Consider the following 461,373-nt stretch of genomic DNA (forward strand, 5'->3'; position numbering starts at 1 on the left):
CTTGGGTCCAGGATGCTGGACAAACTCTATACGGAAGCCAGAGAGAAAAAGATGAAAAACCTCCTTGCAAATGTATCCTCAAAAAATGAAGCCAGCCTGAACTTTCATCTGAAACACGGTTTTATTGAATGCGGGAAGTTCCTGGAAGTCGGGGCCAAGTTTGGGAAATCTTTTGACATTATATGGCTGCAGAAGTTCCTGGAGAAAGATCAGGGGTAAAAAAGAGAAATGGATAAAGAACATAAAACGAAACTGCAAGTTTGACTCACCTGTCAGAGAAATACCCTCCTTATTTTCCGAAACGGTGTTAATATTGTACAAATAGCAAAGTTCCCATCAAAATTATACCCTTCTTTTAAAAAAACAGGGAAAATTAAAATAGAAGAATCAGAATATAAATAGATGGTGGGGAGTTAATTTGAGATATAAGAAAGCTTTGCTGCTATTTATATTCATTTTATTTCTTGAATTTCCGGCTGCAAATATAGATTGGATAAGATATATGAAAAATTCCAGTTCTGCAGTAGGAGATTTGACAACGGGCCTGGTAGAAGGAGAGATCATCCGCATTGATGACGGGAAATACAGGGATGGTGTGGTTGATAATTTTGATTATTTATTAAATACGAAATACCTTTCGATTCACCCATGCTACTGGAAATACCTGAAGTGGATTCGTCCATTATTCAAGTTAGTGGGACAAATGAATGTAGGCCGTAGTTAAAGAGATTTTTTGAGATGGAAAATATGAAAGCGGTAAGGATTCATGAGTTTGGCGGACCGGAGGTTCTGAAGTACGAGAAAATTCCAGAACCTCACCCAGGGCCGGGGGAGATTCGAATTCGAATAATTGCAACTGGGGTCAACCCAATAGACTGGAAGATACGCAGAGGTCTGTTGGGGGAAATGCCTTTACCAATGACGATGGGACTGGACGTTGCAGGTATTGTAGACGCTCAGGGACGGGAAAAAGGTCCCTTCCAGTCCGGAGAAGAGGTCTTTGCCAAAGTCTCGATAGGACAGGGAGGATATGCCGAATACACAGTTGTCAATTCTTCACAGGCGGCAAGAAAACCCAGAAGTATCGGGTTCATTGAAAGCGCATCAATTCCAACTGCAGGACTGGCTGCCTGGCAGTCCCTCTTTGATATTGCAGGGCTGGAAAAAGGACAGTCGATCCTAATCCATGGCGCAGCAGGCGGAGTTGGGAGTTTTGCAGTCCAGTTTGCGAAATGGAAAGGAGCTTATATCTTTGGCACTGCTTCCGAGAAAAACAAGCAGTTCTTAAAAAGCATAGGTGCTGACGAATTCATCGACTATAAAAACCAGCGATTTGAAGATGTAGCCGGCAAGGTGGACGTGGTACTGGATACTATAGGAGGAGACACCTTTGAGAGGTCCTGGGAAGTGTTAAAACCCGGTGGATTCCTGGTAAGTACTGTAGCAGGCATTCCAGAAAAAGCTCCCGAAAAACACGGCGTACGTGCACAAACTCTCATGACCCAGGCTAACGGAGGAGAACTGGCTCAAATCGCAGCCATAATAGACGAGCAGCCGATAAAACCGGTGGTAACAACAGTACTCCCCCTTTCCGAAGCCAGAAAAGCGCATGAGATGAGTGAAAGCCGTCATACTCGTGGGAAGATAGTGTTAAGAGTGGCAGAAGACCCGCAGTGAAAACAGGGAGAATCTGGTAAAAGAAACCGGTCAAAATATCCGGCGTCATCCAGATCTCCAAAGCCAGCAATAAAACTATTAATTTCAACTACAACCGTATAGTTATTAGAAAGTGACTTATCACACAGATCAACATCGATTTCTCCCGGCACCCAAACGCCGGGTTGTGTTGAATTATAATCCTTTAAATAAAAATATTTATTAAATAAAGGTTCAGTCCGGGAGACTGAGAAATCTTCAGACTAACTTCAACAAGCTTAATATCCTATTACCACCGATTTTATTTATACCAGATTATTTTAATGCACGCATATTTTTTGGCAGAAACTGGAAAAGGCATTTAATTTAAAACCGATTTTATAATAGTCAAAATAATCAGGATATCTACAGAGCCAAAATTTGATTTGTTTTTTGAAAAGGCCATTAATTGCCTCAATTGATGCAAAAAAGAGAAAAAATATCCAATTTGAGAGTTAATTTAAGAGCCCTGATATACAATTCAATATAAGATTGGAGGATTATCATGGATAAAACTAATAACTTCAGAGCGAAGAAAGTTGGATCAAATCTTGACCAATTTAATGAAAATCCAGATCAAGCTTCTGATACCGGCACGGTTTTTCCTGAAGAACTGAGAGGTGCTCATCACCACCGGGCAGATCTCAGGAAAATCTGGGATTATTTAGGATTATTGTTTTCAATGTTAGCAGATTCCTTCAACGGGAAATACCCGATTCCAAAGAAAACGGTATTAGTGATAACATTCGCTCTCCTGTATCTCATAAGTCCGATTGACATCGCTCCGGATATTATTCCTTTACTTGGATTTGTGGATGATGTCGCTGTGCTTGCTTTTGCATTTAGCCTTATAAAAGATGACCTGGAAAAATACCAAGCCTGGAAAACGAGTTACTGATATTGATTTAATTAATACTAACCATTTATTATGGTTGAGATAGCGTAAGATATCGTATAGCAGATATAGACCGCATACTCACTGATGGAGAGAAAAAGCTCATAGATTAAAGTCATGAAAACCAGAAAAAAGGAACTTTGATACCCCTTTCAGAGTTCAAGAAGGAAATGGGACTCTAATATAAAAAAAACACTTATTATGTTATTCAACTTCCGAGGCAGACCTGTATCGCTTCTTCTATCCTCTCCATGACCTGTTCAACTGTTTTTCCCTGAGTATAACAACCCGATATGTCAGGAACTTTTGCAATATATATGCCGTTTTCATCCTGCTCGATCAGAACTGTGTAATTCAAACTCTTGCCTTCCATCTCCGCCAGAATAACATTTTATCTGTGAGTGTTTAAAGCTGTTACCGGCAGGACACAAAGAAATTTTTGAAAAAAGAGATTTTTGCTTGTCTACCTTAAGATCATACATCTTCAGTTGCTTTCTGGAATGCTCTTATCTATCCTTATCCAGTAGGTCCTTATCCCGTTGGAAGTTAAATATGCACCATCAGGCACCTGGATCAGTATAAGGATCAAGCCCAGCATGTCCACGCCAGAACTCATAGCGTTTAACAATATAAGGATCTTTGCTAACGGATTTAATAGACCCAAAGCCCCCAGAATGCCAGGTAGTATTATTGAAAGCAAGACAAAAGGTGCCAGTGTGATAAGAATATACCTTGATTTTGATATCGCTTCTTCAGAATAAACAAATCCGCCAAAATAAGTAATTCCTAAAAACGTTTTATCCGAAATTAAAAAGTCCGGGATAAAGACAAGATGAATAAGTTCATGAATAAAAACCAGCCCGAGAAGGTATGCAAGATCCTGTAAGTTTATATTTAGTGTTATCGTTTGTAAAGAGTTAATGCCGAGATCTGCTAAAGAGAAAGGCGAAAACATGTTGAGGACCGCTATAGAAAGCAGAGTATTCAGTATCATTAACGGGATTGCTGCGAGTATAGTGGACACGAAATTGTTCGGCTCACGTAGCTATATCCAGTTGCTTGTGATCAGTTCTGAGTGCCTTTCAGAGTTTACTTGAGGGAATTTGTATCTCAGCCGGATAATACCTTCTCCTTTTTACATATACTGAAAGCCTGTTTTACTCTTTAAATCTTATTAAGAGAAGATAGTTAATTAGTAACACAGTAAAAAAACGAGTCACTCTTTTTCATGCCGAGATCACTTTTACTTCCTTTTTAATTCCGTCAATAAGGAATGGGTTTATTGAAGTTTCAGTAAGCAAATCGACCGTTACTCCAAGAAGCTCTGACAATTCCCTCTAAATCCTTACAAGGGTTAACAGACCTTTTGTTTCGGAGAACTTCACAAGAATGTCTATATCGCTTTCCGGCTTTTCCATGACACACAGAGAAAAAAATTGCTTCAAATACCCACCCAACAACCTACCCAAAAGATTAAACATAAAACTACGCAAAAGAAGCTCTAAAAAACAAAATAGAGATAAAGTTCCTTTCACATCATTCTTATCCCAAGCAGACAATTCCTGCTCAGTGAAGAGAACCTGATTTCATTTTTTTTGCTTTTTCCTCAAGTTCTTCTTTACTTTCCTGAGCTTTCTTCTGAATATCTCCCTTTGTTTCTTCAGTTTTCTCCTGCATCTGCCCTTTCAGTTCCTCAGATTTCTCTTCTGCCTGTCCTTTCAGTCCTTTTAATTTATCTTCGATTCCAAGTCCCATGTAAATACTCCTTTATCACTGGAAATATCGTCGATCCAATTACAAAAAACTAAAAAGAAATAATTAGACCAATATAAAAAATAAGTCATACAAATATAGCTTTTTGGAACCTGTTTTACTGAATATAGATCCTGAAAAAAGATATTTTCCATGTACTCATTCATCAACGCCAGAAAGTTCAGGACAAAACAGAAAGTTCAGGGAAAGTAAATTAAGACTAATAAAAACCCTGAACCTGAAACAACCATATTAGCTGCCTTTACGGATTTTTCCCGCGCAGTGGAGCGATTTTTCCATGACACACAGAGAGAAAAGATTGCTTCAAATACCCACCCACCGACCTACCCAAAAGACTAAACAAAAACGACCCAAAAGAAGCTCAAAAAAGCAAAAGCAGGATAAGTTCAATCAGGACCGTATAATTCAAGTTCTTGCCTTCCATCTTTACCGGAATAACATTTAATCTGTGAGTATCTAAACTGCTGCCACCAAAATTGAAGACGAAAGTTAACTTAGACCCGCAAAAAGCCGGAGTAATATCACTTTTTTATAATATTTCCACTCCATCCCCCCTCAAATCCTTTCGATTGGAAATTCGAAGATTGTCTTTCTGATTTAAAAAGAATTGAAAATTTGGAAGATGCAGCAATAAAGTTTTTTTCTCGAATAAATAAATTATTTCAAAAGAACTCAGTTACTGTTATACCAAGCCAAATAAAGAGAATAATTTGTACTGTTAAAAGGTAGACACCCATAGAATATTTGAAAAATTGGTGCTTTTACATATCAGAAGCAATGGCAGTTGAAACTGTAATAGACGCTTATTGGCAATTTCAGGGTTATTGGACTAAGTTGAGACATCCTATTCAAACAAAAAAAGGTGAGTGGCCAGATATTGATGTATTGGCATATAATCCAAAAGAAAATGAATTGATAATTTGCGAATCAAAAGTGATAGGAGAGAAAAATTTAATCCGAGCCTATATTCCAGAGATAAGAAATTAAAGAAAAGTATCATTCATCGACTTTGATAAAGACATTAATAGACTCATAAAAACTATTTAACTTAGTCTCTCATTCACCAGAACTTCTTCGTCTTCACATAATTCCTCTCAGCCTTCAAAATATCCCTGTAAAACGCCTCTTCATCCACCCTCAACTTTTCAATTACCCTCGACGCCGTTTCAGGCCCGACCCCCCTACTCGCAAGCGCAATAACAGCTTTTTTCCCCTGCGAGTTCACTATACTGGCATTCCGATAGACTCTCTGGATGCGTTTTTTTTCCTCAGCTGAGATCGGGACGCCTTTTCCCTGTTTTCGGACCAGTTTGATTTCCTCGTCTTCCCAGGGCTTGAGGGCTGCAACCATTCTTGAGTCACAGACCGGGCAGATGATTTCTTCGGGAGCATTTTTGACCTGGCGGCGGGAGGTCCATTTCTTGCAGGTTGTGCAGAAGAGGATGATATTGTCGTTCATGATGCGTTCCTTTAAGGCAAGGACGATTGAACGGTCGGCTTTTTCCGGGGCTACAAGGTCTCTTTTCATGGCAAAGCCGGCTGAGCCGATTGGGGTTGGACCCGAAACCTCGACTGCAATCTCGCCGGCTGCAAGTTTTGTCAGGACTTCTTTTGCCCGGGAGACGTCAAGCATATCGTGGAAGATCTCACGGACAACCTCTTCGTACATGGAAGAGCCCTCGTAGATTTCAAGGAGTTTTTTCATGCTGATCCTGTCGTAGTCGATGTTCCGAGAGAGGGCTCCGAACTTGCGGGCTACGTGGACCATTTTCCATTTCATGAGGGTCGTGTTCTTCAGGGTCATTTCAATGATGGGTTCAACGTGTTCCGGGCGGAGGGAGAGAAGCATGTCCCGGATCTGGACAGGGCCCACCCGGCGAGGGAGAGTCAGCCTGATCCTGTACGGGTCCACCTCCTGAGCTACACTGCTCCCAAAGCGTGCCGACAGAAGAGAGGTCAAAACCCTTGCCAGCGTCCCGTTGGTGTTGTGGCCGAAACAGGCGTTCAGGGTTACAGCGTCTCCTTCGTCCTCGATTACGATTGTATCCGCATCCGGAAGCGGGAAACCTCCTTCAACGTGGTCCCGCAGCAGGCGGATAAGTTCGAGCACGGCTGTCCTGGCTACCGGATATTTCAATTGCAGTTTTTCCGCAATGGCTTCGTCATCGAACCCTTCCCGGAGCAGGGCTGCAATCTCGGCTCTGAGCTTTCCCACGCCCTGGGCTACTTCAAAGGGCACAGGGATCTCTTCTCCTGTCCAGCTAGGGACTTCCCCCATGCCTTCGACCGGCTCGACCTTTATCCTGTCCCGGTTCGGCTCCCTTTCGCGGTCAGGCATCTCAATGACCCGCCACATATCTCCTTTTGTTATGAAAACGGCTCCGGGCTGGGCGAAATTTACCACAAAAGCTTCGTCCAGCACCCCGATAGACTTTCCACTCACGATGTCATAGATCTCGTACTTCTTTTCGTCCGGGATCATAGAGAGGTTGTCGTAATAATACTCCCAGCTCTTCCTGCGTTTTTTCACAACATTTGAGCCTTTCTCATGCCAGACCAGTCTGTAGTCTCCGATCTGGTCTACCACCCGCTGCAAATCTTCAATCCGCAAATCTTTGAACGTGTAGGTCCGCCCGAGGATCCTTAAAATCCTGTCAATTCCAACCTTCCCGAAATCCATAACCATGCCTGCAATCTGATTTGCCACAACGTCAAGGGAATTCCTGTGCGGGGAAATCTCTTCAACCCTGCCTTCTAGTGCAGCCTTTGTAATAGCCATGCTTTCGGCGGTGTCATCCACTTCCATGGAGATGATTGTGCCCCGGGAGACCTCGTGCAGCCTGTGCCCTGCCCTTCCTACCCTCTGGAGCAGCCTTGAAACCTGGCGCGGGGAACCATACTGGATTACCCGGTCAACGTTTCCTATATCGATACCGAGTTCCATTGACGAAGTACAGATAAGTCCCCTGAGGGCTCCAGATTTGAACGCCTCTTCGGCTTCGACGCGGGCTTCAAAAGAAAGGGAGCCGTGATGCACTCCAATTGACGCTCCAAGCTTCCGGAAACCTGCTGCAAGAGCTTCTGCACTCTGTCGGGTATTCACAAAAATAAGTGTGGACTGGCTTTCTTCAACGATTTTCCGGATCAAGAAAAGGTGAGAGGCAAACTCAGGCTCACAGCCCACGGTCCTTGCAATCTCCATGACTTGTTCCTCTCCGGCTGTACCTACACCTGCATCTCCACCTGCATCTCCGGCTGTACCTCTCCCGGAAAGGTGAGGACTGATCACATCGAATTCCAGGAGCTTCAGCAGGGCGACCTCGATAACCGTAAAATCCCTGTTTGCCCCTGCCAGGAACTTTGCAATTTCCCAGGGGTTCCCTACTGTTGCCGAAAGCCCGATTCTCTGGAATTCCCCCGAAATTTCCACAAGCCTCTCAAGCCCAACCGCCAGTTGAGCTCCACGTTTCGAGCCTGCAAGCTCATGGATTTCATCAACCACCACATGTGTTACGGTTTCAAGGTTCTTCCGCAAGCGGGAGCCCGTAAACATTGCCTGAAGAGTCTCCGGGGTTGTGATCAGCACATCCGGAGGGGTTTTGGACTGGCGCTGTCTTTCGCTTTGAGGGGTATCCCCGTGCCGGACCTGGACTTTAATATCAAGCAATTTCCCGAGAAGCTCTATTCTGGAGAGCATATCCCTGTTGAGCGCCCGCAGAGGGGTGATATACAAGGCAGAAATACCCCTTCTGGCTTCGGGTTTCTTTTTCAGGATGCTGTGAAAAACAGGAAGTACAGCAGATTCAGTCTTTCCCGAACCAGTTGGAGCTATCAGAAGAGTGTGCTTTCCGTCCATTATATGAGGAAATGCCCTTTCCTGCGGTTCTGTAGGTTTTATAAACCCCAGAGTGCTCAGGACTTCCTGAATTTTCGGGTGAAAAAAACTGAAGGCGTTATTGAAAGTCATTTTTCCCGGAATTGATTTTTGATAATGGATAACTTAATTGTTGTGTTATCAGCCCCAGTATAAATATCTGTATGCAAAAGCTGAGCTGCTCCCGCACAGCTAATATTAAACGGAAGATGCCATTCAGGCGTCTCTGGAATAAAAAAGAAGGGGATTTTCTCCCCGGCTGGCCCGTTCGCCTGACAGGGCAAACTCGACCTGCAGAACAAAATTAAGTTCGAAATCACTCAGTCTTCCCTTTTCATTTGCGGGAAAAGGATTACTTCCTTGATGGATTCCAGGCCCGCAAGGATCATGGTAAGGCGGTCGATTCCGAGCCCCATGCCGCCGGTTGGAGGCAAGCCGTATCCGAGAGCGTTTATAAAGTCGTAATCAACGGTCTGGGCTTCAAGGTCTCCCAGCTTTCTTTTCTTGTCCTGATCTTCAAACCTCTTTTCCTGTTCAAGGGGATCGTTTAATTCGGAATATCCGTTTGCCAGTTCCCAACCGTTGAGGAAGAGCTCGAAACGCTCGACAAAACCTGCTTTCACCCGGTGGTTTTTAGCGAGGGGAGAGGTTTCAACCGGGAAATCATATATGAAAGTCGGGTTTATCAGCTTGTCTTCTACAAGGCCTTCAAAAAGCAGGGCAAGGAATTCACCATGGCTCTTTGCTTTTTCGTAGTCTTCGATCCTGTTCTCAATGGCTATTTTCTTCAGCTCTTCAATAGAGTGGGCAAAGACATCAAGCCCGGCATATTCTTTTAAGGCGTCTTCCATGGAAATCCTTCTCCAGGGAGAGCGGAGATTGATAGTGTTTTCACCCATCTGCACCTCATAGCCGCCTGTCAGCTTGAACACGAGTTCCGAAACCAGACTTTCGGTTAAGTCCATCATATCATTATAGTCCCTGTAAGCCTCGTAGACCTCAATCATCGTAAACTCAGGGTTATGAGTCGTGTCGATGTCTTCGTTCCTGAAGTTTTTGGCAATCTCGAAGACTTTCTCATACCCGCCAACAACAAGCCTCTTGAGGTAAAGTTCAGGGGCAATTCTCAAAAAGAGGTTCTGTCCAAGACAGTTGTGGAATGTCGTGAAAGGCCTTGCATTTGCGCCTCCATATACAGTCTGGAGCACAGGGGTTTCAAACTCCAGAAATTCCTTTTCGGCAAGGAATCTTCTGATCTCGGAGATCAATTTGCTCCTCATGATGAAAATATCTCTCTTTTCGGCATTGACTATGAGGTCAAGGTACCTCTTCCTGTACCTGGTCTCAACATCTTTTAAACCATGGAATTTTTCGGGGAGGGCACACAGGGACTTGGAAAGCAGGACAAATTCCGACACACTGATGGAATCTTCTCCTCTCTTTGTCCTGAAAATTTCACCCTGAACCCCTATGATATCTCCGGAGTCCACAAGGTTCTTAAAAATCTCAAACTCCTCATCCGGGAGGTTTCCTTTCCTTACAAGCACCTGAATCCTGCCGGTCTGGTCCCCAAGATCGGCAAATATCATTTTCCCGTGCTTTCTGATATTATAGAGCCTTCCTGCAGTCTGAACAGATAAGCCCTCGTTCTTTTCGAAGTCCTCGAACTTTTTCAAGATATCGCAGATATCCCCGTTCTTTTCGAACTTATAGGGATAGGGATTGAATCCCTGACTTATGATACCGTTTAATTTTGCAAGTTTTGAGTCGTCAAAAGCCCTGGAGCCCGATAAATCAGTGTCATCAGACAGGGGCACATTTTCAGACAGGTCCGTGTTATTAATTTCCATAGTCATTGAATCAGTACATCCTCTTCAGGTGATACGAATAAATAAATCAATAAATCGATCAGCAAGTAACTGCTAAATCGATCAGTAAGTTAGCCATAAATAATCAATAAATCAACCCGGGCCCACAGCAGAAGAGTGTTTTAAAGAGTCTGCGGGGGTCCTGTGAATTCTGCATTCTTAAGTTTCAAAACTTCTACGGTGAATGTTGAAGTATGAATTATCAGGAATGATGACTGTCTATTAGCCTGATTCCTGACATTTATTTTTTTCCATACAGCCATGCATTTTATATAAACATTGAGAAAAAGAGCTTACATATTAATTAATATGAGATTGTTCCATAAGAAAAATTACCCCCACCAGCTTTTCTACAGAAATACGCTCTGCTTACAATTCACAGAATTTTTTTCATAGGATTTATCTTACAAAATGTAAAACCCCCTGGTCTTTAGCCTAAGAGATGTAAGCGTCAACTTATTTAACAAAGGAAGCGAAAAGGCTCTAAAAACAGGGCAAAAGCCAAACAAAGATTTGCCAAATTCCGCGAGAAAATAAGCAGTTAGAGACACTGTATCCAGCACAAACTCTCATTCAAACTTGTTAATGAAAATCAAGAATTAGCTGTTGAAACTCTGAATATTAAAGGTAAATTAAAAATCATTGTCACGAATTCCTGATATATCACTGGACATATAGAGTTCTAAGCAGTTAATTTACATCAGATATGCTATCACAACCAGGACAAAACCTTACAGGCTGGACCAGAAATTTATAGTTTAAATTAGAAATTTACAGTTATCACTGAGGTATAAAGAAAATGATACTTGACGACTCATATTTACAGAAGTTTGGTTTCATAAAGCGAGAAACCCTCGGCAGTATAAATATTGATCCTCTTCAGACTGGCGGGCTTTTGACCGAGGCTGCCAGGCAGACTCTTGTGGAATGGGGAGATGGTTACTCAGTCTGCGACTTCTGTGGTGGGATTCTGGACCAGATCAAAAAACCCCCCATCCATGATTTTGTACACAAGGCTCTCCCCGAGTTTCTGGGTTGTGATGAGGCAAGGGTCACAAACGGGGCAAGAGAGTCCAAGTTTGCGGTTATGCACTCCATAGGAAAACCCGGAGACTGGATCGTGCTTGATGGGCTTGCCCACTACTCTTCTTACGTTGCAGCCGAAAGAGCCGGCCTGAATATCAAAGTAGTGCCTCATACAGGCAGTCCCGAATACTACCTTGACCCTGAAGGCTACGGGACCGCAATTGAAGAGATCACAAAAGAAAGCGGCAAACCTCCAGTTCTTGCTCTTGTAACATATCCTGACGGGAGTTACGGAAACGTTCCGGATGCCGGTAAGATAGCGTCCGTTTGCCACGGATACGATGTTCCCCTTCTCCTGAACGGGGCTTACTGTGTTGGAAGGATGCCTGTTTCCGCAAAGGAAATCGGGGCTGACTTTATCGTGGGCAGTGGGCACAAATCAATGGCTGCATCCGGGCCTGTCGGGGTGCTCGGGGTAAGTGAAGAGTATGCCCCAATCGTTTTCAGAAAATCCGTGTACAACAAGGCAAAGGAAGTCGAGCTTCTGGGCTGCACTGCCCGCGGGGCAACGGTTATGACCCTGATAGCTTCTTTTCCTGAAGTGGTAAAGCGCGTCCGGAACTGGGACCAGGAAGTTGAAAATGCCCGCTGGTTCTCTGCAAAGCTCGAAGATATGGGTTTTATCCAGCGCGGACAGAAACCCCATTCTCACGACCTTATGTTCTTCGAAGCTCCGGGCTTCTATGCAATTTCCGAAAAGGTCAAAAAAGGCAGATATTTCCTCTACAGGGAACTGAAAGAAAGGAACATTCACGGCATCAAGTCCGGGCTTACGAAATTCTTCAAACTCAGCACCTTCGGGGTCGGAAAGCAAAAGCTCGGTGTTGTCGCAGACTCTTTTGAGGAGATCCTGAAAAAATACGAGAATGTTTAAAATCTTCCTGAATCATATCTTTTTTGATGCCTGGGAGTAATCTGACAGTCTGTTCCGAAATCCGGGCACCATGATTACTTTTTTTGAATCTACTTTTTTGAAACAGATTTTAGATTTTTATTTTGACTGATGGATTTCTCTGAAAAGGTTTTATTCTGAATGCTAGTTTAACTGATTATTTTTATCACTTGTTGAACCCGATTTTCCGCTTCAAATTTCAAGACAAATCGCCAGCTTGAATGCTCTGCGCCATCCCTGGCTATAAAAATGGCATAAAAAATTTTGATTTTATGTGTTCTGTTTTTAACGTTTCTGAAATTAAAAACAAATACTTGTTTTTGGGAATCAGTCTGTTTTTACTTTTTCATTTCCACGTTTTCCAGGAACCCATCTCCCCTTGGTGTCGGGAAATAGTATACTGTCCCGTCCTTTTCTTCCTTTTCGATGTAGAGGGCGTCTTCAAGCATGCTGAGATGGAAATTGGTCATGGATTCGTTCAAGTTGAATTCCTTTTTTATCTCTTCATAAGACTTTTTGCTATTTCCAAGAAAGATCAGGATGTTCCTGCGGGTGTTATTCTGGAGGGTCTTCAACCCGAATTTGTGGTCCTCGGTGGGATTTCGGGTTAACTTCCCTTCACGCTTCATTCTTTCTAGCCATTCTTCTTTATTTCTGGCATTTTCGTTTGAGTCCATATCTGATCAGTAATATATTTGCAGGAACAATTAAATACATTATGAAGTTTGTGAAAAATTATCAGACATTTCCCGAGTTTGTGGGTTTATATTATGAATAGCTTTATTGTTTTTTAATTTCTATGAAACTGAACCCTGAACTCGAATCCCTGGATATCCTTGCAAAAGTCATCCTCACCGCCGCCCGAACCGCCCCTAAAGGCAAGGGCATCGACGACATCGTAACCCGCCTCCTCTCCCCTGAAGAAAAAACCGAACTTGCCTTAAGGATGGAAGAGCTAAGTGAAATCAAAGATCTCAAATTCCTGCTCCGGGACGCCCAGAACGTCAGGGGCGCAGATGCCATTGTCCTTATCGGGCTTAAAGCTTCGGGTGTCAGCAGTCTGGACTGCGGTGCCTGCGGTTTTGCGACCTGCAAAGAGATGCTCGAACACGAAAAAGTTCAAAAAGAATTTTTTGGTCCCCAGTGCATGATCAAGTACCTGGACCTCGGTATTGCGGTGGGTTCAGCTGCAGCAAAGGCAAAGGACCTCTGCATCGACAACCGGATCATGTATTCTGCCGGAGCAGCTGCCTGTTACTTTGAGATGATTGACGCGGATGTGGCAATGGGGATTCCATTGAGCATTAAGGGAAAGAATATTTTCTTTGACAGGGAGTCAACGAGAAAAGTGTAGGAATGAGATTGAAAAATAGGGGGTCAGGAAAACCAGATCCCCTGCAAAAAAGAAAATATTAAATCAGGTGTGAATAACTTTTGTTTCCTCAGTTCACCTGTTTTCACCTGAAACTTTTCAACTGCTCAAAATCAAGGGTTGCAAAGTAATCCTCAATTGTTTCAGCCCTGCGAATCTGCACAACACTTCCGTCTTCTCTCAGTAAGAGCTCGGCAGAGCGGAGTTTTCCGTTGTAGTTGAATCCCATGGCATGCCCGTGGGCTCCGGTGTCGTGGATTGCCAGGACGTCACCGATTTCAATTTTGGGGAGCATCCTATCGATTGCGAACTTGTCGTTGTTTTCGCAGAGGGAGCCGGTTACGTCATATTTGTGAGTAAGGGGCTCGTTTTCTTTTCCGAGGACGGTTATATGATGGTATGCTCCATAAATTCCAGGGCGCATGAGGTTTGCCATGCAGGAGTCCATGCCCACGTAGTCCTTATACGTGCTTTTCAGGTGCCTGACCTGAGATATGAGGTAGCCGTAGGGGCCTGTGATAACCCTGCCGCATTCCAAGTAAACCTTGAGCGAAGAGAGCCCGTTGGCTGTAATGGTGGTGTCGTAGGCTCCTTTTACACCTTTTGCTATAGCTTCCAGGGAGACCGGTTCCTGTTCGGGCCTATAGGGTATTCCTATCCCGCCACCGAGGTTTACGAATTCGAATTGAATTCCGAGTTCTTTTGAAATCTCAACTATCAATTCGAAGAGAATCCTTGCAGTTTCCACGAAATAATCGGGGTTAAGTTCATTTGAAGCTACCATTGTGTGCAGCCCGAAGCGCTTGACCCCCTTATCTCTCAGGGTCCTGTACCCTTCAAAAAGCTGCTCCCGTGTAAAGCCGTACTTTGCCTCTTCAGGTTTTCCAATTATTGCGTTCCCTTCTTTCAGGGAGCCGGGATTATACCTGAAGCAGACGATTTCCGGAAGCCCGGCATATTTTTCCAGATAGGGAATGTGGCTGATGTCATCAAGGTTGATGTAGCCTCCCATTTCCTTTGCTTTTACGAACTCCTCTGCCGGGGTGTCGTTTGAGCTGAACATGATGTCGTCCCCTGTCATCCCTGCCTTTTCCGCAAGGATAAGTTCAGGCAGGGAACTGCAGTCTGCCCCGAAACCCTCCTCTTTGAAGATCTTGAGGATAAAGGGATTAGGAAGGGCCTTTACGGCAAAAAACTCCTTGAAGCCGGGAACGTCTTTAAAAGCAGATTTCATTCTTCTGGCATTTTCCCTGATGGCTTTCTCATCGTAAATATGAAAAGGAGTGGGATATTTTTCCATTATTTTCAGGATTTGTTCTCTGGTGAAGGGGAGGTCCTTTGAAACCATTATTGTAACCTTTTGCCTGATTTTTGTTTAAATCGATTTTATACCAATTTGAACTTTTATTCCTTTATTAGTTTTTCCACGATCTTGGGTACTGAATGAAAAAGTATCGATTTACTGAAATAAAACTTTATTTTAAAAAGACGTTTCATTTCCGTTAATTAATGCCAGTTTCAAACTCTATAATTTTTCCTTCCAATCTTCTTGTGGGCATGATCTTCTCAAGCTCCTCAAAAAGTTTTGTAAGATTATTATACTGCGCCATTGCCCCTTCTCTGAAAAAGCGTTCAAAGTTGTCTACAATAACTATTCCCCATTCCAGTCTTCATCGAATTGCACCTTCAGGTTTTTGATATAGACATTCATTTCCAGCAAGGGGTAAACCAGTGCTCTCTGGTATTTCATCCCTTTTACCGAAACCTTTAATATCTAAAAGATGCATGAGAAGAGTACACAGCAGTTCCTTAAGACAGTATGCGACCGTGGTTTAGTGGCTATGACCTGAGCTTCCCAAGCTTAGAACCCGGGTTCGAATCCCGGCGGTCGCATTTCAGGCTTTTTTCAGATTCCTTTATTCAGGTTTTTTTCAGATTCTTTATTCAGATTTTTTTCAGATTCCTTTATTCAGGTTTTTTTCAGATTCTTTAATTAATGGTGCCCATTTTCTAATCCAATCTCTCTCACGTGAAGTGCCTTTAAGCTCTTGAATTACGACTCCTTCAAATAATTATATATCTACCTGCACAATACAGCTATAATATTAATAATATTACAAAAATAATTATAAATTATAATACAATTAATACAATCATAATGCAATTAATATGAATATAATATTATAAATACAATAATAACATTACTAATGTAATTATAATATTGCTAATAGAATTATAACACGATTAATATAAATAGTTGTAAATTTCATATGAAAAAAATTATCGTAAATGCGATGGTGCTTATATTTGCTATCACCCTTTTTTCCGGAAATGTTTCGGCAAATGGTGATGAAAACTATAATGATCACAGCAGAGATGATTCACAACCAGAATCCCGTGATCTCGGACCCGGTGAACCATCTGACAATGAAAATGCCAATCCGGCAGAAGACCGGACAAGACACAAAGACGCCTGATATAAAAAATATGGTATTTTTTCTTTTCAAATTTGATTTCCGTTTTCTCCATTGGATCTTTATTAACGGTAAAATCTTCTTTTTGATTCAATCCTCAGAAAAATCAAGTGAAAACTTTTTTCTGTAGACCATTCCCTGAAATATTGCTATAAGGTCTCCTCCGTCATCTATGATGTTCACAGTATATGTGGCGATTTTAGGGTTTATTGAAGTCTCCTTTGCTTCGGCTGTGAGGATCCCTTTTGTTCCGGCTTTTACAAAGGAGATGTTTGCATTGATCCCAACTGCAGCAGTACCGTATGCGTTTGAGGCTGCAGCAAAAGCAAGGTCTGCAAGAGTAAACAATGCGCCCCCCTGCACCGCTCCTAAAGCATTAAGATGTTTTTCTTCTATTTCCATCCTGGCTTTTGCATAGCCGGGGGCAACTTCCAGTAGTTCTATTCCTGCATGCGCTGCGAATTTGTCTTTATTAAAAAACCGTATGAGTTTTTCCATAAAATAGCTCCATTCATTGCCAGTAAAATTATTTTCCATATTCCATGTTTTTTATTAAAGTTATAACTTCCTGATTGCACCCTGGAGTATATCACTATCGGTTATGAAATAATTTAGCACTGCCCGTAAATGCCTGATAAACCGGAATTTTAAATACAATTATGAACGGGAGAAAGAGGACCGCGTTCGGGAATGAAGTACCGGAAACTGACATTCTGGATTAAGAAAAAACCTGGAGATGGATTTGAACTTGTCATAATAGAAACCAGTCATGGAAAGGTTGAGTGCCATTAGTACGCAGCAGAAGAAACGGATAAGGCAGTGATTTTGGTTGCTCTGTAATAGATTTGGATTTCAAGGTGTCTATTGATTCTGAAAATCTGACTAACCTTCCATATAGTTAAATAAGGATTAAGTATTTATAAATTCACTTGATATTATTAAAGTGAATTATATTAAACTTGTTTTAATTTAATATTGGTTGTAAAAACTAATCGGTCCAGATGACCGAATTCGCATACGGGGGTATAGAATGAAAATGAAACTAATACTGCTAGCGCTATGTCTAACCTTGTCCATCGTATCCGTACAAGCACATACTGACGTGGTCGGAGCCATGGATAACACAAATGTAATTATAACCGGAGATATTGCTAAAACCGTCACATGTAACGTGACCGGAAACGCGGTTGTGTTCGAAGAAATGGATAACATGACTGAAGGCAATAACATAACCGAAAACATGAAAACCTTTAATGTGGCCGGAAAGATACTTCTAATCAAAGACATAGGCAATATGACCGAAAAGGCAGTTATGATCGGAAAAATGGATAACATGCCCGGAAACGTGGTTATTTTCGGAGAGAGGGAAATAATAGAAGGCATGGATGACATGGATTATATCACCAAAAACATGGATAACATGAATGTGATCATGACTGGAAATATGACTGGAACCATCACTTTCGACATGACCGAAGATATGGGTAATGTCACCGAAAACATGAATAACAGGACTGGGTTCGTTACTGGAAACATGACTGGAACCGTAACAGGTGATATGACCCGAAAAATGGTTGTGATCAGGAACATAGGTCCTATAGCCGAAATGGTCACAAAAGTGTGTAATATGACCTGGACAGCCGCTGATAAGGATAATATGACTGTACCTACGGCATGTAATATTACCGGGAAAATGGTTATAATCAAAACTATGGATGACATGAACGTAATGGACGAAGGCATGAATGATATGGTCGAGATGGGTGGAAATACGGCTATACTCGAAAAAATGAACAACATAGCCGAAATGAATGAGTCCAGAGATAAAACCACCGGAAAGATTATTATAGTCCAAAAAATGGATGATATGATTAAAATCGTGACTAGACCCATTGAACTCAACGCGACTGAAAGAACGACTATAATCGAAAAAATGGAGTAAATGTCTTAAAATTTTTTAGATTTGGAGAGAGCTAATTAAAAACTTTAGACCAGGAATTAAGGGCTGTAAATTTACAATATTTACAGTTTTTAATTCTTCTATAGGATTTCAATTAACATCCTATTTTTTTTCTTCGTGGGAATTTTACCCGGATCTTTCCAGCTAATCCTGGACCGAATGAAATATAGTAGCAGGGTAAAAAAGAAGTACCAAATCGAAGAATATATTGAAACCTATTTTATCAGATTTTCATCTGGATTATGAGATTATTACTTGTATTATAAGATCACTATTTTAAATGCTCGAAGGGGGTTCGATTGCGTCGTAAGGACAATATTCAGCACATCTACCGCATTCCAGACATATAGACCCGTCAATTTTATAAATTTCCCCTTTACTGATAGCGCCTGAAGGGCATAATTCTTCACATATCCCACAGGCTGTACACTTTTCTGTAATTTTATAGCCAGGTTCTGCTACATTTGCTCCTCCGAAGGAAAATCTTTCACGTCTTGGGGGGGTACCGGATAAATCAAACATTTCCCCCACCCCGGAAAATAAGCAAAAAACCTCGAGAATATCTTTTGTATCCTCCGGGTATATTTCATCAAGAACCGGGTTTATCTCAAATATTTTTTCCAGGAAACTGTTCTCAACGAATTCTATCTTTCCTCTGACCCTAACCATAACATAGTTGTTATCCATGCCAACAAGAGCTATTTCCGGATTTTTCTTTAACTGCTTGTAATAGGGTTTTCCCCTTGCTGTGAGAAAATAGAGCTTCTCATTTTCAACCAGCATTACATCACTCATCCGGACTGCCGGTTTTCCCTCATCAACAGTTGCAACAGCAACGGATTTGATATTTCTTAAGAATTCAAGTGGATCTTCCATGCTCCAGCCTTTAGATTTTTACTTTTACGTTTTCACTTTTACGTTTTCACTTTTACGTATTCACTTTTACGTTTTCACTTTTACGTTTTCACTTTTACGTTTTCACTTTTACGTATTCACTTTTACGTTTTCACTTTCTTTTAAATCCTCTTTCTTTTAAATCCTCTTTCTTTTAAATCCCCTCTTTTTCAAATCCTCTCTTTTTCAAATCCTCTCTTTTTCAATTACTCTCTTTTTCAATTACTCTCTTTTTCAATTCCTCTTTCTTTTAAATCCTCTCTTTATTAATTACTCTCTTCACATTACGTAAAATACATAAATAAGGCTACAGCGAAGTTCTCCCTCTAGGAAAGTGGGTTTTGATAATGTCTGCGCTACCTGTATAGTATTATTTTGGATATTTTAAAGATATATACTTTCACCAGATCCACAAAGAAACTGGAACAGTTTCCCAGGGTCAACTCTCTTTTATAGGAAGAAGCTTAAAACCCATGAAGTCTTAATTTTATGGGATATAAGCGTCAATTTTCATATATTTTTAAATTGTTGGTTCTGCCAAACTATTTTTCGTATTAAGTTAATTTAATAGTAGACACTGTCACCACAACCCAAAATGTGAAAACCAAGCTGGGGGAGTTGGATAACAGGGTATCGTATACCTGAAGGGACCGGGAACATTAAGTAGGAGAAAAACGGAAGCTCCAAGCATCTCAAGTAATCTCACGATCATACATTCCATTTTACCTGTGGTATGTGGAGCAGGACCTGTATGACTTGTCCTCAGTAGAGGAACAGGAATGGCAAAGGGGAAAGCCACATGGATATTGGACAGGTGCATTGCCATGCTAACAAGGATGTCTATTATGGCAAAAACAAAACCAAAGAGAGTCGGATACAAAAACCGCTCTTTGTTCCACACCGTATCAAAGAGTTTTCCTTTCTTCTTTCCTGCCTCGCGGAACCTCCCACACTCCATAAACCCATGATTCCGGTTTCAAGGGACTCATGCAGGACTTTGTGTCATTTGAAAGCTTCCTTTCCAAAACCGGTGAGTTCAAGCATGATATTCTTTTTGTTGTCAGGAGTCCGGACTCTTTTTACGAGCCCTTTTTCCTCAAGTTTCTCCACTATCTGGGAAATTGCCCCCCTGGTCACCCCCAGATGGAAAACAATGGATGTCAGGTTTTTTCGGGGTATTTTCCGACCACCTCTATGATATGAAACTCCGGCGGGTATAGGAATACGCCACTTCCAAGATCCACCGGTTTTTTTCGAGCATGTATGCTTTGTTCAAAGTGCGGATTCTAGTATCAAGAAGGGTAGTGACCTTTTCGTCCAGATTCAAAATCTCTACTTGCTGTTTCTTTAATTGTAATTCCTGATGTATGCTTTCTTTCTGAAATAGGGAACGAGTTCCTTAAATTTTTTTGATATAATTTGTCCCTACCTTTTCTGCTCTTTCCCCTCACTCCCTTTACCGGAACAGCTTATCCCTGCATCTCTATGAACGGTTTATCCCTACATCTCTATGAACGGTTTATCCCTACATCTCTATGAACGGTTTATCCCTACATCTCTATGAACGGTTTATCCCTACATCTCTATGAACGGTTTATCCCTGCATCTCTATGAACGGTTTATCCCTGCATCTCTATGAACGGTTTATCCCTGCATCTCTATGAACGGCTTATCCCTTCATCCCTATATGCCTGCACTTACAGGGCGGACCTGTCAAGAAGCTCGAGAGCTTTGTTTATAAGGTATTTCCGGTGTTTAGGGTCTTTGCTCCTCCAGGCCACTCTCAGCAGCCCGTAGCTCATGTAGAAGGGAAGGACCTGCTTAATCTGGCGGTATTCCTCTTTATCCCGGCTGTAGTTTCGGAGGAAGCTTTTAATGTGGGGGATAGCGGCAGAAGCAGTGCCTTTTCGTGCGAAATGGTGGAAGACTTCAGCACTCAATATCCCAAGGTCGTGGGCAAAATGCCCATGCCCTGTGGAGAGCTCAAGGTCAATCGCATAGATTTCGCCCCTGTAGAAAAGGTAGTTTGCCGGAGTGGCATCGTTGTGTGTGGTGCAGCCATGCGTCCTGTCCAGACGTGGGTCTTTTTCCCATCTCACAAGCTTTTTTTCATAACACTGCCTGGTAGAACCGTGCAGGGGCATATGGGCCAGGTTTTTGCGGATCTTTGAAAAATCTCTCTCTTTTTCGTAATCACTTTTCGTGTCCCTGTGTAGTTTGCCAAGAAGTTGAGCTATGGCTTTTAACTTTTCGTCCAGGTCTTTTTCATTTTTCAGGTACCAGGAAAAGGGCTTTCCGGGAATGTATTCTGTCACAAGCACACAGTCGAAATGCCTGTTTGCTGCAATAGGACAGGGGATATTGATTATTTTATCAAGCCTTTTGAGTTTGTGATACTCGTTCAGCATGGCTCCCTTGCAATCATATTTTCTTATTTTTCCGGTGGGTTTTTCTAAAAATTTTGCAATAACACTGAAGCCTTCTCCCTCAAACTCATATCTGCAGACTCTATGGGATGCCGGTCTGACCCTGAATTCCCTTACATTGCACCTGGAATTCTTAATCCTGTGCCTCTGCACCTGGACAAGCCAGTCCCTGAAAGAATCCCCAGGTTTCAATTTTCTAACGTATTCCTGTGAAACTAAAATCCCCCCGATTTCAGCATCAAGTCTCGTAATATTTTACAGGCATTCCTGTTTGGAATGTTAATTATCTTTTAGTTAATCAATTTGAACTGAAGGGTATAAGAACCTCTTCCAGCCCTTAAAGTATTTTATTGATGAAGTAAGAATATTTGACAAAAAGAAGTTTATGTAAAGGCTAACTTTTCCATCGCATGCTCAGTATATAGTATACTCAGTATATAGTATACTCAGTAATGGAGGAACCTTATGAATAAAAAATACCTGATGTATTTCGGCGCTATTTTACTCTTCCTTTTAATTACAGCACTCTTTTTTTCGATGCAAAAGAAAGACATCCCTTCCGGTTTTGAGAATGTAAATGTTGACGAAGCCAGGGGAATGACAGAAAAAGACGAGGTCTTCATACTTGACGTCCGCACCCCCGCCGAATTCAACTCCTCACATATCCAAGGGGCAAAACTGATTCCTGTTACTAATTCTGGCGAGTTAAATTTGAACCCTGATCAACTGCTGGAAGCCCGAATAAACGAAGTCCCGAGAGACAAAAAAATACTGGTTTACTGCAGGACAGGGCACAGAAGCATTACCGCGAGCAATCTTCTGGTAGTTGCCGGCTACTCCGATGTCTACAATATGGAGGGTGGGATCACCGCCTGGACAGGCGCAGGGTATCCTGTTGTAAGTTAAGCAGGCGGGGAAACTCACAGTTGATATGCTCCTAAATTCTTCTTTGGGACTAAACTTTATTATTTGGGTGCCTGCTTCCATTACTGCTATGTATCCGGAGAGAGGTAGTAAGCGTCCCCGGCGCTAATGATCTCTTCGTGGTCTCATCCTGGAAAAGCTTCATTTCCGCATCAGGCAAGATACTCATCCGCTGCATTAAAGCTACAAACATACCTTCAAAGGTGCCGTAAATGCCGCATGGACGGTATGGGCAGGACCGGCCCGTTTTTGAATTTCAGGTCCCGGGTGGCGCAGGCATCGGAAATCACCGTGCAGACAAAGCCAAGTTCCTTTACAGCCCGGACGGTCGTATTGATACACATGTGTCCCATCGCTCCGCAAATGACAGGTTCTGTTACGTCTGCTTTTTTCATGTTGATTTACGATTTCATTATCTGTATACCATGTTCAAAAGTCTGAGGGGGTTTTTACTGGCAGCAAACAAATGATATGCAAAAGGATAAGCCAGAGGGCCCAGCATTTCGAACAAAAACCTGTTTCTTTTTGAGTGTTCCATTTTCCCTGTCAGGTTTTCTTTTATCAGATCCTCGTAAACCCCTTCCCCCATTATGCTTCTTGCAGCAAAATTGGCGCTCTGGAAGGCATATCTCATTCCGAATCCCCAAAAGTAGTCCTGAAATCCTCCCGCTTCCCCTATAAGCATCGCGCCGTTTTCATCATAAAGATTATTTTTTATCTCAAAGTGCCCGTAACCACCAAATTTTTTACCTGAAGATACTGCCCTTTCGTCAACATATCCTGTAAAATATTTTACTGTTTCTCTGAGAAACTCGTCAGCGTGATGGACGTTTTTGCGGCCAAAAACGGTTGCAATCGTCCCATGTCCGTTTTTAATCAGGAGGTAAGAATAAAAGCCTCGGGCAATGTCATCACCAAAAGCCATATGATAGCTTTTTTCAATATCAGTATCGAATTTGATCCCTCTGGCGAAGATATTTGCATTTCTTGGACCGGTTGCGTTCACTTGTACAGGTACACCTTCCCCCGGGACGGAACCCATGTGGATATTTACACCCAGTTCCTCAGCTTGCTTGTGTAAGCTAGTATCCAGGCAGCCTGTACTGCTTCCCCTTCTTACCAGGTAACAGGCATTTTTTCCTGTGATAGTTTTTGCCTTGTTGGAACAATGAATGGTTAATTCGGATACCGGCTCGTAATCAAAAGACAGGTCAATCCCGTATGATTCTATCTGTTTCAGGAAATCGACTTTTTCAGACCAGTTTTCCAGACCCTGCCAGTCATTATGAAACCTTTTGCCAGGATCATTCTGTTTTTCAAAAACATTAACATTGTATTCATTTTTGCGAAGAATTATCGCACATCCCAGACCACTTATTCCCCCACCCAGGATATTTACTTCATTTTCCATTTAAACTCCAGCATAAAGTGGAATTTAGTATTATTTATAATTACTTTTTGGATTTTACCGGATATTTAGGAGGTAAATACAAAAACTATGGGAAATATAAAAGAGACACTGAAAAGCTGTACATGCTCCATATTTTTATCTTAGTTTTTCTGTTTTATCCCATAATTCTTCACCGAAAATACTATATCTTTTGATAAATATTTGCTCATTCGGCAAATGATATTTGTGGGGCAGGTGAATATAAAATTGGTTCATGAGCTGCTCATAAGCAGTTGATAAGTTTGCCATAAGCTGGTCATAAGTGTTTCATATATACTCATACCTGCCATTCCATTAAAGATTCAAGAAACTTAACTTACAGGAAGTTTTAAAATATCTTGTTCTAATTCTCAGAGGCGCAAAACGAAATGGAATTCTCCGTACTGGCACATGTTGATGTAATTCTCGGCTTTGCTATCCTTATCCTTACCATATTTTATAAATTTGAAGTCCCTCCGGTACTGGGTTTTCTTGTTACCGGAATGCTGATAGGACCTCATGGGCTTGGGATTCTGGACAGCGGGCAGAACATGGAATTAAATGCCGAACTAGGCATCGTTTTCCTGCTTTTTACGATCGGGGTCGACCTATCTTTAAGAGAGCTCTGGAAGATGAAAAAGGCTGTAATGGCAGGAGGAACTCTCCAGCTCCTTTTTACAACAACACTTGCCCTCATTGTCTGCACATGGATCGGGTTCAGTCCTGCTAAATCTATATTTATAGGGTTTCTTATCTCACTTAGTAGCACCGCAATAGTGCTCAAAGTCCTTCAGGACAGAAACGAAGTCTATACTCCACATGGAAAAACTTCGCTTGCAATTCTGATCTATCAGGACCTTGCTATCGTACCTCTTATCCTGATAACTCCTGTACTTGCAGGAAGTTCTGTGAGTTTTGAGGGGGCACTCCCCAATATTTTCTTTAAGGGTTCCCTGATTATTCTGGTTTTTATCCTGAGTGCCAGGTTTCTTGTTCCCTGGATATTTTATCATGTGGGTAAGACAGGTAGCAAACAGCTGTTCTTTGTCAGTGTCGTTTTCATCTGTTTGTCGGCAGCCGTCTTTACCTCAAGCATCGGGCTTTCTCTGGCTCTTGGAGCCTTTTTAGCCGGGATCGTGATCTCGGGGTCTCAATACAGCCAGCAGGCGATGGGGAATATCCTGCCTTTGAAAGACATGTTCATGAGCTTTTTCTTCGTATCCGTAGGCATGCTTCTGGATATCAGTTACCTGTTCAATCACCTTCCAATTCTTATTCTTGCAACGATCACCCTCATCGTCATAAAAATAATAGCCGGAGTGGGCGTAACTTCCCTTCTCGGGTTTCCTCTCCGTACAACTCTACTTACGGGGCTTGCACTGGCTCAGGTAGGAGAATTCTCCTTTGTACTTTCCAGGCTGGGAATGGAATACACTCTCCTGACTGAGGAAACCTATCAGGCGTTTCTGGCAGTCTCCATCCTTACTATGGGAGTTACACCCTTTTTGATCAGTGCTTCTTACAAGCCTGCCGATTTCATTGTCAAAAAGGCTTCGAGCACGGCATTTGGCATGAAACTGGTACAGGGCATCTATTCGGAGTCCCTTGATGATGAAGAACAGAAAGAGCCCCAGATGAAAGACCACCTCATAATAGCAGGTTTTGGCTTTTCCGGAAAGACAGTCTCGAAGGCTGCAAAAGCCGCAGGCATCCCCTATATTATCCTTGAGACTAACCCTGAAATCGTGCAGAAGGAAAAAGCAAAAGGGGAAAAAATCCAGTATGGAGATGCAACCTTTGGGGCAGTCCAAGAACATGCAGGAATTAAGAGTGCAAGAGTCCTGGTAACCGGGATATCTGATGCAGCTATTACAAGGAAAATTGTAGAGAAGGCAAAGGAGCTGAACCCCAGCATCTGCATCATTGCAAAGGTACATGACCTGCAGGAAATGAAACGGCTCAATGCCCTGGGCGCGGATGAAATAATCCCTGAAGAATACGAAACCTCAGTAGAGATCTTTACCCGCCTGCTCGAAAAGTATCTGGTCCCGAGGGAAGATATTGAGAAAATGGTTAATGATGTGCGGGCTAACGGTTACAGGAGACTGCGAAAGCTGGTCGTTGACACAGACATTGACAGCGGGTTCAGCATAAAAGACGGGCTTCCGGGAATCGATATTCAGGTCCTCAAAGTTGGTAAAGACTCTTATTTTGACGGAAAAACCCTCGCAGACCTGGGTTTCAGGAGAAAACATGGAGTAACCGTACTTTCGGTCCGCAGACGCTCAAATATGATCTCTACTCCAGCTGGAGACTTCATTCTTCAAGCAAACGATGCCTGTATCCTCCTGGGAAAACCCGGGGATCTGTACAATGTAAGAAAATTCTTTGAAAGTGCCCGGAGATAACCGGCACTTCTCTCATAATTTCACTATTATTTTACCCAATTTTTTTATTTAATTTTTACCATTTCTGTTCTTTTTTTTCCTTCCATCCATACAAATATATCCTATCCATCCAGATTTTTTCCCCATGCGCAGAATAATTCTTGCGTCCGCATCCCCAAGGCGAAAAGAACTGCTTAAACAGCTTATCGGAGATAATTTTGTTGTTTACCCAAGTTCCTATGAAGAACTCCCTCAGCCGGGGCTGAGCCCTGCAGAACTGCTTCTGAAGCACTCTGTCGAGAAAGCCAGGGATGTGGCAAAACACTTTGAATCCGGGCTAGTGATCTCTGCCGATACCTCGGTGCTCTATAACGGAAAAGTTCTGGGAAAGCCCGGATCTCATAAAAATGCTGAAAAAATGCTGGAAAAGCTGAGCGGAAAAAAGTTCAGGGTCGTAACCGGGCTTACAGTTCTGGACCTTGAGAGCGGGAAGGAAATAAGTGAATCCGAATCTACAAACGTTTGGCTGGCTGAATTAAGCAAAGAGCAGATTTCAGCTTACGTCAGGACGGGGGAACCCCTGGATAAAGCCGGGGCTTTTGCAGCTCAGGGAAAAGGAGCGGTGCTGGTGGAAAAAGTGGAGGGGGATTTCTTTAATGCTGTAGGGCTCCCTCTTTTTCGGCTGGGAAAAATTCTGGAAAGGCTTGAGGTTTCGGTATTTGATGAAAGCTTTTCCTGACTTTTCTTTCACGCCGGAAGCTTCAGGCTCTTTTATCGGAGTATTTACAGGAGCTGCAAAAGTAATAAAGCAATTGGAAGTAATATTAAGAGATAGGGCTAATAGTAGATAGGACTAATTTACCTGAAATAAAATCACCAGAGGTGTTCCGAATGCTGCAAGTCTACAATACCCTGACACGAGAAAAGGAGATATTCAAACCTGTAAAGGAAGGAGAGGTCTCGATCTATGCCTGTGGGCCAACGGTCTACAATATGCCTCACATAGGAAACTATCGGACCTTTCTGATGACTGACAATATCGTACGAACCCTCGAATACTTCGGGTATAGAGTAAAACTCGTGATGAACATTACGGACATCGATGACAAAACTATCAGGGACTCAAAAGCAGCCGGGATGTCTCTTAAGGCCTTTACGGACAAATACACGGCCGAATTTTTCAAAGGCCTTGATATGCTGAACATAAAGCGGGCTTTTGCATATCCAAGGGCTACAGAAAATGTTGACGGTATGATCGAACTTGCACGGAAACTGATTGAAAAGGGGATGGCTTATGAAAAAGACGGGTCTGTCTATTACAGGATTTCAGGGTTTCCGGAATACGGCAAGCTTTCAAAGCTCGATTTTGATAATATCATAATTGGCGCGTCTGTGGATGTGGATGAGTATGATAAAGACAATCCAAGGGATTTTGCCCTCCTGAAAGCCTCAACGCTTGAGGAGATCGAAAGGGGGGTCTGTTATGAAAGCCCCTGGGGAAAAATCCGTCCTGGCTGGCATATAGAGTGTTCAGTAATGGCAATGAACAGTTTCGGCCCTACCCTTGACATCCATACAGGAGGTGTGGACCTGATCTTCCCCCACCATGAAAACGAGATCGCCCAGTCCGAAGGTGCAACCGGAAAGCCCTTCGTATGCACCTGGATTCATGGAGAGCACCTTATAGTTGAAGGGGAGAAGATGAGCAAGTCCAGGGGAAACGTTTTCACCCTTCCCGAGATTGTTGAAAAGTATGGGGGGGAGGTGGTCCGTTTCATGTTCCTTTCAGTACACTACCGGAAAAAGCTGGACTATTCCGCTTCCTTTGCAGAAAACGCAAAAAACAATTACTTACGGCTTAAAGAGACCCTCGAAAACCTTGAATTTGCCCTGAAGGGTGCTGACAATGAATCAGATCCTGGAGATCAAAAAACCCTTGAAGCCCTTCAGGAACTTGAGGCTCAGTTCAGGCAAGCTCTTGAAGACGATTTCAATACCCCAAAAGCTCTGGCCGTTTTCAGGGAACTTTCGCGCACAGCCAACTTATACCTTGAAGCCGGGAAAAACAGGGAGGTCCTGGAAAAAGTTTACTCCCTTTACAGACAGTTTTCGGATGTCCTGGGTCTATTTGCACAGGCAGGCAAAAAGGAAATCCCGGGAGAAGTGGTCAGGCTTGTGGAGGAACGTGAAGCTGCCCGAAAAAAGAAAGACTGGGAAACTTCCGATGCCCTCAGGGAGAAAATAAAGGCATTGGGTTATGTCGTACAGGACACAAAAGAAGGGCCGAACGTAAGGAAAGCCGAAGAAAGTTACAAGGCATAGGGATTAAAAGAAAAGGAATTGGAATTAAAAAAAATATATAGAAATTAAAAGAAAGAGGATAGAAATTAAAAGAAAGAGGATAGGAATTAAAAGAAAGAGGATAGGAATTAAAAGAAAGAGGATAGGAATTAAAAGAAAGAGGATAGGAATTAAAAGAAGAGATATAGAAATTAAAAGAGCGTAAACGGCATACCGGGTAAGCCAGAAATAATATAAACTCCTGATTCCTCAGCTAACAGACGCCCCCGAATCTTCGGTTTTTTTTACGAAAGTCGAAGGTAGAATGCCATCAACGCCCCATATTTTCGTTATTTACTAACCTCTAACTACTATTCTGTCCTATGCTGTGTACTGAATTCCTAAGCGATAACCAAGCCAGGGAAACCAGAACCAATTTGATCTTACTTCGACTCTGGAACAGAAGGTAGAGCCTGTGGACTTATGAACAATAGTTCGAGGTATGAAGCAGAAAACTCGTTATTTCAGTAATGGGTAATTCACTTTCCTGAGCGGCTCCGGCAGAAAGGATCAGACCCGAATTTCTTCATTTTCTCCGGGTGTTTTTTCGGCAGAGATCTGCAGTTGGGAGGATTGAAGTGAGGAGTATAATTCGTTTAGGCCCTTCAGAATTTTGAACCCTTTTTCCGTAATCATATAATCCCCTCTTTCGTGCTGCTGCAGGATAAGCCCACTGTCCATAAGTTTCTGCAGATGGAAGAGCAGGTTTCCGCCTCGAAGGCCTGTAATTTCGGAAAAGGCTGAGAAGCTTTTCGTCTCAAAAGCCACAGCCCTCAGAATTTCCAGGCGCTGGGGATTGGATACCGGTTCAAGGACTTCTCTCAGAAGTCCGCTGGTCTCAAGGGCTGAAATATCAGGCTTCTGCTCCTGATTGCTGGCATAAATCCTCATTGAGCGCATAAGGTTGACCTGTTTTGTGAAAAGGCTGGATACTTCGGAGAAACACTGCTCACATTTGCTGTAAGGGGCTCCACATCTAAGTTCATCGAGTTTTTCCCTGTTTCCTGAAAGGAGTGCCTCATCTACCCTGCCCTGTTTTACAAGCCCTGCGTTCCTCTGGAGAAGGGCTGTAAAGGAAGACCTGCAGTTTTCTTTTTCAGGGCATTTCTTTACCATATTTCTTTCAAGTCCACTATTGATATCTTCATAGAGGTGGCTGAGAATTGCATTTGAGTATTCCTGCCTTGAGCATTCCATAGCAGTTTCAAAGCGCAGCCTGTTCGAAAATTCCATAACTTTCTTGATATCGCTATGCATATCGCAAAGCTTTTCCCTAATAGCCTTTATTTCCACCATTTCCGGGTCTTTCGGGTCTTTCGAGCTTTCAGGGAAATTTTCTTTTTTCCTGCCACTGTCTTTCATATATTTTATATATTATGGCTTTAGATAAAAAGTTTCTGTTACAACCTTAAAGGTCATTGGGCTAGATGAATTATCTCAGGGCACAGGAGTGCATTTAGTATATTATGATGCCGATTAAGTATAAATGAATGACTGGCTGATTATTAATGGCATAAATGCCAACGACTGTAAGAAGGAGGTGAATAAAATATGGTAAAGTGTGGAATTTGTGGAGGGGAAGCCCCGAAACAGCCCTGTATAACTGAAGAAGGAAACTGCGACCTCTGCGGTAAAAAGGTTGCTCTTGCAGAAGAACAGGAAAAGAAGAAAAGTGAGAAATGAATGGTACAAATACCATTTAACTAACTACACACCACTCAAAAAAGAGATTTACAGCAGTAAATGCCTTCAAAAACAGGGTAATTACTGTTCTTTCTTTTTTAAAAATGAAAATCTAAAATACAACAGTGCTCTGTTTTAAATCTAAAATACAACGGTTCCATGTTTTTAACCTTCGTCTGACTACGGACGGAAGGGTAATCATATGATCCAGAAGCCGATTATGGCCAACCAGCCTGATAAACCTCTGTCTAGAAATATATCTACTCAAAAATGCGGGGCTCTTGAAGGAAAGAATAAGTACAAGCCGTGCAAAGTAATTCTTCATATGAAATCCAAGCTTCTTACCCTTATCCTTGCCCTTTCGCTTATTGCAAATGCTTACTTTGTCTTATTTTATCAAGCCCCGGTTGAGGGGGAGCAGGTCCAGGAAATGCAGGAACGTATAAATTCCCTTGAAAAGGAAAATGAGAGGCTTGAAACAAAGGTAACTCAGGATAACCAGTCTCTCCAGTCCTATGCTTCCCAGCTTGACTTATACCGTAAAAGAGTCTTTGAGCTTCAGAATGGCTCTCAAATGTGTCCTGTGAGCATAGAAGGATTCGCTACTCTCCAGGGGCCTGCAGTTTTCCAGACAGTCCAGACCGAGCAAAACGGTCCTTTTATCAGGCAGTCGGTTTCTGAAGAAGGTACCCTGATCAATATCTCGGTTGAAATTCAGCCTGGAAAAGGCCGCGTGCTTGTTCAGACAACCCCTCTTATGGGTGTGGTCTTTCAGGATGCAGCAAACACTGCAGTCTTTGTAGCTGAGAGTAAAACCGGAAAGCAACTCTCAAGCAGTGATATCATCTTCAGCATTACCGCTAAAGATGAAATCCCCGGTGTAGAGGGTCCCAGTGCAGGTGCTCTGATGACCCTTCTTACAATTTCTGCAATTGATAATTCCACCCTTAATGATAGTATAACCCTTACCGGCACTATTGACAATGAAGGCAATATAGGAAGAATAGGCGGACTCGTCGAAAAAGCCAAAGCAGCAGAAGCCGGGGGAAAGACTCTCTTCCTTCTGCCCAGAGAAAACAGCGAGCTTGTCACTTATAAACTTTCAACCCGGAAAATCGGAGGCTTTGAAGTCGTCCAGAGAGTTCCGGAAGTTGTGGACGCCGAGAAATATATCGAGGAGAATGTCGGAATAAACGTCGAGTACGTGGACACGATTCAGGACGTGCTGAAGTATGAAGGATTTAAACTCAAATGAAATGTAAAATCGATATGATGTTAAAATATATAAGACGGAAAATCGAGACCGTTCTACAATTAATATTCCCAAAAAAGTTTGGAAAGGGGGGTTTTCCTTTTCCTCCCCTTTTCATTTTTCTTTTAACGGCTATTATGGGCTATTTTATAAATCAGACCGGAAAATCTTCGATTTTCTCTAAAAAGTAGACTTCCGGTTTGCCAACAACCCCTGCTTTTTGCATTGTCTTTTTCAGGTCTTCGGATTCTATGAATCCAGTTGCATTTTCTTTATTATCCCACTCAAAAAGAATAAACAGGTCGTTTGTTTCGTCCGAACTGCAGTAAAGCTTTCCGCCTTTACATCCTGCTTTCCTTCTTGTAGCTCCGTTTTCGTCAAAAACAGATTTCCATCTGGAATAGTCCTCTACTTTATGTTTTATAACAACATATACCATATCAGTCCCTCTCTTTTATAATATGGACGTTTTTATAAAAAAAGCTGTTTGAACTCTTCCCCGGGCCCCCTAATAAATAAATTAGCCGAGTTCCACCACATATTATATTTTATAATAGTTATAATAATTAGATCTAAACTTCTATCTCCTATTTTTGATTCCAAAGGTAACCAGAGTGTTTGAAAAATTAACCCCTAAACAGAGGAAAATATCCACCCGGGTTGGGGGGCTGCTTGCCCTTGTGGGAAAGGCGATGTTTCTGTTTTCAATCCTTAATTTCCTGATGATTTCCCGGCTTCAGTATTACAGTGAAGGGGACTCGTATATCAGGATCGTTTTTCCGCATTATTTGCTCTTTCTTGCGGGGTTGAGTACCATAGGCTTTGTTGCGATGTGGCTGGTGTACACTTATGTCCACCGAGCAAACAGCGTTTTTCCCAGGAACAGGCAGTTAAGGACAACCGGAGTCCCATGTATGACAGGATCCTTGAAGTGTAGGAAGAGCTTGCCAACCTGCGGAAGATGATGAAAAAGCTTTCGGAAAAGGTAGAAAAGCTTACGGAAAAAGAGTAGAGATGAGCAAAAGTTTAGATAACAAAGAGTTGAGAGAGATAACAAAGAGTTGAGAGGTAAAAAAGGTAGGGTGGAGAGTACTTTCATTTGTTTGTTTCTGGTATTCAAAGAATTTCATGTGAGTTTTTTTTCCAGCCTGCAGTTTTTCTTTCATGTTTTAATAATTCCAATTTTGGAGTTCCTTACAGGTTGTTTTCAGTTAGATTGTTTTACTATTTTTGTTTTTTTAAGGATATGACCTTCTTAATACGATAAATTTATATATTTATACGTGCTTTTATTTAGTGGTAAATCAAGTTTGCTTGATTTGCCTCATAAAGCCCATTTTAAATCTCCGTAATTCTGCAGACTCCTAAAACAATTTGCCTTTGAACCTCCATTTTTTTCCTTTTTTTATCTCCCAGAGTTGATTCTCTCTTTCCCATCCTTTTCACTCTTTTTTCCATTTTTCACTCTTTTTTCCATTTTTCACTCTTTTTTCCATTTTTCACTCTTTTTTCCATTTTTCACTCTTTTTTCCATTTTTCACTCTTTTTGATTCCCTGTGCCATGATGTGGAAATAAATCGAGTACCTTCAGGGATTTTCATTGCCAGCCCAAAGTTTATCCGTTGATACGATAATTATGCAGGAAATCCAAACCTGTAGATAAATGCATGAACAGATCCTCATTTCTTGTTATCATACCCGATTCTACGGTTTATCTGATATTCTGGTGAGAACCATGGCTGACACAATTCACTGGGCAGACGTCATAGCCGAAGACGTATTAAATAAGAGTGGCAAGCATCTTGTTGCCACAGGAATCACTCCCTCCGGACATATTCATATAGGCAATATGAGGGAGGTTGTAACTGCTGATGCTGCTTACAGGGCCCTCCTTGATAGGGGGTCAGATGCCCGTTTTATCTATATTGCCGACAACTACGACCCTCTGCGCAAGGTTTACCCTTTCCTCCCTGAAAGTTATGCTGAGCATGTGGGAAAACCAATTTCAGAGGTTCCCTGCCCATGCGGGGAGTGTGCAAACTATGCCGAGCATTTCCTGAAACCTTTCCTTGAAGCCTTAAGGCGCCTGGGCATCAATCCCGAGGTCTTCAGGGCTGATGAAATGTACAGGTCAGGACTGTATACTGAAGCAATAAAAACCGCCCTTGTGAAAAGGAATGAAATTGCAAAGATCCTTGAAGAGGTCTCGGGAAAAACAGTTGCAGAAGATTGGAGCCCTTTCAATCCCCGCTGTAACGAGTGCGGGAAAATCACGACCACGAAGGTCACGGGTTTTGACCTGGAAGCCGAAACTGTGGACTATGTCTGTGCCTGCGGTCACTCAGGGAAGGTGCCAATGGCAGGAGGAGGGAAACTCACCTGGAGAGTGGACTGGCCTGCCCGCTGGGCTGTCCTCGGGGTAACTGTAGAACCCTTCGGAAAAGACCATGCCTCAAGAGGCGGCTCCTATGATACCGGAAAGCGAATAGTAAGGGATATCTACGGGCACGAGCCACCCCACCCTATCGTCTATGAGTGGATAATGCTCGGAAAGCAGGGGGCGATGTCTTCCTCAACGGGAGTGGTCGTCTCGATTTCGGATATGCTTGAGGTGGTGCCTCCGGAAGTCCTGCGCTACCTGATCATCCGCACAAAACCTGAAAAACATATCCAGTTCGACCCCGGACAGCCTCTCCTCACCATGGTAGATGAATACGAGCGGCTCAGGGAAAAATTCCGGAAAAATGATCCCTCCCTGGGGGACTTTGAAAAGAGAATTTACGAGCTCTCCAGGGCAACCGGTATCTGCCACCCGGAAATTCCTTTCAAGCAAATGGTGACAATCTACCAGGTTGCCAGGGGGGATTTCGATCAGGTGCTGAAGATCGTAAAACGGTCAGGCTTTTCAATTGAAGATAAAAAGTGTATAAGAGAACTTGTAGATAATGTATCCAGATGGCTTGAACTCTATGCCCCGCCTTTTGCCAGGTTCAGTGTAAAAGAGAAGGTGCCTGTGCAGGCAGCAACTCTTTCGGAACTCCAGAAAGTTTTCCTAGGGGCTTTCGCAGACCTTATCGAAGCGAAAGAGGAAATTAGCGGAGAGGAATACCATATGCTGGTCTATTCTGCAAAAGAAGAAGGTTCTGAGCTGAGCAAGCTGATCGCGGAAAAGTTAAATGCACCGGTTCCGCAGGTGAACCCGAAAGACCTTTTCAAAGCTATTTACACCTCAATTCTCGGGCAGAGCTCGGGTCCGAAAGCCGGCTGGTTCTTATCTTCTTTTGAGAAGGACTTCCTGATATCCCGGTTCAGGGAAACTTCAACATACATCCCTGAAAAACGCATGTGAATGAAACCAGATGAATATGGGAAAAGATCGATGAATGTAGAAACCGACAATGGGCAGGTTATAAAGGGTATGGGATTTCCGGACCCCTTGATTCCTGGCAAGGTTGGAATAGAAGATCTGGATGCATCAAAGGATATGGAAATGCCGGTGAAAAAACCTGCAGGCTCTTCAAAAACAGGCTCTTCAAAGACAAGCTCTTCAAAAAAACATTTCCTCGCCTGGGACAAGGAATATGCCCACCTCAAATGGGGGGGCCCTGCGTCTATCCGGAACTTGCAGACTTATCTTGCACTAGAAGCAAGAGTCCTGGATGCAGGCTCAGGAAACGGAAGGTATCTTGGGGAGCTTTCAAGGCACTACAATACTTTCGGGACTGATATCTCTTTAACTGCCCTTAGAAGTTCCCGTGCGCAGCTTTCAAGGAGTGGCAGGTTTGCAGAACATCTTGGGGCAAGTGTGCATGCCCTTCCTTTCAAACCCAGGTCATTTGACGGGATTCTCTGTTACGGTGTGCTCCAGCACCTTTTTAAAGAGGAGCGAGAAGCTGCTGTCAGGGAATTCTTCCGACTTCTCTGCTCCGGCGGTTTTATTTTTTTTGAGGCTTTCGGCTGTAAAGATATGCGCTGCGGAGGAGAGCCTTCAAGCCCATTTGAAGAAAAGACTTTTATCCGGCAAAACGGGATAATTTATCATTATTTTACTGAAGAAGAGGTAAAGAGACTTTTCTGTGGATTTGAAGTTCTTAAACTGGAAAATGCAACAAAAGAGAAAATTTTTAGAGGGAAATCTTATCAACGGCATATGTTCAGGGGAGTTTTCCGGAAACTTTGAACTTAATTGAGGTTCTACCAAAATTGATAAAAATGCTTTAAAATAAAAAAATCGGTCAAAATCACGTATTTTGACAAAAAATTACCTTTAAAACCTCTAAAATAATACTTCGAAATGCCTTTGAATACGAATTAAGCTCAAAAATTGATATAAAATTACATTTACTTTAAAAATTAGAATTTATTGCAACTTATTTACATAATTTACATAAAAACATAAATATTTATTATGTTTTGAAAGTTCAAAAGAAGTTTATTTCCAAATTAATGAGTTATTTATTACTCCAATATTAATTATAGATAAAAAATATCACCGAAGATTACAATAGAAGATGGGACATGTGACCAAGAGAATCGGTGATCTAACGCTGGAATCACATAGATAAAAGCAAATCCTATATAAGTAAATCCTTGTATAATCTTTTGATACTTTTCTTTCTCTTCGACTACTCCGATTTCAAGTGACACAAACAATACAATAGAGTAAACCCATGCTTCCAAGAAATTAAGTGAACGAGCAGGAATAAACAGAAACAGTACTATCATGACAATGCTCTCTAAAAATACAAGCATTATTCTTCGCTTTATAATATTCTGTCTATAGATTAATTTGGGAGTATTTGATTGGCATTACTCATTTATTTCACCACCAAATCAAGTTATTAAGGTTTTATCGAAAAAAGACTCTTCGCTGTTTCGAGTGGTAACTTAATCCCAGTTCCTAAATATCGACGTAACATGTGTAAGATTTAGACAACTTAACATGTATAAGATTTTAGCCCCCTCTTTATTTCGTTATTCAGGAAAGGCTTGTACTTCCTTTCTTTCTCTAATCCCGTAATTTACAGTCATCCCCACTAAAAGTACAGCTAAAGAGCAGTATTTTTGAACAGAACTCCTTGTAGATCTGTGCAAATTCTCCATAGAGTATGCTTTCTTAGCCAATTTGAATATATCTTTTATGATTGATCTCACAGATCTAAATTCTTTCCATTTGCTTATTAGCTCTTTAAATTTTGCAATTATTTTTTTGTAGATTTTAATTTCCTTTTTAGTTTTTCGTAAGAAAAATATCCTCTATCAGCATAAACAATGTCTCCTGCTTTTAATATTCCCCGTCTTTTGAGTTCCTTAAGTATTTCGGGATAAATTTTAGGTTCAGATACATTTGCTTCATTAATCAGAAAAGCTAAAGGTTTCAATGTTTGATATTCAAGTGCAAGAGTCAGTTTCATGCCAATGAAGAATCCTCTATGAGTTGAGTGGCCCCACTTGTATTCTTTGTTTTCCAGGTTTTTTGGTAATCTTTTTTGCATGCCAGTTCAGGTTAAGGTTTATGTCAGTACTGTCAATGATAATGCCTATTGATCCGTTTTTTCTCATAGGGTATAATTCGTTCAAGAGTTCAAAAACAAAATAAGTAAACTGGTTTGGTTCATACTTACTAAGAATGCCATAAATTTCATTTTCAGTTGGTACCGAACTGATTTTTAGAAAATTTCTCAAGCTTTCCCTTTCGTTTAATTCTCTGATAGCATAGGAAATTTCTCTGGAAAAACACGCTTAAGAGTACGATTTTAATTGCAGGCACTGATCTTGAGAGGGGCACAATGCCCCTCCTTGTAAGTATTTACCTGCAAAATCTCAAATCAAAAACATTTAATATTTCGGATAACAATTTCCATTTGAAATCTTCGTTTAGTGGAATAAGCGGAGCTTTTATAATATATCGCCAGAAGAGGATAGTATATCCTCCTCAATAAAATTTACGGTTTATTAAGGCTTTAATTAAAATTTAATTTAAAAATAAGATGTACTTTTTTTAGGAAAACTGTGATCTAATTTAATTGATATAAAAAAGGACAAATATGGTTCAATTTAAGGATGAATTAGAGAGGATCCTAACTGAAAATGATAGTTGGGGGAGGAAGTAAAGGCTGGAATAAAGGGGGAATTCGAGCGAGAATAACAAATATGCTATGTTGACCTATGAAAATTATCTCTCATTGTTGAAATGAAATAAAAATTGAAATGGGTATTACCCAATTGTACAAGTTAAAATAGTTATGAGACAGCCTGTAAATATTTGATTTTTATTTTCATAAAAAGGCTAGCTTAAGGTAATTAAGCACAATTATTACAAGGGCTCCGAAAATTCCTCCTATTGCGCAGACCAGAACTGCTACCCAGGTGATTGCAATTTCAAGTCCTAACAAAAACTTTGCTACGATCAGGGTTAAGATCCCAAGCACTGCATTTATTGCAAGGCTGGTGGCAGTTTTGAGGACTTTGTACAGCACAAAAGCCGCTACAGCTGCCAGAATTAATACTGAAATCTCGGGAACTCCAACTACCATAGATTATACATAGTGTTCAAATTATTTATATTTATCATTGAGTTTTATGAACCAGTTGTGGCTTTTTGGTAATTTGTGCCGGATATGTTCGAAAATGATCTCTAGCCTTATCTATTTAAGAAAGCAACAATATTTTATGGCATTTTATTCCTCAGAGAAACCGGAAAAATTTCACAATAATTTCCTTAAGTGCTGCCTCGTTTGAATAAGTCCTTACCTCCAGTGAAGGATCCGGGTTCCCGAGCACCATTGCAGAGACTGCCGCTTCGGGCCTGTACAGGCAGAGCACGGGAATTTTCCGGTCAAGCGCCCTGCATATTTCATAGCCCACCCCCGTAGATGGTACTGTCACCTCTGCAATCAGCGCATCGCTTTTTGCAAGCAGACCCATATCTCTATCATAGATCTCCTGTTCAGTCATTTTTGATTCAGTTTCTTCCAGAGCGGGATCTGCAACATGCCAGCTGAGTACTTTGGCTCCTGCTTCTTCGAGGGCGTCGTACATAAATCGATATGTCTCAAGAAGCTGTCTACCTCCCCGAATCGAACCTGACAGAAAAATTTTTGGACTCTGCCGTTCTGCGATTTTCTTTTTTTCCATTCTCCTACCATCATCCTTATTTCTCTTTTATACCTCACCGCTTTATTGCCTGTTTTTCTGGCTGCTTTTTGGTATGTTTATCCGGCTGTTTTTCCGGCTGTTTTTCCGGCTGTTTTTCCGGCTGTATTTCCGGGTTTCAGTTTTCTTACTGCACGCCTCTGAAATAATGCCCTGTGGTAAAACCTTTCCCGAAATCCTCACATTTTTCCTTTGTTCTCTTTCTCTCATAAAATGCGTCAATCGCTTTCCTGTATTTCCCTGTAATTTTCCTGATTTCTTCTACATTGTCCATTCCAGAAGTCTCGATTCTCAGACTTGAAACTCCACTTTCGATAATTGCAGGGACATATTCAAGCATGCAGAGAGATCTTGAGTTCAGGAGGTGAGTCCTGCACTGGTAGTCCATGAGCAGAGGAAATTCATAGTTCTTCTCATCTACCAGCGTAAAGTTTCCTGAGGCACAGGGAGCACTGCACTGACCTCCGTCTTTCCCGAGCAACCCGCCTACGAGGCAGTGTTCAGATTCCATCAGTTCAAGGCGACCATGGACAATGCATTCGGCAGGTCCGTAAAAAGCTACTTCTTTGAGCTCTTCAAGCGTTAATTCGGGAGAAAGTACAGCCCTTTCTGCCCCTTTCTGCAAAAAGAGGGCAAAGGTATAGCCGTTATAGATATTCAGAGGACTGTCTGCAATACACGGGATCTGTTTTTCTTTTGCGAGGTTAAACGTCCCGAGATTTGAAACAAGGACACCGTCAGCTCCGAACTTTTCCACACGGGAGAGAAGTTCTTCTACCATTTTCATTTCGGAGTCCTTCACTATTTTAGGAGTATTAAAATAGATTTTTCTGCCTGCAGCTCTGGCTTTCAGAACAGCGCTTTCATAAATAGAATCAAGATTCTTTCTGGAAGCGTCTTCCTCATCGGATTTTTTCTCTTTTCCGGCTGCTTTCGGCCTTCTGACAAGTCTCTCTCCGAAGTAAACGCAGTCTGCTCCGCCTGCAAGAGCTCCTTCAAGCCCTTCAGGAGAATACACAGTAACTGAGAGCAGGGGCTTTCCCGAAAGTTTTTGGGCTTTTATTTCGTTTGTTTCCCCTGTGATCTCTATTTCTTCTGTTTCCCCTGTGATCTCTATTTTTTTTGCCTTTTTTTCTCCGGATGCGAGGAACTGCAGATTTTCTAAAGGCTTTCGCTTCCACTTTGATACGCGCAAGTTTTCAAGCTGCAAGACCGCTTTTGTTCTCAGGTCGTTCAGCTGCCCCACGGGTATAAAAATATCCTCTTCTACACTCACATTAAGTTCTGCTGCCTCATAAAGAGTATTTCCAAGTTTGATAAGCTGTTTTTCTACCCGGGCTTTTGAAGTTGGCAGCTTTTCTGCTTTCTCTACCAGATATTCGGATTCAACTGTCACTGTATTTGAATCGCTATCCTTTATCTCGAGCCTGGCAGGTTTACCCAGGGCGATAGTTGCGGTGAGAAATAAGGGAATTTTTGGCCTCAGGGCTCCGGCTTCACTTTCTTTTTTAAGGGAATCCATAAGCTTCTTGTCATGTGTTCTGTAAACCGCGCTTCCTGATGGTGCCCTCGAATCAAAGGGGAGCTCTATGACTTCCCCTCTCCCTGCATTGTATACAGGCCCCCTTTCAGTATACATCGAGGAAATGATTCTTCCTTTATCCTCAGGCCTGGTCTCGGCGTTTTCAACCATTACCCCATCTCCCAGGCGAAGGGAGTTTGAAAGTTTTACACGAATACGCTTTGTGCGCCTGTCATAATTGACAACCGTACCTGCTGGAATCCCACGGTTGTGGGGGTTTTCCCGGCTCATGAGTTTTCCACGCGGATTTCCAAAAAAGTAGCCCGAAGTAAAGCCGCGGTTAAAAAGCTGGGTAAGGGTTTCCTGCTCCTCTTCGGAAACCGAATAATCTGAAGGGTTTTTCAGGTACCTGTCGATCAAGCGACGGTAGACCCTGACAACGCCTGCAACATATTCCGGCCTTTTCATCCTGCCCTCAATTTTAAAAGATTCGATCCCTGCTTCTATAAGGGCTCCAAGGCCTGAGGTCGTGTTAAGGTCCTTCGGGCTTAGAAGATAACTGCCGCTGGTTTTAATCTGTTTTCCTTCACAGTAAAGTCTGTACTTTTTACGGCACGGCTGAGCGCAGTACCCTCTGTTTCCGCTCCTTCCCCCTATAAGACTACTCAGGAGGCACTGACCAGAATAGGAAATGCAGAGGGCCCCATGTACGAAAACCTCTATCTCTACATCATTTTTTTCTTTTATTATTCTTATATCTTCGAGCGAAGCTTCCCGTGAAAGGACGACTCTTTCGAATCCCAGCTCCTTTACAAAAGCAACCCCTTCACTGTTGTGCAGAGTCATCTGCGTGCTTGCATGCAGGGGAAGATCAGGCAGATATTTTCTTGAAAGAGAAATCAGCCCCAGGTCCTGAATGATAATTGCATCTGTTCCCATTTCTCTCAAGCGGGAGAGTAGTCTAAGGGCACTTTCGATTTCCCCTTCCTTGAGCAAAGTGTTTACGGTTACGTATATTTTTACGCCCCTGAGATGGGCATAATCAATAGCTTTCTCAAGCTCTTCTTCTGAAAAATTAGATGCATATCCCCGAGCACTAAAAGCCCTGGCTCCGAGATACACAGCATCGGCTCCGTTTTCTACGGCTGCCATAAGGGCTTCCATGCCGCCGGCTGGAGCCAGCAGTTCAGGTTTTGCAGGCTTCATCAAATGAGATTAGAGAGTATGCTCTTAATTAAGCTTTGGCATCCATTTTGGATGTCCTAAAAGTCAACCGGCAACACTTTCAAAAAAATAATAAAAGAGAGAGTAGATTATAAAAAATTTACGGAAAAACCCAATAGCATATTTTTTAGGGTTATGCTTTTGGTCCAATTGTCCAGGTTATAATCCTATCGTTTTTCTTATCTTTAGAGGTTTCGCAGAGCATTTTTCCATCATGCATATGGGCTTCGCAGGAATAGCTGATTTTGTTTTCCTTTCCCATATGCTTGAAGTGCATCTTGAAGTATCCCTCTGAGCACCCTATCCCGTATTTTATCCAGCCTTCAATGTCCGCTCCACCCTCACAGCTTCCGTCACATGCAATGAGCTCTAAGACCTTTTCCTCATAAGACCCGATTTTTTCTGGAGCTTGGTGGCCTTTTTTGTATTTTCCTTTCTCTATTTTCTGAGCCTGAAGCACAAAGTCCTCATCGGTGGCGTTCAGGATCTTCAATTTCAAACCTTCAAGAATTTCCATTGTTTCTGTTTCTGACATCTTCGATTACCCCGAGAAATAACGAATCCAGATAAAATTACGAATAAGAGATTGTCTCTAATAAATAAAAAAGTATCTCAATATATCTGGAAGTGAATATATAAAACAAGGATTCTAAATGAAAGTTCTTCTGCTTGACCAAAACACCATTTTGCACTTATGCATTCTCAGTCAGTGCAGACGCAGGGCTTTTGCCTGCAGGTAAAACAGACGCTGGGACACTTTTTAAGGAATGCCTCTTCAAGATCGACTCCGTAGAGATTGGCAAGAGCTCCCATCCAGGCAAAGCCGTCCGCAAGTTCTTCCCCTATATTTTGGGGCTCTTCTCTGCGAATAGCTTCAGCACCTGGATAAGATGTCCTACTACCTTTTTCCGGCATTTAGAGCCTTACAGGGATTTCCCGCTCTCTCAGGTACTCTTTTACTTCCCGTATTGAATATTCAGAGAAGTGGAAAATACTTGCTGCAAGGGCTGCATCAGCTTTTCCTTCGGAAAAACCTTCGTAGATGTGTTGCGGGTTTCCAACTCCGCCAGAGGCGATGATGGGTACATCCAGTTCTTCAGAGAGTTTTCTTGTAATGGGAAGATCGTAGCCAGCGCAGGTCCCGTCCCGGTCCATACTTGTAAGCAGGATTTCTCCTGAACCCAGTTCTTCTGCTCTTCTTGCCCACTGCACGGCATCAATCCCCGTAGCCTCCCTGCCTCCGTAAATTACCAATTCATACCAGGCCGGGGTTCCATCTTCAAGTTCCAAGATGGTTTTTCCGGGATTGTTCTTTATGTCGGTATTTCGCCTGCAGTCAATCGCAGTTACAATACACTGGGCCCCGAATATATCAGAGGACTCCTTGATAAAATCAGGATTCTTTACTGCCGAAGTGTTGACCGAGACCTTATCAGCGCCTGCTCTAAGGATCTGGCGGATAGCGTCAATCGAACTGATCCCACCTCCCACCGTGAGGGGAATAAAAACCTCATCTGCAGTTCTTTCGATCACATCGATCATTGTTTCCCTGCCGTGAGCTGAAGCTGTAATGTCCAGGAAAACAAGTTCATCCGCGCCGTCTTCATTATAACGCTTGGCAAGTTCTACAGGGTCTCCGGCCTCTTTCAGGTCCACAAACTCCACACCCTTGACTACACAGCCGCCTGCCCTGTCAAGGGTCACATCAAGGCATGGTATGATTCTTTTGGTGAGCATCTAAGGGATAATGAAGTTAACTGTTATTAAAAGCTTATTGAAATTAAGCGGGAAAAGTCCTGAGGGCAGCAGGCTATTAGAATAAGCAGAGATGGAATAATCAGGTGGTCCCTCATTAATTGATTAATCTATTCCAGAGCCCGGGGAAAAGATCTTTCGTTTTTCTCTCCCTGCACCACAATAGGTATGGGCCTGCTGTTACCCAGATAAAAAGTGATCCAAAAGCCGACACCACAATTAAAATATATGGATTTTGAAAGAAGTAACCCCGGGATAGAGTGAATACATTCCATTACCCCGAAAATGTTTTTCCAATTCATGTAGAATATAAATGTCTCCATCAGCTGATCTGAAAGCCATTCAAAAAAAGCAGAAAACAGATTTGAAATGCCAAAACCCATCAAATAGTCCTCTTGAGCGCAGCGAAAAAAATCTCCGATTTCCTGCGATCCCAAAGCGCAATTCGGGCGAGTCAGCCAAAAATATTCATCACGCGGGCGCCTTCAAGTCTGGACATCTCTATTTCGGAACATTCCAGCACTTCCTTTCTAATTCTGATCGGGGCTCCCACCCTGAGGGCAAGGGCAATACAGTCACTTGGTCTGGCATCAAACTGCATTATATTATTGTCTTTTCTGATCAGGAGGCGGGCATAATAGACTTTATCCACCTTATCATCTATCATTACACCCTCGACCTTTATTTCCATGCGATCAAAAATATTAACCATGAGGTCATGAGCCATCGGGCGAGGTGGGGAGATATTTTTAAGCACGTTTCCTATTGAAAGGGCTTCCAGATGGCCAATATATATAGGAAGCATCTCACCTTTTAAATTTTCAAGGAGTACAACCGGGGTAGGGTCACTGAAAACATCGACTATATAGACATCTTTGACATGAATTTCCTCAAAATCCTCGTAATTATCGATGTCCATATCCAGTAGTTAATTTCACATATATTAATACCTTATTTAATTTTTTGTAAATTATTAAAGAAGATGCTAATAACCTTGCTTCAGACTTTTTTCTAATGCCAGATATTCGCATTCTCAATTTATTGGGAATCCATGTTTACCGAGCATGGGCATGAAAGTAACCTCACCTTTCCTTTTCTTACGTATATTTCCATTGACATATTTTAAAAAATTCCAGGAAATAATTCCCTACAGGAATTACCATTATGCCCCGGGCTTCAACTGTTCCAGCAGAGTCTTAGGGATATAGGGAGCTGCACATGTTACAGCTATCCTGTCATAAGGTGCATACCGGGGATAACCTACTGATCTGTTCTCAAGTAATACTGTAACATTATCATACCCTGTTTTCCTCCAGGTGCTATCTTACAAAATTTGTAAAATGTTTTATGCATTCCATAGTGTATATACATCCGGTTTTTTCTATGAGTTCTGCCATCACTGCAGCAGTATATCCGGAACCTGCCCCAATTTCCAGGACTTTCTACCCCTCAGACAGCTCCAGGATTTCACACATAATAGCAACCACATGAGGAGCAGATATTGTTTGTCCGTGGCTGATTTATAGAAGTCTGTCCGTATAAGCTGCCTTTTGCTCATATTCCGGAACAAACCTGTGCCTGGGAACACGGAGCATAGCCTTAAGCACTTTTTTTTCACGTACGATACCTTCAAGCCCTTCTACAAGGAGCTTGCGAAGCTCTTTGAATTCATTTTCTTCTTTCTTCCCCTGTTATCCTTAAAATAGTCCTTTTCAGAAATCGCGTAGACCAGAAAAACCCTCTATTCTTTCTGGCAATAATTTTAAAACCCGTATTTGCCTATCAAAGGTACGAAAACAACTCCCCCTCTTCTCTCTTTATGTATATTGCCTTCGTTATCTTTTTTAATTCTGATAAGCTCCTGGGCATATTCCCCCACAGGAATTACCATTATTCCTCCGGGTTTCAACTGCTCCAGCAGAGGCACAGGAATGCTGGGAGCTGCGCATGTTACAACTATCCTGTCATAAGGAGCATAACTGGAATAGCCCACAGATCCGTCTTCAAGCAATACGATAACGTTTTCGTAGCCGGCTTTTTTCAGGTTCTCCCTTGCAAAATTCACAAGGGGTTCTATGCGCTCCACAGTGTATACATACCCACTCCTTCCTACAAGTTCCCCCATTACCGCTGCATTATATCCTGACCCCGTCCCTATTTCCAGGACCTTTAATCCCTCTGAAAGCTCAAGGAGATCACACATGATAGCAACCATATGAGGGGCAGAGATTGTTTGCCCGAAGCCGATATCCAGAGGGGTGTCAATGTAAGCCCCCTTTTTCGCGTATTCCGGGACAAATATATGCCTTGGGACCCTAAGCATGGCTTTGAGGACTTTTTTTTCCGTTCCATGGATCTCAAGCCCTCTTATGAGACGCTCTCGCATCTCTTCGAGTTTATGCAGTTCTTCCTGATCTACTTCCTGTTTTTTCACTCCCTTTTTTTCGCTGTGGTCTTTTTTACCACGGTCCTCTTCTGCTCCCACTCTGACCTAACCTTTCTCTTCTTCCCTTTCTGGCAAATATGCGTTTTACATATTTTGCAAGTACAACATCGCCTTTCCTTGACCTGAAAAGCCCGTCCCTTACCTTGATTTTGGTGATAAAAAGCCTGGTGTTTCCAACTTTCTCTTCTGCTCCCACTACAAATTCATAGTCTCCGGGAACGCGTTTTTCTATTACTTCCGTTTTTTCAGTTCCTTCCTGTGCGGAGAATTTTACAGTTATTTCATCAATTGCCCTTCCCCACACAGTTTCTATTTCTTCTGCAATACCTGCATTGACACGTTTTCCTCCTGCTTCAATTGAGGTAATCAGGATAGGGCATACCATTCCCGATTCTTCATCGTCAACAACCAGCTCATCATCTATCTGAAGCACAGTCTCGGAATCCAGCTCGGTTTTGAAGGTATTTGAAACTTCCATCTTGCTTACAATGACTCTTAAGCTGACGTTTTTTGGGGTTTTTATCTTCGCAGGATGCACCTGACCGCACTTCATACAGCGGACTAGCGGGCTCTGTCCTTCTTTCAGAACCTCATGCCCGACTTCCTCTTGCGGGGAACAGGAGGGGCACTCAATATCAATTTCTCTTATCATGGTCTAATCAGTACATGGATTCAAAATACTAAATACTTAACTTCTCCGGTGATGTTTTTTTTTCCGAAGGTGTCCTGCAGGAGAAGTCAGGGCAAAAAACCCAAATAAAAATAAATTAGAGAGACAGATAAAAAGAGTGAAAAAAGCAAATGGCTCCTGAATTTGAGCCCCTAGCATGGAACGTTGTTATCCTTTTATGCGCGAGACCTTCTCCTCAGGCGAATATGAGGGACATTCGATATTGATATGCTGTATCATAACAGGTTTGTTTTCTAATTCTCTTTATTCTAATTATTTATTTTCTAAAACTTATTATGTTTTTGTTGGGGGCACTGCTTCCTTTTTTTTATATCCTTGCTTAATATCAAAAGTTTTATTATACTAAAATGCGTAGTCTTACATCTCATTATTGAGATGCATCTCAAAATTAAGGCAATAAGGGTGCCGACAGTGCCGGACATTGAATACCTGAAGAAGCTTGCTCTCAGAGGAGCAGTAAACAAAACTATCAAGGTCTCTTCGAGTGAGTTTCACAAGCATACGGGGGACAGCTCTAAAACCGCAGCAAGAAAGCTAAAGCAGATGGAAGAAGAACGGTTAATTGAAAGGAAGATAGTTCCCGGTGGCCAGTTGATAAAAATGACAGAAAAAGGGATTGAAATCCTAAAGAACGAATACGTTGAATACAGCAGGATCTTTTCCTCAGCACCTGATACTCTGGAACTCGAAGGAAATGTGCTTAAAGGCCTTGGTGAAGGCCAGTACTATATAAATATCCCAGGATACAGGAAGCAATTTGAAGAAAAACTGCATTTTGTACCTTTCCCGGGTACTCTGAACGTGCAACTTTCGGAAAACAGCTCGGCTCTTCGAAACAGGCTACTAGAAATGCCCGCTGTCCGGATAGAAGGTTTCAATGATGGAGAGCGCACCTTCGGAGGCGGGAATTGTTATCCTCTCAGAGTAGGGGGCATAGAAGCTGCTGTGGTCGTCCCTGACAGGACGCACTACCCCTCGGATTTAATTGAGATTATTGCACCGGTAAAACTCAGGGATGCCCTGAAATTGAAAGATGGAGATAGAATTGTGACACGGGTAAAAAAGCAGGGTATGGAGGGACAGGAATGAGCGAGAGCACGGTATACGAATGTCTGAAGTACAAGAATGAGAACATCAACAGGGCACTGGAAGCCCTGCGTGATGGAAAAATGATTCAGATCTATGACTCGGACTCCAGGGAAGGAGAAACAGATCTTGTGATCCCTGCAAAAGCTGCCACTTACACAGATGTCAGGTGGATGCGGAAAGACGCAGGAGGACTTATTTGTGTGGCAGTGGATCCTGTGGCGTCAAACCAGCTCAAGCTGCCTTTTATGGCGGACCTTGTTCGGGAAGCCAGCAAAACCAGCGAATCCCTCGGAGAAGTTGTTGAGAAAGACGGGGACCTTAAGTACGATTTACATTCCTCTTTTTCCATCTGGGTCAACCACAGAGACACCAGGACAGGTATCCCTGATCTTGAAAGGGCCCTTACAATCCGGAAAATCGGGGAAATCACGGAAAACTCCCTTTCCGGAAATGGAGTCCGTTTTGGAAACGAGTTCCGAACTCCAGGGCATGTTGCTCTCCTCAGGGCTGCCGAAGGGCTCCTCGATGAGCGCATGGGCCAGACCGAACTTTCAGTTGCACTTGCCCGCATGGCCGGCATCACCCCTGCAATGGTTGTCTGTGAGATGCTGGATGATGAGAGCGGGAAAGCCCTCTCAAAAGCAAAGTCAAAAGAGTACGGCGAAGAACACGGGCTGGTCTTCCTTGAGGGACAGGAAATAGTTGAAGCCTACAAACTATGGATAGGCTCAGAGTGCTGAAATACCTTTTTTTATTTCCCTCTTTTGCCCTTTCTTTTTCACCTACAATTTCATTTCTACTTTTGAATTCTTTTTTAATTATTTACTTTATCTATTATTTGAACGCTGGCGGTCCATAGCTAACTGGTTAATGTGTCTATAGGGCAGCCTGCATCTTTCAACATTTCATTATAGACGTCATGTGAGGCCTTACCGATCGGCTTCAATCAAATTAAGGATCAATCTTCAACCACACTGGAAAAATAGAGCACCAAAATATCAACTGTTTGACCGTGGACGATCGGCACTTTTTAAGGACAGTAGAATATTATAATATAAAACATAAGTTACTATACAATAACAGTATCCAATAACAGTATCTTCCGGCTACGTATAGTTTTTAATGTATGTCGTTCCTTATTCCTGTGTTTGCAGTTCACGTATAGGGTGCCATCTGATGATACATAGGTTCAAAAAAGTCCAGCAAGTTCTTGTCCTTGTACTTTTCCTGAACCTTGCCGTAGCTTTTGCTAAAATCATTTATGGGACCTTAACCGGCACCTTAAGCATGACCGCGGACGGTTATCATTCCCTTTTTGACGGGGTATCCAATATTGTGGGGCTTGTGGGTATTTTTATTGCATCCCGTCCCCCTGACAAGGAACATCCTTATGGCCGCCAGAAATACGAGACAGTTGCTTCGATTATTATAGCTGTCTTGCTTCTGTTTGTCGGTTTTGAGATCTTCCGGAATTCTCTGGACCGTTTTCTTGTACAGAGCGCTCCCGAGGTAACAGCCCTGAGCTTTATCATTATGCTCGGGACAATGGGCATAAACTACCTGGTCACTCGCTACGAACAAAGTAAAGGGGTAGCCCTGAGGAGTCAGGTACTGATTGCAGACTCCATGCACACTAAAAGCGATATCTATGTATCTTTCTCGGTAATAGTAAGCCTGGTTGCGATAAAGGCAGGGTTTCCCCTTCTTGACCCTGCAATAGCTCTTCTGATCTCTTTCCTTATCTTCAGGGCCGGGTTCAGGATTATGAAGGAGAGCTCAAGGGTTCTGCTTGACATGTCCAGGCTTGAAGAAGATGAGATCTGCAACCTTGTTATGGGAGTTGATGGGGTTCTGGGCTGCCACAAAATCCGGACTCGTGGAGGCATGGGCGATATCCGGATAGATATGCATTTGCTTTTGCAGCCTGATATGCCTCTTGAAGATGCACACATTATCGCCCACAGGGTAAGCAAAACACTGAAGGCTGAATATAAAGACGTTTCCGATGTGGTTGTGCACCTGGAACCCGCTTTACCCCAAGGATCAAATAGCAAAAAAACCAGTTAAGATGCATGGCTGGAAACGTTTTCGGGCAGATGTTTCAAATCACGACCTGGGGTGAGTCCCACGGCAGGGCTGTCGGTGTTGTGGTTGACGGGTTGCCCGCGGGTCTTCCTTTCTCCGAAGCTGACATCCAGAAGGAACTGGACCGCCGGCGCCCTGGACAGAGTGAAGTTTCCACTCCAAGAAGCGAAGCTGACAGGGTGGAGATTCTTTCAGGAATTTTCGAAGGCATGAGCACAGGCACTCCCATTTCCATGCTGGTCTGGAATTCTGACGCCAGGTCTTCTTCTTATGATGCTATTAAAAACACTCCCCGCCCCGGACATGCCGATTTTACATACATGGCCCGCTATGGAATAAGAGACCACCGCGGGGGAGGCAGGTCTTCAGCCCGCGAAACAATAGGCAGGGTTGCAGGCGGGGCTCTTGCAAAGCTCTTACTTTCCCATTACGGAATCCGGATTGCCGGGCATGTGCTCGAACTTGGCGGGATCAGGGCAAAAACACTTTCTTTTGATGAAATCCTTGAAAACGTGGAAAAAACCCCTGTGCGCTGTGCCGATCTTGAAGCTGCTGAAAAAATGCTTGAAAAAGTCGCAGCCCTGCGGCAGGAAGGAGACAGTGTCGGCGGAATTGTCGAGCTTATTGTAAAAGGCGTGCCTGCAGGCCTTGGAGAACCTGTATTTGACAGGCTGGATGCAGATCTTGCAAAGGCTCTTGTGAGCATCCCCGCAGTCAAAGGCTTTGAAATCGGAGCAGGATTTGAGGCCGCCCGAATGTGCGGAAGTGAAATGAACGATTCCTTCTGCATGGAGGGGGAAAAAATAACCTGTTCGAGCAATAACGCAGGCGGCATCCTCGGAGGGATTTCATCGGGCCTGGACATCGTCTGCCGTGTAGCAGTAAAGCCCACCCCTTCCATAAGTAAACTTCAGCAAACCGTTGACCTCATAACTCAAGAAAATGCCGAAATAGCGATTAAAGGACGGCACGATCCCACGATTCCTCCGCGCATGGTGCCGGTTGCCGAAGCCATGGTTGCCCTCGTGCTTGCCGACCATATGCTGAGGAGTGGCTTTATCAATCCCAGGACTTTGCTGGAGTAAAGGAAAGTACAACGACAAAGTGAAATTGCGGCATCTCTCCCCCAAAATCCATTCCAATTTATAACACCCCACAGCCTCAAATTACTTCGTTTTCAATTTTTATTAAAGATAATCGGCATGTAGCCATCTGGATTCAGATAAACTGGCTTGAATGTCGACGTAGATAACCGTAGAGTTGTGTAGATTCTTTTTTTGTTTATCCGTAGAAAACACTTGCTGTAGCTATGGTCTTATAAGTTTTCTGTGCAAAGTCTCAAACAATCTAAGACCCGGAAATAATTACAGACTCGAAAAGAGTATGAAACCTGTCAGTTTGACGATCTGGCTAGAAAACTTATATAGAGATAATTAAAAGTAGTTTATGGAGTTAAAATGTACTTTCCAGGATTCTCTGGACTCCATGTTCCCAAAGGCATGATTACGTTAGCTTTGAGAGTCATCAGGGGTTGCCTGGTTCTGTCTCCCGGGAAACTTTAATTTTTTAATTTTTCCTTAATTTGCCTTCTTAAATCAAGATGTGAGGGATTTGACTTGAAAATAAGTGCATTGATAGTTATCTTCCTGCTGGCGATAACACTTATTTCTGGTTCCGGCTGCATTGACAGCAGCAGTAAACCAGTCAAAGAAACCGGCCTGGAAGAAATGACAGATAATCAAACAGATGATCAGAGCGATTCATTTAATTATTCCATAAAAACCGCTCCTGCAGAGAATTTCTCTGACAAGAGCAATACTCTTGAACTTGAAAAGGAAAGCTCCTTTTCCGGATATTACAGGAAAGAAAACTTGCAGTTCGAGGCCGAAGTTCCCACTTATTCTTTACCTCTACAGGCTTCAGAAATTGTAAATTATGACGATTTCATCCAAAAAATTCCCCTGAAGAACGAAAGCAGGGACTTACTGTACAAAAACGGGTTTGTTGTAATTGAAAGCAGAGCTGCTAGAAACCTGTTTGAGGCAGAGCCGGTAAGAGTAAACGAGACTTACAGCGCCCTGAAATCGGCTGATATTCCTATTTTCATCACGTCGGACTCTCTTCTTCACCTTTACCATATCCAGTTTGATGAGACCTTAAAGCGGGTCGAAGAAGAGGAATTTTATGACGATTTGTGGAAACTTGACAAAGCTTTTCTTGAAGCCTCCATAGAGGATTATAGCAGGTCGATAGAGGATAAAGCCTCTGAAGAAGTAACGGAAGCTGCAAGAAGAAATGTTGCGTACTTCACCGTGGCTTTGAGCCTGCTCCAGCCGAAACCTGAGCAGATAGAGCAATCACAGAGATATTTAGGGACAGCTATACTCTTTGATCCACAGAATGCGAAACAATACAGTGTAGAAATCCCTTCATTTGTAAAAGCCGATGTAGAAGCCGAACTTGCCCTGATAGAAGCGCAAAAAGGAGGAATATCTCCTATTTTCAAGTATTATGAAGATAACTCTCAGTACATTCCAAGAGGGCACTATACAACATCTGAGAAATTAACTAACTATTTTAAGGCCATGATGTGGCACGGTAGAATGAGCATGCTCCTTCGGCCGGACATGATCATTTCAGAAGAATCAATGGCAAAAGAATCAGTTGCGGAAAAATCAGCTGCGGAAGAATCCGAAAAGGAGTCCAGAATTCAGACAATTCAGGCCCTTTTGATTTCTGACCATTTTGATAGGGACAAAAACCTCCGGGACAGATGGGATAGAATTTACGACGTGACAGCTCTTTATGTCGGTTTTTCCGACGATCTCGGGCCTTATGAATATGCAAAAGCTCTGGATACCGTCTTTGGGGATAATATAGATGGAGTGAGTTTCGACAACGAAAGCCTGGCAGAACTGAAAACCGAGCTGGAAATATATGAAAGTCCGAAAATCTATGGAGGTACAGGTGAAATAATTCAGGCAGGCTGCGAAACTGAAAGCAAAACTCTTGAGGCTTCAAAGGGTTTCAGGTTTATGGGGCAACGATATACCCCTGATTCCTATATCTTCCAGACGCTTGGTTTCCCTGCCCTGAATCTCATGGATCTTCTCGGTTCTGAAAGAGCCACGGAACACCTTAAAAATATGGGGGTTTCCGAAAACGAAGAATACAAAGAACGTCATTTGTCTCTGGAAAATGAATTCGGAGCTTTTGATGAAGAAGACTGGAACAAAAACCTTTACTGGGCTCAACTATATGCCTTAAAGCCCCTCCTGGTAAGTTCTCCAGAGGGCTATCCCACTTTCATGCAGACCGAAGCCTGGGAAGATAAACAGCTGAACGCGGCTCTTGCTTCCTGGACCGAGCTCAGGCATGATACTATTCTCTATGCGAAGCAGGCTTACTTTGTAGGTGCGTTCTATGATCTGGAAGAAATACCTGTTCAGGGATATGTGGAGCCAGTGCCTGAATTCTATGCCAGGATGCTTGCTCTTACCAGAATGGCACATACCGGGTTAAATGATATGGAAGTGCTTGATGAGCAGTCGGATAAAGACTTTACAACTCTTGAACACACCCTTGAAAGGCTGCTGGAAATCTCAATTAAAGAGCTTGAAAACGAAGAGCTGACGGATGAAGAGTACGAGTTCATCAGGAATTTCGACCAGAATATAGCTCCAATGCTTGAGAACGTAGATATCAAGTCCCAGATGTCCACTCTGGTCGCGGATGTTTACACCTCTCCTGCCGGAGTACTGGAAGAAGGGACCGGAAAACTGGACCTGATGGTAGTAGCGTATAAACAGCCTGACGGCAGGATCGTGCTCGGAGCAGGGCCTGTAATGAGTTATTATGAATTCTGGCAGCCCTCGGGAAAAAGGTTGACGGATGAAGAGTGGAGGGAAATGCTGAAAAATAATCCTCCTGAAAGGCCGGAATGGGTTGAGTCTTTTAAGGTGTAAAAGACGCTATTCTAAATAGCTTATCTTTTCACCCATTTTTTTTCTTTTTAAGAGTCTGTTGATTATAATACAACAAAAAGGATGAATCTAATTCCTGATGTGTATAATTATGAAGCATGATTATTAAGATGGACACCACCTGCATAATTTGTCATATTTTTATCGATCTGCCATATCCGGATTTACTGTTCTGATTTTCGATTGGTTATTTTGGATTTCAATTTAGAGGGGTATAAAGTCTCACAGGTTCCTTATCTCTTTATTTTGAAAAAAAATACTTGCGGTATCTATGGACATATATAATCATTCTGTGCTAATCATCAAACAATTCTTCATATGAAGTCTTACTACTGAAAACGATACTCATAAATTAAACGTTCATTTTGATTGTTAGAGACTATGGCCATAAAACTTATAAGCAGCTGATTAAAAGTAGTTTACGGGGTTCAAACGGACTTCCTACGGCAAATTTGAACCCCATGGTGCCCAGAGGCATGGTTAGTGTTAGCTTTGTGAATATTTAAGGCTTGCTTGATCCTGCCTCTGGAGTAAGTAAAGAGGTAAAAGAATGATTGCAAACAGAAAATTTGGGATCGGCGCATTACTTGCTGTAATGATGCTGGTAAGCATGGTGTTTGTGCCGGCAGTAAGTGGGCATATTGATGAAAATTCTAATAAAGTTATAACGGAGAATAGCATAAGCTATACCGAAGCCGAACTAAAAAATCTCTATAGTAAATACAATATAACTGAAAACGATTTGGACTTTGCGAATAATGAACTGCCTTACTACTTAGAATTAACTATTTTGGACAGTAACTTGAGAGTTATAGCAAGTGAGACTGGCAAACCTCCTGAAGGTTTTAAAGAAGGAGACGATTATGATCTGATAATAAGCCATGAAGAGATGTTTGCCATAATAGATGGGGCCAGAGAAAAATACATCCTAAAATATGGAGTAGATCCGGCAAATCCTAAAATTGATGTTGTCAATGGTTATGCTCTTCCCAAAGAAGAAGCAAATAAATTGGTTGAGAGTGGAATATTGACTTTAGAAGCCGATGCTTCAGAAACAGAAATGCAAAAAGAGATGGGGGATCTTACAAGAAATACTCTACTCTCTACATTATCTGTCGGCGTAAACCCATATGCAATAAATGGAATCATAAACGAATACGTTTTTGTAGCAACGGATTCACGACACAGGCCGACGGAAGCCATTACTCAGGCTACTCACGATGGACTTTATCGATTTGAAAATTTCGGTATCGGGGTTAATGTTTACTGGTATTGGAATTACTGGGATGCGAGTGATGTCAGTCCGGACGATAGCACTCAGTCTGCTCTTGTTGATTTAAAAGACGACACTAATTGGATAAGAGACGCGGCAAATGATATGGTAATTGGCTGGACGCATAATATGGATAATAACGGTAGAGCTTGGAAGTGCGATACGCAACCTTATGGACCTTTCGCTATATGTGCAGATACTGCAGATGGCGTGGATTGGCCGCATGACAGTATTGTTCAGCATGAAGTTTCCCATAATTTTGATGCAGCAGATCAAAACTCCGCATTACATCCTACTTGCATAATGAATTATGCATATGCATACGCAGGTACAGATGTTTGGTGTACTTCCTGTGGAAATACTGTACACAATGGGATAGATAATTGAAAAACTCAGTACTGAGAACATAAATCTCTAATGTCTAATGTGAGGGAAGATATGAAAAAATCTGATGTACTTTTAGTTGTAGTATCTATCGTTACGCTAATTGCAATCTGCCTTATTTCAATGCCTTATATTTTTATAGGGCCTCCCCTCCCTCTTTTTTCTATATACAATAACGATATCAATGAACATGAAGTTGTAATTGAAATATTTGATTCCAATAATGAATCTGTATTCAAACAAACATATGAAATGGCTCCTGAAGCTATGATCTCGCAGTCAAAGCCAGTATGGCTGTTATTGCAATTGTCCATCCCTCCAGGAAATGAGGAAAATTATACTTTTAAGGTTAATTTAGATAACAATGTTACGAACACTCATCAAATCGGATTACAGGTATGGGTAATGGCGGATATTATGCTGTATGAAGATAATACTGAAAATCCTATCTCTATTGGCGTATCGGTAGTATGACCGCTTATATGGTCAATTTGCATTTGATTGATATTATACATTTAGTACTTACGCGGTTGAACTGAGAAATAATTGGCATTAAATCTCCAACTGTCTAAAACACTATTTTTATCACACCGTATGTTGCATTTGATTTTATACCTCAAGTGCGTAAATCCTAACATTATCAGTCAGGTGTTTCAAGTATCAATTGTATAAGAAGGACAATCAATTTCTCTCCAAATGTAATTTTTATTCTTCAGTCAGATAAATACCTGACTTCAGGCTTTATTTTTACAGGTCACTGTTTAAAATGGCAGAATATTAATATTACTTTATTAATATGACCTCTCAAGTTTTAATTATACTAACTTTAAGTAATATTGGTTCTGACTTATATTCTGTCTATAAAATATGACGCCACTTTCGGTTATCGTTAATTTGTAAATCTTATTTCCCTCTGACTTCCATTAAAATCTCTGAATTCAATTAAAAAAGAAACCCTTAATCTCTGATTACCATGACAAACGCACCAAGACTTATCGCATGGGAACTTACTGCGGGCTGCAACCTGAACTGCGTGCACTGCAGGGGAGCTTCCACCTCCTCGGTTCCCGAAGGTGAGCTTACAACCGAAGAATCTACATTTCATTTATGAGATTGTAGAGCTTGGAAAACCCATCCTTATCCTGAGCGGAGGCGAGCATCTCACGAGACCGGACGTCTTTGAGATTGCCAGATAAGGGACTGATGCTGGATTAAGGATAGGGCTTGCAACAAATGGGACCCTTCCAACTCCCGATATTTTAGAAAAGTTCAGCAAACCGTTGATCTTACAAACCGGGAAAACACCGAAATAGCTATCAAAGGGCGGCACGATTTCACAATTTCTCCGCCTATGGTGCCGTTGCCGAAGCCATGGTTGCCCTTGTGCTTGCCGACCATATGCTGAGGAGTGGCTTTATCAATCCCAGGACTTTGCTGGAGTAAGGGAAAATAAGGCACAATTGCGGCTCCTTCTCCCAAAATCGTTCCAATCAAAATGTTCTCCGCCGCAAATTACTTATTTTTAATCTTTAATTTTCAATCTTTAATACAGATGAACCGGCATGTAGTCATCTGGATTTCAGATAAACTGGCTTGGATTTCGATGTAGATAACTGTAGATTTGTGGAGATCTTTTTTTGTTTATCCGTAGAAAACACTTGCTGTAGCTATGGTCTTATAAGTTTTCTGTGCAAAGTCTCAAACAATCCAAGATCAGGAAATAATTACAGACTCGAAAAGAGTATGAAACCTGTCAGTTTGATGGTCTGGCTAGAAAACTTATATAAAGGTAATTAAAAGTAGTTTATGGAGTTCAAATGTACTTTCCAGGATTCTCTGGACTCCATGTTCCCAAAGGCATAATTACGTTAGCTTTGAGAGTCATCGGGGTTTGCCTGTTTCTGTCTCCCGGGAAACTTTAATTTTTTTAATTTTTCCTTAATTTGCTTTCTTAAATCAAAATATGAGGGATTTGACTTGAAAATAAGGGCATTGATAGTTATCTTCCTGTTGGCGATAACACTTATTTCTGGTTCCGGCTGCATTGACAGCAGCAGTAAACCAGTCAAAGAAACCGGCCTGGAAGAAATGACAGATAATCAAACAGATGATCAGAGCGATTTATTTAATGATTCCATAAAAACCGCTCCTGCAGAGAATTTCTCTGACAAGAGCAATACTCTTGAACTTAAAAAGGAAAGCTCCTTTTCCGGATATTACAGGAAAGAAAACTTGCAGTTCGAGGCCGAAGTTCCCACTTATTCTCTGCCTCTAAAGGCTTCAGAAATTGCAAATTATGACGATTTCATCCAAAAAATTCCCCTGACGAACGAAAGCAGAGATTTACTGTACAAAAATGGATTTGTTGTAATTGAAAATCCGGCTATCGAAAATCTGCCTGGGGCAGGGAATACGCTTGTAAATTCTACATATAAAGACCTGAAAGTGGCTGATGTTCCTATTTTCATCACATCGGATTCTCTTCTTCACCTTTATCATATCCAGTTTGATGAGACGCTAAAAAGGGCAGAATCTGAGGAATTTTTCGACGAGCTCTGGAAACTTGACAAAGCTCTCCTTGATGCTTCCATAGAGGATTATGACAGTGCCTCAGGGCGAGAAAAGGAAGCTGCAAGAAGAAATGTTGCATACTTTGCAGTGGCTTTGAAGCTTCTTGAACCGGAATCTTACCAGATAGGGCAATCACGGGAAGATTCGGGGGAAATCATACTCTTCGATTCTCAGGAAGCAAAACAATACAGTGTCGAAGTCCCCTCATTTGTAAAAACCGATGTAGAGGCTGAACTGCACTTTATAGACTCGCAGGAAGGAGGAACATCTCCTATTTTCAAATATGCGGAAGATTACTCTCAGTACACCCCACGGGGACATTACACTCGCTCTGAGAAACTGCAGAACTACTTCAAGGCCATGATGTGGCATGGCAGAATGAGTATGTTGCTCCAACCTGACATGATTTCTGCAGAAGACCCGGAACAGGAAGCGAAAATTCAGACTATTCAGGCCTTTTTAATTTCTGACCATTTTGACAGGGATAAGGAGCTCAGGGACTGGTGGGACAGGATTTACGAGGTGACGGCTTTTTATGTCGGTTATTCCGACGACCTCGGGCCTTATGAATATGCAAAAGCCCTGGATACCGTCTTTGGGGATAATAGATATGGAGTGAGTTTCGACAACGAAAGCCTGGCAGAACTGAAAACCGAGCTGGAAATATATGAAAGTCCGAAAATCTACGGCGGAACAGGGGAAATAATTCAGGCAGGCTCCGAAACTGAAAACAAAACTCTTGATGCCACAAAGGGTTTCAGGCTCATGGGTCAGCGCTATACCCCTGATTCCTATATCTTCCAGATGCTTGGTTTCCCTGCCCTGAATGTCATGGATCTTCTCGGTTCTGAAAGAGCCACGGAACACCTTAAAAATATGGGGGTTTCCGAAAATGCAGAATACAAAACGCGTCACTTATCTCTGGAAAACGAATTTGGGGCTTTTGATGAAGAGGACTGGAATAAAAACCTCTACTGGGCTCAACTGTACGCCTTAAAGCCTCTCCTCGTAAGCTATCCTGATGGTTATCCCACATTCATGCAGACCGAAGTTTGGGAAGATAAACAGATTAATGCCGCCCTTGCTTCCTGGGCCGAGCTCAGGCACGATACTATACTCTATGCAAAGCAGACCTACTTCCTGGGCACTCTCCAAATTCAGGATGAAAAACCTGTAGAGGGATATGTGGAACCGGTTCCTGAATTCTATGCCCGGATGCTTGCCCTTACCAAAATGGCACATGCCGGGTTAAATGATATGGAAGTGCTTGATGAGCAGTCGGATAAAGACTTTACAACTCTTGAACACACTCTTGAAAGGCTGTTGAATATCTCGATTAAAGAGCTTGAAAACAAAGAGCTGACAGAGGAAGAGTACGAGTTTATCAGGAATTTTGATCAGAATATATCTCCAATGCTTGAGAATGTGGATATAAAGTCCCAGATGTCCACACTGGTTGCGGATGTTTATACAGGTCCTGGAGGAAATGTCTTGGAAGAAGGGACCGGAAAACTGGATCTGATGGTTGTAGCTTATAAACAGCCTGACGGCAGGATCGTACTTGGAGCAGGCCCTGTAATGAGTTATTATGAGTTCTGGCAGCCCTCAGGGGAAAGGCTGACTGATGAAGAATGGAGATTGATGCTGAATAATAACCCTCCTGAAAGACCGGAGTGGATAAGTTCCTTTAGGGGGTAAAAGATGCTATTCTGAATAGGTTATCTTTTTCCCTTCATTTTTCTTTCATGGATATGCTTGCGTAGCCTGGAAAAAAGCAGTAACATCCAGAGCTCTAGCAGTAACATCCAGAGCTCTATAACTCTAAAATTCTAAATAAGATCCAAAATATTTATAGACATTGATGGTCCGGGAGGAATAATTCTGGACGGAAGTAAATGGTTTATGCTGGTGATTCTTGGTTTTCTCTCTGCAATTTTTCTTTTATCCCTCTACGGCTCCGGAAATTTGCCCCTGCGTATGAATGACGTTGATAACTACGGAGGGATTAACAGAGAGCCCGGATCGGAAATCTTAAGAAAAATATACGTGAATGATAGTGATTTTCAAAACCTGACAAAAGGGAACTGTACCTATGAAGTTGGAATCTTCAATGAAACAGGGGAATCCGTAGTATATATCCGGATTAACGGCTGGTATATTCACGAAGTAACTGTTGAGCTGCAAAACGGTACATTAAAAACCATCGGACCGTCCGATTCCCTGGAAGATCTTTACATGGAAGCTGATTCCCTGAATGGGCCTGTAATATCCACTTATTCGAAAATGACCGGCGGAGAATTTTACATGATAAATATTGACACACCGAATAAAACAGTGAAATATATTGAAAAGGTGGATGAATTGCCTGAATGGACTGCAGAAGCTGAAGTAGTGGGATCTGAGCTCATCCCCTGACATGACCTTACATGATCTGACATTATAATGCAAATCCGTTTGTTAATTAAATAACCTGTGGAGAACTCTATATGAAGACTAAATCCAAAAGACATTTTCTGCTCATGCTGTTCCTGATATCCCTATCCATTTTTATTTCAGGTTGTGGGGGGAAATCCGGTGGTGAATGGATTACATCTGACATACGGCCCGACGGTGAAGAAGTCGTATCTAACATGCAGATGAAAATGGATAGTCTTGAAGACTATTCTTTCACAATGTATGTAAATTCAAGTTTAAGAGGGCAGAATCCGGAAATATATGAAGTTGTCTGGAAAAAGCCTGATTTAATGAAAATGATTCTTTTAGGTCCGGATAATGATACGAAAATAATTATGGTCTCTGATGGAGATTTCCAATGGATTTACAGTTCCGAATCCGAGACTGTTTTCAAAGCGGAAACTTCTGATGAGTTTGATGGTTTGAAACTTTTTGAGCCTGATGTTTACGCTGGTTTTTTGAACGGTTTCATCCTTAGTGGGAGGTCCCCTTCCCTCCTCGGGACCGAAAAAATAGATGGGGAACGCGTATATTTGCTTGAGCTCACACCTTCTGAGAATAATGAATCACTTCAATCGAAATCAAGAATATGGGTCGACAGCGAAAACCGGATGCTTCTCGGGTATGAACTATATGACAGCAAAGGAAATGTTTATCTTGACATGAAAATTCAGGACCTGAAATTGAATACGGGAATTCCGGATTCTGAATTTGAGTTTAAAATTCCTGATGGGGCACAGGTAAAGGTATTGAAGCCGGAAGACTTTAAAAATGAACCTGAAAAAATGACGCTTGAAGAAGCAAAACAACTTACTGATTTCGAAATACTTATCCCTGAATATCTCCCGGAAGGCTATGAATTTAATTATTCAACGGCATCTTCCGGTATCGATACTCCTTATTCCACTTTTCTCCATAGCGGCTTCAGCATTTTTGCAGGATACCCTCGTGAAAAGTTCACTCTGGTATATACTAATGGGGAAGACGAAATACGTATTGTAGAAAGCATTTCTGAACAGAGTTTTCCTGAAACTCAGGATTTTGAAAGTGAAGGAGAGCCTTTTCTGGTCAATAACAAGTCCGGTACGATTTCTTCGGTATTTGAAGGAAATATGAAATCTCTGACCTGGCAAGATGGGGAACTCGAAATTACTATTATTTCTTCTTTAGATAAAGGGGAGCTGCTTAATATTGCCGAATCCTTCTCCTGATATCCGAGAAATTTTAGAACGAATAAAATAAAAGTTGGGGTTACAGACTTCACATTCTTTTTTGTTGTAAAAAAGTACTGGCAGTATTTAAGATCATATAATCTTTCTGGCCGAATAATAAAACAATTATTCCTATCTTTATGTGTTGATATTAAAAAATATAATCATAACTATTACATGCAATTTGATTGTTGAATACGCTGGTAAGAAAACTTATAAAGAATTAACTAAAAGTAGTTTATGGAGTTCAAACATAGAAACTCAAATTGAATTATTGAGAGGTTTATTGTATGAAAAATATGACCTCGGTTCTAACTAAAACTCAGGAAGTAGTCGGAGTTTTATTTGGAGTTGTATTATTTTATTCTTGGCTCATATTTATATCTGGTATTAAAATGTTATTTTTTTCAGAAACGATATTCGTAAATGGCAACGAAATGACCAGGGCTCAATATTGGGGTCAAGTAGATCAATGGCTTGGGGCAGGTCTTATTTTATTTTTTTTGATTTTTGGACACTATTTATTGTATAGTAAGAATATAAGTAGAATTGAAAAAAGTCGTGACATCATCGGTATGAAAAGCACATTAATAGGCTTTATTCTGTGGCTCTTAATAGCAATAATTACTTTCTCATTTAGAATTACTATCCCTTATTCTCTCAATATAGCCGGCGGATACATTACAGTAATTTCCATTTATTTTTTAATGAGAAAGGATCTATATGAAATTTCAGATTTCTAGGAATAACAGAATAGTTTTGGCATGTTATTTACATTATAACTTTTGACCTTCCTTTACTCTACTCAAACGGTCTCCAACTCCACTTAACATATGTCTATAGGGATAATTACCGTATAACCTGTTGAACTCATGGAAAGCTAAGCATTGATTTGTCAGGTAATTTTGGAATCGGGTATTACTTGCGCAATGAGGCTGATAAGTATGGAACTCAAAAATTTATTTACCATATTGCTGATTATTTTTTCAATCAACTGCGCATCTGCTATTACAATTACGGTGGACGCAAATAACGGCAATAGTAATTTTTCTTCTATACAGGAAGCAATAAACTTTGCACAGGAAAATGATTCAATCCTGATCTACAAAGGAAACTATTCGGAAACTCTTACTATCGATAAACAATTAAAAATCAGTTCTATTTCTCTCAACCCGGAAGATGTAATTATAAATCCGAGCATCTCTTCCCAACCAGTAATCCACGTTACATCAGATAATGTAGAAATAACCGGCCTGGTAATCTCCGGGAACGAAAGGCGTTTATCTGTAACAATGAGCCCAACTTTAATATCTTCATCCATGACCATTAATTTGAAGTTTTCATAATCTTTCAGTGCGGCTAGTTTTTCTACGTAAGGTGATAGCTTCAATTCTCCTGCAACATGAAAAGGAACTATAAGCTCAATAGGGATTCCTTCTTTCACTCTTTCAGAGATAGAATCAGCATACCCTTCGGTTACTACGGACGATATACCGTATATATGATCTGCTTCTTTAAGCATTTTTAACTGATTGTTGTAGACATTAAGGATCTTCATACCTTTATCCATGATGACTTCGGACTCGTAAAGACATCCGATTTCTTTTAACAAAGGACTGGGAATTCCTTCGAGGTAATGTCTCAACCAGAAATGTTTAAATTTATTAATTGTCCAAAATGTTACAAAAGAGTCGTCTATCCCTGAAGCTACAATTTTTCCTGCTGATGTCAGGAAATACTCATGTTCTTTTGTTTCAATCAGATGATCCGCTTCGAGTTTCCTGAGCTTTGGGATTATTGCCTGAGACGTGCTTCCGGTAATTTCACGCAGCTGGGAAAGCTTTTTGCTGCCCTCGTTTAATGATAGAAGTATCTCTGTTAGAAGTCTTGATCTATATATTGCCTGAACGTCATCATCCATCTTCTTATAAATTTCGAAGCTATTCATTTCTTGTCGCCGCATCTACAGATTTTTTTCCTCACTTTCTTATTAAATTGTTTTGACATAATATATTCTATTCTTTTGTTGGGATATGCATGTTGTTATTGTTTTTATTAATTTTATGGCTTAGTGACGAAAAGAATCTCCAGATTATTTGTTAAAAGTGGGTCGAATTTCAGACGTCAGCTAGAGCTCTGAAATTTTGTTATTTTTGATGAAAAAGAGAATCTGTTTAATGAATATTAATCAGACTGATGAATAATTCATCACCGTAATAAATGTATAGGAGAAGATTAAGAGAGATTTTTGAATGTGAAGTTCAAACAAACTTTCCAGAGCACATTTGAACTTCACATGCCCTGAGGCGTGACGATGTTAGCTTTGAGAGTACTTAAGGCTTGCTTGATTCTGCCTCGGGAATAAAATATAGAGGTGAGATTAAATGAAAAAAAGTAAAGAACTGGGCAAAATTTTCAGGCTAACAGTTATACTTATCGTGTTAACAGCTTTATTTCCAGTTGCTAATGCTTACGAATACAATGATTGCAAGTGGACTTCTGGAACAGCTGACTGGCGATTTAGTACGGATTTTCCAAGCGACTATAAACAGTGTGTAAGAGATGCGGCAGATACATGAAGTGATGCTGGATCATCTTTCTCATTCAACTACGATTCATGGGAAATTACTTCTAAAGTTGATTGGACAAACCTTGGAAGTGACGGACCGTGTGCAACCGCATCTATAGCACCTTACGAATCTTCCATTCAATGGGCTGTTACAGATATTAATAGTGCGCTAAGCTGGACCACTTCTTCTAGCTCGTCGTACCCACCTTACGATATCCAAACTACTGCATTGCACGAGTTTGGTCATTGGCTATCGTTGGGAGATACATATCTTGATGGTACAGTTATGCTTTGGATTTATGATGGGTCGGTGAGGTCATTGTCACAGGACGATATTGATGGGATTAACTATATCTATTAAGGGTGTGGTAAGATGAACACAAAAAATACACTAGTTGGCATACTGTTCCTATTCTTCGTGGTGGGAGGTGCACTAACCTTCATGGATGGAAAGGCTGCGGATCCGGTCACAATTTATTCTGAAGGACAATGGGATGCTCGCGTGCTGAACAACTCCTATCTGGCAAATAAATCAGATGTGATTGTTATAGGGGAAGTCAAAGAGATACTTTCAGGGAAATGGACGACTGTAGATGGTAAAAGGCCGACAATAGTCTATGATGAGCGCATTTATACAGATGTCATTATAGGAGTTGAAGAATACCTTAAGAACCCACAACCTTCAGAGGAAATAACCGTTAGAGTAATGGGGGGTAAGGTAGGTGAAGATAGGGTTATAGTTACAGATGAAGCGGAATTCGAACCTGGTAAAAAGGTTCTTCTTTTCCTGACTACAGAGGACCCCTTTACCAAAAATCTTGGTGGGGAGCACTTCAGGGTGACTTCCTGGGCACATGGAAAGTTCGAAATAGTGGACGATCACGCGATCAGACCGAAAGTGATGGAAGAGTACCAGAATATCTCCTTACGAGAATTGCGTGAAGTTATCCAAGAAAGTAAGTAAAATTCAAAGAGGGTACAAAAGTCCCTTTTATTTTTTAAGTTTGGTGGAAGTTAATCAGTTTTGTTAATGTTAATCAAACTGATGATAATCCATCGTGAAAATAAACGTTTGAATAACATAATAAACATTTTGAATAGGGGTTATAAGAACATTTGTAGTGTCAATTCAAACTTGATATGCCTAGGGCAAGGGAATCAAATTTGAGAGTACTTTTAAATCGGTACATTGGTCGATTTCTACAAAAACATGATGGACATGTAAATATGAATTCGAGCTATCTGCGTACGTTTGTGTTTATTCGTGGTTTATTATCAGAGCACAACCAGTAAAAAAACTTTTTAGAATCGATATATTAACCTCTTTTCATTTTTCAGGAGCTAAGAAACATGAAACAAAGAATGAGGCTATTCATAGCTTTCCTTCTGGTTTTCGAAATAGTCATGCCTGCACTTGCTGAACCCTCTCCCTTTCCCCCCGGATATGGTGACAGTATTGGGTTTTTTTGTGCAAGACACATGAACATGGAGGGGAATCAAGAAATAATGGACTTTATAAACACATGTGGAATTAGTGATTTTCAGGAAGTTGATGTTAACCGGACTCACACTTACGTATATATTATTCCGAAAGAAAATTGCTCGAATAAACTGGTATTCCTTGAAAGAAGTGGAGAAATTATATGGGTCCGACAGATCGGGATGAATGAATATACATTCAGGACTACACTGGACAATGGAACTGATGAAGCAAATGTTTCAATACCTTTACACTGTTGGAGCACAGCTATCATAGTTATAGATTGGGAAAACAGGTATCCAATAACGACAATGGTAAAGATAGAAACCGGTAAAGATAGAAACAGTTTGAGAAGGTAACTATCCAGTTATTTTCTAACAAGTTTCTACATCACTGAAATTTTGTAAAATCTGTTTTCCCTTTACAATACCAGAAAAGCCTCTCTCCCCATTCGACGGCCTTCGAGTCAGAACTGAACAAACCTTTGCTTATGTCGTACTCAACACCTTCTTTTTTGTACAGATTCATAGAAAGGCGTTTATCCGTAACAATGAGCCCAACTTTAATATCTTCGTCCATGACCATTAATTTGAAGTTTTCATAATTTTTCAGTGCTTCTATTTTTTCTAGATAAGGTGATCGTTTCAATTCTTCTGCAACATGAAGAGGAACTATAAGCTCGACAGTGACTCCTTCTTTCACTCTTTCAGAAATAGAATCAGCATATCCTTCGGTTACTACGGACGATATACCGTATATATGATCCGCTTCTTTAATCATTTTTAACTGGTTATTGTAAACATTAAGAATCTTCATACCTTTATCCTTGAGAACCCCAGACTCGTAAAGACATCCGATTTCTTTTAACAGAGGACTTGGAATTCCTTCGAGATAATGTCTCAGCCAGAAATGCTTAAATTTATTAATTGTCCAAAATGTTACAAAAGAGTCAGCTATTCCTGAAGCCACAATTTTTCCTGCTGATGTCAGGAAATATTCGCGTCCTTTTGTTTCTATCAGATGGTCCGCTTCGAGTTTCCTGAGCTTCGGAATTATTGCCTGAGACGTGCTTTCGGTAATTTCACGCAGCTGGGAAAGCTTTTTGCTGCCCTCGTTTAATGATAGAAGTATCTCTGTTAGAGGTCTTGATCTATATATTGCCTGAACGTCATCATCCATCTTCTTATAAATTTCGAAACGATTCATTTCCTGTTGCCGCATCTACAGATTTTTTTTCTTACTTTCTTATTAAATTGTTTTGACGTAATATATTCTTTTCTTTTGTTGGGGCATGTATATAGGTATCGTTTTGTTAATTTTATGGATTAGTGAAGAAAAGAATCTCCGGATTATTTGCTAAAAGTAAGGTCGAATTTCAGACATCAGTTAGAGCTCTGAAATTTCGTTATTTTTTATGAAAAAGAGGATTGTTTTAATTAATGTTAATCAGGCTGATGAAAAATTCATCATCGTAATAAATGTATAGGAGAAGATTAAGAGAGATTTTTGAATGTGAAGTTCAAACAAACTTTCCAGAGCATATTTGAACTTCACATGCCCTGAGGCAAGGAAATGATAGCTTTAAGGGTACTTAAGGTTTGTCTGTTCTTGCCTCGGGAATAAAATCACGAGGTAGAAGTATGATTGCAAACAGAAAATTTGGTATTGGTGCACTACTTGCGGCAATATTGATTGCGAGTATGGCGTTTGTGCCGGCTGTGAACGCACAGGCAGACATCAACGCATCTGAGAAGCTTGATAGCATAAAAATTAATAGTGTCGTAGATGAGAAAGATCGAAAAGAGTATTATGCGACAGTGCCGCATGAAAATGGGACACAGCAAAAACTCTATGTTAAACAGTGGCAGGATGAAGTTGACGGAAAACAAGTTTGGAAGTTCGATGTATATGAAGTAAATGCTGATGGGACATTATCAACTGTTTCATTCGGTAAGGATTCGTATTATTGGACTGATAGCAGCGGTATTCATTTCCATTTTGGACCAAGGGATAATGTATTATTAAGAGACGGAAGTATGGTAATAATAGATGGCATTGCTGCGATTATTGCAATTTTCCAGCCTGAAGCAGCGGGTGTACTGGCAGCATTTGCGATTGCAATGGATGGCGTAATTATAGCCGTAGAATGGGAAGAATCTAACCCTGATGGAAGCCTTGATGTGTTCATAAGCTGGACGAATTTAGCGAAAATTGCATTGCCTGGGGTCCAAAACATATCCGTGAAGATTGGATCACATTATTATACTGTAGTTTTCTGATCTAACACAATTTTTGGACTTCGTATCGAATTATACTGATCGAATATATCTCATCGTGCAGATATTCGGCCTAACAATTTTTGGATGGAGTTGCATGAATAAGATTATCTGGAAACTACTGCTTGTTTTTGTCTTTATTCTAATTCCACTCATGTCATACGAAATAGATGTATGGCAGGTAAACGCAAAAGCGGGCTTTGCTTTAGTAGCTTACGCAATCGGACTTATTATAGGAGTACTTGCAGGAATAGTTGCTACTGAGCTAAAATATGCATACAAAAGATGATACTTGAGTAAATTCTAAAAGATGTGTGTAAAATTTTGGCTCTTCATCACATAATAAGACAAACTAGGCAAAATCGACACAGTGCCAATAAAACTGTAGGATTATCACTTCAACTCGTCGAATACAAAAATAAATGTTTGGCTATGATGAGGATTGTTAAATCTCCTTCTATTAATAGAGGGGTTACAATGCAAAATATCAGAAAAATACTTCTCATCAGGCTGTATCAAAACCTTTTTGAATTCTACAATTGGGTAATATCCCATTTCAGTTTTTACTTTTGTTTCATTTTCGACAAAAAGAGTTCAATTTTCACAGATCAACATAGCTTATTTGCCTTTCCTACTGTAATTCCCCATTTATCCCTGCATTCATTTCCTCCCCCAGTTATCATTTTTAGAATTTCCTTCAGGCTTTTACCTTCTCTTTTCACGAAATCTGCTATTTTCTTTACGTTGTGTACAGTACACATCATAACAAACTCAATTTTGGTCTTTCTTTTTCCTCTCAAAAGAAATTCCCTTAATCCTCTGTCCTGTTTCATCAGGTTCTACAGTACACATTCTTTTCTTATACTGTTCCGTTCCTTCTTCTGTATTCAGTTTAACCCTCATATCTTCCATTAAGTACTCTCTAGGATCTCTTGATATTGTCCTACTTTTACTCTCAGTACATGCATTTTTCAGCACACACAGATAACAATACTTGCAGACATAATACCGTAAATCGGGTTCATTATCCCTTTTTTGGATTCTTGTAAATGGGATTTCAAATGCAGCAGGGCAATAATAACAGTCTTTTATCTCATCATAAGTGAAGAGGGATTTCCTGAACTTTTTGGTTTTTCCTCTTTTCTCAACTTCATAAAAGTTGTCGGGAATATAAGCATCAATTTGTTCATTGAGTAAAAATTCTACATTATCGTACGAGAAATAACCTGCATCTGCCAGCACTATTGTCGGTTTACATCCCAGTGTTTCCTTTATATTTTCTATCATTGGTTCAATCTGATGCAAGTCGTTTTCTTCGATGACAACATCTGCTGCAACGATTATTTGTTCCTTTTCATCAACAGCAACCTGACAATTATAGGACGGTTTTTTGCTCCCATCCTTATGCTTCATAATTCTAGCGTCGTTGTCTGTGATGTTTATTTTGGTTAACTTTTCTTCGTCAAGCTTTTTCTTAGCAGCTTTAATTTTTTCTAATCTTTTCCTCTTGTCAACCAGTTCTTCAGGCATCTGGTATGGTGTCGAATCACCATACATTTCGTCTTCCTGTTTATCGATCTCAATGCTTTCCCTGAGAATCTTATTAATCTCTTTTTCGAGAGCTTCCGAACTCTTACTTTGTCTTGGAGAAGCATTTGCCTTAACCTTTGTTCCATCGATCGAAATACTGGAACCAATCAGATCCATTTCCTTACAAAAAGTGACAACCTGTGAAAAGATTTCTTTAATCGAATCAAGATGAGTTGAACGGAATCGACAAATTGTATGAAAATCTGGTTTTTGCATGGCTGCAAGGTACATAAAAACAGTATCAGTTTGGGTCATTAGCTCTATCTTGCGTGAACTTCTGATGTTTATAAGGTACCCATAAAGTAAGATTTTTAAAAGAAGTAGAGGATGATAAACAGGGCAACCTTCCTCAGAATAAGTGGATTCAATATCACTAATATCAACGAGATCTATGATGTCGTTTAGCACTCTGGCAATATGATTTTCAGGAACAAACTCTTCCAAGTTAAATGGAAGTAAAAATTGCTGCTTTTGATCGTACCTTTTGAACATGGTGAAACACTGGTATTAATTTCTTGAAAAGTATACTTTTTAAGAAATAATTATTTTTAAAGAAGATAAGCATTTCGATATTTCTTACCCAAATGTACGATCGTGTATAGTTTTGAGACAGCCTGTTGAACTAATATTTTCAAAGGAGTTTTATCTCTTTTTTGCTTTTTGGGTTATCACAGATTCAATCACAAATATTTTAGAATTACAGGGATTCTGAATTTCTGCAAATTATATTTGCATTTTTGTAAAATCTGCCTTCCTTTTGCAATACCAGAAAAGCATCTCTCCCCATTCAATGACCTTCGAGTCAGAACTGAACAAACCTGTGCTTATGTCGTACTCAATGCCTTCTTTTTTGTATAGATTCAGAGAAAAGTGTTTATCCGTAACAATGAGTCCCACTTTAATATCTTCATTCGTAAGCATTAACTTAAAATTCTTATAACTTTTCAATGCGGCTAGTTTTTCTACGTAAGGTGATTGCTTCAATTCTTCTGCAACATGAAGAGGAACTATAAGCTCAATAGGGATTCCTTCTTTCACTCTTTCAGAGATAGCATCAGCATACACTTCGGTTACTACGGACGATATACCTTATATATGATCTGCTTCTTTAAGCATTTTTAACTGATTGTTGTAGACATTAAGGATCTTCATACCTTTATCCTTGAGGACTTCGGACTCGTAAAGACATCCGATTTCTTTTAATAAAGGACTGGGAATTCCTTCGAGGTAATGTCTCAACCAGAAATGTTTAAATTTATTAATTGTCCAAAATGTTACAAAAGAGTCAGCTATTCCTGAAGCTACAATTTTTCCTGCTGACGTCAGGAAATACTCATGTTCTTTTGTTTCTATCAGATGATCTGCTTCGAGTTTCCTGAGCTTTGGAATTAGCGCCTGAGACGTGCTTTCGGTAATTTCACGCAACTGGAAAAGTTTTTTGCTGCCCTCGTTTAATGATAGAAGTATCTCTGTTAGAAGTCTTGACCTGTATATTGCCTGAACGTCATCATCCATCTTCTTATAAATTTCGAAGCCGTTCATTTCCGGTCGCCACATCTACAGATTTTTTCCTCATTTTCTTATTAAATTGTTTTGACATCATATATTCTTTTCTTTTGTTGGGGCATGTATGTTGCTATCTTTTTGTTAATTTTATGGATTAGTGATAAAAAATATACAAATCATTTGCTAAAAGTAAGGTCGAATTCCAGACATCAGTTAGAGCTCTGAAATTTCGTTATTTTTTATGAAAAAGAGAATCTGTTTAATGAATGTTAATCAGACTGATGAATAATTTATCACCGTAATAAATGTATAGGAGAAGATTAAGAGAGATTTTTGAATGTGAAGTTCAAACAAACCTTCCAGAGCATATTTGAACTTCACATGCCCTGAGGCAAGGAAATGATAGCTTTGTGGATATTTAAAGCTTGCTTGATCTTGCCTCTTGAGTAAAATCACGAGGTAAATAAGAAATGAGTAGAAAAAGAACGAATTTAAAATTATATACAATTTGTTTATTGCTACTTTTGTTTGCTGCGCCAGCTTCTGCGGATCCGGATGCTATGTTAGACAGAAGACGAACCCAATTTGGAGATCTTATAGAGTATGAAATTTATTACATCAATGCAAGATTTACCGAAATCAGAAATGATCTTTTTTTAATTCCTGATATAATTTTAATTGCAGATAGGACGTCCGGATCTGCGAGTGCTCAAGATTTTGTAAACGGTATCAATTTACTTGATGATACAACTGATGTGAATGTTGTTTTAATCGAAACTCATGGTGGAACAGTTTTTGATACATCTTATTTAATATTCAAAGATGATAGCGGTCTATCTAGTACGGGGGTGAACAATTGGATGGACGAAAGAGACGGAGGGTTCATGTTTGCAGGGGCATGTTACTCTGCAAAATACACAGATCTAGGAAACGCGTTTATTAACAACGGTTTTGATACCTATTTTGGGTTTAAAGGCAGCGTTCGCACCTTAGCTTCTTCCCGCTTTTCTTCTGTATTCTTTGATGCAGCTACTTTCACTGATGTCACTGTTTATGAAGCCGCCGCCTATGCGGAAGACGAGGTAGAAGAGGAATTTGACTATTCAACAGATGTTGCCGATAACAGGTTTATAGGAAATTCAAACTTGTGTTTAAGAACTTAAAGGAGAGAGGATTATGAAATATGGTCAAATTTTAATCTTGACTTTGGCACTGGCAAGTGCAATATTTGTGGCTTTTGCTTCTGAAGATGGAGGAATAATCTTTACGAAAGAAGATGCAAAGCAAACAAAATACCTTGATCCTTCAATTGCAGACGTAAATATCAGTTTTGAGGATGCAAAAAACAAGCTAATCTCAGAAAATTCGGAAGTAACCGATGAATCTATCAATGGAGAATTGATTGATGATGAAAATTTTGGGATAATCTGGCGAGTAAGCTCAAAAACAACTAATGGAAAAAGCATCTTTTCAGGAATAGATGCCTCTAATGGAGAACAACTTTTTGTATACGATGGATCAAAGAATGTACAGGGCAGAGACAATATAAGCAAAGATGCTGCTCTGGAAATAGCAGAAGAATATATCGAATCCAGGGTTTCAGCAGATAAAATTAATGATCTTGAGTTTGAACATGTAAACTACATAGGACCTAATGCTGATGATGTCCCTGGAACCTACAGAATTAGCTACGCAAGAATTATCAGGGGAATACCTTCTGTTTCTGATGGAATACAGCTCAGGATCAATGCAGAAACAGGCGAAGTTTCAAGCTATCGCAAAAGATGGTCTATGAATGAGGAAGAGATAGCACTCATTGATACTGAACCAAGCATTACGGATGAAAAAGCAGTTGAGATTCTCAAAGAATTCATGAGTAACGAGCCACCTATAGGAGAAGAAAAAGCAAGTACTGTAAAAATTATTTCATCGAATCTTGTCTGGAAAGAGGACGATGAAGATAAAACTCATCTGGCATGGTGTATCCGATTCATGGATTCAAGTTTTGCAAAGGACGATGACTTACCTGCTTCAGTATGGTTTGACGCACATTCAGGAGAAATGTTGCTTTTTGATTATTCAAGAAATTAAATTCGAAAGAGTTCTAATCTTTTGTTCCTCTTTGGCATGAAAGTATGTGATTATTTCTATGTAACTATTCAGAGTTCTCGCGGTGCTCAATGGAGCGCCGCTAACTATACTCTGAATAGTTACCAAAGTTTTTTCATAATCAGAAACTCATTGATTTTCAGAACATGAGGTTTAGAAAAGAGATCTTGAGTTTTGGGATCAGCTCAACTTCAGTATCTCTGAATCGCTGGAGCACCGCTGTCATAGATATGGATTGGGAAAACGAGGATCCAATAATGATAATGGTATATACGGTTTGAGAAGGTGACTATCCAGTTATTTTCTAACAAGTTCTACATCACTGAAATTTTGTGAAGTCTGCCTTCCCTTTACAATACCAGAAAAGCCTCTCTCCCCATTCAATGGCCTTCGAGTCAGAACTGAACAAGCCTGTGCTTATGTCGTACTCAATACCTTCTTTTTTGTACAGGCTCAGAGAAAGGTGTTTGTCTGTAACAATGAGCCCAACTTTTCTATATTCATCCATGACCATTAATTTGAAGTTTTCATAATTTTTCAGTGCGGCTAGTTTTTCTACGTAAGGTGATAGCTTCAACTCTCCTGCAACATGAAGAGGAACTATAAGCTCAATAGGGATTCCTTCTTTCACCCTTTCAGAAATAGAATCGGCATATCCTTCGGTTACCGCGGACGATATACCGTATATATGATCTGCTTCTTTAATCATTTTTAACTGTGTCAAGGCCGGTGAATAATTCCTCATTTTAGCCGGATTAAAATTCCCCAATTTCCAATCCTTGAGAAAAGCTCGAGGATCCTAAATAATGCTGAAAACGGAGGAATGGCTATTGATACGAGATTTGTATTCACAAGGCTTTAGCATCAGTGAAATCGCCAAACAAACAGGCTTTGACAGGAAAACTGTGAGGAAATATCTCCGACTGAAAACCTTGCCCGAACCCCAGAAACGTTCTGGAAGAAAGAGCAAGCTTGATCCTTTCAAACCTTACATACAAGAAAAACTCAAAGAAGGTCCCTATACTGCTGCTCGCCTCTATCGGGAAATCAAAGAAATGGGTTTTGATGGAGGAAAAACCATAGTCAAGGACTTCGTACAAAAAGTCCGACCTGAGCAGGGAATCCCTGCCGTACTCCGCTATGAAACAAAACCAGGTGTCCAGGCTCAGGTTGACTGGGGAGAGTTAGGAACAGTTGAGGTTGATGGAAAGGTAAAGAAACTCTTTTGTTTCAACATGATTCTTGGATATTCCAGAATGAGATATGTTGAATTTACACTGAGCATAGACACTCCAACTCTTATCCAGTGTCATCTGAATGCTTTTGAGTACTTTGGAGGATTTACACAGGAGATTCTATACGATAACATGAAACAGGTTGTTATCAAAAGAGCATTAAAATCATCAGATTCTGAATGGAACTCACAGTTTGAGGATTTCTTTAAATGCTTTGGTTTTGTTCCCCGGTTATGCAGGCCTTACAGGCCTCAAACAAAAGGCAAAATTGAAAATATGGTAGGGTATGTCAAAAGGGATTTCTTCCTTGGAAAAAGGTTTACATCTCTCGAAGACCTGAACGGCCAAGTTAACAGGTGGTTAGAAAGGGTAAATTCAACTGTCCACGGAACAACCTATCAAATCCCTCTTGAACGCTTTAAGGAGGAGAACCTGAGCCCTCTGGATCAGGTTCCTCCTTACAAAGTTGTCCATAAGGAGACCAGAAAGGTCTCCAGAGACTGTTATATTTCGTTCCTTGGAAATAAGTATTCTGTTCCTTACAGGTTTGCAGGAAGAACTGCAGAACTTCGAATATTTGAAGGAAAATTAGAGATTTATGTTGATCATGAGAAAGTCTGTGAACATGAAATCCTTCCTGGTAACTGTAGAGTTTCAAGGAAAAAGGAACATTTCCAGGGTCTACTGAGTGAGATTCTTAAAGAGAACTCAAAATGCAAAAAAGGCTCACAGATTCCGTTGAAGTTCTCAGATCCCGAAGTTGAAAAAAGGTCTCTTGATGTCTATGAAACATTCAGTGAAGGTGGTTTTGAATGAACAACTTCAGCTATGAGAGACTTCACAGTAACCTGCGGTACCTGAAGCTGAATACTATTGAAGAGCTCTTTGACAACTACCTTGAAATTGCTGCAAGAGACAGCAAGACAACAATGGAAGTCCTTGATTATCTGTTTGAACAGGAAAAGAAACGCAGAGAAGCTGCTGCAATTGAGAGAAGGATGAAGATTGCAGCTTTTCCTGTGAAAAAGACGCTTGACGAATTCGATTTTGAGTTTCAGTTATCTATTGATAAAAAAGTCATAGAAGACCTTGCAACCTTGAGATTTGTTCATAATGCAGAAAACGTTGTTTTGCTCGGTCCTCCTGGCGTTGGAAAGTCGCATCTTGCAATTGCTCTTGGAATTGAAGCGGTAAAAGCAGGAATTTCGGTTTACTTTACCAATACAGGAAACCTTATTGAAAGGTTGAAATTAGCAAATACAGAAGGAACACTTGAAAAGAAACTCAGGGACTTGATGAAATATAAAGTGCTGATAGTTGATGAAATAGGATATCTCCCATTTGACGAAGAAGGAGCTCACTGCTTATTTCAGCTAATCTCCAGACGTTATGAAAAGTGTTCAACGATCCTGACATCAAACAAGTCATATGGAGAATGGGGAGAGATATTCCAGGATCAAGTAATAGCGGCTGCTGTGCTGGATCGCATACTCCATCATTCTACTACGATTAACATAAAAGGAGAGAGTTACAGGCTAAAGGAAAGGAAAAAACAGGGAATAAAAATGGGAAATATGTATCAGTGATTTTAGAGTAAACTTTTAAAAAATTGAGTAAAATTTATATCAGCATATGAGGAAATTTATACCGGCTAATGTGAGGAAAAGTAAACCGGCCTTGACAAACTGGTTATTATAGACATTAAGAACTTTAGTACCTTTATCCCTGAAGACTTCAGACTCGTAAAGACATCCGATTTCTTTTAACAGAGGACTTGGAATTTCTTCGAGGTAATGTCTCAACCAGAAATGCTTAAACTTATTAATTGTCCAAAATGTTACAAAAGAGTCAGCTATTCCTGAAGCCACAATTTTTCCTGCTGACGTCAGGAAATACTCATGTTCTTTTGTTTCTATCAGATGATCTGCTTCGAGTTTCCTGAGCTTTGGAATTATTGCCTGAGATGTACTTTCGGTAATTTCACGCAGTTGAGAAAGCTTTCTGCTGCCCTCGTTTAATGATAGAAGTATCTCTGTTAGAAGCCTTGACCTGTATATTGCCTGAACGCCATCATCCATATTCTTATAAATTTCGAAATGATTCATTCTTGTTGCCGTATCTACAGATTTTTTTCTTCACTTTTTTATTAAATTGTTTTGACGTAATATATTCTTTTCTTTGTTGGGACACGTATGTTGCTACTTTTTTGTTAATTTTATGGTTTAGTGAAGGAAATAATCTCCAAATTATTTGCTGAAAGTAAGATCGAATTCCTGACGTCAATTAGAGCTATGAAACTTTACTATTTTTGATGAAAAAGAGAAGTGGTTTAATGGATGTTAATCAAGCTGATGAAAAATTCATCACCGTAATAAATGTATAGGAGAAGATTAAGAGAGATTTTTGAATGTGAAGTTCAAACAAACCTTCCAGAGCATATTTGAGCTTCACATGCCCTGAGGCAAGGAAATGATAGCTTTGCGAATACTTAAAGCTTGCTTGATCTTGCCTCTGGAGTAGCAAAAAGAGGTAAAGATAAATGAGAGCAAATCTGAAATTTGGAATAGGTACACTATTTGTTGCATTGTTAATTATTGGTGCAACAATTATACCTGCAATGAGTTCGAGCATTGAATTGAGCTCTAGCCAAACTACAAAAAATGAAAGCAACTTTGATTATACCCAATCGGAACTCCAGGCTCTATATGAAAAGTATGACATCACGGAAAATGATGTGAAATTCGCAAGGGGAGAATTGCCTAACTTCTTGAATGGAACAGTTCTACATGGTGATACAAAGGTTATAGTTACTGAAGATGGTAAACCACTTGAGAATATGAAAGAAGGTGTAGACTATGACATAATAATAAGCGAATCTGAAATGCTTACCATCGTTAAACAGGCAGAAAAAGATTTCTTTGATAAATATGGTGTTGATCCGTCAAATCCAAAAGTAGATATTGTGGATGGTAAAGCGATTCCAACTGAAGAAATAAAAATACTTGTAGAGAACGGTTCCATTGAGTTGTCTGATTCATCTGTGTCATCAGCTGTTACAGACAGCTTATTACTGTCAGTTTCCGATAATCCAAAGGAAGTAAATGATAAAATATATGTGCATGTGTATCCAGCAATAGACAGCGTTCATGAACCAACTCAATCATACTACCAAGATACAATAGATGGTAGTGAAAGGTTCGAAAACTTCGGAATAGATGTGTACAGAGTATGGCATTACGACACATGGGATGCAAGTGACGTATATTTTTCATATGACTCTTCAGATGTTCTTGCGGATCTAAAACAAGATTGTTCATATATAAGGGACAGTGACAATGATATTGTTCTTGGATGGGTAGATCTGCTTGACCATAACGGACGCGCATATAGAGACGGGGCGTACAGTGTTTGCGCAGTTCAAGCAGCAGGAGTGGATTGGCCACATGATAGCATCGTACAACACGAAATTTCGCACAATTTTGGCGCTTTAGACCAGGGAACATATGTCTATGAACATTATGAATGTATTATGAACTACAACTGGGCATACGGTGGCGTAAACCTCTGGTGCTCAGGTTGTGCAAACGATGTACAGTATGGAATATTAAATTAATGGCTCTAGTGTCTGTCAATCTTTAACTTCAAATAATTATGGACAAATTGTGACCGATATGTACGAAATTATACGATTGACACGACACAAGTGTCTCCGCTATTTCATTTGAACAATTTCTAATAACATTCTTAGGACTTACGCGGTTGAACTGGAAATCAATAGCATTAAACCTTCAACTGTGCAAAATATGGATTTGGCTTCAACGTCTGTTGTACTTGATTTTATCTCTTAAGTGCGTAAGTCCGAATTCTCTATTTAGGCAATATGCTTGAATACTTTTTATATAACGTAAAATTGGCCTGATGTTCTCATCTTACAAAAGGAGATATTTTCTAGCTGGATAAGTATTTTCGCATATATACAGAACAACAAAAATTGTTATTTTGCTACTTTACAAAGGAGTGATAAGGTGAATCTATTTAATAAAATAATGGCAGTAGTTTTAATTTTCTTTTTCTTTATGATGTTTCTTATTATAGCACCATTGGCGTTCACGACGATAGAACCACTTTATACAATCAAGAATTATGATGAACACCCACATAATGCAACTGTCAGAATTACTGGATATAATGGAGAGTATTTTGAAGAAACAGATTATCAGCTCAATTCAGGACAAACTGTAAGTGTAGAAAAACCAAAAAAGCTTTTACTAAAATGGTCAAACCCATTTAAAGATGGGTATTTGCACTACGCATCCGGGGATTATCATTACCATATTGTATCTGAAAATATGTCAGTAATCTATTATTCAACTCCACACCTTACAAACACTGTAATCTTTGAACTAATCAATGAAAGTGGAGAATTCAATTTGTCCATTACAGAAATGACGTAAAAAAGGAAAAATTGAAAAATGGGGTCAGACTCACATAAAACCTATTTTGAAGTAGTTTATTCCTGTTTTTTGTAAGCTTCTTTTTTGCAAGCTTCTTTTTTGCAAGCTTTTCAGTAATTTTAAGACTGGCCCCGCCATTAATGCTCAACTTCCAAATGCTATATCGTTATCCAGGAAGTATTTTCCTACCAAGGTTCGGATAATCCGGCGAGTGTAAGCCTTCCGAACTTCCGAGGCTCCGGCAGAGACATTGGTTTTAATGGCATTAAAGTCCGTACAACGCCGCAGCCCGGGTGGATTGGTTCCTCAGTTTTTCAGCATATGGATCTGGAAGTTAGTTATTGAAAGCTATCAGCAGAAGAATGATTTTCAAATCTAACTAAGGAATGATGAAAATATAACTTATAAATTTCAGTTTGGGAATTGATCTATAGTTTCATTTCCCACAATAACTATTCTTGACAACAAAATCTCTTGATATTATATTTGAATCATTCCTAAACAAGGGGCGATGTGCCAATTTTCCCTTTGATCGATGCCCATCTCGCTTTCCCACTCTTTTTGTATGCTTTAAAAATAGACGCTGTATTGGATTTTACCAAATCTTGAAAAAAGTGATTGAACTAATATTTTCAAAGGAGTTTTATCTCTTTTTTTGCTTTTTGGGTTATCACAGATTCAATCACAAATATTTTAGAATTACAGGGATTCTGAATTTCTGCAAATTATATTTGCATTTTTGTGAAGTCTGCCTTCCCTTTACAATACCAGAAAAGCCTCTCTCCCCATTCAATGGCCTTCGAGTCAGAAATGAACAGGCCTGTGCTTATGTCGTACTCAATACCTTCTTTTTTGTACAGGCTCAGAGAAAGGCGTTTATCCGTAACAATAAGTCCCACTTTAATATCTTCATCCATAACCATTAATTTGAAGTTTTCATAATTTTTCAGTGCTTCTATTTTTTCCAGATAAGGTAATCGCTTCAATTTTTCTGCAACGTGAAGAGGAACTATAAGCTCGACAGGGACTCCTTCTTTCGCCCTTTCAGAAATAGAATCGGCATATCCTTCGGTTACTACGGATGATATGCCGTATATATGATCTGCTTCTTTAATCATTTTTAACTGGTTGTTGTAGACGTTAAGGATTTCCGTGCCTCGATTCTTGAGGACTTCAGACTCATGAAGACATCCTATTTCTTTTAACAGAGGATTTGGAATTCCTTCGAGATAATGTCTTAACCAGAAATGTTTAAATTTATTAATTGTCCAAAATGTTACAAAAGAGTCAGCTATTCCTGAAGCCACAATTTTTCCTGCTGATGTCAGGAAATACTCATGTTCTTTTGTTTCTATCAGATGATCCGCTTCGAGTTTCCTGAGCTTTGGGATTATTGCCTGAGACGTGCTTCCGGTAATTTCACGTAATTGGGAAAGCTTTCTGCTGCCCTCGTTTAATGATAGAAGTATCTCTGTTAGAAGTCTTGATCTATATATTGCCTGAACGTCATCATCCATCTTTTTATAAATTTCGAAGCTATTCATTTCTTGTCGTCGCATCTACAGATTTTCTCCTCACTTTCTTATTAAATTGTTTTAACATCTTATATTCTTTTCTTTTGTTGGGACATGCATGTTGTTGTCGTTTTGTTAATTTTATGGATTAGTGAAGAAAAGAGTCTCCAGATTATTTGTTAAAAATGGGTCGAATTTCAGACATCAGTTAAAGCTCTGAAATTTCGTTATTTTTGATGAAAAAGAGGATTGGTTTAATTAATGTTAATCAGGCTGATGAAAAATTCATCACCGTAATAAATGTATAGGAGAAGATTAAGAGAGATTTTTGAATGTGAAGTTCAAACAAACTTTCCAGAGCACATTTGAACTTCACATGCCCTGAGGCAAGGAAATGATAGCTTTAAGAGTACTTAAGGTTTGCCTGATTCTGCCTCTGGAGTAAAGTAAAGAGGTTAAAAGAAATGAACAAAAATAAACTTGGAACGCTGCTTGTAGCAATGCTAATATTAGGCGTTGCATTTACGCCGGCAGTATGTGCAGCTGAAGAAAACGATTTTCAACGATCGCTATTGAAATTCAATGATTCCGGCAAAAAGAAAGTTATTAATTCTGAATTTAGTGTTAACAACGATAATTTATTGCACAATATTCAAAATGGATCAATAGTTCACTATTCATCTGATGGAAAAACTACCGTTTTTGATTCTGAGGGGAAACAGTCTTTCTTTGCAATTGATGAAGAATCTGGTAATGTTTCTACACCATCTGGAATGAAAGCAGCAACGCATGTGTTTGAAATCCCATCTGGATCTGAGATTAATACAAAAGGAAACATTACTAATGTTCACAATAACGGAGTAAGAATCCTTACTATAATCAATGATGGCAATAAGAAAACTGAAACAATTCCAGCTTTTGATGGATGGATTGAGTACTCTGTCGATAGAAATATTGATGATCTTTCAATGTTTAGAGCATACTGGACTGTTCCTTCAGAACCTTCAAATCCAGACGATGATGTAGTAGACTTCCTTTTTAATGCTATTGAACCTTATGGCGAAAGTGGGATCATTCAACCAGTTTTAGAGTGGAATCAGGCCGGTAGTGATCGATGGACGGGTGCATCATGGAGTGGTGCAAATGGTGTTTTTTTCCATAGCTCTAGGATTAATGTCGATGTTGGTGACACGATTGAAGGTCTTATGCTATGGGATGATTATCATAACAGATGGTACATCGGCTTTGAAGATGTTACGGACAACAACTTGGTGTATATTTATTCTACAGATGCTGATGATACAAACCTCGATGTGTTCACAACGCTGGAAACATATAATGTAGATGATAATGCTGATTTGCCAAGTGATACAACTTTCTACAATATGTTGTTCAAGGATACAGATGATAACACAGTCACCGTTTCTTGGGATGAAAGGTATGGTTCTGGTATACCTTCTGCTATTACTGGACTAGATGTTGTTATTTATTCATCATCTCAAGTTAAGTTGAAAACATGATTAAAGCTATATAAAAATATAAAAGATAATGCAGATATAAATTATACCATTATCTTTTATATTTTATTTTGTCTCCCAAAAAATTGGAGGTCCAACAATAATCAGTTGATGTTTTCCAGAGTGCTCACATATTCTCTTTCCGCCCTCATTTTCTGCTTTATGTACACTCAATTTCCTATACACAGTAAGCTTAGAAAACACATGCAACTAAAAGCAAAATACTCAAAGACAAAATATCAACCAACTACTAACGCACGATCAAAAAATTAAAGAATAAGGTAAATAAGGAGGAATATATATAAAAGAAAAGAACTTGTTCGCAGACTCTTTTTGTATTAAAAATAATAAATTTAAAGTTATTTTCCTGACTATTTTTTTGCTTATCTGTAGCTTCGCTGGATGTATAGGCCAAGAATCGATTGAGAATTCTTCTCAGACATCAGATAGTACTAATACATCTGTAAGCGAAGGAGTAGATAATTTAGATATTAATTACTCTGTGATTGAAGTACTTCCACCTTATGACGAATCGGAGTCAGAATGGCTCAAAACAGATGCTTCTAATATAGCTAAAATCGCACTCAAAGACAACCGTGCGAGACAGTTAATTCAGGAAGGAGGGACAATAATGGGAGTGACTTATTCCTGTCATCCAACGTCTGAGAATTATGATGGCCCAGGATGTGCTCCCGCTTTGAGAATTCAGTCTGGAAACAAGATAGTAGATTTCCTGGTTGATGAAGAAAAAGAAGTAGTCGTTGAGACGGTTACAGAAATAAATCAAAATACTTCTACTGTTTAGAGTTCCATGTTCAAAGAATCATACAAGCTTTATCCTGGTGAAAGGGCTTCAGAAGCAAAACCGTCCGGTCTTCAATATTCTACTGGAATGAAAAAATATACATTCAAGATTACACTGGATAACGGAATTGAAGAGAAAAACATTCCAATATCCTTACATCGCTGGAGCACCGCTGTCATAGATATGGATTGGGAAAACGAGGATCCAATAATGATAATGGTATATACGGTTTGAGAAGGTGACTATCCAGTTATTTTCTAACAAGTTCTACATCACTGAAATTTTGTGAAGTCTGCCTTCCCTTTACAATACCAGAAAAGCCTCTCTCCCCATTCAATGGCCTTCGAGTCAGAACTGAATAGTCCTGTGCTTATGTCGTACTCAACGCCTTCTTTTTTGTACAGATTCAGAGAAAGGCGTTTATCTGTAACAATAAGCCCAACTTTTATATCTTCATTCATAAGCATTAACTTAAAATTCTTATAACTTTTCAATGCGGCTAGTTTTTCTACGTAAGGTGATTGCTTCAATTCTTCTGCAACATGAAAAGGAACTATAAGCTCAATAGAGATTCCTTCTTTTACTCTTTCAGAAATAGAATCAGCATATCCTTTGGTTACCACGGACGATATACCGTATATATGATCTGCTTCTTTAAGCATTCTTAACTGGTTATTGTAGACATTAAGGATCTTCATGCCTCGATTCTTGAGGACTTCAGACTCATAAAGACATCCTATTTCTTTTAACAGAGGACTTGGAATTCCTTCGAGGTAATGTCTCAACCAGAAATGCTTAAACTTATTAATCGTCCAAAATGTTACAAAAGAGTCAGCTATTCCTGAAGCCACAATTATTCCCGTTTGAGTCAGGAAATACTCATGTTCTTTTGTTTCTATCAGATGATCCGCTTCGAGTTTTCTTAGTTTTGGAATGATTGCCTGGGATGTACTCTCGGTAATCTCACGCAGATGGGAAAGCTTTTTGCTGCCCCCGTTTAATGATAGAAGCATCTCTGTTAAAAGTCTTGACCTGTATATTGCCTGAACGTCATCATCCATCTTCTTATAAATTTCAAAATCGTTCATTTCCGGTCGCCACATCTACAGATTTTTTCCTCATTTTCTTATTAAATTGTTTTGACATAATATATTCTTTTCTTTTGTTGGGATATGCATGTTGTTGTCGTTTTGTTAATTTTATGGTTTAGTGAAGAAAATAACCTCAAGATTATTTGCTAAAAGTAAGATCGAATTTCTGACGCCAGTTAGAGCTCTGAAATTTCGTTATTTTTGATGAAAAAAATGATTGGTTTAATGAATGTTAATCAGGCTGATGAAAAATTCATCACCGTAATAAATGTATAGGAGAATATTATGAGATATTTTTGAATGTGAAGTTCAAACAAACTTTCCAGAGCACATTTGAACTTCACATGCCCTGAGGCAAGGAAATGATAGCTTTAAGAGTACTTAAGATTTGTCTGTTCTTGCCTCGGGAATAAAATCACGAGGTGAAAGAATGATTGCAAACAGAAAATTTTGGATTGGCTCACTATTTGCTGCAATGATGCTGGTAGGCATGGTGTTTGTGCCAGCAGTAAGTGGACATATTGATGAAAATTCTAATAAAGTTATAACAGAGAATAGCATAAGCTATACCGAAGTCGAACTAAAAGATCTCTATAGAAAATACAATATAACTGAAAACGATTTGGACTTTGCGAATAATGAACTGCCTTACTACTTAGAATTAACTATTTTGGACAGTAACTTGAGAGTTATAGCAAGTGAGACTGGCAAACCTCCTGAAGGTTTTAAAGAAGGAGACGATTATGATCTGATGATAAGCCATGAAGAGATGTTTGCCATAATAGATGGGGCCAGAGAAAAATACATCCAAAAATATGGAGTAGATCCGGCAAATCCTAAAATTGATGTTGTCAATGGTTATGCTCTTCCCAAAGAAGAAGCAAATAAATTGGTTGAGAGTGGAACATTGACTTTAGAAACCGATGCTTCAGAAAAAGAAATGCAAATAGAGATGGGGGATCTTACAAGAGATACTTTATTTTCCACATTATCTGTCGGTGTAAACCCATATGCAATAAATGGAATCATAAACGAATACGTTTTTGTAGCAACAGATTCACGACATAGGCCAACAGAAGCTATTACTCAGGATACTCACAATGCATTGTATAGATTTGAAAATTTCGGCATTGGAGTTAATGTTTACTGGTATTGGAATTATTGGGATGCTAGTGATGTCAATCCGGCCGATAGCACTCAGTCTGCTCTTTATGATTTAAAAGAAGATACTGGCTGGGTAAGAGACTCTGAGAATGATATGGTGATTGGCTGGACACATAACATGGACAATAATGGCAGAGCTTTTAGATGTGATATTAGTACAAATGGACCTTTTGCTATATGTGCGGACACTGCAGATGGTGTAGATTGGTCGCATGATAGCATTGTTCAGCATGAAGTTTCCCATAATTTCGATGCTGATGACGGAGGTTACTTCGCATACGAACATCCTGAGTGTATTATGAACTATGCATGGGCTTATGGCGGTACAAACATATGGTGCAGTTCATGCAATAGCGTTGTAGAGAACGGTATATGGAATTAAATACTGAGGGGTAAATCCCTCTTTTTAATATTTCTCACTTGAAAAAAGTCATATGTCAAGTTTTTACGGAGGTATAAATATTAAAAACTATCGAAAAATACTCATTTTTTTAGGAATTTTAATATTGATTTTGCTGAGCTATTTCGTTGTTTTCCCATTTTTATTGGTTGGACCTCCAGCACCTCTATTTTATGTATATAATAATGATCTTCAGAGTCACGAAATAACAGTTGAAGTATTTGATTCGTATAATGAATCTATATTCAAAGAAACGTATGAACTGGCTCCCGAAGAGCATATAGCACAACCCAAATCATCATGGCTGCTGCTTCGATGGTCGATGCCGTGGTCCAAAGGAAAATATACGTATTGGGCAGAGGGAGTGTATGAATTTAAAGTTAGTTTAGATAATGAAATCACAGATAACTGCAGAATACTCCCACATCCTTGGAATTCAGTGGTTATAGATATAGATGAAGTGAAGGATTCCAACTCTCCAATAAGTATGGGAATAGTAACCGTGTAACCTGCTGAAGCATGGGAAAGCTAAACTCAAAATTTCATCTCATGTGTCTTCGGTTAAGAAAGAAACCATAATAAATTGCCCTATTTCTACAACAGTTATCTAAAATTTTAATATAATATAGGCTGGAGCAGAGTATCGATTTTAGGAAAAGAGGGCAAAGTTTGAGATCGATTTATGGTACAAAATCGATAGCTTTCGGGCAAGAAAACTCCTTAACCGATGACCAATGAATTTCATATTGATTCTTGCATTTTGTGTAATCTATGAACTATGCATGGGCTTATGCTGGAACAAATATATGGTGCAGTTCGTGCTGGAGTACAGTAAATATGGCATATACAACTGAGTCTTCAGTTGTAGGTGAGCAAACCCCCAAAAACCAATATTTGACTCAAAACATCTACTTCCAAAAAATAATTTGAGTTCCTTATCTTGGAAATGGTTCTAAAATTCTTATTGGGATAGGAACAAAATTGGTTTTGGGATAATCTCGGTATAAAATTGCTGATTGATCGTATTCCAAATTTGCCGATCAATGGTATCCGAGAAATCAACAGGAATATATTCGCAGAGTAACAAGAATTATCCACAAAACGAATACTGGCTAAGAAGGAGATTTACTAATCTCCTTCTATTATAGAGGAATTTCAAATGCAAAATATCAGAAAAATACTTCTCTTCTTGATGATCATACCCATAGTTGCAATTTTGGGTTATTATGCATTGATATTTCTTCTGGGTGGTCCGGCTTTACCTAATTTTTTTGAAATCAGAAATAATGATGCAGGGACCCATGAAGTAACTGTAGAAATATTGGACTCACACAACAGTTCCATATTCAAAGAATCATACAAGCTTTATCCTGGTGAAAGGGCTTCAGAAGCAAAACCGTCCGGTCTTCAATATTCTACTGGAATGAAAAAATATACATTCAAGATTACACTGGATAATGAGTTTGAAGAGAAAAACATTCCAGTATCCTTACATCGCTGGAGCACCGCTGTCATAGATATAGATTCGGAAAATGAGGATCCAATACTGATAATGGTATATACGGTTTGAGAAGGTGACTATCCAGTTATTTTCTAACAAGTTTCTACATCACTGAAATTTTGTGAAGTCTGCCTTCCCTTTACAATACCAGAAAAGCCTCTCTCCCCATTCAATGGCCTTCGAGTCAGAAATGAACAAGCCTGTGCTTATGTCGTACTCAATACCTTCTTTTTTGTACAGGCTCAGAGAAAGGTGTTTGTCTGTAACAATGAGCCCAACTTTTATATCTTCATCCATAACCATTAATTTGAAGTTTTCATAATTTTTCAGTGCTTCTATTTTTTCTACATAAGGTGATCGCTTCAATTCTTCTGCAACATGAAGAGGAACTATAAGCTCGACAGGGACTCCTTCTTTCACCCTTTCAGAAATAGAATCGGCATATCCTTCGGTTACTACGGACGATATACCGTATATATGATCTGCTTCTTTAATCATTTTTAACTGGTTGTTGTAGACATTAAGGATCTTCGTGCCTCGATCCTTGAGGACTTCAGACTCATAAAGACATCCGATTTCTTTTAACAGAGGATTTGGAATTCCTTCGAGATAATGTCTCAACCAGAAATGTTTAAATTTATTAATTGTCCAAAATGTTACAAAAGAGTCAGCTATTCCTGAAGCCACAATTTTTCCTGCTGAAGTCAGGAAATACTCATGTTCTTTTGTTTCTATCAGATGATCCGCTTCGAGTTTCCTGAGCTTTGGAATGATTGCCTGGGATGTACTCTCGGTAATCTCACGCAGATGGGAAAGCTTTTTGCTGCCCCCGTTTAATGATAGAAGTATCTCTGTTAAAAGTCTTGACCTGTATATTGCCTGAACGTCATCATCCATCTTCTTATAAATTTCAAAATCGTTCATTTCCTGTCGCCGCATCTACAGATTTTTTTCCTCACTTTCTTATTAAATTGTTTTGACATAATATATTCTTTTCTTTTGTTGGGATATGCATGTTGTTGTCGTTTTGTTAATTTTATGGTTTAGTGAAGAAAATAACCTCAAGATTATTTGCTAAAAGTAAGATCGAATTTCTGACGCCAGTTAGAGCTCTGAAATTTCGTTATTTTTGATGAAAAAGAGGATTGGTTTAATTAATGTTAATCAGGCTGATGAAAAATTCATCACCATAATAAATGTATAGGAGAAGATTAAGAGAGATTTTTGAATGTGAAGTTCAAACAAACTTTCCAGAGCACATTTGAACTTCACATGCCCTGAGGCATGATTATGTTAGCTTTGCGAATATTTAAAGCTTGCTTGATCCTGCCTCGGGAATAAAATCACGAGGTAAAAGAATGGTTGCAAATAGAAAATTTGAAATTGGCGCACTACTTGCGGCAATGATGCTGGTAGGCATGACATTTGTACCAATGGTAAGTGCCCAAGCAGAAACATTGTCTGATAGCTCAGATGTCAAACAAGTTACCTTAACAATGGACCAAAAAGATGGGGTTCTGATAATTCCTCTAGATGACAAAAAGATCACTGACTTGAGCACAGCAAACACTACTAAAAAACGCATATGAAATTCTTTGAATAACAGGCACAACCAATGAAAGCATCGGGATACTTTCATGCCAAATCAGTGACGGCAAATCTTTCAGGAACCATAGATACGAACAACAAAGTTGTTCTTGAAGGCATAATCACACTTGACGGAGAAAATGATAAAGTTCAATTATCCGGTGAAGCGACTCAAGTGTTCATAGGATGGGATGTTCCAGAAGGAGCCAAACCTATTTGCTCTGAAGTAGGCAACATGACAATGACTCGCTATGAAGGCGCAAAAGAAATGTACGCAACATATGTAGATCTTCAAGATAAAAGTGGAAAATACAACTTACATGGTGAGTTCTATAAAGATGGAGCAGGAGGTCTTGTTGGAAAAGTTATGAATAATGGGGTCGAATGTGATCTGGGGCTCCTGGGATCATCTATCAGCATGTATGAAAATGTTAATCCAACTGTAACAACCAAAAGCAGTGAATTCATTACTGTTCCTCAAAGAAGTCAATGGGAAATATATTGGAACCAACAAGATTACGATGCTGCAAGCCAAGCTTGTGGTGAGACTTCTGCTGCAATGCTTGAAGAATACTGGTCAGGCAACCACCCAGAAATATGGGATATTTGGGTGTATAATAATTATGCTCCAATGAGCACTACTACAGCAAAAGCTTATCTTGATTCTGAAGGAATACATTTGACAAAAGGTGTTAGAACTGGATCATTTCTTTATACAACTGGTACAATTAAAAGTATGATAGATAATGGAAGACCCTTCTATCTTGTAGAAAATAGCAGATGGGGTGCATGCCATGCAGTAGTTCTCAGAGGATACGATGAGGACTTTATATAAAGAAGCGTAAAACCCCTGAGTCTTTAGCTCAGGGGATATAAGCGTCAACTTCAACCCTGATTTCGTATGTAATATTCTGCCGCATCTTTGCTAACATTACCGATAGTAGACGCAAAATATCCGTCACTCCATAACGTATTTTCACCCCAATAATATTTTTTCAGATATTCTTTTTGAGTTTTCCATAACCTGTTAGTAGATTCTTGTTTCAATTTTCTGACAATTGACAAAACGCTAACTTTCGGCTCACTCTTAATCAAGAAATGAATATGGTCTTTGTCAGTTTCCATTTCAAGGATTTCAAAGTTAGACTCTTTTGAAATATCAATAATAATCTGTTTGAGTTCTTCGCTAATTGGTTCAAGTATGACTTTTCGGTATTTGCAAACAAAAATAACATGGTACATTAACAAAAATTTGCTATGATTCCGTGTTTCATACTTCCTATTTACCAAAAAGTATATATGTTGTTAAAGCATATCATACCTTTGTATGATGAAAGCGTTCAAATTTAGACTCTATCCTACAACTACACAAGCTGTCCAGTTGAATCAGCATATAGGTAGCTGTAGATTTGTCTATAATTGGGCACTTGACCAGAAAATTAAAACTTATGAGCAGACAGGAAAATCAATATCCAGATTTGACTTAAACAAATTAATTCCTACTCTAAAGGCTTCTAATGAGTGGTTAGGAGAAGTTAACTCTCAATCATTACAGGGGATGACTAAGCAGGTTGAGTCTGCTTTCACTCGATTTTTTAGAGAAAAAACAGGATTTCCAAAGTTCAAATCAAAAAAGAATCCTATACAATCTTTTCCTGTACCTCAACATTACACTGTAGACTTTGAAAATAATACTATCAAACTTCCTAAAATAGAACCCATTAAAGCGGTTCTTCATAGAAGGTTTGAAGGGGAACTTAAAACAGCTACGGTATCAAGGACTTGTAAAGGTCATTACTATATCAGTATCCTTGTTGAAGATGGAAAAGAATTTCCAGTAAAGGAAGCTTTCACAGAATCAACAACAGTAGGTATAGATGTAGGTATCAAGGATTTTGCAGTCATTTCTACAGGTGAAAAGGTTGAAAATCCTAAATACCTGAAAAACTCACTTCAAAGACTCAAAGTACTTCAGAAAAGAGTATCAAGGAAACAGAAAGGCTCTAAAAATAGGGCAAAAGTCAAAAAGAGGCTTGCTGTACTCCATGACAAAATAGCTAATCAGAGAAATGACTTCCAGAACAAACTCTCTTTTAAACTTGTTAGCGAAAACCAAGCTGTAGCTCTGGAAACTCTGAATGTTAAAGGCATGGTTAAGAATCATCATTTAGCACAGGCTATAAGCGATTCCGCATGGAGTAGCTTTGTAACAAAATTAGAGTATAAAGCTGAATGGTTGGGGAAGACGGTTTTGAGAATAGGACAATTTGAACCCTCTTCTAAGCTCTGTAGTGTGTGTGGATACCACAATAAAGAACTACAGTTAAAAGATAGAGAATGGACTTGTCCAGACTGTAAAACCAAACATGATAGAGACATAAATGCCGCAATTAACATCAAAAAATTTGCACTAATAGATCAAAATCTAATTGGATTATGACACCGTAGGAACTACGGGGATGAGCTTGGGGACTTGCCCTCAAAAGAGGGAGGAATGAACCAAGAAGCCACTCAGTCTTTAGCTGAGTGGTAGTTCACGATAGACCCATACTTCCTATTAAACGATCCAAACACCTGGACTGGTACAAATACACTTTATTGGTACGATACAGATAGTCCTAACTTCAACTATGAAGAAAATGTTTATGAGTTCATAGGGTCAAGTGATCTGTATTCAAATGGATATTCCTTCTTGGGATAAGAGAATGAAATGAAAAATTTAAAGTGAACTATCATTAGTTCATTTCTCTTTTTTGATATAAGTAAGCAGGCGATCATATGGAATTCAAAAATATCTCTACTATACTGCTGATTATTTTCACAATCAACTGCGCATCTGCTACTACAATTACTGTAGATATTAATAATGAAAATAGCAGTAATTTCTCTTCTATACAGGAAGCAATAAACTTTGCACAGGAAAATGACTCAATACTGATTTATAAAGGGAACTATTCGGAAACTCTCACTATCGATAAACAACTAAAAATCAGTTCTATTTCTCACAATCCAGAAGACGTGATTCTCAACTCTGACATTTCTTCTATACCAGTAATTCACGTTAAATCAAACAATGTTGAAATAACCGGCTTGATAATTCTTGAAGACAGCAACGAAAGTCAAATCTCAGGAATCTATTTAGACAACGTCAATAACTCACTTATTCAAAACAATATTATTTCAAATTTTCAGGATGGCATTGTTCTAAATGCCTCTTCCGGCTGCAGTATTGAAAATAATACTCTATTTTCAAACACTTTGCATGGAATCTATCTAATTAATTCGGCGGGCAACGATTTGAAGAACAATCTCATCACTGAAAATAAACGTGGTCTTTACTTGAACCTATCAAATCAAAATACTTTAGTTAATAACAATGCCAGTAATAATGAAAACTATGGAATTGCTCTCAGGAAATCAAATGCCAATAATTTAACTAATAACCAATTTTTCATGAACAAATATGGGCTTTGTCTAACTGTCTCTCATGAAAATGTAATAGCAGATAACGTTGCCAGTAACAACAAACAATCCGGCTTTCTTTTATGGATATCCGAGTCAAATAACTTAAAAGATGACATTTTCATAGAGAATGGAAACTCAGGCATCTATCTCCTGGCTTCTGAGAAAAATACTTTAATTAGAAACATTTTATCTAACAATTCCAATGGCATTTCAATCGGAGATTCCAGCAATAACCTTGTTGCGAACAACACTTTTAATTTTAATAAAGAGTACGGCATATTCTACTTCTACTCTAATTTAAACAAAAATAACACTATCAAGGAGAATATTTTTTTAGATAATAAAAAAGGAGATGATAATCTAACCTCTTCCTCCATGCCAATTTATACTATCCTTATTCTTCTAACAGGAATCGGTCTTGCATTTTACTTAATTAGAAAACCTTTGTCGAAAAAAGCCCTTAAAAGCTTAGGCATTTTAATAGTAATATTTTTGATTGCAATTATTGCCTGGTACTTCCCGTTTGAATCGGGTCTTCCCGGGAAAAATGTAGAGATTACTAATTTTAGTTGGTATAATTCCTCCAAAATTAATGAAACGCGCACACAGGTTACTCTATCAATGGATATTAATTACAGGAATAAACAAGCATACGATTACAGTTTTGCCGAAGATTCACAAACTGATGTTATCCCTACAAGGATCCAGATATTCTCAAGGGAATATAATCCAGACGAAGGCGAAGAAATACCTTATACGCTGCTTTCTGAAGAAGATATTACTTTAACATACCGAAAACCATTCAAGTACGAAACTACTCTCGATTTAGAAAACGACATGGAATACGACGTTCAGACGATAATTGTGTTCAAACGAGAATTTGATTATCCGAACCCATATGGAGAAGAAACAAGGTGGGAACTACTTGGAGGGTGGCAGCAGCTGATATCAACCTGAACAACTTCTCATTTTATTTTTTTCTCCCTGTTCGGGCAGACATTTAACTGTTTAACTATTTAACTCACAAATCTTCAGCTTTCCAGTCAGATAAATACCTGACTTTCTGCTCTCTTTTCACAGGTTCTTGTTTGAAATGGCAGAATATTAATATTACTTTATTAATATGACCTCACAAGTTTCAATTATACTAACTTTAAGTAAAATGGGTTCTGACCTATATTCTATCTTTAAAATATGACGCCACTTTCGGTTATCGTTAATTTGTAAATCTTATTTCTCTCTGACTTCCATTAAAATCTCTGAATTCAATTAAAAAAGAAACCATTAATTCATGATTGCCATGACAAATCCACCAAGACTTATCGCATGGGAACTTACTGCGGGCTGCAATCTTAACTGCGTGCACTGCAGGGGATCTTCCACTTCCTCGGTTCCTGAAGGTGAGCTTACAACCGAAGAAGCTAAACATTTCATTGATGAGGTTGTAGAGCTTGGAAAGCCAATCCTCATCGTGAGCGGAGGCGAACCTCTTACCAGAGCGGATGTCTTCGAAATCGCACGTTACGGGACGGATGCAGGGCTCAGAGTAGTGCTCGCAACAAACGGCACCCTCTTGACCACTGAAATCGTGGAAAAACTAAAAGCTGCAGGAGTTCAGAGGCTAAGCATTAGCCTTGACGGAGCGATTGCAAAGACCCATGATGAGTTTCGGGGTGTGCCAGGAGCTTTTGATAGGACTCTTGCGGGCATCGAAGTTCTCAGGAAAGCAGATTTTCCTTTCCAGATCAACACAACGATTTCAAAACGCAACCTTGAGGAGGTCCCGAAGACCTTTGAGCTTGCAAAAGAGCTGGGAGCAGTTGCGTACCACGTCTTTTTCCTTGTGCCAACAGGCAGGGGAGAAGAGTCTGATGAAGTTTCTCCAGCAGACTATGAACGTGTCCTGAACTGGTTCTATGACATGCAAAAAGAATCGAAAATCCAGTTGAAAGCAACCTGTGCTCCCCACTATTTCAGGATAATGCGCCAGCGGGCAAAAAAAGAAGGCATCGAGATCTCCGTCAAGACCCACGGCTACGAAGCCATGACAAAGGGCTGCCTCGGAGGGACGGGCTTCTGCTTTGTGTCAAGCATTGGAGAAGTCTATCCTTGTGGTTACCTTCCTATACTTGCCGGAAATATAAGGAAACAGACTTTCAAAGACGTCTGGGAAAACTCCGAGGTTTTCAGGAAACTGAGAGATCCCGAAGAACTTAAAGGAAAGTGCGGGATATGTGAATATAAAAAAGTCTGCGGAGGCTGCAGGGCAAGAGCCTATGCTGCCACAGGCGACTATCTCGAAGAAGAGCCTTACTGTATCTACAGGCCCGGAAAAAAGTGATCGTGATCGAGATGATTGGCATTGATAATTTAAAAGATCAGCTCCGGAAAGAGGCCGTCGATTTTTCCTGTGACATGGATCCTTATGACGGGGAAGTTCCGGTAATAAGACTTGATGAAACCGACAAAAGAATCCTCAACCTTATCCAGCAGGAAGTCCCTCTCGAAGTCGAACCTTTTGCCAGGTTAGGGGAGATTCTCGGGATTCCGGAAATTGAGGTAATTGAAAGGCTGCGTGAACTCAACAGGAAAGGGGCAGTAAGAAGGGTAGGCCCTGTCCTCAGTATGAGAAATATGGGGGGTGTAAGCACTCTTGTAGCCCTGAAAGTGCCTGATTCCCGCGTAGAGGAAATTGCTATTTTAATTAACGAGTATCCAGAAGTTTCCCATAATTATCTCAGAAGTGCTGCACAATATAATCTCTGGTTTACACTTTCTGCTTCAAATAAAGACAGGCTTGAGAGGATTCTCAGCGAAATTCGGGAGAAAACAGGCTGTCCTCTTCTTGATCTCCCTACAAAGCACCTGTTTAAGATTCAGGTAAAGTTTGATATCAGGTGAAATTATGGATAAAACGGATGTAAAACTGCTAAAACTCGTGCAGGACGGAATTCCAATCACTCATTCTCCTTTCAAAGGGTTTGCTTCTGAACTTGGAATCAGTGAACAGGAGGTTGTTGACAGGCTTAAAAACCTCCAGAAAGCTGGAAAGATCCGTCGCTTTGCGGCTTCAATCGGGCACAGAGCTATAGGCATAAAAGCCAATGCAATGTGCGTCTGGAATGTTCCTGATGAGCAGATCGAAAAGGTAGGGAATATCATGGCTGAATTTCCCGAAGTTACGCACTGTTATGAACGCCCCCGCTATCCAGACTGGCAGTATAACCTGTTTACAATGGTCCATTCCTATAACCCCGAAGACTGCAAAAAAGTGGCTGAGAAGATTTCAGAAGCCACAGGGATTAAGGACTACACCCTTTTCTTCAGTGAAAAAGAGTTCAAAAAAACCGGAGTCAGGCTTTAAGGGCGAACTATTAATTCATCTTATATTTCGAGGTCCCTGAAAATGGCGAAAACAAATAATTTTCTCCCCCTCATGCTTGACCTTTCAGGCAGGAAAATAGTGATTTTCGGAGGCGGGTCTGTCGGGGAGCGCAAAGCTGAACTTTTCTGCGACTGCGCAGACACCATTGTTGTCAGCCTCGACTTTTCCGAAAGGCTGTATGAACTTGAGACTTCAGGACAGGTCAGGCTGTCAAAACTTGACCTTACGGAAGCCAAGGATTCCGAACTCAGAGAAATTATCTCAGGGGCTTTTCTTGTTATTCCGGCAACCAGCAGTTCCGAACTTAACCGGAAAATAACTGATATTGCCGAAGAAAGCGATATTTTGATTAATCAGGTGGATGCTTTAGGTAATGTTGTAATCCCCTCGGTCATCAAAAGAGAAGACCTTGTAATAGGCATTTCCACTCTCGGGCACAGTCCCGCGGTTTCAAAATATACCCGTAAACAGATAGAAAATGTAATAACCCCTGCATATTCTGAAATGATCCGGCTTCAGGACGAGCTCAGAAGCTACCTAAAACTGCATGTAAAAGAACAGAAGAAAAGGAAAGCTCTTCTCTGGAGAGTCCTTGAAAGTGAAAATGTATGGGACGGCTTTTCCGAATCATATGAAAAGGCAACAGAAATTGCGTACTCAATAATCTCCGACAATCTCGAGTAATCTCCAATACTCTCGAGTAATCGCAGAGATTCAGACAAGCAAAATCAGACTGGAAAAGCGCAGGAAACATTGAAAGAAAAAGGACTACTTTGAGAAAGAAAACGTCCTGTGAATGAAAAAGCTTTTAATTATTATCCTTTTAATTACCTTCTAATAACCCTTTAAATAGAAACCCTTTGGTGAAAAATGGCTGAGGATTTCTGGACAAAGTTTAATTTACAACTCCTTATATTAATCATTTTATTTCCTGTATTCATTCTATCCGGAGGCTCTCTGTGACAGAAATCTCAAGTATGGTTATATCCCATAAAAAAGCGAAGGTTGAAGAAATGGAGTCCGCCTGGCACGGAGATCTGGACGGGCTGCTCCATAACCTGTACCACCATGAGTATGTATACGAATGCGTTGTCTTAAAAACCTGTAACCGTGTTGAAATCTACGTTGTTTCTCCCAAAAGCAGCAGCATACTTTTCTCTTTTGCAAAAGAAATGGGAGCTTCCACCCATATTATCGACTTTTACGGGCACGATGAGTCTCTGGAACACCTGCTCAGGCTTTCAGGGGGGCTCGAGTCCATGATTGTAGGAGAAGACCAGATCCTGGGGCAGATAAAGGATCTCTATGCCTATTCCAAGAAAACGGGAACAACTGGGAAGATCCTTGATACGGCTTTTGAAAAAGCTATCCAGGTGGGTAAGAGGATCCGGAACGAAACCCGGATCAATAAAGGTTCGGTTTCCATAGGTTCGGCAGCTGTAGACCTTGCTGAAGATATCTTCGGAGGGCTCACAGGAAAATCCGTGCTTGTAATCGGAGCCGGGGAAATAGGGGTTCTGGTTGCAAAGGCTCTTGCCGAAAAGGATATTCAGGCTATTTACATTGCAAACCGTACCTTTAAAAAAGCTGAAGAAATCGCCTACGAGCTCGGAGGGCACGCGGTAAAGCTTAATGATATAAGAGACTATCTGCCGGGCGCGGATGTCGTGATCAGCGGCACTGGAGCTCCCCATTATATCCTTACACGGGAGATCGTTGAAGAAGCCGTGAAAGGCAGGGACAGAAAACTCCTTCTTATCGATATCGCAAACCCCAGGGATATTGAGGAATCCGTCGTGGAGCTCGAAAATGTGGAACTCTGTAATATCGATAATCTGAGGGTCATCAGTGAAAAGACCCTGAAGATGCGAAAAGAAGAAGCAAAAAAGGCTGAAGAGATTATTCAAGAAGAGATCAGGCTTTTAAATCTCCAATACAAGCGCCAGAAAGCCGACCGTTTGATTTCCGAACTTTACCGGCAGGTCTATGATGTCCGCATAAGGGAACGGGAAAAAGCAGTCAACCGGCTCAGTGCCTATCATACTATCGGGGAGATAGAAACCGAGGTGCTTGACGATCTTACCCATTCAATCGTTAACAAGATCCTTGCCGAGCCTACCAAAGTCCTCCGCCAGGCTGCCGAACTTGGAAACGAAGAGTTTCTGGATGTGGTATCAAGAGTCTTCTGCCTCGATAAAGACAGGGCGAAGCTTGAAAACGTGAAACCCGTCTGCGCAAAAGAACAGGTACGGGTTAAAGAGCAATATGCTGTAAAAGATTAAGGCAGAAATGTACAGAAAAACAGAAACAATGTACAGGAAGGCAGAAGCAATTCACAGGCAGAAATAATTTTCAAATTGAAGCAATTTACAGGTAAAGAAGTTCATATTTCAGAAAGCAACTAACATGTAAAACAATTAATATTTCAGGAGTGATCACATGTTTCCAGAAGTCAGGTTAAGAAGGTTAAGAAAGGGAAAAATCAGGGATCTTATACGTGAAACCACGTTGTCAGTAGACGACCTTGTCCAGCCTATTTTTGTAAACGAAAATATTGATTCCCCCGTTGAGATTTCTTCCATGCCCGGAATATATAATTTCCCGCTCTCCGGGGTCGTAAAAGAGGCAAAAGAGATTGCAGAGCTCGGGATTCCTGCAGTGATCCTTTTCGGAGTGCCTGCATTCAAGGACGCAGAAGGAAGCTCTTCCTGCGGGGAAACGGATGTTGTCCAGGAAGCTGTGAGGAGGATCAAAGCAGAGCTTGGAGACAAACTTGTTGTGATCACTGATATCTGTATGTGCGAATTCACAAGCCACGGGCACTGCGGAATAGTTGATTTTGAAACTCAAGAAGTCCTTAACGACCCTACCCTTGAAGTCCTGGGAAAGATTGCTGTTAGCCATGCAAGAGCCGGAGCCGATATGGTAGCTCCATCGGGAATGATGGACGGGATGGTAGATGCAATCCGTGCAGCTCTTGACTTAAGCAGGTTTGAGAACATTCCCATTATGTCCTATGCTGCAAAATACCATTCCTGTTTCTACGGACCTTTCAGAGAAGCTGCCGAATCCGGGTATTCCTTCGGGGACCGCTCGACCTACCAGATGGACCCTGCAAACAGTGACGAGGCTCTCCGGGAAGTAACCCTTGATATTGCAGAAGGAGCGGACATCCTTATGGTAAAGCCTGCGCTTCCCTACCTGGACATCATATACCAAGTCAAGAGCGAGTTCGGTATGCCAACAGCTGCATACAACGTAAGTGGAGAGTATTCCATGATCAAAGCAGCCGCAGCCAACGGGTGGATTGATGAGAAAAAAGCCATTTACGAGTCTCTTATTTCGATCAAGAGGGCGGGAGCGGATTTCATAATCACTTACTTTGCAAAGGATGCTGCCCGAATGCTGAAGTAACAGCTCCTTTTTCAGGCATTCCTGTCTTTAAGGAGCTTCAGTCCGGGCTTTCGTTCCCGTCTCCCTTTCTTACCTTTTGTTTTTAAACCTGTCTTTTGTCTGTATGCTATCATCAATGGTTGTTTCCATCAATAACTGCTTAATAGGTGAAGGCTCTGTTATAAAGATAAATACATAGCACAGAATAGAGCATTAGCTTAATCCGGAAGCTCAGTCCTGGAAGCCCACTCGAAAAAGAAAGCCTGCCTCATTTAAAAATTAACTTTAAGCCAGGAGTTCATTTCAGTCCGGAAATTGGCCTTTATTTAAGGTCTTTTTAGCTCGAAAGTCGCTTTAATTTACTCCCTTTGATTTACTCCCTTAAATCTATTTACAACCCTTTATCAAATACTTAAATTCATCCGGTGAGATTTACATGACGTTTGAGGTAACACTTGATAAGTCCAGACAGATATATGAGAAAGCAAAGACCCTCATCCCTGGCGGGGTTAGCAGTCCGGTGCGCGCAATCAAACCCTATCCTTTCTATACCGCTTCTGCGAACGGTTCGAAGATAAGGGACCTTGACGGAAACGAATATATTGACTACTGCCTTGCCTACGGTCCTGCTATCCTCGGGCACGCCCATCCGGTAATAAAGGAGGCAATAAAAACTCAGCTCGATAAAGGCTGGCTCTACGGGACTCCCACCGAGCTTGAAGTAACCCTCGCAGAAAAGGTTGCAAACTATTATCCCAGCATTGATATGCTCCGTTTTGTTTCTACAGGCACGGAATCCACCATGAGTGCCCTCCGCCTTGCGCGTGGCTTTACACGTAAAAATAAATTTATAAAGATTGAAGGCGGGTTTCACGGCGCCCATGATGCGGTGCTCGTAAAGGCAGGTTCAGGGGCCACTACTCTTGGAGAGCCTGATTCCCTCGGCATTCCTGCAGATTTCACCAAACATACCCTGCAGGCTCCTTATAACGATATTGAAACAATGACCGCACTTGTGGAAAAGAATCGGGACGATCTTGCAGCAGTAATTATAGAGCCTGTAATGGGAAATATAGGCCCTGTTCTCCCGTTACCCGGGTACCTGGAAGAACTCAGAAAACTCACACTGGAAAATGATGTTCTGCTCATATTCGATGAGGTAATTACCGGATTCAGGCTCGCAATGGGTGGGGCGCAGGAATACTTCGGGGTCGTGCCCGACATGACTACCCTCGGAAAGATCGTAGGTGGAGGCCTGCCAATAGGGGTCTTTGGCGGCCGCCGGGAAATCATGGAAATGATCTCACCTTCCGGGCCTGTCTATCAGGCAGGGACCTTCAGCGGAAGCCCCTGCTCGGTGGCTGCGGGCATTGCTGTGCTTGATTACCTGAAAGAGGAAAATATTCACGCAAAGCTGAATGCAACTGGAGATTACATGCGCACTGTGCTCTCGGAAATCGTTGAGGACGAAGGGCTTGACTATAATGTTTGCGGAATTGCTTCCATGTTCAAGATCTTCTTCGGGGCAGAGCCTCATAACTACCAGGAAGTCCTTAAATGTGACAAGGATGGTTACTTTGCTTTCTTCCACAGGATGCTTGCAAGCGGGGTTTTCCTGCCCCCATCCCAGTTTGAGACCAACTTCATATCTGCAGCTCACAGCAAAGAAGACCTTGAAAAGACCCTCGAAGCTTATATGGAAAATCTCTGAAGATTTTATCTTTTAAAACGTTTGAGGATTCCAAATGATAATAGGTACCCGGGGCAGCCAGCTTGCGCTTGCCCAGACCAAGAATGTTGCGCGCCTGCTTGAGGAGCGGGGCGTTGAAACCAGTATAAAGATTATAAAAACCAGCGGAGACCGGTTTACTGACCGCCCTCTGCATGCCGTATCCGGAGGAGTCGGGGCTTTTGTCCGGGAACTTGACGATGTCATGCTTGCAGGAGAGATCGATATTGCTGTCCACTCGATGAAGGACATGCCCACAATCCGTCCACAGGCGATTCCCACTGTTGCAATTCTGGAGCGTGACACTCCATTTGATTTCCTGCTCACGTACGACGGGACTACTCTTGACGAACTGCCTGAACAGTCTATTATAGGCACCAGCTCCCTGAGAAGGGCTGCCCAGATCCGGCGTTACAGGCCTGACCTTATTACTCAGGAGCTCCGGGGCAATATTGACACCAGGCTCAGGAAGCTTAAAGAAGGGCAGTATGACGGTATCCTGCTAGCAAAAGCAGGGCTTGAGCGTATGGGCTGGGACCTTGAAGGAGAAATCCTTTCCCCTGAATTTTTCTGCCCTTCCCCGAACCAGGGTACGGTTGCAGTGGTGACGAGGGCAGGCACTGAGGCTGAAGCTGCGGTTTCCAAACTTGACCATACCGAGAGCCGGATTGTTACCGAACTCGAACGTATCCTTATCTCCGAACTCGAAGGTGGGTGTACAACCCCTATTGGTTCCTATGCCGAGCTTAAACCTGATAAGAAAGAAATTCATGTTCTGGCTGAAGTCCTTTCCCTGGACGGCAGAGAAGTTGTTCGGGTTGAGGAGTCTATCCCGATGCTTGGAGGTATCGAGAAAGCCAGGGAACTGGGGCACAGGCTTGTGGAGATGGGGGGTAGGAGGCTGGCTGAAGAAGCGCTCCTTCAGATCTCCAGAGATGCATGCGGTACGGAAAGTTCATACGATTATTGATACAGAGACTGCCTGCGAGCAGGATATGGAGTTATGTAATGTATACTCTCACCGGACTTGAATTAAAAAACCCGACCATTCTTGCAGCCGGAGTGCTCGGGACAACCGGCGCTTCCCTCTGCAGGGTTGCGCGTGAAGGAGGAGCGGGTGCAGTTGTGACCAAATCCATAGGTCCCGCCCCAAAAACCGGACACATCAACCCCAGCATGGTTAGGCTGGACTGCGGGTTTTTAAATGCCATGGGGCTTCCGAACCCTTCCTATCCCGGCTTCCTGCAGGAGCTCGAGTTTGCAAAAAATAACTCTGCAGTTCCGGTAATTGCAAGCATTTTCGGGGGCACTCCTTCGGAGTTTGCTGAAGTTGCCGAAGGACTGCTTCCTGCAAATCCTGATGCCTTTGAACTGAATGTAAGCTGCCCTCACGCTGAAGGATACGGAGCCGCAGTCGGTTCAAACCCCTGCCTGGTAGAAGCAGTTACAGCGGCGGTGAAGGATGTTGTTAACGTTCCTGTCTGGGTTAAGCTGACTCCCAATGTTGCAGACATTAAATCCATTGGAACTGCAGCCGAATCCGGGGGTGCGGACGCTGTTGTTGCAATCAATACTTTAAAGGGAATGGCTATTGACATTGAATCCGGATATCCGGTGCTTGGAAACCGTTCAGGAGGGCTTTCCGGAAAAGCTGTCAAGCCCGTAGCTATCAAATGCGTTTACGACCTCTACACTGCCCTGGAAATTCCGGTGATTGGGGTAGGAGGAGTTTCTTCCTGGGAAGACGCTGCGGAAATGTTAATGGCAGGAGCTGCAGCTGTCCAGATCGGGTCTGCGGTATATGACAGAGTGGATATCTTCTCTGAAATCGGGACGGGAATAGAAGCCTTCCTCACGAGGAAAGGTTATTCGGATATAAAGAAAATTATAGGGCTTGCCCATGAGATGATCTGATGCTTCCTTTTAATGCTATAATAACACAGAGATGGTCTGATGCTTCCTCTTAATGCTATAATAACACAGATAACTGAAGAAACTCCTCTGGTCAGGACTTTTTTCTTTGACCACAGGTTTGAGGATATGGAACCAGGCCAGTTTGTAATGGTCTGGATCAGGGGCGTGGACGAGATTCCTATGGGCCTTTCCAGAAATAATTCCATAACTGTCCAGAAGGTGGGCGAGGCGACCTCAAAGCTCTTTGAGTTAAAAGAAGGCGACTCCTTCGGGCTCAGAGGGCCTTTCGGAAAGGGCTTTACCCTTCCTGTTAGAGGCGAAAAAGTCCTTGTTATAGCCGGTGGGGTCGGTGCTGCTCCCTTATCCCCTTATGCTGAGGCAGCCTTTGCTGCAGGCGCTGAGGTACATACCATTCTTGGGGCACGGAGTGCCGAAGACCTGCTATTTGAAGGGCGGTTCGAAGCCCTCGGAAAGATTTATATCTCAACTGATGACGGTTCAAAAGGCGTTAAAGGGTTTGTGACCGATGTCCTCAAAAACCTTGATGTTGCAGCCTATGACAGAATTGCAGTCTGTGGTCCTGAAATAATGATGGCTTCGGTATTCAGGCTCTTTGAAGAGCTTCAGGTCCTTGAAAAGGCAGAGTTCAGCCTCCACCGCTATTTTAAATGCGGCATCGGCGTCTGCGGGGCATGCTGTATAGACAAGTCCGGGCTTCGGGTCTGTAAGGATGGGCCTGTATTTTCCGGAGTTCAACTTATTGGTTCGGAACTCGGAAACTACTCGCGGGATGCCAGTGGGCGAAGAGTTAAAATTTAAGTTTCGATATATCCTTTTCAAAAATGAAAGAGAGCAGGTAACTGGCTCCGTGAAAACAGGATGAGGAAGGCAAAGCTATGATTGGAAGGTTCAGGTCAGGGGATGTCGTTTTTTATGGTGAAATCGAAGATGGGCGGGTGTATCCCAGTGGAGGTATCTCTGCCGGAGCATTTGAACTTTCGGAACTTCGTGTTCTACCCCCTTCATTCCCTTCTAAAATCGTCTGTGTTGGCCTGAACTATAAAGACCATGCTGACGAGCTTTCCATGGAAATCCCTGAAAACCCTATTATTTTTCTAAAGCCCCCATCTGCAGTTATAGGGCATGGAGATAAGATCATCTACCCTGCATCCAGTTCGCGGGTGGACTATGAAGCCGAACTCGCAGTCGTAATCGGAAAGCGCTGCAAGAATATTCCCGCCGAAAAAGCCGAGGACGTGATTGCAGGCTATACCTGTTTTAATGATGTGACTGCCCGTGATCTCCAGCAAAAAGACGGGCAGTGGACAAGGGCAAAGAGTTTCGATACCTTTGCGGCATTCGGGCCTTATATAGTCTCTACAGAAGAAATTGATGTTACTGATGCGAAGATTTCCTGCAGGGTAAACGGGGAAACCAGACAGGCATCAAGTACCTCAAACCTGATGTTTGATATTCCTTATCTTATTGAATTCATCAGCGAGATTATGACCCTGGAAGTAGGGGATGTAATCGCTACCGGAACACCCCCTGGAGTAGGAGAACTGCACAGAGGAGATACCGTGGAAGTTGAGGTCCAGGGAATCGGAACACTTAGAAACGAGGTTGTCTGATGCTTCTTGAGCATATTGGAACTGAACTTGACCTTACAGAGCGCCACCTGATTGTGCTCAAAAAGGTAATTGAAGAAGGTCCCATAGGAATCCTTAAACTTGCAGAAGTTACCGGGATGCAGAACCATAAGGTACGTTATTCCCTTAGAGTCCTTGAGCAGGCAAATCTTATCAAGCCTTCAGCTCAGGGGGCTGTGCCAGGGGATGCTGTCCCTAAATTCCTGCAGGACTTTGAGCGGGATCTATGTACAATCAATGAGAAAATGTCTCGAATCCGGGAAATTGAAGCCTCAATTCCGAAATAAAGGCTTTTATCTTTGAAAGACTTCAGAATGTGCTTTGTTACTATTGAGCCTTTCCTCATAAGTTCGTGGCTTCGGTGACTTTTTATAATCCTATTTACATGTTTTTTCTTCAATCATCGGATTCAACGCATCTTATGGATTCTCCCTTTTGCGGGTTTATCCATTCAGTTTAACTTGAGTAATATTCTCATCTCAGTCAATTAAGATTTAATCCATGTTTATTTTTGGAGAAACTTCTATGACCTTAAGTCCTGAAGATCTTAAATCAATAGAAAAATATGCCCTTCAAAATGCTGTGAAATACGGGAAAGCCCCCCAGCCCAAAGCCGTAATGGGCAAGGTAATGGGAGAGTACCCCCAGCTAAGGGCCAATCCCGGAGCTGTCTCTGCGGCACTTGAAGCCATTGCTTCTGAAATTGCTAATGGAAACCCCGAAGCCTGGGAAGCCCGGCTGTCGGAAATTGCTCCTGAGCTCATAGAAGCCCTGAGTGTAAAGAAAGAGCCGGACAAGGGTTTAAAACCCCTCGAAGGGGCAGAAACCGGGAAAGTCGTAATGCGCTTTGCCCCTAACCCCAACGGGCCCGCGACCCTGGGCAGTTCAAGGGGCATGGTAGTCAATTCCGAGTACGTAAAGATCTATCAAGGCAAGTTTATCCTGCGTTTTGACGATACCGACCCTGATATAAAGCGCCCCATGCTTGAAGCCTATCCCTGGTATCTGGACGACTTCAAATGGCTCGGAGTTGTACCTGACCAGGTTGTCTATGCCTCTGACCATTTCCCTATCTATTACGATTATGCAAAAAAGCTAATTGAGATGGGCAAAGCCTATGTCTGTTTCTGTAAAGGGGGAGACTTCAAAAAGTTAAAGGACGCAAAGCAAGCCTGCCCGCACAGGAACACTAGCCCTGAAGAAAACCTCATGCACTGGGAAAAGATGCTTGCCGGGGAATATGAAGACCAGCAGGCTGTGCTGAGGATCAAGACAGACATCGAACATAAGGATCCTGCTCTGAGGGACTGGGGGGCATTCAGGATAAGAAAAATGTCTCATCCCCGCCCTGAAATCGGAACCAAGTACGTTGTCTGGCCTCTCCTGGACTTTGCAGGCGCTATCGAGGACCATGAACTCGGCATGACCCACATCATCCGGGGCAAAGACCTTATAGACAGCGAAAAGCGGCAGGGTTACATCTACAAATACTTCGGATGGACGTACCCAAAAACAACTCACTGGGGTCGAGTAAAGATCCATGAGTTTGGGAAGTTCAGCACAAGCACCCTGCGCAAATCCATTGAAGCCGGAGAATACAGCGGCTGGGATGACCCCCGCCTACCAACAATCCGGGCAATCCGTCGCCGTGGGATAAGGGCTGAAGCTCTCAAAAAGTTCATGATAGAAATGGGAGTTGGGATGACTGACGTAAGTATAAGCATGGAGTCTCTTTACGCCGAAAACCGTAAAATCGTGGATCCAAGTGCAAACAGGTACTTCTTTGTCTGGGACCCGGTAGAACTGGAAATTGCAGGCATGGAACCTTCAGTTGCTAAACTTCCGCTCCACCCCACTGATCATGCAAGAGGTGTAAGGGAAATTGCTGTAGAAAATAAGGTACTTGTCTGTAAAGATGATGTCGAAAAGCTGGAAGTAGGTTCCATCATCCGCTTAAAAGAGTTCTGCAATATCGAAATCACTTCCCTTTCCCCGCTGCAGGCAAAACGCTCTGATGTTTCTCTTGAAACCCTTAAAAAAGCAAAAGCAAAAATAATCCACTGGGCTCCTGTTGACGGAATCCCTGTGAAAGTGCGCGGCCCAGAAGGAGATATCGAAGGAATCGGAGAACACGGGATTGCAACCGAACTTGATAAAATAGTCCAGTTCGAACGTTTCGGCTTCTGCAGAATTGATACCGTAAGCAAAGAAAAAGTTGTGGCTTATTTTACCCACAAATAATTAAGGGTAAGTTTTGCCCACAAATAATTAAGGGTAAGTTTTACCCGCAATAATCAAGGAAAAAAGAAGGGAAGAAAACTGTCCCTTCTGCTTCCTCTCCTTTTTTCTATTTTAGATTACTTTTATCTTTTCCGCTTTAGGATATAAGCTGCTCCTGCCGCCAGAAACGTAAATGCAAGGCCTGGTCCGGGAGCTCCGTTTTCTTCTGGAGCCCCGGTTTCGGAAGTTTCCTCTCCTTCACCTGCAGGTTCTGTTGTTCCTTCGGTTTCTTCCTCCGTTACTCCCTCCAGAGGGGATTCAGTCTCATTTCCTGTGCCTTCTCTGTCTGCCAGGCCCTGATCATAAGCTCCAGCATCCAGTTTGTTTTCAAGGGTTGTGACAGCACCTGGAACTTTCGGGAAAAGAGGAGATTTATCGGACCCACCACCAGTGACCTCGTATGCGGAATCACAAATTCCGTTACTGTTTCCATCCACGCAGGTTTCACTGTAACCCGTGCCTTCAGGGTTTGCCCAGAAATTTCCGCCAATATACGGACCCCTGACAAGGTTACTTTTGGTTGAGAGAGTGCTCTGCCAGGCATTGTCTGCGTTTACGGTGTTTTCTTCGACATTTTCGGCATTTTTGAAGTAGTTATTATAAATAATGTTCTTGCTGCTCTCTTCAAGGGAGATTCCGAAACCATAGTTGTAAGCAACGAGGTTGTCCTGAATCGTATTTGAGTTTGAACCTTCGAGCCTGATCCCGATTTCGTTCAGGGTTAGGATGTTGCCGTTTATGTTGTTGGTTCCTGCATCCTGCAGCAGAATCCCGTATTCTGAGTTTCTGGCTCTGTTATTGTTGATATAGCAGTTATTGACTCCTGTCAGCAAAATCCCTGCTTTATCCGAATCCTCTACCCCAAACCCACTGAAAGTTGCCCTGTCCGCAGTTATCTCCACGGCACTTTCTGTAGGGTCAGCTGCCTTCACAATCGTATTCTCAGGGTTTCTCGAGTCCGACCAGATCCTCACCTGCCTGTCGATTATAAGGTTTTCAACATAAGTTCCCTGGTTTACAAAAATAGTATCTCCTTCTTTTGCGGCGTCTACTGCAGCCTGTATTGTGGTATAGCCCCCTTCTGCTGCAGGGTCTACCCTTAAATTTGCTGCGGAAGCGAAAGAACATGTGCATATGACTGCCAGAATAAACGCAACCGCTACTATAATAAATACCTGTAAATTCTTTTCTTTTACTCTTTCCATCTTTAGTTCCTCATTTACTCTTCCATTTCTTTATGGTTTTTTCATTCGTTTTTATCGCATTAAAAACCGTTAATTTTCTTTTTTTCGAATTTTATCTGTTTTTCCGGAATGAATCTTGTTTATTTTTCAGAGCTGATTCTTTCAATGTTTTGTTAAGAAAACAATTTTGTCCTGAAAAGATATATCTTTGGAACCACAAGTTCTAAACAATTGTTCTTGAAAAGTAGGATCTAAAAGATTATGAAAGTGAAATCCAAAAGTATAAAGTCCTGAAACCTGACTACCTGTAAATGCCTGCAGTTGTAAATGACTGCGGCCATAAAGCAAAACCTAAAATCCTTATATCTGAATTGTTTTATTATTGTCTCGAATGGAGGCTTAAAATGGACAAAAAAATTGCGCCCCAACTTGAAGAGCTAACCAGGGCGCTTGGAGACATTGAAAAGAGTGGCATCCGGGCAGAATTCGATAAACTTCTTGCTTTTCGCGTACCTCCGGAGGTTGCAAAGGAAAGTATCCTCCGAAAGTTTGGGGGAACAAGGAAAGTCCTGAAGGTAAAAGACCTTTCAACCTCTCTGAAAAATTTTGGAATAACAGGCAGAATCCTGGATATAGGGGAAAAGGCAATCCACCCTCAGGAAGGAGCTCAGGAGGGGCCTTCCAGACTATATACCGGGGTTCTTGCAGATGAAACGGGTTCAGTCATGTTTTCCTCCTGGAAAGAACTTCCAGGTTCAACCGGAGATGTAATCAATATCAGGAATGCCTATACTCGCCTCTGGCAGAACAGAATAAGGCTTTCTATAGGAAAACAGTCTCTGGTATCCATAGTTCCGGATTCTCCCCTCCCTCAGCTTTCCGAACTTTCCAAAAGCCCTGCAAAAAAATTGATTGACATAGGCGCTGTGGATTTTTCCGTAGGAACCACAGCCTGTGTACTTCAGCTTTCTCACAGGGAAGTTCTGATAAGGGGCAAGCAGTCTAAAGTGATTTCCGGCGTGCTTGCGGATGAGACAGCAAGATTACCTTTCAGTGCCTGGGTTGAACTTCCGGGCATTGACATAGGAAGTACAATCCGGATAGAAGGAGCCCAGGTCCGCATGTTCAGAGGAATGCCTTCGATCAATATCCTCAGCAGCACTAAAGTCTCATCAGTTGGGCCTGAAGAAGCTGAAAAGCTTGCTTTTACTTTCGAGTCTGCAGCAAAAGACCCTGTCCCTTTAAAAATAGAAGAAATAGACTCAAGAGACAATATGTTCGATATAGTTGCAGCAGGAAATGTTGTATCCGTCCGACCGGGTTCAGGGATAATTTCCCGCTGTCCGGAGTGCAGCCGCGTGATTCAGAAATCAAATTGCAGGGCGCATGGCAAGGTGGAAGGCGTAAGGGACATGCGGATTAAGGCTGTGCTGGATGACGGGACAGGGGCAATGTCCGTCATGTTTCCAAGGGAACTTGCAGAAACGATCTACGGGAAGTCCCTTGAGGAAGCCGAACAGCTCATGTTTTCTGATATTTCTAAAGATGCGGTCTATGAAGACCTGAGAAGGATTCTTACCGGCCGCTACCTTGCAGTACGCGGGAATGCTTCAAAGGGAGAGTATGGGGTTTCTTTTGTTGCAGAAAGTGCCTGGGTGCCTGAAGATGACCTCGCTGTTCGAGTTGTTGAATTATTACACAGACTCGGGAAGGATGAAGAGGAAACGGATTTAGAGGTTTCCGGGGGAGAGATACGCCTTGCTTAAGAGAGAAATTGCAAAAAGAATTTTTGCGAAGGAATTTGAAGCCTGTAGGGAGCTTGAGAAATCGGCAAGGTCCTCGTCCGAAATAGTTGATTCGAAATCCCCTAACCTGCTTATCAGCCCTCTGGGGCTTATTCTCAACCGTGTCTTTGCAGTTGGCGTGCTTACCGAACTCGACAGCATAGGTACGCAAAACGAAATGTGGAAAGCCCGGATAGTTGACCCTACGGGAGCTTTTACAGTATATGCAGGGCAGTACCAGCCTGATGCTTCCATTTTCTTTTCAACGGTTCAGGTCCCTGCTTTCATAGCCCTTACCGGAAAAGCCCGTATTTACGAACCCGAACCTGGCTCTGTTTTTATCTCAATCCGGGCAGAAGAGGCAAACGTTGTAGACGAAGAGATCCGCAATAGGTGGGTTGTGGATACTGCAGAACAGACCGTTGACAGGCTCGAGGCTTTTTCGGATGCTCTTGCAAGTGGATATCATGGAGAAACCCTCAGGGAATATCTGCTTGAGAGAGGAATTTCCGAAGAGCTTGCGGAAGGGATTTCCATTGCCCTTGAAAGGGACCGCGCCCCTCAGGAATTTGCAAGACAGCTCAGTGCATATATCAGAGAAGGGCTAAAGGCTCTTAACTTTGAATCCGAAGGTCCTGCAGGAGCCAAGGCTGACCAGAAGGAATTCGTACTCGAACTACTAAAGGAAATTGGCGGAGGTAGGGGAGTTGATTACGCTACTTTTGTAGATTCTGCGGTTTCAAGAGGTGTTCCTGAAGAGTTCGTAGAAGAAGTTGTCCGTTCCCTTCTTGCGGGAGGGCAGTGTTACGAGCCAAAGATCGGGATTATAAGACTTGTAGGTTAATCTTACGGAGTGGAACTTTAACTGCCTCAGACTGTACTGTCTCATACTTAATAGTTTCAAAATTAATAAGTTCAAATATAATAGTTTCAAATTTAATAAGTTCAAATATAATAGTCTCAAATTTAATAAGTTCAAATATAATAGTTTCAAATTTAATAAGTTCAAATATAATCGTTTCAAATATAATAAGTTCAAATATAATCGTTTCAAATATAATAGTTTTAAACTTCAATAAACCTCGGGAATGTGTAAATCTTACCTCTAAAAACATGTGATAACGCTTAAGTGTGATTAAGTTGATTGGTATTCTTTGTTAAAATTTAGCATCTCACGTTTTTCGTATTTATCTGGAGAAATTAACATGAAAGTATTGGTCAGCGACTCACTCTCCAATGAAGGTTTGGAGATTCTAAAAGAGCACTTTACTGTTGACGTCAACACCGGCCTTTCCGAAAATGAGCTGGTGGAAAAGATCGGGGCATACGATGCCCTTGTAATACGCAGCGGCACTCAGGTCACTCAGAGAGTCATCGAAGCTGCCGACAACCTGAAAATTATTGGAAGGGCGGGAGTCGGAGTCGATAATATCGATGTGGATGCAGCCACAAAGAAAGGAATCATTGTAGCTAATGCTCCCGAAGGAAACATGATCTCGGCAGCAGAGCACACAATTGCTATGATGATGTCAATGTCCAGGAATATCCCCCAGGCCAACGCTTCCCTAAAATCCAGAGAATGGAAGCGCAACAAGTTCACGGGTATCGAGGTAAAGGGCAAGACCCTTGGAATTGTAGGGCTTGGAAGGATCGGGTCTGAGGTTGCAAAGAGGGCTTCAGGGCTTGAAATGAACCTTATGGGTTATGACCCTTTCATTTCTGAGAAGCGGGCTGTCGAACTCGGAGTCAAGCTGGCTACGGTTAATGAAATCGCAAAAGAGGCTGACTACATCACAGTGCACACTCCACTTATCAAAGAGACCAGAAATATCCTCGATGACGAGCAGTTTGCTCTCATGAAGAAAGGAGTAAGGATCCTCAACTGCGCCCGCGGCGGAATCATCAGTGAAGAAGCCCTGACAAAAGCTCTTGAAAGCGGCAAGGTCGGCGGGGCAGCACTGGACGTTTTTGTCGAAGAGCCTCCTTTTGACAGCCCTCTCCTTAACTTTGACAATGTAATCGTAACTCCTCACCTCGGTGCCTCCACACAGGAAGCTCAGGTTAATGTAGCAATCGATATTGCCAAAGAAGTTGTTTCTGTCCTTACCGGTGGGCTTGCAAAGAATGCAATCAATATTCCCTCAGTGAAGCCCGAAGCTATGGCAGTCCTTGCTCCATACATAAGGCTCTCAGAGCTCATGGGTAAAATCGCAGGACAGCTTGTAGACGGCAATTACGAAAAGGTAGAAATCGCATACAATGGGGAAATCTCCGGAAAAGATACCAGGCCCCTTACAGTCTCTGCTCTTAAAGGGCTGCTTGAAATGGCTCTTGGTTCCGGGGTAAATTATGTCAACGCTCCTACTCTTGCGAAGTCCAGAAAGATCGCAGTAGTTGAAAGCAAGTCTGAATCCGCAGAAGAATATTCTTCAACTGTCAGTATCAGGCTCACCAGCGGAGAAACGGCGAAACTGGTTACCGGAACTGTTGTTGGAGACGAGCCTAAGATTGTTTCCGTTGACGAGGACTATGTAGACATCTTCCCCGCAGGCCGTATGATCTTTGCCAAGCACATTAACAAGCCAAACGTTATCGGACCATGCTGTATGGTTCTTGGTAAAAACAACATCAACATTTCAGGCATGCAGGTCGGAAGGGCGAAAGTCGGAGGCGTGACTATGATGGTTCTTAATGTGGATACCGATGTCTCTGATGCAATCCTTGAAGAGGTCAGGCAGGTCCCCGGGATCATCAATGCAAAGCTTGTGACTCTCTGAATTCGCAGTAAATTGCAGTAACAGATATTCTGAAAAACATTTCACTTCGGTACAGACTTAAATATGATCTCTGTGCCGGAGAAATTTACTTTTACAAGGGATTTCTTCAAATGTGAAATTGAATCCAGTGAGACTTATTTATACATTGAATCCTGTAGGACTTATTTATACATTGAATCCAGTGAGACTTATTTATACATTGAATCCTGTAGGACTTATTTATACATTGAATCCAGTGAGACTTATTTATACATTGAATCCAGTGGGACTTATTTACATTATACTATACTGCCCTTTCCCAGCGCAGTTATTTTTCGAGGTTCGTGAATGGAAGAACTTAAACGTGTTGTTTCTGCTCCTTTTAAGAAAAATCTTGCAGGCTCTCTCCCGGAAAAAGACTTTGAATTTTCCCTTGCCTTTGACCTGAAATGGTTTTCCCCAAAGATTGCTTCTGAAGTAAAGAGCCGCGCCCTTGAAGCAGGCCTGCTTTCCCTTAAGGACGGTGCACTTTTACCCTGTTTTGATGTTGAGAGTGTCCGACTTCCCCATGCTTTTAAGCCACCAGAAAATTTTCTCGAACTCAAAGAGAAACCCGGAAAAACCGGCAACTCTTCTGCAAGGCGCCACAGGGAAGAAATATCCTTAGAACAGATTCTTGACTTCGTTTCCGCGGATACGGGAGTGAACAGACAACGGCTTGTTTCCGAAATCAATTCCATGCAGGACCGACTTGCTTATCTTGTGGATATCCGGATAGTGGCACTTATTGTGGCAAGAAAGTTCGGATGCGACATAGAAGTAATACTTGGAAAGGTTTCCAGGGTTGTTCTTGGCTCTTCCGATTACGCATAATCTTTATGTACTAGAAATGTTATTCACATCATACCAATCCGACTAATCGCTTGATCTTTAATTTGCTGCCCCGAGCTTCATAGCTACGGCAGCTATAGCGATGTTCGAACGCGATAGGGAATTTTTTCCGCGTGAGTGAGATTCATACAGATCTTGCGGAGGAACATACATTGGGTAAAAAATCACTGGTAAAACTAACAAGAAAAACGAATCCAAGAATCGTTTCCCTGATTCTTACCCTGAAAGATGGGGCAAATGTAGATTCTGCCCCCATCTGGAAGGATATTGCGAAACGTCTTGAGGCGCCGTCCAGAAACTATGCGGCTGTGAATATAAGCAAGATCAACAGGCACACTAATGAAGGTGATGTCCTGCTTATCCCCGGAAAAGTCCTGGGCGCAGGTCTCCTTGATCATCCTGTAACTGTTGCGGCTTTAACATTCAGCGAATCAGCAGTTGAAAGAATCACTGAAGTTGGCGGCAAGTGCCTGAGTCTCGAAGAGATCATGGAAGCAAATCCAAAAGGGTCCGGTATCCGGATTTTCCGCTGAGGTGACGAAGATGACGGTTATCGATGCAAATGGGCTTATTCTGGGGCGTCTTGCAAGTTCGGTTGCAAAACAGTTGCTTTCAGGAGACGAAAAGGTTTATATCATAAATGCCGAAAAAGCCATCATTTCTGGCTCAAGGGCAGCCACCCTTAGAGAGTACCGGGAGACCCGGGAAAGGGGTGCAACGGAATTCGGGCCTTACTTCCCGAAGCGTCCGGATCGCATCCTGAAGAGGACTATTCGTGGCATGCTGCCCTATAAGAGAGCAAGAGGAAAGGATGCAATGTCCAAGCTAAAAGTCTATGTAGGTGTCCCCTATGAACTTGAGGGCATTGAAACGAGCACCATCGCAGATGCCGACATGAGGCTTCTGAGTTCCAACAAGTACATAGAGCTTGGTGAAGTGAGCCAGAAAATGGGTTCAAAGTTCTAATGGGTGAGTCCTCATGATCAAAGTAATTAATTCATCTGGAAAGCACAAGACTGCAACTGCTCGCGCAACAGTCATGAAAGGTACCGGTAAGGTCAGGATCAACAAAATTCCGCTCGAGCTCTATACCCCTGAGCTTGCAATGATAAAAATCTCCGAGCCTCTGATGATCGCAGGAAACGATGTTGTTTCCGGGCTTGATATCAATGTTGATGTTCGGGGTGGCGGAATCGTTGGGCAAGCTAACGCAGTAAGGACTGCAGTTGCCCGTGGGATTGTGGAATGGACAAATGACACAATCATCAGAGACAACTTTGCAACCTACGACCGCAATTTACTTGTAAGCGATTCCAGGCAGAAAGAATCCAAAAACTTTGGTGGACCTGGAGCAAGGGCTAAATATCAGAAATCTTACAGGTAAGGACAGTTATGATCCCAGTCCGATGTTTCTCATGTGGAAAAGTAGTCTCTAACTATTGGGATGAGTACAAAAGACGCGTCAATGACGGCGAAGACTCTGCTGCAGTACTGGATGATCTCGGAATCACCCGTTACTGCTGCCGCAGAATGTTCCTCAGCCATGTAGAACTTGTTGACGTGCTTTCACCGTACCAGTAAGGGACCGTAGGGTAGCTTGGTCCATCCTTCGGCGTTCGGGACGCCGTAACCTGAGTTCGAATCTCAGCGGTCCCATTTCCCTTTTTCAAGGGCACTGGTTCTCAGGTGTATGTACTGAATATCAAATATATCATGCTTCTCGATTATCGGAATTCATCGGAGCGTTTTTAAGTTTCAGGGTGATCTGTTGGTCAAGGAAAAATATACCCGGTTCGAACGTGCACGAATTGTAGGTGCAAGAGCATTGCAAATAGCAATGGGGGCTCCTGTCCTGGTTGAAGATGACGGGCGGCTGGACCCCCTGGGTGTAGCCATTTTAGAGTTGAAGACCGGAGTTATTCCTATAACGGTCAAACGTAAGAAAAGCTGAAGACGTAATGGGATACATTTCAGATACTGAATGCGTTTTATTGTTGATTCTATATTTTATGAGGTGACTTTATGGAGGAAATTGAGCAGACAGGGAAGGAGGAAACCGGAGCACAGCCTTTGCCTGAAGAAGATGTCGTGGCTGAAGCAAAACCTGTACCTGAAAAGGAAGCCGCAGTAAAAACCGGATCTGTACCTGTGGAATCGGAGAACGAAGTAACTTCTCCAAAAGAGGGATCCACATCCCTGGTGTCCATTGACGAATACCTGGCGGCAGGCATTCACATCGGAACTCAGCAGAAAACTCAGGATATGATGCGTTTCGTATACAGAGTCAGAACTGACGGGTTATACGTACTTGATATCCAGTCAACAGATGAAAGGATCAGAGTTGCATCAAAATTGCTCTCTCACTATGACCCTACCAGAATCCTTGTAGTATCTTCAAGGCAGTATGGTCAGCACCCTGCAAGAATGTTCTCAAGGGCACTTGGCACAAGGGCAATGCTCGGAAGGTTTATCCCAGGTTCTCTTACAAACCCGCAGATGCATGGTTTCTTTGAACCTGATGTGATTATTGTAACCGACCCGGCCGGCGATGCCCAGGTCCTGAAAGAAGCATCAAGCATTGGAGTGCCTGTGGTAGCACTTTGTGACACCAACAACCTGACCTCAAATGTGGATCTCGTAATCCCAACCAACAACAAGGGTAGAAAAGCTCTCTCTCTCGTCTACTGGCTGGTTGCAAGGGAAGTATCTCGACTCAATAATACTCCCTTCAATTACGAACTGCCAGATTTCGAAACTCCCCTCTGATTTCGAAACATTCGTCCTGCACACTGAAAGGGTTTATAAAAATTGCCCATATCTTATATTATGGGTGATTGGAAATGAGACAGCCAGCAGTTGCAGGGCAGTTCTATCCCCTGCGTTGTGAAAATCTGGAGAAAGAACTTAAACAGTGTTTCGAAGGCCTGGAGATAAGGGAACGAAAAGTTATTGGGGCCGTTTGCCCGCATGCCGGGTATATCTATTCCGGGAAAGTTGCTGCACATGTTTATGCAACTCTTCCAGAAGCTGATACCTATGTCCTTTTTGGTCCCAACCATACAGGGTACGGTTCGCCGGTCTCCTTATCCAGGGAAACATGGAAAACACCCCTGGGGACTATTGATGTTGACCTCGAACTTGCCGACGGATTTCTCGGGAGCATCGTTGATGCGGATGAACTGGGACACACATACGAGCATTCTATTGAAGTCCAGCTTCCTTTCCTTCAGTACCGTTTCGGACGAGATTTTAAAATTCTTCCTATCTGCATGGGCATGCAGGATGAAGAAACAGCAGTTGAGGTGGGAAACCTTGTTGCTGACCTTGTTGTTGAAAGCGGAAAACGTGCGATCATCATAGCGTCAAGTGATTTCACTCACTACGAAACCGCTGAACGTGCAAGGGAAACGGATAACGAAGTTATAGATGCGATCCTGAATTTCAATGTCCCGGACATGTATGATCGTCTCTATAGAAGAAATGCTTCAGTATGTGGATATGGGCCTATTGCAGCAATGCTTTCAGCTTCTCAAAAACTCGGAGGGTCCAGGGCAACTCTGCTTAAATACGCAAATAGCGGGGATGTTTCAGGAGATATGAATGCTGTTGTCGGGTACGCTGCTATTATTGTGGAGTAAAGGCAGATCTATGCGAAAAATGAAGTCTGCTCGTTTTTGATTATGTGGAAAACACTCAGTGAAGGAAACACCCGGGAGAAGATTCATGCCGGGATAAATTTTTTTATATAATTTTTACTTTTACTTATGGTCAGCCTCTTCGAGAATAAAGTTCATTAATATACATACTCAAATTCAACAAAACTTAAAAAATTTTTGAGGAATAATATGGTTTCATGTTCTGCGCCCGGGAAAATCTATCTTTTCGGAGAGCATGCGGTTGTTTATGGAGAAACCGCAATAGCATGTGCAGTGGAGTTGAGAACCCGGGTGCGGGTAGAGTTAAACAGCTCCATAGTTATCCAGTCCCAGCTTGGGAAAACAGGGCTTGATTTTGAAAAACACCCCTATGTTTCTGCAGTTATTGAAAAAATGAAAGAATTTGTGCCCATAAAAGGCGTCTTTTTGACCGTGGATTCCGATATCCCCGTGGGCTCAGGGCTAGGATCTTCTGCTGCAGTAACAATTGCAAGCATAGGGGCACTCAATGAGTTTTTTGTCTGTGGTCTTTCCCTTGAAGAGATTGCAAAACTGGGGCATGAAATCGAGATAGAAGTACAGGGGGCAGCAAGCCCTACCGATACATATGTTTCTACTTTCGGAGGGGTTGTTACCATCCCGGAACGGAGGAAGTTAAAAACTCCCGACTGCGAAATTGTGATCGGGGATACCGGAGTTTTTTCATCTACAAAAGAGCTTGTGGCAAATGTCAGGCAACTTCGTGAGAGTTACCCTGAGCTGATAAGACCTCTTATGGCTTCTATTGGCAAAATCTCCAGAATTGGGGAAACTCTTGTGCTTTCAGGAGACTACGCTTCCATTGGCAGGCTCATGAACGTGAACCAGGGCCTGCTTGACGCACTTGGGGTAAATATCCTTGAACTTTCATGTTTAATCTATTCGGCAAGGGCAGCAGGAGCTTTCGGGGCAAAGATTACGGGAGCTGGAGGTGGCGGCTGTATGGTTGCCCTTACAGCCACTGAAAAGTCTGCACAGGTAGCTGGAGCCATTGCAAGAGCAGGGGGTAAGGTCACCATTACAAAACCCACAGAACAGGGACTGAAGGTCGATTGAGCCTGAATGCCGGATGGAGCATTTGATAACAATTATTCACGGTTATAACAATTATTCACGGTTGTAACAATTATTCATGGTTATAACAATTATTCATGGTTAATACTGTTGCAGAGTAATTCTTTAGATCGACTGAAAGCTATTTAATAAGGTATAAGTGGTATAATGAACGCTTCAACCGAATCTGTTATTCTTAAGCTCGGAGGCAGCGCCATTACTGATAAAGGCGCATATGAAGGAGTTGTAAAAGAGGCTGACCTTCTAAGGATTGCACGGGAAGTTTCAGGCTTCCAGGGGAAAATGATTGTTGTACATGGAGCCGGCTCTTTCGGGCATACCTACGCCAAAAAATACGGGCTTGACCGGACTTTTGACCCGGAAGGGGCAATTGTAACTCATGAATCCGTAAAAAAACTTGCATCGAGGGTTGTGGATGCTCTGAACAGTTTCGGAGTTCGGGCTATTGCCGTGCATCCTATGGGCTGTACTGTTTGCAAAAATAGACGGATAGAGAGCATGTACCTTGACAGCATAAAACTCATGCTCGAAAAAGGTTTTGTCCCGGTACTGCACGGAGACGTTGTTATGGACCTTGAACTCGGGACCTGCATCCTCTCGGGAGATCAGATAGTTCCCTATCTGGCAAAAGAACTCGGGATCACGCGGCTCGGGCTGGGTTCAGCCGAAGATGGGGTACTTGATAAGGATGGAAAACCGGTGCCTGAGATTACTCCTGAAAACTTTGAGGAATTTCGGCAATGTATCAGGGGTTCGGAAAGTACGGATGTTACAGGCGGAATGCTTGGAAAGGTTTTGGAACTTCTGGAACTTAGCAAAAATTCTAGTATTACTTCATATATATTCAATGCAGGAAAAGCTGATAACATTTACAGGTTCTTAAATGGGGAATCCATAGGGACCAAGATCAGTCCGGATAAAAAGGTATGAAGCATGATTAATACTACCTCAAGGCGAAAGATAGAACACCTGAAGCTCTGCGCTGAAAGCCCGGTTGAATCCAGGGGGATCAGTGCTGGTTTTGAAGATGTGACTCTGATCCACAGGGCGCTTCCCGAATTAAACATGGACGAGCTTGACCTTTCGGTGGATTTCCTTGGAAAAAAGATGCTAGCCCCGTTTTTGATTGCATCTATCACAGGAGGGCACCCTGACACCATCCCTGTCAATGCTGCACTTGCAGCTGCAGCCGAAGAGCTGGGAGTAGGGATAGGGGTTGGCAGCCAGAGAGCTGCAATTGATGACCCTGCTCAGGAAGACTCATTCAGGATTGTCAGGGACGAAGCTCCGAATACCTTTGTCTATGGAAATGTCGGGGCTGCCCAGATCCGCCAGTACGGGGTAGAAGGGGTAGAAAAACTCATTGAAATGATCGATGCTGATGCCCTTGCCATTCACCTGAATTTCTTACAGGAAGCCATCCAGCCCGAAGGAGACAGAGATGCTATCGGTTGCCTGGATATGATTACTGAAATTTGTTCTGTGCTCAAAACTCCCGTGATTGTGAAAGAGACAGGTGCAGGCATTTCCAGGGAAGATGCCCTTCTTCTTCATAAAGCCGGAGTCTCTGCAATTGATGTCGGAGGGGTTGGGGGCACCAGCTGGGCAGGAGTCGAGGTTTACAGGGCAAAAAAAAGCAGGGACTCGGTCTCCGAACGCCTCGGAGAACTCTTCTGGGACTTTGGAATCCCGACTGTTGCCAGCTTGATAGAATCCAGGGTATCTCTCCCGATAATCGCAACTGGCGGAGTCCGGACCGGACTTGATATTGCAAAGTCCCTCGCTCTCGGAGCCAGTGCGGCAAGTGCAGCCCTGCCCTTTGTGGGGCCTTCTCTTGAAGGAAAAAAATCGGTTGTCAGTGTCCTCTCCCATATGTTGGATGAGTTCAGGGCTGCAATGTTTCTTTGCGGCTGTGCAAACATCCAGGCCCTGCATAATGCACCGGTTGTTGTCACCGGATGGACGCTCGAATACCTTGGACAACGCGGTTTTAATGTAAAAGACTACTCTTTACGCAAAAATGCACTTTAACTTTGGGAGCGCGGAGGCACAGCGAGAAGTCCCCTTCCTCGGAACAGGTGGGGGATGAAAGCGAAGCTTCGCATAGTAGCAAAATATAACTTATAACATCCAAACGGTCAACTGTTGTTGGTTTTGTAAACATATTTATGCTTTCAACTCCTATATATAACTACAAGCGGTCTGAACTTAGACTATATGGTTCTACAGAGAAGTTCTGCAGGTAAAAAGCTAAACGGTGATAGTAAGACTTGATACGTTATCTCTCTTACACCCTGTGGTAACAAAACTAAAACAGACCGTATATTGTGTGATCTTTGGAACAGAAATGTTCCTATCACAAAAAGCCTTGTGTACAGACCTTCGATAGCAATATCGGAAATCTACGACAATACAGGTGTTTTGAGAAATTGAGATTCTTTGAGAATCGAAGCTGACGATAAAAATACTCGTAGGAAGCTCCTTCCTTACCATCAAGCATTTCAGATACTTGCGCGTCCATTACAGATTTCTTTGATTACAGATTTCTTTGATTACAGATTTCTTTGATTACAGATTTCTTTGATTACAGATTTCTTTGATTACAGATTTATTCCATGACAATGTTTATACGTAAAACAGAAGTAATGTCTCAAAAGAAAATAGTTAATATTAGTTAATATTAATCTGAGAAATTATTTATTAATCTGAACTCTTAATCAGGGGAAAAGTAATTAGCTTTGTTTCCCTTTAGGTATACCGGAAGAGTAAAAGAATGCCGTTTATCTTGAAATACTGTAAAATCGTGAAATAAAGAGGTAATTTTTCTGGTAATTCAGATAAGTATAATTATCAGGATAGGATTTAGCTGAATATAACTCGGTGTCAAATTACCTTCATTAAGCAAAGCAGAGATTAGTTGCTTAAGATCCTTAATTTGGGAATTAACTCTTAGAACTACTCATAAATTACTAGTCTGAAGATCAATTCCCCGGGATAAAGACCTTAGAAACATTAATTGGGGTTAATATCCTTTGAAATATACTCCTATTGGGGTTAATATCCTTTGAAATATACTCCTCAAACTCATCAACTCAGGGCCAATTCAAAAAATTGGTCCTTTAAAGTCTTGATTTTAAGAATCAACTTCTTTAAATCATTCATTAGCACCATTTATAAAATTGTTAAATTAAAGGTCACTTATCCAATTCATTAAATCAGGAATTGTTCATAAGGTCAACTGGAATAAGGGATCAATTATAATAAAAGTCATTCAGGCAAGTATTGAAGTGATTTCCATACCTGGTCAACTGGAATATGGAAAATGCTGGAATGCAGGAAAATAAACTATTGGAGTATGAAGACAAATCATTGGAAATTAGAATATAGAAAATAGGTTATTAGAATATAGAAAATAGGTTATTAGAATATAGAAGATAGGTTATTAGAATATAGAAGATAGGTTATTAGAATATAGAAGATAGGTTATTAGAATATAGAAGATAGGTTATTAGAATATAGAAGATAGGTTATTAGAATATAGAAAATGGGTAATTAGAATATAGAAGATAGGTTATTAGAATATAGAAAATAAGTTATTAGAATATAGAAAATGGGTAATTAGAATAGAGGAAAATAGATTAGTAAAGTCATTTAAAAGTAACAGCTTACCCTTAATTCGTAGTATGGTTGGAATCAGGCTTTTTGAAAAATAGTTGTAACTAAGGAAGGATACTGAAAGTGCCTGTAGACCAAGCTTGGATCTGGAATTCCCTCAATGGATCGGAAAGCCCTTTGAAAATCGATATTATACAAGAACAAGATCGAAGGTAGTTTCCGGAAGTTCTGGCAGATTAAAATATTTGTATACTGAAACAAATATATAATTAAAGTTGCATTATTCTGCTAGGAACTGCAACCTGATGTCTTTCATCCGAAAGAAGATTCCTTCAAGGGCAAATGGGTAGCTTTTAGAGTGGCTTTTCTAAAGATTATTCTATACCTCTACTACTATACCGGTTACATTCATTGTCATTGATTTAAGACCGTTACCTTATTCGTTTTGAGGTTTTGGTTTCACAAGGATAAAAAAGGTAAAAAAATTCAATAAGAGGTTAAAAAAATATGACTGAAATAGGAATTGTTGCAGTCGGCGGCTACAACGAAATGGGCCGCAATATGACTGCCATTATTATAGGTGAAGATATTGTCATTCTGGATATGGGGCTCAGGCTTGACCGTGTTCAAATTCATGAAGACGTTGAAATTGACAAAATGCATTCTCTTGAACTAATCGAGATGGGTGCAATCCCTGATGATACTATCATGAAAGAGATCAATGGGACTGTAAGGGCAATCGTCTGCACTCACGGGCACCTTGACCACATCGGTGCAATTCCGAAGCTCGCCCACAGGTACAATGCTCCTATACTTGCTACCCCATATACCGCAGCTATCATCAAACAGCAGATAGACTCTGAGCGCAAGTTTGAGGTCTGCAACAGAGTTATTCCTTTACAAGCAGGCGGGACCTATCAGGTTACGGAAGATATTTCTATAGAATTCATCAGAGTCCAGCACAGTATTATCGACTGTGTACTTGCAGCTGTACATACTCCGGCAGGAGCTGTTCTTTACGCCTGTGATTTCAAGCTGGACAGGACTCCTACTATGGGTGAAGCTCCTGACTTCGAGCGTTTCAAATCCCTCGGAAAGGAAGGGGTCATTGCAATGATTACCGAAAGCACGAATGCAGGGCGCTCAGGAAAGACCCCCTCCGAACAGATTGCAAAGGACATGGTCAGGGATGTACTGCTCGGGACAGAAGAGTCCGATGTGGGCATGATCATTACGACTTTTGCCTCTCACATTGCAAGGCTCAAAGCGATTATCGAGGCTGCCGAGGAAATGGGCAGAATTCCGGTGCTTATGGGGCGCTCCATGGAACGTTATGTGAGTGCAGCCAGAGATGTTGGATATCTTGACCTGCCCTCCAATGTGGAGATTTACGGCATGAGAAAAGATGTAGACAGGGCATTCAAGCGTATCATGCAGGAAGGCAAGAACAAGTATCTACCTATTGTTACAGGACACCAAGGAGAACCAGGCTCTATTCTCATGCGGGTTGCAAACGGGGAAACGCCTTACGCAATTGAACCTGGAGACAAGATCATTTTCTCAGCAAATGTAATCCCTAGCCCAATGACTCAGGCAAACCGCTATGCACTTGAGACCAAACTCAGGATGAAGGGTGGCAGGATCTATGACAATGTTCACGTATCAGGGCACGCGTACAGGGAAGATCACTGGGAACTCTTGCGCATGGTAAATCCCGAGCATGTAATTCCTGCCCACGGAGATATGGAAATGCACGGGCACTACATCGAGATGGCAGAGGATGCAGGGTATGTACTCGGAGATACCGTACACCTTCTCAGAAACGGCGAAGTGTTATATATAGAAGAGTAACCCTATAATCAAAAACCCCCCGTGTTCTCGTGATGCCTATGATGCTTATTGATGAGATCAAAAAGAGAAGTTCCCATGTTGATGCTGCAATTGACGAACTACTTCCAATAACCCGTCCCGAGGAGCTGTACAAAGCTTCTCGCTATCTCGTGGACGCCGGCGGAAAGCGTCTTCGTCCGGCAGTCCTTATCCTGGCAGCAGAAGCTGTCGGCTCCGATCTCAAGTCCGTTTTGCCCGCAGCAGTGGCTGTGGAACTTGTACATAATTTCACTCTGATCCATGACGACATTATGGATAAGGACAATATCCGCAGGGGAATGCCTGCAGTCCATGTTAAATGGGGTGAAGCCGGGGCCATCCTTGCCGGAGACACCCTTTACTCCAAAGCGTTCGAGATCCTGTCAAAGGTTGATAACGAACCTGTAAGGATTTTAAAGTGCATGGATGTCCTCTCAAAGACCTGTACCGAAATCTGTGAAGGGCAGTGGCTTGACATGGACTTCGAAACAAGGGACAGGGTAACGGAACTTGAGTACATCGAAATGGTGGAAAAGAAGACCTCTGTCCTCTATGCAGCCACAGCCAAAATCGGTGCTCTCCTCGGTGGAGCCTCCGACGAGGTTGCCGAGGCCTTATCCGAATATGGTCGCCTCATAGGGATCGGTTTCCAGATGTACGATGACGTCCTGGACATGGTCGCTCCTGAAGAAGTGCTCGGAAAGGTTAGAGGCAGCGACCTCATGGAAGGAAAGTACACCCTCATTGTCATTGACGCCTTCAGCAAAGGCGTAAAACTGGACATCTTCGGGAAAGGGGCAGCCACTCTTGAAGAAACCGAAGCAGCTGTCCGGACTCTGACCGAATGCGGATCCATCGATTACGTGAAAAATCTTGCAATCTCATATATCAATCAAGGAAAGGCAAAACTGGATGTCCTCAGAGACTGTCCTGAAAAAGAACTTCTCCTCCAGATTGCTGACTATATGATTGCAAGGAACTACTGAAGTATGAAAAATTCTCTTTCTTGAAGAATTGCAGCAGATTCTGCTGCAATTCCAGAATTCTTTATTACTATTTTCTGGTTTTTTATAAAAAAGAAAAAAAGAAAGGGCAGGATATGGTTCTGCCAGGGTTTTAAATTTTAGATTTTATTTTGCGTTTCTCATTTTTATTGTGCTCTGTGCAGCTACAAGCCTTGCGATAGGGACTCTGTAGGGGGAACAGCTTACATAATCGATGCCTATCTGGTGCGCGAAGGTGATAGACTTCGGTTCGCCGCCGTGTTCTCCGCAGATTCCTATTTTGAGCTCGGGTTTAACAGAACGTCCTTTTCCAATTCCGATCTTCATTAGTTCGCCAACGCCTTCCTGGTCCAAAACTGCGAAGGGATCGTGTTCAAGGATGCCCGCCTTCTGATAGATAGGCACAAATTTGGACACATCATCCCTGCTGAACCCGAAGGTTGTCTGGGTAAGGTCATTTGTCCCGAAGGAGAAAAAGTCAGCTTCCTTTGCGATCTGGTCTGCGACAATTGTGGCTCTGGGCAATTCGATCATGGTTCCTACTTTGTAGTCGATCTTCATACCTTTTTCAGCCATTACTGTTTCTGCAGTCTTGCAGACTTCCTCTTTGGAAAGGGAGAGTTCTTTTACGAGACCCACGAGCGGAATCATGATTTCAGGAACTATCTCGATTCCTTCGGCTGTAAGCTCACAGGCTGCCTCCATTATTGCACGTACCTGCATGTTGTAGATTTCAGGATAGGTAATCCCAAGCCTGCAGCCCCTGTGCCCGAGCATGGGGTTAAGTTCCTTAAGGGAAACTACACGCTTGATGATTTTCTTAATCTCATCGATTTTCCCACAATCCCCGGTGGTTTCAAGTTCCTTGAGCTTTTCATAGAGCTCTTCTTTATCCGGAAGGAACTCGTGCAGAGGCGGGTCAAGGAGCCTGATGGTTACAGGCAGACCTTCCATGCTACGGAAGATTCCAAGGAAGTCTTCTTTCTGCATGGGGAGCAATTTCTTGAGAGCTTTTTTCCTGGTCTTCTCTTCTTCGGCCATGATCATTTCCCTAACTGCGGGGATCCTGTCTTCACCAAAGAACATATGCTCTGTCCTGCAAAGCCCGATACCTTCTGCACCAAGTTCGCGGGCAAGAGAAGCATCAGCCGGATTGTCGGCATTTGTCCTTACTCCGAGAGTCCTGATCTCATCAGCCCAGGTGAGAAGCTTTCTCATATCATAATTTATTTCGGCATCAATCAGGTCTACTTTCCCGATTATGACGTTTCCGAGACTTCCATCAATCGTAATATATTCGTGCTCTTTGATGGTGAAGCCGTTTACCATAAAGAGAGCGTTCTTGATATCAATTGAGATATCTCCGCAGCCTACAACACAGGGTTTGCCCATGCCCCTACCAACGACTGCAGCGTGAGAGGTCATTCCTCCGCGCACGGTAAGAACTCCCTGTGCAGCTGCCATGCCACCAATGTCTTCCGGAGAGGTCTCGGTACGGACAAGAATTGTCTTTTCGCCTAACTCTGCCATCTCTTCAGCAGCTTCGGCGGTAAAGACTACCTTTCCTACAGCAGCTCCTGGAGATGCAGGAAGCCCTTTTGCAATTATTTCCAGTTTTGCTTCCGGGTCAATTCTCGGGTGCAAGAGCTGGTCGATGTTTTCGGCTTTGACTCTGGTTACTGCAGTTTCCTTGTCTATAAGCCCTTCTGCCACCATGTCCGTTGCAATCTTTACAGTTGCCGCAGCTGTGCGTTTTCCTGTCCTGGTCTGCAGCATGTAGAGTTTTCCTTCCTGAATGGTAAACTCTATGTCCTGCATGTCCCGGAAGTGGGATTCAAGTCTCTGGCAGATATCCACAAGCTGGGAATAGGCTTCCGGGATTTCGTCTCCGAGCGTATTAATATATTTTGGGGTCCTGATCCCGGCAACCACATCTTCGCCCTGTGCATTGATGAGGTATTCTCCGAAAAACTTCTTTTCGCCTGTAGATGGGTTTCTTGTAAAAGCAACACCTGTACCTGAGGTGCTTCCTCTGTTCCCGTAAACCATGGTCTGTACAGTAACAGCTGTACCCCAGCTATCATCAATGCCATTGAGCTTCCTGTAGGTGATGGCTCTCTGGTTATTCCATGAATCAAAAACAGCATTAATTGCCAGCTGAAGCTGAACTTTAGGGTCCTGAGGGAACTCAAATCCTTTTTCGAGTTTGATTACTTCTTTGAATCTTTCTGCCAATTCTTTTAATGCTTTTGAATCGAGGTCGGTGTCGGACTTAACCCCCAGTTCCTTTTTCTTGTCCTCGATTAAGGAATCGAATTTTCTGAATTCAACTCCAAGCACCACGTCCCCAAACATGGCGATAAATCTTCGGTAACAATCGTAAGCGAATCTTTCATCATTGACTTTTTTTGCGAGTCCGATTACTGATTTGTCCGTAAGTCCAAGATTCAGAACTGTGTCCATCATCCCCGGCATGGACACCCTGGCTCCGGATCTTACAGAGACCAGCAACGGATCCTCGGGATCTCCCAGCTTTTTGCCGTTTAAGGCTTCTAGCTTATCGATTGCTTCTATTTCCTGTCTGAGCACCTCTTCGGGATATTTATTTTCCTTAAGATAAAGTACACAGACTTCGGTTGTTATTGTAAAGCCAGGTGGTACGGGGATTCCGAGATTTGCCATCTCGGCAAGGTTTGCACCCTTACCTCCAAGCAGGTCTTTCATACTACTCTTACCATCAGTTACATCCTTTCCAAAAAAATATACGAACTTGGACAATGATTCTCCTCCCTGGAACGAGATCATTATTCGGAGTTGAGTCTGGATATTCCCCAGACCTATAGTCTTCATTATTCGGAGTTGAGTCTGGATATTCTCCAGACCTATAGTCTTCATTATTCAGAGTTGAGTCTGGATATTCTCCAGACCTATAGTCTTCATTATTCAGAGTTGAGTCTGGATATTCTCCAGACCTATAGTCTTCATTATTCAGAGTTGAGTCTGGATATTCTCCAGACCTATAGTCTTCATTATTCGGAGTTGAGTCTGGATATTCCCCAGACCTATAGTCTTCATTATTCGGAGTTAGAGTCTGGATATTCCTCCGATTTATGGTCTGGTTGTTGCCAACAATGTCCATTTCATATATAAGCTTGTGGTTTCCTTTTCCTGTATCTTATACTTTACTCTTTTGATTTAGTTGAGATCAATGTATAATATAGGTCTTGCGATATCTTTATATATAATAAGCATAGACTACATGTGCTTTTCAGTCTACAATATATATTATTATTCAGGACTGACAGTTTAATCCACTCGAAGCCGGGGTATTCAGCCCTGTGCATAGAGGTATAACAATTCGTGGCTGATATGAAACGACTCGGTACCGTGCTACACAGGTCAGGTCTTAAAAACCTGATAATTAGAGGGGATGAGGTAAAACCCGATAACGTGTCAGGTAGTCTCCCTAAATTGAATTCGGTTGTTGTTGACAAGGCCCTGAATCGGATTGGTACAATTGCCAGTGTCTTCGGACCTGTGAACCATCCATATTTTTTAGTGAAGGGCTTTAAGCGAATTCCTGATTCGGAAACTCGGGCACTCGTCAATGAAAGAGTCTATATTCGGTGAGGTCTCTGGCATTTGATGAAGGTTTTAACCCTTTGTTATGGTTTAACTTTAACTGGTTTATATGTTTTTTGCTGGTTATAGCCGCAAGTTTTCTTATCCCTTATTTTATATATTTATTGTAATTTATATTGGCAGGCTTGAGATTGCAGGGAATCATAAACATAGTCATGTTAATTTGTAAGGTGATATAATATGGTAGAAGTCGAAAGAGTTCGCTATTCGGACACTCTTGAAAGAGAAAAAATACGTGCCATGATTAAAGCTCGCAAAGAAAAACAAAAAGAGCAAAATTTTGAAAACGAAAAGGCCGTATGTCCAGAATGCGGTAGCAGGAACCTTGTTCACGATTATGAGAGAGCTGAGCTCGTTTGTGGGGACTGCGGACTTGTCATTGATGCCGACTTTGTGGATGAGGGACCAGAATGGCGAGCTTTCGATCACGATCAGCGCATGAAGCGTTCCCGTGTGGGTGCGCCCATGACATATACAATTCACGATAAAGGGCTTTCCACAATGATTGACTGGAGAAATCGCGATTCCTACGGGAAATCTATCTCCTCCAAAAATCGTGCCCAGCTCTATCGTTTAAGAAAATGGCAGCGTAGAATTCGTGTAAGTAACGCAACTGAAAGAAATCTGGCTTTTGCTCTTTCTGAACTGGACAGGATGGCTTCTGCTCTTGGTCTTCCAAGGACTGTCCGGGAAACCGCAGCCGTTGTCTACAGAAAAGCTGTGGACAAAAACCTTATCCGCGGTCGCAGTATTGAAGGTGTAGCCGCAGCTGCCCTTTATGCTGCCTGCCGTCAGTGCAGTGTCCCGAGAACTCTTGATGAGATCGAAGAGGTTTCGAGGGTTAGCAGGAAAGAAATTGGAAGGACTTACCGTTTCATTTCCAGAGAACTTGCCTTAAAACTCATGCCAACTTCCCCTATCGACTATGTCCCAAGGTTCTGCTCCGGGCTTAACCTGAAGGGAGAGGTCCAGTCAAAGAGCGTTGAGATTCTCAGGCAGGCTTCAGAAAAAGAACTCACAAGCGGGAGAGGTCCAACAGGAGTTGCCGCAGCTGCAATTTACATTGCATCCATTCTCTGCGGTGAGCGGAGGACTCAGCGCGAAGTCGCAGACGTTGCCGGGGTAACGGAAGTTACCATCAGAAACAGGTATAAAGAACTGGCAGAAGAACTGGATATCGAGATAATCCTCTAAATTTTTTTTTCCGTTTTGCCAGCCGGGTTTAAGGTTTATCTGGTATGTGGAGGGAAAAATGTGCCCTCTTTTTTCATTCATTTTTTTCAGAACAGTAATTTTAGATATGCTCACATCCTGTTATCAGCCCTTTTTCTTTTTCAAAAGAACACATTTGTAGCATATATTTATAACACAGATTTGTAGCATACATTTGTAGTATACATTTATAATAAACGTTTAAAAAATTTATGATTAGTAATGCTGACAATTGAGATTTCCAAAGCCCTTCTCTTAGGCTTCACTGTCGGGCTTACAGGTGCCCTGGTCCCCGGCCCCATGCTTTTTGCAACTATAGAAGTTTCTCTCCAAAGGGGATGGTTTGCAGGTCCTGAAGTTGTTTTTGGACATATACTGGTCGAGTTTGTACTCTCTGTGCTCATTCTTTTTGGAGCTGCATCTCTTATCGGCAGCGGCACAATCTCAGCTATTTCCGTTATTGGTGGGCTTTCACTTGTGGTTTTCGGACTGCTTACTGTAAAAGGTGCAAAAGCTGCTGCTTCTGCAGGAGTTTCCCCAGGTTCTTCAGGCTTAAAATTGACTTCAAACCCCATTGCATTGGGTCTGATAACCTCCGTTTCAAACCCTTATTTCTGGATCTGGTGGCTTACTGCGGGCAGTGCGCTTGTGTTAAAGGAAAATGAACTGGGACTTCTCATCTCTGTTGCCTATCTCCTGGGGCACTGGGCAGCAGACATAGGCTGGTTTACTGCTGTGTCCGGATCTTTCAGCCGGGGAAAATCCCTGTTTCCCGAGCGCACCCATGAAATGGTTCTTTATGTCTGCGGGGGATTTTTAGTGATTTTCGGGTTTTATTTCATGCTTAACTATAATAATTCCATTCAGTTGTCCTGAAGTAGTCTCTCTATTTTTGAGACTTTTTACTATCTTCTGGGATTATCAAAATTTATCATTAATTCCATTAGCTATTGACTGCAACCAATCTAAAACCCAGAATATAACAAAAAGACTCCTATTTTTTCCCTTCAGGAGTTCTTTCTTTTATTTTTTTTCAATTTTTTTCCTCAGGGGAACTTTCCAGTAAAAGCAAAATAGAACGATATCCCTCCACTGAAGGTGAGCACCCATAAAGCCAGCAGTATCCTCATATTTCTACGAGTTTTCCAGCTCCATCTGTTAATAATGAAAATAAAACCAAAAGCCAGGGATGTGGCTCCAAAAAGACCGTGAGTATATATAACTGAAGGAGCCTTTCCGCTAATTGTCAGGTTGTAAGCCGAATAAAGCATATAAAGAACCGATAATAAGGCAAGAACATATCCCCCGGTTGCCATCTTTCCATGTCCAATCATGCCTCCTTTTTTCGATTTCTTTTTTAGTTCGACCAGGCTTAACACAAATAATAATAAAGCTCCTATTTGCAAACCAAGTGATATAGTTCTGAGGTCATATAGGATCATTTCAACTACCAGATTATCCCTTCCTTTCCATTTTAAAACTTTTCAATTATTTCTATTTTAGATGTCTCCAGGTATAAAGAGATATTTGGTAACGAAATTTCTAAAGAGATTCCCTGATTCAGTTTCGATATTGAGAAAACTTAATAACAAAAGGATAACTTTAAAGTTTCAGAAGGTCGGAGTCCTATGAAACGGCAATGCATAAAAGTTCCCAAAAAGAAAGGAGAAACTGCAAGGAGAACACTCCTTGACTTTGAAATCCTTGAAAATTCCATGAAGATCGCTTCGGATGAATCTTTTCTCTATATTCCCCTCTCCAGAGAACTTCTTTTGCATGAACTGGAAGGGCTCCCCGAAGAAGCCGAACTTGTGGAGTTCGAGTTTGAGCCTCAGGAAAAAAAACCCACGCCTGGGGATCTCCTTGGTTTCAATCCGGCTTATGAGCTCATCGGGGATATTGCACTTCTGGAAGATCCGGATCTTGATCCTCAAAAAGCTTCAAGAATTGCCGACGCCCTCCTCCTGACCCATCCAAACATAAAAACCGTACTCAAACCTCTTACTCCTGTGATCGGGGAGTTCAGAGTAAGGGAATTCGAGATTGTGGCAGGCGAACCCAGAACTGTGACTGTTCACAGGGAGTACGGGTGCCGTTACAAAGTTGACCTTGCAAAGGCATATTTTACCCCTCGCCTTTCCACTGAACGCTCGCGTATCCTCTCCTGGATACTGGAAGGGGATACTGTTGTCGATATGTTTGCAGGTGTTGGCCCTTACAGTATCCTTATAGCAAAGAGCAAAAAGCCTGCAAGGGTTGTTGCAATCGACAAAAACCCGGATGCTGTCGGCTACCTCAGGGAAAATATAACCCTTAACTCAGCAAAAAATATCGAAACAATCGAAGGCGATGCCAGGGAAGAAGCAAAAAGATTTGCAGGCACTGCCGATCATGTGATCATGAACCTTCCCCACAGTGCCCATGAGTTCCTGGACTCCGCTGTCTTCCTTACAAAACCGGGCGGTATAATCCACTATTACGGAATGACTCCTGAAGACGACCTCTTCGAAAGTTCCATTGAGCTTATCAGAAAAGCTGCGGAAAAAGCAGGACGGAAGATTGAAATTCTGGAGGAAAGGGTAGTCCGTTCTTATGCCCCTCATCAGTATAATATATGCATCGAAGCAAGGATAATTTGAAGTTTCCTTCCCCCACCCACTCCTGGAAATATTCTGAATGAAAAATGCTTTCTGCACGCCGGCACTTATGGGCAGCCGGGCCAATACACCAGTAAAAAATTTCTTTGCAGGTGAAAGAGAAGGAATCATATAATCAAAATTTCGAAAACCTATGCAAAAGAAATGTTTAAACATTTGCAGGTCAATTTCAATAAAGTTGCTTAAAACAGCTTAATTACAATTGCTTATTTACAGATCATAATTATAATCCTACAGGGAGCTGATTTCTAGTGTCCACATTTACCTATTTCATGATAGGCTTCTCAGTTCTGGTTGCTCTTATTTTTATATGGTTCTACCTCAAGTACTTTCAGAAAAGAGAGAAATAATAAGTTGAATCAGTAAAAATAATAATTAAAGAGCAAGAAAGTAACTGGCAGTTTTTGCTATCCTTCTCTTTAATTCTTCTCTTTGCAGGATGGAAACAACTCTTACGAGCGAAATAGTTAAATTCTTGATCGCTATTTTAAGTCTGCTTATTTTTCAATCCATGAGCCGTCGTGGCTTAGCGGTATAGCGGCTGATTCGTAATCAGCAGGTCGGGGGTTCAAGTCCCCCCGGCGGCTTTTTTCTAAACTAAATCTGTAAATTTTCACTGACAACCTGATAACCTAATCCTCAATTTTTCAGAACCTCTATGACCTCCTTTATATCAGGAAGCTCATGCCCCGGATATTTCTTGAAGAATACCACTTTCTGATCTTCGTCAATAATTATATTTGCTCTTTCAGAAACACCTTCCTTTTCCTTGAAGATTCCATATATTCTGGCGACTTTTCCATGCGGCCAGAAATCTGAAAGGAGCCTTATGTGCATGATACCAAGTTCCCTTGACCAGGCTTTTTTTGACGGCATGGAATCCACACTTATCCCAAGAGGTACTGTGTTCAATTCAGCAAAAAGCTCATGGTTTTCCTCAAGCAACTTCATTTGTTCTGCACATACTTTCGTCCAGGCAAGAGGGTGAAAGGACAGGAGTACCTTCTTTCCTTTCAGGTCATAAAGATGCACTTCTTCCCTTTTCTGGTCTCTTAACCGGAAGTCCTTGATTGTCTCCCCTATTTTTATCTCGTTTGTCATAAATTTCCCCAATATCACATTTATCTATCTAAGTTCTTAATGGCTTTGTGCTCCAGAACTCATGGCTCGTATAAACCTGCTATTACTGCGGTATCGGTCATGAAATCTGACATGGAATGTACGGTATCGGCAACCATTGCTGAACTGTTACCCATTCTCCCTGCAAAAAATTTAAAAACCTGTCAGCAAAACGTTTGAAGCTATCGCAACCTTTGTTACGTAAATTGCCTGGGAATACCGGGGGGTTTCCGTCTCTATATTCTCTCTTTAAAGATATTCATTAAACCACTCCCTGGCTAAACTAGCAACTTCTTCTAACGTTCCCTGTTCTTCAAAAAGATGTGTGGCACCGGGAACAATTTTAATTTCTTTATCCAGCATGGTCATCCTGTTAAAAGCCCACTGGTTCAGGTCTATTACCTGAGTGTCTTTTCCGCCTACAATAAGCAGTGTAGGTGCATCTACATATATCAGGGCACTTTCAGCAAGGTCAGGTCGCCCTCCTCTCGAAACAATTGCTTTTATCGTGTTCCCGTGTTCTTTTGCAGCCATGAGCGCAGCTGCAGCGCCTGTACTGGCACCGAAGTAACCTATTTTAAAGTTTTTAGTAGCAGGGTTGCTTAAAATCCAGGTTGTTACATTTACAAGGCGGTTTGCAAGCAGGTCAATATCAAAACGGAGATTGCGCGTTAGCATATCGATTCTCTCTTCTTCGACTGTCAGAAGGTCGAATAAAAGGGTCCCAATGCCACTTCTCTGAAGCTCCTGTGCAATATACTGGTTGCGTGGGCTGTGCCGGCTGCTCCCGCTGCCGTGAGCAAAAATAACAATTCCCTTTGCCCCTTCCGGAATAATCAGGTTTCCTTCAAGAGTGATCGAATCAATTGGAATCTTAATTCCGGAATTCCCTTTATCAATATTCGATGATACGTTCATATTGCCTCCAGACAGATTTATATTCAGTTTTTTTGCAACTTCAAAAACTACCGGGACTCAATCCCACGGAAGTAACAGCATCAGCATATCCTGAATGGTTAAGTATTTTGAAAGTTCCTTAGCTAGTATTTTATTCCAGCATCTACTCTATCTTAAAAGATTATCCTCATTTCCCTTAATCCCCTTTGTTGAGTCAAATTAATTGACAGGAATGGCTATGTTAACCTTTGGTAGCTATATTAAAACCCTTTAATATGCAAATTATTATAAATTATTATTTAAATCTCGGATTTCTACTACTTTAAAACAATAGATGCCAGTAGAAGCATAGCTGGTGAAAGTATAATTGATGAAAGCAGAAAGTTTTGGAATATTCTTTAATTTTCAAATGCTTTTTATCTATAAAGCTTTTTATCTGTACAGAAGAGGGGTTTTAAATTAATTTTGCCTTAGAACGTGTCTTAAAATTAAATTTGATTCTACAATGGTGACAGTAATTATCATTTGAACTGAAAAACGGTGTCATTAAACTGTTAAATGTCTAAAGTGTAAATTTTAACCATGATGTCTAATGTATTTGCTTTCACACATCGAGCGAGTAAACCTGATGTAATAAATTTACAATCTGAATTAAAAGTCAGCAATGACCACTATCCAAATGTAGAAATGGTTTGAATTTAAAAACAGCCTCTTAATAGTGTTAAACTTACTTTTATTACTGGATTTTGGAACTGAGTCGGGTAAGACACAATTCCATGATCCAGTGATTTTTCATTTTTCTTTCAAAATTAGGACTTTTTTAAATAAACCATAAAGGATATTAGATATGCCCGCTATTACCGGAGTTTATACTTTATAGTATAGAACCTGAGTTCCCAAAATTAAAAGGTTAGATTTGAAAACCATGTCTTCAGGTTGCTTGCAGCATCTATTATTTTGACAGTTCTGGGAAAACTGAGTTTATGGGCTTATACAGGTGGAAATAGATTTTTCAACCTGGTGAACTACCACTCAGCTAAAGACTGAGTGGCTTCTTGGTTCATTCCTCCCTCTATTGAGGGCAAGTCCCCAAGCTCATCCCCGTAGTCCCTACGGTGTCATAATCCAATTAGATTCTGATCTATGAGAGCGAATTTTTTGATATTGATAGCGGCATTAATGTCTCTATCGTGTTTGGTTTTACAGTCTGGACAAATCCATTCTCTGTCTTTTAGCTGAAGCTCTTTATTGTGGTATCCACACACACTACATAGCTTAGAAGAGGGTCCAAATTGTCCTATTCTCAGGACGGTTTTTCCAAACCATTGAGCCTTATATTCCAACTTTGTTACAAAACTACTCCACGCAGAATCACTTATAGCCTGTGCTAAGTGATGATTCTTAACCATGCCTTTAACATTTAGAGTTTCCAGAGCTACAGCTTGGTTTTCGCTAACAAGTCTAAAAGAGAGTTTGTTCTGGAAGTCATTTCTCTGATTTGTTATTTTGTCATGGAGTACAGCAAGTCTTCGTTTAGCTTTTGCCCTGTTCTTAGAGCCTTTCTGTTTCCTTGAGACTCTTTTCTGTAATACTTTGAGCCTTTTAAGAAAGTTTTTCAAGTACTTTGGATTCTCAACCTTTTCTCCTGTTGAAAAGGACAGCAAAGTCTTTGATACCTACATCAATTCCTACTGATTGTTGATTCTGTGAAAGCTTCCTTTACTGGAAGTTCTTTTCCATCTTCAACAAGGATACTGATGTAGTAATGTCCTTTACATGTCCTTGATACCGTAGCCGTTTAGGCTCTCCTTCAAACTTCCTGTGAAGAACTGCTTTAATTGGTTCTATTTTTGGAAGCTTGATAGTATTATTTTCAAAGTTTACAGTGTAGTGTTGAGGTACAGGGAAAGACTGTATCGGATTCGTTTTTGATTTGAACTTTGGAAACCCTGTTTTCTCTCTAAAGAATCTAGTGAAAGCGGATTCAACCTGCTTAGTCATCCCCTGTAATGATTGAGAGTTAACTTCTCCTAACCACTCATTAGAAGCCTTTAGAGTAGGAATTAATTTGTTTAAGTCAAATCTGGAAATTGATTCCCCTGTCTGCTCATGAGTTTTAATTTTCTGGTCAAGTGCCCAATTATAGACAAATCTACAGCTACCTATATGCTGATTCAATTGAATAGCTTGTGTAGTTGTAGGATAGAGTCTAAATTTGAACGCTTTCATCATACAAAGGCATAATATGCTTTAACAATATATTTATTTTTTGGTAAATATGAAGTATGAAACACGGAATCATAGCAAATTTTTGTTAATGTACCATGTTATTTTTGTTTGCAAATACCGAAAAGTCATACTTGAACCAATTAGCGAAGAACTCAAACAGATTATTATTGATATTTCAAAAGAGTCTAACTTTGAAATCCTTGAAATGGAAACTGACAAAGACCATATTCATTTCTTGATCAAGAGTGAGCCGAAAGTTAGCGTTTTGTCAATTGTCAGAAAATTGAAACAAGAATATACTAACAGGTTATGGAAAACTCAAAAAGAATATCTGAAAAAGTATTATTGGGGTGAGAATACGTTATGGAGTGATGGTTATTTTGCGTCTACTATCGGAAATGTTAGTAAAGAGGCGGCAGAATATTACATACGGAATCAGGGGTGAAGTTGACGCTTATATCCCCTGAGCTAAAGACTCAGGGGTTTTACGCTTCTTCATATAAAAGACCGAGAAACGAAATGGATTAGAGAAATTCTCCAGAAACTTCCGGAGCGCCCCCGATCACAGGGGCGAATACAGGAGCTTGTCCGTGATATTGCCAGACGTAAAAATCCAAATCAACATGCACATAGTGGAGGATCATGCTTCAAAACCAGGTAACTCAGGCATAGACAGAGACTGCAAGAATGAAAAAGGCTTTGATTATACGTTAACAGTAGCAGACAATAGGAAAGGTATTTCTGAAGAGGTAGATTTCCAAAACCCGGAGCCTCTCGAACTCCAGCTTGTAAACATTCTTGTTGAACAAATAGATGATCGCATCGAACTTAAAAGAGATCATGGAACAGAGTTTACTATCCGGTATAACAATCCAAAGAGTGAATGAGTTTTAAGTTAATGAAATTATGATGAACCGGAAATTTTGCAGGAGTTTTCAATAAGGAATTTTCAATAAGGAATTTTCAATAAGGAATTTTCAATAAGGAATTTTCAATAAGGAATTTTCAATAAGGAATTTTCAATAAGGAATTTTCAATAAGGAATTTTCAATAAGGAATTTTCAATAAGGAATTTTCAATAAGGAATTTTCAATAAGGAATTTTCAATAAGGAATTTTCAATAAGGAGTTTTCAACCAGATACAAATCCACATCCATTTTTATGCTCATTTTGAAATATTTCGTGCGAAATTATTTTTTGTTTGAAAGCAATTTTTTGAGCAATTAATTTAAAATAGTTAATAATATAATGTTATATTCATGGAGTTAGGGAGTTAGTAAGTATGATAATAAGAAAAGGATTGCCTAGAGGCTACGTATCCTGCTCCGGATCAATACACTTGGGGAGTATATCTTCGGGGTTGCTGTATAGGAGAATCCAGTAAAAGGAGTGTAGCGCCTCCGGGCTTCTTCTTACTCTGCTTTTTACGATTATTTTCTCTGTCCATTATTTTATATCACGAAGCGTGAAATCAGGGGATTTCAGCCTTCTGGTGTTTCACAGAATACTTCAATATAATTTTATCAGAGGGTGATTAGCACTTCCAGGTAGTACGTTAAAAGGGGGCAATTGCATATATCATATAGGGAGAAAAACATTTAAAGTAAGGCTTCATGAGGCTGCAGTCTGGATAACAATAATAGGTCTACTCTACTTAATCAGCCTTGGTAATTACCTTCTTTTTCACACTTTAGCAGAACTATTCAGTGTTTATGTTGCGTATGCAATATTTTTTATGACGTGGAAATCAAGAACTCGCCTGGAAAACAGATATCTCTTACTCATAGGGATTGCTTTTTTTTTCATTGGAAGCGTTGATTTTCTGCATGCTCTTACATTCAGGGGAATGGGAGTTTTCCCGGATTTTGGAATTGACCTGACTGCCCAGTTATGGATAGTTGCAAGGTACCTGGAAAGCATTTCCTTCTTAGTTGCCCCGCTGTTCTTAATACGAAACAGAGAGAATAGAAACAAAGAGGCTGAAAACAGGCACAGAGAATCCATTGAAGGCTCCACTTTTGCCTGGAAAGTTTTTCTCGTGTATGCAGCAATTACCATCTTCTGCCTGCTTTCAATTTTTATTTTCAAAAATTTCCCGGTTGTTTATATAGAAGGTTCGGGGCCCACCCCTTTCAAAATCCTGAGTGAATACATAATCTCATTTATACTCCTCTGTTCTCTGTTTCCCCTGTATATAATCAGAGATAAATTCAAACACAAGGTTTACAGGCTGCTTGCAGCTTCCATAATCATTACAATCTTGGGAGAACTGTCTTTTATCCTGTATACTCATGTAAACGAATTTCCAAATCTCATAGGTCACTATTTTAAACTTCTGTCTTTTTACCTGATCTACGAAGCCGTCGTAGATGTCGGGTTTGAAGAGCCTTACAGCCTTCTTTTCAGGGAACTCAAGCACAGAGAAGAGAGCTTCAGGCAAAAAACAATTTTCCTTGGAGATGAATACAGCCATATCTGCAGAATGATAGGAGTAAACAGGATTCTTGAACCAAATAACATAAACTTTGAGGAAGATAAAGATCAAGAAGGCTACCATTCGTTTTCACAACATTTTCCCGGAATAGGATTCCAGCTTGACGGGGACTTTGCACCAATATCCATACAGGGACCTGTTGAGGAAATGACAGGCTACGGGAAAGAGGATTTCCTTTCCGGAAAAGTGAGTTTGATAGAAATTATTGTACCTGACGACCAGCCTTTGGTTTTTGAAAACCGGCAGAAGTCAAAATCAAATCCTAAATTTATAGTTGAGAATGAATTCCGAATACGCAAAAAAAATGGAGAGACAATATGGGTAAGGGAAATTTCCCGGAGAATTCCGGGAAAATCTAAAGGTTCAGGAAAAATTCAGGGTTTGATTTATGATATCACTGAACGTAAAGTGGCTGAAGAAGCCCTCGAAAAAATAGACCGTATCCGGATAAAAGAGATCCACCACAGGATAAAGAATAACCTTCAGGTGATCTCCTCTCTGCTCAGTTTGCAGGCGGAAAAGTTCGAAGACAGGGAAGTGATTGAAGCTTTCAGGGAAAGCCAGAACCGTGTCGCATCCATAGCCCTGATCCATGAAGAGCTTCATGGGGGGGATAACCTGGATGCCCTTGATTTCGCAGGCTATCTGCAGAAACTGACTGCCGATATTTTCAATTCATATCGTGTGGGTAAGGACGGCTTAAGCCTTAAACTTGACCTTGAGCAGGTTTTTCTTGGCATGGATACCGCAATACCCCTTGGCATCATAGTAAATGAGCTGGTCTCAAACGCCATGAAACACGCCTTTTCAGATAAAAAAGAGGGAGAAATCCACATAAGCCTGCATAGTAAGGAAAACCCCGGCTCTTTGGACGGGCTTTCCGGTTCATGTCCGGAATGCCTGGAAAATAATAATTTTCATTATGTATTAACCGTTGCCGATAACGGAAGAGGAATCCCTGAAGAAATAGATTTCCGAAATGCTGATTCTCTCGGACTCCAGCTTCTTACCATCCTTGTTGAACAGATAGACGGCTGTATTGAACTTAACAGAGACCATGGGACGGAGTTCATTATCTGGTTTAGCAATTCCGGAAACTGATGGAAAAGTACAGTGCGCGGTTCCAACCTTATTCACGGTCTTGTGTTATTTTTGTCGCGCTCGATGCAGGAGAGCAGTCCCTTCCACAAAAAGAAAACAGAGAAAGAAGAAAAGAATAAGTTGCTGAGGACACCCGGGAGTCAGAGAGGAAACCTAACGGATCAAAGCTGCAGAAATATGCAGCTGAGATTTAAAAATCGGTTTCAAGGTTAGGGAAAAATATTTTCCTGAAACAGGGGGCATTTCTTCAGTATATTACCTTTCTTAAATGCAGCACTGGCTTGTAAGTTGCTTTTCATCCAGTTGACTGGCAGGTCCATGTCCGGTGCGGTGCAGGAAGAAAATACTGGCAAATTCTCCCCTTGATTCCTGAATGGGTCAACAAGTTAATCAGGAACCCCCAAAGTTTCCAAATGCAAATAACATTTTTGAGAGCAGTGGCAGCAGTAGTAATAACTGATTTTCTTTCCGGTATCGGGAAGTTTCATTTATCTGAATATGGAAAGCACCTAGAAGTAAAAAAGAAAGGTGTTTTTTTGTATTTTCTTTTTCCGGACTATTTTATTCAAGAATGGTTTTTTTAAGAAGGGTTTAATACTCTCCCAGGTCTGTCCATCCCAGCTCTTTCATTTTCGACGAATCGCTTTCTTACCTTGCCAATGTAAAACTCCTCTCCACAGAGATACCTAAGGTCGCAACTATCAACCCTCTGTATGTCAGAGATCTCTATGCCATAAACGGTCCCATAGTAAGTGTTTCAGTTCTGACGGGGTGGGAGCTTTAATAAACTGGATGTTCCCTTCTTCATACCACTGGTCCCAGGGAGTCTTCTCTTCAGATGTAAGGTACTTCATTTCTACAGTGTTTCCTTCGACTCCTGAGGTTCCTGTAGTATTCCCATTATCATCAGGCTCTTTTTTAAGAAGCTTCTGGGAGATTTCGTCCCATTCCCCATCGATTAAAGCAGACATTACTTTCCCCTCAAAAACAATGACTTCTATGCTGTGAAGGGTGTGAGCTTCGGTTACAATCTGGTCTGTCCTGTTTCCGTAGCCGTTGTGACTGCTTGTAAATGTATAGTTCAGAACATGCTGCTCCGGGAATGTTTCAAGCATCTCATGGTCTTCCAGATCGAGGGCAAATCCATCAAAACTATATGTGGGTGCAGTTTCTACCCATGTTTCGGCTATCCATTCAGCTTCTTCCGGAGAGGTGTACATGGCATAAGCCCGCAGTTCAACCAGGGCAGAAAAGATTCCTTCCCTAAGTTCAAGTAAAAGAAAAATCATATATAGTTTATCCCTGTGCCTCAGCATCATTCTGTAGACTTTGAAAATAACACTGTCAAGCTTCCTAAAATAAAACCAATTAAAACAGTTCTACATAGAAAGACATAGAAAGTTTGAAGGCGAACTTAAAACAGCTACCGTTTCGAGAACTTGTAAAGGATGCTACTACATCAGTATCCTTGTTGAAGATGGTAATGAGCTTCAGTTAAAAGACAGAGAATGGACTTGCCCCGATTGTAAAACAAAACATGATAGGGACATAAATGCCGCAATCAATATCAAAAAATTCGCTCTCATAGAGCAAAATCTAATTGGATTGTAACACCTATGGAACGTGGGGAAGAGCTTGGGGACTTGCCCTCAATGGAAGGAGGAATGAACTAAGAATCCACTCAGTTTTTAGCTGAGTGGCAGTTCACATATATACATTAATGATAATATAAGTACTGTAATTATTTAAAATATTATCAGTACTATAATTATGTAAAATCTTCATACTATTGCATTTCCTTATAAATGCTGATTAGCGTTAGAAGGCATAACTCAGATGAAACTGCAGCTTGTTAATCTACTTTTATTTTCCGACAAAAGGAAAAATTTTCTATTACTACTGGCAGAAGGGCCTAGAAATATTGATGAAATTCTTTATCTGCTTCAGGTCCCCAGGATTTCCCTGCTTCCTCACATAAAAAAATTAAAAGAAGAAGGTTTAATTGTTCAGAAAGGAGATGTATATTGTCTTTCTATCATAGGTAATATATTAGTTAAAAAAACCAGGCTTTTACTGGATACAGCCAGTGTATTTGAAGAGAATGATTATTTCTGGAGCTACAGAAAACTGGATTCCGTTCCTTTTCATCTGTTAAAACGGATAGGGGAGATTAAAAGAAGCCAGCTTGTAGAACTCAAGCTAACTCACGGATTTGATCTGTTTCCGGAACTGATTAATCATTTTATCGGATCTTCAAAGGTTATGCTCCTTTTTTCTTATTTTCACCCTCAAATTCCTTCTTTCTCCCTGGAGCTCGCAAAAAAAGATGTTAAGGTGCAGCTCATCCTTAGCAGAGGTTCCTTTGATAGGTTTTCAGGAGATTTTCGGGATACGGGAGAGAAAATCCTGGAAAAGAAAAACGCCTCCATTTTTGTGCGCTCAGGTTCTCCACTTGAAAGTCCTTCATTGATTGCTATATCGGAAAATGCTTTATTGATAGGTTTTTTCAATAAGAAAGGACAATTTGAAGGACAGTGCCTTCTTAGCTTTGAACCCTGCGCCCTGATCTGGGGAAAAGAACTCTTTGAATACTATTTAGAGAGATCAGAAAAGATCTGTTCAATGGATTATCCCGACAACAGCTCTGATAGCCAGAAAACTTCCAATGACTTGTAATATAAAAAAACCAGAATAAAAACCAGAATACACGCTTATGTCCAAAATATGAGACCTCCATTTTTAAATATCTTTATATGAAGAAGCGTAAAACCAGACAATGTATTTTAGTTCCATTTTGCTCCGCAACTTATTCTAAGAAAAACCCCCATTCGCAAGTATAAAATTATATCCGTATTCCTGAAAGAGCCCGGTCGAGTAAAGTAGAAAGGTTATTATTGTCAGAGGTTGAAAGGAAAAGCTTAACAGGAGATGAACCTGGCAGATGAACACCTCTTCTTTTAACTATATTTCCGGGACGAACTATGACAAACAGTGGGCTTTTGAGGTTGCATATTTTATCCAGCACATGGGTACAGTTCTACAAAATCTGGGAAACTTTCTGAATGCCAGGGACTATGTTGAAGCCCGGATCCTAGCTGCAGAGATGAAGCAGAGAGCAGAATACGAAAAAACCCTCCAGCCGGATTTCAGGACTTCGGACTATTTTGTGCAGGCTCGCAGGCTATTTAACAATTTTCTGGACGAGTGTGTAAACTTTGCCGAGCTCCTGAGAGTTACAACCATTCAGGAGGAAACCGGATGTGAAGAATTGCTGGACAAACCAGAACAGATCCGCAACTCCGTAGACAGGCTGAACCTTTTAAAGGAAATGCTAACAAGCGAACTTCATCTTCAGGGTTGGTACTGAGTAAGCCCGGACCTGTGAGAATTAATACCTTTAAAACACAATATGTTTTCAATTCCGGCTTTACAAACTATCAATCATGGATTTCCACCCGTATTTCACAGCTTCTTCTGGGAGGTTCCTGCCCGAAAGACAGCAAAGGATTATATACAGGGAAGGGATGTAGTGAGTATCCACTTGGGTAAAAGACCTCAGGTCTAGTTACTCATTTGCCTGTATCACGGGGAAGAATTCAAAAGTGTCCGGAACTTATCCAAGAAAGCCATTTTTTGCTGTATAAGTTTATGTATATTAATTCTGAATTTCCCTGGTTTTAGGCAACTTTTCGCAGTCCCGGGGAGATCAACCATTTATACGGTGTGTTTACCTGTTTTTAGCGGTATCATGTACCGGTGTTGAGAAGTGGACTTTTCCGTAAAGGAAACTGCCGGGCATGCGGCAGACTGTATGTAAGCAGCAGGTCTGCAATCTGCAAGGCCTGTAGAAAATAATTGTAAATTATAGAGTGAGTACATGGAAAAATTAGCAAAATTTAAGGCACTTGGGCTCTCGGACAGTACATTGAAAGCCCTCAAAAAGAAAGGGTTTGAAGAACCAACCCCGATTCAGGAAAAAGTCATCCCACTTTTTTTGAAAGGAGAATCTGACATTATAGGGCAGGCTCAGACAGGGACAGGAAAAACAACAGCTTTCGGAGCTCCCATTATAGATAAAATACCAGAGAAATCAGGACACGTTCAGGCAATAATCCTGACTCCTACAAGGGAACTCGCAATCCAGGTTTCAGAAGAACTTAACTCCATAAAGGGAGATAAAAAACTGAATATTGTTCCTATATATGGGGGACAGTCCATGACCCAGCAGCTTCGCATGCTGAAAATCGGGGTGGACATTGTTGTGGGGACACCGGGAAGGGTCATCGACCACATTGAAAGAAAGAGTTTAAAACTCGAACATATCTCTTATTTCGTACTTGACGAAGCCGATGAAATGCTGAACATGGGCTTTATTGACGATATAAAGGAGATCTTAAAGGCAACAGGCCCTGATAAAAGGATGCTGTTCTTCTCAGCCACAATGCCAAAGGCAATCCTTGGAATCGTCAAGAAGTACATGCAGAACTACGAGCATGTTACAATTGAGAAGGAGGAGCTTACAGCAAACCTGACCGAACAGATCTACTTTGAGGTTCATGAAAACGACAAGTTTGAAGCCCTCAGCAGAATCATCGACATCGAAGACGAATTCTACGGGCTTGTTTTCTGCCGGACAAAGACCGACACCAGCCAGCTTGCCCAGAAACTCAGTGATAGGGGTTATTTAGCCGATGCCCTTAATGGAGACCTCTCCCAGCAGGAGCGGGAAAAAATCCTAAATAAGTTCAGGAAACAGAAGATAAACATCCTCGCAGCAACTGATGTTGCAGCAAGAGGAATCGATATCATGAATCTGACCCATGTCATTAACTATTCCCTGCCTCAGGACCCTGAGTCCTATGTGCACAGAATAGGGAGGACAGGAAGGGCAGGCAAGCAGGGAACTGCTATCACCTTTGTGACATCCTCGGAGTTTAGGCGGCTTACTTACATAAAGAAGACTTCAAAGTCCGAAATGAAGAAAGGCCGCATTCCCGAGATAAAAGATGTAATAAAAGCCAAAAGGACGAGAGTAAAAGCCGAACTAGAAGATACCATAAAGACCGAAGAATACGGCGACTGCCTTGAGATGAGTGAAAAGCTCCTTGAGGAATACCCCGCAGAAAAGATCTTGGCTGCCCTTTTAAAGTACGCTTTCAAGGAAAAATTCGACGAGAGCATGTACACGGAGATTTCAGGCGGCAGTTCCTATGTCGACAGGAAAGGCAAAACCAGGCTATTTATAGCCATGGGAAAGGTCGACGGCATGACTCCGGAAAAACTGGCATATTTCATTCAGGAGGAACTCGGGGACAGTGAACTGAAAGTAAGGGATGCAGAAATTTTCCCACACTTTTCCTTCGTATCCATTCCCTTTGCCCAGGCTGAAGCCCTGCTCGAAATCTTCAAAAACAAGAGAAGGGGAAGTAAACCCTTCGTGGAACTTGCCCAGAAATCCCGGAGAGGAAGTTCAAACGGTTCAAACGCTAGGAACAGTAGCGGAAGCTTAAGAAGTGGTGGATACTCAAGAAGTGGTGGAAGCTCAAGAAGTGGTGGAGGCTCAAGAAGCAGTGGAAGCTCAAGAAGCAGTGGAAGCTCAAGAAGCAGTGGAAGCTCAAGAAGCAGTGGAAGCTCAAGAAATGTGAAAAAATAAATTTCCATTTCTAAACTTATTCTTTTTTCTTATTTTATCCGAATTCCCGGAGCAGTGAAGTTTTCGGAATTCTGTCAAATTTTTGATAGTAGAATTTATGAAGATTTTCTTTTCTGGCTTATGATTCTTTCTGATTCTTTCCCCTACTTTCCACAGTAAAATTTGTTTAATATTTATATTTTGGAAATAATTTAAGTAATTTGTATGAAAGTTAGTACCATTTTATCATGATGACTCTCTCCCAACTCTGAATCCACAGTTCATCTTGATCATTATTCATCTGTTCAGAAATTCTTGATCATTATTCATCTGTTCAGAAATAACAGAATTAGCAATTGAAATTGAGGGAAAGAATATCAGAATATATTAAATCTGGATGAGGAAACCATTAAAGTCCTGAAATTGATGGATGAAAAATACAAAAAAAATTATATGTGAAAAAATAGTTCAGAACGTAGGTTTTTGAATAAAGCCGGAATAAATCTATAGGTCGAGTTAACTAAACCCAGGAGGAAAAATTGTCCTATTAAAAATTTATTCCGGCTGACGTTCTATGTTTATTCACTTCTTCTTCCGAACAATTAATTTCATACGATCATTCTGGACTGCCATTTCAATGGAACAATAAGGATGCCACCATCTCTCATTGAACAGGCACTTTGAGCCTATACTGCCTCATTATTCAAAGGCTGACCAGTAAATATCTAAACATGTACTTACCTGTTGAGGATTCCATAGCCATCGATATACATTATGCTTAACCTTTCTATCTGTAGACAGAAAGTAATCTTTAGGTAGTTTAAATAGAAAAACATTATAATTCCCTCCACTCCTAGAATTCTGTTATTTCTTGTTTAAAACCACTTCCCTCAGAGCTGATCTCAAACCTGTGTTTTATTCTAATTATTAAGGTTTTTCAAGGTTATTTTTCATTATCCGAAATTTGACTGATTCTCCAAACTACAAGATTCAAAGAGCAAACTGTGAGTTTTGAGAAAAGCTCTTAGCTGATACTTAGTCCAATTTTTAGTTAATACGCTGTTCTTTTCGCCAACCCCCTATTGTGCTTTATACTCCCAGAAATTTATTTTTAAACTATAGTAGACATCAAACAATTGCAGAGAGATCTAGCTAAAAACCTTAAGGACTTTATAGATATTATATTCGATAGCTAGAAACTTTGCATTTAATCTAAGACGATATTTTAGATACTCTTTTTTTTTGAAGAAGGAACCTCTAATTTTAGTTCCTTCAAGAGTATCAATATACAGGTATATTCTTAATTAATATATAATGTAAAGAACAACTATTCCTTACAAATCATAGTCTTTGAATATTTAGATACAGATAACTTTAATGTAGCAAACGAATATACCATCTATTCCAATCGATTATTTAATTAAACTACTTATATTCCTCACGTATAACATTTATTAGAAAATTGTAATGTATAAAAAATATTGCATCGCTTTCTAAATTGATGCTTTCTGGTTTAATTTCAAATTTTGTGCAGGTCATTTTGCTTATATTTCACAGAGTAAATTAAAATAATAAAGCCATTAGAAAAGTAAAAAAACAATTGGATATAGAAAAATGTTTAGGAAATATATAAACAGTAAAAAAGAAATATTTATAGATTTTTTTTGTAAAGAGAAAGTTGCCTGAAAAACAGGCAACTTCATACGATTTATTTTTGATTTTTTCATCAACATCGTTGCTATTTAGAAGCAGTAAGCAAATTTGAGGCAGGTTTCCTCGTAGCAGTATTTGACATTTGAATATATAATATTAAAGAACATTACAGTTCCCTCCACTCATTTTCTATATTTTGTTCATCCCCCGTTATACACGGTCTTCTGCAATCAGAACTATAGGGAAATTGTTAATAAACAATTCCTTACATCCTTGGTAAACATCCAGGCAGAGACCTAAATGATTATTACGAAGTAACCCTCAGCAGAAACTGTAAATTAGTTCGAGGAAGGTTGCCTCGTAGTAATATACGACATTTGAATATACAAGACTGAAGAACATTTTAATTACCTCTTTTGTTTCTGTAATAATCCAAATTTTATTATACATGAGATCGAATGAACTAAGAATTCAATCTAGCAATTGCGATTACCAGCAGAAGAGCAGGCCGAGGTCAAAGTTAAAAGCGAACGCAAAGAGCGTACCGAGATCTAAGCAAAGAATCATGTTTATTCCCTCCAAATTAATATTCTTTCCATAATACTCCCAATAGATCAGCAGGGCCCTCCTAATAGCTCAGCAGGGCCCTCCTTACAGCTCAATTAGTACCAACCGTAACAGAGTTTAAAGCAAGTTTCCTCGTAGCAGTATTTGACATTTGAATATATAATATTGAAGAACATTTCAGTTCCCTCCATTCATTTTATATATTTTGTTCATCCCCCGTTATGCACGGTCTTCTGCAATCGGAACTATAGGGAGATTGTTAATAAACAATTCCTTACATCCTTGATAAACATCCAGGCAGAGACCTAAATGATTATTACGAAGTAACCCTCAGCAGAAACTGTAAATTAGTTCGAGGAAGGTTGCCTCATAGCAATATACGACATTTGAATATACAAGACTGAAGAACATTTTAATTACCTCTTTTGTTTCTATAATTATCCAGATTTCATCATCCATACGATAGATTGAACTAAGAATTCAACCTAACAATTGCGATTACCAGCCGAAGAGCAGGCCGAGGTCAAAGTTAAAGGCGAACGTAAAGAACGTACTGAGATCTAAGCAAAGAATCATGATTATTCCCTCCAAATTTCATATTCTTTTCATAATACTCCCAATAGTAGGGCCTTCCTAATAGCTCAGCAGGGCCCTCCTTACAGCTCAGTTAGCACCAGCTGTAACAGAGTTTAAAGCAAGTTGCTTCGTAGCAGTATTTGACATTTGAATATATAATATTGAAGAACATTTCAGTTCCCTCCACTCATTTTCTATATATTGTTCATCTCCCGTTATACACGGCCTTCTGCAATCGGAATACAGAGAAATTGCTAAAAAACAATTTTCCAAATACTCTCAATATCCCGGCAGAGTCCTCCTTATACCTCAGTTAGCACCAGCTGTAACAGAGTTTAAAGAAAGTTGCTTCGTAGCAGTATTTGACATTTGAATATACAAGACTGAAGAACATTTTCATTACCTCTTTTGTTTCTGTAATTATCCAGATTTCATCATCCATACGATAGATTGAACTAAGAATTCAATCTAGCAATTGCGATTACCAGCAGAAGAGCAGGCCGAGGTCAAAGTTAAAAGCAAACGCAAAGAGCGTACCGAGATCTAAGCAAAGAATCATGTTTATCCCCTCCAAATATCATATTCTTTCCACAACGGTGCTTGTGTACATTCTTTTGAGTACACTTCTATGAAACTTTTTTTCACAGCCTTCTTTATCAAGCCCCCAAAGCTCGAGAATCTTTCAGCCACTTAGAAAGATTATTACTGGAAATTTCGGTTCTTTTTGACATATACAGTTTTAACTTCTAACTGGCAGTGGCTATACTTAGCTATATATACAAAATTATATAAGTTGAACAGAATTATATATCCTTATGAAAAATAGTTTTCAAATATTTGGAGACAAGTACCTAGATAACAGAGTATATATTTTTACTTTAATAAATGTTTAAATGTTTCGCTTCGTTTTAAACCTTGACCTAAATATTTGGATGCCTGCCCCAGCTAAAGAAGAACTTTTTGGAACTGATTGGTTCAGAGAATGTAGTTTTCATACATATTCAATTTCATTTATACAACCTATGTATGAGAAAAAGCAGTTTAAAATAACAAAGATAGGTCTCAGGATAAGATCACAAATTTTCTGCAAAAGCCTTATTTTCCAGAAATAAATCTCAACTTCCAATATTTACTGTCCAAAATTATGTTTATTTTTATTCATGATAATTTAAAGAAAAACTCATGTTTGAAACTAAATAGTCAATTTAAGAGTCAAAAACAGTGTACCTAGTGATTAATTTCAAAGTTCAATTTTAAAAGCCTGCGTTGGCAATTAAGAATCAACAACGGGCGAGCCTCAAAGCGTTTCTTTTAAAAAAAATTTATAATGCATAGATTAAAATGCATTTTCTTACATAAGAAGTAAAAACAATTAAGATTATTCAATGTGATTTTTTCTGATCATATCTCAGTAAAATTGGGGGGGGATGTGAAAATTAATAAGAATAGTTTACTTGAGGATAGGTTCCCTATTGTCGAGATTTCCAATGTCAGGAAAAGTTATGTGCTCGGAGACATGGAGGTTCCGGTACTCTCAGGTATTAACCTTAAAATAGAAAAGGGAGAAATACTGGCTATTATGGGCCCATCGGGTTCAGGAAAAAGTACTCTTATGAATCTGATAGGCTGCCTTGACCGACCGACCGAAGGGCAGGTCCTTATAAAGGGGATGGATCTGCACAGAATGTCAGATGAAGAACTTGCTCACCTCCGGGGACTTGAGATAGGTTTCGTTTTTCAGACTTTCAATCTTGTTCCTCGCCTGACCGCTTTTGAGAATGTTTTGCTTCCTACTTTTGCCAATTCGAGGAGCATCGATCCACGAAAGCGTGCAAAGGAACTCCTGAAACTTATGGGGTTGCAGGACCGTATGCACCACAGGCCAGGAGAGCTTTCCGGAGGTCAATCTCAGAGGGTCTCAATTGCAAGGGCACTCATCAATGATCCTTCAATTCTCCTTGCTGATGAACCGACTGGAAACCTGGACTCGAAAACAGGTTCTGAGATCCTCCAAATATTCATGGATTTGAACAATGAAGGAAGGACAATAGTAATAGTTACACACGACCCTGAGATTGCAAAATATGCTGACAGGGTTGTCCTAGTAAAAGATGGAGTAATTCAATATAACTAAGGTGGGGAATACATGGAATTGATTAAAAAGCATATTATTGCAGCTTTTTTTTCTGTACTTCTGATAGCCTCCGTTTTTACGTCTGTGGCTTCTGCAGCTGTAGGGAGTGCAAACCTGAAAGTAACGATCGTCGAAACAAATCCATATCCTGCAAAGATAGGAGAATACCTGACCCTGAACATACAGGTAGAAAACGTAGGAGGGGACAAAGCCGATGATGTTGACATCGAAATAGTCCCTGAGTATCCATTCACTCTGGATTCCAAGGCAAACACAATCCAGAACATTGGAGCTCTCAATCCTGGCAGAACCGCTACAAAGGAATTCTATCTATATGTTGATAAAAACGCCCAGAAGGGGGTTCGTTCAATTGATATTCGCACCAGGACTGGACCGGAAAATCCATGGAGTGAGAAAAGTTTTGATATAAGGATAGGTACTGAAACCTTTGACAGCAAAGGTACTGTTGAGCTTGCAGAAATCGTCTCTGCTCCTGAAGTTTTTATGCCTGGAGATAAAGGCACTGTCACAGTAACTCTAAAAAACACAGCAACCACACCTACAGTTACTATCAATGAAAAGGATTATGATACCAATGCAAGAATACAGGCTGCAGTTTTGAGGCCATTGTCTGAAGGAATAACGGTTTTGGAAGCTCCATATTATGAGATGGGGCTTGTGGGTCCGGGAGACAGCATCAAATTGACCTTCAATGTAGAGGTTGAGGACGATGCGAAGGAAGGGATTCACAATTTCGAACTTGCAATCGAGGGAAACTCCTTTGACTACAACAGCAAGAAGAACATTCCACTTAAAGTTGATTCTTCGAATATAAAGGTAATTCCCTCAAAACCACTAAAGATGGTGGATGGGCAAACTACTATAGAGTTTGACGTAGCAAATACCCACCCTAATGAGCTTAACTCTGTCAGCATAAGACCTGAAGCTGAAGGTATAAAGTTTTATCCTGCCGAATACTTCATAGGACCTATGGATCCCGACGAGCTTTTCACAATAGAATTTAGTGCAGTTACAGACTATTCCTCGGATGCCATAAAGGATGCTTCAGGATCCATAAACATGAATGTAACTGCAAACTACAACAATGGGATTAACAGGCACGAAAATGTCGCAGGTAACCTGGATCTTGAAACTGATCGTTCCCAGTCTCCTGAAACAAGCTCTAAAATCGCAATTGCAGGCGGACTTATTGCAGTCTTTATCCCTGCAGCCTTTCTAATATATAAAAAGAAAAAACAATAATCAGATAAAGATTTGCTAAATATCATATTTGTGGGAGGGAAAATATGATACAATTTGTACAGGCTGCTCGCATTGCTTCTGGGAGTATAAGCAGCTCCAAGCTTCGGTCAGCACTCACAACACTGGGAATTGTGATAGGTGTTGCAGCAGTAATCATAAATGCATCCCTTGGAGCCAGCTTTAACCAATTTTTTACCGACGAGGTCACCTCTGTGGGCTCAAATTTTATAATTGCATATAGCGACCAGCCAAACATATTTTATGGAAGTGAGCTTGAACTAATTGAAAATACTCCAGGAATTTCAGGAGTATCTCCCAGGAAAACAGTATCTGGAGAGATTAGCTATCTTTCAGATACTAAAAGTGTAAGTATTGTGGGAGTAAATGGGGATTTTCAGGAAATCCAGGGAATTGAGATGGAAGAGGGAAGTTTCCTGTCTGATAAAGACATTTACTCTGCTGTTCTTGGGTATGACCTTGCAAAAGGGGAGTTTGGAAGGAATATCTCGCATCGAAGCACTGTTGATATTTCATTCCGACAGGAGGACGGTAAACTTATCGAGAAAAAATTTAAAGTGAAAGGGATTCTGGAAGATCCAAAAGACACTATTCTCAGCGGAGACGGCAGTACAAACATGGTAGTTTATATCCCTATTTCAGTTATGAATGAAATGACCGGAGAAGAAGACTATGGATCCCTCTTTGCGATGGCCGAAAGCTCTGAAAATATCGGTAATGTTTCGGACGAAGTGGATAAAAGGCTTGCTCGGAACTTCGGAATTGCTCAAAGGGATATCGACAATGAAGATGCAAAGCCTTATGCCATCATCGACCAGGTAGATGTCCTTGAAGAGACCGGAAAATTAGGAAAGGCCTTAAGTTCTTTCCTTCTTGTCCTTGCTTTAGTCTCACTGTTCGTGGGTTCGATAGGAATCATGAATATCATGCTCGTAACAGTTACTGAACGCACAAGAGAGATTGGTATAATGAAGTCCGTAGGTTACAGCAGTTCCAATATTCAATCTCTTTTTTTACTGGAGTCCGTGATGGTCAGTGCCTTTGGGGGACTGGTAGGGACTGCAATCGGCGGGTTTGGAGCCTACATCCTTGAAGAAGCCCTCAAACTCCCACCGGTGTTTCCTTTCAAACTGATTGAAATCGGGATTCTGGTTTCGGTTCTTGTAGGTGTAAGTGCTGGGTTGTATCCTGCAAGAAAGGCTGCAAACATGAATCCTGTGGATGCTTTAAGGTATGAGTAAGGGTTTTTTAAGTATGAAGAAATGCCCTTATATTTTCATATTTTCTTTTTTCAGCATCCTTGAACTTTTTTCGTATTCCGGTTTTTCTTATATAACCAGCTCAATTAAAAATTGAGAGGTTAAGAACAACTTTTAAGCAACTTCTATTTACATGCAAAAGGTATAATCGAGCACTATCAGAATGTGAAGGGCTCTTTGTTGTTTTGTGTGGATATCCTCATGAAAAGATTGAAATCCTTAAACAAGACCACATAGATATGTTTAAATTCACAACATACTTGAAAAAGTGTAGAAAACCTTGAAAACCTGAACCTGTGGGACTAATTCATTTGCAGATATTATATTATAAAATGATATAGATAACAAACACTTAAAGCTTAAAACCAGGAAATATTGATATTGTACAGCACTCAGAAAAATAATATAGTTAAGTTTGAACAATGGCGGAGTGGACATGAAGAATAAAATACTCAATCATGAAGTTTCGTCCCCCGGAGATTCGAACCCTGACGCAGGCAAAAGTAGCGGAACTGAAGAAAAGATGCCTCCGGAAAAAAGCTTTTTTGCCTCTAATGAAATATTAGATGAAGAGCACTTAAATTGTGAATTACCCCGTTCCAGTCGCCCGGAAAGAGGTACCAGAGAAAAAGATCTGCTTAAAGGAGCTCCGGTAATAGAGGTCATCAATGTAAAAAAGAGTTATACCCTGGGAGATATGGAAGTTCCTATTCTTCACGACATCAACCTGATAGTACGGGAAGGAGAATTTCTTGCTATAATGGGTCCTTCAGGATCAGGAAAAAGTACACTTATGAACCTCATAGGCTTTCTTGACAGACCTACGGAAGGGAAGATCATAATTAAAGGCCTTGATATCAATACACTATCTGATAAGGAGGTTGCCAGGCTCAGGGGGCTTGAGATAGGCTTTATGTTCCAGACCTTCAACCTAATTCCAAGGCTTACAGCTCTTGAAAACGTAGAACTGCCCACCTATGCTAACACAAAAGAAGGTGTAGATACGCGCAAAAGGGCAAAATACCTTCTTAAAATGGTCGGGCTTGAAGACCGCATGCACCATAAGCCAGGTGAACTTTCAGGAGGGCAAGCACAAAGGGTAGCTATTGCCAGAGCTCTAATCAATGACCCGACAATTCTCCTTGCAGATGAGCCCACAGGAAACCTGGACTCCAAAACAGGTTGTGAAATCCTCGGCATGTTTACCAGACTTAATGAAGAGGGCAGAACTATCGTGATGATTACACATGATCCAGATATTGCGAAATATGCTGACAGAATAGTGTTCGTAAAAGACGGAATGGTTCTGAAAAACTCGGAATAAACTAGAATAATTCGAAAGATTCAGTATACTAGAATAATCCATACTCAAAATAACTCGAGATACTCAAAATAACCAGAGTGATTCAGAAAGCCCTTAAAATTAGATTTGTAAATATAGTCAATCAGGATGAGTTAGAATGAAAGGACTGAAAAACCCATTTATTTCTGTTATTATATTTCTGCTTATAGTCTTATCTATTTTTGCAGCACCTGCATCTGCGGCGACTGCCAGTGCAAATCTAAAAGTTACAATCGTTGAAACAAACCCTTACCCTGCTAAAATAGGGCAGTATCTGGATCTGACAGTTCAGGTAGAAAACATAGGTAGAGACAGGGCAGATGATATTGACATAGAAATCGTCCCTGAGTATCCCTTTACCCTTGATTCCCAGGCAAACGAAGTGCAGAATATAGGGGCCCTTGCTCCCGGCAAATTTGCATCCAAAGAGTTTCACCTTTTCGTGGACAAGAATGCTCAGAAGGGAATCCGGTCAATTGACATCCGCGCAAGGATCGATAAAACCAGCCCCTGGAGTGAGAAAACTTTTGATATAAGGATAGGTACTGAAACCTTTGACAGTAAAGGAACCGTTGAGCTCGAGGAAATCGTTTTGTCTCCCGAAGTCTTTATGCCTGGAGATAGAGGAACTGTTACAGCAACTCTTAAAAATACAGCTACCACACCCACTGTTACTATCGATGGAAGCGACTACGATACCAACGCGAGAATCCAGGCTGCAGTTTTGAGACCGCTGTCTGATGGAGTAATTGTTCTTGATGCTCCTTACGAAGATATGGGGCTTATTGGCCCGGGGGATAGTATCAAACTGACATATAACGTTATGGTTTCTGAGGACACACGTGAGGGAACTCACAACCTTGAACTTGAAATCGAAGGCAACTCTTTTGACTACAACAGCCGGAAGAACATTCCGCTTGAAGTTGACTCTTCGAACGTTAGGGTGATCCCTTCAAAGCCCCTCAGACTGGTAAATGGTGAAGCTACCCTTGAGTTTGATGTGGCAAATACCCACCCTAACGAGTTTAACTCCGTAAGCATCAGACCTGAAGCTGAAGGGCTGAAATTTTACCCTGCCGAATATTTCATCGGACCCATGGATGCTGATGAACTTTTCACAATAGAGTTTGATGCGGCGGAAGATCCATCGTCGGAAAACATAGAGAGAAACTCTGAACCGATAAATCTTAGCCTTTCTGCAAGTTACGGCAATGGAATAAACAAACACGAAAATCTGGTAAGCAATCTCCAGATTCAGCAAGTTGAGGAAAATCAGGGAGGCGGTTCAGGCCTGATTATAATTGGTATCCTGCTTGTCCTTGTTGCGGCCGGTTTATTGATTCATAGGAAAAGGCAGCAGAAAAACAAATGACTACTCTGGAGGGGCCGGACTTATCCTGAGATCTGATCTATTAGAGGTATAGGAATATAGAAGTTTTAACATGCTTTTCTGGATATCCATCGGAGGTAACGGCAGTTCACTGTTCACTGCCTTTACAACCCCTACTCATTGGGGGATTATTGCAACAACCCCGGTGTATCCATGGAACCAGCTTCGATCAATTTTATTTCAGATAGGCAGATTTCACTGGATCAGGCTTTTTTTTGCAGGATTTTTCAATTTCAGTTCACTTTTTTTATTTTTATTTTCCTGAAGAGGGGCATTTTCCGATTCTACCGGAAGGGTGAAGGTAAAAGTACTTCCTTTTCCTATCTCTGATTCAACCCAGATCCTCCCTCCATGAAGATCTACAAAGTTTCTGACAATATATAATCCAAGGCCGGCCCCGCCGTACCCGCGGGCAGCAGAAGAATCTGCCTGTGTAAAAGGCATGAATATCTTTTCATGGCTCTCCTTTGAAAGCCCCATACCATTATCCGAAACCTTGACCTCAAGAACTCCTTCTTTTTTACAGGCACTGATGATGACCTTTCCTTTTGCTGGAGTAAACTTTATGGCGTTGCTGACCAGGTTGTAAAGTATCTGCCTGAATTTTGTCATATCAGCTCGAACATTTCCCACAGAAGGGCCTATATCCAGTTCAACGGTGATTTTCTTGACCGAAGCAGGCGAAAGTAGGCTCACTCTCACTTCCCCTATAAGGCTTGCAACATCCACTTCCTCATATTTGAGGGTATTTTCACCAGCTTCAAGCCTTGAGATGTCAAGCAGGTTGTTAATAATCTCCAGCAGGCTTTTCCCGCTTATCAGGATATTGTTAACGTATTTTGCCTGTTTTGTATTCATGGGCCCAAAAGCTCCTTCCAGCAACAGGTCAGAAAAACCTATTACTGAATTGAGAGGAGTCCGAAGTTCATGGCTCATATTCATTATGAAACTGTTTTTTGCCCTGTTTGTGGCTTCAGCATCTTTTTTTGCTTTGAGAAGGGTGGTTTCCAGCTCTTTATGCCCGTTTAAGTTACATGTATTCACCAGATATCCCCATTTGTTATTCCTTTTAACGAGAACACCCTTTTCCTCCACCATCTCAAGAAGTGCACTGCCTGATAATTCTTCAAGTGGAAAAGTGGAGAGAAATGTGAGATTTACTCTATTACCCTGACTGATTTCTTCATGGATTTTTTCTAACCCTTCAAAGCAGGTTTTGAAGGAGCTTCCAGCCCCCTTTACATCGAGATTCGTTCTGAATCCAGAAACCCCTTCAGAAAGGGCTTTTCCACTTTTTTCCTCCGTGAGTTTTTTTACTGCAGATTCGAGCAGGAGAACACTCTCCGAAAGTGTGCCGGCTGGCATAATCTCTAATTGAGATGAAGTGATGTATTTCCCAACATCCACTCCTGCCTTCTTAAGTTCATTTTCTGCTTTTTCGGCTGCCAGCGAATCCGGGATAAGCCAGAGGCAGTGATCTCCTCTTTCAATTCCTTGTTTAAAATAAGCAACAAGTAGTTCTGTCAGCTCTTCGATATCGCTATATACGGCGGAGAGCTGGGAGCTCTGTGGAATGCTTGAAAAAAGTTCGGGGTATTTGTCAGTATTTTTTATCAGAATCTTTCCCCCTCCATGTGTTATACAATAGTGCATCTTTCAGCACATAGTCCGGGTTTGAATGGGGCATGAGGCAGAGGCTGAAATGACAACTTTCAGCACTCTAAATCTAGTTTAACATATTTGAAATAAGTTTATAAAATATTCAGGATGATATATCCTATTTATCTATTATTTGGTCTTAACTTTCAGTATTTCCTACACATGCTTTTCTTTCTTATCATATAACATTAGCATATATAAGAAATGTGCTAATTTACAATGTTTTGAGATTGGCTCATTTTTAAACACTTCCGTTGCATCAGAGAACCATTGATAACAGAGCACCCATCCTACATTCAACAGCAAGCACATCCTAACATATAAATATCTTTGATTATTATTTTTTTGTAAGTTCAATTGAAAATCAGTGTCATCCAGACTATATATTTAATCCGATTTATCATTTATTCTATCTAGTATATACATATATATTAATGAGGATATGATTAACATTTAGTAATTTTTGATTTAAATCGAATATTAAAAGTTCTGACAAAATCGGGACCAACAGAAAAATTGAATGGATTTTTACGTCTACCTGTAGAAAGCAGTACCTATAGAAAAATTTCCCATTTATTTCAACAGTGATTTATTATATATTTGTAGATTAATACCTATAGGGGTATATTATCACATTAGTATCTACTGAGACATATTTGTACAATACCTATTGGGGTATATTATCACATTAGTATCTACTGAGACATATTTGTACATCAATATCCAGGGGGTTTTTGGAAATTAATCATAAATTGATTGCCTGAGGGCTGAAGCCCCTTAAGTCCCTCTATACCTGCGTCAACTACCCCTGAGCTAAAGACTCAGAGCGTGTCTTGAAATAAAATTTGATTCTACAATGGTGACAGTAATTATCATTTGAGCTAAAAAAATGGTTTGAATTTTAAGACAGCCTATCAGGGGTTTCCTGCTGGAAATTTATGAAGTTTCATTCCAAAATCAAACTCTCCAAAACTTTAAAATGGAAGGGTATATGCTGAAGATAAAACAAGCTATCGGTATCTCTCTTGGGAGCATAGCAAGTGCAAAACTTCGCTCAATCCTGACAACCCTCGGCATCGTCATAGGTATTGCGGCAGTAGTTGCAAATGTATCTCTTGGGGAAAGCTTCAATGTTTTTTTTGAAGAGGAGATAAATGCCCAGGGTTCCAATTTTATTATTATTTACAGCAAGGAACCTAACCTTTTTTACAACAACGAGCTTCAAATAATCAAAAAAACCCCCGGTATCAGTGGAGTTTCTCCCATAAAACAGCAGCTTGGGGAAGTAACCTCCTTCTCCCAAAAGAAAAATATCGACATCGCAGGAGTAACTGGAGATTATGAAGATACTGCTAACATCATTATGGAAAGTGGCAGTTTCATAAGCAACCAGGATGCGTTTTCTGCAGCAATCGGGTCCGAAGTTGCAAACGAAAAATTCGATCGGAACATATCCACCCGCAGTTCTATAGACATTACCCTGCGTCTGGAAGGGGGCAGAACGGTTACCCGGAAGTTCAAGGTAAAGGGCATCATTGAAAGCCCTGGTACATCTTTCGGAGGAGGGGGAATCGAAAGGGACACGAGCATTTTTATTCCAGTATCAACCATCAACCAGATGCTCGAAGAAGATGATTTCTCAGCCTTTTTTGCCATGTCCGACAACATTGAGGATTTGGACGTTATTTCGGACGAGGTAGATAAACGGCTTGCCCGGAACTTTGGAGTCTCTTCACGGGATATCGACGATGAAGACGCAAAACCCTACAGGATTTTTAATCAGGCAGATGTCCTTGAACAGACGAATAAGCTTGCGAATTCTCTTAAAAATTTTCTGGTTGTAGTAGCCCTGATCTCTCTGCTTGTGGGGTCTATAGGGATAATGAACATCATGCTCGTCACAGTTACGGAACGTACCCGGGAGATTGGAATTATGAAGGCGCTTGGTTTTTCAGGCGCTGATATTCTTCTGCTCTTTCTCATAGAATCCATCATCCTCAGTCTCTTCGGAGGCCTCCTGGGGGCAGGGGTGGGAGTTGGAGGGGCTTATGCCGCCACAAGCATCCTTAACCTTCCTTTCATTTATTCTCCTTACACTTTTGAGGCAGGTCTCATCGTTGCTATAATTGTAGGCGTTGCCGCAGGGGTTTATCCCGCAAGCAAGGCCGCAAAATTGGCTCCGGTGGATGCTTTGAGGTATGAATAAACGACTACTAGATTTGCCTGCTTTTTACCCCCCATCCATCGTTTTTCTGCTTTCAAATTTTCCTTTATTGTACCTATACCCACTGGATTATTTTCAATTCCTTTTTAATTAAACCGTACCTTCCACTTAAAATTCTCGCATGTGATTTATATTCCGTGGGAATTATATGTATACCAAGATATTACTCAAACCGGAATACTAATTACATCTCGGAAGAATTTCAATTTACTTAACCTCTGAGGAGGATGAAAGAATGGAAACTGGAGAGAAAAAAGCCATCGGAGCCAGGAATTTCCTTTATCCTATGCCCACTATCCTGGTGGGTGCCGATGTGAACGGAAAGCCAAACTACCTGACAATTGCTTTTTGCGGAATCGTTCAGGCAAGTCCTCCAATGATCGCAGTTGCCCTGGGAAAAATGCACTATACAAATGAAGGAATCAGGGAAAACAATTGCTTCAGCGTAAATATTCCTTCCAGATACATAGTTGAAGCTACAGACTACTGTGGTATGGTTTCCGGGAAAAAGGTAGATAAATCCAGCATCTTCAAAACTTTCTATGGGAAGCTCAAAAAAGCTCCAATGATCCAGGAATGCCCTTTAAACCTTGAATGTAGGCTCGTGGATACTCTGAACTTCGGCGGAGCCAACGAGGTTTTCATCGGCGAGATTGTGGAAAGTTATGCAGAAGAACAGTATCTCTGTAATGGAGTTCCTGATATAGAAAAAGTAGAACCAATTGTTTTTTCAATGTACGACAATAACTACTGGGGAATCGGAAAGCATCTGGGTAAAGCATGGGGCGTGGGAAAAAAGTTCAGCGAAAATATAAATGAGAAAAGAAACAAAAATGAGAGATAGAAAAAAGGATCTACTTATCACTTCTATCTTTGCAAGTGCTGACAAAAGGTTTTGAAAACTATTTGGAGGATTCTGAGCCAAAGAGAAGACGGCTCACCAATATTAATAATCATGGGGCAACAGGGGGTTGTTATATGAAAGTAACAGTGTTCAGCGGGAGCCATAAGGGCCGGGAAGGAAATACTCTCCTTATGGTGGAAGAGTTTCTGACAGGAGCAGAAGAAGCCGGGGCAGAAACTGAAAATATTATCCTTGCCGAGAAGGATATCAGGTACTGCACGGGGAAATTTGAGTGCTGGCTCAAGACCCCTGGAAAATGCATTATTCGAGATGATATGGACGATTTGCTTCCTAAGTTTATGGCTTCGGATATTGTAGTCTTTGCATGTCCAGTATATTTTGAGAATGTTCCTTCCATAATGAAAAATTTCATAGACAGGCTTGCTCCTGTTCTTCTGCCTCACTTTGAGGAGGATGAGATGGGTGAATACAGGCACTCTAAGCGTTACGAAAAGTATCCAAAATTCGTTGTGCTTTCGAATGCCGGACTGCCCGGACAGACAAATTTCGAGGTAATGCGTCTATTTTTCAGAAGATTAGCAAGAACTTTTCACACCGAACTGATTGCAGAAATCTACAGGGGAGAAGGAGAAATTTTCAGGGGCAAAAAAAACATCATACTAAAACCTCTGATAGGAAAATACAACAAACTGCTCAGATCTGCCGGGAAGGATGTTGTTGAAAATCAGGCATTTTCTGAAAAAACAGTTAAAGACCTTGAAAAACCAATCGTACCTCCGAGCCTGTATATAAAATTCGGAAATGAGGAATGGGACCGGCTTGTAAATGAATCTCAGGAAGAAGGCAAATAAATCTGATGCTTTTTAATCCGTCCCTGCTTATTGGACAATCTGGAGAGGATGAGATCAATTGGCAACGCCGAAATAAAATAAGAAAAGAGTCTTGAACAGACTCTCGAATTACTGGCTTTCTAAGTTGCCTTCAATGAGGTCTTCCAGGCTATGTACCATGTAAGGAGCATTGCTCCTGTTGAGAAGCTCCTGGCAGACTTCAATCGGCTTTCCATCCATTACAATAGCTCCCTTCTCGATCAATACCGCCCTGTGGGCAACTTCCCGAACAAAATCCATGTGGTGGCTCACGAGTACAATGGTAGTGCCAAAGCGTTTATTGATCCTTTTTAATGAATTTGTCACGTCCCTGAGGGTTACAGGGTCGAGGTCCCCGAAAGGTTCGTCGAGCATAAGGTATTCGGGAGAAGTAGCAAGGCTCATGGCAATAAAAGCCCTGACATGTTCTCCTCCGCTTATCTGGTAAGGAGTTTTGTCAAGAACTTCCATTTGCAGGTCAAGGGCTTCAAAGACCGGTCTTGCATAGGCATCGACATCAGTGGCCGGAACTACAGGGAAAAGTTCGGAAAAAACCGTGTCATTGAGATCCATCTCCCTTAGTGCAGCAGTCTTTTCTTCTTCAGGCATATCGGGCAGGCGGTAGATAGTGTCCAGAGTCTCATCCGAAAGTCCTATTTCCTGGGCTTTAGTTCTCGCGTATTCAATTGCACCCTGCTTTTTCATGCTCAACCTGAAACGGATCTGTTCCCTCACAGTGGAGTTTACGGACATTGAGAATTCCTGGTTCATAACACTCATAATCCGCCTGAGTTCCATGCGCTTCTTGCTGTATCCGGTAACATCTACCCAGTCCCCTCTGCATAAATATTCAACAAATCCGCTTTTTGGCTGGACCAATCCTTCCATTAATTTCATAATGGTTGTCTTTCCAGCTCCAGACGGACCGATAAATGCCAGGATCTCTCCTCCATAAACATCGAGAGAGAAGTTTTTGATATTGAGGACCTCCCCCATCCGGAGAAGGGAATAGCGTTTTGAAATATCCCTTACTTTAATGCAGGTTTCCTTATTCCCGGACTCTGAGAGTTCTTCCCTGGGTTTCAGGTCCCTAAGGAAGTTTTTAAGAACCACGGCAGGTTCTCCATCAGCTGCAATTTTCCCGTTTTCAAGGAATATAAGCCTGTCTGCAAGATAGGCGTGGATTTCAGGAAGGTGGGAGACCACTATAATCGGAATATTCAGTTTTTCTTTCAAGCCCTTTATCACATCAAGGACTTCCTGCTTTGTATCCGGCCCGGTCATTGTTACAGGCTCGTCCAGGAGAAGGACTTTGGGTTTTGCGGCAAGCTGTCTCGCCATTAAAACTCTCTGCTTTTCCCCTCCGCTGAGGAGATTGGTAGAGTGAAGGGCTTTGTGTCCCAACCCCACAAGTTTCATGTACTCCATCGCCTCGGCAAAGAGCTCTTCATAATCTTCAGTCTCATTATGCGGGAGAGCTTCATGACCTATTCGAAGGTAATTCAGTTTCCTTATGACGTTTTCTATCGCAGGTCCGTTCCAGAGCCCGAAATTTCGCTGGAGGTGTATTGCGGTTACGCTTTTCAGGAACTGTTCTCCTTCAATCCCTGAATCGGGGGTTACAGTTTTCCCCTCAATTTCCACAGTTCCTTCATCGAAGGACTCAACTCCCCGGATAATTCGGAGTAGGGTAGATTTCCCACTTCCGCTTCTACCTGTAATTCCGAGAATCTCTCCGTCCTTCACCATGAGGTCGATATGGTCCAATACCCTTATTTTTTTGGAACGTACCTCATAATCCTTTACCAGATTGGAAATCCTGATCATAATTATATCTCTTAGTGTTTATTGCAAATTAAAGAATCCTGTAGGTTTCTGCAGACTTTATATTTACTGCACGAAGATTTGTCTGCTCTAAACATACTATTTTCAGATCCTTTCATATTAATAGAACATTTTGCGTTGACAGGATAATGATACTAAAATAAGAGTCAGATATTACCTTTAAAACTATTTATTACAATCTGCTGCCTGTAAATTGATGCTGTTACATATCCCAGAAAGTTAAGCATTAGGATAGTTTCTAAGTATAAAAACGGTTTCAGAAATAAAAAGTTTCGGTATAAGTAAGGATTGCAGTGAAGCAAAATTTAGAGCCCCGCTCTTTCAACCAGGAGATCTGCTACGTGTTTTGCGTCTTTGAATGGAAAATCATTTTCAGAAAGAAGGCTTTTCGCCTCTGCCGCCGTGACCTCCGTACCACCTATCATACATGTTGTGTCCAGCCCCTCGGGTAAAGCAGCAATCAATTCCTCCAGCGTATTGATTGGAAATTTTGCACCCCTAAGGATTTCCAGAATCTGTGAATGGACTTCTTCTCTTACTTCCATATTTTTCCCCCTATTTTGGACATTTTCCTTTTGTGAGTTTATGGTCTAAAGAATCATAATTCCATGATATCTTATTTGGAGGTTATTATTATATTCAGTGAACTACCACTCAGCTAAAGACTGAGTGGCTTCTTGGTTCATTCCTCCCTCTATTGAGGGCAAGTCCCCAAGCTCATCCCCGTAGTCCCTACGGTGTCATAATCCAATTAGATTCTGATCTATGAGAGCGAATTTTTTGATATTGATAGCGGCATTAATGTCTCTATCGTGTTTGGTTTTACAGTCTGGACAAATCCATTCTCTGTCTTTTAGCTGAAGCTCTTTATTGTGGTATCCACACACACTACATAGCTTAGAAGAGGGTTCAAATTGTCCTATTCTCAGGACGGTTTTTCCAAACCATTGAGCCTTATATTCCAACTTTGTTACAAAACTACTCCACGCAGAATCACTTATAGCCTGTGCTAAGTGATGATTCTTAACCATGCCTTTAACATTTAGAGTTTCCAGAGCTACAGCTTGGTTTTCGCTAACAAGTCTAAAAGAGAGTTTGTTCTGGAAGTCATTTCTCTGATTTGTTATTTTGTCATGGAGTACAGCAAGTCTTCGTTTAGCTTTTGCCCTGTTCTTAGAGCCTTTCTGTTTCCTTGAGACTCTTTTCTGTAATACTTTGAGCCTTTTAAGAGAGTTTTTCAAGTACTTTGGATTCTCAACCTTTTCTCCTGTTGAAAGGACAGCAAAGTCTTTGATACCTACATCAATTCCTACTGTTGTTGATTCTGTGAAAGCTTCCTTTACTGGAAGTTCTTTTCCATCTTCAACAAGGATACTGATGTAGTAATGTCCTTTACATGTCCTTGATACCGTAGCCGTTTTAGGCTCTCCTTCAAACTTCCTGTGAAGAACTGCTTTAATTGGTTCTATTTTAGGAAGCTTAATAGTATTATTTTCAAAGTTTACAGTGTAGTGTTGAGGTACAGGGAAAGACTGTATCGGATTCTTTTTTGATTTGAACTTTGGAAACCCTGTTTTCTCTCTAAAGAATCTAGTGAAAGCGGATTCAACCTGCTTAGTCATCCCCTGTAATGATTGAGAGTTAACTTCTCCTAACCACTCATTAGAAGCCTTTAGAGTAGGAATTAATTTGTTTAAGTCAAATCTGGAAATTGATTCCCCTGTCTGCTCATAAGTTTTAATTTTCTGGTCAAGTGCCCAATTATAGACAAATCTACAGCTACCTATATGCTGATTCAATTGAATAGCTTGTGTAGTTGTAGGATAGAGTCTAAATTTGAACGCTTGCATCATACAAAGGCATTATATGCTTTAACAATATATATACTTTTTGATAAATACGAAGTATGAAACACGGAATCATAGCAAATTTTTGATAATGTATCATGTTATTTTTGTTTGCAAATACCGAAAAGTCATACTTGAACCAATTAGCGAAGAACTCAAACAGATTATGAGTGACAGTTCAAAAGAGTCTAACTTTGAAATCCTTGAAATGGAAACTGACAAAGACCATATTCATTTCTTGATCAAGAGTGAGCCGAAAGTTAGCGTTTTGTCAATTGTCAGAAAATTGAAACAAGAATATACTAACAGGTTATGGAAAACTCAAAAAGAATATCTGAAAAAGTATTATTGGGGTGAGAATACGTTATGGAGTGATGGTTATTTTGCGTCTACTATCGGAAATGTAAGTAAAGAGGCGGCAGAATATTACATACGGAATCAGGGTTGAAGTTGACGCTTATATCCCCTGAGCTAAAGACTCAGGGGTTTTACGCTTCTTCATATAAAGATAGCTTATGCTTTCAAAGGCAGGGTATTAAAAAAATAAATAGATATTTAAAAAAGAACAGTTGAATATAAGGAATTTTTATTTGGATACTTAAAAAGCAGGCAGCACACCTTGAATACAGATTTACGGGAGTTCAGTTTTTTATGGCTGATACAATCTCAGCCACCTTTGCAGTTACGTCCTTTACTTCTTCAACAATCGTGCCGGTAACGATCATGTCCGCACCTGCAGAAACACAGAGCTTTGCGGTTTTTGCGTCTCTGATCCCGCCACCAACAATAAGTTTGTTTTTCCCGAGTACGTGTTTGACAGCTCCTATCATTTCGGGGTTGACAGGCTTATCGGCTCCGGACCCTGCTTCCAGGTAGGTATAGTGCATTCCAAGGTATTTGCCTGCAAGGGCATAAACCACAGCAATTTCGGATTTCTTCCGGGGGATCAATTTTGCGTCCCCTACCCAACCAACAGTGCCTCCAGGTTCAACCACAAGGTATGCCATAGAGATTGGTTCAATCTGGCTCTTGTATACAAGCGGAGCTCCAAGTACCTGGTTTGTGATCACATACCCTATGTCCCTGGAATTCAGGAGGCTCATAAAAAATACGGCATCTGCATAACTGCTGAGTCCGGCTGAACTTCCTGGGAAAAGGATGGTGGGAACATTTACCTTTTCTTTAATCTTTAACACAGTTTCATCTAATATGGTTCCCGACGCTCCGGTTGAGCCCCCTATCAGGATGGCATCAGTGCCTCCTTCAACTGCTGCAAAAGCAATATCAGCAGCTCGTTCAGGCGTTTGGGACGCCGGGTCGATAAGAGTAAGATGAACTTTTCCACACTGTTCAATAATCTTCTGGAGGTGTGCTTCCACCTGCAAAAAAGATCATGCTCCCTTGGATTCCTTAGATTTCACGCGAAGAGCACCGTAGCCACATTTTCTGCAGCGGGTTGCCCGTATGGCATTTCTGGCATTACACTTCATGCAGATTTTTTTGTTTAATAATCTTTCTTCGGCTTCTGGAAAACGACCCATTTTTGTCACCTGCTATTATTTTTTAATATTGATACGGTAGATAGCCCGCATAAAGGATGTTAAGGCATATAATGTTTTTCATTAAAAAATTACGCTACCTGCTGAGTTTGTAACCCTTTATTCTCTTTCACCTGCCCAGATTTTGTTCATCCTATAGACTCAAAGTTTATTTATTGGTTCTGTTGTTTATTCCGTACCCTGCCAGCTGAAGTTAACAGCTGTGAAACAGTAATGGAACGGTAATGATAATTTGTGAAGTTAATATTGAAACTTCATATTGCCAGAAATCCTTTAAGCTAAGGATATTTAGCCTAAAGGGTAATTTAGCCTAAAGGATAATTTAGCCTAAAGGAATTCAGGAAAAAAATATTATTCAGACAATTAAAAACTAAGAACAATTAAGGCTTAAAGTAGACCCGGGATAAAATAAAACTCCCGATTCCAGTAAGGTGATTGATGTGGCTATTCATCCAATAGAATACCGGTACGGTACAGCAGAAATGAAATATGTATGGAGTCAGGAAAACCGACTTGCCAAAATCTTACAGACCGAGGCAGCCCTTGCCCGGGCAGAAGCGGATATGGGGCTTATCCCCGCAGAAGCAGCTGAGGTCATCTCCGAATGCGTTACCTCTGTGAAGGCTGAAAGGGTTAACGAAATAGAATCTGAGATCCACCACGACATGATGGCAGTTGTTGTTGCGATTTCGGAACAGTGTAGAGAAGATGCAGGAAAATGGGTCCATTTCGGAGCCACTTCAAACGACATCCTTGACACGGCAACAGCTCTCCAGATAAAGGACGCAATTGATATCCTGGAAGATAAACTCAAACTCCTGCTCAGAGTTCTGGTAAACCAGGCGGAAGCCCACAAGAACACAGTTTGCTGCGGAAGGACACATGGACAGATAGGCGTTCCCACAACATACGGGCTCCGTTTTGCAATCTGGGCTTCCGAGATTTCAAGACATCTGGACCGCTTATATGAACTCACTCCGAGAGCCACCGTAGGGCAGATGACCGGAGCTGTCGGAACCCAGGCAGCTTTTGGAAAATCCGGAATCCTGATACAGAAACTTACAATGCAACACCTCGGAATCGGGACTGTGGACGTCTCAAACCAGATCATCCAGAGGGACAGACATGCTGAGTTTGTCATGTGGATGGCAAATACTATTACTACTCTGGAAAAAATCGGCATCGAAATCAGGACTCTTCAGCGCAGTGAAATCGCCGAGGTTGAGGAAAGCTTCGGGAAAAAGCAGGTTGGTTCATCTACCATGCCTCACAAGCGCAACCCAATAAAATCCGAGCAGATCTGCGGGCTTGCACGGATAGTAAGAGCAATGATTGAGCCTGAACTTCTTAACAATACCCTCTGGGACGAAAGGGACCTTACAAATTCCTCCTGTGAACGAGTTGTCTTCCCGGAAGCCTGTGTGCTTACGGACCATATCATTAAACTCGGTATCACTGTGCTTGAAAATCTAAGGTTTTATCCAGAAAATATCCGCAGGAATCTGGATCTGCTAAGAGGCCTGAACATGGGCGAAGCTGTAATGATAGAACTTGCAAAAAGAGGTGTAGGCCGGCAGGAAGCCCATGAACTTGTCCGGAATGCAGCGATGGTAGCCCATGAAACAGGGCAGCATTTCAAATTGGTACTTCTGGATATGCCTTCTGTTTCAAGGTACCTGAGTGCAGGAGATATTGAGAACCTCGTAAATCCTGATAAGTATATAGGAACAGCAGTGGAACAGGTCGAAACGCTCGTTGTAAAACTTCGTGAAGCTTATTCCCTCTGACCTCTTCCTTTTCATTATTCTTTTCATTATTCTTTTATCCCACTTTCCGCAGTATTTTTCGTACATTCATTATTTTTCTTGCTATCGATTTTTGTCCTAACGTGAATTTCTCGGATTTCTATGCAGGAGTTAAAAATGGCTATACGGTATGTTCAGAGACCAAAAAACTTAGTATTCAATTTTTATTCAAATTTCAGTTTGGGTATATTAATTGAGAATTTTTGAAAAACGCTATCGGAAAAAATATTGATTTTCAAAAAATACTGCGGAATGTAGGTTTTATAAAAGAGCATGTTTGTATATTGAGGTTTTTTTGCCTGTATTTCCAAAAATATAAGATTACACAAAAATAGGAAAAGTATCAATTGCCCGGTATAATTATAGTTGGAATTAAATATAAATATTTATATCAGATGAATTCAATGATTAATAGAAGGCTTCATCAAACGTTTCATCCAAATTGGGTGATTGAGGCATCTAAAAAATAGGCGTTTCGTAACTTAAAAATCTATTTGGGCTAGATGTGGTAGCTGATTTCGGTGTGAAAGTGGATTAGATGCCTCATTAACTCCTATGTAAAGGTTATTTATAAAATTTGTGCTAGTTTTACTCCATACTCTTTCTAAAAGATTCATTCCCCCAGTCTCTTTTTCAGTAGTTCTCTTCTCTTGTTCAGCATATTGCCTGTCATTAAATATCTCAGCCTTTAAGGCGTCATTCAAAGTAGAGGTCAAGGTAGATATTCTTTCATGCGTCTTCGGTTAAGAGGGGAATCACGATAAATTGCCCTATTTCTGCAACATTAGCCAAAAACATATATTTATGTGAAGTTGGAATAAGGCATCGATTTTAGTTTCGATGTCCAAAATTTGAGACTAACTTTTGCTCTAAAATCGATGGCAACAGGCAAGAATATTTCTTAACCGATGACCAATGGATATTCTTTCTATCTGGCTTACTTCCTGCCAATTTCCTGTCATAATCTCTATATGTCTGATTTAGCAAAACAAATATGTACAGTATTATCTTAGGATTACAGAATAATCATTACAGAATTATCTTAGAATTACAGTATTATCTTAGGATTACAGAATAATCATTACAGAATTATCTAATGAGTATCCTACTGATGCCCTGACACGAATAAACCTGAACAAAAAGAGAGAATTTTTTGTAGAGATATTAAAGCTTTTGAGTTTTAAGAAACTTTAATGTCTGTTTCTATACAAAATTTACTTCTTCTGCTAAATGTGATCGCTAACCCAAGTTTTATTTTTAAATATAAATATAAATATATTTATATGAGAGGTTTCTATCCCAGTCAGCGTTGTTTTATGTGGTATTGAGGCATCTAAAAAACGGCGTTGCGTAACTTAAAAATCTATTTGGGCTAGATGTGGTAGATGATTTACGGTGTGAAAGTGGATTAGATGCCTCAATAATTCTTTATGAGGAGGTTATTTATATAATTTGTGTTTATTCTGCACACAACCGTCCAAAACTTCCTTTTTGTTAAAAGGTTACTTAAAAGGTTACTTCTTACTTTTACTTTGAATTCACAAACTGGTTTTTATATATCTTGCTTCTTCGACCCTTTTTCACTCCGAATAGTTATTCAAATATTTGGAAATAAAGAGAGTAATGCTGAACGTTACTTAGAACTTAGAAATATCATTATATAGGTTCGCCCATCAGCATTACTTTTTGCAATTATATATACAAGGTTCAAAATAACGTTTTTCTACATCAGAAGAACCTTATGCTGATCCATTAACACTCAGATCAATCTGACTCCTGTTTCTCTGGTTTAAAGACCTCCAGATTCTCCCAGTTAAATTTGTCAGGTGGGCAGGCTCTAATACATTTCTGGCAATGTGAACCTTCACAGAGGTCAGTGCTTATCATAATCCTGCTTTCCTCATCAATTGTAATGGCGTCGTTGGGGCAGACTTTTATGCACTTCTTGCACTCAGGGCAGTCGACAACCATTGTCATATAGGTCCCGACTCTTTCGAGTACATAGAGACCTTCTTCACCAAGAACAGGAATATCTCTTTCCACCCGCTTATCTACCACAGGGTTGGCTATGGGCTCATCAAGTGAGGGAAGACCTTTCTTTTTAAGGAATTTCTTAAACATCTTAAAAGGCATTCCTTCTTCCCAGTACGCAAGTTCAAGGACATAAGCATCCCGGAACTCCGGAGCAGTCGCAAACATTGTGTGAGTGCCTATAATCTGGCTTGCGATATCCTGAAGCTCCCAAAGCCTTTCTTCCGAAAGCAGGATTTCCCTTGCAACAGCAAGAGAGGTGTTCCCGAGCTGAGCAATATTCCCTGTAGAGTAAGGGATCAAGCCAATTTTCTGGGCTTTTTCCGCATCCATATATGTGCCGGCAGCACCTGCCATATACGCCGTATCAATATCTGTCAGTTCTATGCCTGCAACCGCACAGAGTGTGAGATGCCCTGCTCTGATCGCGCCTATGGCTTTTCCGGCTTCTTTGAGGTCTTTTTCCGAAAATGTGATTTTGTTCTGCAGATGAATTAATTCATCCGGGGTTTTGACTTTTGGGAGTTCAACAAGACCGTGCCCAATAGCTTTTTCAAGAAGGGCAATAACCCCAGTACCTGTAATTCCCCTGGCTTTGATCTTTCCCTCTTCCAGGATCTCTCCGGTTTTGGGATCCACAAGATCCCCCGGATCTGGTTTCATCTCTTCATTCAATACATAATTCCTCAATGCTCCATCCTCAAATTCAAAATCAGAAATTGCATAAGGAGAAGCAAGGGTCCCATACTTTATCTGCTGCCCTTCAAGAGCCGGACCTGCAGCCGCTGAGCCTGTATAAATAATGTCTTTTACTTTGAGCGCCATCTCAGCATTTGTCCCATAATCCGTTGCAATCGAAATCTCATCACTGTTAAGCATTCCCGATTTAATTATAAGAGCAAGGGCATCGGCGCCGACTTCATGTTTTATTGCAGGAGGGACGACAACTTCACAGTTAAATTCCTCAAGCCCTGAAATTTCGCTGCTGGATATTATTCTCGCATTCCTGTTCTGTTCCTGTATATTGTACTTCTTTTTCTTCCGTTCCCCTGCATAAGCCAGGTCCTCAATGCTGATTCCCTGGAAAATGGACAACTGGATAGGGTTTCCACAGATTGAAAGTCTATCAAGTTCTCCGCTTTGCACATCAAGGGTCTGGAGGAGGGTCTTTACCGCATTTACGGAAAGCCCGTGCGCAAGATCCTGCCCGTAGTGAATTGCGAAGTCCATGTGATCCATCACATTCGCTCCGGGAAGAGGATTTCTCAATGTTATTACTGTTCTTTTAATCTCCTGTGTATCAAGGTCAATCTTCTGAGCCCGATACCCGCTTGTTCCCAGGTCAATTGCAACTCCATATCTCATACAAACTCCCCTCGCTTAGTTATTTTGCCAGGTGTTTTAACATACTGTAAGCCATTTGGACTATTATGTACCTATATTATGTATCTATTACTTTGAAAAACGACGTATAAATAAATAAGGTATTTTATTCATTAGAACATATATTTTGAAGTTTTATAGGCTCTCCATTAACCTTTCTTTGATATGTATAAATAGCTTTTAAAAATAGCTTTTAAAAATAGCTTTTAAAAATAGCTTTTAAAAACAGATTCGGCAGAAAAATATTCAGCCCTTTAGTGTTTTGCCCAAATATATGATTTCTCAATAAATATTTACCTGATACGTTTTTTCGATTTCCAGGGCACATAGTATATGTAGGGAAAAGGATTTAAAATGCATAACGGGAGGGATAGTTTTATAAGTGACTAATGTCTTTACATAGTTGATGAGCTAGTCTGGGTAGCCCGGCGTTACCTGTAACCCGAAATCGCCGATATGCGGGGGACGAAGCCAAAGGAAGATGAGTCAAAGAGATTCCAGCCTGTGGTCTCAACTGAGAAGCCCCGTCCTGCTTGGATAGTGCAGGTATGCGGACTTGCTGGAGAACAGGTTCTCATGCCCTAACCGCGGAAACCGGTCGAGGCCCGGAAGGGAGCAGACTCACCGTGGGCAACCGTCGCTTGCGGGGTCGCGGGGTGGAGAAGAGATTTCAGTCTACTGAAGTCTCCGAGACGCAACGACCTGCGGTGTGCTCATCACTAAACACATCACTTATTAGTTTTTGAGAGATTGGTTTTATAATATAACTGTAATTTTTCAGAAGGAATGATTTATCTTAAGTAATTTCTCCGGAAAAGGTTAAATATATGAAATGCATTTTAGGGGACGCGTTTCTAAAGTTCAATATGACGAGATAGCCAAGCCCGGTATGGCGCGGGATTGCTAATCCCGTGATGCCTCGCATCCCGGGGGTTCGAGTCCCCCTCTCGTCGTTTCCTTTTTTTCACAGATTTTTTACTCTGTATTTCTTTTTCTGCTATGTCCTGTATTTTTCTTAAAATACTGTGTGCAAATTTTAAATAAGAGCTCGACTTATACCCTGTAATAAAAAATTCAGTTTTGCGCCCTCTCTCATAAGTCTCATAATTCAAGAGCTTTAAGGTTTTACTATAAATTCAAGATAAAGGATTTGATGTGTACATAAATTAATTGAGTCGGCTCAATGACACGAATATCATCAGGAATACCTGAACTTGACGAAAGGATCGGCGGTGGATACCTACCAGGCAGAGTTCTTCTTATTACTGGAGACACAGGAACTGGCAAGACTACTTTTACGATTCATTTTCTGCATCAGGCATGTTTAGATGGTAAAAAATGCGTCCTGGTCGCAACAGAAGAACTACCCGAAGATATCCTCGAACTATCTGAAATGCTGGGCCTCGGGCTTACCAAATATTATGAATCAGGTCAGTTAACCATTGAAAAGTCTTTTCAAAAACGTTCCGAGAAAGTCCAGACTTCCAAATTTGGGTTTACCCCTGAAGGTCTCGAGATAGATCTGCCCACACTTTCGGATTATGTGCCTGAAGGGACTGGAGTTGTGGTTATTGATAATATCGGAGTTTTTACTCTTCGCCTCTCGATTCAGGATTTCAGGGACCAGTTTGATGCTCTAACCTTCATCCTGAGCACAAAGGAAGGTTGCACATCCATGTTCGTCATGGACGATACTGCATTAAAGGAGACCCATAACCTTGCAGAATACTCGGTAAGCGGCTGTCTCCGGCTCATGGTAGACGAAAACCCCTATACAGGGAATGTTGAGCGCTACATAAAGATTCCTAAAATGCGAAGGACATACCTCAGTCTGAATCCGATCAGGTTTGAAATAACCTTATCAGGGATAAAACTCCTTTGAAAATCTACATTTTCTCTAATCTTATTGATTACTCCTTTTTTTCATTCATTTTTTTCACTTTTTCATCTCCTTTTTCATTCATCTCCTTTGATTTTCCTGTTCTTTTAAAACATCCCTTTTTGTGTTTCAAAAGAGAAACAATTACTCAGCTAATTTATACATTCTATATTAATAATATAATGTAAATATATTTTTTAATAAATATAATTTATTAATGAAAGGATTAATACGATTAAACTCTATTTTTTATATGATTGAGAAATGCAAATTTCATTATTAGTCCATTAAATCCTCAAAAAGGAGTGAAAAATGGCTTTAAAAGAACATTCAAAATATTGATCAATATAACTAATAATGCTGAAAAAGCATTAGAATACATATAAAAAAAGAAAACAGTAATCCACATATAATTATCTACTAATAAAGAACTTTGTTAGGGGAACAAATCTTTGGTGGGACAAGCTTCTATAGTTTCCAAAAACGAGAAATCTCCGGATGACTCAGAAAAACCAGACAAAAATATGCTTAAAGGCGACGGGAAAGATGCTCAGGCAGGGAAATTCAGTCTTCTACAGGTGCCTATAAAAAGGACGTATTCTGAAGATACTCTAAATATAGCTAACATTAACAGCCCCCAGGCTGGTAACAACAACAGAGATAGAGAAAATATTCAGAAGGAAGCTTCGGGAACTGAGAATACAGAGAATGAAAATACAGAATACGAAAATATAGACCTTCCTTACATGAAATTCAAGATCGAAAACCGGAAAACTAAACCTGTACTCAAAACTGTTCAACTTAAGAATTTATCTCCGGAAACTGGGACAAAGAAAGACACGATAAATAAATTCGTATCGGAGAATCCTCCTTTTATAGAAGCAACTGGAACTCAAAAACCTACATATTCAGAAGAAATTGAAGATCTTGGACCGAACCCCTCCATTTATTCAGAAGTAGCTCTTGAACCAAAACTTGTTGATTCTGCAGAAACTGCTCCTGAAAAGAAAGTCGAACTTATTCCTGAAGCCGAAAAAAAAGGTAAAAATTCAAATAAAACTTCAAGTAAAAATAAAAAAATTCACCGGAAAACAAAAATTAAGAAAAAGTCCGGATTCACCGAGAATATGAAGGATCTGGGACGTGACATAGTTGGGATCGAAGAAGGAGAAAAATTAAGTGATAAGCTTAAAAAGTTCTTTGGTGAAGTAAAAACCCCCGAAGGGGCAAAAAAGAAGTTTGCAGAAATCATCCGGAGTCTTAAGGATGAAGATATCCGGGTTCTTCCCCCATATGACCCTGAAACCTGCGGTCCGCTTCTTGAGTATGAAATTCCGGCAGGATTTACTGAAATAGAACGCTACTGGGTAGAGGAACCTTACGCCTTTATCAGCATAATTGAAAACGTGGAAATGAAATATTATTATGCTGTTGAGCCCACTCTCACCACCTATGAAAAAGCTGTTCTTGAGAGGGTCCGGGACAATCTGGAAGATGTCCTTACCCAGGAAGATATAATATCCAGACAGGAAAAGGACGTCAGTCTCATAAACAGAAGCATGAGGCTTCTGGATCAGTACTATAGTACCCTGGAAGTTTCCTCGATTCATAAGATAATGTATTTCCTCAGGAGGAATTTCATCGGGTACGAAAGGATAAATCCGCTCATTAGGGATCCGAATATCGAAGATATTTCCTGTTCAGGTATTGAGATCCCTATCTACCTCTTCCACCAAAAGTACAATAACATCGTGACCAATGTCCATTTAGGAGAAAAAGAACTGGATTCTCTGGTTGTCAAGCTTTGCCAGAGGAGCGGCAAACATATCTCCATAGGAGAACCGATTGTAGACGCAACTCTTCCTGACGGTTCAAGGATTCAGGCAACCCTTGGAAAAGAAATCACAACAAGGGGTAGTTCCTATACTATCCGTAAATTCAAAGGAGACCCCATAACCCCAATTGACCTTATCAGGTATGGGACATGCAGCATGGAGATGATGGCTTACTACTGGATTGCCATTGAAAACAACATCAGTGTACTTTTGGCAGGAGGTACTGCTTCGGGTAAGACCTCCCTTATGAACGCGATTTCTCTTTTCATCCCGAGGCTGTCAAAGGTAGTGTCCATTGAAGATACCAGGGAAATCATGCTCCATCACGAAAACTGGATCGCAGGCGCAACCAGAAAATCGTTTACTGTAGATGGTACCGGAGAGGTGTCCATGTATGAACTCCTGACAGCTGCCCTCAGGCAGCGCCCGGAATATATTATTGTAGGGGAGGTCCGAGGAAAGGAGGCTCTTACCCTTTTCCAGGCAATGTCAACAGGACATACGACTTATTCGACAATGCATGCAAGCGATGTGCAGACAGTTGTTAACAGGCTTGAAAACGAACCAATAAATGTCCCACACGTGATGATGCAGGCCCTTGGAGTCATCAGTATCCAGATACAGACATATGTCAATGAGAAAAGGGTCAGGAGAACCAACACAATTGTAGAGATTACAGGGCTTGATGCAAGGTCAGGAAGTCTCAGGATCAATGAATTTTATCGATGGGATCCTTTGCAGGATATATTCAAACGGGCCGGGGATTCCTATGTGCTCAATGAAATTATGAAAGCAAGAGGCTGGAAACCTGAAAAACTATTTATTGAGTTTAAGAACCGGGAACAGATCCTTGCCCACCTGACAACAAAACAGATCCGTGATTACGTGAGTGTTTCCCTGATAGTGCATATGTATGCCACAAACCCGCAGCTTGTAATGGAAGCGATTGGAAATGATACCCTGTCGGATATGATACTGCACTACACTTAAGGAGGTCTCCATGAACGCTATAAATACCCTAGCATTCAGAATCTTTGGAGAAAAAATCCTTGAGAATGAAGACAGGTTTTCCCTGTTCAAGAGAAAGATTCGCCAGTCTCAGATTCCTCTGCCTGCAGAACAGTATGTCTCAACTGCAATTTTATTTTCCCTGCTTGCGGGAATCTTCGGCGGGCTTGCAGGTTTACTGATAGGAGGGTGGACTTTCAGGGGTATTACCCCGGAAAGTATTGTTTCGACGTCTGGCATTTCATACACGGTAATCAATGCAGTTGAAACTCCGACTTTTATTGGAACGCACCTTCCCTTAATATTTACGGTTGTGGGGGCCCTCCTCTTTTTCTCGATGATCGGAGCCCTTACCTATGGGCTTTTTATGGCTTACCCGTCCATGAAAGCTGATAACAGAAAGCGAGCTATCAATACATCAATGCCCCATGCAACTGCTTTTCTCTATGTTATGCAGAGGGGCGGGGGCATGACTATCTTTGACATCATGAAGTCGCTTTCGAATTATTCTCACATATACGGGACTGCTTCAAGGGAATTCAGAAACATTATAAGGGATATGGAATATTTTGGAAAAGACCTTCAGGATGCCCTCTGGGATGCAGCCGACAGGACGCCGTCCGAACAGTTCAAAGATCTTGTAGACGGCTTGATTTCAGTAGTATCCAGTGGAGGAGACGTTACCCTTTACCTGAAAAACAAGACAGACGTATATAAAAACGCTGCCAATAAAGAACAAAAGCATTTCCTTGAGACTCTCGGGCTCCTGGCAGAGGTCTATATTACTGTATTCGTTGTAGGCCCCCTATTCCTTATGGTAATCCTCGTGGTCATGAATATGATCGATAATAGGGGACCCACCCAACTCTATCTCCTGGTATATGGAGCAATTCCCTTCGGGTCAATGATCTTCCTCATCTTCCTGGATATGCTTACAGGAGATGCGGAAAAGATGCCGGAGGAGAGAATCACCGGAATTAAGCAGGATTCTTTCAGTGATGTAAGGGTAAAGCCAGTTACAGAAAAAGATGAGGAACTGCTCCAAAAGCTGGAGTTTTATGAAAAAGTAGCCAGGGTCAAAAATGTGCTTCTGCACCCTATAAGGGCTATGCTTGACAGGCCAACATCTGTTTTTATAATAAGCGCTCCCGTTGCGCTCGGGTACTTTGGATATCATTTCATGAAACACATGCCATACTACGGAGGATTCGTTGAAACTGCATCTACCCTTGACGATTATATCTATGTAACCCTTCTTGTCCTTTTAATTCCCTACATTATCTTCCACGAAATCGAGGTTAGGAGGGTCAGGCAGATTGAGGATGATGTCCCAGAGTTCCTTAAAAGGCTTGCAAGTATCAACGGAACAGGAATTCTGCTTTCCGATGCAATTGCTATTACAGCCCAGTCAAATATGGGGAAACTGAAATCCGAAATAAAATGTACGGTTGCGGATATCCGCTGGAACTCGAACCTCGTAGGAGCCCTGAAACGTTTTGAAGCCAGGGTACGGACCAACATGGCCCGGCGAAGCCTGACCCTTATAGCCAAAGCAAGTGAATCCACAGGAAATATCCACCAGGTTATCAGTACAGTTGCGGATGATGCTGATATTGAGAAAAACCTTAAAAGAGAGCGTTCTGCAGAGATGTTTATTTATGTCTTCATAATCTTCGTGACCTTCTGCGTCTTCCTGATCATAGTATATGTGCTTGCTGCGTTCTTCCTCCCTGCCCTTGACGGTTCCAGCAATCCGGCAATGTCCATGGGAGGCTTTAATCTGAAGGAGTATACCCTACTCTTCTTCCATGCAGCTCTTTTGCAGGGCTTAGGCTCGGGGTTGGTTGCAGGGAAAATGGGTTCGGGAAGTGTATCTTCAGGGCTCAAACACTCCGTTTTAATGATGACATTGTCCTACTTGCTGTTCATCGTGTTTATCTGAATTCGAGATTCCGGGTACCCTTCAGGGGGCTTTATCCTCCAGGTTTGTTAAGTCCGGAATACTCATTTTCCTTTTTTTTAACATAATTCCCTGCACTAACACGGTTTCCCGTAGTTTAATTTTCAGGGTCTGTTTCCCGATTTTCCGCATCAATTTTGAAAATTCCATTTACCCGTTTAAACCTGGAACTTCTTTCAATCCACTTTCTTTTTAAAGACAAACATATTATTTTGAGGAAGATGGCAAAAAAACACAACAATGAAGAAAAATTTCAAAAAGGTTGTTTTTTTTGTTAATTTAATATTTATAAGAAATCAGGTTCGATAGGTCTTGAACAAAGCCACTGTACCAAGTTCGTATTCATGTAAAGCCGAAACGGACGAATGGACAGAACTCAGTAGAGATGATATAGCCCGAATTAACGCTCATGAAGATGCCGATGGTCTTCTATGAAATGAGAAGCCACTAAGTCTTTAGCTTAGGAGTAGTTCACACATTTTACCAACCCCTGTTCTTATATATTAGTACAATATATTTTGTATATCAATTATAAGGGGGAAGTTCATGAAAACATTAGTAACATACATGACACAGACAGGAAACACAAAGAAGATCGCAGAAGCTATTTATGGGGAAATTACTGGTGAAAAGGATATCAAAGACATCAAAGACGTAAGCAACTTTGAAGGCTATGACCTTGTATTTGTGGGTTTCCCGGTAATGCAATTTAACATTCCAGAGAAGGTTTCAAAATTAGTAAAAGAGAATGTGGCTAGTAAGAACATAGCATTCTTCATGACCCATGCTGTTCCTGAAGGATTTGAAGCCATTCATTCATGGACTGGTTCTACCAAGGATATCGCAGCCAGTGGCAATTATCTTGGTACATTTGAATGCCAGGGTGAACTTGCACAACCTATTATTGATATGCTCGAAAAGTCCGATGACCCTCAGATGAAAGAATTTGCTAAGATAGGTCCTTCCACAAAAGGACAGCCCGATGCATCCCGTGTTCAGAAAGCAAAGGAATTTGCAAAGGAAATTCAGGCAAAAGTCAAGTGACCGGATATATTCCAAATGATCCGTATCTCACTAATCTTTTTACCTTTTTCTATTTTAATATAATATAATATAATATAATACTCCGAATCTATTTTTCATTTTTTTTGATTCAATGCAATCTTTTAACTTTCAGTTCATTTAATGTCGAAAATTTTTACTGGCATCAAATCAAAAACCGAAAAACAAAATTTCCCGAAATAAGCTAAAAACATTAACTTAACAATAGAGAACCGGACAAACCTTAATGCGCTCACAGCTGTCGGAACTACGGAGAGAAGCTTAGCTGCCCCCCACATACTCTTCATTGAGGAGTTCAAGAAGACCCTTTTAGAATACAGCAATATACTCCTCCTTGTTGAGGAACACAACACTGCAGATGTGCAGGATATCCTCGAAACCTGGGAAAACTCCAGAAAGAATCCTTCCGTAAAATGTTCAAGTTTGAACAGGAAACTTTCAGGAAAGGCCTTATCTACGCCACCTACTCCGGCCCGGCACCTGCTCCGGCCCGGTACCTGCTACAGCAGTTGATTGTGGTTGAAAAAAGGAATAGTTTCGGGCTGCTCCAGAAACTCAAGTCAGATAACTGCCTTCCCGGAACAGCGCCCCTGGGAAGGGTTCCTTTTCTCCTGGAAAAACGGGTACGGCTCTGGCTTCATGACGATATCGATCTCCTTAAGTCTGAAGTCTACGGAAAGATCAGGGAAATGGCAGCATTCTCGGATGGAATCCTCCTCTTTTACTGCAGTTGCGGAGAAGCCTTTGAGAGTCTGGAAGAGGATTTTTCGGGATTTGAGTGCCCCCTTTACTGCCTGAAAGACGGAAATAGGGAAATCGTGGCAGACTGCATAAGCGCCGCCCTCGGGGGAAACACCGCCTACAGCGAAACCATATATAGACCTTCAGGGGGACTGGCGCCCTCTACTTCACGCCATGTGGGCCTCGAGCTGGAAAGAGTGGAGAGAAGAAAGGAAGAAATCCCGGAATTTCAACAACGATTTCCTGAAGGACCCAAGAAACTCACGAGTTGTAAAAATCGATACCGGCCTTTCATACAACCCTGATTTCCATAAAAATATCCGGGGTTTTGCCCGCACTTTCGACATGGAAATTATGGAAATAAAGGGAAGTGCTGAACTTGCAGAGAAATCCTATAGGGCCGCCAAAAAAGGTGTTATCCAGCATACTCTGGAGTGATTTTTCCATAATATTTTCCATAAATACAAAAATAATCCAAAATGAGAAAAATAATCCAAAATGAGAAAAATAATCCAAAATGAGAAAAATAATCCAAAATGAGAAAAATAATCCAAAAAGAAAAGGTTGAATTGCCCTTTGGGGGACAATTCGGTTTTTCAGGTTAAATCTGTTTGTTTACTCACCATAGGCAAAATTGTAGGCAATCTTTCCTATGATTGGGATTTTGAACTTTGAGCCCCTGAAGGCCATGTACATCGGGATCACGATGAGAAGCATCCCGGGCATTCCGACACTGTCTGCAATGGCCCAGCCGATCGTTGGGATCCATGCCACCAGGAAAAGGAAGAGAACATACGGCATGAAGAGCAGGACCGACTGCATGGCGTGGAAGCGGACAAACTTGTTCTTGCGCTCAAGGAGCAAGAAGAACAGGCCAGAGAGCCAACCCACAGGGTAACAAAGAGCTGCCACGATATTTTCAGGCAAGCCAAGGAAAGTTTTGTACGGCATATTTTTCACCTCGTTAGTCTTAAAAGGCTGTCAGAAAAAACGAGCCCGGATTACCGGAGCTCGATTGATTTCTGCGGGCAGATAGCAACACAGGCTCCGCATGCTGTACACTTTTCCTGATCAATTTCAGCCAGGAAGTTGGTGACCTTGATAGCGCCTGTGGGGCATTCTTTTTCACATTTCTTACAGCCGATACAGCCGACTTCACAGACCGCCTTAACGTCTTTACCTTTATCGTGGGAGCGGCAGAGAACATGCACTTTCTCTGAGTCCCTGGCAAAGGTAAGTATACCGTTAGGGCAGGCTGCAATGCAGTTCCCACAGCTGGTACAGAGATTCTTGTTCACAACCGGGAAGCCGTCTTCTCCCATGGAGAGGGCATCGAACTGGCAGGCTCTGACACAGGTCCCAAGGCCAATACAGCCGTAGGTACAACCTTTCTTGGAATCACAGAGCATGAGGGCAGCTTTGCAGCCCTCCACTCCATGATAATCATAAAGGGTCGTACAGTGAGCCTGTCCACCCTGACAGCGGACAAAAGGGAAAGCCTTCTCAGACTCCGTAACTTCCTGGCCAAGAAGAGCACCGATCTGCTTTGCAACCTCAAAACCGCCTACAGGGCAACTGTTTATAGGAGCACCCTGTTCAACGATTGCTTCAGCGCATGCTGCACAACCTGCAAATCCGCAACCTCCACAGTTTGCCCCTGGCAAAAGGGAAGCAACATCATCAATAAGGGGATTCGAATCGATCTTAAAGACCTTGGAAGCAATGACCAGCATTACCCCAACTGCAAACCCCAGGCCCGCAAGTACGGCTATAGAGTTTATGAGCACATCACTCAAGTGGAATCACCCCGAAGAAGTTCACGAAAGACATCGACATAATAGTCGCAATGAAGAAGGCGTATGTTACACCCCTTCCTACGGACTTCGGCACTTCTACCAGGTCGCTCCTTTCCCTTATTGCAGCCATCATCAGCATAGCAACCGTATAGCCAAGCCCTGCGGCAACTCCGAAGACAACGCTCTGAGCGAAATTGTAATCGTTCATGACATTGAGGAGCACAGCCCCGAGAACCGCACAGTTGGTAGTAATCAGAGGTAGGTAGATCCCAAGGGAACGATAAAGGGCAGGCACATGTTTCCTAACGATAAACTCTACAAGCTGCACAAGTGCTGCGATAACTACGATGAAAGCGATAGTCCGCAGAAACTCCAGCTTGAGGGGTACTAAAATGAAATTATACAGAGCAAAGGATACGGTTGCTGCCATCGCCATGACGAAGACTACAGCGCCCGACATTCCTGAAGCACTTTTCAAGTCCTTGGTTACGCCCACAAAAGAACATAGACCCAGGAACTGAATGAGAAGAAAGTTCTTGATGAACACTCCTTCAAGAAAGATTGTAAATAGAGATTCTGCCATTTTAACCACCCTTTGCAGCTTTCTGCTGCCTGCGATAGTTCACAATGGTCATCAACACTGCAATTGTGAGGAAGGCACCTGGTGACATGGTCATGAACATTGCAGGGGTTATTATACCACTCAGGTTGATGAGAGTCATTCCGAACGGATCAATTATGCCGGTCCCCAGCAGTTCTCTGATTCCTCCGATGAGAATTAACACGAGCAGGAAACCCGTACCCTCACCAAGAGCGTCGATAATCGAATAAAAGACCCCATTTTTCAGGGCGTAGGCCTCAGCCCTTCCAATAACAATACAATTGACCACGATCAAAGGAATGAACACGCCGAGAGATGCGTACAGGTCCGGTGTAAATGCTTCCATCACCATGTCAACGATCGTAACGAAAGTTGCAATGACAATAATTTCAATGGGAAGCCTAACTGTTCCCGGAATTCCTTTTCGGATCGCAGAAACCATCATGTTCGAACCTACCAACACGAACAGTGTACCCATGGCCATACCGATCCCGTTTTCCACGGATGTTGTGACTGCTAGAGTCGGACAGAGCCCGAGCACAAGCCCAAAGGTAGGGTTGTCTTTAGTAATTCCGCGTATAAATTCACTTATAGGATTCATATCAGCCCTCCTGTGCGGATACATAATCAACTGCACTGTGCAGCGCATCTACCACTGCCTGTGAAGAGATCGTAGCTCCAGAAATCGCATCAACTTGACCACCATTTTTGGTCAAACTCGTATCGGCCACCGGAAGATCCACAAACTGCCCCTGGAATTCAGGGGTGGTAATAAGGGCTCCTAAACCAGGGGTTTCGGAATGTTTCATAACCTGAAACCCTGTGATCGTACCAAAATCCGAGGAAATTCCCGCAAGCAATTGAATCATACCTTGGGCTCCTACCTGGTTCCGTTCAACCACATAGCCTACAACATTTCCGGAAGAATCAACTCCCCGGTAGTAAAGCACAACAGGATTTCCATCATCATCTACCTCAGATCCGGTAACTGGTTCGAAATCAGAAGCCTGAGGAAGGATTGCCTTCATGGCTTCTTTCTGCTGCTCTGCCTGTAAAAGTTCGAGCTTTGCCTGGGTAGGAGTATAGGTGAGCGCAAGCAAAGCTGCAGCAACAGCAGAAATTACCACTATTGTTACAATAACTTTTGTAATTTCCTTACTATCACTCATCCGCTACACCTCCCATGGGTTTTGGAAGAGTTTTAAGTTCAATGAATGGAGCTACCGCGTTTGACAGAAGCAGGGCATAAAGGGTACCCCATACATAGTTTCCTGAGAAATACCCATAAACCACGGTAAGAAACCCACAAAGGATTCCATAAACAATTCTTCCGTTCCGGGTTACCGGACTTGTAACGGTTTCCGTGGCAAGGAAGAACACTCCAAGAAGGAAAGTCCCCGAAACCACATAAGCCAGGGGGTCTCCAAGAGCTAAAGCCAGGATAACCGTTGTCAAGAGATATGATAGCGGGATTCTCCACTCAATATATTTCACAAGTATGAGTATAACTCCTGCAAGAAGCACAAGGATCGGAGAAACATCTGTAAGGAATCCGGCTCCATTCTCAAGGATCAGGTCCGAAAAGCTACTTAAAATCGGGATAGTTCCCGGAAGCATGTCCTGAGCCCAGGCAAGGCTTAAGAAAACCCAGGCTGCAAGTGAGGGATGGAAAATATAAGACCCGATTCCTCCAAATGCATGCTTCCCAACTCCTACAGCAAACGCCCCTCCTATAAAAATCATCCAGGCAGGAAGTGTAGGCGGAGAAATGAGAGCAAGCAAGAGCCCAAGATAGATGGCATTTCCGTCTAGTATTGTAAGCTTCTTATTGAACGCCTTTTGGATTACAAACTCGATACCCACTGCCCCTAAAATTGAAGCAATTAAGTTCCCTAGAGCAGCAAATCCAAAGAAATAAACAGCTGCTGCACTGATGGGTAACAGGGCAAAAATCCTACTCCATATGAGATTTTTGATGAAAATTTTCTTTTTTCTATGAGGAGGGGGAGATACCGTAAAGGATGTCATTCCGTCGCCTCCACTGTTTCGTTCTTTTGATTCATAATCTGAAGCTTTGAATAGCGTATGAGCTGCACAAGATGTTTCTTAGCAGGACAGACTACAGCACATTCTCCGCATTCGATACAATTTAAAGCAAAATAATCTTTGCACCTATCAAACATGCCCTGGTCAGCCATAGCGGCAATTCTCCCAGGCAGCAGGTTCATGGGACAGACATCCACGCAACGTGCACAGTGAATGCAAACAGTTGCTTCGTCCCTCAGGACTTCAGCTTCTGTCTGGACGACAATTCCGACGGTATTCTTAACCACAGGCACCTCGTCCGTATACACGGCTACTCCGCCCATGGATCCATTAATAATAACCTTGCCGGGTTCGCCTTTATACCCTCCACAGGCATCGATTACGTCCTTGATCGGAGTCCCGAACTTGACAATTACAGTCTTCGGGTTATTAACCGCCCCTGTAACTGTTACTGCACTTTCGAGATAGGGTTTTCCCTCGTTGATTGCATCGTATACTGCTTTAGCAGATTTTACCCCGCATACTACTACATGAACATCTGGAAGCTCGTGTCCCAGCAGAAGTTTTCTACCCATTACATTGGCTGAAAGCAGGTTCATCATCGTAGGAGTGTATGTGATATTTCCTGCGGCAACAACGATAATCTGATCCTCTACGTCCTCAAGGTAGTAGTCAGCATGCCTCATTCCAACGATAGGAGCAACAGTAAGTGGTTTACCATCAACCTTTGCATTCTTAAAGGCTTTAATGGATTCCTTATCATCTGCCCTTAAAACAATGACCCCTCTTGGAATCCCGCTTGCCTCAAGCATAAGCTTGAACCCTTCAAGGACTTTGTCAAGAGAACTCAGATAAGCATGGGTAATAAGGGGAAAAGTTGCATTCATAAGCAGGGTGTCAATCCTCTTTCCAGGCTTAAGAGCAAGGTATGTGGGCTTTTCATAATACTCTACAATTCCCGCTTCCTTGATAATCTCAATTAACCTTGAAGGGGGCACATTCTTTTCAGGTATAAAATCAACCGTTTGCTCACACTCCGAAGGCGTGAGCACAACACTGAGGATTCTCTTTCCGCTGGGGTTTGGCATTAGTCCAATTGAGTTAACAGTCCCGCAGAAAGGGGAATGGACATAAGCGAGGTCACTGCCCTCGCATTCCCCCAATTTCTGACCGACAATAACTTCATCGCCTTTCTTTACCAGAGGAGCACAAGCAATTCCATCATGCTGCCTCATGGGTATAATTGCCTTTTCAGGCAGTTTGTCAATTTTAATAACGTCACTCAGGTTTGCCACCTCCTTAGAATGCAGGCTCTGTTTCAACCTCTACAGGTTTTGGCCTATCGTAAGTTACTGCGATACTCTTCACGGCCGAAGATTCTCCTCCGGGATCCTGCTCATAACCGAGGGCTGCCCAGTCAATCACGGCTTCATTCCCGTGACAGTCCTTGCAGGTGTATGGATCAGCAAGTCCAATATCACTGCTCACAATACTATGAACAACCTGGTAGTAGAGCTCCACAGTTCTCAACACCGCATTCGGGTAGTCGGCCTCTCCGTCTCCGTCAGCATCATAAGCCTGCATTTCTTCCACTGTGACTTCACCGTCCCCGTTGGCATCTGCTGCCTTTACATACTGTACCGGGATCGGATCTCCAGTAGAGATGCTAGTGTTCGGGTTTGCGAGCACTTCAGGGTCAGTACCTGCGTCCCACCAGGTTCCGGTAATATTATTGAACGGGGTAAGCATTACATCTGTGTCATTCCTTGTATCCACACTCGGAAGGACATCTCCGAAAGTTCCGTTGTACCAGGCAAGGGCAGGCTGGAAGTCTGCTTCCCGATAAACATCTTCTCGTTCTCCATTCTGCCAGCTGAAAGACTCAAGTGGCTTGCCACCCGGCAGATCTCCTCCCGGAAGTTTGGGGATATGGCAGGCTTCACAGGCAAGGAATTCCATGTGAGAGTCAGCAAACGGACCGTGAGAGATACCTGCATGGCACTCAGCGTCGTCACAGCTACGCATGGTACCATCATAGTGGCTCTCCGGAAGGTCAGGGGAATCAGAGGTGTTTCCACGTCCTATCTGGTGATCCGAGGTTATGATGAAACCTTCAGTGTGGTGACATTCCGTACATTCAACGCCTTTTGCTGCATGAACGTCTGACTCGGCATAGGATTCTTCATCGCCCCAGGATACAGCCCTCGGTTCCACATCGGTGATGTGACACTTCTCGGCACAAGAAGATTCCTGAGGAGCGCCGTTTACATTATCGTGGAAAACGATCAGCAGGGGGTAGGGGGTAAGAAGGTTAGCATTGTAGACAAAAAACTGTATAGGATTGGTCCTTGCAGCAAAACTGGAATTTACCATGGCTGCACTGTTTGCATCTTCATAATCTCCCTCTTCGATCTTCTCGGCACGGGCTTCGGAATCGTAGAGACCGTATTGCTCATGGCACATCATACAGTCAATGCCAATACCATATTTTGCAAGCGGACCTCCACCAGGATGATACTTCCCGAATTCTTTGACCCATTCCTCTTCTCCAGATGTCTCAAGATCAAAATTTGTAAGGGGAGACCACCGATTCATATCTACCTGTACATGATAAGAATCATTGACATTTTCGTAGACATCGAAGTGACAGCCTCCACAAACCGTATCGGACCATTCTCCCTTAGTCATGTAATGGGATGCTATTTGATCATTCCCTGCATAACCAAGAGAAGAATAGGCACCAGCAGCCATGAGAAGCAACACAGCGACTCCCGACACCAACAGATTTAACCTATTCATAACGACCACATTCTTTTTTTTTGTTCACGTTGTTATGTTCATGCTTGGAAAGAAACAAGGTTCAAATTTCAACAACTTGAAGCTTATATTGAATATGTTGATATTGAATATATTGAATAATGAATGAGATTGAAGGATATTTGCGGCTGAATCGTACACTGCTCGGGGTGTACACTGCCATTCCTTCCAGACCTCCAGTTGCATCATCCAGAGACCGAAAGGAAATCAATTAACGGAAAACTGAAGCGAGAAGGAACTGGCATGAGCAGCTAGCCTGGCCCTTTTTGGCATCATTGGTTTTCCTGAAGGCTTTTTGATCACCGGCTTTTTCCTTTCCTTGCTTTAGATAGCCATTTTACTCCTAAAAACAAAGCTAAATTCTACTTCAACGAAAAATGTTTGCGTGAAGTAATACTTATTTCTTTCGAAATAAGTTTGAGGGAATTGTACAGGCATTTATAATGTAATAAAAATATATATGCAATATATAACAAGTAACGTATAGTATATAGTTATATAATATACATAAGATCGATTTTAAATATTAAACTTATTTAATATATATAGTTTTCCAGAGAAAATATACATGATTATACATTAAAAATCAGGTAAAGGATCCACTCAAATAATCAGATGAAAAAAAAAACCCGATTGAGCCCTCAAAAACGAGGAAAGACACATAAAAAGGCATAATAACATGAGATAGAGACAAAATATGTTAAATTATGAAGTAGTCAATAACTAATAAGTCATTAACCATTAATCATGAGTCAACCAGTAATCAAAAAGAACAACTATAGAATGTCCTGCACATAACATGGGATATATGCAACACAAAAGAGATAGCAAAAGATCATAACAGATTTCCCATCAATAAAAAGAGACAACAAAAAAAAAACAAAAAATAGAATAAGAAGAAAAAATAGAAAAGTAAAGGAAAACATTGTAAATAAAAAAGTAATCAAAAAAAGGAATAAAAATAAAATTTCACTTTCACTTTCATTTTTATCTCGATACCGGTGAAAAAAAACATCTGGATCGAATCATAAAAATAACCCAAAATTAAAAAACAAGCAGGAAAAATTGATAGGACATGGATTCAAAATATAAAACACTATTTGCGTTTTTACTGTGTATATCGATTTTAGTATCAGGCTGCGTGCAATCTGAGCCTGAAGAGGATAGAGAACTTCAGGAGTTTCAACAGACAAAAAGCATCATGGATACTACAGTTACGATAGCCGTATATACTTCGAATGAAAGTGAAGCTTCGAAGGCTATAGATGATGCCTTTATTGAGATATATAAAGTTGACACTCTTATGAGCCCCTCAAAAGAAGACAGTCAGCTCAATATCCTGAATACCAGAGGAGAAGTTGAAAATGCTGACCCTTCTTTTATCTACGTGCTGGAACAGTCAAAGAATTATTCAGAGAAAAGCGGAGGAGCCTTTGATATCACCATCCAGCCAGTACTTGATCTCTGGAAAAGTAAATTCCTCCCTGAAGGATCGCAAAAGCCCCCAACTGCAGATGAACTGAACGAAACACTCAAACTCGTAAACTATTCGGAAATAAACACCGAAAATGGTAATGTAAGTCTGAAACCCGGGATGAAAGTAGCCCTGGGAGGAATCGCAAAAGGCTACGCAGTTGATAAAGCAATAGAGTCTTTGAAGGAAAAAGGGATTGAAAACGCTTTTGTAAACGCAGGAGGAGACGGGAGATATATAGGTCAAAAGCCCGATGGGGCACCCTGGATAGTGGGCCTTCAGAACCCTGACAGAAGCGGGCAATACGTCACTGCAATTGAAGCTAATGATATTGCAGTAGCAACAAGCGGAAACTACGAACGCTACTTTAACGAATCGGCGAGAGTGTCCCACATCTCGGACCCGAGAACAGGATATCCTTCAGAAGGCATAATTAGCAGCACGGTAATTGCCAGAAATGCTATTGACACCGATGCTTTTGCAACTGCAGTCTTCGTGATGGGAGAAGAAAAAGGACTTGAGATGATAGAAAATCTTGAAGGTATTGAATGCCTCATAATAACCGAAGACCACAGGCTTGTGTATTCAAGCGGATTTAAAGAATATGAAGCAGAAGGCTATAACTGAGGTCAAATCAGTGTGAGGTTTTGTCGTAAAGATACACAAAAGGAACTGATCGGAGTATGGAAGACTGACATAGTCCAGCGCAAGCAGCTGTCAATCCAGATATGCCGTATGCAGGGTCTCATAAATAGGTCCTTTGGGAGTTAGAGTGCTTTTCTTCAGAAGCACTTTATTTACCCGCATGCTACCAATTTTTGTATCTTTAAACTCTTTCAGAGCATCGGCAAAAATGTTTTTTTGATCTTTATTCAGGGATTTTACCCTGGCAAGGGTAGCGTGGGCAGTAAATGTCCTCTCATCCTCTTTGAACTTAAAAGGTCTCAGTACAGTTTCCACATCATCATGGAGAGTTTCGAAGTTTCCTGTTGCTCCCATCCACAGGACTTTAGGATTCGAAGCCTTTGGGAAAACCCCGATCCCTTCAATTTTTGCTTCGAAAGGCTCACAAGTAAGTGAATCAAGAGCCTTGGCCAGAGGGATAACCATTGATTCTTTAATGTCACCGAGAAACTTCAGAGTTATGTGAACGATTTCAAGGTTAACAAACTTCAGGTCAAAATCAGAAAATCTCTCCTGGATTTGACGAATTTGCTCCCCGAAATTCGGGTCCAGTTCCACTGCTATAAACGTCCTGATCAAAGCTTCCACCAGTATAAAATAGAAGAAAGGACCAGAAAAACGTTTCTATCACGTTGCCGTTCAGAAAAAACGAATTCAGGATGACGTTTCCATAAAAAATTGTAAACCTGAGTGATCTGGAAACATTAAAAAAACTATGAGAGAAATAGGTAGCAAGAATTGAGAAGAAAAATAACAGAGAAAAAAGAAAAAATAAGAGCAATCCCAGAACAATTATAATATATCAAATATTACACTACACAGTAAACAGGCCTGTTATGTATGCAATTACCGTTAATGTTAACTCTGAGTACTAATGTTCCCCCTATGGGAATAACATTAACTCAAAGAAATAATAATTAACTTCAAAATCAAAGCAGAACATAAATTAACCTCATAGCAAAAAAGCAGGACTGCAACTATAGTTGCGTAAAAATAGAAAAGGGGTGGACGACATGGACAGAGCACATATAATTGCAGAAGCGGCAGCCCGTATTTCCCAGGAACTTGATGCTGCCGCAATTATGGTCTCAGGGGATGTAAGCTTTGAGGAGATCGAGACCGGAGGGGTACCGGTTTATTATATTTCCATGCGCCCGAAAAGCATAATAGATCACCTCGTAGCAACCGGTAAAGAAGGAAAAAGTCCTGCAAAAGAACTTAGCGACCAACTCAACAGAGAAGCTTCGGGCAACGTAGACCACTTGCAGCATGCCGCAGCTATAGAGTACGTACTTGGTGGGCCCAGAAGCGGGACTGTCGTTGGTGTTGTCGAAACTCGCGGTTCCAGCTCTATTATAGTCCATAGTCTCGATGAAAACCCTCTGGTAAAAGCAATGAAAGAATGTGAAGAGAGGGTCATGCCTGAAGTCATGAATGCAGTTCTGAAAATCGCTTTTGATATCGCCCTCACAGGCAGAGAAGGGAAAAAAATAGGGGCTGCTTTTATTGTAGGTGATTCAGAAGAAGTCCTGAAGCGCTCCCATCAGATAATCCTTAACCCTTATGCAGGTCATGAGGAAATCCACAGAAACGTCCTTGACAGAAAAAACTGGGAGTCTATAAAAGAATTTGCCCAGCTTGACGGAGTTTTTGTGATAGATGAGACAGGCTTAATCCATGCAGCCGGAAGATACCTTGACGTGGACGGGAAAAATATTGATATTGAAAAAGGGCTGGGTGGGCGGCATGTGTCAGCAGCCGCCATCAGCAGGGACACAGTAGCAATTTCAGTAACAGTATCAGAGTCAGGAGGAGTCCTCAGAGTATACAAAGACGCAAAAGAAACCATCTGTATGGAATCCTTACAGCCTGCTACCAGATACATCTGACCTGAAAATTCAGGAAAAAAATATTTTAACGACCTTTTTTTAACTGCCTATTAATTAGAGCCCTCCGGTGCAGGCATGGAAATTCGAATGAAACGGATACTCATTAATAAAGAGAGTACACATACCCCTTAATAAAAGGAAACAGGATAAAAAAACAGGATCGAAGAAAACAGGAGAAGAAAACAGGATAGAAAAAAACAGAATGGAAGAAAACAGGATAGAAAAAAACAGGATCGAAGAAAACAGGAGAAGAAAACAGAAGAAAAGAGAGTGATTCCATGAGCAGACAGGTCTTCTACATGCCTTTCAGCCTGAAATTCCTTTTCCTTTTAATTATCATCATGATCTTCGGGCTTGGATCTCTGTTTCTGGGGATTATTGCCTCTGCTTTCATGAAAATAGGATTTTCCGCAGAAGATGCGCTCTTAATCCTGCTTCTATCTCTCCTTGGAAGCGGGATCAATATCCCACTTACAATCCTGAAGTCTGATATTCCTGTTGTCAGGGAAAATTATGTAAAGGTCTTTGGGATTTCCTACAGGGTTCCTACCCGGGAGATGGTCAGGAATGAAACCGTACTTGCTATCAATGTAGGAGGTGCAATAATTCCGATCCTGATTTCCGCTTATCTCCTGAAACAATTTCCTTCTTCTATCTATCTTGCTGGAATTGGTGTGGCGATTGTTGCAGCTATAACCTATGCCGTAGCAAGGCCAATAAGAGGAATAGGCATTGCAACCCCAGCTTTGATCCCACCCCTGACAGCTGTTCTTACCGCAGTCTTGCTTACTTCGGTTATCCATATCTCTGGCTGCCCTGTTGAATCATGCCGCGTTATTATTGCTTATACAGGAGGAGTGCTCGGGACCCTTATAGGAGCCGACCTACTTAATCTTGGAAAAATCAAGAACCTTGGAGCACCGATTGCAAGCATAGGAGGAGCAGGGACCTTTGATGGAATTTTTTTAAGCGGATTTATCGCCCTTCTCTTGATTTAACAAAGAATGGGATAAAGTTAAAAACGGCAGTTATAAGGTAAAAAATACACCGAAAATCAGGATTTAGAAAAAAGGAAGAGAAAAAAGGGAGACTTGAGGAGGTCACTCTTTTTTAGTCTCCCTTTTTAAACAGCAGGTTAATTTCTTCTTTTTAGAAGAGCCTGACAAAGAACGACCCCGAAAATTCCGGCAAGTATTTCGAAACCCGGAGTTTTTAAGGAAGCTTCTTCTTCAGGTTGACTATCAATACCTTTGTCGTCAAACGAATTCTGGATCAGAGGAGTGGATGCAGATTCATTAGAGACACTTTTAGAGTCAGTGGTATTAAGCGTTGTTTCTGTTACGTATTCCTCTTTTGCAGAAGTCATGTTTTCTGTGGATCCTAAAGCAGATTTATCTTCTACAGTAATATCGGTTGCAGGATAGATGATATATCCCTCTGCAGAAGTGCTACCTTTTCCCTCATCTGAGGTCTGGAAGTACCAGGAATCAGTAAAGTAATTCTTTTTATCCTTATCAAGGTTCAGGGTAATTGACTTTGAATTTTTGAGGACAATTCCATCTTTAGAAGTCTCCTTTACTTCAAATCCCTGGTATTCCTCCCCGTTTTTAATAATCAGGGTGTTATCCCTGTCAATAAGCCAGGTATACTTAAAAACTGCTAAGGAATCAACAGCACCCATAAAAACGGAGTCCACATAGGTAACGAAATAGAGCTGGTCCTTTCCATCTCCGAAGTCTGCAGTTGCGGAAAAGGTCTGATTTTCTACAGTTCCGTCAGCTTCCACAATACCGGACTCAAGTTCTTCCCCATTTTTAGATAAGGAGAAACAGACCTTTTTTCCATCGATATCAACCTGATTCACTGTTAGCGAATAGCCTTTCCCGAGGTCCCAGGTCTCACCGGCTTTAAGCTCTTTTTTATCACTGCCAGTCTGGCTGATAACAAGATTTGCAAGCTGCCTTGCATCATTTTCAATCGTAACATATTGTTTTCCGAACCAGGAAAGCTTGTAGTAAAACATTCCGCCAAGTTCTGCAGGAGTTGTCCCGGCATCAAGCTTCAGGTCGGAAACAAGTGTATATTTGCTGGAAAACTGCTTTGTAGAATACACAAGTTCTTCTTCACCTATTACGTGATTTCCGGGGTTGTTTTTTCCAAGTTCATCCTTCCCATCTGTCTCAATGTACTGAAGGCGTTCTCCCCAACGCTTTTCAGAAGATACAAAGTCTTTATGCTGGTTTACAGGATAGACAAAGCCGCCAAAAGTAGTCGCATCCCAGCAAAAACTATCGGATGAAGTCTCGTTCGTATCAAGAGGTAAACCTTTCAGAGTGTAATTTCCAGGATTGCTCAGTTCTTTTGCAGGGAAAATAACGTATCCAGCAGGAGAGGTACTGCCCTTTCCTTCATCTGAAGTCTTGAAATACCAGGAATCAGTAAAATAAGTCTTTTTATCCTTATCAAGATTCAGAGTGATAGATTTTGAATTTTTCAGGATTATCTCGTTTTCTGAAGCTTCCTTTACCTCAAAACCCTGATATTCATCTCCATTCTTGATGAGCATCACGTCATCCCTGTCGATGAGCCAGGTATACTTAAAAACTGCTAAGGAATCAACAGCACCCATAAAAACGGAGTCCACATAGGTAACGAAATAGAGCTGGTCCTTTCCATCTCCGAAGTCTGCAGTTGCGGAAAAGGTCTGATTTTCTACAGTTCCGTCAGCTTCCACAATACCGGACTCAAGTTCTTCCCCATTTTTAGATAAGGAGAAACAGACCTTTTTTCCATCGATATCAACCTGATTCACTGTTAGCGAATAGCCTTTCCCAAGGTCCCAGGTCTCACCGGTTTTAAGTGTTTTTTTGTCACCGCCACTCTGGCTGATTACAATATTTGCAAGCTGCCTTGCATCATTTTCAATGGCAATATAGGGTTTTCCGAACCAGGCAAGTTTGTAATAGAACATTCCGCCAAGTTCTGCAGGAGTTGTTCCGGCATCAAGGCCAAGTTCGGAAACAAGTGTATATTTGCTGGAAAACGGGCGGGTAGAATACACAAGTTCTTCTTCACCTATTATATGGTTTCCTGGATCGCCGTTGCCGAGTTCGTACTGCCCGTCTTTTTCGACATATTGAAGGCGTTCACCACACCAGTTTTCAGAAGCTACAAAGTTTTTATGCTGGTTTACAGGGTAGTTAAAGCCACCAAAAGTGGCTGCATTCCAGTTAAAACCATCAGATGAGGTTGCATTGGTGTCGAAGGGGAAACCAGAGACAGCAGGAGTTGGAGCTGCAAAACCCGAAGGGATAAGCATCAAACAAACTGTAAGCGAAGCAAACAGTGAAAACAAAGTTCTTTGGATATTGGGTTTCATAGGAGATTATCACTCTTTTTATTAAAATTAATAAATATAACTATAATAAGCAACAATACATAAGCAAATAATATAATAAATTAGACTAAAAGTAACAACAAATAAAAGTGAATGATTAATAAATTTTACGAATTTGAACTAAAAAAGATAAAAATAATACGAACCGGAACATAAAAAGGCGGCCTCCTATTTACCGGTTGATCTATTTCCAGGATCCAGGGAATTATTCAGTTTTTTCTCCCTGCACCACATGGGACATAGCCCTGCCGGCCACGTTAGAAAAAATAACCTGTAAACCGGTACCGCAATTAAGAGAGACAATATACTGAAAAAATGCTGCCGAGGCTGAGAGAATACTTACCTTAACCCCGAAAATCTTTTTTCAATTCACAGAAAATATAAGCGCTTCAGCCAGCTTTTCTGGCGGCCCTGCAAAAAAAGAAATAAGTGCCGGATTTTTCTAGCGTTTTTAATTTTGCTTTTTTATGCTATATTTACCCTCTGACTTTCTTTTCTCTTGTTTTCATTTTGGGAAAAAACCGCTCTCCTGCGTCGAGCGTGACAAGAACGACACAAGATAGCGAATATGGTTGTACGGGTCAGAAAGATCTGCAATTTATTCCGCTTGAGCGGGCAAATCAACTACTCTGATCCATCAATTGGTCCTCTTGAGCGCAGCGAAAAGGACCGCGTACTCCCGAGGTGCAATTCGGGCGAGGCGCAATTAGGGCGAGGCGCAATTCGGGCGAGGCGCAATTAGGGGAGAGATAATTCTCAAAGAGAATAAACCTCCAAGAGAATACCTCTCTATTATATTCTTCACCTGATAATAACAGATTAACTCTTTCTTCTAAGAGCCAGACATCCCATAACCCCGAGAATCTCGGAAACTATTCCAAAGCCCGGAAGTTTTGCGGGGGCTTCCTCTGCAGCTTCCTCAGGGTAACTATTAATGTCTTCAGAGCCCGCAATTTCGACAGGAGCTGACCTGTAATCAGGCGAGATGTCTTCAGACTCGTTTGAACCCGGAGCCACATCTGTTACGTTGGTTTCTTCTGTAGACTTGTCTGCGGATTCATAGACGGTTTCGACTTCAATAACCACATCCGTTACAGGATAAATAACGTATCCACTCGGAGAAGTACTGCCTTTTCCCTCATCTGAGGTCTGGAAATACCAGGAGTCGGTAAAATAATTCTTTTTATCCTTATCAAGGTTCAGGGTAATCGAATCAGAATTTTTTAGAACAATACCATTTTCAGAAGCTTCTTTTACTTCAAAGCCCTGGTATTCATCCCCATTTTCGATAACCAGGATGTTATCTTTATCGATTAACCAGGTATACTTGAAGACTGCAAAAGAATAAAATGAACTTACGAAAACGGAGTCAACATAGGTAATGAAGTAGAGCTGGTCATTTCCATCTCCAAAGTCTGCAGTTGCGGTAAATGTCTGACTTTCTACAGTCCCGTCGGTTTCTACAAGCCCGGACTCGAGTTCTTCTCCATTTTTAGATAAGGAGAACCAGACCTTATTCCCATCGACATCAACCTGGTTCACAGTCAGAGAGTAACCTTTCCCGAGCTCCCAGACATCACCGGCTTTCAGCTCTTTTTTCTCACTGCTCTTCTGATTGATTACAAGATTTGCGAGCTGAGTAGCATCATTTTCAACGGCAACATACGGTTTTCCAAACCAGGGAAGTTTGTAGTAAAACATGCCGCCAAGATCTGCAGGAGTCTTACAGGCATCAAGCCCGAGGTCAGAAACCAGATTATACTTGTTGGGGAACTGCCTTGTAGAATAAACAAGTTCTCCTTCACCAATAACATGGTTTCCGGGGTTGTTGACTCCAAGTTCATCCTGACCGTCGGTTTCGATGTACTGAAGGTGCTCTCCAAACCAGTTTTCAGAGGCTACAAAGTCCTTGTGTTTGTTTGCTGAATAGTAAAAGCCCCCAAAAGTGGTTGCATTCCAGCAAAAACCATCGGAGGAGATTTCATTGGTGTCAAGAGGTAGACCTCTCAGAGTGTAATTTCCAGGCTTGCTCAGTTCTTTTGCAGGATAAATAATGTATCCACTCGGAGAAGTACTGCCTTTTCCCTCATCTGAGGTCTGGAAATACCAGGAGTCGGTAAAATAATTCTTTTTATCCTTATCAAGGTTCAGGGTAATCGAATCAGAATTTTTTAGAACAATACCATTTTCAGAAGCTTCTTTTACTTCAAAGCCCTGGTATTCATCCCCATTTTCAATAATCAGGATGTCATCTTTGTCAATAAGCCAGGTATATTTGAAGACTGCAAAGGAATCAACAGCACTCACAAAAACGGAGTCCACATAGGTAATGAAGTAGAGTTGGTCATTTCCACCTCCAAAGTCTGCAGTTGCGGAAAAGGTCTGATTTTCCACAGTCCCGTCTGCATTCACAATCCCGGACTCCAATTCTTCTCCATCTTTAGATAAGGAGAACCAGACCTTATTCCCATCGACATCAACCTGGTTCACAGTCAGAGAGTAACCTTTCCCGAGCTCCCAGACATCACCGGCTTTCAGCTCTTTTTTCTCACTGCTCTTCTGATTGATTACAAGATTTGCGAGCTGAGTAGCATCATTTTCAACGGCAACATACGGTTTTCCAAACCAGGGGATCTTGTAGAAAAACATGCCTCCAAGATCTGCAGGAGTCTTACAGGCATCAAGCCCGAGGTCAGAAACCAGATTATACTTGTTGGGGAACTGCCTTGTAGAATAAACAAGTTCTCCTTCACCAATAACATGGTTTCCGGGGTTGTTGACTCCAAGTTCATCCTGACCGTCGGTTTCGATGTACTGAAGGTGCTCTCCAAACCAGTTTTCAGAGGCTACAAAGTCCTTGTGTTTGTTTGCTGAATAGTAAAAGCCCCCAAAAGTGGTTGCATTCCAGCAAAAACCATCGGAGGAGATTTCATTGGTGTCAAGAGGAGCCCCATTGATAGCAATAGCTGCAAGGCCTAAAGGCGGGAGCATCAAAAAGATTGCAAATGCAACAAAAAGTGAAGACAAAGCTTTTTTGATACCTGAACACATAAACATCATCACTCATTTTTATCAAATGATATAAATTAAGTTATAAATTAAAGGAAATAATAAGCAAATTGTGTTATATATTGTATTAAATGTAACAACAAATAAAGCGGAATAGTTAATAAGTTTTACGAAATTGAATTGAGAAAAATTAGAATAATACTAAATAAAACATAAAACACAGAAAATAAAATAAATCGTATAAGAGTCACATAAAATAGAAGACAGAAGACATCAATAACGAAAAAAAGACAAAAAAGACAAAAAAGACAAAAAAGGGCAAAAACAAAAGTAAAATAAATTAGAGCATATGAAAAGTAAAAAAGCTGAGATCACAGGTCCAGCATCGGTTCAACCCTTCACTTTGAAGCGGAGCAAAGCTGCAATTCCTCCCAGCTTGTGAAGCTTTTCCCCGGGCTCAAAGGTCGTGCTGAATACAACAACCTTTCCCTGCGCCTGCTCAACCTCCATCAGGAGTCTGTCTATATCTTCTCCTTTTTCCCGCCCTTCCCGCAGGGTTTCATCAGCAATTAGCAGGGTTTCGACAGCCCCATACCCGAGAGCGTTTTTAACATCATCAAAACCATAAGCGGCTTTTCCGTCCATTGAAATCTCCCTGATGAGGTCTTCCATAAGAGAGGATTCCCGGGCTATACGAGACTCCTGCATTATTCGGTCCACCGCCCCCCTGCGGAGCACTTCCTGAAAACCGGACATCCCTATCATGGAAGTGTCTTCAGTCAGCGCCTTTGAAGCCATGTCAGGCTCAACGTCACGGAAATATTTAAGGAAATCTTCTTTGGTAAACCCGGGACCTGCAATCACTATAGATGCGTCCTCGGGAACCGCATGCCTGAGCTGGTCAACAATTTCACTGAAAAATACATTCCTGAGCCCGGTCTCTCGCTTCCCCGAAGACTGCCGGATATGGGAATATATCTCAATTCCGTAGTGGCGCACAAAACCAATGTCTGCATCGCCCTCTTCGACTGCCACAAGAACAACCTTAGGACGTTTCCCCGCCTCTTCAGCATCCTGGATACGCTGAAACTGGTCGTTTTTCCAGTGCTCCTTGACGATGGAAATGTTAGTCCCTATTTCTACATTAAGAGTGTGATAGGAGCCGGTGTCCATCCCATGTTCTATTGGTCCGTGTATTCGCAGCCTGTTCGCGAATTTATGGAACTCCAGTTCCTCAACCCTGATCCCAAGTCTGACCTTTACTTTCTCTACTTTTTCCGGGCGGATTTTGTCGCTTGCGCTATCGGCTTTCCGTTTGGTCAAGGCAAAGACCATGTCCCCTTTTTCAATTATGTATTTCAGGTGCCAGAGGTCATCGAGGGTTTCGGCTGTTACGGCAATTTCCCCTTCCCTGCCTTTCAGAGAACGGTTCGTAACCCTCATACCTTTTTCACTCCATGCATTTCAATTTTCTCTTCACTTCCCTCTTCACTTTCCTCTCTGGTCTCTTTTTCAATTTCCACTTCAATACATTCTCCGGTTTCTTCTCCGAATTCCTCTTCAGTTTCATCTCCAAATTCCTCTTCGGCTTCATCCTCACTGCCCTCAAGTCCGTCTTCCAATTCCCGAAGTATGTATTCTTCTCCTTCGGGCTCAATCCCCTGGCCTTTTCGTCCGGGTTTCTGGGTTCTGAGGTCTGACTCCCCGGCAGGGATCATCATAGCTACCAGGTCAGGGGATGCGATCTGTTTTACAAAACGAGGGTCACCAAGCTCATCCGCATAAGTCCGGTAGATTTTTTTCGAGATATCATTCTGATTGAATTTTCCCGGAATAAGTTCAAGGATATAGTCTCCGTGCTTTCGGATTGCAGAAACAGGCCCGCCTATGACTCTTGTTTCCCCTTTCAGCTCAAGCCCGACTGCAATTCCAAGAGGTACGTCTTTGAAGTAATTGCGTTCCCCGCGGATAATAAATGCCCCTTTTTTAATATACTCCCCGGACTCAGGAGTTTTAGTAACCTGTTCGGCTTTAATCCAATAGCAGTCCCCGCTGAACTGCCCGGATTTCCAGAGGGTAGAATAAGAAACTGCAAACTGTGCGACTTCCCGAAGAGTAGACTCCGGCACCTCCTTTCCTCCGGTTTTAATAACTGTAAGAGGAGCACCCGGAGTCTGTGTATGGAAGACGATATCTCTTTTTTCCATGTATTTTTTGAAAACTTCCTCGTTAGTGTCGGCATCCCTGCCTCCTACAACCAGGAAACCGTCTGAGGACACAAACCATCTGAACCGGTCGTACCAGTGCTTTTTCCGGGATGCCAGCAGCTTCCTCCCTGCCTTTGAAACCTTTGCAGCAGCCTTTTTCTCAATAGCCTTTCTGGTATCCTCAATAGCCCTGATAGCCCCATCTCTCTTTTTAGTAAACTTTTTGACCTTTTCGTAATATTCCTGGGCGTTCTGAGGCACTGTCTTCCGGATATCAAGGTTGACGCTTTTGCCGTCAAGCTCAACCGTTACAGTTCCGGTCTTCTGGTCAATATTTGTAATCATTTGTGCAGCAGGAACAGCCTTTTTAGCCTGCTTAAGGATAGAACGGATTTCATCCCAGGAATAACCCTTCGCCCTTGCCCCGTTGAGTACGGAGAACAGCTCTTCGATGGTCTGGTAATTGGCGTAGATTATCTCTGCAAGAAGGTTATTTTTCTCGATATCTTTTTCGAACTTTGCAAGGCTCCCTTCCTGCTGGAGAAGCCGCCTTTCGTAAACGCCAAGGTGTTTCTCCTTTTTTTCAGCTTCCTTTACCTCTGCAACCTGTTCCAGTGATTTTTTCCCGAAAAACTCGTCAAGTGCCGTATTAAAGGAATCAAAATATTCTTTTTCGTATTCAGAATAACGGGAGAGGTCAAAAGGCACCACATCAAAGGTTTCTATCTTCCCGTTGATTTCCATCTTTATATGCTGAGGTCGGAGTCCCGGAACCTGATCTTCACTTCCAGCCTGAGTTATACCTTCTTCAACCTGTATTTCATTGCTGGCTTCAGTTTCAATTCCAGCTTCAGTTTCAATTCCAGCTTCAGTTTCGGCACCTGTTTCAGATTCGGCACCTGTTTCAGATTCGGCACCTGTTTCAGATTCGGCACCTGTTTCAGATTCAAACTTTATTTTGCCTTTGCCTGCGGCCCTTTTGAACAGCGGAGAAAAGAGATCCTGTAGCGCCTCCCGGAGCCCTTCCGCATCCTCTACAGTGGCTTCTTTTGCAGGTTTAGACTTCTCAATTCCTGCACGTGCGCAGGCTTCTTCTGCCAGGACCCCTCCAAGGTTGAATCTTGTAGCAATGGTCCGGACTATATCAGCCGTTGATTTTGAAAACGCATCCATAAGGTCCGAAACCTTAGCCTCCACAGGGCTCAACTGTGCCTCCGGAAGCTCATAAATCTCCCCGCTCCTCAGCCTGCGGTCTTTCATAGTCACGGGGTTCATTGGAAGAATAATTTTGTTTTCAGAATCCACGATCAGGACATTTCCCCGGGCGAACAGCTCCACAATTAGGGTGTTTCTAACCCCGCCCCTCTCAATCCCGATCTTTACGATCCTGTCAAAGTCATGCTGCTCCACGGATACGATCCTGCCCCCTGCAAGGTATTTCCTGAGGAGCATGGGGAAAGCCTGAGGAAGCGTGGGACTTTCCTTGAAATATTTACTTAAATGGATACGCTTCCCGGCCTCAATGAACAGATTGTCCCTTCCCTTGTGAAAAATGTAAAGGTTGATGCGAATTTCCCCACTTGCGGGCTGGTATATCTTCCCGATCTTCGAATCCAGAATGGACTTTGGACCCCCTGACAGCTCGGCAACAACTGCAGCAACGTCGGCACTTGACATATCCTGTTTCATGAAGTGGATATAATAGAGGATTCATGTATAAGTCTATTGTCCGGGCAGTAACCGTAAAAGGCTATTGTCCAGGCAGTAACCGTAAAAGCCGTATTCAACCTGTCCTGTCCCACACCTTCGGTGCGGCTTTTCCCGTAATACACATTAAAAATATGAAGACAAAAAAGGCACAAAAACCGAAAACGAATGCTTCGATCTATCAGGCTTCACCGGAGAATTCCTTGATCTCAAGGCAGTGGTAAAGTAGAAAATAGTGTATCGATTCCAAAATAAATTCCTGATTTAGTAGGAAAATATTAGCGATTGTTAAATATATTCAAAAATCAAATTTTATGAACCTACTTCGGAATCGTAGTAGTAGTTACAGTTCCCTCAAAAGGCGAAAGCCCAGGTTACTGAAACGGCTCTCAGGGTCGCGCCCGAAACGGCTAGCTGAACAACAGGATTTGGTATCACAGTACCAGCTGCCCCCACGAGAAACCCGATCGAAGCAATCCCCATCTTCCCATGAATATTCATCAGAAGGGGAACCGTTGTAGTTTTCTTGCCATTTATCCTGGACCCATTCCCAGACATTCCCATGCATGTCATAAAGCCCCCAGGGATTCGGCTGCTTCCAGCTAATCAAATGAGTCTTACTATCTGAGTTTTCAGCGTACCATGCACATTCATTAAGCTTTGACTCATCGTCACCAAAAGAATACCTTGTTTGTGTACCGGCTCTACAGGCGTATTCCCATTCGGCTTCTGAAGGTAAACGGTATTTATCGGTGCTTTCTGCTGTATTAAGTTTTTCAACAAATTCCTGGACCTCATACCAGGAAACCATCTCAACAGGTCGGTCTTCGCCCCTGAAGTGTGAAGGAGAATCCCACATTATGTGCTTCCATTGTTTCTGTGTGACCTGAGATTTACCCATGTAAAAAGGGTTTTCAATTGTTACTTTATAGACAGGATATTCGGAATTTGATATGTCCTGCTCTTCAGAAAGAGAACCCATATAAAATTCACCGGGAGGAATCAATACAAATTCCATACCTGTAGAAGAGCTAGTAAAGGTTTCAAGAATTTCTGAGTATCCAAACTTTGCCACAACATATGAACCTGAGTTTTCAATTTTTTCCCTTTTCAGATAGCAGAGAACTAAATTAATGTAATTTTTAAGGCTAATTTTGCTTCCCATAAGACCTTCCCCCAAAAGTTCTTATTTCGTAACCTGTTTCGATAGTTCATCTGAGTTATCACGCTATTAACAGGAACATTTACAGAGATGTTATATACTGAGTTATCACGCTATTAACAGGAACATTTACAGAGATGTTATATATAGTAACAGGAAATTCATATTTACACTTCTTGATCAATTGGGTTATATTGCGCATGAGCTCTTTTTCTTTCTAAGTAAATCCCATCCCTTTTTAACCTATAACGAGTCCTTCCCAATGACAATTTCTGTAATCCTTAACTGGTGGTTTTCCAGCAACTTTGAAGCCGCTGACCTTGACATCAATTGATAATATGAACTGTTCTAAAAAAAAATTCATATAAACAAAAGTAAAATATGAGTTAATCTATCTAAAGAAACCCCAGACCAAAACTTTAACTAAAAGATTCAAAATCCAGGCAACCAGAAAAACATGGACATCCGAACCACCCAGTTTTTGAAATCCCGCTTCCAGAACTATTATAAGACCGCAGAGATAGGTTTTCCTGATCACCTGCTTAATAGAGAATGGGCTTTTATCTTTTATGACGATATGCCTGAAAAGATGATGCACCGGCACAAGTCTTTCGGCTCGCAGGGGGAAGCCCTTGACTACCTTTATGGCATGGCTCCTGCACATGTTTATAATTCTACAGCTTACTATGAATACCCTGACGCAAAGAAGATGAATGAAAAGAACTGGCTAGGGGCAGAGCTGATTTTTGACCTTGATGCAGACCACCTTCCAAACGCTCCAAAGAACTATGCTGACATGCTGGAGCTTGTGAAGAAGGAGACTTTCAAGCTCATGGACTTTCTTTTAGACGATTTCGGGTTTTCAGAGAAGGATATCGAACTTGTTTTTTCCGGAGGAAGAGGATACCACTTCCATATTACAAACCCAAAAGTCATGAATCTAGGGAGTTCAGAAAGAAGGGAAATAGTGAATTATGTGAGCGGGAGAGACATTGATTTTAAACACTTTTTCAAGGAAGTTGCAATGGATGGGGATTTCGGGACAGGCTCAAAGACATTTAAAGGGATTAAGAACGTGCCTGTGAAGTGCACGCTTGTTGGATACGATTCCGGGTGGGGAAAAAGGATTGCAATTTATCTTACGGACTACATGAAGGCTGAATGTGAAAAAAAATACAAGAAATATATGTTTCCTGAGCTTCGCAGGCATGAGAAGGTAGGAGATACCACAATAAAAAAGCTGATTAATATTACAAACAGTGAAAATGGCTTAAATGACATTCTGGAGAGGGGAAGGCTGGACTTCGACGTAAGAAATTTTAAGGAGATAGCCGCATATTTTATGCAGGAATCAGTTGAGGACTTCCTACACAGGTTCGGAGCCAGTGTTGATGAACCGGTGACTGCAGATATCAAACGCCTGATCCGTGTACCCGGGTCCCTTCACGGCGGGTCCGGGATGCTGGTTAAGAAGCTTGCTTTATCCGAGCTGGAAGGATTTGAACCACTCAATGATGCCGTTATCTTTAGCGACAAACCGACAAAGATAACCGTTTCAAAGCCTTTCTCAATACAGCTAAAGGGCAAGGATTTAAGAATAGAGGAAGGCATACAGGAAGTTCCGGAGTATGCAGCCGTATATCTAATTTGTAGAGGTGTTGCGGAGTATGGACATAGAAGAAATCAGCCAAACACTGTATAAAGAAAAAAACCAGACACTGAAAACAATTCCGGCTGATTTTTACCTGGAAGCTGAAAAATACATCAGAGAGCTTGAGAAAGAGATTGAGAAGACCAATAATCCCCGTTCTCCTGAATCAAAGATGCTCAATGACGAGCATGAAAGGGCGCTTTCGGACCTTGAGACTATTTTTATGAAAAGGATAGGAAAGGTCATTACCAGGGCAACGATCCAGTCTCACGCAAATAAACCTATTTCAAAGGATATCGAAAAGCTGCTTCCTGCGGAAAAATTACTGTATGACCTTGTGCTTCAGGGCATAGAAGCTGCAAAGGTAGAGCTTTTAGGCCCCATTCTATATCCAAATTCAGGGAAAACTGCCGTCTGGCCCTGTGTATGGTCAACAAGACAGGCTCCTGCCGCGATTCCTCCAGAAGCACAGACAGGCAGAGAAATAACCGCGGCTGCGAGCGGGAAGGAAACAGGGACAGAACCGGACAAAAACAATATAAACGAAAAATATGTTGTTGTCCGAATACTGAAGGACCTGCCTACCTTCACAGGTGCGGATAGCCGAAACTATAAGGTCAATGCCGAAGATGTGGTTGTTTTGCCGCAACTGAATGCAACCGGACTGATTAAGCGGAAAGCGGCAAAACTGATTGTTGCCAGAGAGAAAGGCTCTGAAGAAAAGAATTCCGAAAAGAACTGACTCTTTGAGACATGCAGTTTATTTTAGCCAGAAAAACAATTGTGGACAGGCATTTCAGAAATCCTGTAAACAACAGATTCATGCCTTATGAAGGAAAAGCACTTCAGGCAATAGTATTAGTATTTATATGTGTAGCTATATCTGTGTAGCTTAACCTTGTTAGCGTGCTCTGACCTCGTCTTCGAAAGGAGACCACCACTCAGGATATTGAGGCAAAAGAGATTTAAGGCAAAAGAGGTCAGACGATTTCAAACTTATGAATTAAAGCTTCCCAAATTCATCAATTAAAGCTTCCCAAATAATAGATTCCCGTGAATAAAACGCCATACGTAACGCCATACGTATATTCAATAAGTATATTAAACAGTGCTTTTCCGCAAAAGCCGGAATATGCACAACATACCAATAATCATCAAAAAAGGTGTAAAGAATGAAGATTCCAAAGCGGTTCAGAACTTACTGCCCGTTCTGTAAGACCCACAGTGAACACGTAGTAGAGAGGGTCAAGAAGGGCCAGGCTTCATCAATGACCCACATTGCGAGGCAGAAGAAAAGACAGCAAGGTATAGGAAACAGCGGAAAGTTCTCCAAGGTGCCCGGTGGCGACAAACCAACAAAGCGCATCTGGCTCAGGTACCGCTGCACCGTATGTAAGAAAGCACACCAGAGACCCTGTTTCAGGGCAAAGAAGTTCGAGTTCAAGGAGTAAGATAAAATGATAGACTACACCCAGCGACCAAAAAGCAGGTTCCTGCGCGTAAAGTGCAACGACTGCGAAAACGAACAGATTATATTCGGAAGCGCAAGCCGTAAAATTACCTGCGTAGTCTGTGGTAGGACCCTTGCCGAACCAACCGGTGGAAAATCGACAATTACCACTCACATTCTGGAAGTGCTTGAATAACTGTATCAGGAAAAATACTGAACAGGAATATGGCAGAAAATAATAGAAAACAAAAAGTGAGAAGTGGTACGAATGGGAAACGATAACTGGCCTGAAATCGGAGAGTTTGTTGTCTGTACGGTGAAGAATGTAACAGATTTCGGAGCCTACGTCGAGCTTGAGGAATTCGGAGGGAGGGAAGGTTTCATCCATATCTCCGAAATTAAAGCAGGCTGGGTCAAATACGTCAGGGACTACGTCAGGGAAGGGCAGAAGATTGTCTGCAAGGTTCTGAACGTGGACCCTTCCCGCGGCCACATAGACCTTTCATTGAAAGACGTAAATGAGCACCAGCGGCGGGCTAAGATCCAGGAATGGAAGAACGAGCAGAAAGCCGCCAAGTGGCTCCAGTTCGTGGCCGAAGAAACCAATGACGATGAAGGCAGCATTCAGGCTCTGCACGAGAAACTTGTAGAAGAGTTCGGAAGCGCATACTCCGCTTTCGAAGAAGCAGCCATCGAAGGGGAAAAAGCCTTTAAAGGGCTTAAAGTCAACAAGAAAGACTTGAAGAGCATAATCAAGATCGCGGGAGAAAATATCAAACTGCCCTTCGTGGATATCGCAGGGTATGTGGATCTGACCTGCAATCTTCCAAAAGGCATAGAGGTCATAAAACAGTCTCTCCATGCTGCAAATTCAATCAGCGATGTTGATGGAAAAGATATCCGGCTCGAAGTAAGTTACACAGGGGCTCCGAGATACAGAATCAAGGTAATAGCTCCTGACTATAAGAAAGCCGAATCAGTCCTTAAAAAATCCGCCCAAACGGCAGTAGACACTATTTCCAAACTTGGTGGACACGGGATTTTCAAACGGCATATCGAATCAACAAAGGCGTGATACCCTTTGGGACAAAAGATCCGCAAATGCAAAAATTGCGGCAGGTACACTTTAAGGGAAAAATGTCCGGTTTGCGGGGGAGAAACCTTACCCGCTATCCCGGCTCGCTTTTCTCCTCAGGACCCTTACGGTAAGTACCGAAGACTGGCAAAGAAAGGATAAGAGATTTTTATGCAGCAAAGTACACTTGTCCGCCTGAAAGAAAACCTTGAGCTCAAAAACCCCGTACTTATAGTCGGACTTCCGGGAGTGGGGCTTGTGGGCAAGCTGGTGGCAGAACACCTGGTAGACGAACTTGAGGCTGAAAAGATTATGGAGGTTTATTCCCCGCATTTTCCACCCCAGGTCCTTGTCAATAAAGATTGTACGGTCCGCCCGGTAAGCAACACCATATACTATGGAAAAGCAAACGAAACTGATGTTCTCTTTCTTGTAGGAGACCACCAGAGCACTACCTCACAGGGACATTACGAACTCTGCTCTCTTTATCTGGACATCGCAGAGGAATTTAAAGTGCCCAGGATATACACCCTCGGAGGCTACCCCACAGGCAAACTCACCTATGAAGATACAGTCCTGGGGGTTGCAAACAGTACGGAACTGATCGAAGAGATTAAGAAATACGGGATTGAGTTCAGGGAATCAGAGCCAAGCGGAGGAATCGTAGGAGCTTCCGGCCTGCTTGTGGCTTTCAGCGGGATGAGGGGCATAGATGCCGCCTGCCTTATGGGAATGACGCCCGGATACCTGATGGATCCAAAAAGTGCCCAGTCTCTTTTGAAGGTGCTGTGCAATATGTTCGGGATCGAGGTAAACACGGACTCTCTTAAGAAAAAAGCCGAGGAAATGGAGAATATCCTCGAAAAGTTGAAAGAAAAAGAAGAACAGCAGAACTTCTCCGAAGTTAAACCCACGGAAGAAGACCTGCGTTATATAGGATAAATACACGGATCTGAAAGTTACAGGTAGAAGGAGGGTGATTTATTCGCCCTCATTACATAGATAAAAAACGAATTCAATAGAGCAGGATGGGGAAGTTGACGCATTCCTCCCCTGAGCTAAAGACTCAGGGGTTTCCTGCTGAAGGATTATGAAAGTCAATGCAGACCTCCATCTCCACTCGAAGTACTCGATGGCTTGTTCCAGAAAAATGGAACTGCCCACAATTGCGAGGGAAGCCTCGAAAAAAGGGATGGAACTTATCGGTACCGGGGACTGTACTCATCCGAAGTGGTTGGAAGACATTAAAAACGCAGCCATTTCAGACGAAGAAATTCGGATAGGAAATATATTTTTTATCCCCACTACCGAAATTGAGGATATCGACCGGGTGCACCACCTCCTGATATTACCTTCTATTTCAAAGGCCGAAGAGTTGGCAGAAAGAATTGCACCCTTCGGAAACCTTGAAGCAGATGGGCGCCCCACAGTTAAGCTGGATGGCTGTGAAATTGCAGAGATTGCAAAAGACCTGGGAGCTCTTATAGGCCCTTGCCACGCTTTTACTCCCTGGACTGCTCTCTACGCCTACCACGACAGCCTGGAAAGCTGCTATGGAGATATGACAAATTATGTTTCTTTTATTGAGCTTGGTCTGAGCGCAGACAGTAATTATGCGGACAGGATTGAAGAACTGCACCGACTAACCTTTCTTACAAATTCTGATGCCCATTCCCCTTATACCAACAAACTGGCAAGGGAATTTACTCAGTTCAATGTTCCGGACATCACTTTTGAGGGCATCAAAAAAGCCATTCTCAGGGAGCAGGGATACGGGGCTACTCTGAACGTCGGTTTTTTTCCTGAAGAAGGAAAGTACAACCGATCTGCATGCATCAAATGCTTTACCCAGTACCCACTGCTGGAAGCCGAAGCCAGCAGATGGCGCTGCCCTATATGCAGAGGCATTATTAAAAAAGGAGTGGCTGACCGGGTCAATGAACTTGCAGATTTTGAAGACCCCAGGCATCCTGACTACCGACCTCCTTACCTCCACCTGATGCCTCTTGCAGAGATCATACAGATGGCACTCGGCCATGCAAGCGTCCAGACAAAAGGCGTAAAGACTGCCTGGGAAATCCTTGTGGAGCATTTCGGAAACGAGGTTGAAGCCCTTATCTATGCAGAACCTGAAGCTCTGAAAATAGTGGACGACAGGGTAGTAAACGCAATTCTTGCCTTCAGAAAAGGCGATGTTATAATCCACCCCGGCGGAGGCGGCCAATACGGCTGGCTCGAACTGCCCGGCAACCTGAAAGCAGAAAAGGCTGAACCTGCAGGAAAAGCTGCCGAGGAAAAGAAAAGAGCCTCAAAAATAACAAAAAGGGAGAAAGAAAAGCCCAGAACTCAGACCTCTTTTTCTGACCTTGAGAGAATAAAATCGGCAGGAACAGCGGAAACAGTAGATGCTGATGAAGAAAAGGCAGCCGGAGCAGGAACAAAAGAACCGAATGAAGAAAGTCCAGAAAAACCTGCAGGTCAGAGGTCACTTTTTGATTTTTAACATCCCGGATCCCGCTGAGAATAAAATATATAAGATAGAAAGTGTATTCACTTAACTCTGCACCAAAAACGCCGGGCACTGCCCGGAAACTTCCTCATTACTTAAGATTCATCCGGCATTTAAGCTGACATGAAACTATAAGTCGAACTAAAACCTATCTGAAACGTTCTTAAATCAAAATGCCCAGGTAGTCTAGCGGTAGGGCGACGGTCTCGAAAACCGTTTCTTCTTTGGGAGAGCGCAGGTTCGAATCCTGCCCTGGGCGTAAATTCCTGATTAAAAACATATTAAAACCTTTTTTAGAAAAACAGGCATTGTCTGATTAATTTGTTAATCCGTTCCGGAATCTCCGAGGAAATCTTTCAGTTGTGAAAAAGACACAATACAATGAATGACGTTGTATGGGGAAGAAATGCTTGTAATTCACTCCTTTAGTCCGCTTGAGCAAGAGAAGCTCATTGTTCTTATGGGCGTTAAGAATAATATATATGACCAGTAAATAGAGTGAAAAAAGATTTCAAATCAAGGGGAAATAAACATGAGTTCAAAGGATAATCTTAAGGCTGCGTTTACCGGCGAATCGATGGCAAACAGAACATACCTGGCCTTTGCGAAAAAAGCAGATGAAGAAGGATATCACCAGGTAGCCAAACTATTTAGAGCCGCTGCTGCTGCAGAAACAGTCCATGCTTTCAATCACCTCCAGCGTATGGGCGGGATTGGAACTACAATGGACAACCTGAAAGAGGCCGTAAACGGGGAAACATATGAGTTTGAGACAATGTACCCCACATTTATAGAGGAGGCAAAGACAGAAGGGGACAACAGGGCTCTCTGGAGCTTTGAGGTCGCAAATAAAGTAGAAAAGATCCATGCCAGACTATATGAAAAAGCCCTGGAAGAAATTGGGAACAATAAAGAGGTTGATTATTACGTCTGCGGGGTCTGTGGACATACTATGGAAGGTGAACCTGAAGGGAACTGTCCAATTTGTGGGGCACCTGCATCCAAATATAACAAAATTGACTGAAAGCCGAGACTCGAAAACAACGTTTTAAGACGACAACGTTTCTGACGTTCAGCGGGACATATCGAGAGCCAGCAGATAAGAAAAAAAGCTCTCCATTTACTTTTTTGCTATCATGAGATAGAACCACCTCCGACATAAAGAAGGAGAATGTATATTTAAAATTGAAACTGGACATCTAAGTAGAACACCCAACTAAGTAGAACACCAAACTAAGTAGAACACCCAACTAAGTAGAACACCCAACTAAGTAGAACACCAAACTAAGTAGAACACCCAACTAAGTAGAACACCCAACTAAGTAGAACACCAAACTTATCAAAAAATATTCCTCATACAGAATGAAAATATATTAACATTATGATGAGAATTAACATAATAACAAGTAATATAATAACTTGAAAAAAACAGAAACATAAGGTAAAAATAACCCTAAAGATTAAGAGGAAACCCTTTATATACTCAATATTAATATTTTTCAATAACTCGCATTAATCAATCGGAAAATGCTACGAACGTTGAACCCCATTTGGGGAATCGGCTCCAATAACCCCATAACTAGCATATATTACAAAAGTGTTAAAATTCCGGACAAGTATATACTTGGAAAAATTGGTAGAAAAATAGATCCGGATTGGATTCACCCACAAACCTGTCACCAATCTAAAAAAATGAGAGGAAGTCCTTACCTCTTAATTCCAACCTTTTTTATAACATTTTCAAAAAACAGATTAAAATCATTCCTGGTCTTCTTTGACCACATCAGAAACACTAGTTAAGATATGATATGTTGCTATCCTGTGGGAGTCATAAATAACTTTATTTGTAAAACCCTCGATATAGAACAAAATTAAAAAGGGAGCCCTGAAGCCTTTGAAATTAAACAAGAAATGGATAAAATACTTTGACCGCCGAAGAACAGGAAAGTGGACAGGTGAGATAAGCACATATGACTTTGCAGTCCGGCTGCTTGGCTATATCTCCTTTGCAATACTTATGCTCGCAATTCTTGCAGGAATAATTTACTTCAAATTCATGTACTGAGTAAGAAATAGTAACCTTATAGAAATATTATTCCGAAAACATTATTTCCTTCCGTTAACTATTTAAAAGAGAAAGGATATGAGAGTATCCTTGTTAATCTTCATAAAGGGGCTGTGGCCTAGCCCGGCATGGCGATGGGCTCCAGCGGATAAATGATGAACAACGGGTCTACCGAGTCTTTCCCGACGGGGCAGGACAATGAGGAACCGTTGGAGCACTGATAGATGCTCACCAGAAAAACTGTGAAAGCAGTTGTTCGGAGATACCCGTCGATCGTGAGTTCGAATCTCACCAGCCCCACGTTTTTTCTTTTCTTTAATTTTGATTTTCAGAAAAACTTTCTCAGCTTTGTACGAGTACCTCTAATTCAAGAATCTCTAATTCAAGTATCTCTAATTCAAGTACCTCTAATTCAAGTATCTCTAATTCAAGTATCTTTAAGTCCAGTATATCTAAGTCCAGTATATCTAAGTCCAGTATATCTAATTCAAGCATCTCTAAGAACGTGTCTTAAAATTAAATTTGATTCTACAATGATGACAGTAATTATCATTTGAACTGAAAAACAGTGTCATTAATCTGATAAATGTCTAATGTGTAAATTTTAACCATGATGTCTAATGTATTTACTTTCATACATCGAGCGAGTAAACCTGATGTAATAAATTTACAGTCTGAATTAAAAGTCAGCAATGACCACTATATAAATGTAGAAATGGTTTGAATTTTAAGGCAGCCTCTAAGTCCAGTATCGACACTCCCCATATTTACCCCTTTTTTGATAATATCCTCTTTTTGAGATCTCCGGGCCTAACCTGTCACAGAGGTAGAGAAACCGATAGTTTCGGAAGGAAACACTTTCACAAAGCTTCCTCAAAAGTTAATATTTCCGAAAACCAATCTTTCTCCAGATTAACTCAAAAACAACTGAGGTTCCCCCTTTGAAACGAGAAAAAGAAGAGATAACAGTCCTTATCAGAGCTACCCCGGAGAAAAGCAGAAGAAACGGGGAAGTGCATGCCGTCGGAGTTACGGGCATCAACAAAGCCGGAGAACTCCTGAGGCTTTACCCTCTCAGGTTCAGGTATGGCGAAGGACTGGTGGATTTCAGGAAGAATGACCTGCTCGAGGTTATGGTTACGAAGCCTGAGCATGACCTGAGGTTGGAAAGCAGGAAAGTCCTTGATTATGTAAACCTGGAAAAGCCCGCAAAGGACAGGAAAATAAAAGAGCTTATCCTGCCACTGGTGACGTCTTTAGAAAGGCTGAGCATTGAAGGAGTAAGTCTGGGAGTAGTAAAGCCAGAGCTTCTGGATGTCGAGGTTAAGGTAAACAGCATTGAAACCTATGACCGGCAGCAGTACTTTAATATGATGGGAGATTTTCTGGAAAAAGGGGAAAAAGCCAGAATGCCTGTGGAGGTCAGGTACACTTTCAGGTGTGAGGGAGAAGAAGCCTGCAGGGGGCATAGAATTAACCTGCTTGACTGGGAACTCAATGAAACCGTACGGAATATTGTAAGGGAAAAAAGGGAGCATGAGGCTGTGAAAAAGAAAATAGAAGAACAGCTCTTTGAACTCCTGAAAGAAAAAGAACTTTACTTTATCATGGGGACTCATTTCACATATGGAACCTGGATGATTACGGGGATTTTCTGTCCTGAAAAAGAAGGTCGGAATCAAAGCAGTATTTTTGATTTTAAGCAGGGGAGTGAAGCTACGACAGCGGAAAAAATAATAACCTGAATTAAACGGAGTGAACTACCCCCTGCTTTCTGATGAAAGCGAGGACGGAACTTCCTTCGAGTGATTACGTCACCTGGATATTTGCAGTGATGCAAGTATCCATCTGTAAAATTAGAAAGATAATTATAAGAATTGAGAGGCAGAAAAGGACTGCTTTCGGATTCTGGAAGTTTTCATAATTCAGTCTCATCCATCAGTCTCATCCATCAGTCTCATCCATCAGTCTCATCCATCAGTCTCATCCATCAGTCTAATCCATCAGTCTAATCCATCAGTCTCATCCATCAGTCTCATCCTTCACCTTCAAATTCTTTTTCCAGGAAAACTTCTAGACGGTCCATGCCTTCTGCAATGTTTTCAAGGCTGTTAGCGTAGGAAAAGCGCAGGTAACCTTCTGCCCCGTTTCCGAAGTCTATGCCGGGAGTTACTGCCACGCCTGCCTTATTGAGGATCCTGCGGCTCAGTTTAAGAGAATCACTGCAGAACTTGCGGGCATCAGCAAGGACATAAAAAGCTCCCAGTGGCTCTCTGCGAACATCGAGACCCATGCCAAGAAGCCTTTTTAGCATGTACTGGCGGCGCACATTATAAATCCTGACCATCTCAGCAACATGTTCCTGGGAACCTTTCAGGGCTGCAATGCCTGCTTCCTGGACAAAGGAGTTAGCGCAGATAAAAAAGTTCTGGTGAATTTTCTGAATTGCACGTACGCATTTCGGGGGACAGATAATATAGCCAAGCCTCCAGCCGGTCATTGCATACAGTTTGGAAAAGCCATTCAGGACAAAGGCATTTTTAGTATATTCCAGAATACTGTGGTCTTCTCCGTCATAGATCAGGCCCTGGTAGATTTCGTCCGAAACGATAGGAATTCCTTTTTCATCCGCTATTGATGCAAGGCCCTGCAAGCTTTCAGGAGACATAACATGCCCTCCAGGATTTGAAGGGCTATTAATGAGAATGGCTTTGGTGTTCGGGCTCAGGCACTGTCTTACGGTTTCCGGTTCAAGGGCAAAGCCGTTTATCTCACTCGTATAGACAAAAACAGGGACCCCACCCAGATATTTTACGAAATTCGGATAGCAGGCATAGTGAGGGTTCGACATAATTACTTCATCCCTCTTTTCAAGCAGAGCCATAAAAGCCATCAGGAGACCAGGACTTGTCCCGGAAGTAACAATAACCTGATTGGGATCCAGGTCAACTCCAAACTTCTGATAATAAGACTCAACTATTGCTTCTCTAAGAGCGGGAAGTCCCTGGCTATGAGTGTACTTTGTAAGTCCCTGACCAATCGCAGTACATGCAGCCTCACATATATGGGAGGCGGTAGGGAAATCAGGCTCTCCGACCTCGAGGTGGATTATATGCCTGCCCTGAGCTTCCAGGGCCTTGGCACTTTCCAGTACTTCCATCACATAGAAAGGAGGGATATCTTCGGATTTTTTTGAAAGGATGCATTCGGAATTTATCAAAAACATAAAAGACCTTCTGAAAAGCGATTACTATAAAAGCCACAGGGTAAAAGCAAGTAATATCATCAAATATGTTCCATCATTGAGTAGATACTATCACTGAATGTACCTGAAACTGCGTATGCTTTCAATATTTAAATATTCTGTGGGGAAAAACATAGAATCAGAGATGAGAGAGCATAAAAAAAAAACTAATTTTCGTAAGAAGTTAGAAGAAAAAATTAATTCTCGGAAGAGGTTGAAAAGAAAAAACGAACCCTCTGAACTGGATAAATTCTACAGAAACTTGAGTTCTCAGAGGAACTCAATCATTCGGCATAATTTTTTCAATTACCTCCACATCCGGCTCATCCCATCCCTGGTCTTCAAGCTTTTTTGCAAAATCACATTGAGAAGACAGGAATTTTTCAACGTTTTCAGGGACAATATTGAGGAAATCGTAGTCTCCATAAGCTCCCGTAAAGAAAGAAGCGACAGTTTCTTCAAATTTATCTTCTATTCTTTGGGGATACCAGAGCCCATATTGAAAAAGCAAAACAAAATTAGGGTCAGGGACAGGAGTCTCTTCCGGATAAATATAAAAACCTATAAAAATCTCTTCTCCGAATTTTGCAAGAACCAGTTTCTTTTCAAACTCCGGCTTCTGAAGTTTGAGAAACCACTCTCCCTTTAAGAGGTCTCGAGGTTCGTTAATAACTCCATGGGCTTTCAGAATCCTTTCAGCTACCTGCTGGATCTCCAGGGTCATACCCTTACGCTGTTCCTCAGGCATATCCAGGCAGGAGATACAGAATTCTTCAGAGGGAATTCCTGTGTGTCGAGTACCTGTTTCTTTACCTGACTTCTCCTGCTCTTCAGCTTTTCTTTCGTAATCCTTTTCGGAATTTGTCTCATTACTCCGGATCTCGGCCTTTACCTGCCAAATTTTTACCTCAGGATGTTCTGCCATAATTAGCACCCCCCGTTAATGTATAGGACGGTGATACCCATAAGCATTGGGATTTAAGCCCCGGAAATATATTCCCGAACCACTTCAGAATCGAAGCTGATTTCAGGAACCATCCCCTTTTTTAACCATTAACCGAGCCTGCCTCCATGCTTTCCCCATGATAGGGGGCATCGTCCGTGCTTTCAGAAGCAAGCCACCGGACTCCAAGATATACAAAGGGAGTGTCAAGGAGGGCAAAAACCGCTTTAAGGGCCCAGAGAGGCAAAACCATATAAAGAATTGGGACTGCTCCCAGTTCGGGAGTTGCATGATAGAAAGCGATAAAAATGAAAATAATGGAGTCGAACAGCTGGGAAACAATTGTTGAAAGGTTGTTTCTAAGCCAGAGGTGTCTACCATTTGTCTTCTGCTTCCAGAAGTTAAAAGCCCAGAGGTCATGGTACTGGCTTATGACAAAAGCGATCATGCTTGCCAGGATAATCCGCAGGGAGTTTGAGAAAACATTATTATAAGCCTCACTATGCGGATACAGAGGGGAGGGGGTCAACCCTGTACTTACAAATACGAAAAGTACAGCGATGCAGAGTGAAAGGAAGCCAGCGTGTACGAAAATCTTTGTTACTTCTTTTCCCCTAACCTCTTCTACTATGTCCGTAATAAGAAAAGTAACCGGATATCCGAATAAACCGACTGAGGTTACAATTCCGAAGATCTCAATTAGCTTGCTCCCAAGAAGATTTCCAAGAAGCAGAGAGCTGACGAAAACTGTTAGCAAGAGCTGTGTTTTGTAATCTATGGGTTTCATGGATACTCAGGGGTTTAAGTTGGGTTTTGGGGTTGAATGATAATATTATAAGTGGAATACTTTAACTTTCAGTGCACCGGTGTTTGATCATGGGATGTTCGGTAATGGACTGCGGAGCGCAGAAGCATTACCTGAAACGTTCTGCTCTTCTGAAGAGGTTTTGAGGTGACCGATCTACTTCATCGCATATGACCTTATGGGGAATAGAAGAGGGTAGAATGGAGTATGCCTGGCTATCCGTTCCCCGAAGCCCCCAGGTTTCATCCGTAAGCAGGAAATAGGAATTTTCAAGTCTTATACCCTTTGATTTAAGAGAAAAAAGGATTTCAGGGTTTGAAAGGTCTTTTCTAATCTCTTCCGCAGCCTTTACCTGAGTGCCCGGACCTCCTTTTTTTACCAGATAAACCAGGTCATCGGAAAGGGTCTTTTCCATTGTGCGGACTATCAACCTGTAGCAGGTTTTTTTATTAGTGGACTTTTCCGGAACTTTTTCCAGATAAAAAACGTTGCTTCCATTTTGGGCAATGTCTGAAAGAATATCTTCCCGCCTCGAGAAAGATTCCACATCCGACGTGGATGTACTCGAGAAAAAAACAGGAAACTTTTTAGACAGGCTATCTGCAGCTGCCTGATTCATCTTCTCACGGGGAATATACTCGAAGCTAACTCCAGACCCCGAAAACTCCTTTTCTACTTCCTGCGCCCTTGCCTGAAAAGTTTTTACGGCTTCAGTAGAGTCATTATAAACAACTATTTCTGTATCGCCTTTTGAAAAAATCCTGATAAGGGATATGGCAAAATTGAGGGCTGCAAGTTCACAGTCAAGATTATTTTGAGGATGACCCGGGACTTTAGTTGTTGATTGATGAAGCTGCATGCTGTCCCGCAGCACCACGCAACCGATGTAAGAATTTTCACCTTCATTATAGGATGAATCGCAGTAAATTTCAAGCATCTTTACTTTCACCTTTCTGGCAGGGGGAGTTTTTAGTAAACGAACTGGATGATTAAGGGGATTATGAGTGATTATGAATAAAGAGGGGAGAGGATAACAGTTTGACTATAAATTAACAGTTAGAAATATGGAAAATTACGCTTTTACAAAAATATTGCGCTAATGACAGAAAAAGGTTTTCAGCCCTTACCTGAGATAAAAGAAAAAGGAGGAGGGCTTCAGAGTGATTAGGGAAAAGGAAGAATGAAATCAGGAAAAAAGAAAAAGAAAAAAAAAGAAAAGAAAAGAAAAAAAGAGAAAAGAAAAAAACCACAATCAGATAATAATTGTATCTGTCCTGTCGTCTTTCTCTTCATCGAAATCGGTCACGAGAGCTTCAGTCGTGAGCACCATCCCCGCGATTGAGGCGGCATTCTGAAGCCCGCTTCTTACCACTTTTGTCGGATCGATTACACCCGCTTCGAAGAGGTCTTCAAAGACATCACTCTTTGCATTGTATCCGAAGAGTTCGCTGGGTTCTGCCCTTATGGCTGCCACCACTTCAGCGCCTTCCCTGCCTGCATTTATGGCGATCTGACGGACAGGATCTTCTATGGACCTCTGGACGATCTTTACACCCACCTGCCTGTCGCCATCAAAGTTCAGGGATTCAAGAATTTCAGCTGCACGGAAGAGACTTACTCCTCCTCCTGTGACTACACCTTCCTCAACTGCGGCTTTTGTGGCGTTCAGGGCATCATCGATTCTCATCTTCTTTTCCTTGAGCTCGGTTTCTGTTGCAGCTCCTACTTTGATTACAGCAACACCTCCCCCAAGCTTTGCCTGGCGTTTTTTAAGCTCGGTTTTTCTGTAGTCGGCTTCAGCAATGTTAATCTGAGCTTCGATGACTCTGACCCTTTCATCAATCTTTGCTTTGTTACCCTTGCCTTCCACGATTATGGTTTTGTGGTTGTCAACCGTGACTTTCCTGGCACTTCCAAGCATGTAGTCACTGAATTCCTCAAGTTTCATGCCTTTTTCTTCACTGATAACCTGCCCACCGGTAAGGACGGCAATGTCCTCAAGCATCTCTTTTCTCTCGTTTCCGAACCCAGGAGCTTTTACAGCGCAGACCTTCAGGGCTCCGCGGATGATGTTCAGGATCAGGGCTGCCTGGGCATCCCCATCAACGTCCTCAGCAATAATCAAGAGGGAACGGCTTTCAGAAGCGACCTTCTCAAGCACAGGTACGATCTGCTTCATGCTGTTGATCTTCTTGTCTGTAATCAGTATATAGGGATCTTCAAATTCACAGATCATTTTTTCAGTATCAAGTGCCATGTATGGGGAAACAAAGCCGCGGTCAAACTGCATACCCTCGACCACATCAAGGCTGGTTTCCATTGTCTTTGAGTCTTCAACAGTGATTACCCCGTTGTAGCCGACCTTTTCCATAGCATCGGAGATCAGGTTGCCTATTTCTTCATCATTGTTTGCAGAAATAGTAGCTACCTGTATGATATTGTCCTTGCCTTTTACCTCCACGCTCTTGCTCTTGAGATACCCTACAACCTTTTCCGTAGCGATCTCAATCCCTTTCTTGACTTCTATAGGGTTTGCCCCTGCACTGATGTTTTTCAGGCCTTCACGGATCATGCTCTGAGCAAGGAGGGTTGCGGTAGTTGTCCCGTCTCCTGTGTTGTCCTGGGTTTTGGAGGCAACCTCTTTGACAAGCTTGGCGCCCATATTTTCAAACTTGTCATGGAGCTCTATTTCTTTTGCAATGGTAACACCGTCATTTGTGACCACAGGTTTTGTGCTTTTATCCAGCACGACATAACGACCCCTCGGCCCCAGGGTGATCTTAACAGTATTTGCAACTTTATCTACACCGTTTAAGAGGGCTTTTCTTGCACTCTCATCAAACATTATCTGCTTTGAAGCCATCTGTATTCACCTGGATTAAGATAAAATATTCTTACTTAGTTAAGCTATGATTTATCGAAGTCGTGATTTACCTGACATTCGGGATCTAAATGATGAAATATTTTCAGAAGCGACCTCATTCGAAATTATTCTTCAACAACTGTTGCCAGAATATCCTTGAAGTCGACAAAAATATATTTTTCATCATCTATTTCAATCTCATCGGCTTGGTATCCCCCGTAAATTACGTGGTCTCCCTTTTTCAGAGGTAGCTCCTTCCCGTCTTCAAAGGTCCCCACAGCCAGAACTATTCCTTCTTTTTTCTCTTGCTGTGCAGAATCGGGGATATAAATCCCGCCTTTAGTCACTTTTTCTATCTCCTGGTGTTTGAGTAATACTCGTTCGCCAATAGGTCTGATAATCACTCTTTGTTCCTCCTTTATATGTAAGTGACCTCATATTAGCTGAACATTCACTAGTTGCTATCAATCAGCATGGAATTAATGAATGTATTGAGCTGTAAAACGCCCAACTATCCCCATATAATGCAAAACTTCTATTTAAAAATTACCAGCAAACCAGACAAAATTTGTAAATAAAATAAATATAATTGCAAAAAAATCGAAATGATGTTTACAAATTAAAATAAAATATATATACATGAATCTCTAAAATAATACACAGATGGTTCAGCAGATTATCCTTCGAAATCTTGAAAAGCCCCAGATAAAGAGCCTTGAAGAAGACCTTTTATGGTTCTGTGACAGCTTTGGCTTTTCTTCGGGAAGGGATACCGAAAATACAGCCAACAAAATAATCTTCAGCTTACTCGAAAAACTTTCAAATGACGAACTCAGTTCTACAGAATATCTGGCTGAAGACCTTGATATGAAAATCCCAAGAATCAATCATCATCTCCGAAACCTCAATGACTCCGGACTCCTTTACAGAAAAAAACGTCTGATTTATCTGAGGGGAGGCAGTCTGAAAGCTGCAGTAAAGGAGATGAGAAAAGACTCGGAAAGGATACTTGATGAGCTGGAAAACATAGCTGAAGAAATAGATTCAATGATGGGTCTTAAAAACCGGTAAACCCCATGGTAAAAAAAGTACTTAAGAAAGCTGACAAACTGATAACAGCCTAAAACAACAAATTGAAACCGGAAAAGAATTCAATAATTATTTCTATTCACTTTTTAGCAATGAACAAAGTCTCAATAGTTTCCTGCCCTGAGTATTCTGATACGAAAGAAGCAATAGCTAAAGCTCTTGACCTGCTAGGCGGAGTTGAAAACATAATTGAGCCTGGAGACAGCGTACTTCTCAAGCCAAACATCCTTGCAGCTAGCCCCCCGGAAGCTGCCACAACTACCCATCCTTCGGTGGTAGAAGCAATGTGTGAATTCGTGCTCGACGCAGGAGGGAAACCAGTTGTAGGAGACGGAGCCGGGATATCAAGACCCGGGGCTACGGCAAAAGCCCTGAAAACCTCAGGTATAGAAGAGGCTGCTCGAAAAGCCGGAGCAAGGGTGGTGAATTTTGAAACTTCAGGCTTTACCCTGGTAGAAGTCCCTGAACCCCTCCGGTTCCGGAAATTGTACATTGCAAACCCAGTCCTTGAAGCCGATATTGTAATCTCTCTTCCGAAACTGAAAACCCATGAACTTACATATTATACAGGTGCGGTCAAAAATTTCTTCGGGGCCCTCCCTCTGAAATGCCGAAAAGAAATGCACCTTCTTGGGAAACGGGAACTTTTTGGCGAAGCCGTAGCCGATGTGTACTCAGTTGTCAAACCTGCTTTTTCGATCATGGACGGGGTATGGGGCATGGAAGGAAACGGGCCTTCCCACGGAAAACCTGTAAACTCAGGGGTAATTATGGCAAGCCCGGACTGCGTCTCAATGGATATTGTTGCAGCAGAAATGATCGGTTTTGACCCCCTCAAAATACCCACTACAGCAGGAGCCCTTAAGAAGGGATTTGGAAACCAGTGCCCTGTCGTGGTCGGAAAGCCGTTAAAAGAGGTGAGAAAGAAATTCAAGCCGTCAAGCGGAGGAGTCAGTACTACCCCTGCTTTCCTTAAGCGCAGCCTCGGCAAATATTATACCATTAATCCCCGGATTAATCAAAGGAAATGTACCCGATGCGGGACCTGCTATCTGAACTGTTCCCCCAAGGCTGTAGAAGGGCAGAAAGACGGAACATTCAGGATCAATCCGGAAAAATGCATCCTGTGCTACTGCTGTAGGGAACTCTGCCCTAACGATGCAGTGGAGATAAAAAAGTCCCTACTGGCACAGCTTTTAACAGGAACTGAGAATTTGAGGCACAGAAAATAAACAGAGAGTTAAAAAAATGGAATCCTTACAAGCTTCAAATCAGAGTTTGACATCTTTAAGCTACAAAAAACATGTAAACAGGCATCCGATCGGCCCGTAAGGTTGATTCCTTTACCTTCATGGGAAGTAAGAAAGTGTTAAATGTTTCCTGGTCTACTCTCAATTCTTTCTCTTTCCCACTGCCAGTAAGGCTGGTATCCATAGTAACCATACATAGTGGAAAGCCACTCACGGGTAGTTATAGGCCAGTTATCTTTATCAAAGCCCTCTGCCTTTTTCAGGGTTTCTTTAGGCACGTCAAGTACGAAAGCGTGCTCGTGAACTTTCAGTTGAAGAGCCTGCCAGGGAATAGCAAATAATTTGTCACCCATACCCAGGAACCCGCCAAAAGACAGTACGGTATACGCGACTCTACCATTTTCAAGATCGATCATTAATTCCTCGATTTTCCCGAGGTGTTCTCCAGCCTTATTGATGACCTTATCCCCTTTTATCGTGCCTGAAGACAAAAAATCCGGGTATTCTTTACCTTCTGCCGCCCTTTCTGCCCTTACTCCGGTTTGTCCTGCCATTTCAGGCTGCCAGTAAGGTTCGTATTCGTAGTAAGTATACATTTTGGAAAGCCATTCGCGGTCTGTGAATGGCCATTTATCCTTATCAAAACCTTCTGCCTGCTCCAGCACTTCTTTGTCGACGTTAAGTACGAAGGCGTGTTCATGCACATTCAGCGACAGAGCTTTCCAGGGAAGTGCAAACAGCTTATTGCTTATACCCAGAAATCCGCCAAAAGAAAGCACTGCGTAAGCTATTCTTCCGTCCTGAAGGTCGATCATTAATTCCTCAATTTTTCCAAAATGCTCTCTTGCTCTATTAAGGATCCTGTCTCTCTTTATTGTGCTTGCTGACAAAAATTGTAGATCATCTTTACTTGCCATACTCCCAACTCCCAAAAATAAGGAGATATATTTTAAAGCCTGCATCCCCCCAGGACACAACTTGAAAAACTCTCCCCGATGATTATTATTTTTTTAATGTTACTTAAAATTACTGGAATCATTACAAATAACATTTTATGTTACAAAGAGAAGAAGTTATGAATAAAATAGAGTCAGACCGTACAGGAAAAAATATTTTTTTGCACAAAAGGGTGAACTACCCCGAGCTAAAGGACCGGAGGTTTCAAACTTTTTATTATAAATATGAAATATATAAAGAAAATCCGGCAATTACATTATAACACTTTCTTTTTCATCTTTTTGCAAGATCTTTTAACTCATAACGCCGAAAAGATGTATTAAAAGAATCTTTTGCTTAGACAAGTTACCCTGTGCTAATAAATGAAGAAGGTGATGAGATGCTCTATACCTATGTCGATACGGAGTATGCTCCGGAAAAATGTTCGCTTTGCAGCGGAACCGGGCATTCTGAAGGTGGAATCTGTCAAGCCTGCGGAGGGCAGGGAAACGTGCTCGTTGCCCAGCCTGCAATAATATGCCCTCTCTGCGGTGGGGCAGGAAACCTGGAAACAGGAACCTGCAAGGCATGCGGAGGAAGTGGTTGGGCTCTTTTCTGAAAAACCGGACGTTCCCGTTTCATACCTCCTCAGGCATAAAATGAAACTATGGCTCATCAGCAAATGATTTATCAGAAAACTGCTCCGAATTCTTCGGAAAATTCTATTTTTCCTTTTGCCTCTCCAGAACATCTTTCTTTTTTTCATCAGGCAGACAGTCAAAACAGGTTTCATACCTTGAAGGCTTATACTTTTTTTTGCATACCGGGCAGAGCTCCATGCCCCTCAGGCTTGCAAAATGACATCGATTGCAGAGCACAATTGCATGTTCAAAAGATGCGTATTCTTCCTCGGCTTTTCGGGTTTCTTCTTCAATTAACTCTTTAATCCCGCTTTCTTCAAGCCATTCATGGTAAAGTTTTTTGAAGTTTCCCTCTCCCGTGTCTTCAACAAGTACCTCGATACACTGCTCTTCGAGGTCGGTATTGTCAGGCTCGGCTTTATGCACAGTAGAGGCTTTGTGCCAGGCAGGATGGCTTTTATGTCGGTGTTTGCCTGTGAGGACATGTTCGAATTTCTGATACTTTTGTCTGTACACTTCCCTGAATCTGGCATAGGCAAGACTGTAAATCCCGGAACGGACTTCTGCCGGAGAAAAGGCTCCGGGTGTGTGAACACACAGGCGCTCAGAAGAGCCACACCAGGCACAGGTTTTACCTTTAATGAATTCAACCCTTTTTTCTTTCCATTCCTTTGAGGTTCGTTTCATTGAGACACCAATAAGATCTTAAATGAGTTAAAATATATATGCCGAATGAATTTTTTGTTAATGAGGAAGTTCCCAGGCAGAACCTGGTGTTTCTGGCGCAGAATTAAGTGAATATGGAGTGATGGGGATTTTGCTTCTACTATCGAAAATGTTAGTAAAAAAGCAGCAGAATATTATATACGGAACCAGGGTTGAAGTTGACGCTTATATCCCCTGAGCTAAAGACTCAGAGGTTTCCTGCTGAAGGTTTATGAAGATTCTTTGTTCGAAAGATATAAATATTTACGTATATATGAGTGAAACTAGTGTATAAATTAAAAATAAATCCATAATTGAAGGAAAAATTAATCGATCAATAGATAGATTTTGTAGTTAAGATAAAGCAGGATTTGGGGGTATAAAAAACATGTCGAAACCAAAATCTGTCTGGGAAGAGTTCTTTGCAGGTAAGAGAAGCGGTGGTCACCGGTCTTCGGCTGAGGAATTTATTTCCAGAGAAGCCAGGGAAAAACTCTATCATCTGAATGGGGGCAAAACCCTTCTTGACTTTGGTTGCGGAGCCGGAGAGCTTCTGGTATATTACGCACCTGAATATGAAAGGCTTGTGGGTGCTGATTTTTCGGAATCAATGCTTGATGAAGCGAACAAAAGAATAAGGGAACGAAAGTATGAACATGTAGATTTAATCCTTGCTGACGATAAAACAGTCTGGGAGAAGCTTGATACCTCCTTTGACAGGATAACTGCAGCCGGAGTGATCCAATACCTCACAGATGAAGAAGTTGATAATTTTATATCCAATGCATCAGAGCACCTTAATAAGGGGGGCAAAATAGTACTTTTTGACTTACTGGACCCTCGCTTATATCCATTATGGAAAATAGGGTTCTTCTCACGAAATTTTGGGTGCTGGAAAATCTTATACAAAATAGGTTTTGAAGCTCTCAATATCATATCAGCGAGCTTAAAAAACCGCCCGAAAGATATTCTCGGATATACTCATAAACCCGATACAATAGAAAATATTGCAAGTAAACATGAGTTTAAGATGGAGTATGTGCAATCTATGTATTATGAATACAAGTATCATGCAATAATATATCGTGAGTAATAAGACACCACTACTCAATAATATATATTGAGTATAGTTATTTTGATCAACGAAAATGATTTCTTCTCAGATTATTCATTACTTGTCCTGTATTGGAGGAACTGGTATTTCCTCTGGAACAGTTAATCCCGAAAATCCTGAAAATACTGGTCAGGGTAGTATCATCCTGTTTTCGCAGGATTACTCTAAAAATGACAGTGTTCCAAATAACGTTTTCATGGCCAAACTTTCAGGAAATAAGCCTTATGACCGGCTATATTTAGCAATTTACGGGATTCTGAAAACGCAGGTTCTTTTTAACGATTTATCAAAAGGGTTAAAGTATAAAACTACAAAAGTCCCCGGTTTATTTCCCTGCGGTTTGCTTTCAGCTGTGGATGCTATTTTAGGTTATGGAATAAACAGATGCATGGGAAACTTGATGAAATCTCCAGATACTCACAGGTTCTGTGAAGCCACTTCTTTTCCGCCTATTCACTACCAAGGACAGCAAAGGCAAACAGGGTCACTCTACATCTGCGGGCTTACACCAATGGTTAGATGTACTTATCACATCTCAATGGATATAAAAACGGATAATCCTCACAGTTTTGTTGAACTTAACAGCCCGGGTTCAAAGTTAGTAATTCAGGAAACAAATAATAGGATTACATTAAAAAGTTATTATGAAAGCTCTTCCGGCGGTATCGGATCTGAAACCATATTTATGGGGAATGCCACGGAAAAGCTGGATTTTGAAATTATGTTTGACGGATGCGGCAAGACAAACACAATATTCGCAAAAGACGGGAAATATATCACGACTCCTTTTTATAATTCAGAGAGGCGACAGCTGCCATATATTGATTTCTCAAACGGGTACCTCAAGTTCACATCTTTTCTCGCTGGAAAAGGAAGAGATTTCGATGTCAATATATACCGCATAAGCCAGAGAGCAGACCGTAAATTCATAACCGCAATAGGAGATAACGCTCTGGTTCCTTTCGGGCTTGACGGGCCTCATGTAAGAAACACTACCGAGAAAGGTATACGTTACCTTAACAGCAAAAATAACAGAGGCACCATCTGGTTTGATATAGAGCTTCTTGAGCAGTGCAGTGAGTCAGACATTGAATACCTGCGCAATCTTGTTGTTAATAATTCCTGGGACACAGGAGTACACTACTCTGAAGAATTAAACAGCCTCTCTTATGAGCAAGCCTGTAAAGTAATGAATGAGGGATACTCGTATGTTTATGAAAAAATAGGAAAGAAACCAACAACCTGGTGCTCCATGAGAAACAGGGATAATGTTACACATGCAATTTATGCATATGAAAATCTGGGGATGTTCTGGAGAAACGGAGACTCGGGAATTCATGCCGAAAGAAATGTTGGAAATCTAGGGGATGAAACCTGGGCATGGTGGGAGCCAGCATCCAGGGCAGGCATGGTTTATCCGGCTTTCACCCACGAACTCGACCTGGAGCCAGCTATAAAATACTCAATCAGCCGTTCAAAATTCCATAACTGGGTGGATAACTACAATTCAAATAAGATGACCATTGTATCATTTTATGAATACAACCAGATAAGCCGCAATACGTATGATGCCAGTTTTGACATTTTGAAATACACAGAGAATTTTTTCATGTTTAATGCACATACAAAAGGCTTTGATGCTCTGATAAATGTAAATATAAATGCCGGGGAAAACACCAGAGTATGCGATAATACATTAGAACAGTTCCTCAGTTATAAACTCGAACAAGATAAATCGATTACATTCCGGGTTAAAAACAATCATACTTACAGTGTGTATCTGGATAGCGTAAATAAAGAGTGTGATGGTCCTGTAAGCTAATTGTGATTCCACGATATTTTTTGTAGGCTGGTAGTCTGCAGGCAGCTTTTTGTTGCCTGATTCCTCTCACTTCTAAGTTCAGGTATTATTGAATTAGATACTGATACTTCCCACTTTTTTTGCAAGGAATATTGCCATAAATCCGCATTCAATACACATAAAAATCTAGGCCATTCTTTTGTCTGTTCCCTTTCACGACTGACACGTGATGGAATTCTAGCCAATAAAGAATCAAAGAAGACTCTTTAGATACCATACATTTTTAAAAATTATCAGTTAATAATATATTTGTCCAGAAAACATTGATATATATCGAAAGCATATACTAATTATCGTCTAAATTCCGCTATATTTTGCAAGTTTGCCGATTGGGGTCAGATTCATTACCTTGAGGCCAATCGGCATACATTCTTTTTAGTATTGTTTTTTTGAAACTGCCTGATGCTAATTTTCTACAACCTGCGACCTCGTCCCTACCAGGGACACACTATTCCTCTAAGCCAACAAGATTGATTTTATGCGAAAAGTAGATGTAGAAAATTTATGTTCTTTTTCTGGAATCCAGCAGCATTCTTGTGTCCCCCACCGCCATATTGCTGAGCAATTTTGGCACAATCAGGTGAGTCAGGATTTCCTGAATCAGATCTCAGGCTGAATACTACCATATTCTCTACAGCCTGCCACATGATAGCAATATCATATTCGGGCTTCTTGTAGATGAATTCTCCAAGCTCGGAGATGTTCCCGGTAGTGTTTACAAGTCTGGCCTTCCAGTTATGGAAATTACAATCTACCCCACGTTCGAATGCTTTCTGAAGCTTGTAATTTTGAGCTTCCAGGAGTAATTCACCGACAGATACCATTTTATTTACAGTATCCCCGCATTCGGAACTAAAACTGAGAAGCACATCCCATACGGCATCATCAGGGGTTTTCACCATCAGACTAAAACCAGCAGCAAAAGCCCTGGTCTCATCGTATTCAAACTTCCAGATATCTTTATCCCCAATATAGGCAACAGCTGCAGGAGGGGAAATATTTTCAGGATGAGTGTATTCCCATGTAAGTACACAAGCTGCCTTTTCAATAGACCTGATTCCCGGAATATCGCTCGAATTCCAAAGGTCCGGATATTTCTCCATAGCGGTCTTATGATGATCTATCCATATCAGCTTGGACCCGCAAGCCTTTACGAATTCATTCATATTATCGCTTGTAAAATCAAGAAGCCATACTTTTTCGGCTGACCCTATTTCTTCCTCATTCCACGACTCTTTGCCGTAATTTATAGCAACAAACTTTATGGCAAATTCATTCCGACCATAGCAATTTCCAGCGACAGCGGCTGAACAGCATCCATCATTATCGTCATGGTGATAAATTAAAATAGTACGTTTATCATCTGTCATTTCCTTTTCTCCCTTACTCTATAGGATCTCCTGTGAGTTATACCAGTTGTCCAAATACTCAAACCTTCCTAAAAAATGTATATGCAAAATCTCTGAGGATAAAAAGAAAAACTCTGAATTGGAAAATATAGAATCAAGTGACAACAGATTAAAATAACAATATTTTTAAATATATAAGATAATATAAATTAATAAGGAGCCAGAAAGGGGAACAAAACGAAATAAAATGCGGGGAAACACTAAAACCTCTTGCAGGCTTGATGCAGAATTTTATGAAAAATTCTCTGAAATAGAGGCAATATAATGAAGGGAAACGACAAAACAAAGGAATTTTGCAATATCTGTGGTAGGGAACTGTTGGAAGACGTGCTGGTCGTCGATACCAGCCAGGATATGAAACCAATAAAATTTAAGGACGTTCATGGAGATAAGTCCGATCTGATATGCGTTGAGTGTGCAGCTGATTCGATTGAGAATCCACCCTTCTTATGTTCGAGATGCGGGCAGCCAGTCGAACTCGGTGAGCACTTCTATATATTAAAGGTAGGGACCACAAAACCCGGCGGTCCCAAGCTGGACTATAAAGAAACATGCCCTGAAGATAAATACATCTGTATCACATGTTATGAAGAGTTCATGAACCCTGAAGAGGAAGAAGAATAAAACTGAATGAAAGCTTTGTCTCTAAACTTGTTCTTTACTCTACCCTTAATTTAAATCCTCTGGCAGAAATCAGGACAGGCGTCTGAGATAACCCATATATCGAAAAAACAGAACTGATTTATCAGTTCTGGTCATAATTTTTCGTTTGATACAATTGAAGCACAAACCTTAATTGCTTCAATTATTAGGATGCATCGTACAAATATTCCAACGAAAAAATAGGCTTTGAACCTCAATATATAAAATAAAAACAAAAAAAAAGCCTCGGGCGGGATTTGAACCCGCGACCTCGTCCTTACCAAGGACGCGCTATACCCCTAAGCCACCAAGGCATTGTTGCTGTAAGAGCATCTCCAAAATATCACACCAGAGATATAAAGGTTTCGACTGAACCGGCTGCAGACCGGGTAAAATCCTGATACATACTAAAAACATAGAGATTTGTCATTAAAAATGTGGAGAACTGGCAGAGGAAGTTGCCGGTTTCTTTAAGATTTATTTTTTGAGATTTCAGGCTGGGAGTTAAGGTCTATTAGAGATTCCAGCGCTCATCGATGGGGAAGCGTTCATTGATCCACATCAGGACGTTGTTGTCGTGCACAATTTTATAGGAGCGGGAAAGGACCGGAATGCCATCGAAGGTGGTTTCTCCTTTCAGGACTTTGAGTTCTCCCATGTCGCGCCTGGTTTCGAGATTGTGGTTGCGCAGGATCCTGCCTATTGGGATGTCTGCTCGCATTAACTGTTCCTTCATGGTTGCGGGCATGCGCTCCAGAGGAGAGAGTGACCTTGCCCGGACAAATACGGAATCCCCTGCATAGAGCAGGACTGTCCTGTTATTAACCTCGCTGCCTTCTTCCACACCAAGAAGATCAGCCATTTCCTTATCGGCTTTGATTATGTACTGAGACTCAGTTTTTACATTTACCGGTTTTCGGGTCATGATCTCGAGGAGAAAGGTTACGGACCCATCGGTCCCACAGCAGACCCGGAGGCAGGTGGGAATTTCGAGGCATTTCAGTTTTTCAAGGAAATCTACTTCCAGAGCGATACCTCCAGGTAAGGACCATTGAATGTTTTGATAATGTGAAATAAAAATGAGAGGTCAGGAGTTTATCCCTCTCCAACTTCTTTTTTAGCCTGCTTCAACCGCTCTTTTGCCGTGTAGCCGGTGGCCTTTAAGAGAAAATCCCGGAAGACCTTATTAGTCTGCAGGATCGTCCCATCATCTTTGACAGTGACATCGGAAACCGTGTCCACAAAAAGCATTTTATTTTCTATCCAGACCGTTATCTTTGACATTGCCCCATAGGAAGTTTCAATATGGTCCCCATTACGGGAGATTTCAGTAGGGAAGCATTCCTGCATTACCGAGTAGATTCTATCAATTTCAGGTTTAAAACCGCGCTTTAATTTATACCGCTGCATTGCTTATCCTCTTATAAGATATTTTCATCTCAGATAAAGTTTGCTTAGAATCAGTTTGCCTGAGGCGTCTCCCCTGATTCCGAAACAGTAGGACTGAAAACCACAGAATAGGTGCCTGTTTGAGGCTATAAATTCCCGCAATTCTGCCCTGCTTATAGTTCCACTGATTATTAATTTTAATATTAGTTTGAAAACCATTGCTAAAGTTATTATAAATAAGTAATTGTCCGGCTTCTACTATTTAAATTTCCTTAGCCTAGATGTAACCTATAAAAAGATCCCCAGCTTAAAAAGAAGGATATTCAATAAAAAATAGGAAGGTCCCATTAAAAACAGGGATCTCCAGCTTAAAAGTATCCGCGGGGCAGGTAATGGCCCGAAATCCGATCAATTTTAAAGTACATTAAACTTAAAAAAATCACAGGGGAAACTGGACATGGTAAAACTTCCTGCAGATGTAAAAGAAGCACTTGCAAATCAACAGGTTGCCTCCCTGGTAACCGCAGACAAAAAAGGCGTTCCAAACGTATGCCTAATGGGTTTTGTAAAAGTAAGGGACGACGAGACTCTTATCATGGCAAACGTTTTCTGGAAAAAGACCGAAGCAAACCTGAAAGAAAACCCGAAAGCTGCCCTCAGCGCTTACATGCCACCCATGAAAGCCTACCAGATAAAAGGCAGTGTAGAGATGATCGACAATGGCCCCCTTCTGGATGAGGTTAAAGAATGGGTAGCTTCCAAGATGGCAAACCTCAAACCAAAAGGTGCAGCCCTTCTCCATGTAGAGGAGATATACAGTGTTTCTCCCGGCCCGAGTGCAGGAGAAAGGATCTCATAAGAGTTTTTCAAGCAGGCATCTCAAACGTTTTTCATCTTTATTTTTCATTTTTCCTGAAAGAAAGCTTTTTGGTTCAGAAAAAAACTTTATAATTTATTTATATATAAGAATCTTACTTTTGTACCTGATCCTTATAACTGTAGATACAACTCGTAAGAAGCAACCATAAATATGATTATACTTATCATAGTTCATGCAAAAAAGAGATATGACTGGCAAGCCCTTCTCCAGATCATAAAAAAGAGATTATAACATTACTTTGAAATCATTCTGATATACCTTATCAATTACTTTAATATATGTAGACAAAATTTAATTCGATTTAACCCGATTTGAATTAGCTTACTATCTGGAAAATAAGATCCAATAATTGCAATCAGTAAAAGAAGGTGACCCCTGGTGCACAAAACACTCAACCTTGAAGATTTAATCGACAAAAAGAAGAGAGAGAATATTGAGACAGATGCCGATCTGGAGTATGAAGAACGCTACGACCTGATTATCCCCCCTGGAACGGTTGTGTCCATCATCTACGATATCGTGGAAGAATATGGTCTCGAACCCGTAACACGGAAGATGCCTATCAATATTGCAAACAGTGAAGAAAGGGAAATTCTTGTCCTTCGTGGCCCACTTGAAAAGGTTCAGGCTGCAGAAGAATTTCTCTATAAGGAAATGGAGGCCTGGATCGAAGACAAGTAAACCTGCACAGGCCCAGTCAGAAGAGAATAAAAACCGTAGACGCAGGTGCTGGATAGGTAAAATAACAACTTTTCAGCAAATAAACATTTTTTATTTGAAAGAAGTACCACAAATACAGAGGGGTTCCGATTATTCGGAACCGATGCCTGTAATACTGTCTTTAGAGAAGTCAAAAACAGTTACTCTGCCTGTTTTATCGTACATATCGAGTTTTGAGCCCTCTTCGATTTTTCCTATAACTGCAGTTGTGAGCCCTGCCTTTTCAAACACATCTACACACTCTTCTGCTTTTACCGGGTCTGCAGTAAATAAGTAGCCTGTTCCAGGGTGCACTTTCAGCCACTGTTCAAAGTCCACATCCACGGGTCGGGGAACTTTTTCCAGATCCACTGAAGCTCCCACCTTGCTCGTCTCGCAAAGCATCCCGAGAGTCCCTATTAGCCCTGGATTACTGATATCCTTACCAGCGGTTGCAAGCTTTCTCTTTGCTATTTCCTGGGTTACAAGGTAGCTTTCCTTTACCACTGAAGGCTCTTTGAAAGAAGTCGTGTCCCAGCTGTAGGGGGAATTTGGACCGATTTTTCCATCCATGTCATAGGCTGCAATTACCAGATCTCCGGGGCAGGCAGTATCACTCCTGATTACGCAGTCTCTTTTGACAATCCCTATGATAGCAACGGAAAGAGAATTGTACTGTGTATCGGGATGGACATGCCCCCCTACTACAGGAACTCCGAATTTCCTGACCCCCGCGGCCAGCCCTTCCATCAGTTCCCTGCAGGCCTTAGGAGAATTCGCAGAGGCAATGTCCACCATGGCAAGAGGCTTTCCGCCCATAGCTGCAATGTCATTTATATTAACGACAACCGCCCCGTACCCTGCCCACCAGGGGCTTGCATCCAGCAGCCTCCCCCATATGCCGTCTGCTGCAAAGAGGATAACGTCATCTCCTCCAATATCGATCACTGCAGCATCGTCCCCAAAATCAACGATAGCATCCCCATATTCCGGGCGGACGGCTTCGAAGATGGAAACTATATCCTCGATCTGTTTTTTTCGGGTAACCCCTTCGAAATTCTTTATCCTTTCTGCTAGTTCTTCAAGGTTCAATCAAAGGCTTCCTGTTTGTTTTTAATTGTATCACTGCTGGTTAAACAATAAATTAACGGTATGACCACAATAAGCAAATTAGCAATAAGGCCAGAATAAACTGATAATATCTAATGTCAAGGTCGCTATAAGTTACAGAAACTAATGGTAAAGTCCTAGTATTTAATGATAAACTTATTTCAGGTCAATGCGAGGATTATAATCAGTACGTAATTCGGGTTATCCTTTATCTGTTTTTTCTTTGTTTCAGGAGACGAAAGCGACAGCTTTTTATTAAATAATTATATCCTAGTATGTCAACCTAATATAATTTGAAGTATATAAAAATCTCAATTTGATGAAATCAGGAGTGAAAAACATGGTAGCTAAAATCGATGCAGACGCCTGCACAGGCTGTGGAAGCTGTATAGATGAATGTCCTGCAGCTGCAATCTCCCTCAGTGATGATGATATTGCAGTTGTAGACGAAGATGAATGCCTTGACTGCGGTGCATGTGAAGATACCTGCCCGAATGGGGCAATCACAATCGAATAAATCTGTTCAGTAAACTAAAACCTTTTAAGCAGATTTATAAGCTGTTTTAAAAAACCCTTTGGCGGAGTTTTTCTGACTCCGCTCTTTTATACATATTTTTCCTGTATTTTTTCCTTTATTCTTCCTTTATTCTTCCATTCCCTTCGCAGTTTTTTTCATCTCTACCTCGGTCTGGATTTTGATGAGCTTTCTGCGCTCCTCGCTCATCTGGGTCATGTCCTGATCAATATAGCCATAGGCATCAGCCCTACACTGCCTGCAGTGGCGCATCTGCCTTACATAGGGTTCACAGGCGTCCTGTGCCGCCTGCCTTTCTTCCGGGGTCGGGGCTCTTATGTGAGCGAAAGCCCCCTGGGGGATCAGGGGCATGATATTCATTATATATACGTCTCTTTCCCGGATCTTTTTTGCAATTTCCATCATGTGCCGGTCATTGATCCCCGGTACAAATACGGTGTTGACCTTGACAATGAGCCCTGCTTTTGCAGCAGCCTCGATACCTTCAAGCTGGTTTTTTATCTGGATTTTTGCCCCTTCGACTCCTTTGTAGGTCTTGCCGTGGTAATTTATGTGATCACAGATCTGCCCCTGAATTTCGGGGTCAACAGCATTGATGGTCACTGTCAGGGTCGCGACTCCAAGCTTTACGAGCTCCGGGAGTTTTTCTGAAAGCATAAGTCCGTTTGTACTCATGCAAAAAGTAATGTCCGGAAACTCCTTCCTTATAAGCCGGAGGGCTTCGAAAGTCTCTTCGTTTGCCAGTGGGTCACCGGGCCCTGCAACGCCAATCACTTTGATAAAGGGGTAATCGGAAAGGGCTTGCTTTACTTTTTCAAGGGCTACGGATGGTGTTAAAACCTCCATAGTCACCCCCGGTCTGTTTTCATTTATGCAGGCAAAGTCTCGGACACAGAAGTTGCACTGGATATTGCACTTTGGGGCCACAGCAATGTGCATTCTCCCAAATCTGTGCCTGGCCTTTTCGCTGTAGCAGGGGTGCTCAGCTATGATTCTATAACGTTCTCTTTCAAAAGTTATGTTTTCTTCTTCGGACAAATATTTTCCTCCGGCAGTTAAAGGTCCTGGCGCAAGGGTTCGGATGCGCCCGGGAAGAGTAAAGAAAATGTGCTTTCTTTCCAATTATGCATTATTATGCATAATATATAAAGCATCCTTTTTTGTGGCTTCAAAGCTTTTTCCAGGTGCCGGATATTTAGAATGTTTACTTATGCAGCTCTTCTATAGAAAAGTTGAATTTATCCGGCTCAATACTGTATAAAGATGAGCCGAAGAATTAAATGTACCGAAAAAAATATGTACTTTATAAAAATTGGGATTCTTTAATCTGAATAATTCCTGTTTAAAGATAGAAGATATTCCTGTTTAAACCTTCAGATAGAAGATATTAGACTTCAGATTTCAGTCTAAAATCTTCAATCTGATTTTCTCAGTCTTTTTCTTCCTTGTCGTTTTCGGTAAGGATCTCTTTTGCTTTTTCCATCTCTTCTTTTGTCTGGATTTTTATAATATTCCTGCGCTCTTCGCTCATCTGCGACATGTCCTGGGCAAGGAGTCCGTAAGCATCGGCCCTGCACTGTCTGCAATGGCGCATCTGCATAACGTAAGGCTCGCAGGCTGCCTGAACGTCTTTCCGCTCTTCGGCTGTGGGGGGTTCAAGGTCTGCAAAGGCACCCTGGTTAATCAGGGGCATGACATTCATAATATAAACCCCGAGTTCATTGAGTTTTTTTGCGATCTCGACTACATGTTTGTCATTGATGGTCGGGGTGAGCACGGTGTTGACTTTGACAACAATTCCTGCATCAACAGCGGCTTTTATTCCCTGCAGCTGGTTTTTAATCAGGATCTCTGCAGCTTCAACTCCCCTGTAGACCTTACCATGGTAGACTATATGGTTTACGATCTTTGCCTGGATTTCTGGATCAATTGCATTTACCGTAACCGTTAGTGTGGAAACTCCCACGCGCAGCATGTCCTGCAGTTTTTCGGGAAGCATGAGTCCATTTGTACTCATACAGAGTGTTATTTCAGGGAACTCTTTTCTTATAAGTTCAAAGGTCTCAAAGGTTTCATCATTAGCCAGAGGGTCTCCTGGACCTGCAATTGCAACGACCTTGATGAACGGATATTCTGCCAGGATCTGTTTTGTCTTTTCAAGAGCTTCCTCCGGAGTCAAGACTTGACTTGTAACCCCTGGCCGGCTCTCGTTTACGCAATCGAATTCCCGGACGCAAAAGTTGCATTGAATATTACATTTTGGGGCCACAGCCAGGTGAATTCTCCCGTATTTATGCTGGGCGTTCTTGTCGTAACAGGGGTGCTCTGAAATCTTTCTCCGGAGCTCTTCCCCGAGTATGGGGCCGTTATTGGGCTTGTCTATAGATTGGTTTTTTTCTGGCAAATTATTCTCCTCCGTTCAGAATTTAAAAGTGAAGTAAAATCTCAGTAAAAGGGGATATTAGGATATTTTAAGCATTTATGATGCAGACCCTTGATATACATTTTGGAATCATTTAGAGGTATCTTTAAACCTTTTTTGTAATATTTTTAAGACTATTTCTTAACTATTGCGGAATCCGATACGAGTAATAATGCCTGATCTATTCGAATATACCTATTCAATCCGAAAAATTATCCAGTTCGCACCACTTACCTTTTCCTTCCCAGACTCTCACAAGAAGAGGAAAGCCGAACCTTTCCAGAAGTTTGGAATGGATATGCTGGCAGAGATGTTCAGCACTGGGGAACTCTATGATGTCGTTTAACAGGGTATGGTCATATCCCTGGAGAGTTTCCTTTATGCCTTTTTTCAGGTCATAAAAATCAATTACCATCCCGTTTTCCCGGACTTCTCCTTCTACCACTACCTCTATTTTGTATGTATGACCATGTACTCTTCCGCATTTCCCGTGTCCTGGAAGGTAATGGGCGCTGTCGATATAATCAATAATTCCCAATTTCATATTTGTCATTTTATTAACCCCTTTTTGATCTAACTACTTCTGCCATTAAACCGTTTGCTGTCTATTGATTCTAGTTTTTCTTTTTGAATGTTGTTCTAAATTTAATCTGATCTTCTGTTATGGTTATAAGCACCCCCACATCCTGTGAGTCTGAGGAATGATTCGCGTGTCGATTAGTTCAAGCAGGGTTTTCTGCAGTTTTATAATGGCCTGCACAGAGGCCTGTGTAAACCGTGAGGTCCTTACCGCACTACCAACTGGCGTTTCTGGCTGGAGGATTATACAGGATACATAGGAAGCTATTGCTTCTGCAGCCAGAACCACAGTTTCAGGTTTTGTTTCCCTGCCTACAACAATCTTGCAAAAGCAGTCTCTTGAACTGTTTTTTCTCAAGAGCCTGAAGCACTCAATCGTATTTTCCACATGCGCCTCCCGGGCCTCGGGGAGAATTTCCCTGAGAGCTTCCGGAAGTTTAAAGTCCCCTGCAACATATGCGATATTTTCACGTAACTTCCTTGCCTGCTCCGGCAAAGTCATATTGGATTCAAGGTATAGAGGTACGGAGAGGTTCAGTCTTTCTATGAAATCTGCATGCAAGAGAGGCTCTCCTCCTGTAAGGGATACAGAATGAAGTTTTTTGAAAGGCTGCAGCATGGATTCCAGTTTTTCTACACTTACGGGGTTTGGGACCTTTTCGAAAATACCACTTCCCTCGACGATTTCATAATCGCAGGTCCCTGGATTTCCAAAGTTCGTATCACAATAATTGCAATTAAGGTTACAGCCTGAAAACCGGACAAAAGCCTGCCTTGTACCAACGTGAGGACCTTCTCCCTGTACTGAGCAGAAGACCTCTCTTATGGGGGTGGCTTCATAGCTTGAAAAGGACATTTATACCACCCCCAGCGGGCGAGATTTTCGGAGATCCTTTTCGATGTCCTCAAATTCCCTTACGTAAGCTTCCCCTATTTCCTGCATGAACCGCACAATGCTTTCATCGTCCCCTATTCCGGCTTCTTTCAGGTTTCCATATACATCATGGGAAACGTTGATCCCGAAGTGGATCTTCTGGGAAACGGCAGAGGTGCTGGCAATTGATACAGTCAATTTTTTCCCTTTTAGGAAAAGATCATCTCCTCCTCTTGTGGTGTGGATTCCCAATCCAACAAGGTGTTCCCTTACAAGGGCGGTAAAAAAGCGCTGACGTGCATAGACCAGTTTAAGGTCAGTAGAATCAAAATGTTCTATAATGAAACTCACCATGTCTTCGGACCAGATAGACTCGTTTGCCCTCCGGTCTTCAAGGTCAATCATGTGCTCGATTTTTACATCACATGTACCTCTGAAAACAATAATCGAGTCTTCCTGCACTCCGAAGCTGTTGTATGCCCAGAGGGAATAAATCTGGCTCCCGTCGTAGTCAAATTTTTCGGGTAGGATAATGCACTTCATAGAGATCTCCCTGTAACTCTTTTTGTAACGCATTCTATTGTATTCTATTCAGTGTCATACTCTGTAGCACTCTTTCTGGATGATTTTTCAGATTTAGATTCCAGACCTTTCCAGAAGCGGGTCTTTTGCACCTGCGTTTTTAAATGCTCTGGCTCTTCGCACACAGCTTTCACATTCCCCACAGGGAGATTCTCCCCCGTGGTAGCAGCTCCAGCTGTATTCCAATGGTGCCTTTACTTCAAGAGCCTTTTTTACGATCTCTGTTTTTCCGAGTTTGATAAGGGGAGCCAGTACCCGTACTCCGTTATGAGTTGAATAAGAAAAGGCGTGGTCCATTGCCTGTACATAGTCCAGGGAGTTGTCAGGGAAGGTCCCGGCTTCTTCTCCATTGAAACCCACCACCAGGTAATCACAGTCTCTGCTTTCGGCAAAGCTTCCTGCAATATTCAACATGACCCCATTCCTGTTCGGAACCCAGACAGCTTTTGCAGTTGCTTCGGTAATTGCGGCAGGAGCTGCTTCATCAATATCTTTAAAGGACAGAGCAGGAACGTCCTCTTTCCTGTTTACGAGGGATGTATGGGTTATTTCTGCAAGCCAGTCTAGCTTGATGACCCTATGTTCTATTCCGAAATGTTCACAGACCTTTCGGGAGTTCTCGATCTCCCGCCCACATGCCCGCTGCCCGTAATCGAAGGTAAGTGCCATCTCAATTTTCAGACTCTCAGTTGCAATCGCAAGAGCTGCAACCGAATCAAGCCCACTGCTCAGAAGGGTTATAGCTTTCATTTTTAACTCACTTACTATAATTTTATGGGAAATTTCCCGATATTGGATGCTCGTCCAGGATGGGAGAGGTATTCTTCAGATATTATTTCGGTAATACCTCTAACTTATATTTAAAAATAACTGCCTTTCTGGTAGGAGCATCTCCCTTTCTGAGAAACCCGGGGCATGTATTAAATATTCAGAACGTCTAATATTAAAGGAGGTGGGATTACTTGATAGGAATTATTTCGGATTCGCACGATAACCTGACAGCTATCCAGAAAGCTGTGGATTTCTTCAACAAAAAACAGGTAAAAGCTGTGCTGCACGCAGGGGATATTATTTCTCCTTTCACGATAAGGGCCTTTAAAGAACTAAGTCCAAAACTCTATTTTGTCTTCGGAAACAACGACGGAGACAGAGTAACCCTTACAAGATGGTTCGAGGAAATAGGAGCCGTCTCCTGCGGGAATTTTGGGGACCTGACGATTGAAGGGATGCATATTGCCCTCCTGCACGGAACAAACGAGGCGCTGGTCAAAGCCCTTGCCAAGTCCGGGGATTTTGACGTAGTGATTCGGGGCCATACCCACGATCCGGGCGTTAAAATGATCGATGGGACCCCTGTGATAAATCCAGGGGAATGTTCAGGGGTGCTTTCAGGAAAAGCCACTGTTGCAATCCTTGAGATTGCAAACCTGAACGTTGAGATTACAGAACTCAAGATTGACTGATCGTCCCTCACTTATATATAATTATTACATAAAAAGAAGAAATACCCTCATTTTTGCCTGTTCAGGTCTCTCGAACACCGGAAAACTTACCATGCAGGCAGCTTCAACTCTCACCTTCAGGAGACCGGATATTTATCGAGCTGCTGCTGCGCACAAAGGAGTTGAAGCAACAGAAAATGCAGCCTCCGAAAGCTTCAGAATTATGGCTCTTGATGGTTGCACTGACAGGTGTGATACAAAAAAGCTCGACGAAGCCGGAATACAGGCTGATGTTTCCCTTATGGTCACGGAGCTCGGGATTGAAAAAACCAGACCTTCGGATGTAAACCCAGAGTATATAGAAAAAAATTATCCGGGCTATAAAAGAAGCCTGAATTAAATCAATTATATGAATTTGTGATTTTATCTTAATATTTATTTTTTAACCGGGTCCCTTTACTTTTAGTATCCCCTTCTGAGAATGTCTGTCAGTTCCTCTGCATGCGGCATTCGTTCTTCTATTTTCGTGCAGACTGCATCGATATCATACTCAAGTCGGAAGATTTCAGTTTCTCCGGTTTCTGTGTTAAAGACTGCACAACTTGCCCTTGTGTCCCTGTCTCTTGGCTGTCCCACAGAACCCGGATTTATGATTGTCAGGTTTCCCAATTTCCTGTTCATGGGAATATGTGAGTGCCCGACTACGAGGAATTCGGCATTAACAGGTTCCATCGGGTCTGCAAGCATTGCCATGATATCTTCGTCCGAAGTCTCAGGCTTTATGTATTCAAACATAGACCTTGGGCTTGCATGGGTTAAAAAAAGCTTCTTTCCATCGATCTCTTCCTTGAGGACGAGAGGAAGATTCTGCAGATATTCCATATATGACTTATCGAGAACTTCCCACGTATATTCCCGGGTTGCGATTGAGAGGTGCTTGTACTTATATCCGCACTGGCAGTCCATCTTAAAGGCAACAGCGTTGTCGTGGTTGCCCCGGATAGTGGGAATTCCTTTTTTTTTCAGGAGGTCTATGCATTTGTCCGGGTCAGGCCCGTAGTCCACTATATCTCCAAGGCAGATTGCCCTGTCATGCGGAACATCAAGGACTGTCTGGAAGGCTTCAAGGTTTGCGTGGATATCGGCTATCAACAGGACTTTCATGTTTTTCTCCTTTCTAATAATAGGTTATAGTTTCTATATGGCTAAAAATTGAAATGGCCTGGTCTAAAAAAATGTGGGCCTAATGATCCTTGTCTACTGATTTTAGTCTGTGGATCTTCAAAATGAGAAAGAAAAGAGCCTGAAATCCGAAAAATTTGTTTCAGTCAGGCAGCCTTCGCATTCCTACCCCCATTACCAGTAGATTTGTTTCCATAGGGGGATGGGTCCAGCCCTCAGGTGAGATGGTCTTTTTATCAATGGAAACATCAACCTGGTTTCCACTAAGACCGCAGTCTTTCATATAGTCCGTAACAATCTTTTTTCCGAGTTCTGTTGCTGCGTTCAGGGCTTCTGTGTATGAATCAAACCTTAGCCTTCTTCCGGGCGCAAAGACTAAAAAATCAGCATCTGGAGACACCAGGCGTGCAGGCCTGATCAGAATTTCCACTCTTTTGATGCCTTTTCCTGCAAGAGCTCCTACTGCGTTTCCTACTTCGGCATGTTCGGGAACGAGAATTTCAGCGTCTATGAATTCTTCGAGTTCTTTCCTGTGCGCTCGCACAGGGCCACCGAGCAGGACAACAGGGATTCCAAGCTTGAACTTTGCAGGGTAGTTTCCATCCAGGATTTTTTCAATGGCTGTGTATGGCACTCCTTGCAGGAGATATGAAAGGAGAGAAAGCACCATGTTCCTTGCCACCCTCTTTTTTACGGCAGTGCAGAATTCCCCAGGCGTCATGCGCATGAGCCTCGAAAGCCTTTCAGCCCCTATTCGGGAGGCTTCTTCGTTCCAGGCTGCATAGTTTCCAAGCACATGTAAAGCATCAGTTGGTGTAAAACCGATTGCCTGGACAAGGCGCTTTTGAATAAGGGAGTCCAAGGTCTGAGGGAGAAGATCTTTTCTAATAAAGGCTTTGATCTCTTGCACGGAAACTGGTTCATCTCCGATTGCCCCCAGCACTTCAACTTCAGCTTTGCTCAGTTCGCCTGCCGGGTAGCCTGACCTGACAAAAAACTTTGTGGGCTGGATATTTTCGCCGAGGTCTTCTCTGGCAGGGATGGAGGTCCTTTTAAGGTTATTCAGAAAATCCGGGTACTGCACTGCAGCCACTGCGAGGGGTATGACTCTTCTTGGCCCGAGGAAGAGTTCCCTGTCCACAGTCCATATATGGCTGTCTCCACCTGTAGCTGTTGTCTCCATCCGGATTGCCCGAACCCGCGTCTTCCAGCCACCCACAATTGCTCCTTCATCACTCAGGTCAGGGACTCCCATACAGATTGAGGAGATATCGGTACTTGTCCCTCCCACATCCACAACCGCACAAGTTTTCAGCCCTGAAAGGTAAGATGCACCTACGAGGCTTGCTGCAGGGCCTGAAAAGATAGTTTCGATTGGTTTTTCCAAGGCATCTTTTATCCCTACCACCGAACCATCGCATTTTAGCATAAGAAGCTGGGCATTAATTCCCAGTTTTCTTATCTCTGCAATAATGGACTGTACAAACTGCCTGGTTACAGGGATCAACTGTGCGTTCAGAAAAGCTGTAACTGCCCTTTCGTAGGCTCCCAGTTCCTGCGAGAGTTCGTGCCCGCAAACCGCAGGTAGCCCTGTAAGCTTAAGTATGGAGTCCCTCACTTTAAGCTCATGTTCAGGGTTACGTATGCTAAAATAAGAAGATACGGCAAAAGCTGATACTTTGTCCTTTACGCTCAGGGCAAATTCATCGATAGCTTCAAGGTCAAGAGGGGACACCTCTTCTCCGTTGTGGTTATGCCCTCCTTTAGCAAAGAGCACATGTCTTGTGGGCAGTTCTTTCTCAAGGGGATGATCCCCTATGAGAATAAGGGCTACGGGAAAACCTGTCCCTTCAAGGATAGTATTTGTGGACAGCGTGGTGGAAACCGAAACAAGTTTTACGTTTTTGAGATACTCCGAATTAAGACCCTCAATTACCTTTTTGATACCGGCAAGGGGATCAGGATAGGTAGTAAGAGCTTTATTTGAATCTACAATTTCCCCATCCGAGTCCTTTATGAGCACTGCATCGGTGTAAGTACCCCCAGCATCAATTCCAAGGCTATAATGCATAATGAAAATAACTCCTTTTTCTAATTATTTTTGTTTTTTAGTTATTTTTTAGTTATTTTTTAGTTATTTTTTAGTTATTTTTTAGTTATTTTTTAGTTATTTTTTAGTTATTTTTTAGTTATTTTTTAGTTATTGAAATGTGATACTTCATTGAAATAATCAGACTATGTTAAAACTAACGTGGGTAAGGTATACCAAACATAAGATAAAAGGAATTGCTTTATGGTGCTTTTTTTTCTTAACTCTCAGCCAAGTGTTTTAACCCCTTTTTGTCACTAATAAAGAACGCAGTAATTGTCCCTGTAAAAAATATGTCCAAAAAGAAGTATTCTTTTACAGAACGCATCGTATATCGGTATAAATTCTCCATATTGCACGTTTTTTTGGTTAATTTAAATACATCCTCAATGAGAGATCTAATAGGCTTAAGTCCTCCCCAATTTTCCATCAAAGCTTTAAATTTTGCTACAAGTCTTGTATACATTTTCTTTTATTCTTCCGCATTTCTTTTTGAATCAAATATGTTCAGAGGATAGCTTAACATGTCGAAAAATTTATAATAATTACAATTTATCCTTAGAAAAATAATCGGAGCTATTTTGTATTTTGCTATTCCTATTACATAATTTTCATGTGAAAAATAACCTTTATCGAAATAAAGTACATCTCCTGGTCTTATTTTCTTTCTTCTCTTTAGCTCTTCTAAAATCTGGGGATAAACCGTGTATTCACTAACATTTGCTTCATTAACGATGAAAGCTAAAGGTTTTAAGCTTGGATATTCCATGGCAAGACTCAGTTTCATCCCTATGAAATAACCTCGATGTTTAGAGTGTCCCCATTTAAATTCTCGATCTTCTAGCATCTTTTTGCTAATTTTTCTCTAAACCAATTAAGATCAAGATTGATGTCTGTGCTATCGATTATGATATGGCTTAAACCTCATTTACACCGAGAACAGATATTGTTAAGTAATCCAATTACAAAGTTGATAAACTGCTCTGAATCAAAGCCACTCATGATATTGTATACTTCATTTTCAGAAGGTATTAACGTTATTTTCATAAATTTTCGTAATTTATTCTTTTCTTCCAATTCTTTGACTACATAGGAAATTTCAAGGCAAAAATACATGCTCAGAATGACGATTTTTAGGGCAGGTATTGATTTTTCAAAAGATAATTGTGAAAGAATTTCATGCATCTTCGGTAAAGAGAGAATCATGATAAATTGCCCTATTTCTGCGATATATCTCGAAAACATATATTGATCTGAAGTTGGAACAGGGTATCGATTTTAGTTTCGGTGTTCGAAATTTGAGATTAATTTTTGCTCTAAAATCGATAACATACAGGCAAGAAAATTCCTTAACCGAAGACGCATGGAAAGAATTTGCTTGGTGGATCGTAAATCAAAAACGTTTAATATCTCTGAAAACAATTTCCATTTGTAATCTTCGTTTATTGGGATAAGCAGAGGTTTCACAAACAAACACTAAAAGAGGATTATAAGCCCACTTCAATAAATTTTACGAATTTTAACGACATGAAATTGAATTTTAAGCAAAAATAAAATTTATTTTAAAAAAAAACTAATTTTAATGGTATTTGAGGGAATAAAACATATATAATACTTATTGTGTCATAAGATTTTTTAGGTCCTTAAATTGCTGATCACTGTGAGCATTAAATTAAGAGCACTAAAGCGATTATTTATCTCTACTCTGAAAAATTCAGGTAAATCCTAGTTTAAAATTGGAGTGCCAGATAAAAAAGTGAAAAAAAAGGAAATTAGGGTAGTTTATTTACACATCCACCTTCTCGAACCTCCAGAGTGCCGTAGATAACATTACGGAGGCGAAGAACAGAAGGCCCAGGAAAGATATGATGATATCTGCTGGAGTATACATATAGTGAATACCCATTACAGTAAAGTTATTCCCTAAAGCAAAGTAACGGATTCCATCTGCCAGAAGTGTTAGCGGATTAAACATTGAGAGAAACCTGAGGACAGCAGGGAAGGCATCAATGGGATATAATGCATTGCTTATAAAGAACAGGGGCATACTGAACAGGGTAAGAATAGACTGCATTCCTTCAGGGTTATCAATTGTGATGGCAATAGAACCTGAAAGGAAAAGGAAACCCAAAGAGAAAATTCCTACAAGTAAAAAGATGCCTGTAATTGAAATAAGAGTTTCAGTAAGTGTATACCCCGAAAAGAAATCCATTCCAATCAGTTTCCCAAACCCTATTATTATGAAAGTTTGAATAAATGCTTTCGTTACGCCAGAAAGCCCGACACCCAGGATGATGTGAAATCTGGGTGTCGGACTTGCGAGAGTTTCCCTTAACAGACTAAACTTTTTGTCAAACATAAGAGAAGTCCCACCAAAAAGGCTGCTGAACAGCACATCCATAGCAATTATTCCTGCGCCCATATAGGAAAGGTAATCAACATTCCGTACCCCTTCGAGGGGCGGGATCATAGCGGTCAGCTGGTCAAAACTACCTGACATTGCAAGTCCGAAAAATGCCAGCCACATCACAGGCTGGATCAATGAACTAATAAGCGTCGATTTGAATCTGAAAAACTTCACCATTTCTCGCCAATATATGGCCTGAAATTCGAAATTCATTCAGAGACCCCCTCGTTGTTTATTCCTTCGCTTTTTTCCTGCGGTTCTCCTTCTCTCAAACCATGCCCGGTGTAGTGAACGAAAACATCATCCATGGAAGGCTTTTTGATGTTTATGGTCGTAATTTCTATTCCTGCCTTTCTGATTTTCTCTATAATTTGAGGAAGTACGTGAGTTACATCTTCTCCGATCATAACCCTCAGAGATTTTGTATCTTCGGTTACGGTTTTTACTGACCCCATTGCTCTTAAAATCTCTGCAACGGTTTCATTATCATCGGTTTCCAGATAAATAAGGTCTTTACCGAGTTTGTTCTTTAATTCATCTGCTGTTCCGGTTACGATAATTTTTCCATAGTCAATTATGCTAATCCTGTCACTGAGCTGATCGGCTTCTTCCATATAATGGGTGGTCAGGAATATCGTAGTGCCTTCTTTCTTAATCTCTCTCAAATAATCCCACATTCTCATTCTGGTCTGGATGTCAAAACCTATTGTTGGTTCATCCAGGAAAAGAACTGCAGGTTTCGTCATCAATCCCCTTGCAAGCTCCAGTCTTCTCTTCATACCACCACTCAGCTCTTTTGCCAGGGTATCCCTTTTGTGTTCAAGCTCCGTTAGTTTTAAAAGCTCTTCAATACGTATTTTTCGTTCTTTTTTCGGCATTGAATAGATCTTACCGTGGTATTCCAGATTCTCACATACAGTCATTTCGTGGTCAAGGCAAAGCATCTGAAAAACAATACCAATTGACTGTCTTACATATTTTGATTCCTTTGCCACATCATACCCGTTTACTTTAGCTTCTCCTTTCTGGATCTTCCTAAGAGTCGTAAGAATATTAATCACAGTACTCTTGCCTGCTCCATTTGGACCAAGAAATGAGAAGATTTCCCCCTCTTTCACATTAAAACTGATATTATCAACGGCTTTTATAGAGCCATATTCATGCTCAAGGCCATTGACCTCTATGACATTTGCGGTCACTTATAATCAACTCCCTTCCCACTCCGTATTGAACTTACTCTATCACTCTGACTAAACCCCACTTTAGAGCGATAAGAGACACAAGATATTTGTTGAAACAATTAAGTTCGGATAAATATCAAGATAGTTTTACACAAGTAGTTGTAACTCAGTAGGTTTATATAATTAGGAAACATAGATCCTAAACTAATATTCCATAAGCTCCTTGTTTTCTGTTTTAACTGTAGGGGGGATAATTAAGATCCTGCTTAATCATTCTTTATTTCGTGGATTGAATGTCCAATAAGTTTCTCGAGTTTGGTTTTTTTAAAATATTTTTTTCCATAACAATTTTTATTCAATAGGGATCAAAAATAAAAAGGAGATATCTTTATATAAAGGGATTTTACTTGAAGGAATATGGGATACTGAAATATAAAGGGATTTTACTCAAAGGAATATGGGATACTGAAAAACAAAAAATTTCCTTTGGGAAGGGATAAAAAGAGACTGAAAGGGTTACGGACAAATATAAAATAAAGTAATACGGACAAATATAAAATAAAGTAATACGGACAAATATAAAATAAAGTAATAAGTTTTCATCGTTATTTACAATCCCCCACTTTAGATACCTGTAATTGATGAAAACTCAAGAAAAGTCGAGACGGGAATTCCACTGCATCTTTTATAAATAAGGTCAAGACTGAACATTGTATCCTGTATATTGATCTACTTTTTTGATAAATACATTAGGCCCTCTTAAACTTACTATTTAACTGGAACTTATTTTCCATTTTTTTCTGCTAATTAAACCAGATAATAGTTCCCCCAAAAAAAGTACATCTTATTTTTGATATAAAATCGAATTAGGGCCTTAAAAAACCGTAAATATTATTGAAGAGGACGTACAATCCGCCTCTGGCAATATATTATGAAAGCTCCGCTTATACCACTAAACAAAGATTTCAGATGAAAATTGTTATCCGAAATATTAAACGTTTTTTATATGAGATCTTGCAGACAAATTTTCACAAAGAGGAGCATTCTGCCCCTCCATAAAGATCTGTGAGATCAATCATAAAAGATGTATTCAAATTGGCAAAGAAAGCGTACTCTATGGAAGATTTACATAGATATACGAGGATTTCGGTCCAAAATTACTGTTCTTTAGCTGTACTTTTAGTGGGGATAACTGTAAATTACGGCATTAATGAAAGAAAGGAATTACAAGCCTTCTCTGAGTAACGAAGTAAAGAGGAGGCTAAAATACATATTTCTTGTAGCTACTTCAGGCACTTACAGTAATATGTGGATCGGAGTTTATACTGAAATAATCACGTTAGAGCCGGATTAACAATATATTGCAAGCCTGAAACCCAAACATTTCGATTTTTTTGATTATGCTCGAAAAGCAACTTGTATTGAGTGAACAGAACAATGAAATTGAAAGACATTATCGAAACTTATAAATAGTATAAAGTATACAAGCACTTACCGGTTGCCGATAGGAAAAAAGGAGGCAAAAGAACAGTATGAAAAATGTGCAAGGAATAGGAAAATTACTGATAATTACCTGTATGATGCTTATAGCGCTGTCCTCACCGGCATTTGCTGCAACGGCGGAGGAAAACGCAGAATCCATTGAAGAGGTGCAGACTGCACTGACTTTCGTATGGCTGCTTATAGCAAGTGGTCTGGTATTCTTTATGCATGCAGGCTTCTCCCTCGTGGAAGTGGGGCTTACAAGGAGCAAAAACACTGCAAACATCTTGATGAAAAATTTCATGACGGTTGTCATCGGTATCCTGGTCTACTGGGCTGTAGGCTGGGGCGTAATGTACGGGGCCGATGCGGCAGGACTTATAGGAACTAACCAGTTCTTCCTGGCAGGTGCGGACAACGCGCTCTGGAATGGATGGTTCTTCCAGATGGTCTTCGCTGCCACCGGAGCAACGATCGTTTCGGGAGCAATGGCTGAGAGGACCAATTTCAAGGCTTACCTTGTTTACTGTGTCCTGATGGTTGCAGTTATTTACCCTGTATATGGACACTGGGTCTGGAGCGGGGCTGACGCAGCTCTCCTAACCGGAGCCGAAAGCCCGATTGTGAAGGCAATCGGAGTCGCAAGTCATGACTTTGCAGGTTCTGGAGTCGTGCACTCAATCGGAGGATATTCTGCTCTTGCAGGTGTGCTCCTTGTGGGCGCAAGGATAGGAAAGTTCAAGGATGGAAAAGCCATACCTATTCCGGGTCACAACCTGACCTTTGCCTTCCTGGGAACCCTGATTCTGGCTCTTGGGTGGTTGGGGTTCAACGGTGGGAGTACCCTTGACGGAAACGATCCCTACATGAACCTGGTAATAGTCAACACCTTTCTGGCAGCAGCTGCCGGTGCGGTCGTGACCATGGCCATCACCTGGATGAAAACCGGAAAGCCTGACCCATCACTCAGTGCAAACGGGCTCCTCGGTGGGCTTGTAGCAGTCACCGCTCCCTGTGGTTCTATATCAAACTGGGCAGCTATTGTAATAGGAATCGTAGCCGGTATTATCATTTATGCCGGAGTCATGTTCAACGAAAATACACTGAAACTGGACGACCCAGTCGGTGCAATCGCCGTACACGGATACTGCGGAAGCTGGGGCCTGATCTCTGTGGGGCTCTTCTCCATAGGAATCGGAAATGGAATCCTTGCAGATGCAACATACGCTGCTGAAGTGCCAGGGCTCTTCTACGGAGGAGGAATCAGCCTGCTGTTGATCCAGTTAATATCAGTACTGTGTAGCATTGTCTGGGCTTTTGGGATCTCGTTCATAATCTTCAAAATCCTTAACGCCGTAATCGGACTCAGGGTATCTGCAGAAGAAGAAATACTTGGCCTGGACATCAGTGAACACGGAATCAGAGCATATCCCGAATACCTGATGAGGGAGGAATAAAATGGCTAAAATGTACAAGATCGAAGCGATAATAAAACCCCTGAAACTGCATCAGGTAAAGGACGCTCTGGATAGTGCCGGGTTTCCAAGCCTGACAATTATCGATGTTAAAGGGCGTGGCTTGCAAAAAGGGATCGTGCAGCAATGGAGAGGAAAAGAATACTGTGTGGACCTTCTTCCAAAAACCAAAGTAGAAGTAGTTGTGACTGAAGATAAGGTCGAAGAAATCATACAGTTGATCCAGAGCACGGCATATACCGGAGAAATAGGGGATGGAAAAATATTCGTAATCCCTATTGAAACCGTAGTCCGGATAAGAACCGGAGAAAGGAATGGAGATGCCCTTTAACCAGGCACCTTTTTTTCCTTCTTAACCTTAATTAATTATCAAATACTGGAACGATTCAAGGAATGAGGTAAGATACCATGATGACCGAATTCAAATCAGAAACTCCAACCCTTGAAATCCCCCGCGGATACGGCATGTCTGTAATTAAATTGTACTTCTGGGTAGGACTGATTTCCGCAATCCTGCTAAGAGGTATAATCATAGTTGACCATTACAGTGTTTTTTGGGGAAAGGCAATATGGTATCTTGGAGTTGCAGGTTACCTCTGGTTCTTTACACACAGATACCATATTGCGAAGCGAAGGTGTAGCGTAGTTCAAGACCTGGATCTACTTGAAAAAGTGAGGACCAGACAGAAACTTTCAGAAAAAGACCTTGAAGGAATGGAATATCTGCTCTGGAGTCTTTCCGTATCAAAAGAGCGTGCAAATTACCTTGTAATCTCAGTGTTCTCAATAATAGCACTTGCTCTGTCCTTGGGGCTTGATCTGGGAATCCTGAAACTCTGAAAAAGATCCCCCTTACACAGGAACCATTCAATATTTTCCCTTTTTTTTGCAATTATGGCATATAATAACGTTTTTCAGCTATACTAAATTTTATATTAAAAACGTGGTCCAATTTTGAAGGGCCCTCAAATAGATAAGATACATATAAATATCTTAATTGGCGATTTTATTTGGGGGAATATTATGGCGGACATTTTGAAGTTATCACCGGCTATTTGTGCGTATCCAGACGATACATATGAAAATTTGAAAATAGAAGTGGTTCTTCCAGGAGTAGAAAAGGGAAATATTTCTTTTAAGGTTGTGGAAGACGGTTTTTATGTAAAAGCCACCAAAGAAGGGGTTGAATATGCTGACAGTTATGCAGTATGCTGCCCTATAAACCCGGAAAAAGCTACTGCAAGCTATTCAAACGGAGTCCTGAAAGTCACTGTTCCTTATCAACAACCTTTTGAAAATGTAGTGGACGTAAAAATTGAGTAAATAGATATTTGATACGGTTAAGAACGTAAAAATTGAGTAAATAGATATTTGATACGGTTAATTTGCACAATTATTCTTAGAGGGGGAACATTTAATGGAAAATCCCATGCCCAGGATAATAAAAACCCCGGTTATTGCCATGTATCATGATGATAAACATGAAAACCTTACTATAGAACTTGAACTTCCAGACGTCATGGACGAGAATATAACTCTTGTAATGCATGAAAACAGTTTTTACCTTAAAGCCTATAGTGAAACTGTTGAATACTTGGGGTCTTTTTTCCTAGACGGGCCCGTAGATCCGGAAAGGGCTATTGCAGTGAACAATAATGGGATGCTCACCATAAAAGTCCCATATAAAGGGGGATTTGTTTGCGCAAGATATGTTCCGATAGGCTAAAAACTTGAAGATCACAAAAAAAGCCTTTGAAGAAAGCAAAAAGCACCGTTCCAAGAGAAAAAAACCTGAAAAGACTTAATTTTATATCTAATCATTTTTTATTATATTTAGTTTGAATAGAAGAAGACTATTTTGAAGAAGACTATTTTGAAGAAGACTATTTTGATCAGCTTTATTGCAAGAGGAGACACTATGAAAATTGTAAAGTGCAGCGATCTGGGGTTCAAATGCAGCTTCATGGCTGCCGGTAATAAGCTTGAAGAAGTCGAAAAAGCTATGTTTGACCATATAGAAGAAAAACATAAAGAAGAACTTGATAAGATGTCCGAAGATGACATTCACCATCTGAAGCATCGTGTATCAACCCTTCTAGGAAGAAGCTGCGGTTGCGGTGCCCTCCATACTGATGACCTTTAACTCAATTTTTACCCAAAATATTACTCATGAGAATATACAGTTACTGATTAAGAACCCAGATCTGGTAATTAAGCAGCGTTGCAAAACTGACCCAGAGAAGGTAAGGAATGAGGAGATAGGAAGCTGTTTTTGAAATTTTCCAGAACTGTATAGCCGTCAACAGGATTGAAAGCCAGAGCAAGACAATCTCAAGAAAGGCATAATAAGGAGACTGTAGTCCGAAGAACAGGAAAGACCAGAGTATGTTAAGGCCCAGCTGTAACCCAAAAAGGAAAAGTCCTACCTTGACTTCTTTTTGCTGCAGTCCCTTTTCCCATACAAAGTAAAGGGAGATTCCCATAAACGTATAAAGCGTTGTCCAGACAGGGAAAAAGACCCAGGAAGGAGGATTGAAAGCCGGCTTTTCAAGCAAAAGATACCAGCTTTCAAGAGAAGAAGATGTAAATATAGCACCAATTGCCCCTACGAACTGGCAGAGAATTATGGAAACCAGAAGCCTAAAGACATTTACTTTATTCATATAAGCCCCCAGAAAGATATTGTACATCAACACTTATATAATCATAAGTTTGAAAAAAGCTTTAATTTAATATTCCTGTAGTTTAAAACCTTTTGAAAAATCAGCCAGAATGAAAAGAAAAAACCTACCTTCCATAAAAGTCCACAAAAAAATCACCAATTTTCTCAATATGGCCATGAATTAAAAATCAACTCGCCATAATATTGAGAATATTAGACAAATCGGCAATTAATTACCTATCGGCAATTAATTACCTATTTGTGTACATGTGCGGAAAGTGAGTTAAAATTTAAATCCTATTGAGAAATTCATTCCTTTTGGAATGAGATTTATATATAGGATATTAGAATATACGTAGTGAAGCGGGGATAAATCACATAAATATTTTTAAAGTTTGCTTAGCTCTGCCTGGAGCTTTGAGCACATTCTATGCCACAAAAAACATCGAAAAAAGGTATATAACATCAGATAGGTAAATGGTTGCCTACTGCCTAGTGAGGATGAAATCAAATGGTGCAGACGAAAAAGTGTACAACTAAAGAAGATGTATTAGAGGTTGTAAAAGAAAGAGACGTAAAGTTTATCCGAACTCAGTTTACGGATACACTCGGTATCATCAAAAGCTGGGCAATTCCTGCAGAACAACTGGAGGAAGCTTTTGAAAACGGTGTAATGTTTGATGGATCTTCGATTCAGGGCTTTACAAGGATCGAAGAATCTGATATGAAACTCGTGCTTGACCCGTCAACGCTCAGGATCTTGCCCTGGAGACCCGCAACAGGCGCCGTTGCCAGAATTCTTGGAGATGTGTACCTTCCTGATGGAAACCCCTTCAAGGGAGACCCGAGATACGCCCTGAAGAGTGCAATCAGTGAAGCTAAAAAAATGGGCTTCTCAATGAACGTTGGGCCAGAACTTGAATTTTTCCTTTTCAAGCTTGATGCAAACGGAAACCCTACAACCGAACTTACTGACCAGGGCGGATACTTCGACTTCGCACCCCTTGACCGTGCGCAGGACGTACGCAGAGACATTGACTATGCCCTGGAACACATGGGATTCCAGATAGAGGCATCCCATCATGAAGTCGCACCTTCCCAGCATGAAATCGACTTCAGATTCAGCGATGTACTCAGCACGGCAGATAACGTAGTGACTTTCAAATACGTGGTAAAGTCCATTGCATATCACAAAGGGTACTATGCCTCCTTCATGCCAAAACCCCTCTTTGGGGTAAACGGCTCAGGAATGCACAGTAACCAGTCTCTTTTCAAGGACGGGAAAAACGCATTCTATGACCCGGATACCCCTACCCAGCTTTCCCAGGACGCAATGTATTACATTGGTGGACTGCTGAAACACATAAAAGAGTTTACAGCTATCACAAACCCTGTAGTAAACTCCTACAAGAGGATAGTTCCCGGATACGAAGCACCGATTTACATCACCTGGTCTGCAACGAACAGGAGTTCGTTGATCAGGATCCCGGCCACCCGTGGTAATGGAACAAGGGTTGAACTCAGATGCCCGGACCCGGCTTGCAACCCTTACCTGGCCTTCGCCCTCATGCTGAGAGCCGGGCTTGATGGGATAAAGAATAAGATCGAACCCGGAGAGCCTACCAACGTGAACATTTTCCACCTTACGGAAAAAGAACGTAGCGAAAGAGGCATCGACTCCCTCCCTGCAGATCTCAAAGAAGCAACCGATATAATGAAAGGCAGCGCATTTGTAAAAGAAGCGCTCGGAGACCATATATTCCACCACTACCTCTGTGCGAAAGACATGGAATGGAACGAATACAAAGCAATGGTTCATCCCTGGGAACTTGCAAAATACCTCCCTATGCTGTAAGGAAATCATCCGGAAATGCTTACAGTACGCCGGAAAATCTTTAAAGAAAACTAAAAAAAAGATTTCAATAAGAAGTCGGAAAGCACATTTTATCCAGCAGGTGTGCTCCGGCTTTTAAAAAACATCCACAAGGATTGAAAAATGGAAAGATTCCCCTCAGAAAAAAGAGAACTCATTTCGTTGAAAAAAATTATTTTTTTAGAGGAAGAAGTGTAAAACCCATGAAATCTTAATTTCATGGGATATAAGAGTCAACTTTCATACATATTTCAATTGTTGATTCTGCTAAACTATTTTTCGTATTAAGTTAAGTTAATAATAGATACTGTCACCACAACCCAAAATACGAAAACCAAGCTGAAAGAGTTGGATAACAGGGTATCGTGTATCTGAAGGGGTCGGAAACATTAAGCCGGAGAAAACCGGAAACTCCAAGCATCTCAAGTAATCTCACGATCATATATTTCATTTCACCTGTGGTATGCGGGGTAGAGCCTGTATGACTTATCCTCAGTAAAGGGAAGGATGACTCAGGAAGCCGCTAAATCTTTAGTTTAGCGGTAATTCGCTTTATTTAGAGAAAACGGACCGTAAAAAGGATCTCGGTATAAAAATGCTTTCCTCAAGAAATGCTACAATTTCAGTTCAACTTTTTCAAGTTTGGTTTATTACTTTTTTAACAGGCGACAGTATATGAAATTCATCTTACGCAAAAGAAGCTGGCAGCTCTGAGCAGGACAATCATTGTAAACTGCTTGGAGGTCTAACAATACGAACAATATTACATGGGAAGAAAGAGAAATTAAACGGTTAAAACGTCATGCTTTGCAGTATTACTGCAGGCAAGTTTAATTCTAAAAAAAGAAACATATATATATTGTCAAATAGGTACTAAATTACTTACTTCCCTTAGCGGCAACCCTCTCAATTTCTTTGGAAGAAATAAAAGCAGAGGCAGGAAAGCTATCACGAATTCAAATTTATTATATAATGAAGATCAGATGAATTTAAGTGAAATATTCCTTTAATTTACGAAAACTTAGAGAATATCCCCTGAAACCCGGTTTATCAGGCTGGCAAATTTTTTGACTATTTCCAAAAATGAGCCGCAGAAATCTTCAGGGAAATTACTGACAAAGGTACTTAAATCACGTTGATTTCTATCCATTTCTAGAGTGATCAAAATGTGTGGAATAATAGGCTTTATAGATCGAACAAAGTCCAGAATGGACGGGTCGAGCATAAAAGTCGCCCTTAGCCTCATGAATGAAAGAGGTAGTGGAGACGGGGCAGGCTATGCTGCATACGGGATTTATCCCGAATATGCAGACTATTATGCTCTTCATGTTTTCTTTGATAACCTGGCAGAACCAAAAAAGAAGGTTGATGAACTCCTCCAGCAGTGGGGAGAAATCGTTCACCAGGAAGAAATCCCGACTACCCCACAGCCGGGAATAAGAAAGGTCCATATCCCCTGGAGATACTTCTTCAAGCCCTCAAAAGACCTGATAGCAGGAAGAATGAATTCTGAAAATGACGTTGTCACGTATATTGTCATGGAAGTAAACGCCAATGTAAAAGGCGCCACAATCTTTTCCTCGGGGAAAAATATGGGAGTCTTCAAGGCTTCCGGCTGGCCTGAAGATGTAGCAAACTTCTACAGGATTGAGGACTACAAAGGCTACATTTGGCTTGCTCACAACCGCTACCCGACAAACTCTCCGGGCTGGTGGGGAGGAGCCCATCCCTTCAACCTGCTTAACTGGTCAGTAGTGCACAACGGAGAAATTACCTCATACGGTACAAACCAGCGCTATGTCGAGGGATACGGATACAAATGCACTGCACTTACAGACACAGAGGTTGTAGCTTACCTTTTTGACCTGCTCGGAAGACAGCATGAACTGTCATATGAGATGGTTGTCCGGGCTCTTGCCCCTCCATTCTGGGACGATATCGACCGCATGACTGCAAAGGAAGCCGAACTCAACAAAACAATCCGCCTTACATACGGATCTGCCCTTATGAACGGACCTTTTGCTATTGTAGTAGGGACAGATAACGGCATTGTAGGCTTCACCGATAGAATTAAACTGCGCCCCCTCGTCGTTGGCGAAAACGGAAGCAAACTTTACATATCCAGCGAAGAAGCTGCAATAAGAACCCTTGACCCAGAAGTAAAGAACATCTACACTCCCAGGGCAGGAGAACCCATCATAGGGAGGTTTATCGAATGACGCTCGGAAGTGTACCCCCAAAATATAAAGTAAGCATTGACCGCGACCAGTGCATGGACTGCGGACGCTGCATTGAAAACTGTTCCTATGGAGTATACAGAAGAGAAGGCGACAAGATCCTGATCGAGTCCAGGAAATGTACAGCCTGTCTCCGCTGTGTTGCAATGTGCCCAAGGGACGCAATCACCCTTACGGAAAAGCCCGTAGACTACCGTTCCCACCCCATCTGGACCCGGGAAGCCAGGGAAGATATAATCAACCAGGCCCGCAGCGGTAAGATCATCCTTTCAGGGATGGGAAACGTCAGGGACCTTCCAATAATCTATGACCGCCTTCTACTTGATGCCTGCCAGGTCACAAACCCAAGCATAGACCCTCTGAGAGAACCAATGGAACTCAGAACCTATATAGGGAAAAAGCCAAAAAAACTCGAGTTCAAAAAAACCGAAAGTGGAGATGTGGAGCTTGAAACAAAGCTGGCTCCCAACCTGAAACTCGACACCCCCATCATGATCGGGCACATGAGTTTCGGAGCCATCAGCCTTAACTCCCAGCTCAGCATGGCAAAAGCTGTAGCAAAAACCGGGACTTACATGGGAACAGGAGAAGGAGGGCTGCATAAAGACCTCTACCCCTACCAGGACCATATGATTGTTCAGGTTGCTTCAGGCCGTTTTGGGGTTAACATTGACTACCTCGAAAGGGGTGCAGCAATTGAGATCAAGATAGGACAGGGAGCAAAGCCAGGTATAGGAGGACACCTCCCCGGAGAAAAAGTAAACGAAGAAGTCTCCAAAACCCGTATGATCCCCCTGGGCAGTGACGCAATCAGCCCTGCTCCTCACCATGACATTTACAGCATTGAAGACCTTGTCCAGCTTATCAGGAGCCTGAAAGAAGCGACCGAATGGAAGAAGCCGGTCTTTGTAAAGATCGCAGCCGTGCATAACGTAGCTCCCATTGCTGCAGGTATTGCAAGGTCCTCTGCAGATGCAGTGGTTATTGATGGGTTCCGCGGAGGGACCGGGGCAGCCCCGAAGGTCTTCAGAGACCACGTGGGAATCCCAATCGAAGTTGCAATCGCCAGCGTTGACCAGAAACTCAGGGAACAGGGAGTTAGGAATGAAATCTCCATCATTGCAAGCGGTGGGATCAGGAACAGTGCCGATCTTGCCAAGTCCATTGCTCTCGGAGCAGACGCCGTCTACATTGGGACTGCAGCTCTTGTCGCTCTGGGTTGCAGAGTTTGTGGAAACTGTTACAGAAACCTCTGTCCCTGGGGCATTGCTACCCAGCGCCCGGACCTTGTGAGCAGGCTTGACCCCGAAGCAGGAGCAGCACAGGTTTCAAACCTGATCCACGGCTGGACCCTGGAACTCAGCGAACTGATGGGTGCAGCAGGCATCAACAGTATCGAAAGCCTGCGTGGAAACAGAGATCGCCTGCGTGGATATATGCTGGATGAAGGAATGCTTAAAATTCTGGACGTCCAGCCAGCGGGGGCCTGAATATGAAGACAGTAAAAATTGATGCTAAAGGCATGCATTACACCCCCTTAAACCAGAAAATCAGGGCCGCAGTTGCGGACGGGGCAGAGGAGATAATCCTCGACAACGTGCTCGGACAGCGCTTTATAGGAGATGGAGTTAGAGGCAATGTCCGCATCATAATCAATGGGGTTCCCGGAGGAGACCTGGGGATGTTCATGAGTGGCCCAACCTGCATAATCCACGGGAACGCCGAACACGCCCCCGGAAACACAATGGACAGCGGCATGCTCGTTATCCACGGAAGCGCAGGAGATGCCGTCGCCCATAGCATGAGGGGAGGCAAGGTCTTTATAAGGAACAACATAGGCTATCGCGGCGGCATCCACATGAAGCAATATGAAGTGGAAGCCAGACCCATACTTGTCATAGGCGGCACAGCCCACTCCTTCCTGGGAGAATATATGGCAGGAGGTCTTGTGCTTGTGCTCGGAATCGGCAAGGAAAAAGCCATGACAGACAGGGGCATCGGAAGCGGGATCCACGGCGGAGAAATCATCATCCGCGGGGAAGTGGATGACTACCTGCTCGGAGTCGGAGCCAAGAAATTCGAGTTTACGGAAGCTGACCTGGAACGCATAGCCCCAATTATAAAGAGCTTCTGCGAGCAGTTCGGATATGACCCCGCAGAGTTCCTGGACACCAATTACACAAAGATCGGACCTGCAAGCAGCCGACCTTTTGCAAGCAAATACGTCTGGGAGTGATCAGAGATGGCAGAAAAGAAACAAATCAGTAAGACTTACCTTGACCTGAAATCAAAAGTCTGGGACACCGGCCTCTGCTCAGGCTGCGGGGCCTGCATTGCAGTTTGCCCTGCTGACGCCCTGTATTTCGAAACCGGCGGTAATTCCACAACTCCGAAAAGCAACGGCTACTGTAAAGCCGCTGTTGATGACGTGCCCTGCGGGGCCTGCTATGAGGTCTGCCCGAGGCTCGATGAACAACCTTCAAGCCTGCTCGGGGACTACCTGGAAATCACTACAGGAAAGGCAGAATTCGACATTCCGAGAAAACAGAGCGGAGGAGCCGTTACCGCAATCCTTGCAAATGCCCTGGAAACAGGCCTTGTAGATGCTGTGGTTACGGTTACTGAAGACCCCTGGACCCTCAAGCCGCACTCCATGGTGATCACCAGAAGTGAAGCCCTTATCGGGCAGGCAGGAAGCCGCTACAACTGGTGGGTCCCCCTGGTCTCGGCACTTAAGGAAGCCGTTGTGACCCAGAAGCACAGGAACATCGCAGTTGTGGGAGTCCCCTGTGTCGTCCAGGCAATCCGCAAGATGCTTGAGACCGACCACCAGCTTGTTCTCCCGTACAAGAAATCCATCCGCTTCGTGCTCGGACTCTTCTGTACCGAAAGCTTCGACTACGAAAAACTCATCGCAGGCAAACTGAAAAACGAGTACGCCCTCGAACCCATGAAGGTCTGCCGCATTGATGTTAAGGGTAAACTCGAAATCACCCTCAACGACGGAACCCAGTACGTGATCCCCCTTGCCGAACTTGAGGACACTATCCGCCCCGGATGCGGCGTCTGCACGGACTTTACCGCCCTGAAAGCAGACATCTCAGCAGGCTCGGTAGGAAGCCCTGACGGCTACACAACCCTTATAGTTCGCACCCTCGTAGGACAGCATCTCCTGGACAGCGCAGTTGCCAGCGGGAAGCTGAGCGTAGGCGGCGAGGTCAGCCTCGGCATTATCGAGAAGCTTGCAAAGAAAAAGATGGCAAGGAAACAGGAATAAAAATCGGTAAAATAACAGAAAACTTGAAAGGTGAAGCTTTGGGCTTCATCTTTATTTCATTCTTTTTTGTGCTTTTTTGACTTCTGCGCTTGTGTAATTTTGCCTGTTATTTCCCACGAACTTTTCTGCCAAAAATAAAAGATACTAAAATTAAAGATGCTATCTGTGGCTAATCTTCTCCGAATGCATTAATTATCATGCACAGAATATGTACCGGATACCCTGCTTCGTCTCACCATCAAGGTGTTTCATTAGCATAATATTCCGGACCATATCGGTTGTTCCACAAGGTGGTATTTCTATAAGGTATAATCTGTCCTCATTGGTCATCGGTTAAGGAATTTTCTTGCCTGAAGTCTATCGATTTTGTACCCCAAGCCTGCCTCAAATTTTGCTCAATTTATCTGAAATCGACACCTTGCTCCATCTCCGGCTCTGTTATTATTTTGAACATATGTTGTGGAAATTGATGCAATTTATCATGATTCCTTACTTAACCGAAGACGCATGAATCTGTCCTAGAATAGCTCTAACTTTTACATTACTGGTATCATTAACATTTGCTATTACTTCATTCATGTACTGACCCCTGTATTTTACAGGCCACTCACCCGGATCATTGTTTGCCTGCAGAAGGATATAGAAAGACACTGTCCCTCCTTCCAGATTATCGCTTACGTAGACGTAGCTGTCATAAGTCGGATTTGATGTATATTTAGTATATTCTCCATAAGGAACTACAGAGATTTCAGAAATATTTTCAATAGGGTACAATATCGGGCTTTCATTGTTTATAGGATCGAAAATGTCGAAGTAATCAGCAACAAATTCTGTAACATAAGAGATATCTTCAAGCCTTGTCTCGTTTGTCCTGAATCCAAGCATATATCCTTTATCTGTTTCTGCAATGAACGTTGTCCAGTTCCCATTTATTGTTTTGTTGTCAAAAACTTCAGTTGCATTTTCAAAATAGGGGCCTTTACGGTATTGTTCAGGCCAGTTGAGAATTTCATGCATCAGCCTCTGGGTAAAACAAGGATATTTCTGAGCCGGGGGGGTAAAAAATTGAGAGAATTTACCTTCTCACATACCTTACAAGTCCATGCTATCGTACTTTGCTGCCTCTTCAGGACTTTTGAGTATTTTGACAGATTAATGCCGGATCCTGCACACGAGATATAATCCGAACAATCCGTACATTAAACTAAAACCCGGAATACTATTTGGCTTTTCTTTACTCGTCTCTGAGCCTGATTTAGTTTGTTGGTTTGTATTGTTTTCAGTTTCATTAAGATCTGCTGTGTCCGACAATTCGGTAAGCGCAGATACATCTCCACGGAAAAACACTAAAGGAACTTCATTAACTCCAATCCGGCTTGCATGAGAATCAAAAATTTGATAAATTTCATCCATAAAAGACTTTTCAATTTCCTTATTTACCTCTACCTTAAGAACTCCCATGTTAGTGAATCCATAATTTATAATAGGACCATTTGGATAGAAATATTTCGACATTTCACGCTCATTAGCATTGACTTCGATATTTACTTCAGTATATATTTTATCAAGCGTATCAAGCCACTTTTCTCTTTATTCCAAACGTTCAAAAGTAGGTATATTTCCATAAGCAGCAATAAAATTCGGATCATTTTTCAATTCTTCAAGAGTTTCCGGGCCAAAGGTAAGCTTCTGCTTAATCACTTCTTCTTGTGCACTTACTGCTGGCACAAAAGCCATACTTACTAGAAACATTGCCAAAAGCAGTGTTCCTATTCCAAATTTCTTCTTCATTTCATACTCACTCCTGTTCATTTCCCAGGAGGCAGGATCAAGCAAGCTTTAAATATTCTCAAGATAACATATCTCCGGCTTCGTTGACTCTCCCATCAAAAGCAGTATATGTCATCATTGTTACTTTTTATGATACTTAAGAGCAAGTTTGATTATCGAGACACTTACACTTAGAATGGCAAACAACATTAAAGCATAAAAAATACCACCTACTAATTTGCTAAAGAACATAAAAAAAGAATCATTGCCAGGATATATATAATAAAAAAGAGTAATGAGCAGTAACATTACAAAGAATATCGCTGCCAATGATTTGCTGGATATTTTTCTTAACATACCGCTCATCTCCTTGTTATGATCAGGACACCGTTACATCGAAATCATCATCATCCCATGCAGGAAGACCACTAGCTATTTCCTGTTCATGATCATATGCATAAAGGTTGAAACTTCCTGTATCATCATATTTTACCTTAACTTTTATAAGTTCATCATATCCAAAAGTGTGAAGATCCTGCCAATATAAAATCGTCGCCGGCCCATATACTACGCCTTTGTTTGCAATAAACACAAAATCACTACTCGTTGGAAGATTATAGACGTAATCTGGATCCAGACCATCATACACCTCTATATATTCAACAGGTAGAGGTATTCTCAAATAATAACCAGTACTTCCGTCCGGAAATGCATAGTTATCAACTTCAACATTTACTGTCCCATATTCTCCATCATTATATGAATATTTATCTGGATAAATATCAATATCCGCATCTACAATAATGCTATTTATGATTATTAGCGGTTCATTACCATTCGAAGAAATCAGTGGATTCAAAGAATAAGAATCTGTCTTAATCAATTTTCCATCAAGGTCATATATGTTTGTTACATACATATTATCTGATTTGTCCACTTCAACTACATAAGAGGAGGTAAAATTTTTTGATTCCACTGTTAAAGTAGCTCCACTTAGATCAGGGTAATTATCTAATGTAACTTTTGCATTACCAATAGTGTATTCTGCTTTTGTTTCTAAATTTTGATCACTGCCAATTTTATCTTCTGCACTCACAGCCGGCACAAACGCCATGCTTATCACCAGCATTGCCGCAAGCAACACACCGATTCCAAATTTCTTCTTTGTTATCATTTATTCTTTGCCTCTTTTCTTTACTCCAGAGGCAGGATCAGACAAGCCTTAAATAATTGCAAGGCTAACACTAATTCATGCCTCCGGGCAATGTGGAGTTCAAATCCACTCTGGAAAGTTCGTTTGAACTTCACATCCAAAAATCTTTATTAACATTCTCCTATACATTAATTACGACGACGAATATTCATCAGTCTGATTAACATTCACTCATACGATCAGCTTTTTCATCGAAATAATGAAGATCCAGAGTCCTAATTGGCGTCAGGAATTTGACCTCACTTTTAGCAAATAATCTGAATATTCTTTTTTTCACTAAACCATAAAATTGGCAAAAGTGATATCAACATACATGCCTGACAGAAGATAAAAGAATATATTGTGTTAGAACAATTCAATAAGAAAGTAAGAAAAAAATCTGTAGGTGTGGCGACAGGAAATGAACAGCTTCAAAATCTATAAAGAAATTGGAGATGATGTCCAGGGCATATACAGATCCAGACTTATAACCGAGATACTTATATCGTTAAACGAAAGCAGCAGAAAGCTTTCCCAGTTGCGTGAGATTACCGGAAGTACATCCCAGGCAATAATTCCAAAACTCAGAAAACTCGAAGCGGATCATCTGATAGAAGCAAAAGAACATGAGTACTACCTGACTCAAACAGGAAAAGTTGTGGCTTCAAGATTATCTGACTCTTTTGCAACAGTAGGAACAATTAATAAATTCAAACATTTCTGGTCAGGACATTACCTTGAAGGAATTCCCTGTTCCCATTTAAAAAAGATCGGATGTCTTTACGAGTCCGAAGTCCTCAAGGATAAAGGTACGAAGATCCTTAATGTCTACAACAATCAGTTAAAAATGATTAAAGAGGCAGGTTATATACACGGCGTATCATCTGTGGTAACCGAAGGGTATGCCGAGTCCATTTCTGAAAGAGTGAAAGAAGGAATCCCTGTCGAGCTTATAGTTCCTCTGCATATTGCGGAAAAATTGGAGCAATCGCCTTATCTGGAAAAAATAGACTCACTGAAAAATTATGAAAATTTAAAATTAATGGTCGTGGATGAAGATATTAAAGCGGGGCTCATTGTTACGGATAAACGGCTTTCCCTGAGCCTGTACAAAAAAGATGGCGTTGAATACGACATCACCACAGGATTATTCAGTTTAGATCCGAAAGGCATTGAATGGGGAGAGAGGCTTTTTAGGTATTGTAAAGGGCAGGCAGAGTTCACAAAAATGCAAATTTGATTTTTCAGTTATCGATCGAATCAGGAAAATGGGGATATCAGCCTTTTTTAGCCAGATTTGAAAGTCATTCTTCGGCTGACAGCTTTCAATAACTGACTCCCGGGTCCACATGCTGAAGAACTGAAGAACCTGTCTACCCCGGATGCCATGTATGCACGGACTTTACCGCTCTGAAAGCAGACATCTCAGCAGGTTAGGTCGGAAGCCCTGACGGCTACACTACCCTTGTCTTCCACACCCTCGTAGGAAAGCACCTCCTGGAAAGCGCAGTTGCCAGCGGGAAGCTGAGCGTAGGCGGCGGCGAGGTTAACCTCGGCATTATCGAGAAGCTTGCAAAGAAGAAGATGGCAAGGAAACCGGAATAAAATTACAGAATAAACTTGAAAGGTGAAGCTTTGGGCTTCATCTTTATTTCATTCTTTTTTGTGCTTTTTTGACTTCTGCGCTTGTGTAATTGTAACTATTCACGTTTTAGAAGTATGGCCACAGATGCCGAAAATCCGTTTATTTAAGTAAATTACCAACATTTGAATATTTATTATAGATGCTCCCATGCTGTCGATATCGCTACAAATTAGAAAGATTGTAATCTAGATACAGAATAGTCCCAAAACACTACCTATAAGTGAATATCATAAAAAGAACAAAAATCACAACGCACAATACTATGAAGCCTATAATGGCTTTAGCTAATTTTTCCATAATCAACCAATCCTTTTACTACTTATTGTATTCTCCTACAGTTAGAACCTTAATTCCAGCTGTAAGGATTAATCCCTCTTCCATAAAAATGACGGAAAATAAAAAATTTCAAAAGGTAGCTATTTTTGGCTGAGATGTTGTTTGTTAGCCTGAAAATTTGCAAAAGTCAAAGTTTCCATACAATCATTTTTTGTATTAATGATTTTACAGAATTTTCAGTACGTTGCTTTTGAAAGCATAATATACATTTATATTATGAAAGAATTGTAAAGTTAATCTTTTCCTTTCGATTAATACATTAGACAACCAAATTTCTACCTTAAATAAATTATTTTTTTCACAATCACTTTAGTTAAGGAGCAGTTTCTTCGAAAATAACCCTATAGTTACCGTTTTGATCACATTTTATGTAAAGATTGTCATAAAACTCACGTAGAACTACGCCAGTACCTTCAATAAATATTCCCCACTGGAAAGTTCCTCTGCCGTAGATATCCGAACGAGTACCCGAACTATACTCAATACTTCCTTCTTCCCAGTTACTAACTGACCAATATATTGCGTAATTTCTTACGTACCATGAATCTAGATAATGAGCATCTACAGTCTGACCATTATAAGTAAAATACCCTTTTGTGTAATTGTGTAGACTTTAATACCAGTCCAAGAATATAGTTCCTTGTATCCTGTAATAATGGGAGTAGTCGAAACACTTGCTATACTAACTGTTTGAGTTGCTACTTTATTATTTGTTTCTTCCTCCACGCCAGTAATGAAAAAATAACTTCCATCTGTGAAAGTTATATACAATCCGTCTTTTAGTTGATACGTCCTTAAATTAATTTGACCTGAAACAGTATCTTTCTCTTTAAGATCATTTATTGAAATTTTATCTTTGTTTACTTTAACATAATTTGCAATCACATCGTCTGTGGATAATTTGTTTGTATTAGAATTTAGTGCATCTATTAGACCTTTTTCCAATTCTGAAGGCTTATCACTTACTTTTAATTCTTCCTGTGCACTTACAGATGGTACTAACATCATACCAACCAGCAGTGTTGCTAAAACAAGTATACTTAGTCCAATTTTATTACGCTTCATATTTTTCTCCTAAAGTTATTTTACTCCAGAAGCAGGATCAAGCAAGCTTTAAATATTCGCAAAGCTAACATAATCATGCTTTCGGGCAACGTGGAGTTCAAATCCACTCTGGAAAGTTCGTTTGAACTTCACATCCAAAAATCTTTATTAACATTCTCCTATACATTAATTACGACGACGAATATTCATCAGTCTGATTAACATTCACTCATAAGATCAGCTTTTTCATCGAAATAATGAAGATCCAGAGTCCTAATTGGCGTCAGGAATTTGACCTCACTTTTAGCAAATAATCTGAATATTCTTTTCTTCACTAAACCATAAAATTGGCAAAAGTGATATCAACATACATGCCTGACAGAAGATAAAAGAATATATTGTGTTAGAACAATTCAATAAGAAAGTAAGAAAAAAATCTGTAGATGTGGCGACAGGAAATGAGCGGCTTCGAAATATATAGGGAGATGGGAGATGATGTCCAGGCAATATACAGGTCAAGACTTATAACCGAGATCCTTTTATCGTTAAACGAAAGCAGCAGAAAGCTTTCCCAGTTGCGTGAGATTACCGGGAGCACATCCCAGTCAATAATTCCAAAACTCAGAAAACTTGAAGCGGATCATCTGATAGAAACAAAAGAACACGAGTATTACCTGACTCAAACAGGAAAAGTTGTGGCTTCAAGATTATCTGATTCTTTTGCAACAGTAGGAACAATTAATAAATTCAAACATTTCTGGTCGGGACATTACCTTGAAAGAATTCCCGGTCCCCTCTTAAAAGAAATCGGATGTCTTTACGAGTCTAAAGTCCTCAATGATAAAGGTACGAAGATCCTTAATGTCTACAACAACCAGTTAAAAATGATTAAAGAGGCAGGTTATATACACGGCGTATCATCTGTGGTAACCGAAGGGTATGCCGAGTCCATTTCTGAAAGAGTGAAAGAAGGAATCCCTGTCGAGCTTATAGTTCCCCCTCATATTGCGGAAAAATTGGAGCAATCGCCTTATCTGGAAAAAATAGACGAACTGAAAGATTATGAAAATTTCAAATTAATGGTCATTGATGAAGATATTAAAGCGGGGCTCATTGTTACGGATAAACGGCTTTCCCTAAGCCTGTACAAAAAAGATGGAGTTGAATACGACATCACTACAGGATTATTCAGTTTAGATCCGAAAGGCATTGAATGGGGAGAGAGGCTTTTTGGGTATTGTAAAGGGCAGGCAGAGTCCACAAAAATGCAAATTTGATTTTTCAGTTATCAATCAAATCAGGAAAATGGGAACATCAGCCTTTTTTAGCCAGATCTGAAAGTCATTCTTCGGCTGACAGCTTTCAATAACTGACTCTCATGTCCACATACTGAAGAACTGAAGACATCATTAGCCCAGGCTGTGGGGTCTGCACGGACTTTACCGTCCTGAAGGCTGATATTTCAGCAGGTTCGGTCGGAAGCCCTGACGGTTACACGACCCTTGTCGTCCGCACCCTCGTAGGACAGCACCTCCTGGACAGCGCAGTTGCCAGAGCGGCATGAAGTTTCATCTATACCAACCACAAATATATCAGAAAAGTCCTCTTTTGACCTTGCTTTGCCAACGTAATGTTGTACGACTCTCCAAAGCTTCTTGTCGTTTTCTCCAGGCAACTTTCCAACTTGTAATACTGACATTTTTTTTGCAAGTTCCAGGATCATAGCTTCCATTCGAAGTGTGAAACCACTTTGTTCGCGAGCCCAGGGAACTTTTATTTGGAGAACTCCACAATCTCCACATTTTACTCGTGGAACTCTACAGTGCAAATAAGTAGTGTACTGAAAATGGTTGACAAGGCACAACGCTTTTTCCTTGTATCATAAGCGGAACAATTTGGTTTACCGCTTTTAGGGCACGGAAATTTAGAACCACGTTCAAAATCAAGCCTGACATCAAGGTTTTCAGACACCGAATTAAATTCAAAATTTGTTATGTGCCATGGTTTTCTGACATTCAAAGGTATTTCAAATGTTTTTTCGCAAATGAGCAATCAAACTCTGCAGTTATTTGCACCAAATATTGTAACACTAATATATATTATAATTTTATTATAAAAAATTGCCCATATTACATGATGAAGAATCTTATATTTTTCCTGCGATTGAAAAACTCAGTACCAAAATCCAGTGATGAACGTAAAATTAAAAAATCACTAGATTTTGTAATGGCTACAATCTTTGTAATTATACTTCTGGGTTGAAGTCTTTAGATATCGAATGTTAATTTTGATTGGAGGATGAATTCTTCTTAATAATTCAGATTTTCAATCAAGAAATGCAAAATCACTAGATTTTGGACCAGAGTCGATTGAAAGCCCCTCATATTTGAAGAGGATACCTGAAAGTTCATTCTTGTGTGTATATAAACTCATTATAACTACAGTTAAAAAAAGAGATTTAGCAAAATCATTTTACTCAAGTTTCAACTTAACTAAAGCCATGTGGTAAATAATTCCAAAAATCCAAAATATTACAAGTGAAATTTCGATTAACCGATAATCATGTTCTGTATTTTTAGCCACAACTCCGCTAAGTACGATAATAGCAACAACCGTAAATGCTGGAATCAAAATCTTTAATATTTGTTGTCTTTCCATAAAATCACCAAATCAAATTGCGTGCGGCCACCCCAACCTAAACAGACTGTCCGACAATTACTACCAATAACATTCAAAATCCTTTTTTTTCGATTTAAAGGTGCTATATACCTTATTTTGTGCATATTATTGACCTGAAATTGAATTGGCGGACCGCCTCTTAATGACGGGGTATTCGTGACCCTCCACGCTCTCGATGTAATAAAAATGGCTGATTCTAAAATCAGCCGATACTCAATTAAATCCTATACCAATGACTACCAATTTTCAAATAAACATGTTGTGTTGCAATCACTGTGGCTATGTTTGCGTAAGGTATCTTTATATCTAAACTGCCATCTGAATTTTCTTCATACCAATACCAAGTTCTCACCGCTAAACCGACTAATGTCCCCAGTATTGATCCTACAGCAGGTGTAACATATCCACTACTTAACACAGTAACTAATAACCCAATTATAGCTGAACTTCCATCTGCAATAAGACCTGCATCTTTTGGAGAGAAGTAGATGTGCAGTCCACCTGTTACGCTAGTGCCATATGTTTCAACATAACTTCCATTCGCAAAACTTGACTTAGCCGCAGAGATTGCTGCTGCAACTGCTGCACTATCATTTAGACTCGTGGCAGATATGAATTTTTCAGCTACCAATTCATTCCGATCTACAACAGCAAAATATGTTCTGTTAGAATTATTTTCATCTTTCCATAAAATAGCGTATCCAATTGACCCATCATCTTTTTTGAAAGATACTATCTTTTCATTATCGGTTTCTGATAATACATTCACGCTTTCTGAGATTTCTTTCGTGTTTTCTAATGCTTTTTTGATGTCTTCTTCAGAGATTGATACTTTGTTCGGATTTTCTATTGGATCAGCATACTTCTCATTTTGAGAAATGTCAGCTTTTGCACTTACGGCCGGTACAAAAGCGAGACTCACAAGAAGTATCACTGCAAATATTGCACTTATTTTAAGTTTCTCCATTATTTTCACTCCTGTTTAGTTTTCCAGGAGGCAGGATCAGACAAGCTTTAAATATTCACAAAGCTAACACTAACTCATGCCTCCGGGCAATGTGGAGTTCAAATCCACTCTGGAAAGTTCGTTTGAACTTCACATCCAAAAATCTCTATTAATCTTCTCCTATACATTAATTACGACGATGAATATTCATCAGTCTGATTAACATTCACTCAACCGATCAGCTTTTTCATCGAAATAATGGAGGTTCAGAGTTCTGATTGACGGCAGGAATTCGACCTCACTTTTAGCAAATAATCTGAATATTCTTTTCTTCACTAAACCATAAAATTGGCAAAAGTGATATCAATATACATGCCTGACAGAAGATAAAAGAATATATTGTGTTAGAACAATTCAATAAGAAAGTAAGAAAAAAATCTGTAGATGTGGCGACAGGAAATGAGCGGCTTCAAAATATATAGGGAGATGGGAGATGACGTCCAGGCAATATACAGGTCAAGACTTATAACCGAGATCCTTTTATCGTTAAACGAAAGCAGCAGAAAGCTTTCCCAGTTGCGTGAGATTACCGGGAGCACATCCCAGTCAATAATTCCAAAACTCAGAAAACTTGAAGCGGATCATCTGATAGAAACAAAAGAACACGAGTATTACCTGACTCAAACAGGAAAAGTTGTGGCTTCAAGATTATCTAATTCTTTTGCAACAGTAGGAACAATTAATAAATTCAAACATTTCTGGTCGGGACATTACCTTGAAAGAATTCCCGGTCCCCTCTTAAAAGAAATCGGATGTCTTTACGAGTCTGAAGTCCTCAATGATAAAGGTACGAAGATCCTTAATGTCTACAACAACCAGTTAAAAATGATTAAAGAGGCAGGTCATATACACGGCATATCGTCCGTGGTAACCGAAGGGTATGCTGATTCTATCTCTGAAAGAGTGAAAGAAAGAATCCCTGTCGAGCTTATATTTCCTCTTCATATTGCAGACGAACTGAAGCAATCGCCTTATCTGGAAAAAATAGACGCACTGAAAGATTATGAAAATTTCAAATTAATGTCATTGATGAAGATATTAAAGCGGGGCTCATTGTTACGGATAAACGACTTTCCCTAAGCCTGTACAAAAAAGATGGCGTTGAATACGACATCACTACAGGATTATTCAGTTTAGATCCGAAAGGCATTGAATGGGGAGAGAGGCTTTTTGGGTATTGTAAAAAGCAGGCAGAGTTCACAAAAATGCAAATTTGATTTTTCAGTTATTAAGCAAATCAGGAAAAACGGGTATATCAGCCTTTTTTAGCCAGATTTGAAAGTTATTCTTCTGCTGACGGCTTTCAATAACTGACTCCCAGGTCCATCCGATGCAGGTGCCAACAATCAAAAAAACGATTAAAGAAAAAATGATAGAGTTATTTGTTTTAATGTTAAGTGCCCCCATATTCCAAATTTCCAGTTGGAAAAAGATAATTGTAGGACTTACGCACTTGAAATGTAAAATCAGGCACATGCAGACTCGTCAACATAATTCGGGTTTATACAGTTAAGTCTTTTCCACTCGTGGCTTTCAGTTCAACTGCGTAAGTCCTAATTGAATTTCCCTCGCGTTATTTTGAAGTTTCAATTTATATCTAGCTTATCAATGATCCAATAAACCAGAAATCCAAATACAAAAAAGCACCATAATACAATCTTGATCAATAATGAATCGTTCACCACGTTCTTTGATACGATCTCAGTTAGTATAAACATTGAAATAAGTGTCAGGAACGGAATCAGAATTCTCAATATTTGCTTTCTTTCCATCACATCACCAAATAAAAAAAAGGCTGATTATTATCAGCCACTTTGATTAAATTGTATACCAGTGGTCACCTACTTCCATATAAACGTGTCCAGTGATAAGCATTGTTACGATGTTTGCAAAAGGAACCTTTATGTCAAGGCTTCCATCGGAGTTCTGTTCATACCAATAAAGTGTCTGCACAGCAATTGTGACAAGTGCACCCAGTATAATTGAAGCTGCAGGGGTATGATTAGACCCAGAACAGCAGCTAAGGCACCTGCTGCAACAGAACCCACATTTGCGACATATTCAGCATCAGTCTCTGAGAAATGGATGTGTACTCCGCCTGTAATGCTGTTACCATACTGCTCGACATAACTTCCATGTCAGAAACTGGTACTGGCAATAGTAATTGCATCTGCAACAGCTGCATCATCACTAAGGCTTGAAGTAGACAAAACATTACTGGAAACCAGTTCGTCTTGGTCCACTAAAGTGAAGTATATTTTGTCTGAATTTTTTTTGTCTTTCCAGGAAACTGCATAACCGACAATCCATCATCTTTTGTGAATGATACTACCTTTTCGGTTTCTGTATCCTTCAATATCTTCACATTTTTCGAGATTTTCTCCATCTCTTCTTCAGAAATAGGCTTGATCTTTGATGTGTCTATTGTTGCAACATAATCTCCTTCATCCTGGGAGGCTGCTTTTGCACTTACAGCTGGCACAAATACCATACTCAAAATCAGCATCGCCATCAAAAGCGAAGCAATTGTTGTTCTATTTTTGTTCATTTCTGTACCTCATTTTTATCTCTCCCAAGGCAAGAAACGCAAACTTTAAACTCAATCAAAGATAACATTTCTTTGCCTCCGGGCAATGTGGAGTTCAAATCCACTCTGGAAAGTTCGTTTGAACTCCATAAACTACTTTTAACCAGCACCATATAAGTTTTCTGGCCAATCCATCAAACTATCAAGAAAGAGATAATATTTATGACCATATTTTCCATTAGTATTACTTTATGTGACAAACAGTTTGATACTTTGGACAGAAATATTATATACATGACAAAGGTTGCCACCAGAATTTCCAAATAAAAACAAGATCATAAAACTGGATTTACAGCCCTCAAAGCCGACATCTCCGCAGGCGCAGTGGGAAGCCCGAACGGCTACACCACCCTGATCGTCCGCACCCTGGTAGGACAGCACCTCCTGGAAAGCGCGGTTGCCAGCGGGAAGCTCAGCACCACCGATGAACTCAATCTCGGGATCATCGAGAAGCCTGGCGCAAAGAAGCTCGAGCGGAAGCAGAAATAAGATTGCAGGACAGAAATTAACTTACAGGAAACATGTAAAGGTGAAGCTTCAAGCTTCATCTTTGTTTCATTATATATCAAGTGATATTTAAATATAATTTAATTCTGTTTTTATCAAACATAATTTAGAGCTTTTCTACAGCTCGACGCCTGATCCTGTAAACGAGATACAATCCAGATAATCCGAACAGCTCGTATATGGAACTGGAACCAGAAATGCTATTTGATTCCTCTTTGCTTGTCTGCTGCCCTGTTTCAGTTTGTTGATTCGTATCGTTTTTAACCCTTGAAAGGTCTGCATCTTCAGGCATCAAATCTGCCCAAAATCCAGAACCAACTAATTTTTTGGAACCCGGCCTCCTTTGAAGGTGAAAATGTAGATTTCCTGCTTGAAAATTAAAGGTTTATTCCGGTAGCTTCAAAATAGGCGTCTTCCAATGAGAAAGAATTTTCTATAAGTTTGAAAACCTGGCCTCCGGTCTCAACAATTAACCTGTTAATTTCCGGTTTGACATCTGCTCTGGAATTTACAAAAATGTCCAGAGTATGTTCAGCTTTCAATTCGGTTTTTACAACAAACTCCAGATTCTCAATTAAAGAAATCATCTCAGAAGAAAGATTGTAGACACCAACCGTAATTACCCCATTTGACTCAAGGTGACGGATTTTTTCCATTGGGCTTTCTGCGATAAGTTTGCCTTTATCCAAAATTCCTACATGAGTACAAATCTCCTGTATTTCCAGAAGGTTATGGGATGAAAGAAATATCGTGATTCCTTTTTTATTGCACTCACGAAGAATTTGACGGATTTGACGGATCCCAACAGGGTCAAGGCCATTTGTGGGTTCATCGAGAATCAGTATTTTCGGATTATTCAAAAGAGCTTGAGCAATCCCTAGCCGTGTTTTCATACCATGGGAAAAATAGCTCACTTTTTTGGACATTTCATTTCCAAGCCCGACCCGGTCTAATAAAACCCAGGATTGCTCTAGGCTTTCTTTTTTACTCAGGCCTTTTAATCTGCCATAATAAACCATGTGGCTTAAGGCGGTACGTTCATCGTAAAACCCGGAATCCTGGGGAACCAGGCCCAGAATCTGTTTTATCTTTCCTGATTCGCAAGATAGGTCCATATCGTCAACAAAAATCCGCCCCTCCGTAGGTATTGAAAGCCCGGATAATAATTTTATTGTAGTTGTTTTCCCTGCACCATTCTGGCCTAAAAAGCCGTAGATACTCCCCGTTTCCACATTCAGGGAAAGATTTTCCAGAACAAAGTGAGAGCCGTATTTTTTGTACAGGTTTTTGGCAGAAATAGCCATAAATTACAAATCCCTCCTTTTAATGGCTATCAAACTTATAGATAGAAAGACTGATATGTACAAGAACATTGAAAGCAGGCTTTCAAAAACCCTTAGATATCCAGTTTCAACCTGAAAGTCTTTTAAGAACTCCAAATTTATAATTCCGTAAAAATAGGGGGTAATATATTTTAGATAACTCTCACTCCCCTGTAAAAAGAAAAATATTAAAATCCCAAGAAAGACTGCAGACATTGCAAATGAAATTTTGTTGTTTGTAGACAGCGTTGAAATGAATATAAAAATACTTATGAAGCACCCCAGATAAAGGCTTGAGAAGATCCAGAGCAAAAAGATTTTTCCGAACTGAAAGGCATCACCTGCTGAATATTGGTAGATCTGGCTCATAAGTGCAATTCCAAAGGAAATGGAGACAGATACCAGAAACAGAAATAAAAATTTTCCAATGATCAGCGATGATCTGTGAACTTTGGAAATAATGTATCTTATCGACCCGGTTTCAATTTCACTGCATACGATATCGAAAGATGTTGCCATAATCATAAAAGGCCCGATAAACAATATCACCAGATATGAAACCAAAGTATACGGGACACGCCCGGAGTTTGGAAATAAAAAGGATATGTAAGTACTGTAGTGCATTGCCAAGAAACAAAGAAAGGTAAATATCCCACCAAAAAGCCATACGTACCGACTTTTTGACCCCCTCAATATTTCATCTTCCCAAATAATCCGTATTTCCGAGAAATTCATAAATCCTCAACCCTGTTCATTCCTGCTTAGGTTGCAGGTAACAAATGCCCCGAAGGAGCCGATTATTGAATAGAAAAATACCAGTACAAGCAAAGATCCGATAAAAACAGACACAGCCGGGCCATCAGATAGAAATACAAGCTTTCCATCGGAGGTAAACAAAAACGTTAAAACCCAGGCGATCAGGTTGTAAGTAAATATTGAAAAAAAAGCATATTTTACCGAGCCTTTGCCTATAATTTTGCCACTAAATATACCAACAATAATCGCACCTATAATCCCACCATAGATTGGATCAAAAGCTAAAACATCAAAAAATTCGAATAATACAAGCCCAATAAGTATTCCTGTAAACAACGAATTCTCGGTTTTCATGATTTCATATCCCAAAAAATAAAAATGCTGGTGTCAAAACCCAGCAAGATATAGACTTAAGAATATTGATTAATAAAGTCCTGCGCGTCATTTAGTAAGTCGACCAGTTCATTATACAGCCAGCTGGGAATCTGAGAAATCCAATCATATAAGATGTTCCATATGATGGATAGGGCATAATCTAAATAATCCATTCCCCTTGCGATATCATTATTTCTGAATGCATTAGCACCTTTAGACAGTATATCTTGAGCTTGGGCAATTCTATCGTCATCGATAACCTCATCCAGCAACCAAAGTACTGCAATCAGCCCATCACAAATCTCTTCACCCAGATCTCCAACTACTGATTTTGGTGTTATTTGACCATTGATATCAACGATCGTTTCGAATTCATCTGCTGATTCTTTCTCTGGCTGTGCCATTACGGCCGGCATAAATGCCATGCTTACCAGCAACATTGCCGCAAATAATGCACCGATTCTAAATTTCTTCATCGTTATCATTTACTTTTGCCTCATTTCTTTACTCCAGAGGCAAATCAGGTAAGCCTTAAGTACTCTCAAAGCTAACATTTCTTTGCCTCCGGGCAATGTGAAGTTCAAATCCACTCTGGAAAGTTCGTTTGAACTTCACATCCAAAAATCTCTATTAACCTTCTCCTATACATTAATTACGACGACGAATATTCATCAGTCTGATTAACATTCACTCAAAAGATCAGCTTTTTCATCGAAATAATGAAGGCTCAGAGTCCTAATTGGCGTCAGGAATTTGACCTCACTTTTAGCAAATAATCTGAACATTCTTTCTTCACTAAACCATAAAATTGGCAAAAGTGATATCAACATACATACCTGACAGAAGATAAAAGAATATATTGTGTTAGAACAATTCAAGGTCGTGTCCTTAAATCATTGACTTGATTTTATATATTTTTAAATATATTATTATTTGGGGGATCTTAATCACTTCTGAAATCGATTTTTCACAATTTTTTTGCTGGAACAAAGACTGCATTGATTATGGAATTAAAAATCAAGGAAATATAGTCCTTAAAGAGAGATATGGTAAAAACAATCGCGTTCTACTTAAATCAGTACTTCACCAACTGGATCGAGAAATCATTTAGCTTCATCCCGATTTCAAAATACTTTTCAGTTAAAATGTTTGAAATCGTAATGGGGATAGATGATTTTCTGATCCAGTTGGTGAAGTACTGTGACTGGAGATATCCCATCACTGCATGTGTGTAGAATTCGCGATCAATACACAGAACTTTTACTTTGACCCCAAGTTCATAAATAATTTCTGTGATTTTAGTTACGAAATCAATCATTAACATTTTCTTTTTTTTGGAATAACTCCAATTGTAAACTTCCTATTCCCATCAATTAGATAACACGTTGCGTATGAGAAAAAGCGGTTAGTTGATGCTTTTCTTTTTCCACCAACAACATAATCTCCATTCTTTTCCCCATAGTAAGGATCATCTGTAAGATCAATAGCAAATGCATACTTTTTGCCAGGTATTATGAAAGGTTTAACTTGTTCAGCAAACATAAGGTGATTTACTGTTTCTAACTGCTCTAGGTCGATTTTTTTCAGATTATGATGTAACGAGTTTTCGCTGTGTATGTTTGAACCTGGACGTTGAATTGAGTGAATGGATAACTTTTGGATAGCCAGTGACGTTAGGACCTTGAAAAATTGATTAGGGGTTTGGCTTGATCTGATAAACATTGGAACATGTTTAACAAGCAATTTTACAACGGGGTTTATACATTTGGCTCCATCCAAAGTACAAACATCAATATTTTGTGATTTGTGTTTTGTCTTAGCCATAGGTTGTGAATAAAATAATCCAGATATGTATAATTTTGGCATTATGTCGGAAAATCGATATTAGAATCACTGCTTACGAGTTGGTGAAGTACTGAAATTACATAATCTGTATGTTGTTTAAAGCTGGGTAACATATGCCCCGAATTTCACGACATATATAAACAAGGAACCATTTTTGCAATAATGTTTCTTACTTTCGGCAGGTCGACATTAGAAATTAGAATATTTTTTCCGATACCGTTTTAGAACATTAGATCACTATTTATTAGGTTTAAAGCTGGTTAACGTGTGACCCAACTCTCACGACCTATATAAGCACTGAACCATTTTTTCATTAAAGTTTAGTATGATAGATTAATAATTGGTCATATGTAAACCTAACAACTACACACAATTACGGAGTATCATTTCAAAATCGCCATCAGCAAAAATTATCAAAAATTATATGTCGACCTGCCGAAGGTAAGATGTTTTGTATCGGAGATAATGTGTTTTCCAACAAAAACGTAATCAGTAAAAATGTTGTGAAAAAAACAAGCTACCTGCTGGATATAGGATTAATAAAGAAAACAGGTCAACAGGACAACCTGTTCACTACAGGAACGACTCCTGAAATAGTTATTACCCTTAATTCTTTTCCACTACTGTAAACCTTATAGTGAATTCCGTCCCATTGTCTCTTTTCAGTTCAATCTCGCCTTCTAACTGGTCTACAAGGGTGGTTACCAGTTGCATGCCAAGATTGTCGAGATTTTCCAGATTGAAAGTTTCAGGCATACCTATCCCATTATCCAATACTGTCAGAATAAAATTGGTGCCCTTTAAGTCCTCATTATTGTTTCCCGCTCTATTGTCTTCACTTTTCCGGGATTCTTCTCTACAAAGTTTGATTTTAATTCTCCCATTATCTCTGTCAGAAAATGCGTATTTGAGAGAGTTTGAAATGAGTTCATTGGTAATTATACCTAATGGAACTGCAGTATCCATGTCAAAAAAGATGTTTTCTTCTAGATCCATATCCAATCTGGTATCGGCATTTCCAAGCCTGTATGTCTGAAAAAGATTCTTAGTGAGTTTCTCAACATACAACGAAAAGTTCAGTGTATCGAGCCCTCCACCTTTGTACAGTTCCTCGTGGATAAGAGCCATGGATATTACTCTGTCCTGACTTTCCCTGAAGGCTTCAAGGATCTCTGAATCCTTAATACATTCTTTGTTGTTGAATTTTTCAGCCTGAAGGTCAAGAAGGGAGGAGATTACCTGCAGGTTATTCTTGATCCGATGGTGGATTTCTTTTTTACGGGCAGTTTCGAGATTTGCAAGGAACTTTTCTGTCTCTTTTCTTTCGGTCACATCATAAATAGCACCCTGGTAGAATTCCAGCTTTCCGTCCTTTCTCTGAACTCTCTGGTAAACTTCACGAACCCATCTGATTCTTCCGTCCCTATGCTTTATACGAAATTCGATTTCTTTGTAGCTGTCGGATGGAGAGTTTCTAATCGTTTCCTCTTCTTTGAGAACGAAAGCCAGGTCATCCGGATGGATTATGTCTTTCCACTTAATCCAGGACATAAACTCCTTTTCACTATATCCGGTGATCTCCTCAACAGCGCCATGCATGAATATAGTAACAAAGTTTTCATCAAACTGGAAAGCAATCCCATGGAAATTCTGAATGAAAGAGAGGTATTTCATCTCACTCGCTTCAACCTTTTCTATTGCAAGTTTCCATTCTGTAATATTTTTAATTACTCCTATAGCTCTGTATACCTTTCCTTCGTCATTTTTTAGCCAGACTCCACATTTTTCGGCATAGATGTAGTTCCCATCTTTATTTCTGAACCTGAATTCTACCTGAATTTTATTCATTTTCTCAAAGGACTTTTTCAGGTTTTCAAACAGTACCAGCCTGTCTTCAGGATGCACATATTCTATCAAGCCCGATTTACCTAAATTCTCTAACTCTTCCGGATCGTACCCCGTTACTTCCCGGATGGCTCCTGCCAATTTGAATTCACCTGTTTCAAGATCGAAATCGAATATAATCTGTCCTGTCTGTTCAGTTGCTATACAGTATCTTTCCTCATTTTCTTGAAGAATTTTACTGGCAAGTTTTTTCTCTGAAATATCTTTCAGTACTCCGATAGCCCCATAAGGCTGACCTTCATGATCCATAAGGCAGACCCCGGAGTTTTCGATAGAAATGCAAGTTCCGTCTTTTCTTCTCAGCCTTAATTCTTCATTAAATCTACCTCCGGTCATTCTCAAATTCGAAAATATTTCGTCCGCATGATTCGTATCTGAGTGGTAAATATTCCTGATCCAGAAGTTTTTGCCCAACTGCTGTAATTCTTCAAAACTATATCCCGTAACTTCCTCTATGGCACCTGCCCAGTTGCTCTCATCTGTTCTTAAATCATAGTCGTATATCACCAGTCCTGTCTGCTCTGTGACAATCCTGTACCTGTCTTCACTGTTCCGAAGTTTTTCTTCTGCTTTTTTACTTCTGGTTATATCTCTAGCAATAGTTGAGATCCCGGTCAGCTTTTCGGATGCATTAAAAACCGGAGAAAAAGTTAATGAGACATCTATTATCTTACCATCCTTTCTTAACCGTAAAGTCTCATAATTGTGGATTTTATCTCCCTGTTTAACCAGTTCAGCCAATTCTTCTGTTTCCCCAACTAATATGGATGGCTCTAGAATGGATATGGGCTTTCCCAGAACTTCTCCAGCCAGATAACCATAAATTTGCTCTGCCCCTTTATTCCAGCTGGTAATGATACCATCAAGGGATTTGGTTATAATAGCATCGTTTGAATATTCCACAATATTCGCCAGATTCTGAATTTTTTCTTCTGCTTTCCTGTGCCTTGTGCTTTTTATCTGTTCCCATTTTCCTTCTCTTTTGACCAGAGCAAATTGATGGTTGATAACCACATCGATTATCTCAGTTGCATTGCACCCGGCGAGAGGATAAGTACAAAGGGCAATCAACTGGTAATTATCAATAACATCATTTGCCTGTTTCTCATAATCAGCCAAATCACTCCAATATTTTTTTCCCAGCCGGAAAGAATTTCCCAACCTCAATCCATCGTAACCATTATTCAGAGCCTTGTTAAGTTTTTCAACCCATCCATTTAATACCCTCTCCGAATCAAAAATACTTCCATTTAAATACCACTGCGCGGAGGGAATGAGTTCTATTTGCCCTTGCTCCAGATAAACATCAAAATCAGGAACAGCTCTCTTAAGATATTCTTTTGCCTCTTCTACTTCAGAGAGTCGTGATACTATCCACATACAAAATTCGTTATTTTCCAGCCCGACCTTGAAATAGGGGACCAGTATGTCCACCAAATCTTCTTTTGTCTGGTAGAACTGGCAGAAATGTGTCCCCCAGGGTATATCCCCAATAATATCAATACCAGATTTTCTCAGGTTTTTTCTCATTTTGCCTCTTCTCTGACTATTCTGGTATAGGAAATTAATTCCTGAAAACCGTTAGCGTAAGAATATCACTACTTGTTCTCAAACACGTGGTTTGCTCGTTCTTTCAGGTTTAATCAAGACTCACCCAACAGTCCTGTTTCGCATGCTATAAGTCTCGCAGAAAAAAAAAATCAACACTTCATAAATTGAACAAGGTGCATATATTTGTTTTTAAAACGTACGTAATCGTAAGTTAGCTCCTCTTCAAATATAACATTTCATGCATAAAATATTTAGGACTTACGCAGTTGAATTTAATACCACGAGCAAAAAAGACTTAACTGTATAAACTTAAATAATGTTGACGAGTCCTCATGTGCATGCCTTTTCATTTCAAGTGCGTAAGTCCTAATATTAATGGGCCGATTCCAAAACTCAAAATTCACTTCATATTCAACAAGAACGAATCCAGATTTTCCGATATCTGAGTAGTTTTTATTCGGACTATCTCCCCCATCCTCTTGCGAAAGTCAGACAACGGTCCGAACAGATCCCTTTTTTATTCCTTTTTTCTCTTCTCCATGTTTCCTGATTTGATCTCCCTCTCCGTAGTTGCAATAGCATATACCTCACCGGCATCATTCTCCAGTGAAGTGACGGTCAGCCCCACTTCTATTATCCGGCCATCTTTGGTGAGCCGCTGGGTGCGGTAAGGTTCTATACTTTCAGAGTGGCTAAGCTTCTTCAGTGTATCCAACTCTCCTTCTTTTCGGCTCGCCGGAACCAGGCTGCTAATGTTCATCTTCAGTGCCTCGGCTTCACTCCAGCCGTACATCTTCTCAGCCATCGGATTCCAGGCCAGAATGTGGCCCTCCATATCCTGCAACGTTATAGCATCACTCGCGTCGTGCACTACCACGGCAAGGCGGCGCATGACCTCGGATTCCTTCAGGAGATCCCTTGCCTGCCTCATCTCGGAAATATCTGTAAAGGTGATCACAGCTCCCTTGATAACGTTTTCGAGAGTGCGATAGGGCCGGATGCGCAGCAGGTACCACAAGCCATCCTGGGTCTGGACTTCAATATCTTTGGGTATAAGGCTGTCTAGCACTTCCTTAATATCTACTACAAGACGGTCATAACCCAACAGGTTCGAGACGATATGCCCAACAGGCCGTCCCACATCAGTCGGGATCAGATTGATGATCCGTGTAACGACAGGAGTAAAACGCAGGATGCGCAGCTGGTGATCCACAAAAATAGTACCTATACCCGTGCCGCTCAAAAGGTTGTTCATGTCGTTAACTGCCTGAGACAGATCAGTCACCTTGTTCTGCAGTTCGGTATTAACCGTAGCCAATTCCTCGTTTACGGACTGCAGTTCCTCCTTGGAGGTCTCCAGTTCTTCGTTGGTAGATTGCAGTTCCTCGTTGATTGACTGCATCTCTTCGTTGGAGGATTTGAGTTCTTCATTGGAAGTCTCCAGTTCTTCATTGGAAGCTTTGAGATGTTCTTCCTTAATCTGTAGTTCCCGCTTCAGCTCCAGGATGCGAGCTTCATCTTCCATTGCGTTCTCAAAGGCTCCTTCACCTGGATCTATGGCAGTTTCCTTTCCGGCTTTGCTCTGCTCCCCCTCCGGCGGTTCCTCAAAGGTGACCAAGAACAGATTTGACTCGGCGGCGGCACCAGGGTCTGCAGCCACAGGTCGTAACACCAGATTGACTGTTGCGAAGTCACCGTTGGTTTTGACCCGCAGCCCGGGGTGAAATACCGGTTCTTTATTGACTATGGCTTTGTACAGGCTCGTAGCCAACTCCTGCCGCAATCCTTCGCGAGCCATCTTCAGGATGTTCATACCAGCCTCACCCGGAGCCGGTTCCAGGTACATGCCGGTCCGACCATGAAGATAGAAGATGTCGCCTTGCTGGTTGACGAGCACACTGGCCGGGCCGTAATTTTGCAGAATCGTCTGTTCGGTCAGTTCGCGCATTTGAGGTTTGCTTTCGATAAGAGCCTTGTCAGACAGTCTTTTTTTCTCCCTCCTCCTTCTTTCCAGTCCAGGAGAGTTAAATATCCCCAAGGGAGGGTGTCCACTGTCAACATACTTTTTGAGATAGATCTTCGACTTGCGGTCCAGCGTATCAAAAAGGTTATCGAACTCACCCAGGGTCTCGGAGGGGCCAAGGAAAAGAAATCCTCCCGGGTTCAATGCGTAGTGGAAGAGGGGAATGAGCTTTTTCTGCAGTTCCCTGTCCATGTAGATTAGCACGTTGCGACAACTGAGCATGTCAAGTTTGGAGAATGGCGGGTCTTTGATAATGTCCTGTTCGGAAAAAACTACCATGTCACGGATATTTTTCCGGATGCGAAAATTGCCGTCTGAATCCTGGGTAAAGAAGCGGTCCAGCCTTTCCGGGGAGATATCAATGGAGATGCTGGCGGGATAGACGCCGCTGCGAGCCTCTCCGATAGCCCGGCTGTCAATATCGGTTGCGAAGATTTGTACCTTGAAATTTTTTTTCAACATCTCCATCTGCTCCTGGAGCAGGATACCGATGGAATAAGCCTCCTCACCTGTGGAGCAGCCGGCCACCCAGATCCGTATCACTGAGTCAGTGCGTTTGTTGGCGAAGATTTCCGGGATTAGTTTTTTTTGGAGTGTCTCAAATGCTGTGGGGTTGCGGAAGAAACTTGTAACGCCGATTAGAAGGTCGGAAAAGAGCGCCTCCACTTCGGCAGGTTTTTGCTCTAAATAACTCACATACTCGTTCACACTCTGGATATTCTGGACAGCCATGCGCCGCTCAATGCGGCGGTTGATGGTGTTCTGCTTATAATGGGAAAAATCGTGGCCGGTCTGGGTGCGCAGCAGGCTGAATATATTTTTCATCGCGCCTTCGATCCTGGGAATCAAATGGGGTCTTTTTCCAAATGCCTGGGTGACATAGGCAATGAGCTGAGCAGGCATCTCAGCCGGTGGCAGGGGGTAGTCTACCAGACCTGTGGCAATGGCGCCGCGCGGCATGCCGTCGTACTCACTGGATTCGGGGGTCTGTGTCATCACCATACCGCCCTCTGCCTTGATCGCCCGCACTCCCAGTGCGCCGTCGCTGCCGGTACCCGAGAGTACGATGCCAATTGCCAGCTCTTGCTTGCTCTGAGCCAGGGAACGAAAGAATATATCAATCGGCAGGCGATGGCCGCGAGGCTCAGACGGTTCCAGCAACTGCAATTTACCATCCTGAAAAATCATGTCGTGGTTAGGCGGGATGACGTAGACGCAGTCAGGCTGGACAATCATCCCGTCCTTAATCTCGTAAACCAACATCCGTGTATAGCGTCCGATCAGGTCGGCGAGGAGGCTCTTGTGGTTAGGGTCCAGGTGCTGCACCAGGATAAATGCCATACCGAGACTGGTGTCGTTGGGCATAGCTGAAAAAAAGGCTTCAAATGCAGCCAATCCACCAGCTGATGCGCCAATGCCCACGATGGGAAAATCTTCTTTTGGGATTTGATTCGAGTCTGCATCCGGAGCAAGCTGTTCACTAATGGAGGCTTCTTCTGCAGAATGCAGCTTTTCCTCTTTGCCTGAGTCTTCCTTTTTTTTGATCATATTATCGCATCCTTTCACGCCTGAACCTGAATAGATGTAATGCCCTTAATACATTTTATGCGTGTACTCGATGATGGAAGTCGCTGCCAGGTCTACGTTACAATCCTGGCTAGATTTGAATTCATAACGATAGATGAAATTCAGAGAATTTTCAGCTAGACGGAGGTACTTATTTTAAGCTCTTAATCTTAATAAAAAGATCTTTCTCAGGTGAATAGCCACGGACTCTTACCATTGGGCAGAGGGTTGAAGAATTGTTCGAATTATTTCTACTCACCTCTAATACAACCTCTCCCTAAAACTTAATTCAATTAGAAGATAGGTTTGCCCGGGATTTTCGTCAATCAAAATACAGGAATCAAGCCCGGATTGTTCCCTATAATACACTCTCCGCCTTTTGCAGTTACTATGAAGGTATTTTCAATTCCCACCATTCTCATCTCAGTGTCAAACATGCCAAAACGACATGCTCCATGGTGTCCCTCCTTTACCAGAACCGAATATCCTGCATTATAGGCTTTATTGTCCTAATTTTCAGTAATTATGCCTGCATCCTGGAAAAATAAATTTAAGCTACTTCTAAAAAAGAATAGCTAGAGAAGGGGTGGGCTGAAAATTGAGAATAACTGTATGACGTTCTAAATATTAAATAAAAATCAGAATATTTATAAAGAAACACCATCACTTTTAGTTAAAGTTTTGCTGGCGCACCCCGCCGCAAGCAACCTGGTACTTCGATTCCAAATTACTGGCATAAAATTGGAATTTGAAATCAACGCTGTTCAATGAATTCCACTTAAAAGAACCACATACGTGCACGGACAAAAAAGGATTGAAGCCGTCTGTATTCATTTATGATTTTTTTTCTGTGGTTTATGAGAATATATGGAATCGATGCACCAGTGTGTTCGCGCCACCGCTCCAAATTCCCTAAAAGGAGATCACAACCCTAAACCATTCAGTTCGAGCAGAAATTAACAAACGAAAAATGGAACTGATAAATCGTATTATCATTAACGATTACCAGGGAAGCATTCATCCCCATAACAAGCTAGCGGGGTATTCGACTGAACTGAATAGGCAACAAAAACCAGTAGTCGGACCGATAATCGAAACCGATATTCAGACCGATTGTTGATACCTGTAAATCATAAAAACGATGGTTAGTACCAGAAACGGGATGAGAAAACGTGATTGACCAAGAAACCCTACACGACAGAACTCTAAATCCCTTTATGGAAGAAAAAATCGATGCCCTGAAACAGTTGAGTACTAATTTTGAATTTCTCCCTGATAGGGAGCAGGCTTTCGATGATATGCTCAGACTCTCCTCTGATAAAGACAACCTTGTAAAGGAAACTGCAGTCAAAACTCTTGAATTGGTTTATCCTCATGTGCCGGACAGGAAAAAGCTCTGGACGAAACTTGCAGGCCTCGCGGCCAGCCAGGCTCCGGGGGTACGTAATGCGGCGATGCATGCTCTTACATCCTCTTATATCCTTATCCCCGGGGAACAGATGGTCTGGACCGATTTTCTGAAACTTGCGAGTTCCGGAACCGATTCTGTAAAGGAATATGCTTTTTCCGGTCTCAAATCGGTTTTTCCTCTGGTCCCTGATAAAATACAGGCATGGAAAGACCTGCTTGAACTGAGGGAGTCTGCAGACATGAACACCAGGGTTGAGGCTACCCGAACTCTCGGGATGGTATTTTCACACGTTGAAGACCAGGATAAAGCCTGGAAAGAGCTCTTAAAGCTTGCTCTGGAAGAGAGAGAACCTCTCCAAAAAGAATCTTTTGAAGCCCTTGCTTCCGCTTTTATCCGTTCTCGAAATAAAGAAACGGAATGGCAGGACCTTTTAGGGTTGATTGCCTCTGAAAAGGGGACTCTCCGGCGGCGTGCGGCAGATACCATGTTTCTAGTTTTTCCTCACTTTCCCGACAGGAATAGAGCCTGGTCTACCCTTCTAAAGCTCAGTAGAGCCACAGATGGTCATGTGAGGGACAGGGCAGTGGACTCCATTGCTCCATTATTCCCGCACCTTGAGGATAAAGACAGTGCCTGGAAAGACCTTACCGAACTTGCGGGAAGTAAAGTCAGCTATGTACGGGGACGAGCTGCCGACACCCTTGTCCAGGCTTTTCCGCAAGTCTCCGACAAGAAAAAAGCATGGGAAGACCTCCTCCACCTGAAAGCCGAAAGCCATAGTTACGTGATCATGCGGGCAATGCATGCCCTCGCCTCTGCCTACCCTTACCTTGCTTTCGAAGAGGAAGCTTCTGAAGAAATCTCGAAAATTACAAGAAAGCCTGCTTTTGCCCGCAGAAGTGTAGCTTATTCCCTCGCTTATGTCTTCAAGGAAGGAAATGCAAAAGGCCCGGGAAACCCGGGAAAACAGCTTTTTATCGAACTTTTGAAATTGGCAATCGATGTGAACAGTTATGTCCGAATGGATGCTGCAGACTCAATTTCATCAGTTTTCCCGCACCTGCCGGAAAAGAAATGGACATGTGGAAAACTGCTAAACCTTTCCGCACATCCCGACCCCATAATTCGGAAGGGGGCATCTGTGTCCCTCCGCTCTCTCTTTTCCCGAATAGGGGACCAAAATAGAGGTATGAATAAAGGCTCAGAGAAGGACATAGAAATAGGTTCAGAACAGGACATAAAAGCAGGCCTGGGACAAGAAATAATGACAGGCGTCTGGGAGGAGGTTTTGCGGATGGGTGTCGACCAGGAATCTCCTGTCCGCAAGGATGCTGCCGACCTTCTCTCCATGGTTCTCCCCCTGGTGAAAGATAAAACGAGTATTTTTAACAACCTTTCCGATCTCTGTTCAGGACCGGACAATTACCTCCGGAAAAGTGCATCGAACCTGCTAGCTCTAGCCTTCCCCTTCGCAGAGGATAAACAGAATGCCTGGGGCCAACTTGTGCAGCTTTCATCCCACTGGGATAAAGATGTAAGGAAAGGAGCCGCAAAGGCTTTTGCCCCTTCTTTCCCGCTGGTCCCGGACAAAAACAAAGCCTGGGCTGATCTCCTGTCCCTTACAAACCACAGGGACAGTTCTATCCAGAGAGCAGCTGCCCGGGCCTTTGAGTCTGCCTATGCGGTGCATCCCGACCCTTATCAAGCCCTGGAAAGCCTAAAAAAACTAAAAGGTTCAGAGTGCGCTTACGTGCGGAAGTATGCTTTCCACTCCCTCGGGATTGCCTCCCTCCATAATGCGGCAAAGGCAAAATCAGAAGCAGAATACATGCGTGGACTTAAAGAAGCCGTTCTGGAGTTCAGAAATTCAGCCGAAACAGCTTCCTACCACCCCCTTCCAGGCTTCTACCTGAACTTCTACGAAAAATTCCTAAACGTTCTGTCTGCTGAATCTTCCGAGACCGGCAGGGAAGAGTCCGAGAAGTACTTTTCAGCCATGATCTGTGAAATGGGAGATGCAGACGAAATCGACGCCCTCTCCAGGACATTTAGGAAGTTTGAAAAAATTATTCAGGACGCTGCCAAACCCGGTTCAAATGACCTTGCTTCCGAGAAGAAGCTTCTTGAGTCTTCTCTCCGGATCTTTGAGGATTCCTTCGCCCTTTTCGAACGGGCTGAAGAAGAAGTCATCCTTTCAAAGAAATTAGAGCAAAAAGGACATCCTGCCCTAAAGCAAAAGGTATCGGAACAGAGGATGAAAGACACCCTTGAGGAAATCAGGGCAAAAGCCCGCTTTGCCTGCTTTCTGGTAAAAGGCACTTCCTCCGAAGAAATCACCTCTGCCATCAGCCGCGAAGTCCGGGACTGGACTTTCGAAACCTCAGCCGACAAAAAAGTCCTCATGCAAAAAATGGAAGTTCTCGAAACAATAATTCGGAAAAATATTCCCGAAAGCCCTGAAAACAGTCACATCTTCGACCGCCTTGAGGACATCAGGAAAGAAAAACATCTCCTTTCCCGCTGCAGGATAGTAGCCCGCCTTGTAGGTCAGGTGCCAATGGCTATGATCCCGGCAGAAAGGGCGATTGGCTTTTGAAAGTCTTAAAAAAGGTTAATGAAAATCTTAAGAAAGGTTAATGAAAGGGCCCCGAATATACCCTGGAATTTTCTTTTTTTACTCGAAGACCCAGATAAAAAAGAAATTATGTCTTAGCACCTGCTTTCGGCAGGTCGACATTTAATTTATGATGGGATCTAAAGATAGCGATTGTTAAATAATGCCCCATAATTGTGTATAGTTGTCAGGTTTACATATAGTCCAAACATAATATTTCATACCAAACTTTCAGGAAAAAATAGACGATGGTACATATGAAGGCAACAAATATAAAAAATGGTGAGGAAGTTAACGCTTATATCCCATGAAATTAAGATTTGATGGATTTTACACTTCTTCCTATAAATATAAATAAAACTTAGACACATTTAGCTTTTAATATTTATTAAAAACACTAAAAATATGATATATATGGAATGGATATACTTATTAATTGCAGGAATATTTGAAACTGGATGGGCAGTTGGGCTGAAATATAGTGATGGATTAACCAAGTTTTATCCAATGATGTTTACAGTAATTACTTTAATTTTGAGCATGTATTTATTGGAGAGAGCTTTGAGAACATTGCCCGTTGGAACAGCCTATGCAGTCTGGACAGGTATTGGAATCATTGGAACAACCTTAATGGGAATAATCCTTTTCAACGAATCAATGAATTTGTCCAGAATCTTTTTCATTGGACTAATTGCTGTTGGTATCGGTGGCTTAAAACTGGTATCTGCCTGATGCACATAATCCCAATATATTAAAAAAACATTCAGATTCATAGAGGAGAAAAATGCCTGATATTGAAAAAAAAATAATTGACATTGGTCATGAGATCTTTAAAAACTATGGAGTTGATAATTCCACTGCACAAATTCTATCGATACTTAATTTTGAGCCCAATGAGATAAGTATGGAGGAACTGGCAGAGAGAACCGGGTATAGCCTTGCTTCTATCAGCCTTAAGATAAAAAATATAGAACATTTTTGGGGTATAAAAAGAATACATAAGCCCGGATCCCGCAAGACATACCTGCTTATGGAAAAAAACCTGCTAGATGCTTTTGCTATCCAGATAAGGAATGGTTTTGCGACTGAATTAGACATTGCAAAAACGAAAATAACTCCTCTCATAGAAGAATACAGGGGCAATGTCACTACCCAAGAACAAAAAATCAAACTCCATACATATGAAAATTATCTATTAGAAATTAATAAATTTGAAGTTTTGATTCATCATATATACGACCAAATCGATCAATTAAAAAATAATTATGTTTAAGTTGTCATTATGTTTAAGTTGTCATTATGTTTAAGTTATCATTATGTTTAAGTTGTCATTAATTCCCTTTCGAATGAACTTTTAATATTTTCCGGTTCCATCATTTCCGGGTAACCCATTCAACTACATTGTTGATTTCTGAAATGTCACCACTTAGAGGGTTATATGTCCAATTCTGATCAAAAACATCTTTATCAACCCGCTGAGTGCCAAAACTACCGACAGACAATGAAAAAAAGCGATTATCCTCTTGTTTTTGCTTTTTGCACCGGGAAACAATATCAGAAGATAAACCATAGAGAACAAAATCTGAAATAACCAGTAAATCCGCTTTTTTGTAATCAGCTTCCGACATCATCCGTACCCCCTCGTGTAAAGCTGGTGCAACATTGGTACCCCCATGAAAACTCATTTTAAGAAAGTTTATCAAATCATGAATGCCTTTCGGTGGGGTAAGATCAAGGGTCTTTATTGAAGTACTGAAATTTATCAAATAACATTTTCTCTTTTGAGAAACCGCTCGAGATGACAAACTAAGAGTTAATGCTTTAGCTATATTCTCTGGAGCACCTGACATAGATGTACTTGTATCAACACAAATAATTATCGGCCCCATTTTTTCATCATCAACAATGCTTACGGTTTTCAGAATATTTTCTTCAACGATTTCTATTTTGTCGCCTTGTTTAGAAAAACACATCAGTCGATTTTCAACATATTTCAAGTCAAAAAGCAATGCAATATCAGAGTCACTTAATAGAGCCAATTCCTGTGGTATAACATTTTCTAAATCTCTACCAAGCTTAATACCAATAATCTCTTCATTGGAATATATATCTGGTTTTATAACAGAGTATTGAACGGTTGAATTGATAACCTCTGTGTGATGAGATTGTTGTTCTTTATGTAATCTTCCCATTAGTTCACATAAATTACGAACGCTTTCATTATTTTTCAGATACTCTGCCCATTGTTTAAGAAAAGATATGTCTTGCTTACTTAATTTGCCGACACTTGAATCCCACAAAAGTCCAGGCTCAATACCCAACTCATCAAATACCTCTTTCATTTGCTGTAAAGGGTCAAGCCATTCTTTTAACTCTTTTAACAATTGTTCCCGGCGATTTTGGATTTCCTTGAGTTGCCATTCAAGTAATTGTTTTTCATACTCTTTTCTCCAAGCTTCTTGCTCATTCCTGCGAATCGAATTAAGGCTTTCTATAATTGTCTCTTTCTTATTTTCCTCTACCTTTTTTTCCACAGCAAGTGTTTTTTCTTTCCAAAACAGAACATTTGCGGATGGCTGGAGTGACTTATATTCCTCTAAATCGCTTAGAATTGACTTTTCAGAGCCACCATGCGCCCTAAAATCCCATTTTGCAGAGACCAATTTAGACCGATGTTTTTCAAAAGGGTTTGTGTTTTCTAAAAAACTGAGAGTTGATTCCTCCCAATTACTAACTTTTTTACTCAATTGTTTATCAAGTTCTCCGCTATTTAGATCAGGGAAATCTTCAGAAAGAAAAGTATTGACTAATTCCTCTGTTTTAGCAATTTCATGAGTTGGAGATTTCATAAGATTGCACCTTTTTCAACAAATGCTCAGCATTCAATTTGTGGTTTTCTAAATCTTTAAGAAAAGAATTGAATGCATCAAGAACTAATTCTCTTTTTTCAGAAGGTACAAATGGGGTTTCATTCAATTTTTTTTGAATAGCGACATTATATTGTGTGTCATTAATAATTTCCGTAAGTGAACTCAAAGAATCTTCACAAGCTTTAACAAAAGTATCTTTAATCCTTGAGTCCACAGCCTTTTGAGTTCCCTTAGTAAATTTTATGGGTGGAGTTGAATCAAACCATTTGACAAATGAATCGTTGTCATAACCGGAATTCCCACCATAATTTAGCACATTTTCTTTTTTTTCGGTGTCATAAATATTTTCCGTGTAAAAGAATGTATCAGATATACCTTTTTCAAGATCCTTATGATCCAATTCCCAGCTATTTAACCTCTCATTATTAGCGCAGCCAAACTGTTTCACACATTTTTCAATAATTTCATTAATTTGCTCTCTATTTTGTTCAAGTGTCCACAAACAATGTCGTAATATAAGGGTATCAACGGGTATTACATCAGTGCGGTCACATAAAAATGCAGATGTTTTCAAAATGAGTGCAATTTTCTGCCACCTACGATCAGAGACATAAACTGCAATTTTGGGATTATCTTTATTAAATTCATCAAGTGAAACTCTGATTGAATTTATGATGGTAAATACTTCTTTGGAAATAGTTACTTTAGCGATTTCACTGGAAAGTTGCTCAACCTCCTCGTGAGAAAACTGTAGTCCATCCGGGATTTCAACATCAGTAGAAGCAGCATCCCCTTCAAGTAGTTTTTCAAAATTCTCTCGTTCTTTCATAGGATTTACTATTATTCGCATTACAAAACGGTCATAGAGAGCTTCTAATCCTTGATTGGGCGGTGGAGTTTCATTACTTGCAGCAATCAATGCTTTTAATGGGACTTTTTCGTCTTTTCCGCCATTACGATAAATTCGCTCATTTATAATAGTCAACAGAGTGTTTAGAATAGCTGGACTGCTTTTCCATATTTCATCAAGAAAAGCAAAGTCAGCAGTAGGTAAGTAGCCTTCTGTTTTGCGAATGTAATTATCCTTTTTTAGTTCTTGAATACTCACAGGTCCAAAAACATCTTCAGGAGTGCTAAATCTTTGCATTAAATACTCAAAATGAGTTGAATCTTTAAACACCTTTGATAAACGACGGGCAATTAGACTTTTCGCTGTGCCTGGCAATCCATATAAAAAAATTGACTGCCCGGAAAGAGTTGAAAGAAGAGAAACTGCAACGACCTCTTCTCGTTCGTACAGTCCATCAGAAAGTATAACAATTAAATCTGTAACTCTCTTTTTCATGGAAGAATTTGCTTGTTGAGGACTCATTTTTGATTTCCGCCCCTTGTGCCTGGGTTTCGGTTTGAGATATAGTTGTATACCGCGATTGACTTGATTCTGATAGTATTGTTTATTCGTTTATGATGAGCTTTAATCTCATATTTTGGTCCCTTTCCATAAAACAGAACTCAATTCCAGTTGTTCTCACGGAGATCCCGCATCGCAACACTGACTTCCGACTATCTCAGACCCGAGACCATTTCAATGTTCTGGGAAGAGATTTCTTTTGATTTTGCAAGACAGGCAAGCGTAAAAGCACAGGGTCTGCTTACGTTGATCTTCCCAGATAATTATATAATTTCATATTCATTTGAGCCCTGGTCCAAAATCCAGTGATATTTGCATATTTAGATTGAAACACTGAATTTGCGGGAAGAATTCAGACTTCAACTAAACACAATATTGGACATCTATAGACTTCAATCCTGATTACATGTTCAAAGAATTAGAACCAATTTCGAAATTCAGTGATTTTTTAGTTTACACCAATCACTGGATTTTGGAACTGAATCTTCATTTGACCCTATAATTGAGGGAGTTTTATTCATCATTTTAGTAGTCCCTGTTTTTGAACCACGTTCATCTACCATTAAAATTACCCGAAGAACGGTTAGTGAGTTAGCTAATATAAATATACACTTATGTTTTATGTTTAATATTTATCGATTTATACAGTGACTTTGGACAGTCAAAGGTGTTTACAGATTTGTAAAGAGAGTTGAAGCTCCACATATATACTCAATACAAAAACCTTATGTTTTCAAGTTTTAATAAGTGAGTTTTTAATTCTCTTGAATTAATTTCGTTTTCATTTCTCATTTTTTCATCCCAAACCAGGCATACAATAAGGATTCTGGACATTTTAGAACATTTTACATAGCTAAACATTTTAGAACATTTTACATAGCTAAACATTTTAGAACATTTTACATAGCTGAACATTTTAGAACATTTTACATAGCTGAACATTTTAGAACATTTTACATAGTCTTGCCAAATTCACTTTTCTGGTATCGTTTGAAAAAATCAAAATATATACTTGAATATAAATACAGATTAAATAAATATATAGATCACATTTTTGATAAATTATTTACATAGTTAAATTAATATACGATGTGAATTGATTAAGTTATTAGGGGGAATTAGAGAAATTTATTTGGGAAGAATTGAGTTTATATGAGATTATCTAGATGTGATCTGGATGTTATTATATGTAGTTTGTAGTTTTGTTGACTACGTTTTTCTTTCCAAACTTTCAATTATACCAGGAACATTAAGGACTATCTAGAGAGAAATTATTAAAACAGAATATGATTCAATATATAAAAACTGGATAAATAATTTTAATGAAATACCTCAAAATATTAAAGGTAAATCTATATTAATTTATCATTAACCTGTGGGGGGAGGAGAAATTATTTGGAGAAGATAATATCAAAGGCTTATCATCTGGATATTATTTTCACGCAATCCGCGCTTTTGCTGGTCCTGTATGCTCTTTGCGTGTTCATCGTACCTACGATCTGAGGATTAGTACCTTTCGGATCAGAAGACTGCCATAGAGAATACAATCTGAATTAGGGGTGAACTCCATCGGGGGGTGGATAATCTGGCAAAGTTCAGGGTCAAACCTTGGTTGGTGGATTTGGTTTTTATGCATGTTATGTTTGTGGTGATTCTGTACATTGTTTACAAATTCATAGTGCCAACAATAGTCCCTATATGACTGAGACTACGAAAAATCAACTGGAATGGGCTCGAAAAAATCAGGACTAAAATCCTGGAAAAGCAGGTAAAAAAAGTAGAATTCCATAATATGTGGAAAACAAAAGACTGAAAACAGAATATCAGGGTATCAGAGTATCAGGGATAAAATCTCAGGCAAGTGGATCGAAGACAAGGCTATCAAAAAACATAGAAAAGAATACAAAAATCTCGGAAATAAAGAATAAAATCGAAGGGTGGGGGAAATTGATTTGGAAGATGGAATAAATACTCGTATCGAAAGAAATAACCATGTGAGTGATGGAATAAAGAACCAAATCGGAGGCGTCCAGGAGAAAAATAAGCCTAAAACTCCGGTTGGAGGAGAATCTCAGATGAGTGGGATCAGGTCCAAATCTTACTATCTGGATGTGATCTTTGTTCAGTTTGTGCTTTTACTACTGCTTTATGGAATCTGTGTGTTCGTGGTGCCCAAACTGTCCTGAAAAGCTTTATTCCTATGAAACTAAAAAGCTACGATGGATTATTCTTGTTTATTATGTAGGGAGTGCGGAGGGTCATGAATACTCCTACCTTTCAGGTTGGGGGTGAAGTGAACCCTCGCTGGCTTTTCTTCGTGTTCCTTTGGCCCTAAAAAAAGGCAAGAATATAATCAAAAATCTAAACAGATACAACCTGTAAATATTCTTATTAAGATTTTGTTTGATTTTTGGTGAGGGCCGCCAAACAAGCTGGGGGAGGTATTTATTACCATTTTAATTGAAAAAAGGTTTCCAGGTAAAGGGAGATATTCCTCAGGACCTGCAGACCATTTTTTTATAGTATTCAAGCTGGATTCTTGAATTTCACAAATCAATATACAGGAATCAAGCCTGGATTATCCCCCGTAATGCATTCTCCACCTTCAGAAGTTACTACAAAGGTGTTTTCGATTCCGACCATACCTACATTTTCAATTCCTTTTTTAGGTTCAAGGGCGAATACCATTCCTTCCTGCAGGGGTTCATCAAACCCGGCGGCAATTACGGGGGTTTCATCGATCAACAGGCCGACGGCATGCCCGAGGAATTTCACTTTACGGTTGCCAAAACCCATGAAGTTTTTCAAGAATTCGATATCGAGTCCATTAATTATTGTTGTATAGATTTCTGAGGGGGCGATTCCGGGTTTTAACATCGTTGCAGCCTCGTTCTGTATATCCACACACTTATTGTGGAGATCGACGGCATATTGCGGAAGAGAAGAACCGAACATGTATGTGGTGGTTTTATCCGTATGGTAGCCGTCAACCCCGCAGCCGACATCTACAAAGACCAGGTCGCCTTTCCTTAATTTTCGGTCCCGACTCCCGAGCAGAGGGACTGCAGGGCACAATCCGCGCTTCCCCCCGGGCCCGTTAAAGTAACATGGATAGATGGAACTGTCTCCGAAACAGACATTCCCAAGGATCATTTCCGTATCGAACATGCCAAAACGGGAGACTCCGTGATGTCCTTTTTCTATAAGAGCAGAATAAATGTCGATTGACAAGTCAGCTTCACTCATCCCTTCCCTCAGCATCTCAGGCACAAGGTCTTCGAGCACATGCTGATGAATCCTGCCGGATTCTCTTGTAAGAGACAGCTCATATTCACTTTTTACCGCCCTCACAGCTGCAATCTGGGAATCAACGGATTTAACATATTTAAATGGGAAATACTTTTGAAATCTCTGGTATAAAGCCAGAGGAACTACTTCGGTTTCCAGATACACCGTGTCAGGCAGCTTGCTCGCATCCTCTGCAGCATCACGGAAGCTTTTCATGGGTTCTATATTCGGGAATAATGATTCGTCTAAAGCCCTTTCATAACTGCGGCGGACCCAGAGTGTTGCTTCTCCGTTCTTCGGAATAATCAACATTCCGTCCTGCATCGTACCGGTAAAGTAGTAGATGTTTATTTTACTGAAGATTACGACAGTCTCCCATTGGGGGTTTGAGATATTCATCTGTTTTCTAAAGCAGTTCATACGGTTTTTCAATTCGGTCAAAGGCACTTTTTTAATCATGGGAATCCCTGTACTAGCTTTATCTACTCACAATTATAGAAGTGTAACCCGTCAGAAGAATCAAATAAAAACTAAGGAACAAAAGTATAAAGATGTACAAAGTTGTTGCTATTTATTCATAGAAATAATATAAGAAGATAAAAAAATATCCGTATAACGTATATCCTATTTTGTGGTCGTATCCGTGAGCTATTGACCAATTCCGAAAAAGTGGGCAAATTTCCCCCATATGAGAGAAAATATAGAGATACTCTCATCCTTAGATACTTTTATCTTTATGGATTTCGAGAACTTGCACCCATTAGCTATTTAATTAAGATGGAAAAAATAATTAGCAAAAAAACAAATTAAAAGGAAAGAAAAAGTGAAACAAACAGGAATGAAATAAAAAATAAGGTTTTTGAAAAGGGGTTATCATGCTTGGGAAATTCGAGGACCTTGTAAAAAAGGCATCAGAGATAGGGTTAAAAGCTTATTTTCTGAAGGCAGGAGACATTCCGGTTGAAAACAGGATTGCTCTTAAGTGCGCTTACGGATGCAAAGGATATGGGAAAAGGTTGAGCTGCCCTCCTCATATAATATCAATTGATGAGTTCAGAAAGGTAATAGAGGAATACAGCAGTGCATTTCTTCTTGTAGACGAATGTGATACATCAGGAATTAAGGATGTCCTGGAAGCCTGGTCAGGGATTCGAAAGGATTCTTTTCATAAAATGTTCGAGCTTGAACAGGAAGCTTTCAGGGAAGGCTTTACCTTTGCACATCTCTTGAGACCCGGCTCCTGCAACGAATGTGAGGTCTGCAACCTTGAGAAATGCTTAAAGCCGGAAATGAGGCGTTTTGCGCCTGAAGCTGTCGGAATAAATGTCCAGAAGGCAATGGAAGGAGCAGGGCTTGTACTTGAGTTCTGCAAGCCTGAAAAAACCGCATGTATCGGGATTTTACTACTTGAGTAAAAATTTGGGTGAACCTGAGAGGATTTGAGTTAAACCTGGATGAAAATCTCACAGCATAGAATCTCATATGTAATTTCAGAACCCATGATCTCAGAGCCTGTATCTCATCTGCAGTCCCTTTCCTGCTTAATCCCCAATCAACTGGACCCCTTTACAACTGCTCTGGCAGGTAAATTTGCCAGAGAGTAGATCTGTTCAAGAGGCATGGAGAGTTTCAGTATAAAGATTCCTTCTGTTTCCACAGGCGAAACTCCGGATTTTTCCAATAACAAACTGTCGCCGGGAGAGATATTTTCAAGAAGGTGGACTGTACGGTCGTTAACTGAACCATACCCGAAGATAGTGTCGTAACCCGGTTCTCCGAGATCTTCGGCTGAGGAACACAGGATCCCGCGAATTTCACTGCCATTTTTTTCGGGGTACATGCTCCAGATAAGAGCGCCTATCCCTGCAACAGAGGGAGCAGAAGCGCTTGTGCCCATAAAGAAACTGCCAGTTCCTGTTGAGCCGGAAACTCTCACTCTGCCGGGCCCGCTGAGGTCAGTCTTGTTCCTGAGTTCTTGTTCCGGATAATAGATGCTTACAGGCCCGCGGGAAGAGTAGGGAGCTATACTCTGGTTTTCCTGACCTTTTGAATCAACAGCCCCAACACAGATAACACCCGGAACAGCAGGGTGCCCGAAGACCGAGTCCTCCTCCACCAGATTGTCAGGATGAACTTTTACAGAGGAGTTAGGGTAAATATAAACTTCCAGTACCCTATCTTCTCCGGAATGTTTTTTGACAGATATACCCACTGTTTTTGCAGCTTCTTCCCTGTTGACGTATTTGAGATATTCAAGAGGAGTTTCTGCGCCACTCTGAACCTTTTCACTTGAACCAATTTCTTTTCCGCTGCAGCAGTCATAGAGGTAGAGGTCATAGTCGTTTACGGAACAACTCCATGGATCGTTCCACTGGAGAACCACAGTCACTTCCTCACCTGAAGGGACATCCATACGAATATTTTGATAAGTGCTTGCCCCGGAACTGAAATCATGCCAGCCTGACCCATTGTCAAAAAACATACCCTGATAATGGCGACCTGCATCATTACCTGCTGCGCTCACATAGAGAATATCCTGGCTTTCGATTACTTCTTTAATATGGGAAGCTACAATTCCATCTTCAAAGAACGGCTCGTCAGGCCAGCCCACGTCATCGCATATAATCTGGCAGCCTTCGGCAATGAGGGCATCAATAGCTTTGTTAAACTCAAGCTTGTTGCTGCCTGCACTATGGAAGTACAGTTCTGCACCAGGAGATGTCTCAGAGACTATTTCGAGCATTACAGTCCCTTCTCTTCCTTTACCTGAAGAAAGGACGTGTACGTCCTCGGGAAGAACTCCTGATGCCATAGCTTCAGATATGTCTTCCACCCCATCGGAAATTAACCCTATTTTAATTCCGGCTCCTGTTACACCCTTCGGTTTCCAGAATTCTTCTGAAAAAGAGGAAAAAATTACTTTTTCTTCCCGCCCCACCTTTCTTATAACAGGAGAGATGACCGGCTGGACGGAATGTACTCCTTTAAGAGAGGATAGTTCTTCAAATGATTCCAGATTAACGCGGACTGCAGCAATACTGGAGTCTTCATCCCATTCTTCAACCCTGACCCAGGAATCCAGTACTCCTACATCTGTACCGGGAAAAAGCTGGACATAAGCAATCAGATATTCTTCTGCATCTTCTTTGCAGATTCGGCCTGATTCTCCTTCCAACTGTTTTGAAAGAGATGGAAGGAAGCGCACTACCTCTGAATCTGATAAAAACATTCCGGAAAATAATAAAGCGGGAGATAATAACCTGGAAGTATCCTGTTCAGCTTCGAGATGCCCAACTTCCCCACATGACATAAAATTGAAATAAGAAAAGGTACCTGTAAAGACTGCGACTAACATTAACAGGTACAATACTCTCATGGTGTAACCCCCCAAACACACTACCTCCTGATGTTGAATATATAGTAAATCAAGGATGTGAACAGGATACAGGTATATGTGAAGTAATTCCTGCAGCAATACCTAAACAGAGTGAATTTATTTTACCATATATCGATATACATTATAAATATTTCTATCCACATATTTTAGAACATCAGAAACAATTAGAAAGATAAACAGCACATGCAAAGGAACTAAAGTTTAGATAATCTAATAAAAACAGAAAATACTTACTAAAATAATTCATTTATAACATTAAGTATTATAAGAATATGATTGAAGACAGAAGATATATTAACTTCTGGACATATGTTATGGGAAGACATAGCAAACTGGAGGTCTTGTTGAAATTGAATTCTGAAAAGCTGAAAATAGCTGTTCTTGGAGGAACCGGCAATATAGGAGAAGGAATGGTCCTGAGGCTTGCCCTCCAAAATCTTATGCCTGAAGGTGTGAAGAATGAGATAATTATCGGGTCCAGGGCTCTGGAAACTGCAGACAGGGCTGCAAAAAACGCTTTATCGGAGCTTGAAAATTGCGGGTTTGACACATCAAAGATAATAATTACCGGCATGGATAACCTTGATGCAGCACAGGCAGCTGAAGTAATAATACTTACGATCCGTTTTGACCACGTTTTGCCTTTGCTGGAAGAGATAAAGGAGGCCCTTGTAAATAAGATCCTTATTTCACCTGTGGTTCCGATGGTAAAAGAAGAAGGCCTTATGGCATACAGGCCACCGGAAGAAGGCTCAGCTGCCCTTGCAATCAAGAAAAATGTCCCTGAATCCACCAGAGTTGTTGCAGCTTTCCACAACATCCCTGCAGGAAAGCTTAAAGATGTGGTAAAATGCAAAGCCGTACATGATGCGCTTGTATGCAGTGACGAGGCCGAAGCAAAGAAACTTGTAATGGAACTTACACGGCATATGGGATGCCTCAGACCCCTGGACGGCGGCCCTCTTAAGCAGGCAAGCACCATGGAATCCCTGACACCACTACTGATAAATCTCGCAAAACTGAATGGGCTTAAAGACCTTGGAATAAACTTTTCCTGAGAAATAAAATCGAAAAAAAGCCGGAAGAATATATAAGGGTGGAAGCTGCACGGAAAGGATAAAAACCTGTTTGAGGATAGGGGATTTACTGCAGATAACTTGGTTTTTTAAGGATGGAGGATTTACTGCAGGTAACTTGGTTTTTTAAAGATTGGGGTTTACTGCGGGTAACTTAGTTTTTATATGATAATAGATATATTAAATAATATCAAAGCTTTTACAGGGTATAAACGATACGACCTTTGCCCGTGGACGTGAAGCCAGATCTGAAAACCGAGATTAAAAAATAAGGTTAGAACCACTCTGAAAAAAGATACTCTATTTTTGTTTCCAATAAAGTTTCAACAAGAATTCAGTGCCTATGGTTCATCTCTCGACCTCGTATTTAAAACCCTGAATAGATTTAGTTTATGTTAAATATCATGAGATTAATACGAATATATAGTAGAGAATTTACCTGAAGGAATCAGCGAGATAGGAACCTGTGGGAAAAAAAAATCTGCAAAAAATACTCAGAAAAAAATACCCTGCTGAAAAACAAACTACTAAAAAATAACCTGGAAAGAAATACTTTGCTGAAAATCCCCTGAAATAATCCGAGGGCAGGTTTATTCATCCAGAAAATCAGAAATTCCATGAGTGCAGTATTTTACTCTGCTCTCAGTGTTTTACTCAGATCTATTTCTTTCGGTTATATTTGCTTTTCTAAAAAGGAAGGATCAATATCGAAACCAGACTCAAAACCAGACAGTGAACCTGTATGAGTGAAGAACTACTAAAAGTGTTAAAGGCTGCAGGATTGGACGTACTTTCCTGCATGCATTGTGGCACATGCACAGGAAGCTGTCCTTCGGGACGGCATACCGGGCTCAATACCCGAAGAATAATTCGAGATGCACGCAAGAACAGAGCTACTGTTCTTTCAGATGATGCCCTGTGGCTCTGTACAACCTGCTATACATGCCAGGAGCGCTGCCCACGCGGAATACCAATTACTGATGCCATTCTTGAGCTAAGGAGGCTAGCAGTCAGGGAAGGTTTCATGCTTCCCGAACACCGTCGTGTTTCGGAAATGGTGCTTGAGTGCGGACATGCAGTCCCTCTCGATGAGGAAACAAAGAAAAAAAGGGAAGACCTTGGGCTGGAACCCATACCTGAAACCGTCCAGAAATATCCAGAAGCACTTGCAGAGCTGAAAACCCTTCTCAAAACCTGCAAATTCGACGAGCTGGTGGCTGAAAAATAAGGAGGCAGAAAATAATGGAAAAACTATCGCTATTTCTTGGCTGTATCGTACCCAACCGCTACCCGGGAATTGAGAAAGCAACAAAACTCTGCCTGCAGAAACTTGAAGTTGATGTAGTCGACTTGCCAGGAGCCTCCTGCTGTCCTGCCCCGGGAGTCTTCAAGTCTTTTGATAAAGCAACCTGGCTTGCCCTTGCCAGCCGAAACATCGTCCTCTCGGAAAAAATGGAGAGGGATGTCCTGACCGTTTGCAACGGCTGCTACGGGTCCCTGGCAGACGCTAATCTGGAACTTAAAAAAGACCCTGAAATAAAAGCCTGTACAAACACCTGCCTCAAAGAAATAGGCATGGAGTTTAAGGGAACCGCAGAGGTAAGGCACATAATTGAGTTTCTATACAAGGAATTCGGACCTGAAAAACTCAGGAGTTTCATCACGATCCCTCTTGACCTGAGAGTAGCTCTCCATTACGGATGCCACCTGATCAAGCCCTCAAAGGACAGAAACCTTGGAGAAACGGAAGCTCCGGTATTCTTTGATGAGCTGGTTGAAGCCACAGGCGCAAAAAGTGTGGATTATACCGACAAAATGATGTGCTGCGGAGCAGGAGGAGGAGTCCGTTCAGGGCACGCTGCCGAATCCCTGGAAATGCTTGAACATAAGCTTGCATGCATTCGGGATGCAAAAGTTGACTGTATTGTCAATGCATGTCCTTTCTGCCACCTTCAGTTTGACAAGGGACAGCTTGCAGTCAATGAGAAGTTCGGCACTGACTACTCTATCCCCGTTCTCCATTACTCACAGCTCCTTGGTCTTGCTCTCGGCTTTTCTCCGGATGAGCTGGGGATAGAACAGAATGCAGTCCAGAACATTGAATTTCTTGCAAAAATCTATGAAATCAGTGCCGGTTTAAGGTAAATAGATGGGAAAAATAAGGTAGAAAGAAATCAAAAACAGAAAGAGATAAAAAATAAGGCAGAAAGCTTAAAACAGAGGTTTAAGGCAAAAAGGTTAAGAAAGCGTTTTAAGCCAGGAATTCAACATTTTCTGGCTTAACCAGACCTTTTTATTTACCTGCCTGTGCATACCAGAGGCACTTCGGCCTCCATTTACAGGTCCCACATACCTCTTCAACATCTGAAGCTTTATTAAGTTTTGAATTTATGAGCCTGAAGGCTTCGTCTGCCTTTACAATAGTCCCGTCATCTATCCTTAATTTCTCCAGGACAACGAGATCCATTTGCCTGATCCTGCGGGAGAGGGCAGATTCCTGGATGGCGCATTCCCTTTTGCTGGGGCAGGAAACACAGATTGCATCACATACAGTTACAAGCTTGAGAGATCTGGAAGGAAAGGCCTCAAGATCCGAAATCACAGCCCGCATATTTGCAACAAAAGCCGGGCTGTACCCATGCCCCTGGAATCCCTGGATACAACAGAGGTGATGAGCCCTGATACTCAGAAGTTCGGAATAGGGTTTAGAGTCAGTTTTAGATTTGCATTTGGATTTTTCGGACATGCATTTCTCCGAAGCTTAAAATCACAAAAATTAAAGAGTTCTTTTTAAAAATTTAGTCGATAAAATCAATTGCTGAATCCCCGAGATAGGGCAGTTCCAGAAGAGGAAGTGTTATCGAAGGAGCTTCCGCGTATTTTACAAAGAGAATGTCATAGCCTGTTTTAAGCCCTAACATGAGATTCAGGTCAGTGCAATCATCGTTCAGGAGGAGGGCCTGGCCTATAGGATTGCAGGCAACTTCAAATTCCAGATTATCGATTTTTTTGATGCCAACGCTTTCTTTTTCAAGGCTGCAAACCTTACAGCAAACTGAAAACACCTCAAAATACCTTGAAAGAATATCATAGACCCGTCTTGCTTCCCTTTCATGCTCAATACAGAAAGCGATTCCTATCTTCCTGTACCCAAGCCTCTTTGAGTAAATTGCAATTTCTTCCAATTTTGTCTTTTTTGTAGGTTCTGCCTCAAGCCAGGCGGACATCCGGATCGCTTTAAGATCCTCGCCACTATACTCAAGTCCCGATTTGATAACAGAGCAGTTTTTACCTACAAGGCATTCCTTATTCCTGCACAATGCACACTGCACACTTTTTCTCCCAGGGATTTTTAAGACGAATAGGTATTATAAACATAAATAAACTTTGCAGGTATAAATATTTACATGAAATAAATAAATTTATTGGCGGGATTCATAATAAGGAAAAAAAAGATAGAAAAACTCAATGAGAAAAGAAAAAACCTCATTTAAAAATAAAAAGAAAAAAGATAAGAAAAAAGAAAAAAAATCAAGGATTATTTATGCCTTGCTTTTGGCAACGGACCTTCATAGAGTTTTTCAAGGGAATTAACAATGTCTTCAAGCTTGTTAAAAGGAATCCCTATAAGCATTTCATCATTTTCGATGTCAGTGGCTTTCCTGCACCCGAAGCAGCCTAAAGAGAGATTTATTTCTCCTGTCAGGCTCGGCAGGATGGTTGTGTCGGCACAGGTTGCCTGAAAAGCTGCACTGCTGAAGTTTACCCTTCCGCCTTTGTAATAGGTACTTGCCGGGATGATCCAGTAAATGGTTTCCGGCTTATCCACAAGAATAACTACGTCGGGATCGACCTTTGCATCCTTCAGAGGCCCTACAATGGTTGCAATTCTACTTTCAGGCTCAAAAGCAGGACGCTTTGCGATCATTTCGGCTGCCGCCTCCACGCTGTTAAACATTCCCAGGTTGTGGTGGAACTCCCCTGAAGCCACTTTTGGAGGTGTAGGAATAAGCCCAAGGCCTGAAGCCCCTACCACGCAGGCATGTTTACCTGCAGGAATTATGAAAGATTCCCCTTTCCTGGCTTTCATAATAGACTGACAGTGCCTGAGGTTTTTCTCGGGCTCTTGATACCCTTCGGGTATAGGCTCTCCTTTTTTAACAACTTTTACTGCCACCGGTTCGTACCTGAGGTCAAGGAACTTGACCAGTTTCTCTGCAAGCTGAGTATAATCCATTTTATTCCCTCAACAACTATTTATTGAACTCACTACCGAATTACTACTTAAGTTATCAACTATTTAGGAATAATATTAAAAGAACAGACTGCAATATATTTAACAGCTGTTATAGTTTTAACAGCTGCTATATTATCTAACAGCTGTTATATTATTTAAGTTTCTAACACATCAATAAAAACTATAATGTGAGGTTAAGGTTTCCTATCCAGGAGGGTTTTTGAATACATTTCTTTTTTGGAAGAATCTGAAAGCCTCATTTCGATCTCTGCCCAGAGGTTACGGACAATATTTGCGAACTCTACAGCACCGGTGTCCCTGGAATGAGCGGCATATTCGATCACAGTTTTTTCCTCCATCATTGCCTCTGTAGTTATGTCTGCATAAGGCAAACGGGCAAGAAGAGAAATTCCGGCTTCCCTGCAAAAAGCCTCAATTTCAAGGCTCTTTTTCTCGTTGATATCATACCTGTTAATACAGGCAACAGTCGGGATTCTGAAATGGGAGGTGAGTTCGACTGCTCGTTTCAGGTCGTGGAGTCCGGAAACAGTGGGTTCGCTAAGCACAAGGACAAGGTCAGTTCCGGTAATAGCTGCCATAACCGGGCAGCCAGTGCCGGGTGGACCGTCAATAAGAATTAATTTGCAGGAATATCTATCTGCAAGTTCTACGGCCCTTTTTCGGACCATGGTTACAAGTTTTCCACTTGCTTCCTCTCCAGTGCCCAATTTTGCATGAGCCATTGGTCCGAAACGGGTTATGGAGGAAATAACCTGTCCGGAAACTCTTGGCATCAGGGACACCGCGTTTTCAGGGCAGGCGACAGTACAGACCGCACAGCCTTCACAGCTATACGGATTTATTGTGAAGTTTTCAAGGACTGCTCCGAATCTGCAGGTTTCCCGGCAGATGCCGCAGCCAGTACAGAGTTTAAGGTCAATGGAAGCAAGTTCCAGTCCCAGACAATCCTCTGTTTTAAGTACCTGAGGCTTGAGGATCAGAGGCAGGTCGGACGCATCAACATCACAGTCTGCAAGTACAGTATTTTCTGAAAGAGAAGAAAAAGCAGCTGTAAGGGTGGTCTTTCCACACCCACCTTTTCCACTAATAATAGCCAGTTGCCTCATTGTACCCCCGTACTTTTGAAAGCCAGTGCTTTTATTGTTTCAAACTTTATTGTTTCAAACATGTCTTCGAACTTTTCCTTCCACTCAGGCATTTCCTTAACAAAGGGGATCCCTTCTGAATAGAGCCTGGCAATCATCCTATCATTAGGAATGCGGAGCAGAATAGGAATTCCTTCGGCTCTGCAAAAATCTTCCACCCTTGAATCCCCAAGCCCGTCCCGATTGAGAACGACTCCAACAGGAACCTTAAGAGCTTTTGCAGCTTCCAGGGCAAGAAGGAAATCATGAAAACCGAAAGGAGTAGACTCTGTTACGAGAACACAGTAATCCGCAAACCCCAGAACTGCAAGGACGGGACATGCCGTTCCAGGGGGGGAATCAATGATTGCAGGTTTGCTTTCGTCGATATGCCGCAAAAGGGACCTTATGACCAGCGTCGCCATAGCTTCCCCTATGTTCAGGACACCTTGGAAAAATTTGAGAGAGGCATCAGATGATGCTTTTTCGATTATTCCGATCGACCTGGACTTTTCTTCTACGGCTCCTGCCGGACAGACAAAGCTACACCCACCACAGCCGTGGCAAAGGGAAGGAAAGAGCAGGATTTTTTTGGGAAGGGCAGCCAGAGCATTATACCTGCAGAAATCAGCGCAGTTCCCGCAAAGAGTACACTTATCGGTATTGATCTCCGGAAACAGACAGGTTACTTCTTCTACAGGCTCCAGTTCAAAACCCAGAAACAGGTTACAATTGGGCTCTTCCACATCACAGTCAAAAAGCTGCACATCTTCGAGAGCAAGGGCAAGGTTTACTGCAACTGTGGTTTTTCCTGTGCCGCCTTTACCGCTTGCAATTGCAATTTTCATGAGCTGCGCCTTCTAATCCTGTACATAAACTGAGCATCCATCAGTGATGATGGTCGTGTCCTGCCTCATCGTGCCCATGTTCTGCACAGGAATTTTCAGCATTGGCATTACAGAGCTTACCCGCTTTCCAGGCTTCAATTGTATCCTGAACCGTGCCTCCGGCACCCACGAAAACATTGATTCCATAAGACTCAAACATCTTGACAGCTTTGTACCCCAGGCCTGAACAGAGCATAATTTCAACCCCCTTTTTATGGAGGAACTTAGGCGGCAGGTCTGGTCCCCCCATATGTTCGCTGGTATTGGGGATCACAGAAACTTCTCCACTATCTGTATCCAGAATTGTATAAGTGGGAGCCTTTCCAAAGTGCTGTTCTACAGCCCCTGACATGCCATTGTTATCTTTTGTAGGTATACATACTTTCATACAGGTCACCTTTTTAAACTGTAAGGCATTTTACATATTTATAAATATATCATATAAAATATTGTTACAAAATTTTTTGGATTTTTGATATTTTGTTCTTAGTTTGACCCTTTAACCTCAGTTTGAACCTTTAACTCAACTTTTCCTCATACCACTATGAGTCGAAGCATTCGAGTTCTCAAGGAGGGCAAGCTTTCCTGATTGATACTCTTGAAGGGCAAAAGCTACCGTACCTCTTATTCCAGAGCGGATTTCAATACCTGCTTCAAAGAGTATGGAGAAAGCATTCGGTCCCACACTTCCCGTTAAGAGAGTATCTACCTCTTCGCCCACAATTGCCTCCGCTGCCCGAATCCCTGCACCGCCGGAGGCTTCCGAACCGGGATTTTTGATTGATGTTACTGACCCTGTATCCGGATCAATGATCACGAAATAATTGCATCTCCCGAATTGAGGGTCCACTTCAGAATCAGAATCCTTGCCACAGGCACTTATACAGATTTTCATAAAACCTCAACAGGAAACCCCCGGATTTTTAGCTCAGGGGAGGAATACGTCAACTTCCACATCCTGCTTTATTGAATTAGTTTCTTATTAATTTAATGGGACGAAAAAAAAACGTTTCGTCCTACTGAAGTAAGGTAATACGTATCCGAATTTTAGACTTCAACTTCGTGAAGTTGGAGTATTACAGCATAGCTGGAACAGGTCAATTCAGGAATCCATCCTCCTCTCGATCTAATATGTAAAGGTTTAACGATCCAAGCACTGTCCCTACCTCCCAGAACTGTTCAACCGGCATCCTTAGAACCTTAAACTGAGGCGACATTCAAGGGTAACTATGTATTCTTTCCTATCGTTTACCTATTATCCGTTGCTCCTGATCGGTGAGCTGGTTAACCAGGGCTTGTTAGACAAGCCTCTGAGTCTTTAGCCCAGGGATAGTTGACATTATGCCCCAATATAAAATCCGCTGGCTCTCAAATTATATATTTCTCGGCAAATTATTCAAAGAAAGCAGAGGTATATCAACCCTGCACAAACGTAGAGAAGCCAGAGATATAGAAAGTACAATTTCACACATATGAGTGTAAATATTTATAGTTTTCTATTTGAAAAGAGAAATGGTTATATATTTACTCTACAATGTGCATAAGTAACCTATGAAAAAATGCAGAGGAAGACCAAAATGTCCGAGGCGCGTTGAGCAAACTCCTGATGTCACATATTTCAAGCCCCGAGGGGTCCCGATGTCGGATCTTGAAGTGGTGTCCCTCACAGTAGAAGAACTTGAAGCCCTGAGGCTCGTAGACATTGAAGGCCTTAGGCAAGAGGACGCAGCCACTAGGGTTGGGATATCAAGGAGAGCTTTCTGGGAAGACCTAAAAGCTGCCAGAATGAAAGTAGCACTTGCCCTCAGCACAGGAAAAGCGATTGAGATAAAAGGCGGTAACTATATCAGGGCTGAGGGTACTGACATTAAAGAATATACTGACACATGAAAGAGACATCTGAAAACGGGGAAAACTGAAAAATCCGGAATTTTTACACAGGCGATAAAAAATGAAAGATCAAGTTCAACCACTGGAAAGCTTATCAAAAAAGCCCGAGGAACCAAAAATCGTAGTCAACCTCAGGCGCATCAAACGCAAGATCATGGTAATGAGCGGGAAAGGCGGAGTAGGGAAAAGTACAGTTGCCGCAAGCCTTGCTGTTGGACTTGCCCTCCGCGGACACAGGGTAGGTCTTCTGGACTGTGATATCCACGGTCCGACTGTCCCTACAATCTTCGGACTGGAGTCCGCAAGACCTGAGGTAAATGAAGAAGGAATTCTCCCGATCCAGGTGCTTCCCAATCTCTCAATAATGTCTATTGGTTTTCTTCTCGAAAACAAAGACTCACCTGTAATCTGGAGGGGGCCTGCCAAAATGGGAGCAATCAAGCAGTTCCTGGAAGAAGTTTACTGGGGAGAGCTTGACTTTCTGATTATCGATCTTCCTCCAGGAACGGGAGACGAACCCCTGAGTGTAGCCCAGCTTATCCCCAACTGTGATGGTTCCGTACTTGTTACAACCCCTCAGGATGTAGCCCTTATCAGTGTTCGGAAATCAATCACATTCTCGGAAAAACTAAATGTACCTATAATAGGGCTTGTGGACAATATGCATGGGCTAATCTGCCCCCACTGCAATAAGTCTATAGATATATTCGGAAGTGGAGGCGTTGAAAAAGCCGCAGAAGACTTTAATATCCCCGTCCTTGCCAGACTTCCTATAGAGCCCAAAATCGCAGAAATGGAAGATAAAGGCACGATCGTTCAGAACCAGCTTAAACACGGCACGGAATGGCAGAAGAATTTTGAAAATGTCGTGACCGCCGTAGAAAAAACCCTTGAAGGAAAGTAAGGAAAAGGAAAAAGGTTTACACAATTCATAACTATTAAGCTTCTGTATCGGAATTACATTCCTCTATAGGAATGAGTTCTTTTTTAGGTTTCTTTTCCTTTTTATATTTTTATTTCAATTCCATTTTATTTTGTTGTTTTAATCAGTTCGTTCCCAGATTTTGCATCTATTCCTGCCACAGGACTCTAATATAGTTATTGATATTTATTATATCGAATCCCTTAAATCAGGAAGTTCACAGATAGTCACAGATAGTAATTCACAGATAGTAATTCACAGATAGTAATTCACAGATAGTAATTCACAGATAGTAATTCACAGATAGTAATTCACAGATAGTTAGTACCTTTGTTTATGGTTAATTATTTGTGTTTGATGGATAATTCTATTACAGAATTCAGGCTTTCGGAATCAGTAGAAACAAAATTATTTGTGAGAAGAGAGAATTACTAATACAGAAAGCCTAAATAACTACAAAATGAAAAATCAATGTTGAGATCATGAATAAATTAATTATATTGCTAATCCTGCTTGTATCTGTACTCTTTACGGCAGGCTGTACTGAAAACCCGAACAACTCCGCAAGTACTCAGGAAATCCAGGAAAAAAGTGTTGTTGTAAACATGACCGATCTGGAACAGATAAACACATCCATTCAGGAAGGCCCTGTCTTTGTGAAAATAGGATCCGAGGGGTGCTATGCATGTCGGGAAATGGAACCCATCCTTAGCGACCTGGCGGCAGAATATACAGGAAAAATCACAGTCATGTCTGGAGATATAGGCAAGAACCCTCAAATTGGAGCTTATTTCGAAGCATACTATATCCCTGATTCTTTTGTAATCGTGGGCATTGAAAACGGAGAATACGTTTACATGCAGGAAGACGGAAACATCACCACGGACAGATTCCAGGCAAGAGTTCAGGGACTCAGGGAAAAACAGGTGTTTGAAGAGCTCATAAAAAGAGCCGTTCTTTACTATGAAAATGGAAATGCAAAGTAAAACTATTTCCGAATAAAAAACTATCGTAAAAAACTAAACGGAAAAACATCGAATCGGAACCATGTATTATGAAGCTATTTCCCCTCTGACTGCATTTGGCGCAGGAGTGCTCAGCGTCCTGTCCCCATGCATCCTCCCCCTCCTTCCTGCAGTTCTGGCAAGCTCGACAGGAAAAGGAAAGTTAAGACCTCTTGCAATAGTACTTGGGGTATCGATATCCTTTACCCTCATGGGAGTTGTGACTTCCGCTTTCGGAGCAGTTTTTCAGGCATATATAGGTCAGCTGAAAATCCTAGCAGAAATCTTAATCATTACAATGGGCGTAGCAATACTCTTTGACATCAGCCTGTTTAACGCCTTTGCAAGATTCCCCATGCTTGCAGGAATGAAAGATGAGGGGCCAATCTCAGGTCTTCTGTTAGGGCTTTCCCTCGGAGTGCTCTGGATCCCCTGTGTGGGACCAATCCTTGCCTCAATCCTGACCATGGTAGCCCTAGAAGGAAGCGCTGTTACCGGTGCACTAACCCTTTCTATTTATTCTGCAGGATTTGCGGTACCCATGCTTCTGCTTGCATATTCGGCACACCTCTCCACTTCAAAAATAAAGCTCATATCAAGATATGATGCGGTCTTCAAAAAAGGAGCAGGAGTAGTACTTATCCTTGTAGGGCTCTCGATGGTCTACCAGAACCACATCAGGTGGCTCATTTAAATTTATCACTTCGCGTACCAAACAATATGCATACATTTGACACAATTTGAAACAAAAATATAGAGAAGGTATGACTATGGGGAATTTCCATTTTAGCCGTGCTTGTAATCTGCTCATCCATGATTACCTTAAATGTGTATTCTCTTTTTTCCCGGTGGAACCTTAAACTAAAAGGACGAGATCGTAACATATCACATTTAGGTTCCAGACTGCAGGTTTCATTTATGATTGATTTGTTCTGCTGATCAAATACTTCAACTGCCACTTCATGGTCCTTAAATCGTGATTGTGTATTACAAAAAGCGGTGCTGCAGGACCCCTTAACATGAAAGGAAGAGAAACATAAAAAAACAAAATGATTGTCAGAAGCATAAAAAAAAGAACCAGCTTTCCATCATTGCTGCCCAATCAGATGCACCCTTAGAAGAATATACACTTCACTCTTACGATATATTATTGATTTGTATTACAAAATGGAGAACCACAAATAAAAATTTATTATAAAGTAAGAAATAATGTAGGGATTCTACAACTAAAAAAACGGTTAGAAAACAAAAAAATAGCTCGAGATAAAAGAAAGAAAAATTAAAAGAGAAAGCCGAAAGTGTTATTCTTCACTTTCCCTTGCGATTGCTACGAGCTCGTTTACACAGGCAACAGCCATTGGAGTCCCGCCCCTTGTCCCGACACAGCTGATAGAGGGGATGGGAATTTTCAGGTTCCGGACTATTTCCCTAGACTCGGCTGCGTTTACGAAACCGACCGGAAGCCCGATGATAAGGGCAGGCCTGACCCCTTTTTCAATGAGTTTGCAGACCATAATGAGAGCCGAAGGGGCATTTCCGATTGCGATAATGCTCCCGTCCAATTTGTCTTTTGCGGCAAGGTATCCTGCAGAAGTCCGGGTAATTCCATATCTGTTGGCGATTTCGGCGTTCGGGTCTTCATCAAGGACGCAGATCACTTCAGAGGAGTGACCGACCTTTGTGATCCCGGCTTTTACCATATTGATGTCCACGAAGATGGGAGCGCCTTTCTTAATAGCTTCGACGCCTGCAGGGATGGGGTCGTGCGAAAAGCGCATGATATCGGCAACCGAGAGGTCGCCTGTAGCAATTACGCAGCGCTGGCGGAAACGGTCTTCAGGGGTGTTGTTTCCGATGATTTCCTGGATCATTGTCCGGCTTTTCATGTAGATGGCTTTTGCCTCTTCAGTCCTTGCGCCGGAGTCCCTGCAAATGCCCACAAGTTCAGGGTCAACATCCACGGTAAGCTCGGTAAACTCTTCAAGGTTTTCAAGAGCTCCGGCTTTCCCTTCATTGTTTTTTTCAGTAGTCATATTTCTTCTGATACCCCCTGGGTGTTATGATAAGATCCTTTTTCGGAGACTTCCAGATCCTGGACTCCCCGTTGCCTACGAGAATGACTGTGCTCATGTCCACCCAGTCCTCATACTCCATGACTTCCCCGAGGGTTGTCACGATCTGGGCCTCTCCCTCGCCTCTCATAGCATTCTTGACAAGCCCCACAGGCACGGAATCAGCTTTGTACTTGCGAATGATTTCGATTGCCCTTGCAAAGTTGGACTGTCTCTTGCGGCTCTTTGGGTTGTAGAGCCCTATCACGAAATCAGCGTCTGCAGCCATATGAAGCCGCTTTTCGATGACTTCCCAGGGAGTTAAGAGATCGCTTAAACTGATCACTGCAAAGTCCGTCACCACGGGTGCACCGAGAATGCTGGCCCCGGCAAGGATTGCTGTGACCCCGGGAAGGATTTCGATGTCTACGTCAAGGTTCTCGTGTTCAGCGACCTCCAGCACGATGCCGGCCATGCCGTAGACGTTGGTGTCGCCCCCGCTGAGCATGACCACGTTTGCGGTTTTTGCAAGTTCCACGGCTTTCCGGGCTCTTTCAACCTCTTTTCCCATAAAACTTCGGATTACCTCCTGGGTGTCGAGAAGACTTTCCATCTGGTCCAGGTAGGTACTGTTCCCGAGGACATAATCGGCATTGAGGATTACGTCCCGGGCTTTTAAGGTAAGCTGTTCCACGGAGCCCGGGCCGATCCCTACAACGTAGAGTTTTCCGCCGGATGCCTTATCTTGCGATTGCGATTGTGACTCTGCCATAGACTTTCTTCCTGCAAATCAATTCGTGTTTTTCCGAAAGGGCCAGCGCCGCAGGCTCTGCAACCCCTTTTAAACCAAAGCGCGAAGCCTGGGACGAGGAAGGAGGATTGTAGCTGTTCAGCACTTCGTCCGGCAAAAAATTAACCGGAATGCCGAACAGTTCTGCTGCTTCCAGCAACCCCTGTTCATTTTCCTTGAGTTTCGCAGAGGCGAAAGCCGTGATTTCTTCAAGGCTCGCCCCGCACTCCTCGAGTGCCTGCTTCACCGCCTCAACGACTTCTTCTTTTGTTATGCCCCTGCGGGTTCCGATTCCGATAATCATCAGTAATCTTTTATCCACTGCTTTATTATGCAGTTTCGTAATTTAGTCAGCTATTAGCGTAAATTGTTAACTGTTTCCGGCACTTTCATCCTTTACTTCAGCAGCTTGTTTTTTTCTCACAAGCACGGAAACGTCCTCATCCACAATAACAATCCTGGGCCCTGTAACCTCAAGAACCTCTACCTGCTGATCAAGGAGGGCACAGTTTACAGCGATTGTGGATTCTTTATTGAAGATTTCACAGCCAAACTTATCAGCAATTCCCTCAACAGAGGGTTTACTGTGAACCTCAGTGGCTGTGGTGAGCACAGGAACTGCACCCAATTCCGCAATCTTTCGGGAAATCTCGTTTGCCCCGTGATGCCCTCCAAGGAGGGGAATTGCGAAATTCAGGTTAGAGTCCACAACTACCACTGCAGGGTCTGACCACTTATTATCGAGAAGAGGGGCAATGTCCCTTACCACAATTCCTGTAGCAAAGACTGCAACGATTGCCCCGTAGTTTTCAAAGGCTTTCCTGAACACGCCTTTTTCATAGAGAAGAAGGTCGGCTTCAAGATGCTCTGCAATCCGTGATGCAATTTCCCTATTCCTTTCAAAGGTAATTACAACGGTTCCTGGGCCACTCCGTATAGATAGGACCTCCTGTAGTTTTTAGGGTCAACAACCCCACCGATGATTATCATTGCCGAGCGCTTGATCCCTGCATCTTTCACCTTATCTGCAATATCTTCAACAGTCCCTGTGATGACTTCTTCATCTTCCCAGGACGCATGGAAAACAACTGCAACAGGCGTATCTTTAGGGCACTGGACTTTTTCCATAATTTCCCTGATCTTCTGCGTGCCAAGGAAAATTGCCATGGTGGTATTATAGGCAGAAAGCTCGGGGATAAGGTCTTTTTCCAGGGTTTTTCCCGCAGGGCGGGTGATAATAAGAGTATCGGAAACACCGTTGAGAGTCAGCTGGGTGCCCAGAGAGGCTGCACTTGCAAAGACAGACGAGACGCCTGCTACCCTTTCGACTTCTATATCGTATTTTCTCAACTCTTCCATCTGCTCTATAACAGACCCGTAAAGAGAAGGATCTCCGCTGTGAAGGCGTACCACGAACTTTCCTGCATCCACGGCATCGGCAATTAGTTTCGTGGTTTCATCAAGGGTAAGCCCGTAACTGTCTACTTTCTCTCCCTTTGTGTAGTTAAGGACTTCTGGGTTTACCAGAGAGCCCGCGTATATAACAAGGTCCGCTTTTTCAAGCATCTCCCGCCCCAATACGGTAATCAGTTTAGGGTTTCCAGGGCCTGCCCCTACAAAATATACTTTTCTTTCCATCTGACCATTCCCTTTGCATTCATTTCTTTCCATAGATGATGCTGAAATAGTTTCCTTTTACCGGGATATCTTCTTTCTTACTAATAATCAGTTCATTGTCCGAAAAGAGCCTCTCTGCGAAAATAAACTCCCTGTATCCTTCAGCTTCTAGCTGTTCCATAATCTTTCTTGGCTGTGTGGCTTTAAGGTGGATCTTATACCCAATCTCAGAGCCATCACTGACCTCAAAGGAATTCTCGACTGCTACGTCAGTCCTTGCAGCAAAAGATGTGATGGAACTTATACCCGGCACCGTTGCAGTCTCAACATCCGGGTAATACCTGTTCATGACCTTTTTAAGGTGGGAGAAAGTAGAGAAAAAGTTAGGGTCACCTATAAGCCCGAAAGCTACGGTTCCTTTTCTAGACTCTTCTGCCACACGATCTGCATTTTCTTTCCAGAGGGCATTCAGAACTTCGATATCCCTTATCATGGGAAACTCGAGGATTTCGGCATCCGCATAAGGGGCTACAAGGTCTTTTGCCAGGCGTCCTGGAACATATACCTTATCGCTGTTTTTCAAAACATTCACTGCTTTCAGGGTCAGAAGCTCAGGGTCTCCGGGACCAAGTCCTACTCCTATCAACATATTATCGCTCCATAAGTTTAAACAGGAAAATGTAAAGCGTGATTTTGATTAAAAGATTATTTTCAGGCTTGTTTTTTTCCTACAACTATATAAACAGGGTTTTCGGGCTTGAACATAGTCTCTCCGGCAATCGGGGCACTTCTCGAAACTGCAACGTGGACTACCTCATCAAAAATACCCAGCCTCTTCATAGCCTCGATCGTTCTGACAACGGTTTCAATGCGGACTGCGTTTACCACAATGCTGCGGGATTTTTTTTCAACAAGCTTCTCAAGTACGGTGTCAATGTTTTTAGTTCCACCAACAAACGCACAGTCAATTGAATCTATAGACTCTCCTGAGCCAAGGAGATCCGAGGCTTCACCGGCTAAGATCCTGGCATTTTCGATCTTGAAATTCTTAAAGTTCGCTTCCGTAGCAAAGAGAGCTTCTTTACGTGCATCGATTGCATAAATAGTCAGGTTCCGGGTAATCCGGGCTGCTTCAATAGAGACCGAGCCCGTACCGCAGCCTATATCTGCAAACCGATCCCCGTCCTTCAGCCCGAGTTTGGAAAGGGACACTGCAATTATTTCCGGTTTAGTCGGACCGCCGCTAACACTTACTATTTCAGACATGTTCTACCTCGGGAAAAGTAAAGCAAATATATTGTATATAAATTAAATATATGGCGATATAATTTAGAAATTATATTAGATCTTGATGTAACCGCTCGAGCCATTGATGTACGATTTATTATCAGGTGCAAACCATATGCAGAGGCATATAGAGAGACATTCATAAATTAGATATTTAAGGATTACCCGATTATAAATATAACTTGCTGTAGATATACCTTATTATCGACAAGAAGGGCAGTAAAGGAAAGTAAACTTTAATGAGGCAACAAAAGAATTGGAAAAAAAGTATATAGAAAAATTTGTACTGGTTTTGAGCCACACCTTAAAAAAATGTTTGAAACATAAACAGATATTCTTGAAAAATTAATAGGGTATTTTATAGAACTAGATATTCTTTAAAGAATAGCATGAAAAGGTTTTTAATAGGTGAAAAAAATCGAAATTTCCTGCTATTTAGAGATATACACACAAAACATTTTTATGAGATGAATCTAAGAATATCTATAGTAGCTTTAAAAGAAAGAGATTTTAACTATAACAGCATATGGGAGTTAAGTTTCCGGCACTCATGATACAAGTGCCGCTTTGAGGAAAATTAAAACACCCTTTTAAGAAAAAAACGAAAGATATTCCCAAAAATAAATGTTTTTTAAACCGGAAGCAAAACTTCTTCGGTTAAACATCTGATTTTTTAATCTGTATACACAACAGTATCTTTTTGACAGGAAAACCCCCAGCAGTGTAAGCCCGCTCTCTCGATGCAGGGCCCTGCCACCTGAAGGAAAGGAGGATAATAGATGAAAATTTACGAATCATATGAAGATCTGCCCAAGCTAAAACTTCCTTATGGAAACGAGATATTCATAAGTGACAGCACTATTCGCGACGGCTCCCAGATGCCGGGAATAGTCTTGAGCAGAGAACACAAAGTTCAAATCTATGAATACCTGCACGAGATAGGAATTGAGAAACTTGAAGCCTTTGTATTCAATAAAAGAGACAGAGACGCTGTTAAACTTATGTTTGACAGGGGATATGAGTGTCCTGAAATTACAGGATGGGCAAGGTCTTCAAGAGCTGACATTGACAAAATATTAGAAGTTGATGGGCTTAAAGAGACCGGAATTTTGATGTCTGTCTCAGATACGCACATTCATTCAAAGATGAAGCTTTCAGGCAGAGAGGAGGCTGAAGAGAAATATCTTGATGCCCTTCAGTATTCAGTGGATCACGGGCTTCGTACAAGGGCTCACCTGGAAGATATGACAAGAGCTGACAATTACGGCTTTGTTTTTCCCCTGGTAAAAAAGATTATGGAGATCGATCCTAACTGCATTATAAGAGTCTGCGATACTGTTGGATATGGGATGCCGTTCATGAATATTGATGAACCTTACGGAATTCCGAAAATTATCCAGCACCTCAAAAAAGAGATTGGAGTCAAGAATATAGAAACTCATATCCACGACGATTATGGATTCGGAGCAGCAAGTTCAATAACAGGTTTCTGGCATGGGGCCAACTGGACAAGTGTAACCTTCCTGGGCATAGGAGAACGTGCAGGAAACAGCGAAATGGAAAAGATCCTGCTCTTTCTGGCAGACAGAGTTGAAGGTTTTGATAAATATAATCTTGAACCTATTACCCGTTTTGCAAAATTTATGGAAAAAGAACTCGGGCTCAGAGTTCCGAGAAACAAAGCTGTTGTAGGGAAAAACATCTTTGCCCACGAGTCAGGAATCCATGCAGCAGGTGTCCTGAAGAATCCCTTCAACTATGAACCCTATCCTCCTGAACTGGTAGGAGGTACCAGGCGTCTTCTCGTAGGAGACTCTTCGGGCCTTGAGGTAATACGCCACAAGGTTCAAGAAACCTTAAACGACCTCCTTGATGTTGAAACCATAATTGAAAAAGATGACCGGAGACTACTGAAGATCCAGAAAGAAATCCAGAAACTCTATGATAAAGAAGAAAGGGTTTCCTGTATCTCAGATGAAGAGCTCCTTGCTTACGTTGAAAAATACTTCCTCTACCAGCCAATCTGTGACCCCACACATATGGGCGGAGGAAAATTAAAAAACAAAGGTAAAATCCAGGAACCGGAAGAAGAAGCAGAAGAAAAGGATTAAAACAGCGAAAAAAAGCAGAAATACAGGATAAAAGACAAAGAATCAAAAAAGAAAGCAAACGAAAAACTCGGTTGCTTTCAGATTTTCGCCTTTCAGATGCTCAAAATCCTTATTTCAGGATTTCTGCGGTATATTTTGCGATCTCGTCTGCCATCTGACTGAGTTTTGCACTGCCTCCAAGGTCATAAGTCACATATTTGCCTTCGGAGATTACACGCTCTACGGCTTTGAAGATGGCTTCTGACTTATCCTTTTCACCAAGATAGTCCAGCATCCAGGCTCCTGCAAGCACCGTTGCAACAGGGTTTACTTTATCCTGGCCAGCATACTTCGGAGCTGAGCCGTGAGCCGGTTCAAACATTGCAAAATTGTCCCCGATATTTGCAGAATAAATGAGCCCGATACTGCCAACAAGGGCTGAACACTCTTCGCTGATTACATCCATGAAGAGGTTGGTGGAAAGGAGGACCTTTTTGTTGAAAATCTGGGGATTCTTGATAAGCTGCTGGGCAATGTTATCAATATGATAGGGCCAGACCTCAATATTCGGGTAGTCCTGTGAAACCTTTTCGACTTCTTCTAAGAAAGAGCCGCAAGTCAATTTAAGGATATTACTTTTATGGATGGGCACAACAGTATCGTAACCTCTCCTTTTAGCGTCCTCAAAGGCATAGCGGGCAATCTTACTGGATGCCGTGCGGGTAATCTTCCTGATTGCAATGGAAACATCATCTGTAAGCTGGATTTCCTCTCCTATGTAAAGCCCTTCCGTCCCCTCACGCACACAGACCATCTCAACATCCCCGAGAGGTGCACTTGAGTTAGGGAACGTCTTTATTGGCCTGACATTTGCATAGAGGTCATACTTTGTCCTGATAGATACAGCCACACTTCTCGGAGAACCGATTCCACCGGGGGTTGTGGTAGGACCTTTGAAACAGGCATCAGAGCTGTCAAGGATCTGCCAGGTTTCATCGGGGATAAGGGAATTGCCCCCATGCTGTTCCCACCAGCCGGCTCCGGCCTCACACATCAAGAATTCGATATCAGTACCAGCGGCTTCTGCAACTTTAAGCATTGCGTCCACAAGTTCGGGGCCTACCCCGTCACCTTTGATTACTGCTGCGGTTTTAGTCATGTTATCACCAGATCTATAAGGTTCGTGTTAAAAGAACCGTAGCGATTTAAAAGTTAAAAAGGGGAAACTTTTGAAGAATTTGGAAAAGAATAATTGAATCTTACCGCGTACTCAACGTAAAGCTCATATTTCAACTTTTGGGTAATAGTATGATAGTATTATGGAATAATGCATCCGGAAAATAGATACGGAAATGCATCCAGCAAATAAATACGGGTCCACAGAATATAATCCTGTCCTAGTGCCCTACAAAGATAGGTACAGTATTACAAATTAAACTGTTAACAGCACATTCAATTAGTATTCAAATTATAATATCAATTCAAATTAATATTCAATTTTGATATAACATCCAATCCAGAAAGCCCTTCATAAAAATTCCAGACATCTAGAATCCATACTACTGAATAAAGAGTTTTAAGAGTTTTGAAGAGATTTTCAGGAAAATCTTCGAGGAATAAACATGCCTGCAAAAATTCCGATTACCGACAACCATATGCATATAGACCCAAGAGCCAGAGGGCTTGAAGCGGTAAAAGATTTTCAAAGATCTGGTGGAACGCATATAATTCTGGTCACCAAACCCAGCTGGTCCCTTGGGATTACGGTCAGGAAACCCGAGGATTATCTTGCGGTCTTTGACGAAACCGTGGAAATCGCATCAAAAATCCGCGAGATTGGAGTCGGGGCTTTTCCGGTTCTCGGGGTCCACCCTGCTGAGATCTCAAAGCTTACGGAATACATGGAACTATCAGAAGCTACAGAAACTATGAAAAAAGGTCTTGAGATTGCTGCCGGATATGTGGAAAAAGGCCTTGCCGTGGGGATAAAATCAGGACGCCCGCACTATCCCGTGCCCGCAGATATATGGGCAGCCTCAAATAAGATAATGGAACACGCCTTTTCTCTCGGAAAAGAACAGGACTGCGCAGTCCAGCTCCATACTGAAAGCGTGGGGGAGCCCGAACTTCAGGATATAGCAGAAAGGGCAAAAAAAACAGGAATAAAAATGTACAGGGTAGTCAAACATTACTCGCCCCCCCTTGTGAATACATGTGAAGAACTCGGGATTTTTCCAGGAGTCATATCGGTTAAAGGAGCAATCGAACAGGCGCTTGAAGAAGGGACTCGCTTTATGATGGAGACTGATTATATCGATGACCCTGACAGGCCGGGAGCAGTACTTGGCCCGAAGACAATCCCGAGAAGGACCCTAAAACTCATTGAAACACATGGAGAAGAACCATTCTGGACCATTCACAAGGAGAATCCAGAAAAGGTTTATGATATAGAGATCGAGCTTTAAAATTACAGTTAAAAGATATATTAGGATGGATTAAAGAGCAGAGGGCAAAACAATATCAAGAAGCTTAAAGGAAAACCTATTCGGATGAAAACTCTCTATATTAAAGTTGTTTCTTAAAGTTGTTTCCGGAAGGAAAAACCTGCCGGAAACGGTTGTTACTGCTGGAACAGAACCTCAATATAAAGCTTTACAGTTAAAACTCACAGTTTATTTGCGCTTTATTTTTACTATATCTCCGAGGGTCATATCTTTCTTCATGTGAGAAACTTCCTGCCCTGAGACATCCAAGCGTTCGGTGAGTTTGATATTAAGGGTATGTTCCAGTTTCTTTCTAACAGAATCTTCGGGTACTATTTCGCTTCGTTCTATCTTTCTGATGAGAGATGCTTTCTCCTTGATGTTTTCAGCCAGTTCTTCCAGAGACCAACCTCTGGCTTCTCTGGCTTCCCTGATAATCTGGTCGTAGTTGTCCAGAAGTTCGTCTTTTAAAATATCGAAGAAATCCTTTTTTGGCCTCTTTTCAGTTCGTGGTACCGTACGAACTACCGGAGAGACTTTCCTTGATACAGGAGTCCGTTTGTCAACGGGCTTACCGTACGGTGCACATTTCTGACAGACCTGGAGTTCGCTGTTATCAATTGTAATGCATATAGGCTTTCCGCGGATCTCTGCACCACATATTTCGCACTGCATATTGATCACTTCGAAAACGCTATATACGGTATGAACTTAAATAATATTCGGAGCTCCATGACGGAAAGTACCAAAAGTAAGGATGAAAGCATGCGCAGTCACCTTGTGAAACCCGGATCTGTGTATGACGGAATCGAGCCTGGAGAGCTGGGGGAGTCAACTGAAAGCGTCCAGGACAGAGTGAGGCAACTTGAAAGCCGCAACAGTTTTCTGGAAGAGCAGTGTAGCCAGATAGAGTCTGAAAAACGCTATTTGGAGAACCAGAAGATCAAGTATGAGAGAGAAATACGAAAGCTGCAGTCAGAGCTCGATCGCATGAAGACCTCTCCATTGATCATTGGTACGGTTATTGATGTGATAAAGAATGATCGTATAATTGTCCGTAGCAGTAACGGACCTCAGTTTCTGGTTAACGTCTCACAATATATTGACGAGAAAAAACTGCTGCCCGGGGCAAAGGTTGCCTTAAACCAGCATACACTTGCCATTGCAGAGGTTATTCCTTCCACAGAAGAGCCTTTTGTTGCTGCAATGGAGGTTATCGAAAGTGTTGAAGTTGATTATGACCAGATCGGTGGTCTCGACGAGCAGATTCAGGAACTTCAGGAAGCAGTCGAACTTCCGCTAATTGAACCTGAACGCTTTGCCAGGATAGGGATTGAGCCCCCGAAAGGAGTACTACTCTACGGGCTTCCGGGAACAGGGAAAACCCTGCTTGCAAAAGCCGTGGCCCACAGAACCAATGCGACATTTATAAGAGTCGTGGGTTCTGAACTTGTACAGAAGTACATAGGAGATGGCTCCAAACTGGTCAGGGAAATCTTCGAAATGGCACGGAAAAAAGCCCCCAGTATCATCTTTATCGATGAACTGGATTCGATAGCTGCAAGGCGTTTAAACGAGACGACTGGCGCAGATAGAGAAGTTCAGAGAACTTTGATGCAGCTTCTTGCAGAAATGGATGGCTTTGACAAGAGGAAGAACATTCGGATCATTGCAGCAACAAACAGACCGGATGTCCTCGATCCCGCAATTCTCAGGCCAGGCCGTTTTGACAGGCTTGTCCATGTTCCGATGCCCGGAGTAGAAGCCAGAGGAAAAATCCTCAAAATCCATTGTGAAAGGATGACTCTTGCGGGAAACATCGACTTTAAAAAGCTCGCAAAAGCTACCGAAGGGATGAGCGGAGCAGATCTGAAGGCAATTGCCACTGAAGCAGGAATGTTCGCGGTCAGAAAAGATAAGGAACTCGTTGAAATGGGAGATTTCCTCGAAGCAGTGGATAAGGTATCGATAGCTGCTGATACGCAGAAGATGATGCCTAGCACCCCTAGCACCTCTCCTGATACGACGATGTTCGTGTAAAAAAATGGAAAAATCACAAAAATGCCTTCAAGAGAACTCATTTTTGTGGAAAAAATCCTGTTTTCCCATGATTTCTACTGAAAGTAGCTTCATGGGAAATCGGCAAACTATTTTTGTAATTCAGACATAAAGATACCTGTGAATTCAGATTTTCATATCAAACCCGAAATCCGAATTCTGGGCATAGACGACTCTGCGCTTCTTAACGAAAAGATAATGATAGTAGGAACTGTTTTCAGAGGAGGAGACTGGATAGACGGTGTCTTGCGCTCGGAGATCACCAGAGACGGACTTGATGCTACCAAAGTGATAAGCACAATGATAAAGAATAGCAGGCATTACAACCAGCTCAGGATTATCATGCTTGATGGAATCACTTACGGAGGTTTTAATGTTGTCGATATAGAGGAACTTTACAGGGAAACAGGACTTCCTGTTATTGTGGTCATGCGGGCCTATCCAGATTTTGAAAAGATCCGATCTGCCCTGAGGCATTTTTCCGATGAGGAGGTGCGCTGGGAGATAATTAAAAAAGCCGGCAAAATAGAAAAGCTGGTCACGGAAAAAAACAGGACTCCGATTTATATCCAGAAAGCCGGTATAGGGTCAAAAAACGCAGAGAAGATAGTCCACCTCACTTCAATAAGAAGTAATATTCCGGAGCCTCTGAGGGTTGCCCATCTAATTGCAACAGGCATCATCTTAGGGGAATCAAGGGGAAAAGCATAACTGAAAAGACAACCGGATTTACCGGGCTCAAAGAGAAGCCCCATGCAGAGTACCGACAGAATCTTGAGCAGAGGAGTGAACATAAACCTCCGGGCGGGATATGAAATTAAGGGGAATCATGGAAAAAAATAAGGAAAAAAGGGAAAGATAAAAATACAGGAACCAGCCTCAAAAAAATATAAAAAATAAAAAAATATACATTTAAGGCAAAGAAATTAAAGAAGATCGAGCAGAAAAGAAAAACAGACCATATAGTCTCGAAGAGCAAGAAATATAATGTCAAACCGGAAAAAATAGGACAACATTAATAAAATTATTAAACATATACAGTGTAAATTCAAAAACTGGAAAAGGAAAACTATTAAATTGGAAACTGTATATGTGATGGTTAAAATAATTTGTTCCTTGTTTGTAATATACTTGTTTCTAATAAAATCCGTTAAATGATCACCCCAGCAGAATGGAGGAAAGCAGTAGCATGAGATCCATTGTGGAAGAAGCCCTTGCTCGATCTGCCCTGGAAGGACGTGCCGGGCAGGGAGAGTACTCAAATTCAGATTACTCTAATGAAAATTTAGAAGTGGATGCTGAACTTGAAGAAATACTGAGAAGCCTTAAAACAACTATCAAAGTAATAGGTTGTGGAGGCGGCGGTTCAAACAGCATTCAGCGCATGATGGGCGAAGGTATCCAGGGAGCAGACCTTGTTGCTCTGAACACTGATGCCCAGCACCTTCTTCATATACGCTCCGGCAAAAAAATTCTCATAGGGAAAAAGAAAACCCGAGGACTTGGAGCCGGCAGCCTCCCCCAAATAGGAGAAGACGCTGCAATCGAGAGTATTGATGAGATTAACAAGATCGTCCAGGGCTCAGATATGGTTTTTATCACCGCAGGTCTTGGAGGAGGAACCGGAACCGGATCTGCGCCTGTAGTAGCTGAGGCCGCCAGGGACGCAGGAGCCCTTACGATTGCAGTCGTAACCCTTCCGTTCAGCGTTGAAGGGCACGTCAGAAGGACAAACGCCGAAGCCGGCCTTGAGCGCCTGAGAGATGTTGCTGACACAGTTATAGTTGTCCCCAACGACAAACTGATTGAAGTAGTCCCGAGGCTTCCACTTCAGGCTGCTTTTAAAGTATCGGATGAAGTTCTTATGAGAGCAGTAAAGGGCATAACCGAACTGATTACAAAACCCGGACTTGTCAACCTTGACTTTGCAGATATAAGAACTGTTATGCAAAACGGAGGCGTTGCTATGATAGGACTTGGAGAGGCAGACGGTGAGAACAAAGCTGTTGAGTCTGTCCAGAAAGCTCTGCGCAGCCCACTCCTTGACGTGGACATATCAGGTGCGACCTCTGCTCTTGTTAATGTGGTTGGAGGCCCTGACATGACTATTTCAGAAGCCGAGTGTGTGGTTCAGGAAGTCTACAGCCGCATAGACAACAACGCCCGCCTGATCTGGGGTGCCCAGATTGACCCTGACCTTGAACAGACAGTACGTACAATGATCGTGGTCACAGGGGTTACCTCTGCCCAGATTTACGGTCACGGGAACGATAAAAACGTTACATATAAGTATGGAATTGACTTCGTAGAGTGATCAAATCAGGAATGAAACAGTAAAACGGATAAAAACACTCGGTTGGAGAAAAAAATGCTGTTTTCCCCCTTTTGAAAGAAAAAAGAAGGGACGTAGGAATATAAAATCCAATCGAAAACTATTTTTATGGTAAATGCAGTATGGTGCCGATACAATTCGGCATCAAAAATGAAAAATATTTACTGACACGAAAAGGGTTTTACGTGAGTATTGTCCTACACCTAAATTTTTGGATGTTCCAAAGACCGTGCCAGTGATATCTTCATATAATAGGAATTAATAATATAATCCGCTCGTCCTTCCTGAAAGATAAAATCCGATATTCTGCGATATAAAAGCAAATTTCGGAGATGTAGTATACAAAGGAAGAAACGCGTGCAAACTCCAGATAAAAATAAAGATGAATATAAAAACCTGGATGTGAATTAATTGGTAGAATCCACATTTGAACCGAATATAACCACAAAAAGCGTTGGTCAGGCAATCCGGGCACACCTGAGGGTCCTGAAACTTACGAAAAAACCGTCCAGGGAAGAGTTCTTGACCATTGCCAAAGTTGCAGGTGCCGGCATTCTGGCTGTGGGAGCAATCGGATTTATTATTTACGTACTGCTGACAATGTTGCCCCAGTGGGTGGCCCAATGAGTGAGGATTCCCAGATATTCGTAATCAAAACCACAGCAAACCAGGAAAGATCAGTTGCAACGACCCTTGCAAGAATTTCGAAGAAGGAGAAACTGGACATAAGGGCAATCCTAGCTCCTGATGAGCTCAAAGGATATGTCCTTGTCGAGGCACCCAAATCCGGAATCGTGGAACTGGCAATCCAGACAATCCCACACGCAAGAGCCCTTGTCAAAGGGAGTTCTTCAATCGCAGAAATAGAGCACTTCCTTAAGCCCAAGCCAATAGTGACCGGAATCAAGGAAGGGGCTATAATTGAGGTCACCTCTGGACCCTTCAAGGGAGAGAAAGCCCGGGTTAAAAGGGTTGACGAAGGGCATGAGGAAATTACTGTGGAACTCTTTGACGCTGTGGTTCCAATCCCCATCACTATTCGCGGCGACACGGTAAGAATACTCAAAAAAGAGAAAGAATAAGCCAAAATCGAATGGGAAAAATTCCAGCTTATTAATAAACAAAAATCACCAGTACTCAGAGTGGATTGAAACAAATCTACAAAATTTATACTCATAAAAACCGGTGAGACTCAGATGACAAGTATTGTTGAAGCACTTGTCCCCGGAGGCAAAGCGAATCCCGGACCACCATTAGGTCCGGCACTTGGTCCGCTCGGGGTCAATATAAAAGAAGTGGTCGAAAAGATCAATGAAAAAACAAGGGACTACAATGGAATGCAGGTCCCTGTGAAGATAATTGTTGACGACAAGAAAAACGTCGAGATCGAAGTAGGCACCCCTCCGACCGCTTCCCTGGTTATGAAAGAACTGGGGATTCAGAAAGGGTCAGGAAATGCGGGAAGCGAGGTTGTTGGAAACCTCACCATCCCGCAGGTTGCAAAGATCGCACGTATGAAAAAGGAAGACGTGCTTTCTTATGACCTCAAAGCCACAATGAAAGAAGTAATGGGCACCTGTGTCCCAATGGGTGTGAATGTAGAGGGAATGAAGGCTAAAGACTGTCAGAAGGCACTCGATGAAGGCAAATTTGATGATTTGCTTGCAAGCGAGGAGTGGTAAACCTTCTTCTCCCTTTACCATTTAATTCGTGATCTGCCTACACACCAATAGTTTTAAATTGGATACCACTAATAGCACAAGAGCCTTGAACAGTGTTCTACTGGAATAGCTCATCAGAAGTTATTGGTGGCTGCTGTTTGCTGTTAAGAGTAACAGGACCCGGATGGGAGTCACTACGACCACCGTAGTAAGCCGGAACGGCTGTCTGGACATAAAGTTCAAACACTACGGGGAGGAACAAAATGGTAGAAAAGACTATACTGGAAGCTGTCAAGAAAGTTATTGAGGGGTCGCCAAAACGCAACTTTTCGGAAAGCGTGGATCTGGCGATTAACTTAAAGAACCTTGACATGAACCAACCAAAGAACAGAGTCGATGAAGAAGTAATTCTTCCGCACGGGCTCGGAAAAGAGCTAAAAATCGGCGTTTTTGCAAAGGGTGACGTTGGCCTGAGGGCAAAAGCTGCCGGTGCTGCGTATGTTATTTCTGACGTTGATCTCGAAGAGCTGGTAGCTGACAAAAACAGAGCCAGGATTCTTGCAAACGAATGCGACCTTTTTATTGCTGAAACTCAGTTCATGCCAATAATCGGTAAGAACCTTGGTATTGTTTTGGGACCCAGAGGCAAGATGCCTATCCCGCTCATGCCGAACAAGGATATAGGTGAACTGATCCAGAGCAAGCAAAATGCAATCAAGCTCAGGTCAAAAGACAGACTTACCTTCCACGTGGCTGTCGGCAGAAGGAATATGAATCCCGACGACCTTGCCGAAAATATTGAGACTATTATGACCAGGCTTGAGCGTGTCCTTGATAAGGGAAAGCACAACCTCAGAACGGTCTATGTCACAACAACCATGGGAAAATCAGAGAGGGTGGTGTAAATGGCAGAAGAAAGGCATCACACCGAGCACGTCCCGCAGTGGAAAAAGGATGAAATCAAAAACATAAAGGAACTCATCCAATCCCACAAAGTTTTCGGGATGGTAGGGATCGAAGGCATTCTCGCAACCAAGATCCAGAAGATTCGCCGGGACCTTAAGGACGTTGCGGTGCTCAAAGTCTCCAGGAACACCCTCACAGAGCGGGCTTTAAACCAACTCGGGGAAACCATTCCCGAGATGAGCAAATACCTTGACAAACAGACTGCTCTGGTATTTACCAATGAAAGTCCTTTCAAGCTTTACAAACTGCTTGAGCAGACAAAGACTCCTTCTCCAATCAAAGCAGGCGCAATAACTCCTACGGATATAACTGTCCAGAAGGGGCCCACCAGTTTCCCACCTGGTCCGATTCTGGGTGAATTCCAGAGCGCAGGGATTCCCGCCTCAATAGAAGCCGGAAAAGTAGCAATAAAGGAAACTAAGGTTGTCTGTAAAGCAGGCGAAGCAGTCCCGCAGAAGCTCGCCACCATGCTTGCAAAGTTGGAAATATACCCACTCATTGTAGGGCTTGACATGAGAGCCGCCTACGATGAAGGGACAATTTACGAGCCGGAACTCCTTGCAATTGATGAAGGTAAGTACTTCTCTGATATTATCAGTGCAGTTCAGAACGCTTTCAATCTCTCAGTCAACACTGCATACCCGACAAGCACAACAATCGGCACCCTGCTAGCAAAAGCACATGCAGAAGCAAAGAACCTTGGTGTCAATGCTGTTATACTTGAACCGGGAGTCATGGATGCTCTGCTAGCAAAAGCACATGTCCAGATGACCTCTGTTGCATCCAAAGCCGCAGATAAGGACACAAATGCTGTGGATGAAGACCTGAGAGGAGTTCTCGGAGCAGCCGCAAGCGCAGCAGCAGCCGCAACAGCTCCGGCAGAAGAAGAAGCAAAGAAGGAAGAAGAACCTGAAGAGGAAGAAGAAGACCATGGCGAAGAAGATGGAATGGCCGGTCTTGGTGCCCTTTTCGGATAAACAGATTTACGATTTACAATTTACGATAATAGAAAATTAGGTGATCAACGATGGAATACATATATGCAGCTCTCTTATTGCACAACGCAGGTAAAGCAATTTCTGAAGAAGCAATCGCTGCCGTTCTTCAGGCAGCTGGTGTAGAAGTGAACGAAGCCAGGGCAAAGGCCCTTGTCGCAGCCCTTGATGGCGTGAACATCGAAGAAGCAATCGCAAAGGCCGCATTTGCAGCCCCAGCGGCAGCAGCAGCCCCTGCAGCAGCAGAAGCCCCTGCAGCAGCAGAAGCTGCTGTTGAGGAAGAAGAGGAAGATGACACCTCCGAAGAAGATGGAATGGCCGGTCTCGGCGCCCTCTTCGGGTGATTATAATTCCCATAGCTCGCCCTCAGGGCGGGCATTCTTTTTTTTGAATTAACAAACTTTGAAATAATGTTAAAATTCCCTGGTTTTTTCTCACCTCCAGATCTAATCTTCAAACAACTAGTTCTGACACCTTTTTTATAGAGACCTGTGATATAGAAACCTGTGGTACAGAGACCTGTGGTATAGACCTATGGTATAGAAACCTGTGTTATGTCTCGTTAATTCTCTGTTTAGCAGAAAGCTAACTAGCAGAAAGCTAACATTTTTATTCGACCACAGAATGTTTATTATTCGAACACCGAATGTTTATTTCTGCAACTTATTTATGAAAACTTCTTGAAGGGCGCAGCAGATTAAGGAACAGTGAAAATCGAATGACAAAAGAGAAATTCATTGTATTAATCAAAAAAGATGAAGAAGGGATCTACATCGACACAGTTCCAAAACTCAAAGATTGCTACACCTGCAGGAACACCCTTGAAACCCTTGAAGATCTAATGGGAAATGCACTTGAAGCAATCCTAGCCCATCTGGAAGTCCTTAAATCAAAAAAAGAACTTTACCACCCCATAATTTTGAAGGATTCCTTCAAATTGAAAGCGAAACGCAATCTTAATTTCAATGTTATATGAGCTATTTTAGTTGTATCTTCGTTTTCAAGCCGAGAATAAACAACACCGGAAAAATGATCTCCATGTCCCGATTTGACCCCATTCTTGCTTCAAAAGCCCTCTGGCAGATAAGGATTAAAAAGCGCCCTTTTGTCCTCTCTCACGGTGTAAATGCCAACTGTAATATGCGCTGCAAATTCTGCGAATACTGGAAAGAGACCGGAAAAGAACCCGAAAGAGCTGAGGTATTCAAGCTGCTCGATGATGCAAAAAAATTCGGTATCGGAGTTTACAATACCTGGACGACCGAACCCCTTCTCAGAAAGGATCTGCCCCTGATAATGGCTCACGCAAAGGAACTCGGGATGGTCACATCCATGGTCACAAACGGAAAGCTGCTCTACGAAAGAGTAGAAGAACTTGAAGATGTAGATTACCTTTCGGTTTCAGTAGACGGAATTAAGAGCTACAAAGAAATCCGGCAAATGGATTTTGAAACCCTGCTGAAAGGCTTGAAAAAGGCTATTGAGGTCCGGAAACACCAGAAACAGAAAAATCCGATACTGCTAAACTGCGTACTCACAGGAAAAAATCTGGATGACATTGAAACTCTTATTTTGCTTGCAAAAAAACTGGGCGTAAAAATATCATTTGAGCCTGTACACGAGTTTCCCGGAATCAGCGAAGAGATCTGGAGCGAAATAGGAATCCGCGACAAAGAAAAATTCCGCAGGGTTGTGGACAGAATAATCGAGCTGAAAAAAGAGGGCTATCCCATTATTAACTCCAAAACCTACCTTAAAATGGTAAGGGATGGAGAAATGGATTATAAATGCAGGGCAAGCAGCGTTATTATCAATGTCACACATGACGGGACTGCCGAAACCTGCCGTGTGCAGCGCGAGCCCCTCGGAAACGTTATGAAGGACGGGTTTGAAAAAGTCTGGGAAGATTCTTCAGCCCGGCGGGAAGAAATAGTGCAGAATTGCGAAGGCTGCCTCTTTTTCGGATATACGGAAAACAGTTTGATACAGGGATTTAACCCGGAAGTTTTGATGCATTACGAGTGGATGTAACGCCCGAGTTGCGTATCAGGATAGATGATGAAAACTTGATAGAATTTACTCATTCCGGGACCTGTCCCAGGATGTTCCTTTTAATCCAGAGCCTGAACACGTTATCTGTTATCTCGTAAAGACCCTCTTCCGGTTTGTTGACCGTCATTGTGCTGTAGAGGTCCCGCATGGAGGTGGTAAGGGAGGAGGCAGGTGTGTCCAGATCCTGAGCTATCTGGCTCAGACGCCTTTGCTTTTCGGCTGAAAGGTATTTAAGGACCTTTTTTTGCTGCTCACTGAATTTTTCCATGTATCGGGCCTCGTATTCACTGTCAAATTCGTCGAGCATTGAAGAAAAAGCCAGATCTACGTCTTCAGAACTGATCCGGTTCTTTTCTTCGAGAAAGGCGTCCTGGTAGAGCAGGAACCCGAGTTTCTGGAAATAAAAGGGGAAGCCTCCGGTCAGCTCGTGAATTTTTTCAAGAGCCTGTTCCGAGATTTCGATCTGCCTTGTTGCGAGTCGGCTCCGGATGTATTTTTTAACATCGTCTTCATTTATCGGTTTGAGTTCGGTTCTGGCGGACATGAGGTAGAGGGGGGAATCGGGCTTTAAGAAAATCTCATGCAAAAGGGATATGGAAGAACCTGAGAAAATGTACCTGACCTCCGGATGCCTGTCCATCCGGCTTTTCAGCGTATTGAAGATGCTGCCATTGAACCGGCTGAGTTCCTGGAACTCGTCAAAAGCTATCAATACAGGCTCTTTTTTTTCGTGAGAGAAGCTTTCAATAAACTCAAAAGTTTCCACGATCAGGTCTTCTCCTTTCAGTTCATTGTCCCGGAACCTGAGGTAAACCTTCCCCACATGTTCTATGCTGCCCCCTATTTCTGCGAGAGCCCCGTAAGCTGCCGTAATTTTATCCCTGAAAATTCCGGAAAACTTCCGGGCAAGCCCCCTTATCCTGTGTTTTTCCTCATAGGCTTCAACAAGGGCCTGAGCCGTTACCCCGAAAAAATCGGCAAGACCTGTCATTTCCCGGCAGTTGACCGGGACAAAGAGGACCTCTGTGTCCACTGCAGCTTTGAGGTTTCCGAGCAGGGATGTTTTTCCGATTCTGCGCGGACCTATGATCACATTGTTCTGGGCCTGTCCCAGGATGTCCAGTTTCAGCTTTTTAATCTCCCGCTCCCTTCCGATAAAATACGGAGGCTCCACTTCTCCTCCAACCACAAACACCTTTTCGACCATATAATGTAGTTAAATTTGACGATATTTAAATTTAACTAAGGATTTAGTAGTTAAATTTGACTAATATACATGAGGTACAATTGCAGACTGAGAATAGAAAGTAGCAAGAAAAAACACAAAAAGCAAAACACGAAACAAAAACAAAATAAGGGCTTTGTAAAAACCGCTACCGCCTTCGAGACCTCAGCATTATTAGCATTTAGCCCTACCAGAGGCAGCGGTTCGAATTCTCTTTGTCCGACAGACACCGGCGCAGGACTGCGGTCTGGTCACCGCCGGGGCACTGGTACAGCATCCGTAAACACTGTAACTTCGGGCAGTGGCGGTGAGCTCAGAAGACGGAAGCCAACGTTGTTGTGGGAACCGGGTAGTTCTTGTTGCGGTTAGCTGACCGGCAGTTCCTGGCGTTGGTGTTCCAGTTGCCGTCCCGGAGAATACGGTTAGAGCTATTTCCATCTTCCCAAACACTACCATTAGAAGGAGCCCCATTGTAGTTATCATGCCAAAGAAAAAATAAGTATAAAAGAAAGAATGATCCAAGAAAAATGAACAATAACTAAAAAATTACTTTTCAGTTTGATTATATCTCAGATAAACAAATTAAGCCTTGAATATTGTAAACGTTTCCATAAAAGTTGTGTAGATAACCCATCCATAAAATTAAGTGCAAAAGAAGCCCACAATTCATCTTCCTTGTCATACTTCCATGAATTGAACCATACAGTAAAATATTTTGTTTTTTCTCCTGACTTATTTTTGTTGCTGATTTCTTTTTTCAATTGTTCCATGAAAGAAGACTTTTCACATCCTCACTGACCTTCAATAGAAAGAGTAATTGGAGCTAAAGTACCCTTGGCAATAAGAAATTCTGCGATAGCCTCGACGTAAGGTTGGAATCCCAGTGAATCCTCTCCTGTTGCAGTGTCACTACACAAGTTAGACTCTGAATTTAACTTATCGCCTGCCAAAGAAATGAGCTCCATCTTTAGTTCAATTTCATAAGATACTGTGAGTAAAATTCATGGAATAAATTTTCCAAGCACCTGATTATGAAAAATGTAAACATTATTCAATCGCTTACTGACAAGCAGTATAAATATTTGTTGAAATTTCCATATGATCATACGGAGTGTAAATTGATATTTACACCCTCTCCACCTTCACAAAGCACTCTTTTTGTGTACTGTGCGAAAGAATTGCGCATTGGAAATTATGAGTGGTTCTGAGCGTTCTTAATATAGGAGGGAATTTTTATCGTTAATTTGAACTAATGGGCGCTCACCCCGAATGTTATAAAGTATCTAAATATTCAAATCGGGCAAGTATTCCGGAACTAAAAAAAATATCTAATATACCCGAATGAAGAATATAGTTCAGTATAGTTCAAATTGTAAAATAAAAATATGGAGGTGAGCAGGATAAACGGAATAATGGAAGATTCCGGGATGGGAGGAGGAGATTCATACCTCTTCATTCTGATATGGATTATTATTATTGCAGGCGCCATTGTGATGATCAAGTTGCTTTTACAGAAAGACAAGCCACTGGAAGAAGAAAAGTCACAAGAAGAAGAGCCACAAGAAGAAGAGCCACAAGAAGAAGAGCCACAAGAAGAAAAGCCACAGGAAGAAGAGCCACAAGAAGATAAGTCACAAGAAGAAAAGCCACTGGAAGAAGAAAAGTCTGAGCTTGAGTTGCAAAGATAAGGTATGAAAAGGACGAAATTACTGGAGAAGAATTTGAAGGAATAAAGACGCACCTGTCTTGAAGGAAAAAATATTGAGTTTAAAGTTTATGAGTATCAGACCCATGAGTATCAGTTCACGAGTATCAGACCCATGAGTATCAGTTCACGAGTATCAGTTCACGAGTATAAGATCCATGAGTGTCAGAAAAGCTTGAAATTACCACCCAGAGGAACTCATGGATCTTACCTGGTACTTATCTGAAATCCTGGTTTTCGGAAATTATTCCCAGGGCTCCGGCTGCAACTCTCCTGACCTCGGGATCCATATCATTTAATTTTGTTAGGAGGACTTCGATTGCCCTTTGATCTCCGCTTTTTCCAAGAGCTTCGGCGGCACACTTTCTTACCCAGGGGTTATCATCATCCAGCATTTTGAGAAGCGGGTTTACAGCCTGTGGGGCTCTGAGATTTCCTAGTGCGTATACGGCAGTAATCCTGAGCTCGGGGTCAGTTTCTTCAAGCATTCCGATGAGAGGCTCAACCGCACGTTTGTCTCCTAGTTTTCCCAGGGCATATGCTGAAGCGTTTCTTACTTCAGGGCTGAGATCAGCCAGCTTTTTGACCAGGTAGGAAACAGCACGCTCATCCCCCAGGTTTCCAAGGGCTTCAGCAGCATGCTTTCGAATTTCGGGAGACGGGTCATTCAGTCTGGAGAGAATGGCATCAAGGGCTTTTTTATCTCCAATATTTCCAAGAGCGATCATGGCATGCATTTGAAGTTCTGCAGGAGTGCCGCTCATCTGAGTATCGTCCAGTTTTTTGAGCAGGGCATCTACCGCATTCCGGCTTTCCAGGTATCCTAGAGCTTCGGCTGCAGCGATCCTGACCTCGAGGACTGTATCGTCCAGCCTTTTGGCAAGAGGAGAAACTGCTCTTTCATCCCCGAGCCTGGCAAGCGCCCGGACAGTATGCAACCTGAAATTAGGATCTTTAGCTTCAAGATTCTCAACAAGCACATCGACGGTTTTTTCGTTCCCGACCTGGCCAAGAGCCTCTACTGCAGCTTCCCTGACCCGGGGATTTTTGTCGGTCAGTTTTCTTAAGAGCGCATCTGTTGCCTGTTCATCCCCCAGCCGGCCCAGAAGCTGAGCCGCAACCAGCCGGACCTCCGGTTTTTCGTCTTCGAGGGCTTGGACGCAGAACTCCGCATCTCCGGCACGAAGTTCCATTTGTCCTGAAGAGCTCCATCCCTCAAGCTCCAGGAGAAGGTTCGAAAGATAGGCGAATTTCTCGGCAGAGGTTTTTAACCCGGAAACATCACTTAACATCTCCAGGGACAGATAAACGATAGCGATGAGAGAAGCTACTAATGAAAACAGAGAAGCAAAAAGCATGAGCTCTACCTTCAACTCCGAGGGAGAATGCAGGCTGAAAATGACAAGCACCAACCCATTTAGGTATATGCTCCCGGCAGCCGTGTAGGATACAATTTTGAGGGGAGGCTTTAACCGGTTTGCAATCGAATGGATGCTGTTCTGGTTCCTCTGCAAGGACAGCGCAAAAATGGCAATAAACACAGCATATACTGCGGCTATAGACTGCATAACCGCAGAAGGCACCCAGAAGTAATTACTCGTACTTCCAACCCCGGTTCCGGGATCATTTCCGGAAAGAGCAACACAACTCAGAACAGCCAGAATAGAAAAGAAAAAAAATTCCAGTTTGTACGTTTTTACGTCAGTTAATTTCATACTTTAGGGACAATTTATATTAAAAGTATTATATAAATATTAGCCCGCCTGAGGGCGAGGTTACTTATATAATTTTAATTGCAACAGGTTTTCCGTCTTTCAACCCGAACTGCCGCTCAGCACTTCCCTGGTTCACAGCAATTTCCAGAAAACCATGACTACCAATTAAAGCAAGTGGTTCTTTCTCCCTGGCAAGACCATAGGTCCGGACAAATGGAATTTTTCTGCCATTTACTTCCACGGACGAGCCAAAAGTGCAGAATCTCAGAATAGCATCTTCCGGGATATTCGTAATTACATTTCCGAAACTGTCCGTAAAAACAACTTCCCCCATAAGAAAAGGTCCATCAACTCCAAAATATCCGAAATCGAGGTCCGCAAAATCCGAAACTCTCTGCCCGACCTCTTCAATCGGGAGACCTTTTGAGAGGTGAGTCCCCACAGGCGCAAAGATATCCCTGCCATGGAAGGTCGCGGAAATCCCCAAGTTCAGCATCAAGTCCCCGTTTGTAACCTCATAGACTTCCATCTCCCCCAGCCGGCGAGCGGCAGGGATCAGGAGCCCGTTGTCGGGGCCCACGAAAAACTGTTCACATCCAGCAGCTCCTGCTTTTACAGCAAGGGCACGCCTGGAAGTCCCGACCCCGGGATCAACAACCCCGATATGCACGGTATTTGCCGGAAAATAAGGGACAAGAGAATAAAGGGCAAAAGCCCCTTCCCGAATTCCTGCCTGCCGAACGGAATGGGTAACATCAACAATCTGCACATAGGGGTTCATACCCAGGATAACAGCTTTCATGGCTGCGGGGTAGAGGTCTCCAAAGTCGGTGGTAAGGGTGATTACAGACATATTGCTCTATTTTTAATTCGTCTTTCCATCTATAAGTCTATTTCAGCAAGAGTTCAAAATCAACATGAATCCATTATCAACAGAATTCAGCGAGACCTCATGGCACATGATCCAGTTGCACATTTCCCGCATGCCATCTGATGAAGTTCGGGAAAAGCTTTTTCATATTCCTTAAGCTGCCTGTAACATTTTTCCTTATCAAGCCCTCTTATACTGAGAGCTCCGGCCGGACACCTATCCACACAGACAAGGCATTTTTCTCCCTTTTTGTAGCGGCAAAACTCCTCTGTCGGGCGGGGAGTAGGAGGGATGTCGGCAGAGATCAGCAGAGTGCCGAAGCGGCCTGCACACCCGGCTTTCGTGATAAGCATATGGTGAACCCCGAAAGTGCCCAGGCCCGCAGCATAGGCAGCGCTCTTGTGGGACCAGACAACATCGAAACCGGATTTATCATGGTCAAAAACCATCAGAGGAGCAACTGCCTTTACCCCTTCTTTCGCCAGCTCCACAGTGAGTTTTTCATTTATTTCTCGAATCAAGCTGTCAGTTTCACTTTTAGCCTGGATCCATTCCTTTACAGGACCCGGAGATTTCCAGTTCAGTTCCACAAGTTCCTTTACAAAAGGAAGGAAAAAGGACACCACGGTTTTTGCTTCAGGGAAAATCTCTTTTGGGTGCAGGTGGTGAGAACCGATAATTTTTTTCATTTCATCGAATATAGGGTCGTCAGCTGAAGCATAGCCGACAAGAGGTTCACGATATCGAGTTTCAGTTCCAGTACTTGCGACGGCTGCTTTGATGATGTTCTCAATCTTGTCTTTGAACTCCATACTGGTTCCTCCTGAGTATTAGTATTTTTACAAAGAGAATAAATATGTTTAAAATAATATAAAGTGAGAGGATTTGTAATGATAATAGGAGCTACTGAAGTAATAATGGTCACTCTTGTGGTAATATTTTATCTTATAATACCATTGCTGTTTTTGAAATTGGCATATAAATTGAAAAACATTGAAAGCATTCAAAGAGAGCAATTGGAAAAAATTGAAAACATTCAGAGAGAACTAAACCGGTTTTATGGAGAACTGAAATAGAATCTTTATGATTTTCTTAGTTCAAATTGTTTTCTTCAAGTTTCAATAAAAATTCCTTGATATCCAGCCCGCTTGCATAGCCGGTAAGTTTCCCGTTTGCTCCTATGACCCTATGGCAGGGCACGATTATAGAAATGGGATTCCTGTTATTTGCAAACCCCACAGCCCGAGAAGCTTTCGGGTTTCCAATGATTTTTGCAATCTCCCCATAAGTCCGGGTCTCTCCGTAAGAGATTTCACATAAAGATCTCCAGACGGATTTCTGGAATTCGGTACCTTCGGGTGCCAGTTTCACTTCAAAAGACTTGAGTTTCCCTGCAAAATAAGCTTCAAGCTGCCTGGAAATTTCGCTGAAAAAATCCTCATTTTCCACCCAGCCATCAGGAACTTCGATTTTCGTTTTTCCTTTCAGGAAATTAACGTATTTCAGGCCGTCCTCATCCCCTGCCAGAAGTATTGGGCCAATTGGGGATTCAACTATGTGGTAATACATTTTTGGTTTCTCCCGCCAGTTACAGGTAGTTCTATCGCTTATGGTAGAAATGTTTATTCAATGCCTGACCCGCATAAAGCGTGGGACACTACAAAGAGCAGAAAAAGCCTTTCATGGGAAAAAATAAGCAAAAAAGAAAAGAAGTTGGAGGCAGAGGGCACTTAAATGTCCTCTAGCGCCCCAAAGTTTTTAATTCATTCAGAGTTTTCAATTCCTTGAGCCTTCCAGTTGATCATTCTCCCACCGGTACCTTCCAGAAAGAACCCGAATAGACATTCATGCTTTCTGTGGCAGACTCAAATTTCGGCCTATTCCTATCCCTTTCCAGCTCTTCTAGCTGCGCAATCCTCAACTCCACGACGTCCATTGCGTCTTCAAAGAGCAGCCTGTTGATTTCAATCCCGAAGTATTTTATCAGTTTTTCTTCGGGAGTTAGCGTTGTGCCGGCTGAAAGGTAAGCTATGTAGTTTTCATTAAAGGTTTCCGGGTCTTCCTTATACTGCTTGAAAAGAGCGAGGGTTATTGCTTTCGAAACCGCGTAGTTAAAGGTGTAGTAGTTATTTGTCAGGTAAATGTGATTGATGTAAGTCCATGTCGCAGAGTCTTCGGCATAGTATTCGATGGAATCGCTCCCATATTCCATAAAGAGTTCAGTCCAGAGAGCATTGAGTTCTGCTCCACTGGCATTCCCGTTTTCAGCGCAGAGCTGGTGGGCTTTCCATTCGAATTCCGTGATCATGGGCTGGAAGGCGAAATAGTTCTGATACTCCCCTATATGCTGGGCGAGCACGGCAACAGCGGTATCACGATCGGAGTTTTCGACCACATAGTCGACAAAGAGTTCTTCGTTGAAAGTGGAAGGAATCTCCATCTCATAAATCTGGCCTGTGCAGTAAAGATAATCAACAGAATTGCCCATCAGGTAGAAATTAATCCCATGCCCCAGTTCGTGCGTGAGGGTCTTCTGGTCCGAAATCAGGCCATTATAATTCATGAAAATCAGGGCTGGGGCCTGCAGGGCACAGAGTTCGTAACAGTAGCCTCCGGGCTGTTTTCCATATTCAGGATCAGGATACACGTCTATGAAATTCCCTGTAGCCATCTCCAGAAAGATATCGTTGAAACAGGGGTCCATTCCGGCATAGGACTTCTGGACGCCTTTCAGAGCATCCACATAAGTATACTCTTCTCCCGGTTCTTCAGTTAACTCCAGCGAGAGGTCATAGGGTTTCAGGGTTTCAAGCCCGAGTTTTGTTTTCCTGAAATCGTTATAGCCTTCGAATATATCTTTTCGTTCCTTGAAGACAGAATTCATCTCATCAACCTGAAAATCAGTCAGATAAAGGTCATACAGGCAGGCTTCATAAGAGTCATTATAGTTCAACTCCTTTGCGACAAGGTCGTCAAGCCTGGATTTTTCAGAATATAGGGCTGCCATAGAGTCCGATTCATCAATCAGGTGGTAAAACCTCAGATCATAGCATTTTTCCCTGTTGACCCTGCTTGGGTCCGTTGAAAGCAGAGTATAGTAAGACTGGGAGTTGACTGAATATTCTTCCCCATTCTCGAGGGTTATATTCCCTGCCCTTGTAACGTTATTCGTAATCTGTGAAAATGCCTCTGTCTGGAGTTTCATGCGCTGGTTTTCGAGATCTGCAAGGTATGCGACCTGTCCTTCATCTTCTGGCCTGTGCTCTGCAAACCTGATATAGACAGCTTCGAAATATGGTCGGTACTCTTCAAGTCCAGGCTCCTCGGAAAAGAGCTGCTCCCATTCCTCACTTGGGAGTGAAGTCAATTTGATCGTGGCAAATGAGGTGGATTTCCCGTGTTCAGTAGTCAGGTCCTGCGCGTCCTCAAGAAGGGATGAAAAGAACTGGTCATTTACGTTTTTGCTGAGCCCTGTGTATGCATAAATATACAGGACATCAAAAGACCTTGAAAACTCTTTTTCGGTTTCAATATAGTCCAGCAAGGCAGACCCCGAAAGCTCCTCGAATTCCGGGCGGAAGGTCTCGCTGATCTCCACAGACCTCTGTTTCAGCCTTTCAAGTTCTTCCTGAGCAGCTTCCCTGCTGCTGAAGAGATATGAGTCGTTCCATTCCGTTGTAATCTCATCGGGATTAAGCTCTTCAAATGTGTACTCCTCATTTAGGATTTCAGAAGGTGTCCAGGCCCCAGCCTCAGCCGAAGCTGCACATCCTGTAAAAACAAAAAATAACAGCGATATCCCGAGAACCGCAACCCATGTAAAAACTTCCCTTTTCATAGAACTTCTACCTCGATTTGTATAAAAACAGATGCACTCCCATTTCAGGGAGAAGAACACCCCAACATTGCAATAAATATAGCAAAAGATAGAAAGAAATTTAAGGGACAGAATAAAAAACTGCCGATTTTGAATGGACAAAAATTTTAAAAAATAGGAATGATTTTAGACCGCAACTTGCCCCAGTTAATAAACCTGTATTTCACAATTACGCCCTGTGTGTTGTAACCCTGTGTGTTGTAACCCTGTGTATTGTAACTTAATCCGGAAGAGTTATAGTAAACAGGAGTGAAAATATAAAAAGAAGTTTAAATGTTTGGACACGACTCTGAAAACATTAAAATTGGTCAAAAAAAATAAAACTATCTGAAACTTCCGACCCGAAGAAAAAGGAGAGGAAGAATAAGAAGAAAGAGGAAGCCTGCCAGGATAGAGAAAAAAATTCTGAATAGACAGTTAGGAAAACCCCCGAAAATAGAGTGGTGAAGAAAATGACAGATAGGAAAGCATTTACAACACTTACATTACTGGTTCTGCTGGTTTCAGTCCTTTTTGTATCGGGCTGTACCGGGGAACTCAGTGCGGAAGAAATTGCAGAACAGATGCAGCAAAAAGAAGCCAACATCCAGGATTACTCGTATACGATGCATATGACTTCATATTTTGGGAATCAGAAACAGGAAAGCGAAGTCCGGATCCTGCAGAAGAAACCGGACAGGATAAAAACCGTTGCAATGGAGCCTGAAGAAGAAGCAGGAACCATTGCGGTTTCGGACGGGGAGTTCATGTGGACCTTTGACCCGAAAACAAATACGGTCATGAAAATAGAAATGCCGGATACTCCGGTATTAGGGGAGATAGATTACGTCGGAATGATTAGCGAGTTACTGAACAAAACGGATGTCTCCCTGCTTGGTATGGAGGAAATCGACGGAAGGCCCACGTACTTGCTGGAGGCAAACCCGAAAGAGGAAGGAGAGGGACTCCTGTTTGTAGATGGGATGAAACTCTGGGTGGACAAAGAGACATGGATGCCTCTAAGGTATGAAATGTATGACAGCGACGGGGACCTGATGATGGAACTCGAGATCCGCGACCTGGAAGTCAATGCGGGCATCCCGGACTCCGAGTTTGTATTCGAGGTGCCGGAAGGGGCAACCGTAAAGACCGTGGACATGGACTCATTTGAAATTCCCGAACAAACGACCCTCGAAGAAGCCAGAGAATCTGCGGGATTTGAAATCCTGGTTCCGGAGTACCTACCCGAAGGTTATGCCTTCAACCATTCAATGGTCTTCAACAACAGCCGGATAGCCCTTGAAGGGCAGGCCTGCGAGACCGTTTCCCTGACATACAAAAACGAAGAGGAAGATATCATTTCCCTTTCGGAAACCGTATACGAAACCGAAGCTCCGGATGCTGCAATTATGAATTCTGCAGAAGACGTTTCTATCAACGGGACGGAAGGGAAGTACCTTACCCTGGGAGACAGGAAGATCCTGAGCTGGGAGATAGGGGATATTGACCTGAGCCTTAGCGCTTCCCTGGAAAAAGACGAAATGCTGAGAATTGCGGAATCAATTACGGAAAAAGAATAAATACGGAATTCACAAAAAACAGAAAAACAGAAAAACAGAAAAACAGAAAAACAGAAAAACAGAAAAACAGAAAAAAGTGAGGACGAAACAAAAGAAAAGAAAGTAAAGCCCGAAAGCCTTACTCATATAATTTACCAGTACCTGCTTATTTTGCGAGGTTGTAGTTCTGGTTGACGATCTTCAGAGCGCAGTAGTTTCCACACATTGTGCATGCGTCGGAGTCTTCGGGTGCCCTGTCGTTCCTGATTTCCCTTGCGTGTTCGGGGTCGAGGGCAAGGGAGTACATCTTTTCCCAGTCGAGGTCCCTTCTGGCACGGCCCATTGCAAGGTCCCATTCTCTTGCTCTTTCGGGGTACTTGACCATGTCTCCGATGTGGGCTGCGATCTTGGAGGTCTTGACTCCGGTGACCACGTCTTCAAGGTTCGGGAGAGCAAGGTGCTCTGCAGGGGTCACGTAGCAGAGGAAATCACAGCCGTAGGAGGCGGCAAGGGATGCGCCGATTGCGGTAACGATGTGGTCATAGCCAGGGGCGATGTCGGTTGCGAGGGGGCCGAGCATGTAGAAAGGTTTGTGACCGCTCATTTCCTTCATGATCTTAACGTTGGTCTCGATCTGGTCAAGGGGGATGTGACCTGGACCTTCGATGATGACCTGCAAACCTGCATCGTGGGCTTTCTGGCCGAGTTCGGTGTTGATGATCAGTTCCTGGATCTGGGCGCGGTCGGTTGCGTCGTGGGTTGCTCCTGCGCGCATCCCGTTTCCGGTTGAGAGGACTACTTCATGTTCCTTGAGGATCTCAACAAGGTAGTCAAAGTTAGCGTAAAGCGGATTTTCCTTTTCGTTGTGCATCATCCAGGCGCTCATGAAAGCTCCGCCACGGGAGCAGAGGCCACCGTATCTGCCATGAGCTTTGAGCCTGTCAAGAGTGATGTTGTTGACACCGGTGTGGATTGCCATAAAGTTGGTTCCGAGTTTTGCCTGGGCTTCGGTTGCATTGAAGAGCTCATCTTCAGTCATGTGCACGATTGAACCATACTTCCTTGCGGCTTCAATGAAAGCCTGGTAGAGTGGGACGGAACCAACTGAAAGGGAAATGCTGTCAATGACTTTTTTCCTGATCCCGAGGAAGTCTCCACCGGTACCTAGCTCCATTAGAGTGTCTGCACCTGCTTTTTCGGCAGCGATTGCTTTCTGGACTTCCATATCTTCATCAACAATGTCAGAGGACACACCGATAGAAGCGTTGATCTTGGTCATCAGACCTTCCCCGAGCCCGCAGAGCTTAACGTCCCTGTAGGGAGAGGTGGGGATTACGATTCTTCCGGCGGCGATCCCGCGGCGGATGAATTCAGGGTCAAGGCCTTCTGCCTTTGCAACGATCTTCATCTCTTCGGTGATTGTTCCATTTTTGGCATCTTCCACGATTGTCATATTTAGTACCTCAAGATTTCATTTTTATGTGAGAGTATCATGCAAAATTAAGACATAAGTAAAGGAATTGTGAATTAGATCATAAAAGGAAAGTAATTATATTTAACATTATTTACAAAATCAACTTTAATTTTAATCAAATTTACTTTACTTGAACGTCTATAGATATCGAAAATTTACAGAACATAATTAAATTAAGTTTATTATATAAAGATCATAAAGTTCAGTTGAGTAGAAGACAAGTAAAATTGTGTTTAATGGAAATTACTCAGGATAACTTTAAAAAAGGGAATGAAGAAGGAGATCAAAATAAGACCCAGAGAAAAAATAAACATAGAAAAAATCCTGCATAATGCATGAACTATCCCGCCTTTTGCTGAAAACAAGAAGTGAAAATGGTCTTTGTCACACTCTATATTCAACACTTCAACATCAAATGTTTCACTTATGCTATGGATTTTTGTTTTGAGAAAATCAATTATCAGAGGTTCGTTAGAGCTTTTTTTCTATATTTCACGCATTGAACGAAATGATAATGGAGTGAATATACAGAATGGCTTCCAAGACCCAGTTTATATCACATAATAATTACTATAATAATAAAACTGTAAATATAAAGAATTATGATACTGTTGTTTTGTAGAAGTAAACGGCTCTCATCTCCCACCTGCCAGCCTTCAGCTGTCGAGGGAGGGGACTTCTCGCCTTAGAGTTGTTAAAAAATGTGCCGCAAAAAGAAAATAGAGAAATTTATTATTTTCCCTGCTTATTTCTCTCCTGGATTAAGCTAACTGTTTGCCTGTGGAGAGTTACTATAAGGTCACTGAGCATCCCGAAGATAAACATCTGGAGCCCGAATATAATAAACAGTGTTGTGAGAATCGAAAGAGGGACGCGGGTGATTCCCTGGAACCACTGGACTACCACAAAGGTTCCCGTAAACAGACCTGCCAGAATAAAGATAAAACCCAGAATCCCGAAGTAAAACATCGGGTTATGCACTTTTGCAAGCCTGTAAATGGTAGATCCAATTTTTATTCCATCTTTTACAGGGTTTAGCTTGGTTGCGCCTTTTTCGCTTCGGGGGAGGTAAGTAATGGGGATCTCTTCAACTCTCTGTTTTTTCAGGACGCACTCCACAGAAATTTCAGTTTCTATTTCAAAACCGGTCTTGTTAAGTTCGAGGTCCCTCACACTTTCGAGCGTAAATGCACGGTAGCCTGAAAGAATGTCTTTTAACTGTACCCCGTAAGCGAGGTCAAAAAGCATATTTATAAGGTGGTTGCCCACAAGGTTAAATTTTGTAAAAGCCCCGGGGGAATATTTTTCCAGCCGGTTACCTATAACATGGTCGGCTCTTCCCTCCAGAATGGGCTCAAGGAGAGAAGGAGCTTCTCTTGCAAGATATGTCCCATCCCCATCAACCATTACTACATAGGGGCTCTCAATAGCTTTGAAAGCCTGGATCACTGCCTGCCCCTTGCCCTTTCCGGTCTGTAAGACAACTCTTGCACCTTCTGCCTTTGCAATCTGAGCTGTCCCATCCCTGCTGTTTCCATCAATTACGAGAATGTTGGAAAAGCCCTCTCCCTTGAAATTTTTTATTAGTTGCCCTATCGTTGCAGCTTCATTAAGGGTAGGAATGAGGATGCAAATATCTGCATTGTTCACGTTTCACACATATCCTTTGTTGTAGCCTCTACACATATCGCAGAATCCGTTTTTATTAGGGTACTATCCATGTCCTTTTCACAGGAGACAGACCACAGTTGAGTTAATAGATAAAAAAATTGAGGGTTCTTATAAAAGTCCCATGTTGTCGAGCTGTTGACGGACTACTTCTACACCCCTCTCACAGTCTTCAGGGGTTTTTCCACCTGTAACTACCAGTTTTCCGGAACTGAAAATAAGGACGACTACCTTGGGATCAGAAATCCTGTATACAAGACCGGGAAACTGCTCGGGTTCGTATTCGATGTTCTCAAGCCCAAGCCCAATTGCAATTGCATTGAGATTAAGAATAGTGCGCAGATCTGCTGAAGCAACTATATTCTGGACAGTAATCTGCGGGTTTTCTATTGTCTCGATCCCTATACCGTTCAGCTTTCTTGCCATATTGCCAATAACTATGTGTACGTCAGCAACGTTTTTTGCTCCAGTGCAGACGACCTTTCCGGAAGTAAAGACCAGGAAAGCGGCTTTAGGGTCAGAAACCCTGTAGACGAGCCCCGGAAACTTCTGCTTGTTGTATTCGGCGCCTTCAAACTTGGATTCGATCACAGTTAAATCAAACTCTTCAGCGAGTTTGGTGGATGCGACCACGTTTTCAATTTTAATGCTAGATTCGCTCATTGGTCAACCCTCAGTATATAAAGCAAAAGTAATATCCTCTAACCAGTATATAAAGCTATAGTTAAATACCCCACATACTATATAAATACTATATATAAAGAATATAAATGCAACAGAAAAGTTTAAATTATGGGCGCCAGTGAATTTAAAAAAAGTAAAAAAGAATAAAGGCACCTGAACCGGCTTTAAGGCGCCTCATTCTTTAAAATTTTTCAAGCCTTCAAGGATAGAATCATATTTTTTGCAGACCCTCTCGAGAAGGTCTCCATCTACAGTACGGTGAGTGGGCACCAGAATTTTTGCCCCTTTACCTATGTTCACTCCCTCACGTGAAGTCCCGTAATCCGGAGCAACAAGAATGCCATCGGTAGAAATCCTTATGTTGAGGTCGTTTACGATCCTTGAAACCATCTCAGTTTCAGGTTTTACTTTTCTCTCAACGAGGAAAGCCGAAGATACGTATTTTTCCCGGGTCTCCCTGATCTTCCGAAGGGTGTTTTCCACCATTTTAGGATCCACTTCATCGGAAAGTTCCTCGGAAACTAAAGAGACTGCCTCGATAAGGTCTTCAAAAGTCGTTGAATGCACCTCAAGGATTTCACCGTCACAGTGCTGCCGCACAGTATCAAGGTAACCGGCAGTAACCACAAGCACATCAGCCTCAAGCAAGCGGGAAATTTCCTCCTTAGAAGGGCGGTAAGCATTGACAACAAAATAATCTTTAATACCGCACATGCTCATAAGGGACTCATACATTGGAGTCACAGCAATGGTCTTTTTTCCGACCCAGATGTTGATCTCACTCTGTCCTCCCTGCGACCTCAAAAGTTCAATGATTTTTTCCTTTATGGCTTCAGGATCATTTCTTTTGAGCCCGAAATAATCTGCAAACAACGGAGTTGTAGAGAGCTGCCTGCTTCTCCCGCTGGGCACAGACTCAACAAATCCTCTCTCAACCAGGTCTTTTATATGATCATAGGCTCCACTGCCTCTCATTTCGATCAGGTCGGACTGGAGCAAAGGCTGATGATAGGCAATCATGGAAAGAGTCCGGAGTTTGGGGGCTGAGAGTTCTTTGGGGGCGACCTCCCGCATGAGTTCGGAGTATTCTGGCTTGACCTGCATGACATAACGATCTCCAAGGTCCAGAATTTCGATGCCTGATACCCGGGAAGAGTAAGCCTCCATCAGCTCCTGAACTACCGAAAAGACATTCTTTTTTGACTTTCCTGTAATTTTCATAAGTTTTTCAAGGCTTACTGCCTTGCCCGCAGCAAAAAGAGCTGCTTCTATAATTTCAAGCTCACTCATAAGTTTCACGACCAGAAAAGAGGATAAAGTTATTCTTCAGTTGAAGGTTATTCTTCAGTTGAAGGTTATTCTTCAGTTGAAGGTTATTCTTCAGTTGAAGGTTATTCTTCAGTTGGGTTAAAGTATTTCTTCAGGAGAGCCTGCAAACCTTTCTCCAGAGGAAAATTCAGGCTCTGGAACATCTCCTGTTAAGCCCTGTTTTGTCTGATGGAAGAGAAGCGGGTTGCCCTCTGTGGAAAAACCTGATTCATCTCCGGGATAAATATACAGTTCCCCGAAAAGTTCATTTTGGAAAAGCCAGATCTTTCTGCTCGATGCAAGAAAGAGAAGGGAAAGATAATCCATAATCCTGTCTTCACTCAGTTGAAGGAGGTCCGAAAATTCCACAACCGGCTGCTTCATAAAGAGTTCAACAAGCCTTGCCCAGATAAGTGCCAGCCTGGAGATGATGGCCTCATCGTGGGCAATCCCGAGCACGTCTCCGGTAGTCATGGGGTCCGGTGGAATATCAGGGACTTCTGCAGCAAGACGGGATTTCTTTTCGTTTTTCCTTGAAAACGTCCTTTCGGCTTTTTTAAGCTCCAGAATAAGTTCATTCAGTGTGACCGGTCTTGTGGAAAGGCGGCGGACAGGCAGTTTTGGGATAGGAAACTCATCAGGTTCAGGGAGGCCTTCGTCATCGAAAAATCCAGAGTCAAAATCATCTTCTTCCTCTTCTTCCGTTCTGAGAATTACTGAAGATTTCATGCGGAGAAGAATAGCCGAATAAAGGAGCGTCCTTGAGGAAATCCTCAGATCCATTTTCTGGAGCTCTTCTACCCTCTGCAGAAAACTGTCAGTTAGCTGCACAACGTTGATATCCCAGGGATCGATCTTCCCGTCCTTTGCAAGTTCGACCAGGATGCCCAGGGGCTCAGAGGTATCAAACTCTGAAAGGTTGAGCAGAGCCCAATCAACGCCGAGGTATGAAAGAGTGGACGGAAGCCCGAAAAATTCGGAATCTGAAAAAAGAGAATCCTTTTCCTCGGATTCACGAACATCCGGGGAAAGAAGGCCGGAAATATCAAGTACCGAATTATCTATAAGTTCAGCCATTAAGCTTCACTCCGGTAATACTCGTGATGTTATTCTCCTGCATTGTAACCCCGATAGTCCGGCTTGCAGCCTGGATCATGGGTTTTCTTAAGGAAACAATAATAAACTGGACCTTTGATCCTGAAATTTTAACGTGCCTTGAGACTCTCTCCACATTCCAGCCGTCAAGGAACATGTCGATCTCGTCAAAGGCATAGAAAGGAGCTGGACGGTATTGCTGGATTGCAAAAATAAAGGCAAGTGCTGTAAGGCTCTTTTCTCCTCCGGACATGGCTTCTATGCGCTGGAGAGCCTTTTCTTTTGGCTGAGCCCTGAGGGTCATTCCTCCGGCAAAGGGGTCCTCAGGGTTTTCTAGCAGGAGTTCCCCCATGCCATCGGAAAGTTCGTAAAAAATCTCTTTGAAATTGGCATTTATGCTTGTATAAGCCTCCATAAAGGTGTCCCGCTTAAGCTGCTCGTACTGGTCAATGCGTTTAAGGAGCTGTTCTCTTTCGGTAAAGAGAGTATCGCGTTTACCCTGCAGGTCCGAAAGCCTGAGTTCCACCTCGTTATACTCATCGATTGCCCTCATATTTACAGGTTCAAGCCTGCGCATGGCTTCTTCGATTGCCTGGATCCTCATGTAAACAGTTTCGTAACTCGGGACCTCTAAGGATTCTTCGATGCCCCTTCTCTGGATCTCTTCAAGCAGCTGCTTTTCCTGGTCAAAAAGTGCATTTTTTGTAGCTGTGAGCGTGACTACCTGCTGTTTTGCCTTTTCAAGGGTGGTTGCAGCCATACTGACCCTGCGCTTTACTGCACTGTGTTCAGCCTGAACATTTTCCCTTTCTTTCTGAAGCCCTATAAGTTCATCGGAAAGTTCAATTTCTCGGTTCTGTTTTTCCTTCAGCTGCACTTCAAGTTCCGCAATTTTTGCCCGAAGAGACTCGACTTTTTCCCGCCTTGAAGCTTTCTTTTCATCGAGTTCCCGGATCAGCGCCTTAGCTTCGGCAATCTTCTGCTCAGCATACTCTTTTTCAAGCTGCAGGGCATTAAGGCTGGCTTCGATGTCCCTGATCCTACCGTCAAGCCTCCGGAGTTCCTCATCCACAAACTCGGCTTTTTTGTTGATCTCGGGAAGAGGGGAATCAGCAAGTTTTGCTTCAATTTCGGCAACCTGTACCTCCAGTTCAGCCACTGCACCTTCTTTTTCAGCCTTTTCCACAATTACCCTGTCCATTTCAGTCCTGAGTTCTGTCCTGGACTCTTCAATTGCCCTCAGATCTGCCTGCTTTGCCTCAAGGAGCTCTGCAAGTTTGGCACCCCTGCCAGCGATTTCCTGAAGCTCGAGTTCTTTTCTGGAGATAGTAGCTTCACAGTCGCGGATCTTCCTGCTAAGCTCAAAAACGTGGCTTTCAATGTTATCCTGTTTACTGATCGCTGCAGTCCGGCTTGCGTCAAGGGATTTGATCTCCCCTGCAAGCTCAAGGAGTTTGTCTTTTTCCGCTGCCGCAAAAGAGATCCCTGATTTTGAAGAAAGAGAGCCTCCAACCATTGCCCCGCTCTTTTCAAGGAGTTCTCCTTCAAGGGTGACCATTCTCGCCTTCCCCATGAGGCGGCGGGCACTGGCAAGGTTTTCCATAACAAGGGTATCCTGGAAAACATACCAGAAAGCAGGTTCGAGATCTGGATCGAATTCGATAAGATCAATTGCGTACCCTATTACACCATTGTCATAACTGAGGCTTTCAAGCCGCCTGGAATTCCTCATTTTATTAAGCGGAAGGAAGGTAGCTCTTCCGCCCTTTCTCCGCTTCAGGAATTCGATTGCCTCTGCAGCATCACCATCATTATCTACAACAACTGCTTGCATCCTGTTCCCTGCAGCAATCTCAAGAGCAGCCGCATACCTGCAGTCAACTTTCCCCAGCTGGGCAATAGTTCCGTAAATTCCGAAGAGTTCGTTCTGTCGGGAAGCTCCGATTACCATTTCCACGGCCCTCGAATATCCACCACCCTGTTCCGAAGCCCGGACCCTTGCCTCGGCAATCGCATATTCCTGCTGGAGCCCATGAAGCCTGATCTCAAGTTTCTTTATGTCTTCCTTGACCCTGAAATGGCTGCTCTCAACATCGTCACGGTCTTTTATGAGGGACTCCAGGTTTACCGTAAGCTTCTCAATCTCATACTGAACAGAAAGAGTATCGCTATCAGAGGAAGTAAATGCAGCTTCTGCATCCCTTATCTGGTTTTCAATTTCCCGCAGTTCCGACGATTTTCTCCTGAGGGTATCAAGGAGCCGGTCCTCATTACGGATAAGTTCATTTTTTTCGTTTTTGATGTTCTCAAGTTTCTTGCGGGCAGCCATGAGCTCATCTCTTGTTGCTGCAAACTTTGCATCCACATCCGCAATCCTGCTCTGAAGCAGCATACGCTCGGTTTTTCTCTCGGACAGCTCAGAAGAGATGCTTTCTTTTCTCACATTTTCGGTTTCTATTTTCTCTTCGAGTTCCCTTACCTTGCCCTTTGTGGAGTCGATATCAACAAATGCCTTTCTGCGCTTTGCGTCAGCGTCTTCAAGTTCGGATTCCGAAAGCTCAATGCTGTCCACGCAGCGGGAAATTTCCCCTTTTGTCTCTTCAATTTCCCTTTTGACCTGCAGCTGTTCGTCTTCCCCTTTTTTCCGTATTTCAAGGGAAATTGTTTCCAGAGCCTGTTCAAGGGCTTCTAATTCCTTAACCCTCTCGTCCAGCAGTACCTGGACTTTTTCAAGGTGCTCTTCTTTCCCTGTAAGTTCTTTGTCCACATTTTCCAGTTCGGTTCTGGCATCCTTGAGCTTGGAGAGCAGGACATAACCTTCAAATTTAATTTTTTCAGTTTTCAGAGCCTGGTACTTCAGGGCCTGGTCTCGTTCCCCTGAGAGTTTTTCAAGCTGGACACGCACCTCTTCAAGGATAATGTCCACGCGTTCGACCTGCTGCCTGACGATTTCCAGTTCCCCGAGCGCTTTTTGCTTACGTTCGTCAAATTCGGCAACCCCGGCAATTTCATCAATAATTTTCCGCCGTTCTACAGAGGACATGGAGGTTATCTGCGTGACATCTCCCTGCATTACCACATTGTACCCTTCAGGCGTTACCCCTGCTTTTTCAAGCTGGGAATGGATTTCTCCCAGGCTTACGGCTTTTCCGTTAAAGTAAAAGTAACTGTAGTACGCGTTTTTTGTCCGCTTGACCTTTCTTGAGACCTCAATCTCATCAAGATCTAACGGCATCTTGCGGTCAGTATTGTCAAAACGGATAGTAACCTGGGCAAAATCAGGCTTTTTTGCCTCGTTCCCATTATAGATCAGGTCCGTAAGTTTTTCAGCCCGCATAGTCCTGGAACTGCTAAGCCCGAGTGCAAAGAGGATCCCATCTATGATATTAGACTTTCCACTCCCATTAGGCCCGGAAATAGTGGTGAAGTCGTTGTAAAAGGAAATCCTTACTTTTTTTCCGAAGGACTTGAAATTAACGAACTCGATTTCTTTTATGTACACAGAATGCCTCTGAGGTTTTGCGTTTTTGAGAAAGTATCCGTTTTTTTCGCCTCATTACGCCTGGGGATCTTTCCGGTTGCAGGTTATGATTTCCGCATCCTCATTATCCCGAAGATCCACGGATTCATCGATAAAACGCTTTTTTGGAGCCTTTTCGGCGATTATGTACTCACATTTATAATCTTCATCGGGTCGGGCTCTTACAGGGTCTGCCTTCACAGGAGATTGGTACCTCATAGCAAATCGCGAGCTTGCAGGAGACGACGGTCTCGCCGGGGCTTCTCTTACTGGAGTTTGCTGCCTCAGGTTGCCTCTAAGCCTTTTTCGATCTCCACTCTCGGCGATGATATACTCACACTTTGTTTCAACGACCTCCTGTTCATCAAGCTCCTCGGGCTTAACCTCCTTTATCTTAAGCTGAACTTTTGCGTTTGTGCCTGGCAGGGACGCAGGAGCTTCCGTGAAATCAATAAGCTCGTGTGCGGAAGGGCTCTCTTTTCTGAAATCAAGTTTACGCTTTGGTTTTCTGGAGAGGGGAGGAAGGTCAAGAGGGTCTTCGAGGGTTGGAAGAGAAACAGAAGGAGGAGAAAGAGGAGAGGAAGGAGAATAGGACATAGTATTTTGCATGCCACCCAAAGCCCCGGAAAGTTTTTCAACTTCTTTTTCCAGCTGTTTTATAATCATTTTCTGGTCAAGCAGCTCCCTGACAAGCCCGTCCTGAATTCCTGCCAGTTCCTTCAGCCGCTGGTCCGCCGTCACAGAGTTATTTTCTCTGCCAAAACCGAATTCGGCTCGCAGTTCACCAATAATTGAAGCCTTGAGTGATGCAGAATCAGGGAGCTCCCTCAATTCAGTTCTGATTTCGGAAAGGATCTGATCCTTAAAGGAGTCCAGATCGGAACTGTTATCCATTTCGGTCTGCAGTTCATTAAGAACCGAAATCTTAATTGCTTTTTTGAGAGTCTCGAGCTCCTCATAGGTTATTGACAGTCGCCTTTTAAGCGGTGTATTGTGCACGTCCCTCTGTCCAGTTCTCATGAAAATACCTCTAACAATAAATTCGGGTCCCGAGTTTCCTTATATCTGCAGTTTTTTGCTAGCATGAAACGTCAGTGTGATATATAATTAAATTGATTCAATCATACAAATTTAAATAATGTGTATAAAGTACATGTAATCTTACTCTATATATATATGGTAATCGATAGTATTCAGCTGACCCGAAATAACTTTAAATGATATTATAATAAGATAACATTATAAACCTTTCTGAAAACGGCTGCAGAAACCGTATAACAAGATAGAAGAAATTGCATAAAATATGAAATTTCCGAAGGAAGAAGATTTAAACGTCAGAATGGGCCGAAAACAAGAGAGGTAGATCGGAAATGTTCTGGAAAAGGGAACAGTGTTCATAAAAAATACCTGTAGAGAATTATATGAATACTAATAATACCCTACTTTCAAGCGTGTCATTTTCAAGCACATAATGCTCGGATCCAGAATTCAACGATCCCATAGAGACAATATATTTCTTGAAGATTGCATAGGCAAAACTGTAGAATAAATAATTACAAAGAGCTCCTGCATAAAAATATAAAGTGGGGGAATAAAGAGTGATCTCTGTCAATAGAAACAAAGGATGGAGGAATATAAAAAGAAGTGATAAAGTCCAGAACCCCGGATGCAGTTAATAATCTCATATAAACAAAATAAAAGCTTCAATCCAAGATTTTCTTCAAAATAGGGAATGAAACCCAAAAGTCAACTCTGAAATGAAATGAGTTGAAGAGTTGGATTTCAACAGGGGTTGGAAATTTTTAGGATTGTGTGTTAATTAATGGACGGACCAGACTCATCGAAATTGATAAGTACATTCTGTTTCACCTGGATTTTGGGGGAGGTACTGCAGTCCATATCCAGAGCACCCTCGTTAACAACAGAACCATGGGTTCCAGTACTTTCAAGGAAAAGTTGAACCTCTTCAACTTCAGGCTCTCGGAAATGATCCATTTCGAAAATGTCCATAATAACACTAAAAACGTTTTTGTGTAAGTGATCGGTAATCCGAGTCATTGGAAATAAACACGATGTATGAAGTATTAATAATTAACTACAACACGAAAACAGATGAGAGAGTTGAACCAAGTTTACTAATATATAAATATTGTGTTCGGTGCACAGAAACCTATCTCCCAGAGAATAACCATAAAAAATAAAAAAACTGGTTGTTTTTGGTGGCCCCTGATTAATTAGTTGATTTATTCCGGAATCAAAGAAAGAATCTTTTAGTTTTTTTATCCCTGCGCCACAAAGGGCTGGGGCAGCCTGCCTTCGTCCTCTTGAGTGCAGCTCAGCTAAAATCCATTGAGTAGTCCTCTTGAGCGCAGCGGAAAGGACCACGTACTGTTGCACTTGCAGTGCAAATCCCAGAAAATCTCCAATATTCTGTGATCCCTAATCGCAATTCGGGAATTAAAGGAAAAGAGGCCCGAAAATCCGGATCAAGACACCTACCACAAGAGCGAGGATTATGGTGAATGTAACGATCATAGCCGTATCCTTTGTTCCAAGCTCATGCTTCAGTACTGCAATCGTTGCCACACACGGGACATAAATGGTTGTAATAACCGCAAACTGATACATCTGAAGGGGAGTCATTACAGATGCGAAGTTGGCTGTACCAGCAAGTACTGCAAGGATCTGGAGAGCCATTTCCTTTCTGAGAATTCCAAAAACCAGGGCTGTTGCGGCAAACGCCGGAAGGCCCAGCAGGCCAACAGATATGGGTTCTACAAAGTCCTGGAAGATAGAAAGAAGCCCAAGGGCATCGAGAACTCCCAGGAAGGCACTCCCTACCAGCAGCATCGGAAAAGCGATATATAAAAACTCCCGGCTTTTCATCCAGGTCTTCGAGATAGTGGATTTCAGTGCAGGTTTTCTGAGAGGGGTCATTTCCATAATGAAACCGCTTCTCTGACCTGGGAGGGCTCTTCCGAGAATCCAGCCCATCGCTGCAATAATAAAAACATTCAGCACATAGATAGAAACTGCGGGCCAGAAACCAACAAATGTCCCCACAAGTCCAAGGATTATAACTGTCCTTGCAGAGCAGGGGATAAGGGAGATCAGAAGCGAAGCTATCCTCTTTTCCCTCCGCGTGCCGAGGGAATGCACTGCCATTATTGCAGGAACATTGCAGCCAAACCCCAGAACCAGAGGGATAACAGCTCTCCCATGAAGCCCGAGCTTATGAGTCAGGTTGTCCAGGAGAAAAGCTGCCCTGGTCAGGTAACCTGAGTCCTCGAATATGGAAAGTATAGCATAGAAAACTGCAATATACGGGATTGCAATTGCAAATCCGGCTTCAACCCCCCGCAGAGTATAAATAATCAGGTTTCGGAAGATAGGCGCCATGCCAAAAGTCATGGTTTCCACTGGCTGGATAACATGAGGTTCAAAAAGATCATCAACAATCCAGGCTTCAAGGAAGCCCCCTACCCTGAAGACAAGAAGAAAAGTAAGGAGCAGGGCAGATATGAGAACCACAATCCCGAAGTTAGGAGAAGTAAGAACTCTATCTACCCTGTCCCGTAATCTTTTTTTCGGCTCGAACATTGAGACAACACTATCTACTATATGCCCGGATTCTCCGTAAAGGTCTCTTGCAATGGTATCCGGCACTGAAATTCCGTGCTCAATATCAAGGTTCTGCCTGAAGCGCCGGGCAGAAGAGAGAATGGCATGGGCTTCAGGCGGCATGCAGCAGAGTTCCACAAACTCGGCATCATTCAGCAGAGCTGCAATTTTGACACTTTGAGAGGCATCCGGAAAAGCGTGGTCAAGACCGGACAGAGCCTGGAGAATCCACTGGCTGTACTTTACCCTGTGGTGATCCTGGACTTTGTCTTTCTCTTCGAGAGCCACGAGCACTACCTCATCAAGCCCTACCCCCCACGTTGCAACAGTGGAAACTACAGGAAGACCTAAGAGTTCTGAAAGTCTGTCTTTATCAATAAGAATTCCAAGCTCTTCTGCCAGATCCACCTGATTTAAGGCAATAACCATAGGGATATCGAGTTCCAGTAATTGTAAAGTTAAATAGAGGTTTCTCTCAAGCCTGCTTGCATCAAGAACATTGATAATGACATCCGGATGATCTTCAATAAGAAATTTTTTGGTTACCTTTTCGTCTTCGTTTGCCACCCCAAGAGAATATATTCCAGGCAGGTCAACTACTTCAATGGTCCTGCCTCTGGCTTTTACACTTCCTCTTTTAAGTGCAACCGTAGTTCCGGGGTAATTGGAAACTTCAACCCCGACCCCTGTAAGCCTGCTGAAAAAAACACTTTTTCCAACGCTCGGGTTGCCTATGAAAGCCAGTGTCATATCATAAGGAGAATTCTTTTGACCTCTGTTGCCAGAAGTACAGCACGAGCTAGAAATCCCTATCATACCTCCATTAGTTTATCACATATCTGATCACATATCTGTAAAGTGTCATCATTGTCCTTTTTTTATGCACTATTGCCTTTAGGGGTGATGAAAATTTTCTTTGCGATATCTTTTCCAAGGGCAATCTCAGACCCAACAGCTATGACTGAGATACATCCCTGCTTTTGCTTGCGCCTGACTTCAATATCCTCTCCTGTAAGGATCCCAAGAGAGGTTAAGCGCTCTTTTGTCTCCCTTGGGAGGGTTACCCTGGCAACCGTACCTGAACTTCCCTCTTTCATTTCATCGAGAGGAATGAATCTTTCCTCACGCTGCAAGTTACATTTATCAATATTTATTGGGTGCCCGTCAGGGCAGTACTCTGGATTTCCCAGAAAATCGTAAAGTCTCTCAAGCACCGAGTCTGATACCGCGTGCTCAAGCTCGCAGGCTTCCTTGTGGGCTTCCTTCCGGTCAAAATCAAGGACATCAGCCAGGAAAGTCTCAAGCACCTGGTGTTTCCTCTTGATTCGGATAGCTTCTTCAGCCCCTTTATCGGTAAATTCAACCCCCTGATAGGGCTTATACTCAACGAACCCCATGGAATGCAACTTTTTGATCATTTCCGTCACACTGGGTGAAGATACATTCAGTTCTTCTGCAATTTGTTTGGTTTTTGCAGGGCTCCGGTTTTTCGTAATAAGGTAAAGAATAGTTTCTAAATACTCTTCAATTCGATCCGTATGCATTAACACCATCCCGCCAACATATGCCCGGAATATTTCAGGCAAGATAATTAGGACAACCTAAAAAACATAATTACTGAATAAATAGCTTTTGGTTTTTGCATGTTTAAATAAATTCAGGTTGAAAAAGGTTTCAAAATCGGGGTATTATCACCTGAACTCTGGCAGGAAAAGATAATATAAAAGGATTCAGGAACCCTGAGACATAAGAACTCCTGAGGGTTCCAGAAAGATATCAGGCATCGAGAGATTTAAGAACTGCAATCTCACTACAGTCCGGAAATTTGGGGCACCTGATGCATCCAGACCAGATTTTCCTGGGAAGGCTGTTTTTATCCACGATATTGAACCCAAGGGTTTCAAAAAAATCAGGCACGTAAGTAAGAGCAAAAACTTCCTTCATGCCGAGGTCTTTCGCGTCCTCGATACAGGCTGAGACAAGCTTTGTGCCTATTCTTTTTCTTGCACAATCGGGCTTAACTGCAAGAGCAAGGATTTCTGCAAGGTCTTCCCAGACCACATGCAAGGCACAGCATCCAACAACCTTTCCTTCGATCTCACAGACATAATAGTCCCTTATGTTCTCATACAGCTCACTCAAGGAGCGAGCAAGCATAAGCTCCTCCTTAGAGTAGGTGTTGATGATTTGTTTCATCTCAACAACATCACTTATCCTGGCTTTTCTGATCAATTCCTGTTTCCTCTGAAGCGATATTTAAGTATTTTAATAGAAATTATGCTGTATTATAAACATTTACAGAATAGAAATTATGATATTACAAACATTTGCTGTATTCCAGCTAGGAGATAACTGTATTTCTGAATAAGAAATTTATCCATAATTTACAGAACTTTCCCACCAGATAGGCTTTCAAAAACAAGCTTTCAAAAACAAGCTTTCAAAAACAGCAGGCAAAACAGATAAAATAAAAAGGCAAAATGAGAAATGGATAAAATAGAATTGTGCAAAAAGAGATAGAGATTAGCGGGCGCGAAGGGATTTGAACCCCCGATTTACAGCTTAGGAGGCTGCCGCCATATCCGGGCTAGGCCACGCGCCCATGATGTAACTCCTGAAAATACAGCATGCAACAGTATGCTAAAACTGCATTTCAAGTGAAGTATCCATAATACCGGCATAAGATATATATTTAATTATCGCTCCGAAGCACAGAAGTTGGCGAGCATGGGTATATAATAGAGACATCTGGAAAGTTTTAAATCCAATGTAAACCATGTACCTACTACAGGTTAACAATGAGTATATGGGTTATGTGCACATGGGTTAACAATGTACATATGATTACAGGAAATTACATCGCCCTAAAAGGCTAACTGAAAAGAAAGTTAACAATAGCTCCATATGCTCTTAATATACCCTCAGAATAAAGGAAAAAAGTATGCATATGATACATGATCATTCTTACCCCGCCCATACTCCAGAACTCAGGAAAATGGTCTTTGCCTCCCTCTTTGCAGCCCTGACTGCTGCAGGAGCTTATATACAGGTCCCCATACCCTTTTCACCTGTTCCTGTCACTCTGCAGGTATTCTTTGTCCTGCTTGCAGGAAGCATGTTAAAGAGCAAATGGGGAAGCCTGAGTATGGTTGTATATGTCCTGCTTGGTGTTGCAGGGCTTCCGGTCTTTGCAGGAGGCAGTTCCGGAATAGGAGTACTTCTCGGACCTACCGGAGGATACATTTTCGGTTTCATACTGGCTGCCTACCTTATAGGGAAACATTCCGAAAAAGCGGAAAGTGCCGGAAAATCAGGGTTTGCAGTCAATGCTCTTAATATGAGCGCAGGTGTTCTGGTAATATATGCCCTTGGGGTTTCCCAGTTGACGCTGATAGCCGAAATAGGACCCTGGACAGCACTTACCCTCGGAGCCCTCCCCTTCCTGCCAGGAGAAGTAGTAAAAACCGCAGTTGCCGCATATATAGCTACAACCCGTAAATTTTAAAATAGGCATGAACTCTAAAGCCCTGAGTAACCCCATTCCCAAAAAAAACTGAGTTCCCAAATTTCCACCTTAATTAAAAAAGAAAAAAAAAGAATTTGATTCAGCATGATAAGGTTCGAAAACGTAAGTTACAGTTACCCTGATGGAACCCCTGCCCTCAGAAACATAAGCATGGAAATAAAAAAAGGGGAATACATAGGGATAATAGGCAAAAATGGGAGCGGTAAATCCACTCTTTCTTTCCATCTTAACGGACTCCTGAAGCCTCAAAAAGGAAAGGTTATGGTAAAGGGCATGGATACCGGAGACTTTTCAAAACTCCAGGGGATCAAGAAAATTGTCGGAATCATATTCCAGAACCCTGAAACTCAGTTTGTTGGCAGGACCGTAGAAGAAGACCTTGCTTTCGGGCCTGAGAATCTCTGCCTTCCGCCCATAGAAATCCGGAAACGTGTGGATAGAGCCCTTGCTGAAACGAAACTTGAGAAATACAGGTATCATTCTCCAAAGACCCTGAGTGGAGGGCAAGGACAGTGCGCAGCTCTTGCAGGAGTCCTCGCCATGGAACCCGAATGTCTTATTTTTGATGAAGTAACCTCCATGCTTGACCCTGATTCGGGGAAAGCCGTCCTCGAACGCGTAAAAAAGCTGCATGAAAAAGGAAAAACTATAGTATATATCACACATAATCTTGAAGAGCTTCATGCCGCAGACCGGATTATCGTAATGGACAGAGGAAGGATAGTTCTTGAAGGAAAAACCGAGAATGTACTCTCAGACCCGTCTCTCCGGGATCTCAGGTTCACTCCGCCCTCCCTGATAGAACTTGCAGAGCACCTGAAAAATCACGGAGTCACGGTCCCCTGGGAAAAGACCTCTTCCCCTTCCAGCTTTGCGGAGGAGATATGCCGATTATTCTTGAAAACGTGAGTTTTATCTACTCTAAAAATACCCCTCTTGAAACAGCAGCTTTAAAAGATGTTAATCTGCGCATCGAAAAAGGGGAATTCGTGGGAATCCTGGGAGAAAAAGGGGCAGGAAAATCCACCCTTATAAAAATGTTTAACGGACTTTTGCGCCCGGATTCGGGAAAAGTGACTGTTGACGGGCTTGCCCCCTCTTCAAAAGAAGTTAAACTAAGGGTGGGGATGCTCTTTCAGCAAGCTGCAGACCAGCTTTTTTGCAAGACAATATATGAAGAGATAGCATTCGGACCTCTAAACTTCGGATATTCCAGAAAAGAAACCGAAAAAAGGGTCTTTGAAGCCCTTGAAGCCGTTTCTTTCGACCGCTCAATGCTACTTAGAGACCCGTTCAGCCTGAGCGGGGGAGAAATGCAGAGAGTTGCCCTTGCAGGAGCCCTTGCCCTCAAGCCGGACTACCTTGTACTGGACGAACCTATAACAGGGCTGGATCCTGCAGGAAAAAAAGAAATTCTGGATACCCTCAAAAAGATAAAAGATCAGGGAACTGCAGTCATAACCGTAACCCATAATCTTAAAGGGTTTTTTCCCCTTCTGGAGAAGATAGTGCTTATCAGAGAAGGCAGGATAAGTTTTCAGGGAAGCAGAAAAGAGTACCTTGAAACCGAGAAAGTGCCTCTTCCCCCGGTAGCGTCCATGATGAAAGAACTTAAAGCAAGAGGCTTACCGGTAAATCCTGCCATATTCACAGTTGAAGAAGCTCTTGAAGAGATATTGAAAGTGAAATCAATTATTGAAAAAGAAAAAGCTGAAAAATGGACTAAAAAAGCTTGAAAATTTGTCCGAAAAATAGACAAAAAGTATAAAAGGAAAAAAGTAAAGAGAACGAGAAAAAAGTATGCCAGAACCTGTTTTCAGTTACGTTCCAGGGGATTCCTTTCTGCATAAGCTTGATCCCAGGACAAAACTTGCAGCTGTTATGCTGCTGGGTATTCTGACCTTCAGGACTGAAAGTTTTTTCGGGGTAGGGATGCTCTTTGCGTTCTTTTTTGCCCTTACATCATTCTCCGGGCTGCCAGCCAGAGTGTTTTTCCGGGCAGTCAGACCTATGCTGCTGTTTATCATATTCATCTTTCTTGCGCAGCTATTTTTCATCGAAGGAAGAGTGCTGGCTTCTTTCTGGATTCTGCAGCCGAGTATCGAGGGACTTCAAAATGGGCTCAGGCTTTCTGCAAGGTTTATACTTCTCCTGCTTTTTGCTGCCCTTATGACAGCCAGCACCGACCCTTCGGCAATTACCTGCGGGATAGAGAGAATACTTCGCCCACTTCCTCTTCGCTGGCTGGGAATTAACTCCTTTGAACTTGCTACAATGATGAACCTCTCAATAGCCTTTCTGCCCCTTCTCTTTGAGAGGGTTGAGCGAACAAAAGCTGCCCAGGCTTCAAGGGGCATGTATTTCGGGCGGAATCCTTTCCACTCAGTCCCTGCCCTTGTAATTCCCCTGATAAGAGGCGTGGTAAGGGATGCTGAAGAATTAGCTCTGGCAATGGAAAGCAGGGGGTACCAGGGAACTTGCAGGACCTCGATGCATGAACTTTTAATGCAAAAAAGAGACTGGGTATCCCTTTTTGCCCTTGTATCTTTTGCTGCCCTTATCCTGAGATTTTGAAAACAGAATAAAAAGGCATAGAAAAACATTTTCCAAACCATATTTCTCTGCAACCGTTTGACCTGTTCATTTTTCAGCTCTTTTTCTGCACTTTTCCCTCCTTCTTTAACTCTTCACCTCATTTCACCATTTCAGGTCGGAGAAGTTTTTAGAAAGGGATTAATATATGAGCAATTGTTCATATGTTCATGAAAGAAAAGTGCGAGAGAGTTAACCCCGAGCAGATAAAAAACCTGCTGCGGACGATCCCTGATTCCAAAAATATTACGCAGATGTCTGCAGTCTTCCAGGCGCTTCAATCGGATACCCGCTTGAAAATCCTTTTTTTACTCAGGCAGAAAGAAATGTGCGTCTGTGAACTCGAGCAGATTCTTGAAGTCACGCAGTCTGCGGTCTCTCATGGGCTTCGGATCCTCAGGCAGCTTGACCTTGTAAGAGTCAGGCGGGAAGGAAAATATACGGTTTACTACATCGCAGACGACCATGTACGCACACTCATCGAGATGTGCCTTGAACATGTGGAGGAAAAAACATGAGCCTTGAATTCCTTAACTTCATTCCGTCCCTTCTTTCGGGAATCCTTCTCGCCTCCGGGAAAATCTTTGTGGAAGCTGCCCCTTACCTCATTTTCGGCTTCGGCGTTGCAGGCCTCCTCAATATAATTGTTCCGGACCAAAAAATCGTGGATTACCTGGGAACATCAGCAGGAAAAGTCCGCTCCGTTATCAATGCTTCTCTGGCAGGGCTTCCCCTTCCCCTGTGTTCCTGCGGAGTGATCCCCGCAGCCATGTCTATAAGGAAAAGGGGAGCAAACCGGGGCGCAACCCTTTCTTTCCTGATTTCAACCCCCCAGACCGGAGTGGACTCCATTGCAATCACCTACGCCCTCCTTGACCCCCTGATGACTATTTTCCGCCCACTTGCAACCCTTGCAACTGCCCTTCTTGCAGGGCTTGCCAACAACCTGCTGATAGGGGAAGAGCCGGAAAAAAAAGGGAATAAAAAACAGGAAAATCCCGGGAAAAAAGCAGAAATCCTTGCAGTTTCGACCCTTGTAGGAGTATCGGCAGCCGGAAGCAAATGCAGCTCCTCTGCTTGTGGTTACAGCTCACCTGAAGTTCCCGGAACAGGAAAAAAGGAAACCGGACCTGAGGGAAGAAGCAAAAGGTCTCTAAAAGAGCAGTTTCTGGGTGGACTGAAATATGCCTACATAGAACTTCCCGGAGAAATCGCCAAGTGGATGCTGATTGGAATCCTGCTTGCAGGGATAATTTCCTACGCTGTTCCCGAAACCCTGATTAAGGAATACCTGGGAGGAGGGCTCGGGTCGATGCTGGTCATGCTTGTAGTGGGCATTCCACTCTACATCTGTGCTACAGCCTCGACTCCTCTTGCCGCAAGCCTCGTAGCCAAAGGAATGAGCCCCGGCACAGCTTTTGTTTTCCTTCTTGCAGGTCCTGCAACTAATGCGGCAACCATAACCATGGTCGTCCGGTTCCTTGGAAAGCGTTCTGCAGCGCTCTACTTGGGAGTTATCTCCCTGTGCTCCCTTGGGGCAGGAATCCTTCTTGACTGGCTTTACCTCAAACTGGGAATAAGTGCGACTGCGACCCTAGGAAGCGCAGGAGAACTACTTCCAGAAGGCATTAAGATCGGTTTTGCGGCCCTCCTGCTACCTTTAATGCTATACGGAGTATTCCACAGGAGTCAAGAGTGCGACTGCACTGAATGCCATTGAAAGGAAAAGGAATAACGGGAAGAAATCTAAGAGCGTGTCTTAAAATTCAAACCATTTATACAATTGGATAATGGACAACGTCAACCTTAAAGTCAGACCGCAAATTGTTCGAAATTCAAATACACAGTGAACTGCCCCGCCCTACCACTTCGCTCCGAGGGTAGAGCTTCCTTCGAGTAATTACGTCACCTGGATATTTGCATAATGCAAGTATCCATCTGTAATCCTGTTTGTCGAAGATTATCAGAAAATTTCTGATAGCCTGTCCACAAAACATTTTGTGATAAGAACCGTTTCATGACGTTGATAACACTATTCCTATCTATATCAATAACGTTTCCGCAATCACATTTCATAATATTTTCTCAAAGAGGCATTTCATGTCTTTTTCCGCAAACACAGCACTCTTTTGAGGTATAAGCTTCATCAATTCTTATTGCTCTTTTATCTGCAAGCTCCGTCTTGTAGGTCAAGAATTCGATGAACCAAGAAAGTATCCTCGATTTTGGGTTGTCAAGAATTCGATGAACCAAGAAAGGTATCCTTGATTTTGGGTTGATCTATTCTGAGAACGTTTTCTTTTTCCATTTTTTTTCCAGTTACTTTCTTTGATTGAGCCATATTTTTTACATTAAGATCACCAACAATTATTGTATTGGCTCTGGTGTTCACAATCATAGTTTTGGAAAGCTTATGTTGAAAATCTTTTATCTGATTAGACTTTTTTGCTTCCATTTTTCTATATGTTTTGTGCAGTCTATTCCATCTATTGCTTCTTTTTTACAATGATCTTTTCTGGATTGATTGTATCTATTTTAGTATTCAACATCAAATGTTTCACTTATGCTATGAATTTTAGTTTTGAGAAAATCAATAACTAAAGGGTTCATAAGAGCTTTTCTTCTATATTCATGCATAGAACGAAATGATAATAGAGTGAATATACAGAATGGCTTCAAAGACCCATTTTATGCCATATGGTTATAACTGTATTGATTTAACTATAAGTATGAATAATTATGTTACTGTTGTTTTGTAGAAGTTGACGGTTTTCATCCCTCACCTGCCAGCCTTCGGCTGTCGAGGAAGGGGACTTCTCGCCTTAGAGTTAAAATGGAGATGAAGATAAATAAAAAAAATACAAATAGTAGATTTATTATAAATTTATATTCGAGAAATACCGGGAGCAATAATATGCAAGAAGGAGAAAAAGACGAACTTGAGGTCTACATGGCTTCTGAGAACGAACCAAGTGAAGCTAAAGCTATTAAAATGGATCATATCATGGCGGAAAAAATTGCTCTGAATTATGAAAGGAGAAAACTCATCCGCATAATCGGTTTTATTGGAATAAACATAGAAGAGCTAAAGGTAAAATCAGGCCTTGATGACTTCATGTATAGATACCATATGGACCTCTTGCTTAAGGAAGGCTTTCTTAAGGTTGAAGAGGGAAAATATCATCTGACGGACAAGGGAATAATGATACATGAATCAGGAATAAATATTAAAGAGCCAAAAAAATGAGGCAGGGCTTTAATTAATATGGTTCATTTCTTTCAAATTATTATGGAATTTCCAATGAAACTAGAAAAGAACCGGATCAAATGACTTTTTGACAGACCGTCCTGAGAAGCTGTATGAATATTCATATTTCATTCACATGATTTATAGTTCAGTCACATAATTCATATTATATCCACATGATTTATATTTTATTCACATAATTCATATTTTATTCACATAATTCATATTTTATTCACATAATTCATATTTTATTCATATGATTTTTTGATCTTAGCCAATCGTTTACTCACTATACGAACCATAGTAGCACATGTCAACTATCCCTGAGCTAAAGACTCAGGGGGTTCCTGCTGAAGGTTTATGAAGGCTTGACTTGATTCTGTCGGTTGACCAGCATGACTAGTGTATCGATTCCAGATTACATCCATAAACCTAAACTTCAAAATCCATCTCGTGACCAACAAATCCCTCACCAAATAATGGATTTATTTGGGAATCGATGCACTAGTATCAACCCAAATCGACTGCAATTTTGACCTCGTTTAGTTTGGGGATTTGAAATATGAGGCTCGGAGAGAAAATAATAAAAAAGGTAACAATTCAGGTAGCCTTTGAAAGGCTACAATTTTTCCTCTTTTCGAGGAAAAATTGCATATAAATTGAATCCTATTTTGTTTCGTTATTATGCTTACACGTGAAGAGATCCTCGTTATCTATGAAGCTGGTCCTGAAGCTGTAATTTCTGTAATCCAGAGACTTGAAACTATCATAGAAGAACAAGCTATTCGAATTGCTGAACTAGAAGAACGTGTAAGGATTTTAGAATCTCGCTTAAATCAAAATAGCAGAAACAGCAGTAAACCTCCTTCTACTGACTTTTCAGTCAAAGAAAAACCTAATCCCAAGAGTCTCCGGAAAAAGAGTGGGAAGAAACCTGGAGGTCAAGAAGGTCATCCAGGCACAACTCTTGATATGGTTAATGATCCTGATTAGGTAATTGAACATTCTTTGACCTGCTGCAAAGAATGTGGACATACTCTTGAGGATGTTGAAGTTGAAGCTTATGAGAGAAGACAAATTTTTGATATTCCTCCTGTAAATCTAATTGTTACGGAACATCGAAGTCAGATTAAGACCTGTACTCACTGTGGAAAATCAAATAAAGCTTCTTTTCCAGAATCTGTGAAATATCCCGTCCAGTATGGTCCTAATATTTTAGCTTCAGCAATTTACTGTAAAAACTACCAGTTTATTCCCTATAAAAGGATTTTAGAGTTTTTTGATGACGTTATGGGGATAAAAATCTGTTCTGCTACGATAATCAGAGCAGAAAAAGAATGCTTCCGGAATTTAGAGGAGTTTGAAAATGTGAGTCAGAGAGGTTAATAACTTCTCCTGTAATCCATTGTGATGAAACTGGGATGAAAATTGAAGGAAAAAGGCATTGGCTTCATGTAGCTTCTAATGACAAATACACCTGTTATTTTGCTCACTCAAAAAGAGGATCAGAAGCAATTAATGCCATGGGAATTCTTCCAGAGTTTAAAGGAATAGCAGTTCATGACGGATGGAAACCCTATAACAGTTATGAATGTGATCATGCTCTTTGCAATGCTCATCTCCAGAGAGAACTTACTGGAATTGAGGAGAACTATAAACAGCAATGGGCTAAAGAGATGAATGAACTGTTAACAGAAATGAAAAAGTATACTGATGAGTGTAAAGAGCAGGTCAAAGATCTGGACTTTGAGCAAATTAAAGTGTTAGAAGAAAGGTTCGATGCTGTAGTCATGAAAGGGATTGAAGAAAATCCACCTTCTCTAAACCCTGAAAAACAAGGAAAACGTGGTAAAAATCCAAAAACAAAAGCAAGGAACCTACTTGACAGGTTTATAGAAAACAAAAAACAGATCCTGAGATTCCTCAATGACTTGAGAGTTCCGTTTGAGAATAACCAAGCAGAAAGAGACATAAGGATGATGAAATTACAGCAGAAAATATCAGGAACTTTCAGAACTATACAAGGAGCGGAAGCTTTCTGCAGAATTAGAGCTTATATCTCAACCATTAAAAAGAACGATTTACCTGTTATAGACGGTATTCTCGCGGCGCTCAAAGGAGCGCCGCTATTATTCTGAGAATTTCAGCATTTTGCTGAAAAAACATACTTTTTTATCAGTGGCTGAATAGTTACTAAAAAAGTTAAAATATATAGTAGAATAATATAAATCCGTATAAATAGAATAATCAATATGCAGGAAAATCCAGAATTAGAGGAAAAAAAGGAACCGAAAGAAAGTGATTTTAAGGCTCCAGGAGAACTTGAAACTGGCTATACAGAGAAATCATGGGAAAAACCTGAAAAAACCATGGAAGAAAAAGAAGCCAGAACAGAACCGGGGGAAAGACCCGGAGAAGAAACAGGAAAAGAGACAAAAGAAGAAAAACACACGGTTTATAAAATGGAAAAACGCCTGACAAAAAGTAAGAGTGACCGTATGCTCTTTGGGATTTGCGGCGGGATCGGGAAATACTTAGGGATTGACCCAACCTTAGTAAGGCTTGCCTTTGTTCTCCTTGCCATGGCAAACGGGATCGGGATCGTTATATATATTATTCTAGCAATAATCATGCCCTCGGAAGAGAGCGTTCAGATGGTGCCCGAAACCCGGAAGAGCAGTTAATAAAAAGATCTTCCGAGATCGGGATTTATAAAAAACAGGAAACATCATTGCGCGAAATTATACCGGGAATTTCCAGATTTTCAGCATTCCCGGTGGACTGCTTTTTTATTTAATTTCCATTTATTTCAACTTTCAAACCTGTTTTTGAATATCTGCTATTTTTAAGAAGAGATACTACCCAGGCTTCCGTAAAAAACTGCACCTATGCCAAAATCCATTGCCGAAAAAAGACAAAATCAAATGGGAAAAGAGTAGGAGTTTCAAAATAAAAGTATAAGAACATCAGGAAGAAGGTCGAGGTTTGTTTCCCAAGATTAGTCAAAAGTAAGCAAGAAGAATAAAGCGGGCTCGAAGGGATTTGAACCCCCGACGTCTGGGTTAGAAGCCCAGCGCTATATCCTGGCTAAGCCACGAGCCCTGGTTGCTTATCCTATTGCGGAATACGAAATGAGCCTTCTAAGATAAAAGCCTTTTGTATGAACGCATTAATTGGAGCGGTATAAAATCTTAAAATATTTATGTGGAAGCGGAATTGTAATATATATTTAATATCTACCCACTTTACTTGGAGTGTTTCTTAAAAATTTCAGTATGGCAACTCTCCCGGAATTCTGATTTCGTTTAAGAGCTTTTCATAGAGCTTACATACTGCAAAAGAGTAGAAAAGTTAAATGGGCTATTTGACCTGTAGATTAAAAACTGTACTGGGTCGAAAGCACCAGAGAAATACCTACAGGAAATAAAAACTGAAAAGGACGATTTGCAAATGAGTGATTTACTGATTTATTTAGACGGGAAATTTGTCCCAAAAGCTGAAGCCAAAGTTTCGGTCTATGACCACGGATTCCTCTACGGCGATGGTGTGTTCGAAGGTATAAGGGCATACAACGGACGTGTCTTCAAGTTAAAGGAGCACGTCGACAGGCTTTATGACTCAGCAAAAGCAATCGCAATGGACATCCCAATCACAAAAGAAGAAATGACCGAGATAATCCTTGAGACCCTCAGGAAAAACAACCTCAAAGATGCTTATATCCGCCCCATCGTCTCAAGAGGAATCGGCGACCTCGGGCTTGACCCCCGCAAATGTGATAAGCCAACTGTCGTTGTTATCGCCCAGGGATGGGGAGCCATGTACGGCGATCTTTACGAAGTAGGGCTCACCGGAGTTAGCGTCTGCGTCCGTAGAAATGCCCCGGATGCCCTGTCCCCGAACATCAAGTCCCTGAATTATCTCAACAACATACTCGCAAAGATTGAAGCCAACGAAAAAGGAGGAGATGAAGCCATTTTCCTTGACCAGAACGGCTTTGTTTGCGAAGGCTCGGGAGACAATATCTTTATTGTCAAAAACAACCAGGTCTTTACTCCCCACACAATAAGCAACTTAAAAGGCATCACAAGAGCTACAGCCATCGAACTTCTGGACGAGATGGGATACAAAGTCATCGAATCAAATCTCGGCCTGTTTGACCTCTACACAGCAGATGAAATCTTTGTCACCGGAACTGCAGCCGAATCAGCCCCCGTTACCAGGCTTGACGGAAGACTCATAGGTACAGGCAAACCCGGACCCCTTACAATGAAAATGGTTGAAGCCTTTGATAAAATAACCCAGAACACAGGCGCACCCATTTATAAATAAAAGAGTCTGTTCGATGAAAAGGCGCGACTCTGAAGACAAAAACAAAATTGCGGGATTTTTCCCGCCAAAATCTTTTTTCGATCAATATTTTTCCCAGTAAACCCTTTTAGCTGGAATCTATTTCGTTTACGGATGCAAGAACATATTGATATGCACCGGGAAATGCTATTAAGGAAAAAATCCATCTGAACCGATAAGATTTCAGGTTTGACTCTTATGAAACGCAAAGAATTTCGGGAACTTGTCTCTGTAGAGGAAGCTCGGAGAATAATAAACCGCCTTCAGATCCGTTCTGAAAAAGAAAGCTCAGCCCTTGAAAATGCCCACGGAAAAATCCTTGCAGAGGATATTATTACCGAAATTAATGTCCCCCCTTTTCCGAGAGCAACAATGGACGGGTACACGGTCCGGGCGGAAGATACGTATGCCTGCAGTGAAACAGAGCCTGTAAAGCTGAAACTGCTTGGGAATATCCCTGCAGGTTCGGATGCAAAATTCACGGTCTCGACAGGAGAAGCCATGGAGATTGCAACAGGAGCCCCGATTCCCAAAGGGGCTGATGCTGTGGTTATGGTTGAATATACCTCTGAAGAAAACGGGACTGCACTTATCTCCAGACCTGTAACCGTGGGAGAAAATATCATGAAAGCAGGCTCTGATATCCTGAAAGGAGAAAGGGTGCTGCGCAGGGGAAGGAAACTGGGAACAAGAGAAATCGGAGTCCTGGCTTCCATAGGAAAAAAAGAAGTTCCCGTAATCAGGCTACCTGTCGGAATAATTTCGACTGGAGACGAACTGGTTAATCCGGGAGAAAAACTGGCTTCGGGGAAGATATATGACGCAAACTCCTACACACTGTACACAGGAGTCCGGGAATGTGGAGCTTTCCCCCTGAATTACGGGATTGTAAAGGACAACGAGAATGTGATGGAAAAAGCGCTTGAAACTGCGGTTTCGGAGTGTGCCCTTATCCTGACTTCGGGCAGCACGTCATCCGGGGCTGGGGATATGATGTACCGGTTAATAGACGAAGCAGGAGAGACCCTTGCCCACGGAATCAACATAAAACCTGGAAAACCTGTAATAATCGGCATCATAAAAGATGTCCCGATAATCGGGCTTCCCGGGAACCCTACATCTGCTTTAATGATCTTCAATGAATTTGTGGCTCCTCTTCTTAGAAAATCCCTTGGAGCAGAAGCTGGAATCAAAAAAACGGAAGAAGGAATAATGGGTATGGATCTCCGTTCCGAAGGGAGGCAGCAGCTCCTTCCCGTAGGCATGGTAAGGGGACGGGTTTATCCTGCAGACAGGGGCTCAGGGGCCATAACATCTCTTTCCGGAGCAGATGGCTTTATAGAAATCCCACCGGAGACAGAGTATATAGAAGCAGGAACTCCAGTGGAAGTCACCCTTTTTGGAGAAGTTGAAAAGCCGGACCTGCTCATAGCAGGCGGTTTCTGCCCCGGACTTGATGTTCTGGAAGACCTTAGCGGACTCAGGTTCAGAACACTTAACACCGGCTCAAGCGGGGGTTTCAGTGCAATTGCCACAGGCATGGCGGATATCGCAGGAGTGAACATGCCCACCAGATATTCCGAAGGACAGACCGGGATCCTGCCAAATGAGACCCGGTACAATACCCCCACAATAGAGGCAATGGGGCTTTCCAGAGCTGTGCTTGTTAAAGGATACAGGCGAGAAGTGGGGCTCCTTGTCAGACATGACAGCCTGGTTTCCGGACTTGAAGATCTGCCAGGAAAACGCCTGATTAACCGAAACAGAGGGTCGGGCACAAGGGCGCTTCTTGAGATGAAAATAGAAGAGCTAGCACGGGAAAGGGGAATAAGCAAAAAAGAGTTTACGGACTTAATCCCTGGATACGGTTCCGGAGCGAAATCTGAAGTTGCAGTCTGCGAGGCGGTTCTTTCAGGAAAGGCTGATGCCGGTGTGGGCATAAAGAACTGTGCGGAAAGAAACTGCCTGAAATTCCTAAAATTTGCAGAAGAAGAATATGACTTCCTGGTCAGAAAAGAGATACTGGAAACCCCTGAAGTCCGAAAATTCCTGCAAACCCTTAGCTCCACAGAATTTGCCTCAAAGCTTCCGGCTGGGCTGCAGGTATATGAGAGAACTGGAGAGAATATTTCTTTTGAATAAAGACGTTTGTTGTGTATATTTGCCAGAGGGCTTCCCATCAAGAAGATTTAAATATTATTATATATATTGAGATATATAAATGACGGCCCAATTTATTCACTTTCGGATCAATCAGTACAAATCATTTCATGCCAACAAAATAATGATAGCAGTAAAAACCGTTTAGCAGCGAGAGGACAAAATAATGATAGCAGTAAAAACCATTCAGTAGCGATAAAGATCATTCCATAGGTATATATATTTCATCCAACTATTCAGGATAAAATATCCAGATAACGGATCTGTTTTGGATCAAAAAAGGTTTATAGAGACCGTTTGGATGCGGTTTCTTTTTTAAAGTACTATGAAAATCATTTCTTCAGTCCCGAAATCGGCAGGTTCCAGATGAGCAGCATACAGGAGCAAATACAGGAAGTAGAAGACGAAATCCGAAAGACCCAGTACAATAAGGCAACTTCTCACCACATAGGCAGGCTAAAAGCCAAGATCGCCCGCATGCGGGACGAAATTGAGAAGAAAGCCTCCTCAAAGAGTGGAGGAGACGGTTACTCGGTCAAGAAATCGGGAGACGGTACCGTAACTCTTGTGGGCTTCCCATCGGTAGGGAAATCCACTCTTCTAAACAAAGTTACTGGCGCAAAATCAGAGGTAGCTGCATACGAATTCACCACCCTTACTGTAGTGCCTGGCGTGCTTGAGCACAAAGGCGCAACAATTCAGTTCCTTGACGTACCCGGGCTTGTAAAAGGCGCGTCTTCAGGGCGCGGACGCGGGAAAGAAGTAATTTCGGTCATAAGAAACTCCGACATGGTTATCTTTTTGCTTGATGTTTTTCAGCCCAAGCACTATGAAGTGCTTATGGACGAACTTTATCAGGCAGGAATCCGTGTGGATGAGGTACCCCCTGACGTTACCATCAAGAGAAAGGACAGAGGTGGAGTCGAGATAAACTCAACCATTGATCTTGACCTCGATGAAGAGACCATCAAAGCCGTGCTGGATGAATACAAAATCCACAATGCCCATGTCCTTATAAGAGAAAACATCACTGTGGACCAGCTCATAGATGTCGTCCTGGACAACCGGAGTTATGTCCGCTCTTTGATCGCGGTCAACAAGGTTGACCTTGCCTACCCTCAGCTGATAGAAGAGTGTAGGAAAATGTACCCGAACTCAATTTTCATCTCAGCCCATAAAGGCACTAATATCGAGGCTCTCAAAGACGCTATTTATGACTGCCTGGGCTTTATTCGAGTCTACCTGAAACCTCAGGGAGGACCAGCAGATATGGAAGAGCCCCTTATAGTTATGAGCAGGACAAACATAGGTCAGATCTGTGACCGTCTGCATCGCGATTTTCGCAGGAAGTTCCGCTATGCCCAGATATGGGGCCCATCTGCAAAACACCCCGGGCAAAGAGTAGGGCTCGATCACAGAATGGAGGACGAGGATATCCTCACGATAATAATCCAGAAGTAAAAGGAAAGCGAAAGGGAAGAAAAAAGGAAGAAATCGATCTTTCGCATTCCGTAGTTTTATGACTTAGTTTTTTTGAATATAATGAGTTTTTTGAATATAATTTTTTTTCAAATCTAACCTTTTTCTTAACCGGTCTTTTTGATGTTACTTTTTGATATATATACTCTTAAAGAGCCTGTATTGTTTCAGAATTGCCGGAGAAAATGTTTCTTTTTCTGTCGGTTTCTGATTCGATAGAGCCTTTAGCTTCGACTTCCTCCTCGAATTCCGCAGCACATTCAGCCGGGCTCTTCCTGGAGATTTGTCCAGAGAGTTTCTTATGCAGCTCAACCTTTACACTGGTTCCGATACCAGACCTTTTCTTTGCAGCCTCAAGAATTGCTGCCAGCATACCGGAGTAGGAGATATTGGTATAAGCGGCCATTTTTGCAAGGTGCCCGTCCCAGCACCAGCCAGGGTTCGGATTTACTTCAAGCAATTTTGGCCTGCCTTCGGCGTCAAGTCTCCAGTCAAAACGAGCATAGTCGCGGCAACCCAACCTTGTAAAGAGAGCAAGGCAACATCTCAGAATTTCTTTTTCGGTCTTTTCAGAAAGTATCGCCGGTACGGATTTGATCTTCCAGTACGGAGAATCCGGGAGCCATTTGGCCTCATACCCACAGATTCTGGGGAGGTTTTCAGGGACTGCAGAGTAGTCTTCTTCCGTGATAGGCAGCACAGTACAGAAAGGCGGGTTTCCTATGATGCCAACACTGATGTCTTTCCCGGGAAGGAACTCCTCCAGCAGAAAAGGCTTATCAGACCCTATTTTTTCCCTCGTCTCCTTCATTATCTCAAATATTTCTTCCCTGCTGTGGACTATGCTTTTCTGCGTTATTCCGAAACTTGAATCTCCGGAATTGGGTTTTACAAGCAGAGGGAAAGAGAGAGAAAGCCTTGAAACGTCAGAATCCCCGGTAACGAGAATTCCTTTTGCCACAGGAATCCGCATCTCACGGGCGACCCCCCTTACAAGAGACTTATCATAGCAGAAGGCAAGGCACTGGGGGCCCGCGCCTGTATAAGGAATATTTAACTGTTCAAGCAGGGCAGGAACATGGAGCTCTTTTGTAGGGTCATTGTAAAAGCCTTCATCACAGAGGTTGAGTACAAGGTCAGTTTTTCCAGCCTTCTTTTTGAGGTCTTCGAGAAGGGTTTCGTGCCTGTCCAGGAAAGTGAATTTCATGTAAGGAATATCGGCAAGAGCCTTTTTCATTCTGTTAACAGTTTCGAAATCATCATCATCAAATACGCAGGCAGGCTTGACCTGATCTTCCTTTCGTGGGTCTCCGAGCACCACAACAACGTTCAGGGGCTTTTTACTTTCAGCATTCTGAAGAAGAGGCCAGGATTTCTCAACAGTTGCCGAAAACAGGATTCTCTGCCCCATCATTCCTGCATCCTGGGTCCCTGTTGATATGGGACTGAAAGTTGTATGAAAAGTAGGGATGCTAAAACCTGATGCAGTAAGCAACTCAAAAAGGCTTTCCCTGTTGTACAGCCTCTCAGCGTAAAACTGGTCTGCAATTATTCCCCGGTCGTTGCGACATATAACCTCCCTGCAGATCAGGCGGTCACCATCAGAAGAAAGAGCCCTTTCCCTGCATACGAAATACTTCCTGTCCAGCCATTCCCATGATCTCGGCTGAAAATTCTTTTTCATATAGTCCCCATCTACAGCATCAATAAAGACCCTGCCTCCGGGCTTCAGTACTCTGAAAACCTCCTCAAGCACTTTTCGATCATGCAGAGTGGAATCAAAGTATCCGAAGCTGTTTCCAAGGATGATAACTACAGAGAAAGTATCAGATGGATACGGAAGTTTTCTTGCGTCCCCTTCCCTAAACCTGACCTGCAGGTTTTCCTTCTGAGCCCTTGTTCTTGCTTTCCGGATAAGGTATTGGGACCTATCATAGCCTTCAACATTTGAAAACCCCCTTCTTGCCAGTTCCAGGACATGCCTGCCCTGTCCACAGCAAAGGTCAAGAACCGTGTCTTCAGGAGCAAGTCCGAGGATGGAAACAACAAGATCTGTTTCTTTCCTTGTAACTTCCATATCATCCAGAAGATCGGCATCGGTCTTGAGGTAAAGGGAGTTAAAAAGAGTCTGCCACCAATCGGATCGGACATGAGGTTCAAGGTCGTCAACCGGCCCGAGGGTTTTCGTCTGTGCGGTACCTTTAGCGCGTTTGCGCCTGGGATTTGAATCGGTAGTATTCTGGGTCATGATCTGATATCTTCCAGAAAAAAGTGTATGTGCTTTCAGTATATCAAGTTTATCGGAGGGTTGAAAACCCTTTATATACTGCAGGGGATAACCAACTAGATTTATAAAAGGATCAATAGGTTTTAAAAGGGCATTTAAAGATAAAAACGATTTTTTAGTTTTATTTAGAGAAACAATATTATATTTAGAGTTTAAAGGAAGATAAGATAAATAATAACATCTAAAAATGGAATTAAGATCATAATTATGGCTAATTCGATTAAAAGAAATGTATCACATTCTTTTTCAGCATTCTAAAGTATTATAACATTGTTTGCAGCTCCCAGGAGTAAAAAATTCCTGCAATTGTACTTCCAGCAGCAAGCACAATCAGTTGCCCTTGAAACTATCCGACTCCCAAGCCAGGCAAAGTATCCGCTCCTGTTAAGCGTCTCACCCACACAAAAAGCCCCGAAAAGGAAGAGGAGCACGTCCAGGTTGATTGCCCTGAAAACCTCCTGAGGTGGGATTTTCCCGAGCAACAATACCGAGAAAGCCCCCAGAGTCATAACCTGCCAGATATGCGGCCTCAAAGACCCCACCTGCCTCAGAGCGGTCAGTAAAAGGACTCCCATGAGGACGAGTACCGAAAGGTCGGGTTGAAGACACAAAAAGCCTTAAATCCCAGCTTTTACTGCATCCCAGAGCATTTCCATCTTTTCAAGCGGAGTGTTCAGAGGGATTTCGCAGCCTGTGGCAAGGATAAAACCTTTTTCCGGGGCTGCGGAGAGACAGCTTTTTACCTCATGCTCGATCTCAGCGCGAGAGCCGGCGAGAGGAGCGTCCGGGATGATGTTTCCCATAAGGCAGATGCCTGCACCCGAGAATTCATTAAACTCCTTGAAACAGTGCCTCGGGCCGCACCCGATGTTTTTGTGGTTATGGAGCTTTTTACATTCGACCCCGTACTTTTTGCCGAGCAGCCTGACGTCCCCGAAGGCAAAGTTAAGGGCATTGGGTTCTAGTTTCAATTCCAGGTCATAGAAGGCCTGGGCTGCGCAGTTATGAGAAATTACGTATCCTCCTTCAGCTTTGATATAGTCATAAAGTTTCTTCGTATACGGCAGCATGAATTCTTCAGCCATCTGGGGGCTGAAAAGGTCGCCTGTGCTTTCTCCGTTTTCGACAAAAATGCCGTCAGCTCCAGCTTCAAGCAGGGAGTCGGCAAAAAGTATGCAACTTTCCGTAAGTTTATCCAGCAGGGCGTGTAAACCTTCCCGGTCCTTGAGCATATCAATACAGAGCCTGCTACCCCCCATGACCTGAGAAACCAGCATCAAAGGAGCCATAGTTGCTCCGGTAATAAAGGCTTCGTCCCCGATTTCTTTCTTGAGAATTTCTATTGATCCGGCAACGGTCTTCACCCGCTCCGAACGCTCGACGTCCATTGGATTTATCTTTTCATGTTCTGCCGCAGACTTCAGGGCATACTTCTCAACAGTCGGGTACCCGTTTTCCTTGATGTTCACCTTCGTCCCTAGCGCCTCAGCTTCCACGAGAAGGCAGCCCCATGGAGACATCACATTGTCGTGGTGATACATCTCCCGCGCAAGGATCTGCGCCCTTGCAATTCCCTCTGCAGAACCGTAGGCGTCCTTGAGGCTTGCACCCATCCGCTCCAATACCGCATGCCCTGCTCCGAACCACAGGTAGCCGTATGGGACACGGTCTACATCTTTTCTTTCGAGTGCGTTAATAAAACGCTCCCTTGAGGTCATTTCCGCTTCCATATGATATCTCCTTTATTAAGTTTCCAGATATCACTATAAAAGTAGTTTTATAAATACCAGGGAGTTTGAACTGAAGATGAATGTCTTTTTTCATACTGATCACATCATATGTTCAAACCTGCATAAACATGAAAACTTTCAGGTCTCAAAATAGAAATAACCTAAGTCACGGCCTTTATAAAAAAATTCCAGGGACTTCAGCTAAACTTCCGCTTTAATCAGAGAATAAATAGCTAACTGCGAAATATTTAACATAAACACTGAAGTATTACAAAACATGACAGAAATGTTTACATTTTCTGCAATGGTGAAAAAGGAGAATGAGCAGTACGTATCCTCTTGCCTGGAACTGGACATATCAAGCCAGGGAAAAACGATTGAAGAAGCAGTTTCGAACCTGAAAGAAGTGGTTGAGCTTCATATAAAAAAAAATGACATCCCCCTTCCGATCAAGCGCCCATTTTTAACAACATTTAAAATAACCGGGAAAAGGTCCGGAGAGAAAACGGTGCGATAAAGAAAAAGTTGTGAGAAGAAGCCCGGTGCCACCCTCATCCCTTACGGTGTCCCCCAACACAGCAGCTCTGAAAATACATTCCCATCAACATATTGCCAGAGCAGGAGCAGGTAACTCCGGGCGATTCTTTAACAATCCGCCAAGACTTCACTATTCGGTCATACCTATTTCTTCCAGCTCCATTATATAGAGAGAATGTAACTTACTTTAAATTAATTATACAAAAAATTCATTCTAAACAAAAAATACGTTCATAGAAAAAGTTTTAAAGCCAGCACACGACTTGTTATATAATTTAGCATTTGACCTGAAAATCCCGCAAAAAAAGTTCTGAGATGGCACAAAAATTAAGTACATGAATTATGTTATAAGTAAAAGCTTTCATGCGCAGTCCTGTAGGGTAGTGGTCAATCCTTCGGGCCTTTGGAGCCCGGGACAGCGGTTCGAATCCGCTCAGGACTATAATTACTATTTTTATGGAGAATCCCCTGGACAAATGTAATTTTGAAATTCCCCATTCATAATAAAATAAAAATCGAGTTTTGAAAATTTATTATCTCCAGGTTAAATCGCTCCTTTTCTTTCTCAGTCCGCTTAAGTAAAATATAATTCTACACCAAAAAGTTTGCTTGAGAAAAATATGATTCTACGCCAAAAAGTTTGCTTGAGAAAAATATGATTCTACACCAAAAATTTGAGGTTCAATTTTCCAGCCTACAATTATGTGTAGTTGCTAGGTTTACATATGACCAATTATTAATCTATTATACCAAACTTTGACGAAAAAAGGATTTAGTGATCATATCGGTCGTGAGGGTTAAGCTACGCGTTAACCAGCGAAAAAACATAATAAACATATATTAAATGTACTAAAAAGATATCATGAAAAATATTCTAATTTGTGATGTTGACCTGCTGAAAGCAAAAATAATGAATCGAATGCGATTTTCAAGAAAGTAATCCCCTCAGAAAGCAAAATTCGTTTTAAGATCTCGACGGTCGACGGCAAAAAAATTCACTGCAGACTGGTTTTACAACGATGTCTCTCAGAAACGTCTATTTATATTTTCACGTTGACTTTTTTTGGAACCGAGTTTACACTTTTCCCGGAGATTTTAATTCCCTTATTATTCCTTTTACCTGTTTATCCGTTTTAAGTATATACAGATAATAAATGCAGATAATCAAACCGGAGATTACTACAAGAAGGACCTGGTTTATTCCTGCGATTTTGAGAGCTACCAGAACTGCTCCCGCAGGGATAAAGAGGATCAGGTTTGAGAATACAATTTCCAGGGCTCTTGAAGTCTTTACGCCAGAGTAGTACATCATTTTCAGGCATAGGTACCCGTATACCACAATGCCTGATATGGAGAAAAGGACAAGGGCCACACGGGCATTTCCCAGCAAGCCCCCGATTGTGAGGGACAGGAAACGGGTTACTAGATTGAAGAAATTGTAGTTGAAGCCGAAGTGAAGCTCTTCTACTACCAGGTATATTGTGGTCAAAGGGGAAGAGATAAACCATACAAATGCCCAGAGGCTCAGGATCTGGGCATAGACTCCTGCCTCTGTCCAGGCGCTCCCGAAAATCACGGTGAAGACGTCGCTTCCGACAATTGTGAGGATCAATATAGGGAACATGCCTATGAGCACGAGCATTCGGAACACACTTTCAACAAGAGTACTGAGGGTGCCTTCGGATATTGCCCTTGACGCTCTCTGGTAAAATACCTGTGAGATCGAACCTCCAATAAAACTCATGGGTAACTGAAGCAGGCGGAACCCGAGGGAGTAAAAGCCAACAACTGCAGGAGTAAAAAAAGCTGAAAGGAGAAAAGCCGGAAGCTGCCAGGAGATCGAGTTCATAAGTGCGGACCAGATATCTATGAGCGGAAGTTTGCGGTGCCTTATTGCACCTTCGTATATTTTTTTCCAGCCCAGGCTCTTTTTTATCAGACGCCTGTCATCTCTCCAGATCTGCCCTCCAAGCACGAATGTCGCTACAGACTGGCCTACAAGGCTTCCCCCGATTAAACCGGCTGCAGTTGTGGGCTTTTCTACAACCCCGAGAGTAATCTGGGTTGCAGTGGTCGAAACTGAACTGGAAATTCTTGAGAAGGAGAGCCTCTTGAAGAGTTTTGTTCTTGAGTTCCACTGGTTAAGTGCGAGAAAAACTCCGTTCACAAACACGAACGGAGGCACAAGCCAGAGATATTCTTCGATCTGCGGGGCATTTAGCAGATCAACTATCCGGGACTGAAAGTGCCATATAAATGGCACAGTTAAACCGGTAACAGCAAGGGCGGAGAGGAAACTAAGGCCTAAAAGGTTTACTGCTTCCTCTTCGGACTCTGGTAGCATTATGGAATAATCATACCTGAGGCATGCAATAATGCTTATAATGCTCGTTATGGAGATATACAGGGCCCAGACTCCAAAATCCTCCGGTCCGTAAAGGCGGGTCAGAACAGGAGCTGCCAGAATCGTAAGGATCTGAGCAAAGGTCGTTCCGCCTGCAAGTGTCAGCACATCTGATACAAAACTTGCCTTCTTTTCTTTTTTTGATGACTTTTTTACCGCTTTTTCCGTCTTTTCATCCATAGCCAGTACCCTGAAAAAGTCGTTTTTTCAGCACCCTGAACCTATACTTCCTGACTTCTGTCTTTTTAAGCGCATACATGCTGTTCCGCAAATCTGTGAAGTCAGATGATTGCGGTTTAGAGATTCTACCCTGAATCTAATGTGCTTAAGCTTAAGCGCATAAGTCAGCATCAGACGACGTCTATGCGCTTAAAAATGTGGAACTAAGGATACTTACTTTTTACCCAGATTCTTTTTTCTCCCTTTCCCATTTCCTATAACCAAATTCTCCCTTATAAACTCATCCGAATCAACAGAACTCTTCGCCCAGTAGTGACAGTCTATATCCAGAAAACGCATGAATAACGGATTTTTCAGGCATAATTCCAGCTTTGTAGCTTCTAATCCTGCGGATAAGAAAATTATTGAACTTTTAACAGAAAGTCACTGTTAACTTTTTAACAGCATGAATTGCCGAGATCAACATCAATCAGGTATCTTCTTGAGGCAGCTATATCACCGCAAAAAAGAAATCCATTTGAGCTGCCGATTGATGTTGTTTTTACCCCTGTAAATGAAGCCAAACTTAATCTTTTAACTGATCCTTACTTTTGGGTCCCCGGTTCAACCTGACTGGTCCACCAGTTATAGATTTCCTCTCCGCTGGTAATCCAGGCGTTTTTACCGGCACAGTACTCAAGGATTTTTTCGTAGTATTTAAGGTTCTCTCCCTCAATGCAAGTATTATTGTGCCACAGGATTGTGATCACACCGTTATACCGTTCAACCGTATTGATAAGGTGCTTTGTACATTCCCAGGCTTTTTTGACATCAAGGCGCATGTAGTCTTTAAAAAGCGAACGGTCCATAATAACCAGCGGGATTTCCAGAATATCGATCTGACGCCCTTCATTCAAATTAAAAGGCCTAAAAGGATGACACATCCCATTCCTGAAGCCTGCACAGTCTGGATACCCAAGTGTGGTATCGTACTTGAACCCTGCTTTGCTCAACAACTCCCAGGTCTCAGGGACGCTAAACTTTAGATAGTGATTTCTGTACCCTATAATTCTTTTACCCAGGACTTCTTCAACCCGCCTTTTTTTTTCTTTAAGGTCTTCCAGGCTCTTGTAGGACTCGTGTCCGCCGTGAAGGCCGACTTCCCACCCACTGTCGGAGATAAAACCCAGTTCCGATTCAAGGTCTCTAATATTATAATTAAAGTCCGTTTCTTCAGGGTTCAGGGCAAGGAAATAAAAACTGGATTTTGCATCATATTTTGCTTCCAACTTCACTATTTCCCTTAAGTTCCAGCATGGATTCCATTTCCTGTGAATCCTGGAAAAAGGGGTTTTCATTGCCTCGGTCAGGTTCCTTCTGGCAAGGGCTTTAATAGACCCGATAATCGGATACAGTTTATCCGGATAAACCGCGTCGATGTCGTGTGTGAGGCAGACCGCGAATTTTTTTCCGTCAGGATACTGCGGTTTCAGCCCGTTTTCTACCAGAAATTTGGAAACTCTCGGTTCGAAAATATTTCCATGCCCGCTCATGTAGTAAGGAAATCTCTCATATCTGTCGCGAAAAGTCAGGTCGTATTCTTCCTTTCTAGCATAGAGAGCCCAGAGTTCCTCGTTTTCTTTCAGTTTTTCAAACATGATTCTCGCCCTATTTTTCCAGATTTAAAAGACAAATTAGTCTTAAAAAAGGAGAATTTTCCCCTTCATATTATCTCATGTGAGTTTTTGTCTCCCCTCCCTATTCCCTTATACACAAATCCCTTTCCGATAAACTCCCCTGGTTCGACTACATTTCGCCCGTCAACAATTACCGGATTACTTTTCCCGCTTACTTTTTTCACCCAATCAGCTTTCACATCATGGTACGCACTGTGTCCCGCAAACACAATAACAGCATCCGCACCTTTTATAACTTCTTCCAGGTTATCAGAAATCTCGACGCCCGGATAATTGACAACATAAGGATCGTGCACCATAACACTGGCTCCGGCTTTCAGGCAGAGATCCCTGTAAGGTTCTGATGGGGTGTTCCTGGCATCGTCCGAGTCTTTGATAAATGCCCAGCCGAGCATTGCAACCTTTGAGCCCTTCATTTCTTTCCCCAGCCTCTCAAGGGCTGCAACAGTCAGGTTGTACATGTGTACAGGCATGAAGTCATTGACTTTTCTGGCAAGCACATAGATTGAATCCGCACCTTCGGGATAGTCCAGCTGTCCTGTCCCGATCTTGACGCCTCTTTCCAGGTGATATGTATCCTTTGTCAGGCAGTGACCTCCAACTCCTGCTCCGGGCCAGAGGACAGCTCTTGTTATACCCTCACCTTTTAAGCTGTCAACCCCGGTCCTGACGTCATAGACATTTATACCCATAGCTTCACAGTATAGGGCAAGCTGGTTGATTGCTGCAATTTGAAGGTCGCGAAAAGTGTTTTCTGCAGTTTTTGTAACCTCTGCCGCGGTTGCACTCATCGGAATAACTTTTCCAACCGTGAGCACGGGTGAGTAAAGCTCAAAAGCCCTTTTTGTGCTTGCCTCATTAATTCCACCTACGATCCTATCGTGTTCCCTTATGTTTTTCAAAAGCCTTCCTACCATTACCCTTTCAGGGGCATGGGCAAGGGCAAAATCTTCTCCTGCTTTCAAACCGGACTCTTCCTCAAGGATCTGTTTTGCCATATTTTCAGTTGTCCCTGGAGTGATTGTGGATTCGAGGACTACAAGCATACCCGGTCTCAGGTATTTTCCTGCGTTTCTGATCCCCTCTATGAGAGCACTGAAATCAGGCACCAGGTCTTTGGGATTCGCAAAAGGAGTCTGAATTGCAAGTGTAACTGCATCAAGTTCGGAGATCCTTGAAAAATCAGGGGTACATTCGAATTTGCCTGCTTTTACGACCTTTCCGATGAGTTCCTCAAGGTCTGGCTCTTCCCCTTTGAGCGGGCTTTCTCCCCGGTTGAGCATATCAATTTTGTAGCCTGAGCTTTTTGAGTTGCGCTGGAAGCCCAGTACTTTGTCAAAACAGGGAGCATCTGCGAATAAGACGGCTGCGGGGATTCCTACATAACCCATACCAAGTACTCCTATTTTTTTGATAGGGCCACGTTCCTTTAGAAGTTTTTCCAATTTGCTCATGCTTATCACTTTCCAGTATTGTTTTTAAGATAGTCTTCCATTTTTCTGAGGCTTTCGGACTTTTATTCCAGTAACCGTTATATCTCTGGTTTACTGCCCTACTTCGATCAATCTTTCTTCTTCGTAGGACTTGATGGCTGCCATTGCTACTTCAAGGGCATGTTTTCCATCTTCCCCGCAGGGATTAGGTTCTCTACCTGTCTTAATACAATCTATAAAGTAAACGAGTTCATTTTTCAGGGGTTCACTTGGCTCTACTTTGGCTTTTCTTATCCAGCCGTTGTCATGAAGTTCGACTGTCTGGTCGATGTAGTCCAGATAGGCTACACCTTTGATTCCTATTGCTGTCAGTTTCCTTACCTTATGAGGGGTCAACCAGTTTGTTTCTACAACACCTGCGAAATTATGGTCCATACGCAGGATAATTGAGGCATGGTCTTCAAAAAAGTGGATATCTGCACCAGCAATGGCGTAAACACCCCTTATCTTTTTGCCATAAAGGTATGAAATGACATCTATATCGTGAACACCGATATCCAGAATTACTCCAACATCCCTTATCCTTGGGTTGTAAGGGCCAACTCTCTTGGTAGAGATGGATACTATCTTGCCAAGGGTGCCCGAATCTATGATTTCTTTGAGCCTTATAATTGCAGGGTTGAAACGTTCAATGTGCCCTACCATGAGCACTTTATCTGCTTTCTTTGCAGCTTCGATCATCAGGTCTGCGTTTTCAACCGTGTCGGCGACTGGTTTTTCTACAAGGACATGAAGACCGGCTTCCAGGGCGTCAAGAACCACCTGTTTATGCAGTTTTGTGGGTACAACAACGCTTACTGCATCAAGGCCTTCGGCAAACATTTTTTGATAATCCGTAAAGGCTTTCGTTTTATACTGGGCAGCCATGGCTTCGACTCTGGCCTGGTCTACATCCGATATTCCGGCAAGTTCCACGCCCTCCATCTCACTGTAGATTCGGACATGGTTCTGGCCCATGGCGCCTGTGCCTATTACTCCTACTCTGATCAAGGTTTCACTTCCTGTATCTAAAAATGCGATTACTATCCGGGAATTACTCAATCGTTTGCATAAAATTCTCTGATTGTCTTAATTATCTTCTGCACGTCGTCTTCAGATAAAGCCGGATGTACAGGGAGGGAAAGAACCTCTTCTGCTGCTTTCTCAGAGACCGGCAGGGAATCTTTGTACCCCAGTTCCATATAATAGGGCTGTTTGTGGATGGGTATTGGGTAATGTGTCCCGGTTCCGATTTCATTTTCCTTCAGGAAAGCTGCCAGTTCGTCCCTCTTTTGAGCTCTGATTGTGTACTGATGGAAAACGTGGGTACAGTCAGGTTTTGTTATTGCAGGTACAACTTCTGAAATACCTTTTAGCCCGGCTGAAAGCATGGCCGCGTTTTTCTGCCTTGCAGCAGTAAACCCGTCCAGTTTTTCGAGCTGAACAAGCCCGATTGCGGCTGCAATATCAGTCATGCGCAGGTTAAAGCCCAGCATTTCATGCAGGTAGCGAACTCTTGAGCCATGAGCCCTGATCATCTTTGATTTTTCTGCTATTTCCTTGTCGTTTGTTGTGATCATCCCGCCTTCGCTTGTTGTCATGTTTTTAGTCGGGTAGAAGCTGAATGCCCCGGTTCCGAAACTGCCAACCTTTTTCCCGAGGTATTCTGCACCATGGGCCTGGCAGGCATCCTCTATCACAACAAACTTGTGGTCTTCAGCGATTTCCATTATGGCTTTCATATCCGCAGAGTGTCCGTAAAGGTGGACAGGCATAATGGCTTTCGTTTTTGAAGTAATCTTTTCCTGGATCTTTTCGGGATCTATATTATATGTATCCGGTTCAATATCTGCAAAAACAGGTTTTGCACCAGTGTAAAGAATGCTATTTGCAGTGGCAATAAAGGTGAAGGGGCTTGTAATTACTTCGTCTTCTTTTCCAATACCGTGGGCAAGAAGCGCGATATGCAAGGCGGCAGTGCCGGAGTTTACAGCAGCTGCATACTCACAGGCGGTGTACTCAGAAAAAGCAAGCTCGAATTCTTCTACTTTCGGTCCCTGTGCAATCATGCCTGAACTCAGGACCTTTGTTACTGCATCAATCTCTTCCTTACCCAGCAGGGGCTTGGCGATTGGGATCATTTTCGGACCTCTTATAATAGTCTCAATAAAACTTTATCTTACTTAATTTTGGTTTTTTGATAGATTTATATTCGGTTAAATTCTTTAAGATCTTCAGGAAGCTCCTGTATTCTGGCAGGTACGCCGACCGCCAGCTTCCACGGAGGCACATCTTTTGTTACAAGGGCTCCTCCGGCAACCATTGCTCCCTCCCCGATCTCCACTCCCGGAAGCAGGGTGGCATTAGCGCCTACAGATGCTCCTTTTCTCAAAACAGGGCCTTTAAGCTCATATTTTTTACGAATAGGATATTTATCGTTGGCAAGAACAGCACATGGTCCAATAAATACGTTATCTTCGATAACCACATTCGTTGGAATATAGACGTTTCCCTGAATACTGACATTATTTCCTATCTTCACGTTTCCATCTATGATAACGTTCGTTCCGATAAGTACATTGTCCCCTATTTGTGTGTTTTCCCTGATCATTACGTTATGTCCGGTCTTGAAGTTTTTTCCGATCTTTACGCTGGAAAAAATTGTAGAACCTGCTCGTATAATCGAGTTCGGACCTATACTGCAACCCGGAAAATCAAAGTCCTCTATCTCCAGATCCTGTTTGAGAATCTCCATGAGGACTCTGTGTTCTGGATACCCCAGTATTACATTCTCCAGGATTACCGTATCTTTTCCGATTACAGAGGTGCCGTAAACCTTAGAAGAACTGTGAATTTTGACTTCTTTTGAGTTCATATTCTTCCCCCCGTTTTTCTCCTGTACCTTATAACTCATTCGGAGTGCTTTGAATCAAATCAAAGCAACATAATAATTATTTGTAAATTTATTGGGATTTTCCTATCCACGGAAGACCTGGCAAATTTATTGATCCGAACTGACCCCGAAGACGGTTATGATTTTTCTTTTTTCCCTGGACTCACTCCCTGAAGTTATTAACTGTATGAATTTCTTAGCTAGATATATTTTATACTTATTTAAGGTATTTGGTTTATTTGCCTCTCACTATTTTCCTGATTTCCTCTGATAAGTTTCTCTAATTAATTCTGGTTGATTTGCACGAATCGTCATATTCAGGCATAAAAATGCCTTTACTATCTTAAATAATACTTATTTAATACTACGATTTTACCCTGCTATTTTTCTCCTATTATAATGCCATTTCTCCTGACGCTACAATTATTATAGATTATAATTATATCAATAATTTTTATACGAAAGATTCTCTCCTTAAAAATTTTGGATGATTATCTATTAAAGTCGTAGAACTGATCTGCCCTATCCTCGATCTAAAAATACAATTGACCTTTTTTTCTACTCCTTGGATCGGGACTTTCAGATATTTCAGGAACTTCCACCCTCTTTTCTGTATTCTTATTCGGGTCATATAGCTTGAATTCAGGAAATTAAAAGGAGGAGGATTTTTATATAAGATTGCACATCTGTTTCTTTTATATACCTGAATCAACTAGAGGAGGTCTGACTACGCTTACAAGTTTAATCTCATCAACTTCCGCTTCTTCGGGCACGCTAGCAATGATGACAACCCCTGGAGTTCCTGAAGGTGCATCAGTAGCCGTAGCAACTTTGCTTTTACTGTTACTTCTCAGGGAGTTTCTTCCTCTGTCAAAGCACTGGGGAGATTCTGTGAAAACATCTCTGAATATGGGAATCCTTCCACTTCTGTTTTCTTTCGGTGCAGTTATTCTTTACAAACTTGTAGATCTCTTTTAAGATATGGAGGGTTCTTTAAAGCCTTGAATGCATGAACACCAAGAGAAATAAACTTTTGTACAACCTTATTCTTCATACCGGGCCTTTCCTGTCCACACTCGACGTGACATAAAATACAAGATAAAAATAGCTAGAAAAACCTCGTACTCACTTTTTTTTGACTAACTTCAAGATAGGCGGGTTGAAAGACTTATATTTTCCAGAGTTGAATAGTGATTTTAGGGTTAAGTAAAGTCTTCTCTTGACCCTGATGACATTTCTTCGGTATATTGTATATCTTAATTGCGGCACTGGCTTTCAATTTATAATTTATCTGGCTAACCGGCCAGCCTAATCTCTTATGGTGCAGGGAGAGATGGTGCAGGGAGAGATATCTGAAATATTTCCACAGGGATTCTGGAATTGATTAACAAATTAATCAGGAACTACCCAAAAAATAAAATCTTCTCAAAAATAACATTAAAGAAGATGGGGAATAACTCCAAAGAGGAAGACATTTATGAAACCGTGGATCATTGTGACCAGAGGGAGGCTTCGGGTTCTGTAAAACATAAATCCTATGATAAAACCTACAAAGGAGGTATAGAATATTTCACCCATGCTCCCATACCCGGAATGCATTAATCCGAAAAGGACACTTGTGATGATCAGGCCTTCGCGGCTGCCAAGGAACTCTTCGAGCCTGTTCTGCAGAATGGACCTGAAGATGATCTCTTCAATAAGCCCTACTAAAAAGACCATAATAAAAGTAAGTATCAGCAGGTAGGAAACTGAAAGGTCGGGGATGAGGTAGTTTGCCTCTATTATTAAGTATTCTCCTATTCCAAGCAGGAGACCCATAATTATCGAAAGTGGAATATAGAAACCTATCCTTTTGAAAGTTATTCCAAGCCGTTCTCGGGAAAAACCCTGGTGAGTCAGTGCAATGGTTACTGGAATTGTAAGGAGACCATAGATAAAGACAAATGAGTAAAGGGTTTCCTCATAAAATGCTGGCATTGAAAGGTTTACAAGTCGCAGGATTGGGAGCAGAATAAGGGCCTGATAAGTCTTCTGGATTTCCTCGTTTTTGATATACAACATGGAGAGAGAAAGCCCGAGAAGGATGACTGCATGCACCTCCATGGCTTCCAGAACCCTTCCAGAATAGATCATAAATTCCGCAAAAGCGATGGCTAAAATCGGAATAATCAGATAAAGCCCTATGTTTTTTAATGCAGGATTGTGTGTCGACCTATTTTCAGGCACATGCATTCCCTGATACTCAGATGTTTGCATCTCTTTATTTTCAGGTGTTTGCATCTCCTTATTTTCAGGTGTTTGCATCTCCTTATTTTCAGGTGTTTGCATCTCCTTATTTTCAGGTGTTTGCATCTCCTTATTTTCAGATGTTTGCATCTCTTTATTCTCATATGTTTCCATCTTCAGGCCTCCTCGGTAACGTTTATCCAGAGGCGCAGGTCCCTGTAAGGTACAGCCTTTTCAGTCTCATTGAAAAGCAGGAACTGAAGCTCCATATTCTCTCCTTCAACAGAGGGAGTAATCTCAAGGGGCTCTTCCAGGGTTGTGTTGTCATCAAGTTTTATATTTATCAGGTTTTCAGGTAATGGCAGGGATCTGTTTTCAAGCCTGACATCCATTGTATAGTTTACTGCTCTATGCTCATGGTTTGCGATCCCTATTACAACGGTCCCACTTTCTCCCTGCACATAATCCGTAGTATAGTTATCAGCTTTCCCATCGGGTCCGAGGATATAGAATTCGGTAAATGGTTCCTGTTCATGGGGAACTATGGATATATAAGCTACAGTTCCTACTAGAGCTAGAATGGAAATTGCCAGAAAAATCCGGAGTATTTTTTCCGTTGAAGACTCGGTTTTTCCCAGGACCTGAGCTAATAGAGAATAAGCAGAAGCCTTGAAAGAAACTCCAAAGGCTTTGTCTTCTGAAAACTGCCTTCTGCGAATATATGCTGCTGCACATGCAAGTATAACGAACACAGAGAGACTTACAAGAAGAGGCACTTCCTTAATCCCGAATGATGTATTATTAAGTACAAGTCCTATAAGAGGTACAACTGCGACACTCACTCCGACCGAAAGTGCTGCCCTCTCAATTCCCTCAAGTCCGGTTTTTGTCGGAAATAGCACAGCTGTAAGGGCATACCCTGGTAGGAATAATACCAGTGGTAGGCCAAGGACTGTGCGAATAAAACTCTCACTGAGTACGGGAATAAGTACGAAAATATCCGTAAGAACTACAAAGCCTACCACAAATAGCAGGTCAGATGGAAACTTCTGGTTCCCGGCCATATGACTCCTCATAAAATGGTTTTAATGTTTTTCTGGCTTTCCAGTTTTATCTTTCTTTTATGCAGGCTAATTGCCTATTTTAGTATTCCACTCGCAGGGTTTTTCAGAAAATCTTTCCGGCTGTTTTCTCCAGCTGGCTTTCTATAATCTTCTGCTGCGAAGAGTTGAGAACCGGAAGGTTGGGGATTGGCCCGAGTGTCAATTCCGGAGCTTTTTTCATCAGTAAAAAGCCTATTTTCTATTTAGTAAATAGCCTGTTTTTTAATCTCAGTATAGTAAATAGCTTGTTTTTTAATCTCAGTAAAACTTATGTCCCTGAATAGTCTATATTTTTTTTAATAGTACGTTTGACTTGATCTACTCAAATTACTTTTTTGTATAAAATATCTTTCCCTTTTTCCTGCCTGTTATTATAAATATGTATTTCTTCTTTATGTCTTCCCTGGAATTTTTATAGCTCAGATTAATTTTTGACATTTGTTTGAGAGAGTTATCCGGATCAGCTTATTTTTTTACAGTATGTTAATGTGTATCCCAAGAAAATCTCTTGATTTCAACTATCTGTACAAATTATTAGACACATTAAATAATAATCGAAATTTATATTAGAGCTATTTAAGTTCATTTTTAAGCCAACGGAAGGTTTATACAGGCTTATTGATTTTTCGCCATCGGAGGGACTGCAGAACTATCTTTTGTGTCTAAATGTTTATATAGCTCATATATTAAAACAAATACACGTCTTATTCAGAACGATGACTTGTTTGTAGGGCATCTCTCCTTTCCCTAAAAGGAGCACAACAGTCCCCCAAATGACGCGCTGTAGATCTGGTTACAGACGATCCTTAGAAACCCTTTAAAGTTTATGGAGCGGTGACTCTGAAAAATGTATTCGCTGTATTTGAAATTCTTGCCGATTTTCCTCTCAAAAGGCGCTTTAGAGAGACTCATGAGTCTTTGTATCAAAGAGGTAGATGATTCACATGACCATTACTATTGCAGCCATGCCTGCATATAACGAAGCTCATTCCATTGCAGAGGTTATCAAAGGCTGCAAAAAATACGTAGACAGGGTGGTGGTCGTGGACGATGGGAGTACAGACAATACTGTCGATATCGCTGAATCCCTTGGTGCCTACGTAATCCGCCACGAAATTAACAGAGGATACGGAGCAGCCCTGAGAAACTGTTTTGAAACTGCCCGCAACCTCGGTGCAGGTGCTATGGTCATAATCGATTCCGATGGTCAGCACGATCCTTCCGAAATTCCCCAGCTTCTGGAACCCTTAAAACAGGGATTTGACCTTGTGATCGGTTCAAGATTCGTCAACGGCAACGGAAAAAATGTCCCTATATATCGTAAGTTTGGAATGAAAGTCCTTGATGTTGCAACTTACATAGCAGGTGGTCTCAATGTTACTGATTCCCAAAGTGGTTTCCGGGCATATGGCAGAAAAGCTATTGAAAATATAAACCTTAATGGCACTGATATGTCTGCAGGCTCCGAAATTCTTATTCAGGCAAGGGATCATAAACTAAAATTTACGGAAGTAGAAATTCACTGCAGATATGATCTCGAGGATTGTTCCAGTGAGCATCCTTTCATACATGGTCCCAAGGTCCTGTTTCGGATTCTGAAGGATATGGAATACAGGCGGCCCCTATACTATTTTGCTGTTCCGGGTCTGATTATGGCATCCACAGGTTTTCTTATGGGGTTGAAATTTCTGCAGGATTATATTCAGGGAGGATACCTGCGTTTCGGTCCCACTCTCCTTATGGTGATGTTGACAATTATAGGGGCTTTTATGATATTTACAGGAATCATACTGCACGCCATTTCAAGAATGATATTTCTAAATGAACAGATTAGAAAACAATAATGGTAAAAACGGGGTCATTTTATGGAATATCCTTTTGTTTCGGTTGTAGTAGGTATTCGCAACGAAGAAAAATTCATTGAAGAATGCATTGAGTCCCTTCTTCATCTCGAGTACCCTCAGGATTCATATGAAATTATTATAGTCGACGGAATGTCCACTGATAAAACCCGGGATCTCGTACAGAAATACCCTGTCCGGCTCCTTCTCAATGAACGAAAAAATGTTGCGGCAGCAAGGAACCTTGGAGTTGTAAATTCCCGGGGAGATCTTGTCGCATTTACAGATGGGGATTGCAAGGTCGACCCCAGGTGGCTGAAAATACTTGTCAATGAAATGAAAAATGCCCCTGAAGATGTGGCATGTGTTGGCGGTCCGAATTTAATATTCGATACTGATCCTGTGTTTGGCAGGGTGGTAGGATATGCCCAGGAAACTTTTCTGGGGTCGGGGGGTTCTGCCCAATCTAATAATTCAACAAAGATACATTATGTAAGTTCCCTTCCCAACTGCAATGCGATGTACAAGAAAAATACAATTGTGGAAGCCGGATATTTTGACGAGCGGTTTGTAGTGGGCCAGGACGGGGACCTCAATTACAGAATAAGCAAAATAGGTTATAAATTCCTGTATATTCCAGAAGCAAAAGTGCTTCACCACAGAAGAGGGACCCTCAAGTCATTTTCCATACGAATGTTCAAGTATGGAATGTGGATGGCCGAGCTTTTCAAAAAACACGGCGAATTCGTCCGCTGGTATGCTTTTTTGCCTTCTATTGCCATACTTTTTGCGGTCTTTTCTCTTATTGTTTCTCTTGTGTATTCAGCGCCGATAATAGTTCTGCTGGTACTGATGGTCTTATATTTCGTTCTGGTTTTTGCTTCCTCAATTCAGGTAATATATAAGATGAAATCAAAGTACGGCCTCTTTGCTCTGTTCGTGATCCCTGTGCAACACGTCACTTATGGGCTGGGTTTTTTGTACAGTTTTGCAAATTCGATTTTCCTTTCAAAAGCCAGGTCTCTTTCAAAAAATAATGCTTAAGAATTTATCCGGTTACTGCAGCCATAGTTGCCATACTCAAATGTAAAAATGGTTGGAGATATTGAACCTGGCTTGAAGCACGTTGGAGCAAAAAATTCTTAACCAATATAGACCTCAATGTAAATCCTATTGAGTTCAAACAAAAAAATCTGAACCTTTTACTTCAGGTCCAATCCTGCAATCCTGTTCGGATTCAATTCTTAATTCTTTATTTCAAACTCAATACATAAAGTTGCGATCGCTTAAGGTTATGGAGATAGTATGTTAGGATTGAGCGAAGATACGGGACTCAACTACATGGATAATAACCGTTTAATGAAGGTAATTTCCTTCCTATTCCCACTGGCAATTATTTTAGCAGTTATACTCACTTTCATATGGATGTTTGCAACTGAAAAGCCCGGTTATGCAGTTAGAGGATTGTTTACAGGAATTCCTGCAGTACTTGCCTGCCTATTTATACTGTACATTTACAAAAAAGATGTAAGTCTGCATGATATAGACAGCTTCCCGTCTATAAGCATAAAGTCCCTTACATACATGTTCAGCATATTTTATATTGGCTCTATAATTGTGATTCTATTATCTCAGGGGAGCAGGCCCTGGTACTATTTCGTATTTATTCTGGTGATGTACCTTTCGGTTTTCCTGCAAATTTTCTCTAAGGAGGCAAGGCCGTCCCTCGTTCTTCTGGAATCTTTTTTAATGATGGTAAACCTTACTTACAGCGTTACCTTAAATTACGATTTCTACTTCGGGACCACTGATATTCTGCCTCACATTTTCCTTTCGGAGTCCACTGCAGTAACAGGACAGACCATTTCCACTGCCTTAAGTGACTATGCATTTTTCCCTCTATACCATATACTTATTGCCGAAGCCGCTGAAATTTTGAACCTCAGTGTAAAAACTTCACTTTTCCTGATAACAGCGCCAATTTATGCAGTAACGGTAGTTTTTCTTTACTATCTCTTTAATCATATTACACACAACAGACAAATTTCCCTTCTTTCCTGTCTGCTTTACTCTACAAGCTATATTGTATTGTATTACGGTGCAAACGTGATTACACGCACAATGGCATTCGTAGGGTTTATTCTATTGCTATATCTGGTTTACAGTGTAAATTTCAAAGAGGATAAATTCTCATTTAAAGCCCTTTCAGTAATAGTTTTGGTTTTTCTGACCTTAGTTCATAACGTTTCTATACTCCAGTTCGTGTTATTACTTGTCATCCTTTTTGCCTCGGAGTATATTATAGGAGCTGGCAGCTATGTCAGCAAGCCTTTCTTTTTACTATTAAATGTTACTTATACCGCTTACTGGTTCTTTGCGGCTTATCTGTTCATGCAAAGAGGTCTGACTCCTCGATTGCAGAGCCATTTCTGGGACTCTATAGTTTTAACTGCCGGAGGCTCTGACATACTTGCGGAAAGCTTGACAAGTCTAATGGGGCTCCTGGACAAATCCGTCTTTTTATTTTTTGCCCTTATCGGAATAGGCTTTCTTCTGAAAAACTACAGGAAAAACTATGCTTCGGTTTTCGGGTTATTTGCTCTGTTTACCCTTCTTTTCTATGTCCCCAACCCTCTCAATACTATATGGCAGTTCAAAGTTCTGTTTAGGGTTGACCGGTTCATGCTTTTCGTCAGCCCCTTTATGGCTTTCGCAATGGGATATGGAATCTATGTATTCTGGAACTACATGGATAAATACGGCCCTAAAAAGTTCAATACAGTGGTCTTTATAGTTCTGATGTTCTCCACTTTTGTCTTCATCTCTTCAGTTTTTAGCATTTCAGACTCAAACATGCTTGGTCAGATTTCAAAGCATGAATATTTCACTGCTAATGAACTGAGTGGTTTTGAACATGTTTATAAGTACATTCCTGAGGGTTCTGCCGTTTATTCCGATTACTATACTACAAGGTTCTTTTATCTCCCATCGATTCCTGAGGATTCTTCGGATATGAACCTCTCAATTTATGATAATTACCGAATCGATAATGTAAGCGAATTATCCAGTTACAGAGGCTATGTAATATTCAGGACTCAAGAGTTTCTCAGGAACGGTTTGTACTTTGGCAGTGATGAAAGCAGCACTAAGGAAACTTCCAATTATTTCTACAGGAACACTCCCGAAAATGTAATTGAGCTTGATGACAATCTTACAAAAGCAAATAAAATCTACTCAAACCCGGCAGCGGACATCTTTGCTCCCGGCCCAGCATTAAGCAAACCTATTAAAAGTTCTAACCTTAACAGCACTCTTACAGGCATTTAAATGCCTGTAATTTACTTTTGTATGGAAAAATCAAACTGCGTGCAGCCACCCCAACCTAAAGGATGGGGTATGCTGATGGACCGCACGCCCGGTTACTCGGAAATGATTCACAGTGTCCTTTAACAAGGTTCCCTTGATCTAAGTTATTGAAACTCTGCTATCGAGCCCCTGTCCGATTTCCGATAATTTTACAAAGAAGCGACGATTTAGATATTTAAATCAAAACCAAAAAGAGGCGAGGGTTCACTTCATCCCCGACCTAAAGGACAGGGTATTGGTAAGTAGCCCGGGGGAATTTCACCCCCAGGCCCTCTCAGAACCGGACTTGAGACTCTCACCTCATCCGGCTCCCATTATCCAGCCACTAAAGGCCTTGTTTTGTCCATTGGTTCCTCCCTTGTTGCCAAGGTTGACCGCAGTTCAAAACCGGATAATACAATCCCTTCGCTCCATGCCCATTACAGGCACTTCATCACTACTACGAATTGTTCCGCCCCTGTACATTGCATCGATACTTTCGTCCTTGTGGGTCCACCACTTGGAGTTTTCTCTTAACATCAATGTGCAGGTTCCCAAGTTCCACAGAGAAGCCTGTGCTAGGTTCCTGCCAGCTATATACCGGTCACCGTCTGGTCAGTAAACAGGGTATCTTCCAGACTCGTCCCAGGTTAGTCACGACACCTGGTTTTGATGACATCATCGCGTTTTCGATACGTCAACACTGGTTCAGTTTCATTCAGCTCCCTAGCACGCACCTGACGAAGTCACAGCCTCGCCTTTTCCCATAACGCTCACTACCGTGGCTTTTGACCAAAGCAGCTTATGGGTGGTTTGGAATCACATCCTGTAATGCGAATCCGAGGGGCCGATCCTCATCTTTTCTGTAGCATAGCACATTTCGTGCATCAATAACTGCTGCATAAATGAGCTTTCTTGGCACACCGTGACCCTCCGCACTCCCGAAGTAATAAAATAGAATTTATGAGTGGCAAAGTTTCCTGTTTTTTTCGATGGGTTTATTTTGAGGGCTTCGATAGAAGCTCTGAGTATATATCTACAGTTTTCTTTGCATGGGCTTCCCAGGTAAGCCCTCGCTGAATTATACTTTTTCGTCCGAATTTTCCCATCTTTTCCCTTCTGCTTTCATCTTCAAGCAGCTTATTAACCATTTCTGCCAGTTCCTCCGGGTTTTTTGCAGGAACAAGATAACCCGTTTCCCCTTCAACCATAAGTTCCGGAATCCCCCCAACATCAGTTGCCACTACAGGAACTTCGCAGGAAAGAGCTTCAAGTACGACATTTGGCCTCCCCTCCGAGAGGGAAGGCAGGACCAGCATATCTGAAGCTGAAATCCAGAGGGGGATATCCTCATGATTTACAGGCCCCGTGAATTTGATAGAATCTGTAATTTTAAGTTCTTCTGCCCTTTTCTCCAGGCTTTTTCTGAGCCCGTCATCCCTGCCTACCATATAAAGGTCCGTGTTTGTATTCACAAAACTTTTTGCAGCTTCGATAAGGTAATCCACGCCTTTTATTTTTCTCAGGGCTCCTATGAACAGGACAATTTTCTTTTCTTGAGGCAGGTTTAAAACTCTTCTTGCACGTTCTTTTCCTGCAGGCTTGAATATCTCCGTATCAACGCCGTTAGAGACCACATGAACCTTACTTTCGTCTATCCCTAAATTCACGATATGGACCTTGAGGTCTTCACTGACAGAAAGGACCTTATCGGCAAAATTCATGGTTTCTATAATCTGCCTTGAAGTATAGGACCCTTCATAGGCAACCTTTCTTTCTATAGTGCCAAGGGCACTTACCACCAGAGGAACCTTCCATTTCTTTGCAAGCCCCATCATTCCGTATCCATCAGGATATGAGAAATGTGCATGAATCAGGTCAGGTTCTGGTTTTATGTTTTTTAGGGCATACCTGGAAACGAAATGGGCATACGAAATGCCGGTTATGGGGTAAAAATACTTTTTGGGAATAACATAGATATAACGCGGATAGTGCAGGTCATATTTTACGGTATGCTCAATCCGGGGCAATTTTGAAAAATTATGATACGGAAATGAGGAAAAAGGAAGTACGTAAGCTTTTGGGGAAATAACTGTCACGTCTACTCCCTGATCTGCAATTGAATCAATACTTTGCTTTATGAATGTCCCAAGCTGGGGGTAATACCTGTTAGGAAATTCCTGACATACTTCCAGAACTCTCATAATCTCTCCCTTTTTCGATTCGGACGCCTCAAAAACACACAAAGGAGAGAATTTCTCCTATAAATATCTCTCTGTAAAATGCATGAATTTATGTTCATGCACTAAAATCCCGAATCAATTCATCCAGACTTATGAAAATTAATTAACGGAGGCGTGGGATAAACTAATTAACTACTTTTGCTATTCAGGTAACGGCAATCATGTTTAAAAAAGTAAGTAAAATTTTCCTGGTCTATTACAGCTCTTTCACTACAAAATCAGGTTCGAATATACACATCCTTGAACTCTTAAGAAATTTGAAAAAATACACGGATGTAGTTTTGTTCGCGCCAGGTCAGAAAGGTATAGAAAGTGATTTTCCCGAAATAAAGTATGTGCCTGTGATAGATAATAAGTACCTTATACAGCCTTCTTATGAGTTCATACTATCTTTTTATCTTCTGTACTCATGCATAGCAAACAGGCCTGAAGTGCTTTATCTCCGTCAGAACTCTTTTCCGTTCTTCCCCATTGCCCTGTGCAAGTTTTTGGGGATTTCTTCCATAGTTGAGGTTAACGGGCTGGTTATGGATGAACTCAAGGTAAGTCCGGATTCTAAATCCTTTGCATACAGGGTCTTTTCTTCTCTGGCACTCCGTTCTGAAAGGTTCAATTACAGATACTGTGACAGGATAGTTTCCGTGACTGATAAGCTAAAAGATGAACTTGTGAGGCTGTACTCGGTTCCTGCAGAAAAAGTTCTTGTAATTAACAATGGAGCAAATACTGATATTTTCAAACCCCTTGATCAGAAGCAGGCAAGAGCCGAACTTGGGCTTGATGATTCAAAGAAATATGTGTGTTTTGTAGGACACCTTGCAGCCTGGCAGGGAGTTGAGTTTCTTATCCATTCTTCTCCTTTTATCCTGGAAAAATGCCCTGAGGTTCGTTTCCTTGTAGTAGGGGACGGGATCATGAAGGACAAACTGATGGAAATAGCTTCAAAGATGGAGCTTTCTGACAAATTCACTTTCACTGGAAGAATTCCTTATGAGAATGTCCCTGTATACATTAACGCAGCCAATGTCTGTGTTGCTCCTTTTATTGAGGAAAGAAACTCAAAGATAGGACTCTCTGCCTTAAAAACATACGAATACCTTGCCTGTGGAAAACCTATTGTAGCGAGCAATATACCTGGTGTTAAAGACCTGATTGATCTTTCAGGAGGCGGAATTTCAGTACCTCCTGAGAACCCCGGAGAACTCGCTAATGCTGTGGTGAAGCTAATTTCAGATGAAGAGACAAGCAATGCCATGGGAGAGCGGGGTCGCAAATATGTCGTTGAGAATCACAGCTGGGATGGAGTTGCAAGAAAGATCCTTGGTATATGTAATGAAATTGTTTGATGCGATTTTTTAGATTTCACAGAGCTTTTCAGGTACTTGGGATTATCAACCTTTTTTCCTGATGATAGTAAAGCGAAGTATTTTATACCAACATCAATTCCCACATTTGTTGATTCCGAAAACTCACATTTATTTTGAAGTCTGGTTCCATCTATATTCAGATCTAAAGCCCGTTATAGATGTATCTGAGACAAGATGACGCTTATATCTCCAAGGCTAAAAACCCAGGGTTTTTACGCTTCTTTATATAATCCTCATCTTTTTCCAACCTTATCTTTATTCTCTATTCGTTATTTGAATTAATCAAGATTTAGCTATCATTCCACTATTACTTTTTATGGTTTTATTGCCAGCTCTTATTACTGACTTATCATTCTTATTTTTGAATTATGGAGCTTCAATTATCGATTATTCCCTCCAATATCGTACTTATTTAAATAACTTTTACATCTGTTATCTCTCGCAACAAAGAAAAAATGTTTAAGCGATTTGTACAAAACAGTCTCCAAAAATCACACACATAGACACCTAATTTATTTTGATGACGGATACTCTTTTTTTCATAGTTTATTAATAAGAAGCCTCTTAATGCCGGTTAAACTTATCACATAAATTTTAACTACTGGGCGCCTCGGATCTCATATTCCTAAAAAAATTATAAACGTAGAACAAATACTTTTATAATATAATGATCTAATTTACAATGCCTACTATAGAAATTTAATTGAATATTTATAATAAAATTATTTCTAATGTTGGCACAGGGGGAAATTCGTGTATATTGGAGGCAAATTACCTTAAAAAATGGGGGAATTAACTCTAAATCCGGTATTCAGGCAACCAAATAGAGATCAATAACCACTTGACAGGAGTTTTATTCCAGGGCTTATTCTACAGTCTTGAACATTTGAAGAGTGGATAATATTTGCAAAATATTGTCAGATGGTTTTGAAAACTGGATAAATAAATTTATCAAAAAATGAACTAACAGACTATATATTTTGATTAACACCCAGGTAACTCAGTGCAAAGTTCTACCTTGCAAACATTTAAAATAAATGTATAAAGATCGGCCCCAGGTGATAGCAATGCTAAAAAGAGAATTAGTAGTCCTCTTCCTGGTAGGGTGCTTTATAATTTCAAGTATTCCTACGGCTTCATGCCGGACTCCTGCACCTATGATTTATGTTTCAGGAGATGGAAGTGGGGATTTTAACTGTGATGGAAAAGACGACCACATACAGATAAACCAGGCCCTTAAATTTGTGGCAGAAAACTCTGCTTATACGACTGTCCATCTCAAAGGACCGTTTACGTATGTTATTGACGCCCCTCTTCTAATTGGAAGCAACACTATCCTTGAAGGAGATTCAGATGCTGTGATCAAACTGGTTGATCACGCAGGCTGGGATACTATGATACCCCTCATCAAGCAGATGAGCAGTTCAGGTATTACCAATGTTACGATAAGAGGTTTCGAAGTTGATGTAAATCATGATGGTAATGCTGAGCTTGCCAAGGGCAAAGGTTACTACAATATAATTTATTTTCTCTATTCCAGCGATGTAACAGTACATGATATGTACATGCACGATGGGCACGGGGACGGGCTCAGGATGAGAAATAGTAATAATATCAAATTTTATAACAACACTGTCTATAAACTAGGACACGACGGCATGTTTGCTATCGAGTGCTCGAATGTAGAAGCCTGGAACAACACTATAACCTGCAGGACGAACAGTGCTCTGAGGGTATGGAACTCAAATAACGTAAAGTTCCATGATAACTTCATTGATTCATTTTATCATTGGAGCGCAGGCGGCCCGGGTATTCAGGTTGAGAGATCCAAAGGTGACATGAATAATATCGAGATCTACGATAATGTGATTACAAACACCTACGGACCAGGCATCTGGCTTATCGGGACCGCTGGAGCATATGATAAAAGTTTATCAAATGTGTACATTCACAACAATATTTTCTATGGTTCCGGCACCAATCCTAGCATCGAGTGGGTTGGTGGGATTCTAGGTAGTGGATTCCATAATGTCCTGATTGAAAATAACGTCTTTGATGGGGTCCACAACGCGGCAGTTGTAAATATGTATTCTACTGACACCAACACCGGCCCCTCAGGAACTGGATTCACGACCACTGTCCGTAATAACATAATCGTAAACACCGTACAGCGTACGAAAAACGCTGCAGGAACAGGATACGGTGTGATTAATCGCCTTCCCAGCTCCCACACCATTGTAATGGAAAATAACTGTCTCTACGACAACACAGCAGGGAACTATAAAAATGTTAAATCGACAACAGATATTTATGTAGATCCTCTCTTTGCAGACCAGAGCTCACATGATTACCATCTCAAATCAGTAGCAGGTCGATGGAATGGGAATACATGGGTAACGGATAGTAAGAGTTCTCTATGCATTGATGCCGGATCTGCTTCCTCTGCTTATTCAAATGAGCTGGAAGACAACGGGAACAGGATCAACATAGGAGCATACGGGAACACAAAGTATGCTTCCAAATCCGGAACAATCAAACAGGAGGGATCTTCAATTGCAGTAGAAGAGGTCTACGATAACCGCCTGCGTGAAGCTTCTCCTGATGTAGTCTACCAGAGTTCGCCCTTTATTGATGTCGGTGGGATGAACAGTGTCAGATACAGGGATATAATGTGGTTTGACCTGAGCGAATACACAGATTCTACTGAGGTTAGTAATGCAACTCTTTCTCTCTACTGGTATTATCCTGCAAAAAGCTCAAGACCTGAAGATACTGTAATTGAGGTTTACAGGCCAGCTTCAGCCTGGAACTCAAATTACGTAAGCTGGAATAAAAAGGACAAAGATGTTTCATGGAAAAATCCCGGAGGAGATTGGTACGATAAAAATGGTGTTTCTCAGGGCAACACCCCATATGCTACAATAACTATAAAGGGCAGTACCCTTCCTGACAACAGGTATTACAAGCTGGACGTAACCGAGCTCGTAAAAGAGTACACCAGTGGAAAGTACGAAAATACTGGTTTTCTGATAAAAGCCCGCGCAGAGAGCAATAACTATATTGCTTTTTACAGCAGTGACTGCGGAATAGGAAGTAAGGGACCAAAGCTTAGCATAATAAAGAAAGCATCTTCAGTGACTGTACCTGTAGTGACTGTAAATGCAACTGTTACTGACATAATGGATAACCGCCTGCGTGAAGCTTCTCCTGATGTAGTCTACCAGAGTTCGCCCTTTATTGATGTCGGTGGGATGAACAGTGTCAGATACAGGGATATAATGTGGTTTGACCTGAACGAGCACCCAGGTTCTACTGAGGTTAGTAATGCGGTTCTTTCTCTCTACTGGTATTATCCTGCAGAAAGCTCAAGACCTGAAGATACTGTAATTGAGGTTTACAGGCCAGCTTCAGCCTGGAACTCAAATTACGTAAGCTGGAATAAAAAGGACAAAGATGTTTCATGGAAAAATCCCGGAGGAGATTGGTACGATAAAAATGGTGTTTCTCAGGGCAACACCCCATATGCTACAATAACTATAAAGGGCAGTACCCTTCCTGACAACAGATATTACAAGCTGGATGTAACCGAGCTCGTAAAAGAGTACACCAGTGGAAAGTACGAAAATACTGGTTTTCTGATAAAGGCCCGCACAGAGAGCAATAACTATATTGCTTTCTACAGCAGTGACTGCGGAATCGAAAGTAAGGAACCAAAACTTCAACTTGTATACAGCTAAAGGCCTGGATGTCCTTTAAGGAGGGGGTCCGGAAATTCTGGCGGCAGGAAATGTTAATTTCTCAATGCCTGCTTTTCGGAAAAACCTCTTGTTTTTTTATACCGACCAAAAATCCTCTTTTTGAAAGTTTTTTTGCCTGCATAACAAACTATATAAAAATGTAATGAACTGCCCCGCCCTGCTTTCTGATGAAAGCGAGGACGGAACTTCCTTCGAGTGATTACGTCACCTGGATATTTGCAGTGATGCAAGTATCCATCTGTAATCCTGTTTGTCGAAGATTATCAGAAAACCTCTGATAGCCTGTCCACAAAGCATTCTGTGATAAGAACCGTTCCATGATGTTGATAGCACTATTTCTATCCCTATCAATTACGTTTCCGCAATCACATTTTATAGTTCTTTCCCAAAGAGGCAGGTCGTGTCTTTTCTTCAGTTGGATTGATCTTGATTTTCTTCGTCAGATGCATATTTGCTCTGGTTATCCACATATTGCTTCAGTATATCTAAGGTTACTTGTCCTTCTAAGATTACTTGTCCTTCTAAGATTACTTGTCCTTCTAAGATTACTTGTCCTTCTAAGATTACTTATCCTTCTAAGATTACTTGTCCTTCTAAGATTACTTATCCTTCTAAGATTACTTCTCCTGTCGATGCGATAAAATACGATCTTGACCAGAATGTATCTTTCCATAACATAGTTTTTACTTCAGGGAAGTTTTTACGAATCTCCCTTGAAGTTATTGTTTTTATGGTGTTGATATAATTTGAAATATCAAACGAAGGTTTTGCTGAAAATAATAAGTGAAAATGGTCTTTGTCACACTCTATATTAAGCACTTCAACATCGAATGTTTCACTTATGTTATGGATTTTAGTTTTAAGAAAATCAATTATCAGAGGATTCGTTAGAGCTTTTCTTCTATATTTCACGCATTGAACGAAATGATAATGGGGTGAATGGGAAGAATGGCTTCTAAGATTCAGTTTATTCTGCATAGTTATTGCTATATTGATGAAATTATAAGTATGAATAATTATATTACTTTTGTTTTGTAGAAGTTGACGGCTTTCATCCCCCACCTGTCACTTACGCTCCGAGGAAGGGGACTTCACACCTTAGAGTTAAAACACAAAGGCTTTTATCCTTTGTAGAACTCTCACCTTGGGGTGAGAAAGAGCCTGGTTTCTTCAAAGGAGAATGTTGTTTAAATAGACTAAAAGTTAACGGGGAGAATCCCTCTAGATCTCATGTTCTCGAATTCAGGATATTTTCCAACTTAAAGGTGTTTCTATGACTCAAAATTATTGTGTTCTTGTTATAAGAATAAAGTTCACACTGAGAAGGCATTTAATATTTTTAGACTCTTCATCTTGCAATTAAAGGTGTTTTTAATGGCAATAAATCAATTCACTCCGGTTATAGAAAAAAAATCAATATACAAGCTAAAACCCGAGTCAGATAATCAATGGCTTTCAAAAGAGCTTACATGTCAAGTACTAATTAGTTATCTGGACCATACTAAGAAAGAGATTTTTGCGCGACTATTTCATAAGCTCCTTTGATTAAAAACAAAAAAACGACAGTTCTTTTTAAGGTGGTATGATGTCATATCAAAAGTTTGCAAAGGATGTTGGCTTTATTGGGACGGTTCAGATACTTACAAGCCTGAGCACCTTCTTTTTACTTCCCGTCATCACAAAAACCCTTGGAGCATATGATTACGGACTCTGGGCCCAGATCAATATTACAGTATCTTTAATCTCTTCTCTTGCACTTATGGGACTTTCGATGAGTTTCGTCAGATTCTTATCTTCCGAAACCGAAAAGAAAAAAATAAGGGAAGCAGTATACTCAATCCTTTTTTTTGTTACGGTATCAGGTTTTCTGGCTTCACTTGTGTTATATATATTTGCAGAACCACTTGCAACTTTCGGTTTTAGTGACCCTGAAGCAACCTATTTTGTTCAGGCAGGCTCCCTTTTAATTCTTCTGAACGTAATCGAGTCTGTATCCCTTTTTTATTTCAGGGTTTTCAGGCAAATCGAGAAATTTTCTTACTTTACTCTTATTGAAACTTTTGGAAAACTGTTATTTATACTGGTTTTCCTTAAAATGGGGTACGGGCTTCTTGGGGTAATAACGGCCACTTTAATTGTTCAGGGTCTGATTTTTTTAATTGCCTTTATTGTTATAGTTTCACAGATAGGGTTTGTTATCCCACGGTTTACTTACATAAGAGAGTACCTGCAGTTTTCTCTGCCGTTAACTCCAAACGCACTTATTAGATGGGTTACGGAATCAAGTGACAGATATATGGTTACTTATTTCCTTGGCCTCGGCAGTGTAGGCATCTATTCTGCGGCGTGTTCAATCGGAAACCTTATTCAGCTTTTTGTAAGCCCCCTTCAGCTTATCCTTCTTCCCGAGCTTTCAAAGATGTTTGATGAGAACAAAATGGATGAAGTAAGAATCTACATGTCGCATTCGTTGAGATATTTCCTTCTTATTGCCATTCCCGCAGTTTTTGGACTTTCAGTCCTTGCAAAGCCTTTGCTTGGGGTCCTTACCACTCAGGATTTCGTTTCTGGCTGGTTTGTAATCCCTATCATTGCTTTTGCCGGGCTTCTGGCAGGAATATTCCAGATTTTTGTCAACACAATGTTCCTTATAAAAGACACGAAATCTGCTACTTATATTAATATCCTTGCCGCTGTTTCAAACGTACTAATCAATCTCATTCTCATACCGTCAATCGGCATTATCGGGGCTGCAATTTCAACTCTTGTTGCCTACTTTTTGATGGCTTTACTTTGCATGCGAACGTCCCTTAAACATTTTAAACTTGATTTTTATTTTATGGATATTGCAAAAAGTATTTTGTCATCAATGGCTATGTACTTCTTTGTTTCCAGCTTTGCCATCTCGGGTATACTTGAGCTTTTCGAAGCAATGGGAGCAGGCGCGGTTATTTATGTGGTTGTGATGTTGCTGGTGGGTGGGTTTACTGACCATGAAATGTCTTTAATAAAAAGATATTTACTCAGGTCAAAGGTGAGCCCGAGCAGCAAATAATCAGTCCTATGAAAAAATAGAATTAAAGAATGTTGAATTTAGAGAGTCTCATTCTCCAGGATAATATCACCCAAAATCTCATCCTGGGCTTAGTTTCCAGAAAACAGTTCTCTGGCTGTTTCTCGTACACTGCGCTCGGAGGTATACGCAGGCTTCCACCCTATGGCTTTTAATTTTTCAATCTCAAGCCTCATCCTTGGTACATCACCTTTCCAGCCTCTACTCCCTCCTGTATATGTAAACTCTACGTCAGAAAGCCCCATCTCTTCTACAATGACTTTTCCGATTTCTGTAGCACTGATCGTGTCTTCCGATCCGATATTGAAGATATTTACCTCTTTTTTACTTTTCTCTATTGCAAAAAGAATCGCATCAACGCATTCCGATACATGGAGATAGGATTTTTCCTGCTTTCCGTCCCCGAGAATCTCGAGCCTGCTGGGATTTTCTGTCAGCTTTTTAATGAAATCAACAGTAATTCCATGTGTGCTGCGAGGTCCCACGATGTTTGCAAAACGGAAAATCCACGCCTGCATGTCGAAGGTATGGGAGTATGAAGTGATGAGAGCTTCACAGGCGAGTTTTGAGGCGCCATAGAGGGATATGGGAATAAGAGGTCCGTAGTCCTCCGGAGTAGGCATGATGCTTGCTTCCCCATAGATTGTGGACGTAGAAGTAAACGCAATTCTTTTTGCACCTCCTTTTCTCATAGTCTCGAGGAGGTTATAGGTTGCAAGAATGTTCTGGTCCAGATGAACTTTTGTATCCGAAGCCCCCAGTTTGACATCAGGGTTTGCAGCTACATGGAACACGAAGTCGATGCCTTTACAGGCGCTTTCGATTGCTTCCCGGTCGAGCAGGTCTCCTTTCATCAGGGTAAAATCAGGATTTTCAAGATGGTGTTCTATAAATTCCATCTTGCCGGAACTCAGGTTGTCGAAAACAATGACCTGGTTTCCTTTTTCCAAAAGGCGATCTACCAGATTGCTCCCAATGAAACCAGCTCCTCCGGTTACAAGTATTCTGTTCTTTGAAGGCATGGAATATCCTCAATTAATTTGCTCTTCCTCTATTAATATTTTGCACTGTTATCGGAAAATAATGTAATTCTTTTTTCTGGTTCATTAAGCTCTGTACAGGATAAAGGGAAAACTTAAAGAAATGAGGTGAAAAGTACTTTAACTCAGTGTAAGAATACACTAACTCAGTGTAAGAATACATCTTTACAGAATTATTCTTTTATTGGAGAGTTAATCTTGACTATTAAAAAAGCACTTATCCCGGCAGCCGGTCTTGGAACCCGCTTCCTGCCGGCAACCAAGTCAATGCCAAAAGAGATGCTTCCCATCATTGATACTCCTGTGATCCAGTACGTTGTAGAAGAAGCTATTGCCTCAGGAATTGAAGACATCATTATTATTACAGGCAGAGGCAAAAGGGCAATTGAGGACTATTTCGATGATTCTCCGGAACTTGAGATGCACCTCGCAAAAAAGCACAATACAGAACTCCTTAAACTGGTCCGGGACGTTTCTTCCCTTGTTGATATCCATTACATCCGCCAGAAAGAACCCAATGGACTTGGAGATGCAGTCCTCAGGGCAGAGAAACATATCGGAAATGAACCTTTTGCGGTGCTTCTAGGAGACGATATCATAGTCAACGACGAACCCTGCACTGCCCAGCTGATCGAGAACTTTAAAAAATACGGAAGATCAACAATAGCAGTTGAAGAGGTGCCTTACGAAAAATTGAACAGCTACGGGATTATAAAGGGTAAGCCTATTGATAATTCCCTGTACGTGCTTGAGGATATAGTGGAAAAACCCTCCCTCGAAGCTGCTCCTTCCAATATCGGGGCAATCGGACGCTACGTCTTTACTCCTGAAATTTTTGACTGCATAAAGGAAGCCGGAACCGGTGTTGGGAGTGAGATTCAGCTCACAGACGGTATCAGGCTTCTGAACAAGTCACAGATGATCTACGCCTGCAGGTTCAAAGGAAAAAGGTTCGATACCGGGGACCGGCTTGGGTACGTAAAGTCCATAGTGGACTTTGCCCTTAAAAATGAAAGCCTTAGAAATGATGTACTTGAGTACCTGCGGGAAATCCTGGCAGTTGAAAAGGTTCCGGCAGAAAAGAAAGAAGAAAGGTAAGAACAGAACCAAATAATATAAGAATCAAAAAACTGGATAAAAAAGAAGCATCAAGCAAAACCTATTAAAAAAGAGATAGCCAAAATACGATATAAATATATAAAAATGGGGGCGGTAATTTCTGCTGATTTTCACCAGCAGAGCCCTTCATAATCCATATTTTTCGCTTTAATTACCCTCCTCCCATCAATAACTATCTTTTCTTTCATGCCCTGGAATTCGGAATCGAGATTCCTGAATTCATCCCATTCAGTCATCACAAGACATGCATCTGCATCTTTAAGCGCATCTGAAGCTTTCTCAAGGTATTCGATTGTAGGAAAAACCCGCTTCATGTTTTCTGTTGCCATCGGGTCATAAGCCGAAACTCTAGCTCCAAGCCTGAGGAGTTCCGCAATCACAGGAATTGCTCTGGATTCTCTTATGTCGTCCGTTTCATTTTTGAAGGCAAGGCCAAGAATTGCAATCTTTTTGCCTGCAAGGTCTCCGATTTTCCGCTGGAGAATTTCAACCATAAGAAGGGGTTGCCTTTCATTTACAGCTATTACAGACTCAAGGAGTAAAGGAGAGTATCCTATTGCTTTTGCTTTTCCTATAAGCGCTTTTACGTCTTTCGGGAAACATGACCCTCCAAAGCCTGCCCCTGAATTTAAAAACTTCGGGGAAATCCTGAAGTCCTTTCCTACAGCTTCCATGACTTCATAGGTATCGATTCCCAGCTTTTTACAAATATTTCCAATCTCATTGGCGAAGGAGATCTTGGTTGCAAGCAGGGAGTTATTTGCATATTTAATCATTTCAGCGGTTGCCGGGCCTGTATGCGTGATCTCACATTCAAAAGTCCTGTAGAGTTCAGAAACCAGATTTCCTGATCGTTTATCAATTGCCCCTACAACTATTTTGTCAGGGTGCATGAAATCATAGACTGCTTTTCCTTCCCTGAGGAATTCTGGATTCATTGCGACACCAAAATCTTTTCCGGCTTTCTTTCCTGATGCTTCCTCAAGTACCGGCAGGACAAACTTTTCTGTTGTTTCTGGCACTACCGTGCTTTTTACTACCACCACATGGTAGCCTTCCTTCTTTGCCAGGGCTGCACCGATACTTGCCGCGGCTGCCCGGACAATTGAAAGGTCTATAGTCCCATCTTCTGCCGAAGGTGTTCCTACACAGATAAAGGAAATATCCGTTTCATTGACTGCAAATTCATAATCAGTAGTTGCTATGAGTCTTTTTCCTGCATATTTTTGCAAAAGTTCTCCAAGCCCCTCTTCATAGATGGGGGGAATACCTGCGTTTATCTGCTCCGTTTTTTTCCTGTCAATATCTACACAGATGATTTCGTGTCCAACCTCTGAAAAACAGGCTGCAGTGACTGAACCTACATACCCTGAACCTATAACAGAAACTTTCATAATCTGAACCTCTTTTTCGGGAATTTAAGGGGTAATCGATTCCAATTCTTATTTATTTTTTGATAGACGGCATCTCTTTACAATTCTTGGTCTTAAATATTTATATAGTTTGACAGTTTAGAGGTTTCTATAGTTAGAATTTAGTATATATTCTTACAATACCTTTACTGATAAGCTGGGGGAATATGTAGTGCTTTTAATACTGCTCCGGGGTACAGAAGGGCTTGCTATGGGAAATAGTTTTCCCGGTTCAGGCATCTGTTTTGTTTACACGGACTTTGGAATTCCTGATTATTACAGGATAACAGTTCTGGGATTAATCATTCTTCTGGGGCTAAAGGAAATGCTCCTGGTTTCCAGAAAAGAAGACCATTTTTCAATAGATTCTATTGATATGGGGATATACCCACTGTTGATCTGCTTTGTTGCTAATTTCCTCTTTGCAGGTCTGGAAATTATTTTTGCAGGGTTAACCCCATAAACTCATCAACTTTTTTTCATATAAGGAATTTTTTTCTGTTCTTATGGGGAGTTCGTCCCGCTGAAATCTTACGGAGCAATAATAGGCTATTTTTTTTATTTTGTGAAACTGAAAAAATCGGGATTATCTATGGTTTTAATTTGTTACAGATCTTAGTTCAGAATCTTAGTTTCCAAAACTATTTATTCTAACCTATTTATCTTTTAATTAGAATAGTATTATGTTAGTGATCTTATCAGAATTAAAAATTTAAATTTAATAAGGCGCTGTAATGTGATGGAGCTATGTCGAGGGGGTCGGGTTGCCATCACCTATTGTCAGCTCAGGGGAAATTTAAGGGACATTAAATCTGAAGTCGGGCTCGGAAAAAGGAACTTCAGGAGAACCAAGGTCTATCAGACTGCTTCTTAATATGAAGTAGAATGGCTCCCTGATTTCTTGAGAGTATCTTGTCTTATCTGTTTCCGGATTTGGCATTTAAAATCATTTCTTACCTTCCTTTCTACCGCTACCTTCCATAAGAAAAGCTGTCCTTTTCCCTTAATTCATGAAAATAAGTGGGGACCATTTAGGGAGTGAAAATCTTGAGGGTCATTGTTGACATAGGGCATCCAGCCCACGTTCATTTTTTTAAAAATATTATATGGAATCTTGAAAAAAAAGGACACCAGGTAATGGTTGTCTCAAGGGATAAAGACGTTGTAATAGAGTTATTAGATGCCTATAAAATCCCACATATCGTTTTAAGTAAGGTCAAGCCGGGAAAGATTCATCTGTGTGAGGAATGGTTCATAAGAGAGTCTAAACTTTATAAAATTGCCCGTCAGTTTAATCCAGACCTGATTATGGGCATTCTTTCCCCTCCTGTTGCCCATGTTGCGTGGGCACTGGGTAAAAAATCCATAATTTTTAATGATACCGAACATGCAGAAATAGCCCAGAAAATGACCTATCCTTTCTGTAATATTATCTGCACACCCACATCCTTTAAAAAAGATGCCGGAAAAAAGCAGCTCAAGTACAGCGGATATCATGAATTGGCATATCTTCATCCAGCTTATTTCTCCTCAAATCCCGAGGTTTTACGGGAGCTTGGGGTAGAGGTAGGCGAACCGTTCGTAATCCTGCGCTTTATTTCATGGGGTGCGCACCATGATGTAGGGCAGTATGGAATTGATAATAAGTTAGCACTTATTAAAGAACTCGAAAAATTCGGGAAGGTTTTCATTTCTTCGGAAGGGAAACTGGCAGAAGAATTTGACCGGTATAGAATCCAGGTGCCCTCCGAAAAAATCCATGACCTTCTTTATTATGCTACACTATGCGTGGGTGAGGGAGCAACCATGGCTGTTGAAAGTGCAATTCTTGGAACCCCGGCTATCTATGTTTCCTCTCTCGCTGGAACAATGGGGAACTTTTCAGAGCTAGAAGGAAAATACGGTTTGCTCTTCAATTACAGTGGTTCAGAAGCCGCCCTTGCAAAGGCTGTGGAACTTCTCAAGGACCCTGAACTTAAAGAGACCTGGGCTCTCAAGAGAGCTGCCCTGCTCAAGGATAAAATTAATGTAACCGAATTCATAGTAGGGCTCATAGAAAGTCTTCCTGGTAAAAAGTCAGGGGTTTCCATACCTGTGTTTTCGGATGAGAGTTATGCATGATTTACTGAAGCAAAACGCAAAAATCTGGGATCTATTTTCCCGAAAAGAAGAGTATTCCCCCGAAAAGCTTGATAAACACGAGCGCTTTCTTTTCGTTGAGAAAGATCTCATAAACGCCACTGAGCCTGAGGCCTCCAGATACCTGGTAGAACACGGAATGGAAGTTGAATTTCCGGAAAACAAAACTTTTGCTGTGTGTTTGACTCATGATATGGATGATATTTACCCTCCTCTTTCCCACACCCTTCGATCCTCGGCCTATTGCCTGAAAGATCTGGATTTTCGGAGTTCTACAGCTCAGTTTATCTGGAAATTCCGGGGGCATGAGCATTCCCCTTACCTTAACTTTTCCAAAATAATGGATCTTGAAGAGGATTTCGGGGCAAAGTCCTCTTTTTACTTCCTTGCCAGCAGAAAAGACCCCAAAAGGTTCAGATATGATATAGAAGATGCAGAAGGCTCTCTGGGGGAGATTTCCGATAGGGGATGGGAAGCTGGCCTGCATGGAGGGTATTATTCATACGACGATCCTGAAGCGCTAAAACGTGAAAAAAAAAGGCTGGAAGCTGTTCTGGGTAAAAGAGTCATAGGTTTTCGCAACCATTATCTCAGGTTCAAAACTCCTGATACCTGGGAACTGCTGGCAGATGCCGGTTTCAGCTATGATTCTACTTTCGGATACAGCGAGTTTGTTGGCTTCAGGAACGGCATGTGTCACCCTTTCAGACCATATAATCTGAACGAGGGCCGGGAGATAGGTATCCTGGAAATCCCGCTTACTGTAATGGATGTTGCTCTTTTCAAAGCATTCAGATCTTTTGAGGAAGCCTGGAGATGCACAAAAGACCTTATAGATACGACAGCAAGGTTCAATGGGGTAATTACCCTGCTATGGCATAACTTCGTTTTCGGGTGCAGTTTCAGAAAAGACTGGATCAAACTCTATGAAAAAGCGCTGCGGTACTGTTCCGAAAAAGGAGCATGGATGACAAGCGGAGAAGAGATTTACAGGTGGTGGGAGAATGAATCCTGAGCCTAAAAGGAAATATCTGTTGATTACACCTGCAAGAAATGAAGAGGAAAACCTTCCTGACGTTTCCGAGTCCGTAATAGGGCAAAAAGTAACACCTGCACTATGGATCATAGTAGACGATGGAAGTACGGATGAAACTCCTCACATTCTCGAAGGATTGAAGGCAAAATACTCCTGGATTCAGAGCATAAGGCTTCCTCCAAGGCCAAGGGACATAACCTTTCATTATAGCTATGTCTGCAAACAGGGATTTGATTATGCACTGGATTACTGCAGGGAAAATGGTATTGAGTATGCTTACATAGGTCTTCTCGACGCCGATACCGTACTCGAGGAAAACTATTTTGGAAAACTAATGGATGAATTTGAAAAAGATCCTTTTCTTGGGGTTGCAAGTGGAGGGGTTTACTATGATGTTGGCGGTAAACTTTCACGAGAAATATCCGATAAAAATCTTCCTCGCGGCACAGGAAGACTCTGGAGAAAGTCCTGTTTCCTCGAAACCGAAGGCTATCCGGTAGAACCTTCCCCTGATTCCATTTCCAATATAAAAGCTCTTCTTCGGGGCTGGCATCTAAGACAGTATGTAGACATAGTTGAAATCCAGAAACGAGAGACGAGTGCTGGAGAAGGGCTCTGGAAAGGGTATGTAAAAAATGGCTGGATGGCTTATTATGTGGATAAAAATCTGCCTATGATTATGTTAAATACATTTTATCGTTCCCTGAAACCTCCATATTACACAGGAATTGCATACCTCTATGGATACCTCAATTCAGCCATTAAGAGGGAGAAAAAGATCAGGGATATGGAAATAAGAGATTACTATAGAAGTTTAAACCTCAAGCTGTTATTTTCCAGAATTTCGGGAATTCTAAGCCGCAACTCTACAGATGCCCAGCAGGGAGAGCAATGAACAATCAGATCTCTCTTAAAGAGTTCAATATTAAAGGTGATAGTATGAAGGTGCTCTTTCTGGACATAGTATGGCCCCTTTACCTGGCGGATGGTTCCCTTATCCACAGGCACGAGCTTGTAAGCAACCTGGCAAGTCTGAACAATGAAATTCATATATTCACTACTGATAGTTCCACTCTTTCGCACCTGGACAATATCCGCTGCCATTATATACGTCCAGGAAACCTGCTGACCCTTACAATCAATTATTTTCGAAGCTCTGCAGAGCTGGTAGGTTCCGAAACTTTTGATGTACTGTATACCAGAAACCCAAATTTCGGATTTCTTGCCGGGCTTTTTTGTAAAAGCAGATGCAAAACTCTGGTTTATGAATTAAATGGAATCCCTGAGGACGAAAGCAGCCTTATCAAATCCAGGTGCAGTGAAGAGAAATCTTTGCAAGAGGGAAAAACAGTAAATTTATCCCGGTATTTTTCTTCTGCAAAAGCCAGGTTAAAAGTTTCGGTTCTGAAAAAAGCTCTTGGGCTTTCAGATAAGATAATCGCAGTAACTCCAGGGATTAAGGCAAATCTTGAGAGTTCTTACGATATTCCAGGAGAAAAAATAACTGTGATCCCCAACGGAGCAAATACTTCCCTGTTCAAACCTCTTGAACAGGATGCCTGCAGGAAAGAGCTCCGACTGGACCTGGAAACTCCTTATGTCTGTTTCGTGGGAAACCTTGCTCCCTGGCAGGGGATAGAATATCTGGTAAAGGCAGCTCCTTTAATACTTTCCAGATCTCCAGGGTGCCGTTTTCTTATTGTCGGCGATGGAGTTATGAAGAATGAGTTGATCAACCTCTCAAGAGAGCTCGGGGTTGCAGACAGTTTTGTTTTCACAGGTGTGGTGGCCTACGACCGCGTGCCTGTGTACATCAATGCAAGTGATATCTGTGCTGCACCCTTTATCCTAGCAAGAAATGCAAAAATAGGGCTTTCCCCTCTGAAACTATATGAGTATATGGCTTGCGGAAATCCAGTTGTTGCAAGTGCGATCAGCGGAGTTGCCGATGTACTTGAGGCTTCGGAAGGAGGCATTCCTGTCCCTCCAGAAAACCCGGAAGCTCTTGCAGAGGCTATCTCAAAGCTACTTGAAAATCAGGAATTGAGAGCGAAAATGGGCTCAAAAGGTTTAAGTTATGTTACTGAAAATTACAGCTGGTACAGTGTTGCGAAACAGGTAGATGGAGTCTGCAAATCAGGACTCGAGGGCTGAATGCCCGAAAATCTATCATTCCATTGTATTATAATTTATTATGAATACAAATTACTGTTTATTACACGGGGCTTAAAATGGATGAAATTGAAGTCAGAGAATTATTACCGTCTGAATACAAAGAATGGGATCTGCTTGTGGAAAAAGCTCAACCCGGTACGCTCTTTCATACAAGTGACTGGCTGGAAATCTGCAGGGATGTCCTTTCCAGAGACTTCAAGATTTATGGGTGTTTCAGAAACGGTGAACTTGTGGGTGGATGCCCCCTTTTCATTAAGAACCTTAAAGGTATGCTGAAAATAGGATCTTCAACCTGTGATATGACTGACTATTGCGGACCCCTTGTAAAAGAGGGAACCAGCTCAAAAGCCAGCAAACGCATACATGAAACACATGAAATCCTTGATGCCCTCGTTGAATTCCTCTGCAAACAGGGATTCGATAGCATCCATCTCACACTCTCCCCCGGGTTTGAGGATGTGAGACCTTTTACCTGGAAAGGATGGGATTCGAGCGTGCGTTATACCCATCATCTGGATCTTAAAGAAAATATAGACAGCAATCTCTCAAGGAAAATCCGGAGGGAACTTAAAAGTGCAAACGAGGCAGGGCTCAAAACGAGAATTTCAAACGACCCTGAAACCTATTACCGCCTGCTTTCCCTGGTCTATGAAAAACAGAAACTGGAACCTCCTCTGCCAGAGGAATTCTTTGAAAGGGTATTCAAATTAATCCAGGAAAAAGACGTTGGTTACATGTTTGTCTCAGAAACTCCTGAAGGAGAAGCCGTTGCAGCCCATCTGAACCTGTATGGTAAGAAATGCACGGTTACCTGGACCTCAGCCTTGAATCCTGATTTTGGTAGAATGGGCCCCAATGCCCTTCTGTACTATAATGAGTTCCTGGACCTGAAGTCCAGAAATTTCAATTATATGAATGTAATGGCGGCAAACATCCCAAGATTTACGGATTTTATCATGGGATTTTCCCCAAAGCTTGTTCCTTACTATACTGTGACCCTGCGCAGCAAAAAGTATTCCCTTATTCGGACGTTATATAATAGTACACACAAAGAAACCGAATAAAGGAAACAGGAAAACTTAAAAGGTCTGGAAGGAGCCCGCAAGACGGTTAACCTCCTCCAAATCCTATTTTCTGAGAAGAAGATTTAACTCTCCTTCTCAGCTCCTATTTCTTACATTCACAAGAAAAGCTGAGAACATTTTCCTGAACATAGGATCGTCATGAAGGGTTATTGTATAATAAATAACCGTCATGACCACGGCTGCAAATAGTATTACGTAAAAACTCGAAGAAATCATTTCTATAAGAATTAACGGTATCGAAACGGCGATTCCGATTGTCGCATATTTTGCAAGAATTTCTATGCTTTCTTTCTTGCTAATCCCTGCAAGCCCCAGCAGGTATGCATTGTTCCAGAGCCAGAACACAACCCCTGTAAAGCTGTACAGGGCAAGAGCGAATTCGGGGCTTCCATAAGTTCCTCCTATGACCAGTGCTACTATCCTTGAGACCAGAAGAATTATACTGAAAGTAAGCCAAACTTTCTGTTTTTCAAATACATTATAGAGAGTTGAGATCGGCGAAGACAAAAAGACCAGAAAGATCCAGGGCACAAGGATTTTTACATATGTGCCTGAAATAGACCAGCTTTCTCCGAAAGTAAATGTGAAAATCTGCTCTCCGAGAATCATCAGGAGTATCATAGGGAAGATTCCAATAGAGATTAGCTTTTTATAAACTTCCTCAACTATGGTCTTCAGGTCTCCTGTTCCATTCCCGTTCTTTACCTCACTTACTTTCTGGAAAAAGACCTGTCCTATAGCGCTACCGACAATTCCCATAGGTAGGTTTACGACCTGATTTGCAAGTGAGAAATGCCCCACAACTGCTGTACTGTAAAAGTATGCAAGCAAAAAAGCAGGGGCCTGTGGAGAAACGGTGTTTGCGATTGATGACCAGGAACTGAATAAAGGGAATTTTTTGTATTGAATGGCCATCTCTTTCATTCTTTTTATTGATACCTGTTTGAAAACCTGAATATCCTTTTTTACGCCCTTAAGCATGACAAGATCTGCAAATGCATATCCTGCAATGAATCCGCCTACCAGGCCTAATGGAGTAACACTCCATTTCGCAAATCCTATTTGAAATACTTTTGACGTTAAAGTGTTCGAAACTCTGGAACCTGCAATGACTCCGAAACGGGTTTTTCTTGAAAGCCAGTAATTTTGCACGAAAAACATACCATTAAGGAATATTATTAGCGGAAGAAAAATTAAGTATCTTGAAATCCCCGGCGTATTGAAAAGATTGTCAATATTATCTGGAATGAGCAAAATCACTATTCCTGTCATTAAGGCTGTAAAAGTCACCAGTACAGTGCACACAGCAGTGACATTTGCAGCATCTTCTTCTGCCTTTGGCAGCATAATCGCAAATTGATACGAAAAAGTAGAAACAATCACAAGTATGCCTGAGATTGAAATGAAAAGCTGAAAGATTCCAAAATCATCCGGATTATAAATTCTTGTGATTATAGGTATGAGAATTATACCAAGAGCTTGGGCAGTGACACTTCCAGATATAAGCTTTAGAACATTCGTTATGAAATTTGACATGGGGGTTTCCAACTTTGAAATCTATTAATTTCGTTTTTTGCCGTGATAGGGGCTCTCACTCCGGCGATTTATATAATAGTTTCCAATGAATTTTTATTTTTTTACTTCTTTACTTTATTTAAAGTAGGCAAGTACCTCTGCATTGTCGTATACCAGTGCATATTCCGGAGCCTCGAAGCTATTGAAAAACTCTACTGGCAATGGCTTGATTATGTTTACCCCGTATCTGTTCGGATCATTTATGGATATCGGTTCCCCAAGGGACGATCTTCTCAGCAATACCAGATGATCACCACTGATCTCTCCCGACTCTATCTGGTTAGTATCGAAGTATGTTGCGTTATCCACATTGTATCCCCGGTCTCTATAAAAAAGACAGCTATCATAGGGAGCATCCATCAGAATGTTTCCTGAGTACACTGCTGATAATGTTTTTACAGGCTGGATTTCAATATTTTTAAACTGGTTTCTTACAGTTGTCTCTTTTCCTACAAGTGGATTGTCTTTGTTAATTCCCGGTGTTGTGACCATTACGAATGAGAAGAACAACATTATTATGAAAATTGCAGAAATTTTTGCCTTTTTGGAGTTAAACAGGCTTACCAGCTTCAACATATATGAGGCAGCTACCAGTACCAGAAACACTGCTATTAGCGGAAACCACCTGCTTGTAAGGAAATTTCTCATGCCCAATAAGGGAATTCCATAAGCAAAACTATACAAAATTACAACAACCAGAGCAATTGAGAACTTATCAATTTTTTCGGCGTCCCTGCGAGAAAACCAGGTTAGAACTCCTCCTATTGCAAAAAAAGGCAGGGCTAGATAGCTTATGTGAAGTATCAGTGTTTCCAGTGAGTCCTGATTGGTTGCAGTCCCCACGATAAGCTCATCACTTGAGTAGCTGGATCCGGCATGAAGTACGTCCATAAGAGGTTTGAAGATCATCTCAAAAAAGGAGGTATCCGGAGTAACATATGTAAACATCCAGTAGGTTTGCAGGCAAATCATAAAAAAGAGGATATAATTAAAACTAGCTGTTGCAGAGGGTAAACTCTCATACAGGTGGTTGTGCAGGAATTTTCCTGTTAAAATTGAAACTAAAGCCAGAAGAACCACAAAAGTAGTTAACTGGTGGGTCAGTACCATCAGAACTGTAGCAAAGAGAAGAATTCCTGTCTGCATCAAGCCCGGCTTTTCGCTAAAGATTGAATACAGGATAATTATAAAGTAGCAGAGAACCAGGGAACCCGGGGTTATATTTGTAATCCCGCTGACGATATTGTGATTGTTCAAATTTATTAATAAAGCTGCAAGCAAGCCCATCTGAGGGCCTTCGAGTTTTTTTCCTATAAGGTAAATCCCTGCCGTGCTGAAAATATCGGCAAATCCTATGGAATAAAAGAAGCTGTCCTTGATATCCAATCCGCCCATTAACTGGGTTATCGAAACAAAAATATGGGCAAGCGGGTAATAGAAATATTTACTGCTGATCTCAATTGGAGGAACGACTCCGGTTTCAGTAATCAGTTTTACCATGCCTGCATGGAAGTAAGCGTCATAGCCCATGAGGCTCGGGAAATTATAATAGATTCCGGATCTTATAAGGATTGAAAGAAGAAATATTTGCAGCAGTATTGGAGCTACCTTGTCTCCTTCTCTTACATACAGGATTTCCGAAGCTATGATCCCTGCAAGTATGCATACCAGTATAAAATAAGATATAGGCCTGTAATACAGATTCATACTATATACGAGCACACTTATCAGGAATACAAGATAAAAGGAAAGATTGAGCCCACTTTTGAACCTGTCTTTTCCTGAGGAAACTGGAGCTTCATTTTTAAACTTTTTTCGGAATACAAAGTAGATTAAGCAGGCAGAAAGCACAGCAGTGCCGATGTCCTTCTGGTTTAAATTGATCAGGTAATATAAAGAAACAATAAATACACCTAAGTTGAATCCAATCACGCTTAGAATCGTGTCAAGATTTCCAGTAAACTTATCTATATACATTTTTACAGTTTCCATACAACCCCAAACATAATAACTTTCTTTAGTATTATATAGTTTCCCGGTGAAACAACTTTCTTTTACAAATCCAAACTGAAACAACTTTCTTTTACAAATCCAAACTGAAACAACTTTCTTTTACAAATCCAAACTGAAACAACTTTCTTTTACAAATCCAAACTGAAACAACTTTCTTTTACAAATCCAAACTATCCCTTTTATCAGACCGCAATTATTTTTATCCTACATTCCACAGAATTTTTTTGAAAATCAATGTTTTTTCCGACAGAGTTTTTCAAAAATCCTCAAATAACAGAGCCAAACTGAGATTTTGATAAAAATTGAATCCACGTTTTTTGGTCTCTTAACACACTGTATAATCATTTTTAACTCCTGCACAGAAACTCAATAAATTCACATTAGAAGAAAATCGATAGCAAGATAAATAATGAATATACGAAAAATACTGTAGAAAGTGGATTTTATCATTCCTTTTCCTTGATATCTTTTTTCCCCCCCACCCTCTTTAAATTAATCTTCTTTATTCTTAGTTGAGAGCCCATTTACCTGTCGAATAAGAAAGAGTGATTACTCGTTCTCCTTCTTCTAAGTAGGATAAGAGAAAGTGATTGCTCACTTTTCTTCTCCAACGAACGGAGCGTAAAAGTTTCCCTTTACTGGCAAGTAGCCCGGGGGAATTTCACCCCCCGATCCTCTCAACCACACTTGAGCCTCTCGACTCATCCGGCTCCCATTATCCAGCCCATAAGGCTTTGTTTTGTCCATCGGTTCCTCCCTTACAGTTGACCAATTTTCAAAACTGGATAACACAATCCCTTCGCTCCGGTCCCATTACAGAATGACATTCACTTTTTGCTTTAGTCTTCTACCCTCTTTGTCATTGTTGCTCCTTACGAAGTTCCTGCCCCTTTAAAGCCTGATTTCATACTATTTTGGTTCAAGCGTATCAATCCAGTCTCGCTTGGAGTACTTGATGACTTTTACAATGGTTCACTTTACGTTCCCCATGGAATCCTTACCCTAGCAAATCGTCTGAATTGGATTTTCAAAGTTATTCACATTGTTCCAGAAGCTTTGCACACCTGCATTACTGCTGATGCACATTCTGATAGGGTTACCCCAAATGGAAGAGGCAGCATTCAAGCAATCCATAACAGAACTTCTTGTCGCACGAAACGAAAGTACTTGAGGAATATAGTTTTCACGTACATTCATGCCAGATAGAAAATTTAGATCAAATCGTCGGACATTTATATTAATACAAAGTAAAGAGTTAACGATTGACAGGTTTTAGTTGTATTAGTGATTCATTTTGTTCAGGCAAATAGATAAACCAGCCATTTTAAGAAAAATTTTATGAAAAAAGGAAAACGATCTTTATGCCAGCCTATCTTACCTACTTTTATCTCTTTCCTGTAGCTACCCTTATTGCAATCCTTGCGATTTCTTCAGGCATCTCAGGCACTAACTTCTGGATTCCGGTATATATGATATGGCTCGGCTTTGACACAAAAACAGCTTTCTGGCTCGGGCTATTAACCATGATTTTCGGTTTTGGATCGGGGATACTCAGAAACCTGAAACAAAAAACCATTTCCTGGCCCATTGTAAAAGAATACCTGAAAATTACGATCCCTGCAGCGGTTCTCGGGACCCTTCTAATCCCTTTTGCTCCTGCACAAATACTCATAGTCCTGTTTGCGAGTTTTATTCTGTTATACGGGATCTATCTGGTATATCGCTACTGGCTTTACCGCATGGGGAAAATTCCTGAAAAGCTCGAAACTCATAACCGCATATGCTGGAAACGCGCCATAGTTGCAGGTTTTCTCAAAGGGCTGATCGCAACCGGGCTTGGGAAATTAATCATGCCCTGCATGCTGGGGCATGAAAAAATCCGGTCTCCTGCAGAAGCTGTGGGCTCCACAGTCCTGATTATCTTTATTGTGAACCTTGTTGCCCTCCTCCTCCGCCTGACCCCGGACTTTATTCCTACCCTGATTGAAAATAAAGAACTGATTTTCGAGATAATGCTCTGGGTTGCTCCGGGAGTAATCCTGGGAGGGCAGATAGGACCGTCTATTGCAAGAAAGCTGTCGCAGCAGGGGATCAGGCTTTACACAGGAGGACTGCTGGTAGGCATCAGCATGCTGATGTATTTAAGAGCCTTTTCAGCCATCTAAAATTTAAAAGAATTACGGAAAAATTAGAGAACAGGAGCTTTTCAAACCCCCGTTTTCAATTACTTTGAAGCCCGCTGCATCATCACGAACAGCCCTTTCAAAATCTCCTTCGGAGAGGGTGGGTTCCCTGGAATTTTCATATCCACGGGCAGGATTTTATCAGCCCCACCGAGTACGGCATAAGACCCCTTGTAGATCCCACCATCACAGGCATCATCTCCTACTGCTACCACAAACTTTGGGAAGGGCATGGCTTCATAGGTTTTTTTCACAGCTCCTGCCATGTTAAGGGTGACTGCTCCTGTTACCAGCAAGACATCAGCATGCCTTGGGGAAGCCACAAAAGAGATCCCGAACCTCTCAACATCATAATGGGGGTTTCCGAGGTTTGAGATTTCAATCTCGGTGGAATTGTCACTTCCTGAATCCAGTTCCCGGATGGCAAGGCTGTGCCCGAAAACTTTCGGGATCTCTTTTTTAATTTCTGCTCCAAGGGCTTCGAGTTCTTCATCTCGAAATTTAAAGGTCTCCGTAACTTTAGGGCGGAGGAAGAGGGAAAGAGGGTTTACCATAATCAGACCTCAATATATTTCTTTGGTTTTCCTGAGTTCAAAGATCGGTCCCTGCATACGAAAGGTTAAGGCTCTTATTTATCAGAGGGAAGTCTGGGACAATATTTCCGATTACTGCATGTTCTATAGCCTGCCAATTGCAGAAAGATGCGATCCTGACTTTATACCTATCAACAAGCCCATTTTTCAGGTAGACCCAGTGCAGGTTCTGCCCCCTTGCAGCTTCTACAAGGGCAAGCGAATAGCCTGTAACTCCAGAACTGCCGGTTCTATCCGAGTTCCCTATATTTCCGGCAGATCCAGTTTCAGCAAATACGGAGCCCTGTGGAAGGTTTTCTGCGAGGCGAAGGATCAGATTAACAGATGCCCGGATCTCATCGGCTTTTACCTCAAAGCGGGAGAGCACATCCCCTCTTTTCCTGACGGAAGGTTCCGGGGAAAAGTCCCTGTAAGCTCCATAGGGCCGGTCAAGCCTGGTGTCGGCAGGACAGCCTGAGGCTCTGGCAAGGGGGCCTGTAAGGTTAAGCGGAGAGACAAGTTCCTTTTTTATTACGCCTGTCGTTGCAAACCTGTCAATTAAGGAAGATGAAGACATCACTCTGTCATAAGCCGATTCAAATGCTTTGGAAAACTTATCAAAGAATACAAGAAGGTCTTTCAAAGCCGAATAGGGAATATCCTTTTTCAACCCCCCGGGAATGGTAATTCCGCGCAGGAACCTTGAGCCTGTCAGTTTTTCGTTCTGCCTGAATACCTCTTCTCGCAATATGGAGAAGGGGCTTGACACCAGTGAGAAACCCACATCTACAGCCATTCCGGCAAGGTCCCCGAGCAGAGAATAAATGCGTTCGAGCTCAAGCATTATTGCCCGCAGGCGTTCTGCCCTTTCAGGCAAGGTTATTCCACAGACCTGCTCTACTGCTATACAGAACCCTGCTGCATTTGCCATACTCTCGTCTCCACTCACGGCTTCGGCAAGAGCAACGCATTCTGAGGGGCTTTTTCCTTCAGCCAGTTTTTCTATTCCCCTGTGATTGTAAAAAAGCCGAATTTCCAGGCTGAATATGGACTCTCCTATCACGCTGAACCTGAAATGCCCCGGCTCGATTATACCGGCATGTACAGGCCCGACAGGGATCTGGTATACACCTTCACCTTTGACCTGCCTGAATTTGTATTCCTTTTCGGGGACTTCAAGCGGTCGGATTGGCCCGTTTTTAAAAGCTTTTTGCAGGGGATGGAAACCTTCAGGGTAGCACTCATGCAGGAAGAGACGTCTTGTATCAAGAGCCCCGGCAAAGTCCAGCCCGAAACCGTCCCTTATTTCCCGCTCAAACCAGGAGGCTGAGGGAAAAGTTCCTGCAACCGAGGTAACCTTTTTTTCATTTCCTGCTTCCCGAACAAGTACAAGGGTAGGTGCCCTTCCTGCCCGTTTGAAAACATAAAAGAGGGTAAAGCCGTCCTTTTTTTCAAAGGCTTCTGCGCAAAAAAGCCCTATAAGGCTGAACTTCCTTTCCGCAAGCACAGGAGTTGCACTTTCAAACCCGGTTTCCGAAACCCTCAGGTATATTTCGTTTTCACGGGCATTGAGCAGTTCGGGCTCTTCTTCTAAAATGCCCGAGATTATTGAAAGCAATTCCATTGTATCTTTATTCATTTTGATATCCATATGTACCGCCCCTTAAACATACCCAAGTTCAAGAATTATCGCATCAAGCAGATCCCTCAGTGAATCAGGGAAATAAAAGCCCAGGGCAAGGGCAAGAGCCAGCATGAAGATCGCTGGAACCCTCATTCCATCTCTTACCAGATATTGACCCGGAAGCCTGTTTTTCTCATAGCCTGCTTTCCCTGCAGAGCTTTCCTTTACGGCTCCCCCTATTCCTGCAGGAGTCCTGCTTATGTGCCTGTATTCTTCGTTTTCATTTTCATTTTTATTTTCATTTTTATTTTCTTCCCCTACAGTAACTTTTGAGAAGGCTTTCAGGAGGAAGTTTGCAAAGGATGCAGCTGCAAGGATGAGCATGAGCAGCACCACAAGGGTCAGATAGGGAGAAACTGCCGCGCTTTCCAGCAGGATGAAAAACTTTGCCGGAAAGAGGGGAAAAGGCGGCATTCCTACTATTGCAATGCTCCCAAGGATCAGGCCCCAGGCTGCCTTGGGCTGGAGTTTAAAGACATCCTTCATATCTTCACGCATGTTGCTCCTGTACTGCCTGTGCAGAATGCCCGCGGAAAACAGCAGAGTTTCCTTTACCAGGACATGGACAAGCATGTAAAAAAGCGTCCAGAAAAGGGCAAGGGGGGTTCCTATTCCTATTCCTATGAGGAGAAGGCCCATGTGTTCAACGCTTGAAAAGGCTATCAGTCTCTTTAAATTCCTCTGCTGAAGCATGCTGAATGACGCAAGAGCAATCGAAAAAACTCCTGCCGCGATCAGGATAGAAGAAGCCTGTGGGGAGGCGCTGCTTTCTCTAAGCAGGGCATACATCCTTATTATGCCGTAGATCCCCAGGTTCTGCATCAGTCCCGAGAGAATTGCACTTACCGAAGGGGCTCTTGCATAAGCATCCGGGAGCCAGGTATGGAAAGGAGCTACCCCTGCTTTTGCCCCGAAGCCTATGAACATGAAAGTAAAGCTTGCAAGGAGGAGAGCAGGGGAAAACTCAGAGGCATGAATTACAAGTTCTGTCCAGTTGAGGGTGCCCTCTCCGAGAGTCTGTTCCGAGAGGGTGAAGAGGAAAATAAGCCCGAGGAAAGCAAAGAGCATGGCTCCGGAAACTATGAAGACGTACTTTAAGGCAGCATCGATATTCTCCCTTGCAGAAAGAATCGCAACAAGCATGGCAGCGCAGACTGTTGTGAGTTCTGCAAAGATCCAGAACAGAGCCAGGTTATCCGAAAAGAGTGCAAGAGTGGCTGTAACAAGCAGGAGGTTGAAGGCAAGGTAGAAGGTCTTCAGGTTTTTAGGATCAAGTTCTCTGGCTTCCATAAGACTGTCGGTATACCCTCTGGCATAGAAGGCTGCTGCAGAAAATCCCAGTGCGGTTATCAGTTCCACGTAAAGGTTAAGGTGGTCAAGATAGAAGGTTTCTCCGAGCCTTTCGGGCAGGTCAAGGATAAGCAGGGCAACGCAACTCATGACGAGGTGTAAAAGGCCGTTTCCTGCTGCAAGGGCATTCATTAACCTGTGGGACTTCGGAATAAGGCCGAGCGCCAGGAATATCCCCATTAATAAGAGGTAATACCGGATCACTGAGATTCCACTCCTGTCCAGACCTGCAGTTTTCGGAATTTCTGCCGGTACTCTTCAATGCTTGAATCCATCCCCACAGCCAGAATAGTGGTCAGCATAACCAGGATAATAAGGTCGATTATGATCAGGACTTCGATGATAAAGGGAAGTTCGGTCACAAAGAGGCCGAACATCAGAACCCCATTTTCCATACTGAGGTAACCGAGCGCTTTTGTAACAACCTTTTTCCTGCTGAACATCACAAGCATGCCCATCAGAGTCAGGGAAAGCCCTATCACAGCCCCAAAGAAGAAGAGCTTCGAAAGGGGCAGACCTTCAAAGACCTTTGAAAGGAACGTATAGGAGAGGAGAATAAGGCCTATGCTCAGCAGAAGAGAGGGCGTTGGCTCCAGATACGCAAAGTGAAGGTCTCTTCCGATTTTGATTTTCTCTTCTATCCTGGAAATAAAGTAAGGAATTAAAATTACCTTGCTTGCCAGGGTCAGGCCTGCCAGCAGCAGGAGCTGCCCTTTTCCGTCCATCAGGTAGAGGAGGAAGGAAACCGCAGCCAGCAGGAAAGACTGTACAGTATATGTGGTAAGGACCGAACTAAGGTTACGGGTTGAGATGATCAGCCCTGCACTGATAAGGACAAAGACGAAAAGGACCTTTATTATGCCTTCAAGGAAGAGCGGATCAATCATGCAAACACCTCGATAAGGATGGTAAGAGCTGAAAAGAAAAATGCCATCACATAAAATGCAGGAAGCCTGAAGAGTCTCATCTTTGCAAGAGCTGATTCAAAGAGCCCTATTATTATTGCAAGCAGCCCTGCCTTCAGGAGGAAGAGAAGGGCTGAGACTGCAATTTTTCCGGCATCTATCTCAGTACTGAGCCCTACCGGAAGGATTGTGTTAATTAATATCCCCATAAGCAGAAACTGTTTGAGAGCATGGGCAAGTTCGAGCAGGACAAGGTTCTTTCCTGTCTGTTCAAGGATCATTGCCTCATTAATCATGGTTAGTTCAAGGTGGGTAGCCGGGTTATCCACTGGCAACCTACCAGTTTCCACGATCAAGATAATGAAGAGCGAGATTGAGACCAGGACAAGGGTCGGGCTGATGGGAAGAACCGTGCCTGCAGTAAGGGCGAACATATGGTGCAGGTTAAGGCTTTTCAGGACAAAGGCCAGAGCTGCAAAAGCAACTACCATTGTTGGTTCGATTACAGCTGCAAGGCTCATTGACCTTGAACTTCCCATGCCTCCAAAAGCACTTCCCGCGTCAAGTCCACCAAGAGCGGTAAAGAATCTTTCAAGTGCAAGGAGGTACAGGAAGACAATGATATTCCCGAGCCCACCTGCAGGTTCCGGGACAAAGACCAGAGGTACGAAAAGGGAGCAGACAAGCAAAGTCGAAAGGTTTAGGTATGGGGTAAAGCGCATGATCCATGACGAAGTTGGGGAATAGACCGCTTCCTTTTGCATGAGTTTTTTTAAGTCATAATAAACCTGAAAGAGCCTCGGGCCCTTTCTCCCCTGGGCGTATGCCTTTACCTTCCGGATCAGAGCCATGTACAGAGGAGCTGCCAGCAGGGCAAAAAGCGGATTTAAGAGGGCAAAGAGCAGGAACGATGTGTTCATACAAAGCCTCCAGTTGCTATAATCAATACAATGACTGCCAGAAAGGCGTAAAGGACATAACTGTCAAGTTTTCCGTTCTGCAGTTTTGAAACGTATTTTGAAAAACTCTCGATTGCCTGCGCAGGAGGAATGTAAAGGTACTCTTCGAAAAATCGAAGAAGACGGATTTCCACGTTCCCGTTCTTAAAGAGGCTTTCCTGCCTGTCAAGGTACTCAGCTCTGTGCACAATCTTTGTCCTGTAGATGTTTTTGAAGATCATCACGAGAGGCTCGGAAAAGCCTGCAGAGCTGTATTCCATGTAAGGGGCAAGGGCCGGAATTCCGCATCCCCAGGTTTCGCTAATCCTTGCAGGGCTCGTTTCTTTTGAACGGATAATCAGGAAAAGGGCTGCGTATATTAACCCGAGCAGAATCCCCAGCAAAAGCAGGTTCGGGAACTCAATTTCCCAGCCTGCAAGAGAAAGGAGCTGCTTTGAGAAAAGCCCTGCAAGTATGCAGAGGGCTGCCGGCACTGCAGGTCCGATCAACATTGGTTTCTGGACCTCTTCGGCAAGGCGGCTCTTTTTCGAACGCGGAATAGCAAGACAGGTGATTCCGAAAAGTTTTACGAAAAGGGCAGCTGCCAGCGCTCCGGTGAGGGCAAAACTTGAGAGGGCAATTATCAGAAATACGGTGAGCAGGGGGTCCGTTACGGCAAAAGACTGGAAGAAAGCCTGGTAGAGTAGGAGTTCTCCCGCAAAACCGTTTGTTGGGGGCAGGGCTGCAATCGAAACCGAGCCTATCAGGAAAAGGGCTGAGGTTACAGGCATCGTTTTTACAAGCCCTCCAAAAGCTTCGATTTTCCGTGTGCCTGTTGCGTGGACTATCGAACCTGCACAGAGGAAGAGCAGGCTTTTGAAGAGGGCATGGTTAAAGGCATGGAAGCAGGCTCCGACAAGGCTTAACAGGGCGAGGGACTCAAGCCCTTCAACCTTGAATATAACATACAGCCCTATTCCCGTGAAAATGATCCCTATATTTTCAATGCTGCTGTAGGCAAGGAGCCTTTTTATGTCGTTTTCCTTAAGAGCATAAATTACCCCGAAGAGGGCTGAAAGGCTGCCTGCTGTAATAATGAGCATTCCCCACCAGAGTTCAGGTGTGAGGACCGAGAGCAAAAAACGAAGGAAGCCGTAGACTGCAACTTTCAGCATAACTCCGGACATCAGAGCCGAGACACTTGATGGAGCTGCAGGGTGAGCATAGGGCAGCCACTTGTGGAAAGGAACAAGTCCTGCCTTGACCCCAAAACCAATAAAAAGGGAGAGGAAGGGGAGAGCCAGCTCACTTGCAGAGTATTCAAGCGGCCCAAACTCTGCAGAACCCGTCAGCCTGAAAAGGCTTATGAAGCCCACGAAAAGAAACGCTGTGCTGATGTTTGTCATCACGAAGTAGAAAAAGCCTGCTTTTTTATTTTCCTCAGAAGAATAGTCGTGAAGCACAAGCAGGAGAGAAGAAAGGGACATTATTTCCCAGAAAATAAGGAAGATGACCATATTGCCTGCGAGCACTACCATAAGCATGGCAAGGATAAAGAGATTTGTCAGGGCTGTTTGCAGATTTTTCCTGGCTTCGCTTTTTGCGTGTTCCACATATTCGACCGAATATATTGAAACTCCGGGCACGACTGCTGCAATTAACAGGATAAATCCGGCTGAGAGCCGGTCTGCAGTAAGGGTAAAATCCAGGCCCGGAAGATATCTTATGGCTGGAAATACAGGCTCTTTTCCCGTGTAGAGGAGCGCGCCTGCAAAACCCAGAAGCAGAATTGATGAGATAAGAGAAAGGCCAAAAGCAGTCTTTCTTGTGTTTTTACTGCGGTACAGGAGAGGAAAGACAGTTCCCGATATAAGGGCGACAATTGCACCGTACGCTAAGGCTTCGAGCAATGTATTCACTCCTCAAACCGAGATCTGGCAGCTAAAAGAAAAGCTGAAAACGGTTTCTCAGTCCGGGTAGAGAGTTCTGGCTTTCCAGCTCCCATCCAGCTTAAAACAAGGCTTTCGAAACTGTCCTCTGTATATGAGATGATAGGGTCATTTTTGTAATTCGTATTGAGATTCCACCGTAAATTTCATCCGGGTTTACTCTCCCCGGAAACGTTTCTGCCTAATATTCCCTAATGTTATACAGGGGTACATTATAAAGTTTATTGTACAGATTTAAAATTATTATTCATGATGTATATTTCTGATAGAGGGAAATAATCAGGGACTGTGGACACCATAAAAAACCTATTTTTTTGGTTCCCATGAGGAAATTCCTGATATAACTCTCATCACAGGAGGGTTGGAATGACCCCAACTATAATAAGCTTACGCAGCTTTTACTACTCTCAACAGAATTACTTTTAAGTAGAAACAGTTTTAAAAAAGAAGCATGTACCCCGCATTTCCTATGTGCAGGAAGTCAAATATGCAGAATGTTAAATGTACAGAATGTTAAATGTACAGAATGTTAAATGTACAGAATGTTAAATGTACAGAATGTTAAATATGCAGAATGTTATTGCCTTATCTGTGAAATAGTCAGAACCATCACCAGTTGCCACTCAAAAAAAAGCACGGAATATAGAAAGATACAAAGTAGTTTCTGTAGACTTATTTTTAATATGTTCATTTATGGATTGCTATAACTACTCGAAAAAGAAGTTCCTTTATGGAACCTTCCAGTGATAGTGATATTGGTTCTTATTACTTTCTTATTCCTTTCTTATTCTTTTTTATCTCTTTTACTTTTTTAAAACCCTGTAAACAAGATGCACATATTTCTTTTCCACGATTTCATTTTTTACAAGTTCGAGTTGAATCCCGCTTTTCTCAATGCCTCTGAAAAGGTTTGTCCCATTTATCCCCACAATCTCCGGAGCCAGGACCAGGCTGATCTCCTCAACAAGCCCCTGTTCGAGCAGTATGCTGTTCAGTATTCCTCCACTGTCCGAGACCACAAGTTTAAAACCATACCGTTCATTTGCAATTTCAAGTGCCTGCTTAACATCCACACGTCCCGCTCCTGTCCGGATAAAGTCGTAGTCCCTTTCCCTGAGGTAATTGATGTAAGGCTCAGGAGTCTTTTCCGATACAAGGACGATCACATCTTTACTGTAATCGGAACGCCTGAAAACGTGCATCAACCCTTCGAGAACTCCACGAGAATCCGCGATCATCCAGTATGCCCGGGTGTCATCAGGCTGGATTTCAGGTTTTTTGAAGTCCGCTTCTTCTTCCGGAGGGATTTTTTCGCAAAAAAATTGTGTTCCCGCCTTTGCGGTGTTTGAACCGACTATCATGGCATCAGGCTCGTAACTGCCCAGGATTCCATAATGAACATCAAGGTTTGCCGTAAAGCCAGTAGTTGAGCCATCGAGACTTATGGTATTGTGTATAACCAGACTGGGTAGCATATTTTCACCTATTCTCCCAAATTAAGCATTCAATAAACTTATTCTATATTGGAAGATATTTAATCTGGATGCATGCTCTGGAATTTGAAGGCGTATCAACGTCTTTTGCAGAAAAAAATATTATCAGAGACATCTCTTTTTCAGTCGAGAAGGGCGAGATCTTCGGGCTGCTGGGCCCAAACGGGGCTGGAAAAACCACCCTTATAAGGCTGCTTCTTCATATAAAAGGAATCGGGAGAAATCCGGGTCTTTGGGGGTTCTCTGGATCCTGCTGCAAAAGATAGGATAGGCTACCTTCCTGAGGAAAGAGGGCTGTACCGGAAAACAAAGCTTCTGGATATGCTTGTCTACCTTGCACAGCTTAAAAATATCCCCAGGAAAAAGGCTCAGGCGCGTGCAGAGTCTCTTATGAAATCCCTGGACCTGTACGAACACCGGGGAAAAAAGGTAGAAGAGCTTTCAAAAGGGATGCAGCAAAAAATTCAGTTCCTTTCTGCTGTCATCCACGAGCCTGAACTTATTATTCTTGACGAGCCTTTTTCAGGGCTCGATCCCGTGAGCACGAAAGCCGTTAAAGACAAAATTCTCGAGTACAGGAACGCAGGCAGGACCGTTGTCCTCTCCACGCACATGATGGAACAGGCGCAGAAGCTCTGCGACAGGATCCTTATGCTAAATAAAGGCGAGCGAGTGCTTTACGGCACCGTTTCAGGGATCCGAAAGGAACACGGACAAAACTCCCTGCTTGTGGAGTTCGCTGAAAAAGGGAATCTGGGTATTATTCAGGAAATTCCAGGCATCAGAAAAATCACCGAGCGTGAAGGGGCAATTGAGATCTTGCCTGAGGAAGGCATAAGTGCACAGGCAGTTCTTCGAAAGCTTGTACGGAGAGCCGAAATCCTGCGATTTGAGCAGGCACTTCCCTCCCTCAACGAAATATTTATTGAGACTGTGGAGAGTGCTTCTGGTGAGTAAATTATCCGGAAAAACCTTTATTGTTGCCAGGCACGAGTTCCTGAAAACCATAAAGCGTAAAGAGTTTCTATTCATGACCTTTGCTTTTCCTCTTCTCCTTGCCGGAATCGCTATTATTCCCTCTCTGCTTGCCAGTACCACTCTTGCCGAAGACCAGAGGGTAGGCTATATTGACATGACCGGCTCCTTCGATATTCCAGAATCCTCAACCAGTGAAGGTTTTTCTGTAGGACCACTGGGGGCAAAGCCCTCAACTATAGAGTTTGTAAAGTACGAAAAGAACTCTGAAGCCAGGGAAGCCCTGCAGTCAGGGCAGATTTCTTCCTATCTTATAGTCCCTGCAAATTTCCTTGAGACCGGCGTGATTGAACTTTATATGAAGAAGCGTAAAACCCCTGAGTCTTTAGGTCAGGGATATAAGCGTCAACTTCAACCCTGATTACGTATGTAATATTCTGCTGACTCTTTACTCACATTTCCGATAAAAGACAGGATTCCCTAAGTTCAAGTCAAAGAAAAATCCTATACAGTCTTTCCCTGTGCCTCAGCATTACTCTGTAGACTTTGAAAATAACACTGTCAAGCTTCCTAAAATAGAACCAATTAAAGCAGTTCTACATAGAAAGTTTGAAGGCGAACTTAAAACAGCTACCGTTTCGAGAACTTGTAAAGGATGTTACTACATCAGTATCCTTGTTGAAGATGGTAACGAGCTTCCTGAAAAACAGAGCTTCTCCGAATCAACAACTGTGGGAATAGATGTAAGTATCAAAGACTTTGCTGTACTATCTACAGGCGAGAAGGTAGAGAATCCTAAGTACTTGAAAACTCTCTTAAAAGGCTCAAAGTATTACAGAAAAGAGTTTCAAGAAAACAGGAAGGTTCAAAGAACAGAGAAAAAGCTAAACAAAGATTAACCGTACTCTATGATAAAATAACAAATCAGAGAAATGATTTTCAGAACAAACTCTCTTTTAGACTTGTTAGCGAAAACCAAGCTGTAGCTCTGGAAACTCTGAATGTAAAAGGTATGGTTAAGAATCATCATTTCACGTTTATAGCTGCATTTCCTCTTATATTCATGCAGGTTATCCTTACAAACCCCGACAGCCCGCTTTCAGTTTTTCTTTCACTCTTTCCTTTTATCTCTCCTGCATCCATGCTTGCCAGAATGGGGACTTCGGAAGTGCCTTTCTACCAGATCACAGCGAGTTTCTTTATCCTCTTTGTTTCAATTCATGCAGTAATCGTGATTTCAAGCCGGTTGTTCAGGGTTTACCTGCTCATGTATGGAAAAAGGTCTGGGGTAAAGGAAATCCTGAAGAATATCCGGGAAGGTGGCAGGTGAGGAAAAATGAAAAACGATATTTTTCGATTTAGACAGTATCTCCGAATGATATACGGCATTTCTATACAACAAACTAACCATGTAAAAATGTAGTGCTGTTTCCAAATTTTGTGGGATCACTATCAATGGTTCCCTGATGATCCATTGACCTATACACTGGTTCAATGGAGGTAGCCACACAATTCTGACTTCTTTATCCGACTCAAAAATCCCTTAAAAACGCAAACTCTTAAAAAAATTGGAGTTATTAACTTCGAGTTTTCCATAATATTACATAATCCATACTAAAACTTAGCTTTCAAAGATGCATGATTTCCGATATCGTACGGTTTTGTTTGTGTAGTACTAAGAAATGAATTCTCGTAACTGTTCAGATTATCGAAGCGTCATCATTTGGCTACATCTGCTACATCTTTAAGTACATTTACTTTCCTTCTCTACTTTCCATTCCTTAATTGCAGGCTAAATTTCTCAAACTTTTTTCCAGACCTGATTTCTCAAGTATTACTTTCCATATTTAGTTTATAAGCCTGATAATCCAGGCTTAATTTTCCATACATTATTGCTGCCGTAATTCAGCAGCAGGGTCAGATAATCTTCAGATATTCCAGCATCAGGGCATCAATCAGTTCATCTGTTGTGGTTTCATTGCTGTCGTATAGCTCAAAAAAATTATCTTGTCCGGGTCGAGGGAGAGCATCTGCTCAGCGGAAACCATGTTTGTGCTGGATTCAGTATATGCGTTGCGTACATTGATGATGTCTTCCGTCATAGTCATCTAGGTTGATCCTGGACTGAAAGCGTAGCCTGCACCACCTTTGTCCTTAGCCCATGTCGGGGCGCCGAAGTACAGCACCTTTTTTCTCTTCCTCCGGGATATCAGCCGTCAGGCTGCGGATAAACTCAACATCCGAACTGATGGTTTACCCCGCATGTCGGTAACCGTGTGGTACTGTATCTGAACGGAGGGATTGAAACCAGAGGGATCGGAGTCAGAAGGGAGGGTCGAGCTGGAGGAAGTTTCCGCAGTGTCGACACATCTCGATACCAGAAGAGCTTCAAGAAGTACGCTGATGAGTATGAAAACTGGCATTAAACGCGCTGGTCCATCTCCCACCAGAGTTTTACTCGCATTGAATTTCCGGAAAGGACCAGTTCACTTCCATCTTCTTGCAGGACGGAGGAGAGGTATTCCCGGAGTATTTTTTCCTGGGCATCTGTCTCGACGCGGTATTCTTGTTTTAAGTCCTTGACAGCCGCATCAAGGTCGGAGAATACTCGGGTATATGGCAGTTGCAGGGTCTCCATGTTTGGGTAGATTTCCATATCATAGAGAACATGGAAAAGAACATCAGTCTTCGGACCGGAGCGGTACTCCTGACCGTGCAGGGTTGGCCAGAGCTCAATCATCCACTTTTCCCAGGGGGAAATTCCCAAAAACCAGTAGAGACATACACGCTTCGTTGCCAGTTTACACATTTTTTCCACGGCGGCACGGATGTCCGGCATCCCGAGAGAGTAGGAAGCAAATACGATGTCATAAGGGCCCAAAAGTTCTGCAGGGTCAACGTCTTCCCACTTCTTTGCAACGATTTCCAGATTCTTAACCCCTTCTATGAGGGCGAACTCCTTCATGACATCAACCATGCCTGCAGCAGGTTCCACGGCAGTTACATGGGCACAGCGGGTGGCAAGGGGTACTGCAAGGGTGCCCGGTCCGGCTCCTACATCAAGCACCCTGGAAGCCGGTCCTGCTCCCAGATCAGCAAATACCTTAGCAACTCTTTGAGGGTTTTTGTTTGAACGTGTGAGGAATTCGCGGGCACTCTCCTTTGATTCCCATATCGATGCGCATTCTCCTTTCCCTCTTCTGGAAAGGTTTTGCTCATATAGATTTTTCCAGACCTCGTTCCAGTCAATCTTGTGAATATCCATTCCTGTTTTCTCCTTCCGAACTCTATGTAATTTGGCTGTTGACCTCGAATTTGTAGGTCGTGAATTGGATTATTGTCATATTATCAGGGAATTGTTATTTCTTCCGAAGCGACGCAGTCTCTGGCAGCAATGCAGCGGGGCATAACCATCTGTAAGGTTCCACAAGAGGGTTTTGAAAGACGCCTGAAAGACGCTCTGAAAGACCGCTCCTGCAATTGCAAGCGCTCCTCCGACCGAAACCGTCTGAGGGATGCAGAGGATGTGGATATCCCATATAATGGTAGAATGCATGTTCTGCATTTCAGCCGAATTTCCCAGCCCCAGGTGGACCCGGAGAGTGGCAAATACCTCTGAGTGATCTCCGTCCCGCTCACCATAGCCCCTACAGCCGTAGCTGCAAGCAGGAATGCAAGTGCCTCATTAATGAAGATTTTATGCAGCTCAGAAAAATCCTCAACTTCTTCCCACCCTGCCCTTTTTAATATTTTATGTAGTGTCGTGTATTATGTCATCTATATGCTGCTCCGAAATGTCATCTATATGCTGCTCCGAAATGTCATCTATATGCTGCTCCGAAATGTCATCTATATGCTGCTCCGAAATATGATCTGTACAGGGGGGTCGCTGGCTATATTCATACATTAAGATAATATATTCACACAAAATATTTTTCTTTTTTAAGGTAATTATTCATAATACATATCTATACCGGTTTTATTAGCAACTAATCACAATAATCTGAAATAAAAAATAATCAGATGCAGAGAAGAACGGGGAAAACAAGAACGGTAAATACATGAAATAAAAAGAAGATAAATATAAAAAAGACTTCATTCACCTGTAAATAAAATTAACAAAGTAAACATCCTTCCAATCGGTAGAACTTCTATCCTATTAAAATGGAATAATGGAATAATTATCGATCCTTATCGTTAACAAACAACTCCGTGAGAGATCCTACGATTACTGAAGTCCCTAACATGTAGATGGCAAGTACGGCAGTATAGGTTATGCCGAAATAATGAACCATCACAGGTAGAAGCGGAAGTTTGACGGCACGGGAATAGAGAAAAGTACTGATAAAGGACGTTCTCATTCCACTTTTTTTAAGGTCTGAAAGGAGAGGGTACCATACATACATAGGACCTGAGCTAAGGATTCCTGTTCCGATTGAAAAGAACCAGCCTTTTATTCCCGCATGCTCTCCCAGATTCTTTATTACCTTTTCGGGTTTCACAAAAAGTTCGAAAAGGAACAGGAAAATAAAAACCAGAATAAGAATAGGGAGCACTTTCAAAAGGATCGAATACGTTCCTTCCAGAGCTTCATTGAATAATTGAGGAAACGTAAAATATATTGAAATGTAGACTGCAGCCATCAGAGCCAGAAAGTAGTACTGTTTCATGTTACGACCTCTTTCTTCATAATCTCTTTCCACATAAAATCTCCATAAATATCATAGCCTCCCAATCACTGTCTCAAAACAAAACTCCGATTATCTCCACGGTTATTACCACCAGTACGGCTACAGGAACTGAAACAATAAAGCAGATCAAATTCCTTGCCAGAGCAAATTTTTTCCCGAGTAGGTCGATCTCGGCAGGAAGGTGGATTAGTCCTACAGTAACCCAGGTCAGTAAAAAAGCCGTAACCGCAATAAGAGAAACGCCTTCACTGAGAAGCTCGCCCCCTACAACATAACTGGTGATAGGGTTTCCTGCTGCAACACTTCCGATTATACCTCCCAGCAGTGGGTCGAGAAAAATGTTGCCAGAAAATATTTTCGAATAAGCACCCTCCGGAACCGCAGCGTTCAGGAGGCTGATTGCAGAGATGACCCCTAGCAGGAGAGGAATACTCTGGTTTATCGTATTTAGCGTCTTCTTTACACTTTTTTTCAGACGGGACCTGCTTTTGGGACTGATTATATGTGTACCACCTTGGATTTTCCGGGATTTTTCAGTAAAACCTTTCAATAGCTTATAATGATAATTTTGATTACCCTTCATAAAAGCTTAATTGATGGAAATAATTCCTTTTAAAAAATAACTACAGTGTCTTCGAATGAGATATAGGATTCTCACACGGCAAGCTAACCATATAAAAAAGTAGTGTTATTTCCAAATTTTGTGGGATCACTATAAATGGCTTCCTGATAATCCGTTGAACTATACTCCAAGTCACTTGTTCAATGGGAGTAGCCACATGATCATGATTTCTTCATCCGACTCAAAAATTCCTTAAAAATGGAAACTCTTAATTAAATTTGAGTTATTGAGTTATTAACTTCGAGTTTTCCATAACATTACACAATCCATACTAAAATAATAACACAATCCATACTAAAATAATAACACAATCCATACTAAAATAATAACACAATCCATACTAAAATAATAAATAAGTGAGCTTGTATTCGTGAATAAATCTAAAAGTTCATAAAGTGACCCGAAAATACTGTTATAGCAGAGAGTTTGAGGCTAATTAAGTTACCTTTTCTCAAGTATACACTGAAGATTCCTTTTCTCAGGTGTACACTGGAGATTCGGGGAAATCGAGACTCATCAAAGAAACATGGATTCTATCGACATGATTTTATAATATTACTTACATACTTATAATTGGTTCATAAGGGATTACTGTAGAATGGAGCAAATGCAGGACAGCCTCAAAACTGATCCAGTAATGATACTTCATGACACAGGATACTGTAGAATGGAGTAAAAGCAGGACAGCCTCAAAACTGATCCGGTAATATTATACTTCATGACACAAGGTAAACCTTGTGAACCACCTGACTTTCTCTTTTACTTCTGACTTTCTCTTTTACTTCTGACTTTCTCTTTTACTTCTGACTTTCTCTTTTACTTCTGACTTTCTCTTTTACTTCTGACTTTCTCTTTTACTCAACGCTCAAATCCCTTAACTACTGCTTTTTTCAACTAACTACTGTTTTTCTAAACTTTTTTCCTGTTGGAAATCCTGGCCATTACTTTTGCTTCCCCCTTACTTTTGCTTCCCCCGGCGCTTTGTGAAAGATGGCTTTCCAGAAATTTCGATTGGGAGCACCCCCACCTCCCAACCATTCACATCATCCTTTTTCAAAGATTGCCGGGTTCCAAAAACTTATCTATGGCAGCTTCCACAACTGGTACTTTCATTAGCCGAAATATGAGTTTCGGGGATGCTGCCGTTCAACAGGGCAGATTTCGCCTTGAAAACAGCGTCTTCCGGGCCTGCAGCATAGATGTCAGCTCCTATCTGGTCAGCCCAGGCCTGAGTAATCAGCGATCCTCCGACCCCTGTTATTACCTTATCCCGTATCCCTGTGGCTTTGAGCTGCTCTTCAATCTGGATCTGCCGGATCATGGTGGTACTCATGGAGGCTGAACTGAATACAATATCTGCTTCTTTCTCTTTTGCTTGTGCAGCAAAGCTTTCAGCCGAAATCCCGTCTCCAAGATTAATGACTTCAAAACCTTCTTCTTCAAGCGCAGCCGCAATACTATCCTTTCCGTAAGTGTGAGAATCTCCTTCAACAGTGGCGATTATGACTGTCCCTGCACTCTTGGTTTCCTGTCCACTGGAATCTCCGGCTGATACCGGGAAAACTAATTGAGAAACAATCATTCCCAGGACTAACAGAACAAGTAGATTCAAATTCTTTCCGTACATATTTTGTTCTCCTTTCTTCTCCGGACTTACTCTGTCTTATTGCACCTGTTACCGTCTGTAGTTTCTGTATTTTTTACAGTTTTCCCGAATACAAGGGGGAGAAAATCATAATTCGTTTCTGTTACGTTGTAAGGAAGGTCCGCAATCCGATCTCCATCCTCATCCGGAGCTGTTTCTGAGAATCCATCTCCTTCCGGAGAAGCCCAGAAATTCCCGCCAAGGTAAGGCCCTCCTGCGATATTCATGCCCTCAGTCTTTGAAATGTTCCAGGTATTTGTTCCGTAGTCTTCGGCGTTCTGGCTGTTATTCAGGTAATTGTTATAGATTACATTATAATTCGAACCTGTCCCATCGGTCCAGTTCGGGTTAAAAGAGATTCCTACACTATTTCCTGAAATATTATTTCCTGAAATTGTATTGTTGCCGCAGCCTTCTGTATATAGTCCATAGGAACTGGCTGTGATGGTGTTATTTTTCAGGGTATTCTCTTCACTGGCCCCGTAGAGATAGACCCCTTCATAAGCCTCTGAAAGGAGATTTTCTTCAAGAGTATTGTTACAGCTTGCATCCCCAAGGTCTATACAGCACCAGCTGCTCGAGGTAACTGTGTTTTCTTTCAGGAGGTTGTCTGTGCTCACATCGCAGAGCCAGACCCCTGCCATGTTGTTTGAAGCCTTGTTTTCTCCTACAAAGCAGTTTCTGCAACTGCTTAAGATGAAGGCATCTCCTTCATTTGAATTGACAGAATTGCCCCTTAGAGTTGTAATAGAACAGTTTCCGAGGTAAATCCCATGTTCGTTGTTTGAGATGTTGTTTCCTTCAATAAGAGAATTTTGAGTATTGTACAGGTAAATTCCAAAACTGCAGTTTTCAAGAACCAGGTCTTTGAGGGTGATATTTTCACAGTTAATGCAGTAGACAACTCCTGCATTCGAACTTGAATCAAGAGTCTGATTTGAAACCCCTACAAGATAGTATATCGGTTTTCCATCCACCGTATTGCTGGTGTCTATGGTGTTGTTCATTTCTCCTCTGTAGTGATAGGTATAAGCCCCGAAATTCCTGCTGTTGCAGGACATTTTGTTGTTTTGAAGCGTGTTGGAGTTTGAGTCAAGATAGATTCCCCACTGGTTTGATTTTACCCTGTTTCCTTTCAGGGTACTTACATTCGAGTTTCCGAGGTATATACCGTACATCGCGTTTGATTTTGCGATGTTGTTTTTGAGCAGGCTTTCCCCTGAATCGAGAAGGTAGATTCCATAAAAGTTGTTTGATGTTTCCGAGTTAAGTATACGGCAGCCAGATGAGTTTTCCATGTAGATCCCAACGGCTCCTCCGAAAGCGCAGTTATTTTTGAGGGTATTGTTTTGGGATGAATTAAGATAGAAGCCGTAATGACGGTTAGAGGTTGCCCTGTTATCTTTAATTATGTTCTGTTCTGAACTTTCAAGCCAGATCCCGTCATCACTGTTAGATAAGCGGTTATTTTTCAGAGTGTTCTCATGCGAATCTCTCAACATAATGCTTCTCCAGTTCTCAGAAAAATAGTTATTACTGATTTTACTCCCAGAAACCCCGTCAAGGTAAATACCATATGTTGAATTTGCTCCTTTCAAAGTGAATCCGCTGATTTTTACAGAATCAGAAGTCACATGGAACAAAGGGATTTCCGGGTCCAGGGGAGCGATTACGGTTTTTTTTGGATGAGAACTCTCTGAGCTTATTTTCAGAGATTTATTTACGAGTACGTTTTCACTGTATACACCTTTTCCAACAAGGACAATGTCTCCATCAGAAGCAGCATTTATAGCCTCCTGAAGACTCCCGTATGCTCCTGTACCTCCTCCTTCTTTCACATAAAGAGTAGTTGCGGCTGCGGAACCTGATATAAGGATAAGCAGCGTAAAAACAACAGTAAATATGAGTATTCTCTTCCCTTTCAATAGTTGTCATCCTCCTGTAAATGAACCCCGATTTAGTCTTCGCTTATGATTTCTTAAAGGAATGCTGGAGGAGTCTTTCTCCTGAGTACGCCCTGGGGTTTGAGCAAATTCCAAAGAGCAAATGGTCCTAAAAATCTACTTGCAGTCCATTCAGCAAAGCCCTTGTCCAGCTTAACCTTATGCAGAGTCTTAAATGGGGTCCGTAGCTGATTTAAAAAAAGAGTTCTGTTTTTATTATTTAGACCTGATTATTTGGGTAACAACTTTATTCTTTTACTGCTTATTAAGATTTGAGAACTAAGAAAGGAAACCAGTGGACTTTTGTCCATAGCTGGTTATGATAGGTCCGCCTGGATACAGACAGGAGCGATGTGGTTTACCACCTGGAGAGCGATGCTTTCAAGGAAGTTACGGATGTTCCAGGGAATCTTATCCAGGGTACGGGAGGCAAAATTCAAGCTGCCTATGATTTCTTTACCATACTTAAGAGGGATTACCGCAACTGCTGTAATTCCTTCTTCCTTTACCGCTTCAACCATATGTTCCGAGTAAAAATCCAGGGAGTAAATGGGCTTTTCGGTCCAGATCTGTTTTGACTCATTTGAGTCTGCCTTATATTTTGAAACCTTTTCTTGAAATTCAGGTGAAATTCCCCGGGATGCAGTAAGATTTATCTGGTCCAGGAGTTCGTCCTTAATATATACGCCTCCGGCATCCAGCCCGTTTATCTGCAGGCAGGCATCAAGCATCATGTCAAGAATGGCATGAAGATTCCAGGTAGTATTAAGTTTAGTTCCAAGTTCCCGCTGGATCTCAAGCATTTTCTGGGCTTCTTTTCGTTCGGTAACATCTACAACAAGACCCTGAAAATGAGTTGCTTTCCCTTCTTTGTCCCTCTGGATAAAGGTTTTCTCATCCACCCAGAGCATTTTTCCGTCCCCTGTGAAAATTCTGTACTCAATACTGAAAGAATCCTGACCCTCTGCGATGTTGCGTTTGAGGGTTTCAATAACCGTTCCAATATCATCCCTGTGAATTATGCTTCCGTAAGGGATTTTTCCTGAAGTGAAATCTTCTACAGTGTAACCGAACTGGGCCACGTTTTCCGAAACATATTCTGCAGGCAGGTTTTCTTTGTTTTCCCACAGAAAAGCTACTGCAGGGCTGTTGCTGATTATGGTTTTCAGCAGCCTCTGCATTTCAAAAGATTTCCTGAGAGCTTCTTCGTTCTCTTTTCTTTCAGTTACATCAAGGACAAGCCCCTGTAAGTGGGTTACTTCCCCGTCTTCACTCCTCTGGATAAATGTCCTTTCGCTGACCCAGCGCAGGTCTCCGGCTTTTGTGAATATCCTGTACTCCGCGTTGAAATCAACTTCACCTCTCCGGATGCGCTTTTCAAGTGTCTCTTCAACTTTTTTCAGGTCATCGGGATGGATGATATCTCCATAAAGGATATCGCCGGAAATAAAATCCTTAACCGTATACCCAAAATGGACAACGTTTTCCGAAACAAACTCTGAAGGCCACTTTTCCTTATTTTTCCACAGGAAAACCACTGCAGGACTGTTGTTTACCACGGTCCTGATTATTTCCTGCATCTTCAGAACAGATAACAGGTCTACAATCCCTATTGCTGCAACAACCTTCCCGTCCTCCGAAAAAATAGGAGAAACAACCACATTCCTGCCGAGGTATATGCCTCCCTTCGGGACTCCACGCACGGTCTTTCCGGTCCTGAGCGCCTCTTCGAGTACAGGTCCCGTATATTCCCTGTCAATTATTTTCCCTTTTTCCAGGCGAAGCCCCTTTTGATTGAGACTGCGGATGGTGGTTGGAAGCTCTAAAAGGGAATGGACTGCAACTGCAATTGCCTCAAGTTCCTCAGGTCCTGCATTTTCAGATATCACAGAAGTAATTCTTTTACCCCCAGAAGGATTATGATATTTTAAAACTAAAGGTAGGAACATTTCATCAGGTAAAATATAGTGCTGAAAATCAATGCCCAACCATTTCGATACGATATTTTTCAGAGAATATATATTCGTTCTTCATTTATATAAAGGAGATTTTTCAAATCCTGACTTTTCGGTCATACATGATATATTTATTCAGACTCACATTCAGGATCTATTAAGAGCCTATTAAAGACCTATTAAAGACCTATTAAAGACCCATCCAGGACCGATTTTTTGATTGAAAAACACGTATATCCACCGTGATCCTTTTCGCTGCTTTCAAGAGGACTACTCGATGAGTTATTTCAGTGAGCTTCACTCAAGCAGACTCTTCCGAGAAATTAAGAAAAAAAATGAGAATCAAAATAAACTCCAGCTGAAAATCACGGGAAAAAAAATTAAAAGCTTTCCTGCATTTCTGTATCTCCCTGAGCCTTTACCAGGCATCCAAGAGTGCAGTAAACGGCTTTATCAGCCACTGATTCCAAAACAAAAAACTCTGTGTTGCAGATTGGACAAATTTTTTTTATGTATTTCACGAATAAACCACCTGAAAATAAGTTGTCTAAACTAAAAAACGCGCTTAAAATATTTAAAATGAACCCGCATGATTTAGGCATAAAATCCACACCTGAAAACGAAAAAATGGAGGCTTGAGCCGCCATTTGTTTTAAAACAGAAATGTTATATTTACTTAGTCCCGGCCCCCTTCCCAAACTCCCCCGGCGCAACCGGACCAGAATAACAGCAAAACCCATCTCTCCGACCCCTCAAACACCTGCATCCCTGCACCTTCTTCCATCAGTCCACATATTTTATCAACCCACAAATGCCCCCACTTTCCGGAAACCCTTAACTTTTTTTAAATAATTCCCGCATCGATTTTTTAGTTACACATTTTTATAAAATTTACCATAATTCAGCATAACTCCATAATGATCTATGCAAAAGAGAGAGCATAAATAAGAGAATACTACACGAGAAATACATGCGTTATGGCTGAAAGATAGAAACCAAAGGACTTAAATAATTATAAAGTGTAATTTACTAAAAATTATGAAAGTAAGGATATATTTTCTGGCAAGGACGCGGTAAAAATATGAAGATTGCAATAATTCTCGGCACAAGGCCTGAAATTATAAAAATGAGCCCTATAATCAGAGAATGTGAGAAACAGGGCATAGAATATTATATACTGCATACAGGCCAGCACTACAGCTACGAAATGGATAAAATATTTTTTGAGCAGCTGAAACTCCCGCAGGCAAAGTACAATCTTGATGTTGGATCAGGTCTCCACGGAAAACAGACCGCAAAGATGCTCGCCGGAATCGAAGAAATCCTGATAAAAGACAGGCCAGATGTTGTCCTCGTCCAGGGAGATACAAATACGGTCCTTGCAGGTGCCCTTGCTGCGTCCAAACTTCAGATTAAAATCGGCCATGTGGAGGCGGGTTTAAGGTCCTTTGATCGAACAATGCCCGAAGAAACCAACAGAATTATTGCAGACCATACTTCCGATTATCTCTTTGCACCAACCGAGACCTCAAGAAAATACCTGCTTAACGAAGGCATCCCCGAAGAGAAAATTTTCGTTACAGGAAATACGGTTGTCGATGCAGCTTACCAGAACCTTGAGATCTCTAAAAACGGAGTCGATATCCTTGAAGAACTCGGCTTGAAAGAAAAACAGTACTTCGCAGCTACGGCCCACCGCGCAGAAAACGTGGACAGCAAAGAACGTCTCGGTGGAATCCTTACCGGTTTATCTCAAATATACAAAGAATTCGGCCTCCCAATTATCTTTCCAGCTCATCCCAGGACCGTAAAAATGATAGGAGAATTTGGCTTCAAAGTGCCTGAAGGCACAAGGCTGATCGAACCCCTCGGTTACCTGGAATTTTTATAGCTTGAAAGCGGAGCCAGACTTATCCGTACAGACAGCGGAGGTGTGCAGGAAGAAGCCTGCATCCTCAAAGTCCCCTGCGTGACGCTTCGGGACAACACAGAGAGGTCGGAAACGGTGGATGTTGGTGCAAATTTGATTGCAGGAACCGGCGAGAAGATAATTCTCTGTGCCCGGCAGATGATAGAATCAAAACCCGAATGGGAAAACCCCTATGGAAACGGAGATGCTGCAGAGCTGACCCTCGGGAAATTACAGAATTGAATAGATCAATTGAACACAGCAAAACGAAATCCAGTAACTTAAAATCCTCAAATTAAATTCACAATTTTAAAATTAGAAAGATAATTTTTAAAAGGTGGGAACAGAATGTCAAAAATTTGGGTATTTGAGATCTATTTGAGAGAGGAAAAGAGATGAAAGGAATTATCCTTGCTGGTGGTAATGGTACACGTCTTTATCCTATGACAAAATCAATATCAAAACATCTCTTACCTATTTATGATAAGCCTATGATTTATTATCCTTTATCAGTATTAATGTTGGCAGGAATTCGCAAAATATTAATCATTTCGACTCCAAAAGATATTCCCCTTTATCAAGGGTTACTTGATGATGGAAGTCATTTAGGCTTAAAAATTTCATATAAGATACAGGAACAACCAGGGGGAATTGCAGAAGCTTTTTTACTTGGTGAAGAATTCATAGGAAATGATAACGTTGCTTTAATTTTAGGGGATAACATATTTTATGGTCAAGGTTTGGTAGAACATTTAAAAGAAGCTGCATCTAATAGAAAAGGAGCAACTGTTTTTGGATATTATGTAAGTAACCCAAAAGATTTTGGCGTTGCAGAATTCGATAAAGACAGAAATGTAATTTCAATTGAGGAAAAACCAGAAAATCCAAAATCAAATTATGCGGTTCCTGGCCTGTATTTTTATGACAATCAAGTAATAACAATAGCAAAAACAATAAAACCTTCTGCTCGAGGAGAACTTGAAATTACTTCTGTGAACAACGAATACTTAAAAAGAAAAGAGTTGCGGGTTCAGTTGTTAGGACGAGGAATGGCGTGGCTTGACACTGGAAGCTGCGAAGGTCTTCTAAAAGCAGCAAATTTTGTAGAATCCATTCAAACTAGACAAGGCTTATACATAGCATGTTTAGAAGAAATTGCATTCCGTAAAGGATACATCGATAAAGAAAGTTTATTAAATCTTGTGGAGCCGCTGAAAAACACCGATTACGGAAAATATCTCATTTCTCTATTTAAGGGGGTTTAAACATAGTAACGGTTTTAGTAACAGGTGGAGCAGGATTTATCGGAAGTAATTTCATAAGGATCATGCTTGATAGGCACAAAAATTACCGCATTATCAACTTGGACCAATTAACATATGCTGGAAATTTAGAAAACTTAAGAGACATTGAAACTAATGCAAATTATTCCTTTGTTAGAGGAAATATTTGTGACAGATTATTGGTTGAAAGAATAGTGTCAGAAAATAATATTGATTATATAGTCAATTTTGCTGCTGAATCGCATGTAGATAGAAGCATAAAAGATCCTGAAATATTCATCAAATCAAACGTATTAGGTACTCAAGTATTATTAGACGCTGCAAAAAAATATAATATAAATAAATTCCTACAAATCTCCACTGACGAGGTTTATGGTTCCTTAGGCAACACAGGATATTTTACAGAAAATACTCCACTTTCCCCCAATAGTCCTTATTCAGCGAGCAAAGCGAGTGCTGACTTGTTAGTAAGAGCTTACTATAAGACATTCGGTTTAAAAGTGAATATTACTAGATGTTCAAACAATTATGGGCCTTACCAATTTCCAGAAAAGCTAATCCCATTGATGATTTACAATGCTATAAATGGGAAAAAAATTCCGGTATATGGGGATGGATTGAATATTCGTGACTGGTTGCATGTGAATGATCATTGTTCTGCAATTGATTCTGTACTTCAAAATGGCAAAATTGGAGAGGTATATAACATTGGGGGAAACAACGAGAAGACAAACATTGATATTGTGAAAACAATAATAAAAATTCTTTCAGAAAAACTTCCCGAAAGGGATATATCAGAATCATTGATCTCTTTTATTGAAGACAGAAAAGGTCATGATCGCAGATATGCGATCGATGCAACAAAAATAGACCAGGAATTGGGCTGGAAACCTCAAATCGATTTTGAAGATGGAATAAGAATGACTGTTGATTGGTATCTAAACAATAAAAACTGGTTAAATTCCATCATAAATGAAGATTATAGAAACTATTACCAGAAAGTGTATGGTGGATTGTGAATATTCACATTCCGTATATAGGATACAGATGTAATTATAAAAAATGTATTTACATTAATTATCATACTGGCTGATAAAAACTCTAGATTCACTAATTGACAGGGTGGGAATATGAGATGATCAATATCACTAAAACACAGTTGTCGGACCCCATTAAGCTAGACAAATATGAGGCAATTAATGTCACTAAAACATATTTGCCTGATCGCACTAAGCTAGACAAATATATAGACAAAATTTACAGCACCGCATGGCTGACCAATAATGGACAATTAGTAAAGGAACTGACCGCAAGGCTTGAAGAATACTTAGATGTCCAAAACCTGTTACTTGTAGCAAATGGAACTCTTGCCTTACAAATTGCATATAAAACTCTTGGGGTAAGTGGACAAGCAATAACTACTCCATTTAGCTTTGTAGCTACTACCAGTTCTCTCGTATGGGAAGGCATTGAACCCATTTTTGTGGATATAGATCCTGAAACATTCTGTATCGATCCATCCAAAATTGAAGTAGCTGTAACACCAGAAACTACAGCGATAGTACCAGTACATGTATTTGGCAATGCATGTGATGTGGAAAAAATTGAAAACATTGCACAAAAGTATGGGTTGAAAACTATCTATGATGGAGCACACGCCTTTGGAGTGCAATATAATGGTGAAAGTCTGCTATCCTACGGTGATGCAACAATACTTAGTTTCCACGCCACTAAGCTTTTTCACACTATAGAAGGTGGAGCGATCATCTTCAAAAACAAAAAAGACCTTGAAAGAGCTAAACTGATGATTAACTTTGGTATTAATGGACCAGATTCGATTGCAGAACTGGGTATAAATGCTAAAATGAACGAATTTCAGGCTGCAATGGGTCTTTGTGTTCTGGATGAAATGGATACAATATTGGAACAAAGATCTGAAATCTGGAGCTGCTACGAAAACGCTCTCAAGGATCATGTGAAACTACAAAAGCGCAACTCTCAATGTAACAATAATTACAGCTATTTTCCAGTGCTTTTCGAAAGCGAGGAAAAGCTTATGGAAGTCAAAAATGCTATGAATGCTGCTGGTATTAATCCAAGACGATACTTTTACCCCTCTTTAGATACACTTGAATATCTACAACCACATGCGCCTCAAACAGAATCGAGGGACATTGCGAGTAGAATTATGTGTTTACCGATTTATTCAGGGTTAAGAACAGAAGATACTGAATTAATAATTATGACAGTAAAAAATGCTTTTAATTAATTATTGAGGAGAATATTACATCCAACTTTATGGGGTTTATGATATGAAAAAAACAACTAATTTAAGTGGTTTAAGAGATATGGGAATTGGATTAAAATATGTTCCTCCGAATTCGATTAACCACCAGAACCTGGTTGATTTTCTAATAGAAATAGATCATGATTTCGTCACCCTTCTCAGCGAAAGGGTAGATCTTTTTGAATATGCTGAGAAACTAAGAAAAAATGCCAATTTTTATATCGCTTATAATTTGGGCAGTGATAATATATTGGGATTTATTGCTTTTTATGCCAACGATAAGAGAAAAAAAAGAGCATTTATTCCTATTATGGGAGTTGCCAATTCTTTACGTGGAAAAGGAATTGGGGGAAGACTTATTGAAATGACACTTTGTCATCTAAAATCAGACGGGTTTGAAAAAGTGGCTATGGAACCTTGGGAAAATGGTCCTGCAAGACCTTTGTATGAAAGAAAGGGCTTTAAATTTGTAAATAAGCTTTCAGAAGAACAAAATGGAATGTGTAGGATTAACATGGAGTTATATTTGAACCCCTCTATAAGCACATTTGATTTTAGTCCTACAAAAGTTGAGCAAAAAAAAAGGATCGGAAATAAGTTAAATATTAATTTGATCTGCAAAAGAGATGATTTATTCTCTTTTACAGGCGGTGGAAATAAGGCTCGTAAACTACATTATATATTAGCAGAAGCGCAGAAAAAGGGTTATAATGCAATTGTGACTGCAGGTGGAAATCAATCAAATCATGTAAGGGCAACTGCAATATTTGCTGCTAAGCTTGGTTGGAAAACAATTATGATCATACATGATTTAGAACCAAATAGAACTTATGTTGGGAACCTAAAATTAACCAAGCTTGTAGGTGCTGAATTAAGATTTGTAAATAAGGAAAATGTTGCCCAATCAATGGATAAAGCAATGACTGATTTACGAAATGAAGGTTTTAATCCGCTTTACATTTGGGGAGGGGGACATTGCGTAGAAGGATCTTATGCATATTATGAAGCTGTGAAAGAATTAAAATCTCAAATTGGATCTCAAACCATAGATTTCATTGTGCTTGCTAGTGGTACAGGTACTACTCAGGCTGGAATAGAAATTGGATGCAGAAAGTTTTTACCAAAATGTAAGGTAATGGGTGTGTCGGTTGCAAGAGATTCGAATAAAGGAAAAAACGCTGTGTTAGAAAGTATGATTGAGCTTAATGATTTTTTAAATAAGCCAGTTGACATTCCCGAAGATATTTTCTTTGATGATACCTGGAAAGGTGAGGGTTATGAAAGTATCTATCCAGAATTACTTGAAACAATTCACTGGGCAGCAAGAACAGAAGGTCTTATTTTAGATTCAACTTATACAGGAAAAGCATTTCATGCGTTAAGAAATTATGTGTCTAAAGGTATAATCCCCAAAAACTCAAATGTAGTTTTCTGGCATACTGGAGGCTTACTTAATTTAATGGCTTCAGATGTGATTTAAAATGAATATATTATTAACCTCTGTTGGACGCAGAACATACTTGGTGAAATACTTTAAAGATGCGTTGAATAATGTTGGGTTAGTATATGCTGCAAATAGCAATCAGACTTATGCTATGCAAATAGCAGATAAAAGTATTTGCACTCCCTTGATCCATGACCCTGTATATATTGATTACTTGAGGGGTTACTGTTTAAAAAATGAAATTAAAGCAATTGTTCCTTTATTTGATATTGATTTGCCAATATTAGCTAATTCAAAGAAAAAATTTAATGAACAAGGAATTCAGGTTGTAGTATCAAACTACGAAACTACACAAATCTGCAACGATAAGTGGAAAACTTATAAATTTTTGACTTCAATTGATATTCCTACTCCAATGAGTTTTATTTCAATAAAAGATTGCTTGGAATCTATTAATAACAATACAATTTGTTTCCCCTTAATTATTAAACCTAGGTGGGGAATGGGTTCAATTGGAATATATCAAGCAGACAATTTAAGTGAACTCGAAATTTTATACCAAAAGACAAAAAGAGACATATTAAACACTTATTTAAAATACGAATCATGTGTTGATTTGGAATCAAGCATAATTATCCAAGAAAAGCTCCTTGGAGATGAATATGGTCTCGATGTTTTCAATGACTTAAATGGGAATTTTCTGACTTGCATTCCGAAACAAAAAATCGCTATGAGAGCAGGTGAAACGGATAGTGCTATAATAGTAGAAAATAAAGATTTATTTGAATTAGGAGAAAATATTGCGATAAAACTAAAACATGTTGCAAACTTAGATGTTGATTGTTTTTTGGTAAAAGGAACTTATTATGTATTAGAGATGAATTGTCGTTTTGGTGGACAATATCCATTTTCTCATCTTGCGGGAGCAAATTTCCCTAAAGCAATAATCAATATGTTAAGAGGTGAACGTGTTAACAAGGAATTACTACATGCTATTCCTGGAACTATTGGGACTAAAAATATTGAACCCAAAATATTAAACAAAAATTGAATAAAAACGAACCCAAAAACAATTATGCAGGGGAATAGGACTAAAAATGGAAGCAAATGATACCCTCCGCCACAAAACGATTACAGGGATAATCTGGACTTTCTTTGAGCAAACCTTTAGAGTTGGGATTCAGACCATCACTACAATTATATTAGCGTGGTTCTTACTTCCTGAAGATTTTGGTCTTATGGCCATGATCGCAGTCTTCTTTGCTATTGCTAACTCTTTAATGGATTCCGGCTTTACTCAAGCCCTCATTCGTAAAAAAGAGGCTAGCCAAACTGATTATTCCACGGCTTTCTATACAAATCTAGTGTTGGGACTTTTAGTTTACGCACTTCTTTTCGCCTCTGCACCCTTCATAGCCAGTTTTTATGATGAAACAAGATTGATAGTGTTGGTTCGTGTAGTGGGATTGGTAGTGATTACCAATTCATTTCAACTGGTGCAGGTAGCAGACCTTACCCGAAAGTTGAACTTTAAAGTCCAATTCAAAGTTACTCTACCGTCCGCTATATTTTCCGGTGTTGTGGCAATCTTCATGGCAGCAATGGGTTTTGGGGTATGGAGTCTTGTAGCTCAGATGCTAATATCATCTTTTGCTGCTACAGTACTTTACTGGATTATTAATAAATGGAGGCCCAGTAAAGACTTTAGTGTAGAATCACTTAATGAAATGTTTGGCTTTGGTTCAAAACTATTAGCATCTGGCCTAATAAATACTGCTTTCCAAAATATTTATGTCATAGTTATTGGCAAACTCTTTTCAGTTACACTGGTGGGATACTATTTTTTCGCCCAGCGAATTCAGATGCTTGTTGTAACACAATTAACAGGTGCAATACAAAAGGTTACCTATCCGGCACTGTCATCCATACAAGATGATAATACTGCACTTAAGGTATTTTATCGGAGAATTATTCAGGTTGTTACCTATATTGTCTTCCCTTGTATGATAGCACTTGTAGTGTTGGCTAGACCTCTATTTAGTCTTATGCTGAAAGAAGACTGGTTACCCGCAGTACCTTATTTGCAGCTATTGTGTATAGCAGGTATATTGTATCCCCTTCATGCAATCAACTTGAATATTCTCATGGTTAAAGGTCGATCAGACCTCTTCTTATATTTAGAAATAGTTAAGAAACTCATGATTGTGATAATTTTATTGGCTAGTATACAGTATGGAATTTTTGGCATATTAATAGGACAGATAGTTAGTTCATTCATAGCTTATATTCCCAATAGTTACTTTTCAATTAAATTGATTGACTATTCAGTACCAGAACAGTTGCATGACTTTATCCCTACGCTTCTATTAGCTGTTACAATGGGAGTTATTATGTATACCATAGGTTTAATTTTATCAGTTGGAGAATTTGTTTATGTTTTGGTGATTGGATTGGCGGGAGCTACATTCTATGTGTTAACAAACCATTTGTTAAAAATGCCGGGACAGTTGCTAATTTTGCAGATAATAAAAGAACAGTATTTAAAAAGGGTCAGAATCATGGACGAAACATGATATCTAAGAAATAATGAAAGAGTCGGGATGGACAATAGATATTCTACAGAGTCATTATTTTAATAATTGTCTCTTCGATGTTTCAAGTGGTAATTTATGTTCACGTCCCAAATCTGTGATCACCACATATAAAATTAAAAGCATTTGTTGTGTAAAATCGTATTTAAGATCGATATTTATCATATTTCCTTGGCAAAGTTATAACAATAGAATTATTTTCAACTTGGACAAAACAGCAAAGAGTATAATAATTTAAAAGGTGCAACTATGATTGAGAATATAAAAATCCTTCATCTCACTTCTGATAATATATTTACGGATGCTGCTTACAAGAATTTTGAGTCCGTAGCGCCTTTGTGCAATACATTTTTAATACATTCATTAAATAAAAAATTAAAGAATATTAAGAAGACCCCGGTTGAATTCATTAACCCAATTTCATTCAAAAATCCGTTTTTTATGAAATCATTAGAAAAATATGATTTTATTGTTCTTCACTCACTAAATGAATTTAATCAAGAAGTTGTGGCACATGCCAGTCCGTGTTTAAAATTTGTATGGATTGGCATGGGACTTGATTACTATGATATTATATATGAAGATCGTGAGTCCCTATACCAAGAACAAACCAAAGATATTATTAAAGGTTTGGCCAAGAAAAAAAATTCGACCAGTAATTTGTTAAAGCGGCTTGCGAAAAGCATATTCTACAAGAACTTAGAAAAAAAAGCAATCGTCGAAAAAATTAATTTTTTTGCACCTGTTCTGGAAAATGAATATGATATGGTTGCCTCTAAGTTTAAATCTAACTTTCCAGATTATGTCAATTGGAACTATGGTAGCACGTCGGAAATTATTGAAGGAAAAATGAAGCATAGTAACCTAAATGGTAACAATATACTTGTAGGCAACAGTGCTACGCCTACAAATAATCATTTGGAAATTTTTGGTTTTCTAAGAACTCAAAATATGAATGGAAAAAAAATAATATGTCCGTTAAGCTATGGTGATTCTGAGTATGCAAGTATTTTGAGAAATAAAGGCAAAGTTTATTTTGGGAATAGCTTTTTAAGTGTCGATGAGTTTATGCCATATGAGAAATATATAAATTTAATAAGTTCTTGTTCTAATGTAATAATGAATCATCATAGGCAGCAAGGAACGGGTAATATTTTAGCTATGTTATACTTGGGTGCCAAAGTATTTTTGAACGAAAAAAATCCCTTGTATGCATATTACAAAGAAAACGGCGTAGTAATATTTAATGTGGATGAATTATATAAAAACTCTTCTTTATTGGATTTGCATTTATCAGAAGAAGATATTGAAAAAAATAGACAAATTCTAAAGTTGAGATTTAGTGAGAAGACGGTATTAAGTAAAACAGAAAATTTAATAAAAAAAGTAATTTCTTCGTCGAAGTCTTCCGATTAACTTCACCAGTGTACCAAAAGTTCTATATTGCGACAAGAAGCTGTGTTAGAATCCTACTACAATGATTTCAAACTAAGTCTATATTCACTTCATGTTGTGAATCTACTAGGAATCTTATCTTTCCTAAGTTTCTGATTACGAAAATGGTTCTAAAACTCTTATTGATTTGAGAATAAAATTGGTTTTGAGATGAGCTCTTAATAAAATATTTCTCCTAAGAGAAAACTGTAAATCAACTTGCAAGTATATTGCCAAGATTGCTTTCCTTTTAGGCAAATAAAAAATAATTTGTTTATACAGGAGGAAATTAATGGTAAATAAAAATAATAGAAATGAAATAGATATTTGTATAATTAGCCCAAGCCCACTTGAGACGAATACTGTTAGAGGAGGCGGTTGTGGGGTCATGGATTATAATGTAGCACTAGAGTTATCAAAATATTACAAAGTTTCAATTATAAGTGCTTATTATAAAAAATATCAAGGATCTATAAAGATAAATAACAACTTCACTATAGAACAAGTTTTTATTCCTGCCCCTAAAAATTATCCATTCAAATCCAAGTTAGAAGCCACTATAAACTTTTTTATAACATATTTGTTTTCACTCTTAGTAGCAGTAAAAATTTCAAAATTAATTCAGAAAAACCTGAAAATTATTATTGTCCATAATCCTCAAACAGCGTTCCTATCGATATTATTAGCTAAAGTAAGAAAGGTAAAGATAATTTATTCAGAGGGTAATACGACTCCCTGGACAGATCCTTATGTTATAACATTTAAGAGAAATTTATTGCAAAAATTGTTTCACTTGTATAACCTTTATTTCAGTATATTTGCCTGTAAGTTGGTCGATAAAATAAGAACGCAAAGTAATTCAATTAAAAAAGGAATGGTTCAATATGGAATAGATCCAAAAAAAATCAAAGTTATCGCAACTGGAGTAGAAATAAATATATTTAAACCGAATAAAGAAATAGAAAAAAAAGAAACCAATATAAAAATAGGATTTATTGGAAGACTGACTGAAATCAAAGGTGTAAATTTATTAGTACAAATTGTTCAGAAATCAATTACAGAACTTCCAGATGTTAGATTCCAAATATTTGGGGAAGGACCGTATAAAAAATATTTTATAGATTTACCAAATGTTGAGCATTTAGGAGCTGTTCCTCGAAATAAACTGAACGGTTTTTTATCTAAATTAGATATCATTTTATTCTTTCAAAAGGAACTTGGAAGAGCAGAAGTTGAAGCCATGTCTTCTGGGAGAGCAATCATTGCATGTAGGATGGGAGAAATGACAGAAATGATTAATCATCTCGAAAATGGAATACTTTGTGCTCCTGAGCCAAACGAATATATCAAGGCTATCAAGTATTTATCGGGAAACTCAATCTTGCGAGAGAAAATTTCCAAAAATGCTAGAATGACTGCGGAAAATTCATTTACCTGGGAAAGTATAGGAGCTCAATGGAAATCTTTATGCAGCGAGTTAATTGGAAGTAAAAAAATGTGTAAGAATTCAGTCTACCAGAACCAGTTGATTGATATTGATTTTGACGAAACAGAGAAATCTGATTACTAACTGATTATAATTTACATTTCGATCCCCCCTTAAAAATTAAACATAATTTATTTTTTAATAATATTGATTACGGCCTCAAATGGATTTTTTTGTCAAAGTTTTTTTAAATAATATCTTTCAGATACTATCTTCATAAAAAAAACGGATCAATCACGACCTATATAAGCACTGAATCGTTTTTTCATTAAAGTTTAGTATGATAGATTAATAATTGGTCATATGTAAACCTAACAACTACACACAATTACGGAGCATTATTTCAAAATCGTCATCATCAAAAAGTATCAAAAATTAAATGTCGACCTGCCGAAGGTAAGATACATTTTACATTTCGACCCCCCTTCAAAATAAAACATAATTTATTTTTTTACAATTTACATTTTGATCCCCCCTTTCAAAATAAGGTGATTTTTTTCACCAACTGGCTAAACTTTTTTAATTTACTGTAGATACAAGCTCAACAAAATCAAGGATTTTGGCTGAATCCCATGATTTTCCAAAAACTCCCGTTCAAATTTGTAAAAAATACCACGAAGTTAACCTATTTTTCAGCGAGATCTTATGGAATATTGAATAATTAATTCAGAAGATAGGACAAAATGAGTAATAAACTGTACAAATAAAAAAAATAAGTAGTTTTTTTGAGGGGGGTCGAAATGTAAAATACATCATAATTCTACAGAAATTTTAGAAAATTGAATAAACTTTATATAAAAAGGTTGGAAAATTCTATACCGCCCAAAATGGAAAAAAGTTGACCGCCCTTTACACAAGTTCACATGTGGTTGGAAAGGGTAAATTCAACTGTCCACGGAACAACCAATCAAATTCCTCTTGAACGCTTTAAGGAGGAGAACCTGAGCCCTCTGGGCCAGGTTCCTCCTTACAAAATTGTCCATATTAAGGACGGGGTATTCGTGACCCTCCACACTCCCGATGTAATAAATTGATATTTACTCTTCGATTATCATATATTTTAAAGCCAGCATTAATAAAATCTTCAGTGAGATAAATATTTTGTTTATCACCTGTTTTAAGTCCAATAAATATAGACTTCTCAAAAAGATTAGGGGGTTCAAAGTTAACATTTATAGAGTCTATCTTAATGATTTTCTTGTTTCCAATTATACCAAAAATTACTTTTGTTCTAAAATCACCGATAAATACAAAATTATTTAATTTTGCCGAAGCGAATTTACCAGCTAAAATATCTTGATCACAGAAATCAGCATATGGCTCTTCATGGTAAGAATTTAGCTCAATATTTATAACCCACATGGGCAACAAAAAAATCGAGTTGATCATAATTAGTAACATAATAGTGGACGCTAAACCTATCCTTATTGTCCGTGAAAACATAACTGATATAAATTTACTTAAAGGTATTTTTAAAAATGATGGAAAAACACGGAATGAATTTATGGCAATATTTCTATGCAAATTATATGGAATTAGTGTAATAGTATGAATTAAAATAATTGATTTAATGATAGATACTGGAATTTCAAAAAATCGATAAATTCTTGAGGGATTTAATGTATGAGCAGGAATGGATAAGATAATAATTACAAAATAAACAGAACTCCACAGAAGTATAAAAAGATAAAATGAATTTAGATATTGAGAATTTTTGATATAAATATTATAGCTTAAAAAGATATATCCAATAATAAACAATGTCCTCTCTATCCAGACTAAAATTGTAATTATAAAAGGAATGTTATTACTTAAAGCTGAAACTCCTTTTTCATTAAAAATTAGATTTTGATCAATTGAAAAAGCGCCTTCGATTGACCGGTATAAAATATTTAAAAAAGATGTAGAAGAACCAGTTAGATAAAATAAATAAAATATGAATATTACAAATATAATTACATGAATTTGCTCGTTATACTGCTTACATCTTTTTTTAGACAAGTAAGAAATATTGAAAGAGAATATTGTGAAGATAAGTACTGAATGGATAGTAGCAGCGCCATGTGTAGTGACGAGTGCAAAAGATACTAAAATTGCCAATAGAGAAAATAAATAATTAACGTGGGATAACATAGTTTTTTTAGATACAAAATAAAAAACCATAATAAAAAACAAAAAACCTAAATTTTCTGGTCTTAATTCTATTCCATATATTATATAAGTTAAACTCCAGCCTAAGAAAATTGTAGAAATCAAAGCTAATTTGATTGGCAACTGATCTTTAATCAAAACGAAATAAATAAAAATCGAGATTACACCAAAGATAGGATTAGAATGCAAACAAACAAAATCCAAAGGGAGGTTCAAGAGAATACTTACTATATTACAAAAGATTGGTAATCCATAAAAGTTCAAATTAAATAAAGAATTCTCATTATACAAATTGAATTTTCCATATTCATTTAACAAGTTAACAATTATATTTAAATTGAAGGGACCATCAGTTCCCTGAATATAATCGCTTCCAATCGATAAAAGAGATTGATTAAAGCTAACTGTCAATAAGATTAGAAATATTGCAAAAGTAGTATTTAGAGATGTATCATTTTCTTTAAAGATAAAAAGTATCACGGGAGCACATAGCAACACAAATCCGACTATAAATGAGATGAAATGTGGAGTTGTGCCCTTTAGATATATCATAGATATATCTAAGCCAATAAGAGTTCCTAGCAAAGTTATTAAATAAACATGTAACTTGGATTTACAATAGTTCCGGATCATAATAATCATTTTAAATTTGGTATCAATGTTGTAGAAATAAACTTAATAATCTAGATAATGTTCTGAAGATATAAGATACATTTTTTAGAAAAATACATTATATTTTAAAAAAGATATTCGGATCCTCGCTACTATTCCATATTTCGTCGTCAATTTCAATATTGTATATTTCGTTATTATTTTACCACATGCCTATTTTGGTTTCTGACATTTAGCTGACTGTGTAAATTTATTTCATTTATCTTGAAGAAAACATAATAATTCTATATAATTAAATCCATATTTCGAACCCCTGCCAAGATAGGAAAACAATACTTGACGATTGGTCATTTTGTTGATATTATGTCAGTAAAATGATCTTTTTGTATAGCATATTGTCACAAAAATGTCGGGGTTCGGAATGTGAGATTAAAGTTGCACTGACGCACCCCGCAGAAAGCTAGCATTCGACTGAAATAAATTAATTAAAGCGTACAAACTAAAAAGTTCTACAAAAATTCAGGAATTAAGAACGGAGATATAACTTTTTTCAATTTGAGAGGTGATGCGGTCCCATCCAAAGTTTGTAAGAACTAAATTTCTGCCAGACAAGCTAAATTTTTCATGTAAACTGTTATCGTTCAAAATATTAAATATCGCATTTCTAATTTGGAACTGATCAGGTTCAACGATATATGCTACATCATTGATCCACTCTGTAACACCACATACATTAGTTACAATCACGGGGGTGCCGCATACAAGAGATTCTAAAACAACATTTCCAAAAGACTCATATGTATCTTTTGAAGGCAACACAAAAACATCTGCATCAACATATGCCTCCAACTTCTCCTTTTCATAAAGGGATCCAGGAAATATTACATCGTTCTCAAGGTTTAACTCTTTGATAATTGACTTTAATCTCTCTAAATAACCATCATCTGGTCCAGCAATAACGAGTTTTATATTAGTCATATCATTTTTTAAATAATTAAATGCTCGAATAAGAATATCTGCCCCTTTTCTGTCATGTATACGACTTAAAAAAAGGACAATTTTTTCATTAGAGTGGATTGAATATTTCTTTTTGAAGCTTCCCTTTTTTGGAAGATTTAAATAAGTATTTAGGTTGATTCCATTAGGAATATGAATAATTTTGTCAGAATTCAAACTTGGGAAAACATCATGATATTGACTAGATTCAATTTTAGACGATGCAATAATTTTACTTGCATCTCTAACTATTGTTTGCCCGAAAAACAAATCAAATAATTTTTTTTGTTTGCTTTTACTCAATAAAGGAATTGAACCACGAGCTTGTAGGATATACGGTACATTATGTTTAATAGCATATTTATGAGTTATAATATTCTGATAAGTCCGAAAATTATGCATATGAATTATGTCAAAATTATCAATGTTTTCTTTTAAATATTTATTCATTGAAGAGGATATCAAAAGACTTCCAATATTCAATTGACAATGAAAAGGAATTACTGTTATACCTTCCAGTGAATCGATAAAAACATTGTTCATTTGAAAGTCTGTTGTAAGAACTGTAATTTCATGCCCTTTTTTTTGCAGTTGTTTTGATAGCTCGTAAGTAGATGTCGCGGAACCACCATGATTAGGAGAAAAAAACTGAACAACTTGTAGTATTTTCATAGTATCAACCGACAAGATATTTACTTTCGTTTAAGATTACTATAAACTTTATTATGGGCAGCGCAGTATGTTCTTTTGTTTTTGGTCTTGACAAGTGTACCACTTTGTAAATTAAGGGTGTGATTGGAGAGGAGAGAACCATCTTTGAAAGAATTTCACTCTTAAACAGCAGAACAGAAAAATAATCAAGTCTAACTTTATAAGGTTTAAATTTTTGTAGTTTTTCTTTATGCACATCTTTATTGAATTGGATTTTATTGATATCAGATATACCCAGACCAAATTGTTCAGATATATCTAAATGCCCAATTTTACTTTTATCAAGATTCATTAAGTACGCTGCAGAAGAATCAACTGCAACCGGATCATTAGAAATTAGGATCTTATTTGTTTTTATAGGCGTTCCTTCCATAGGACCATGACCATCCAATGCCCAGAACCCATCAATTATTTGAATCTTATTTTTTGTCAATTTGCTAATCAGAGCTAGTTTATAATCAAGATTTTTATGATAAAGGAGTCTCATTGAATCAGGATAGCAACCCCATAGATTCTTAATGCTGAATGTTCCATGAGTCATTGCATGGGTCTTTAGGACGGGCACGGAAACAAGACAATCTATTTCGTTGATTAATAGATCTGGAAAATCTACCCACACATTTTTCCCACAAACCGTTTCTGTAACCCTTGTTCGAGGTAACTTTGAAAGATTGACAACTTCAACGTTAGGAAAATGTCTGGCAACATCAAACACTCCATGATTCTTTAAAGACGTATCAGCTGAATAGGAATAGTTCCCCCCATCTGATTCACCCACAAATATTTTTTTTACACGAGGTGAAAGCGCTTCTATCACTGCTTTGATCATTTGAGGGGTTGTGGTTATACCGGGTTTGTGAACAAAATCGGTTAAATTAGGCTTTATAAAGATTACTGAATCTTCATTAATTATCTCATTTGCTTGTATATACTCTAACCCATTTTGAATTTCTTCTAAAAGATTTTGTTCATTAATATTATTAATATAGACTTTGGGGCTGTTAACTGGCATATTCATCCTTTACTCTTATTTTTTAGTAATTGCTAATTACGTATCCTCTTCAAATTCAAGGGAGAATTTTTCTACTAGAAAATTAAGTAACAATTTTATTACACATTTAAGGGGTTATGGGGATCTTCTGAGTATGTTTTCAGACTTGACTAAATTCTTAAATTTTCAGCAAATGGGTGAAATATACTTTTTCCCATATGATTTGATAACTATTCAGCTCGAACAAAACAACATCAATCGCCATCTTTATTAAGATTCAATAGGCAAATTTCTGTGAGCTTATTTTATTTAATTGTTGGCTATTGATTGCGTTTTTTCATTTCTCATCAGTTAGTAATCAGATTTCTCTGTTTCGTCAAAATCAATACCAATCGACTTCTTTTGGTAGGCTGAATAGTTATGTATATTGTTTTGGACAATATTCATTAAACATTTTTCAAATTCCTCTGTAATATTGTTCCAATTATTTTTTTTAACAAATGTCAGCGCTTTTTGTCCTTCCTCCCCCAGATTTTGATCCTTAACCAAAGATTTTACTTTGTCCAAAACATTTGCAGGATTATCAGCATATAAAACTCCATTATTTTCTCCAAACTCTGTAACTAAACCGTAGAGTCTTGTGGCTATAACGGACTTACTCATAGCCATATATTCATACATTTTTATGGGAACGATGTACTTCATAACATCATTTGCATAAGCAGGAAGCAGGCATACATCAGCCGCAGCAATATATTTTGGAACGTCTTCGTAAGGTTGCCAATTTACAATAATCATTTTATTAAAGCCATTGGAATTTCCAATATTTTGAAGATCATCCCATAGCTCCCCTTCTCCAAGGACAAATAATTTAATGTTGTCTACAGATTTTGAGATCTCCAAAGCCAACTCTTTAAGGCCAGAAAAAGTGTACAGCCAACCCATAAAAAACAGAACTATTTCATCGTCCTTTATTCCATATTGTTCCCTGATTGGCTTTCCATCTATGGAATGTTTAAAATGATTGAAATCAACACCAGTCCTTATGACTTCAGTATTTTCCCGCCTTGCACCCATAGAGATGGTATATTCTCTAAGCCCTTCATTGACAGAAATTACCCGAGTCGCATTTTTCATGTTGTTCCTTTCAATGCACGATGCAAGAGATTGGAAAGCTTTCTGGGGAACAAGCCCATGTAGTAAATCCATTACATAATAAACAAAAGGAATATTGTATTTTTTTGCCAATCTTATTGCAACATTAGCATTCAAAATACCCAGGCCCACTATTACATCAGGCTTGAACGACTCGATTTGTTTTTTGATTTCATTATAATGTGTATAGAGCAAAGAAACATAGTTCAGGACAGGCAGTTTCACAATTGGAGGCCTTATGACGGTAATGTTTCCATTGTCAATTGACTTATGCTGGTTGTAAAAGACTTTCCTTTTTGAAATAAGGCCTTTCTCGGCTTTTTTTTCATTCCAGAGGATCTCATAGTCTATGACTCTAATTTCATGCCCTTTTACAGATAGTCTTTCCATTAAATGATGGCTGTTATGAGGACCTCTTCCTATCCAATCAGATTCCTGAACTATAAGTATTCTCATAATAATCGACGCCTTTTTTGAGCAGATTTTGGGAATTGTATCTCAACGTTCATTCGCATTAAAATCCTGGATTCAGTCATCTAGTAAATAATATTTCTTTTTTTGGACAAGCTTACTCATTCCGATTATCAGTTTCAAAACTCGGTCTGAAACATTTGTATCCTGATATGCTTCGGGAGTGGCAAAAGAGACATTTTCTTCATACTGTTTTCTTGCAACTTCAATGGACTGAAGTATTACATCAGTATTTATTCCCGTCAGGATTACGTTGCCGGTATCGAATACTTCGGGTCTCTCCGTGCTTTCCCTGATCACAAGGGCAGGAATGCTGAAAATTGCAGCTTCTTCGTGTATTGTCCCGCTGTCTGATAAGACACAATACGCATTTTTCTGCAGTTTTACAAAATCAAACATACCGAAGGGTTTGTGGAAATTGAACAGCTTGTTTTCAGAGATATTTAAGTTCTCCAATCTCATTTTTGTGCGGGGATGAGTTGAAATTATGATTGGATAATTGTACTTATCAGCCAGCGCTTCCAGGGTATTAATCAAAATCTGGAGATTGCGTTCACTATCAACATTTTCTTCCCTGTGGAAACTCACAAGGAAGTATTTTTCAGTTTGAAGTCCGAGTTCTTCAAGCACCCTGGAGTTTTCAATCTTACTCATATTTTTTTCGATAACTTCCCGCAGTGGGGAGCCAACAACAAAAATAGTATGAGAGTCAATCCCTTCTCTTAACAGGTTTCTTCTTGCATGCTCGGTATATGGCATGTTTATATCCGAGGTATGATCGACTATTCTTCTGTTAATTTCTTCTGGAACCCTGTCATCAAAACATCTGTTTCCGGCTTCCATGTGGAAAACAGGAATTTTCATTCTTTTAGCGACAATACATGACAGTGCACTGTTTGTATCGCCCAGGATTAGCAAAGCATCGGGTTTCTCTTTTCTCATTACTATTTCTGTTTGAGAAATTATTTTACCGATCTGCTCCCCGATGGAATCACTCTTTACCTCCAGCAAATAATCAGGCTTTCTTAACCCGAATTCTTCGAAGAATATTTCGTTTAATTCATAATTGAAATTCTGATTCGTGTGAACGAAAATATGATTTGTGAAGGCATCCAGCTTTTTGATAATTTCTGCAAGACGGATGAGTTCAGGGCGAGTTCCGAGAATTGTCATCACTTTCAGATCTGCCATGTATAATCACCATTTAGGGGAAGGACTTATTTTCATCTCTCTTTCATTTTTGATTATTAGTCCAGGGATATGGAAACTATAATCATAATTTGCGAGTTCTTCGACCATTTCAGGCACTGAAGGCGGGTGTCCATAACCAGCGGATTTCCAGAGATGCAGGTTTAAACCGTCATTAATAGTAAAAATGGTTCTGTCTATTGGAACCTCGGCTTCAAAGGGGGTTATTGAGATGTCTCTGCGATTGAAATACTTTGAAAAAGCCTTCAACAGGTCAAACTTCGTAATTTCTCCGCCAGGCACTACATGTTGAAGGTGCAAAAGCTGAATATCGTTACTTATAATACCATAGCAGATTTTCGCAAAATGCAAAGTCGTTAACCCATTCCACCGGTGATTCGTAAAACCGTTTACGTGAGCATTTGTACTCTGACCCAAAAACCACTCCAGTAGAGACTTAAATTCCTTCGGCTCTGGACCAATTATAGAGCACCTCAAATGAAAAACATTTGGAGAATACACTTCTCCCAGGCTTTTTGTTTTTCCGTACACGTCAAGGGCATCGTGAACGTCAGTTTCTATATAGTGCCCTTTATCACCGGAATAAACACAATCAGTTGCAATTTGTATTACCCTGGAACCTTTTTCCTGAGCCTTTTTTGCTAGCAGGTGAGGTAATAGAGAATTAATCTTGATAGCCCTTTCAACTTCAGAAGGATTATCGTCATGAATTAGTGGTTTGATAATTCCAATGGCATTAATGACCCACTGGTTTCCACTTATCACTTCAAGTGCTTTATCAGGATCAGAAGAATTAGCATCGAAAACTTTCCATTTCACACTTGGGAGTTGAATTTCAAGATTTCTGGCAACCTCTTCAGACCTTACTGTAGCTGTAATTTCCAGATCCGGTTTTTTTGATAAATAGTCCACAAGCATGGACCCCAGCATTCCAGTGCCACCCAGAACGAGAACATTTGTTCTAATAGTATCAACTCCCAAATTTTC

General features: G+C 41.5%; 404 protein-coding genes, 10 tRNA genes, 1 other RNA gene and 18 pseudogenes (1 of these 433 only partly in view). 234 read left to right on the top strand and 199 right to left on the bottom strand.

All coding sequences use genetic code 11. The annotated features are described in order from the left end of the window. From MSWH1_RS14150 to MSWH1_RS14165, 4 genes are all read left to right on the top strand, one after another. A protein-coding gene (locus tag MSWH1_RS14150) for a GNAT family N-acetyltransferase (protein WP_048129550.1) crosses the window boundary here: on the top strand, positions 1 to 219 show its end. It extends 321 nt beyond the left edge of the window; 219 of the gene's 540 nt are visible here — the last part of the coding sequence; its start codon lies beyond the left edge, outside the window; the stop codon is at positions 217 to 219. Between the two features lie 199 nt (positions 220 to 418). Further along, positions 419 to 724: a hypothetical protein gene (locus MSWH1_RS14155; RefSeq protein WP_048129552.1), complete on the top strand. Its 306-nt coding sequence runs from the start codon at positions 419 to 421 to the stop codon at positions 722 to 724. A 14-nt stretch (positions 725 to 738) separates the two neighbouring features. Beyond that, on the top strand, positions 739 to 1,677 hold the full coding sequence (locus MSWH1_RS14160; RefSeq protein WP_231585433.1) for an NADP-dependent oxidoreductase: 939 nt from the start codon (positions 739 to 741) through the stop codon (positions 1,675 to 1,677). Between the two features lie 523 nt (positions 1,678 to 2,200). Beyond that, complete coding sequence (locus MSWH1_RS14165) at positions 2,201 to 2,593, top strand: YkvA family protein (protein WP_048129555.1); 393 nt, start codon at positions 2,201 to 2,203, stop codon at positions 2,591 to 2,593. Between the two features lie 205 nt (positions 2,594 to 2,798). Here the strand turns inward: MSWH1_RS14165 and MSWH1_RS18535 are convergent, their stop codons facing one another. The 3 genes from MSWH1_RS18535 to MSWH1_RS14180 all read right to left on the bottom strand — a co-directional run bounded on the left by MSWH1_RS18535 (position 2,799) and on the right by MSWH1_RS14180 (position 4,345). Further along, positions 2,799 to 2,948, bottom strand: a complete 150-nt coding sequence (locus tag MSWH1_RS18535) for a type II toxin-antitoxin system HicB family antitoxin (RefSeq protein ID WP_231585432.1) — start codon at positions 2,946 to 2,948, stop codon at positions 2,799 to 2,801. 126 nt (positions 2,949 to 3,074) lie between these two features. Next, the gene (locus MSWH1_RS14170) at positions 3,075 to 3,584 is read right to left on the bottom strand and encodes a DUF3267 domain-containing protein (RefSeq protein WP_231585431.1); all 510 of its coding nucleotides are present in this window, start codon (positions 3,582 to 3,584) and stop codon (positions 3,075 to 3,077) included. 572 nt (positions 3,585 to 4,156) lie between these two features. Then, on the bottom strand, positions 4,157 to 4,345 hold the full coding sequence (locus MSWH1_RS14180; RefSeq protein WP_048129557.1) for a hypothetical protein: 189 nt from the start codon (positions 4,343 to 4,345) through the stop codon (positions 4,157 to 4,159). Positions 4,346 to 5,140: 795 nt separating this feature from the next. Between MSWH1_RS14180 and MSWH1_RS14185 the strand changes: the two genes are divergently transcribed. Further along, positions 5,141 to 5,350, top strand: a complete 210-nt coding sequence (locus tag MSWH1_RS14185; RefSeq protein ID WP_048129559.1) for a hypothetical protein — start codon at positions 5,141 to 5,143, stop codon at positions 5,348 to 5,350. Positions 5,351 to 5,423: 73 nt separating this feature from the next. Here the strand turns inward: MSWH1_RS14185 and MSWH1_RS14190 are convergent, their stop codons facing one another. Both MSWH1_RS14190 and lysS (MSWH1_RS14200) read right to left on the bottom strand, forming a co-directional pair. Continuing rightward, positions 5,424 to 8,330, bottom strand: a complete 2,907-nt coding sequence (locus MSWH1_RS14190) for a DEAD/DEAH box helicase (protein WP_048129561.1) — start codon at positions 8,328 to 8,330, stop codon at positions 5,424 to 5,426. Positions 8,331 to 8,557: 227 nt separating this feature from the next. Continuing rightward, a complete protein-coding gene (gene lysS, locus MSWH1_RS14200) occupies positions 8,558 to 10,093 on the bottom strand; it encodes a lysine--tRNA ligase (protein WP_048129565.1) in 1,536 nt (511 codons plus the stop codon). Positions 10,094 to 10,904: 811 nt separating this feature from the next. Between lysS (MSWH1_RS14200) and pscS the strand changes: the two genes are divergently transcribed. Next, entirely contained in the window at positions 10,905 to 12,065 is a 1,161-nt protein-coding gene (pscS, locus tag MSWH1_RS14205) for an O-phospho-L-seryl-tRNA:Cys-tRNA synthase (RefSeq protein WP_048129567.1), read from the top strand. Between the two features lie 356 nt (positions 12,066 to 12,421). On the opposite strand, the gene MSWH1_RS14210 is transcribed toward pscS, so the two are convergent. Next, complete coding sequence (locus MSWH1_RS14210) at positions 12,422 to 12,760, bottom strand: winged helix-turn-helix domain-containing protein (protein WP_048129569.1); 339 nt, start codon at positions 12,758 to 12,760, stop codon at positions 12,422 to 12,424. Positions 12,761 to 12,882: 122 nt separating this feature from the next. Between MSWH1_RS14210 and MSWH1_RS14215 the strand changes: the two genes are divergently transcribed. Beyond that, positions 12,883 to 13,437: a ferredoxin domain-containing protein gene (locus MSWH1_RS14215; RefSeq protein WP_048129570.1), complete on the top strand. Its 555-nt coding sequence runs from the start codon at positions 12,883 to 12,885 to the stop codon at positions 13,435 to 13,437. Positions 13,438 to 13,540: 103 nt separating this feature from the next. Here MSWH1_RS14215 and MSWH1_RS14220 read toward each other — a convergent pair whose 3' ends face one another. After that, positions 13,541 to 14,803, bottom strand: coding sequence for a diaminopimelate decarboxylase (locus tag MSWH1_RS14220; protein ID WP_048129572.1), 1,263 nt, complete (start codon positions 14,801 to 14,803; stop codon positions 13,541 to 13,543). A 473-nt stretch (positions 14,804 to 15,276) separates the two neighbouring features. On the opposite strand from MSWH1_RS14220, the gene MSWH1_RS14225 reads away from it, so the two are divergent. Then, positions 15,277 to 15,348 (top strand) — tRNA-Gly (locus MSWH1_RS14225). Positions 15,349 to 15,725: 377 nt separating this feature from the next. Further along, complete coding sequence (locus tag MSWH1_RS14230) at positions 15,726 to 15,932, top strand: hypothetical protein (protein WP_048129574.1); 207 nt, start codon at positions 15,726 to 15,728, stop codon at positions 15,930 to 15,932. An 87-nt stretch (positions 15,933 to 16,019) separates the two neighbouring features. On the opposite strand, the gene MSWH1_RS14235 is transcribed toward MSWH1_RS14230, so the two are convergent. Beyond that, positions 16,020 to 16,427 (bottom strand): PaaI family thioesterase, encoded by a 408-nt coding sequence (locus tag MSWH1_RS14235; protein ID WP_048130600.1) that lies wholly within the window; start codon positions 16,425 to 16,427, stop codon positions 16,020 to 16,022. A 532-nt stretch (positions 16,428 to 16,959) separates the two neighbouring features. Here MSWH1_RS14235 and MSWH1_RS14240 point away from each other — a divergent pair. Continuing rightward, a complete protein-coding gene (locus MSWH1_RS14240) occupies positions 16,960 to 17,871 on the top strand; it encodes a hypothetical protein (protein ID WP_052722719.1) in 912 nt (303 codons plus the stop codon). 294 nt (positions 17,872 to 18,165) lie between these two features. Here MSWH1_RS14240 and MSWH1_RS14245 read toward each other — a convergent pair whose 3' ends face one another. The 4 genes from MSWH1_RS14245 to MSWH1_RS14260 form a co-directional block, all read right to left on the bottom strand. Beyond that, positions 18,166 to 18,765 carry a 4Fe-4S binding protein gene (locus tag MSWH1_RS14245; RefSeq protein WP_048129576.1) on the bottom strand — a complete coding sequence of 200 codons (600 nt, stop codon included), beginning with the start codon at positions 18,763 to 18,765 and terminating at the stop codon, positions 18,166 to 18,168. A gap of 598 nt (positions 18,766 to 19,363) precedes the next feature. Beyond that, a complete protein-coding gene (locus MSWH1_RS19735; RefSeq protein ID WP_048129578.1) occupies positions 19,364 to 19,741 on the bottom strand; it encodes a hypothetical protein in 378 nt (125 codons plus the stop codon). A gap of 44 nt (positions 19,742 to 19,785) precedes the next feature. Next, on the bottom strand, positions 19,786 to 19,920 hold the full coding sequence (locus MSWH1_RS20330) for a MarR family winged helix-turn-helix transcriptional regulator (protein ID WP_231591803.1): 135 nt from the start codon (positions 19,918 to 19,920) through the stop codon (positions 19,786 to 19,788). Between the two features lie 560 nt (positions 19,921 to 20,480). Then, positions 20,481 to 21,401, bottom strand: coding sequence for a phosphotransferase (locus MSWH1_RS14260; RefSeq protein ID WP_231585429.1), 921 nt, complete (start codon positions 21,399 to 21,401; stop codon positions 20,481 to 20,483). Between the two features lie 273 nt (positions 21,402 to 21,674). Here MSWH1_RS14260 and MSWH1_RS14265 point away from each other — a divergent pair, with 273 nt between their 5' ends. After that, positions 21,675 to 22,115, top strand: a complete 441-nt coding sequence (locus MSWH1_RS14265) for a rhodanese-like domain-containing protein (protein ID WP_048129582.1) — start codon at positions 21,675 to 21,677, stop codon at positions 22,113 to 22,115. A 215-nt stretch (positions 22,116 to 22,330) separates the two neighbouring features. Here the strand turns inward: MSWH1_RS14265 and MSWH1_RS20335 are convergent, their stop codons facing one another. Then, positions 22,331 to 22,528 (bottom strand): isochorismatase family protein, encoded by a 198-nt coding sequence (locus tag MSWH1_RS20335; RefSeq protein WP_048129584.1) that lies wholly within the window; start codon positions 22,526 to 22,528, stop codon positions 22,331 to 22,333. Positions 22,529 to 22,545: 17 nt separating this feature from the next. Beyond that, positions 22,546 to 23,544 (bottom strand): NAD(P)/FAD-dependent oxidoreductase, encoded by a 999-nt coding sequence (locus MSWH1_RS14275; protein ID WP_048129586.1) that lies wholly within the window; start codon positions 23,542 to 23,544, stop codon positions 22,546 to 22,548. A 407-nt stretch (positions 23,545 to 23,951) separates the two neighbouring features. Here MSWH1_RS14275 and MSWH1_RS14280 point away from each other — a divergent pair, with 407 nt between their 5' ends. The 3 genes from MSWH1_RS14280 to cysS all read left to right on the top strand — a co-directional run bounded on the left by MSWH1_RS14280 (position 23,952) and on the right by cysS (position 28,271). Beyond that, positions 23,952 to 25,970, top strand: a complete 2,019-nt coding sequence (locus MSWH1_RS14280) for a cation:proton antiporter (RefSeq protein WP_048129588.1) — start codon at positions 23,952 to 23,954, stop codon at positions 25,968 to 25,970. 124 nt (positions 25,971 to 26,094) lie between these two features. After that, positions 26,095 to 26,688 (top strand): Maf family nucleotide pyrophosphatase, encoded by a 594-nt coding sequence (locus MSWH1_RS14285; protein ID WP_048129590.1) that lies wholly within the window; start codon positions 26,095 to 26,097, stop codon positions 26,686 to 26,688. Positions 26,689 to 26,840: 152 nt separating this feature from the next. Continuing rightward, a complete protein-coding gene (gene cysS / locus MSWH1_RS14290) occupies positions 26,841 to 28,271 on the top strand; it encodes a cysteine--tRNA ligase (RefSeq protein WP_048129592.1) in 1,431 nt (476 codons plus the stop codon). 528 nt (positions 28,272 to 28,799) lie between these two features. Here the strand turns inward: cysS and MSWH1_RS14295 are convergent. After that, the gene (locus tag MSWH1_RS14295) at positions 28,800 to 29,651 is read right to left on the bottom strand and encodes a winged helix-turn-helix domain-containing protein (protein WP_048129594.1); all 852 of its coding nucleotides are present in this window, start codon (positions 29,649 to 29,651) and stop codon (positions 28,800 to 28,802) included. A 189-nt stretch (positions 29,652 to 29,840) separates the two neighbouring features. Between MSWH1_RS14295 and MSWH1_RS20610 the strand changes: the two genes are divergently transcribed. Both MSWH1_RS20610 and MSWH1_RS14300 read left to right on the top strand, forming a co-directional pair. Then, positions 29,841 to 29,972: a hypothetical protein gene (locus tag MSWH1_RS20610; protein ID WP_255350466.1), complete on the top strand. Its 132-nt coding sequence runs from the start codon at positions 29,841 to 29,843 to the stop codon at positions 29,970 to 29,972. Positions 29,973 to 30,174: 202 nt separating this feature from the next. Further along, the gene (locus MSWH1_RS14300) at positions 30,175 to 31,227 is read left to right on the top strand and encodes a S16 family serine protease (protein ID WP_231585428.1); all 1,053 of its coding nucleotides are present in this window, start codon (positions 30,175 to 30,177) and stop codon (positions 31,225 to 31,227) included. 151 nt (positions 31,228 to 31,378) lie between these two features. Here MSWH1_RS14300 and MSWH1_RS14305 read toward each other — a convergent pair whose 3' ends face one another. Next, positions 31,379 to 31,663 carry a hypothetical protein gene (locus tag MSWH1_RS14305; protein WP_048129596.1) on the bottom strand — a complete coding sequence of 95 codons (285 nt, stop codon included), beginning with the start codon at positions 31,661 to 31,663 and terminating at the stop codon, positions 31,379 to 31,381. A 175-nt stretch (positions 31,664 to 31,838) separates the two neighbouring features. Between MSWH1_RS14305 and MSWH1_RS14310 the strand changes: the two genes are divergently transcribed. The 3 genes from MSWH1_RS14310 to MSWH1_RS14320 all read left to right on the top strand — a co-directional run bounded on the left by MSWH1_RS14310 (position 31,839) and on the right by MSWH1_RS14320 (position 35,404). Next, complete coding sequence (locus MSWH1_RS14310; RefSeq protein WP_231585427.1) at positions 31,839 to 32,189, top strand: hypothetical protein; 351 nt, start codon at positions 31,839 to 31,841, stop codon at positions 32,187 to 32,189. A gap of 770 nt (positions 32,190 to 32,959) precedes the next feature. Further along, positions 32,960 to 34,573 (top strand): lysine--tRNA ligase, encoded by a 1,614-nt coding sequence (gene lysS / locus MSWH1_RS14315; RefSeq protein WP_048129598.1) that lies wholly within the window; start codon positions 32,960 to 32,962, stop codon positions 34,571 to 34,573. A gap of 30 nt (positions 34,574 to 34,603) precedes the next feature. Beyond that, positions 34,604 to 35,404: a class I SAM-dependent methyltransferase gene (locus tag MSWH1_RS14320; RefSeq protein ID WP_369798536.1), complete on the top strand. Its 801-nt coding sequence runs from the start codon at positions 34,604 to 34,606 to the stop codon at positions 35,402 to 35,404. A 794-nt stretch (positions 35,405 to 36,198) separates the two neighbouring features. Here the strand turns inward: MSWH1_RS14320 and MSWH1_RS18550 are convergent. The 12 genes and pseudogenes from MSWH1_RS18550 to MSWH1_RS14385 form a co-directional block, all read right to left on the bottom strand. Next, positions 36,199 to 37,126 (bottom strand): annotated as a pseudogene (locus tag MSWH1_RS18550) (transposase). Between the two features lie 376 nt (positions 37,127 to 37,502). Then, positions 37,503 to 37,760, bottom strand: a complete 258-nt coding sequence (locus MSWH1_RS14340; RefSeq protein ID WP_048129604.1) for a pro-sigmaK processing inhibitor BofA family protein — start codon at positions 37,758 to 37,760, stop codon at positions 37,503 to 37,505. 151 nt (positions 37,761 to 37,911) lie between these two features. Continuing rightward, positions 37,912 to 38,361: a nucleoside 2-deoxyribosyltransferase gene (locus MSWH1_RS14345; protein WP_048129606.1), complete on the bottom strand. Its 450-nt coding sequence runs from the start codon at positions 38,359 to 38,361 to the stop codon at positions 37,912 to 37,914. Positions 38,362 to 38,506: 145 nt separating this feature from the next. Further along, positions 38,507 to 41,107, bottom strand: a complete 2,601-nt coding sequence (locus MSWH1_RS14350) for a DUF3656 domain-containing protein (protein ID WP_048129608.1) — start codon at positions 41,105 to 41,107, stop codon at positions 38,507 to 38,509. A 151-nt stretch (positions 41,108 to 41,258) separates the two neighbouring features. After that, positions 41,259 to 41,660 carry a hypothetical protein gene (locus tag MSWH1_RS14355; protein WP_048129610.1) on the bottom strand — a complete coding sequence of 134 codons (402 nt, stop codon included), beginning with the start codon at positions 41,658 to 41,660 and terminating at the stop codon, positions 41,259 to 41,261. 167 nt (positions 41,661 to 41,827) lie between these two features. Continuing rightward, a complete protein-coding gene (locus MSWH1_RS14360; RefSeq protein WP_048129613.1) occupies positions 41,828 to 42,040 on the bottom strand; it encodes a MazG nucleotide pyrophosphohydrolase domain-containing protein in 213 nt (70 codons plus the stop codon). Beyond that, entirely contained in the window at positions 42,041 to 42,862 is an 822-nt protein-coding gene (hisF, locus tag MSWH1_RS14365; RefSeq protein WP_048129615.1) for an imidazole glycerol phosphate synthase subunit HisF, read from the bottom strand. A 472-nt stretch (positions 42,863 to 43,334) separates the two neighbouring features. Further along, positions 43,335 to 43,799, bottom strand: coding sequence for a bifunctional nuclease family protein (locus tag MSWH1_RS14375; RefSeq protein WP_048129619.1), 465 nt, complete (start codon positions 43,797 to 43,799; stop codon positions 43,335 to 43,337). 243 nt (positions 43,800 to 44,042) lie between these two features. Next, positions 44,043 to 44,132: pseudogene (locus MSWH1_RS20965) on the bottom strand (protein-L-isoaspartate O-methyltransferase); the annotation flags it as partial. Between the two features lie 67 nt (positions 44,133 to 44,199). Continuing rightward, positions 44,200 to 44,475 (bottom strand): annotated as a pseudogene (locus MSWH1_RS20970) (hypothetical protein). A 167-nt stretch (positions 44,476 to 44,642) separates the two neighbouring features. Beyond that, a complete protein-coding gene (locus MSWH1_RS14380; RefSeq protein WP_369798537.1) occupies positions 44,643 to 45,365 on the bottom strand; it encodes a protein-L-isoaspartate O-methyltransferase in 723 nt (240 codons plus the stop codon). Next, positions 45,340 to 45,978, bottom strand: coding sequence for an HVO_0476 family zinc finger protein (locus MSWH1_RS14385; RefSeq protein ID WP_048129621.1), 639 nt, complete (start codon positions 45,976 to 45,978; stop codon positions 45,340 to 45,342). Before MSWH1_RS14385 ends, MSWH1_RS14380 begins: the two co-directional genes overlap by 26 nt. Positions 45,979 to 46,392: 414 nt before the next feature. Between MSWH1_RS14385 and MSWH1_RS14390 the strand changes: the two genes are divergently transcribed. The 13 genes and pseudogenes from MSWH1_RS14390 to MSWH1_RS14445 all read left to right on the top strand — a co-directional run bounded on the left by MSWH1_RS14390 (position 46,393) and on the right by MSWH1_RS14445 (position 61,810). Further along, entirely contained in the window at positions 46,393 to 47,106 is a 714-nt protein-coding gene (locus MSWH1_RS14390) for a winged helix-turn-helix domain-containing protein/riboflavin kinase (RefSeq protein WP_048130612.1), read from the top strand. Then, complete coding sequence (gene ribB / locus MSWH1_RS14395) at positions 47,103 to 47,846, top strand: 3,4-dihydroxy-2-butanone-4-phosphate synthase (RefSeq protein ID WP_048129625.1); 744 nt, start codon at positions 47,103 to 47,105, stop codon at positions 47,844 to 47,846. Before MSWH1_RS14390 ends, ribB begins: the two co-directional genes overlap by 4 nt. 436 nt (positions 47,847 to 48,282) lie before the next feature. Then, the gene (locus tag MSWH1_RS14400) at positions 48,283 to 49,173 is read left to right on the top strand and encodes a cation diffusion facilitator family transporter (RefSeq protein WP_048129627.1); all 891 of its coding nucleotides are present in this window, start codon (positions 48,283 to 48,285) and stop codon (positions 49,171 to 49,173) included. 5 nt (positions 49,174 to 49,178) lie between these two features. Beyond that, positions 49,179 to 50,276 carry a chorismate synthase gene (aroC, locus tag MSWH1_RS14405; RefSeq protein WP_048129630.1) on the top strand — a complete coding sequence of 366 codons (1,098 nt, stop codon included), beginning with the start codon at positions 49,179 to 49,181 and terminating at the stop codon, positions 50,274 to 50,276. 642 nt (positions 50,277 to 50,918) lie between these two features. After that, positions 50,919 to 53,156 carry a DUF3160 domain-containing protein gene (locus MSWH1_RS14410; protein WP_082088260.1) on the top strand — a complete coding sequence of 746 codons (2,238 nt, stop codon included), beginning with the start codon at positions 50,919 to 50,921 and terminating at the stop codon, positions 53,154 to 53,156. 568 nt (positions 53,157 to 53,724) lie between these two features. After that, a complete protein-coding gene (locus MSWH1_RS17650; protein WP_052722717.1) occupies positions 53,725 to 54,834 on the top strand; it encodes a M12 family metallo-peptidase in 1,110 nt (369 codons plus the stop codon). A gap of 51 nt (positions 54,835 to 54,885) precedes the next feature. Beyond that, a complete protein-coding gene (locus MSWH1_RS14420; protein WP_156148201.1) occupies positions 54,886 to 55,305 on the top strand; it encodes a hypothetical protein in 420 nt (139 codons plus the stop codon). Positions 55,306 to 55,795: 490 nt separating this feature from the next. After that, positions 55,796 to 56,099 (top strand): annotated as a pseudogene (locus tag MSWH1_RS19365) (radical SAM protein); the annotation flags it as partial. Continuing rightward, positions 56,096 to 56,274 (top strand): annotated as a pseudogene (locus tag MSWH1_RS19370) (chorismate synthase); the annotation flags it as partial. The pseudogenes MSWH1_RS19365 and MSWH1_RS19370, both read left to right, overlap by 4 nt. A gap of 645 nt (positions 56,275 to 56,919) precedes the next feature. Next, positions 56,920 to 59,100 (top strand): DUF3160 domain-containing protein, encoded by a 2,181-nt coding sequence (locus tag MSWH1_RS14430; protein ID WP_082088261.1) that lies wholly within the window; start codon positions 56,920 to 56,922, stop codon positions 59,098 to 59,100. A gap of 204 nt (positions 59,101 to 59,304) precedes the next feature. Beyond that, a complete protein-coding gene (locus tag MSWH1_RS14435) occupies positions 59,305 to 59,817 on the top strand; it encodes a hypothetical protein (RefSeq protein ID WP_048129642.1) in 513 nt (170 codons plus the stop codon). Between the two features lie 71 nt (positions 59,818 to 59,888). Further along, positions 59,889 to 61,067 (top strand): outer membrane lipoprotein-sorting protein, encoded by a 1,179-nt coding sequence (locus tag MSWH1_RS14440; RefSeq protein ID WP_048129644.1) that lies wholly within the window; start codon positions 59,889 to 59,891, stop codon positions 61,065 to 61,067. 290 nt (positions 61,068 to 61,357) lie between these two features. Next, positions 61,358 to 61,810 (top strand): hypothetical protein, encoded by a 453-nt coding sequence (locus MSWH1_RS14445; protein WP_048129647.1) that lies wholly within the window; start codon positions 61,358 to 61,360, stop codon positions 61,808 to 61,810. 371 nt (positions 61,811 to 62,181) lie between these two features. Here the strand turns inward: MSWH1_RS14445 and MSWH1_RS14450 are convergent, their stop codons facing one another. Beyond that, positions 62,182 to 63,015, bottom strand: coding sequence for a winged helix-turn-helix domain-containing protein (locus MSWH1_RS14450; protein WP_231585423.1), 834 nt, complete (start codon positions 63,013 to 63,015; stop codon positions 62,182 to 62,184). 436 nt (positions 63,016 to 63,451) lie between these two features. On the opposite strand from MSWH1_RS14450, the gene MSWH1_RS14455 reads away from it, so the two are divergent. The 4 genes from MSWH1_RS14455 (at position 63,452) to MSWH1_RS19375 (ending at position 65,475) form a co-directional block, all read left to right on the top strand. Beyond that, on the top strand, positions 63,452 to 63,646 hold the full coding sequence (locus tag MSWH1_RS14455; RefSeq protein WP_048129649.1) for a hypothetical protein: 195 nt from the start codon (positions 63,452 to 63,454) through the stop codon (positions 63,644 to 63,646). A gap of 147 nt (positions 63,647 to 63,793) precedes the next feature. Next, on the top strand, positions 63,794 to 63,997 hold the full coding sequence (locus MSWH1_RS20975; protein WP_369798609.1) for a matrixin family metalloprotease: 204 nt from the start codon (positions 63,794 to 63,796) through the stop codon (positions 63,995 to 63,997). Positions 63,998 to 64,009: 12 nt separating this feature from the next. Next, positions 64,010 to 64,600 (top strand): hypothetical protein, encoded by a 591-nt coding sequence (locus tag MSWH1_RS14460; RefSeq protein ID WP_082088168.1) that lies wholly within the window; start codon positions 64,010 to 64,012, stop codon positions 64,598 to 64,600. 386 nt (positions 64,601 to 64,986) lie between these two features. Then, positions 64,987 to 65,475, top strand: coding sequence for a hypothetical protein (locus tag MSWH1_RS19375; RefSeq protein ID WP_156148202.1), 489 nt, complete (start codon positions 64,987 to 64,989; stop codon positions 65,473 to 65,475). 31 nt (positions 65,476 to 65,506) lie between these two features. On the opposite strand, the gene MSWH1_RS14470 is transcribed toward MSWH1_RS19375, so the two are convergent. Then, positions 65,507 to 66,322 (bottom strand): winged helix-turn-helix domain-containing protein, encoded by an 816-nt coding sequence (locus MSWH1_RS14470; protein ID WP_048129651.1) that lies wholly within the window; start codon positions 66,320 to 66,322, stop codon positions 65,507 to 65,509. Between the two features lie 434 nt (positions 66,323 to 66,756). Here MSWH1_RS14470 and MSWH1_RS14475 point away from each other — a divergent pair, with 434 nt between their 5' ends. Both MSWH1_RS14475 and MSWH1_RS14480 read left to right on the top strand, forming a co-directional pair. Beyond that, positions 66,757 to 67,395: a hypothetical protein gene (locus MSWH1_RS14475; protein WP_048129652.1), complete on the top strand. Its 639-nt coding sequence runs from the start codon at positions 66,757 to 66,759 to the stop codon at positions 67,393 to 67,395. A gap of 94 nt (positions 67,396 to 67,489) precedes the next feature. Then, entirely contained in the window at positions 67,490 to 67,681 is a 192-nt protein-coding gene (locus tag MSWH1_RS14480) for a hypothetical protein (protein ID WP_048129654.1), read from the top strand. Positions 67,682 to 68,000: 319 nt separating this feature from the next. Here MSWH1_RS14480 and MSWH1_RS14485 read toward each other — a convergent pair. The 3 genes and pseudogenes from MSWH1_RS14485 to MSWH1_RS20345 form a co-directional block, all read right to left on the bottom strand. Further along, positions 68,001 to 69,474, bottom strand: a pseudogene (locus tag MSWH1_RS14485) (IS1182 family transposase). Between the two features lie 231 nt (positions 69,475 to 69,705). Continuing rightward, positions 69,706 to 70,020, bottom strand: a complete 315-nt coding sequence (locus MSWH1_RS20340) for a transcriptional regulator FilR1 domain-containing protein (RefSeq protein WP_231591804.1) — start codon at positions 70,018 to 70,020, stop codon at positions 69,706 to 69,708. A gap of 51 nt (positions 70,021 to 70,071) precedes the next feature. Then, on the bottom strand, positions 70,072 to 70,524 hold the full coding sequence (locus MSWH1_RS20345) for a hypothetical protein (protein WP_231585421.1): 453 nt from the start codon (positions 70,522 to 70,524) through the stop codon (positions 70,072 to 70,074). A gap of 434 nt (positions 70,525 to 70,958) precedes the next feature. Here MSWH1_RS20345 and MSWH1_RS14495 point away from each other — a divergent pair, with 434 nt between their 5' ends. Both MSWH1_RS14495 and MSWH1_RS14500 read left to right on the top strand, forming a co-directional pair. Further along, a complete protein-coding gene (locus MSWH1_RS14495; RefSeq protein ID WP_048129656.1) occupies positions 70,959 to 71,651 on the top strand; it encodes a hypothetical protein in 693 nt (230 codons plus the stop codon). Between the two features lie 13 nt (positions 71,652 to 71,664). After that, positions 71,665 to 72,579 carry a YcdB/YcdC domain-containing protein gene (locus MSWH1_RS14500; protein ID WP_231585420.1) on the top strand — a complete coding sequence of 305 codons (915 nt, stop codon included), beginning with the start codon at positions 71,665 to 71,667 and terminating at the stop codon, positions 72,577 to 72,579. Between the two features lie 337 nt (positions 72,580 to 72,916). Here MSWH1_RS14500 and MSWH1_RS14505 read toward each other — a convergent pair whose 3' ends face one another. Continuing rightward, positions 72,917 to 73,306, bottom strand: coding sequence for a transcriptional regulator FilR1 domain-containing protein (locus MSWH1_RS14505; RefSeq protein ID WP_231591806.1), 390 nt, complete (start codon positions 73,304 to 73,306; stop codon positions 72,917 to 72,919). Positions 73,307 to 73,403: 97 nt separating this feature from the next. Between MSWH1_RS14505 and istA the strand changes: the two genes are divergently transcribed. Further along, on the top strand, positions 73,404 to 74,648 hold the full coding sequence (gene istA / locus MSWH1_RS14510; protein ID WP_048129659.1) for an IS21 family transposase: 1,245 nt from the start codon (positions 73,404 to 73,406) through the stop codon (positions 74,646 to 74,648). After that, on the top strand, positions 74,645 to 75,418 hold the full coding sequence (gene istB, locus MSWH1_RS14515) for an IS21-like element helper ATPase IstB (RefSeq protein WP_048129661.1): 774 nt from the start codon (positions 74,645 to 74,647) through the stop codon (positions 75,416 to 75,418). Before istA ends, istB begins: the two co-directional genes overlap by 4 nt. Positions 75,419 to 75,457: 39 nt before the next feature. On the opposite strand, the gene MSWH1_RS14520 is transcribed toward istB, so the two are convergent. Next, positions 75,458 to 75,937 (bottom strand): hypothetical protein, encoded by a 480-nt coding sequence (locus tag MSWH1_RS14520; RefSeq protein WP_231591807.1) that lies wholly within the window; start codon positions 75,935 to 75,937, stop codon positions 75,458 to 75,460. A gap of 434 nt (positions 75,938 to 76,371) precedes the next feature. On the opposite strand from MSWH1_RS14520, the gene MSWH1_RS17655 reads away from it, so the two are divergent. Together MSWH1_RS17655 and MSWH1_RS14530 are read left to right on the top strand one after the other, a co-directional pair. Continuing rightward, positions 76,372 to 77,445: a hypothetical protein gene (locus tag MSWH1_RS17655; RefSeq protein ID WP_052723188.1), complete on the top strand. Its 1,074-nt coding sequence runs from the start codon at positions 76,372 to 76,374 to the stop codon at positions 77,443 to 77,445. Between the two features lie 412 nt (positions 77,446 to 77,857). After that, positions 77,858 to 78,286, top strand: coding sequence for a hypothetical protein (locus tag MSWH1_RS14530; protein ID WP_231591809.1), 429 nt, complete (start codon positions 77,858 to 77,860; stop codon positions 78,284 to 78,286). Positions 78,287 to 79,011: 725 nt separating this feature from the next. Here the strand turns inward: MSWH1_RS14530 and MSWH1_RS14535 are convergent. Continuing rightward, positions 79,012 to 79,830: a winged helix-turn-helix domain-containing protein gene (locus MSWH1_RS14535; protein WP_048129663.1), complete on the bottom strand. Its 819-nt coding sequence runs from the start codon at positions 79,828 to 79,830 to the stop codon at positions 79,012 to 79,014. A gap of 434 nt (positions 79,831 to 80,264) precedes the next feature. Here MSWH1_RS14535 and MSWH1_RS14540 point away from each other — a divergent pair, with 434 nt between their 5' ends. The 3 genes from MSWH1_RS14540 (at position 80,265) to MSWH1_RS14550 (ending at position 82,356) form a co-directional block, all read left to right on the top strand. Then, positions 80,265 to 81,320 carry a hypothetical protein gene (locus MSWH1_RS14540; protein ID WP_048129665.1) on the top strand — a complete coding sequence of 352 codons (1,056 nt, stop codon included), beginning with the start codon at positions 80,265 to 80,267 and terminating at the stop codon, positions 81,318 to 81,320. A gap of 313 nt (positions 81,321 to 81,633) precedes the next feature. Next, on the top strand, positions 81,634 to 82,122 hold the full coding sequence (locus tag MSWH1_RS14545; protein WP_231591810.1) for a hypothetical protein: 489 nt from the start codon (positions 81,634 to 81,636) through the stop codon (positions 82,120 to 82,122). A gap of 6 nt (positions 82,123 to 82,128) precedes the next feature. Further along, complete coding sequence (locus MSWH1_RS14550; protein ID WP_048129667.1) at positions 82,129 to 82,356, top strand: hypothetical protein; 228 nt, start codon at positions 82,129 to 82,131, stop codon at positions 82,354 to 82,356. A 38-nt stretch (positions 82,357 to 82,394) separates the two neighbouring features. Here MSWH1_RS14550 and MSWH1_RS14555 read toward each other — a convergent pair whose 3' ends face one another. Beyond that, positions 82,395 to 83,210, bottom strand: a complete 816-nt coding sequence (locus tag MSWH1_RS14555) for a winged helix-turn-helix domain-containing protein (RefSeq protein WP_048129670.1) — start codon at positions 83,208 to 83,210, stop codon at positions 82,395 to 82,397. Positions 83,211 to 83,643: 433 nt separating this feature from the next. Between MSWH1_RS14555 and MSWH1_RS17660 the strand changes: the two genes are divergently transcribed. The 3 genes from MSWH1_RS17660 to MSWH1_RS19745 all read left to right on the top strand — a co-directional run bounded on the left by MSWH1_RS17660 (position 83,644) and on the right by MSWH1_RS19745 (position 86,347). After that, positions 83,644 to 84,759, top strand: a complete 1,116-nt coding sequence (locus tag MSWH1_RS17660) for a M12 family metallo-peptidase (protein ID WP_052722716.1) — start codon at positions 83,644 to 83,646, stop codon at positions 84,757 to 84,759. A gap of 52 nt (positions 84,760 to 84,811) precedes the next feature. Then, the gene (locus MSWH1_RS14565; RefSeq protein ID WP_052722715.1) at positions 84,812 to 85,285 is read left to right on the top strand and encodes a hypothetical protein; all 474 of its coding nucleotides are present in this window, start codon (positions 84,812 to 84,814) and stop codon (positions 85,283 to 85,285) included. A gap of 651 nt (positions 85,286 to 85,936) precedes the next feature. Continuing rightward, positions 85,937 to 86,347, top strand: coding sequence for a hypothetical protein (locus MSWH1_RS19745; protein WP_197073934.1), 411 nt, complete (start codon positions 85,937 to 85,939; stop codon positions 86,345 to 86,347). Positions 86,348 to 86,386: 39 nt separating this feature from the next. Here MSWH1_RS19745 and MSWH1_RS14575 read toward each other — a convergent pair whose 3' ends face one another. Continuing rightward, positions 86,387 to 87,202: a winged helix-turn-helix domain-containing protein gene (locus tag MSWH1_RS14575; RefSeq protein ID WP_048129672.1), complete on the bottom strand. Its 816-nt coding sequence runs from the start codon at positions 87,200 to 87,202 to the stop codon at positions 86,387 to 86,389. Positions 87,203 to 87,636: 434 nt separating this feature from the next. Between MSWH1_RS14575 and MSWH1_RS14580 the strand changes: the two genes are divergently transcribed. Both MSWH1_RS14580 and MSWH1_RS14585 read left to right on the top strand, forming a co-directional pair. After that, positions 87,637 to 87,867: a hypothetical protein gene (locus MSWH1_RS14580; RefSeq protein ID WP_048129674.1), complete on the top strand. Its 231-nt coding sequence runs from the start codon at positions 87,637 to 87,639 to the stop codon at positions 87,865 to 87,867. Between the two features lie 26 nt (positions 87,868 to 87,893). Further along, entirely contained in the window at positions 87,894 to 88,700 is an 807-nt protein-coding gene (locus MSWH1_RS14585; RefSeq protein WP_048129676.1) for a C39 family peptidase, read from the top strand. Positions 88,701 to 88,750: 50 nt separating this feature from the next. Here the strand turns inward: MSWH1_RS14585 and tnpA (MSWH1_RS14590) are convergent, their stop codons facing one another. Further along, positions 88,751 to 89,164, bottom strand: a complete 414-nt coding sequence (gene tnpA, locus MSWH1_RS14590; protein ID WP_156148203.1) for an IS200/IS605 family transposase — start codon at positions 89,162 to 89,164, stop codon at positions 88,751 to 88,753. Positions 89,165 to 89,192: 28 nt separating this feature from the next. Here tnpA (MSWH1_RS14590) and tnpB (MSWH1_RS14595) point away from each other — a divergent pair, with 28 nt between their 5' ends. From tnpB (MSWH1_RS14595) to MSWH1_RS14665, 15 genes are all read left to right on the top strand, one after another. Then, positions 89,193 to 90,305 (top strand): IS200/IS605 family element RNA-guided endonuclease TnpB, encoded by a 1,113-nt coding sequence (tnpB, locus tag MSWH1_RS14595; protein WP_048129679.1) that lies wholly within the window; start codon positions 89,193 to 89,195, stop codon positions 90,303 to 90,305. Positions 90,306 to 90,643: 338 nt separating this feature from the next. Next, a complete protein-coding gene (locus MSWH1_RS14600) occupies positions 90,644 to 92,287 on the top strand; it encodes a right-handed parallel beta-helix repeat-containing protein (RefSeq protein WP_048129680.1) in 1,644 nt (547 codons plus the stop codon). Between the two features lie 334 nt (positions 92,288 to 92,621). Next, on the top strand, positions 92,622 to 93,671 hold the full coding sequence (ahbD, locus tag MSWH1_RS14605) for a heme b synthase (RefSeq protein ID WP_048129681.1): 1,050 nt from the start codon (positions 92,622 to 92,624) through the stop codon (positions 93,669 to 93,671). A gap of 11 nt (positions 93,672 to 93,682) precedes the next feature. Then, positions 93,683 to 94,231: a siroheme decarboxylase subunit alpha gene (gene ahbA, locus MSWH1_RS14610; RefSeq protein WP_048130641.1), complete on the top strand. Its 549-nt coding sequence runs from the start codon at positions 93,683 to 93,685 to the stop codon at positions 94,229 to 94,231. A 4-nt stretch (positions 94,232 to 94,235) separates the two neighbouring features. Then, positions 94,236 to 94,694 (top strand): siroheme decarboxylase subunit beta, encoded by a 459-nt coding sequence (gene ahbB, locus MSWH1_RS14615; RefSeq protein ID WP_048129682.1) that lies wholly within the window; start codon positions 94,236 to 94,238, stop codon positions 94,692 to 94,694. Positions 94,695 to 94,736: 42 nt separating this feature from the next. Continuing rightward, positions 94,737 to 95,399 carry a bifunctional precorrin-2 dehydrogenase/sirohydrochlorin ferrochelatase gene (locus MSWH1_RS14620; RefSeq protein ID WP_048129683.1) on the top strand — a complete coding sequence of 221 codons (663 nt, stop codon included), beginning with the start codon at positions 94,737 to 94,739 and terminating at the stop codon, positions 95,397 to 95,399. 275 nt (positions 95,400 to 95,674) lie between these two features. Next, positions 95,675 to 96,997, top strand: coding sequence for a glutamyl-tRNA reductase (gene hemA, locus MSWH1_RS14625; protein WP_048129684.1), 1,323 nt, complete (start codon positions 95,675 to 95,677; stop codon positions 96,995 to 96,997). A 157-nt stretch (positions 96,998 to 97,154) separates the two neighbouring features. Then, positions 97,155 to 98,129, top strand: coding sequence for a porphobilinogen synthase (gene hemB / locus MSWH1_RS14630; RefSeq protein WP_048129685.1), 975 nt, complete (start codon positions 97,155 to 97,157; stop codon positions 98,127 to 98,129). A gap of 415 nt (positions 98,130 to 98,544) precedes the next feature. After that, positions 98,545 to 99,819: a glutamate-1-semialdehyde 2,1-aminomutase gene (hemL, locus tag MSWH1_RS14635; protein WP_048129686.1), complete on the top strand. Its 1,275-nt coding sequence runs from the start codon at positions 98,545 to 98,547 to the stop codon at positions 99,817 to 99,819. A gap of 34 nt (positions 99,820 to 99,853) precedes the next feature. Continuing rightward, positions 99,854 to 100,807 (top strand): hydroxymethylbilane synthase, encoded by a 954-nt coding sequence (gene hemC, locus MSWH1_RS14640; RefSeq protein WP_048129687.1) that lies wholly within the window; start codon positions 99,854 to 99,856, stop codon positions 100,805 to 100,807. 38 nt (positions 100,808 to 100,845) lie between these two features. Beyond that, complete coding sequence (locus tag MSWH1_RS14645) at positions 100,846 to 101,751, top strand: dihydroorotate dehydrogenase (protein WP_048129688.1); 906 nt, start codon at positions 100,846 to 100,848, stop codon at positions 101,749 to 101,751. Between the two features lie 39 nt (positions 101,752 to 101,790). After that, positions 101,791 to 102,570: a dihydroorotate dehydrogenase electron transfer subunit gene (locus MSWH1_RS14650; protein ID WP_048129689.1), complete on the top strand. Its 780-nt coding sequence runs from the start codon at positions 101,791 to 101,793 to the stop codon at positions 102,568 to 102,570. A gap of 77 nt (positions 102,571 to 102,647) precedes the next feature. Continuing rightward, positions 102,648 to 103,382, top strand: coding sequence for a fumarylacetoacetate hydrolase family protein (locus MSWH1_RS14655; RefSeq protein WP_048129690.1), 735 nt, complete (start codon positions 102,648 to 102,650; stop codon positions 103,380 to 103,382). Then, positions 103,382 to 103,687 carry a hypothetical protein gene (locus MSWH1_RS14660; protein ID WP_048129691.1) on the top strand — a complete coding sequence of 102 codons (306 nt, stop codon included), beginning with the start codon at positions 103,382 to 103,384 and terminating at the stop codon, positions 103,685 to 103,687. Before MSWH1_RS14655 ends, MSWH1_RS14660 begins: the two co-directional genes overlap by 1 nt. Positions 103,688 to 103,925: 238 nt before the next feature. Next, entirely contained in the window at positions 103,926 to 105,641 is a 1,716-nt protein-coding gene (locus MSWH1_RS14665) for a glutamate--tRNA ligase (RefSeq protein WP_048129692.1), read from the top strand. 122 nt (positions 105,642 to 105,763) lie between these two features. On the opposite strand, the gene MSWH1_RS14670 is transcribed toward MSWH1_RS14665, so the two are convergent. Beyond that, positions 105,764 to 106,885, bottom strand: coding sequence for a nitrous oxide reductase family maturation protein NosD (locus MSWH1_RS14670; protein WP_048129693.1), 1,122 nt, complete (start codon positions 106,883 to 106,885; stop codon positions 105,764 to 105,766). A 383-nt stretch (positions 106,886 to 107,268) separates the two neighbouring features. Here MSWH1_RS14670 and MSWH1_RS14675 point away from each other — a divergent pair, with 383 nt between their 5' ends. From MSWH1_RS14675 to MSWH1_RS14760, 17 genes are all read left to right on the top strand, one after another. After that, a complete protein-coding gene (locus tag MSWH1_RS14675) occupies positions 107,269 to 108,630 on the top strand; it encodes a Single-stranded DNA binding protein (RefSeq protein WP_048130643.1) in 1,362 nt (453 codons plus the stop codon). Beyond that, positions 108,623 to 109,492 (top strand): RPA family protein, encoded by an 870-nt coding sequence (locus MSWH1_RS14680; RefSeq protein WP_048129694.1) that lies wholly within the window; start codon positions 108,623 to 108,625, stop codon positions 109,490 to 109,492. Before MSWH1_RS14675 ends, MSWH1_RS14680 begins: the two co-directional genes overlap by 8 nt. Before the next feature lie 361 nt (positions 109,493 to 109,853). Beyond that, positions 109,854 to 111,425 carry a phosphoglycerate dehydrogenase gene (gene serA, locus MSWH1_RS14690; protein ID WP_048129696.1) on the top strand — a complete coding sequence of 524 codons (1,572 nt, stop codon included), beginning with the start codon at positions 109,854 to 109,856 and terminating at the stop codon, positions 111,423 to 111,425. Positions 111,426 to 111,752: 327 nt separating this feature from the next. Next, on the top strand, positions 111,753 to 112,277 hold the full coding sequence (locus MSWH1_RS14695) for a DUF2240 family protein (protein WP_048129697.1): 525 nt from the start codon (positions 111,753 to 111,755) through the stop codon (positions 112,275 to 112,277). A 170-nt stretch (positions 112,278 to 112,447) separates the two neighbouring features. Next, positions 112,448 to 112,828 carry a 50S ribosomal protein L18e gene (locus MSWH1_RS14700; RefSeq protein ID WP_048130647.1) on the top strand — a complete coding sequence of 127 codons (381 nt, stop codon included), beginning with the start codon at positions 112,448 to 112,450 and terminating at the stop codon, positions 112,826 to 112,828. Between the two features lie 10 nt (positions 112,829 to 112,838). Then, on the top strand, positions 112,839 to 113,261 hold the full coding sequence (locus tag MSWH1_RS14705) for a 50S ribosomal protein L13 (protein WP_048129698.1): 423 nt from the start codon (positions 112,839 to 112,841) through the stop codon (positions 113,259 to 113,261). 13 nt (positions 113,262 to 113,274) lie between these two features. Further along, the gene (locus tag MSWH1_RS14710; protein ID WP_048129699.1) at positions 113,275 to 113,679 is read left to right on the top strand and encodes a 30S ribosomal protein S9; all 405 of its coding nucleotides are present in this window, start codon (positions 113,275 to 113,277) and stop codon (positions 113,677 to 113,679) included. Positions 113,680 to 113,687: 8 nt separating this feature from the next. Further along, complete coding sequence (locus MSWH1_RS14715) at positions 113,688 to 113,876, top strand: DNA-directed RNA polymerase subunit N (protein WP_048129700.1); 189 nt, start codon at positions 113,688 to 113,690, stop codon at positions 113,874 to 113,876. Next, positions 113,877 to 113,951: transfer RNA gene (locus MSWH1_RS14720), tRNA-Pro, on the top strand. Between the two features lie 112 nt (positions 113,952 to 114,063). Continuing rightward, positions 114,064 to 114,246 carry a DNA-directed RNA polymerase subunit K gene (locus tag MSWH1_RS14725; RefSeq protein ID WP_048129701.1) on the top strand — a complete coding sequence of 61 codons (183 nt, stop codon included), beginning with the start codon at positions 114,064 to 114,066 and terminating at the stop codon, positions 114,244 to 114,246. 71 nt (positions 114,247 to 114,317) lie between these two features. Next, the gene (rpsB, locus tag MSWH1_RS14730) at positions 114,318 to 115,061 is read left to right on the top strand and encodes a 30S ribosomal protein S2 (protein WP_052722714.1); all 744 of its coding nucleotides are present in this window, start codon (positions 114,318 to 114,320) and stop codon (positions 115,059 to 115,061) included. A 68-nt stretch (positions 115,062 to 115,129) separates the two neighbouring features. Continuing rightward, positions 115,130 to 115,933, top strand: coding sequence for an MEMO1 family protein (locus tag MSWH1_RS14735; protein WP_048129702.1), 804 nt, complete (start codon positions 115,130 to 115,132; stop codon positions 115,931 to 115,933). Between the two features lie 207 nt (positions 115,934 to 116,140). Further along, complete coding sequence (locus MSWH1_RS14740; RefSeq protein ID WP_048129703.1) at positions 116,141 to 117,046, top strand: mevalonate kinase; 906 nt, start codon at positions 116,141 to 116,143, stop codon at positions 117,044 to 117,046. A 165-nt stretch (positions 117,047 to 117,211) separates the two neighbouring features. Next, on the top strand, positions 117,212 to 117,994 hold the full coding sequence (locus MSWH1_RS14745) for an isopentenyl phosphate kinase (RefSeq protein WP_048129704.1): 783 nt from the start codon (positions 117,212 to 117,214) through the stop codon (positions 117,992 to 117,994). Between the two features lie 3 nt (positions 117,995 to 117,997). Next, positions 117,998 to 119,095 carry a type 2 isopentenyl-diphosphate Delta-isomerase gene (gene fni, locus MSWH1_RS14750; RefSeq protein WP_048129705.1) on the top strand — a complete coding sequence of 366 codons (1,098 nt, stop codon included), beginning with the start codon at positions 117,998 to 118,000 and terminating at the stop codon, positions 119,093 to 119,095. Positions 119,096 to 121,186: 2,091 nt separating this feature from the next. Beyond that, a complete protein-coding gene (locus MSWH1_RS14755) occupies positions 121,187 to 122,530 on the top strand; it encodes an RNase J family beta-CASP ribonuclease (RefSeq protein ID WP_048129706.1) in 1,344 nt (447 codons plus the stop codon). A 38-nt stretch (positions 122,531 to 122,568) separates the two neighbouring features. Next, positions 122,569 to 123,534 (top strand): polyprenyl synthetase family protein, encoded by a 966-nt coding sequence (locus MSWH1_RS14760; protein WP_048130652.1) that lies wholly within the window; start codon positions 122,569 to 122,571, stop codon positions 123,532 to 123,534. 144 nt (positions 123,535 to 123,678) lie between these two features. Here MSWH1_RS14760 and ppdK read toward each other — a convergent pair whose 3' ends face one another. Beyond that, on the bottom strand, positions 123,679 to 126,330 hold the full coding sequence (ppdK, locus tag MSWH1_RS14765) for a pyruvate, phosphate dikinase (RefSeq protein WP_048129707.1): 2,652 nt from the start codon (positions 126,328 to 126,330) through the stop codon (positions 123,679 to 123,681). Further along, positions 126,290 to 126,691, bottom strand: a complete 402-nt coding sequence (locus MSWH1_RS14770) for a hypothetical protein (protein ID WP_048129708.1) — start codon at positions 126,689 to 126,691, stop codon at positions 126,290 to 126,292. The genes ppdK and MSWH1_RS14770 overlap by 41 nt, the downstream gene beginning before the upstream one ends. Before the next feature lie 230 nt (positions 126,692 to 126,921). Here MSWH1_RS14770 and MSWH1_RS14775 point away from each other — a divergent pair, with 230 nt between their 5' ends. The 3 genes from MSWH1_RS14775 (at position 126,922) to MSWH1_RS14785 (ending at position 129,282) form a co-directional block, all read left to right on the top strand. Beyond that, positions 126,922 to 127,182: a Gar1/Naf1 family protein gene (locus MSWH1_RS14775; protein WP_048130661.1), complete on the top strand. Its 261-nt coding sequence runs from the start codon at positions 126,922 to 126,924 to the stop codon at positions 127,180 to 127,182. A 192-nt stretch (positions 127,183 to 127,374) separates the two neighbouring features. Then, a complete protein-coding gene (locus tag MSWH1_RS14780) occupies positions 127,375 to 128,388 on the top strand; it encodes a transcription initiation factor IIB (protein ID WP_048129709.1) in 1,014 nt (337 codons plus the stop codon). A gap of 240 nt (positions 128,389 to 128,628) precedes the next feature. Then, on the top strand, positions 128,629 to 129,282 hold the full coding sequence (locus MSWH1_RS14785) for a LysE family transporter (protein ID WP_048129710.1): 654 nt from the start codon (positions 128,629 to 128,631) through the stop codon (positions 129,280 to 129,282). A gap of 170 nt (positions 129,283 to 129,452) precedes the next feature. Here MSWH1_RS14785 and MSWH1_RS14790 read toward each other — a convergent pair whose 3' ends face one another. Beyond that, positions 129,453 to 129,740, bottom strand: coding sequence for a hypothetical protein (locus MSWH1_RS14790; protein ID WP_231591811.1), 288 nt, complete (start codon positions 129,738 to 129,740; stop codon positions 129,453 to 129,455). Positions 129,741 to 130,034: 294 nt separating this feature from the next. On the opposite strand from MSWH1_RS14790, the gene MSWH1_RS14795 reads away from it, so the two are divergent. Both MSWH1_RS14795 and MSWH1_RS14800 read left to right on the top strand, forming a co-directional pair. Continuing rightward, complete coding sequence (locus MSWH1_RS14795) at positions 130,035 to 131,045, top strand: class I SAM-dependent methyltransferase family protein (RefSeq protein WP_048129711.1); 1,011 nt, start codon at positions 130,035 to 130,037, stop codon at positions 131,043 to 131,045. A 533-nt stretch (positions 131,046 to 131,578) separates the two neighbouring features. Continuing rightward, positions 131,579 to 131,650: transfer RNA gene (locus MSWH1_RS14800), tRNA-Thr, on the top strand. A gap of 52 nt (positions 131,651 to 131,702) precedes the next feature. Here MSWH1_RS14800 and MSWH1_RS14805 read toward each other — a convergent pair. The 4 genes and pseudogenes from MSWH1_RS14805 to tnpB (MSWH1_RS14815) form a co-directional block, all read right to left on the bottom strand. Further along, the gene (locus MSWH1_RS14805) at positions 131,703 to 132,164 is read right to left on the bottom strand and encodes a peroxiredoxin (RefSeq protein ID WP_048129712.1); all 462 of its coding nucleotides are present in this window, start codon (positions 132,162 to 132,164) and stop codon (positions 131,703 to 131,705) included. A 59-nt stretch (positions 132,165 to 132,223) separates the two neighbouring features. After that, entirely contained in the window at positions 132,224 to 132,319 is a 96-nt protein-coding gene (locus MSWH1_RS20980) for a hypothetical protein (protein WP_231585418.1), read from the bottom strand. A gap of 112 nt (positions 132,320 to 132,431) precedes the next feature. Further along, positions 132,432 to 133,100: a dienelactone hydrolase family protein gene (locus tag MSWH1_RS14810; protein ID WP_048129713.1), complete on the bottom strand. Its 669-nt coding sequence runs from the start codon at positions 133,098 to 133,100 to the stop codon at positions 132,432 to 132,434. A 1,097-nt stretch (positions 133,101 to 134,197) separates the two neighbouring features. Beyond that, positions 134,198 to 135,311: pseudogene (gene tnpB / locus MSWH1_RS14815) on the bottom strand (IS200/IS605 family element RNA-guided endonuclease TnpB). A gap of 46 nt (positions 135,312 to 135,357) precedes the next feature. Here tnpB (MSWH1_RS14815) and tnpA (MSWH1_RS14820) point away from each other — a divergent pair. The 3 genes from tnpA (MSWH1_RS14820) to MSWH1_RS14830 all read left to right on the top strand — a co-directional run bounded on the left by tnpA (MSWH1_RS14820) (position 135,358) and on the right by MSWH1_RS14830 (position 138,903). Beyond that, positions 135,358 to 135,753 carry an IS200/IS605 family transposase gene (gene tnpA / locus MSWH1_RS14820; RefSeq protein ID WP_048129714.1) on the top strand — a complete coding sequence of 132 codons (396 nt, stop codon included), beginning with the start codon at positions 135,358 to 135,360 and terminating at the stop codon, positions 135,751 to 135,753. Positions 135,754 to 135,904: 151 nt separating this feature from the next. After that, complete coding sequence (locus MSWH1_RS14825) at positions 135,905 to 136,195, top strand: sensor histidine kinase (RefSeq protein ID WP_156151233.1); 291 nt, start codon at positions 135,905 to 135,907, stop codon at positions 136,193 to 136,195. 749 nt (positions 136,196 to 136,944) lie between these two features. Beyond that, positions 136,945 to 138,903, top strand: coding sequence for an MASE3 domain-containing protein (locus MSWH1_RS14830; protein ID WP_369798610.1), 1,959 nt, complete (start codon positions 136,945 to 136,947; stop codon positions 138,901 to 138,903). A 716-nt stretch (positions 138,904 to 139,619) separates the two neighbouring features. Here MSWH1_RS14830 and MSWH1_RS19385 read toward each other — a convergent pair. After that, a complete protein-coding gene (locus MSWH1_RS19385) occupies positions 139,620 to 140,192 on the bottom strand; it encodes a hypothetical protein (protein ID WP_052723189.1) in 573 nt (190 codons plus the stop codon). A 175-nt stretch (positions 140,193 to 140,367) separates the two neighbouring features. Between MSWH1_RS19385 and MSWH1_RS20985 the strand changes: the two genes are divergently transcribed. The 9 genes from MSWH1_RS20985 to MSWH1_RS14890 all read left to right on the top strand — a co-directional run bounded on the left by MSWH1_RS20985 (position 140,368) and on the right by MSWH1_RS14890 (position 154,719). Beyond that, positions 140,368 to 140,514, top strand: a complete 147-nt coding sequence (locus tag MSWH1_RS20985) for a zinc ribbon domain-containing protein (protein ID WP_369798611.1) — start codon at positions 140,368 to 140,370, stop codon at positions 140,512 to 140,514. A 225-nt stretch (positions 140,515 to 140,739) separates the two neighbouring features. Next, positions 140,740 to 141,579 carry a winged helix-turn-helix domain-containing protein gene (locus MSWH1_RS14850; RefSeq protein ID WP_048129719.1) on the top strand — a complete coding sequence of 280 codons (840 nt, stop codon included), beginning with the start codon at positions 140,740 to 140,742 and terminating at the stop codon, positions 141,577 to 141,579. 265 nt (positions 141,580 to 141,844) lie between these two features. Continuing rightward, the gene (locus tag MSWH1_RS14855; RefSeq protein WP_048129720.1) at positions 141,845 to 142,270 is read left to right on the top strand and encodes a hypothetical protein; all 426 of its coding nucleotides are present in this window, start codon (positions 141,845 to 141,847) and stop codon (positions 142,268 to 142,270) included. A gap of 510 nt (positions 142,271 to 142,780) precedes the next feature. Then, complete coding sequence (locus MSWH1_RS14860) at positions 142,781 to 144,556, top strand: DEAD/DEAH box helicase (protein ID WP_048129721.1); 1,776 nt, start codon at positions 142,781 to 142,783, stop codon at positions 144,554 to 144,556. Between the two features lie 4,204 nt (positions 144,557 to 148,760). Beyond that, entirely contained in the window at positions 148,761 to 149,465 is a 705-nt protein-coding gene (locus MSWH1_RS14870; RefSeq protein ID WP_048130665.1) for an ABC transporter ATP-binding protein, read from the top strand. A gap of 12 nt (positions 149,466 to 149,477) precedes the next feature. Next, positions 149,478 to 150,728 carry a COG1361 S-layer family protein gene (locus MSWH1_RS14875; protein ID WP_048129723.1) on the top strand — a complete coding sequence of 417 codons (1,251 nt, stop codon included), beginning with the start codon at positions 149,478 to 149,480 and terminating at the stop codon, positions 150,726 to 150,728. Between the two features lie 44 nt (positions 150,729 to 150,772). Then, a complete protein-coding gene (locus MSWH1_RS14880; RefSeq protein WP_048129724.1) occupies positions 150,773 to 151,987 on the top strand; it encodes an ABC transporter permease in 1,215 nt (404 codons plus the stop codon). Between the two features lie 448 nt (positions 151,988 to 152,435). Further along, on the top strand, positions 152,436 to 153,329 hold the full coding sequence (locus MSWH1_RS14885) for an ABC transporter ATP-binding protein (protein ID WP_369798539.1): 894 nt from the start codon (positions 152,436 to 152,438) through the stop codon (positions 153,327 to 153,329). 136 nt (positions 153,330 to 153,465) lie between these two features. Next, the gene (locus MSWH1_RS14890) at positions 153,466 to 154,719 is read left to right on the top strand and encodes a COG1361 S-layer family protein (RefSeq protein ID WP_048129726.1); all 1,254 of its coding nucleotides are present in this window, start codon (positions 153,466 to 153,468) and stop codon (positions 154,717 to 154,719) included. A gap of 213 nt (positions 154,720 to 154,932) precedes the next feature. Here the strand turns inward: MSWH1_RS14890 and MSWH1_RS14895 are convergent, their stop codons facing one another. Continuing rightward, a complete protein-coding gene (locus MSWH1_RS14895) occupies positions 154,933 to 156,390 on the bottom strand; it encodes an ATP-binding protein (RefSeq protein ID WP_082088171.1) in 1,458 nt (485 codons plus the stop codon). A gap of 997 nt (positions 156,391 to 157,387) precedes the next feature. On the opposite strand from MSWH1_RS14895, the gene MSWH1_RS14900 reads away from it, so the two are divergent. The 3 genes from MSWH1_RS14900 to MSWH1_RS14910 all read left to right on the top strand — a co-directional run bounded on the left by MSWH1_RS14900 (position 157,388) and on the right by MSWH1_RS14910 (position 160,336). Then, positions 157,388 to 158,602 (top strand): ABC transporter permease, encoded by a 1,215-nt coding sequence (locus MSWH1_RS14900; protein WP_048129727.1) that lies wholly within the window; start codon positions 157,388 to 157,390, stop codon positions 158,600 to 158,602. Between the two features lie 253 nt (positions 158,603 to 158,855). After that, positions 158,856 to 159,464, top strand: coding sequence for a flavin reductase family protein (locus tag MSWH1_RS14905; protein WP_048129728.1), 609 nt, complete (start codon positions 158,856 to 158,858; stop codon positions 159,462 to 159,464). Positions 159,465 to 159,598: 134 nt separating this feature from the next. Continuing rightward, positions 159,599 to 160,336 (top strand): flavodoxin family protein, encoded by a 738-nt coding sequence (locus MSWH1_RS14910; protein WP_048129729.1) that lies wholly within the window; start codon positions 159,599 to 159,601, stop codon positions 160,334 to 160,336. Between the two features lie 108 nt (positions 160,337 to 160,444). Here MSWH1_RS14910 and MSWH1_RS14915 read toward each other — a convergent pair whose 3' ends face one another. From MSWH1_RS14915 to tnpB (MSWH1_RS14925), 3 genes are all read right to left on the bottom strand, one after another. After that, positions 160,445 to 162,181 carry an ABC transporter ATP-binding protein gene (locus MSWH1_RS14915; RefSeq protein ID WP_048129730.1) on the bottom strand — a complete coding sequence of 579 codons (1,737 nt, stop codon included), beginning with the start codon at positions 162,179 to 162,181 and terminating at the stop codon, positions 160,445 to 160,447. A 323-nt stretch (positions 162,182 to 162,504) separates the two neighbouring features. Beyond that, positions 162,505 to 162,744 (bottom strand): MTH865 family protein, encoded by a 240-nt coding sequence (locus tag MSWH1_RS14920; RefSeq protein ID WP_048129731.1) that lies wholly within the window; start codon positions 162,742 to 162,744, stop codon positions 162,505 to 162,507. Positions 162,745 to 162,939: 195 nt separating this feature from the next. Further along, positions 162,940 to 164,052, bottom strand: a complete 1,113-nt coding sequence (gene tnpB / locus MSWH1_RS14925) for an IS200/IS605 family element RNA-guided endonuclease TnpB (RefSeq protein ID WP_048127540.1) — start codon at positions 164,050 to 164,052, stop codon at positions 162,940 to 162,942. A 28-nt stretch (positions 164,053 to 164,080) separates the two neighbouring features. Here tnpB (MSWH1_RS14925) and tnpA (MSWH1_RS14930) point away from each other — a divergent pair, with 28 nt between their 5' ends. Next, a complete protein-coding gene (gene tnpA, locus MSWH1_RS14930; protein WP_156148205.1) occupies positions 164,081 to 164,494 on the top strand; it encodes an IS200/IS605 family transposase in 414 nt (137 codons plus the stop codon). A 193-nt stretch (positions 164,495 to 164,687) separates the two neighbouring features. On the opposite strand, the gene MSWH1_RS14935 is transcribed toward tnpA (MSWH1_RS14930), so the two are convergent. Further along, positions 164,688 to 165,431 carry a geranylgeranylglyceryl/heptaprenylglyceryl phosphate synthase gene (locus tag MSWH1_RS14935; protein ID WP_048129733.1) on the bottom strand — a complete coding sequence of 248 codons (744 nt, stop codon included), beginning with the start codon at positions 165,429 to 165,431 and terminating at the stop codon, positions 164,688 to 164,690. A gap of 6 nt (positions 165,432 to 165,437) precedes the next feature. Further along, positions 165,438 to 165,587: a 50S ribosomal protein L40e gene (locus MSWH1_RS14940; protein ID WP_048129734.1), complete on the bottom strand. Its 150-nt coding sequence runs from the start codon at positions 165,585 to 165,587 to the stop codon at positions 165,438 to 165,440. A gap of 458 nt (positions 165,588 to 166,045) precedes the next feature. On the opposite strand from MSWH1_RS14940, the gene purB reads away from it, so the two are divergent. After that, on the top strand, positions 166,046 to 167,392 hold the full coding sequence (gene purB, locus MSWH1_RS14945; RefSeq protein ID WP_048130668.1) for an adenylosuccinate lyase: 1,347 nt from the start codon (positions 166,046 to 166,048) through the stop codon (positions 167,390 to 167,392). A 1,782-nt stretch (positions 167,393 to 169,174) separates the two neighbouring features. On the opposite strand, the gene MSWH1_RS14955 is transcribed toward purB, so the two are convergent. Further along, complete coding sequence (locus MSWH1_RS14955; protein WP_048129736.1) at positions 169,175 to 170,806, bottom strand: methylamine methyltransferase corrinoid protein reductive activase; 1,632 nt, start codon at positions 170,804 to 170,806, stop codon at positions 169,175 to 169,177. Positions 170,807 to 171,228: 422 nt separating this feature from the next. Between MSWH1_RS14955 and ffs the strand changes: the two genes are divergently transcribed. The 8 genes and pseudogenes from ffs to MSWH1_RS20620 all read left to right on the top strand — a co-directional run bounded on the left by ffs (position 171,229) and on the right by MSWH1_RS20620 (position 179,747). Further along, positions 171,229 to 171,543: signal recognition particle sRNA (gene ffs, locus MSWH1_RS18570), an RNA gene on the top strand. Positions 171,544 to 171,692: 149 nt separating this feature from the next. After that, positions 171,693 to 171,777: transfer RNA gene (locus tag MSWH1_RS14960), tRNA-Ser, on the top strand. A 230-nt stretch (positions 171,778 to 172,007) separates the two neighbouring features. Further along, complete coding sequence (locus tag MSWH1_RS14965) at positions 172,008 to 172,706, top strand: RAD55 family ATPase (RefSeq protein ID WP_048129737.1); 699 nt, start codon at positions 172,008 to 172,010, stop codon at positions 172,704 to 172,706. A 452-nt stretch (positions 172,707 to 173,158) separates the two neighbouring features. Next, positions 173,159 to 175,528, top strand: a complete 2,370-nt coding sequence (locus MSWH1_RS14970) for a type II/IV secretion system ATPase subunit (RefSeq protein ID WP_231585739.1) — start codon at positions 173,159 to 173,161, stop codon at positions 175,526 to 175,528. A gap of 10 nt (positions 175,529 to 175,538) precedes the next feature. Beyond that, entirely contained in the window at positions 175,539 to 177,488 is a 1,950-nt protein-coding gene (locus MSWH1_RS14975; protein WP_048129738.1) for a type II secretion system F family protein, read from the top strand. 564 nt (positions 177,489 to 178,052) lie between these two features. Beyond that, positions 178,053 to 178,550, top strand: coding sequence for a flavodoxin family protein (locus MSWH1_RS14980; protein ID WP_048129739.1), 498 nt, complete (start codon positions 178,053 to 178,055; stop codon positions 178,548 to 178,550). 707 nt (positions 178,551 to 179,257) lie between these two features. Further along, positions 179,258 to 179,389, top strand: a pseudogene (locus MSWH1_RS20615) (hypothetical protein); the annotation flags it as partial. Between the two features lie 94 nt (positions 179,390 to 179,483). Further along, complete coding sequence (locus MSWH1_RS20620; RefSeq protein WP_255350467.1) at positions 179,484 to 179,747, top strand: DUF1638 domain-containing protein; 264 nt, start codon at positions 179,484 to 179,486, stop codon at positions 179,745 to 179,747. 177 nt (positions 179,748 to 179,924) lie between these two features. On the opposite strand, the gene MSWH1_RS14995 is transcribed toward MSWH1_RS20620, so the two are convergent. From MSWH1_RS14995 to mmcA, 8 genes are read right to left on the bottom strand one after another with little or no spacing between them, the layout of a single operon-like run. Continuing rightward, entirely contained in the window at positions 179,925 to 180,260 is a 336-nt protein-coding gene (locus MSWH1_RS14995; protein WP_048129741.1) for a DUF4870 domain-containing protein, read from the bottom strand. 50 nt (positions 180,261 to 180,310) lie between these two features. Next, positions 180,311 to 181,096 carry a Fe-S cluster domain-containing protein gene (locus MSWH1_RS15000; protein ID WP_369798612.1) on the bottom strand — a complete coding sequence of 262 codons (786 nt, stop codon included), beginning with the start codon at positions 181,094 to 181,096 and terminating at the stop codon, positions 180,311 to 180,313. Between the two features lies 1 nt (position 181,097). Beyond that, positions 181,098 to 181,688 carry an Rnf electron transport complex subunit RnfA gene (gene rnfA, locus MSWH1_RS15005; RefSeq protein ID WP_048129743.1) on the bottom strand — a complete coding sequence of 197 codons (591 nt, stop codon included), beginning with the start codon at positions 181,686 to 181,688 and terminating at the stop codon, positions 181,098 to 181,100. Position 181,689: 1 nt separating this feature from the next. Further along, positions 181,690 to 182,307 (bottom strand): Rnf electron transport complex subunit RnfE, encoded by a 618-nt coding sequence (rnfE, locus tag MSWH1_RS15010; protein ID WP_048129744.1) that lies wholly within the window; start codon positions 182,305 to 182,307, stop codon positions 181,690 to 181,692. A gap of 1 nt (position 182,308) precedes the next feature. Next, positions 182,309 to 182,875, bottom strand: coding sequence for an Rnf electron transport complex subunit RnfG (gene rnfG / locus MSWH1_RS15015; protein WP_048129745.1), 567 nt, complete (start codon positions 182,873 to 182,875; stop codon positions 182,309 to 182,311). Beyond that, on the bottom strand, positions 182,868 to 183,734 hold the full coding sequence (rnfD, locus tag MSWH1_RS15020) for an Rnf electron transport complex subunit RnfD (RefSeq protein ID WP_048129746.1): 867 nt from the start codon (positions 183,732 to 183,734) through the stop codon (positions 182,868 to 182,870). Before rnfD ends, rnfG begins: the two co-directional genes overlap by 8 nt. Beyond that, on the bottom strand, positions 183,731 to 185,047 hold the full coding sequence (gene rnfC, locus MSWH1_RS15025; RefSeq protein ID WP_231591813.1) for an Rnf electron transport complex subunit RnfC: 1,317 nt from the start codon (positions 185,045 to 185,047) through the stop codon (positions 183,731 to 183,733). Before rnfC ends, rnfD begins: the two co-directional genes overlap by 4 nt. A 4-nt stretch (positions 185,048 to 185,051) precedes the next feature. Next, positions 185,052 to 186,503: a methanogenesis multiheme c-type cytochrome gene (gene mmcA, locus MSWH1_RS15030; RefSeq protein WP_231585738.1), complete on the bottom strand. Its 1,452-nt coding sequence runs from the start codon at positions 186,501 to 186,503 to the stop codon at positions 185,052 to 185,054. A gap of 1,207 nt (positions 186,504 to 187,710) precedes the next feature. Here mmcA and MSWH1_RS15035 point away from each other — a divergent pair. After that, the gene (locus MSWH1_RS15035; RefSeq protein ID WP_231591814.1) at positions 187,711 to 188,670 is read left to right on the top strand and encodes an FAD:protein FMN transferase; all 960 of its coding nucleotides are present in this window, start codon (positions 187,711 to 187,713) and stop codon (positions 188,668 to 188,670) included. Between the two features lie 90 nt (positions 188,671 to 188,760). Here the strand turns inward: MSWH1_RS15035 and thpR are convergent, their stop codons facing one another. Then, complete coding sequence (gene thpR, locus MSWH1_RS15040; RefSeq protein WP_369798540.1) at positions 188,761 to 189,315, bottom strand: RNA 2',3'-cyclic phosphodiesterase; 555 nt, start codon at positions 189,313 to 189,315, stop codon at positions 188,761 to 188,763. Positions 189,316 to 189,740: 425 nt separating this feature from the next. On the opposite strand from thpR, the gene MSWH1_RS15045 reads away from it, so the two are divergent. Beyond that, entirely contained in the window at positions 189,741 to 190,616 is an 876-nt protein-coding gene (locus MSWH1_RS15045) for a diadenylate cyclase (protein WP_048129750.1), read from the top strand. A gap of 278 nt (positions 190,617 to 190,894) precedes the next feature. Then, positions 190,895 to 191,614, top strand: a complete 720-nt coding sequence (locus MSWH1_RS15050) for a DUF1614 domain-containing protein (protein WP_048129751.1) — start codon at positions 190,895 to 190,897, stop codon at positions 191,612 to 191,614. 137 nt (positions 191,615 to 191,751) lie between these two features. Here MSWH1_RS15050 and MSWH1_RS15055 read toward each other — a convergent pair whose 3' ends face one another. From MSWH1_RS15055 to rqcH, 4 genes are all read right to left on the bottom strand, one after another. Then, positions 191,752 to 193,935 (bottom strand): S-layer protein domain-containing protein, encoded by a 2,184-nt coding sequence (locus MSWH1_RS15055; protein WP_231585416.1) that lies wholly within the window; start codon positions 193,933 to 193,935, stop codon positions 191,752 to 191,754. Positions 193,936 to 194,832: 897 nt separating this feature from the next. Then, positions 194,833 to 197,064: an S-layer protein domain-containing protein gene (locus MSWH1_RS15060; RefSeq protein ID WP_048129753.1), complete on the bottom strand. Its 2,232-nt coding sequence runs from the start codon at positions 197,062 to 197,064 to the stop codon at positions 194,833 to 194,835. A 348-nt stretch (positions 197,065 to 197,412) separates the two neighbouring features. Then, positions 197,413 to 198,465 (bottom strand): mRNA surveillance protein pelota, encoded by a 1,053-nt coding sequence (locus MSWH1_RS15065; protein WP_048129754.1) that lies wholly within the window; start codon positions 198,463 to 198,465, stop codon positions 197,413 to 197,415. Continuing rightward, the gene (gene rqcH, locus MSWH1_RS15070) at positions 198,462 to 200,906 is read right to left on the bottom strand and encodes a ribosome rescue protein RqcH (protein ID WP_082088174.1); all 2,445 of its coding nucleotides are present in this window, start codon (positions 200,904 to 200,906) and stop codon (positions 198,462 to 198,464) included. Before rqcH ends, MSWH1_RS15065 begins: the two co-directional genes overlap by 4 nt. Positions 200,907 to 200,941: 35 nt before the next feature. Between rqcH and MSWH1_RS19390 the strand changes: the two genes are divergently transcribed. Continuing rightward, the gene (locus MSWH1_RS19390) at positions 200,942 to 201,160 is read left to right on the top strand and encodes a hypothetical protein (RefSeq protein ID WP_156148206.1); all 219 of its coding nucleotides are present in this window, start codon (positions 200,942 to 200,944) and stop codon (positions 201,158 to 201,160) included. 119 nt (positions 201,161 to 201,279) lie between these two features. Here the strand turns inward: MSWH1_RS19390 and MSWH1_RS15075 are convergent, their stop codons facing one another. Beyond that, positions 201,280 to 202,101, bottom strand: coding sequence for a formylglycine-generating enzyme family protein (locus tag MSWH1_RS15075; RefSeq protein WP_048129756.1), 822 nt, complete (start codon positions 202,099 to 202,101; stop codon positions 201,280 to 201,282). Positions 202,102 to 202,555: 454 nt separating this feature from the next. Between MSWH1_RS15075 and priS the strand changes: the two genes are divergently transcribed. The 12 genes from priS to MSWH1_RS15125 all read left to right on the top strand — a co-directional run bounded on the left by priS (position 202,556) and on the right by MSWH1_RS15125 (position 211,148). Further along, positions 202,556 to 203,800 carry a DNA primase catalytic subunit PriS gene (gene priS / locus MSWH1_RS15080; RefSeq protein ID WP_048129757.1) on the top strand — a complete coding sequence of 415 codons (1,245 nt, stop codon included), beginning with the start codon at positions 202,556 to 202,558 and terminating at the stop codon, positions 203,798 to 203,800. Continuing rightward, on the top strand, positions 203,766 to 204,491 hold the full coding sequence (locus MSWH1_RS15085; RefSeq protein ID WP_048129758.1) for a hypothetical protein: 726 nt from the start codon (positions 203,766 to 203,768) through the stop codon (positions 204,489 to 204,491). Before priS ends, MSWH1_RS15085 begins: the two co-directional genes overlap by 35 nt. 430 nt (positions 204,492 to 204,921) lie before the next feature. Then, positions 204,922 to 205,200, top strand: a complete 279-nt coding sequence (locus tag MSWH1_RS15090) for a 50S ribosomal protein L44e (RefSeq protein ID WP_048129759.1) — start codon at positions 204,922 to 204,924, stop codon at positions 205,198 to 205,200. Positions 205,201 to 205,206: 6 nt separating this feature from the next. Beyond that, positions 205,207 to 205,395: a 30S ribosomal protein S27e gene (locus tag MSWH1_RS15095; RefSeq protein ID WP_048124561.1), complete on the top strand. Its 189-nt coding sequence runs from the start codon at positions 205,207 to 205,209 to the stop codon at positions 205,393 to 205,395. A gap of 72 nt (positions 205,396 to 205,467) precedes the next feature. Continuing rightward, positions 205,468 to 206,274, top strand: coding sequence for a translation initiation factor IF-2 subunit alpha (locus MSWH1_RS15100; RefSeq protein ID WP_048129760.1), 807 nt, complete (start codon positions 205,468 to 205,470; stop codon positions 206,272 to 206,274). 6 nt (positions 206,275 to 206,280) lie between these two features. After that, a complete protein-coding gene (locus MSWH1_RS18575; protein ID WP_082088175.1) occupies positions 206,281 to 206,436 on the top strand; it encodes an RNA-protein complex protein Nop10 in 156 nt (51 codons plus the stop codon). Positions 206,437 to 206,445: 9 nt separating this feature from the next. After that, positions 206,446 to 207,216 (top strand): proteasome assembly chaperone family protein, encoded by a 771-nt coding sequence (locus tag MSWH1_RS15105; RefSeq protein WP_048129761.1) that lies wholly within the window; start codon positions 206,446 to 206,448, stop codon positions 207,214 to 207,216. 148 nt (positions 207,217 to 207,364) lie between these two features. Beyond that, a complete protein-coding gene (locus MSWH1_RS15110; RefSeq protein WP_048129762.1) occupies positions 207,365 to 208,777 on the top strand; it encodes an endonuclease Q family protein in 1,413 nt (470 codons plus the stop codon). A gap of 181 nt (positions 208,778 to 208,958) precedes the next feature. Further along, positions 208,959 to 209,042, top strand: a tRNA-Ser gene (locus tag MSWH1_RS15115). A 273-nt stretch (positions 209,043 to 209,315) separates the two neighbouring features. Next, positions 209,316 to 209,807, top strand: coding sequence for a rubrerythrin family protein (locus MSWH1_RS15120; protein WP_048129763.1), 492 nt, complete (start codon positions 209,316 to 209,318; stop codon positions 209,805 to 209,807). 870 nt (positions 209,808 to 210,677) lie between these two features. After that, the gene (locus tag MSWH1_RS19395; protein ID WP_156148207.1) at positions 210,678 to 210,848 is read left to right on the top strand and encodes a hypothetical protein; all 171 of its coding nucleotides are present in this window, start codon (positions 210,678 to 210,680) and stop codon (positions 210,846 to 210,848) included. Between the two features lie 107 nt (positions 210,849 to 210,955). Then, positions 210,956 to 211,148 (top strand) — tRNA-Trp (locus tag MSWH1_RS15125). Between the two features lie 42 nt (positions 211,149 to 211,190). Here MSWH1_RS15125 and MSWH1_RS19400 read toward each other — a convergent pair. Then, positions 211,191 to 211,343, bottom strand: coding sequence for a hypothetical protein (locus MSWH1_RS19400; protein WP_156148208.1), 153 nt, complete (start codon positions 211,341 to 211,343; stop codon positions 211,191 to 211,193). Between the two features lie 446 nt (positions 211,344 to 211,789). On the opposite strand from MSWH1_RS19400, the gene MSWH1_RS15130 reads away from it, so the two are divergent. Then, a complete protein-coding gene (locus MSWH1_RS15130) occupies positions 211,790 to 212,593 on the top strand; it encodes a hypothetical protein (protein WP_048129764.1) in 804 nt (267 codons plus the stop codon). Between the two features lie 290 nt (positions 212,594 to 212,883). Here MSWH1_RS15130 and MSWH1_RS15135 read toward each other — a convergent pair whose 3' ends face one another. The 6 genes from MSWH1_RS15135 to groES form a co-directional block, all read right to left on the bottom strand. Then, entirely contained in the window at positions 212,884 to 214,074 is a 1,191-nt protein-coding gene (locus MSWH1_RS15135; protein ID WP_048129765.1) for a pyridoxal phosphate-dependent aminotransferase, read from the bottom strand. A 298-nt stretch (positions 214,075 to 214,372) separates the two neighbouring features. Further along, positions 214,373 to 215,017 (bottom strand): hypothetical protein, encoded by a 645-nt coding sequence (locus MSWH1_RS15140; RefSeq protein WP_048129766.1) that lies wholly within the window; start codon positions 215,015 to 215,017, stop codon positions 214,373 to 214,375. Between the two features lie 121 nt (positions 215,018 to 215,138). Continuing rightward, the gene (locus MSWH1_RS15145; RefSeq protein ID WP_048129767.1) at positions 215,139 to 215,822 is read right to left on the bottom strand and encodes a queuosine precursor transporter; all 684 of its coding nucleotides are present in this window, start codon (positions 215,820 to 215,822) and stop codon (positions 215,139 to 215,141) included. A gap of 127 nt (positions 215,823 to 215,949) precedes the next feature. Continuing rightward, positions 215,950 to 216,777, bottom strand: a complete 828-nt coding sequence (locus MSWH1_RS15150; protein ID WP_048129768.1) for a ribonuclease H family protein — start codon at positions 216,775 to 216,777, stop codon at positions 215,950 to 215,952. 315 nt (positions 216,778 to 217,092) lie between these two features. Next, a complete protein-coding gene (gene groL / locus MSWH1_RS15160; RefSeq protein WP_048129770.1) occupies positions 217,093 to 218,703 on the bottom strand; it encodes a chaperonin GroEL in 1,611 nt (536 codons plus the stop codon). A 125-nt stretch (positions 218,704 to 218,828) separates the two neighbouring features. Continuing rightward, a complete protein-coding gene (gene groES, locus MSWH1_RS15165; RefSeq protein ID WP_048129771.1) occupies positions 218,829 to 219,107 on the bottom strand; it encodes a co-chaperone GroES in 279 nt (92 codons plus the stop codon). A 259-nt stretch (positions 219,108 to 219,366) separates the two neighbouring features. On the opposite strand from groES, the gene MSWH1_RS15170 reads away from it, so the two are divergent. Beyond that, the gene (locus tag MSWH1_RS15170) at positions 219,367 to 219,774 is read left to right on the top strand and encodes a helix-turn-helix domain-containing protein (protein ID WP_048129772.1); all 408 of its coding nucleotides are present in this window, start codon (positions 219,367 to 219,369) and stop codon (positions 219,772 to 219,774) included. A gap of 110 nt (positions 219,775 to 219,884) precedes the next feature. Beyond that, positions 219,885 to 221,024 (top strand): DUF362 domain-containing protein, encoded by a 1,140-nt coding sequence (locus MSWH1_RS15175; RefSeq protein WP_048130673.1) that lies wholly within the window; start codon positions 219,885 to 219,887, stop codon positions 221,022 to 221,024. A 137-nt stretch (positions 221,025 to 221,161) separates the two neighbouring features. On the opposite strand, the gene MSWH1_RS15180 is transcribed toward MSWH1_RS15175, so the two are convergent. Next, positions 221,162 to 221,959 carry a PRC-barrel domain-containing protein gene (locus tag MSWH1_RS15180; protein ID WP_048130675.1) on the bottom strand — a complete coding sequence of 266 codons (798 nt, stop codon included), beginning with the start codon at positions 221,957 to 221,959 and terminating at the stop codon, positions 221,162 to 221,164. A gap of 392 nt (positions 221,960 to 222,351) precedes the next feature. On the opposite strand from MSWH1_RS15180, the gene MSWH1_RS15185 reads away from it, so the two are divergent. Continuing rightward, positions 222,352 to 222,597 (top strand): transcriptional regulator, encoded by a 246-nt coding sequence (locus MSWH1_RS15185; protein WP_231585414.1) that lies wholly within the window; start codon positions 222,352 to 222,354, stop codon positions 222,595 to 222,597. Between the two features lie 103 nt (positions 222,598 to 222,700). On the opposite strand, the gene MSWH1_RS15190 is transcribed toward MSWH1_RS15185, so the two are convergent. Beyond that, complete coding sequence (locus MSWH1_RS15190; protein ID WP_048129774.1) at positions 222,701 to 223,306, bottom strand: hypothetical protein; 606 nt, start codon at positions 223,304 to 223,306, stop codon at positions 222,701 to 222,703. 111 nt (positions 223,307 to 223,417) lie between these two features. On the opposite strand from MSWH1_RS15190, the pseudogene MSWH1_RS19405 reads away from it, so the two are divergent. The 3 genes and pseudogenes from MSWH1_RS19405 to MSWH1_RS15200 all read left to right on the top strand — a co-directional run. Next, positions 223,418 to 223,501: pseudogene (locus MSWH1_RS19405) on the top strand (IS200/IS605 family transposase); the annotation flags it as partial. Between the two features lie 211 nt (positions 223,502 to 223,712). Further along, positions 223,713 to 224,417 carry a class I SAM-dependent methyltransferase gene (locus MSWH1_RS15195; protein WP_048129775.1) on the top strand — a complete coding sequence of 235 codons (705 nt, stop codon included), beginning with the start codon at positions 223,713 to 223,715 and terminating at the stop codon, positions 224,415 to 224,417. Between the two features lie 421 nt (positions 224,418 to 224,838). Further along, positions 224,839 to 226,260: a hypothetical protein gene (locus MSWH1_RS15200; protein ID WP_231585413.1), complete on the top strand. Its 1,422-nt coding sequence runs from the start codon at positions 224,839 to 224,841 to the stop codon at positions 226,258 to 226,260. A 515-nt stretch (positions 226,261 to 226,775) separates the two neighbouring features. On the opposite strand, the gene MSWH1_RS15205 is transcribed toward MSWH1_RS15200, so the two are convergent. Continuing rightward, a complete protein-coding gene (locus MSWH1_RS15205; protein WP_048129777.1) occupies positions 226,776 to 227,669 on the bottom strand; it encodes a DHH family phosphoesterase in 894 nt (297 codons plus the stop codon). A 303-nt stretch (positions 227,670 to 227,972) separates the two neighbouring features. On the opposite strand from MSWH1_RS15205, the gene MSWH1_RS15210 reads away from it, so the two are divergent. After that, positions 227,973 to 228,332, top strand: a complete 360-nt coding sequence (locus MSWH1_RS15210; RefSeq protein WP_048129778.1) for a hypothetical protein — start codon at positions 227,973 to 227,975, stop codon at positions 228,330 to 228,332. A gap of 260 nt (positions 228,333 to 228,592) precedes the next feature. Here MSWH1_RS15210 and MSWH1_RS15215 read toward each other — a convergent pair. From MSWH1_RS15215 to MSWH1_RS15225, 3 genes are all read right to left on the bottom strand, one after another. Then, a tRNA-Thr gene (locus MSWH1_RS15215) sits at positions 228,593 to 228,664 on the bottom strand. A gap of 200 nt (positions 228,665 to 228,864) precedes the next feature. Beyond that, positions 228,865 to 229,431, bottom strand: coding sequence for a chorismate pyruvate-lyase family protein (locus tag MSWH1_RS15220; protein ID WP_369798613.1), 567 nt, complete (start codon positions 229,429 to 229,431; stop codon positions 228,865 to 228,867). A gap of 14 nt (positions 229,432 to 229,445) precedes the next feature. After that, complete coding sequence (locus MSWH1_RS15225; protein WP_048129780.1) at positions 229,446 to 229,760, bottom strand: DUF5611 family protein; 315 nt, start codon at positions 229,758 to 229,760, stop codon at positions 229,446 to 229,448. A 436-nt stretch (positions 229,761 to 230,196) separates the two neighbouring features. On the opposite strand from MSWH1_RS15225, the gene MSWH1_RS15230 reads away from it, so the two are divergent. Continuing rightward, a complete protein-coding gene (locus MSWH1_RS15230; RefSeq protein ID WP_048129781.1) occupies positions 230,197 to 230,598 on the top strand; it encodes a pyridoxamine 5'-phosphate oxidase family protein in 402 nt (133 codons plus the stop codon). 399 nt (positions 230,599 to 230,997) lie between these two features. Then, positions 230,998 to 231,300, top strand: a complete 303-nt coding sequence (locus MSWH1_RS15235; RefSeq protein ID WP_048129782.1) for a hypothetical protein — start codon at positions 230,998 to 231,000, stop codon at positions 231,298 to 231,300. Positions 231,301 to 231,429: 129 nt separating this feature from the next. Here the strand turns inward: MSWH1_RS15235 and MSWH1_RS15240 are convergent, their stop codons facing one another. Next, entirely contained in the window at positions 231,430 to 232,410 is a 981-nt protein-coding gene (locus tag MSWH1_RS15240; RefSeq protein WP_048129783.1) for a methanogenesis marker 2 protein, read from the bottom strand. 358 nt (positions 232,411 to 232,768) lie between these two features. Here MSWH1_RS15240 and MSWH1_RS15245 point away from each other — a divergent pair, with 358 nt between their 5' ends. After that, positions 232,769 to 232,945, top strand: coding sequence for a 4Fe-4S binding protein (locus MSWH1_RS15245; protein WP_048129784.1), 177 nt, complete (start codon positions 232,769 to 232,771; stop codon positions 232,943 to 232,945). Positions 232,946 to 233,071: 126 nt separating this feature from the next. On the opposite strand, the gene MSWH1_RS15250 is transcribed toward MSWH1_RS15245, so the two are convergent. The 6 genes from MSWH1_RS15250 to queC all read right to left on the bottom strand — a co-directional run bounded on the left by MSWH1_RS15250 (position 233,072) and on the right by queC (position 238,170). Continuing rightward, on the bottom strand, positions 233,072 to 234,001 hold the full coding sequence (locus MSWH1_RS15250) for a radical SAM protein (protein ID WP_048130676.1): 930 nt from the start codon (positions 233,999 to 234,001) through the stop codon (positions 233,072 to 233,074). A 391-nt stretch (positions 234,002 to 234,392) separates the two neighbouring features. Further along, positions 234,393 to 235,367, bottom strand: coding sequence for a nitrogenase cofactor biosynthesis protein NifB (nifB, locus tag MSWH1_RS15255; protein WP_048129785.1), 975 nt, complete (start codon positions 235,365 to 235,367; stop codon positions 234,393 to 234,395). A 217-nt stretch (positions 235,368 to 235,584) separates the two neighbouring features. Continuing rightward, a complete protein-coding gene (gene queD / locus MSWH1_RS15260) occupies positions 235,585 to 235,938 on the bottom strand; it encodes a 6-carboxytetrahydropterin synthase QueD (protein ID WP_048129786.1) in 354 nt (117 codons plus the stop codon). A 114-nt stretch (positions 235,939 to 236,052) separates the two neighbouring features. Further along, positions 236,053 to 236,820, bottom strand: coding sequence for a 7-carboxy-7-deazaguanine synthase QueE (locus MSWH1_RS15265; protein ID WP_048129787.1), 768 nt, complete (start codon positions 236,818 to 236,820; stop codon positions 236,053 to 236,055). After that, the gene (locus tag MSWH1_RS15270; RefSeq protein WP_048129788.1) at positions 236,821 to 237,381 is read right to left on the bottom strand and encodes a DUF366 family protein; all 561 of its coding nucleotides are present in this window, start codon (positions 237,379 to 237,381) and stop codon (positions 236,821 to 236,823) included. A 93-nt stretch (positions 237,382 to 237,474) separates the two neighbouring features. Beyond that, positions 237,475 to 238,170 (bottom strand): 7-cyano-7-deazaguanine synthase QueC, encoded by a 696-nt coding sequence (gene queC, locus MSWH1_RS15275; protein WP_048129789.1) that lies wholly within the window; start codon positions 238,168 to 238,170, stop codon positions 237,475 to 237,477. A 212-nt stretch (positions 238,171 to 238,382) separates the two neighbouring features. Here queC and MSWH1_RS15280 point away from each other — a divergent pair, with 212 nt between their 5' ends. Together MSWH1_RS15280 and MSWH1_RS15285 are read left to right on the top strand one after the other, a co-directional pair. After that, the gene (locus MSWH1_RS15280; protein ID WP_048129790.1) at positions 238,383 to 238,883 is read left to right on the top strand and encodes a metallophosphoesterase; all 501 of its coding nucleotides are present in this window, start codon (positions 238,383 to 238,385) and stop codon (positions 238,881 to 238,883) included. Beyond that, positions 238,876 to 239,262 (top strand): putative zinc-binding protein, encoded by a 387-nt coding sequence (locus tag MSWH1_RS15285; protein ID WP_052723190.1) that lies wholly within the window; start codon positions 238,876 to 238,878, stop codon positions 239,260 to 239,262. The genes MSWH1_RS15280 and MSWH1_RS15285 overlap by 8 nt, the downstream gene beginning before the upstream one ends. A gap of 62 nt (positions 239,263 to 239,324) precedes the next feature. On the opposite strand, the gene MSWH1_RS15290 is transcribed toward MSWH1_RS15285, so the two are convergent. The 5 genes and pseudogenes from MSWH1_RS15290 to MSWH1_RS15320 all read right to left on the bottom strand — a co-directional run bounded on the left by MSWH1_RS15290 (position 239,325) and on the right by MSWH1_RS15320 (position 245,739). Then, entirely contained in the window at positions 239,325 to 240,026 is a 702-nt protein-coding gene (locus MSWH1_RS15290; protein WP_048129791.1) for a metallophosphoesterase, read from the bottom strand. A gap of 160 nt (positions 240,027 to 240,186) precedes the next feature. Then, positions 240,187 to 242,115: a hydantoinase/oxoprolinase N-terminal domain-containing protein gene (locus tag MSWH1_RS15295; protein WP_048129792.1), complete on the bottom strand. Its 1,929-nt coding sequence runs from the start codon at positions 242,113 to 242,115 to the stop codon at positions 240,187 to 240,189. Between the two features lie 238 nt (positions 242,116 to 242,353). Continuing rightward, positions 242,354 to 243,291: pseudogene (locus MSWH1_RS18580) on the bottom strand (transposase); the annotation flags it as partial. 628 nt (positions 243,292 to 243,919) lie between these two features. Next, complete coding sequence (locus MSWH1_RS15315) at positions 243,920 to 244,753, bottom strand: ABC transporter permease (RefSeq protein ID WP_048129796.1); 834 nt, start codon at positions 244,751 to 244,753, stop codon at positions 243,920 to 243,922. After that, a complete protein-coding gene (locus MSWH1_RS15320; protein WP_048129797.1) occupies positions 244,750 to 245,739 on the bottom strand; it encodes an ATP-binding cassette domain-containing protein in 990 nt (329 codons plus the stop codon). The genes MSWH1_RS15315 and MSWH1_RS15320 overlap by 4 nt, the downstream gene beginning before the upstream one ends. 1,041 nt (positions 245,740 to 246,780) lie before the next feature. Between MSWH1_RS15320 and MSWH1_RS19415 the strand changes: the two are divergent. From MSWH1_RS19415 to MSWH1_RS15350, 7 genes and pseudogenes are all read left to right on the top strand, one after another. Next, positions 246,781 to 246,966, top strand: a pseudogene (locus MSWH1_RS19415) (IS5/IS1182 family transposase); the annotation flags it as partial. A 287-nt stretch (positions 246,967 to 247,253) separates the two neighbouring features. Further along, positions 247,254 to 248,660, top strand: a complete 1,407-nt coding sequence (locus MSWH1_RS15325; RefSeq protein WP_048129798.1) for an ammonium transporter — start codon at positions 247,254 to 247,256, stop codon at positions 248,658 to 248,660. Position 248,661: 1 nt separating this feature from the next. Then, on the top strand, positions 248,662 to 249,009 hold the full coding sequence (locus tag MSWH1_RS15330; protein WP_082088177.1) for a P-II family nitrogen regulator: 348 nt from the start codon (positions 248,662 to 248,664) through the stop codon (positions 249,007 to 249,009). 77 nt (positions 249,010 to 249,086) lie between these two features. Further along, complete coding sequence (locus tag MSWH1_RS15335; protein ID WP_231585409.1) at positions 249,087 to 249,518, top strand: hypothetical protein; 432 nt, start codon at positions 249,087 to 249,089, stop codon at positions 249,516 to 249,518. 114 nt (positions 249,519 to 249,632) lie between these two features. Beyond that, positions 249,633 to 250,001 carry an Hsp20/alpha crystallin family protein gene (locus tag MSWH1_RS15340; protein WP_369798542.1) on the top strand — a complete coding sequence of 123 codons (369 nt, stop codon included), beginning with the start codon at positions 249,633 to 249,635 and terminating at the stop codon, positions 249,999 to 250,001. A gap of 94 nt (positions 250,002 to 250,095) precedes the next feature. Continuing rightward, positions 250,096 to 250,404: an Hsp20/alpha crystallin family protein gene (locus MSWH1_RS15345; protein WP_048129800.1), complete on the top strand. Its 309-nt coding sequence runs from the start codon at positions 250,096 to 250,098 to the stop codon at positions 250,402 to 250,404. 192 nt (positions 250,405 to 250,596) lie between these two features. Then, positions 250,597 to 250,821 (top strand): DUF1059 domain-containing protein, encoded by a 225-nt coding sequence (locus tag MSWH1_RS15350; protein ID WP_048130685.1) that lies wholly within the window; start codon positions 250,597 to 250,599, stop codon positions 250,819 to 250,821. A gap of 40 nt (positions 250,822 to 250,861) precedes the next feature. Here MSWH1_RS15350 and MSWH1_RS15355 read toward each other — a convergent pair whose 3' ends face one another. Then, a complete protein-coding gene (locus tag MSWH1_RS15355) occupies positions 250,862 to 251,341 on the bottom strand; it encodes a TspO/MBR family protein (protein WP_048129801.1) in 480 nt (159 codons plus the stop codon). A 510-nt stretch (positions 251,342 to 251,851) separates the two neighbouring features. Here MSWH1_RS15355 and glnA point away from each other — a divergent pair. The 5 genes from glnA to MSWH1_RS15380 all read left to right on the top strand — a co-directional run bounded on the left by glnA (position 251,852) and on the right by MSWH1_RS15380 (position 258,727). Then, entirely contained in the window at positions 251,852 to 253,195 is a 1,344-nt protein-coding gene (glnA, locus tag MSWH1_RS15360) for a type I glutamate--ammonia ligase (protein WP_048129802.1), read from the top strand. Between the two features lie 1,184 nt (positions 253,196 to 254,379). Then, entirely contained in the window at positions 254,380 to 255,432 is a 1,053-nt protein-coding gene (locus MSWH1_RS15365; RefSeq protein WP_048129803.1) for a glutamine amidotransferase family protein, read from the top strand. Further along, positions 255,429 to 256,940: a glutamate synthase-related protein gene (locus tag MSWH1_RS15370; RefSeq protein WP_048129804.1), complete on the top strand. Its 1,512-nt coding sequence runs from the start codon at positions 255,429 to 255,431 to the stop codon at positions 256,938 to 256,940. The genes MSWH1_RS15365 and MSWH1_RS15370 overlap by 4 nt, the downstream gene beginning before the upstream one ends. Positions 256,941 to 256,942: 2 nt before the next feature. After that, the gene (locus MSWH1_RS15375) at positions 256,943 to 257,686 is read left to right on the top strand and encodes a hypothetical protein (protein ID WP_048129805.1); all 744 of its coding nucleotides are present in this window, start codon (positions 256,943 to 256,945) and stop codon (positions 257,684 to 257,686) included. 6 nt (positions 257,687 to 257,692) lie between these two features. After that, on the top strand, positions 257,693 to 258,727 hold the full coding sequence (locus MSWH1_RS15380; protein ID WP_048129806.1) for a Coenzyme F420 hydrogenase/dehydrogenase, beta subunit C-terminal domain: 1,035 nt from the start codon (positions 257,693 to 257,695) through the stop codon (positions 258,725 to 258,727). A 489-nt stretch (positions 258,728 to 259,216) separates the two neighbouring features. On the opposite strand, the gene MSWH1_RS15385 is transcribed toward MSWH1_RS15380, so the two are convergent. From MSWH1_RS15385 to MSWH1_RS15405, 4 genes are all read right to left on the bottom strand, one after another. Next, a complete protein-coding gene (locus MSWH1_RS15385; protein WP_231591816.1) occupies positions 259,217 to 259,744 on the bottom strand; it encodes a hypothetical protein in 528 nt (175 codons plus the stop codon). 135 nt (positions 259,745 to 259,879) lie between these two features. Then, positions 259,880 to 260,188: a hypothetical protein gene (locus tag MSWH1_RS20355; protein ID WP_231591818.1), complete on the bottom strand. Its 309-nt coding sequence runs from the start codon at positions 260,186 to 260,188 to the stop codon at positions 259,880 to 259,882. A 129-nt stretch (positions 260,189 to 260,317) separates the two neighbouring features. Further along, positions 260,318 to 260,518, bottom strand: coding sequence for a hypothetical protein (locus MSWH1_RS20360; RefSeq protein WP_231591819.1), 201 nt, complete (start codon positions 260,516 to 260,518; stop codon positions 260,318 to 260,320). A gap of 358 nt (positions 260,519 to 260,876) precedes the next feature. After that, positions 260,877 to 261,671 (bottom strand): hypothetical protein, encoded by a 795-nt coding sequence (locus MSWH1_RS15405; protein ID WP_048129810.1) that lies wholly within the window; start codon positions 261,669 to 261,671, stop codon positions 260,877 to 260,879. Positions 261,672 to 262,110: 439 nt separating this feature from the next. Here MSWH1_RS15405 and MSWH1_RS15410 point away from each other — a divergent pair, with 439 nt between their 5' ends. Together MSWH1_RS15410 and MSWH1_RS20990 are read left to right on the top strand one after the other, a co-directional pair. Beyond that, entirely contained in the window at positions 262,111 to 262,929 is an 819-nt protein-coding gene (locus MSWH1_RS15410; protein ID WP_048129811.1) for a winged helix-turn-helix domain-containing protein, read from the top strand. A gap of 131 nt (positions 262,930 to 263,060) precedes the next feature. After that, positions 263,061 to 263,126: pseudogene (locus tag MSWH1_RS20990) on the top strand (Coenzyme F420 hydrogenase/dehydrogenase, beta subunit C-terminal domain); the annotation flags it as partial. 1,105 nt (positions 263,127 to 264,231) lie between these two features. Here MSWH1_RS20990 and MSWH1_RS17665 read toward each other — a convergent pair. Next, positions 264,232 to 264,735 (bottom strand): hypothetical protein, encoded by a 504-nt coding sequence (locus MSWH1_RS17665; RefSeq protein ID WP_052723191.1) that lies wholly within the window; start codon positions 264,733 to 264,735, stop codon positions 264,232 to 264,234. 437 nt (positions 264,736 to 265,172) lie between these two features. Between MSWH1_RS17665 and MSWH1_RS15420 the strand changes: the two genes are divergently transcribed. Next, positions 265,173 to 265,991, top strand: a complete 819-nt coding sequence (locus MSWH1_RS15420; protein ID WP_048129812.1) for a winged helix-turn-helix domain-containing protein — start codon at positions 265,173 to 265,175, stop codon at positions 265,989 to 265,991. A gap of 170 nt (positions 265,992 to 266,161) precedes the next feature. Further along, on the top strand, positions 266,162 to 266,278 hold the full coding sequence (locus tag MSWH1_RS20365) for a Coenzyme F420 hydrogenase/dehydrogenase, beta subunit C-terminal domain (protein WP_304413479.1): 117 nt from the start codon (positions 266,162 to 266,164) through the stop codon (positions 266,276 to 266,278). 72 nt (positions 266,279 to 266,350) lie between these two features. Here the strand turns inward: MSWH1_RS20365 and MSWH1_RS20625 are convergent. From MSWH1_RS20625 to MSWH1_RS15435, 3 genes and pseudogenes are all read right to left on the bottom strand, one after another. Beyond that, positions 266,351 to 266,578, bottom strand: a pseudogene (locus MSWH1_RS20625) (helix-turn-helix domain-containing protein); the annotation flags it as partial. A gap of 608 nt (positions 266,579 to 267,186) precedes the next feature. Then, positions 267,187 to 267,372 (bottom strand): hypothetical protein, encoded by a 186-nt coding sequence (locus MSWH1_RS15430; RefSeq protein ID WP_048129813.1) that lies wholly within the window; start codon positions 267,370 to 267,372, stop codon positions 267,187 to 267,189. Between the two features lie 238 nt (positions 267,373 to 267,610). Then, positions 267,611 to 268,360 (bottom strand): hypothetical protein, encoded by a 750-nt coding sequence (locus tag MSWH1_RS15435; RefSeq protein WP_048129814.1) that lies wholly within the window; start codon positions 268,358 to 268,360, stop codon positions 267,611 to 267,613. 438 nt (positions 268,361 to 268,798) lie between these two features. On the opposite strand from MSWH1_RS15435, the gene MSWH1_RS15440 reads away from it, so the two are divergent. Beyond that, complete coding sequence (locus MSWH1_RS15440) at positions 268,799 to 269,479, top strand: helix-turn-helix transcriptional regulator (RefSeq protein WP_369798543.1); 681 nt, start codon at positions 268,799 to 268,801, stop codon at positions 269,477 to 269,479. After that, on the top strand, positions 269,452 to 269,616 hold the full coding sequence (locus MSWH1_RS20995) for a transcriptional regulator FilR1 domain-containing protein (protein WP_369798614.1): 165 nt from the start codon (positions 269,452 to 269,454) through the stop codon (positions 269,614 to 269,616). Before MSWH1_RS15440 ends, MSWH1_RS20995 begins: the two co-directional genes overlap by 28 nt. Before the next feature lie 601 nt (positions 269,617 to 270,217). Here the strand turns inward: MSWH1_RS20995 and MSWH1_RS20630 are convergent. Further along, positions 270,218 to 270,352 carry a hypothetical protein gene (locus tag MSWH1_RS20630; RefSeq protein WP_255350468.1) on the bottom strand — a complete coding sequence of 45 codons (135 nt, stop codon included), beginning with the start codon at positions 270,350 to 270,352 and terminating at the stop codon, positions 270,218 to 270,220. A gap of 289 nt (positions 270,353 to 270,641) precedes the next feature. Continuing rightward, complete coding sequence (locus MSWH1_RS20375; RefSeq protein WP_231591821.1) at positions 270,642 to 270,947, bottom strand: hypothetical protein; 306 nt, start codon at positions 270,945 to 270,947, stop codon at positions 270,642 to 270,644. Positions 270,948 to 271,286: 339 nt separating this feature from the next. Between MSWH1_RS20375 and MSWH1_RS18595 the strand changes: the two are divergent. Next, positions 271,287 to 271,475, top strand: a pseudogene (locus MSWH1_RS18595) (Coenzyme F420 hydrogenase/dehydrogenase, beta subunit C-terminal domain); the annotation flags it as partial. A 124-nt stretch (positions 271,476 to 271,599) separates the two neighbouring features. Here MSWH1_RS18595 and MSWH1_RS15460 read toward each other — a convergent pair. The 9 genes from MSWH1_RS15460 to MSWH1_RS15505 form a co-directional block, all read right to left on the bottom strand. Continuing rightward, complete coding sequence (locus MSWH1_RS15460; RefSeq protein WP_048129817.1) at positions 271,600 to 271,785, bottom strand: hypothetical protein; 186 nt, start codon at positions 271,783 to 271,785, stop codon at positions 271,600 to 271,602. Positions 271,786 to 271,870: 85 nt separating this feature from the next. Then, entirely contained in the window at positions 271,871 to 272,797 is a 927-nt protein-coding gene (locus tag MSWH1_RS15465) for an ABC transporter ATP-binding protein (RefSeq protein ID WP_082088179.1), read from the bottom strand. Positions 272,798 to 272,800: 3 nt separating this feature from the next. Next, entirely contained in the window at positions 272,801 to 273,550 is a 750-nt protein-coding gene (locus MSWH1_RS15470) for an ABC transporter permease (RefSeq protein ID WP_048129818.1), read from the bottom strand. A gap of 6 nt (positions 273,551 to 273,556) precedes the next feature. Next, positions 273,557 to 273,925, bottom strand: coding sequence for a hypothetical protein (locus MSWH1_RS15475; RefSeq protein ID WP_048129819.1), 369 nt, complete (start codon positions 273,923 to 273,925; stop codon positions 273,557 to 273,559). A gap of 56 nt (positions 273,926 to 273,981) precedes the next feature. Then, positions 273,982 to 274,431, bottom strand: coding sequence for a hypothetical protein (locus MSWH1_RS15480; protein ID WP_048129820.1), 450 nt, complete (start codon positions 274,429 to 274,431; stop codon positions 273,982 to 273,984). Positions 274,432 to 275,021: 590 nt separating this feature from the next. After that, positions 275,022 to 275,264 carry a hypothetical protein gene (locus MSWH1_RS19430; protein ID WP_048129821.1) on the bottom strand — a complete coding sequence of 81 codons (243 nt, stop codon included), beginning with the start codon at positions 275,262 to 275,264 and terminating at the stop codon, positions 275,022 to 275,024. After that, a complete protein-coding gene (locus MSWH1_RS15490) occupies positions 275,264 to 275,812 on the bottom strand; it encodes a hypothetical protein (RefSeq protein WP_197074600.1) in 549 nt (182 codons plus the stop codon). Before MSWH1_RS15490 ends, MSWH1_RS19430 begins: the two co-directional genes overlap by 1 nt. A gap of 585 nt (positions 275,813 to 276,397) precedes the next feature. Beyond that, complete coding sequence (locus MSWH1_RS17675; protein WP_052722702.1) at positions 276,398 to 279,226, bottom strand: PAS domain S-box protein; 2,829 nt, start codon at positions 279,224 to 279,226, stop codon at positions 276,398 to 276,400. Between the two features lie 538 nt (positions 279,227 to 279,764). After that, positions 279,765 to 282,818 carry a CheR family methyltransferase gene (locus MSWH1_RS15505; RefSeq protein ID WP_048129824.1) on the bottom strand — a complete coding sequence of 1,018 codons (3,054 nt, stop codon included), beginning with the start codon at positions 282,816 to 282,818 and terminating at the stop codon, positions 279,765 to 279,767. 1,190 nt (positions 282,819 to 284,008) lie between these two features. On the opposite strand from MSWH1_RS15505, the gene MSWH1_RS15510 reads away from it, so the two are divergent. From MSWH1_RS15510 to MSWH1_RS15520, 3 genes are all read left to right on the top strand, one after another. Further along, on the top strand, positions 284,009 to 286,843 hold the full coding sequence (locus MSWH1_RS15510) for a hypothetical protein (protein WP_156148211.1): 2,835 nt from the start codon (positions 284,009 to 284,011) through the stop codon (positions 286,841 to 286,843). A gap of 432 nt (positions 286,844 to 287,275) precedes the next feature. Next, positions 287,276 to 287,593 carry a multidrug efflux SMR transporter gene (locus MSWH1_RS15515; protein ID WP_048129826.1) on the top strand — a complete coding sequence of 106 codons (318 nt, stop codon included), beginning with the start codon at positions 287,276 to 287,278 and terminating at the stop codon, positions 287,591 to 287,593. A 52-nt stretch (positions 287,594 to 287,645) separates the two neighbouring features. Next, positions 287,646 to 288,134, top strand: a complete 489-nt coding sequence (locus tag MSWH1_RS15520; protein ID WP_048129827.1) for a GbsR/MarR family transcriptional regulator — start codon at positions 287,646 to 287,648, stop codon at positions 288,132 to 288,134. Between the two features lie 100 nt (positions 288,135 to 288,234). Here the strand turns inward: MSWH1_RS15520 and MSWH1_RS15525 are convergent, their stop codons facing one another. From MSWH1_RS15525 to MSWH1_RS20635, 3 genes are all read right to left on the bottom strand, one after another. Further along, positions 288,235 to 289,710 carry a VWA domain-containing protein gene (locus tag MSWH1_RS15525; RefSeq protein ID WP_048129828.1) on the bottom strand — a complete coding sequence of 492 codons (1,476 nt, stop codon included), beginning with the start codon at positions 289,708 to 289,710 and terminating at the stop codon, positions 288,235 to 288,237. Further along, on the bottom strand, positions 289,691 to 291,103 hold the full coding sequence (locus MSWH1_RS15530) for an AAA family ATPase (protein ID WP_048129829.1): 1,413 nt from the start codon (positions 291,101 to 291,103) through the stop codon (positions 289,691 to 289,693). The genes MSWH1_RS15525 and MSWH1_RS15530 overlap by 20 nt, the downstream gene beginning before the upstream one ends. Positions 291,104 to 291,579: 476 nt before the next feature. After that, positions 291,580 to 291,705 carry a hypothetical protein gene (locus MSWH1_RS20635; protein WP_255350469.1) on the bottom strand — a complete coding sequence of 42 codons (126 nt, stop codon included), beginning with the start codon at positions 291,703 to 291,705 and terminating at the stop codon, positions 291,580 to 291,582. A 1,389-nt stretch (positions 291,706 to 293,094) separates the two neighbouring features. Between MSWH1_RS20635 and MSWH1_RS15535 the strand changes: the two genes are divergently transcribed. After that, a complete protein-coding gene (locus MSWH1_RS15535) occupies positions 293,095 to 293,328 on the top strand; it encodes a hypothetical protein (protein WP_048129830.1) in 234 nt (77 codons plus the stop codon). Positions 293,329 to 293,695: 367 nt separating this feature from the next. On the opposite strand, the gene MSWH1_RS15540 is transcribed toward MSWH1_RS15535, so the two are convergent. Next, the gene (locus MSWH1_RS15540; protein ID WP_048129831.1) at positions 293,696 to 294,889 is read right to left on the bottom strand and encodes a Xaa-Pro peptidase family protein; all 1,194 of its coding nucleotides are present in this window, start codon (positions 294,887 to 294,889) and stop codon (positions 293,696 to 293,698) included. A gap of 416 nt (positions 294,890 to 295,305) precedes the next feature. Here MSWH1_RS15540 and MSWH1_RS15545 point away from each other — a divergent pair, with 416 nt between their 5' ends. Further along, positions 295,306 to 295,845, top strand: coding sequence for a DUF2284 domain-containing protein (locus MSWH1_RS15545; protein WP_048129832.1), 540 nt, complete (start codon positions 295,306 to 295,308; stop codon positions 295,843 to 295,845). A gap of 137 nt (positions 295,846 to 295,982) precedes the next feature. Here the strand turns inward: MSWH1_RS15545 and MSWH1_RS15550 are convergent, their stop codons facing one another. Next, positions 295,983 to 297,806, bottom strand: a complete 1,824-nt coding sequence (locus tag MSWH1_RS15550; RefSeq protein ID WP_231591825.1) for a S8 family serine peptidase — start codon at positions 297,804 to 297,806, stop codon at positions 295,983 to 295,985. Between the two features lie 371 nt (positions 297,807 to 298,177). Between MSWH1_RS15550 and npdG the strand changes: the two genes are divergently transcribed. The 3 genes from npdG to hdrB all read left to right on the top strand — a co-directional run bounded on the left by npdG (position 298,178) and on the right by hdrB (position 301,048). Further along, a complete protein-coding gene (npdG, locus tag MSWH1_RS15555) occupies positions 298,178 to 298,885 on the top strand; it encodes an NADPH-dependent F420 reductase (protein ID WP_052722804.1) in 708 nt (235 codons plus the stop codon). 760 nt (positions 298,886 to 299,645) lie between these two features. Then, entirely contained in the window at positions 299,646 to 300,131 is a 486-nt protein-coding gene (gene hdrC, locus MSWH1_RS15560) for a CoB--CoM heterodisulfide reductase subunit C (protein ID WP_048129835.1), read from the top strand. Positions 300,132 to 300,145: 14 nt separating this feature from the next. Further along, positions 300,146 to 301,048, top strand: a complete 903-nt coding sequence (gene hdrB / locus MSWH1_RS15565; protein WP_048129836.1) for a CoB--CoM heterodisulfide reductase subunit B — start codon at positions 300,146 to 300,148, stop codon at positions 301,046 to 301,048. A gap of 148 nt (positions 301,049 to 301,196) precedes the next feature. Here hdrB and MSWH1_RS15570 read toward each other — a convergent pair whose 3' ends face one another. The 7 genes from MSWH1_RS15570 to MSWH1_RS15600 form a co-directional block, all read right to left on the bottom strand. Then, a complete protein-coding gene (locus MSWH1_RS15570) occupies positions 301,197 to 301,649 on the bottom strand; it encodes a DUF1284 domain-containing protein (RefSeq protein WP_048129837.1) in 453 nt (150 codons plus the stop codon). 52 nt (positions 301,650 to 301,701) lie between these two features. Then, the gene (locus MSWH1_RS15575) at positions 301,702 to 302,235 is read right to left on the bottom strand and encodes a DUF1847 domain-containing protein (RefSeq protein ID WP_048129838.1); all 534 of its coding nucleotides are present in this window, start codon (positions 302,233 to 302,235) and stop codon (positions 301,702 to 301,704) included. 206 nt (positions 302,236 to 302,441) lie between these two features. Next, positions 302,442 to 303,140: a DUF169 domain-containing protein gene (locus MSWH1_RS15580; protein ID WP_048129839.1), complete on the bottom strand. Its 699-nt coding sequence runs from the start codon at positions 303,138 to 303,140 to the stop codon at positions 302,442 to 302,444. A gap of 194 nt (positions 303,141 to 303,334) precedes the next feature. Beyond that, entirely contained in the window at positions 303,335 to 304,267 is a 933-nt protein-coding gene (locus MSWH1_RS15585; RefSeq protein ID WP_048129840.1) for an ATP-binding protein, read from the bottom strand. Next, on the bottom strand, positions 304,264 to 305,133 hold the full coding sequence (locus MSWH1_RS15590) for an ATP-binding protein (protein WP_048129841.1): 870 nt from the start codon (positions 305,131 to 305,133) through the stop codon (positions 304,264 to 304,266). Before MSWH1_RS15590 ends, MSWH1_RS15585 begins: the two co-directional genes overlap by 4 nt. Positions 305,134 to 305,173: 40 nt before the next feature. Then, the gene (locus tag MSWH1_RS15595) at positions 305,174 to 305,560 is read right to left on the bottom strand and encodes a NifB/NifX family molybdenum-iron cluster-binding protein (protein ID WP_048129842.1); all 387 of its coding nucleotides are present in this window, start codon (positions 305,558 to 305,560) and stop codon (positions 305,174 to 305,176) included. Positions 305,561 to 305,695: 135 nt separating this feature from the next. Continuing rightward, positions 305,696 to 306,067 carry a NifB/NifX family molybdenum-iron cluster-binding protein gene (locus MSWH1_RS15600; protein ID WP_048129843.1) on the bottom strand — a complete coding sequence of 124 codons (372 nt, stop codon included), beginning with the start codon at positions 306,065 to 306,067 and terminating at the stop codon, positions 305,696 to 305,698. 656 nt (positions 306,068 to 306,723) lie between these two features. Here MSWH1_RS15600 and MSWH1_RS15605 point away from each other — a divergent pair. The 4 genes from MSWH1_RS15605 (at position 306,724) to MSWH1_RS15620 (ending at position 309,682) form a co-directional block, all read left to right on the top strand. Beyond that, a complete protein-coding gene (locus tag MSWH1_RS15605) occupies positions 306,724 to 307,062 on the top strand; it encodes a DUF134 domain-containing protein (protein WP_048129844.1) in 339 nt (112 codons plus the stop codon). A gap of 61 nt (positions 307,063 to 307,123) precedes the next feature. Further along, the gene (locus tag MSWH1_RS15610; RefSeq protein ID WP_048129845.1) at positions 307,124 to 307,966 is read left to right on the top strand and encodes an Mrp/NBP35 family ATP-binding protein; all 843 of its coding nucleotides are present in this window, start codon (positions 307,124 to 307,126) and stop codon (positions 307,964 to 307,966) included. 500 nt (positions 307,967 to 308,466) lie between these two features. Then, entirely contained in the window at positions 308,467 to 308,970 is a 504-nt protein-coding gene (locus tag MSWH1_RS15615; RefSeq protein WP_048129846.1) for a co-chaperone YbbN, read from the top strand. Between the two features lie 61 nt (positions 308,971 to 309,031). Next, positions 309,032 to 309,682: a cytochrome c biogenesis CcdA family protein gene (locus MSWH1_RS15620; RefSeq protein WP_048129847.1), complete on the top strand. Its 651-nt coding sequence runs from the start codon at positions 309,032 to 309,034 to the stop codon at positions 309,680 to 309,682. A gap of 607 nt (positions 309,683 to 310,289) precedes the next feature. Here the strand turns inward: MSWH1_RS15620 and MSWH1_RS15630 are convergent. The 7 genes from MSWH1_RS15630 to cbiT form a co-directional block, all read right to left on the bottom strand. Continuing rightward, the gene (locus MSWH1_RS15630; RefSeq protein ID WP_048129848.1) at positions 310,290 to 311,021 is read right to left on the bottom strand and encodes a precorrin-8X methylmutase; all 732 of its coding nucleotides are present in this window, start codon (positions 311,019 to 311,021) and stop codon (positions 310,290 to 310,292) included. Further along, positions 311,011 to 311,811: a precorrin-3B C(17)-methyltransferase gene (gene cobJ / locus MSWH1_RS15635; protein WP_048129849.1), complete on the bottom strand. Its 801-nt coding sequence runs from the start codon at positions 311,809 to 311,811 to the stop codon at positions 311,011 to 311,013. The genes MSWH1_RS15630 and cobJ overlap by 11 nt, the downstream gene beginning before the upstream one ends. Next, positions 311,780 to 312,133: a cobalamin biosynthesis protein gene (locus MSWH1_RS15640; RefSeq protein ID WP_048129850.1), complete on the bottom strand. Its 354-nt coding sequence runs from the start codon at positions 312,131 to 312,133 to the stop codon at positions 311,780 to 311,782. The genes cobJ and MSWH1_RS15640 overlap by 32 nt, the downstream gene beginning before the upstream one ends. A gap of 66 nt (positions 312,134 to 312,199) precedes the next feature. Continuing rightward, a complete protein-coding gene (locus tag MSWH1_RS15645; protein ID WP_231585400.1) occupies positions 312,200 to 312,658 on the bottom strand; it encodes a cobalamin biosynthesis protein CbiG in 459 nt (152 codons plus the stop codon). A gap of 80 nt (positions 312,659 to 312,738) precedes the next feature. Further along, a complete protein-coding gene (locus MSWH1_RS15650; protein ID WP_048130694.1) occupies positions 312,739 to 313,467 on the bottom strand; it encodes a cobalt-precorrin-4/precorrin-4 C(11)-methyltransferase in 729 nt (242 codons plus the stop codon). A gap of 19 nt (positions 313,468 to 313,486) precedes the next feature. Next, positions 313,487 to 314,095 carry a cobalt-factor II C(20)-methyltransferase gene (locus tag MSWH1_RS15655; protein ID WP_048129852.1) on the bottom strand — a complete coding sequence of 203 codons (609 nt, stop codon included), beginning with the start codon at positions 314,093 to 314,095 and terminating at the stop codon, positions 313,487 to 313,489. Positions 314,096 to 314,157: 62 nt separating this feature from the next. Continuing rightward, a complete protein-coding gene (gene cbiT / locus MSWH1_RS15660; protein WP_048129853.1) occupies positions 314,158 to 314,712 on the bottom strand; it encodes a precorrin-6Y C5,15-methyltransferase (decarboxylating) subunit CbiT in 555 nt (184 codons plus the stop codon). Positions 314,713 to 315,512: 800 nt separating this feature from the next. On the opposite strand from cbiT, the gene MSWH1_RS15665 reads away from it, so the two are divergent. Continuing rightward, positions 315,513 to 316,844 (top strand): isopropylmalate synthase, encoded by a 1,332-nt coding sequence (locus tag MSWH1_RS15665; RefSeq protein WP_048129854.1) that lies wholly within the window; start codon positions 315,513 to 315,515, stop codon positions 316,842 to 316,844. Between the two features lie 109 nt (positions 316,845 to 316,953). On the opposite strand, the gene MSWH1_RS15670 is transcribed toward MSWH1_RS15665, so the two are convergent. Further along, a complete protein-coding gene (locus MSWH1_RS15670) occupies positions 316,954 to 317,982 on the bottom strand; it encodes an isocitrate/isopropylmalate dehydrogenase family protein (RefSeq protein ID WP_048129855.1) in 1,029 nt (342 codons plus the stop codon). Positions 317,983 to 318,445: 463 nt separating this feature from the next. Here MSWH1_RS15670 and MSWH1_RS15675 point away from each other — a divergent pair, with 463 nt between their 5' ends. Then, positions 318,446 to 319,288: a TatD family hydrolase gene (locus MSWH1_RS15675; RefSeq protein ID WP_048129856.1), complete on the top strand. Its 843-nt coding sequence runs from the start codon at positions 318,446 to 318,448 to the stop codon at positions 319,286 to 319,288. Positions 319,289 to 319,495: 207 nt separating this feature from the next. Here MSWH1_RS15675 and MSWH1_RS15680 read toward each other — a convergent pair whose 3' ends face one another. After that, positions 319,496 to 319,981 carry a multiprotein bridging factor aMBF1 gene (locus tag MSWH1_RS15680; protein ID WP_048129857.1) on the bottom strand — a complete coding sequence of 162 codons (486 nt, stop codon included), beginning with the start codon at positions 319,979 to 319,981 and terminating at the stop codon, positions 319,496 to 319,498. 57 nt (positions 319,982 to 320,038) lie between these two features. On the opposite strand from MSWH1_RS15680, the gene MSWH1_RS15685 reads away from it, so the two are divergent. From MSWH1_RS15685 to MSWH1_RS15735, 11 genes are all read left to right on the top strand, one after another. Continuing rightward, positions 320,039 to 321,346 carry a proteasome-activating nucleotidase gene (locus tag MSWH1_RS15685; RefSeq protein ID WP_048129858.1) on the top strand — a complete coding sequence of 436 codons (1,308 nt, stop codon included), beginning with the start codon at positions 320,039 to 320,041 and terminating at the stop codon, positions 321,344 to 321,346. 138 nt (positions 321,347 to 321,484) lie between these two features. Continuing rightward, complete coding sequence (locus MSWH1_RS15690; protein WP_048129859.1) at positions 321,485 to 322,075, top strand: DUF99 family protein; 591 nt, start codon at positions 321,485 to 321,487, stop codon at positions 322,073 to 322,075. 478 nt (positions 322,076 to 322,553) lie between these two features. Next, positions 322,554 to 323,678, top strand: coding sequence for a cell division protein FtsZ (gene ftsZ / locus MSWH1_RS15695; protein WP_048129860.1), 1,125 nt, complete (start codon positions 322,554 to 322,556; stop codon positions 323,676 to 323,678). Between the two features lie 429 nt (positions 323,679 to 324,107). Further along, positions 324,108 to 324,323, top strand: coding sequence for a protein translocase SEC61 complex subunit gamma (locus MSWH1_RS15700; protein WP_048129861.1), 216 nt, complete (start codon positions 324,108 to 324,110; stop codon positions 324,321 to 324,323). Continuing rightward, positions 324,320 to 324,778 carry a transcription elongation factor Spt5 gene (locus MSWH1_RS15705; protein WP_048129862.1) on the top strand — a complete coding sequence of 153 codons (459 nt, stop codon included), beginning with the start codon at positions 324,320 to 324,322 and terminating at the stop codon, positions 324,776 to 324,778. The genes MSWH1_RS15700 and MSWH1_RS15705 overlap by 4 nt, the downstream gene beginning before the upstream one ends. 114 nt (positions 324,779 to 324,892) lie before the next feature. Then, positions 324,893 to 325,378 carry a 50S ribosomal protein L11 gene (locus tag MSWH1_RS15710; RefSeq protein WP_048129863.1) on the top strand — a complete coding sequence of 162 codons (486 nt, stop codon included), beginning with the start codon at positions 324,893 to 324,895 and terminating at the stop codon, positions 325,376 to 325,378. 242 nt (positions 325,379 to 325,620) lie between these two features. Beyond that, on the top strand, positions 325,621 to 326,262 hold the full coding sequence (locus tag MSWH1_RS15715) for a 50S ribosomal protein L1 (protein ID WP_048129864.1): 642 nt from the start codon (positions 325,621 to 325,623) through the stop codon (positions 326,260 to 326,262). After that, positions 326,263 to 327,300 carry a 50S ribosomal protein L10 gene (locus tag MSWH1_RS15720; RefSeq protein ID WP_048129865.1) on the top strand — a complete coding sequence of 346 codons (1,038 nt, stop codon included), beginning with the start codon at positions 326,263 to 326,265 and terminating at the stop codon, positions 327,298 to 327,300. A gap of 50 nt (positions 327,301 to 327,350) precedes the next feature. Next, the gene (rpl12p, locus tag MSWH1_RS15725; RefSeq protein WP_048129866.1) at positions 327,351 to 327,662 is read left to right on the top strand and encodes a 50S ribosomal protein P1; all 312 of its coding nucleotides are present in this window, start codon (positions 327,351 to 327,353) and stop codon (positions 327,660 to 327,662) included. 374 nt (positions 327,663 to 328,036) lie between these two features. Further along, positions 328,037 to 328,294, top strand: coding sequence for a type II toxin-antitoxin system HicB family antitoxin (locus MSWH1_RS15730; protein ID WP_048129867.1), 258 nt, complete (start codon positions 328,037 to 328,039; stop codon positions 328,292 to 328,294). 62 nt (positions 328,295 to 328,356) lie between these two features. Continuing rightward, entirely contained in the window at positions 328,357 to 329,349 is a 993-nt protein-coding gene (locus MSWH1_RS15735; protein WP_048129868.1) for a radical SAM protein, read from the top strand. Between the two features lie 49 nt (positions 329,350 to 329,398). Here the strand turns inward: MSWH1_RS15735 and MSWH1_RS15740 are convergent, their stop codons facing one another. Then, positions 329,399 to 330,544 (bottom strand): ATP-binding protein, encoded by a 1,146-nt coding sequence (locus tag MSWH1_RS15740; RefSeq protein WP_197074601.1) that lies wholly within the window; start codon positions 330,542 to 330,544, stop codon positions 329,399 to 329,401. A 1,463-nt stretch (positions 330,545 to 332,007) separates the two neighbouring features. Here MSWH1_RS15740 and MSWH1_RS15750 point away from each other — a divergent pair. Continuing rightward, a complete protein-coding gene (locus MSWH1_RS15750) occupies positions 332,008 to 332,283 on the top strand; it encodes a hypothetical protein (protein WP_048129871.1) in 276 nt (91 codons plus the stop codon). Positions 332,284 to 332,518: 235 nt separating this feature from the next. On the opposite strand, the gene MSWH1_RS15755 is transcribed toward MSWH1_RS15750, so the two are convergent. The 3 genes from MSWH1_RS15755 to MSWH1_RS15765 all read right to left on the bottom strand — a co-directional run bounded on the left by MSWH1_RS15755 (position 332,519) and on the right by MSWH1_RS15765 (position 335,698). Then, positions 332,519 to 334,015, bottom strand: coding sequence for a HEAT repeat domain-containing protein (locus MSWH1_RS15755; RefSeq protein WP_048129872.1), 1,497 nt, complete (start codon positions 334,013 to 334,015; stop codon positions 332,519 to 332,521). Between the two features lie 64 nt (positions 334,016 to 334,079). Continuing rightward, on the bottom strand, positions 334,080 to 334,868 hold the full coding sequence (locus tag MSWH1_RS15760) for an S-adenosyl-l-methionine hydroxide adenosyltransferase family protein (RefSeq protein WP_048129873.1): 789 nt from the start codon (positions 334,866 to 334,868) through the stop codon (positions 334,080 to 334,082). Between the two features lie 86 nt (positions 334,869 to 334,954). Continuing rightward, positions 334,955 to 335,698 carry an epoxyqueuosine reductase gene (locus MSWH1_RS15765; RefSeq protein ID WP_048129874.1) on the bottom strand — a complete coding sequence of 248 codons (744 nt, stop codon included), beginning with the start codon at positions 335,696 to 335,698 and terminating at the stop codon, positions 334,955 to 334,957. Positions 335,699 to 335,776: 78 nt separating this feature from the next. Here MSWH1_RS15765 and MSWH1_RS15770 point away from each other — a divergent pair, with 78 nt between their 5' ends. Then, positions 335,777 to 335,962, top strand: a complete 186-nt coding sequence (locus MSWH1_RS15770; RefSeq protein ID WP_048129875.1) for a hypothetical protein — start codon at positions 335,777 to 335,779, stop codon at positions 335,960 to 335,962. 16 nt (positions 335,963 to 335,978) lie between these two features. Here the strand turns inward: MSWH1_RS15770 and MSWH1_RS15775 are convergent, their stop codons facing one another. Further along, complete coding sequence (locus tag MSWH1_RS15775) at positions 335,979 to 336,455, bottom strand: methylated-DNA--[protein]-cysteine S-methyltransferase (protein WP_048129876.1); 477 nt, start codon at positions 336,453 to 336,455, stop codon at positions 335,979 to 335,981. Positions 336,456 to 336,687: 232 nt separating this feature from the next. Beyond that, positions 336,688 to 338,724: a M3 family oligoendopeptidase gene (locus tag MSWH1_RS15780; RefSeq protein WP_231591827.1), complete on the bottom strand. Its 2,037-nt coding sequence runs from the start codon at positions 338,722 to 338,724 to the stop codon at positions 336,688 to 336,690. Positions 338,725 to 339,215: 491 nt separating this feature from the next. Between MSWH1_RS15780 and MSWH1_RS15785 the strand changes: the two genes are divergently transcribed. Beyond that, positions 339,216 to 340,322: an outer membrane lipoprotein-sorting protein gene (locus tag MSWH1_RS15785; protein WP_048129877.1), complete on the top strand. Its 1,107-nt coding sequence runs from the start codon at positions 339,216 to 339,218 to the stop codon at positions 340,320 to 340,322. A gap of 145 nt (positions 340,323 to 340,467) precedes the next feature. On the opposite strand, the gene thiC is transcribed toward MSWH1_RS15785, so the two are convergent. The 13 genes from thiC to MSWH1_RS15845 form a co-directional block, all read right to left on the bottom strand. Then, on the bottom strand, positions 340,468 to 341,754 hold the full coding sequence (gene thiC / locus MSWH1_RS15790) for a phosphomethylpyrimidine synthase ThiC (protein ID WP_048129878.1): 1,287 nt from the start codon (positions 341,752 to 341,754) through the stop codon (positions 340,468 to 340,470). Between the two features lie 254 nt (positions 341,755 to 342,008). Then, positions 342,009 to 342,239, bottom strand: a complete 231-nt coding sequence (locus MSWH1_RS20670; protein WP_082088183.1) for a transposase — start codon at positions 342,237 to 342,239, stop codon at positions 342,009 to 342,011. Between the two features lie 268 nt (positions 342,240 to 342,507). Next, on the bottom strand, positions 342,508 to 343,425 hold the full coding sequence (gene aglJ, locus MSWH1_RS15795; protein WP_048129879.1) for an S-layer glycoprotein N-glycosyltransferase AglJ: 918 nt from the start codon (positions 343,423 to 343,425) through the stop codon (positions 342,508 to 342,510). Positions 343,426 to 343,554: 129 nt separating this feature from the next. Continuing rightward, entirely contained in the window at positions 343,555 to 344,106 is a 552-nt protein-coding gene (locus MSWH1_RS15800; protein WP_048129880.1) for a TATA-box-binding protein, read from the bottom strand. Positions 344,107 to 344,301: 195 nt separating this feature from the next. Continuing rightward, a complete protein-coding gene (scpB, locus tag MSWH1_RS15805) occupies positions 344,302 to 345,417 on the bottom strand; it encodes an SMC-Scp complex subunit ScpB (RefSeq protein WP_048129881.1) in 1,116 nt (371 codons plus the stop codon). 117 nt (positions 345,418 to 345,534) lie between these two features. Continuing rightward, positions 345,535 to 346,512, bottom strand: coding sequence for a ScpA family protein (locus MSWH1_RS15810; protein WP_048129882.1), 978 nt, complete (start codon positions 346,510 to 346,512; stop codon positions 345,535 to 345,537). Further along, a complete protein-coding gene (gene smc, locus MSWH1_RS15815) occupies positions 346,505 to 350,032 on the bottom strand; it encodes a chromosome segregation protein SMC (protein WP_048129883.1) in 3,528 nt (1,175 codons plus the stop codon). Before smc ends, MSWH1_RS15810 begins: the two co-directional genes overlap by 8 nt. Positions 350,033 to 350,086: 54 nt before the next feature. Beyond that, entirely contained in the window at positions 350,087 to 351,070 is a 984-nt protein-coding gene (locus MSWH1_RS15820) for a hypothetical protein (protein ID WP_048129884.1), read from the bottom strand. Between the two features lie 795 nt (positions 351,071 to 351,865). Further along, positions 351,866 to 352,060: a hypothetical protein gene (locus MSWH1_RS18610; protein WP_231591828.1), complete on the bottom strand. Its 195-nt coding sequence runs from the start codon at positions 352,058 to 352,060 to the stop codon at positions 351,866 to 351,868. A gap of 447 nt (positions 352,061 to 352,507) precedes the next feature. After that, positions 352,508 to 354,487, bottom strand: a complete 1,980-nt coding sequence (feoB, locus tag MSWH1_RS15830; protein WP_048129886.1) for a ferrous iron transport protein B — start codon at positions 354,485 to 354,487, stop codon at positions 352,508 to 352,510. A gap of 62 nt (positions 354,488 to 354,549) precedes the next feature. Beyond that, entirely contained in the window at positions 354,550 to 355,215 is a 666-nt protein-coding gene (locus MSWH1_RS15835; protein WP_048129887.1) for a metal-dependent transcriptional regulator, read from the bottom strand. 232 nt (positions 355,216 to 355,447) lie between these two features. Further along, complete coding sequence (locus tag MSWH1_RS15840; protein WP_048129888.1) at positions 355,448 to 355,903, bottom strand: N-acetyltransferase; 456 nt, start codon at positions 355,901 to 355,903, stop codon at positions 355,448 to 355,450. A 295-nt stretch (positions 355,904 to 356,198) separates the two neighbouring features. Next, a tRNA-Arg gene (locus tag MSWH1_RS15845) sits at positions 356,199 to 356,273 on the bottom strand. Between the two features lie 339 nt (positions 356,274 to 356,612). Here MSWH1_RS15845 and MSWH1_RS15850 point away from each other — a divergent pair. The 6 genes from MSWH1_RS15850 (at position 356,613) to MSWH1_RS15875 (ending at position 361,509) form a co-directional block, all read left to right on the top strand. Beyond that, a complete protein-coding gene (locus MSWH1_RS15850; protein ID WP_048129889.1) occupies positions 356,613 to 357,176 on the top strand; it encodes a biotin transporter BioY in 564 nt (187 codons plus the stop codon). A 105-nt stretch (positions 357,177 to 357,281) separates the two neighbouring features. Beyond that, a complete protein-coding gene (locus tag MSWH1_RS15855; RefSeq protein WP_048129890.1) occupies positions 357,282 to 358,106 on the top strand; it encodes an energy-coupling factor transporter ATPase in 825 nt (274 codons plus the stop codon). Then, positions 358,082 to 358,933 carry an ATP-binding cassette domain-containing protein gene (locus MSWH1_RS15860; RefSeq protein ID WP_048129891.1) on the top strand — a complete coding sequence of 284 codons (852 nt, stop codon included), beginning with the start codon at positions 358,082 to 358,084 and terminating at the stop codon, positions 358,931 to 358,933. The genes MSWH1_RS15855 and MSWH1_RS15860 overlap by 25 nt, the downstream gene beginning before the upstream one ends. A 64-nt stretch (positions 358,934 to 358,997) precedes the next feature. Continuing rightward, positions 358,998 to 359,771 carry an energy-coupling factor transporter transmembrane protein EcfT gene (locus MSWH1_RS15865; RefSeq protein ID WP_048129892.1) on the top strand — a complete coding sequence of 258 codons (774 nt, stop codon included), beginning with the start codon at positions 358,998 to 359,000 and terminating at the stop codon, positions 359,769 to 359,771. 182 nt (positions 359,772 to 359,953) lie between these two features. Then, positions 359,954 to 360,307, top strand: a complete 354-nt coding sequence (locus MSWH1_RS15870; RefSeq protein WP_231591831.1) for a helix-turn-helix transcriptional regulator — start codon at positions 359,954 to 359,956, stop codon at positions 360,305 to 360,307. Further along, complete coding sequence (locus MSWH1_RS15875) at positions 360,304 to 361,509, top strand: SO_0444 family Cu/Zn efflux transporter (RefSeq protein ID WP_048129893.1); 1,206 nt, start codon at positions 360,304 to 360,306, stop codon at positions 361,507 to 361,509. Before MSWH1_RS15870 ends, MSWH1_RS15875 begins: the two co-directional genes overlap by 4 nt. A 365-nt stretch (positions 361,510 to 361,874) precedes the next feature. On the opposite strand, the gene MSWH1_RS19750 is transcribed toward MSWH1_RS15875, so the two are convergent. Then, positions 361,875 to 361,982, bottom strand: a complete 108-nt coding sequence (locus MSWH1_RS19750) for a zinc ribbon domain-containing protein (protein WP_197073923.1) — start codon at positions 361,980 to 361,982, stop codon at positions 361,875 to 361,877. A gap of 40 nt (positions 361,983 to 362,022) precedes the next feature. Then, positions 362,023 to 362,244, bottom strand: coding sequence for a hypothetical protein (locus tag MSWH1_RS17680; RefSeq protein WP_052722700.1), 222 nt, complete (start codon positions 362,242 to 362,244; stop codon positions 362,023 to 362,025). Between the two features lie 459 nt (positions 362,245 to 362,703). Here MSWH1_RS17680 and MSWH1_RS15885 point away from each other — a divergent pair, with 459 nt between their 5' ends. The 3 genes and pseudogenes from MSWH1_RS15885 (at position 362,704) to MSWH1_RS15900 (ending at position 365,720) form a co-directional block, all read left to right on the top strand. Then, a complete protein-coding gene (locus tag MSWH1_RS15885; protein ID WP_048129894.1) occupies positions 362,704 to 363,036 on the top strand; it encodes a hypothetical protein in 333 nt (110 codons plus the stop codon). 684 nt (positions 363,037 to 363,720) lie between these two features. Then, positions 363,721 to 365,174 (top strand): annotated as a pseudogene (tnpC, locus tag MSWH1_RS15895) (IS66 family transposase). A 114-nt stretch (positions 365,175 to 365,288) separates the two neighbouring features. Further along, positions 365,289 to 365,720 (top strand): PspC domain-containing protein, encoded by a 432-nt coding sequence (locus MSWH1_RS15900; RefSeq protein ID WP_048129895.1) that lies wholly within the window; start codon positions 365,289 to 365,291, stop codon positions 365,718 to 365,720. A 343-nt stretch (positions 365,721 to 366,063) separates the two neighbouring features. On the opposite strand, the gene MSWH1_RS15905 is transcribed toward MSWH1_RS15900, so the two are convergent. Next, positions 366,064 to 366,138 (bottom strand) — tRNA-Arg (locus tag MSWH1_RS15905). A 348-nt stretch (positions 366,139 to 366,486) separates the two neighbouring features. Here MSWH1_RS15905 and ilvE point away from each other — a divergent pair. From ilvE to MSWH1_RS15920, 3 genes are all read left to right on the top strand, one after another. Next, positions 366,487 to 367,365 (top strand): branched-chain-amino-acid transaminase, encoded by an 879-nt coding sequence (gene ilvE / locus MSWH1_RS15910; RefSeq protein ID WP_048129896.1) that lies wholly within the window; start codon positions 366,487 to 366,489, stop codon positions 367,363 to 367,365. A 216-nt stretch (positions 367,366 to 367,581) separates the two neighbouring features. Next, entirely contained in the window at positions 367,582 to 369,525 is a 1,944-nt protein-coding gene (locus tag MSWH1_RS15915) for a molybdopterin biosynthesis protein (RefSeq protein ID WP_048129897.1), read from the top strand. Between the two features lie 384 nt (positions 369,526 to 369,909). Then, positions 369,910 to 371,004: a GTP-binding protein gene (locus MSWH1_RS15920; protein WP_048130698.1), complete on the top strand. Its 1,095-nt coding sequence runs from the start codon at positions 369,910 to 369,912 to the stop codon at positions 371,002 to 371,004. Positions 371,005 to 371,170: 166 nt separating this feature from the next. On the opposite strand, the gene MSWH1_RS15925 is transcribed toward MSWH1_RS15920, so the two are convergent. The 3 genes from MSWH1_RS15925 to MSWH1_RS15935 all read right to left on the bottom strand — a co-directional run bounded on the left by MSWH1_RS15925 (position 371,171) and on the right by MSWH1_RS15935 (position 375,039). Beyond that, positions 371,171 to 373,270, bottom strand: coding sequence for a methyltransferase domain-containing protein (locus MSWH1_RS15925; RefSeq protein ID WP_048129898.1), 2,100 nt, complete (start codon positions 373,268 to 373,270; stop codon positions 371,171 to 371,173). A gap of 293 nt (positions 373,271 to 373,563) precedes the next feature. Beyond that, the gene (locus tag MSWH1_RS15930) at positions 373,564 to 373,920 is read right to left on the bottom strand and encodes an SLC13 family permease (RefSeq protein WP_048129899.1); all 357 of its coding nucleotides are present in this window, start codon (positions 373,918 to 373,920) and stop codon (positions 373,564 to 373,566) included. Between the two features lie 6 nt (positions 373,921 to 373,926). Further along, positions 373,927 to 375,039 carry a methylcobamide--CoM methyltransferase gene (locus MSWH1_RS15935; RefSeq protein ID WP_048129900.1) on the bottom strand — a complete coding sequence of 371 codons (1,113 nt, stop codon included), beginning with the start codon at positions 375,037 to 375,039 and terminating at the stop codon, positions 373,927 to 373,929. A gap of 277 nt (positions 375,040 to 375,316) precedes the next feature. On the opposite strand from MSWH1_RS15935, the gene MSWH1_RS15940 reads away from it, so the two are divergent. Next, complete coding sequence (locus tag MSWH1_RS15940) at positions 375,317 to 375,556, top strand: type II toxin-antitoxin system HicB family antitoxin (RefSeq protein WP_048129901.1); 240 nt, start codon at positions 375,317 to 375,319, stop codon at positions 375,554 to 375,556. Between the two features lie 389 nt (positions 375,557 to 375,945). Next, positions 375,946 to 376,018: transfer RNA gene (locus tag MSWH1_RS15945), tRNA-Gln, on the top strand. 633 nt (positions 376,019 to 376,651) lie between these two features. On the opposite strand, the gene MSWH1_RS15950 is transcribed toward MSWH1_RS15945, so the two are convergent. From MSWH1_RS15950 to MSWH1_RS15975, 6 genes are all read right to left on the bottom strand, one after another. Beyond that, positions 376,652 to 378,160: a lipopolysaccharide biosynthesis protein gene (locus MSWH1_RS15950; protein ID WP_048129902.1), complete on the bottom strand. Its 1,509-nt coding sequence runs from the start codon at positions 378,158 to 378,160 to the stop codon at positions 376,652 to 376,654. A gap of 584 nt (positions 378,161 to 378,744) precedes the next feature. Continuing rightward, complete coding sequence (locus MSWH1_RS15955) at positions 378,745 to 379,797, bottom strand: polysaccharide deacetylase family protein (RefSeq protein WP_048129903.1); 1,053 nt, start codon at positions 379,795 to 379,797, stop codon at positions 378,745 to 378,747. A gap of 65 nt (positions 379,798 to 379,862) precedes the next feature. Beyond that, on the bottom strand, positions 379,863 to 381,290 hold the full coding sequence (locus MSWH1_RS15960; protein WP_048129904.1) for a nucleotide sugar dehydrogenase: 1,428 nt from the start codon (positions 381,288 to 381,290) through the stop codon (positions 379,863 to 379,865). 90 nt (positions 381,291 to 381,380) lie between these two features. Next, positions 381,381 to 382,319 carry a UDP-N-acetylglucosamine 3-dehydrogenase gene (locus MSWH1_RS15965; protein WP_082088186.1) on the bottom strand — a complete coding sequence of 313 codons (939 nt, stop codon included), beginning with the start codon at positions 382,317 to 382,319 and terminating at the stop codon, positions 381,381 to 381,383. A gap of 47 nt (positions 382,320 to 382,366) precedes the next feature. Then, the gene (locus tag MSWH1_RS15970; RefSeq protein ID WP_048129905.1) at positions 382,367 to 383,449 is read right to left on the bottom strand and encodes a DegT/DnrJ/EryC1/StrS aminotransferase family protein; all 1,083 of its coding nucleotides are present in this window, start codon (positions 383,447 to 383,449) and stop codon (positions 382,367 to 382,369) included. Between the two features lie 65 nt (positions 383,450 to 383,514). Beyond that, a complete protein-coding gene (locus MSWH1_RS15975) occupies positions 383,515 to 384,183 on the bottom strand; it encodes an acyltransferase (protein ID WP_048129906.1) in 669 nt (222 codons plus the stop codon). Positions 384,184 to 384,981: 798 nt separating this feature from the next. On the opposite strand from MSWH1_RS15975, the gene MSWH1_RS15980 reads away from it, so the two are divergent. Next, complete coding sequence (locus MSWH1_RS15980) at positions 384,982 to 385,179, top strand: hypothetical protein (RefSeq protein WP_048129907.1); 198 nt, start codon at positions 384,982 to 384,984, stop codon at positions 385,177 to 385,179. A gap of 459 nt (positions 385,180 to 385,638) precedes the next feature. Here MSWH1_RS15980 and MSWH1_RS15985 read toward each other — a convergent pair whose 3' ends face one another. Beyond that, positions 385,639 to 386,601 carry a CPBP family intramembrane glutamic endopeptidase gene (locus MSWH1_RS15985; protein ID WP_231591835.1) on the bottom strand — a complete coding sequence of 321 codons (963 nt, stop codon included), beginning with the start codon at positions 386,599 to 386,601 and terminating at the stop codon, positions 385,639 to 385,641. A gap of 2 nt (positions 386,602 to 386,603) precedes the next feature. Next, positions 386,604 to 387,491 carry a DUF1616 domain-containing protein gene (locus MSWH1_RS15990; RefSeq protein WP_048129908.1) on the bottom strand — a complete coding sequence of 296 codons (888 nt, stop codon included), beginning with the start codon at positions 387,489 to 387,491 and terminating at the stop codon, positions 386,604 to 386,606. 983 nt (positions 387,492 to 388,474) lie between these two features. On the opposite strand from MSWH1_RS15990, the gene MSWH1_RS15995 reads away from it, so the two are divergent. The 3 genes from MSWH1_RS15995 (at position 388,475) to MSWH1_RS16005 (ending at position 392,698) form a co-directional block, all read left to right on the top strand. Continuing rightward, on the top strand, positions 388,475 to 389,374 hold the full coding sequence (locus MSWH1_RS15995) for a glycosyltransferase family 2 protein (protein ID WP_048129909.1): 900 nt from the start codon (positions 388,475 to 388,477) through the stop codon (positions 389,372 to 389,374). A gap of 21 nt (positions 389,375 to 389,395) precedes the next feature. Beyond that, the gene (locus tag MSWH1_RS16000; RefSeq protein WP_048129910.1) at positions 389,396 to 390,415 is read left to right on the top strand and encodes a glycosyltransferase family 2 protein; all 1,020 of its coding nucleotides are present in this window, start codon (positions 389,396 to 389,398) and stop codon (positions 390,413 to 390,415) included. A 261-nt stretch (positions 390,416 to 390,676) separates the two neighbouring features. Next, positions 390,677 to 392,698: a hypothetical protein gene (locus tag MSWH1_RS16005; protein ID WP_048129911.1), complete on the top strand. Its 2,022-nt coding sequence runs from the start codon at positions 390,677 to 390,679 to the stop codon at positions 392,696 to 392,698. Between the two features lie 420 nt (positions 392,699 to 393,118). Here MSWH1_RS16005 and MSWH1_RS19445 read toward each other — a convergent pair whose 3' ends face one another. Then, complete coding sequence (locus tag MSWH1_RS19445; protein WP_156148215.1) at positions 393,119 to 393,259, bottom strand: hypothetical protein; 141 nt, start codon at positions 393,257 to 393,259, stop codon at positions 393,119 to 393,121. A gap of 455 nt (positions 393,260 to 393,714) precedes the next feature. After that, the gene (locus tag MSWH1_RS16010) at positions 393,715 to 394,920 is read right to left on the bottom strand and encodes a glycosyltransferase (protein WP_048129912.1); all 1,206 of its coding nucleotides are present in this window, start codon (positions 394,918 to 394,920) and stop codon (positions 393,715 to 393,717) included. Between the two features lie 200 nt (positions 394,921 to 395,120). On the opposite strand from MSWH1_RS16010, the gene MSWH1_RS16015 reads away from it, so the two are divergent. Further along, positions 395,121 to 396,305 carry a glycosyltransferase family 4 protein gene (locus tag MSWH1_RS16015; RefSeq protein WP_048129913.1) on the top strand — a complete coding sequence of 395 codons (1,185 nt, stop codon included), beginning with the start codon at positions 395,121 to 395,123 and terminating at the stop codon, positions 396,303 to 396,305. 1,088 nt (positions 396,306 to 397,393) lie between these two features. Then, positions 397,394 to 400,063, top strand: a complete 2,670-nt coding sequence (locus MSWH1_RS16020) for a disaggregatase related repeat-containing protein (RefSeq protein ID WP_197074602.1) — start codon at positions 397,394 to 397,396, stop codon at positions 400,061 to 400,063. A 220-nt stretch (positions 400,064 to 400,283) separates the two neighbouring features. Here MSWH1_RS16020 and MSWH1_RS19450 read toward each other — a convergent pair whose 3' ends face one another. Then, entirely contained in the window at positions 400,284 to 400,505 is a 222-nt protein-coding gene (locus MSWH1_RS19450) for a zinc ribbon domain-containing protein (RefSeq protein ID WP_369798615.1), read from the bottom strand. 182 nt (positions 400,506 to 400,687) lie between these two features. Continuing rightward, on the bottom strand, positions 400,688 to 401,062 hold the full coding sequence (gene tnpA, locus MSWH1_RS16025) for an IS200/IS605 family transposase (RefSeq protein WP_048130702.1): 375 nt from the start codon (positions 401,060 to 401,062) through the stop codon (positions 400,688 to 400,690). Between the two features lie 604 nt (positions 401,063 to 401,666). Here tnpA (MSWH1_RS16025) and MSWH1_RS16030 point away from each other — a divergent pair. Then, a complete protein-coding gene (locus MSWH1_RS16030; protein WP_048129915.1) occupies positions 401,667 to 403,139 on the top strand; it encodes a flippase in 1,473 nt (490 codons plus the stop codon). Positions 403,140 to 403,228: 89 nt separating this feature from the next. Here MSWH1_RS16030 and MSWH1_RS16035 read toward each other — a convergent pair whose 3' ends face one another. Then, on the bottom strand, positions 403,229 to 404,179 hold the full coding sequence (locus tag MSWH1_RS16035) for an NAD-dependent epimerase/dehydratase family protein (RefSeq protein ID WP_048129916.1): 951 nt from the start codon (positions 404,177 to 404,179) through the stop codon (positions 403,229 to 403,231). A gap of 216 nt (positions 404,180 to 404,395) precedes the next feature. Here MSWH1_RS16035 and galU point away from each other — a divergent pair, with 216 nt between their 5' ends. Next, positions 404,396 to 405,295: a UTP--glucose-1-phosphate uridylyltransferase GalU gene (gene galU, locus MSWH1_RS16040; RefSeq protein ID WP_048129917.1), complete on the top strand. Its 900-nt coding sequence runs from the start codon at positions 404,396 to 404,398 to the stop codon at positions 405,293 to 405,295. A 131-nt stretch (positions 405,296 to 405,426) separates the two neighbouring features. On the opposite strand, the gene MSWH1_RS16045 is transcribed toward galU, so the two are convergent. Continuing rightward, positions 405,427 to 406,710: a UDP-glucose/GDP-mannose dehydrogenase family protein gene (locus MSWH1_RS16045; protein WP_048129918.1), complete on the bottom strand. Its 1,284-nt coding sequence runs from the start codon at positions 406,708 to 406,710 to the stop codon at positions 405,427 to 405,429. Between the two features lie 190 nt (positions 406,711 to 406,900). On the opposite strand from MSWH1_RS16045, the gene MSWH1_RS16050 reads away from it, so the two are divergent. The 6 genes from MSWH1_RS16050 to MSWH1_RS16075 all read left to right on the top strand — a co-directional run bounded on the left by MSWH1_RS16050 (position 406,901) and on the right by MSWH1_RS16075 (position 413,142). Continuing rightward, positions 406,901 to 407,191, top strand: coding sequence for a hypothetical protein (locus tag MSWH1_RS16050; RefSeq protein ID WP_048129919.1), 291 nt, complete (start codon positions 406,901 to 406,903; stop codon positions 407,189 to 407,191). 584 nt (positions 407,192 to 407,775) lie between these two features. Then, positions 407,776 to 408,849 carry a DUF354 domain-containing protein gene (locus MSWH1_RS16055; protein WP_048129920.1) on the top strand — a complete coding sequence of 358 codons (1,074 nt, stop codon included), beginning with the start codon at positions 407,776 to 407,778 and terminating at the stop codon, positions 408,847 to 408,849. Then, a complete protein-coding gene (locus MSWH1_RS16060; RefSeq protein WP_082088187.1) occupies positions 408,833 to 409,882 on the top strand; it encodes a polysaccharide deacetylase family protein in 1,050 nt (349 codons plus the stop codon). Before MSWH1_RS16055 ends, MSWH1_RS16060 begins: the two co-directional genes overlap by 17 nt. Continuing rightward, positions 409,872 to 410,798 (top strand): glycosyltransferase family 2 protein, encoded by a 927-nt coding sequence (locus MSWH1_RS16065; protein WP_048129921.1) that lies wholly within the window; start codon positions 409,872 to 409,874, stop codon positions 410,796 to 410,798. The genes MSWH1_RS16060 and MSWH1_RS16065 overlap by 11 nt, the downstream gene beginning before the upstream one ends. Then, on the top strand, positions 410,795 to 412,057 hold the full coding sequence (locus MSWH1_RS16070) for a glycosyltransferase family 4 protein (protein ID WP_231585397.1): 1,263 nt from the start codon (positions 410,795 to 410,797) through the stop codon (positions 412,055 to 412,057). Before MSWH1_RS16065 ends, MSWH1_RS16070 begins: the two co-directional genes overlap by 4 nt. A gap of 77 nt (positions 412,058 to 412,134) precedes the next feature. Then, a complete protein-coding gene (locus MSWH1_RS16075) occupies positions 412,135 to 413,142 on the top strand; it encodes a GNAT family N-acetyltransferase (protein WP_048129922.1) in 1,008 nt (335 codons plus the stop codon). Between the two features lie 96 nt (positions 413,143 to 413,238). Here the strand turns inward: MSWH1_RS16075 and MSWH1_RS16080 are convergent, their stop codons facing one another. After that, positions 413,239 to 414,699 (bottom strand): lipopolysaccharide biosynthesis protein, encoded by a 1,461-nt coding sequence (locus tag MSWH1_RS16080; RefSeq protein WP_048129923.1) that lies wholly within the window; start codon positions 414,697 to 414,699, stop codon positions 413,239 to 413,241. A 114-nt stretch (positions 414,700 to 414,813) separates the two neighbouring features. Further along, on the bottom strand, positions 414,814 to 416,730 hold the full coding sequence (locus MSWH1_RS16085; RefSeq protein ID WP_048129924.1) for a hypothetical protein: 1,917 nt from the start codon (positions 416,728 to 416,730) through the stop codon (positions 414,814 to 414,816). Between the two features lie 1,382 nt (positions 416,731 to 418,112). On the opposite strand from MSWH1_RS16085, the gene MSWH1_RS16090 reads away from it, so the two are divergent. Next, on the top strand, positions 418,113 to 418,916 hold the full coding sequence (locus MSWH1_RS16090) for a sulfite exporter TauE/SafE family protein (protein WP_048129925.1): 804 nt from the start codon (positions 418,113 to 418,115) through the stop codon (positions 418,914 to 418,916). A 59-nt stretch (positions 418,917 to 418,975) separates the two neighbouring features. On the opposite strand, the gene MSWH1_RS16095 is transcribed toward MSWH1_RS16090, so the two are convergent. From MSWH1_RS16095 to MSWH1_RS16125, 7 genes are all read right to left on the bottom strand, one after another. After that, on the bottom strand, positions 418,976 to 419,488 hold the full coding sequence (locus MSWH1_RS16095) for an NADH-quinone oxidoreductase subunit B family protein (RefSeq protein ID WP_048129926.1): 513 nt from the start codon (positions 419,486 to 419,488) through the stop codon (positions 418,976 to 418,978). A gap of 37 nt (positions 419,489 to 419,525) precedes the next feature. Next, positions 419,526 to 421,157: an NADH-quinone oxidoreductase subunit C gene (locus MSWH1_RS16100; protein ID WP_052722699.1), complete on the bottom strand. Its 1,632-nt coding sequence runs from the start codon at positions 421,155 to 421,157 to the stop codon at positions 419,526 to 419,528. 12 nt (positions 421,158 to 421,169) lie between these two features. Next, on the bottom strand, positions 421,170 to 422,744 hold the full coding sequence (locus MSWH1_RS16105; protein WP_048129927.1) for a proton-conducting transporter membrane subunit: 1,575 nt from the start codon (positions 422,742 to 422,744) through the stop codon (positions 421,170 to 421,172). After that, on the bottom strand, positions 422,741 to 423,427 hold the full coding sequence (locus MSWH1_RS16110; RefSeq protein WP_048129928.1) for a hydrogenase subunit: 687 nt from the start codon (positions 423,425 to 423,427) through the stop codon (positions 422,741 to 422,743). The genes MSWH1_RS16105 and MSWH1_RS16110 overlap by 4 nt, the downstream gene beginning before the upstream one ends. After that, positions 423,424 to 424,365, bottom strand: a complete 942-nt coding sequence (locus MSWH1_RS16115; protein WP_048129929.1) for a respiratory chain complex I subunit 1 family protein — start codon at positions 424,363 to 424,365, stop codon at positions 423,424 to 423,426. Before MSWH1_RS16115 ends, MSWH1_RS16110 begins: the two co-directional genes overlap by 4 nt. After that, positions 424,362 to 426,302 carry a proton-conducting transporter membrane subunit gene (locus MSWH1_RS16120; RefSeq protein ID WP_231585395.1) on the bottom strand — a complete coding sequence of 647 codons (1,941 nt, stop codon included), beginning with the start codon at positions 426,300 to 426,302 and terminating at the stop codon, positions 424,362 to 424,364. Before MSWH1_RS16120 ends, MSWH1_RS16115 begins: the two co-directional genes overlap by 4 nt. Positions 426,303 to 427,135: 833 nt before the next feature. After that, positions 427,136 to 427,807, bottom strand: a complete 672-nt coding sequence (locus MSWH1_RS16125; protein ID WP_048129931.1) for a dihydrofolate reductase family protein — start codon at positions 427,805 to 427,807, stop codon at positions 427,136 to 427,138. A gap of 68 nt (positions 427,808 to 427,875) precedes the next feature. Between MSWH1_RS16125 and MSWH1_RS20640 the strand changes: the two genes are divergently transcribed. The 4 genes and pseudogenes from MSWH1_RS20640 to MSWH1_RS21000 all read left to right on the top strand — a co-directional run. Beyond that, the gene (locus MSWH1_RS20640; RefSeq protein ID WP_255350470.1) at positions 427,876 to 428,091 is read left to right on the top strand and encodes an ATP-binding cassette domain-containing protein; all 216 of its coding nucleotides are present in this window, start codon (positions 427,876 to 427,878) and stop codon (positions 428,089 to 428,091) included. 1 nt (position 428,092) lies between these two features. Next, on the top strand, positions 428,093 to 428,782 hold the full coding sequence (locus MSWH1_RS20645; protein WP_304413478.1) for an ABC transporter ATP-binding protein: 690 nt from the start codon (positions 428,093 to 428,095) through the stop codon (positions 428,780 to 428,782). Beyond that, on the top strand, positions 428,775 to 429,221 hold the full coding sequence (locus tag MSWH1_RS16135) for an ABC transporter permease (protein ID WP_048129932.1): 447 nt from the start codon (positions 428,775 to 428,777) through the stop codon (positions 429,219 to 429,221). The genes MSWH1_RS20645 and MSWH1_RS16135 overlap by 8 nt, the downstream gene beginning before the upstream one ends. 46 nt (positions 429,222 to 429,267) lie before the next feature. Beyond that, positions 429,268 to 430,130 (top strand): annotated as a pseudogene (locus MSWH1_RS21000) (RNA-guided endonuclease TnpB family protein); the annotation flags it as partial. A gap of 625 nt (positions 430,131 to 430,755) precedes the next feature. Here MSWH1_RS21000 and MSWH1_RS19465 read toward each other — a convergent pair. The 4 genes from MSWH1_RS19465 to MSWH1_RS16150 all read right to left on the bottom strand — a co-directional run bounded on the left by MSWH1_RS19465 (position 430,756) and on the right by MSWH1_RS16150 (position 432,356). Further along, positions 430,756 to 430,908 carry a hypothetical protein gene (locus tag MSWH1_RS19465; protein WP_156148216.1) on the bottom strand — a complete coding sequence of 51 codons (153 nt, stop codon included), beginning with the start codon at positions 430,906 to 430,908 and terminating at the stop codon, positions 430,756 to 430,758. 108 nt (positions 430,909 to 431,016) lie between these two features. Beyond that, positions 431,017 to 431,223, bottom strand: a complete 207-nt coding sequence (locus MSWH1_RS19470; protein ID WP_156148217.1) for a hypothetical protein — start codon at positions 431,221 to 431,223, stop codon at positions 431,017 to 431,019. After that, positions 431,223 to 432,065 carry a bifunctional 2-polyprenyl-6-hydroxyphenol methylase/3-demethylubiquinol 3-O-methyltransferase UbiG gene (locus tag MSWH1_RS16145; RefSeq protein WP_048129933.1) on the bottom strand — a complete coding sequence of 281 codons (843 nt, stop codon included), beginning with the start codon at positions 432,063 to 432,065 and terminating at the stop codon, positions 431,223 to 431,225. Before MSWH1_RS16145 ends, MSWH1_RS19470 begins: the two co-directional genes overlap by 1 nt. A 75-nt stretch (positions 432,066 to 432,140) precedes the next feature. Continuing rightward, on the bottom strand, positions 432,141 to 432,356 hold the full coding sequence (locus MSWH1_RS16150; protein WP_197074603.1) for a hypothetical protein: 216 nt from the start codon (positions 432,354 to 432,356) through the stop codon (positions 432,141 to 432,143). A gap of 63 nt (positions 432,357 to 432,419) precedes the next feature. On the opposite strand from MSWH1_RS16150, the gene MSWH1_RS19755 reads away from it, so the two are divergent. After that, positions 432,420 to 432,710 carry a hypothetical protein gene (locus MSWH1_RS19755; RefSeq protein ID WP_048129935.1) on the top strand — a complete coding sequence of 97 codons (291 nt, stop codon included), beginning with the start codon at positions 432,420 to 432,422 and terminating at the stop codon, positions 432,708 to 432,710. A 271-nt stretch (positions 432,711 to 432,981) separates the two neighbouring features. Here the strand turns inward: MSWH1_RS19755 and MSWH1_RS16160 are convergent, their stop codons facing one another. From MSWH1_RS16160 to MSWH1_RS19480, 6 genes are all read right to left on the bottom strand, one after another. Next, complete coding sequence (locus tag MSWH1_RS16160) at positions 432,982 to 433,470, bottom strand: permease (RefSeq protein WP_156148219.1); 489 nt, start codon at positions 433,468 to 433,470, stop codon at positions 432,982 to 432,984. 73 nt (positions 433,471 to 433,543) lie between these two features. Next, a complete protein-coding gene (locus MSWH1_RS16165) occupies positions 433,544 to 434,041 on the bottom strand; it encodes a hypothetical protein (RefSeq protein WP_197074604.1) in 498 nt (165 codons plus the stop codon). Between the two features lie 1,150 nt (positions 434,042 to 435,191). Continuing rightward, positions 435,192 to 435,740: a B12-binding domain-containing protein gene (locus tag MSWH1_RS16170; protein ID WP_048129936.1), complete on the bottom strand. Its 549-nt coding sequence runs from the start codon at positions 435,738 to 435,740 to the stop codon at positions 435,192 to 435,194. A gap of 26 nt (positions 435,741 to 435,766) precedes the next feature. Continuing rightward, entirely contained in the window at positions 435,767 to 437,683 is a 1,917-nt protein-coding gene (locus tag MSWH1_RS16175) for a NosD domain-containing protein (RefSeq protein WP_048129937.1), read from the bottom strand. Positions 437,684 to 438,018: 335 nt separating this feature from the next. Continuing rightward, positions 438,019 to 439,590: a PAS domain-containing protein gene (locus MSWH1_RS16180; protein ID WP_048129938.1), complete on the bottom strand. Its 1,572-nt coding sequence runs from the start codon at positions 439,588 to 439,590 to the stop codon at positions 438,019 to 438,021. A gap of 446 nt (positions 439,591 to 440,036) precedes the next feature. Further along, a complete protein-coding gene (locus MSWH1_RS19480; protein WP_156148220.1) occupies positions 440,037 to 440,396 on the bottom strand; it encodes a hypothetical protein in 360 nt (119 codons plus the stop codon). Between the two features lie 341 nt (positions 440,397 to 440,737). On the opposite strand from MSWH1_RS19480, the pseudogene wecB (MSWH1_RS16185) reads away from it, so the two are divergent. The 10 genes and pseudogenes from wecB (MSWH1_RS16185) to MSWH1_RS19485 all read left to right on the top strand — a co-directional run. Next, positions 440,738 to 441,808, top strand: a pseudogene (gene wecB / locus MSWH1_RS16185) (non-hydrolyzing UDP-N-acetylglucosamine 2-epimerase). A gap of 152 nt (positions 441,809 to 441,960) precedes the next feature. After that, positions 441,961 to 442,830: a glucose-1-phosphate thymidylyltransferase RfbA gene (gene rfbA, locus MSWH1_RS16190; protein ID WP_048129939.1), complete on the top strand. Its 870-nt coding sequence runs from the start codon at positions 441,961 to 441,963 to the stop codon at positions 442,828 to 442,830. A 2-nt stretch (positions 442,831 to 442,832) separates the two neighbouring features. Next, positions 442,833 to 443,867 (top strand): dTDP-glucose 4,6-dehydratase, encoded by a 1,035-nt coding sequence (gene rfbB, locus MSWH1_RS16195; RefSeq protein WP_082088188.1) that lies wholly within the window; start codon positions 442,833 to 442,835, stop codon positions 443,865 to 443,867. Between the two features lie 116 nt (positions 443,868 to 443,983). Further along, the gene (locus tag MSWH1_RS16200; protein WP_048129941.1) at positions 443,984 to 445,117 is read left to right on the top strand and encodes a DegT/DnrJ/EryC1/StrS aminotransferase family protein; all 1,134 of its coding nucleotides are present in this window, start codon (positions 443,984 to 443,986) and stop codon (positions 445,115 to 445,117) included. Between the two features lie 43 nt (positions 445,118 to 445,160). Beyond that, entirely contained in the window at positions 445,161 to 446,615 is a 1,455-nt protein-coding gene (locus MSWH1_RS16205) for a pyridoxal-phosphate dependent enzyme (RefSeq protein WP_048129942.1), read from the top strand. A 1-nt stretch (position 446,616) separates the two neighbouring features. After that, the gene (locus tag MSWH1_RS16210) at positions 446,617 to 447,630 is read left to right on the top strand and encodes an ATP-grasp domain-containing protein (protein ID WP_048129943.1); all 1,014 of its coding nucleotides are present in this window, start codon (positions 446,617 to 446,619) and stop codon (positions 447,628 to 447,630) included. A 46-nt stretch (positions 447,631 to 447,676) separates the two neighbouring features. Further along, positions 447,677 to 449,152, top strand: coding sequence for a lipopolysaccharide biosynthesis protein (locus tag MSWH1_RS16215; RefSeq protein WP_048129944.1), 1,476 nt, complete (start codon positions 447,677 to 447,679; stop codon positions 449,150 to 449,152). A gap of 267 nt (positions 449,153 to 449,419) precedes the next feature. After that, positions 449,420 to 450,586: a TDP-N-acetylfucosamine:lipid II N-acetylfucosaminyltransferase gene (locus MSWH1_RS16220; RefSeq protein ID WP_048129945.1), complete on the top strand. Its 1,167-nt coding sequence runs from the start codon at positions 449,420 to 449,422 to the stop codon at positions 450,584 to 450,586. 310 nt (positions 450,587 to 450,896) lie between these two features. Continuing rightward, positions 450,897 to 452,174 carry a glycosyltransferase family 4 protein gene (locus tag MSWH1_RS16225; RefSeq protein WP_048129946.1) on the top strand — a complete coding sequence of 426 codons (1,278 nt, stop codon included), beginning with the start codon at positions 450,897 to 450,899 and terminating at the stop codon, positions 452,172 to 452,174. Positions 452,175 to 452,944: 770 nt separating this feature from the next. Further along, positions 452,945 to 453,073, top strand: a pseudogene (locus MSWH1_RS19485) (IS21 family transposase); the annotation flags it as partial. A gap of 1 nt (position 453,074) precedes the next feature. Here MSWH1_RS19485 and MSWH1_RS16230 read toward each other — a convergent pair. The 6 genes from MSWH1_RS16230 to MSWH1_RS16255 all read right to left on the bottom strand — a co-directional run bounded on the left by MSWH1_RS16230 (position 453,075) and on the right by MSWH1_RS16255 (position 461,367). Then, the gene (locus tag MSWH1_RS16230) at positions 453,075 to 454,721 is read right to left on the bottom strand and encodes a hypothetical protein (RefSeq protein ID WP_156148221.1); all 1,647 of its coding nucleotides are present in this window, start codon (positions 454,719 to 454,721) and stop codon (positions 453,075 to 453,077) included. A 651-nt stretch (positions 454,722 to 455,372) separates the two neighbouring features. After that, positions 455,373 to 456,521, bottom strand: a complete 1,149-nt coding sequence (locus tag MSWH1_RS16235; RefSeq protein WP_048130712.1) for a glycosyltransferase — start codon at positions 456,519 to 456,521, stop codon at positions 455,373 to 455,375. A 4-nt stretch (positions 456,522 to 456,525) separates the two neighbouring features. After that, a complete protein-coding gene (locus MSWH1_RS16240; RefSeq protein ID WP_052723193.1) occupies positions 456,526 to 457,572 on the bottom strand; it encodes a DUF362 domain-containing protein in 1,047 nt (348 codons plus the stop codon). Between the two features lie 330 nt (positions 457,573 to 457,902). Next, positions 457,903 to 459,162, bottom strand: coding sequence for a glycosyltransferase (locus MSWH1_RS16245; protein ID WP_082088191.1), 1,260 nt, complete (start codon positions 459,160 to 459,162; stop codon positions 457,903 to 457,905). A 72-nt stretch (positions 459,163 to 459,234) separates the two neighbouring features. Beyond that, positions 459,235 to 460,368 carry a non-hydrolyzing UDP-N-acetylglucosamine 2-epimerase gene (gene wecB, locus MSWH1_RS16250; RefSeq protein WP_048129948.1) on the bottom strand — a complete coding sequence of 378 codons (1,134 nt, stop codon included), beginning with the start codon at positions 460,366 to 460,368 and terminating at the stop codon, positions 459,235 to 459,237. Between the two features lie 6 nt (positions 460,369 to 460,374). Then, positions 460,375 to 461,367: an SDR family oxidoreductase gene (locus MSWH1_RS16255; RefSeq protein ID WP_255350471.1), complete on the bottom strand. Its 993-nt coding sequence runs from the start codon at positions 461,365 to 461,367 to the stop codon at positions 460,375 to 460,377. Between the last annotated feature and the right edge of the window lie 6 nt (positions 461,368 to 461,373).

Origin of the sequence: Methanosarcina sp. WH1 (genome assembly GCF_000970005.1) — an archaeon.
GTDB lineage: Archaea > Halobacteriota > Methanosarcinia > Methanosarcinales > Methanosarcinaceae > Methanosarcina.

Coding starts and splice junctions, on each gene's coding strand:
- MSWH1_RS15440 (WP_369798543.1), top strand. CDS start 268,799: ATGAGCGGCTTCAAAATATATAGGGAGATGGGAGATGACGTCCAGGCA.
- MSWH1_RS16235 (WP_048130712.1), bottom strand. CDS start 456,521: ATGAAAATACTACAAGTTGTTCAGTTTTTTTCTCCTAATCATGGTGGT.
- MSWH1_RS20620 (WP_255350467.1), top strand. CDS start 179,484: ATGTGGGCCTCGAGCTGGAAAGAGTGGAGAGAAGAAAGGAAGAAATCC.
- MSWH1_RS14575 (WP_048129672.1), bottom strand. CDS start 87,202: ATGAACGATTTTGAAATTTATAAGAAGATGGATGATGACGTTCAGGCA.
- MSWH1_RS14345 (WP_048129606.1), bottom strand. CDS start 38,361: ATGGAAAAAAAGAAAATCGCAGAACGGCAGAGTCCAAAAATTTTTCTG.
- rnfA (WP_048129743.1), bottom strand. CDS start 181,688: ATGGCAGAATCTCTATTTACAATCTTTCTTGAAGGAGTGTTCATCAAG.
- rpsB (WP_052722714.1), top strand. CDS start 114,318: ATGGAGGAAATTGAGCAGACAGGGAAGGAGGAAACCGGAGCACAGCCT.
- MSWH1_RS15100 (WP_048129760.1), top strand. CDS start 205,468: ATGGGAAACGATAACTGGCCTGAAATCGGAGAGTTTGTTGTCTGTACG.
- MSWH1_RS16100 (WP_052722699.1), bottom strand. CDS start 421,157: ATGGATATCAAAATGAATAAAGATACAATGGAATTGCTTTCAATAATC.
- MSWH1_RS19385 (WP_052723189.1), bottom strand. CDS start 140,192: ATGATTTTTCTTTTACTTGAACTTAGGGAAGGAATCTTTTCTGCCCTG.
- MSWH1_RS15270 (WP_048129788.1), bottom strand. CDS start 237,381: ATGAAGTGCATTATCCTACCCGAAAAATTTGACTACGACGGGAGCCAG.
- MSWH1_RS14460 (WP_082088168.1), top strand. CDS start 64,010: ATGAACACAAAAAATACACTAGTTGGCATACTGTTCCTATTCTTCGTG.
- MSWH1_RS16045 (WP_048129918.1), bottom strand. CDS start 406,710: ATGAAAGTTTCTGTTATAGGTTCAGGGTATGTAGGTTCAGTCACTGCA.
- MSWH1_RS15055 (WP_231585416.1), bottom strand. CDS start 193,935: ATGCTTATCCCTTCGGGTTTTGCAGCTCCAACTCCTGCTGTCTCTGGT.
- MSWH1_RS14265 (WP_048129582.1), top strand. CDS start 21,675: ATGAATAAAAAATACCTGATGTATTTCGGCGCTATTTTACTCTTCCTT.
- MSWH1_RS16145 (WP_048129933.1), bottom strand. CDS start 432,065: ATGGATATTCACAAGATTGACTGGAACGAGGTCTGGAAAAATCTATAT.
- MSWH1_RS15590 (WP_048129841.1), bottom strand. CDS start 305,133: ATGAAAATTGCAATTGCAAGCGGTAAAGGCGGCACAGGAAAAACCACA.
- MSWH1_RS14470 (WP_048129651.1), bottom strand. CDS start 66,322: ATGAATCGTTTCGAAATTTATAAGAAGATGGATGATGACGTTCAGGCA.
- MSWH1_RS15140 (WP_048129766.1), bottom strand. CDS start 215,017: ATGGCAGAACATCCTGAGGTAAAAATTTGGCAGGTAAAGGCCGAGATC.
- MSWH1_RS15475 (WP_048129819.1), bottom strand. CDS start 273,925: ATGAAAACCGAGAATTCGTTGTTTACAGGAATACTTATTGGGCTTGTA.
- MSWH1_RS15620 (WP_048129847.1), top strand. CDS start 309,032: ATGTATTATGAAGCTATTTCCCCTCTGACTGCATTTGGCGCAGGAGTG.
- rqcH (WP_082088174.1), bottom strand. CDS start 200,906: ATGTCAAGTGCCGACGTTGCTGCAGTTGTTGCCGAGCTGTCAGGGGGT.
- hemB (WP_048129685.1), top strand. CDS start 97,155: ATGTTTCCAGAAGTCAGGTTAAGAAGGTTAAGAAAGGGAAAAATCAGG.
- MSWH1_RS16205 (WP_048129942.1), top strand. CDS start 445,161: ATGAAAAAAACAACTAATTTAAGTGGTTTAAGAGATATGGGAATTGGA.
- MSWH1_RS15465 (WP_082088179.1), bottom strand. CDS start 272,797: ATGGCTATTTCTGCCAAAAACCTGTACAAAAAATACGGCTCTCACTTT.
- MSWH1_RS19465 (WP_156148216.1), bottom strand. CDS start 430,908: ATGACTATGACGGAAGACATCATCAATGTACGCAACGCATATACTGAA.
- MSWH1_RS14430 (WP_082088261.1), top strand. CDS start 56,920: ATGACAGATAATCAAACAGATGATCAGAGCGATTTATTTAATGATTCC.
- MSWH1_RS15920 (WP_048130698.1), top strand. CDS start 369,910: ATGAGCAGCATACAGGAGCAAATACAGGAAGTAGAAGACGAAATCCGA.
- MSWH1_RS15205 (WP_048129777.1), bottom strand. CDS start 227,669: ATGACAGATGATAAACGTACTATTTTAATTTATCACCATGACGATAAT.
- MSWH1_RS15225 (WP_048129780.1), bottom strand. CDS start 229,760: ATGCAGCGGTATAAATTAAAGCGCGGTTTTAAACCTGAAATTGATAGA.
- MSWH1_RS15870 (WP_231591831.1), top strand. CDS start 359,954: ATGTTCATGAAAGAAAAGTGCGAGAGAGTTAACCCCGAGCAGATAAAA.
- MSWH1_RS16070 (WP_231585397.1), top strand. CDS start 410,795: ATGAACAATCAGATCTCTCTTAAAGAGTTCAATATTAAAGGTGATAGT.
- MSWH1_RS15200 (WP_231585413.1), top strand. CDS start 224,839: ATGAAATCTCCAGATACTCACAGGTTCTGTGAAGCCACTTCTTTTCCG.
- MSWH1_RS14585 (WP_048129676.1), top strand. CDS start 87,894: ATGAAAGCATCGGGATACTTTCATGCCAAATCAGTGACGGCAAATCTT.
- MSWH1_RS14905 (WP_048129728.1), top strand. CDS start 158,856: ATGGAAACTGGAGAGAAAAAAGCCATCGGAGCCAGGAATTTCCTTTAT.
- MSWH1_RS15630 (WP_048129848.1), bottom strand. CDS start 311,021: ATGACTACTGAAAAAAACAATGAAGGGAAAGCCGGAGCTCTTGAAAAC.
- MSWH1_RS14745 (WP_048129704.1), top strand. CDS start 117,212: ATGAACGCTTCAACCGAATCTGTTATTCTTAAGCTCGGAGGCAGCGCC.
- MSWH1_RS15355 (WP_048129801.1), bottom strand. CDS start 251,341: ATGAATAAAGTAAATGTCTTTAGGCTTCTGGTTTCCATAATTCTCTGC.
- MSWH1_RS15090 (WP_048129759.1), top strand. CDS start 204,922: ATGAAGATTCCAAAGCGGTTCAGAACTTACTGCCCGTTCTGTAAGACC.
- MSWH1_RS15135 (WP_048129765.1), bottom strand. CDS start 214,074: ATGTTTTTGATAAATTCCGAATGCATCCTTTCAAAAAAATCCGAAGAT.
- MSWH1_RS20345 (WP_231585421.1), bottom strand. CDS start 70,524: ATGAACGGCTTCGAAATTTATAAGAAGATGGATGATGACGTTCAGGCA.
- MSWH1_RS14220 (WP_048129572.1), bottom strand. CDS start 14,803: ATGGTTTCAAAGGACCTCCCCTTCACCAGAGAACAAATCCTGAAAATA.
- istA (WP_048129659.1), top strand. CDS start 73,404: ATGCTGAAAACGGAGGAATGGCTATTGATACGAGATTTGTATTCACAA.
- tnpA (WP_048130702.1), bottom strand. CDS start 401,062: ATGCAGAATAAACTGAATCTTAGAAGCCATTCTTCCCATTCACCCCAT.
- MSWH1_RS14915 (WP_048129730.1), bottom strand. CDS start 162,181: ATGATCAGGATTTCCAATCTGGTAAAGGATTATGAGGTACGTTCCAAA.
- tnpA (WP_048129714.1), top strand. CDS start 135,358: ATGAAGTATGAAACACGGAATCATAGCAAATTTTTGTTAATGTACCAT.
- MSWH1_RS14920 (WP_048129731.1), bottom strand. CDS start 162,744: ATGGAAGTAAGAGAAGAAGTCCATTCACAGATTCTGGAAATCCTTAGG.
- MSWH1_RS14705 (WP_048129698.1), top strand. CDS start 112,839: ATGACGGTTATCGATGCAAATGGGCTTATTCTGGGGCGTCTTGCAAGT.
- rnfE (WP_048129744.1), bottom strand. CDS start 182,307: ATGAATCCTATAAGTGAATTTATACGCGGAATTACTAAAGACAACCCT.
- MSWH1_RS14900 (WP_048129727.1), top strand. CDS start 157,388: ATGCTGAAGATAAAACAAGCTATCGGTATCTCTCTTGGGAGCATAGCA.
- serA (WP_048129696.1), top strand. CDS start 109,854: ATGAAAGTATTGGTCAGCGACTCACTCTCCAATGAAGGTTTGGAGATT.
- ilvE (WP_048129896.1), top strand. CDS start 366,487: ATGAGTGATTTACTGATTTATTTAGACGGGAAATTTGTCCCAAAAGCT.
- MSWH1_RS14550 (WP_048129667.1), top strand. CDS start 82,129: ATGTTCAAAGAATCATACAAGCTTTATCCTGGTGAAAGGGCTTCAGAA.
- MSWH1_RS15105 (WP_048129761.1), top strand. CDS start 206,446: ATGCAGCAAAGTACACTTGTCCGCCTGAAAGAAAACCTTGAGCTCAAA.
- MSWH1_RS14660 (WP_048129691.1), top strand. CDS start 103,382: ATGCTTCTTGAGCATATTGGAACTGAACTTGACCTTACAGAGCGCCAC.
- MSWH1_RS15180 (WP_048130675.1), bottom strand. CDS start 221,959: ATGGCAAGTAAAGATGATCTACAATTTTTGTCAGCAAGCACAATAAAG.
- MSWH1_RS14390 (WP_048130612.1), top strand. CDS start 46,393: ATGCATCTCAAAATTAAGGCAATAAGGGTGCCGACAGTGCCGGACATT.
- MSWH1_RS14975 (WP_048129738.1), top strand. CDS start 175,539: ATGAACGCTATAAATACCCTAGCATTCAGAATCTTTGGAGAAAAAATC.
- cbiT (WP_048129853.1), bottom strand. CDS start 314,712: ATGTCTGAAATAGTAAGTGTTAGCGGCGGTCCGACTAAACCGGAAATA.
- MSWH1_RS15385 (WP_231591816.1), bottom strand. CDS start 259,744: ATGCATGAAATTCTCAACTGGCCTGAACAATACCGTAAAGGCCCCTAT.
- MSWH1_RS15730 (WP_048129867.1), top strand. CDS start 328,037: ATGACAAAAGAGAAATTCATTGTATTAATCAAAAAAGATGAAGAAGGG.
- MSWH1_RS14805 (WP_048129712.1), bottom strand. CDS start 132,164: ATGACAAACGAGATAAAAATAGGGGAGACAATCAAGGACTTCCGGTTA.
- MSWH1_RS14285 (WP_048129590.1), top strand. CDS start 26,095: ATGCGCAGAATAATTCTTGCGTCCGCATCCCCAAGGCGAAAAGAACTG.
- MSWH1_RS14190 (WP_048129561.1), bottom strand. CDS start 8,330: ATGACTTTCAATAACGCCTTCAGTTTTTTTCACCCGAAAATTCAGGAA.
- cobJ (WP_048129849.1), bottom strand. CDS start 311,811: ATGGCAGAGTCACAATCGCAATCGCAAGATAAGGCATCCGGCGGAAAA.
- MSWH1_RS16110 (WP_048129928.1), bottom strand. CDS start 423,427: ATGATTGATCCGCTCTTCCTTGAAGGCATAATAAAGGTCCTTTTCGTC.
- MSWH1_RS15980 (WP_048129907.1), top strand. CDS start 384,982: ATGATGACAACCCCTGGAGTTCCTGAAGGTGCATCAGTAGCCGTAGCA.
- MSWH1_RS14670 (WP_048129693.1), bottom strand. CDS start 106,885: ATGGAAAGAGTAAAAGAAAAGAATTTACAGGTATTTATTATAGTAGCG.
- MSWH1_RS14860 (WP_048129721.1), top strand. CDS start 142,781: ATGGAAAAATTAGCAAAATTTAAGGCACTTGGGCTCTCGGACAGTACA.
- ribB (WP_048129625.1), top strand. CDS start 47,103: ATGAGCGAGAGCACGGTATACGAATGTCTGAAGTACAAGAATGAGAAC.
- MSWH1_RS15670 (WP_048129855.1), bottom strand. CDS start 317,982: ATGACTAAAACCGCAGCAGTAATCAAAGGTGACGGGGTAGGCCCCGAA.
- MSWH1_RS14540 (WP_048129665.1), top strand. CDS start 80,265: ATGAACAAAAATAAACTTGGAACGCTGCTTGTAGCAATGCTAATATTA.
- MSWH1_RS15960 (WP_048129904.1), bottom strand. CDS start 381,290: ATGAGCAAATTGGAAAAACTTCTAAAGGAACGTGGCCCTATCAAAAAA.
- glnA (WP_048129802.1), top strand. CDS start 251,852: ATGGTGCAGACGAAAAAGTGTACAACTAAAGAAGATGTATTAGAGGTT.
- groL (WP_048129770.1), bottom strand. CDS start 218,703: ATGGCTTCAAAGCAGATAATGTTTGATGAGAGTGCAAGAAAAGCCCTC.
- MSWH1_RS14675 (WP_048130643.1), top strand. CDS start 107,269: ATGGACAAAAAAATTGCGCCCCAACTTGAAGAGCTAACCAGGGCGCTT.
- MSWH1_RS15490 (WP_197074600.1), bottom strand. CDS start 275,812: ATGCCAAAATTATACATATCTGGATTATTTTATTCACAACCTATGGCT.
- MSWH1_RS19470 (WP_156148217.1), bottom strand. CDS start 431,223: ATGCCAGTTTTCATACTCATCAGCGTACTTCTTGAAGCTCTTCTGGTA.
- MSWH1_RS15060 (WP_048129753.1), bottom strand. CDS start 197,064: ATGTGTTCAGGTATCAAAAAAGCTTTGTCTTCACTTTTTGTTGCATTT.
- MSWH1_RS14385 (WP_048129621.1), bottom strand. CDS start 45,978: ATGATAAGAGAAATTGATATTGAGTGCCCCTCCTGTTCCCCGCAAGAG.
- MSWH1_RS14940 (WP_048129734.1), bottom strand. CDS start 165,587: ATGGGTCGTTTTCCAGAAGCCGAAGAAAGATTATTAAACAAAAAAATC.
- MSWH1_RS14210 (WP_048129569.1), bottom strand. CDS start 12,760: ATGGACTCAAACGAAAATGCCAGAAATAAAGAAGAATGGCTAGAAAGA.
- MSWH1_RS15345 (WP_048129800.1), top strand. CDS start 250,096: ATGGAAAATCCCATGCCCAGGATAATAAAAACCCCGGTTATTGCCATG.
- MSWH1_RS15715 (WP_048129864.1), top strand. CDS start 325,621: ATGGTAGAAAAGACTATACTGGAAGCTGTCAAGAAAGTTATTGAGGGG.
- tnpB (WP_048127540.1), bottom strand. CDS start 164,052: ATGATGCAAGCGTTCAAATTTAGACTCTATCCTACAACTACACAAGCT.
- MSWH1_RS15525 (WP_048129828.1), bottom strand. CDS start 289,710: ATGAAATCTCCAACTCATGAAATTGCTAAAACAGAGGAATTAGTCAAT.
- MSWH1_RS15975 (WP_048129906.1), bottom strand. CDS start 384,183: ATGAACTCAAAAGAAGTCAAAATTCACAGTTCTTCTAAGGTTTACGGC.
- MSWH1_RS15085 (WP_048129758.1), top strand. CDS start 203,766: ATGGACATAGAAGAAATCAGCCAAACACTGTATAAAGAAAAAAACCAG.
- MSWH1_RS19390 (WP_156148206.1), top strand. CDS start 200,942: ATGTATAAGTCTATTGTCCGGGCAGTAACCGTAAAAGGCTATTGTCCA.
- MSWH1_RS15735 (WP_048129868.1), top strand. CDS start 328,357: ATGTCCCGATTTGACCCCATTCTTGCTTCAAAAGCCCTCTGGCAGATA.
- rnfG (WP_048129745.1), bottom strand. CDS start 182,875: ATGAGTGATAGTAAGGAAATTACAAAAGTTATTGTAACAATAGTGGTA.
- MSWH1_RS14300 (WP_231585428.1), top strand. CDS start 30,175: ATGATCCAGAAGCCGATTATGGCCAACCAGCCTGATAAACCTCTGTCT.
- MSWH1_RS14810 (WP_048129713.1), bottom strand. CDS start 133,100: ATGAACGTATCATCGAATATTGATAAAGGGAATTCCGGAATTAAGATT.
- lysS (WP_048129565.1), bottom strand. CDS start 10,093: ATGACTATGGAAATTAATAACACGGACCTGTCTGAAAATGTGCCCCTG.
- MSWH1_RS15065 (WP_048129754.1), bottom strand. CDS start 198,465: ATGAGGGTTACGAACCGTTCTCTGAAAGGCAGGGAAGGGGAAATTGCC.
- MSWH1_RS14240 (WP_052722719.1), top strand. CDS start 16,960: ATGAAAATGAAACTAATACTGCTAGCGCTATGTCTAACCTTGTCCATC.
- MSWH1_RS15835 (WP_048129887.1), bottom strand. CDS start 355,215: ATGCATACGGATCGAATTGAAGAGTATTTAGAAACTATTCTTTACCTT.
- MSWH1_RS14160 (WP_231585433.1), top strand. CDS start 739: ATGGAAAATATGAAAGCGGTAAGGATTCATGAGTTTGGCGGACCGGAG.
- MSWH1_RS16080 (WP_048129923.1), bottom strand. CDS start 414,699: ATGTCAAATTTCATAACGAATGTTCTAAAGCTTATATCTGGAAGTGTC.
- MSWH1_RS14740 (WP_048129703.1), top strand. CDS start 116,141: ATGGTTTCATGTTCTGCGCCCGGGAAAATCTATCTTTTCGGAGAGCAT.
- MSWH1_RS14305 (WP_048129596.1), bottom strand. CDS start 31,663: ATGGTATATGTTGTTATAAAACATAAAGTAGAGGACTATTCCAGATGG.
- MSWH1_RS14980 (WP_048129739.1), top strand. CDS start 178,053: ATGAAAACATTAGTAACATACATGACACAGACAGGAAACACAAAGAAG.
- MSWH1_RS14360 (WP_048129613.1), bottom strand. CDS start 42,040: ATGCCGGAAAAAGGTAGTAGGACATCTTATCCAGGTGCTGAAGCTATT.
- MSWH1_RS15550 (WP_231591825.1), bottom strand. CDS start 297,806: ATGAGAGTATTGTACCTGTTAATGTTAGTCGCAGTCTTTACAGGTACC.
- MSWH1_RS15050 (WP_048129751.1), top strand. CDS start 190,895: ATGAGCAGACAGGTCTTCTACATGCCTTTCAGCCTGAAATTCCTTTTC.
- MSWH1_RS15190 (WP_048129774.1), bottom strand. CDS start 223,306: ATGAAACGAACCTCAAAGGAATGGAAAGAAAAAAGGGTTGAATTCATT.
- MSWH1_RS20610 (WP_255350466.1), top strand. CDS start 29,841: ATGGTAAAGTGTGGAATTTGTGGAGGGGAAGCCCCGAAACAGCCCTGT.
- MSWH1_RS20355 (WP_231591818.1), bottom strand. CDS start 260,188: ATGGGAGTTCTTAAGGTAGAGGTAAATAAGGAAATTGAAAAGTCTTTT.
- MSWH1_RS14435 (WP_048129642.1), top strand. CDS start 59,305: ATGCTGGTGATTCTTGGTTTTCTCTCTGCAATTTTTCTTTTATCCCTC.
- MSWH1_RS16200 (WP_048129941.1), top strand. CDS start 443,984: ATGATCAATATCACTAAAACACAGTTGTCGGACCCCATTAAGCTAGAC.
- MSWH1_RS15330 (WP_082088177.1), top strand. CDS start 248,662: ATGGCTAAAATGTACAAGATCGAAGCGATAATAAAACCCCTGAAACTG.
- MSWH1_RS14235 (WP_048130600.1), bottom strand. CDS start 16,427: ATGGAAAAACTCATACGGTTTTTTAATAAAGACAAATTCGCAGCGCAT.
- MSWH1_RS15760 (WP_048129873.1), bottom strand. CDS start 334,868: ATGTCTGTAATCACCCTTACCACCGACTTTGGAGACCTCTACCCCGCA.
- MSWH1_RS14780 (WP_048129709.1), top strand. CDS start 127,375: ATGGTAGAAGTCGAAAGAGTTCGCTATTCGGACACTCTTGAAAGAGAA.
- MSWH1_RS15570 (WP_048129837.1), bottom strand. CDS start 301,649: ATGTCCGAAAAATCCAAATGCAAATCTAAAACTGACTCTAAACCCTAT.
- MSWH1_RS15325 (WP_048129798.1), top strand. CDS start 247,254: ATGAAAAATGTGCAAGGAATAGGAAAATTACTGATAATTACCTGTATG.
- MSWH1_RS15195 (WP_048129775.1), top strand. CDS start 223,713: ATGTCGAAACCAAAATCTGTCTGGGAAGAGTTCTTTGCAGGTAAGAGA.
- feoB (WP_048129886.1), bottom strand. CDS start 354,487: ATGATAGGGATTTCTAGCTCGTGCTGTACTTCTGGCAACAGAGGTCAA.
- MSWH1_RS16030 (WP_048129915.1), top strand. CDS start 401,667: ATGATGTCATATCAAAAGTTTGCAAAGGATGTTGGCTTTATTGGGACG.
- MSWH1_RS14620 (WP_048129683.1), top strand. CDS start 94,737: ATGGCGAAAACAAATAATTTTCTCCCCCTCATGCTTGACCTTTCAGGC.
- MSWH1_RS15430 (WP_048129813.1), bottom strand. CDS start 267,372: ATGGAAAGACAACAAATATTAAAGATTTTGATTCCAGCATTTACGGTT.
- MSWH1_RS19430 (WP_048129821.1), bottom strand. CDS start 275,264: ATGATTGATTTCGTAACTAAAATCACAGAAATTATTTATGAACTTGGG.
- MSWH1_RS15655 (WP_048129852.1), bottom strand. CDS start 314,095: ATGTTGATAGGAGTAGGACTTGGTCCCGGAGACCCTGAGCTTCTGACC.
- MSWH1_RS20635 (WP_255350469.1), bottom strand. CDS start 291,705: ATGGTAGATGAACGTGGTTCAAAAACAGGGACTACTAAAATGATGAAT.
- MSWH1_RS15990 (WP_048129908.1), bottom strand. CDS start 387,491: ATGGCCGGGAACCAGAAGTTTCCATCTGACCTGCTATTTGTGGTAGGC.
- MSWH1_RS14710 (WP_048129699.1), top strand. CDS start 113,275: ATGATCAAAGTAATTAATTCATCTGGAAAGCACAAGACTGCAACTGCT.
- MSWH1_RS14440 (WP_048129644.1), top strand. CDS start 59,889: ATGAAGACTAAATCCAAAAGACATTTTCTGCTCATGCTGTTCCTGATA.
- hdrC (WP_048129835.1), top strand. CDS start 299,646: ATGAGTGAAGAACTACTAAAAGTGTTAAAGGCTGCAGGATTGGACGTA.
- lysS (WP_048129598.1), top strand. CDS start 32,960: ATGGCTGACACAATTCACTGGGCAGACGTCATAGCCGAAGACGTATTA.
- MSWH1_RS15875 (WP_048129893.1), top strand. CDS start 360,304: ATGAGCCTTGAATTCCTTAACTTCATTCCGTCCCTTCTTTCGGGAATC.
- ahbD (WP_048129681.1), top strand. CDS start 92,622: ATGATTGCCATGACAAATCCACCAAGACTTATCGCATGGGAACTTACT.
- MSWH1_RS15915 (WP_048129897.1), top strand. CDS start 367,582: ATGAAACGCAAAGAATTTCGGGAACTTGTCTCTGTAGAGGAAGCTCGG.
- thiC (WP_048129878.1), bottom strand. CDS start 341,754: ATGACAATCGTGGAAGATGCCAAAAATGGAACAATCACCGAAGAGATG.
- wecB (WP_048129948.1), bottom strand. CDS start 460,368: ATGGCAGATCTGAAAGTGATGACAATTCTCGGAACTCGCCCTGAACTC.
- MSWH1_RS15265 (WP_048129787.1), bottom strand. CDS start 236,820: ATGTCCTTTTCAAGCTATGAAGCCACCCCCATAAGAGAGGTCTTCTGC.
- MSWH1_RS15850 (WP_048129889.1), top strand. CDS start 356,613: ATGCATATGATACATGATCATTCTTACCCCGCCCATACTCCAGAACTC.
- MSWH1_RS15985 (WP_231591835.1), bottom strand. CDS start 386,601: ATGGAAACATATGAGAATAAAGAGATGCAAACATCTGAAAATAAGGAG.
- hemL (WP_048129686.1), top strand. CDS start 98,545: ATGACGTTTGAGGTAACACTTGATAAGTCCAGACAGATATATGAGAAA.
- MSWH1_RS15545 (WP_048129832.1), top strand. CDS start 295,306: ATGCTTGGGAAATTCGAGGACCTTGTAAAAAAGGCATCAGAGATAGGG.
- MSWH1_RS16090 (WP_048129925.1), top strand. CDS start 418,113: ATGCCAGCCTATCTTACCTACTTTTATCTCTTTCCTGTAGCTACCCTT.
- MSWH1_RS14320 (WP_369798536.1), top strand. CDS start 34,604: ATGAATGTAGAAACCGACAATGGGCAGGTTATAAAGGGTATGGGATTT.
- aroC (WP_048129630.1), top strand. CDS start 49,179: ATGGCTGGAAACGTTTTCGGGCAGATGTTTCAAATCACGACCTGGGGT.
- MSWH1_RS17680 (WP_052722700.1), bottom strand. CDS start 362,244: ATGGAAGCAAAAAAGTCTAATCAGATAAAAGATTTTCAACATAAGCTT.
- MSWH1_RS14455 (WP_048129649.1), top strand. CDS start 63,452: ATGAAAAAAAGTAAAGAACTGGGCAAAATTTTCAGGCTAACAGTTATA.
- MSWH1_RS15900 (WP_048129895.1), top strand. CDS start 365,289: ATGCAGGAAAATCCAGAATTAGAGGAAAAAAAGGAACCGAAAGAAAGT.
- MSWH1_RS14645 (WP_048129688.1), top strand. CDS start 100,846: ATGTATACTCTCACCGGACTTGAATTAAAAAACCCGACCATTCTTGCA.
- MSWH1_RS15110 (WP_048129762.1), top strand. CDS start 207,365: ATGAAAGTCAATGCAGACCTCCATCTCCACTCGAAGTACTCGATGGCT.
- ahbA (WP_048130641.1), top strand. CDS start 93,683: ATGATTGGCATTGATAATTTAAAAGATCAGCTCCGGAAAGAGGCCGTC.
- tnpB (WP_048129679.1), top strand. CDS start 89,193: ATGATGAAAGCGTTCAAATTTAGACTCTATCCTACAACTACACAAGCT.
- MSWH1_RS15665 (WP_048129854.1), top strand. CDS start 315,513: ATGAAAATTTACGAATCATATGAAGATCTGCCCAAGCTAAAACTTCCT.
- MSWH1_RS14555 (WP_048129670.1), bottom strand. CDS start 83,210: ATGAACGATTTTGAAATTTATAAGAAGATGGATGATGACGTTCAGGCA.
- MSWH1_RS16005 (WP_048129911.1), top strand. CDS start 390,677: ATGTTAGGATTGAGCGAAGATACGGGACTCAACTACATGGATAATAAC.
- MSWH1_RS15705 (WP_048129862.1), top strand. CDS start 324,320: ATGAGTGAGGATTCCCAGATATTCGTAATCAAAACCACAGCAAACCAG.
- rfbA (WP_048129939.1), top strand. CDS start 441,961: ATGAAAGGAATTATCCTTGCTGGTGGTAATGGTACACGTCTTTATCCT.
- MSWH1_RS17660 (WP_052722716.1), top strand. CDS start 83,644: ATGATTGCAAACAGAAAATTTTGGATTGGCTCACTATTTGCTGCAATG.
- MSWH1_RS15120 (WP_048129763.1), top strand. CDS start 209,316: ATGAGTTCAAAGGATAATCTTAAGGCTGCGTTTACCGGCGAATCGATG.
- pscS (WP_048129567.1), top strand. CDS start 10,905: ATGATACTTGACGACTCATATTTACAGAAGTTTGGTTTCATAAAGCGA.
- MSWH1_RS15995 (WP_048129909.1), top strand. CDS start 388,475: ATGACCATTACTATTGCAGCCATGCCTGCATATAACGAAGCTCATTCC.
- MSWH1_RS14505 (WP_231591806.1), bottom strand. CDS start 73,306: ATGATTAAAGAAGCAGATCATATATACGGTATATCGTCCGCGGTAACC.
- MSWH1_RS15315 (WP_048129796.1), bottom strand. CDS start 244,753: ATGAATTTCGAATTTCAGGCCATATATTGGCGAGAAATGGTGAAGTTT.
- MSWH1_RS15775 (WP_048129876.1), bottom strand. CDS start 336,455: ATGTATTACCACATAGTTGAATCCCCAATTGGCCCAATACTTCTGGCA.
- MSWH1_RS16060 (WP_082088187.1), top strand. CDS start 408,833: ATGAGAGTTATGCATGATTTACTGAAGCAAAACGCAAAAATCTGGGAT.
- MSWH1_RS16170 (WP_048129936.1), bottom strand. CDS start 435,740: ATGTACGGAAAGAATTTGAATCTACTTGTTCTGTTAGTCCTGGGAATG.
- MSWH1_RS14215 (WP_048129570.1), top strand. CDS start 12,883: ATGAAACTGAACCCTGAACTCGAATCCCTGGATATCCTTGCAAAAGTC.
- MSWH1_RS15685 (WP_048129858.1), top strand. CDS start 320,039: ATGACGGAAAGTACCAAAAGTAAGGATGAAAGCATGCGCAGTCACCTT.
- ftsZ (WP_048129860.1), top strand. CDS start 322,554: ATGAGATCCATTGTGGAAGAAGCCCTTGCTCGATCTGCCCTGGAAGGA.
- MSWH1_RS14850 (WP_048129719.1), top strand. CDS start 140,740: ATGAAACTGCAGCTTGTTAATCTACTTTTATTTTCCGACAAAAGGAAA.
- MSWH1_RS15335 (WP_231585409.1), top strand. CDS start 249,087: ATGATGACCGAATTCAAATCAGAAACTCCAACCCTTGAAATCCCCCGC.
- MSWH1_RS16020 (WP_197074602.1), top strand. CDS start 397,394: ATGCTAAAAAGAGAATTAGTAGTCCTCTTCCTGGTAGGGTGCTTTATA.
- MSWH1_RS16125 (WP_048129931.1), bottom strand. CDS start 427,807: ATGCTACCCAGTCTGGTTATACACAATACCATAAGTCTCGATGGCTCA.
- MSWH1_RS14565 (WP_052722715.1), top strand. CDS start 84,812: ATGTCAAGTTTTTACGGAGGTATAAATATTAAAAACTATCGAAAAATA.
- MSWH1_RS15150 (WP_048129768.1), bottom strand. CDS start 216,777: ATGCTTGAAATTTACTGCGATTCATCCTATAATGAAGGTGAAAATTCT.
- MSWH1_RS19375 (WP_156148202.1), top strand. CDS start 64,987: ATGAAACAAAGAATGAGGCTATTCATAGCTTTCCTTCTGGTTTTCGAA.
- MSWH1_RS14760 (WP_048130652.1), top strand. CDS start 122,569: ATGATGCTTATTGATGAGATCAAAAAGAGAAGTTCCCATGTTGATGCT.
- MSWH1_RS14340 (WP_048129604.1), bottom strand. CDS start 37,760: ATGGTAGTTGGAGTTCCCGAGATTTCAGTATTAATTCTGGCAGCTGTA.
- MSWH1_RS14350 (WP_048129608.1), bottom strand. CDS start 41,107: ATGAAGCCTGCAAAACCTGAACTGCTGGCTCCAGCCGGCGGCATGGAA.
- MSWH1_RS14965 (WP_048129737.1), top strand. CDS start 172,008: ATGACACGAATATCATCAGGAATACCTGAACTTGACGAAAGGATCGGC.
- MSWH1_RS15375 (WP_048129805.1), top strand. CDS start 256,943: ATGAAGACAGTAAAAATTGATGCTAAAGGCATGCATTACACCCCCTTA.
- MSWH1_RS15540 (WP_048129831.1), bottom strand. CDS start 294,889: ATGATTAAAAAAGTGCCTTTGACCGAATTGAAAAACCGTATGAACTGC.
- scpB (WP_048129881.1), bottom strand. CDS start 345,417: ATGAGTGAGCTTGAAATTATAGAAGCAGCTCTTTTTGCTGCGGGCAAG.
- MSWH1_RS14910 (WP_048129729.1), top strand. CDS start 159,599: ATGAAAGTAACAGTGTTCAGCGGGAGCCATAAGGGCCGGGAAGGAAAT.
- MSWH1_RS15680 (WP_048129857.1), bottom strand. CDS start 319,981: ATGCAGTGCGAAATATGTGGTGCAGAGATCCGCGGAAAGCCTATATGC.
- MSWH1_RS14785 (WP_048129710.1), top strand. CDS start 128,629: ATGCTGACAATTGAGATTTCCAAAGCCCTTCTCTTAGGCTTCACTGTC.
- MSWH1_RS15750 (WP_048129871.1), top strand. CDS start 332,008: ATGGAAGATTCCGGGATGGGAGGAGGAGATTCATACCTCTTCATTCTG.
- MSWH1_RS15720 (WP_048129865.1), top strand. CDS start 326,263: ATGGCAGAAGAAAGGCATCACACCGAGCACGTCCCGCAGTGGAAAAAG.
- ahbB (WP_048129682.1), top strand. CDS start 94,236: ATGGATAAAACGGATGTAAAACTGCTAAAACTCGTGCAGGACGGAATT.
- MSWH1_RS20360 (WP_231591819.1), bottom strand. CDS start 260,518: ATGAAGAAGAAATTTGGAATAGGAACACTGCTTTTGGCAATGTTTCTA.
- MSWH1_RS20640 (WP_255350470.1), top strand. CDS start 427,876: ATGCATGCTCTGGAATTTGAAGGCGTATCAACGTCTTTTGCAGAAAAA.
- MSWH1_RS15595 (WP_048129842.1), bottom strand. CDS start 305,560: ATGAAAGTATGTATACCTACAAAAGATAACAATGGCATGTCAGGGGCT.
- MSWH1_RS15095 (WP_048124561.1), top strand. CDS start 205,207: ATGATAGACTACACCCAGCGACCAAAAAGCAGGTTCCTGCGCGTAAAG.
- MSWH1_RS15800 (WP_048129880.1), bottom strand. CDS start 344,106: ATGAGCGAATCTAGCATTAAAATTGAAAACGTGGTCGCATCCACCAAA.
- MSWH1_RS15405 (WP_048129810.1), bottom strand. CDS start 261,671: ATGATAACAAAGAAGAAATTTGGAATCGGTGTGTTGCTTGCGGCAATG.
- MSWH1_RS15600 (WP_048129843.1), bottom strand. CDS start 306,067: ATGAAAATCTGTATAAGTGCCTGTGGCAAGGATTCTGATTCTGAAGTG.
- MSWH1_RS19745 (WP_197073934.1), top strand. CDS start 85,937: ATGCAAAATATCAGAAAAATACTTCTCTTCTTGATGATCATACCCATA.
- MSWH1_RS14655 (WP_048129690.1), top strand. CDS start 102,648: ATGATTGGAAGGTTCAGGTCAGGGGATGTCGTTTTTTATGGTGAAATC.
- MSWH1_RS15855 (WP_048129890.1), top strand. CDS start 357,282: ATGATAAGGTTCGAAAACGTAAGTTACAGTTACCCTGATGGAACCCCT.
- MSWH1_RS16000 (WP_048129910.1), top strand. CDS start 389,396: ATGGAATATCCTTTTGTTTCGGTTGTAGTAGGTATTCGCAACGAAGAA.
- MSWH1_RS15145 (WP_048129767.1), bottom strand. CDS start 215,822: ATGAAACCCATAGATTACAAAACACAGCTCTTGCTAACAGTTTTCGTC.
- istB (WP_048129661.1), top strand. CDS start 74,645: ATGAACAACTTCAGCTATGAGAGACTTCACAGTAACCTGCGGTACCTG.
- MSWH1_RS15045 (WP_048129750.1), top strand. CDS start 189,741: ATGGACAGAGCACATATAATTGCAGAAGCGGCAGCCCGTATTTCCCAG.
- rpl12p (WP_048129866.1), top strand. CDS start 327,351: ATGGAATACATATATGCAGCTCTCTTATTGCACAACGCAGGTAAAGCA.
- MSWH1_RS14495 (WP_048129656.1), top strand. CDS start 70,959: ATGAGTAGAAAAAGAACGAATTTAAAATTATATACAATTTGTTTATTG.
- MSWH1_RS15410 (WP_048129811.1), top strand. CDS start 262,111: ATGAACAGCTTCAAAATCTATAAAGAAATTGGAGATGATGTCCAGGGC.
- MSWH1_RS14165 (WP_048129555.1), top strand. CDS start 2,201: ATGGATAAAACTAATAACTTCAGAGCGAAGAAAGTTGGATCAAATCTT.
- MSWH1_RS17655 (WP_052723188.1), top strand. CDS start 76,372: ATGAGAGCAAATCTGAAATTTGGAATAGGTACACTATTTGTTGCATTG.
- MSWH1_RS15860 (WP_048129891.1), top strand. CDS start 358,082: ATGCCGATTATTCTTGAAAACGTGAGTTTTATCTACTCTAAAAATACC.
- hisF (WP_048129615.1), bottom strand. CDS start 42,862: ATGCTCACCAAAAGAATCATACCATGCCTTGATGTGACCCTTGACAGG.
- MSWH1_RS14275 (WP_048129586.1), bottom strand. CDS start 23,544: ATGGAAAATGAAGTAAATATCCTGGGTGGGGGAATAAGTGGTCTGGGA.
- MSWH1_RS14410 (WP_082088260.1), top strand. CDS start 50,919: ATGACAGATAATCAAACAGATGATCAGAGCGATTCATTTAATTATTCC.
- MSWH1_RS14790 (WP_231591811.1), bottom strand. CDS start 129,740: ATGATTGGACATGGAAAGATGGCAACCGGGGGATATGTTCTTGCCTTA.
- MSWH1_RS15935 (WP_048129900.1), bottom strand. CDS start 375,039: ATGGAAGCGGAAATGACCTCAAGGGAGCGTTTTATTAACGCACTCGAA.
- MSWH1_RS15610 (WP_048129845.1), top strand. CDS start 307,124: ATGAAAGATCAAGTTCAACCACTGGAAAGCTTATCAAAAAAGCCCGAG.
- MSWH1_RS15210 (WP_048129778.1), top strand. CDS start 227,973: ATGAAGGGAAACGACAAAACAAAGGAATTTTGCAATATCTGTGGTAGG.
- MSWH1_RS15175 (WP_048130673.1), top strand. CDS start 219,885: ATGAACAAAGTCTCAATAGTTTCCTGCCCTGAGTATTCTGATACGAAA.
- MSWH1_RS15350 (WP_048130685.1), top strand. CDS start 250,597: ATGAAAATTGTAAAGTGCAGCGATCTGGGGTTCAAATGCAGCTTCATG.
- MSWH1_RS16065 (WP_048129921.1), top strand. CDS start 409,872: ATGAATCCTGAGCCTAAAAGGAAATATCTGTTGATTACACCTGCAAGA.
- MSWH1_RS15515 (WP_048129826.1), top strand. CDS start 287,276: ATGGAATGGATATACTTATTAATTGCAGGAATATTTGAAACTGGATGG.
- hdrB (WP_048129836.1), top strand. CDS start 300,146: ATGGAAAAACTATCGCTATTTCTTGGCTGTATCGTACCCAACCGCTAC.
- MSWH1_RS15230 (WP_048129781.1), top strand. CDS start 230,197: ATGGTAAAACTTCCTGCAGATGTAAAAGAAGCACTTGCAAATCAACAG.
- MSWH1_RS14895 (WP_082088171.1), bottom strand. CDS start 156,390: ATGCACTATTGTATAACACATGGAGGGGGAAAGATTCTGATAAAAAAT.
- MSWH1_RS15505 (WP_048129824.1), bottom strand. CDS start 282,818: ATGATCAAAAAAAAGGAAGACTCAGGCAAAGAGGAAAAGCTGCATTCT.
- MSWH1_RS20335 (WP_048129584.1), bottom strand. CDS start 22,528: ATGAAAAAAGCAGACGTAACAGAACCTGTCATTTGCGGAGCGATGGGA.
- mmcA (WP_231585738.1), bottom strand. CDS start 186,503: ATGGCTGCTGGTGCCTATTCTTCTCTTGGTTATGCAGGGAATGATCAA.
- MSWH1_RS15365 (WP_048129803.1), top strand. CDS start 254,380: ATGTGTGGAATAATAGGCTTTATAGATCGAACAAAGTCCAGAATGGAC.
- MSWH1_RS15885 (WP_048129894.1), top strand. CDS start 362,704: ATGCAAGAAGGAGAAAAAGACGAACTTGAGGTCTACATGGCTTCTGAG.
- MSWH1_RS15480 (WP_048129820.1), bottom strand. CDS start 274,431: ATGATAACGATGAAGAAATTTAGAATCGGTGCATTATTTGCGGCAATG.
- MSWH1_RS15755 (WP_048129872.1), bottom strand. CDS start 334,015: ATGAAATTAACTGACGTAAAAACGTACAAACTGGAATTTTTTTTCTTT.
- MSWH1_RS14665 (WP_048129692.1), top strand. CDS start 103,926: ATGACCTTAAGTCCTGAAGATCTTAAATCAATAGAAAAATATGCCCTT.
- MSWH1_RS14245 (WP_048129576.1), bottom strand. CDS start 18,765: ATGGAAGATCCACTTGAATTCTTAAGAAATATCAAATCCGTTGCTGTT.
- MSWH1_RS15640 (WP_048129850.1), bottom strand. CDS start 312,133: ATGATTATCGGAATCGGAACCCGCAGGGGCATAACAAAAGAAGAAGTC.
- MSWH1_RS14400 (WP_048129627.1), top strand. CDS start 48,283: ATGATACATAGGTTCAAAAAAGTCCAGCAAGTTCTTGTCCTTGTACTT.
- MSWH1_RS14420 (WP_156148201.1), top strand. CDS start 54,886: ATGAAAAAATCTGATGTACTTTTAGTTGTAGTATCTATCGTTACGCTA.
- MSWH1_RS14795 (WP_048129711.1), top strand. CDS start 130,035: ATGAAACGGCAATGCATAAAAGTTCCCAAAAAGAAAGGAGAAACTGCA.
- MSWH1_RS15075 (WP_048129756.1), bottom strand. CDS start 202,101: ATGGGAAGCAAAATTAGCCTTAAAAATTACATTAATTTAGTTCTCTGC.
- MSWH1_RS16215 (WP_048129944.1), top strand. CDS start 447,677: ATGGAAGCAAATGATACCCTCCGCCACAAAACGATTACAGGGATAATC.
- MSWH1_RS19400 (WP_156148208.1), bottom strand. CDS start 211,343: ATGCTTGAATTAGATATACTGGACTTAGATATACTGGACTTAGATATA.
- MSWH1_RS15765 (WP_048129874.1), bottom strand. CDS start 335,698: ATGGAGTTCAAAGACAAGATTGAGAACATCATCAAAGCAGCCGTCGCA.
- MSWH1_RS16220 (WP_048129945.1), top strand. CDS start 449,420: ATGATTGAGAATATAAAAATCCTTCATCTCACTTCTGATAATATATTT.
- MSWH1_RS14650 (WP_048129689.1), top strand. CDS start 101,791: ATGCTTCCTCTTAATGCTATAATAACACAGATAACTGAAGAAACTCCT.
- MSWH1_RS15955 (WP_048129903.1), bottom strand. CDS start 379,797: ATGTTTGAAAAACTGAAAGAAAACGAGGAACTCTGGGCTCTCTATGCT.
- MSWH1_RS14355 (WP_048129610.1), bottom strand. CDS start 41,660: ATGTCAGAAACAGAAACAATGGAAATTCTTGAAGGTTTGAAATTGAAG.
- MSWH1_RS15780 (WP_231591827.1), bottom strand. CDS start 338,724: ATGAAAAGGGAAGTTTTTACATGGGTTGCGGTTCTCGGGATATCGCTG.
- MSWH1_RS16115 (WP_048129929.1), bottom strand. CDS start 424,365: ATGAACACATCGTTCCTGCTCTTTGCCCTCTTAAATCCGCTTTTTGCC.
- MSWH1_RS14185 (WP_048129559.1), top strand. CDS start 5,141: ATGGCAGTTGAAACTGTAATAGACGCTTATTGGCAATTTCAGGGTTAT.
- MSWH1_RS14600 (WP_048129680.1), top strand. CDS start 90,644: ATGGAATTCAAAAATATCTCTACTATACTGCTGATTATTTTCACAATC.
- MSWH1_RS15650 (WP_048130694.1), bottom strand. CDS start 313,467: ATGGAAAGAAAAGTATATTTTGTAGGGGCAGGCCCTGGAAACCCTAAA.
- MSWH1_RS16075 (WP_048129922.1), top strand. CDS start 412,135: ATGGATGAAATTGAAGTCAGAGAATTATTACCGTCTGAATACAAAGAA.
- MSWH1_RS14295 (WP_048129594.1), bottom strand. CDS start 29,651: ATGAAAGACAGTGGCAGGAAAAAAGAAAATTTCCCTGAAAGCTCGAAA.
- MSWH1_RS15245 (WP_048129784.1), top strand. CDS start 232,769: ATGGTAGCTAAAATCGATGCAGACGCCTGCACAGGCTGTGGAAGCTGT.
- MSWH1_RS15580 (WP_048129839.1), bottom strand. CDS start 303,140: ATGGATTATACTCAGCTTGCAGAGAAACTGGTCAAGTTCCTTGACCTC.
- MSWH1_RS14280 (WP_048129588.1), top strand. CDS start 23,952: ATGGAATTCTCCGTACTGGCACATGTTGATGTAATTCTCGGCTTTGCT.
- MSWH1_RS16035 (WP_048129916.1), bottom strand. CDS start 404,179: ATGCCTTCAAAGAACAGAATACTTGTAACCGGAGGAGCTGGTTTCATT.
- MSWH1_RS14855 (WP_048129720.1), top strand. CDS start 141,845: ATGAACACCTCTTCTTTTAACTATATTTCCGGGACGAACTATGACAAA.
- MSWH1_RS15435 (WP_048129814.1), bottom strand. CDS start 268,360: ATGGAGAAACTTAAAATAAGTGCAATATTTGCAGTGATACTTCTTGTG.
- MSWH1_RS15605 (WP_048129844.1), top strand. CDS start 306,724: ATGAAAAAATGCAGAGGAAGACCAAAATGTCCGAGGCGCGTTGAGCAA.
- MSWH1_RS15615 (WP_048129846.1), top strand. CDS start 308,467: ATGAATAAATTAATTATATTGCTAATCCTGCTTGTATCTGTACTCTTT.
- cysS (WP_048129592.1), top strand. CDS start 26,841: ATGCTGCAAGTCTACAATACCCTGACACGAGAAAAGGAGATATTCAAA.
- MSWH1_RS14535 (WP_048129663.1), bottom strand. CDS start 79,830: ATGAATAGCTTCGAAATTTATAAAAAGATGGATGATGACGTTCAGGCA.
- MSWH1_RS14775 (WP_048130661.1), top strand. CDS start 126,922: ATGAAACGACTCGGTACCGTGCTACACAGGTCAGGTCTTAAAAACCTG.
- MSWH1_RS14580 (WP_048129674.1), top strand. CDS start 87,637: ATGGTTGCAAATAGAAAATTTGAAATTGGCGCACTACTTGCGGCAATG.
- MSWH1_RS14520 (WP_231591807.1), bottom strand. CDS start 75,937: ATGAATCATTTCGAAATTTATAAGAATATGGATGATGGCGTTCAGGCA.
- MSWH1_RS14715 (WP_048129700.1), top strand. CDS start 113,688: ATGATCCCAGTCCGATGTTTCTCATGTGGAAAAGTAGTCTCTAACTAT.
- MSWH1_RS15810 (WP_048129882.1), bottom strand. CDS start 346,512: ATGGCTGAACTTATAGATAATTCGGTACTTGATATTTCCGGCCTTCTT.
- MSWH1_RS14880 (WP_048129724.1), top strand. CDS start 150,773: ATGATACAATTTGTACAGGCTGCTCGCATTGCTTCTGGGAGTATAAGC.
- MSWH1_RS14755 (WP_048129706.1), top strand. CDS start 121,187: ATGACTGAAATAGGAATTGTTGCAGTCGGCGGCTACAACGAAATGGGC.
- MSWH1_RS14955 (WP_048129736.1), bottom strand. CDS start 170,806: ATGAGATATGGAGTTGCAATTGACCTGGGAACAAGCGGGTATCGGGCT.
- MSWH1_RS15530 (WP_048129829.1), bottom strand. CDS start 291,103: ATGAGTCCTCAACAAGCAAATTCTTCCATGAAAAAGAGAGTTACAGAT.
- MSWH1_RS19480 (WP_156148220.1), bottom strand. CDS start 440,396: ATGGGTTTTGCTGTTATTCTGGTCCGGTTGCGCCGGGGGAGTTTGGGA.
- MSWH1_RS16095 (WP_048129926.1), bottom strand. CDS start 419,488: ATGGTAAACCCTCTTTCCCTCTTCCTCCGCCCTAAAGTTACGGAGACC.
- MSWH1_RS20375 (WP_231591821.1), bottom strand. CDS start 270,947: ATGAACAAAAATAGAACAACAATTGCTTCGCTTTTGATGGCGATGCTG.
- MSWH1_RS15970 (WP_048129905.1), bottom strand. CDS start 383,449: ATGATCCCAATCGCCAAGCCCCTGCTGGGTAAGGAAGAGATTGATGCA.
- MSWH1_RS16245 (WP_082088191.1), bottom strand. CDS start 459,162: ATGAGAATACTTATAGTTCAGGAATCTGATTGGATAGGAAGAGGTCCT.
- MSWH1_RS18610 (WP_231591828.1), bottom strand. CDS start 352,060: ATGGACATTTTCGAAATGGATCATTTCCGAGAGCCTGAAGTTGAAGAG.
- MSWH1_RS14890 (WP_048129726.1), top strand. CDS start 153,466: ATGAAAGGACTGAAAAACCCATTTATTTCTGTTATTATATTTCTGCTT.
- MSWH1_RS16240 (WP_052723193.1), bottom strand. CDS start 457,572: ATGCCAGTTAACAGCCCCAAAGTCTATATTAATAATATTAATGAACAA.
- queD (WP_048129786.1), bottom strand. CDS start 235,938: ATGACAAATATGAAATTGGGAATTATTGATTATATCGACAGCGCCCAT.
- MSWH1_RS14475 (WP_048129652.1), top strand. CDS start 66,757: ATGATTGCAAACAGAAAATTTGGTATTGGTGCACTACTTGCGGCAATA.
- MSWH1_RS14875 (WP_048129723.1), top strand. CDS start 149,478: ATGGAATTGATTAAAAAGCATATTATTGCAGCTTTTTTTTCTGTACTT.
- MSWH1_RS14695 (WP_048129697.1), top strand. CDS start 111,753: ATGGAAGAACTTAAACGTGTTGTTTCTGCTCCTTTTAAGAAAAATCTT.
- MSWH1_RS15380 (WP_048129806.1), top strand. CDS start 257,693: ATGGCAGAAAAGAAACAAATCAGTAAGACTTACCTTGACCTGAAATCA.
- MSWH1_RS15170 (WP_048129772.1), top strand. CDS start 219,367: ATGGTTCAGCAGATTATCCTTCGAAATCTTGAAAAGCCCCAGATAAAG.
- MSWH1_RS16160 (WP_156148219.1), bottom strand. CDS start 433,470: ATGAAACAGTACTACTTTCTGGCTCTGATGGCTGCAGTCTACATTTCA.
- MSWH1_RS15585 (WP_048129840.1), bottom strand. CDS start 304,267: ATGAGGCAACTGGCTATTATTAGTGGAAAAGGTGGGTGTGGAAAGACC.
- MSWH1_RS15820 (WP_048129884.1), bottom strand. CDS start 351,070: ATGAGAACTGGACAGAGGGACGTGCACAATACACCGCTTAAAAGGCGA.
- MSWH1_RS15470 (WP_048129818.1), bottom strand. CDS start 273,550: ATGAATTTCTCGGAAATACGGATTATTTGGGAAGATGAAATATTGAGG.
- fni (WP_048129705.1), top strand. CDS start 117,998: ATGATTAATACTACCTCAAGGCGAAAGATAGAACACCTGAAGCTCTGC.
- MSWH1_RS15710 (WP_048129863.1), top strand. CDS start 324,893: ATGACAAGTATTGTTGAAGCACTTGTCCCCGGAGGCAAAGCGAATCCC.
- MSWH1_RS16210 (WP_048129943.1), top strand. CDS start 446,617: ATGAATATATTATTAACCTCTGTTGGACGCAGAACATACTTGGTGAAA.
- MSWH1_RS16225 (WP_048129946.1), top strand. CDS start 450,897: ATGGTAAATAAAAATAATAGAAATGAAATAGATATTTGTATAATTAGC.
- MSWH1_RS16150 (WP_197074603.1), bottom strand. CDS start 432,356: ATGCATTCTACCATTATATGGGATATCCACATCCTCTGCATCCCTCAG.
- MSWH1_RS15295 (WP_048129792.1), bottom strand. CDS start 242,115: ATGCATTATAGCCTTGGAATTGATGCTGGGGGTACTTACACCGATGCA.
- MSWH1_RS15865 (WP_048129892.1), top strand. CDS start 358,998: ATGCCAGAACCTGTTTTCAGTTACGTTCCAGGGGATTCCTTTCTGCAT.
- MSWH1_RS17650 (WP_052722717.1), top strand. CDS start 53,725: ATGATTGCAAACAGAAAATTTGGGATCGGCGCATTACTTGCTGTAATG.
- MSWH1_RS20980 (WP_231585418.1), bottom strand. CDS start 132,319: ATGGGTAACAGTTCAGCAATGGTTGCCGATACCGTACATTCCATGTCA.
- MSWH1_RS14480 (WP_048129654.1), top strand. CDS start 67,490: ATGAATAAGATTATCTGGAAACTACTGCTTGTTTTTGTCTTTATTCTA.
- MSWH1_RS17675 (WP_052722702.1), bottom strand. CDS start 279,226: ATGAGAAAAAACCTGAGAAAATCTGGTATTGATATTATTGGGGATATA.
- MSWH1_RS15675 (WP_048129856.1), top strand. CDS start 318,446: ATGCCTGCAAAAATTCCGATTACCGACAACCATATGCATATAGACCCA.
- MSWH1_RS17665 (WP_052723191.1), bottom strand. CDS start 264,735: ATGAAGCGTAATAAAATTGGACTAAGTATACTTGTTTTAGCAACACTG.
- MSWH1_RS15460 (WP_048129817.1), bottom strand. CDS start 271,785: ATGCCTGAAGATGCAGACCTTTCAAGGGTTAAAAACGATACGAATCAA.
- MSWH1_RS14770 (WP_048129708.1), bottom strand. CDS start 126,691: ATGGACATTGTTGGCAACAACCAGACCATAAATCGGAGGAATATCCAG.
- MSWH1_RS16085 (WP_048129924.1), bottom strand. CDS start 416,730: ATGGAAACTGTAAAAATGTATATAGATAAGTTTACTGGAAATCTTGAC.
- queC (WP_048129789.1), bottom strand. CDS start 238,170: ATGAAAGCTATAACCCTTCTGAGCAGTGGGCTTGATTCGGTTGCAGCT.
- MSWH1_RS14995 (WP_048129741.1), bottom strand. CDS start 180,260: ATGCCGTACAAAACTTTCCTTGGCTTGCCTGAAAATATCGTGGCAGCT.
- MSWH1_RS15940 (WP_048129901.1), top strand. CDS start 375,317: ATGACAGAAATGTTTACATTTTCTGCAATGGTGAAAAAGGAGAATGAG.
- MSWH1_RS14445 (WP_048129647.1), top strand. CDS start 61,358: ATGAAAAATATGACCTCGGTTCTAACTAAAACTCAGGAAGTAGTCGGA.
- rnfD (WP_048129746.1), bottom strand. CDS start 183,734: ATGACATCCTTTACGGTATCTCCCCCTCCTCATAGAAAAAAGAAAATT.
- MSWH1_RS14170 (WP_231585431.1), bottom strand. CDS start 3,584: ATGATACTGAATACTCTGCTTTCTATAGCGGTCCTCAACATGTTTTCG.
- MSWH1_RS15950 (WP_048129902.1), bottom strand. CDS start 378,160: ATGGATGAAAAGACGGAAAAAGCGGTAAAAAAGTCATCAAAAAAAGAA.
- MSWH1_RS16010 (WP_048129912.1), bottom strand. CDS start 394,920: ATGAGAGTTCTGGAAGTATGTCAGGAATTTCCTAACAGGTATTACCCC.
- priS (WP_048129757.1), top strand. CDS start 202,556: ATGGACATCCGAACCACCCAGTTTTTGAAATCCCGCTTCCAGAACTAT.
- MSWH1_RS15290 (WP_048129791.1), bottom strand. CDS start 240,026: ATGAAAGTCCTGTTGATAGCCGATATCCACGCAAACCTTGAAGCCTTC.
- MSWH1_RS14500 (WP_231585420.1), top strand. CDS start 71,665: ATGAAATATGGTCAAATTTTAATCTTGACTTTGGCACTGGCAAGTGCA.
- MSWH1_RS15420 (WP_048129812.1), top strand. CDS start 265,173: ATGAGCGGCTTCGAAATATATAGGGAGATGGGAGATGATGTCCAGGCA.
- MSWH1_RS15520 (WP_048129827.1), top strand. CDS start 287,646: ATGCCTGATATTGAAAAAAAAATAATTGACATTGGTCATGAGATCTTT.
- MSWH1_RS16015 (WP_048129913.1), top strand. CDS start 395,121: ATGTTTAAAAAAGTAAGTAAAATTTTCCTGGTCTATTACAGCTCTTTC.
- MSWH1_RS14230 (WP_048129574.1), top strand. CDS start 15,726: ATGAAAAAAATTATCGTAAATGCGATGGTGCTTATATTTGCTATCACC.
- MSWH1_RS15770 (WP_048129875.1), top strand. CDS start 335,777: ATGATAATAGGAGCTACTGAAGTAATAATGGTCACTCTTGTGGTAATA.
- MSWH1_RS14180 (WP_048129557.1), bottom strand. CDS start 4,345: ATGGGACTTGGAATCGAAGATAAATTAAAAGGACTGAAAGGACAGGCA.
- MSWH1_RS15785 (WP_048129877.1), top strand. CDS start 339,216: ATGACAGATAGGAAAGCATTTACAACACTTACATTACTGGTTCTGCTG.
- MSWH1_RS14375 (WP_048129619.1), bottom strand. CDS start 43,799: ATGGACATCGATAATTACGAGGATTTTGAGGAAATTCATGTCAAAGAT.
- MSWH1_RS15925 (WP_048129898.1), bottom strand. CDS start 373,270: ATGACCCAGAATACTACCGATTCAAATCCCAGGCGCAAACGCGCTAAA.
- hemC (WP_048129687.1), top strand. CDS start 99,854: ATGATAATAGGTACCCGGGGCAGCCAGCTTGCGCTTGCCCAGACCAAG.
- MSWH1_RS14450 (WP_231585423.1), bottom strand. CDS start 63,015: ATGAATAGCTTCGAAATTTATAAGAAGATGGATGATGACGTTCAGGCA.
- MSWH1_RS15370 (WP_048129804.1), top strand. CDS start 255,429: ATGACGCTCGGAAGTGTACCCCCAAAATATAAAGTAAGCATTGACCGC.
- MSWH1_RS19735 (WP_048129578.1), bottom strand. CDS start 19,741: ATGGAGTGTGGGAGGTTCCGCGAGGCAGGAAAGAAGAAAGGAAAACTC.